This window comes from Arthrobacter sp. 210 2, assembly GCF_059093025.1.
The window spans coordinates 1-451623 of record NZ_JBNHIE010000001.1; the positions used below are offsets into that span (position 1 = coordinate 1).

425 protein-coding genes, 1 tRNA gene and 6 pseudogenes (1 of these 432 only partly in view) are annotated in these 451623 nt (G+C 66.2%); 218 read left to right on the forward strand and 214 right to left on the reverse strand.

Annotation, left to right across the window (positions count from 1 at the left end; genetic code table 11):
- Nucleotides 1-101 precede the first annotated feature (101 nt).
- On the forward strand, nt 102-236 hold the full coding sequence (locus AC5RWA_RS00005) for a hypothetical protein (protein ID WP_494056057.1): 135 nt from the start codon (nt 102-104) through the stop codon (nt 234-236).
- Between the two features lie 208 nt (nt 237-444).
- Nucleotides 445-1398, forward strand: a complete 954-nt coding sequence (locus tag AC5RWA_RS00010) for an Lrp/AsnC family transcriptional regulator (protein WP_494056058.1) — start codon at nt 445-447, stop codon at nt 1396-1398.
- Here the strand turns inward: AC5RWA_RS00010 and AC5RWA_RS00015 are convergent.
- Entirely contained in the window at nt 1382-2857 is a 1476-nt protein-coding gene (locus AC5RWA_RS00015; RefSeq protein WP_494056059.1) for an amidase family protein, read from the reverse strand. The genes AC5RWA_RS00010 and AC5RWA_RS00015 overlap by 17 nt on opposite strands.
- Before the next feature lie 273 nt (nt 2858-3130).
- On the opposite strand from AC5RWA_RS00015, the gene AC5RWA_RS00020 reads away from it, so the two are divergent.
- The 3 genes from AC5RWA_RS00020 to AC5RWA_RS00030 are packed head-to-tail and all read left to right on the forward strand — an operon-like array spanning nt 3131 to nt 5938.
- Nucleotides 3131-3877, forward strand: a complete 747-nt coding sequence (locus AC5RWA_RS00020) for a DUF5058 family protein (protein ID WP_494056677.1) — start codon at nt 3131-3133, stop codon at nt 3875-3877.
- 41 nt (nt 3878-3918) lie between these two features.
- Nucleotides 3919-4650, forward strand: coding sequence for a hypothetical protein (locus AC5RWA_RS00025; protein ID WP_494056060.1), 732 nt, complete (start codon nt 3919-3921; stop codon nt 4648-4650).
- Nucleotides 4651-4705: 55 nt separating this feature from the next.
- Nucleotides 4706-5938 carry an amidohydrolase gene (locus AC5RWA_RS00030; RefSeq protein WP_494056061.1) on the forward strand — a complete coding sequence of 411 codons (1233 nt, stop codon included), beginning with the start codon at nt 4706-4708 and terminating at the stop codon, nt 5936-5938.
- A gap of 504 nt (nt 5939-6442) precedes the next feature.
- Here AC5RWA_RS00030 and AC5RWA_RS00035 read toward each other — a convergent pair.
- On the reverse strand, nt 6443-6814 hold the full coding sequence (locus AC5RWA_RS00035) for a PH domain-containing protein (RefSeq protein ID WP_494056062.1): 372 nt from the start codon (nt 6812-6814) through the stop codon (nt 6443-6445).
- An 18-nt stretch (nt 6815-6832) separates the two neighbouring features.
- Complete coding sequence (locus AC5RWA_RS00040; RefSeq protein WP_494056063.1) at nt 6833-7411, reverse strand: TM2 domain-containing protein; 579 nt, start codon at nt 7409-7411, stop codon at nt 6833-6835.
- 294 nt (nt 7412-7705) lie between these two features.
- Here AC5RWA_RS00040 and AC5RWA_RS00045 point away from each other — a divergent pair, with 294 nt between their 5' ends.
- Nucleotides 7706-9451: an ABC transporter ATP-binding protein gene (locus tag AC5RWA_RS00045; RefSeq protein WP_494056064.1), complete on the forward strand. Its 1746-nt coding sequence runs from the start codon at nt 7706-7708 to the stop codon at nt 9449-9451.
- Nucleotides 9448-11499: an ABC transporter ATP-binding protein gene (locus AC5RWA_RS00050; RefSeq protein WP_494056065.1), complete on the forward strand. Its 2052-nt coding sequence runs from the start codon at nt 9448-9450 to the stop codon at nt 11497-11499. The genes AC5RWA_RS00045 and AC5RWA_RS00050 overlap by 4 nt, the downstream gene beginning before the upstream one ends.
- Nucleotides 11500-11589: 90 nt before the next feature.
- Here the strand turns inward: AC5RWA_RS00050 and AC5RWA_RS00055 are convergent, their stop codons facing one another.
- Entirely contained in the window at nt 11590-12951 is a 1362-nt protein-coding gene (locus tag AC5RWA_RS00055; protein WP_494056066.1) for a hypothetical protein, read from the reverse strand.
- 284 nt (nt 12952-13235) lie between these two features.
- Between AC5RWA_RS00055 and metH the strand changes: the two genes are divergently transcribed.
- Complete coding sequence (gene metH / locus AC5RWA_RS00060) at nt 13236-16880, forward strand: methionine synthase (RefSeq protein WP_494056067.1); 3645 nt, start codon at nt 13236-13238, stop codon at nt 16878-16880.
- 148 nt (nt 16881-17028) lie between these two features.
- Here metH and AC5RWA_RS00065 read toward each other — a convergent pair whose 3' ends face one another.
- The 3 genes from AC5RWA_RS00065 to AC5RWA_RS00075 all read right to left on the reverse strand — a co-directional run bounded on the left by AC5RWA_RS00065 (nt 17029) and on the right by AC5RWA_RS00075 (nt 21254).
- Nucleotides 17029-19650: a GH32 C-terminal domain-containing protein gene (locus AC5RWA_RS00065; protein ID WP_494056068.1), complete on the reverse strand. Its 2622-nt coding sequence runs from the start codon at nt 19648-19650 to the stop codon at nt 17029-17031.
- 261 nt (nt 19651-19911) lie between these two features.
- Nucleotides 19912-20205, reverse strand: a complete 294-nt coding sequence (locus AC5RWA_RS00070) for a putative quinol monooxygenase (protein ID WP_079595138.1) — start codon at nt 20203-20205, stop codon at nt 19912-19914.
- A 50-nt stretch (nt 20206-20255) separates the two neighbouring features.
- On the reverse strand, nt 20256-21254 hold the full coding sequence (locus AC5RWA_RS00075) for a LacI family DNA-binding transcriptional regulator (protein ID WP_115523953.1): 999 nt from the start codon (nt 21252-21254) through the stop codon (nt 20256-20258).
- A 165-nt stretch (nt 21255-21419) separates the two neighbouring features.
- Here AC5RWA_RS00075 and AC5RWA_RS00080 point away from each other — a divergent pair, with 165 nt between their 5' ends.
- From AC5RWA_RS00080 to AC5RWA_RS00095, 4 genes are all read left to right on the forward strand, one after another.
- Nucleotides 21420-22538: a substrate-binding domain-containing protein gene (locus tag AC5RWA_RS00080; RefSeq protein ID WP_494056069.1), complete on the forward strand. Its 1119-nt coding sequence runs from the start codon at nt 21420-21422 to the stop codon at nt 22536-22538.
- A gap of 105 nt (nt 22539-22643) precedes the next feature.
- Nucleotides 22644-23690 (forward strand): ABC transporter permease, encoded by a 1047-nt coding sequence (locus tag AC5RWA_RS00085; protein WP_079595136.1) that lies wholly within the window; start codon nt 22644-22646, stop codon nt 23688-23690.
- Complete coding sequence (locus tag AC5RWA_RS00090; protein WP_494056070.1) at nt 23687-24481, forward strand: ATP-binding cassette domain-containing protein; 795 nt, start codon at nt 23687-23689, stop codon at nt 24479-24481. Before AC5RWA_RS00085 ends, AC5RWA_RS00090 begins: the two co-directional genes overlap by 4 nt.
- Nucleotides 24482-24592: 111 nt before the next feature.
- A complete protein-coding gene (locus AC5RWA_RS00095) occupies nt 24593-25552 on the forward strand; it encodes a carbohydrate kinase family protein (protein ID WP_494056071.1) in 960 nt (319 codons plus the stop codon).
- An 81-nt stretch (nt 25553-25633) separates the two neighbouring features.
- Here the strand turns inward: AC5RWA_RS00095 and AC5RWA_RS00100 are convergent, their stop codons facing one another.
- From AC5RWA_RS00100 to AC5RWA_RS00115, 4 genes are all read right to left on the reverse strand, one after another.
- Complete coding sequence (locus tag AC5RWA_RS00100) at nt 25634-27274, reverse strand: serine/threonine-protein kinase (protein WP_494056072.1); 1641 nt, start codon at nt 27272-27274, stop codon at nt 25634-25636.
- A 125-nt stretch (nt 27275-27399) separates the two neighbouring features.
- The gene (locus AC5RWA_RS00105; protein ID WP_494056678.1) at nt 27400-27576 is read right to left on the reverse strand and encodes a CsbD family protein; all 177 of its coding nucleotides are present in this window, start codon (nt 27574-27576) and stop codon (nt 27400-27402) included.
- A gap of 226 nt (nt 27577-27802) precedes the next feature.
- Nucleotides 27803-30664 (reverse strand): ATP-binding cassette domain-containing protein, encoded by a 2862-nt coding sequence (locus AC5RWA_RS00110; RefSeq protein ID WP_494056073.1) that lies wholly within the window; start codon nt 30662-30664, stop codon nt 27803-27805.
- A complete protein-coding gene (locus AC5RWA_RS00115; protein ID WP_494056074.1) occupies nt 30661-31218 on the reverse strand; it encodes a hypothetical protein in 558 nt (185 codons plus the stop codon). The genes AC5RWA_RS00110 and AC5RWA_RS00115 overlap by 4 nt, the downstream gene beginning before the upstream one ends.
- A gap of 113 nt (nt 31219-31331) precedes the next feature.
- Here AC5RWA_RS00115 and AC5RWA_RS00120 point away from each other — a divergent pair, with 113 nt between their 5' ends.
- Nucleotides 31332-32612, forward strand: coding sequence for a wax ester/triacylglycerol synthase domain-containing protein (locus AC5RWA_RS00120; RefSeq protein ID WP_494056075.1), 1281 nt, complete (start codon nt 31332-31334; stop codon nt 32610-32612).
- 64 nt (nt 32613-32676) lie between these two features.
- On the opposite strand, the gene AC5RWA_RS00125 is transcribed toward AC5RWA_RS00120, so the two are convergent.
- Nucleotides 32677-33150: a GNAT family N-acetyltransferase gene (locus AC5RWA_RS00125; protein WP_494056076.1), complete on the reverse strand. Its 474-nt coding sequence runs from the start codon at nt 33148-33150 to the stop codon at nt 32677-32679.
- Nucleotides 33151-33323: 173 nt separating this feature from the next.
- Here AC5RWA_RS00125 and AC5RWA_RS00130 point away from each other — a divergent pair, with 173 nt between their 5' ends.
- Nucleotides 33324-33797, forward strand: a complete 474-nt coding sequence (locus AC5RWA_RS00130) for an SRPBCC family protein (RefSeq protein ID WP_494056077.1) — start codon at nt 33324-33326, stop codon at nt 33795-33797.
- Between the two features lie 104 nt (nt 33798-33901).
- Here AC5RWA_RS00130 and AC5RWA_RS00135 read toward each other — a convergent pair whose 3' ends face one another.
- From AC5RWA_RS00135 to AC5RWA_RS00145, 3 genes are all read right to left on the reverse strand, one after another.
- Nucleotides 33902-34888, reverse strand: coding sequence for an aldo/keto reductase (locus tag AC5RWA_RS00135; RefSeq protein WP_494056078.1), 987 nt, complete (start codon nt 34886-34888; stop codon nt 33902-33904).
- Between the two features lie 133 nt (nt 34889-35021).
- Nucleotides 35022-35702: a peptidase gene (locus AC5RWA_RS00140; RefSeq protein ID WP_494056079.1), complete on the reverse strand. Its 681-nt coding sequence runs from the start codon at nt 35700-35702 to the stop codon at nt 35022-35024.
- A 360-nt stretch (nt 35703-36062) separates the two neighbouring features.
- A complete protein-coding gene (locus AC5RWA_RS00145; protein WP_079595114.1) occupies nt 36063-37166 on the reverse strand; it encodes a type I restriction endonuclease in 1104 nt (367 codons plus the stop codon).
- Between the two features lie 669 nt (nt 37167-37835).
- Here AC5RWA_RS00145 and AC5RWA_RS00150 point away from each other — a divergent pair.
- The 5 genes from AC5RWA_RS00150 (at nt 37836) to AC5RWA_RS00170 (ending at nt 43148) form a co-directional block, all read left to right on the forward strand.
- The gene (locus tag AC5RWA_RS00150; protein ID WP_494056080.1) at nt 37836-39014 is read left to right on the forward strand and encodes a response regulator; all 1179 of its coding nucleotides are present in this window, start codon (nt 37836-37838) and stop codon (nt 39012-39014) included.
- Between the two features lie 181 nt (nt 39015-39195).
- Nucleotides 39196-40056, forward strand: a complete 861-nt coding sequence (locus AC5RWA_RS00155) for a phosphatidylinositol-specific phospholipase C/glycerophosphodiester phosphodiesterase family protein (RefSeq protein ID WP_494056081.1) — start codon at nt 39196-39198, stop codon at nt 40054-40056.
- A 29-nt stretch (nt 40057-40085) separates the two neighbouring features.
- Nucleotides 40086-41120, forward strand: coding sequence for a hypothetical protein (locus tag AC5RWA_RS00160; RefSeq protein ID WP_494056082.1), 1035 nt, complete (start codon nt 40086-40088; stop codon nt 41118-41120).
- A 155-nt stretch (nt 41121-41275) separates the two neighbouring features.
- On the forward strand, nt 41276-42274 hold the full coding sequence (locus tag AC5RWA_RS00165; RefSeq protein ID WP_494056083.1) for a helix-turn-helix transcriptional regulator: 999 nt from the start codon (nt 41276-41278) through the stop codon (nt 42272-42274).
- Entirely contained in the window at nt 42267-43148 is an 882-nt protein-coding gene (locus AC5RWA_RS00170; protein ID WP_494056084.1) for an SDR family oxidoreductase, read from the forward strand. The genes AC5RWA_RS00165 and AC5RWA_RS00170 overlap by 8 nt, the downstream gene beginning before the upstream one ends.
- 137 nt (nt 43149-43285) lie before the next feature.
- On the opposite strand, the gene AC5RWA_RS00175 is transcribed toward AC5RWA_RS00170, so the two are convergent.
- Together AC5RWA_RS00175 and AC5RWA_RS00180 are read right to left on the reverse strand one after the other, a co-directional pair.
- Nucleotides 43286-45478: a discoidin domain-containing protein gene (locus AC5RWA_RS00175; RefSeq protein WP_494056085.1), complete on the reverse strand. Its 2193-nt coding sequence runs from the start codon at nt 45476-45478 to the stop codon at nt 43286-43288.
- Between the two features lie 241 nt (nt 45479-45719).
- Nucleotides 45720-46043, reverse strand: coding sequence for a hypothetical protein (locus tag AC5RWA_RS00180; protein WP_275730831.1), 324 nt, complete (start codon nt 46041-46043; stop codon nt 45720-45722).
- Between the two features lie 204 nt (nt 46044-46247).
- Here AC5RWA_RS00180 and AC5RWA_RS00185 point away from each other — a divergent pair, with 204 nt between their 5' ends.
- Nucleotides 46248-47894 carry a serine hydrolase gene (locus AC5RWA_RS00185; RefSeq protein WP_494056086.1) on the forward strand — a complete coding sequence of 549 codons (1647 nt, stop codon included), beginning with the start codon at nt 46248-46250 and terminating at the stop codon, nt 47892-47894.
- Between the two features lie 144 nt (nt 47895-48038).
- Here AC5RWA_RS00185 and AC5RWA_RS00190 read toward each other — a convergent pair whose 3' ends face one another.
- Together AC5RWA_RS00190 and AC5RWA_RS00195 are read right to left on the reverse strand one after the other, a co-directional pair.
- Nucleotides 48039-49919 (reverse strand): pectinesterase family protein, encoded by a 1881-nt coding sequence (locus AC5RWA_RS00190; RefSeq protein WP_494056087.1) that lies wholly within the window; start codon nt 49917-49919, stop codon nt 48039-48041.
- On the reverse strand, nt 49919-51262 hold the full coding sequence (locus AC5RWA_RS00195) for a pectate lyase family protein (RefSeq protein ID WP_494056088.1): 1344 nt from the start codon (nt 51260-51262) through the stop codon (nt 49919-49921). Before AC5RWA_RS00195 ends, AC5RWA_RS00190 begins: the two co-directional genes overlap by 1 nt.
- Nucleotides 51263-51500: 238 nt before the next feature.
- On the opposite strand from AC5RWA_RS00195, the gene AC5RWA_RS00200 reads away from it, so the two are divergent.
- Complete coding sequence (locus AC5RWA_RS00200; protein ID WP_494056089.1) at nt 51501-52232, forward strand: GOLPH3/VPS74 family protein; 732 nt, start codon at nt 51501-51503, stop codon at nt 52230-52232.
- A 96-nt stretch (nt 52233-52328) separates the two neighbouring features.
- On the opposite strand, the gene AC5RWA_RS00205 is transcribed toward AC5RWA_RS00200, so the two are convergent.
- The 3 genes from AC5RWA_RS00205 to AC5RWA_RS00215 form a co-directional block, all read right to left on the reverse strand.
- A complete protein-coding gene (locus AC5RWA_RS00205; protein WP_494056090.1) occupies nt 52329-52613 on the reverse strand; it encodes a DUF427 domain-containing protein in 285 nt (94 codons plus the stop codon).
- Nucleotides 52614-52713: 100 nt separating this feature from the next.
- Nucleotides 52714-54402 (reverse strand): DUF5671 domain-containing protein, encoded by a 1689-nt coding sequence (locus AC5RWA_RS00210; protein WP_494056091.1) that lies wholly within the window; start codon nt 54400-54402, stop codon nt 52714-52716.
- The gene (locus tag AC5RWA_RS00215) at nt 54399-54863 is read right to left on the reverse strand and encodes an LpqB family beta-propeller domain-containing protein (RefSeq protein WP_494056092.1); all 465 of its coding nucleotides are present in this window, start codon (nt 54861-54863) and stop codon (nt 54399-54401) included. Before AC5RWA_RS00215 ends, AC5RWA_RS00210 begins: the two co-directional genes overlap by 4 nt.
- 378 nt (nt 54864-55241) lie before the next feature.
- On the opposite strand from AC5RWA_RS00215, the pseudogene AC5RWA_RS00220 reads away from it, so the two are divergent.
- The 3 genes and pseudogenes from AC5RWA_RS00220 (at nt 55242) to AC5RWA_RS00230 (ending at nt 58784) form a co-directional block, all read left to right on the forward strand.
- A pseudogene (locus AC5RWA_RS00220) lies at nt 55242-56552 on the forward strand (MFS transporter).
- Between the two features lie 54 nt (nt 56553-56606).
- Complete coding sequence (locus tag AC5RWA_RS00225; RefSeq protein ID WP_079595099.1) at nt 56607-57860, forward strand: M24 family metallopeptidase; 1254 nt, start codon at nt 56607-56609, stop codon at nt 57858-57860.
- 72 nt (nt 57861-57932) lie between these two features.
- Nucleotides 57933-58784 carry an IclR family transcriptional regulator gene (locus AC5RWA_RS00230; protein WP_494056093.1) on the forward strand — a complete coding sequence of 284 codons (852 nt, stop codon included), beginning with the start codon at nt 57933-57935 and terminating at the stop codon, nt 58782-58784.
- A gap of 9 nt (nt 58785-58793) precedes the next feature.
- On the opposite strand, the gene AC5RWA_RS00235 is transcribed toward AC5RWA_RS00230, so the two are convergent.
- Nucleotides 58794-60362, reverse strand: coding sequence for a PucR family transcriptional regulator (locus AC5RWA_RS00235; protein WP_494056094.1), 1569 nt, complete (start codon nt 60360-60362; stop codon nt 58794-58796).
- A 106-nt stretch (nt 60363-60468) separates the two neighbouring features.
- Here AC5RWA_RS00235 and AC5RWA_RS00240 point away from each other — a divergent pair, with 106 nt between their 5' ends.
- The 3 genes from AC5RWA_RS00240 (at nt 60469) to AC5RWA_RS00250 (ending at nt 63344) form a co-directional block, all read left to right on the forward strand.
- Nucleotides 60469-62007, forward strand: a complete 1539-nt coding sequence (locus tag AC5RWA_RS00240; RefSeq protein WP_494056095.1) for a purine-cytosine permease family protein — start codon at nt 60469-60471, stop codon at nt 62005-62007.
- A 53-nt stretch (nt 62008-62060) separates the two neighbouring features.
- Nucleotides 62061-63008, forward strand: a complete 948-nt coding sequence (locus AC5RWA_RS00245) for a polysaccharide deacetylase family protein (protein ID WP_494056096.1) — start codon at nt 62061-62063, stop codon at nt 63006-63008.
- 96 nt (nt 63009-63104) lie between these two features.
- Nucleotides 63105-63344, forward strand: coding sequence for a hypothetical protein (locus tag AC5RWA_RS00250; protein ID WP_079595094.1), 240 nt, complete (start codon nt 63105-63107; stop codon nt 63342-63344).
- 206 nt (nt 63345-63550) lie between these two features.
- Here AC5RWA_RS00250 and AC5RWA_RS00255 read toward each other — a convergent pair whose 3' ends face one another.
- The 6 genes from AC5RWA_RS00255 to AC5RWA_RS00280 form a co-directional block, all read right to left on the reverse strand.
- Complete coding sequence (locus AC5RWA_RS00255) at nt 63551-63961, reverse strand: Hpt domain-containing protein (RefSeq protein ID WP_275728809.1); 411 nt, start codon at nt 63959-63961, stop codon at nt 63551-63553.
- Between the two features lie 243 nt (nt 63962-64204).
- The gene (locus AC5RWA_RS00260) at nt 64205-65578 is read right to left on the reverse strand and encodes a DUF3100 domain-containing protein (RefSeq protein ID WP_494056097.1); all 1374 of its coding nucleotides are present in this window, start codon (nt 65576-65578) and stop codon (nt 64205-64207) included.
- Nucleotides 65575-66801 (reverse strand): amidohydrolase, encoded by a 1227-nt coding sequence (locus AC5RWA_RS00265; RefSeq protein ID WP_494056098.1) that lies wholly within the window; start codon nt 66799-66801, stop codon nt 65575-65577. Before AC5RWA_RS00265 ends, AC5RWA_RS00260 begins: the two co-directional genes overlap by 4 nt.
- A gap of 32 nt (nt 66802-66833) precedes the next feature.
- The gene (locus AC5RWA_RS00270; RefSeq protein WP_494056099.1) at nt 66834-68381 is read right to left on the reverse strand and encodes an aldehyde dehydrogenase family protein; all 1548 of its coding nucleotides are present in this window, start codon (nt 68379-68381) and stop codon (nt 66834-66836) included.
- A gap of 45 nt (nt 68382-68426) precedes the next feature.
- Entirely contained in the window at nt 68427-69353 is a 927-nt protein-coding gene (locus AC5RWA_RS00275) for an NAD(P)-dependent oxidoreductase (RefSeq protein ID WP_494056100.1), read from the reverse strand.
- A 33-nt stretch (nt 69354-69386) separates the two neighbouring features.
- Nucleotides 69387-70316, reverse strand: coding sequence for a MurR/RpiR family transcriptional regulator (locus AC5RWA_RS00280; RefSeq protein ID WP_494056101.1), 930 nt, complete (start codon nt 70314-70316; stop codon nt 69387-69389).
- Between the two features lie 144 nt (nt 70317-70460).
- On the opposite strand from AC5RWA_RS00280, the gene AC5RWA_RS00285 reads away from it, so the two are divergent.
- Nucleotides 70461-71114, forward strand: a complete 654-nt coding sequence (locus tag AC5RWA_RS00285; RefSeq protein ID WP_494056102.1) for a GOLPH3/VPS74 family protein — start codon at nt 70461-70463, stop codon at nt 71112-71114.
- Nucleotides 71115-71211: 97 nt separating this feature from the next.
- Here the strand turns inward: AC5RWA_RS00285 and AC5RWA_RS00290 are convergent, their stop codons facing one another.
- The 5 genes from AC5RWA_RS00290 to AC5RWA_RS00310 all read right to left on the reverse strand — a co-directional run bounded on the left by AC5RWA_RS00290 (nt 71212) and on the right by AC5RWA_RS00310 (nt 74385).
- Nucleotides 71212-71634 (reverse strand): universal stress protein, encoded by a 423-nt coding sequence (locus AC5RWA_RS00290; protein WP_079595087.1) that lies wholly within the window; start codon nt 71632-71634, stop codon nt 71212-71214.
- A 105-nt stretch (nt 71635-71739) separates the two neighbouring features.
- Nucleotides 71740-72129, reverse strand: a complete 390-nt coding sequence (locus tag AC5RWA_RS00295; protein ID WP_494056103.1) for a CBS domain-containing protein — start codon at nt 72127-72129, stop codon at nt 71740-71742.
- A gap of 31 nt (nt 72130-72160) precedes the next feature.
- On the reverse strand, nt 72161-72511 hold the full coding sequence (locus AC5RWA_RS00300; RefSeq protein ID WP_494056104.1) for a P-II family nitrogen regulator: 351 nt from the start codon (nt 72509-72511) through the stop codon (nt 72161-72163).
- The gene (locus AC5RWA_RS00305; RefSeq protein WP_494056105.1) at nt 72508-73992 is read right to left on the reverse strand and encodes a DUF1538 domain-containing protein; all 1485 of its coding nucleotides are present in this window, start codon (nt 73990-73992) and stop codon (nt 72508-72510) included. The genes AC5RWA_RS00300 and AC5RWA_RS00305 overlap by 4 nt, the downstream gene beginning before the upstream one ends.
- A 120-nt stretch (nt 73993-74112) precedes the next feature.
- A complete protein-coding gene (locus AC5RWA_RS00310; RefSeq protein ID WP_494056106.1) occupies nt 74113-74385 on the reverse strand; it encodes a cation:proton antiporter regulatory subunit in 273 nt (90 codons plus the stop codon).
- Nucleotides 74386-74553: 168 nt separating this feature from the next.
- Here AC5RWA_RS00310 and AC5RWA_RS00315 point away from each other — a divergent pair, with 168 nt between their 5' ends.
- The 3 genes and pseudogenes from AC5RWA_RS00315 to AC5RWA_RS00325 all read left to right on the forward strand — a co-directional run.
- Nucleotides 74554-75573, forward strand: coding sequence for a sensor histidine kinase (locus AC5RWA_RS00315; RefSeq protein WP_494056107.1), 1020 nt, complete (start codon nt 74554-74556; stop codon nt 75571-75573).
- 4 nt (nt 75574-75577) lie between these two features.
- On the forward strand, nt 75578-76231 hold the full coding sequence (locus AC5RWA_RS00320; RefSeq protein ID WP_494056108.1) for a response regulator: 654 nt from the start codon (nt 75578-75580) through the stop codon (nt 76229-76231).
- Nucleotides 76232-76291: 60 nt separating this feature from the next.
- Nucleotides 76292-76420, forward strand: a pseudogene (locus AC5RWA_RS00325) (Na+/H+ antiporter NhaA); the annotation flags it as partial.
- Nucleotides 76421-76551: 131 nt separating this feature from the next.
- On the opposite strand, the gene AC5RWA_RS00330 reads toward AC5RWA_RS00325, so the two are convergent.
- Complete coding sequence (locus tag AC5RWA_RS00330) at nt 76552-76830, reverse strand: hypothetical protein (RefSeq protein ID WP_494056109.1); 279 nt, start codon at nt 76828-76830, stop codon at nt 76552-76554.
- A 460-nt stretch (nt 76831-77290) separates the two neighbouring features.
- Between AC5RWA_RS00330 and AC5RWA_RS00335 the strand changes: the two genes are divergently transcribed.
- From AC5RWA_RS00335 to AC5RWA_RS00345, 3 genes are all read left to right on the forward strand, one after another.
- On the forward strand, nt 77291-78568 hold the full coding sequence (locus AC5RWA_RS00335) for an MFS transporter (RefSeq protein WP_494056110.1): 1278 nt from the start codon (nt 77291-77293) through the stop codon (nt 78566-78568).
- An 80-nt stretch (nt 78569-78648) separates the two neighbouring features.
- Nucleotides 78649-79467 carry an oxygenase MpaB family protein gene (locus AC5RWA_RS00340; RefSeq protein ID WP_494056111.1) on the forward strand — a complete coding sequence of 273 codons (819 nt, stop codon included), beginning with the start codon at nt 78649-78651 and terminating at the stop codon, nt 79465-79467.
- A complete protein-coding gene (locus AC5RWA_RS00345) occupies nt 79460-80374 on the forward strand; it encodes a DUF817 domain-containing protein (protein WP_494056112.1) in 915 nt (304 codons plus the stop codon). Before AC5RWA_RS00340 ends, AC5RWA_RS00345 begins: the two co-directional genes overlap by 8 nt.
- Here the strand turns inward: AC5RWA_RS00345 and AC5RWA_RS00350 are convergent.
- From AC5RWA_RS00350 to AC5RWA_RS00370, 5 genes are read right to left on the reverse strand one after another with little or no spacing between them, the layout of a single operon-like run.
- Complete coding sequence (locus tag AC5RWA_RS00350) at nt 80371-81750, reverse strand: LLM class flavin-dependent oxidoreductase (protein WP_494056113.1); 1380 nt, start codon at nt 81748-81750, stop codon at nt 80371-80373. The two genes, AC5RWA_RS00345 and AC5RWA_RS00350, sit on opposite strands and share 4 nt — an antisense overlap.
- Before the next feature lie 25 nt (nt 81751-81775).
- The gene (locus tag AC5RWA_RS00355) at nt 81776-82519 is read right to left on the reverse strand and encodes an ABC transporter ATP-binding protein (protein WP_494056114.1); all 744 of its coding nucleotides are present in this window, start codon (nt 82517-82519) and stop codon (nt 81776-81778) included.
- A complete protein-coding gene (locus AC5RWA_RS00360; protein ID WP_494056115.1) occupies nt 82495-82683 on the reverse strand; it encodes a hypothetical protein in 189 nt (62 codons plus the stop codon). The genes AC5RWA_RS00355 and AC5RWA_RS00360 overlap by 25 nt, the downstream gene beginning before the upstream one ends.
- Complete coding sequence (locus tag AC5RWA_RS00365; RefSeq protein ID WP_494056116.1) at nt 82673-83359, reverse strand: ABC transporter permease; 687 nt, start codon at nt 83357-83359, stop codon at nt 82673-82675. Before AC5RWA_RS00365 ends, AC5RWA_RS00360 begins: the two co-directional genes overlap by 11 nt.
- The gene (locus tag AC5RWA_RS00370) at nt 83356-84471 is read right to left on the reverse strand and encodes an ABC transporter substrate-binding protein (protein WP_494056117.1); all 1116 of its coding nucleotides are present in this window, start codon (nt 84469-84471) and stop codon (nt 83356-83358) included. Before AC5RWA_RS00370 ends, AC5RWA_RS00365 begins: the two co-directional genes overlap by 4 nt.
- Nucleotides 84472-84945: 474 nt before the next feature.
- On the opposite strand from AC5RWA_RS00370, the gene AC5RWA_RS00375 reads away from it, so the two are divergent.
- Together AC5RWA_RS00375 and AC5RWA_RS00380 are read left to right on the forward strand one after the other, a co-directional pair.
- The gene (locus tag AC5RWA_RS00375) at nt 84946-86100 is read left to right on the forward strand and encodes a PQQ-dependent sugar dehydrogenase (RefSeq protein WP_494056118.1); all 1155 of its coding nucleotides are present in this window, start codon (nt 84946-84948) and stop codon (nt 86098-86100) included.
- Between the two features lie 4 nt (nt 86101-86104).
- The gene (locus tag AC5RWA_RS00380; RefSeq protein WP_494056119.1) at nt 86105-86839 is read left to right on the forward strand and encodes an SDR family NAD(P)-dependent oxidoreductase; all 735 of its coding nucleotides are present in this window, start codon (nt 86105-86107) and stop codon (nt 86837-86839) included.
- An 8-nt stretch (nt 86840-86847) separates the two neighbouring features.
- Here AC5RWA_RS00380 and AC5RWA_RS00385 read toward each other — a convergent pair whose 3' ends face one another.
- Nucleotides 86848-87741 carry a helix-turn-helix transcriptional regulator gene (locus AC5RWA_RS00385; RefSeq protein WP_494056120.1) on the reverse strand — a complete coding sequence of 298 codons (894 nt, stop codon included), beginning with the start codon at nt 87739-87741 and terminating at the stop codon, nt 86848-86850.
- Nucleotides 87742-87996: 255 nt separating this feature from the next.
- On the opposite strand from AC5RWA_RS00385, the pseudogene AC5RWA_RS00390 reads away from it, so the two are divergent.
- The 5 genes and pseudogenes from AC5RWA_RS00390 to AC5RWA_RS00410 form a co-directional block, all read left to right on the forward strand.
- Nucleotides 87997-88086: pseudogene (locus tag AC5RWA_RS00390) on the forward strand (hypothetical protein); the annotation flags it as partial.
- A gap of 7 nt (nt 88087-88093) precedes the next feature.
- Nucleotides 88094-89119, forward strand: coding sequence for an MFS transporter (locus AC5RWA_RS00395; RefSeq protein ID WP_494056121.1), 1026 nt, complete (start codon nt 88094-88096; stop codon nt 89117-89119).
- A gap of 100 nt (nt 89120-89219) precedes the next feature.
- Entirely contained in the window at nt 89220-90260 is a 1041-nt protein-coding gene (locus AC5RWA_RS00400; protein ID WP_494056122.1) for an NAD(P)-dependent alcohol dehydrogenase, read from the forward strand.
- Between the two features lie 178 nt (nt 90261-90438).
- Nucleotides 90439-91215 carry a hypothetical protein gene (locus AC5RWA_RS00405; protein ID WP_494056123.1) on the forward strand — a complete coding sequence of 259 codons (777 nt, stop codon included), beginning with the start codon at nt 90439-90441 and terminating at the stop codon, nt 91213-91215.
- A 50-nt stretch (nt 91216-91265) separates the two neighbouring features.
- Nucleotides 91266-91445 carry a hypothetical protein gene (locus AC5RWA_RS00410; RefSeq protein WP_079595056.1) on the forward strand — a complete coding sequence of 60 codons (180 nt, stop codon included), beginning with the start codon at nt 91266-91268 and terminating at the stop codon, nt 91443-91445.
- Between the two features lie 15 nt (nt 91446-91460).
- Here the strand turns inward: AC5RWA_RS00410 and AC5RWA_RS00415 are convergent, their stop codons facing one another.
- From AC5RWA_RS00415 to AC5RWA_RS00465, 11 genes are all read right to left on the reverse strand, one after another.
- A complete protein-coding gene (locus tag AC5RWA_RS00415) occupies nt 91461-92057 on the reverse strand; it encodes a GNAT family N-acetyltransferase (protein WP_494056124.1) in 597 nt (198 codons plus the stop codon).
- Nucleotides 92044-94251: a penicillin acylase family protein gene (locus AC5RWA_RS00420; RefSeq protein ID WP_494056125.1), complete on the reverse strand. Its 2208-nt coding sequence runs from the start codon at nt 94249-94251 to the stop codon at nt 92044-92046. The genes AC5RWA_RS00415 and AC5RWA_RS00420 overlap by 14 nt, the downstream gene beginning before the upstream one ends.
- A gap of 130 nt (nt 94252-94381) precedes the next feature.
- Entirely contained in the window at nt 94382-94660 is a 279-nt protein-coding gene (locus tag AC5RWA_RS00425) for a hypothetical protein (protein WP_494056126.1), read from the reverse strand.
- 82 nt (nt 94661-94742) lie between these two features.
- A complete protein-coding gene (locus AC5RWA_RS00430; RefSeq protein ID WP_494056127.1) occupies nt 94743-95771 on the reverse strand; it encodes a LacI family DNA-binding transcriptional regulator in 1029 nt (342 codons plus the stop codon).
- Between the two features lie 104 nt (nt 95772-95875).
- Nucleotides 95876-96721 (reverse strand): CPBP family glutamic-type intramembrane protease, encoded by an 846-nt coding sequence (locus AC5RWA_RS00435; protein WP_494056128.1) that lies wholly within the window; start codon nt 96719-96721, stop codon nt 95876-95878.
- Nucleotides 96722-96805: 84 nt separating this feature from the next.
- Nucleotides 96806-97750 carry a tetratricopeptide repeat protein gene (locus AC5RWA_RS00440; RefSeq protein ID WP_494056129.1) on the reverse strand — a complete coding sequence of 315 codons (945 nt, stop codon included), beginning with the start codon at nt 97748-97750 and terminating at the stop codon, nt 96806-96808.
- Nucleotides 97751-97860: 110 nt separating this feature from the next.
- Nucleotides 97861-98058, reverse strand: coding sequence for a hypothetical protein (locus AC5RWA_RS00445; RefSeq protein WP_115523869.1), 198 nt, complete (start codon nt 98056-98058; stop codon nt 97861-97863).
- A gap of 191 nt (nt 98059-98249) precedes the next feature.
- Nucleotides 98250-98432: a hypothetical protein gene (locus AC5RWA_RS00450; protein ID WP_494056130.1), complete on the reverse strand. Its 183-nt coding sequence runs from the start codon at nt 98430-98432 to the stop codon at nt 98250-98252.
- A 189-nt stretch (nt 98433-98621) separates the two neighbouring features.
- Nucleotides 98622-99482: an ABC transporter ATP-binding protein gene (locus AC5RWA_RS00455; protein WP_494056131.1), complete on the reverse strand. Its 861-nt coding sequence runs from the start codon at nt 99480-99482 to the stop codon at nt 98622-98624.
- The gene (locus AC5RWA_RS00460; protein WP_494056132.1) at nt 99479-100579 is read right to left on the reverse strand and encodes a FecCD family ABC transporter permease; all 1101 of its coding nucleotides are present in this window, start codon (nt 100577-100579) and stop codon (nt 99479-99481) included. Before AC5RWA_RS00460 ends, AC5RWA_RS00455 begins: the two co-directional genes overlap by 4 nt.
- Entirely contained in the window at nt 100576-101652 is a 1077-nt protein-coding gene (locus tag AC5RWA_RS00465; protein ID WP_494056133.1) for a FecCD family ABC transporter permease, read from the reverse strand. The genes AC5RWA_RS00460 and AC5RWA_RS00465 overlap by 4 nt, the downstream gene beginning before the upstream one ends.
- Before the next feature lie 126 nt (nt 101653-101778).
- Here AC5RWA_RS00465 and AC5RWA_RS00470 point away from each other — a divergent pair, with 126 nt between their 5' ends.
- Nucleotides 101779-102786, forward strand: a complete 1008-nt coding sequence (locus tag AC5RWA_RS00470) for an ABC transporter substrate-binding protein (RefSeq protein ID WP_494056134.1) — start codon at nt 101779-101781, stop codon at nt 102784-102786.
- 8 nt (nt 102787-102794) lie between these two features.
- Nucleotides 102795-103712 carry a siderophore-interacting protein gene (locus AC5RWA_RS00475; protein WP_494056135.1) on the forward strand — a complete coding sequence of 306 codons (918 nt, stop codon included), beginning with the start codon at nt 102795-102797 and terminating at the stop codon, nt 103710-103712.
- 3 nt (nt 103713-103715) lie between these two features.
- On the opposite strand, the gene AC5RWA_RS00480 is transcribed toward AC5RWA_RS00475, so the two are convergent.
- The 5 genes from AC5RWA_RS00480 to AC5RWA_RS00500 form a co-directional block, all read right to left on the reverse strand.
- Nucleotides 103716-104483, reverse strand: a complete 768-nt coding sequence (locus tag AC5RWA_RS00480) for a GAF and ANTAR domain-containing protein (protein ID WP_494056136.1) — start codon at nt 104481-104483, stop codon at nt 103716-103718.
- The gene (locus AC5RWA_RS00485; RefSeq protein WP_079595045.1) at nt 104480-104731 is read right to left on the reverse strand and encodes a hypothetical protein; all 252 of its coding nucleotides are present in this window, start codon (nt 104729-104731) and stop codon (nt 104480-104482) included. Before AC5RWA_RS00485 ends, AC5RWA_RS00480 begins: the two co-directional genes overlap by 4 nt.
- Before the next feature lie 2 nt (nt 104732-104733).
- The gene (locus AC5RWA_RS00490; protein ID WP_275727130.1) at nt 104734-105462 is read right to left on the reverse strand and encodes a GAF and ANTAR domain-containing protein; all 729 of its coding nucleotides are present in this window, start codon (nt 105460-105462) and stop codon (nt 104734-104736) included.
- A 184-nt stretch (nt 105463-105646) separates the two neighbouring features.
- Nucleotides 105647-105982, reverse strand: a complete 336-nt coding sequence (locus AC5RWA_RS00495; protein ID WP_494056137.1) for a hypothetical protein — start codon at nt 105980-105982, stop codon at nt 105647-105649.
- Nucleotides 105983-105991: 9 nt separating this feature from the next.
- Nucleotides 105992-106711, reverse strand: coding sequence for a GAF and ANTAR domain-containing protein (locus tag AC5RWA_RS00500; RefSeq protein WP_494056138.1), 720 nt, complete (start codon nt 106709-106711; stop codon nt 105992-105994).
- A 71-nt stretch (nt 106712-106782) separates the two neighbouring features.
- On the opposite strand from AC5RWA_RS00500, the gene AC5RWA_RS00505 reads away from it, so the two are divergent.
- The gene (locus AC5RWA_RS00505) at nt 106783-107517 is read left to right on the forward strand and encodes a GAF and ANTAR domain-containing protein (protein ID WP_079595041.1); all 735 of its coding nucleotides are present in this window, start codon (nt 106783-106785) and stop codon (nt 107515-107517) included.
- Between the two features lie 26 nt (nt 107518-107543).
- Here the strand turns inward: AC5RWA_RS00505 and AC5RWA_RS00510 are convergent, their stop codons facing one another.
- Nucleotides 107544-108281: a Type 1 glutamine amidotransferase-like domain-containing protein gene (locus AC5RWA_RS00510; RefSeq protein WP_494056139.1), complete on the reverse strand. Its 738-nt coding sequence runs from the start codon at nt 108279-108281 to the stop codon at nt 107544-107546.
- Nucleotides 108282-108335: 54 nt separating this feature from the next.
- Here AC5RWA_RS00510 and AC5RWA_RS00515 point away from each other — a divergent pair, with 54 nt between their 5' ends.
- Together AC5RWA_RS00515 and AC5RWA_RS00520 are read left to right on the forward strand one after the other, a co-directional pair.
- On the forward strand, nt 108336-108668 hold the full coding sequence (locus tag AC5RWA_RS00515) for an ArsR/SmtB family transcription factor (protein WP_494056140.1): 333 nt from the start codon (nt 108336-108338) through the stop codon (nt 108666-108668).
- A 14-nt stretch (nt 108669-108682) separates the two neighbouring features.
- Nucleotides 108683-109180: an SRPBCC family protein gene (locus AC5RWA_RS00520; RefSeq protein ID WP_115523878.1), complete on the forward strand. Its 498-nt coding sequence runs from the start codon at nt 108683-108685 to the stop codon at nt 109178-109180.
- A 105-nt stretch (nt 109181-109285) separates the two neighbouring features.
- Here AC5RWA_RS00520 and AC5RWA_RS00525 read toward each other — a convergent pair whose 3' ends face one another.
- Together AC5RWA_RS00525 and AC5RWA_RS00530 are read right to left on the reverse strand one after the other, a co-directional pair.
- Nucleotides 109286-109804, reverse strand: a complete 519-nt coding sequence (locus AC5RWA_RS00525; protein ID WP_494056141.1) for a PaaI family thioesterase — start codon at nt 109802-109804, stop codon at nt 109286-109288.
- 68 nt (nt 109805-109872) lie between these two features.
- Entirely contained in the window at nt 109873-112230 is a 2358-nt protein-coding gene (locus AC5RWA_RS00530; RefSeq protein ID WP_494056142.1) for a beta-galactosidase, read from the reverse strand.
- A 124-nt stretch (nt 112231-112354) separates the two neighbouring features.
- Between AC5RWA_RS00530 and AC5RWA_RS00535 the strand changes: the two genes are divergently transcribed.
- Nucleotides 112355-112951 carry a DnaJ family domain-containing protein gene (locus AC5RWA_RS00535; RefSeq protein WP_494056143.1) on the forward strand — a complete coding sequence of 199 codons (597 nt, stop codon included), beginning with the start codon at nt 112355-112357 and terminating at the stop codon, nt 112949-112951.
- Between the two features lie 64 nt (nt 112952-113015).
- On the opposite strand, the gene AC5RWA_RS00540 is transcribed toward AC5RWA_RS00535, so the two are convergent.
- On the reverse strand, nt 113016-113549 hold the full coding sequence (locus AC5RWA_RS00540) for a GNAT family N-acetyltransferase (RefSeq protein ID WP_494056144.1): 534 nt from the start codon (nt 113547-113549) through the stop codon (nt 113016-113018).
- 524 nt (nt 113550-114073) lie between these two features.
- On the opposite strand from AC5RWA_RS00540, the gene AC5RWA_RS00545 reads away from it, so the two are divergent.
- Complete coding sequence (locus AC5RWA_RS00545; RefSeq protein ID WP_494056679.1) at nt 114074-115627, forward strand: HNH endonuclease; 1554 nt, start codon at nt 114074-114076, stop codon at nt 115625-115627.
- 38 nt (nt 115628-115665) lie between these two features.
- Here the strand turns inward: AC5RWA_RS00545 and AC5RWA_RS00550 are convergent, their stop codons facing one another.
- Nucleotides 115666-117849 carry a transglycosylase domain-containing protein gene (locus AC5RWA_RS00550; protein WP_494056145.1) on the reverse strand — a complete coding sequence of 728 codons (2184 nt, stop codon included), beginning with the start codon at nt 117847-117849 and terminating at the stop codon, nt 115666-115668.
- Nucleotides 117850-118024: 175 nt separating this feature from the next.
- On the opposite strand from AC5RWA_RS00550, the gene AC5RWA_RS00555 reads away from it, so the two are divergent.
- Complete coding sequence (locus AC5RWA_RS00555; protein ID WP_494056146.1) at nt 118025-118639, forward strand: PadR family transcriptional regulator; 615 nt, start codon at nt 118025-118027, stop codon at nt 118637-118639.
- A gap of 27 nt (nt 118640-118666) precedes the next feature.
- Here AC5RWA_RS00555 and AC5RWA_RS00560 read toward each other — a convergent pair whose 3' ends face one another.
- Nucleotides 118667-120034 carry an ammonium transporter gene (locus AC5RWA_RS00560; protein ID WP_494056147.1) on the reverse strand — a complete coding sequence of 456 codons (1368 nt, stop codon included), beginning with the start codon at nt 120032-120034 and terminating at the stop codon, nt 118667-118669.
- A 491-nt stretch (nt 120035-120525) separates the two neighbouring features.
- Nucleotides 120526-121320 carry a carbon-nitrogen hydrolase family protein gene (locus tag AC5RWA_RS00565; protein ID WP_494056148.1) on the reverse strand — a complete coding sequence of 265 codons (795 nt, stop codon included), beginning with the start codon at nt 121318-121320 and terminating at the stop codon, nt 120526-120528.
- A 32-nt stretch (nt 121321-121352) separates the two neighbouring features.
- Between AC5RWA_RS00565 and AC5RWA_RS00570 the strand changes: the two genes are divergently transcribed.
- Nucleotides 121353-122009, forward strand: coding sequence for a GntR family transcriptional regulator (locus AC5RWA_RS00570; RefSeq protein WP_079598819.1), 657 nt, complete (start codon nt 121353-121355; stop codon nt 122007-122009).
- Nucleotides 122010-122013: 4 nt separating this feature from the next.
- Here AC5RWA_RS00570 and AC5RWA_RS00575 read toward each other — a convergent pair whose 3' ends face one another.
- A complete protein-coding gene (locus AC5RWA_RS00575) occupies nt 122014-123399 on the reverse strand; it encodes an MFS transporter (RefSeq protein WP_494056149.1) in 1386 nt (461 codons plus the stop codon).
- A 149-nt stretch (nt 123400-123548) separates the two neighbouring features.
- On the opposite strand from AC5RWA_RS00575, the gene AC5RWA_RS00580 reads away from it, so the two are divergent.
- Entirely contained in the window at nt 123549-124235 is a 687-nt protein-coding gene (locus AC5RWA_RS00580; protein WP_494056150.1) for a DUF2848 domain-containing protein, read from the forward strand.
- A 70-nt stretch (nt 124236-124305) separates the two neighbouring features.
- Here the strand turns inward: AC5RWA_RS00580 and AC5RWA_RS00585 are convergent, their stop codons facing one another.
- The gene (locus tag AC5RWA_RS00585; RefSeq protein ID WP_079598822.1) at nt 124306-124542 is read right to left on the reverse strand and encodes a DUF2630 family protein; all 237 of its coding nucleotides are present in this window, start codon (nt 124540-124542) and stop codon (nt 124306-124308) included.
- A gap of 93 nt (nt 124543-124635) precedes the next feature.
- On the opposite strand from AC5RWA_RS00585, the gene AC5RWA_RS00590 reads away from it, so the two are divergent.
- Nucleotides 124636-125034, forward strand: coding sequence for a hypothetical protein (locus tag AC5RWA_RS00590; RefSeq protein ID WP_079598823.1), 399 nt, complete (start codon nt 124636-124638; stop codon nt 125032-125034).
- A gap of 36 nt (nt 125035-125070) precedes the next feature.
- Here the strand turns inward: AC5RWA_RS00590 and AC5RWA_RS00595 are convergent, their stop codons facing one another.
- From AC5RWA_RS00595 to AC5RWA_RS00605, 3 genes are read right to left on the reverse strand one after another with little or no spacing between them, the layout of a single operon-like run.
- Nucleotides 125071-125409 (reverse strand): DUF202 domain-containing protein, encoded by a 339-nt coding sequence (locus AC5RWA_RS00595; protein WP_275731201.1) that lies wholly within the window; start codon nt 125407-125409, stop codon nt 125071-125073.
- A 3-nt stretch (nt 125410-125412) separates the two neighbouring features.
- Nucleotides 125413-125817, reverse strand: a complete 405-nt coding sequence (locus AC5RWA_RS00600) for a YidH family protein (RefSeq protein ID WP_115523891.1) — start codon at nt 125815-125817, stop codon at nt 125413-125415.
- A gap of 25 nt (nt 125818-125842) precedes the next feature.
- Nucleotides 125843-126181, reverse strand: coding sequence for a YnfA family protein (locus AC5RWA_RS00605; RefSeq protein ID WP_079598826.1), 339 nt, complete (start codon nt 126179-126181; stop codon nt 125843-125845).
- 75 nt (nt 126182-126256) lie between these two features.
- Here AC5RWA_RS00605 and AC5RWA_RS00610 point away from each other — a divergent pair, with 75 nt between their 5' ends.
- The 3 genes from AC5RWA_RS00610 (at nt 126257) to AC5RWA_RS00620 (ending at nt 129810) form a co-directional block, all read left to right on the forward strand.
- Nucleotides 126257-127291 carry an LLM class flavin-dependent oxidoreductase gene (locus AC5RWA_RS00610; RefSeq protein ID WP_115523892.1) on the forward strand — a complete coding sequence of 345 codons (1035 nt, stop codon included), beginning with the start codon at nt 126257-126259 and terminating at the stop codon, nt 127289-127291.
- Between the two features lie 223 nt (nt 127292-127514).
- The gene (locus tag AC5RWA_RS00615; protein WP_079598828.1) at nt 127515-128612 is read left to right on the forward strand and encodes a ferredoxin reductase; all 1098 of its coding nucleotides are present in this window, start codon (nt 127515-127517) and stop codon (nt 128610-128612) included.
- A gap of 13 nt (nt 128613-128625) precedes the next feature.
- Nucleotides 128626-129810: a fatty acid desaturase family protein gene (locus AC5RWA_RS00620; protein WP_079598829.1), complete on the forward strand. Its 1185-nt coding sequence runs from the start codon at nt 128626-128628 to the stop codon at nt 129808-129810.
- Nucleotides 129811-129816: 6 nt separating this feature from the next.
- Here AC5RWA_RS00620 and AC5RWA_RS00625 read toward each other — a convergent pair whose 3' ends face one another.
- Nucleotides 129817-130674 carry a cation diffusion facilitator family transporter gene (locus AC5RWA_RS00625; protein ID WP_494056680.1) on the reverse strand — a complete coding sequence of 286 codons (858 nt, stop codon included), beginning with the start codon at nt 130672-130674 and terminating at the stop codon, nt 129817-129819.
- Nucleotides 130675-130880: 206 nt separating this feature from the next.
- Nucleotides 130881-131009, reverse strand: a pseudogene (locus AC5RWA_RS00630) (transcriptional regulator); the annotation flags it as partial.
- 108 nt (nt 131010-131117) lie between these two features.
- Between AC5RWA_RS00630 and AC5RWA_RS00635 the strand changes: the two are divergent.
- The gene (locus AC5RWA_RS00635) at nt 131118-131315 is read left to right on the forward strand and encodes a hypothetical protein (protein WP_079598831.1); all 198 of its coding nucleotides are present in this window, start codon (nt 131118-131120) and stop codon (nt 131313-131315) included.
- Nucleotides 131316-131424: 109 nt separating this feature from the next.
- Entirely contained in the window at nt 131425-132261 is an 837-nt protein-coding gene (locus AC5RWA_RS00640; RefSeq protein WP_494056151.1) for an alpha/beta fold hydrolase, read from the forward strand.
- 59 nt (nt 132262-132320) lie between these two features.
- On the opposite strand, the gene AC5RWA_RS00645 is transcribed toward AC5RWA_RS00640, so the two are convergent.
- The 3 genes from AC5RWA_RS00645 to AC5RWA_RS00655 are packed head-to-tail and all read right to left on the reverse strand — an operon-like array spanning nt 132321 to nt 135425.
- On the reverse strand, nt 132321-133904 hold the full coding sequence (locus AC5RWA_RS00645) for a carbohydrate-binding domain-containing protein (RefSeq protein ID WP_494056152.1): 1584 nt from the start codon (nt 133902-133904) through the stop codon (nt 132321-132323).
- Nucleotides 133905-133959: 55 nt separating this feature from the next.
- Nucleotides 133960-134745 carry a polyphosphate polymerase domain-containing protein gene (locus tag AC5RWA_RS00650; RefSeq protein WP_275727861.1) on the reverse strand — a complete coding sequence of 262 codons (786 nt, stop codon included), beginning with the start codon at nt 134743-134745 and terminating at the stop codon, nt 133960-133962.
- Nucleotides 134742-135425 (reverse strand): DUF4956 domain-containing protein, encoded by a 684-nt coding sequence (locus AC5RWA_RS00655; RefSeq protein WP_275727859.1) that lies wholly within the window; start codon nt 135423-135425, stop codon nt 134742-134744. The genes AC5RWA_RS00650 and AC5RWA_RS00655 overlap by 4 nt, the downstream gene beginning before the upstream one ends.
- A gap of 147 nt (nt 135426-135572) precedes the next feature.
- Between AC5RWA_RS00655 and AC5RWA_RS00660 the strand changes: the two genes are divergently transcribed.
- Nucleotides 135573-136325 (forward strand): lytic transglycosylase domain-containing protein, encoded by a 753-nt coding sequence (locus AC5RWA_RS00660; RefSeq protein WP_275727867.1) that lies wholly within the window; start codon nt 135573-135575, stop codon nt 136323-136325.
- Nucleotides 136326-136453: 128 nt separating this feature from the next.
- Here the strand turns inward: AC5RWA_RS00660 and AC5RWA_RS00665 are convergent, their stop codons facing one another.
- Both AC5RWA_RS00665 and AC5RWA_RS00670 read right to left on the reverse strand, forming a co-directional pair.
- On the reverse strand, nt 136454-136861 hold the full coding sequence (locus AC5RWA_RS00665) for a response regulator transcription factor (RefSeq protein ID WP_494056153.1): 408 nt from the start codon (nt 136859-136861) through the stop codon (nt 136454-136456).
- A gap of 92 nt (nt 136862-136953) precedes the next feature.
- On the reverse strand, nt 136954-137697 hold the full coding sequence (locus AC5RWA_RS00670; protein WP_079598838.1) for a GAF and ANTAR domain-containing protein: 744 nt from the start codon (nt 137695-137697) through the stop codon (nt 136954-136956).
- 291 nt (nt 137698-137988) lie between these two features.
- Here AC5RWA_RS00670 and AC5RWA_RS00675 point away from each other — a divergent pair, with 291 nt between their 5' ends.
- From AC5RWA_RS00675 to AC5RWA_RS00685, 3 genes are all read left to right on the forward strand, one after another.
- A complete protein-coding gene (locus AC5RWA_RS00675) occupies nt 137989-138579 on the forward strand; it encodes an adenylate kinase (protein ID WP_494056154.1) in 591 nt (196 codons plus the stop codon).
- A gap of 33 nt (nt 138580-138612) precedes the next feature.
- Entirely contained in the window at nt 138613-139461 is an 849-nt protein-coding gene (locus AC5RWA_RS00680; protein ID WP_115523901.1) for an NAD-dependent epimerase/dehydratase family protein, read from the forward strand.
- 159 nt (nt 139462-139620) lie between these two features.
- Complete coding sequence (locus AC5RWA_RS00685) at nt 139621-141456, forward strand: S8 family serine peptidase (RefSeq protein WP_115523902.1); 1836 nt, start codon at nt 139621-139623, stop codon at nt 141454-141456.
- Here the strand turns inward: AC5RWA_RS00685 and AC5RWA_RS00690 are convergent.
- Nucleotides 141453-142565: a DNA alkylation repair protein gene (locus AC5RWA_RS00690; protein ID WP_494056155.1), complete on the reverse strand. Its 1113-nt coding sequence runs from the start codon at nt 142563-142565 to the stop codon at nt 141453-141455. The genes AC5RWA_RS00685 and AC5RWA_RS00690 overlap by 4 nt on opposite strands.
- A 72-nt stretch (nt 142566-142637) precedes the next feature.
- On the opposite strand from AC5RWA_RS00690, the gene AC5RWA_RS00695 reads away from it, so the two are divergent.
- Nucleotides 142638-143459, forward strand: a complete 822-nt coding sequence (locus AC5RWA_RS00695; RefSeq protein WP_494056156.1) for a phosphatase PAP2 family protein — start codon at nt 142638-142640, stop codon at nt 143457-143459.
- Nucleotides 143460-143476: 17 nt separating this feature from the next.
- Here AC5RWA_RS00695 and AC5RWA_RS00700 read toward each other — a convergent pair whose 3' ends face one another.
- The gene (locus tag AC5RWA_RS00700; RefSeq protein ID WP_494056157.1) at nt 143477-143797 is read right to left on the reverse strand and encodes a MerR family transcriptional regulator; all 321 of its coding nucleotides are present in this window, start codon (nt 143795-143797) and stop codon (nt 143477-143479) included.
- Nucleotides 143798-143937: 140 nt separating this feature from the next.
- Here AC5RWA_RS00700 and AC5RWA_RS00705 point away from each other — a divergent pair, with 140 nt between their 5' ends.
- The 3 genes from AC5RWA_RS00705 (at nt 143938) to AC5RWA_RS00715 (ending at nt 145194) form a co-directional block, all read left to right on the forward strand.
- A complete protein-coding gene (locus AC5RWA_RS00705; protein WP_079598877.1) occupies nt 143938-144363 on the forward strand; it encodes an Hsp20/alpha crystallin family protein in 426 nt (141 codons plus the stop codon).
- An 81-nt stretch (nt 144364-144444) separates the two neighbouring features.
- Nucleotides 144445-144768, forward strand: a complete 324-nt coding sequence (locus tag AC5RWA_RS00710) for a J domain-containing protein (protein WP_115523965.1) — start codon at nt 144445-144447, stop codon at nt 144766-144768.
- 48 nt (nt 144769-144816) lie between these two features.
- The gene (locus tag AC5RWA_RS00715) at nt 144817-145194 is read left to right on the forward strand and encodes a hypothetical protein (RefSeq protein WP_494056158.1); all 378 of its coding nucleotides are present in this window, start codon (nt 144817-144819) and stop codon (nt 145192-145194) included.
- A 2-nt stretch (nt 145195-145196) separates the two neighbouring features.
- Here AC5RWA_RS00715 and AC5RWA_RS00720 read toward each other — a convergent pair whose 3' ends face one another.
- A complete protein-coding gene (locus AC5RWA_RS00720) occupies nt 145197-146573 on the reverse strand; it encodes an AAA family ATPase (protein ID WP_494056159.1) in 1377 nt (458 codons plus the stop codon).
- A gap of 91 nt (nt 146574-146664) precedes the next feature.
- Between AC5RWA_RS00720 and AC5RWA_RS00725 the strand changes: the two genes are divergently transcribed.
- Nucleotides 146665-148212: a glycoside hydrolase family 1 protein gene (locus tag AC5RWA_RS00725; protein ID WP_494056160.1), complete on the forward strand. Its 1548-nt coding sequence runs from the start codon at nt 146665-146667 to the stop codon at nt 148210-148212.
- Between the two features lie 6 nt (nt 148213-148218).
- On the opposite strand, the gene AC5RWA_RS00730 is transcribed toward AC5RWA_RS00725, so the two are convergent.
- Together AC5RWA_RS00730 and AC5RWA_RS00735 are read right to left on the reverse strand one after the other, a co-directional pair.
- A complete protein-coding gene (locus AC5RWA_RS00730) occupies nt 148219-149325 on the reverse strand; it encodes an App1 family protein phosphatidate phosphatase (RefSeq protein WP_494056161.1) in 1107 nt (368 codons plus the stop codon).
- Between the two features lie 67 nt (nt 149326-149392).
- A complete protein-coding gene (locus AC5RWA_RS00735) occupies nt 149393-150124 on the reverse strand; it encodes a DUF72 domain-containing protein (RefSeq protein WP_275728260.1) in 732 nt (243 codons plus the stop codon).
- Between the two features lie 61 nt (nt 150125-150185).
- On the opposite strand from AC5RWA_RS00735, the gene AC5RWA_RS00740 reads away from it, so the two are divergent.
- From AC5RWA_RS00740 to AC5RWA_RS00750, 3 genes are all read left to right on the forward strand, one after another.
- Nucleotides 150186-151994, forward strand: a complete 1809-nt coding sequence (locus AC5RWA_RS00740; protein WP_494056162.1) for a glycoside hydrolase family 15 protein — start codon at nt 150186-150188, stop codon at nt 151992-151994.
- Between the two features lie 113 nt (nt 151995-152107).
- Nucleotides 152108-152398 (forward strand): hypothetical protein, encoded by a 291-nt coding sequence (locus tag AC5RWA_RS00745; protein ID WP_494056163.1) that lies wholly within the window; start codon nt 152108-152110, stop codon nt 152396-152398.
- A complete protein-coding gene (locus tag AC5RWA_RS00750) occupies nt 152398-153108 on the forward strand; it encodes an HAD family hydrolase (RefSeq protein WP_494056164.1) in 711 nt (236 codons plus the stop codon). The genes AC5RWA_RS00745 and AC5RWA_RS00750 overlap by 1 nt, the downstream gene beginning before the upstream one ends.
- A gap of 15 nt (nt 153109-153123) precedes the next feature.
- Here AC5RWA_RS00750 and AC5RWA_RS00755 read toward each other — a convergent pair whose 3' ends face one another.
- Nucleotides 153124-153372, reverse strand: a complete 249-nt coding sequence (locus AC5RWA_RS00755; protein WP_079598854.1) for a hypothetical protein — start codon at nt 153370-153372, stop codon at nt 153124-153126.
- Between the two features lie 170 nt (nt 153373-153542).
- On the opposite strand from AC5RWA_RS00755, the gene AC5RWA_RS00760 reads away from it, so the two are divergent.
- On the forward strand, nt 153543-154724 hold the full coding sequence (locus AC5RWA_RS00760) for a zinc-dependent alcohol dehydrogenase (RefSeq protein WP_115523966.1): 1182 nt from the start codon (nt 153543-153545) through the stop codon (nt 154722-154724).
- Nucleotides 154725-154750: 26 nt separating this feature from the next.
- Here AC5RWA_RS00760 and AC5RWA_RS00765 read toward each other — a convergent pair whose 3' ends face one another.
- The 5 genes from AC5RWA_RS00765 to AC5RWA_RS00785 all read right to left on the reverse strand — a co-directional run bounded on the left by AC5RWA_RS00765 (nt 154751) and on the right by AC5RWA_RS00785 (nt 161211).
- Nucleotides 154751-155902, reverse strand: coding sequence for a serine hydrolase domain-containing protein (locus AC5RWA_RS00765; RefSeq protein ID WP_494056165.1), 1152 nt, complete (start codon nt 155900-155902; stop codon nt 154751-154753).
- Between the two features lie 108 nt (nt 155903-156010).
- Nucleotides 156011-156823, reverse strand: coding sequence for a bifunctional allantoicase/(S)-ureidoglycine aminohydrolase (locus tag AC5RWA_RS00770; RefSeq protein ID WP_494056166.1), 813 nt, complete (start codon nt 156821-156823; stop codon nt 156011-156013).
- Nucleotides 156824-156838: 15 nt separating this feature from the next.
- Entirely contained in the window at nt 156839-158116 is a 1278-nt protein-coding gene (locus tag AC5RWA_RS00775) for a DUF6986 family protein (protein ID WP_494056167.1), read from the reverse strand.
- 3 nt (nt 158117-158119) lie between these two features.
- Complete coding sequence (aceB, locus tag AC5RWA_RS00780) at nt 158120-159718, reverse strand: malate synthase A (RefSeq protein WP_494056168.1); 1599 nt, start codon at nt 159716-159718, stop codon at nt 158120-158122.
- A 38-nt stretch (nt 159719-159756) separates the two neighbouring features.
- Complete coding sequence (locus tag AC5RWA_RS00785; RefSeq protein WP_275729496.1) at nt 159757-161211, reverse strand: NAD-dependent malic enzyme; 1455 nt, start codon at nt 161209-161211, stop codon at nt 159757-159759.
- A gap of 208 nt (nt 161212-161419) precedes the next feature.
- Here AC5RWA_RS00785 and AC5RWA_RS00790 point away from each other — a divergent pair, with 208 nt between their 5' ends.
- Complete coding sequence (locus tag AC5RWA_RS00790; protein WP_079598861.1) at nt 161420-162175, forward strand: IclR family transcriptional regulator; 756 nt, start codon at nt 161420-161422, stop codon at nt 162173-162175.
- Nucleotides 162176-162264: 89 nt separating this feature from the next.
- Here the strand turns inward: AC5RWA_RS00790 and AC5RWA_RS00795 are convergent, their stop codons facing one another.
- Both AC5RWA_RS00795 and pucL read right to left on the reverse strand, forming a co-directional pair.
- On the reverse strand, nt 162265-163770 hold the full coding sequence (locus AC5RWA_RS00795) for a nucleobase:cation symporter-2 family protein (RefSeq protein ID WP_079598862.1): 1506 nt from the start codon (nt 163768-163770) through the stop codon (nt 162265-162267).
- A 141-nt stretch (nt 163771-163911) separates the two neighbouring features.
- Complete coding sequence (pucL, locus tag AC5RWA_RS00800) at nt 163912-164820, reverse strand: factor-independent urate hydroxylase (protein ID WP_079598863.1); 909 nt, start codon at nt 164818-164820, stop codon at nt 163912-163914.
- A 350-nt stretch (nt 164821-165170) separates the two neighbouring features.
- Between pucL and AC5RWA_RS00805 the strand changes: the two genes are divergently transcribed.
- Nucleotides 165171-165356, forward strand: coding sequence for a hypothetical protein (locus AC5RWA_RS00805; RefSeq protein WP_079598864.1), 186 nt, complete (start codon nt 165171-165173; stop codon nt 165354-165356).
- Nucleotides 165357-165370: 14 nt separating this feature from the next.
- Here the strand turns inward: AC5RWA_RS00805 and ligD are convergent, their stop codons facing one another.
- Nucleotides 165371-166603 carry a non-homologous end-joining DNA ligase gene (gene ligD / locus AC5RWA_RS00810; RefSeq protein ID WP_494056169.1) on the reverse strand — a complete coding sequence of 411 codons (1233 nt, stop codon included), beginning with the start codon at nt 166601-166603 and terminating at the stop codon, nt 165371-165373.
- Between the two features lie 45 nt (nt 166604-166648).
- Nucleotides 166649-168022 carry an 8-oxoguanine deaminase gene (locus tag AC5RWA_RS00815; protein WP_494056170.1) on the reverse strand — a complete coding sequence of 458 codons (1374 nt, stop codon included), beginning with the start codon at nt 168020-168022 and terminating at the stop codon, nt 166649-166651.
- Nucleotides 168023-168425: 403 nt separating this feature from the next.
- On the opposite strand from AC5RWA_RS00815, the gene AC5RWA_RS00820 reads away from it, so the two are divergent.
- The 9 genes from AC5RWA_RS00820 (at nt 168426) to AC5RWA_RS00860 (ending at nt 179387) form a co-directional block, all read left to right on the forward strand.
- The gene (locus AC5RWA_RS00820; RefSeq protein WP_494056171.1) at nt 168426-168920 is read left to right on the forward strand and encodes a nucleoside deaminase; all 495 of its coding nucleotides are present in this window, start codon (nt 168426-168428) and stop codon (nt 168918-168920) included.
- A gap of 15 nt (nt 168921-168935) precedes the next feature.
- Nucleotides 168936-170456 (forward strand): NCS2 family permease, encoded by a 1521-nt coding sequence (locus tag AC5RWA_RS00825; RefSeq protein ID WP_079598868.1) that lies wholly within the window; start codon nt 168936-168938, stop codon nt 170454-170456.
- Nucleotides 170457-170621: 165 nt separating this feature from the next.
- Nucleotides 170622-171878, forward strand: a complete 1257-nt coding sequence (locus AC5RWA_RS00830; protein WP_494056172.1) for an XdhC family protein — start codon at nt 170622-170624, stop codon at nt 171876-171878.
- The gene (locus AC5RWA_RS00835; protein WP_494056173.1) at nt 171869-172807 is read left to right on the forward strand and encodes an FAD binding domain-containing protein; all 939 of its coding nucleotides are present in this window, start codon (nt 171869-171871) and stop codon (nt 172805-172807) included. Before AC5RWA_RS00830 ends, AC5RWA_RS00835 begins: the two co-directional genes overlap by 10 nt.
- A 2-nt stretch (nt 172808-172809) precedes the next feature.
- Entirely contained in the window at nt 172810-175641 is a 2832-nt protein-coding gene (locus AC5RWA_RS00840) for a molybdopterin-dependent oxidoreductase (protein ID WP_494056174.1), read from the forward strand.
- Nucleotides 175642-175728: 87 nt separating this feature from the next.
- A complete protein-coding gene (locus AC5RWA_RS00845; RefSeq protein WP_494056175.1) occupies nt 175729-176709 on the forward strand; it encodes an aldo/keto reductase in 981 nt (326 codons plus the stop codon).
- Nucleotides 176710-176794: 85 nt separating this feature from the next.
- Nucleotides 176795-177442, forward strand: a complete 648-nt coding sequence (locus tag AC5RWA_RS00850; protein ID WP_494056176.1) for a uracil-DNA glycosylase — start codon at nt 176795-176797, stop codon at nt 177440-177442.
- 38 nt (nt 177443-177480) lie between these two features.
- A complete protein-coding gene (locus tag AC5RWA_RS00855; RefSeq protein ID WP_494056177.1) occupies nt 177481-177828 on the forward strand; it encodes a DUF5655 domain-containing protein in 348 nt (115 codons plus the stop codon).
- 110 nt (nt 177829-177938) lie between these two features.
- Nucleotides 177939-179387, forward strand: coding sequence for an HNH endonuclease signature motif containing protein (locus AC5RWA_RS00860; protein ID WP_494056178.1), 1449 nt, complete (start codon nt 177939-177941; stop codon nt 179385-179387).
- A 48-nt stretch (nt 179388-179435) separates the two neighbouring features.
- Here the strand turns inward: AC5RWA_RS00860 and nboR are convergent, their stop codons facing one another.
- Nucleotides 179436-180116 (reverse strand): nicotine blue oxidoreductase, encoded by a 681-nt coding sequence (nboR, locus tag AC5RWA_RS00865; protein WP_494056179.1) that lies wholly within the window; start codon nt 180114-180116, stop codon nt 179436-179438.
- 81 nt (nt 180117-180197) lie between these two features.
- Entirely contained in the window at nt 180198-182939 is a 2742-nt protein-coding gene (gene aceE, locus AC5RWA_RS00870; protein ID WP_494056180.1) for a pyruvate dehydrogenase (acetyl-transferring), homodimeric type, read from the reverse strand.
- Nucleotides 182940-183246: 307 nt separating this feature from the next.
- Between aceE and AC5RWA_RS00875 the strand changes: the two genes are divergently transcribed.
- Genes AC5RWA_RS00875 through AC5RWA_RS00885 form a run of 3 tightly spaced genes read left to right on the forward strand, consistent with a single transcriptional unit; the run spans nt 183247 to nt 186395 of the window.
- The gene (locus tag AC5RWA_RS00875; RefSeq protein WP_494056181.1) at nt 183247-184815 is read left to right on the forward strand and encodes an NCS1 family nucleobase:cation symporter-1; all 1569 of its coding nucleotides are present in this window, start codon (nt 183247-183249) and stop codon (nt 184813-184815) included.
- Between the two features lie 51 nt (nt 184816-184866).
- Nucleotides 184867-185610, forward strand: a complete 744-nt coding sequence (locus AC5RWA_RS00880; protein WP_494056182.1) for an aspartate/glutamate racemase family protein — start codon at nt 184867-184869, stop codon at nt 185608-185610.
- A 23-nt stretch (nt 185611-185633) separates the two neighbouring features.
- Nucleotides 185634-186395, forward strand: coding sequence for an SDR family oxidoreductase (locus AC5RWA_RS00885; RefSeq protein WP_494056183.1), 762 nt, complete (start codon nt 185634-185636; stop codon nt 186393-186395).
- A 60-nt stretch (nt 186396-186455) separates the two neighbouring features.
- Here AC5RWA_RS00885 and AC5RWA_RS00890 read toward each other — a convergent pair whose 3' ends face one another.
- The gene (locus tag AC5RWA_RS00890; protein WP_494056184.1) at nt 186456-186833 is read right to left on the reverse strand and encodes a sterol carrier family protein; all 378 of its coding nucleotides are present in this window, start codon (nt 186831-186833) and stop codon (nt 186456-186458) included.
- 298 nt (nt 186834-187131) lie between these two features.
- On the opposite strand from AC5RWA_RS00890, the gene AC5RWA_RS00895 reads away from it, so the two are divergent.
- The 4 genes from AC5RWA_RS00895 to AC5RWA_RS00910 all read left to right on the forward strand — a co-directional run bounded on the left by AC5RWA_RS00895 (nt 187132) and on the right by AC5RWA_RS00910 (nt 192886).
- The gene (locus AC5RWA_RS00895; RefSeq protein WP_494056185.1) at nt 187132-188448 is read left to right on the forward strand and encodes a glycosyltransferase; all 1317 of its coding nucleotides are present in this window, start codon (nt 187132-187134) and stop codon (nt 188446-188448) included.
- Nucleotides 188445-190307 carry a right-handed parallel beta-helix repeat-containing protein gene (locus AC5RWA_RS00900; RefSeq protein WP_494056186.1) on the forward strand — a complete coding sequence of 621 codons (1863 nt, stop codon included), beginning with the start codon at nt 188445-188447 and terminating at the stop codon, nt 190305-190307. The genes AC5RWA_RS00895 and AC5RWA_RS00900 overlap by 4 nt, the downstream gene beginning before the upstream one ends.
- Nucleotides 190304-191377, forward strand: a complete 1074-nt coding sequence (locus AC5RWA_RS00905) for a right-handed parallel beta-helix repeat-containing protein (RefSeq protein ID WP_494056187.1) — start codon at nt 190304-190306, stop codon at nt 191375-191377. The genes AC5RWA_RS00900 and AC5RWA_RS00905 overlap by 4 nt, the downstream gene beginning before the upstream one ends.
- Before the next feature lie 63 nt (nt 191378-191440).
- On the forward strand, nt 191441-192886 hold the full coding sequence (locus AC5RWA_RS00910; RefSeq protein ID WP_494056188.1) for a UDP-glucose dehydrogenase family protein: 1446 nt from the start codon (nt 191441-191443) through the stop codon (nt 192884-192886).
- A 32-nt stretch (nt 192887-192918) separates the two neighbouring features.
- On the opposite strand, the gene AC5RWA_RS00915 is transcribed toward AC5RWA_RS00910, so the two are convergent.
- The gene (locus AC5RWA_RS00915; RefSeq protein WP_476245526.1) at nt 192919-193935 is read right to left on the reverse strand and encodes an asparaginase; all 1017 of its coding nucleotides are present in this window, start codon (nt 193933-193935) and stop codon (nt 192919-192921) included.
- Between the two features lie 37 nt (nt 193936-193972).
- Nucleotides 193973-195547 carry a molybdopterin-dependent oxidoreductase gene (locus AC5RWA_RS00920; RefSeq protein WP_275726934.1) on the reverse strand — a complete coding sequence of 525 codons (1575 nt, stop codon included), beginning with the start codon at nt 195545-195547 and terminating at the stop codon, nt 193973-193975.
- 99 nt (nt 195548-195646) lie between these two features.
- Here AC5RWA_RS00920 and purD point away from each other — a divergent pair, with 99 nt between their 5' ends.
- Together purD and AC5RWA_RS00930 are read left to right on the forward strand one after the other, a co-directional pair.
- Nucleotides 195647-196963, forward strand: a complete 1317-nt coding sequence (purD, locus tag AC5RWA_RS00925) for a phosphoribosylamine--glycine ligase (protein WP_494056681.1) — start codon at nt 195647-195649, stop codon at nt 196961-196963.
- A gap of 1 nt (nt 196964) precedes the next feature.
- Nucleotides 196965-197903 (forward strand): phosphoribosylaminoimidazolesuccinocarboxamide synthase, encoded by a 939-nt coding sequence (locus AC5RWA_RS00930; RefSeq protein WP_494056189.1) that lies wholly within the window; start codon nt 196965-196967, stop codon nt 197901-197903.
- A 36-nt stretch (nt 197904-197939) separates the two neighbouring features.
- Here AC5RWA_RS00930 and AC5RWA_RS00935 read toward each other — a convergent pair whose 3' ends face one another.
- Nucleotides 197940-199205, reverse strand: coding sequence for a helix-turn-helix domain-containing protein (locus tag AC5RWA_RS00935; protein ID WP_079597587.1), 1266 nt, complete (start codon nt 199203-199205; stop codon nt 197940-197942).
- A gap of 140 nt (nt 199206-199345) precedes the next feature.
- Between AC5RWA_RS00935 and AC5RWA_RS00940 the strand changes: the two genes are divergently transcribed.
- Nucleotides 199346-199567 (forward strand): hypothetical protein, encoded by a 222-nt coding sequence (locus AC5RWA_RS00940; protein WP_494056190.1) that lies wholly within the window; start codon nt 199346-199348, stop codon nt 199565-199567.
- Between the two features lie 147 nt (nt 199568-199714).
- Here the strand turns inward: AC5RWA_RS00940 and AC5RWA_RS00945 are convergent.
- The 6 genes from AC5RWA_RS00945 to AC5RWA_RS00970 all read right to left on the reverse strand — a co-directional run bounded on the left by AC5RWA_RS00945 (nt 199715) and on the right by AC5RWA_RS00970 (nt 207662).
- A tRNA-Pro gene (locus AC5RWA_RS00945) sits at nt 199715-199791 on the reverse strand.
- 76 nt (nt 199792-199867) lie between these two features.
- Nucleotides 199868-200557 (reverse strand): GntR family transcriptional regulator, encoded by a 690-nt coding sequence (locus AC5RWA_RS00950; RefSeq protein WP_494056191.1) that lies wholly within the window; start codon nt 200555-200557, stop codon nt 199868-199870.
- Nucleotides 200558-200631: 74 nt separating this feature from the next.
- On the reverse strand, nt 200632-202458 hold the full coding sequence (locus AC5RWA_RS00955; protein WP_494056192.1) for an ABC transporter ATP-binding protein: 1827 nt from the start codon (nt 202456-202458) through the stop codon (nt 200632-200634).
- A complete protein-coding gene (locus AC5RWA_RS00960) occupies nt 202455-204263 on the reverse strand; it encodes an ABC transporter ATP-binding protein (protein ID WP_494056193.1) in 1809 nt (602 codons plus the stop codon). The genes AC5RWA_RS00955 and AC5RWA_RS00960 overlap by 4 nt, the downstream gene beginning before the upstream one ends.
- Before the next feature lie 141 nt (nt 204264-204404).
- On the reverse strand, nt 204405-205349 hold the full coding sequence (locus AC5RWA_RS00965) for a metallophosphoesterase (RefSeq protein WP_115524857.1): 945 nt from the start codon (nt 205347-205349) through the stop codon (nt 204405-204407).
- A 6-nt stretch (nt 205350-205355) separates the two neighbouring features.
- On the reverse strand, nt 205356-207662 hold the full coding sequence (locus AC5RWA_RS00970) for a transglycosylase domain-containing protein (RefSeq protein ID WP_494056194.1): 2307 nt from the start codon (nt 207660-207662) through the stop codon (nt 205356-205358).
- A 37-nt stretch (nt 207663-207699) separates the two neighbouring features.
- On the opposite strand from AC5RWA_RS00970, the gene sp36 reads away from it, so the two are divergent.
- From sp36 to AC5RWA_RS00985, 3 genes are read left to right on the forward strand one after another with little or no spacing between them, the layout of a single operon-like run.
- Entirely contained in the window at nt 207700-207855 is a 156-nt protein-coding gene (sp36, locus tag AC5RWA_RS00975) for a Sp36 family protein (protein WP_009359196.1), read from the forward strand.
- Between the two features lie 2 nt (nt 207856-207857).
- Nucleotides 207858-208391, forward strand: coding sequence for a RidA family protein (locus AC5RWA_RS00980; RefSeq protein ID WP_275726956.1), 534 nt, complete (start codon nt 207858-207860; stop codon nt 208389-208391).
- A 15-nt stretch (nt 208392-208406) separates the two neighbouring features.
- The gene (locus AC5RWA_RS00985; RefSeq protein ID WP_079597579.1) at nt 208407-209318 is read left to right on the forward strand and encodes an NUDIX hydrolase; all 912 of its coding nucleotides are present in this window, start codon (nt 208407-208409) and stop codon (nt 209316-209318) included.
- A gap of 3 nt (nt 209319-209321) precedes the next feature.
- Here AC5RWA_RS00985 and AC5RWA_RS00990 read toward each other — a convergent pair whose 3' ends face one another.
- The 3 genes from AC5RWA_RS00990 to AC5RWA_RS01000 all read right to left on the reverse strand — a co-directional run bounded on the left by AC5RWA_RS00990 (nt 209322) and on the right by AC5RWA_RS01000 (nt 210738).
- A complete protein-coding gene (locus AC5RWA_RS00990; protein ID WP_115524854.1) occupies nt 209322-209510 on the reverse strand; it encodes a hypothetical protein in 189 nt (62 codons plus the stop codon).
- 120 nt (nt 209511-209630) lie between these two features.
- Nucleotides 209631-209924: a GIY-YIG nuclease family protein gene (locus tag AC5RWA_RS00995; protein WP_079597577.1), complete on the reverse strand. Its 294-nt coding sequence runs from the start codon at nt 209922-209924 to the stop codon at nt 209631-209633.
- 136 nt (nt 209925-210060) lie between these two features.
- A complete protein-coding gene (locus tag AC5RWA_RS01000) occupies nt 210061-210738 on the reverse strand; it encodes a Crp/Fnr family transcriptional regulator (RefSeq protein WP_009359192.1) in 678 nt (225 codons plus the stop codon).
- 251 nt (nt 210739-210989) lie between these two features.
- On the opposite strand from AC5RWA_RS01000, the gene AC5RWA_RS01005 reads away from it, so the two are divergent.
- Entirely contained in the window at nt 210990-212174 is a 1185-nt protein-coding gene (locus AC5RWA_RS01005) for a MarP family serine protease (RefSeq protein WP_494056195.1), read from the forward strand.
- 21 nt (nt 212175-212195) lie between these two features.
- Here AC5RWA_RS01005 and AC5RWA_RS01010 read toward each other — a convergent pair whose 3' ends face one another.
- Complete coding sequence (locus tag AC5RWA_RS01010) at nt 212196-212978, reverse strand: polysaccharide deacetylase family protein (RefSeq protein WP_079597575.1); 783 nt, start codon at nt 212976-212978, stop codon at nt 212196-212198.
- Between the two features lie 341 nt (nt 212979-213319).
- Between AC5RWA_RS01010 and AC5RWA_RS01015 the strand changes: the two genes are divergently transcribed.
- Nucleotides 213320-214450: an acyltransferase family protein gene (locus tag AC5RWA_RS01015; protein WP_494056196.1), complete on the forward strand. Its 1131-nt coding sequence runs from the start codon at nt 213320-213322 to the stop codon at nt 214448-214450.
- Here the strand turns inward: AC5RWA_RS01015 and aroQ are convergent.
- The 5 genes from aroQ to AC5RWA_RS01040 all read right to left on the reverse strand — a co-directional run bounded on the left by aroQ (nt 214447) and on the right by AC5RWA_RS01040 (nt 220686).
- Complete coding sequence (gene aroQ / locus AC5RWA_RS01020) at nt 214447-214911, reverse strand: type II 3-dehydroquinate dehydratase (RefSeq protein ID WP_079597573.1); 465 nt, start codon at nt 214909-214911, stop codon at nt 214447-214449. The two genes, AC5RWA_RS01015 and aroQ, sit on opposite strands and share 4 nt — an antisense overlap.
- A 129-nt stretch (nt 214912-215040) precedes the next feature.
- On the reverse strand, nt 215041-217236 hold the full coding sequence (locus AC5RWA_RS01025; RefSeq protein WP_494056197.1) for an alpha-galactosidase: 2196 nt from the start codon (nt 217234-217236) through the stop codon (nt 215041-215043).
- A gap of 190 nt (nt 217237-217426) precedes the next feature.
- Nucleotides 217427-218764 (reverse strand): ABC transporter substrate-binding protein, encoded by a 1338-nt coding sequence (locus AC5RWA_RS01030; protein WP_494056198.1) that lies wholly within the window; start codon nt 218762-218764, stop codon nt 217427-217429.
- A 44-nt stretch (nt 218765-218808) separates the two neighbouring features.
- Nucleotides 218809-219735 carry a carbohydrate ABC transporter permease gene (locus AC5RWA_RS01035; RefSeq protein WP_494056199.1) on the reverse strand — a complete coding sequence of 309 codons (927 nt, stop codon included), beginning with the start codon at nt 219733-219735 and terminating at the stop codon, nt 218809-218811.
- A 9-nt stretch (nt 219736-219744) separates the two neighbouring features.
- Nucleotides 219745-220686 carry a carbohydrate ABC transporter permease gene (locus tag AC5RWA_RS01040; protein ID WP_115524849.1) on the reverse strand — a complete coding sequence of 314 codons (942 nt, stop codon included), beginning with the start codon at nt 220684-220686 and terminating at the stop codon, nt 219745-219747.
- A 210-nt stretch (nt 220687-220896) separates the two neighbouring features.
- Here AC5RWA_RS01040 and AC5RWA_RS01045 point away from each other — a divergent pair, with 210 nt between their 5' ends.
- On the forward strand, nt 220897-222102 hold the full coding sequence (locus tag AC5RWA_RS01045) for a Gfo/Idh/MocA family protein (RefSeq protein ID WP_494056200.1): 1206 nt from the start codon (nt 220897-220899) through the stop codon (nt 222100-222102).
- Nucleotides 222103-222112: 10 nt separating this feature from the next.
- Nucleotides 222113-223132 (forward strand): LacI family DNA-binding transcriptional regulator, encoded by a 1020-nt coding sequence (locus tag AC5RWA_RS01050; RefSeq protein ID WP_115524883.1) that lies wholly within the window; start codon nt 222113-222115, stop codon nt 223130-223132.
- 9 nt (nt 223133-223141) lie between these two features.
- On the opposite strand, the gene AC5RWA_RS01055 is transcribed toward AC5RWA_RS01050, so the two are convergent.
- Both AC5RWA_RS01055 and acs read right to left on the reverse strand, forming a co-directional pair.
- Nucleotides 223142-223930 carry a DeoR/GlpR family DNA-binding transcription regulator gene (locus tag AC5RWA_RS01055; protein ID WP_494056201.1) on the reverse strand — a complete coding sequence of 263 codons (789 nt, stop codon included), beginning with the start codon at nt 223928-223930 and terminating at the stop codon, nt 223142-223144.
- A 95-nt stretch (nt 223931-224025) separates the two neighbouring features.
- Nucleotides 224026-226026, reverse strand: coding sequence for an acetate--CoA ligase (gene acs, locus AC5RWA_RS01060; protein ID WP_494056682.1), 2001 nt, complete (start codon nt 226024-226026; stop codon nt 224026-224028).
- Between the two features lie 410 nt (nt 226027-226436).
- On the opposite strand from acs, the gene AC5RWA_RS01065 reads away from it, so the two are divergent.
- The 3 genes from AC5RWA_RS01065 (at nt 226437) to AC5RWA_RS01075 (ending at nt 229326) form a co-directional block, all read left to right on the forward strand.
- The gene (locus AC5RWA_RS01065) at nt 226437-227792 is read left to right on the forward strand and encodes an energy-coupling factor transporter transmembrane component T family protein (RefSeq protein ID WP_494056202.1); all 1356 of its coding nucleotides are present in this window, start codon (nt 226437-226439) and stop codon (nt 227790-227792) included.
- 65 nt (nt 227793-227857) lie between these two features.
- Nucleotides 227858-228652: an endonuclease III gene (gene nth / locus AC5RWA_RS01070; protein WP_275727018.1), complete on the forward strand. Its 795-nt coding sequence runs from the start codon at nt 227858-227860 to the stop codon at nt 228650-228652.
- Complete coding sequence (locus tag AC5RWA_RS01075) at nt 228649-229326, forward strand: NUDIX hydrolase (protein ID WP_494056203.1); 678 nt, start codon at nt 228649-228651, stop codon at nt 229324-229326. Before nth ends, AC5RWA_RS01075 begins: the two co-directional genes overlap by 4 nt.
- Before the next feature lie 91 nt (nt 229327-229417).
- Here AC5RWA_RS01075 and AC5RWA_RS01080 read toward each other — a convergent pair whose 3' ends face one another.
- On the reverse strand, nt 229418-229609 hold the full coding sequence (locus AC5RWA_RS01080) for a YegP family protein (protein ID WP_079597563.1): 192 nt from the start codon (nt 229607-229609) through the stop codon (nt 229418-229420).
- A 149-nt stretch (nt 229610-229758) separates the two neighbouring features.
- Entirely contained in the window at nt 229759-231477 is a 1719-nt protein-coding gene (locus AC5RWA_RS01085; RefSeq protein WP_494056204.1) for a bifunctional 3'-5' exonuclease/DNA polymerase, read from the reverse strand.
- Between the two features lie 130 nt (nt 231478-231607).
- On the opposite strand from AC5RWA_RS01085, the gene ssd reads away from it, so the two are divergent.
- From ssd to AC5RWA_RS01120, 7 genes are all read left to right on the forward strand, one after another.
- Nucleotides 231608-232810, forward strand: a complete 1203-nt coding sequence (gene ssd / locus AC5RWA_RS01090; RefSeq protein WP_494056205.1) for a septum site-determining protein Ssd — start codon at nt 231608-231610, stop codon at nt 232808-232810.
- Nucleotides 232807-234066, forward strand: a complete 1260-nt coding sequence (locus AC5RWA_RS01095) for a TadA family conjugal transfer-associated ATPase (RefSeq protein WP_494056206.1) — start codon at nt 232807-232809, stop codon at nt 234064-234066. Before ssd ends, AC5RWA_RS01095 begins: the two co-directional genes overlap by 4 nt.
- A 173-nt stretch (nt 234067-234239) precedes the next feature.
- Nucleotides 234240-234899 carry a hypothetical protein gene (locus AC5RWA_RS01100; RefSeq protein WP_494056207.1) on the forward strand — a complete coding sequence of 220 codons (660 nt, stop codon included), beginning with the start codon at nt 234240-234242 and terminating at the stop codon, nt 234897-234899.
- Nucleotides 234896-235507 carry a type II secretion system F family protein gene (locus AC5RWA_RS01105; protein ID WP_494056208.1) on the forward strand — a complete coding sequence of 204 codons (612 nt, stop codon included), beginning with the start codon at nt 234896-234898 and terminating at the stop codon, nt 235505-235507. The genes AC5RWA_RS01100 and AC5RWA_RS01105 overlap by 4 nt, the downstream gene beginning before the upstream one ends.
- A 219-nt stretch (nt 235508-235726) precedes the next feature.
- A complete protein-coding gene (locus tag AC5RWA_RS01110) occupies nt 235727-236077 on the forward strand; it encodes a DUF4244 domain-containing protein (protein ID WP_494056209.1) in 351 nt (116 codons plus the stop codon).
- On the forward strand, nt 236074-236586 hold the full coding sequence (locus tag AC5RWA_RS01115; RefSeq protein ID WP_494056210.1) for a TadE family type IV pilus minor pilin: 513 nt from the start codon (nt 236074-236076) through the stop codon (nt 236584-236586). The genes AC5RWA_RS01110 and AC5RWA_RS01115 overlap by 4 nt, the downstream gene beginning before the upstream one ends.
- Before the next feature lie 65 nt (nt 236587-236651).
- On the forward strand, nt 236652-237035 hold the full coding sequence (locus AC5RWA_RS01120) for an Rv3654c family TadE-like protein (RefSeq protein WP_494056211.1): 384 nt from the start codon (nt 236652-236654) through the stop codon (nt 237033-237035).
- 119 nt (nt 237036-237154) lie between these two features.
- On the opposite strand, the gene AC5RWA_RS01125 is transcribed toward AC5RWA_RS01120, so the two are convergent.
- Both AC5RWA_RS01125 and AC5RWA_RS01130 read right to left on the reverse strand, forming a co-directional pair.
- Nucleotides 237155-239542, reverse strand: a complete 2388-nt coding sequence (locus AC5RWA_RS01125; RefSeq protein ID WP_494056212.1) for a DEAD/DEAH box helicase — start codon at nt 239540-239542, stop codon at nt 237155-237157.
- Nucleotides 239543-239630: 88 nt separating this feature from the next.
- Nucleotides 239631-240323 (reverse strand): GNAT family N-acetyltransferase, encoded by a 693-nt coding sequence (locus AC5RWA_RS01130; protein WP_494056213.1) that lies wholly within the window; start codon nt 240321-240323, stop codon nt 239631-239633.
- A 116-nt stretch (nt 240324-240439) separates the two neighbouring features.
- Between AC5RWA_RS01130 and trhO the strand changes: the two genes are divergently transcribed.
- Nucleotides 240440-241333: an oxygen-dependent tRNA uridine(34) hydroxylase TrhO gene (gene trhO / locus AC5RWA_RS01135; RefSeq protein ID WP_494056214.1), complete on the forward strand. Its 894-nt coding sequence runs from the start codon at nt 240440-240442 to the stop codon at nt 241331-241333.
- A gap of 29 nt (nt 241334-241362) precedes the next feature.
- On the opposite strand, the gene AC5RWA_RS01140 is transcribed toward trhO, so the two are convergent.
- Nucleotides 241363-241926 (reverse strand): DUF6023 family protein, encoded by a 564-nt coding sequence (locus AC5RWA_RS01140; protein ID WP_494056215.1) that lies wholly within the window; start codon nt 241924-241926, stop codon nt 241363-241365.
- A gap of 50 nt (nt 241927-241976) precedes the next feature.
- Nucleotides 241977-242435: a DUF6023 family protein gene (locus tag AC5RWA_RS01145; RefSeq protein WP_494056216.1), complete on the reverse strand. Its 459-nt coding sequence runs from the start codon at nt 242433-242435 to the stop codon at nt 241977-241979.
- 89 nt (nt 242436-242524) lie between these two features.
- Here AC5RWA_RS01145 and AC5RWA_RS01150 point away from each other — a divergent pair, with 89 nt between their 5' ends.
- From AC5RWA_RS01150 to proC, 5 genes are all read left to right on the forward strand, one after another.
- Nucleotides 242525-244189 (forward strand): DUF7059 domain-containing protein, encoded by a 1665-nt coding sequence (locus AC5RWA_RS01150; protein WP_494056217.1) that lies wholly within the window; start codon nt 242525-242527, stop codon nt 244187-244189.
- A 123-nt stretch (nt 244190-244312) separates the two neighbouring features.
- Entirely contained in the window at nt 244313-247039 is a 2727-nt protein-coding gene (gene topA, locus AC5RWA_RS01155; RefSeq protein ID WP_494056218.1) for a type I DNA topoisomerase, read from the forward strand.
- A 94-nt stretch (nt 247040-247133) separates the two neighbouring features.
- Entirely contained in the window at nt 247134-247586 is a 453-nt protein-coding gene (locus AC5RWA_RS01160) for an SseB family protein (protein WP_079597549.1), read from the forward strand.
- 80 nt (nt 247587-247666) lie between these two features.
- Nucleotides 247667-248656 (forward strand): Ppx/GppA phosphatase family protein, encoded by a 990-nt coding sequence (locus AC5RWA_RS01165; RefSeq protein ID WP_115524833.1) that lies wholly within the window; start codon nt 247667-247669, stop codon nt 248654-248656.
- A 303-nt stretch (nt 248657-248959) separates the two neighbouring features.
- The gene (gene proC, locus AC5RWA_RS01170) at nt 248960-249793 is read left to right on the forward strand and encodes a pyrroline-5-carboxylate reductase (RefSeq protein ID WP_494056219.1); all 834 of its coding nucleotides are present in this window, start codon (nt 248960-248962) and stop codon (nt 249791-249793) included.
- A gap of 15 nt (nt 249794-249808) precedes the next feature.
- On the opposite strand, the gene AC5RWA_RS01175 is transcribed toward proC, so the two are convergent.
- Nucleotides 249809-250447 carry a potassium channel family protein gene (locus AC5RWA_RS01175; RefSeq protein WP_172801511.1) on the reverse strand — a complete coding sequence of 213 codons (639 nt, stop codon included), beginning with the start codon at nt 250445-250447 and terminating at the stop codon, nt 249809-249811.
- A 40-nt stretch (nt 250448-250487) separates the two neighbouring features.
- A complete protein-coding gene (locus tag AC5RWA_RS01180; protein ID WP_494056220.1) occupies nt 250488-251918 on the reverse strand; it encodes a TrkH family potassium uptake protein in 1431 nt (476 codons plus the stop codon).
- A 104-nt stretch (nt 251919-252022) separates the two neighbouring features.
- On the opposite strand from AC5RWA_RS01180, the gene AC5RWA_RS01185 reads away from it, so the two are divergent.
- Nucleotides 252023-253234 (forward strand): acetoin utilization protein AcuC, encoded by a 1212-nt coding sequence (locus tag AC5RWA_RS01185; protein ID WP_494056221.1) that lies wholly within the window; start codon nt 252023-252025, stop codon nt 253232-253234.
- Nucleotides 253235-253259: 25 nt separating this feature from the next.
- On the opposite strand, the gene AC5RWA_RS01190 is transcribed toward AC5RWA_RS01185, so the two are convergent.
- Complete coding sequence (locus AC5RWA_RS01190; protein WP_079597544.1) at nt 253260-253730, reverse strand: hypothetical protein; 471 nt, start codon at nt 253728-253730, stop codon at nt 253260-253262.
- A gap of 152 nt (nt 253731-253882) precedes the next feature.
- Here AC5RWA_RS01190 and AC5RWA_RS01195 point away from each other — a divergent pair, with 152 nt between their 5' ends.
- The gene (locus AC5RWA_RS01195) at nt 253883-254452 is read left to right on the forward strand and encodes an ArsR/SmtB family transcription factor (RefSeq protein WP_494056222.1); all 570 of its coding nucleotides are present in this window, start codon (nt 253883-253885) and stop codon (nt 254450-254452) included.
- 81 nt (nt 254453-254533) lie between these two features.
- Here AC5RWA_RS01195 and AC5RWA_RS01200 read toward each other — a convergent pair whose 3' ends face one another.
- A complete protein-coding gene (locus AC5RWA_RS01200) occupies nt 254534-255871 on the reverse strand; it encodes an alpha-hydroxy acid oxidase (protein WP_494056223.1) in 1338 nt (445 codons plus the stop codon).
- Between the two features lie 99 nt (nt 255872-255970).
- Between AC5RWA_RS01200 and AC5RWA_RS01205 the strand changes: the two genes are divergently transcribed.
- The gene (locus AC5RWA_RS01205; protein ID WP_494056224.1) at nt 255971-256681 is read left to right on the forward strand and encodes a FadR/GntR family transcriptional regulator; all 711 of its coding nucleotides are present in this window, start codon (nt 255971-255973) and stop codon (nt 256679-256681) included.
- A gap of 24 nt (nt 256682-256705) precedes the next feature.
- Here the strand turns inward: AC5RWA_RS01205 and AC5RWA_RS01210 are convergent, their stop codons facing one another.
- A complete protein-coding gene (locus AC5RWA_RS01210; protein WP_494056225.1) occupies nt 256706-257740 on the reverse strand; it encodes a LacI family DNA-binding transcriptional regulator in 1035 nt (344 codons plus the stop codon).
- Nucleotides 257741-258104: 364 nt separating this feature from the next.
- Between AC5RWA_RS01210 and AC5RWA_RS01215 the strand changes: the two genes are divergently transcribed.
- The 5 genes from AC5RWA_RS01215 to AC5RWA_RS01235 are packed head-to-tail and all read left to right on the forward strand — an operon-like array spanning nt 258105 to nt 264032.
- Nucleotides 258105-259553, forward strand: coding sequence for a Gfo/Idh/MocA family oxidoreductase (locus AC5RWA_RS01215; RefSeq protein ID WP_494056226.1), 1449 nt, complete (start codon nt 258105-258107; stop codon nt 259551-259553).
- A gap of 30 nt (nt 259554-259583) precedes the next feature.
- A complete protein-coding gene (locus tag AC5RWA_RS01220; RefSeq protein ID WP_494056227.1) occupies nt 259584-260549 on the forward strand; it encodes an NAD-dependent epimerase/dehydratase family protein in 966 nt (321 codons plus the stop codon).
- Nucleotides 260546-261451 carry a 5-dehydro-4-deoxyglucarate dehydratase gene (locus tag AC5RWA_RS01225; RefSeq protein WP_494056228.1) on the forward strand — a complete coding sequence of 302 codons (906 nt, stop codon included), beginning with the start codon at nt 260546-260548 and terminating at the stop codon, nt 261449-261451. Before AC5RWA_RS01220 ends, AC5RWA_RS01225 begins: the two co-directional genes overlap by 4 nt.
- A complete protein-coding gene (locus tag AC5RWA_RS01230; protein ID WP_494056229.1) occupies nt 261451-262554 on the forward strand; it encodes a mandelate racemase/muconate lactonizing enzyme family protein in 1104 nt (367 codons plus the stop codon). Before AC5RWA_RS01225 ends, AC5RWA_RS01230 begins: the two co-directional genes overlap by 1 nt.
- 26 nt (nt 262555-262580) lie before the next feature.
- The gene (locus AC5RWA_RS01235) at nt 262581-264032 is read left to right on the forward strand and encodes an aldehyde dehydrogenase (NADP(+)) (RefSeq protein ID WP_494056230.1); all 1452 of its coding nucleotides are present in this window, start codon (nt 262581-262583) and stop codon (nt 264030-264032) included.
- A 315-nt stretch (nt 264033-264347) separates the two neighbouring features.
- Here AC5RWA_RS01235 and AC5RWA_RS01240 read toward each other — a convergent pair whose 3' ends face one another.
- The 4 genes from AC5RWA_RS01240 to AC5RWA_RS01255 form a co-directional block, all read right to left on the reverse strand.
- Nucleotides 264348-265466: a M24 family metallopeptidase gene (locus tag AC5RWA_RS01240; protein WP_494056231.1), complete on the reverse strand. Its 1119-nt coding sequence runs from the start codon at nt 265464-265466 to the stop codon at nt 264348-264350.
- Entirely contained in the window at nt 265463-267538 is a 2076-nt protein-coding gene (locus AC5RWA_RS01245; RefSeq protein WP_494056232.1) for a DUF6807 family protein, read from the reverse strand. The genes AC5RWA_RS01240 and AC5RWA_RS01245 overlap by 4 nt, the downstream gene beginning before the upstream one ends.
- A 16-nt stretch (nt 267539-267554) precedes the next feature.
- On the reverse strand, nt 267555-268691 hold the full coding sequence (locus AC5RWA_RS01250) for an acetylxylan esterase (protein WP_494056683.1): 1137 nt from the start codon (nt 268689-268691) through the stop codon (nt 267555-267557).
- A 99-nt stretch (nt 268692-268790) separates the two neighbouring features.
- On the reverse strand, nt 268791-270059 hold the full coding sequence (locus tag AC5RWA_RS01255) for an ABC transporter substrate-binding protein (protein ID WP_494056233.1): 1269 nt from the start codon (nt 270057-270059) through the stop codon (nt 268791-268793).
- A 376-nt stretch (nt 270060-270435) separates the two neighbouring features.
- Here AC5RWA_RS01255 and AC5RWA_RS01260 point away from each other — a divergent pair, with 376 nt between their 5' ends.
- The 3 genes from AC5RWA_RS01260 (at nt 270436) to AC5RWA_RS01270 (ending at nt 273964) form a co-directional block, all read left to right on the forward strand.
- Nucleotides 270436-271380, forward strand: a complete 945-nt coding sequence (locus tag AC5RWA_RS01260) for a carbohydrate ABC transporter permease (protein ID WP_079597532.1) — start codon at nt 270436-270438, stop codon at nt 271378-271380.
- Nucleotides 271370-272314: a carbohydrate ABC transporter permease gene (locus AC5RWA_RS01265; RefSeq protein WP_115524817.1), complete on the forward strand. Its 945-nt coding sequence runs from the start codon at nt 271370-271372 to the stop codon at nt 272312-272314. The genes AC5RWA_RS01260 and AC5RWA_RS01265 overlap by 11 nt, the downstream gene beginning before the upstream one ends.
- A gap of 291 nt (nt 272315-272605) precedes the next feature.
- Nucleotides 272606-273964 (forward strand): ABC transporter substrate-binding protein, encoded by a 1359-nt coding sequence (locus tag AC5RWA_RS01270; protein ID WP_494056234.1) that lies wholly within the window; start codon nt 272606-272608, stop codon nt 273962-273964.
- A 154-nt stretch (nt 273965-274118) separates the two neighbouring features.
- Here AC5RWA_RS01270 and AC5RWA_RS01275 read toward each other — a convergent pair whose 3' ends face one another.
- Together AC5RWA_RS01275 and AC5RWA_RS01280 are read right to left on the reverse strand one after the other, a co-directional pair.
- Nucleotides 274119-275546 carry an HNH endonuclease gene (locus AC5RWA_RS01275; protein WP_494056684.1) on the reverse strand — a complete coding sequence of 476 codons (1428 nt, stop codon included), beginning with the start codon at nt 275544-275546 and terminating at the stop codon, nt 274119-274121.
- 661 nt (nt 275547-276207) lie between these two features.
- A complete protein-coding gene (locus AC5RWA_RS01280) occupies nt 276208-278223 on the reverse strand; it encodes a beta-galactosidase (RefSeq protein WP_494056235.1) in 2016 nt (671 codons plus the stop codon).
- A gap of 176 nt (nt 278224-278399) precedes the next feature.
- On the opposite strand from AC5RWA_RS01280, the gene AC5RWA_RS01285 reads away from it, so the two are divergent.
- Genes AC5RWA_RS01285 through AC5RWA_RS01305 form a run of 5 tightly spaced genes read left to right on the forward strand, consistent with a single transcriptional unit; the run spans nt 278400 to nt 283562 of the window.
- On the forward strand, nt 278400-279689 hold the full coding sequence (locus AC5RWA_RS01285; protein WP_079597527.1) for an ABC transporter substrate-binding protein: 1290 nt from the start codon (nt 278400-278402) through the stop codon (nt 279687-279689).
- 47 nt (nt 279690-279736) lie between these two features.
- Complete coding sequence (locus AC5RWA_RS01290; RefSeq protein ID WP_494056236.1) at nt 279737-280690, forward strand: carbohydrate ABC transporter permease; 954 nt, start codon at nt 279737-279739, stop codon at nt 280688-280690.
- Nucleotides 280687-281604, forward strand: coding sequence for a carbohydrate ABC transporter permease (locus AC5RWA_RS01295; RefSeq protein WP_079597525.1), 918 nt, complete (start codon nt 280687-280689; stop codon nt 281602-281604). The genes AC5RWA_RS01290 and AC5RWA_RS01295 overlap by 4 nt, the downstream gene beginning before the upstream one ends.
- A 23-nt stretch (nt 281605-281627) precedes the next feature.
- Nucleotides 281628-282254 (forward strand): Poxvirus protein I5, encoded by a 627-nt coding sequence (locus tag AC5RWA_RS01300; RefSeq protein WP_494056237.1) that lies wholly within the window; start codon nt 281628-281630, stop codon nt 282252-282254.
- A 42-nt stretch (nt 282255-282296) separates the two neighbouring features.
- Nucleotides 282297-283562, forward strand: a complete 1266-nt coding sequence (locus AC5RWA_RS01305) for an MFS transporter (protein ID WP_494056238.1) — start codon at nt 282297-282299, stop codon at nt 283560-283562.
- Between the two features lie 387 nt (nt 283563-283949).
- Here AC5RWA_RS01305 and AC5RWA_RS01310 read toward each other — a convergent pair whose 3' ends face one another.
- Nucleotides 283950-285200, reverse strand: coding sequence for a Gfo/Idh/MocA family protein (locus tag AC5RWA_RS01310; protein WP_494056239.1), 1251 nt, complete (start codon nt 285198-285200; stop codon nt 283950-283952).
- A gap of 250 nt (nt 285201-285450) precedes the next feature.
- On the opposite strand from AC5RWA_RS01310, the gene AC5RWA_RS01315 reads away from it, so the two are divergent.
- Both AC5RWA_RS01315 and AC5RWA_RS01320 read left to right on the forward strand, forming a co-directional pair.
- Nucleotides 285451-286398 carry an alpha/beta fold hydrolase gene (locus AC5RWA_RS01315; protein WP_494056240.1) on the forward strand — a complete coding sequence of 316 codons (948 nt, stop codon included), beginning with the start codon at nt 285451-285453 and terminating at the stop codon, nt 286396-286398.
- A 486-nt stretch (nt 286399-286884) separates the two neighbouring features.
- Nucleotides 286885-287871, forward strand: coding sequence for an aldo/keto reductase (locus AC5RWA_RS01320; RefSeq protein WP_494056241.1), 987 nt, complete (start codon nt 286885-286887; stop codon nt 287869-287871).
- 15 nt (nt 287872-287886) lie between these two features.
- Here the strand turns inward: AC5RWA_RS01320 and AC5RWA_RS01325 are convergent, their stop codons facing one another.
- Nucleotides 287887-288918 carry a LacI family DNA-binding transcriptional regulator gene (locus AC5RWA_RS01325; RefSeq protein WP_494056242.1) on the reverse strand — a complete coding sequence of 344 codons (1032 nt, stop codon included), beginning with the start codon at nt 288916-288918 and terminating at the stop codon, nt 287887-287889.
- 148 nt (nt 288919-289066) lie between these two features.
- Between AC5RWA_RS01325 and AC5RWA_RS01330 the strand changes: the two genes are divergently transcribed.
- The 9 genes from AC5RWA_RS01330 to AC5RWA_RS01370 all read left to right on the forward strand — a co-directional run bounded on the left by AC5RWA_RS01330 (nt 289067) and on the right by AC5RWA_RS01370 (nt 298802).
- Nucleotides 289067-289414 carry an L-rhamnose mutarotase gene (locus AC5RWA_RS01330; RefSeq protein ID WP_079597518.1) on the forward strand — a complete coding sequence of 116 codons (348 nt, stop codon included), beginning with the start codon at nt 289067-289069 and terminating at the stop codon, nt 289412-289414.
- 80 nt (nt 289415-289494) lie between these two features.
- Nucleotides 289495-290661 (forward strand): L-rhamnose isomerase, encoded by a 1167-nt coding sequence (gene rhaI / locus AC5RWA_RS01335; RefSeq protein ID WP_079597517.1) that lies wholly within the window; start codon nt 289495-289497, stop codon nt 290659-290661.
- A gap of 5 nt (nt 290662-290666) precedes the next feature.
- Entirely contained in the window at nt 290667-292703 is a 2037-nt protein-coding gene (locus tag AC5RWA_RS01340) for a bifunctional aldolase/short-chain dehydrogenase (RefSeq protein ID WP_494056243.1), read from the forward strand.
- Nucleotides 292700-294175, forward strand: a complete 1476-nt coding sequence (locus AC5RWA_RS01345) for a rhamnulokinase (RefSeq protein WP_494056244.1) — start codon at nt 292700-292702, stop codon at nt 294173-294175. Before AC5RWA_RS01340 ends, AC5RWA_RS01345 begins: the two co-directional genes overlap by 4 nt.
- Nucleotides 294176-294350: 175 nt before the next feature.
- The gene (locus AC5RWA_RS01350; RefSeq protein ID WP_494056245.1) at nt 294351-295370 is read left to right on the forward strand and encodes an acetylxylan esterase; all 1020 of its coding nucleotides are present in this window, start codon (nt 294351-294353) and stop codon (nt 295368-295370) included.
- 55 nt (nt 295371-295425) lie between these two features.
- Nucleotides 295426-296751 carry a glycoside-pentoside-hexuronide (GPH):cation symporter gene (locus AC5RWA_RS01355; RefSeq protein WP_494056246.1) on the forward strand — a complete coding sequence of 442 codons (1326 nt, stop codon included), beginning with the start codon at nt 295426-295428 and terminating at the stop codon, nt 296749-296751.
- A 266-nt stretch (nt 296752-297017) separates the two neighbouring features.
- Complete coding sequence (locus AC5RWA_RS01360; RefSeq protein ID WP_494056247.1) at nt 297018-298142, forward strand: 3-deoxy-7-phosphoheptulonate synthase; 1125 nt, start codon at nt 297018-297020, stop codon at nt 298140-298142.
- 154 nt (nt 298143-298296) lie between these two features.
- Nucleotides 298297-298509 carry a helix-turn-helix domain-containing protein gene (locus tag AC5RWA_RS01365; RefSeq protein WP_079597512.1) on the forward strand — a complete coding sequence of 71 codons (213 nt, stop codon included), beginning with the start codon at nt 298297-298299 and terminating at the stop codon, nt 298507-298509.
- A gap of 194 nt (nt 298510-298703) precedes the next feature.
- On the forward strand, nt 298704-298802 hold the full coding sequence (locus tag AC5RWA_RS01370; RefSeq protein WP_003792170.1) for a 30S ribosomal protein bS22: 99 nt from the start codon (nt 298704-298706) through the stop codon (nt 298800-298802).
- Nucleotides 298803-298945: 143 nt separating this feature from the next.
- Here AC5RWA_RS01370 and AC5RWA_RS01375 read toward each other — a convergent pair whose 3' ends face one another.
- Nucleotides 298946-299764, reverse strand: coding sequence for an HAD family hydrolase (locus tag AC5RWA_RS01375; protein ID WP_079597511.1), 819 nt, complete (start codon nt 299762-299764; stop codon nt 298946-298948).
- Between the two features lie 76 nt (nt 299765-299840).
- Between AC5RWA_RS01375 and AC5RWA_RS01380 the strand changes: the two genes are divergently transcribed.
- Together AC5RWA_RS01380 and AC5RWA_RS01385 are read left to right on the forward strand one after the other, a co-directional pair.
- Nucleotides 299841-300095, forward strand: coding sequence for a glutaredoxin family protein (locus tag AC5RWA_RS01380; RefSeq protein WP_494056248.1), 255 nt, complete (start codon nt 299841-299843; stop codon nt 300093-300095).
- 124 nt (nt 300096-300219) lie between these two features.
- A complete protein-coding gene (locus tag AC5RWA_RS01385; protein ID WP_079597509.1) occupies nt 300220-300924 on the forward strand; it encodes a redox-sensing transcriptional repressor Rex in 705 nt (234 codons plus the stop codon).
- A gap of 48 nt (nt 300925-300972) precedes the next feature.
- Here AC5RWA_RS01385 and AC5RWA_RS01390 read toward each other — a convergent pair whose 3' ends face one another.
- The 3 genes from AC5RWA_RS01390 to AC5RWA_RS01400 all read right to left on the reverse strand — a co-directional run bounded on the left by AC5RWA_RS01390 (nt 300973) and on the right by AC5RWA_RS01400 (nt 303156).
- Nucleotides 300973-301827 (reverse strand): hypothetical protein, encoded by an 855-nt coding sequence (locus AC5RWA_RS01390; protein WP_275730933.1) that lies wholly within the window; start codon nt 301825-301827, stop codon nt 300973-300975.
- A gap of 109 nt (nt 301828-301936) precedes the next feature.
- Nucleotides 301937-302401 carry a hypothetical protein gene (locus tag AC5RWA_RS01395; RefSeq protein ID WP_494056249.1) on the reverse strand — a complete coding sequence of 155 codons (465 nt, stop codon included), beginning with the start codon at nt 302399-302401 and terminating at the stop codon, nt 301937-301939.
- A 206-nt stretch (nt 302402-302607) separates the two neighbouring features.
- Nucleotides 302608-303156, reverse strand: coding sequence for a YceI family protein (locus tag AC5RWA_RS01400; RefSeq protein ID WP_079597506.1), 549 nt, complete (start codon nt 303154-303156; stop codon nt 302608-302610).
- A 203-nt stretch (nt 303157-303359) separates the two neighbouring features.
- Between AC5RWA_RS01400 and AC5RWA_RS01405 the strand changes: the two genes are divergently transcribed.
- From AC5RWA_RS01405 to AC5RWA_RS01450, 10 genes are all read left to right on the forward strand, one after another.
- Entirely contained in the window at nt 303360-304040 is a 681-nt protein-coding gene (locus AC5RWA_RS01405; protein WP_494056250.1) for a histidine phosphatase family protein, read from the forward strand.
- A 104-nt stretch (nt 304041-304144) separates the two neighbouring features.
- Complete coding sequence (locus tag AC5RWA_RS01410; protein WP_079597606.1) at nt 304145-304684, forward strand: TlpA family protein disulfide reductase; 540 nt, start codon at nt 304145-304147, stop codon at nt 304682-304684.
- Between the two features lie 15 nt (nt 304685-304699).
- Nucleotides 304700-305455, forward strand: coding sequence for a cytochrome c biogenesis CcdA family protein (locus AC5RWA_RS01415; protein WP_079597504.1), 756 nt, complete (start codon nt 304700-304702; stop codon nt 305453-305455).
- Nucleotides 305455-307176 (forward strand): cytochrome c biogenesis protein ResB, encoded by a 1722-nt coding sequence (resB, locus tag AC5RWA_RS01420; RefSeq protein WP_494056251.1) that lies wholly within the window; start codon nt 305455-305457, stop codon nt 307174-307176. Before AC5RWA_RS01415 ends, resB begins: the two co-directional genes overlap by 1 nt.
- Nucleotides 307176-308255, forward strand: a complete 1080-nt coding sequence (gene ccsB / locus AC5RWA_RS01425; RefSeq protein WP_494056252.1) for a c-type cytochrome biogenesis protein CcsB — start codon at nt 307176-307178, stop codon at nt 308253-308255. Before resB ends, ccsB begins: the two co-directional genes overlap by 1 nt.
- A gap of 152 nt (nt 308256-308407) precedes the next feature.
- Nucleotides 308408-310480 (forward strand): Hsp70 family protein, encoded by a 2073-nt coding sequence (locus AC5RWA_RS01430; RefSeq protein ID WP_494056253.1) that lies wholly within the window; start codon nt 308408-308410, stop codon nt 310478-310480.
- A 16-nt stretch (nt 310481-310496) separates the two neighbouring features.
- Entirely contained in the window at nt 310497-312554 is a 2058-nt protein-coding gene (locus AC5RWA_RS01435) for a LuxR C-terminal-related transcriptional regulator (protein WP_494056254.1), read from the forward strand.
- A 165-nt stretch (nt 312555-312719) separates the two neighbouring features.
- A complete protein-coding gene (locus AC5RWA_RS01440) occupies nt 312720-313886 on the forward strand; it encodes an IniB N-terminal domain-containing protein (RefSeq protein ID WP_494056255.1) in 1167 nt (388 codons plus the stop codon).
- A gap of 106 nt (nt 313887-313992) precedes the next feature.
- A complete protein-coding gene (locus tag AC5RWA_RS01445; protein WP_494056256.1) occupies nt 313993-315876 on the forward strand; it encodes a dynamin family protein in 1884 nt (627 codons plus the stop codon).
- Complete coding sequence (locus AC5RWA_RS01450; protein ID WP_494056257.1) at nt 315876-317369, forward strand: dynamin family protein; 1494 nt, start codon at nt 315876-315878, stop codon at nt 317367-317369. Before AC5RWA_RS01445 ends, AC5RWA_RS01450 begins: the two co-directional genes overlap by 1 nt.
- A 102-nt stretch (nt 317370-317471) precedes the next feature.
- Here the strand turns inward: AC5RWA_RS01450 and AC5RWA_RS01455 are convergent, their stop codons facing one another.
- Both AC5RWA_RS01455 and AC5RWA_RS01460 read right to left on the reverse strand, forming a co-directional pair.
- On the reverse strand, nt 317472-318134 hold the full coding sequence (locus AC5RWA_RS01455; protein WP_494056258.1) for a hypothetical protein: 663 nt from the start codon (nt 318132-318134) through the stop codon (nt 317472-317474).
- Nucleotides 318135-318139: 5 nt separating this feature from the next.
- Nucleotides 318140-318532: a PLD nuclease N-terminal domain-containing protein gene (locus AC5RWA_RS01460; RefSeq protein ID WP_079597495.1), complete on the reverse strand. Its 393-nt coding sequence runs from the start codon at nt 318530-318532 to the stop codon at nt 318140-318142.
- A 62-nt stretch (nt 318533-318594) separates the two neighbouring features.
- Here AC5RWA_RS01460 and AC5RWA_RS01465 point away from each other — a divergent pair, with 62 nt between their 5' ends.
- Nucleotides 318595-318909, forward strand: coding sequence for a DUF4229 domain-containing protein (locus AC5RWA_RS01465; RefSeq protein ID WP_079597605.1), 315 nt, complete (start codon nt 318595-318597; stop codon nt 318907-318909).
- A gap of 21 nt (nt 318910-318930) precedes the next feature.
- Here AC5RWA_RS01465 and AC5RWA_RS01470 read toward each other — a convergent pair whose 3' ends face one another.
- The 5 genes from AC5RWA_RS01470 to AC5RWA_RS01490 all read right to left on the reverse strand — a co-directional run bounded on the left by AC5RWA_RS01470 (nt 318931) and on the right by AC5RWA_RS01490 (nt 323429).
- Nucleotides 318931-319812, reverse strand: coding sequence for a 1,4-dihydroxy-2-naphthoate polyprenyltransferase (locus AC5RWA_RS01470; RefSeq protein WP_115524790.1), 882 nt, complete (start codon nt 319810-319812; stop codon nt 318931-318933).
- 75 nt (nt 319813-319887) lie between these two features.
- Complete coding sequence (locus tag AC5RWA_RS01475) at nt 319888-321069, reverse strand: AMP-binding protein (protein ID WP_494056259.1); 1182 nt, start codon at nt 321067-321069, stop codon at nt 319888-319890.
- A 13-nt stretch (nt 321070-321082) separates the two neighbouring features.
- Nucleotides 321083-322036 carry a 1,4-dihydroxy-2-naphthoyl-CoA synthase gene (locus tag AC5RWA_RS01480; protein WP_494056260.1) on the reverse strand — a complete coding sequence of 318 codons (954 nt, stop codon included), beginning with the start codon at nt 322034-322036 and terminating at the stop codon, nt 321083-321085.
- 22 nt (nt 322037-322058) lie between these two features.
- Nucleotides 322059-322499: a VOC family protein gene (locus tag AC5RWA_RS01485; RefSeq protein WP_494056261.1), complete on the reverse strand. Its 441-nt coding sequence runs from the start codon at nt 322497-322499 to the stop codon at nt 322059-322061.
- Nucleotides 322500-322667: 168 nt separating this feature from the next.
- The gene (locus tag AC5RWA_RS01490; protein WP_494056262.1) at nt 322668-323429 is read right to left on the reverse strand and encodes a CPBP family intramembrane glutamic endopeptidase; all 762 of its coding nucleotides are present in this window, start codon (nt 323427-323429) and stop codon (nt 322668-322670) included.
- A 163-nt stretch (nt 323430-323592) separates the two neighbouring features.
- On the opposite strand from AC5RWA_RS01490, the gene AC5RWA_RS01495 reads away from it, so the two are divergent.
- The 8 genes from AC5RWA_RS01495 (at nt 323593) to AC5RWA_RS01530 (ending at nt 332615) form a co-directional block, all read left to right on the forward strand.
- The gene (locus AC5RWA_RS01495) at nt 323593-324567 is read left to right on the forward strand and encodes a metal ABC transporter substrate-binding protein (RefSeq protein WP_494056263.1); all 975 of its coding nucleotides are present in this window, start codon (nt 323593-323595) and stop codon (nt 324565-324567) included.
- A complete protein-coding gene (locus AC5RWA_RS01500) occupies nt 324564-325394 on the forward strand; it encodes a metal ABC transporter ATP-binding protein (protein WP_494056264.1) in 831 nt (276 codons plus the stop codon). The genes AC5RWA_RS01495 and AC5RWA_RS01500 overlap by 4 nt, the downstream gene beginning before the upstream one ends.
- Nucleotides 325394-326257 carry a metal ABC transporter permease gene (locus AC5RWA_RS01505; protein WP_494056265.1) on the forward strand — a complete coding sequence of 288 codons (864 nt, stop codon included), beginning with the start codon at nt 325394-325396 and terminating at the stop codon, nt 326255-326257. The genes AC5RWA_RS01500 and AC5RWA_RS01505 overlap by 1 nt, the downstream gene beginning before the upstream one ends.
- Before the next feature lie 209 nt (nt 326258-326466).
- On the forward strand, nt 326467-326814 hold the full coding sequence (locus AC5RWA_RS01510; RefSeq protein WP_079597487.1) for a molybdopterin oxidoreductase: 348 nt from the start codon (nt 326467-326469) through the stop codon (nt 326812-326814).
- Nucleotides 326814-329330 (forward strand): nitrite reductase large subunit NirB, encoded by a 2517-nt coding sequence (gene nirB, locus AC5RWA_RS01515; protein ID WP_494056266.1) that lies wholly within the window; start codon nt 326814-326816, stop codon nt 329328-329330. The genes AC5RWA_RS01510 and nirB overlap by 1 nt, the downstream gene beginning before the upstream one ends.
- Nucleotides 329331-329335: 5 nt before the next feature.
- The gene (locus AC5RWA_RS01520; RefSeq protein ID WP_494056685.1) at nt 329336-329671 is read left to right on the forward strand and encodes a Rieske (2Fe-2S) protein; all 336 of its coding nucleotides are present in this window, start codon (nt 329336-329338) and stop codon (nt 329669-329671) included.
- 174 nt (nt 329672-329845) lie between these two features.
- On the forward strand, nt 329846-331309 hold the full coding sequence (locus AC5RWA_RS01525; protein ID WP_115524782.1) for an amino acid permease: 1464 nt from the start codon (nt 329846-329848) through the stop codon (nt 331307-331309).
- 235 nt (nt 331310-331544) lie between these two features.
- Complete coding sequence (locus AC5RWA_RS01530) at nt 331545-332615, forward strand: DNA polymerase IV (RefSeq protein WP_494056267.1); 1071 nt, start codon at nt 331545-331547, stop codon at nt 332613-332615.
- A gap of 96 nt (nt 332616-332711) precedes the next feature.
- Here AC5RWA_RS01530 and AC5RWA_RS01535 read toward each other — a convergent pair whose 3' ends face one another.
- On the reverse strand, nt 332712-332888 hold the full coding sequence (locus AC5RWA_RS01535; RefSeq protein ID WP_079597484.1) for a CsbD family protein: 177 nt from the start codon (nt 332886-332888) through the stop codon (nt 332712-332714).
- Nucleotides 332889-333047: 159 nt separating this feature from the next.
- Between AC5RWA_RS01535 and AC5RWA_RS01540 the strand changes: the two genes are divergently transcribed.
- The 6 genes and pseudogenes from AC5RWA_RS01540 to AC5RWA_RS01565 all read left to right on the forward strand — a co-directional run bounded on the left by AC5RWA_RS01540 (nt 333048) and on the right by AC5RWA_RS01565 (nt 338762).
- Entirely contained in the window at nt 333048-333506 is a 459-nt protein-coding gene (locus AC5RWA_RS01540) for an SRPBCC family protein (RefSeq protein ID WP_494056268.1), read from the forward strand.
- A pseudogene (locus AC5RWA_RS01545) lies at nt 333506-334193 on the forward strand (pentapeptide repeat-containing protein). The gene AC5RWA_RS01540 and the pseudogene AC5RWA_RS01545 overlap by 1 nt, the downstream one beginning before the upstream one ends.
- A 132-nt stretch (nt 334194-334325) precedes the next feature.
- Nucleotides 334326-335552, forward strand: a complete 1227-nt coding sequence (locus AC5RWA_RS01550; protein ID WP_079597481.1) for a thiolase family protein — start codon at nt 334326-334328, stop codon at nt 335550-335552.
- Entirely contained in the window at nt 335552-336340 is a 789-nt protein-coding gene (locus AC5RWA_RS01555) for an enoyl-CoA hydratase/isomerase family protein (protein ID WP_104443496.1), read from the forward strand. The genes AC5RWA_RS01550 and AC5RWA_RS01555 overlap by 1 nt, the downstream gene beginning before the upstream one ends.
- Nucleotides 336340-337230, forward strand: a complete 891-nt coding sequence (locus AC5RWA_RS01560) for a 3-hydroxyacyl-CoA dehydrogenase family protein (RefSeq protein WP_494056269.1) — start codon at nt 336340-336342, stop codon at nt 337228-337230. Before AC5RWA_RS01555 ends, AC5RWA_RS01560 begins: the two co-directional genes overlap by 1 nt.
- Nucleotides 337231-337295: 65 nt before the next feature.
- On the forward strand, nt 337296-338762 hold the full coding sequence (locus AC5RWA_RS01565) for an HNH endonuclease signature motif containing protein (protein WP_494056270.1): 1467 nt from the start codon (nt 337296-337298) through the stop codon (nt 338760-338762).
- A gap of 7 nt (nt 338763-338769) precedes the next feature.
- Here the strand turns inward: AC5RWA_RS01565 and AC5RWA_RS01570 are convergent, their stop codons facing one another.
- Nucleotides 338770-339003 carry a DUF6480 family protein gene (locus tag AC5RWA_RS01570; protein WP_115524777.1) on the reverse strand — a complete coding sequence of 78 codons (234 nt, stop codon included), beginning with the start codon at nt 339001-339003 and terminating at the stop codon, nt 338770-338772.
- A gap of 75 nt (nt 339004-339078) precedes the next feature.
- Between AC5RWA_RS01570 and AC5RWA_RS01575 the strand changes: the two genes are divergently transcribed.
- Nucleotides 339079-339687, forward strand: coding sequence for a GNAT family N-acetyltransferase (locus tag AC5RWA_RS01575; protein ID WP_115524776.1), 609 nt, complete (start codon nt 339079-339081; stop codon nt 339685-339687).
- Nucleotides 339688-339706: 19 nt separating this feature from the next.
- Here AC5RWA_RS01575 and AC5RWA_RS01580 read toward each other — a convergent pair whose 3' ends face one another.
- Complete coding sequence (locus tag AC5RWA_RS01580) at nt 339707-340642, reverse strand: SGNH/GDSL hydrolase family protein (protein WP_494056271.1); 936 nt, start codon at nt 340640-340642, stop codon at nt 339707-339709.
- A 160-nt stretch (nt 340643-340802) separates the two neighbouring features.
- Between AC5RWA_RS01580 and AC5RWA_RS01585 the strand changes: the two genes are divergently transcribed.
- Both AC5RWA_RS01585 and AC5RWA_RS01590 read left to right on the forward strand, forming a co-directional pair.
- Complete coding sequence (locus AC5RWA_RS01585) at nt 340803-341522, forward strand: tyrosine-protein phosphatase (protein WP_494056272.1); 720 nt, start codon at nt 340803-340805, stop codon at nt 341520-341522.
- Nucleotides 341519-343801, forward strand: coding sequence for a S1 family peptidase (locus AC5RWA_RS01590; protein WP_494056273.1), 2283 nt, complete (start codon nt 341519-341521; stop codon nt 343799-343801). Before AC5RWA_RS01585 ends, AC5RWA_RS01590 begins: the two co-directional genes overlap by 4 nt.
- Before the next feature lie 28 nt (nt 343802-343829).
- Here the strand turns inward: AC5RWA_RS01590 and AC5RWA_RS01595 are convergent, their stop codons facing one another.
- On the reverse strand, nt 343830-344279 hold the full coding sequence (locus AC5RWA_RS01595; protein WP_494056274.1) for a PaaI family thioesterase: 450 nt from the start codon (nt 344277-344279) through the stop codon (nt 343830-343832).
- A gap of 164 nt (nt 344280-344443) precedes the next feature.
- On the opposite strand from AC5RWA_RS01595, the gene paaZ reads away from it, so the two are divergent.
- Together paaZ and AC5RWA_RS01605 are read left to right on the forward strand one after the other, a co-directional pair.
- Nucleotides 344444-346555, forward strand: coding sequence for a phenylacetic acid degradation bifunctional protein PaaZ (gene paaZ, locus AC5RWA_RS01600; RefSeq protein ID WP_494056275.1), 2112 nt, complete (start codon nt 344444-344446; stop codon nt 346553-346555).
- 56 nt (nt 346556-346611) lie between these two features.
- The gene (locus AC5RWA_RS01605) at nt 346612-346836 is read left to right on the forward strand and encodes a hypothetical protein (RefSeq protein WP_275729111.1); all 225 of its coding nucleotides are present in this window, start codon (nt 346612-346614) and stop codon (nt 346834-346836) included.
- On the opposite strand, the gene AC5RWA_RS01610 is transcribed toward AC5RWA_RS01605, so the two are convergent.
- The 5 genes from AC5RWA_RS01610 to phnD are packed head-to-tail and all read right to left on the reverse strand — an operon-like array spanning nt 346833 to nt 350847.
- Entirely contained in the window at nt 346833-347528 is a 696-nt protein-coding gene (locus tag AC5RWA_RS01610) for a TetR/AcrR family transcriptional regulator (protein ID WP_494056276.1), read from the reverse strand. The two genes, AC5RWA_RS01605 and AC5RWA_RS01610, sit on opposite strands and share 4 nt — an antisense overlap.
- Nucleotides 347525-348289, reverse strand: coding sequence for a tyrosine-protein phosphatase (locus AC5RWA_RS01615; RefSeq protein WP_275726616.1), 765 nt, complete (start codon nt 348287-348289; stop codon nt 347525-347527). Before AC5RWA_RS01615 ends, AC5RWA_RS01610 begins: the two co-directional genes overlap by 4 nt.
- A complete protein-coding gene (gene phnE / locus AC5RWA_RS01620; RefSeq protein WP_494056277.1) occupies nt 348286-349140 on the reverse strand; it encodes a phosphonate ABC transporter, permease protein PhnE in 855 nt (284 codons plus the stop codon). The genes AC5RWA_RS01615 and phnE overlap by 4 nt, the downstream gene beginning before the upstream one ends.
- Complete coding sequence (locus AC5RWA_RS01625; RefSeq protein ID WP_494056278.1) at nt 349124-349942, reverse strand: phosphonate ABC transporter ATP-binding protein; 819 nt, start codon at nt 349940-349942, stop codon at nt 349124-349126. The genes phnE and AC5RWA_RS01625 overlap by 17 nt, the downstream gene beginning before the upstream one ends.
- Nucleotides 349942-350847: a phosphate/phosphite/phosphonate ABC transporter substrate-binding protein gene (gene phnD, locus AC5RWA_RS01630; RefSeq protein ID WP_494056279.1), complete on the reverse strand. Its 906-nt coding sequence runs from the start codon at nt 350845-350847 to the stop codon at nt 349942-349944. Before phnD ends, AC5RWA_RS01625 begins: the two co-directional genes overlap by 1 nt.
- 234 nt (nt 350848-351081) lie before the next feature.
- Between phnD and AC5RWA_RS01635 the strand changes: the two genes are divergently transcribed.
- Nucleotides 351082-352029 (forward strand): manganese catalase family protein, encoded by a 948-nt coding sequence (locus AC5RWA_RS01635; protein WP_494056280.1) that lies wholly within the window; start codon nt 351082-351084, stop codon nt 352027-352029.
- A gap of 81 nt (nt 352030-352110) precedes the next feature.
- On the forward strand, nt 352111-352506 hold the full coding sequence (locus tag AC5RWA_RS01640; RefSeq protein WP_079597599.1) for a VOC family protein: 396 nt from the start codon (nt 352111-352113) through the stop codon (nt 352504-352506).
- Between the two features lie 70 nt (nt 352507-352576).
- Here the strand turns inward: AC5RWA_RS01640 and AC5RWA_RS01645 are convergent, their stop codons facing one another.
- From AC5RWA_RS01645 to AC5RWA_RS01665, 5 genes are all read right to left on the reverse strand, one after another.
- A complete protein-coding gene (locus AC5RWA_RS01645) occupies nt 352577-352882 on the reverse strand; it encodes a hypothetical protein (protein ID WP_079597466.1) in 306 nt (101 codons plus the stop codon).
- Nucleotides 352883-352908: 26 nt separating this feature from the next.
- The gene (locus AC5RWA_RS01650) at nt 352909-354024 is read right to left on the reverse strand and encodes a S1C family serine protease (RefSeq protein ID WP_494056281.1); all 1116 of its coding nucleotides are present in this window, start codon (nt 354022-354024) and stop codon (nt 352909-352911) included.
- A 204-nt stretch (nt 354025-354228) separates the two neighbouring features.
- Nucleotides 354229-354867, reverse strand: a complete 639-nt coding sequence (locus AC5RWA_RS01655; RefSeq protein WP_494056282.1) for a TetR/AcrR family transcriptional regulator — start codon at nt 354865-354867, stop codon at nt 354229-354231.
- 60 nt (nt 354868-354927) lie between these two features.
- Complete coding sequence (gene paaK / locus AC5RWA_RS01660) at nt 354928-356301, reverse strand: phenylacetate--CoA ligase PaaK (protein ID WP_494056283.1); 1374 nt, start codon at nt 356299-356301, stop codon at nt 354928-354930.
- A 7-nt stretch (nt 356302-356308) separates the two neighbouring features.
- Nucleotides 356309-356773 carry a hotdog fold thioesterase gene (locus AC5RWA_RS01665; RefSeq protein ID WP_494056284.1) on the reverse strand — a complete coding sequence of 155 codons (465 nt, stop codon included), beginning with the start codon at nt 356771-356773 and terminating at the stop codon, nt 356309-356311.
- A gap of 200 nt (nt 356774-356973) precedes the next feature.
- Between AC5RWA_RS01665 and pta the strand changes: the two genes are divergently transcribed.
- A complete protein-coding gene (gene pta / locus AC5RWA_RS01670) occupies nt 356974-359052 on the forward strand; it encodes a phosphate acetyltransferase (RefSeq protein WP_494056285.1) in 2079 nt (692 codons plus the stop codon).
- 82 nt (nt 359053-359134) lie between these two features.
- Here the strand turns inward: pta and AC5RWA_RS01675 are convergent, their stop codons facing one another.
- Nucleotides 359135-359422: a hypothetical protein gene (locus AC5RWA_RS01675; RefSeq protein ID WP_494056286.1), complete on the reverse strand. Its 288-nt coding sequence runs from the start codon at nt 359420-359422 to the stop codon at nt 359135-359137.
- Between the two features lie 139 nt (nt 359423-359561).
- On the opposite strand from AC5RWA_RS01675, the gene AC5RWA_RS01680 reads away from it, so the two are divergent.
- Together AC5RWA_RS01680 and AC5RWA_RS01685 are read left to right on the forward strand one after the other, a co-directional pair.
- The gene (locus tag AC5RWA_RS01680; protein ID WP_494056287.1) at nt 359562-360722 is read left to right on the forward strand and encodes an acetate kinase; all 1161 of its coding nucleotides are present in this window, start codon (nt 359562-359564) and stop codon (nt 360720-360722) included.
- A gap of 20 nt (nt 360723-360742) precedes the next feature.
- On the forward strand, nt 360743-361318 hold the full coding sequence (locus AC5RWA_RS01685; RefSeq protein WP_494056288.1) for a GNAT family N-acetyltransferase: 576 nt from the start codon (nt 360743-360745) through the stop codon (nt 361316-361318).
- Nucleotides 361319-361382: 64 nt separating this feature from the next.
- Here AC5RWA_RS01685 and AC5RWA_RS01690 read toward each other — a convergent pair whose 3' ends face one another.
- Genes AC5RWA_RS01690 through AC5RWA_RS01705 form a run of 4 tightly spaced genes read right to left on the reverse strand, consistent with a single transcriptional unit; the run spans nt 361383 to nt 365960 of the window.
- The gene (locus AC5RWA_RS01690; protein ID WP_494056289.1) at nt 361383-362579 is read right to left on the reverse strand and encodes an NAD(P)/FAD-dependent oxidoreductase; all 1197 of its coding nucleotides are present in this window, start codon (nt 362577-362579) and stop codon (nt 361383-361385) included.
- A gap of 4 nt (nt 362580-362583) precedes the next feature.
- Complete coding sequence (locus AC5RWA_RS01695; protein ID WP_009356625.1) at nt 362584-362790, reverse strand: hypervirulence associated TUDOR domain-containing protein; 207 nt, start codon at nt 362788-362790, stop codon at nt 362584-362586.
- An 8-nt stretch (nt 362791-362798) separates the two neighbouring features.
- Nucleotides 362799-365210 carry a zinc metalloprotease gene (locus AC5RWA_RS01700; RefSeq protein WP_494056290.1) on the reverse strand — a complete coding sequence of 804 codons (2412 nt, stop codon included), beginning with the start codon at nt 365208-365210 and terminating at the stop codon, nt 362799-362801.
- Between the two features lie 6 nt (nt 365211-365216).
- On the reverse strand, nt 365217-365960 hold the full coding sequence (locus tag AC5RWA_RS01705; RefSeq protein WP_275729633.1) for a peptidoglycan-binding protein: 744 nt from the start codon (nt 365958-365960) through the stop codon (nt 365217-365219).
- Between the two features lie 314 nt (nt 365961-366274).
- Between AC5RWA_RS01705 and AC5RWA_RS01710 the strand changes: the two genes are divergently transcribed.
- The gene (locus tag AC5RWA_RS01710) at nt 366275-366727 is read left to right on the forward strand and encodes an SRPBCC family protein (RefSeq protein ID WP_494056291.1); all 453 of its coding nucleotides are present in this window, start codon (nt 366275-366277) and stop codon (nt 366725-366727) included.
- Nucleotides 366728-366816: 89 nt separating this feature from the next.
- On the opposite strand, the gene AC5RWA_RS01715 is transcribed toward AC5RWA_RS01710, so the two are convergent.
- Nucleotides 366817-369042, reverse strand: a complete 2226-nt coding sequence (locus tag AC5RWA_RS01715; protein WP_494056292.1) for a S9 family peptidase — start codon at nt 369040-369042, stop codon at nt 366817-366819.
- A gap of 696 nt (nt 369043-369738) precedes the next feature.
- On the opposite strand from AC5RWA_RS01715, the gene AC5RWA_RS01720 reads away from it, so the two are divergent.
- A complete protein-coding gene (locus tag AC5RWA_RS01720; RefSeq protein WP_079597450.1) occupies nt 369739-370161 on the forward strand; it encodes an Hsp20/alpha crystallin family protein in 423 nt (140 codons plus the stop codon).
- Between the two features lie 256 nt (nt 370162-370417).
- Here AC5RWA_RS01720 and AC5RWA_RS01725 read toward each other — a convergent pair whose 3' ends face one another.
- The 5 genes from AC5RWA_RS01725 to AC5RWA_RS01745 all read right to left on the reverse strand — a co-directional run bounded on the left by AC5RWA_RS01725 (nt 370418) and on the right by AC5RWA_RS01745 (nt 376059).
- Nucleotides 370418-371341: an NAD(P)H-hydrate dehydratase gene (locus tag AC5RWA_RS01725; protein WP_494056293.1), complete on the reverse strand. Its 924-nt coding sequence runs from the start codon at nt 371339-371341 to the stop codon at nt 370418-370420.
- On the reverse strand, nt 371325-372101 hold the full coding sequence (locus AC5RWA_RS01730) for a histidine phosphatase family protein (protein ID WP_494056294.1): 777 nt from the start codon (nt 372099-372101) through the stop codon (nt 371325-371327). Before AC5RWA_RS01730 ends, AC5RWA_RS01725 begins: the two co-directional genes overlap by 17 nt.
- Nucleotides 372102-372202: 101 nt before the next feature.
- A complete protein-coding gene (locus tag AC5RWA_RS01735; RefSeq protein WP_494056295.1) occupies nt 372203-373894 on the reverse strand; it encodes an alkaline phosphatase D family protein in 1692 nt (563 codons plus the stop codon).
- Between the two features lie 182 nt (nt 373895-374076).
- Nucleotides 374077-375201: an LCP family protein gene (locus AC5RWA_RS01740; RefSeq protein WP_079597446.1), complete on the reverse strand. Its 1125-nt coding sequence runs from the start codon at nt 375199-375201 to the stop codon at nt 374077-374079.
- Between the two features lie 195 nt (nt 375202-375396).
- Nucleotides 375397-376059, reverse strand: coding sequence for an arsenate reductase/protein-tyrosine-phosphatase family protein (locus AC5RWA_RS01745; RefSeq protein ID WP_494056296.1), 663 nt, complete (start codon nt 376057-376059; stop codon nt 375397-375399).
- 272 nt (nt 376060-376331) lie between these two features.
- Here AC5RWA_RS01745 and AC5RWA_RS01750 point away from each other — a divergent pair, with 272 nt between their 5' ends.
- Nucleotides 376332-377555, forward strand: coding sequence for an FAD-dependent oxidoreductase (locus AC5RWA_RS01750; RefSeq protein ID WP_494056297.1), 1224 nt, complete (start codon nt 376332-376334; stop codon nt 377553-377555).
- A gap of 130 nt (nt 377556-377685) precedes the next feature.
- Here the strand turns inward: AC5RWA_RS01750 and AC5RWA_RS01755 are convergent, their stop codons facing one another.
- From AC5RWA_RS01755 to AC5RWA_RS01770, 4 genes are all read right to left on the reverse strand, one after another.
- Complete coding sequence (locus AC5RWA_RS01755) at nt 377686-378306, reverse strand: DUF305 domain-containing protein (protein ID WP_494056298.1); 621 nt, start codon at nt 378304-378306, stop codon at nt 377686-377688.
- Between the two features lie 69 nt (nt 378307-378375).
- Nucleotides 378376-378861 carry a hypothetical protein gene (locus tag AC5RWA_RS01760; RefSeq protein ID WP_494056299.1) on the reverse strand — a complete coding sequence of 162 codons (486 nt, stop codon included), beginning with the start codon at nt 378859-378861 and terminating at the stop codon, nt 378376-378378.
- A 114-nt stretch (nt 378862-378975) separates the two neighbouring features.
- Nucleotides 378976-381117 carry a heavy metal translocating P-type ATPase gene (locus tag AC5RWA_RS01765; protein ID WP_494056300.1) on the reverse strand — a complete coding sequence of 714 codons (2142 nt, stop codon included), beginning with the start codon at nt 381115-381117 and terminating at the stop codon, nt 378976-378978.
- Between the two features lie 100 nt (nt 381118-381217).
- The gene (locus AC5RWA_RS01770; RefSeq protein WP_494056301.1) at nt 381218-381391 is read right to left on the reverse strand and encodes a hypothetical protein; all 174 of its coding nucleotides are present in this window, start codon (nt 381389-381391) and stop codon (nt 381218-381220) included.
- Nucleotides 381392-381676: 285 nt separating this feature from the next.
- Between AC5RWA_RS01770 and AC5RWA_RS01775 the strand changes: the two genes are divergently transcribed.
- On the forward strand, nt 381677-382351 hold the full coding sequence (locus AC5RWA_RS01775) for a PAS and ANTAR domain-containing protein (protein WP_494056302.1): 675 nt from the start codon (nt 381677-381679) through the stop codon (nt 382349-382351).
- A 143-nt stretch (nt 382352-382494) separates the two neighbouring features.
- On the forward strand, nt 382495-383850 hold the full coding sequence (gene nhaA / locus AC5RWA_RS01780) for a Na+/H+ antiporter NhaA (protein WP_494056303.1): 1356 nt from the start codon (nt 382495-382497) through the stop codon (nt 383848-383850).
- Between the two features lie 89 nt (nt 383851-383939).
- Here nhaA and AC5RWA_RS01785 read toward each other — a convergent pair whose 3' ends face one another.
- The 4 genes from AC5RWA_RS01785 to trxB form a co-directional block, all read right to left on the reverse strand.
- Nucleotides 383940-384203: a GlsB/YeaQ/YmgE family stress response membrane protein gene (locus AC5RWA_RS01785; RefSeq protein ID WP_494056304.1), complete on the reverse strand. Its 264-nt coding sequence runs from the start codon at nt 384201-384203 to the stop codon at nt 383940-383942.
- A 75-nt stretch (nt 384204-384278) separates the two neighbouring features.
- Nucleotides 384279-384512, reverse strand: a complete 234-nt coding sequence (locus AC5RWA_RS01790; protein WP_494056305.1) for a hypothetical protein — start codon at nt 384510-384512, stop codon at nt 384279-384281.
- 85 nt (nt 384513-384597) lie between these two features.
- Complete coding sequence (locus AC5RWA_RS01795) at nt 384598-384822, reverse strand: hypothetical protein (protein WP_115525440.1); 225 nt, start codon at nt 384820-384822, stop codon at nt 384598-384600.
- A gap of 146 nt (nt 384823-384968) precedes the next feature.
- Nucleotides 384969-385946, reverse strand: a complete 978-nt coding sequence (trxB, locus tag AC5RWA_RS01800; RefSeq protein WP_494056306.1) for a thioredoxin-disulfide reductase — start codon at nt 385944-385946, stop codon at nt 384969-384971.
- Nucleotides 385947-386070: 124 nt separating this feature from the next.
- On the opposite strand from trxB, the gene AC5RWA_RS01805 reads away from it, so the two are divergent.
- The 3 genes from AC5RWA_RS01805 (at nt 386071) to AC5RWA_RS01815 (ending at nt 388242) form a co-directional block, all read left to right on the forward strand.
- Nucleotides 386071-386418: an ArsR/SmtB family transcription factor gene (locus AC5RWA_RS01805; RefSeq protein WP_275731372.1), complete on the forward strand. Its 348-nt coding sequence runs from the start codon at nt 386071-386073 to the stop codon at nt 386416-386418.
- Nucleotides 386415-387638, forward strand: coding sequence for a chromate efflux transporter (gene chrA, locus AC5RWA_RS01810; RefSeq protein WP_494056307.1), 1224 nt, complete (start codon nt 386415-386417; stop codon nt 387636-387638). Before AC5RWA_RS01805 ends, chrA begins: the two co-directional genes overlap by 4 nt.
- Nucleotides 387639-387723: 85 nt before the next feature.
- Nucleotides 387724-388242: a DUF2243 domain-containing protein gene (locus AC5RWA_RS01815; RefSeq protein ID WP_494056308.1), complete on the forward strand. Its 519-nt coding sequence runs from the start codon at nt 387724-387726 to the stop codon at nt 388240-388242.
- A gap of 74 nt (nt 388243-388316) precedes the next feature.
- On the opposite strand, the gene ctaD is transcribed toward AC5RWA_RS01815, so the two are convergent.
- Entirely contained in the window at nt 388317-390068 is a 1752-nt protein-coding gene (gene ctaD, locus AC5RWA_RS01820) for an aa3-type cytochrome oxidase subunit I (protein ID WP_115525396.1), read from the reverse strand.
- The gene (ctaC, locus tag AC5RWA_RS01825) at nt 390068-390961 is read right to left on the reverse strand and encodes an aa3-type cytochrome oxidase subunit II (protein WP_115525395.1); all 894 of its coding nucleotides are present in this window, start codon (nt 390959-390961) and stop codon (nt 390068-390070) included. Before ctaC ends, ctaD begins: the two co-directional genes overlap by 1 nt.
- 169 nt (nt 390962-391130) lie before the next feature.
- Between ctaC and AC5RWA_RS01830 the strand changes: the two genes are divergently transcribed.
- The gene (locus tag AC5RWA_RS01830) at nt 391131-391937 is read left to right on the forward strand and encodes a carbon-nitrogen hydrolase family protein (protein WP_494056309.1); all 807 of its coding nucleotides are present in this window, start codon (nt 391131-391133) and stop codon (nt 391935-391937) included.
- On the opposite strand, the gene AC5RWA_RS01835 is transcribed toward AC5RWA_RS01830, so the two are convergent.
- The gene (locus AC5RWA_RS01835; protein WP_494056310.1) at nt 391921-393252 is read right to left on the reverse strand and encodes a cytochrome P450; all 1332 of its coding nucleotides are present in this window, start codon (nt 393250-393252) and stop codon (nt 391921-391923) included. The two genes, AC5RWA_RS01830 and AC5RWA_RS01835, sit on opposite strands and share 17 nt — an antisense overlap.
- Nucleotides 393253-393448: 196 nt before the next feature.
- On the opposite strand from AC5RWA_RS01835, the gene AC5RWA_RS01840 reads away from it, so the two are divergent.
- Nucleotides 393449-394186 (forward strand): GAF and ANTAR domain-containing protein, encoded by a 738-nt coding sequence (locus AC5RWA_RS01840; protein WP_494056311.1) that lies wholly within the window; start codon nt 393449-393451, stop codon nt 394184-394186.
- A gap of 13 nt (nt 394187-394199) precedes the next feature.
- Here the strand turns inward: AC5RWA_RS01840 and AC5RWA_RS01845 are convergent, their stop codons facing one another.
- The 5 genes from AC5RWA_RS01845 to AC5RWA_RS01865 all read right to left on the reverse strand — a co-directional run bounded on the left by AC5RWA_RS01845 (nt 394200) and on the right by AC5RWA_RS01865 (nt 396284).
- Complete coding sequence (locus AC5RWA_RS01845) at nt 394200-394517, reverse strand: hypothetical protein (RefSeq protein ID WP_494056312.1); 318 nt, start codon at nt 394515-394517, stop codon at nt 394200-394202.
- An 11-nt stretch (nt 394518-394528) separates the two neighbouring features.
- Nucleotides 394529-395245, reverse strand: coding sequence for a GAF and ANTAR domain-containing protein (locus tag AC5RWA_RS01850; RefSeq protein WP_494056313.1), 717 nt, complete (start codon nt 395243-395245; stop codon nt 394529-394531).
- The gene (locus AC5RWA_RS01855) at nt 395242-395487 is read right to left on the reverse strand and encodes a hypothetical protein (protein ID WP_494056314.1); all 246 of its coding nucleotides are present in this window, start codon (nt 395485-395487) and stop codon (nt 395242-395244) included. The genes AC5RWA_RS01850 and AC5RWA_RS01855 overlap by 4 nt, the downstream gene beginning before the upstream one ends.
- Entirely contained in the window at nt 395487-395744 is a 258-nt protein-coding gene (locus tag AC5RWA_RS01860) for a hypothetical protein (protein ID WP_494056315.1), read from the reverse strand. The genes AC5RWA_RS01855 and AC5RWA_RS01860 overlap by 1 nt, the downstream gene beginning before the upstream one ends.
- Nucleotides 395745-395999: 255 nt before the next feature.
- Complete coding sequence (locus AC5RWA_RS01865) at nt 396000-396284, reverse strand: DUF1540 domain-containing protein (RefSeq protein WP_494056316.1); 285 nt, start codon at nt 396282-396284, stop codon at nt 396000-396002.
- 273 nt (nt 396285-396557) lie between these two features.
- Between AC5RWA_RS01865 and AC5RWA_RS01870 the strand changes: the two genes are divergently transcribed.
- The 9 genes from AC5RWA_RS01870 (at nt 396558) to AC5RWA_RS01910 (ending at nt 403533) form a co-directional block, all read left to right on the forward strand.
- Nucleotides 396558-397451: a phosphodiesterase gene (locus AC5RWA_RS01870; protein ID WP_494056317.1), complete on the forward strand. Its 894-nt coding sequence runs from the start codon at nt 396558-396560 to the stop codon at nt 397449-397451.
- A 33-nt stretch (nt 397452-397484) separates the two neighbouring features.
- Nucleotides 397485-397733, forward strand: coding sequence for a hypothetical protein (locus AC5RWA_RS01875; RefSeq protein WP_494056318.1), 249 nt, complete (start codon nt 397485-397487; stop codon nt 397731-397733).
- A gap of 98 nt (nt 397734-397831) precedes the next feature.
- Entirely contained in the window at nt 397832-398419 is a 588-nt protein-coding gene (locus AC5RWA_RS01880; protein ID WP_494056319.1) for a hypothetical protein, read from the forward strand.
- Nucleotides 398416-398823: a four-helix bundle copper-binding protein gene (locus AC5RWA_RS01885; protein ID WP_494056320.1), complete on the forward strand. Its 408-nt coding sequence runs from the start codon at nt 398416-398418 to the stop codon at nt 398821-398823. Before AC5RWA_RS01880 ends, AC5RWA_RS01885 begins: the two co-directional genes overlap by 4 nt.
- 11 nt (nt 398824-398834) lie before the next feature.
- On the forward strand, nt 398835-399173 hold the full coding sequence (locus AC5RWA_RS01890) for a DUF8129 domain-containing protein (protein ID WP_494056321.1): 339 nt from the start codon (nt 398835-398837) through the stop codon (nt 399171-399173).
- 37 nt (nt 399174-399210) lie between these two features.
- Nucleotides 399211-400749 carry a M20/M25/M40 family metallo-hydrolase gene (locus tag AC5RWA_RS01895; protein WP_494056322.1) on the forward strand — a complete coding sequence of 513 codons (1539 nt, stop codon included), beginning with the start codon at nt 399211-399213 and terminating at the stop codon, nt 400747-400749.
- Nucleotides 400730-401884, forward strand: a complete 1155-nt coding sequence (locus AC5RWA_RS01900; RefSeq protein ID WP_275728739.1) for a carboxylate-amine ligase — start codon at nt 400730-400732, stop codon at nt 401882-401884. Before AC5RWA_RS01895 ends, AC5RWA_RS01900 begins: the two co-directional genes overlap by 20 nt.
- A 289-nt stretch (nt 401885-402173) precedes the next feature.
- Entirely contained in the window at nt 402174-402548 is a 375-nt protein-coding gene (locus AC5RWA_RS01905; RefSeq protein WP_494056323.1) for a cupin domain-containing protein, read from the forward strand.
- A gap of 10 nt (nt 402549-402558) precedes the next feature.
- Nucleotides 402559-403533 carry an alpha/beta fold hydrolase gene (locus AC5RWA_RS01910; RefSeq protein WP_494056324.1) on the forward strand — a complete coding sequence of 325 codons (975 nt, stop codon included), beginning with the start codon at nt 402559-402561 and terminating at the stop codon, nt 403531-403533.
- Between the two features lie 73 nt (nt 403534-403606).
- On the opposite strand, the gene AC5RWA_RS01915 is transcribed toward AC5RWA_RS01910, so the two are convergent.
- The gene (locus AC5RWA_RS01915; protein ID WP_494056325.1) at nt 403607-404353 is read right to left on the reverse strand and encodes an ABC transporter permease; all 747 of its coding nucleotides are present in this window, start codon (nt 404351-404353) and stop codon (nt 403607-403609) included.
- 236 nt (nt 404354-404589) lie between these two features.
- On the opposite strand from AC5RWA_RS01915, the gene AC5RWA_RS01920 reads away from it, so the two are divergent.
- Together AC5RWA_RS01920 and AC5RWA_RS01925 are read left to right on the forward strand one after the other, a co-directional pair.
- Nucleotides 404590-405534 carry an ABC transporter ATP-binding protein gene (locus AC5RWA_RS01920; protein ID WP_494056326.1) on the forward strand — a complete coding sequence of 315 codons (945 nt, stop codon included), beginning with the start codon at nt 404590-404592 and terminating at the stop codon, nt 405532-405534.
- A complete protein-coding gene (locus AC5RWA_RS01925) occupies nt 405534-407153 on the forward strand; it encodes an ABC transporter permease (RefSeq protein WP_494056327.1) in 1620 nt (539 codons plus the stop codon). Before AC5RWA_RS01920 ends, AC5RWA_RS01925 begins: the two co-directional genes overlap by 1 nt.
- 83 nt (nt 407154-407236) lie before the next feature.
- On the opposite strand, the gene AC5RWA_RS01930 is transcribed toward AC5RWA_RS01925, so the two are convergent.
- The 3 genes from AC5RWA_RS01930 to AC5RWA_RS01940 form a co-directional block, all read right to left on the reverse strand.
- Nucleotides 407237-407929 (reverse strand): potassium channel family protein, encoded by a 693-nt coding sequence (locus AC5RWA_RS01930; RefSeq protein WP_275728039.1) that lies wholly within the window; start codon nt 407927-407929, stop codon nt 407237-407239.
- Nucleotides 407922-409385 (reverse strand): TrkH family potassium uptake protein, encoded by a 1464-nt coding sequence (locus AC5RWA_RS01935; RefSeq protein ID WP_275728041.1) that lies wholly within the window; start codon nt 409383-409385, stop codon nt 407922-407924. The genes AC5RWA_RS01930 and AC5RWA_RS01935 overlap by 8 nt, the downstream gene beginning before the upstream one ends.
- A 120-nt stretch (nt 409386-409505) precedes the next feature.
- Nucleotides 409506-409754 (reverse strand): hypothetical protein, encoded by a 249-nt coding sequence (locus AC5RWA_RS01940; protein WP_275731227.1) that lies wholly within the window; start codon nt 409752-409754, stop codon nt 409506-409508.
- 161 nt (nt 409755-409915) lie between these two features.
- On the opposite strand from AC5RWA_RS01940, the gene AC5RWA_RS01945 reads away from it, so the two are divergent.
- The gene (locus tag AC5RWA_RS01945; protein ID WP_494056328.1) at nt 409916-410197 is read left to right on the forward strand and encodes a hypothetical protein; all 282 of its coding nucleotides are present in this window, start codon (nt 409916-409918) and stop codon (nt 410195-410197) included.
- A gap of 88 nt (nt 410198-410285) precedes the next feature.
- On the opposite strand, the gene AC5RWA_RS01950 is transcribed toward AC5RWA_RS01945, so the two are convergent.
- The gene (locus AC5RWA_RS01950; protein ID WP_494056329.1) at nt 410286-412784 is read right to left on the reverse strand and encodes a beta-glucosidase family protein; all 2499 of its coding nucleotides are present in this window, start codon (nt 412782-412784) and stop codon (nt 410286-410288) included.
- A complete protein-coding gene (locus AC5RWA_RS01955) occupies nt 412785-414089 on the reverse strand; it encodes an MFS transporter (RefSeq protein ID WP_494056330.1) in 1305 nt (434 codons plus the stop codon).
- Nucleotides 414090-414207: 118 nt separating this feature from the next.
- Between AC5RWA_RS01955 and AC5RWA_RS01960 the strand changes: the two genes are divergently transcribed.
- Nucleotides 414208-414804: a TetR/AcrR family transcriptional regulator gene (locus tag AC5RWA_RS01960; protein WP_494056331.1), complete on the forward strand. Its 597-nt coding sequence runs from the start codon at nt 414208-414210 to the stop codon at nt 414802-414804.
- Nucleotides 414805-414912: 108 nt separating this feature from the next.
- On the opposite strand, the gene AC5RWA_RS01965 is transcribed toward AC5RWA_RS01960, so the two are convergent.
- The 6 genes from AC5RWA_RS01965 to AC5RWA_RS01990 form a co-directional block, all read right to left on the reverse strand.
- Nucleotides 414913-415299: a hypothetical protein gene (locus tag AC5RWA_RS01965; RefSeq protein WP_494056332.1), complete on the reverse strand. Its 387-nt coding sequence runs from the start codon at nt 415297-415299 to the stop codon at nt 414913-414915.
- Nucleotides 415300-415376: 77 nt separating this feature from the next.
- Nucleotides 415377-415781 (reverse strand): hypothetical protein, encoded by a 405-nt coding sequence (locus AC5RWA_RS01970; protein ID WP_494056333.1) that lies wholly within the window; start codon nt 415779-415781, stop codon nt 415377-415379.
- A gap of 70 nt (nt 415782-415851) precedes the next feature.
- Nucleotides 415852-416892 carry a hemolysin family protein gene (locus tag AC5RWA_RS01975; protein WP_494056334.1) on the reverse strand — a complete coding sequence of 347 codons (1041 nt, stop codon included), beginning with the start codon at nt 416890-416892 and terminating at the stop codon, nt 415852-415854.
- On the reverse strand, nt 416885-418246 hold the full coding sequence (locus tag AC5RWA_RS01980; protein ID WP_494056335.1) for a hemolysin family protein: 1362 nt from the start codon (nt 418244-418246) through the stop codon (nt 416885-416887). The genes AC5RWA_RS01975 and AC5RWA_RS01980 overlap by 8 nt, the downstream gene beginning before the upstream one ends.
- Before the next feature lie 205 nt (nt 418247-418451).
- Nucleotides 418452-418964, reverse strand: coding sequence for a hypothetical protein (locus AC5RWA_RS01985; protein ID WP_494056336.1), 513 nt, complete (start codon nt 418962-418964; stop codon nt 418452-418454).
- On the reverse strand, nt 418961-420229 hold the full coding sequence (locus AC5RWA_RS01990) for a serine/threonine-protein kinase (RefSeq protein WP_494056337.1): 1269 nt from the start codon (nt 420227-420229) through the stop codon (nt 418961-418963). Before AC5RWA_RS01990 ends, AC5RWA_RS01985 begins: the two co-directional genes overlap by 4 nt.
- A gap of 125 nt (nt 420230-420354) precedes the next feature.
- On the opposite strand from AC5RWA_RS01990, the pseudogene AC5RWA_RS01995 reads away from it, so the two are divergent.
- From AC5RWA_RS01995 to AC5RWA_RS02010, 4 genes and pseudogenes are all read left to right on the forward strand, one after another.
- A pseudogene (locus tag AC5RWA_RS01995) lies at nt 420355-421575 on the forward strand (MFS transporter); the annotation flags it as partial.
- A gap of 24 nt (nt 421576-421599) precedes the next feature.
- Nucleotides 421600-421977 (forward strand): ArsR/SmtB family transcription factor, encoded by a 378-nt coding sequence (locus AC5RWA_RS02000; RefSeq protein WP_494056686.1) that lies wholly within the window; start codon nt 421600-421602, stop codon nt 421975-421977.
- Between the two features lie 53 nt (nt 421978-422030).
- Nucleotides 422031-422756: a hypothetical protein gene (locus tag AC5RWA_RS02005; protein ID WP_494056338.1), complete on the forward strand. Its 726-nt coding sequence runs from the start codon at nt 422031-422033 to the stop codon at nt 422754-422756.
- A 14-nt stretch (nt 422757-422770) separates the two neighbouring features.
- Nucleotides 422771-423409 (forward strand): copper resistance CopC family protein, encoded by a 639-nt coding sequence (locus AC5RWA_RS02010; RefSeq protein ID WP_494056339.1) that lies wholly within the window; start codon nt 422771-422773, stop codon nt 423407-423409.
- Nucleotides 423410-423494: 85 nt separating this feature from the next.
- On the opposite strand, the gene AC5RWA_RS02015 is transcribed toward AC5RWA_RS02010, so the two are convergent.
- Nucleotides 423495-424235, reverse strand: coding sequence for an aquaporin (locus AC5RWA_RS02015; RefSeq protein WP_494056340.1), 741 nt, complete (start codon nt 424233-424235; stop codon nt 423495-423497).
- A 47-nt stretch (nt 424236-424282) separates the two neighbouring features.
- On the opposite strand from AC5RWA_RS02015, the gene AC5RWA_RS02020 reads away from it, so the two are divergent.
- From AC5RWA_RS02020 to AC5RWA_RS02040, 5 genes are all read left to right on the forward strand, one after another.
- Entirely contained in the window at nt 424283-424957 is a 675-nt protein-coding gene (locus tag AC5RWA_RS02020; protein WP_494056341.1) for an arsenate reductase/protein-tyrosine-phosphatase family protein, read from the forward strand.
- A gap of 134 nt (nt 424958-425091) precedes the next feature.
- Nucleotides 425092-425514: an arsenate reductase ArsC gene (locus AC5RWA_RS02025; protein ID WP_494056342.1), complete on the forward strand. Its 423-nt coding sequence runs from the start codon at nt 425092-425094 to the stop codon at nt 425512-425514.
- A gap of 214 nt (nt 425515-425728) precedes the next feature.
- Nucleotides 425729-427111: an NAD(P)-binding domain-containing protein gene (locus AC5RWA_RS02030; protein WP_494056343.1), complete on the forward strand. Its 1383-nt coding sequence runs from the start codon at nt 425729-425731 to the stop codon at nt 427109-427111.
- Nucleotides 427112-427129: 18 nt separating this feature from the next.
- A complete protein-coding gene (locus AC5RWA_RS02035; RefSeq protein ID WP_494056344.1) occupies nt 427130-427549 on the forward strand; it encodes an arsenate-mycothiol transferase ArsC in 420 nt (139 codons plus the stop codon).
- Nucleotides 427550-427612: 63 nt separating this feature from the next.
- Entirely contained in the window at nt 427613-428101 is a 489-nt protein-coding gene (locus tag AC5RWA_RS02040; RefSeq protein WP_494056345.1) for a universal stress protein, read from the forward strand.
- Nucleotides 428102-428153: 52 nt separating this feature from the next.
- Here AC5RWA_RS02040 and AC5RWA_RS02045 read toward each other — a convergent pair whose 3' ends face one another.
- Nucleotides 428154-428342 carry a three-helix bundle dimerization domain-containing protein gene (locus tag AC5RWA_RS02045; protein WP_115525357.1) on the reverse strand — a complete coding sequence of 63 codons (189 nt, stop codon included), beginning with the start codon at nt 428340-428342 and terminating at the stop codon, nt 428154-428156.
- A gap of 251 nt (nt 428343-428593) precedes the next feature.
- On the opposite strand from AC5RWA_RS02045, the gene AC5RWA_RS02050 reads away from it, so the two are divergent.
- Nucleotides 428594-428809, forward strand: a complete 216-nt coding sequence (locus AC5RWA_RS02050; RefSeq protein WP_494056346.1) for a hypothetical protein — start codon at nt 428594-428596, stop codon at nt 428807-428809.
- Between the two features lie 37 nt (nt 428810-428846).
- Here AC5RWA_RS02050 and AC5RWA_RS02055 read toward each other — a convergent pair whose 3' ends face one another.
- The 5 genes from AC5RWA_RS02055 to AC5RWA_RS02075 all read right to left on the reverse strand — a co-directional run bounded on the left by AC5RWA_RS02055 (nt 428847) and on the right by AC5RWA_RS02075 (nt 431374).
- Entirely contained in the window at nt 428847-429596 is a 750-nt protein-coding gene (locus AC5RWA_RS02055) for a GAF and ANTAR domain-containing protein (protein ID WP_494056347.1), read from the reverse strand.
- Nucleotides 429597-429752: 156 nt separating this feature from the next.
- Nucleotides 429753-429956 carry a hypothetical protein gene (locus AC5RWA_RS02060; protein ID WP_079598695.1) on the reverse strand — a complete coding sequence of 68 codons (204 nt, stop codon included), beginning with the start codon at nt 429954-429956 and terminating at the stop codon, nt 429753-429755.
- Between the two features lie 53 nt (nt 429957-430009).
- Nucleotides 430010-430240 carry a hypothetical protein gene (locus AC5RWA_RS02065; RefSeq protein WP_494056348.1) on the reverse strand — a complete coding sequence of 77 codons (231 nt, stop codon included), beginning with the start codon at nt 430238-430240 and terminating at the stop codon, nt 430010-430012.
- Between the two features lie 109 nt (nt 430241-430349).
- On the reverse strand, nt 430350-430502 hold the full coding sequence (locus AC5RWA_RS02070) for an LPXTG cell wall anchor domain-containing protein (RefSeq protein ID WP_115525355.1): 153 nt from the start codon (nt 430500-430502) through the stop codon (nt 430350-430352).
- Between the two features lie 47 nt (nt 430503-430549).
- Nucleotides 430550-431374 carry an MBL fold metallo-hydrolase gene (locus AC5RWA_RS02075; RefSeq protein WP_494056349.1) on the reverse strand — a complete coding sequence of 275 codons (825 nt, stop codon included), beginning with the start codon at nt 431372-431374 and terminating at the stop codon, nt 430550-430552.
- 249 nt (nt 431375-431623) lie between these two features.
- Here AC5RWA_RS02075 and AC5RWA_RS02080 point away from each other — a divergent pair, with 249 nt between their 5' ends.
- The 3 genes from AC5RWA_RS02080 (at nt 431624) to AC5RWA_RS02090 (ending at nt 434493) form a co-directional block, all read left to right on the forward strand.
- Entirely contained in the window at nt 431624-432514 is an 891-nt protein-coding gene (locus AC5RWA_RS02080) for an AraC family transcriptional regulator (RefSeq protein ID WP_494056350.1), read from the forward strand.
- Nucleotides 432515-432642: 128 nt separating this feature from the next.
- Nucleotides 432643-433842 (forward strand): Fic family protein, encoded by a 1200-nt coding sequence (locus AC5RWA_RS02085; RefSeq protein ID WP_494056351.1) that lies wholly within the window; start codon nt 432643-432645, stop codon nt 433840-433842.
- 54 nt (nt 433843-433896) lie between these two features.
- Complete coding sequence (locus AC5RWA_RS02090) at nt 433897-434493, forward strand: hypothetical protein (RefSeq protein ID WP_494056352.1); 597 nt, start codon at nt 433897-433899, stop codon at nt 434491-434493.
- 14 nt (nt 434494-434507) lie between these two features.
- Here AC5RWA_RS02090 and AC5RWA_RS02095 read toward each other — a convergent pair whose 3' ends face one another.
- The 8 genes from AC5RWA_RS02095 to AC5RWA_RS02130 all read right to left on the reverse strand — a co-directional run bounded on the left by AC5RWA_RS02095 (nt 434508) and on the right by AC5RWA_RS02130 (nt 447896).
- Nucleotides 434508-434708 carry a DUF2795 domain-containing protein gene (locus AC5RWA_RS02095; protein ID WP_494056353.1) on the reverse strand — a complete coding sequence of 67 codons (201 nt, stop codon included), beginning with the start codon at nt 434706-434708 and terminating at the stop codon, nt 434508-434510.
- Nucleotides 434709-435832: 1124 nt separating this feature from the next.
- On the reverse strand, nt 435833-438391 hold the full coding sequence (locus AC5RWA_RS02100; RefSeq protein ID WP_494056354.1) for a caspase family protein: 2559 nt from the start codon (nt 438389-438391) through the stop codon (nt 435833-435835).
- 21 nt (nt 438392-438412) lie between these two features.
- A complete protein-coding gene (locus AC5RWA_RS02105) occupies nt 438413-439102 on the reverse strand; it encodes a M12 family metallopeptidase (RefSeq protein WP_494056355.1) in 690 nt (229 codons plus the stop codon).
- Nucleotides 439103-439231: 129 nt separating this feature from the next.
- Nucleotides 439232-440590, reverse strand: a complete 1359-nt coding sequence (locus tag AC5RWA_RS02110) for a hypothetical protein (RefSeq protein WP_494056356.1) — start codon at nt 440588-440590, stop codon at nt 439232-439234.
- A 45-nt stretch (nt 440591-440635) separates the two neighbouring features.
- Nucleotides 440636-442672: a CHAT domain-containing protein gene (locus tag AC5RWA_RS02115; RefSeq protein ID WP_494056357.1), complete on the reverse strand. Its 2037-nt coding sequence runs from the start codon at nt 442670-442672 to the stop codon at nt 440636-440638.
- 33 nt (nt 442673-442705) lie between these two features.
- Entirely contained in the window at nt 442706-444757 is a 2052-nt protein-coding gene (locus tag AC5RWA_RS02120) for a DNA/RNA non-specific endonuclease (protein WP_494056358.1), read from the reverse strand.
- Nucleotides 444758-444832: 75 nt separating this feature from the next.
- The gene (locus tag AC5RWA_RS02125; protein ID WP_494056359.1) at nt 444833-445672 is read right to left on the reverse strand and encodes a M28 family metallopeptidase; all 840 of its coding nucleotides are present in this window, start codon (nt 445670-445672) and stop codon (nt 444833-444835) included.
- A 142-nt stretch (nt 445673-445814) separates the two neighbouring features.
- Complete coding sequence (locus AC5RWA_RS02130; protein WP_494056360.1) at nt 445815-447896, reverse strand: M36 family metallopeptidase; 2082 nt, start codon at nt 447894-447896, stop codon at nt 445815-445817.
- Nucleotides 447897-448162: 266 nt separating this feature from the next.
- Between AC5RWA_RS02130 and AC5RWA_RS02135 the strand changes: the two genes are divergently transcribed.
- A complete protein-coding gene (locus AC5RWA_RS02135) occupies nt 448163-448531 on the forward strand; it encodes a hypothetical protein (RefSeq protein WP_494056361.1) in 369 nt (122 codons plus the stop codon).
- Nucleotides 448532-448662: 131 nt separating this feature from the next.
- Nucleotides 448663-448842: a DUF397 domain-containing protein gene (locus AC5RWA_RS02140; protein WP_494056687.1), complete on the forward strand. Its 180-nt coding sequence runs from the start codon at nt 448663-448665 to the stop codon at nt 448840-448842.
- On the opposite strand, the gene AC5RWA_RS02145 is transcribed toward AC5RWA_RS02140, so the two are convergent.
- The gene (locus tag AC5RWA_RS02145) at nt 448817-449770 is read right to left on the reverse strand and encodes an NAD(P)/FAD-dependent oxidoreductase (RefSeq protein ID WP_494056362.1); all 954 of its coding nucleotides are present in this window, start codon (nt 449768-449770) and stop codon (nt 448817-448819) included. The genes AC5RWA_RS02140 and AC5RWA_RS02145 overlap by 26 nt on opposite strands.
- 42 nt (nt 449771-449812) lie before the next feature.
- Nucleotides 449813-450532 (reverse strand): AfsR/SARP family transcriptional regulator, encoded by a 720-nt coding sequence (locus AC5RWA_RS02150; protein WP_494056363.1) that lies wholly within the window; start codon nt 450530-450532, stop codon nt 449813-449815.
- A gap of 215 nt (nt 450533-450747) precedes the next feature.
- On the opposite strand from AC5RWA_RS02150, the gene AC5RWA_RS02155 reads away from it, so the two are divergent.
- Together AC5RWA_RS02155 and AC5RWA_RS02160 are read left to right on the forward strand one after the other, a co-directional pair.
- The gene (locus tag AC5RWA_RS02155; RefSeq protein ID WP_494056364.1) at nt 450748-451515 is read left to right on the forward strand and encodes an FHA domain-containing protein; all 768 of its coding nucleotides are present in this window, start codon (nt 450748-450750) and stop codon (nt 451513-451515) included.
- A 12-nt stretch (nt 451516-451527) separates the two neighbouring features.
- A protein-coding gene (locus tag AC5RWA_RS02160; RefSeq protein WP_494056365.1) for a hypothetical protein crosses the window boundary here: on the forward strand, nt 451528-451623 show its 5' end (the start). 291 nt of this gene lie beyond the right edge of the window; the window shows 96 of its 387 coding nt (coding positions 1-96); its start codon is at nt 451528-451530; its stop codon lies off the right edge, out of view.

Here is a 451623-nt window from a genome sequence, read left to right on the forward strand (position 1 = left end):
CCCTGTCCAAAAATACTTGCCGCGACCGGTCAATCACCTGCCGCCAACGGGCAAACCAACCTGCCGCCACCGGTCATTTCTAAGTTGCCGTTGACACCCTTGTGGCCGTCACACTGGTGCGGGACCGCTCCGGAATCGACCTTTTCATGCACAACCAGGCCGAACAGGAAGTCGGAGTGCTGGTCTTTGACAAGCGCACCGCCCATGCTGCTGAAGAGTCCATCCGCACTCACTAATCACCTCCAGGAGCAGGGGCTGGGACCACAACACCGATCAGCGGGGGTCGGGCAGCTTGCCCAAGCCGCCGGCACTCGAGCTAGTGTTACTGGCTCCGAATCGGACATCGGCAGCCCGTCGCACCGCAGGCCCGTGCTCCACTGGTCTGCGTCGGGTGATATCCGCCCACGTGATGAAATTGATTGAGGAACGCCGAATGGAGTGCGAATGGTGGTGCTTGACGCATTGGAGCGGCAGATTGTTGCTGCGCTCCAACTGGACCCGCGTTGCCCGTGGCGCAAGGTAGCAGCCGTGCTTGGTGAGGCTGAGCGGACTGTGGCTCGTCGCGGAGCCCAACTGCTGGAGTCGGGTGTGGTGGCGGTGGTGGGAGTGCGCCCCAGACCGGCGGCGGTGCTGGTAGAAATGCGCTGCACCCCAGGGACGGTGCATGCGGCCGCCCACGCACTCGCACAGCGTGTGGACACCACTTTCGTTTACACCACAACCGGCACGGGCGACTGCGTGGCTGAAATCCTGACTGAACCAACGCGCATGGGCGATGTATTGTCTGAAGAACTGCCTTCCACCATCGGGCTGCGGGACTCCACGAGCTACCCCGTCCTGCGCTACTTTCGGACCATTCGGGGTTGGCGGCCGGAGATCCTGAGTAAGGACCATGCCGAGGCTCTGCGAAGTGGCCTGTCGGCTGACTCGGGTGTGCTGGAGGCGCGGCAGGAGCTGAACCGACAGGACACTGAGCTGGTCGAGGCATTGTGTGCCGACGGCCGGATGAGCTTTGAAGCGTTGGGGCGCCGAGTGGGTGTCTCCGAAGCAACGGCCCGGCGCCGCAGTGAATGGCTGTTGGCCAACAACCAGGTGCAGCTGAGGACCGTCGTCGAGCCCGCGGCTTTTGGGCTTGCCGTTGAGGCCCTGCTTTGGATCCGGGCATTGCCGCAAAACGTGGAACAGTTAGGCAAAGGCCTGGCTGAGCTTCCGATGATCCGCTATGCGGCAGCCATTGCGGGCGATCACCAGATCATTGCGGATGTGACTGTGGAGGACATGTCCTCCCTCTATCGTTTCATCACTGGATCGGACTGGGCTCAGTACGCCGCCGGGGTGCACGTCTCCGTGGTGCTAGATGCCCGGAAACGCGGTGGACGCTTTATGCGGTCGTCGTAAGCGCTGCTGTGGTGGGTCCCACCTCGGCACCAGCGCCGGCGTCAGCCCCAAGATAAGGCACGACGGCGGCATAGCCCGTCTGTTGCTCGAAAGCATGGCCCCAGCGAAGCAACTGCATGTCGGTGTAGTGGTTGCTGGCGAGCTGGAGGCCAATGGGCAGGCCGGCGGAGCTGAATCCCGCGGGCACGCTGAGTACGGGCAGTCCGGCAGCGGACAACAGGCAGGCTGAGCGCATCCAGTCCAGGTATGTCTCAGAGGCCACGCCGGCAACCTCTAATGGGTAGCGAAGTGTGGCGTCGAACGGCAAAACCTGGGCGCAGGGGCTGGCGAAGAGGTCGTAGCGGCCGAAGAACTCCTGCACACTGAGTTCAAGCCGCGTACGGGCGGCTGCGGTCTCAATGAGATCGTAGGCAGTCAGGGCCAAGCCCTTGGCCACGTTCCAGTGGACTTCCGGCTTGATAAGCTCACCGGAGCGCTCCAGGATTGGTCCGAGCCCGGCGGCGAAGTCCATGGCGCGGGTGTTGCCGAAGACCAGGTCTGCTTCGCTGAAGTCCGGTGTGGCTTCTTCCACGATTGCTCCGAGTTCCTCGAACACGGCCAGTTGCCGCTCCAGATGGTCCAGGGTTTCCGGTTCGACAGGCACACCAATGCCAAAGTCACGGGACCAGCCAATCCGCACGCCGCGCATATTGGTCTCCAAAGAAGACCGGAAAACTGCTGGGTCAAGCCCCTGAGGGTGGGGGACGCGGGGATCCTTCCCGGCAGTGACCGACATGAACAGTGCGATGTCCTCAATGTTCCGGGCCATCGGGCCGGTCCTTCCCAGCCAGGCGTATGCATTGACGGTCGACGGCATGGGGATGACAGCGGTCGAGGGCCGAAAGCCAGCCACGTTGCAAAACGACGCGGGGATGCGCAGCGATCCGCCCATGTCGCTGCCGTCACCGATACTTTGGATGCGGGAAGCAATGGCCGCGGCCACCCCGCCACTGCTTCCACCCGCGCTCAGCGTGGGCGCGTACGGGTTGGTGGTAGTCCCAAAGAGGTCGTTGAACGTGTGTGACCCCGCCCCGAACTCCGGCACGTTGGACTTGCCTGTGGTGACGACGCCGGCCGCCTTCAGTCGTGCGACGATCAGGTCGTCGGAGCTGGGAATGAACTCCCTCAACGCCAGTGAACCTTGTGTGGTAGGCATCCCCGCCGTGTTGTTGGTGTCCTTGTGCGTCATGGGAAGGCCGTGGAGCGGTGGCAACTCTGCGCCGGAGACGGTGAGCTGGTCGGCGCGTTCAGCCATTGACCGCGCCCCTTCGACATCGAGCGTGATTACGGCGTTGATCACGGGGTTGACCTCTGCGATCCGCTCCAGGTGATCTGCCAAAACTTCGCGCGCCGATATCTTCTTGTCACGGATGGCCGCGGTGAGCTCGACGGCGGACAGCTCGCCAATGGTGTCAGGCATGGGACTCCTTTGTTGGGTTTTCACTGCCTGAAAGTGTGCCGGGTCACTTTGGCGCCTCGGTAGCCTTGACCCTCAAAGGGTTCGCTATGACGGAATCGGCCACCAACTTGGCTGATTCAGTCAGGCATTGTCCTGGCTCGTGGGAATAGTGGAGGGTGTTGGAACCACCCGATGGCCGATTCGGTCTAGGCGCAAGGATTAGCCCTGATGCAGCAGGCACCGCACAACGTCGTCGAACGCTGCTCGCAACCGGGCTCTAAACCGGAGGTTCCCATGAACCAACCCCTGGCAACAAATGACTCAACAGACATCCTGGCCATTGCCAACAACCCCGTTTTGTGGATCTGCGCTGCAGGCGTCTTCGGCGTCATCATCATCCAGTCCGTGATCTTCATGAAGGCAGCCCGCCGGGCCGCTCCAGCCGTGGAGATGAGCACCGAGGACATCAAGACCTCATTCCGGTCCGGTGCCGTTTCAGCCATAGGCCCCTCCTTGGCCGTTGCCCTTGTGGCCGTTGCATTGCTGGGCCTGTTTGGCGCCCCGGCGGTGATGACCAGGATCGGACTGATCGGTTCGGCGGCCTACGAAGTCTCTGCAGCCGGAATTGCGGCGGGGTCGATGGGAGCCAAGCTCGGCGATGCCAGTTACACCCAAAGCGTGTTTGCGGTGGCTTTCTTCGTGATGAGCATGGGTGGGGCGATGTGGATGCTCGCCACCCTGATCCTGACTCCGCTGCTCAGCAAGGGCGACGCCAAGATCCGCTCCGTGAATCCTGCCGCAATGGCCATCGTGCCGGCCGCCGCATTGATCGGCGCCTTCGCTTGCCTGGGACTGGGCGAGCTGCCGAAGTCCGGGATTCACGTCCTGTCCTTCCTCGCATCCGCAGCGGTCATGGGGGTTTGCCTCCTGCTGGCCAAGAAGCTCGGCAAAAACTGGCTGCGGGAGTGGGGCCTCGGGTTCTCGATCGTCATCGGCCTGACCGCCGCTTACCTGGCAGCCGCCCCGGCCCTCGGTGCCTGAGCCGGAACCAAAGCCCTGACCACGAACGGATAGGAACACCCATGACATCCACCACCACCGCCCCCACCACCAGCAACTCCGCGATGGCGGACTTCAACCGCACCACCTCCCGCTGGGGCCAGCTCACGATGATCGGCGGCCTGTTGATCTCCTTGGCCGGTCCGCTGTATCTGGTCTTTGCCACCGGCGTCGACATTGGCCCTGCGCAACTCTGGATCGCTTTCGCAGCGGTCGCGGCCACATTCGGCATCATCTGGATCGTTGAACCCCTGACGTACTACCCAGTCCTCGGTCGGGCGGCGATGTACCAGGCGTTTATGATCGGCAACATCTCCAACAAGCTCTTGCCCGCTGCCCTTATCGCTCAGACCAACATCGGTGCAAAACCGGGCAGCAAGCGTGCCGAGCTCGCCGCCGTCGTCGCCATCTGTGGGGCGGCCGCGGTCCACCTGGTCTCCCTGGCGGTCTTCGTCGGGTTCCTCGGTACCTGGCTGATCAGCATCATTCCGCCGTCAGTCCTGTTGGTGACCCGCTTGTACGTGCTGCCGGCAGTCCTCGGCGCGGTGCTGGTGCAGGCCATCGTGTCCATGAAGCAGCCCCGCACCACGGTGTTTGCGCTGGTGGTGTCAGCCGTCGTCGTGTTCATTCTTCTGCCCCTGGTGCCGTCACTGGCCATGGTGTCCACCGCAATCGTTGTGCTGGCGACGATCCTGCTGGCCTGGTTCTTCCGGGGCAAGAGCGCCAGGGCTGAAGCCACTCCCATCCAACACTGAGTAGCCGGCCGGCACCACAGCTGCGCCAGCACGCATACCAGACAGGAAACCCATCATGGCCCAGACAGACACCCTTGCCCTCCAGCTCAGCACGGAACAGACCGCCAAGCTCCACGCGTTGTACCGGCACCTTCACGCGCATCCGGAACTGTCCATGCAGGAGTTTGCTACAGCCACGCTGATCGAGGAGCAGCTGGAGCGCCTCGGCATCGAGCATTTCCGCTGCGGCGCCACGGGCGTGGTTGGAATGCTCCGGAACGGGGAGGGACCCGTGGTGGCCTTCCGGGCTGACTCGGACGGGCTCCCCATCGAGGAAACCACGGGACTAGGGTATGCCAGCAAAGACACGGGGACCTTGCCGGACGGCACCACGGTCCCGGTCATGCACGGTTGCGGCCACGACACCCATGTAGCCAGCCTGCTGGGAGCCGCCGAAGTGCTTTCGGACAACCGCGACGCCTGGTCCGGAACGCTGGTGCTGATATTTCAACCGGGGGAGGAGACCGCCGCCGGCGCACTGGCCATGCTCGATGACGGGCTCTGGGACAGGGCGCCCCGTCCGGAAGTGGTCTTCGGTCAGCATGTCATGCCGCGCCCCGTAGGCACTGTCGCCATTTCCAGTGGGCCCGTGGCCGCCATGGCTGATTCCTTGCGGGTCACCGTCCACGGCCGGCAGTCGCACGGTTCCCAGCCTCAGGATTCCATCGATCCCATCGTTTTGGCGGCCCATATGGTCACCCGCCTGCAGGGGATTGTGTCCCGAGAGCTGGACCCGCGGAAGTCCGCCGTCGTGACGGTCGGGACCTTCCATGCCGGCCTGAAGGAGAACATCATTCCGGCGTCGGCGGAGTTCACGCTGAACATCCGCACCTTCGAAGAGGACGTCCGAGGGCAGGTCCTGGCCGCCGTGCGCCGCATCGTCGAAGCGGAATCCGCCGCGTCCGGGGCACGGCAGCCGGAGATCGAGGAAATGTACCGCTTCCCGCAATGCTTCAACGACCCGGACGCTGTTCCCCCAGTCATCGACGCCTTGAGAGGTGCGCTGGGGTCGGAGGCAGTGGAAATTGCTCCGCCCATGATGGGCAGCGAAGACTTCGGGCACCTGGGGACGGCGATCGGTGTGCCGTCCGTGTTCTGGATGTTCGGTGGAACCCCGGCGGACGTCTTCAACGGACCGGATCCCGTCCCTGTCAACCACTCGCCGTTCTTCGCCCCGGAGCTGGAAGGATCGCTCGCCGGAGGTGTCTCTGCCGCCCTCGCCGTGCTCATGTCACGGCTGGGCAACTGACCGGACTTAACCGCTTCGTTGCAACCAGCCGAGAGACCGTTTCGGACCTAGCAACTATGCCCTCCGAGAACTCGCCCAACTTCTCCCGAGCATCCCCCACGCCAGCCGCCGGACGTGCACTGACCTTCGCACCACCTTTTGTGGACACTGTGTCAGGAGCCGCTTTTGCTCTGGAAGCTGCTTGCTGAACGCGGACATCATCGACGAGGGCGTGGCCAAGGGCAACGTCGGGTTCATCCTCAGCCTGGGCGGGGTGATGCTGGGGATCACCCTGGTGCAGATCGTCTGCGCGGTGATCGCGGTGTACTTCGCGGCGAAGGCGGCGATGGGCGTGGAGCCCGGTGAGGTCGAGCTGGCTGGCTACCGATCTGGGGCCGGCGGGCCTTGGGCTGAGCCATATCAAGGTTTTCTCTCTCGTTGCCGTGCGAGTTCACACTGCCAAGGCCAACAGGGAGATGCCACGGGCGGCCGGGTATCCGACCGCCCGTCCCAAATCACTGACTGTTATTTCGTTGTCAGCATGTTCCAAAGGATCAGGTCGTGGGCGTGCTTGGCTTTGTCGTCGCCTCGGAAGTCCGCCTCCTTGATGCTGCCACCCGTGTCGATTCCGATGCTCGAGGTTGACGCGAACCTACCCATCATCGACTTGTTGGACAGCATGGAGACGGAGCGGATGTTCTTGTACGGCACGGACACGACGGCGAGTTTGTTTCCGACGAAGCTCTTGTCCTGGAGAATGACGCGCATGTTGGTAATGCCGACGAAGCCGGTACCGACACCGATGCAGTCGTAAACGGCGTAGACAATTTCGCCCTGCAGGAGCCCGGCCCTGATTTGCTCGAGCTGTTCAAACTTGTCGTGGATGATCTCGGTCAAGGTGTAGCCTCCTTCGGCTTACTTGCGGAGCGGAACGCCATGGGCATCCCGCTGGAAGTAGACGGCGCCTACGAGGATCATGATGCCCTCGATGACGCCCCACAGGGCGAGAAATCCCAAGCCAAACGTACTCAGGATGATCGCGAGCACGAGCTGGATGATGCCGATCTTTGTATACCCAAGGTAAAAGCGGTGGATACCCAGGGCGCCCAGGAATATACCCAGCAAACCCGCTGCGATCTTCGACTTGGACTGCGGGTAACCATAGCCCGGTTGCGGCATGGGAGGTTGGGCAGCGTAGTGCGGTGTCTGCGGCATGGGAGGCTGCGAAGAGTATTGGGGCTGCTGCGGCATAGGTGGTTGAGCGGAGTACTGCGGTGTCTGCGGCATGGGTGGCTGGGCGGAGTACTGCGGGGGCTGCGGCATGGGTGGCTGTGCGGAGTACTGCGGGGGCTGCGGCATGGGTGGCTGTGCGGAGTACTGCGGGCCGGGGAAGGGCGGCGGGGTTGGAGATTTGGCACCGTTGTCAGGAGAGGGCGCAGGCTGGCCGTAACTTTCCTGTCGGGCCGGGTTCGCGTCGGGATATTGCTGTGTCATGGTTGATGCCTTCCGAAAAATGAGGATGCGGCCCTAGGTGACCGGGCGGCGGCAGTCAACGACGGCATCCCCCAGAATCCATTGCCCCCATAAGTGTGACGGACCACGAAGCAAATTTCGTTGTTAGTCATCGTGTTTCGTGCCAAGGACGCAAGAGCGTTCAACTAACAACCGCCCTGTACGCCCTCCGAGAACCCTCGACTTTTCTCCACGGTCAGCCAGCGAAAGACCCAGCCTCCGGACGTAAACTGACCTTCGCACCACACCTTGTGGACACTGTGTCAGGAGCCGCCCATGCTCTGGAAGCTGCTGGTTGAATACCTGCGCCCGCACCGGAAGCTGCTGGCCGCCGTCGTAATTTTCCAGCTGGCGCAGTCCATCGCGTCCCTGTACCTGCCCACGCTGAACGCGGACATCATCGACGAGGGCGTGGCCAAGGGGAACGTGGGGTACATCCTCAGCCTGGGCGGCGTGATGCTGGGGATCACCCTGCTGCAGATCGTCTGCGCGGTGATCGCGGTGTACTTAGCGGCGAAGGCGGCGATGGGCGTGGGCCGGGACCTCCGGGACGCCATCTTCACAAGGGTGGGCGACTTCTCCGAGCAGGAGGTCACCAAATTCGGAGCACCCAGTCTGATCACACGGTCCACGAACGACGTCCAGCAGGTCCAGCAGCTGGTGCTCATGTCCGCCACCATGCTGGTCACCGCGCCCATGCTCAGCATCGGCGGGGTGATCATGGCCGTGCGGCAGGACGCGCAGCTGTCCTGGCTGATCGCCGTCGCCGTCCCGGTGCTGCTGATCGCCGTCGGCCTGATCACCGTCCGGATGGTGCCGCTGTTCCGCAAGATGCAGAAGCGGATCGACACCGTCAACCGGGTCCTCCGCGAACAGCTCAGCGGCATCCGCGTGGTGCGCGCCTTCGTCCGCGAGGACATCGAGACCGAGCGCTTCGCCCGCGCCAACGAGGACGTCACGGACACCGCCCTGCGCGCAGGCCGGCTCATGGCGCTCGCCTTCCCGATGGTGATGCTGGTCCTGAACGTCTCCAGCGTGGCCGTGATCTGGTTCGGCTCGTTCCGCATCCAGGACGGCTCCATGCAGGTGGGCACGCTCATCGCGTTCCTGAGCTACCTGCTGCAGATCCTGATGTCCGTCATGATGGCCACGTTCATGGCCGTGATGATCCCGCGCGCCGCGGTGTCCGGGGACCGGATCGGGGAGGTGCTGCGGACCGAGTCGAGCGTCCGGCCGCCGCTTCATCCCATCAGTACGACGGCGGGACAGGACGGCCGCCGCGGCGAGCTGGAAATGCGCGACGTCGGATTCGCCTACCCGGGTGCCGACCAGCCTGTCCTCACCGGGATCAGCTTCACCGCCAAAGCAGGGCAGACGACGGCGATCATCGGCAGCACCGGCGCCGGCAAGACCACCCTGGTGAACCTCATGCCCCGGCTCTTCGACGCCACCGAAGGTTCGGTACGGATGAACGGCGTGGACGTCCGCGAGCTGCACCCGGACCTGCTCTGGGGCCACATCGGCCTGGTCCCGCAGCGGCCCTACCTGTTCAGCGGCACCGTCCGCAGCAACCTGCTCTACGGCAAGCCGGACGCCACCGAGGACGAGCTCTGGGCCGCGCTGGAGATTGCCCAGGCCCGCGACTTCGTGGAGCGGATGGAGGAGGGCCTGGATGCGCCCATCAGCCAGGGCGGCACCAACGTCTCCGGCGGGCAGCGGCAGCGGCTGGCCATCGCCCGGGCCCTGGTGAAGCGGCCAGAGCTCTACATCTTTGACGACTCGTTCTCCTCGCTGGACACCGGCACCGACGCCCGGCTCCGGCAGGCCCTCAAGCGCAGCACCGCCGGCGCCACGCTGGTGATCATCGCCCAGCGCGTCTCCAGCATCGTGGACGCGGACCAGATTTTAGTGCTCGACGACGGCAGGATCGTCGGGCGCGGGACGCACCGCGAGCTGCTGGAGACGTCCGGGACGTACCGCGAAATCGTCTCCTCCCAGCTGGCAGCGGAGGAGACTGTATGAGCGCGCCGCACCGCCCGCCGTCGTCCGCCTCTTCCGGAAGCGGCGCTCCAGGAACCACCGCCGGAACCGCACCCGGGGCCAAAACGGCAAGTGCCGACGTCGTCCGCATTCCCCGTCCGGCAGGCGGCCCGGGGCGCGGCGGGCCGTTCGCGGGGATGAACGTCCCGGCGGAGAAGGCGATGAACTTCTGGCCGTCGGCCAAACGGCTGATGGGGACGTTGCGGCCGGAGCGGGCGTGGCTGCTGCTGGTGTTCGTGACGGCGGTGGCCGGGGTGGCGCTCTCCGTGATTGGGCCGCGGCTGCTGGGGGAGGGCACCAACCTGATCTTCGCCGGCGTGGTGTCGCGGGAGCTGCAGGCCGGGGTGAGCAAGGAGCAGGTGATTGCGCAGCTGCGGGCGTCCGGGGAGGGGCAGCGCGCGGACATGCTCAGTGCCATGGACCTGGTGCCGGGGCAGGGGATCGACTTGGCAGCGCTGGGCAGTGTGCTGACGTGGGCGCTGGTGCTGTATGTGCTGTCGTCGGCGTTTATGTGGGTGCAGGCGTATGTGCTGAACGGGGTGGTGCAGCGGACGGTGTTCGGGCTGCGGGAGCGGATCGAGGCGAAGATCAACCGGCTGCCGCTGCGGTATTTCGACTCGATCCAGCGCGGCGAGCTGCTCAGCCGGGTCACCAACGACGTGGACAACATCTCGCAGAGCCTGCAGCAGACCATCAGCCAGGCGGTCACGTCGGTGCTGACCGTGGTGGGCGTGCTGGTGATGATGGTGATCCTCTCGCCCACACTGGCGCTGATCGCACTGGTGACCATTCCGCTGACGCTGGGGCTGACGGCGCTGATCGCCAAGCGCTCGCAGAAGCTGTTTGTGGCGCAGTGGAAGCACACGGGGGAGCTGAACGGGCAGATCGAGGAGACGTACACCGGGCATGCGCTGGTGAAGGTGTTCGGCCGGCAGCAGGAGGTGGGGGAGCGGTTCCGGCAGAAGAACGCGGAGCTGTATGAGGCCAGTTTTGGTGCCCAGTTCATTTCCGGGCTGATCATGCCGGCCATGACGTTCATCGGGAACCTGGTGTACGTGGGGATCGCCGTGGTGGGCGGGCTGCAGGTGGCGTCCGGCGCGATGCAGCTGGGCGACGTGCAGGCGTTCATCCAGTACTCGCGGCAGTTCACCATGCCGCTGGCGCAGTTGGGATCCATGGCGAACGTGCTGCAGTCCGGGGTGGCGTCTGCGGAGCGGGTGTTCTCACTGTTGGATGAGGAGGAGGAGTCTGTTGAGCCTGCCCCTTCTACTGGTCCCGTGTTTGGGCGGGGGCGGCTGGTGTTCTCGGACGTCTCGTTCTCGTACTCGCCGGACCAGCCGCTGATTTCTTCTTTAAGTCTCGTGGCGGAGCCGGGGCAGACGGTGGCCATTGTGGGGCCCACCGGGGCGGGGAAGACCACGCTGGTGAACCTGATGATGCGGTTCTACGAAATTGAGGCGGGGCGGATAACGCTCGACGGCGTGGACGTCACCTCGGTGCCGCGGCGCGAGCTGCGCTCGCGGATGGGGATGGTGCTGCAGGACACGTGGCTGTTCGCGGGGTCGATCCGGGACAACATCGCGTACGGGCGGCCCGGGGCTACTGAAGCCGAGATTTTGGAGGCGGCCCGGGCGACCTATGTGGACCGGTTCGTGCGGTCACTGCCGGACGGGTACGACACGCTGCTGGAGGATGAGGGCTCGAACGTGTCCGCGGGGGAGAAGCAGCTGCTGACAATTGCGCGGGCGTTCCTGGCGCGGCCGTCCGTTTTGATCCTGGATGAGGCGACGTCTTCGGTGGACACCCGGACCGAGGTGCTGGTGCAGAAGGCGATGAGTGCTTTGCGGTCGGACCGGACCTCGTTTGTCATTGCCCACCGCCTGTCCACGATCCGCGACGCCGACCTCATCCTGGTGATGGAGGCCGGCCAGATCGTGGAGCAGGGCACGCATGCTTCACTGCTGGCTGTGGGCGGGGCTTACGCGCGGCTGTATGAGGCCCAGTTCGCGGCTCCTGTGGCGGAGGTATAGAGTTACCGCCCCATGATTCTCGCGGGGCGGTAACTCCTTGGTCTGTACCAGCCCTATTATTCGGCAGTACTCCTACGGGTACTTGTCTCTTTAGTGCCCGACGCTAACGCTAATTTCTGGGGACTCTTCCGAGGAGGGCTCATGTTCGTTGTAAGCCAGATAGAACGCGAAAAGGGGGTCGGCTATGTATAGTGCCGAGTTCGCATCGTCGTCCACGTACTCAAGAACAGGCTGAATATCATCATGATGCTCTGAAGAACTTGCGGCCTGGTCGATATCATCCTCAGATACCTGCGGCTCAGTAAGCCGCCGGGAAGCAATTTCAGACATCTGCTTAAGGACTCTGGTCGTACGGTCGTTGGCGGGTCCAGTGCCTTCCAGCAGATTGTCTATGGCCACCCGTAGTTCTTCTCGCGAGAGCGCAAGTTTTGGCCCTGTAGAAGTAATTGCGGCGAGAATAAGGCCATAGTGGTCAAGGGCCCGCCCGTCTTTAAGGTTCCAAATCAGCCGCGGCTGCCCGTGAACCTTGGGTCCAGCCAAAAGCTTGAGCCCCCAATCCTTAGGCACCTTTTCTATCATAGTTGAAAAGAAACCTGGCCATGATGGGGGAGCTTGAAGGTTGAATGCAATGGCGACGTTTTCATAAACGCCGTTTGCCTTGCATAGTTCGCGGCAAAAGCGCTGCATCAAGTGAGGGCTGCCAAAGCTCGACTTAGCGAGCGTCTCTGCAATTTTCCCCTCAGGGTCCTTAACGTTCAGGAGGGTAAATCCCAGTTCTGCGATCTTGATCAAGCTTGGAATGCTCCAAAGCTTCACTTCAATAAGCCGCGCCCGCGAGCCCATGTCCCGTTCAGAACTGACAACGTCTTTTGTGCGGTGTGACGTGGAAATGAAAATGATAGTCGAATCATCGAAAACGAGGGGTTTAAGTGACCGGACAATGGCAGTCTGGACAGGTCTGTCTATATAATGGAAATCGTCGATAACGACCGTTCGATCGGCTGACCGTAAGGCGGCCGAGCAGACATCGGCGATCGGACGGGAAACAGAGGCCGTTGTCCCATCATTAGCGGTATAAGCGTATTTGCCGTCTGCGGAAACGGTGAAGACTTTTGGAATTCCGACTGAAGTTCCAACTCCCCCAGTGACTTGATGCGATTCGCCCGAGTTCCTGCCGATTTCCGTAAAGATGCCCAGCTTATCGCCGACCCCACGCCAAAAGTCTTCCGCGCTTGCGATGTTGGCACCCTCAAGCCATATCGGATTCGTGAGCACCTTCCGAAGAAGGACAGATTTGCCCGTTTTTGTTGGCCCAGCGATCGTAAGTATGTCGCCCTTTTCATCTAAGTAGTCTTGAATATGGCGTTCAAGGGCGAGTTCATTTCGAGCAACGTAGGTGTGCTGCGGGAGGCGGCCTGGCACAAAGACGTCCCCCACCTTTATCTTTGTCATTCTGAGAGTATAACCTCTGCGGAAAGATCAGATTAGTTGCAGCATGTATTCTGGTTTGGGACGGATTGGTTGGAGGAATTTGTCCTCCTTCGGGTCTCAACTCAGGGGCCCAACCGGGAAGCAGGAACCGCTCCATGTCTCGCCGCAATCGGTCCACTCGGGGGCCGGGACTTTGCGTTAGCCAACCGGGATGAGTCGGCTAACAACCGACTGTACTCACCACCCCGTCGTAGCACACGGACATACGAAGCAATGTTTCGGCGTGTCGACCGTAACCTGTTTAGATGCCTCGTTTTGCACTTGATATTGAGTCCGTGCCCCGCCCTGCCCGTTCGCAGGAGCTACTGGACGCCGTGAACCACCGGGTCGTCATTGCCGACGGCGCCATGGGCACCATGCTGCAGGGGCGCGATCTGTCGCTCGAGGACGACTTCCAGGGGCTCGAAGGCTGCAACGAGATCCTCAATGACACACGCCCGGACGTCCTCGCGGACATCCACGACGCCTACTTCGCCACGGGCATCGACGCCGTTGAAACGAACACCTTCGGCGCCAACTGGTCCAACCTCTCCGACTACGGCATCGACGACCGCATCGAGGAACTCGCACGCAAGGGCGCCCAAATCGCCCGCGAACGCGCCGAAGCGGCAGAAAAAACAGACGGCCGCATGCGCTGGGTCCTCGGCTCGATGGGGCCGGGCACCAAGCTCCCCAGCCTCGGGCACACCACCTACGACTACCTCAAGCAGACCTTCGCCCTGCAGGCCGAGGGCCTCATCGACGGCGGAGCGGACGCGTTCCTCATCGAAACAAGCCAGGACCTCCTGCAGACCAAAGCCGCCGTCAACGGCTGCAAGCAGGCCATCGTCACCCGCGGCATCCGGCTCCCCATCTTCGTCGAGGTGACTGTCGAAACCACCGGAACCATGCTCATGGGATCCGAAATCGGCGCCGCGCTCACCGCCCTCGAGCCGCTCGGCGTCGACGCCATCGGCCTGAACTGCGCCACGGGGCCAGACGAGATGAGCGAGCACCTCCGCCACCTCTCCAAGCAGTCCTCCGTCGCCATCGCCTGCATGCCCAACGCCGGCCTGCCGGTCCTCGGCCCCAACGGCGCGCACTACCCGCTCTCACCCACCGAACTCGCCACCGCCCACGAGCAGTTCGTGCGCGAGTTCGGCCTGGGCCTGGTGGGCGGCTGCTGCGGTACGACGCCGGAGCACATGGCCGCCGTCGTCCAACGCCTTGCGCCCTTCCGTACCAGCGCAACAGGCACCAAGAGCGAAAACGGCGCCGCCCGCACCCCCACCGAGCGGGAAGCAGGCATCGCCTCCCTCTACCACCACGTGCCGTTCGACCAGGATTCCGCCTACCTCGCCATCGGTGAGCGCACCAACGCGAACGGTTCGAAGGCGTTCCGCCAGGCCATGCTCGAAGAACGCTGGGACGACTGCGTGGACATCGCCCGCGAGCAGGTCCGCGTGGGCGCGCACCTGCTGGACGTCTGCATCGATTACGTGGGGCGCGACGGCGTGGCCGACATCAAGGAGATCGTCTCGCGTTTCGCGTCGGCGTCCACCCTCCCGCTCGTCATCGACTCCACCGAACCGCCCGTGCTGCAGGCCGGGCTCGAACTTATCGGCGGCCGCCCGGTGGTCAACTCCGTCAACTACGAGGACGGCGACGGCCCCAACAGCCGCTTTGCGCGCATCATGCCGCTGGTGAAGGAACACGGCACGGCCGTGATCGCACTGACCATCAATGAAGAGGGCCAGGCCCGCACCACCGAGGGCAAGGTGGCCATCGCCTCCCGCCTCGTCGACGCCCTGGTGGGCGAATGGGGGATGCGCGTCGAGGACATCATCGTCGACGCCCTGACCTTCCCCATCGCCACCGGCCAGGAAGAGACCCGCCGGGACGGCATCGAAACCATCGAGGCCATCCGCCAGATCACCGCGAAGTACCCCGGCATCAACACCACGCTCGGCGTCTCCAACGTGTCCTTCGGCCTGAACCCCGCGGCGCGTGTCGTCCTGAACTCGGTGTTCCTGCACGAGGCCGCGCAGGCGGGCCTAACCAGCGGCATCATCGACGCCGCCAAGATCGTGCCGCTCGCCTCCCTGCCGGAAGAGCAGCGCAAGGTGGCGCTGGACCTCGTCTGGGACCGCCGCGAATACGACGCCGACGGCAACACCACCTACGACCCCCTTGCCGTCATGCTGGACATGTTCGCCGGCGTCGACACCGTAGCGCTCAAGGACCAGCGCGCCGCCGAACTCGCAGCCCTGCCCACCGGCCAGCGCCTGGAGCGGCGCATCATCGACGGCGAAGGCAAGGGCCTCGAGGAGGACCTGGACCTGGCCCGCAGCGAGGGCCTGACCCCGCTCGGCATCATCAACGACCACCTGCTCGAAGGCATGAAGGTGGTGGGCGAGCGCTTCGGCGCCGGCGAGATGCAGCTGCCGTTCGTGCTGCAGTCCGCCGAGGTGATGAAGAACGCCGTCGCCCTGCTCGAACCGCACATGGAGAAGTCCGACTCCTCCGGCAAGGGCACCATGGTGATCGCCACCGTGCGCGGCGACGTGCACGACATCGGCAAGAACCTGGTGGACATCATCCTCACCAACAACGGCTACAACGTCATCAATATCGGCATCAAGCAGGGCATCGCCGAGATCATGGCCGCGGCCGAGGAGCACAACGCCGACGTGATCGGCATGTCCGGGCTCCTCGTGAAGTCCACCGTCGTGATGAAGGAGAACCTCGCCGAGCTGCAGTCCCGGGGCCTGGCGAAGAAGTGGCCCATCATCCTGGGCGGCGCAGCCCTCACCCGCGCCTACGTGGAGCAGGACCTGGCCGAGCAGTTCGACGGCGTGGTCAGGTACGCCAAGGACGCCTTCGAGGGCCTCTCCCTCATGGAACCGCTGGTGCGCGTCGCCCGCGGCGAGTCGCCGGACGACGTCGGCCTGCCGCCGCTGAAGAAGCGCATCCACAAGGGCGGCGCTAAGTTCACGGTGACCGAGCCGGAAGCGATGCCCGGCCGGTCCGACGTCGCCGCCGACAACCCCGTGCCCGCGCCGCCGTTCTGGGGCACGCGCATCGTGCGCGGCGTCGCGCTGCACGACTACGCGGCCCTGCTCGACGAGCGCGCCACCTTCATGGGGCAGTGGGGGCTCAAGCCCGGCCGCGGCGAGGACGGCGCCTCCTACGAGGAACTGGTGGAACGCGAGGGCCGGCCGCGCCTGCGGTACTGGCTGGACCGCATCCTCGCCGAGGGAATGCTCGACGCGTCCGTCGCCTACGGCTACTTCCCGGTGGTCTCCGAAGGGGAACAGGTGGTGGTGCTGCACCACGGGGAGGATCACGACGGCGTCCTGGGCACCGCGGGCCTGCTCGCCCCCGACGGTGGTTCAGGCGGCCCGATCGGCACCGACCGGCTGCGCTTCGACTTCCCGCGCCAGCGCCGCGACCGGCACTTGTGCCTGGCCGACTTCGTGAAGCCCCGCGAGTCGGGGCAGATCGACGTCTTGCCGGTGCAGCTGGTCACCGCCGGCTCGAAGATTGAGGAGTTCACGTCCAAGATGTTCGCGGCCAACCAGTACCGCGACTACTACGAGCTCAACGGCCTGGTCATGCAGCTCACCGAGGCGCTGGCCGAGTTCTGGCACGCGCGGATCCGCAAGGAGCTGGGGTTCGCGGCCGAGGAGCCGAAGGACACGGCAGGGTATTTCAAGCTCGACTACCGCGGTGCGCGGTTCTCGCTCGGCTACCCGGCGTGCCCGGACATGGAGGACCGCCGCAAGGTGACGGAGCTGCTGAAACCGGAGCGGATGGGTGTGATCCTCAGTGACGAGCTGATGCTGCACCCCGAACAGTCCACCGACGCGTTCGTGTTCCACCACCCGGAGGCGAAGTACTTCAAGGTGTAGTTGCCGCCGGTTCTACTGCCTACCGGAACAGACACTGTCAGGAGAGTCTGTTACACGTGAAGAGCTGAAGGGACTGGGCCCGGTGTATTACCGAACCCAGTCCCTTCAACTCCAGCTCGCAGGTGAGCTGGTCATAGTGTGGGGCGTGTTATTTCTTTTCGGGGAGGAACATTGCCTTTTCCAGCGGTGTCACGGTGAGTGATTTGAGCTGGGCGGTACCGCCTTCTGCGAAGAGGGCCATCTTGTCGGCTCCCGGGTTGGGGAATACCTGGTCGGTGATGGTCTTCAGGCCGTTCTGGGCGAACACCTCCACGGAGGAGCGGTCGAGGTAGATACGCATGGTGACGTTCCCGTTCTTGTCCAGCGTGACGGGGGCGTCCTCGATGGAAGCGAAGGCCGGGTGGAATGTGGTGTTGCCGGATTTTGTGCGGTCAACAAACATCTTGCCGGTCGTGGCATCGTAGCCAATGACGGTGGACGACTGTCCGTCGCCGAGGACTGTGATGCCGGATTTTGTTGCGGTGCCGGGGGCGAAGGTAATGTCCACCTGCTGGACCTGGCCTGCCGACTGTGCAGGCAGCGGGTGCGTTCCTGCTGAAATCGGGCCGCCCTTCTTGTCGTTATAGCTGACTTTCCCTCCCAGGTTTTCCACTTGCTTTACGGCGCTTTGGGTGAGGCGCGGACCGTCAGGGGTTTGGGTGAGTTTCACTTCACGGGGGAGGGCCATGGCGCTGCGCCAGGGGTTGGTTGGGGTGTTGTTGGCGTAGTCCCAGTTGCTCATCCAGCCCAGCATTACCCGCTTGTCGTCGGGCATGTTGGCGAAGGATACGGTGGCGTAGTAGTCCCGTCCGTAATCCAGCCAGTCATAGGACTCCAGCCGCGAGGCAGCTGGCGTGGGGCTTGCTGTGAATTCATCCACGAGGATGTGCCCCCAGCCGAACCTGTTGTTATCGACGACCTTGATGTGTGCCTGCTGGCCAACGAATTCCTTGACATCCCATGATGCCCAGTCCAAGGATTCACTGTCGTTGCCGGTTGTCGTACGGACCACCTGTCCGTTGACTACCAGGTTCACCGTTTCCTCATCGGACCTGGGAACAGCGGCAGTGTCAGTGAGCATGACGTGGTCAAGGGTCAAGTGTCCCCACCCGCCGGTGGCTTGGTCAACGATACGCAGCTGCGCGTTTTGCCCCGCGAATTCGGAGACGTCCCAACCTTTCCAGTTCAGCAACCCGCCGTTGTCGCCGGCCAGGGAGCGGACCACGTTGCCATTAATGAGCAGTTCGACTGCGAGGGTCTGTCCGGAGTCGGCGGAGCGGTTGCCGCCTCCGACCAACATGCTCATGAAATCTTTCGTGATGGGGAACTCGGGGGAGGTCAGGGTACCTTGGCGGTCATCACCGGGTACCGTACCGGATTCGAATGTGTTGATCCGTTTTGCGCCAATGTAGTAGTCCCCGCCGCTGGTGGCTGGCTGGAAATTGGGGGTCAGGTCTCCGGTGCCGGTCCAGCCGGCATTGGCCAGCGTAGTTCCGTCGGGAACCTCGAAGCCTTCAAACTTGAGCTCTCCTTCGGGCGGGTTATTGTCCAGCTTGTCCGAGACGTGGGGGTGCTTGCCTCCGCCCACGAGGAAGTTCAAGTAGTCGTCCGTCACGGTGAATGTGGGTGACTGCATGGAACCGAGCGGCCAGTCCCCATCATTAAAGGAGTTGATCAGTCCGCTGCCGCCGAATCCGGTCACGGGGCTCTGACCGGGCAGGGAACCTGTCGCCGGGGCGTCACCGAAGGGACCGTTCTTCCAGTTGCCCGGTTCGTTGTTCACTGTCCAGCCGTTGTAGGTTCCGTCGTTGAACCCGGCCAGGACTGTTCCGGCGGGCGGGGCAGTGGCTGGTTCGGTGGTTTCGGAGGTGAACGTGGTGCCGTCGAAGTTGCCCACGAAGTACTGGACGGCAGAGCCTCCAGCGACGCCGCCGGGGTTGATGCTGACGATCATGACCCATTTGACGTTGTTCGGGTCACCGTCAACAGCCAAGGGGAACAGGTCGGGGCATTCCCACTGCCCGCCGGTGGCGTTGGCGGGCCCGAAGTCGCTCAGCGCGGTCCAGTCCTTAAGGTTGTCCGACTTGTAGAGGACAACCTTGTGCTCCTGCGATTCCACCGCGGTCATGACCCAGTAGCCTCCGCCGGCCGGGTTGTCGTACCAGAAGACCTTCGGGTCGCGGAAGTTGGCTGAGTTCCGGTTCAAGACAGGATTGCCGTCGTACTTGGTCCATGTCTGGCCGTCGTCCAGGCTGTAGGCCAAGGACTGGGCCTGCAGGCCGCGGTGCGGGGACGGCTCCTTGTAGGCACTGGTGTAGATCGCGATCAGGGGCGGGTTTTCCGCGGTGCCCAGCCCGGACGTGTTGTTTTTGTCCACGACGACGCTGCCGGAGAAGACATCTTCCTGGGCATCGGTGGAGATGGCCAGCGGCTGCTCTTCCCAATGGACGAGGTCCTTGGACGTGGCGTGGCCCCAGGACATGTTCCCCCACGTGTTCCCGGAGGGGTTGTGCTGGTAGTACAGGTGGTAAACGCCCTTGTGGAAGACGAGCCCGTTGGGGTCGTTCATCCAGTTCTTTTCCGGTGTGTAGTGGATGGCCGGCCGGTGCTGCTCATCCCCGAGTTCGGCGGCGGACGCGGGCATGGCGCCGGCGAGTGCTGCGGCGAGCGAGAGGCTGGCCAGTGTCAGTGCGGAGACGCTGCGCGTGCTCCGCATTGTGGATTGTTTCATGTTGCTTGTGTCGCCCTTCATTGCGCGTGTCTAGCCAGTAGACAACGTTGTCAGCCAATGCGATGGACTCTAAAAGATGTCCAGCGGACAAGTCAACGGTCCTTTGGGGGCCGTTTTTCTTGAGGCTGATTTCGGTGCCGGGCGCGGGCACGACGACTGGCCCCGCGTCCAGAGGACGGGGGCTGAGGTGTGTACGAATGGGCTGCCCTAGAGGTAAAACCCCTGGGGCGCGCCCACTCTACTGCCGCTGTTTTAGCTTGGTTATACGACCGGTTTGAGCCAGGTCAGCTCCGAGGCGTCACCTTCGATGTGACGGGCCAGTTCCTCGTTGAACCTGGCTCCGTAGTCGGCGGTGATGTGTTCCTGGAACGCGGCTTCATCCCGGTAGACCTCGAAGACGAAGTATTCGCGGGGATTCTCTTCGCGGGTGTAGGGGAGAAACAGTTCGTTGCCTGGTTCGTTACGGACGTGCTGCGTCAGTTCGGCCATCATTTCGGCAACGCGGGCCTCACTGCCGGCTTTGACGGTGAACTCGGCATACAAGGTTTTAGTCATGATCTCTCTCTTCAGTTGGTTTTTGCAGAGGTGCAGTTTTTCTTCGAGGGTTACGCCGACGGGCGGATTTCGCCGGAGCCTCTTTGGATGAGCTCGGAGGGGACAATGTAGGTCTGCGGAGGTTGATCGTCGCCATCGATCCTGGCCAGAAGCCGTTCGGCCGACTTGACGCCGATCCGCTCCGGGTGTTGAGCGATGACAGTAACCCCGGGGTCCATCATGTCGGCAAGTGTGAAGTCGTCAAACCCGACAAGTGCCACACGCTTGTGGACGTCCAGTTCCTTCAGTGCGCGCATCGTTCCGAAGGTGACGAGGTTCTGGCTGGAGAAGATTGCGGTCGGAGGATCCTCGGAAGTCAACAGTTCAAGGGCTGCCCGCCTCGCTGCTTCCTCATCATGGAGATTGTCGATGACCGGTAGTGCGGAGGTGGGAAGGCCTGCGTTGCCGATCTCCTCGAGGAAGCCCCGCCGGCGCTCCCGCGCGGTTTGGATGTCTGTGCGGTCGCCCAGGTAGGCCAATTTGGTGTGTCCGTGCGCCAGCAGATGTGCGGCCGCTTTGCCAGCGCCCACTGCGTTGTCAGTGACCACAGCATCAGCCTCAACCCCTACCGGCTCCCGGTCAATAAAGACCATTGGCAGGTTTCTGGAGTGCTCCGGGATCATATATGCCTGGTTTTTAGCGATCGGTGTCAGGACAAGGCCGTCCACCCGCCTGCCCAGGAAAGCTGCGATGATTGCCTGCTCCCGTTGAGGGTCGTCGTCGAGGCTGGCGGCGAAAACGGCTATTCCCCGGGCGCCAAGGGCATCCTCCATGGCGCGGTGTATCTCGCCGCTGAATGGGTTGGAGACGCTGGGCAACAGGAGGCCAACCGAGAGGGTCCTTCTACCTGCTCGGCGGAGGCTGCCGGCTGTGACGTCCAGCTGGTAGTTGAGCTGCGCGATGGCATCGAGCACCTTTTGCCGGGTGGCCTCGGATACTCCGGCCTCGTCGTTGATCACCCGTGACACGGTTTTGATTCCGACACCAGCGAGTGCTGCCACGTGACGCATCGTGGGCCGGGTGGGGGATAGAGGTGGCTGGTAACGATCGGACATCGTTGTCAAGAAAGTCGCTCCTTCTCGTTCTTTTGCTATTGACTCTAGCGTGTGATCCTGCTTACCTCGTCTATGACATCGTTGTCGAGGCCATGGAGGCCTCAAACACCAGGAGATTCAATGTTGAGTTCCAAGTCCCACCTTGCAACCGCCACCCGCATCTTTGCGGCAGGAGCGGCCCTGACCTTAGGAACGCTTAGCCTGTCGGCTTGTGGAGGAAGTTCCACCGCGCCGGGTGCCAGCGAAGGCACGTCAGGCGAAAAAGTCGGCGTCTCCCTGATCGTCAAGACCACGACGAACCCGTTCTTTGTTTCAATGCAGGACGGAGCGAAGAAAGCCGCAGAGGCTGACGGTGTAGACCTCAAACTGGCCGCCGGCAAGGCTGACGGCGACGAAGATACGCAGATCCAGGCAATCGAAAACGCCATCTCCAAGGGTGACAAGGGCATCCTCATCACGCCCAACGGCCCCTCTGTGGTGGACGCGCTGCAGAAAGCCCGGGACGCCGGCCTGTTCGTTATCGCATTGGATACCCCGCCGGACCCCGCCGACGCTGCAGACATCACGTTCGCCACCGACAACTTCGCCGCCGGCGAGCTGATCGGCAAGTGGACGGCAGCACAGCTGGACGGCAAGAAGGCCACCATCGCCCTCGTTGACCTCTTCGATGACAAGGTCGTTTCCGTGGACTACAACCGCGACCAGGGCTTCCTGACCGGACTCGGCATCGATACTGCCGATCCCAAGAAGAACGGTGATGAGGCCAAGACCGGAAAGTACACCGGCGGCAAGGGCGGGGACTACGAAATCGTCGGCAACCAGGCCTCCCAGGGTGCCGAAGACGGCGGCCGGACGGCCATGGAAACCCTCCTGTCGAGCAATCCCGACATTAACGTCATCTACACCATCAACGAACCTGCAGCAGCGGGAGCATTCGAGGCCTTGAAGTCGGCCGGCAAGGACAAAGACGTGCTCGTCGTTTCAATCGACGGCGGCTGCACTGGCGTGAATAACGTCAAGTCCGGCGTCATCGGTGCCACGGCACAGCAGTACCCCGTGAAGATGGCCGAACTCGGCGTAAAGGCGATCGTGGACCTGGCCAAGACCGGGAACAAGCCCGCGAACTCCGAAGGCCTGGACTTCTACAACACCGGTGTCGAGCTCGTCACCGACAAGCCGGCCGACGGCATCAAGAGCATCACCACCACCGAAGCTTCCGAGATCTGCTGGGGTAAGTAACCCCGCTATCCGTCCGGGGAGGCCGTGCTCCGCTCCGGCCTCCCCGGCGCACCACTTCCGCGTTAGCTACGCCCCAGCGACCATCACCAAAGATCAGGACCAACCGTGACCCAGCAACAGACCGCCGGCCCGCCCAGCGCCGGGCATGCCGACCTGGCCGAGGAATTCCTTGACCGCCAGACCCCGCTCAGCCGCATCCGCAACATCCTCCACCGTTACCCCGCCGTCAGCCCCGCCCTTGTCCTTCTGATCGCGGTGGTCGTGTTCGGCCTGCTCAATGACAGATTCCTGCGGGTCGAAAACCTCTCACTGATTACCCAGCAGGTCTCCGTCGTCGGCACCCTGGCCATCGCCCAGACACTCATCATCCTCACGGCCGGCATCGACCTGTCCGTCGGCGCCGTCATGATCCTCTCCTCCATGGTCGTGGCCCAGCTCGCCGTCAACAACGGACTGCCCGCCCCTGTTGCCCTGCTCGCAGGGCTGGTGGTCGGACTCGCGACAGGAGCCCTGAACGGATTCCTGGTCACCAGGTTCCGGCTCCCACCCTTCATCGTTACCCTGGGCACGCTGAACATCTTCATCGCCCTGACACTGCTCTACTCCAACGGGGCCACCGTGCGGGGCTCGGCCATGCCTGACCTGCTGACCTGGACCGGCAGCACCTTCCCCGTAGGGCCGGTGCGCATCTCAACAGGCGTCGTCGTGATGCTTCTGCTCTACGTGGCCATCGCATTCATCCTGGGCAAAACCGCCTGGGGCCGGCACGTCTACGCCGTGGGCGATGACAAGGAAGCCGCCCGCCTGGCCGGCATCGCCGTCAACAAAGTCCTCATGAGCGTCTACCTCGCCGCCGGCGCCGTCTTGGCCATCGGCGCCTGGATCCAGATCGGCCGTACCAACGCAGCCAGCCCCAACGCCGGTGTGGACCTGAACCTGGACTCCATCACCGCCGTCGTGATTGGCGGAACCAGCCTCTTCGGCGGCCGCGGCTCCGTCTGGGGAACCCTCCTCGGCGCCCTGATCGTCGGCGTCTTCCGCAACGGACTCTCCCTCGCAGGCCTGGACGTTCTGTACCAGACCCTAGCGGTGGGCGTCCTGATCATCCTCGCTGTGTCCATCGACCAGTGGATCCGAAAGGTCAAATCATGACCATGACAGAATCAGCAGCCACCCACACCGCCACCCGCGAACCCATCCTGAAGGCGAGGAACCTCGTCAAGACCTTCGGCCGCGTCGTCGGCCTGGACGGCGTCAGCCTTGACCTCTACCCGGGCGAAGTCCTGGCAGTCATCGGCGACAACGGCGCGGGCAAATCAACCCTGATCAAATGCCTCACCGGGGCGGAAGTCCCGGATTCCGGCGAACTCTTCGTCTCAGGACAGCCGGTGCACTTCAAACGGCCGCAGGACGCCCGCGCCCACGGCATCGAGACCGTATACCAGAACCTTGCGGTGTCGCCGGCACTCGATGTGGCATCAAACCTGTTCCTCGGCAGGGAAGAGCGGCTCCCCGGTCCGCTGGGCAAACTCTTCCGCGTCCTTGACACGAAGGGAATGCGCCGCAAAGCCAAGGACGAGCTCACCCGGCTCGGCATCTCCACCCTCCAGGACGTCACCGTCCCCGTGGAGAACCTGTCCGGCGGCCAGCGCCAGGCTGTCGCCGTTGCCCGCGCCGCGGCGTTTGGTTCAAAGGTTGTCGTGCTGGATGAGCCGACGGCGGCATTGGGCGTGCGCGAATCCAACCAGGTCCTGCAACTGGTCCGGGACCTCCGGGACCGCGGCCTGCCGGTCATCCTCATCAGCCACAACATGCCCCACGTCTTCGATGTGGCAGACCGAATCCACATCCAGCGCCTCGGCAAATGCGCGGCCACGATCACGCCTCAAACCCACAACATGACCGAAGCAGTTGCGATCATGACGGGCGCAGCCAGCGCCTAACCAACTGCTGCCCTTACGTCAGTCCGCGCACCGGTTACCGGTCCGCGGACTGACGTCGCTTGAACAGCCTGAACAGCCCCCACCCCATCAGATCCCCACGAGAGACAGACCATGGATTACCTCACAACAGCCCGGCCCGACGCTCACCCGACGCTTGACGTCACTGTCGTAGGCGAAGCGCTGATCGACGTGGTCACCACCTCAGACGGCCAGGTGGAACACCCCGGCGGCTCGCCGGCCAACGTCGCCTACGGACTCGGCCGCCTTGGCGTCACCACAGGTCTGCTCACGGCTATCGCCCCGGACGCCCGGGGAACCGCCATTGAAGACCATCTCCGAAGCGCAGGAGTTACACTTCTACCCGGCTCAAAATCCCTCACCCGGACGCCGTCTGCAACAGCGACCCTCGCACCGGACGGCTCCGCCACATATGACTTCGATATCTCCTGGGATCTGGCCCCCACGCCGCCCGCGTACTTCCCCAAAATCCTGCACACGGGATCCATTGCCACGTTTCTTAGCCCAGGCGCCAGCGCGGTAAAAGCCCTGCTCGAACAGGCCCACCGGCACTGCATGATCACCTACGACCCCAACATCCGGCCGGCCCTGCTGGGCAGCCACACGGAAGCGAAAGCCATCTTCGAAGAGCTCGTGGCCCTCACCGACGTGGTCAAACTCAGCGATGAGGATGCCCAGTGGCTGTACCCCCGGAAAAGCCTGGACGAAACCGCGGCACACATCCTCGGCATAGGCACCCGGCTGACCGTCATCACCAAGGGCGCCGAAGGTTCACAGTTCACATCCGCCGACGCCAACATCAACATCCCTGCCGTGAAAACGACAGTCGCAGACACTATCGGCGCCGGAGACTCCTACATGTCCGCCCTCATACTGGGCTTCCTGACCCGAGGAACCGAAGGCTTCGCCCCGGCTGTCCTGGAGCAGCTTGGACACACCGCAGCCGCAGCCGCGGCCATCACAGTACAGCGCCCCGGAGCGAACCCACCGACCCTTGAGGAACTGAACGCGGCAGTCGAAGCCAATGCCCCTGCTCAATACGCGGGTGCCTGAAGCACTTCATCAACAGGAGGGTGCCCTGCATTTCACCTACCGAGGGGAGCCGGGTGCGCCTGCTCGGGACCCGAGCGTAGGTTAGTCCTTGTTTTTGCCGCCCCCGTGATCTTTCGGCTTGCCGGCCTTGGACTTTTCGTTGTCGAGGCCTCCACCTGTGGTGGTTTGTTCTTCGTTCGTGGTTTGGTCCTGTTGCTCCCCCGGAGGAGTATCACCTGCCTGTGCGCCGGCCGGGATTTCCACGGTAATGACGGGCGCGGGAAGGGGATTGGAAACAGGAACGGGGTCTGCAGTTGTGACCGGCGCGGGGCCGGGGGCTGCGGGGACTGCGTCCGCGGTGGGTCCGGCAGAAGCGGTGAGAAGTGTTTGCAGATCGTTGCGGACCAGGCGGATGGCCTCGGTGATGCTCCGGTATTTTTCGAACGTCACCCCGTTCCTGACTGCTTCATCACTTACGTCCTTTTCCAGCCGGTCCAATTGGGTGAGGGCAGTTTGAAGGTCACCTTTGATCACCGCCTGGCGCACCCGGTTGAGTGTGGACTGGAAAGCAGGGGAGGGCTCGAGGGCGGTTTCGAGCTGGTCAAGGTGAAAATCGACTGGGTTGTTTTGCACCGGTACTGCCGGCCCGGCAGGTGAAGTCGACTGGACCGTGCCCTCACCGCCAAGGGTTGCAGCTGTGCCTCCGGCGAGGAGGACCGCCGCGATGGACGCGGCTAGAGCAGCCCGGGCGCGCTTTCCGGGTTTTCGCAACTGCCGGGCAGCAACGGTTGGCGGATGCGGCGGCAACGGCGGGGGCACGGGAGTCGTTGTACTCCTGACGTTCCGCTCCGTAGGTTCGATGTCAGCAGCTGTCACGGAGGCGGCGTGCGTGTCGACCTGCAGGGCCAGTCGCAGCAGTGTGTTCGCTGCTTCTGCCGCGGTTGGCCGGTCGGCGGGTTGCCGGGCAGTCATCGCAGTTAGCAGGGCCTCCCAGCCTGCGCCAACACTGTCGGGGATGACGGGGCTCCTCTGGAGCCGCGCCACGCCCGATTCGATCTGGTTGCCAGGGAACTCAACCTGGCGTGTGAAGCATTCCAGCAGTACCAGACCCAGGGAATAGACGTCGCTTGCACCGTTCAAAGCCTCGCCGAGAGCCTGCTCTGGGCTTAGGTACGCGGCAGTGCCGACCATGCGGCCTGGCCCCGTAAGGTGGTCCTCCTCCATCATCCGGGCGATTCCGAAATCGGCGAGCTTGGCCCGCCAGTGCGTATAGGGCTGGCCGGGCCGGGGGTTGTAGAGAAGCACGTTCCCCGGTTTGAGGTCCCGATGGATCACGCCGCGGCTGTGGACGTAGTCCAGGGCAGCTGCCAGATCCGAGCCCACCTTGGCGATCTCGGCGGGGTCCATGGGCCCGTCCCGCAGATGACGGCGGAGGTCAGGGCCGGGCACGTACTCCATCACCACGAAGCTCCGCTCCGTGTCCGGATCGGTGCCGGCGTCGAACAAAGTCACCAGGGACGGATGGATCAGGGAGGCAAGGATCCGAATCTCAGCGTCCTGGCGGGCCAGCAACTCGGGCTCGCCGCCCTCCTTGGAGAAGACCTTAAGCGCCACTTCCCGGCCCAGGGCTTCATCCAGCGCCCGGTACACGCCTGCGGCGGCGCCGCGGCCGACCAGCTCCTGAAGCCGATATCGCCGGCAGAAAAGTTGGCCGGTTACCGCCGACCTCTGTACTTCCGTCATGCGGGCTCCCGTAGGCGTTTCTGGCCGTTCTTATCCGGCGGGTATTTGCTATCGCTGTTCTGCTCGTTGCGGAGACAACAAAAGGCGCACCCCGTTCGCTGAGTGCGCCCCTCGTTGCAGGCTGGTCAATCCTTCTTGAAAGCGTCCTTGACCTTCTCGCCGGCCTGCTTCAAATCACCTTTGGCCTGATCGGCCTGCCCCTCGGTCCGCAGGCTCTCATCACCCGTGGCCGCGCCTGCCGCTTCCTTGCCCTTGCCGCTGGCTTTCTCGGCGGCGTTTTCGATCTTGTCGCCCAATCCCATGGTGTTTCCTCCTCTGGTTGGCAGCCGTTCGCATTCGGCTACAAACATAATAAGCATGCTTAGGATCCTGTTTTCAAGTGCCTGTCCGGTTCTTGACCATTCGGGAACGTAAGCGGTGCGACGTGCCGGGCTGCCGTGGAGCCCTGCACTAAAGCAATTATTCGCATCAGATACGCACGGCTTTCCGGCCACGGACCCGTCGCGTTCATCGGGTTTCGGGTGTTCCTCAGACTTTGAGCTGAAGCCGGTCCCTGGCGTGGGTGGAGGAAGCTTTCCCGGCTTGCTTGCCCATGCTGGAGACCGGCTTCACCCGCCGGAACGCGGCGAGGATGGCCCGGCCCACCACAACGATTCCGATGATTGTGGTGACGGCGCGCAGCGTGTCCCATCCCGCCGTCGACGTCACCAGCGAATAGAGCAGGAAGCTGCTGAGGTTGGTGGCGAGCGGGGCGCCGGGCTCGTACGAGATGCCGGTGCCGGCCCCTACGGCGAAGGGCCAGAACCACAGGTTGGTCAGCAGGCCGAACAGGTAGGACGCCACTGCGCCGTAGCCGCACAGCATCCACAGTTCGGCCTTGCCGCGGACCCGGCGGGGGAGCAGCCCGGCCCCGGCGCCCACCCACGCACAGGCGAAGATCTGGAACGGTGTCCACGGCCCCACGCCGCCCCACAAAACGCTCGAGACGGCGATCGTGGCGGCGCCGAGCAGCAGGCCGAAACGGGCACCGAACGCCCGGCCGGCCAGGATCAGCAGGATAAAGACGGCTTCCACGCCCCCGACGCCGGTGCTCGCCACCCGCACCGCGGAACCGACCGCTGCCAGGACGCCGAGCAGCGCCACCGTGTGTGCCGAGCGGACGGAGCCGTCGAGGGACACGACGACGGCGACGGCGGCCAACGGCGCAATGGCCAGCGCCGCATAGGGCAGGGCAGCGGCGGCATCCTGGGGGAGGGCCGCGGCGAGCAACGGCCAGCAGAAGGCGCCGAGGGCCAGGAGGTTTGCGGCCGCGAGGACTGCGAGTTCGACGCCGCGCGGCAGCCGGATGCGGTGGGGCTTCTTCCCACTGTGAAAATCAGCTGGTTCGTCGACGAGTGGTGCTGGGATCCGTGGTGCTGCGGCGGACTGTGCGGCAGAGGCAACAGCCGGGGCAGTTTCGGGCTCGGAAGAGGGTACGACGCCGTCATGCATCGGGAGGATCCGGGCGCCGAGGCGGTGGGCGAAGTCGAGGTCGTGCGTGGCGATCAGGACGGCCGTGCCGGCGTCCGCCGCTGCACGCAGCGCTGCGGAGACTGCTGTGCGCGCGGCCGGATCGAGTCCGCGGGTGGGCTCGTCGATCAGGAGGACCTGGGGGTCGTCCATGGTCTGCAGCGTGATGGCAAGGATCCTGCGCTCTCCCGCAGAGAGGTCCCGGGGATGCTCGTGGCCGATGGGAATGCTGACGTCGCCCCGCAGACGGGCAAGGCGTGAAGCTGCATAACCCGGCTCCGGCTGTCCGCCCTTCTGCCGGCGCGCCAGGCGCCGTTCCGCCGCGCGCAGCTCTCCTGCCACCGTATCCCTGGTGAAGAGGTCGTCCGAGGCATCCGGCACCAGGGCGACGCGGCCGCCGTCGACCCTGCCGCCGTCGTACGTTTTCGGACCGCCCTTTCCTTCACTCGCCGTGCCTTCACCGAGGGCGAGCGCCACGAGGAGGGACGACTTCCCGGCCCCGTTCGGCCCCACCAGGGCCACCACTTCACCGCGGTGCAGGGTCAGGGACGCGTCGCGCACGAGCGGCCGGCCCTTGCGATGGACCGCGAGGTTTATCGCCATCAGTACAGGCGCGAGGTCCGTTGGCTCTGCTGGCGTCGGACGCGCCTCAAGAGGGTGCGAAGGTGCGGGCGCAGCACCAGGAACCAGGGCGCCGTCGTCGATGGTCGACCAGGAATCGGCCACCGGTAGGAGTGCTTCCGCGCGGTGTTCCGCCACAATGACGCAGACGCCGGCGTCGCGGGCGAGGGCGTGAAGCACGGCGATGACGCGTCCGCGGGCGGCGGTGTCGAGGTCGGCCAGTGGCTCATCCACGAGCAGCAGGGCCGGATGATCCACCACGGCGGCGGCGATGGCGACGAGTGTTGCCTCGCCGGCTGAGAGGGTGCTGAGGTTCCGGTCCAGCAGGTCCGTCACCCCGATACGCCCGGCGACCTCCAGCACGCGGGCCTTGGCGGAAGCGGATGGCACGCCGCGCAGCTCAAGGGCGAGGGAGATCTCGTCCCGGACCCGGGCGCTGGCGAATGCGGCACGGGGATTTTGCAGGACGACGCCGACGTGGCGGGCGGTGTCGCGGGGCGGGGCGGCGGCACGGTCCGTTCCGCCAACGGTCACGGTGCCAGAAATCTGTCCGCCGTCAACGTGGGAGAGGAGACCGGCGATGCCCCGCAGGATGGTGGACTTGCCGGAGCCCGTCGGCCCGGTAATGACGTTTATTGAGCCGCACGGCGGCTTGAATTCCGCCACAGCCACCCGCGCGTCACCAATGCGGAACTGTGCGTCCCGGATCAGGACCGGCTCTTCGGTGCTTTGGCCGGGGTGGTGTGCCGCCCGGCTCCCGAAGCCGCGCAACTCCAAGGCTGCGGCAACCCGGCCTGCGTGCTCAAGGGTGCGCTCGAGCACGGGCACCAGGGCGCGTGCTCCAAACTTTTCACCCCGCAGCCGGAAGGCCAGACGCACGGAGGCGACGGCGTCGGCCAGTGCCGGAAGCGCCGCCCACGCCACCACAAGCGTCCGGGCCAAACCCTGCACAGGGCCGCGCCGGGCCAGGTGCACGAAGCCGCGCGCCGCGTCCACGAAGGCGTTGAGCAGGCCGAACCCGAGGATGACTCCGGCGATCGGCAGGGCGGACAGGACCGCCTCCCACAGCCCGGATCCCGTGACGGGGCCGAGGAGGACCACGTGGGCGTACGGGGCAGGCAGCCGGATTGCCGGTAAGTCCAGAAGGAGCGGCCCGCCAATGGCCGTCCCGTGGAAAAGGATGCGGTAGATGACCCGCGCCGCGACGAAGATGGCGGCCAGGGCCGCCGCGGCGCGTAACGGCGCGGGTCGGAAGGTCATGCCTTGGGGGCGGCCGGTTCGCCGTCGACCGTGTAGAGCAGTTCCAGGCTCTCGCCGGGGCTCACCTTCAGGGTGGCGTGGCCTTCCTGGGCATAGGCCCAGTCACCGGAGGCGGGCTTCACCCAGAGGGACCAGTAGGCGAAGGCGGCGGGCATCCCCTTGCATTCTTCCCGGTACGTGCCGGCCTTGTGGATAATGTCGAAGTCCGCGGCGGGGACACCGTTCACGCGGCAGACCAGTTCGGTGGGGTACTGCTCGGTGCCCTCGGTTTTCACGTCAGCCTTGTCGAGAATCTCGGAAGCTATGGTGGGCTCGTCCACATCCACGCAAACGGAGGTGTCGGCGGCATCCTGCTTGAGGGCGCCCGAATCCACGATGACCTTCACGCCTTCGCAGGGTCCGGCGTCGGCGCTGGCTGAAGCCGCTGCCGTGGAAGCCGGTGCAGAGGTGGTTGGCTGGGTGGCGGCCGGCGAGGAGCAGGCGGCGAGGGAAAACAGGAGACCGGCGGCGGCGAGCGAGCTCGCGGCGGCGGTGCGCATCTTAGTCAAAGTCACCTGTCAAGGGTAGGCCGTTGCCTGTCCGGAGCGGGATGCTGTCGCGTTGTGTGACGTCAGGTCTTCGCCGAACGCACCTGACAGGCCGGGTACTTCACGGTTACTGTCAAGAGATGCACCCGGCGACGCAAAAGCTGGCCCCGGCTGATGAAGCGAACCTGGTGCTCGACCACGCGGGCCAGGTCAACGTGTTCCTGGCCGCCTGTCTCCTCGGGCCGGGCGGTTTCCTGGCTCCTGACGGCACCCCGGACATTGCAGAGCTGCGGGCGGTCCTCCGCGAGCGGATTGCGGAGTTGCCGGCGTTGCGCAAAAGAACTGTCCAGGTGGGCGGCCGACATCACTGGATTGAATCTGAGCCCGACGTCGAGCGCCACATCCGCCTCATAGACCCCGTCCATGGTCTTGGGGAATTCCAGGACAAATGCGCCGAGCTGATGAGCCAGCCGCTCGCAAGGGACCGTCCGTTGTGGGAGATCCTGCTGGTACCGGGTGCTACTGACAGGGAACTCGGCGTCGTGCTGCGGATCCATCACGCGGTGGCCGACGGGATAACCGCAGCAGTGATCGTGCAGCAGCTCTTCGATCCCGGCGAACCGGGGGAGGAGGCGGGGAATAAGCCGCAGGCCCAAGGGCCCGCGGAGGCCCCGCAGCACCAACCGCGAAGGGATCCACGCCGAACCCTGCGCCGGGTTAGGACCGGCCTGCGCCGCATCCGAAAAACCGTGTGGGGCCATGGCGTGGGCGGCACGGTGCTGCTCGGTGAGCGCAGCGGGCACCGCGGCGTCGCTTTCCTGCAGGCAGAAATCGAAGCCCTCGAGACGGCGGTGCGTCCGCGGGGTGCCACGGTGAACGATGCATTGCTGGCCGCAACGGCGTCCGGCTTCCGGGCGGTCTTGATGGCTGCCGGCGAGCCGGTCCCCGCTTTGCTGCCGGTGTCGGAGCCGGTGGCGCTGCGCCGCATCGGGACTGCCAGGAACCAGGTGGGAGTCATGCTTGTGCAGCTGCCACTCGGCGAGCCCGACCCCGACGAGCGTCTGCGGCTCGTAGCCGAGCAGACCCGCAAGGAGAAGCCGCAGGCAAGGGACCAGGGCACCCTGGAGTTTATGCGCGGCCCAGTTGGCGCGCGCATCATGGACCACCTCGCCCGGCGGCAGCATCTGGTTGCCGGATTCGTCACCAACGTGCCGGGCCCGGAAGGAATGTTCCGTCTCGCTGGGGCTCCGGTCGTCGCGCTTTGGCCGGTTGCGGTTCTCGCCGGCAACGTGCGGCTCGGCGTCGCGGCGGTCTCCTACGCCGGCAACCTGTGCTGCGGCATCCACTTCGACGCGTCGGCCGTGCGGGGCGACGTGTTCGCGCAGGCCATGAGGGAGGAGATGGCACGTCTGGGAAAGTGAATTTAGTGGTGCGACCTGCCCTAAAAAGCCTGGCAGCACTATGCCCGTTTGAGCGAATAGTTAACTACAGGCCCAGTTCCATAAAAACGCTGTTGGGATCCAGGGTGTAGCCGGCAAACGGCGGGCACTCGGTGAAGCCGTGCCGGGCATACAGCCGCCGCGCGGGGGCGAAGTAGTCCTCGGTTCCCGTCTCGAGGTAGACGCGCTGAAGCTTTCGGGCGCGGGCGTCGTCAAGAATGTGCCGGAGCATCAGGGTAGCCACGCCCCTGCCGCGTGCGCTGGTTGTAGTGCGCATGGACTTGATCTCGCCGTGCATCGCCGGCCCGGACGGGGATTCCAGGAGCTTGAGTGCGCCGCACCCCAGCAGGTCATCGTTCTCGCGTGCCGTCCAGAACGTGATGGACGGTACGGACAGGGCGGAGTGGTCCAGGGCGTGGACGCTTTCGGCCGGTGAGGTGGCGTACATGTCCGCCAGGTGTTCGCTGAGGAGCTGGTGGACGTCGGCGCGTGTGGGGTCGTCCCGGTCAATGGAAATCATCGGCTCAAATCTACCGGGTGGCGCCGCCAAATCGCCCACTCCGACCTGCGATTTTAGGGTCTGGACCCCGGTAGCGGCCGGATCTATGGTGAAAGTGTGGCGGCTGCCTGACTGGCAGGATTGCCAGTGCTGCCGGTCCGCTCTTGCGGCCGTCCCTCATGAGGAGCAAGCAGATGGAACATGTTGAAGAGACCGTTGAAGTCGACGTCCCGGTGCGGACCGCGTACAACCAGTGGACCCAGTTCGAATCCTTTCCGCAGTTCATGTCCGGCGTGGAATCCGTAACCCAGCTGACCGACACCACCAACCACTGGGTAACCAAGGTGGGTGGCGTGCAGCGGGAATTCGATACCGAGATTGTTGACCAGGAGCCTTACGACCGGATCGCCTGGCGCAGCACCGACGGCAAGTCCCATGCCGGCATCATCAGGTTCACGCCGGTGGATGCCAATCACACGAAGGTCAGGGTCCATTTCGAATGGGCGCCGGAAACCGTCACGGAAAAGGCAGGCGCGGCACTGAAGATCGACGAGATGCAGGTGAAGGCGGACATGCGTAAGTTCAAGGCCTTCATCGAATCACGCGGTACCGAAACCGGCGGCTGGCGCGGCGAAGTCAAGGACAGCGGCCCCACTGGGCAGTTCTAGGAGTGCCAGCGGGATCAGCTGGAGTGACCCCCAAACAAACAGGAAGCGGTCGACGGCGGGGACCTCCCGCCGTCGACCGCTTCCGTGTGAGGAGCGTTAGGTCGTTACCGCCCGACGAGGCCCATGTGCAGGTCGTTGTAGCGGTTCCCCTGCACACCGATCCGGCTGGCGACAGCATTCAGATCAGCGACCTCATCGGCGGACAACGCCACGGTTGTGGCGGCTGCGTTCTCCTCGAGGCGCTCGCGACGGCGTGTCCCCGGGATCGGCACGATCCATGGCTGTTGTGCCAGGAGCCATGCCAGCGCGATTTGTCCGGGGGTGGCGTTCTTGGCGGCGGCCAGTCCGGCGACGTGGTCCACCAGGGCCTGGTTGGCGGCGCGGTTCTCGGCTGTGAAGCGCGGGATGGTGCCGCGGACGTCACCTTCCGTGAACTCTGTGGACGTATCTACGGTGCCGGTGAGGAAGCCCTTGCCGAGCGGGCTGAAGGGCACGAACCCGATCCCCAGTTCCGCCAGGGTTGGCAGTACTTCCGGCTCCGGGTCCCGTGTCCCAAGCGAGTACTCGCTCTGCAGGGCGGTCACTGGGAAGACGGCGTGCGCTGCACGGATGGTGGCAGCCGAGGCCTCGGACAGCCCGAAGTGGCGGACCTTGCCGGCCTGGACGAGCTCCCCCACCGTGCCGGCCACTTCCTCAATAGGCACATTGGGGTCCACGCGGTGCTGGTAGAAGAGGCCGAGCGTGTCGACGCCCAGGCGGCGGAGTGACTCGTCCGCGACGCGTTTGATCCGCTCCGGTGAACTGTCGAGTCCCACGGATTTGCCGTTCTCGATCCGCCAGCCGAACTTTGTGGCGATGACCACCTCGTCCCTGACCGGCGCGAGGGCTTCCCCGACGAGTTCCTCGTTGACGAACGGGCCGTACACCTCCGCCGTGTCAAAGAAGTTGATGCCCATCCCGGCGGCGTCGCGCAGCACCCCGATCATCGCCTGCCGGTCGCCGGGGTTGGGGCCGTAGCTCTGTGACATTCCCATGCAGCCAAGGCCAACAGCCGAAACCTGCAGGCCCTGCCCAAGTCTCCGTGTATGCATTCATGTCTCCCTCGTTGATGACGTCGCTGCCGGGGCGTGCCCGGCCATCCTCCAGTCAACGACTTTTCGGGGCGCCTGTGGGAGTCCCTGTTGTAACGGGTACTGGCAGGCCCTCCCTAAGCGGAGCATCACTTCATAAACGCGGGACGCACTTGCCGGTTCCCAGCAGCGCAAGCCCGGCGCGGTCGCCGTCGCCGAAGTCCAGTTGCCCGCCGTTCTCTTCGTACATCAGCTGCGTGGGATCGTTCACGTGGCCGAGACCGACAACATGCGCCAGTTCGTGCATGATGATGGCTCGAATCAACGCCGGGCCATTCGGAGAGGCCAGTGTTTCAGTCAGTCCTGGCGCATCCAGCTGTACCTGGCCCGTGACGTACACGTAGGGCTCACCCGGAACCTGGATCGAGGCGCTGCCTCCCGTCCCTGCAATTCTTCCCGTCAACTCAGGGGCCTCTTCCGGCGTGGACCACGCAATCAGGACCGGCGCCCATCTCTTGCCATAGCGATCAGGCTGGTACGCCTCTCGACCCTTCGTCGGTGCTTCGGACGTGATCCCGTCGTACACGAACTGCAGTCCGGAAGCAGCGGACACGGCGGACACGGCCTCCTCTATGAGCTGGTCCGTGCCGGGCGGTGCCAGGTCCGTCCGGACAACGTAGTGAACGGGACGGCACGGATCGTAGGCCACAAACGGCTGGTCCGCATCGGGCGACTCCTGCAGGACATACGCCGTCGACCCGGTGCTGGCAGGCGGGATACCAAGTGGGGATGAAGCGGCTTCAAAACCTGGCGGCGGGACCTCAGAGCCGGGCAAGTGGGGCAGAGCCTGCGACAAGATGTACCGATCGAACAATGATGGCGCGAAATAGAGTCCGACGACGAGCCCGACGCCAAGAACCGTGGCCACCCCTGGTCTCCACTTACGGGTGCGACCTGCCTTGGTCTCCCGGAAGCGACGCCTCTTTCCTGCGCCTTGTGTTGGCGCCGTCCGCCAGGGCTCGGGATTCTCAAGCTTGCCGAGTGCCTCATCAATCGCCCACTGTGGGATACGACCGCTCGGCGAACGCCTCACGCCTGGAATGTCATGGCTGTTGGCAGGCACACCTGAAGAGTCCTTATTGCCGAAACCCGATACCACCAGCGCCCCCTTGTGCGGGTTGTTAGTCAGAAGTGGTCAGGATTGCGGCTGCAGGTAGCTCTTGACGCTCGCACGCAGCGCCTCGGTGTGTTCGTAGATCTCCTCCAAGGAAGCGATGGGTACTCGGGTTTCTTCCTTGTTCTCGTCGAAGATCCCAATGTACTTCTGCGTCCGGTTGAAGTGCAGGCGCGCAATCGGCTTGCGGTTGTTGTCGTCCAGTAGAACTGCAAAGTATGACTTGGCGTCGCGCTGTACTACACGAGCTGGCTTAACCTCGCTGCAGACAATGGCCCGCACGATCTGGTAACCCTCGATCTCTTCCAAGGTCGTCTCCAAGCCATCAGCCTCGGCTAGGTCTGCTTCGGCGACGGGAGCGCTGGTGACGGTTGCAGCCACTGCGGCTTCTTCGTTTTGCGGGAAGCCGGGTGCGCCCAGCGCTTTCTTCAGCCGTTCGTTGACCTGGTCATTCAAGAACTGTTTTGACGCCTTGGATACCAAGGCGGTGAACTGTTCCCGCACCTTTTGGGTGTAGGGGCCCGGGTAAACGCGTCCGGTCAGGAACTTCACCCATTCATCCTCAGGCTCCTTGAACTGCGCCGCCAGCGTCCGCTTCAGTTCACCGATGTATTTCAGTTCGCCCGCTGCGCTGATTATTGAATCGAGGTCGAAGACTTCCTTCGACAGTTTTTGCAGTTCGGGGATCAGTGACTGGTCGATGTCGTTGAGATCGAGCACGAGGAAAGGCTTGGCATCCATACGGTTAGGCGCATCCAGGTCGGTGAAAAACTGATAAACCTCGCCGTTGGTGAGAATTGCGATCCTGGCATTGGTCACGGCGAAGTACCTGAAAAGCTGGGACGCGTGCTCAATTTTCACCGGTTCGGTCGACTTCTTGCACTCGATCAGGATCTGGACTTCGCCGTCCTTGACGATGGCATAGTCAATCTTTTCGCCCTTCTTGAGCCCGACGTCCGCGATGAACTCGGGCACGACTTCCAAGGGATTGAAAACGTCATAACCAAGGATGGTGGAGATGAACGGCATCACGAACGCGTTCTTCGTTGCCTCTTCTGTTTGGATCACATCCCGCTGCTGGCGCACCTTTGCTGCCAAAGCGGAAAGTTTTTCTGCGAACTCCATCGGTCCCCCTACAAGACTGTTGGTTGCTGCCATAGCAGAGCAGCGTTTAACCAAGCTGATGAAGCAACAAAATACATGTCAATGCCTCTGTTGCGCGATAAGCCCGTCCTAAAGCCACAGCATGTCGAAAACGTGCGCAGCGGTTAGGCTAACTTTCGCTGACTTTTCTGATCTCCAAAAACTAGTAGGAGGGCTATGTCGGTTGATGAGCAGATCCTTACATCCGAGGATTTGTGCTTGGCCAGAGATATCGGCGGAACTCAATTATTTCGGTGTTATAGGGCTATTCATTTTTGGGATCGCCTTCGGTGTGGTGGCCTTTATGACCGCTCGCAAGGCAGAAGAACAGGGAGTGAAGGCCACCGCAGGGAAAGTGCTCGGTGTCCTGGGTCTCGTTAGCGGGTCATCGTCATGACAGGTTCTTCTCTAACAAATGGCAGTCATTTTGCTCGCACAGGAGATAGGTGTCGAGCGGTTTCGACAGGCTCAACCACCGGCAGTCGCTTTATGACAAGGCAGCAGGCGGAACCGGACGACAGCAGGCCCTCCCTAAGCCAGCCTCCCGCCGTCGTCCGCACGCCGTTGCCATCCCGTGCCAGCCTGTCCCGTGGGACGATAGGTCCAGCGCGCTGGTGGCGCGCGGCTTCGTGACGATGAACGGGGGGCATCATGACGGTTGATTCGACCTCGAGTGCGCCGGGAGGACTGCGCCACCCTGACATGGAAGCCGCGAAGGTTCCCGGACTGCTGGATGACAATCCCGGGGCCGCCATGACGGTGCTGGTTGCCGACGACGACGAAGGGTCCCGGCTCGTGGCGAAAGCCGCAGTGGAGAAATCCGGGCACCACTGCATCGTCGCTGCGGACGGCGATGCGGCGTGGCAGCTTTACCAGGAATGGCGTCCGCAGGTGGTCATTAGCGACGTGATGATGCCCGGGCTGGACGGGTTTGATCTGTGCCGTGCCATCCGGGCCGCCGAAACAGGCAGCTATACCTACGTCATGCTGCTGACCTCGCACGGTGCCCAGGAGGACGTACTGGAAGGCATGAGGGCCGGAGCGGACGACTACGTGGCCAAACCGCTGGACCCTTTCGTCCTGCACACCCGCCTGCTGGCCGCCCGGCGGGTCACGGCACTTCACGGCGCCCTGGCCACCGCCCTGGCTGAAGCCAGGGACAGCAATGAACGGCTCGCCGAATTCACCGGCCGGGTCAGCCACGACCTCCGCAACCCCCTGACCTCCATCCTGGGCTACGTCGAGCTGGGTGCCACAGACGCAGAATCGGGCCACACGGAAGAGGCCGCAGAATACCTGGAAATCGTCGGCGGCAGCGCGCGGAGGATGCTGTCCATGGTGGAGGAGCTGCTGGCGTTCTCTACCGTCGGCGGCTCCCTGTCCCGGTCCTTGCTATCGCTGGCGAGCCTGGTCAAGGACGTCACCGAGGACCTGAGGCTGGGCCTGCAGGAAGCCGGCGCCGTAGTGCACTGTGAGGATTTTGTTCTCGACGCCGACGAAAGCCAGCTGCGCATGGCCCTGCAGAACCTGATCCAGAACGCGGTGGCCTACCGGCGCCCGGGCGTTCCCCCTGTCATCACCATCAGCGGGCAGGGAGCCGGAGCCGGTGCAGTGGTCCGGGTCGAGGACAACGGCAAGGGGATCGCGGCCACGGACCGGCGCAGGGTAGTCGAACCTCTGGTCCGGCTGCACCGTGCAGGCGACCCCGCCGGCACGGGGCTGGGCCTCGCTACGTGCGCCAGGATTGCTGCCGCCCACGGCGGACGGCTGGAAATTTCTCCCGCCCCTATCGGGGGAACGGCCGTCAGCATCTACCTCGGGGCGCCGTAACGCAGGGATAAACCTTGGCATGCGGGCCGCTGCGGCAGGGGATTGGTCCCTTCCAGTTCACCCGCCGGCAAACAACAGGTCCTTCGCCGTTTTCCCGTAACGAGCAGTCTTTTCACGCACCCCTTCCGCCCGGCACACCCCATCGCCCGGGCGGACATCCCCGAGGTACCAGGAGTACTCCGTGTTCGTGAAAAGCACCCTTGCCGCCGTCGCTGTCCTCGCCTCCTTGGCTGGGACGGCCGCAGCACCGGCCCAGGCCGAGGCAACCAAGCCTGCGCCCGTCGTCGTCGGCCAGCCGCTGGCCCAGGCACATGCGCACAACGACTATGAGCATGACCGCCCCCTGTTCGACGCGCTGGAGCACGGCTTCACCAGCGTCGAAGCGGACGTCTGGCTGGTGGACGGCGAGCTGCTGGTGGCCCACGACCTGGAGGACGTCCAGCCCGGCGTCACACTCGAAAGCCTCTACCTTGACCCGCTGCAGGACCTGGTCCGAAGCCAGCAGGGCCACAGCGTCTACCCGCAGTGGGACGGCAGCCTGCAGCTCCTGATCGACATCAAGAGCGACGGCGAGGCCACCTACGCCGCCATCGAGCAGGAACTGGCCGAGCACCGCGACATCATGAGCCGCTACACCAACGGCACCACCAAGAGCGGCCCGGTCACCGCCGTCATCAGCGGCAACCGCCCGCTCGCCACTATGCAGGCACAGGAAAAGCGGTTCAGCTTCTACGACGGCCGCTCCGCCGACCTCAGCTCCGGCAAGCCCGCCGACCTGATGCCGCTGGTCAGCGACAACTGGACCAGGCTCTTCACCTGGCAGGGCGTCGGACCGATGCCCGAGGCTGAGCGCGCCAAGCTGCACGCCTACGTTGCCGAGGCGCACGCGCACGGTTACCGCGTCCGCTTCTGGGCGACGCCGGACCTGCCGGGCCCAGCCCGCGACGCGTTGTGGACCGAGCTTGCCGACGCCGGGGTGGACCACATCAACACCGACGACCTCGCCGGACTGCAGCAGTTCCTCACCGCCCGCGCGGCGTAGCCCTTCCCAGAGAAACAGGAACAAGTTCCATGCCTTCAAAGACCATCAAAACGACGACGGCGGCAGCCGTCCTGGCGCTTGGCCTCCTTGCGTCCCAGCCCGCCAGGGCCGCTGACAGCACGAGCGACGCCTTCACCTTCGGCGTCATCGGCGACATCCCCTACGGCGAGGCCGAAATCACCAAGTTCCCCGCCCGCATCCAGGACATCAACGCCGACAGTGCCCTGAAGTTCGTCACCCATGTGGGCGACATCAAGAACGGGTCCTCCGTCTGCTCGGATGAGTACTTCGCCGACATCCGCACCCAGTTCGACACCTTTGAACACCCGCTGGTCCTCACCCCGGGCGACAACGAGTGGGTGGACTGCCACCGCACCAACAACGGGGCCTACAACCCGCTGGAACGGCTGGACAAGCTGCGGGAAGTCTTCTTCAACGAACCCGGCAAGACCCTGGGCTCCACCATGCCGGTCAAGACCCAGGAGAGCCTCGGGCTGCCGGAAAATGTCCGCTTCACCCAGAACCGGGTGGCCTTCTCCGTGCTGAACATCCAGGGCAGCAACAACTCGCTGCTGCCGTGGAGCGGCCTTGGCGAAACCACGGCCACCCCCGAGCAGCTGGCCGAAGTTGAGCACCGGACGGACGCGGTCCTGGGCCAGATCCGCGAAACGTTCGATGACGCCGAGCGCCGCAACGACCGCGCCGTGGTGCTGATGACCCAGGCCGACATGTTCGACCCGTCGCTGCTCGCCGCTGCCACGGCCAACCCTGACCTGGTGTCCGGGTTCCGCGAGATCGTCCAGGCCATTGTCGAGGAAACCAACGGCTTTGACCGCCCTGTCTACCTCATCAACGGCGACAGCCACATCTTCGCCGAGAACCAGCCCCTGGCCGAGGGCTCACCGTGGCTGGACATCTACGGCCAGGCCCCCGCCGACGACCTGCAGCGCATCACCGTGGACGGCTCGGCCAACGCCACCAACTACGTCCGGTTCACGGTGGCCGGCAACAGCGCCGACGGCGCCGAAGTCCTGAGCTGGGAGAAAGTCCCCTTCAGCTCCTAGGCACCAAAGGAAAAACGGCCGACGGCGGGAACCTCCCGCCGTCGGCCGCTTCCTTTTGCGCTGGCTGCTTTCGTGGTGCCTGCTGCCGTCGTTCCCCTCCGCATCTGGGGGTGTCTGGTGGACACTGCCACCGCCCCGTCAAGCTGCGTAGCGTGATGGATGTGGACAGAAAAGACGACATCCGCGAGTTCCTGATCTCGCGCCGCGCGAAGGTCAGCCCGGAGCAGGCCGGCATCCCCAGCTACGGGGAGCTGCGCCGCGTTCCAGGCCTGCGGCGTGAGGAGGTGGCGCAGCTGGCCGGGGTGAGCACCGATTACTACACGCGGCTGGAACGGGGCAGCCTCCGCGGCGTCTCCGACTCGGTCCTCGAAGCCGTGGCATCCGCCCTTCAGCTGGACGAGGCCGAACGGGCACATCTGATGGACCTGGCAAGGACGGCGAACGCGCCGTCACGCCGTCGGACGCCCCGGCTTCCTTCCCAGCAGCGGGTCCGCCCTGGGGTTCTGCGCCTGCTTGACGGGATGACCGGCGCGGCAGCGATACTGCAGAACGGCCGCTCGGACGTGCTCGCCGCCAACCTCCTGGGCAGGGCACTGTACGGGAACGTGTTCAACTCGGAGGTGTCGTACGGGCCGGACCTGCCGGGCAGGCTGCCGAACCAGGCACGCTACCTCTTCCTCGACCCGGGCGCCGGTGACCTGTACCCCGACTGGAATGCGGTGGCGGCCACCACGGTTGCGATGCTGCGCTCGGAATCGGGCCGGAATCCCCATGACCGGGCGCTGAACGAGCTAATGGGGGAGCTGACCACACGCAGCGGACAGTTCGCCGCGCTCTGGGCTGGGCACGACGTGCGGATCCACACCACCGGAACCAAGCGCTTCCACCATGCCGTGGCCGGGGACCTGTCCCTGCAGTTCGAGACGCTGCACCTCCCCGGTGACGAAGGCCAGACCCTGTTCGCCTTCACCGCCGAGCCCGGCTCCGGCTCCGCAAGCGCGCTGGCCTTCCTCGCCAGCTGGGCGTCAGTGCCGTCCGCTGCAGCCACCGAAACAGCCTCCGCCGGCGATCCTGTCGTCGGAACCACCATCCCCGCCCGCCCCCACGCGCAGGCGGAAACACGCAACTCCAGAAAGACAGAACCACATGACTGAACAGGCCCTAACCACAGAACAGAACGCCAACGGGACCGGCAAGAAGGTCTGGTTCATCACCGGCGCCGGCCGTGGACTCGGCACCGACATCGCCAAAGCTGCCCTGGCCGCCGGGTATGCAGTGGTGGCCACCGGCCGCAACCCCGACAAAGTCGCCCAGGCGGTCGGCGACCATGAGAACCTCCTGACCGTGAAGCTCGACGTCACCGACCCCGCGGACGCGACCGCCGCCGTCCAGGCAGCAGTGGACCGGTTCGGCCGGATCGACGTCCTGGTGAACAACGCCGGCAACTTCTACGCCGGGTTCTTCGAGGAAATCACCCCGCAGGACTTCCGGACCCAGATCGAAACCACCATGTTCGGCCCCATCAACGTCACCCGCGCCGCCCTGCCGGTCCTGCGGGCCCAGCGATCCGGCCTGCTGGTCACCATCTCCTCCACCGCCGGCATCGCGGGCGGGGAGTTCCTCACCGCATACGCCGCCTCAAAGTTCGGCGTGGAGGGCTGGGCGGAGTCGCTGGCGCCGGAAGTGGCGCCGTTCGGCATCCGGTCCTTGATCGTGGAGCCCGGGTTCTTCCGCACCGAGCTGCTGACCCCGGAATCCACCAGCTACGCCGACTCCACCATCGAGGACTACGCCGAGCGCACCGAGCAGACAGTCAAAGCCTGGACGAGCATGGACGGCCAGCAGTGGGGAGACCCGGCCAAGCTCGCCGATGCCCTGATCCAGCTGGCCGAACTGGACGAGCCGCCGCTGCGCTTCGCGGCCGGCGCCGACGCGGTGGAGACCTTCGAGGCGCGGGCGAGGACGCTGGGGGAACAGGCGAACGCCCACCGCGACCTGTCCAGCAGCCTCGCCTTCGCCGACGCCTGACGAAGGGGGACGTACGACGACGGGAAGCGTCCCGCCGTCGTACGTCCCCCTTCCAACACCAACGCGGGGTCACTCCCGGCCCAATGCGCTGCGTTCTTTGGGCCGGGAGTGACCCCGCGTTGTCTTTAGGAGGCGGGTCAGGGCTCCGTCACTGCCACGGAAATGCTGTGCGGCGGCAGGGTGAAGGTGGCTGCCTCATCGGCCTTGATGACACTTGAATCAGGCGGCTGGTTGGGTTTGGGTTGTCCGCCGTTCCCTTCACCCTGGCTCGGGTTCCACTTGTACTGTGCGGCCCCGTACTGCTCGAGGGCGATCTCCCCCTCAACAACGTCGTGCTCACCGCCGGTTTTGTGCATCAACCGGACTTTGATCGATTTTTGCGGGTCCTTGTTGAACAGGAGCACGCCGAGGCTGCCGTCGGGCCGGCGCAGCGCGTAGGCGGTGACCAGCGGCTCACCCTTCTGGTTGTTGATGTCGCTGGTGGCGGTATGGACGGTGTGGTTGCCGTCGCTTCCATGCACCCAGTGCTCGTTCACAAGCCGGGCAGCCTGAAACGCGGCAAGGGGCCGGATTTTCCACTCATCATAGAACTGCAGCATCATCAGGTTCCCCCACGAATTGCAGTTCTTGCCTTCCTTCTCCTGGAAAACCCAGTTCGGTTCCAGCCCGTAGTAGTAGCTGGTCTCCCCGCCCAGGGCCAGGAAGAGGGCGGCGGTTTCGGCGTTGATCATGGCGCCGGGCAATTCCAGTTCCACCTGGCCGGCGAAGGAGGAGTACCCGTACTCGGTGATCACTTTGGGAATGTCAGCCGGAAGGCCGGCCTGCTCCTGGCGGACAAGGAGGTCCTTGAGGAGCTTGGGGTGTTCGGCCAGCGGGGCGGTCGGATCAGCGCATACATCGTCGAACGGATACCACTCGAAGGAGAAGAAGTCGAAGTCCTCCATCTTGTTGCGTTCCCGCAGGTAGGACACGAAGCGCCCGGTCCAGGACCTCACGCCCTTGGCATCGGGCCAGTGCACCCACTCCGGCAAGGTGGTCTGGTAGCCCGGGCCTCCGAACTCGACGGCGGGATCAACCTCTTTCATCGCCCGGGCCATCTGCAGGTACAGCGCCGCGTAATGTTCGGGCTGGGCGAGCTGGCCGTCCGGTTCCTCACCGATCTCAACGCGTTCCACCGGGTAGCCGCGCTTCTTCAGGTAGCGCAGCAGGGCTGCGGCGTCCTCCGGCACGCCGTACAGTGCGGGAACCGGAACCATCATCGGCTGGCCGTTGGTGATGCCGCTGTCGAAGAGCCGCTCGAAGCTGGCGTGCTCGTAGTGTTTGTCGATGTCGCCTGCACTGTGCCACGGGTCGGTGGAGGACGTCCACGTCTCCGTTTGCTCCTGGGAGGGCGTATGGGCGATGTAATCGACAAACCCGTCGGCCGTCTCCTGCCCGATGGAGAGCTCGCGCACGGCGAATCCGAGCTTGTCACGGACATCGGTGGAACCCGCCGGAGCGGTGTCCGAATCCTGGGTCAGCACGATGCGCAGATACTGCACATCCATCGGTTGGGGCGCGATCCGTACGGTCTGGGAACCGCCGGTTCCCGTATGGGTGCTTAGCGGAAAGTCGACCCATTTCCCGTCGTCAACCGGAAAGTGTGCGTCCTTGCCGGACCAGTACTGCACCTTGAAACCCGTGGCGAACGGCGTCCCCCAGTCGAACATCACGGTGTCGATCGGAAAAGCGTGGGGGAAGACGGCCATGATCCACTGCGGGTTCAGATCGTCCGGTTCCCCGGTGAAGTGCGAGTCCAGGTAGGGGTTGCTCTTCCAGAACGTGGAGAGGTCTCCGTCGGAGAGCCTGGAGTAGCCGTCGTTCTTTCCCTGGTCGATGGTGTTTCCGCGGCGGGGAAGGCGGTACCCCTGGGACGCCCGGTAATCTTCCTTCGGTTCATCCGAGGAGACCCAGTACCCCTGCTCCGCAGCGGGGTCGCTCCATGTCCCGCGCGGATTCCAGTGCCAGGCCTTGACGCCGAGTTCAGTGCGGAGCCGGTAGCTGATGGGTCCGAATCCGGCCGTTTTCATCGCCTGGACGTTGGCGGGGGTCCAGACCTTGTCGATTTCTCCTTCTTCCAGGCCGTCCACGCCGGCGCCAAGGACCCGGGTGCCAGGGAACTCGTTGAGTGTTGTGTCCAGATCGATGGTGACGGTTGCATCCACGGCGGGCAGCGTGGGAGGAACGACGGCGAAGCCATCGAGCATTTCCACCGTGAGGAGGGCCGTCACCACCAGCAGCACCATCTTCTCGACTCGCCAGGGTTCCCTGTGCCGTTGCTTAGAAGTCATGCGTCCCTCCAGGAACCTGACAATTCACATTCCCTCCTCGCGATCAGGGGGGGTGGGAACCAGCGGTCCCCGAAGCCCCCGGGTCTCAAGCCAGGGCGCCACAAAACGTAGTTCGACGCTACAAGGAGACCGCGGCCGGGCGCACGAGTATTAATTACCTACAACGCGCAGGCCCACTACTTGCCCAGGTTGGTTGGCACCAAGAGGACGTACGACGGCGGGAGTCCTAGCCCTCGGCGTTTCAGGCGCTGAGGTTCCAGTGCACCCGGATGGCCTCGGCGATCGGTCCGGCGGCGACGTCCACGCGGAAGGCAACGGGCGCAGTGCCTGTCTCTTCGATGACTGCGTCGCGGTACACACGGCCGCATTTGGGGCACAGGGTGTAGAGGTCCTCATCCGCGGGCCATGCCGCCAACTCCGGAGGGACCGGCAGATCTCCTCCTGCATGAACGGGCACGCCCTGCGAGTTGGCCTGGATCAAGCCATCCTGGCTGACCGTGTTGCCGCAGACGCAGGTGATGGTGGTGACATCATGACCCACCACAGTGGCGGTTTCAGCGTCCACAATGACCTCCCGGGGTCTGGAAGGGAGCTGTACCTATCAGCTTATGCCTGCTGGTCAGCGGCCACAGCATCCCCATCGGCCAGGCCTACCCAACTTCCGCAGAATCCATTGCCTGCGTGCAGTGCGGGGTTCACTATAGAGGCTGTCGGGAAGGCTGGGGCCGCCTACTGGAAGCGCTCACCGCCCTAGGATCAAGGATTCACCATGGATAACGGCTCCGTCTCCCCGAACCGACGTACGCTGCTGAAAGCGGCCGGAATGGGGGCGGCCGGTGTTGCCGGCTTGCCCCTTCTGTCCGCCTGTACGGGCGCATCGGCGCAGCTTGCAGCGTCATCGGCGCCCGCAGCTCTGCTCCCGGCCCCGCCTCAACAGGTCGAGCCGCTGCTGGACCGGGCCAAAGTCGATAACGCCCTGGCCAAGCTCGAGGGATTGATCCAGGAGGCCATGGGGAGTACCGGGCTCCCGGGCATGGCCGTGGCCGTCGTGTACCGGGACGAGGTCCTGTACTCCAAAGGCTTCGGGGTCCGGGAAGTCGGCAAGCCCGGGGAGATCACTCCCGACACCGTGTTCCAGGTGGCTTCCGTGTCCAAGCCCCTGGCGTCCACCGTGGTGGCAGGAATAGTGGGACAGGAGGTCATCGCCTGGACAGACCCCGTCATCGAACACAACAAAAGCTTCACGCTCAACGATGAATACGTCACCCGGAACGCAACCTTCGCTGACCTGATGTCACACCACAGCGGGCTCAAAACGGGCTCGGGTGACCTGCTGGAGGACCTCGGATTCGACCGGGCCTACATCCTCAGCCACCTCAACCAGGAGCCCCTGGACACGTTCCGGGCAAGCTACAACTACAGCAATTTCGGCTTCACCGAAGCCGGCCAGGCGGCAGCCGATGCGATGAAAATGACCTGGGAGGACCTGGCCGACGAGGTCTTGTTCCGGAAGCTGGGCATGTCCGCCAGCAGTTACCGTTACGCGGACTATGAGCGCGCCACCAACAGGGCCATCATCCATGTTCCGCTCGGGAACAAGGAGTGGGCGGCGAAATACCGCCGGATCGCCGATTCCGAGGCTCCGGCCGGGGGCGCGAGTTCGTCGGTGCGGGACCTGGCCCAGTGGCTCCGGCTGCAGCTCGGAAACGGCAGCTACGAGGGCCAGCCCGTCATCGATCCGGCCGCCCTCCAGACAAGCCGCGTTCCCCACTCGGTCTCCGGGCCGGCACAGGCCCCTGCAGCCCGGTCCCGTTTCTACGGACTGGGCTGGAACGTCTCCTATGATGACCAGGGCCGCGTCCAGCTGGGGCACTCCGGAGCTTTCAACCTTGGCGCCGCCACCGCCGTCGCGATGCTTCCCGGCGAACAACTGGCCATCGTCGCCCTGACCAACGGGCGCCCGCAGGGGATTCCGGAAGCAATCTGCGCCGGCTTCCTGGATGCGGCACAGCACGGATCACCCACCGTCGACTGGCTCACCTTCACCGCCGATGCATTCAGGCGGATCGATGAGTCCGACAATCCTGAGGTCGATTACACCAAGCTTCCGCCCAGCCCCTCGCCTGCCGGGCCGAACAGCGCCTACACGGGCACCTATGACAACCCCTACTACGGCCCGCTTGTGGTCCTTGAAGAGGGCGGAAAACTGGCCATGAGAATGGGGCCCGCCGGCAGTCCCACCACCTTTCCGCTCACGCACTTCGACGGCGACACGTTCAGCTTCGAAACCATCGGCGAGAACGCCAACGGCCTGGCCGGAGCACTGTTCGCAGGGGCAGGCGGCGGCCCCTCGCCGAGCGTCACGCTGGACTTCTACGACCGGACCGGGCTGGGCACCTTCACACGGGCCTCGTAAGGCGGCAGCCACACAAGGAAGCGTACGACGGCGGCGCCTCCCGCCGTCGTACGTCCCCTTTTGCACCAACGCGGGGTCAGAGCAGGCCCAATTTCCGGCGATTATTGGGCCGGGAGTGACCCCGCGTTGCATGTGCGGAGCGGGCTAAGCGGCCACCGCCGAGGGCACCACGCTGCTGTCCGCAGTGGTGCCCGCGAGCTGTGGCGCCCAGCCGTCCGTTCCCTGCAGATAGTTGCTGACGGTGTAGTTGCCCGCCTCAGCCCCGGGCAACTGCGGACGGTCGGGGGTCACCTGCGCGCCGGGGCCGCGGTTGTTGTACTCGTGGAACCGTGCCCCGCGCCAGGAGAAGCCGCTCATGTCCGTCCACGGCGTGCCGGAGATGTGCGCGCCGAGCCAGGAGTCGCGCACCAAGACCTGCGCAACCGCCTTCGGGTCACCGCTCGGGTGCCATGGCCTGCCCAGGTGGACAGTGTTGGCCGCGGCGTCCGAGACCAGCCGGCACTGATCGAAGAGGTAGCCGTACCTGATGGACAGGTCCAGGCTGCCGGCGGTCACGTACCCGTTGTTCGTGCTCGAGGCGCGGTCCAGGGACTTGATCTCGCAGCCGCTGAAAACAGCGGTGCCCCGGCCGAAGATGAAGTCCACATCCCCTTCCACGTAGCAGTTTTCGAAGTAGAAACGGGCTTGGACACCGGCTCCCGGCGAGTTGACCAGCAGGGTGTCCTGATTGCCCAGCATCCTGACGTTGGACAGCACCGAGCGGTCCGCCGTGATGTGCAGCGCGACAGCCTGGCGGTCCTTCATGCCCAGGTTGGCCGCTTCATCGAAATCGTTGCTGATGGTCAGGTTCCGGGCCACGAAGTCCGGTCCGTCAATCCGCACGGAGGCGCTGCCGGAGGTGCCGAAGTTCCCGCTGCCGTCCGGCTTGGGCGTTCCGGACGCGTTGTTGTAGACCAGCACCACGTCCTCCGGCCGTCCGCCCTGCCCAATGAAGGAGATCCGGGGTTTGTCAGCCGGAACCCGCACCGCTTCCCGGTAAACGCCAGGCTGGATCCTGATGATTGTCCGCTGAAGGGTGCCAGGAGGAACGGAATCGATGGCGGACTGTACCGTCGCGAACGTCCTGCCCGGTCCGACGTCGAGCGTGACCGGGAGATCCACGGGTCGCTCGGCCGGCCAGTACATGCCCAGCAGCGGGTCGGTGCGGGCGTCGATGTCCAGGAAATAGCCCGGCGGGACGATCTCCTTGGACTGCAGCTCGCGGGCCACGAGGTGGGCCACCGCCAACGCGCCGGCGGCCTGGAAATGCGTGTTGTCCTCCGAACCCTGGGGATACTGCGGGTGCTCGCCGGGAGCCAGGTGCAGGAAGTGCTGCTTGGTTCCCTCCGGGCCCAGCTGCTGCCAGAGCGCCTTGGACGACGCCGTCAGGTCCACCAGGGGAGTGCCGGACGCCGCGGCGAGGTCCCGCACGGCCTGCGGATACGCGCCGTGGGAATCCTGGGCATTCCCGAAGGAATCGAAGCGGCGGCGTTCCACGGAGGTCACCAGGACCGGCTTGCCGCCACGGGCTTTGGCGCCGTCGATGTACCGGCCCAGGTACTCCTTGAACGTGGAGTCCGGCAGCGTTCCCCGGTTGGGGTCCGTGACTTTCTCGTCGTTGTGGCCGAAGGAGATCAGCAGGTAGTCGCCCGGCTGCATCAGGGCCAGTACCCGGTCCAGCAGCCCGGCGTCGGCATAGCTCTTGGAGGAGGCGCCGGACCAGGCGTAGTCAAAGACGGTGGCCTGCGGCCCCAGCAGGAGCGGCAGTGCCTGTCCCCAGCCGGCGCGGGGCCGTTCGGACTGCTGGTAGGCCGACGACGTCGAGTCCCCGACGACGAAAATGACCGGCTTAGTGCGGGGTTTCGTGGGGTCCGGCTCGGCCTGGGGGAAGGCGCTGGCTATGCCCGTTCCCGAGAGTGCCATGCTGCCTGCGGTGAGTGCGAGGGTGGCCAGGACGCTGCGGCGGCTCGGCAGGATGGCGGCCATCAGAGGTCCCCTCCGGCGGTGAAGATGGGGCCGGTGGAGTTCTGGAGCAGTGCCGGCACCGCCTGGGCCGGGTGGACCTGGGTGCGAAGCGTGGGCGTCCAGGACGTGTCCGCTGCCAGCTGGTCCGCAGGTGCGGCAGCGGCGTTGTACTCGGCACGCAGGTCGGTGATCTTGCCGTTGACGGCGTTCCCGATGGTGGTGACCGCGGTTCCCTTGAAGCGCCGGATGATGTCCGCGGCGTCGGTTCCGGCCGGAAGCGTGAAGGCGTTCGCCTCGGCGTAGAGGTGGGAGTCGAATCCGGCGCCGAGGGCGTATTCGAAGGGGACGGTGCTGTCTTCATTGACCTTGAAGTGGTTGTTGTACACATCCACCTGGCCGAACCGGACGCGCGGGGCGCGCTGGCCGATGTTTTCGAAGACGTTGTGGTGGATGGTGACGCGCAGCTTGCCGGGGTCCCCGCGGTTCGTGTTGTCAGTGGAGCCAATCAGGAGCAGCTTGTCATGGTCGGAGAACCGGTTGAAGGACATGGTCACAAGGTCGGAGCCGTTGGTGACGTCCACGGCGCCGTCGTGCACCTGGTACGGGCGGCCGAAGTAGTCGGGCTGGTTGCTGTCCAGGTTGGGGGCGTCCGTGAACTCGGAGTGGTCAATCCAGACGTGGGTGGCTTTGTTGATGACCTGCAGCAGGTCGTACTCGCTGTTCCAGTTGCCCTCGTCGCCGTCGGTGGGGTCCCAGGCGGGGAAGCAGTCGGCGGCGTCCCGCACCGTGAGGTTGCGGACGATCACGTTGGTGGCGCCGTTGACGCGGAGGGCGGCGCCGCTGATGCTGCTCTCCGGGGTGGCACCGACGATGGTGGTGTTGCTGGGGATGTCCCACCGGATGGTCTTCGCCTGGTTTGCGGCGGCGAGGCGCCTGGCGCTTTCCTGCGGACCGGCGGGTTCCTCGCTGCGGCCGTAGGTGGCGGGGTCGAAGTCCTGAAGGTACTGCTCGAGGCTGTAGCCGGTGCCCTCGGCATAGTTTTCGCACGTCAGCGCTGAACCGTCCGCGGCGGTGTTGGCGTTGATGGTTCCATGGACCCGGACAATCTTGGGCTGGGTGCCGGCTTCAGCGAAGGCAGCCAGCAGCTCGGCTTTGGTGGAGACGTCATAAACGTGGGCATCCTCTGCCGCTGAACCGCCCGTGGTTCCTGTTCCCTCGGACGCCCAGCCGTTCCCTTCGGCAAGAACCTGGCGCTCCAGCGGAGTCTGGGCGGTCTGGGCGGTGGGATCGGATACCGGGCTCGGAGTTGCTCCCGCAGGAGCCGAAATGGCAAGTGCTCCTGCCACGGCAAGGGCTGCGGACATGGATAAGCGGGTACTGCGTTTTCGCATGTTCTCTCTTCCGTCATTGGAATGAACTGCGCCCGGCTCGGAGTCCACTATGACGCCGGCATTGTGAGCGCTGACAAGCACACTATCCAGAAAGCGGTTTCTCAGCAATAGCTGGATCAGAGGCGGGTGCTGTTTTGGCACGTCAGGTGTGCCTTCCGGCCTTCTTGCGGAGCATATTGTGGTGGCCGTGAGACGGGCGCACCATGGTGGTATGAACGCGGAAACAGCTGCACCTGTGGACTTGAGCCTTCCCGAAGCCTTCCTCCTCCTGGCCACGAACGACCATGACGGCAAGCCCGAAATTCCCGTCTTCGCACTCAGGACCACCCTGGCCGGGGCGATACTGGGGGAGCTGGAAATGCAGGGGGCGATCGAGCTGCAGGGAAAGCATGTCCGGGCAACCGGCGCCACCCCCAAAACCGAGCTCCGGCGTGAGCTGGAGGCTATCCGGCACAAATCCCGCCTCCACACACCTAAACGGTGGGTATCGATGATGGAGAGCCGGGGGGAAGTGCAGCGCGTTTATGAGGGCATGGCGTCCCGGGGCATTGTGGAACATGCCGGCGAAAAGCACCTCGGCTTCTTCCGGACAGTGCGGTTCCCGGAGAAGGACCACGCTCCGGAGGCGGCGCTCATGAAGAAGCTCCAGGCCGCCCTCGCCGTTGTACCGGCCGGGCAGCAGGTGCCTGGATCCACGCCGGCCCCTGCAGCGACCATTGATGGGAGGACGACGCACGCCGCGAAACCAGCTGCCAAGGCACCCGATGCCAGGACGCTGGCCCTGATCGCTTTGCTTCAGGCTGCCGGGCTGTTCCACAAGCTTTTCCCGTCAGCTGACAGGGTGTGGGCGGACGAGCTCGCGAAGGACTATTGGCCGGCCCGTGCGGTGGAGGACGAGCTTCGGATGATCAGGCTTGCGGAGGAAGAAGCCCCGGCCTTGTGACTTCGGGTCCGACGCGGCAGGTCCGGATGTCGGGGACGCACCAAAGGCCAACGGACGACGGCGGGAGGTCCCGCCGTCGTCCGTTGAAGGAGTCTGTCAGCTCTCGATGGTCACGCCGCGCCAGAATGCGATGCGGTCCTCGATCTGCTTGGCGCGCGGCTTTGCCTGCGGGTAGAACCAGGCGGCGTCCACGTTCAGCTTCCCGTCGACTTCCAACGTGTGGTAGCTGGCCTGGCCCTTCCACGGGCAGACGGAATACATGTCACTGTCCCGCAGATAGCCGGCGTTGACTGCGTCCCGCGGGAAGTAGTGGTTGCCCTCCACCACCACGGTGTCGGCGGATTCGGCGATGACTTTTCCGTTCCAGATAGCCCTGACCATGTAGATCCTTCTGTTGGGTGCCGTCGGCCTCGGATGCGCCACGGTCGTAGGTATGCCAACGTCTCCGGTGATGCCGTTTGTTCCCGCGCGAGACGGACAGTCAGCGGCCTCTGGTGTCCACCGGAATCACGTCCACCCGGGCACCGGGACCGAGCACCACCAGGACGTGCCGCGCCGTAATGCCGTCCAAGGCCTTCACTACCTGCCCCATGCTCTCGTTGGACGCAGGGGAGGTGACCGGGTCCGGCGGGGAGGCGGCGCCGTCGTCCGTTCGGAGCCAGACGGTAACTTTTGCACCCCCGGTGGCCTCGGCAATTTCCTGAGCGAACCCCTCCGAACCGGGCCGGGCCACGAGCGTGACCTGGTCAATGGTCCTTGTCTGTGGCGGCGCAGCTGCCGCGAGAACAGTGCGGTCGCGCCGCCACAGGGCGAAGTGGTAGCCGGCCACCATCCCCGCGGCCACCAGGAGACCGAGCGGTCCGCGGATGCGGTCGATGGCGCTGCCGCCCGATACTTCGCCCAGGAGGAATTCGAAGATCCGATACCCGATCACCAACAGGGCAATCAGGGCCACCACGGCACTGACCCCGAAGAACGCGATGAGATAGATGCGCCTTCCGTGCGTGATCGCATCGGCACTGTACGGCTGCTTTACCGGTTTCCATGCAAGCCACCAGACCGGGCCGCCCACCACCAGGGAACTGATGCCACCCAAGAGCAGGGTCTGCGCCGTGCCTCCGGCCAGCGGCGATACTGCGCCGGCCAGCAACGAACTGACAATCACGCCAATGCCCGAGGCCGCCGCCGCCAGGGCCACCGCGGACGTCACCAGGAGGCTTGCCCGCCGGGTTTCACTGGACCGGTCCACCGACACGGCCCGATGGTAGCGCCACACCACTGCCCCGATCACAGCAGCGGCCAGCGCCGGGGCCAGGGGTTCGAGGAGTTTGCCCATCGGGTCTGCCCGGTCGAAGGCCAGCCTGAGGAGGACAAACAGCACCACTGCGCCGCCAGCCAGCGCCGTGATGCCGGCGGCGAAGATTCCGACGGCGATCATGCTCACGTCAACGAGGGCCGTCCGGAGCCTGCGGCCGCCCTCGTGGAACCAGTGCCACCACCACACCGCGCCTCCGCCGGCCGCCCACACCACTGACCGGAGCACGGAATACCACCATGGTTCCGCCCCGGTGATGGCAAAGCTGGCGCCCCGGATGGCGGTGTCGAGTAACCCGCTCAGCGCGGAAATCGCTGCAATCGCGCCGACGACCAGGCCATAAACGGTTCCGATGGTGGTCCGTACATCCTCCAGGTGGGCAGCCCCTTTGTCCGGATGCCTCCACATCCAGCGGTGCCACACCCAGACGGCGGCCCAGACTAGGCCGTTGGACAACAGGGACGCCCACTGGCCGCGCGGACCGCCGATGAGGGACGCCCCCAGTTGCAGCAGCGACGTGGTGGCGACGATCAGGGAGACGGTGTACATGCCGGCCAGGTACAGGCCCCAGCCGGCTGCGGCGCGCTCCGCCTCGTCGATCCTGCGCCACAGGAACCACCACAGGAGCAGGGCGAGCGGCCCGCCGATCAGGGTGAAGGCAAGTCCCCCGGCGAGGCCGGGAACATCCCGGGCTGCAAGCACTGACCCGGACGTGAACAGGCGCTCCAGCAACCCGCTGAAGCCGGAGGCCGCGATCAACACCAGGGCGAACAGCAGGGCGTACTGGATGAGGCGGCGCAGGGTGGTCTGGGCCCGGGTCAGGCCCGTCGACGCCGACACTAGCTGGGAACTCATGGCCTTGCCGGGACGCCAGCGCAGGAAAGAAGGGGGAACGGGGCCGCGTCCACCTTCCACCTGCCGTCGACCTTCACGAGTGAAAAGGCGTCCTCCGACTCATACTCGGATGGGCCGAAAGGGCCGCCGTCAGAAGACTGCACGATGGACACGGTCACGGTGGCCGATTCCGCCCGTTCCCTGGTGGAGACCAGGACCACCCGGTCCGGTGGAGGCATGCCGTCGAATTTGCCCACGCACTGCGTCTGGGCCGCTGCTGTCAGGTATGAGCCCGCAGTTACGGTATCGCCGTCGATCACCGCAGCGCTGTACCGCTGCACCACCCCGGCAGGACTTGCCTCGTCCAGCGGTTCCGGTTCACCCCTCATGAACACGACGGCCAGCGCGACCGCCACCAGGACGCCGACAGTGGCAAGCAGAACGAGGAGGATCCTGTCAGGTTTTCTCGCTGCACCGTTCATGCGGTCAGTATGGGCCTCCGGCTCCACAATTACTGTCGCCTTTCAGCCGCGATTTGGTCACTTTTCAGCTTTCGCCAACCATTGTGGCAACCATGTTGCTGTTACTGCAACAAAACCGAGCACCACTACATCTCCGCTAGTTCTTGGCAGGAGCTGCACCTCGGCGGGCCGGGAAGGAAAAACAATCCATCAAACCCTCTTGACTGTGTGGTGGATCACGGCCTACCTTGAAGCAACAGTGTTGCAACAAATGCAACTCCAACTTTCATTGGTGGACACGTGAGCAACGAATCGAACGCACCCGGGCCAGGAGTCATTGCCGATGACGCCAACGGCCCTGCTTCGGGTGCAACCGCCGTACATGCCTCAGGCTCCGGCGTGACTGATCCAACTGGTGCCGTCAGCGTCGATGGACCGAGCAAGGACGTCCGGCGCCGCGTGATCGCGGCCAGCTTTATCGGAAACTTCGTGGAGTGGTTTGACTACGCCGTCTACGGCTACCTGGCCGTCACCATCGCCACGGTCTTCTTCCCTGAATCAGATCCCCAGACCGGCCTTCTGCTGACCTTCGCCCTTTTCGCGATTTCGTTCCTGGTCCGGCCTCTGGGCGGGTTCGTCTAGGGCCACATCGGCGACAAGGTGGGCCGGCGGACAGCCCTCTCCCTTTCCATCCTGATCATGTCCGGAGCAACCTTCTGCATCGCCCTGATCCCGGGTTACGACACCATCGGTATCTGGGCGCCCATCCTGCTCCTGATGATCAGGGTTGTCCAGGGCTTCTCCGCGTCGGGTGAATACGCCGGAGCGTCCGCGTTCCTGGTGGAGTACGCCCCCGCCAACCGGCGCGGCCTGTATGCCGCCGTGGTTCCGGCCAGCACCGCGGCCGGCCTGCTCCTCGGCTCACTGATAGCCGGCCTGCTGACAACCCTGCTGTCTACTGACGCGATGCACAGCTGGGGCTGGCGCCTGCCGTTCCTGCTGGCGGCCCCGATGGGCCTCATCGGCCGGTACATCCGGACCAAGCTGGAAGACACCCCCGTGTTCCGCGAACTTGCGGCCGAAGACCAGAAGGACAAGGCACCCGTGTCCAGCCTCTTCCGGAACCACTGGCGGCAGCTGCTCCAGGCCGTCGGGGCCGTGCTGCTCAACGCCGTCGGCTTCTACGTGATCCTCAGCTACATGCCCACGTACCTGTCCTCGGAGCTGGGCCTGGGCGAAACCGAATCATTCCTGGCCACCACGATCGCGCTGGTCACCTACATCGGCTTCATCTTCCTCACCGGCATGCTCTCGGACCGCTATGGCCGGAAGAAGGTGCTCATCAGCGCATCGGTAGCCTTCATCCTCCTGACCGTCCCCGCCTTCGCACTCCTGGGAACCGGGAACTTCCTGGTCATCGTCCTGGTCCAGATCCTCCTGGGCGCCATGCTCACCCTGAACGACGGCACCCTGCCGAGCTTCCTGGCGGAAATGTTCCCCACCCGGGTCCGCTACAGCGGCTTCGCCGTCAGCTTCAACCTGTCCAACGCCCTGTTCGGCGGCACCGCCCCGTTCATGGCGACCCTCCTCATCGCGGCCACAGCCAGCGACCTGGCTCCGGCCTGGTACCTCGTCGCTGCCGCCGTCGTCTCCCTCATCGCCGTGGCCCTCTCCAGGGAAACCTGCAAAGAGCCCCTGCGCCACGAATAGCTTCCTTCCACAACCAGCAACACCTTAAGAAACTCAGACAGAAAGGCATCACCCATGACCACCACCGCCGAGAACATCTCCTCCATCGCCGAACTCGAGCGCCTCAAGGTCCTCCACAACGGATCCAAGGGCAAGCTCACGTTCTCCGACGCAGAGTTTGAGCGCCGCCTGGGCGGCCTCCGCCAAATCATGGCCGCCAAGAACCTGGACGCGGTCATCCTGACCAGCTACCACGGCATCAAGTACTACTCCGACTTCCTGTACACCACGTTCGGCCGCAACTACGCACTGGTGGTTACCGCCAATGACTCGGTGACGGTCACCGCCAACATCGACGCCGGCATGCCGTGGCGCACGTCCTACGGCGAGAACATCGTGTACACCGACTGGCGCCGTGACAACTTCTACTTCGGCCTGCAGGAGGCCCTGCGCCAGCGCGGCGTCAAGGCCAGCCGCCTCGGCGTCGAGGACGACTTCCTTCCCGGCTTGACCCGCGAGAAGATCGCCGCAGCCTTCCCGGGCGCCGAACTCCTTGACGTCTCCCAGGACGCCATGCGCCAGCGCATGATCAAGTCCGCCGAGGAAATCGAGGTCATCAAGCACGGCGCCCGCATCGGCGACCTTGGCGGCGAGGCCATCCGCGCCGCGATCCGCGAGGGAATCACCGAGTACGAGGTGGCGCTGGCCGGCACCGAGGCGATGGTGCACGAGATCGCCAGGACGTTCCCGGACCGGGAAGTCCGTGACACCTGGGTGTGGTTCCAGTCCGGCATCAACACCGACGGCGCCCACAACTGGGCCACCACGCGCAAGCTCCAGCAGGGCGACATCCTCTCCCTGAACTGCTTCCCGATGACCTCCGGCTACTACACGGCCCTGGAGCGCACGCTCTTCCTGGGCCAGCCGGATGAGCGCTCGCTGGAACTGTGGAACATCAACGTGGAGGTCCACAAGCGGGGCCTGGAACTCATCAAGCCCGGTGCAGTGTGCAAGGACATCGCCGCCGAGCTCAACGAGATCTATGTCAGCCATGGCCTGCTCGCCAACCGCACCTTCGGCTACGGGCACTCCTTCGGTGTCCTCAGCCACTACTACGGACGCGAAGCCGGACTCGAGCTCCGTGAGGATATCGACACCGTCCTCGAGCCCGGCATGGTGGTCTCCATGGAACCGATGATCACGGTCATGGATGGCCTGCCGGGTGCCGGCGGCTACCGCGAACACGACATCCTGGTCATCGGCGAGGACACGGTGGAGAACATCACCAAGTTCCCGTTCGGTCCGGAACACAACATCATCGGCGCGTAGGCGCCACAACCCGAAGCGGCGCCGCGGTCCACGTGGCGCCGCTTTCGGCGTCTCCGCCGAAGATAAGGAAAGATGATGGCTACCATGACCCCATCAGCAGCAAAGAACACGGACACCGATGCCCCGGCGGCGAACGGCAGCGGCACCAACGGAAGCACCGACACCAAAGGCGCCTCCGTCGTCGTCAACGCCATCGCCGTCCTGCGCACCTTCACCGCGGACGAGCCGCTGCTGGGCGTCACCGAGATCGCCAACCGCGTGGGCATGCACAAGAGCTCCGTCTCCCGGATCCTTGCCACCTTCGAGCAGGAAAACCTGGTGGAGCGGGACCCCGAGACCCGCCGGTTCCGCCTGGGCCTGGGGCTGATCGCCGTCGCCGGGCCCCTGCTGGCCGAGATGGAGGAACGGCGCGTGGCATACCCGGTGCTCCGCCGGCTGACCGAGCAGACGGGGGAGACCAGCGCCCTCATGCTGTGGAACGGCGACGAAGCCATCTGCGTGGAGCAGATCGCCAGCCACCACCAGATCAAGCACACCACGCCACTGGGCGCCCGCTACCGGGACGCGATGAGCGCCTCCGTCCAGGTCTTCCTGTCCACCCTGCCCGCCGAACGCGTCCGCGAACTGCTCCGCAGCGGAACCATCACCTACCCGGGAATGGACGACGCCGGCCTCGCCGCCTATGAGGCGAGGCTGCAGGAGGTCGCGGGCCGGGGATGGGCCGAGAACTACGGCGAGTCCTCCATGGACGAAGTAGGGGTTGCCGCTCCCGTCCATGACCACCGCGGCGACGTTGTGGCCGTGGTGCTGGTCCCCGCACCGCGCTTCCGGGTCTCACGCGAGCGGCTGGAGAGCCTGGGCGAGGCCTGCGTTGCTGCCGCGGCGCAGGTGACCACCCGCCTGGGCGGACGCGCCGCCGGGTAACGCTGCACTCTAGGGCAGCACGGCCATCCGCGCCGCCAGGTGCAGGGCCGCCAGCCGGCCGGTGCCCCGCGGATCGCCCCCGCACAGCTCGAAGATCCGCTGCAGCCGGTGGTGCATCGACTGCCGCTCCAGGTGCAGCTCCCGCGCCGACTGCGCTGTGTTGCACCCGGAATCCAGCCACACCTGCAGGGTCTCCAGCAGCTGGGACTGGCGCTGCGCATCGTGGTCCAGCAGCGCCTTCAGGTGCCGTCTGACAAACGCCGCCCGCGCCGAAGCCTCAATGCCTGTCAGGGCAAGGCTCTCGACAGCGGTGTCTTCCGCATCAATTACTACCAGGCCGCGGGACGGGTGCTGCCTGCGCGGGGATGCGTTCCGGCGGCGGATCTGCCGCACATCCAGGGCCCGGCGCGCTTCGGCCAGTGACCAGGCGGCTTCGGCCACCCCGGCTGCAGGCGGCCCCACTGCTATTGCTGCATCGTGGTCGCCGTCCAGCCCCTGCAGGGACGCCAGGAGTTTCCGCCGCCCGCCGGCAGGATCGGCAGGAGGCAGCGCGATCATCACCACCAGCTCGGCATCGTCCAGGTAGGCGGCGCTGGGGATCCGGCTGGAGCTCAGGAATGACTCGATCACGCGGCGGAGCCTTTGGGGCGATGCGGCATGGATGGCCGCCACCACCGCCGGGGTATCCACTGGAAATCCGGCACCCGGGGCCAATTGCTCCAGGCGCCACGCCGGCGCGGCGGTCAGGACGGCCCGCATGAGTTCCGCCCCGGCCTGCGCATGCAGCCCCGGCGGCATGTGCTGCAGGAGGGCCAGGCCCAGGATGTCCACCGCGCGGTCGCCGGCCACCCGCGCCAGGCCCGTGTCCACACCGTCCGGAACGTCCACCTCAAGCCGGCCCATCAGCACGCCGCGGACAGGAATGTCCACGGTAATCACTGTTCTCCCAGCCGCCTCTCCGCGGCCATCCTGCGCATCTTGGCCGCTGCCGGCGTCGTCCTTTTCCTGCCAGCCGGCCGGCACGGCGCTGCCCAGGGCAACGCCCCACGGGGAGACAAGTTTCACCGCCGAGCTGATGATGCCGGCCAGCACGCCAAGGATCTGGTCCAGCGACGCGCCGTGCGCCAACTCCGCGGCCATGGCCCGGGTGGCGGCGTCGGCCTGCTGCAGGTGCCCCACGGATTCGCTCACCAGGATCGAGTTGATGGCCTGCATAACACCGACGAACGGCACCACCTTGCGCAGCTCCACCACGGCCAGGCCGTGCTCCTTCGCTGCCTCCAGCATGTCCGCAGGGATCTCCGGCAGCACGCCGCCGGTCTCCACGGCGAGGGCAGCGATGCCGCGTTGCGCCAGTTCACGGACGTAGGCGGCCCGCTTCTCCGGCGTTGCCGATGCCAGCGTGATGCCGCCGCACAGCAGCAGCTCGCCGCCGCGCAGAAGGGGAGCGATGTCCAGCACCTCGCTGGAGTGGACCCAGCGCACCGGGTGCTCCGCCGTGCCGCCGGGGGAGTGGACCACGGGATCGGCGGCAGCAAGGACCGGGTGGGCGAGAATATCGCCGAGGGAGACTGACATGACGTTCCGTATGGATTAGCAGTGATGTGTTAGACACATCGTATCTTGTTGCTTGTGATGGGTGCCACATAGCCTTGAAGTACTCATTCACCTCCTGGAGGCTCCCATGCAAGAAAAGCTTTCTTCAGCAGCGCAAAGGCGCGCTGCTGCCGCAGGAAACCAGAGCACGCAAAGCCACAGCACCGAAGACCACGAAGCCTGGCTCCAGCCCATCCCGGAGTCAGCGCGGACCCGCAAGGTATCCGGCCAGTTCTGGATCTGGGCGGGCGCAAACCTGGCACCCATCAACTGGGTGCTCGGGGCTCTCGGCATCCACCTCGGGCTTGGCTTCGCCGATACGGTCACCGTCCTGGTCCTGGGCAACCTGATAGGCATGCTCCTCTTCGGCTGCTTCGTCCTTCTCGGCCAGAAAACCGGCGCCACCGGCATGGTCCTGGCCCGCGCGGCATTCGGCCGGCGCGGCAACTACCTGCCGGCCGCCATCCAGGCCCTCCTGGTCATCGGCTGGTGCGCGGTCAACACCTGGATCATCCTGGACCTGGTGATGGCGCTCTTCGGAACCCTTGGCTGGGTGGACCCGGAAGCCCAGAACTACGCCTGGAAGATCGGCGTCGCCACCGCCATCATGGCCGCCCAGGTGGCCATCGCCTGGTTCGGCTACAAGGCCATCGCCGCCTTTGAAAAGTGGACGGTTCCGCCCACCATCATCATCCTGGCCGTGATGTCCGCGGTGGCCTGGTTCGGCATGGAAATCGACTGGGGCTACGCCGGTCCGGCCGGCCAGGTCCTGGAAGGCTCCGAGCGCATCGCCGCAATGAGTGCCGTGATGACCGCCATCGGCATCGGCTGGGGCATCACCTGGTTCACCTACGCCGCCGACTACTCCCGCTTCGTCAGCACCGAAGTCCCCAAGCGCAAGGTCTACCTGGCGTCCGTCCTGGGCCAGTTCATCCCGGTGGTCTGGCTCGGAGTGCTGGGCGCCAGCCTGGCCACGAACAGCGGCGAGGTGGACCCCGGCAAGCTCATCGTGCAGAACTTCGGCGTCCTGGCACTGCCGGTGCTGCTGATGGTGCTCCACGGCCCCATCGCCACCAACATCCTGAACATCTACACCTTCTCGGTGGCTACCCAGGCTTTGGACATCTCCATCAGCCGCCGCAAACTGAACCTGTTCGTCGGCGTCTTTTCGCTCATCGCCGTCGTCTTCTTCATCTTCCAGGAGGACTTCGCCGCGGTCCTCGATGCCTGGCTGATCGGCCTGGTGGCCTGGGTGGCCGCCTGGGGCGGCGTCATGCTGGTGCACTACTTCTGGCTGGACAAGCGCTGGCCGGGCGATCCCGAGCGGCTGTTCGACGGCGTCGGCACGCGCAGGCTGCCCGGCATCAACTGGGCGGGCGTCACCTCCCTCCTGGCCGGCATCTTCGCCACCTGGCTGTTCATGTACGGCCTCATCCCCGTCATGCAGGGCCCCATCGCCGTGGCCCTGGGCGGCTGGGACCTGTCCTGGCTGGCAGGCGGCCTGACCAGCGCCGCCGTCTACGCCGTCCTCGGACCGCGGGCCCACGTCCGGTACATCGGCCTGAAGAACAACGTTGTTCCCCAGCCCGAGAGCGCCGGCAGCACCCCCGTCAGCCCGGTCCTCTGACCGTTCCCCACCTATCCCTGACGGGCGCCGTGCGCCCGCCGAAAGGATCCATCGTGAACCAGCCCGCCATCGCGGACCTCCTGCACCCGATCACCTGGCCCGAGGGCTTCAAAGCCGCAGCGTCCTTCACCTTCGACGTGGACGCCGAGTCCTGCACCATCGCCCACGACCCCGCCAGCACCCGCCGGATGTCGCTGATGACCCACCAGTCATACGGTCCCAAGGTCGCAGTGCCGCGGCTCCTGAAGATCCTGGAGCGGCAGGACATCCAGGCCACCTTCTTCATCCCCGGCTTCACCGCCGAGTCCTACCCGGATGTGGTGCGGCGGATCGTGGACGGCGGGCACGAGGTGGCGCACCACGGCTACCTCCACGAACCCATGCAGGGCATCGGCGCCGCCACCGAGGCCGCCTACCTGGACCGCGGCCTGGAGGCGCTTGCGAAGGTGGCCGGCATCCGGCCGGTCGGCTACCGGGCGCCGTGGTGGGAGCTGAACTGGCACTCACCGGGCCTGCTGGCCGACCGCGGGTTCCTCTACGATTCGAGCCTGCTCGACGGCGACGCCCCCTACCGCTTCGCCGTCGCCGCGGACGATCCCCGGGACATCGTGGAGATCCCCGTGGACTGGACCCTGGACGACTGGGAACAGTACGCCTTCTACCCCGGCGTGACGGGCAGCGGCGTCATCGAAAGCCCTGCCAAGGTACTGGAGATGTGGACCCTCGAGGCAGAGGCGCACCACTCCCAGGGCAGTTGCTTCGTCCTGACCAACCACCCGTTCATCTCCGGCCGGCCCTCCAAAGCCGTGGCCCTGGAGCAGTTGATCGAGCGCGTGAAGGCCATGGACGGTATGTGGGTGACCACAATGGAGAGCATCGCCGAGCACACTAAGGCGACCGTCAACGAAATCCACACGCACGCGCGGATCGAGGTGCCCAGCTTCCCGGGCGCCGGCGCCCGGTTCGAACCGGCCGGAGTGCGTGAAGCGCTGCTGACGTAAGGCGCGGGAGGAGGGACGACGGCGGGAGGTTCCCGCCGTCGTTCCTTTCCCTTGTGCGGTTCTTGACGGCTTGAAAAACCATGGCGACGATGGGGTATGACTGAGTCGACAGATACCCCGGATGCCCCTTTTGACGACGACAGTGCGGAGGACGTCTCCCACACCGAGACTCCCGAAAGCATCGCAGAGGAAGTCAAGGACGAGATCCGCCTGGGCCATGTCCAGGACGACGTAAGCCACGTCCTCGAGGAACGTTTCGAGGAGGAAGGCATCGACATGCGTCCCGAAGAGGTGGACGAACTCGCCGAAGAGATCGAGAGGGACGCCTCCACCTGAAGCTTCCAGGAGCTGACCACGGCGGTAGCCGGCCCCGGATAAAATTAAACGGTGCGGGTGCGGGCTCGAAACGGCAGGGAACAACCTGGATTAGTGCGCTGGCCGTGTTGGGCGCATGGCTCCCCGGAGTAATACCAATGATCCAGGTGGCCCGCTCCCCAGCCCTTGACCGCCATGGCGGATGAGAGCCCCTGCGGGGGAAGAAGTCAGTTCCTGCCGGGCCGTTCCTGGAGGTGGGCCTGCAGGAGGTTGGTGGTCCGCTGCGCACACTGCTTGATGCCGCGGAGATGGTCCGCCGCCAGCCGGGGCAGGGCGATGGCGGGGTCGGAGTTGCGGGACTCCTCCCGGATGTTCAGTTCCAAATCGAGGGCAAGGCTTGCGAGGCGTTCAGCGCCCACCATCTGGCTTGAGGTCTTGAGGCTGAGAACGGCATCGATGGAGCCGGGAAGGTCCCCGGTGGTGAGGGCAAGGCGCAGCCGCTGGAGCCGATGGGGCAGGTGCGCGATGAAGTCCTGCACAAAGACCCGCCAGACACCCTCATCGTCATCAAGGTCTGCACGCAATCTTGCCAGGACTGTCTTGTCCAGGAGCGGCCGGACGTCGCCGTCGTCGGTCATGGCCCGCCGCCCGGGATGCCACCGTCATGCCCCATAGCGCCTCCGGCCCGTCAGACCTCCTGCGCGCACGGTGCCGCAGGACTTCTAACGGACGCTACGGGGGAGCGGGGGAGCGGGCATGCGTGGTGTGTACTCGACTTTCAACCACGCGACTCTTGGATGGCTGCCTCCCTCGAGTCCCGCATGCCCGCCGCCCTGGTGCTGAACCTCTACTGCCAGAGACCCCTTACTGCCAGCGACACCCTACTGCCACAGACCCAGTGCGAACTCCGCAATCACGGTGGAGAGCAGGAAGGACGCCGTGATGGCCACCAGGCCCACGGGGATGATCTTCCACCCGATATTCTTCAGCAGCGGGATGTCCTTGCCCAGGGACAGGCCGGCGAGCGTCAGCATCACCGTGGCGATGGACAGGAAGTCCACGGTCTTCACCGCGGCGTTGAGTGCTTCGGCCGCGAAGAACCAGGGGCTGGAAATGTACGCTCCGAGGGTGGTGACGAAGATGATGGCCGAGATCTTCCGGGTGGCCTTGGCCAGCGCGATGCTCACCAGAACCAGGGCCAGCATGATGGCGTAGCCGGCCACAATGCTCAGGCTGAACCCCTTGGCCGCCACGGACGCCGTGCCGATGCCCAGGATCGTCAGCACGGACAGGGACAGCCACAGGGGCAGTTTCATGGCCGCTGAGGATTCCGCAACGCGCTCGCGGAACCGGCGGTTCTCCTCTGCCTGCGCTGCCTCGCGGTCCAGGTCCGCGACGGTGCGTTCGGCGGGGGCGCCTGCCGTTACGGCGGCTTCCTGGCGGGCTTCCTGCTTGCGGGTCAGTGCTTTGTAGAACCGGTCAGCCAGCGGCAGCGCGATGTAGATGCCCACGTAGACGCCCAGCACGGTGGTGATCAGGTTGGACACGGCGGCCATGCCCAGAATGGCCTCCTGGTCTGCAGGGTAGGCGGCCACGATACTGGCCGCGGAGGCCGCCATCATGGATCCGGACCCCACGCCGGCGCCCATGGCGAGGGCCAGCGGATCGAAGATCTTCCAGTTGGCAACGAGGGACGTCAGCAGCGTGATGAACACGGCGCCGAACAGCGTGCCGAAAACGTACATCGCCAGCACGCCGCGGTACTGGTCCGAATCCGGCCCGTACTTCTCGGACACCATGGCGAAGGACGGCTCACGGTCCAGGGAGAACGTGGCGCCCACGGTCGCCTTGCCCATCCGCAGCAGCACGGCCAGCGGCAGGGCCAGCACGATGGTGCCCAGCAGGTGGCCCACTTCCTGGAGGAGCAGCGCCGGGCCTGCCTTGAGCAGCGTAGGCAGGCTGGGCCCGATGTTGAAGGCCAGCCGGGCCACCAGGAGCAGCACGGCGACGCCCACCAGGGCCGCGGCGACGCGCTGGAGGTCAAGGCCCAGGGGCTTGAATTTCTGGACCGAGACCAGCAGGCCCAGGATGAGGCCCCACACCATGGGGAAGATGATGATGGCGCCGATTCCGACGTCGATTTTCGCCTGCCCGATGAACTGGACCGCCAGCGCAATGACGAAGGCCAGGGCGGCAATCGGGACCGTCAGCCTGGTGCCGGCCTTGTCGATCCGGGCCGTTTTGGTAGTGCTCATGATGTGCCTTCCTGGGTGACAGTGCGACGGCGGTACGCGGCTTGGGTGAAGCGCTCCCGCTCGGTGGGGGTTGTGGCGGCGCCGGCGACGGTCCAGGCCAGCGCGGTGGCCGCCTGGAACATCACCCCGTACGCCTCGGGGGAATCCGCAAGCGCCGCGAACGCATGCGAGTGGATGGGCACGTTGGCGCCCGGAATGCTCAGCCAGGGGTGAAGTGACGGGATGACCTGGGAGATGTTGCCCATGTCGGTGGAGCCGCCGCTCAGGCCGGAGGAGCGGGACGTGTCCTTGCCGAACGCGTTCATCGCGTCGGTCCAGTGCGCTGCGAGGATGTCGTCCTGCAGCAGCGGTTCGTAGAGGGGTTCTGCCTCCTCGATCACCAGGGTTGTGCCGGTGGCCAGCGCGGCGCCTTCGAAGCAGTTCCGGACGCGTTGATGCAGCGCCTCGTATTCCGGCAGCGTGAAGGCCCGGCACTCGAACTGGACCACGGCTTTTTCGGGGATGATGTTGGTGACGTGCCCGGCCTCGGCCACGAAGCAGGCGATCCGGTGGTCGGCGGGGATCTGCTGGCGGAGCAGGCCGATGGCCACCTGGCTCAGCACGGCGGCATCCGCGGCGTTGATGCCCTGGTGCGGGGCCGCCGCCGCGTGGGCGGCCTTGCCGGTGAACGTTGCCTGGTAACGGCCCACGGCCTGCGCGCTGGTGCCCGCCGGGTTGTAGGTGATTCCGTCCTGGACGGGATGGACCATCAAAGCCAGCCCCACGCCGTCGAACGCCCCGCGCTCCAGCATCAGCGCCTTGCCGCCACCGTGCTCCTCGGCAGGGGTGCCGATGGCTTTCAGGGTGATGCCCAGCTCGTCCACGAAAGGCCGCAGGGCAAGGGCGGCGGCCACGGACGCGCCGGCGATCAGGTTGTGCCCGCAGGCGTGCCCGATCTCCGGCAGTGCGTCGTATTCCACACACAGGGCCACGGTGAGGTCCCCGGTCCCGGCGCCCGCACTGAACGCCGTGGGCAGGCCGCCGGTGCCGCGCTCCACCTCGAACCCGCCCTCCTCCAGCAGGGCCGCGAGGGCCTCGGCCGAGCGGACCTCCTCGAAGGAGATTTCCTTGAGCGCGTGGATCTCCTTCGCTACGGCCTGGACGCGGGGTCTCCAGCGTTCGACGGCGTCCGCCAGGGCGGCGCGGAGGGCACCTGTTGCGGTGGTTGTGTCAGTCAGTTCCATGGACATCTCCCTTGATCTGGCGGGGCTTTCCTTTAGTAGGACAGGGACGGGAAGGGCGAACCGGCCGCGCGGGTGGGCACCCAGATGGCTTTGGTCTGCGTGTACTCGTCCAGGACGCCCGGGCCGGAGGAGCGCCCGTGGCCGGAGTCGCCGAAGCCGCCGAAGGGAACTGCCACATGGATGGTTTTATAGGAGTTGATCCAGAACGTGCCGGCCTTCACCTCCCGGGCGATGTGGTGGGCGCGGGATACATCGGAGGTCCACACCGCGCCGGCCAGGCCGAAGTTAGTGTTGTTGGCACGGGCGATGGCCTCAGCCTCGGTATCGAACGCGTCGGCGCCCACCACCGGTCCGAAGACCTCCGTGGTTTCCAGGCGGTTGGCCGGTGTGACGCCGTCGAGCAGCGTGGGCATAACCCAGTGTCCGCCTGCGAGGCCGGACCCGGCCAGTGCCTCCGGAAGCGCGGCCCCGGTGACCCGGCGGCCGCCGTCGTCCATGCCCGCCTCGATGAGCGTGTTGACGGTGGCGAACTGCTGGGCGGTGATGATGGGACCCACCTCGGTGTCCGCGCTGAGCGGGTCGCCCACGCGCAGCCGGGCGGCCTTCGCGGCGACCATTTCCACGAACTCTGCGTGCACGCTCCGCTCCACCAAAAGCCGTGATCCGGCAACGCAGGACTGGCCCGCACCCGAGAAGATCGCCGAGATGGCGCCGTCCGCGGCCCGGTCCAGGTCGGCGTCGGCGAACACGATGTTGGCGCTCTTGCCGCCGAGCTCCAGCAGGGCGGGAATTCCGGCCTGGGCGGCGGCGACGGCCACCCGGCGCCCGGTGGGGACGGAGCCGATGAAGCTGACTTTGCCCACGCGCCGGTCCGTGGTGAGGGTGGCGCCGACGGTCTGGCCGAGCCCGGCGGCCACGTTGAAGACGCCCGCCGGGAGACCTGCTTCGTGGGCGATCTGGGCGAGCCGGACCGAGGAGGCCGGGGTGAATTCGCTGGGCTTGATGATCACCGCGTTGCCCGCTGCCAGGGGTGCGGCGGAGTTCCAGCCGGCCGTGAACAGGGGAGCGTTCCACGGGGTGATGGCGACGACGACGCCCCACGGCACGCGCTCCGTGTAGGTGTGCCAGTTGCCGGGAACTGGAATGGTCTGGCCGGTCAGCTTGTCCGCCCAGCCGGCGTAGTAGCCGAACATTTCGGCCACCTTGGCGGCCTCCACCCGGGCGTCCCGGATGGGTTTGCCCGTGGTGGCGGACTCCAGGATGGCCAGCTCCTCCCCGTGCTGTTCCACGGCGCGGCTGACGTTGCGGAGGATGGCGGCCCGCTCGAAGCCGTTCATCGCGCCCCAGACGGCCGCGCCCGCCGTCGAACTTTCCAGGATGGCCTCGGCGCCTTCGGGGCCTGCGTCCGCGTAGGTGGCAAAGGCTTCGCCGGTGGCTGCTGCGGTGAGGGTGATGCCCTCGCCGCTGCCGGGAAGGCTGCGGCCGTCAACGAACGCGCCCAGGCCGCCCGGGAAGGCGGCGTCCAGGACCGCTTTGGCTGTTGCTGCCGAGGAGGAGGTTGGTGCTGTGGTGATGCTCAAGGTGGGGTCCTTTGGTGCTGGGGATGAGGGGCCGGTGCCGGGGATTTAGGCGGAGGGCGTGGTGCCGGCAGGGGTGGCGGCGCCGGGTGCTCCCGCCGGGGTGACGGCCGGGGCAACCACGCGGGCGATTTCCGTGAAGTCCGCACGGGGCCCGAGGACTGCCAGGGCGTCCTGCCACTGGTTGGCGACGGCGGCGAGCAGGGACGGCGTTTCGCCGATCTGTGCGGCAACATCCACTGCGAGGGCTGCATCGCGGGCCATCAGGCCCAGCGAGAAGCCGGAATCGTGCGTCCCGCTGAGTACCCAGTTGGGGTACATGTTCGCGGAGACCTTGCTGCCGCCGGAGGCTTCACTGATGCTTGCGGCTGCTTTGGCGGGGTCGATGCCGTACGCCTTGGCAACTCCCAGGGCTTCGCCCACGGACGCCAGGTTGGCCGCCGCGAGGACGTTGTTGAGGAGCTTGACCACGTTGCCGCTGCCGGGGCCGCCGATGTGGCTGTACTTGCCGCCGGTGAGTGCCAGCAGGACGGGTTCGGCTGCTTTAAGGGCGGCTTCGGTGGCGCCGACGAAAGCGCTCAGCGACCCTGTTGCGGCGCCGTCGCGGCCGCCGGAGACCGGGGCGTCAACGAAGGCCGCGCCCTGGGCTCCGGCGAGTTCGGCCATCTGCTTGCTGGTGGCCGGCTCGGAGGTGGTGGTGTCGATGATGGCGACCGTCCCGGGGGCTGCCAGGAGCTGGGGGACTGTTGTTTCCACAATGCTGGCGGCGGGCAGGGAGAGCACGGCATAGGGGGGTCCGGCGACGTCCCCGAGGGTGGCTGTGGTGGTGATGCCGGCTGCTTCCGCTGCTGACCGTGCCGTGTCCGAGGGGTCGAAGCCGGTGACGTCCCAGCCGGCCTTGTGCAGGGTGGCGGCCATTGCTCCGCCCATGGCGCCGAGGCCGATGACGGCGATTCGCCGGGTGTTCTGGTTCATGGGGAGGTGCTCCTGAAGTGCTGGATAGGGGAGTTAGTCGAGGTAGATGTCCAGGTCTTTCCACAACTGCTGGGTGCGGCGGATGGCGGCGCGGCTGCGTTCGGGGTGTGCCGCCTCCATGCCCGCGAGCAGGCCGTAGACCAGGGAGTTGGCGGCGGTGACGGACTGGAAGAAGGAGATACCTTCCGAGGCCACCACCAGCAGGTGGTCGGCCACGGCCGCCAGGCGGCCGCGGCGCATGTCGCTGATGGCGATGACCGTGGCGCCGGCCTGCTTGGCGGCTTCGGCGGCCACGATGATCTGCCGCACCGAACGCCACATGTTGATGACCACCAGCACGTCGCCTTCGCCGAGGGTGTTGGTGCTGGAGGCCAGGTGTACGCCGCCGCGGTTCTCCAGGGAGATGGGGTACCCCATCGTGGCGCCGAGGTGGGCCATCACGCTGGCGGGACCGGCGAATGAGCCAATCCCGACGACGGTGATGGACTTGGCGGCGGCCATTGCCGCAATGGCGGCCTCGGCGTCGTCGGCTGTGTTGGAGTCCAGCGTCAGGCGGAGGTTCTCGATGTCGTGGTTCAGGGCGTCGTGGAGGGGGCTGCGGTGCTCGCCGTGCTCGGTGAGCGTGTCCTCCGTGGAGATCATCACCAGGTACCGGGAGCGCAGTTCGCGCTGGAGATCGGGCCAGCCGCGGTAGCCCAGGTGCTGGGCGGCGCGGACCACGGTGGAGCTGTTGACGTCCGCGCGCTGGGCAATCTCGGCGATGTCCGCGTAGGAGGAAAGCTGGGGGTTGCGGGCGATGACCTCCACCACCCGGCTCTGGGCCTTGGTGAGCGGAACGTCCGGCAGTGCGTCGCCGAGCCAGGCCTGGGAACTGTCCCCGGCACCCGTGGTTCCGGCGTCTGTGGTTCCGGCGTCTGTGGTTCCGGCGTCGGCGGCCTCCACTTCTGCGGCGTTCGTGTTCAAGGACCACCCGTTCCGTAACGCAGATCACTCTGCAAGGCTGATTGCATTAAATGTACTCTGCAATTTTGCTTGCTGCTAGTGCTGCGCGTTTCCGTCACGTAAATCGTCATTGTGGTGGGGGTCCGGCAGCGGGACCATGGACGTATGGACGCTCAATCTCCGAAGGCCCGGGAGCTGAACCTTCCGCAGGCATTCCTCCTTCTGGCAACAAATGACGCGGACGGCGAGCCCGATGTGCCGCAGCCCTTCCTCCAGGCCGGCGTGGCCGGTGCCATCCTGGCCGAGCTGGATCTGCTTGGTGCCATCGAACTGCAGGGCAGGCATGTCCGGGCCACAGGCACTGCCGTGGAGTCGGATTTCCAGCAGCAGCTGGACCTGATCCGGCACAAGTCGCGGCCGCATACGCCCAAGCGCTGGGTTTCCATGCTGGAAAGCCGTGCCGAGGTGCACCGGATCTATGAGGGGATGGCGGCGCTGGCCATTGTGCAGCATGTGGGCGAGAAGCATCTGGGGCTGTTCAGGACCACGCGGTATCCGGAAAAGGACCATGCTCCGGAGGCGGCACTGCTCCAGAAGGTTTCGGCAGCAATGGCTGCCGGGTCGGTGGAACCTGCGGTGGTCGATCCACGAACCAACGCGCTGATCGCACTCCTGCACGCGGTGGGGCTGATGGAGAGGCTGTTCCCGGAGGCCGATCGCGGCCGGGCCCGGGAATTGACGTACAGCCATTGGCCTTCCCATGCTGTGGTCGAGGAGCTCCGCTCGGTCAGGCTGGCGGAGGCGGAAGCCGCGACCTAAACACCCTTCGCTGCCGCGAGGAACTCCGCCGCTGGCGCTTAAAACAAGCGAACGACGGCGGGAGGTCCCGTCGTCGTTCGCTTGCCTGGCTCAGCTGTCAGTCGTCGTATGTGTTGGCGATGTACACATCGCACGGGGCGTTGTGCGCCACGCTGTTGGCGACGCTGCCCAGGAGCCGGCCGATGCCGCGCATCCTGCGGTTGCCCACAACGATCAGCCGGGCGTCCAGGCGGATGGCTTCCCTGATCAGGGAATCTGCCGGTTTGCCGCGGGCTGCCGAGTAGGTGATTTTCGGCCCCTGTCCTGATTTGCCCAGTTCGTTCGCGACGATTTCGGCGCTGTCGGCGTTCGAAATACGCACCGTGTCCGAGCCGCTGCCGAAGACTTCGGCGTTCTCGGTCTCGAACGCGGTCACTACGTGAAGCGAAGCTCCCAGGGATTCCGCCAGGTCCCGGGCAACTTCCGCGGCTTTCCTGGCCGACTGGCTGGCGTCCACTCCTACAACAACTACTCCGCTCATTCCTGGCTCCCTTGCTCTTGCGTGCCTATGGTCCTTGGCCAGTCTAGGGAAACCAGCTTCCGTAGCGGGAGAACTAATGGATATTTCGTGGGTGAGCCCTGCGCGTCACGTCAGTTCGCCCATGAGCCGGGCGAGGATGTCATTCATGGCGAGCAGCCCGACGAGCTGATTGCTTTCCACCACCACGAGTCGGCTGAGGTGGTAGCGGCTCATCAAACTGGCGGCCTGGCGGACGGACAAGTCCTCATTGACAGTGATCGCGGGGATCGTCGCGGCGTCATAGACATTCAGGAGGTCCACGTCCCCCTCCTGCGCGACAACCGTGTCCAGGAGTTCGCGGTAGCTGAGCATGCCGTAGGCGTCGTGGGCGTGCTGCCGCTCCACCACGAGGCTCTTCACCTGACGCTCCTTCATCAAGGACAGCGCTTCCCGCAGTGTGCTGTAAGGGGAGATCGTGACGACCTGGGGGACCATCACATCTTTGACAGTGAGCATCTCTTTCCTCCTTGTGAAGTGCTGGACCGGTTCAGGTGCCCTCGTGGCGCAGATGCTCCTCGAACCTGACCACCTGCCGCATGTCGATCCCGGTCAGGTGCTCGATGGGGATAGCGAAGGCCAGGCCCCGGGATTCTGTTCCTTGAACCAATACCGAGTGCAGTTCCTTCAGGATCGGCGCGGTCAGGTGTGTCCCCACGACCATCAGCAGCACGGACTGCGTCCCTTCGAAGGTGAGCCCGAAAAACGTCTTCCTGGCCTTACCCCCAATGCCCTTGCCCGGCAAGATGGTCACACCCGTGGCACCGGCCCGCTGGGCGTGTTCGATGACCCTGTCTTCAAGCTCGTCCGGGGCGATCACGATGACTGCCGTAAATTTCATGCCGGGTCCCTCCTTAGGCGGGGAAATCTCTCCATCACCATGGCATACAGGAGGACAGAGATGACAGGGAAGATGGAGGCGTATGCGATCAGGCCAAACCCGTCGATCAGTACGTCCCTGCCGTCCACGGCGGCCGCAAGGCCGATTCCGAGGGCGGTGACCAGCGGCACGGTGACTTCCGACGTCGTCACCCCGCCGAGGTCGAAGGCCAGCGCGATGATGTACTTCGGGGCGAAGAACACGAGCGCGATCGCCACGGCATAGGCGGCCATGATGAAGTAGTGGAACGGCCCTCCCACAAGGATGCGGTAGACGCCGAAGGCGATCCCGAGAGCTACACCAAGGGCGACAATGACCCGGACGGCGAACGCGCTGATCTTGCCCGGAGATGCGTCTTGTGCCTGTTCGCCGATGGCCAGGAGGGCAGGTTCGGCCATGGTGACCGCAAAGCCGATGAGCAGCGCGAACAGCAGGATCAGGGCCGGGACTCCCTGCGCGATCAATTGTTCCGCCATCAGGGTGCCGAGCGGGAACAGCCCCAGCTTGAGTCCCACGACGAAGGCATACAGTCCCACCAGGACCATGATGAAGCCGGTGACCACCCGCAGGGGGTGGGGCAGCCTGCGGCGCAAGGCAACCCATTGGAAAAAGAGGACCACGGCGACAATCGGCAGGACCTCCCGGACCATAGAGGCGAGGCCAAGGATCATGCCGACCACCCAGTCCGTCGGGTCCTCCCCGGCGCCGGTGACCGGCGGACCCGGCCCGGCATCGCCGAAGCTGTAGACCCAGATGCCGTAGAGTTGGACGCCGATCATGGGCACCATCACGCACAGCGCGACCAAGCCAAAGCCGTCGGCCAGCAGGCTGCGTCCCCTGATGGAATTGGCCAGGCCGAGACCGATCGCGGCAATCAGCGGGACACTGACGATGTTGGTGGTCACCCCGCCCGAATCGTAGGCAAGACCAATGACCTCCGGCGGGGCGACAAACGTCAGTCCCAACGCCATCGCGTATCCGGCGATCAGCAGTTTGTGCACCGCCCAGCCCCGCAGGATACGCAGGATGCCCAGGACCAGGACCAGCCCCACCGACACGGCGATGACGAAGCGCAGCACCAGCGCTTTGATCCGACCATCACTGACTAATTGGGCCTGCTCCGCGACAGCGATCACCGCCGGCTCCGCGACGGAGGCCGCGAAGCCAATGGCAAACCCAAAGGGCAGCAACAACCCCAAGGCCCCGCTCCGGACGAACTGGTTGGCAAGGTTCTTGCCGACGGGGAAGATGCTCAGATCCAGGCCATGCAGGAACAGGGCAATGCCCACCGCCACGATCAGGAGCCCGGCCACCAGCTCCAGCGGATCATCGGGCATGGAGCGGAACACCAGTAGTTGGAACAAAACAACGACGACGACGATGGGCAGAAGGTTCCTGAGCGCCTTAAGGAATTCACCGGCAAATCGGCGGAGGTGCTCCATCGGGTCCTTCCCCGGAATGATCCTGCGAGTACCTGGTTTCTCAGTCTGCCGGTCCAGCCGGGTCACAACTGCCAACCGAGGCCCGGGTGTGAATGGACGGCACTCGAGGGGCCACGATTGTCATCGCCCGCTCCCTGCGAGCTGGTCGACCCGGCGTTCAAGTTCGGCAATACGGTCGGTGATCGGCTGGCTGTGGAGGAGCTCGGCGACCTGATCGGCCTCGTCCTCCTCGAGCACAATCCTTGCCACGGCCCGATCCGGTTCTGCAGCGTCATAAACGAAGAGTTCGCACCTTCCGGGACGCGCGATGAGGATGCGGAATTGCTGGCCGTCGCGCGTCTGGCAGTCGTGCAGCACGCCGGCGCCGGGCACGGTGGAGTGGGTGGTCTCCATGGGGCACTCCGTTCCGTCGATTCTTTGGGTAGGTCCAGTCTTCCGCCACGGTCAGGGAGGCGCCATCGGGCCTGACACCCATTTCCGGTACGCCGGCGCCCGGGGCTCCGCGGCCCGTGGGTGCCAGCCCTCATAGACAAAGCACGCTGGCCACGTAAGGCTAGACGGATGCGGACTCCGCTCGAAACCAGGGCTGCCGGCGCGACAGCCAGCCCGCCTCCGAAGGGACCGGCACAGTTGCTGTTCTGGCGGCTGTTCATCATCAATGGATTGCTTTTTGCGATCGGCACTCTCGTGTTGGCGCTTTCGCCGGCGACGGTGTCGTCTCCCGTGCTGCTGACCGAGGTGCCGGTTCTGATCGTCGGACTGGCTCTTATCCTCGCTGCCAACGCCGTCCTGGTTCGGGCCAGCCTGGCACCGTTGGACGCGTTGACGACAGTGATGCGCCGGGTGGGCCTGCTGCGGCGCGGAGGCGATCGGGCCACCGAGGCCGGCAATGGCGACCTCAAGCATCTCATCCACACCTTCAATGAGATGCTCGATCGGCTGGAGGCGGAGAACAGCGCAAGCAGCGCCCTCGCCCTGGCCGCGCAGGAGGGGGAACGTCAGCGGATTTCGCGGGAACTGCACGACCAGATCGGCCAAAGCCTGACCGTCGCTCTCCTCAGCCTCAAACGGGTCGTCGACCGGGCTCCCGAAGACCTGCGCGAGGAGAGCCTCGTTGCCCAGCACGCGGTCCGCTCGAGCCTGGAGGAAGTCCGCCAAGTGGCGCAGCGGCTGCGCCCGGGCGTGCTCGCGGACCTCGGCCTGCGGAGCGCGCTGAGTTCGCTGGGGACGGAGTTCTCCCGTTCGAGCGGCATCCCGGTGAATTGGGGGCTCGATGACGAGCTTCCGGACCTCAGCGGGGAGGTCGAATTGGTGCTGTACCGCATCGCACAGGAGGCGCTCACTAACGTCGCCCGGCACGCGCACGCCACACGGGTCGATCTCTCACTCACCTCGACGACGAAAGGGCTGACCCTGCTGATTCTCGACGACGGACAGGGCGGCGACATCCGGGAGGGCGCGGGCATCCGTGGGATGCGCGAACGCGCCCTGCTCATCGGTGCCGAATTGACAGTGCACGCCCGGCCGGGCTCGGGGACCGACGTTCGGCTCGTGGTTCCGTACGGCGAGGCGAGGAGCTGAGCCGATGGGCGAACCCACTCGCATCCTGCTCGCCGACGACCATGCCCTGGTCCGGCGCGGCCTTCGCATGATCCTCGACGCGGAACCCGACCTCACCGTCGTGGCTGAGGCCGCTAACGGCACCGAAGCCGTCGCCGCCGCGAACGCGGGCGGGGTGGACCTCGCGGTCCTCGACATCGCCATGCCACAGATGACCGGTATCCAGGCGGCACGGCAAATATCGCAGAGCGCACCCGACGTGCGGATCCTCATCCTGTCGATGTACGACAACGAGCAATACTTCTTCGAAGCGCTGCGCGCCGGGGCCTCGGGTTATGTGCTCAAGTCGGTCGCTGACCGCGACCTCATCGAGGCCTGCCGCGCGGCGATGCGCGGGGAGTCGTTCCTCTACCCCGGCGCGGTCACCGCACTCATCCGCGACTACCTGGAGCGCGACCGCCGCGGCGACCGGATGCCGAACAGCATCCTCACGCCCCGTGAGGAACAGATTACGAAGCTCATCGCAGAAGGTAACTCCACCAAGGAGATCGCCGAAATCCTCACGATCAGCATCAAAACCGTTGATCGCCACCGGGCCAACGTCCTGCAAAAGCTGGGGTTGCGCGACAGGCTGGACCTTACAAGATTTGCCATCCGCACCGGGCTCATCGAACCGTAAGGGGTCCAGCCAACCGAACCGGGAAAACCAAGTGTTTTCGTACCCGTTTCCCCTCGAGAGAGGCCTTTCTCCTTCGGTCCCGAATTCCTCCACCTGAACCTCAGCGTCGGTGCATGGGCGGCTGATGGGCTGCTCGCGATCTTCTTCTTCGTCGTTGGCCTGGAGTTGAAGGAGGAATTCGTTGCCGGAGCGGACAAAGGAACCACGGGCCCGGCGAGCTTTATCATCGTGGACCCGGACGGCAACCCAGTTCTCGTGGACCAACACCGGTAAACGCTCGTGCACACGGGTTCCTGGCACTGATGAAGCCCGCCCCCTTCTTACGGGCAGAGCCGGTTCAGGGTCTCCTGGAGTGCTGAGGCCATCTGGTCGTCCCACAGGTTGAGTTTGTCTGCAGTCTCGGGGTCCTCGAGGGGCGTAGGCATCGGTGGCGGGATGAGCGTAATGGTGGCCTGGTATTGACCGTCGGTGCTTGCCACCGATGCTGTGCGGTAGGTCCAGAATCCGCCGGCGCCGCCGTATCGGTGGTCGTCGCCGCAACCCTGGTTCCACTTCCGAAGACCCAGGCCGAAGAGCGGGATTGCCTCGGTCCTGGTCATTTCCTGCAGTGAATCCCTGGACAGCAAGTCTCCACGGACGTTTTCATGATGCCGCCGGAAGATGATGACGAGGAGCTGAAGGGGCGGGCCGCGAATGACGCCGCCCCCGGTCAAGGGCTCCCCGGCGCATTAGTCCCAGCGCTTCAAGTCTAGGTACGGTGCCGTGTGCGGTCGAGGGGTGTTCCCAGTCCGGAATCCGCTTTCCCTTTGCTTTGACGTGACGGGCAACACTGCCTATAATCAAGTGAAACGATTCAAAAAGTGACGCGCATCCCGGCCCCTTGAGGATGACGACGACTCCACCAGCGGCCCGCGGTCACCAAGACAATCCGGAATGGAAGCACTCCGGTTCCTTGCCAACGAAGACGAAGGAAATCAGCGCATGAGCATAACGCCCACCGTGCATGCCCAACCCGGCCTCACAACCGGTACCGGGGGCAGGGATCCGAAGAGGGCCGCAATGAGCGGCTGGATCGGCGGCGCCCTTGAGTACTACGACTTTGCGTTGTACGGCCTTGCCGCCACGCTCATCTTCCCCGCCATCTTCTTCCCGTCCGAAAACCCCACTGTCGCGATCATCGCCTCACTGGCGACTTATGCGGTGGGCTACGTCTCCCGCCCCGTCGGCGCCATTGTCCTGGGGGCATACGGCGACAAGCACGGGCGCAAGAACGTGCTTGTCCTGGCCATGCTGCTCATGGGCTTCGCGACGTTCGCCGTCGGGCTCCTGCCCACGTACGGACAGGTGGGCATCCTCGCCCCCGTCCTCCTCGTGATCCTCCGCCTGGTGCAGGGGTTTGCGGTGGCAGGCGAACTCGGCGGCGCCAGCGCCATGATCGTGGAGCATTCGCCTGATGCCCGGCGCGGCTTCTTCGCAAGCTTCAGCCTTCAGGGCACGCAGGTGGGCTCCATCCTGGCCACCGGCGTGCTGCTTCCGCTGGCTGCCCTTCTTCCTGCCGACCAGTTCCAGACCTGGGGCTGGCGCATTCCGTTCCTGCTCAGCGCCTTCGTGATCCTCGCCGGGTACATCATCCGCCGCCGGGTCCAGGAGCCGCCGGCCTACCTGGCGCAGTCCGACAGCGCTGCGGCGAAGCGCAGGTTCCCGCTCCTCGACCTCCTGCGCACCCACCCGCGGGTCATGATCCTGTGCGTCATCATGACGTTCACCAACGTGATCGGCATGGCCACCCTCATCTTCGGTGTCTCCTATGCCACCCAGGAGGGCTACGGCATCGGCTTCTCCAGCAGCGAGTTCCTGTGGGTGACCCTCGTGGCCAACATCGCCGCAGTAGTGACCATCCCGATGTTCGGCGCCCTGTCCGACAAGATCGGCCGGCGGGTGCTGATGGTGGCCGGCGGACTCGGCGGCGGCCTGGCCGCGGGCGGCTACCTGTGGGCGATTGACCAGAGGAGCCTGTTCCTGGTCTTCGTCAGCGTTGTGATCGTCCAGGGAATCTTCTTCCAGATGTGGAACTCGACGTTTGCCACTTTCTTCCAGGAGCAGTTCCCCATGCGGATCCGGGTGACCGGCTTCGCGGTGTCACAGAACGTCGGCCTCATGATCGCATCCTTCTTCCCGAGCATCTTCACCGCCGTGGCTCCTCCCGGCTCAGCCAACGTTCCCGTGGTCATCGGGCTCATCACGTTCGGCATTTGCCTCGTCGCCGCCGTGGCCACCTTCCTGTCCACAGACACCAAGGGCAAGTCCCTCGAGGACCTCGAAGTACACAAGGCCTGACAGTAAACAGCCAGGAGAAGGGGCGACGGCGGGAAGTTCCGCCGTCGCCCCTTCTTTGGCTCCTCCGGTACCCTGTTGAGATGGTGCGAGGAATGGCCGACTACGGCGGAGAAGGCATCCTGCTCGCCGGTGCGGGACGGGCCCTCCTTCTGCAGCTTGCCGACCCTGCCGTGGGCCGCGGCGTTGATGAGCACAGCACGTTCGTGGGGCGGCCGGTCAATCGGCTTAAGGGAACACTGACGTACGTCTACGCCATTGTGTACGGCACAGACGAGCAGGTGAACGAGGTCCGCCGCCGTGTGAACCGGGCGCATGTTCCGGTCCGCCGGGCCGATAACGAAGAATCTGCCGGGTACAACGCCTACGACCCCCAACTCCAGCTCTGGGTGGTGGCCACGCTGTACGACACAGCGATCACCATCATCGAAAAGATCTACGGCCCGCTCGACGACGAGTCAGCCGATGCGATGTACCGCGACTATGCGAGGATCGGCACAGCCCTGCAGCTTCCGCCGGACATGTGGCCGGAGGACCGGGAGGCCTTCCGCCGGTACTGGGACCAGCGCATCTCCACCCTCCGCGCGGAGGCCGGCGGGGTGCGCGTGGGCCGCGGCCTGCTGTTCCCGAAGCACACGGCGCTCTGGTACCGCGCCATCATTCCGCCCGCCAGGTTCCTCACCGCCGGGTTCCTGCCCCCGCACGTCCGGCAGGACTTCGGCCTGCCCTGGAGCGGCCGCCACCAGCGCCACTTCGACCGCACCATGCGCGTCCTCGCCCTCACCTACCCCAAACTTCCGCGGCGGATCAGGCACTGGTTCAAGGACTACTGCCTGGGCGAGCTGGATAAAGACCTCCGCAAGAACCGACAGTCCGCCCAGCGTCAGGGAGTACGTGCGTAGTTCCACCCAGGTAGAGCAGCGGATCGACGAACGGGCCCGCCGCTTCCTGGCCAAGGCCCCGGCCGGCGGTCTTACAGCAAAGTTCACTGAGTTCATCGTCTTCGGCCTCAAACAGGGCTGGGCCTGCATCTTCGGTGCCGCCCTCCTCGCGGTCCTCATGGCGGCCCGCCTCTGGTACCCGGACACGGCGGCGCTGGCCCGCAACGACTTCCTGACGCTCGCCGCCGTCACCATCCAGGTCCTGATGGTCGCCTTCAAGCTCGAGACCCTCCGTGAACTGCGGGTGATCATCCTGTTCCACCTGGTGGGCACGGTGATGGAGCTGTTCAAGACCGACGTCGGTTCCTGGTCCTACGAGGCCGAAGGCTTCCTGCGGATCGGGGCGGTGCCGCTCTTCAGCGGCTTTATGTACGCCGCGGTGGGCTCCTACATGGTCCGCGTCTACCGGCTGTTCGACCTGCGGTTCGCCAGCTATCCGCGGCGCTGGATCACGGCAATAATGGGCGCGGCCATCTACGCCAACTTCTTCACCCACCACTACATCTGGGACCTGCGCTGGGTGCTGCTTGCCGCCGTCGTGGTCATTTACGGCCGGTGCGTGATGCACTTCCGCGTGTTCCGGAAGCAGTTCCGCATGCCGCTGGTCATCGCGTTCCTGCTGGTGGCGCTGTTCATCTGGATCGCCGAGAACATCGCCACCTGGTCCGGCGCCTGGCTGTACCCGAGCCAGGTGGACGGCTGGCACCCCGTGGGCCTGGAGAAGCTGGTGGCCTGGTTCCTGCTGATGATCATCTCGGTGGTGCTGGTGGCGTGGGTCTACAAGCCCCAGCCACCGGAAGCCGCGGAAGGAGACGACGGTGACGGCGGCACCCGCCGGGGCGCCGCCGTCGAACCTTCCGCCCGCTAGAACGCCGATCCGATGGATGCCAGTTCCCCGGCACCCGAGCCGGCGTAGCGGTTGGCCGGGCGCTCCAGCCCGTAGTGTTCCCGCAGCGTCCTGCCGGTGTATTCGGTGCGGAACAGGCCGCGTTCCTGGAGGATGGGCACCACCTGGTCCACGAACGTCTCCAGCCCCGAGGGCAGCACCGGCGGCATGATGTTGAAGCCGTCCGCCGCGCCGCCGTCGAACCATTCCTGGATGGCGTCCGCAACCTGGACCGGGGTGCCGGTGAAGGTGCGGTGGCCGCGGCCGCCACCCAGGCGTCCGATCAGCTGACGGACCGTAAGCTTTTCGCGGCGGGCCAGCTGGACGATCAGCGTGTAGCGGCCCTTGGCACCCTCGATCTCGTCCTCGCTGGGCAGGTTGTCCGGCAGTTGGCGGTCCAGGGGCAGGTCCTCCGGGGAGACCCGCAGGGTCTTGGCCAGCTGGATCCGCGCGTATTCCGGCTTGATCAGCCGGTCCAGTTCGCGTTCCAGCTCCTGGGCTTCCGCTTCCGTTGCCCCGATGACCGGCACGATGCCCGGCAGGATCTTGATGCTTTCGGGATCGCGTCCGACGGCGGCGGTGCGCTTTTTGAGGTCCCGGTAGAAGGCCTGTGCATCCGCGAGCGTCTGGTGGGCGGTGAAGACGGCGTCCGCGTAGCGTGCGGCGAGGTCCTTGCCGTCCTCCGACGAGCCGGCCTGGACGATCAGCGGGTGGCCCTGCGGCGAGCGGGGCACGTTGAGCGGTCCCCGGACCTTGAAGTGCTTGCCCTCATGGTCAATCACGCGGATCTTGTCGGCATCGCCCCACACGCCCTCGGCCTTGTCCGCGGGCACTGCGTCATCCTGCCAGCTGTCCCACAGCTTCTGCGCCACCTCGATGAACTCGGCGGCACGTTCGTACCGGACGGCGTGGGCGGGCTGGTCGTCCACACCGAAGTTGCGTGCGGCGTCCGGGCCTGCTGTGGTGACCACGTTCCACCCCGCGCGCCCGCCGCTGGCCCAGTCCACGGATGCGAACCGGCGGGCCAGGTTGAAGGGTTCATTGTAGGTGGTGGAGGCGGTGGCGATCAGTCCGATGTGCTCGGTGGCGCCGGCGATGGCTGTAAGGAGCACGGTGGGCTCAAGCTTGCCCGAGGGGCGCCGGCCCACCTCGCCGAAGAGCACGGGGGAGTCGGCGAAGAAAATCGAGTCCAGCTTGCCGCGCTCGGCGGTCCGGGCGAGCTTTTTGTAGTGCTCGATGTCCGTGCTGGAGTGCGGGTCGCTTTCGGGCAGCCGCCAGGATGCCTCGTGGTGCCCGGTGCTCATCAGGAAGGCGTTGAGGTGGAGCGGGCGGTTCCGGGAGGGGTTTTCGGAAGTCATGGGATGGTCCTTCGGGTCGGGAGGGTCAGTGGCTGGTGCCGACGACGCCAAGGTCGGCAAGGAGGTCGCGGCGCAGGGCTTCGTGGCCGGCGGCATCCACCGCGGTGCTGACGTCCGGCGTTACGGTGCGGACGGTGGCAACGCGGCCGTGGTCCAGCACCACGATCCGGTCCGCGAGGGCGATGGCTTCGTCCACGTCGTGGGTCACCAGCAGGACGGCCGGGCGATGCAGGGCCACCAAGTCCTGGAGCAGCCCGTGCATCTTGATGCGGGTGAGGGCGTCGAGCGCGCCGAAGGGCTCGTCGGCCAGCAGCAGCTGCGGCTCGCGGACCAGCGACCGGGCCAGCGCCACGCGCTGCTGCTCGCCGCCGGAAAGCTCGTGGGGCCAGGATTTTTCCCGGCCGGCGAGCCCCACTTCGGCGAGGGCCTTGCGTGCCCGGGACTCGGCGTCGTGCTCCCGGAGGCCCAGGGTGACGTTGCCCAGCACGCTGTCCCAGGGCAGCAGCCGCGAATCCTGGAAGACCACGGACACGCGCTCCGGGACGGTGATGACGCCGCTGCCTTTCACGTCGTGGTCCAGCCCGGCGAGGGCCCGGAGCAGGGTGCTTTTGCCGCAGCCGCTGGGGCCGAGGAGGGCCACGAACTCGCCGGGGGCGATGTCCAGGTCCACGCCGTTCAGGACGCCTTTCGGGCCAAAGCCGCGGATCAGGTTCCGGACCGAAACTGCGTTGCCTGCGACGGCGGTCAGCCCGCCAGGGTGCGCTGCCATGAGAGGGCCTTTCGTTCGAGGAAGCGGACGGCGCCGTCGGACAGCAGGCCGAGGATGCCGTAGACGGCCAGTCCGAGAACAATGATGTTGGTTTGGCCATAGGTGCGGACGAGCTCCATCATGTAGCCGATGCCGCTGGTGGCGTTGATCTGTTCAACCACCACCAGGGACACCCAGGCTCCGGTGACGGTCGAAGCGGAGGCCAAGGAAGAACCCGGGCAGGGCGCCGGGAAGAACCACCTTGCGGATGAACGCTGCGCGGCTGAGCCCCACGGTCTGGGCGAGCTCGACGTAGCGCAAATCGGTGCCACGCAGGCCGGCGTGGGTTTGCAGGTAGATGGGGACGAAGACGCCCAGGGTGATGGTGAGGACCTTCATGGTCTCGTCGATGCCGAACCACAGGATGAGGAGCGGAATCAGGGCGAGGCCGGGGATGGCGCGCTTGATCTGCACCGGCCCGTCGATCAGTGCCTCACCTACGCGGCTCAGCCCGGACACGAGGGCCAGCAGGGCGCCGACCACGATGCCGAAGAACAACCCCAAACCGGCCCGCTGGGCGGAGATGGCGAGGTTTTCCTGCAGCCTGCCGTCCGCAAGGAGTTCACCGGCAGTGGCCACGACGGTCCAGGGTTCGGAGAGGATGCGCGGGTCCAGCAGCCCTGTTGCCGAGGCTACTGTCCACAGCGCCAGCAGGGCGGCGGGGCCCAGCAGCCAGGCCAGGCGCCGCCGTCGTCCGGGACCCAGCCTCCTGCCGGTGGGCCGCACGTCCTCGCATGCCGCCAGCGCCGGGTCCAGGTGGGGTTCGACGGCGGGACGTTCCAGGACCGGGGCGGCGCTCACGCTTCACCATCCTTGCCGGCCGCCGCGAAGGCGGTGCCGGCGATGGCCTCGAAGCGGGTGTCGTAGAGGTCCGCCGCCTTCAGCTGCGGCTTCTTCTGCTCCCGGGCCAGCAAATCGATGGTCTGCTGGTGCCGTTCGATCGCTTCGGTCCAGGTGGTGGGGACGTCCCGTTTGCCGGCGGCGTCGATCAGGTACTGGCCATCCTCCGCGGAGAGTCCCTGGTCCTTGATGTAGTAGCCTTCGAGCCATTCCTTGGGGTGGTCCTCGATCCAGCGCTGGGCTTTGCCCCAGGCTTCGACGTACTTGGCCAGCGCGGCGGCCTTGGCGGGATCGGCGAGGACCTTGGCGGGGGAGTACAGGTGGCCGGGGTCGTCGCGGAGGCCGTGGCGGAGGGTGGTGGCGCCGTCGGCCTTGTACTTGGCGAGGTACCGCTTGATTTGGACGCCGCCCAGCGGCGCTGCGTCAACCTGCTTGCTGGACAGCGCCGAGGAGTAGGCGTCGCCCGTGCTGGGCAGTTCGATGAGCTTCACGTCGTCCTGGGCGAGCCCGGCTTTTTCCAGGATCCGCAGGACCAGGGCGCCCTGGGCCTGGCCCGGGCTGTAGGCCAGCTTCTTGCCGCGCAGGTCCTCCAGTTTGGTGATCCCGGAGCCGGGGGCGACGCCGAGTTCGTACAGTGGGTGGTTCACGGCGTCCTGACGGTAGGCGCTGGCGATGATCCGGACGTCCAGCCCTGTCCAGGTGGCATGGATGGGCGGGATGTCCGCCACGGAGCCGACGTCCAGGGCGTTGGCCCGGAAGGCTTCGGTGGTCTGCGGGCCGCCGGAGATGTTGGCGAACTCCACGTTGATGCCGTCCAGGTCCTTGATCAGGCCGGACAGTTCCAGGGCAACCCGGATGCTGGGATCACCCACGGTGATGGTGGTTCCGGCGGGAACGGACGTGGCGAGCGGGGCGAAGGACGCCTGGCTGGTGGGGTTGCCGGCGGTGGCGGTTCCGCCGCAGGCCGTCAGGAGCCCGACGGCGGGAATCGCCAGGGGTGCGCCCAGGGCGCGCCGCCGGCTGAAAGCACGGTTGGAGGACTGTTGGGGCGGGGAGGATGCAGCGGGGGACATGCTGTGCCTTTCGAAGGGACGGTATGCGGGAATCAGGGCGCGACGAAGCGCCAGGGGACCCGGACAGCCGGGAAAAGGGAAGGAGGTGCGGGCCGCCGTCGGACGCTGTGGCGGTGGTGCTGTGATGTTGCGGTGCTGGGTCAGCGGCTGGTGGTTGAGCTTGTCGAAACCAGGGATGAGGTGCACATTCGGCGGAGGCAACACGGACCGAAAGTGCGGGTGCCTTGCGGGCTGCTGGATGGATGCGGCATCGGTCCTCCTGTTCACTGTCAGTTGGTGTTGCGCTTGGCCTGGCGTGTGCCGTGGAAACACCTAAGCACGGGCTGCAGGGCGATGGCCAGCACCTCGCAACGGAAGCGAAACGGAAGGAAACGGCGCTACTTATGGCGCCATCCGGGGGACAAACCGGGCAACCTGGCGCCACGATGCGCAACGGGGGTTAATGTGACTGGAACGAGTCGTTAGGAGAAGTACATGCGCCATTGGGCCCTTACGGCAGCTGCCCTCGGGACAGGCATCCTGCTGGCAGGCTGCACGGCACCGCCCGCGCCGCCGTCCAGCACGTCCCCTGCCCCGGCGTCATCCGCCCCGGTTCCGTCCGGGCCACCTGCATCTCCACCACCCACATCCGAACAGCCCAGCGAACCCACCAGGACGGCGGCCGGCACCATCGGCGGCGAACCCCGGCCTGTGGCAACGGACCTCCAGGCCCCGTGGTCCGTGGTGTTCCGCGACGGCACGCCGCTGGTCAGCGAGCGGAACAGCGGACGCATCCTCGAACTCGCCGCGGATGGTTCCTCGCGGTCCATCGGGACGGTCGAGGGCGTGGCGGACCGGGGCGAGGCAGGGCTGCTGGGCCTGGCCGTGGGCAGCGGGGGAGACCTGTACGTCTATTCGACGGCGGAGGACGGCAACCGGGTCCAGCGCTTCCCCATCACCGGCACGGCGGGATCGCTGGCCCTGGGACAGCCGCAGACACTCCTTGACGGGATTCCCGCCGCAAGTACCCACGACGGCGGCCGCATCGCCTTTGGTCCCGACGGCATGCTGTACGTGACGGCAGGGGACGCGCAACAGCGCGACAGCGCCCAGGACCGGGAATCACTGGCCGGCAAGATCCTGCGGATGACCCCCGAGGGCGATGTTCCGGCCGATAACCCGTTCCCGGGCTCCCTGACCTACAGTTACGGGCACCGGAACCCGCAGGGATTAGCGTGGGCGGACGACGGAACCATGTTCGCCACCGAATTCGGGCAGAACACCTGGGACGAGCTGAACATCATCACCGCCGGCGCCAACTATGGCTGGCCCACCGTCGAGGGGATCGCCGGCAGGGAGGGCTTTGTGGATCCCGTGCAGCAGTGGCAAACCGGTGCCGCCAGTCCCAGCGGGATGGCGCATGCCGGCGGAACCCTGTTCATCGCCAACCTTCGGGGACAGGTCCTTCGGTCGGTCCCCGTCTCCGACCCCACCACGTCCACCGAGCACTACAGCCGTGAGTACGGTCGGATCCGTGATGTCGCGCTGGCTCCGGACGGTCAGCTGTGGTTCCTGACCAACAACACCGACGGCCGGGGTGACCCGGAGCCCGGGGATGACCGGATCCTCGCAGTGCCTCTGGTTGAGTAGTGGCATGGCCAGGGTACTGATTACCGGTTCCGCCGGCGGGCTTGGGTTGAATACCGCGAAGGAACTGATCCGGCTGGGCCACGAGGTGGTGCTGCACGCCAGGAGCGAATCACGGCTGGACGATGTGTCCGGGCTGCGGGACCAGGCCCGCGGCGCGGTGTCCGGCGACCTCGCCAACCCCGCAGAGGCCATAAGGGTTGCGGAGGAGGCCGAGTCCTTCGGCCCCTTCGACGCGGTCATCCACAACGCCGGCGTCTACCGTGGCCCGCACATCATCAGCGTGAACACGGTTGCGCCGTATGTCATGACCGCCGTCATAGGCAGGCCGCACCGGATCGTTTATCTCAGCAGCGGCATGCACCGCTCCGGCTCCACGGACCTCGCCACGGTGGACTGGGCGGATGCAACCGGCCGGCCGGGCGCCTACTCGGACAGCAAGCTGTACGTCACCGCACTCGCGGCGGCGGTGGCGGTGCGCTGGCCGGACGTCGCCAGCAACGCGGTGGATCCCGGCTGGGTCCCGACGCGGATGGGCGGCCCGGGCGCACCGGATGACCTGGAACTGGGTCATGCCACCCAGGTATGGCTCGCGTTGGACGCGGACAACGCTGCAGGTTCAGGCGGGTACTGGTTCCACCAGCAGCGGCGGAAATCGCACCCGGCGGTGGGCAGCGAAGCGTTCAGGGCCGAACTGCTGGACCGGCTGGAACAGTACACCGGTATCGGTCTGCCAGACTAACCTTCCGGCTAGCTCCGGGCGTGGGCCAGGGCTGCCTCGACAATGTTCTCCGTGGCAGCCCAGGACGCCAGGAGTTTCAGGGCCTCGTCCGAGGGGCTGCCCGGCGTGGCAGGGTAGACCGTGAGGGTATGGCCCGGGTCCTCCTCCAGGCCCAGGACCTGGTAGTTCAGTTCGAGCAGGCCCACCACCGGGTGCTTGAAGATCTTTGTTCCGGCGTAGTGCCGCCGGACGTTGTGGGCTGCCCAGCGGGTCCGGAATTCGTCACTGCGCATGGAAAGTTCGCCCACCAGCTCGGCGATGCCCTTGTCGTGCGGGCTGCGGCCCGCTTCCCGGCGCAGGATGGCCACGTTCACGTTGGCCGCCCGGTCCCAGTCGGTGTAGAAATCGTGTGCCCGGGGGTCCAGGAAGATGAACCGGGAATGGTTCGCCGGCCGGGCCGTGCCGCGGTACATGTCCGAGTACAACGCATAGCCCAGGGTGTTGGCCTCCACAACGTCCAACCGGTTGTTCCCGATAAAGGCCGGCGCCCCCGTAATGGTGTCCAGGAGATACTGCAGCTCCGGCCGCACCCCTGACGGGGCAGAGCCGCCGGCGCTCGCAGCCCGTTTGCGTCCCGATGTGTTGGCCGCCCGGGCGAGGTCGTAGAGGTGGTCATGTTCCGCGCGGTCCAGCTCGAGTGCCCGCGCGATGGCGTCCAGCACACTGTCGGACACTCCCGTGAGGTTTCCGCGCTCCAGCCTCGTGTAGTAGTCCACGCTGACCCCGGCCAGCCGCGCCACTTCCTCACGCCGCAGTCCCGGCACCCGCCGCCGCCCGCCGTATGGTTCCAGTCCCGCCTGCTCGGGTGTGATCCGTCCACGGCGGGTCGAAAGGAACTGTCGTACCTCGGCTCGGTTATCCATAGGGACACGTTACGACGAAACCGAAAGCCGTAAGGAGGGTCTGCCAGAACCAGTTACGGCAGGACCCTCGCTACGTTTCCCGGCAGCCGCTTTGATGGAACAGTCCCCCTTTGCCACCACCGGATGGAGCACCACCGCATGCGCGCAAGCGTCACGAACGCCCCGGACGGCCTCCGGCCAGCGCCCGGTGCCGTGCCTGCCGCCCTGGTTGCCACGGTCATCTTCCTGACAGCCGTGGCGCCGCTGGCCACCGACATGTACGTTCCGGCCTTCCCGCAGGTGTCGGAGGAGTTCGGCACCACCGCGTCCGCTGTTCAGTTGACGCTGACCACGTTCTTCGCCGGCATGGGGCTTGGACAGCTGGTGGGCGGCCCTTTCAGCGACCAGCGCGGCCGGCGGGCTGCCGCTGGTGGCGGGCACCGTCCTGATGGCAGCGGCGTCCATTGCCTGTGCCACCGCACCCGACGTCGGGATCCTGATGCTGGCCCGGTTCCTGCAGGGCTTCGGCGGCGGCTGGGCCATGGTCATCGGCCGGGCCGTCATCGTGGACCTGGCCCATGGACCGCAGCTGGTCCGCGTCCTCAACCTGGTGATGGGAATAGGCGGCGTGGCACCCATCATCAGCCCCCTCCTCGGCGCGGTCATCCTCCAGCTGACCGGGTGGCGGATGACGTTCTGGTCGCTGGCCGCCCTCGGCATCCTGATGACCCTCTGCGCGCTGTTCATCGTTCCGGAGACGCTGCCGCCGGAAAAGCGGCACGCAGGCGGGCTGGGGGAATTCGGCGGCGCGGCGAAGGCCGTCCTCTCAAACCGCCGCTTTGTCGGCTACGTCGTGGTGGCGTCGTCGGCCTTTATTGCCCTGTTCGCCTACGTGGCCACGTCAGCATTCATCCTGCAGAACATGAACGGGCTCTCGCCCGTGGCGTACTCGATCGTCTTCGCCGCGAATGCGGGCGGCATGACCATCGCCGCGCTGGTCTCGGCGCGCCTGGCCGGGCGCGTGCCGACCCGCCGCGTCATCCTCACAGGCCAGGTCATCGCCCTTGCCGCCGGGGTGGCCATGCTGGCCGGAGCCCTATGGTGGGCCACGCCGCTGCTGGTGGCGATGGGCAGCTTCTTCGCCCTCATGGTGGCGCAGGGCCTGATCAACACCAACGGCGGCGCCCTCGCCTCGGCGGAGGTGCCCGAACACCCCGGCACCAGCTCGGCGGTACTCGGACTTGTCCAGTGGACCACCGCAGGCGTCGTCGCGCCGATTGCCGGGCTGGGCGGCACCGGGACGGCCGTCCCCATGGCGCTGCTCATGATCGGCGGGGCACTGCTGTCCCTGCTCGGCCTCCTCGTCCTGGCCCGACCCGCTAAAGGGGTTCTGCCATAACCCGTTACAGCAGGGCCCTCGCCGGGCACCCCAACAGCGGGTTTGATGTTAATGAACCCCTGTAGCATTTCGTTATCCCCCAAAGAACCACAGGAGAACCATGACCACCGTCAAGGCCTATGCATCCCCGTCCGCCACAGAGGACCTCGTTTCAACCACCATCGAGCGCCGCCCCGTCGGCCCCCACGACGTCCTGATCGAGATCAAGTTCGCCGGCATCTGCCACTCGGACATCCACACCGTCCGCGGCGACTGGGGCCTGCAGCAGTACCCGCTGGTTCCCGGGCACGAAATCGCCGGCGTTGTCACGGAGGTGGGTTCCGCCGTCACCAAGCACGCCGTGGGCGACCGGGTGGGCGTTGGCTGCATGGTCAACTCCTGCCGCGAGTGCGCCAACTGCGTCAAGGGCGAGGAGCAGTACTGCCTCAACGGCATGGTGGGCACCTACGGCGCCGTTGACCGCGACGGGACCATCACCCAGGGCGGCTACTCCACGCACGTGGTGGTCACCGAAGACTTCGTGGTGCGCATCCCCGAAGGCATCGAGCTCGACGTCGCCGCGCCGCTGCTCTGCGCCGGCATCACCACGTTCTCTCCGCTGCACCGCTGGGGCGCCGGCCCGGGCAAGAAGGTAGCCGTCGTGGGACTGGGCGGACTTGGGCACATGGCCGTCAAGCTCGCGTCCGCGATGGGCGCCGACGTGATCGTCCTCTCCCAGTCGCTGAAGAAGCAGGAGGACGGGCTGCGCCTGGGTGCCACCGGCTACTACGCCACCAGCGACCCCTCCACCTTCGAGCAGCTCGCCGGCTCGTTCGACCTGATCATCAACACGGTCAGCGCCTCGATCGACATCAGCTCCTACCTCCAGCTGCTGACCCTCGACGGGGCCCTGGTGAACGTCGGCGCCCCCGCCGAGCCGCTGCCGGTCAACGCCTTCGCGCTGATCACGGGCCGCCGCTCCTTCGCCGGTTCCATGATCGGCGGCATCCGCGAAACCCAGGAGATGCTGGACTTCTGCGCCGCCCACGGCATCGGTGCGGAGGTCGAGGTGATCCCCGCGGACAAGATCAACGACGCCTACGAGCGCGTCCTGGCCTCGGACGTCCGGTACCGCTTCGTGATCGACGCCGCCACCCTGTAACACGGACATCGCGACGGCGGGCCGGTTCCTTGTGGGACCGGCCCGCCGTCTGCATGGGGCCGGGAACAGTTTTGTTATTCGCCGCAACGGTTGGGCGGCAATCCAGCGGTTTCTGGTCCTTCGTGCGCCCGCGGTTCCACAATGAAGGGACAGGTTTTTCGTACCCTGGGAGGGTGTGATGAGAAGGTCCCGCGGTCTGTTTCCCGCATTGATCCTGGTTGGTGTTGCGGTTGCCGGGTGCGGCCCGCAGGCAGGGCAGCCCACGGCCACCACGCCGGCGGCGACGAGCACTGCCCCCACCCCGTCCGTCACTACCGCGCCGCCGTCTGCCTCGCCGTCGCCCGTGCAGACGGCCACCGCAACCGCCACCGTGGAACCTTCAGCCACCGCCACAGCCACCAAGGCGGCCTGGAAGACATTCACGACGGCGGACGGGCAGCTGGCCTTCGACCTTCCGCCCGCGTGGAGCGTGCGGGACCCGGCCGGGGAGCTGCCCGAAGGCGGCGGGGCCTTCGCCGAGGTGACCAACGAAGCGGGCCGGCCACTGGCCACGCTGCGGACCAACATGGCCACGGGATCCACCTGCATGGAGAAGTACCCCTTCTCCGAGTTTGAGTCGCAGCAGATGCCGGCCCTGGCCCAGAACGGGGATGTGCCCCGGTACGTCTTTGAAACCCGCGGCGACGCCACCGCTCCCGGCCCGGCCGATACCCCGGCTGCCGCTTACGGCATCACCACAGTTGAGGCTCCCACCGGCGACACTGCCTGCCCCATCTTCCATTTCTTCACGTGGCCGCCCACCGCCGCCATGTTCGGTGCCTTCTACAACCCGGACAACAACAGGACCCCCGGCAGCGAGTCCTTGCCGTACCTAGAACAGGCCCGGAAGTACATGGACACCACCGAATACCAGAACATCCGGCGGATGATCACCTCGCTCCGGCCGGCCGGCTAAACGGCCCGGTATTCCGCCATCCGAGCCGCCAGCCACAACGAATCACTGTCATGAACTATTACAGCCCGGCGGCGCAGGAAAGAGCCCTGGATGCCGCATACGACGCAGTGGAGAAAGTCCTCGACGGAATGTTCGCCCCGTTGAGCCGGCACGCGATGAACGCACGCTGGAACCAGGCCTGCGAGGCCATGGCCAAGTACCTGGAAGCAAAGGACAGCGGCGAAGAGTAGGGCCCTGGCCGGGCCCTACCCGGCCGGACGTGCTTCGAACTTTTCCCGGGTCAGGAACACCAGCCGCGCTTCCTTTTCGGCCAGCTGGACCGTGGGACCGGCCTCAAACCCGAACGCCACGAAGCGCCCGATCGCCTTGCTGTTCCTAGCGTCCGGCTCCGCCACCACCCGGTCCTTGGCCGGATCCGAGAACAGGAACCGGACCAGGCCGGACAGCAGGGTGGGCGTGAAGTTGGGGACCGGGCGTGCGGCCGGGGCCAGCAGCAGGTGCAGGCCGGCGTCCTCAGCCCGTGCCGGGTAGGCCTCCGCCACCGGATCTTCCAGGGGCTCATAGGTCTGGAAGATGCCGGCCGGCTGGCCGTCCACCGTCATCAGGTATCCGTGGTGCGTGTCCAGGCTTTCCAGGAACAGGTAGATGTCCCGCACTTCGTCCCGGTCCAGTCCGTTCATGCCCCAGAACCGGGCCCGATCCTCGCGCACCCAGCCATGGATCAGGTCCGCGTCTTCCTCCGGCGCCAGGCGGAGCAGCCGCAGCCGGCCCAGCCCCGGAAGGTCCTCCTCGTAAACGGCCTCCCGGTCGGCGTACGGAAGGGCGGTGTCAGTGCTGGTCATGGTTCTCCTTCGTGAGCTGGTCCCAGTCGGTGATGACGGGGAGAAGTTCGCCGGCGGCCCACAGCTGCATCTGGCTGAGGAAGTTGTCATCGGCAGGGTTGCCGGACGCACCGAACGGCACGATCCACCGGCTTTTCGCCCGGTCCGAAAGGTCCCACACATAGCGGGCCACCGGTCCGCGGAACGAGGCGTCCGTGACCCCCGGCAGGCTTTCCGTGCACAGCACGCAGCCGGTGTCCCCGGACAGGGCGGTGGGCGGAACGGCGGGCGCAGCGGCACCCGTCGCCGGGTAGTCCGCCGCGGCATGCAGCGGCAGCACGGTGTGGGTTTCTCCCCAGGCAGCGGACGACGGCGCCGCTGCCGCCACCTCAAGCGCCTGGCTCACCGCGGCAGGGACATCGATCCCGAAGGCGGCCCCTGTGGCGAGGATGGTTTCGAGCGCGAAGCCCACCCTTGCCACCGGGTTCAGCCACGGCGCGAACAGGGGAGAGTGCCCGGCCGGCGCGGCGAGCGGTGCCAGCAGGGGAGTCCCGGCCAAGGCCACCACCAGCGCTGACCGCCACGCCGCAAAGGATGCTGCGTCCGTGCTGCCGGCATGCATCTGTCCGTCCCAGCCCAGCAGCCGCTCCCGCAGTTCCGCCGCGGCGGCGGACAGGGGCAACGCGGGGTCACTTCCGGCCGCATTTCGGCGTTGGATTGGGCGCGGAGTGACCCCGCGTTGCTTGGTGGTGCTGTGATCCAGATCCAGGTCCACCAGCACTTGGCGCAGCGCAGGCCAGGATCCGAGCCGGCAGTCCATATGGATGCGCTGCATGTCGTCAGCGGTGAGTCCAGGCGCAGTGCTGATCCCCGGGGCGCTGTGCAGTCCGGTGCCGGCCTGTTCTTCGAGCAGCTGCCGGATGCGCCGTGCCCGGTGGGCAGGGGCGAATTCCAGGCCGGTCAAGTCCCCGCCGCCTGAAGCACGGTCGTTGGCGTTGACGGCCAGCCTGTCCACGCGGGACGCCGGCAGGTCCACCCAGTCCCCGTGCCACTGGTGGTCCGGGGATTCCGCCGGAACAGGCCGGACCCGGTTCTCCGGGTTGCGCACCGGAACCTTGCCGGCCACCAGCTGCCGGACATCCCCGCCGGAATCTGCGGCCAGGACGCAGTTGACCGGCTCCACCCATGCTTCCAGGGCAGCCGCAACATCACCGGCGGAACGGCTCCTCAAAAGCGGCAGGAGGGCCTCGAAACCCAGCCGTCCCGCTGCCCTGGACGGTGTCCGCAGGCTCAGCGCGCCGCCGTCGGGCCCGCCGGAAATGACCGGTCCGCGCTGAGTTTCGATGATGTCCACCGTATCGGCGGAAGCGCCGCGCACCAGGATCTTCTCCTGATGGTTCGCGGGCACCGGCTCCCAGCCGTCCGGTCCGAGGGCCAGCAGGGCATCTCCGTCCCGGCGCAGCTGCTCGCTGTAGAGGTCCTGGTAATCGGCCATTGCATTGGTGACCGCCCACGCCGCGGACCCCGTGTGGCCGAAGTGCGGCAGCCCGGGCACGCCGGGAAAAGCCAGCCCGACGACGTCGAACTCCGGGCAGGCGAGCCGCACCTGCTGGTAGACGCCCGGCAGCTCCATGAGCCGGTGCGGGTCCCCGGCAACCAGGGGCGAACCCGTGGCGGTCAGGCCACCGGCAACAGCCCACGCGTTGCTGCCGGCCCACACGGGCGCCTCAATGCTGAACAGCCCCACCGCATCCGGGCCGAGGGCCTTGGCCACCTGGTCCCGCCAGAGCTTGTTGGGAAAGGTGCTGAACAGGATGTGGTGGACCAGGAAAACACCCAGCGGAGTCCACGGCTCCCAGGCGGCGGGCGCCGTGCGGGTGTCCCCGAACTCGCGGGCGTCCCGGCGGCCGGAGCGAAGGGCATCATTGACGCCGTCCACGTAGGCCGTGCACCACCGCTGCGTGGCCGGGTCCAGGTTCTCGAAGCAGCGGCGTGCCGTGTCATCGATGCGGGCCTGGCGCGCGAACCGGTCCCACGGCAGCCCTTCAGGGCCCAGCTGTTCGGCGGTCCGGCCCTCCGACCGCCAGCGCTCCATTTCGATCTGCCAGGACCGGTCCGTGGCGGCGTTCTGCCCCTGCAAAAACGCCAGCTCATGAGCCGAGCCGGCGCGCAGGTGGGGAATGCCCCAGGGGTCGCGGAAGGTCTCAGCGGGCATGGGATCGCGGAGCTGGTGAGGTGGTGGGCACGTGAAATCCTTCTTCTTAGGCAAGCCTAAGTAAGGGTACGTGGCCGGTTCCAGCTTGCCCAAAACGCGGGGCGCAACAAAGCGGCGGCGGACTCCGCGGTCAGGAGCCGGAAGGGTCCGCTTCGCTGTCGATCTCCGCCAGCACGTCTGCCGCGTTTGGGTTGCCGCCGGCCGCAAGACGCCGCAGTTCGTCCAGGTCGTTCCTTTCAGCGGCCAGCTCCACCAGCTGGTCGGCTGCATCCCGGCTTCCGGAGGCTGCCAGGCTGCGGAGCTCAGCCATGTCCCCCCGTTCGGCGGCCTGCTCGATCAGCTCATCGACGGCATCGGAATCACCGCGGGCGGCGCGCTGCCTCAGCAGCTCAAGCTCCGGATCGGACATGATGCGCCTTTCGTGAGGAGTGTCAGTTCCCAGTATGGTCCTGGATTCCCGGGTTACGGTTCCCCGGCACTGGTTCCCGGGGTCAGCCGCGGACCGGCCCTGTTGATTCCCGGTAGATCAGTTCCATGGGCGGAAGCACCAGGGGGTTGGCGGGTGGCTGTTCGCCGCGGATCCGTGCCGTCAGCTCGGCCATGCTCCGTGCACCGAGTGCCTCAAGATCCATGTGCACCGTGGACAGGGACGGTATGTGGAATTTCGATTCCGGAGTGTCGTCCCAGCCAAACACGCTGACATGGTCCGGGACGGAGATGCCCCGATCGTGCAATGCACGGATGACGCCGATGGCCATCTGATCGTTCGCCACCACCACCGCGGTGACGTCCGTTGCGGCAGCCACCTCGAGTCCAGCCTCGTAACCGGACGAGGCCGACCAGTCACCTGCGCTGATGCCCAGGGAGTTGAGTCCCAGTGCCCTGACGGTGTCCTCGTACACCGCCCGGCGGTTGTGCGCCGAAGGCCAGCCGGCAGGACCTGCCACGTGGAAAAAGTTGCGGTGCCCCAGCGACGCCAGGTGTTCCACGATGCCGGCCGCGGCTGTGCCGTCGGCGATGCTGCCGAGCGCGCGCATCTGGTTGTCGTATTCCCCGGCCACCACCAATGGAACACGGGAGGCTTGGCCGGCAGCGGCGGCCTGCGGCTGGGGAACGAAGGAAAGGATGCCGGCAATGTCGTCGCCCGCCAGGAGGGTGTGAAGCTGACGGCTGCGTGCTTCTTCTGTTCCCTCCATGGCCACCACGTCCACCCGGTAGCCGGCGGCATGGGCCGCGGCAGCCGCGCCATTGAGCATCCTTGCGGGGAAGTACAGGGACGCCTCGGGGACCACGACCACCACCCGGTACAGCTCCCGCGACCGCAATGACCGGGCAGCCAGGTTAGGGGTGTAGCTCAGTTCGGCGAGGGCCTTTTCCACCCGTTCCAGGGTGCTCGGCTTGAGCGCGTTTTTGTCCTTCAGGTAGCGGGAGACAGTCTGGTGGGAAACACCGGCCAGCGCCGCGACGTCGTAAATCGTCGCCGCCTTGGGCCTGTCCCGGCCAACTGCTTCCTGCACCATTTGCTTCCTGCATCATCTATGGCGGCTCGCCGCTGCATGCCGGCGGCCGCGCCGTTCCGACGGACGGATCCGGGCTCCAGCCTAGTCCCTCATGCGGAACAGGATCAGTAGAGGAAGATGTCGATCCACGCGCGGTTGTGGGCGTGGATCAGCACCAGGAACAGCACGAAGTCGAACAGCAGGTGCACGCTGACGATGTAGGAGAGGGACTTCGTCACCGTGAACAGCCGGGCCTGGAGCAGGGCGAACGGGAAGATGAAGAACGGCGCCCACGCATGGAAGCCGAGTTCCCACAGGAAGGATGTGAAGAGCACGGCCTGCAGCAGGTTGGCCTGCCAGTCGGGGAGGTGCCGGCGGAAGAGTGTGAAAGCCGTGCAGATGAAGAACAGCTCATCCCAGATGCCCAGCACGTTGGTGCCGAGGAAGAGCCTGGCTATCCCGTCCACGTCACTGACGGCGGGCCAGTTGTTATAGACGCCGGTGCGGATCATGTAGACCGGCATCAGGGCGTACCCGATCACCAGGACGGCGGGCAGGTACCACTTCTCGGCGCGGGTCCATGGCTGCCCGCTCCTGATGGGGAAACGGATGGCATGGTCCCTGGTGATGAAGCGCGACACGGCATACGGGATGCCCACGGCCAGGATCATCGCCGTTCCCATCACCGCCATGTGCTCGGTGCTGATGTCCGTGGTGATGGGGACCAGGCTCATGGCGGTCAGCCCCACCGCGATCAGCGCCAGGTCGACCAGGAGGCGCCTGTTTAGGAAGCCCGCCAGGCCAAGGGCCACCGCCAGGAGGAGGAATCCGGAGAGCCGGTCCTCCCGAACAAAGAGCAGGAACCCCGACGCCGATACAAGGGCTGCGGGGATGACGGCCAGTGCCGTGCGGGCCGGTTTCCCTGCTTCCGGCCCCAGAAGATCGGCTTGCGCCGGTGATTGCTGCCTCATCACGTCCCTATGCTTGCAGTGGCGCTTCCGGTGTGATGCCAGTTTACTTGCGGCCCGGAAGCGAAACGAGGGCGGGACACCCCGTCACCACAGCAGCGTAAGGTCCAGGTCCACCGCAGGCCGGGAGCCGGTCCAGGCCTGCAGGATCCCGCTCAGCTCATGTTCGTGGCCGGCCAGCCCCAGCCGGGCGGTGTCCGACGGCGCCGGGTCATGATGGTGTCCCTCCTCGGGAGTTCCGTGCGAGCACTCCGAGCACATGAGGCGCATCCCGGACCAGTCATCCAGGCCCAGTCCCCGCTGTTCCAGCTGGTCGGACAACTCCTGGAGGTCGTCCGTGGTGGCTCCGGTAACCCTGGCTTCCCAGGTGGGCAGGCCCGAGTCCTCGAGCCGTTTGAGCTGGTCGAACACCGCGACGTCCTGTCCGCCGAGCCGGCGGAATCCCTTCGGCTCGCCATCGTGCAGGAGGACATCCCTGCACCTGTGCCCGGATTCCGGGAGCGGGACATTCGCGATGACGGCATGGGCCGGGCTTCGCCGCCAGCACCAGACCACCTCGGCGGCTCCGGCCGACGGCGGGACCTGGTGGGGGAGGGACGGCTGGTCCGGGTTCAGCCGGATGGGCACCATGCCAAAATTTTCGTCGATGGGTTCAAAGCCGCTTCCCAGGCCCTGGACGCCGTAGGCCGTCCATGCCCGCCGGGCGGTTGCCCAGTCGCCCAGCGCTGTAGCCGCAATGCCCAGGTTCCACGCTGCCGGATTAACGCCGTCGAACTCCTCAGCGTCCCGCGACGAAAAAAGGTCAACTGCACGCGCATTGCGTTCCAGGCTCTGCGCCCACTCACCCTGTGCCTTTGAGAGGAGTCCGGCATGGAACCAGGCGTCGAAGGAATCCGGGACCAGCCGGAGCATCTCGGAGGCAAGCTGCGCTGCCCTCTTCGCATCCCCGGCCTCATCCGCAGCTGTCCAGTCAGACCACACCTCCGTGGGTCCGCGCCGGCTGCCGAATCCAGTCCATCTGCTTGCCGTCACCCGTCCAGTATGCGGCCCGCCCCTTGCGGGCACCATGGCGGATTAAACGGAAACGGCCGACGGCGGGAGGTCCCGCCGTCGGCCGCTTCCGTGGAGCAGAGGCTGGCTGCCTAGGCGTTCGCCAGGGCCCGGTCCTCGCCGCGCAGGCTAAGGGTGAAGGTGTTGGGGCCGCTGCAGGTGACGGCGACGCGGCAGGTGGTGGTGTTGTGCCGTGCCGAGAGGTCACTGACTGCGGAGTCGAGCGTGTGGTGGAGAGTGGCCTTGTCCCAGATTTTGAGGGTCACGGAATCAGTGGCATCGAACGTCATTATTCAACTTCCATTTCTTGTGGTCTGGCGGCCCGGGGTGTCCGGCCGTGTCCTCGTCGGTGAGGACAAGCAATTGGGAAAGCGCGTTCCCGTCTTTCCATGGTGCATGGTCCCGAGGGAAGAGTGCAACCCATTTCGGGCGATGTGACCAAGCACACCGGCGAGGGTTCGCTCGGGGGATTTGGCGGAGGTTAGGCAGCGCCGCTGTTCAGGCTGAGCATGAAGGTGTTGGGGCCGCTGCAGGTGACAGCGATGCTGCCCTTGGTGGTGTTGTGGCGGGTGGAGAGATCCTCGACGAGCGCATCCAGCGTGTGGTCCATGGTGGAGCGGTCCCAGATCTTGAGCGTCACGGATTCGGCAGCTTCAAACGTCATTGTTCAGTACTTCCTTGTTTCGGTCCGGCCGGGCCGGGGAAATGGCCTGCTCACGCCCTGCGGCGTCGGCGGCCCCCAAGGGCAACCGGTGGGCCTCATTGCGTCACCAGGATGGATAGGGCTGGAAGTGTCCAACCCTGCCCTTCCATGGTGCACAAACCGAAACGGCACTCTCAACCAAATCGCCTTTTATTGCGAGTGAATCGCATCACGTCTGACCAGGGGCACAGTGTCGGCCGCCGGGGCCCCTACTGTTCCCAGCGGGATGACGTGCGGGCGGCCCTCCGTGGGTTCCGGCACCACGTGGGCGTCCAGGCCAAATACATCCAGCAGCCGCTCGGAGGTGATGACCTTGGCCGGGGTGCCCTGCGCCACGATGGCACCGTCCTTCATGGCCACGATGTGGTCCGAGTACCGGGCCGCGAGCGAGATGTCGTGCAGCACCATCACCACGGTCCGGTGGTGTTCGCGGTTCAACCGGCGGACGAGTTCCAGCACGTCAACCTGGTGGGCCAGGTCCAGGTAGGTGGTGGGTTCATCCAGCAGCAGGATTCCCGTCTCCTGGGCCAGGGTCATGGAAATCCAGGCCCGCTGGCGCTGCCCGCCGGAGAGGTCCTCCAGGGGCGTATCGGCGAGGTCCAGGATGTCTGTGGCTTCCAGTGCGGACTCCACCACCAATTCGTCGGAGGCGGAAAACTGCTGGTACCACTTCTGCCGCGGGTGCCGGCCCCGCGAAACGAGGTCCGCCACCGTGAGTCCCGACGGCGCCGTGGGCGTCTGCGGCAGCACGCTGATGCGGGTGGCGATATGGCGGGTGGAATGCTGGCGCAGGGGTGCGCCGTCGAGGAAAACCTCGCCGGACCTGGGGCTGAGCAGCCGGCCCAGGCCCCTCAGCAGCGTTGACTTTCCGCATCCGTTGGGCCCGATGATCGACGTTACCCGGGCATTGGGAATGGTCAGCGAGAGCCCGCTGATGATGTTGCCGCCGTCGTAGCCAAGGCTGAGGTCCTGGGCCCGGAGGCCCTCCTGCTGCTCCAAGGACGTGTTCAACTCAGCCTCCGCTGGTATTTGAGGATCAGGTGGATCAGGAACGGTGCCCCCAGCACGGCCGTGGCCACGCCTACCGGCAAGGGGGCAGCAAGGGCATTGGCGGACAGGGTGTCGGCCAGCAGCACGAAAATCGCGCCCACCAGCGCGGATACTCCCACGGAGGGAATCACCGTGGAGGTCAGGGCCCGGGCAATCCGCGGGCTGGCCAGCGCAACGAACGCCACCGGACCAGCAGTCACCGTGGCCACGGACGCCAGGAGGACGGCGAGCGCCAGGACTATCAGGCGGACGGCACCTATCCGGGTGCCAAGCCCGACGGCGGTGTCCTCGCCCAGGCTGGTCAGCAGCAGCCAGCGTCCGGTGGCCATGGCGGCAAGGAGCAGCACGGCAGCGCTGAGCGCCATGGGCTGCACGGTCTCCCAGTCTTTTCCGTTCAGTGAACCCATCATCCAGGTCAGCGCCTGGGCTGCGCTGGTCACGTCGCCCAGGGTGAGGATCCAGGTGGTCAGGCTCGCGGCGAGTCCGGAGATGCCCAGGCCGGCCAGCACCAGCCGGTAGCTGTCCAGGCCCCGCCGGTAGGACAGCAGGTACACGGCCACGCCGCTGAGGATGCCCGCGGTGAACGCCGCAGCGGGCATGCCCACGGTCGCCGCGAGGCCGCTGAGCCCAGCGTGGCCCCCGCCGGCAATCACCAGCACGCTGACAGCCCCCAGTGACGCGCCTGCCGTCACCCCCAGCAGGTCGGGGCTCGCGAGGGGATTGCGCGCCACGGTCTGGGTGATGGCTCCTGCCGCAGCGAGGGATGCACCGACCACGACCGCGGCCACCATCCTGGGTGCGCGGAACTCCGTGACGGCCAGGTGGATCCTCGTATTGGACTCGTCGCCCAGCAGCGCCCTGAGGACGTCCGGGTAGGCCATGGGGGTGCCGCCGAAAGCGACGTGCAGGGCCATGGCCGCCACCGCTGCCAGGATCAGCAGCGAGGCCACCACCATCACGCGGACGTTGAGCCGGATGGATACCGGGCCGACGCGCAGCGCCCTGATTTTTGTGGCACCCGGGCTGGCCTGCAGCCGGGTTCTCTGGAGAACTGTCATAGCGTTGCCAGCCTCCGGCGCCGGGCGAGGTACACAAAGAAAGGTGCTCCCACCACTGCCAGGACCACGGCGACGGACAGTTCGCCGGGCCGGGCAATAAGGCGGCCGGCGGTATCGGCGAGGAGCACGACGGTTGCCCCGGTAAAGAGCGAGAGCGGCACCAGCCAGCGGTAGTCCGGCCCGGTGATGGCACGGGTGATGTGCGGGACCAGCAGTCCGGCGAAGGCGATGGGGCCTGCCAGGGTTACAGCGGTTCCTGCCAGGAGCGTGACAGCGCCGATGCCCACGGCCCGCGCCCGCAGTACTGAAATACCCAGGGAAACAGCGGCGTCCGAGCCCAGCGCAAGGGCGTTCAAGGCCCGGATGTTGAGCAGGGCCAGCACAACGCCGGCGGCGATGAAGGGCCAGACCAGCTCCAGGACCCCGGTCCGTCCCGCCAGCGAACCCACCTGCCAGAACCGCAGGGTGTCCAAGGCTTGGTCATTGAGGAGGACAATTCCTGCCACCAGCCCTGAGCACAAAGCGGTCACCGCCGCTCCAGCCAGGACCAGTGTGACCGGGGTGGCACCGTACCGGGCTGCCGATCCGATCATGAACACCACGACACTGGCAACGAGTGCCCCGGCAAAGGCCAGCGCCGCCTGGGTCAGGGCTGGAAGGTCGCCGGCCAGGGCGGTGGCAGCCACGATAGCCAACGCCGCGCCCTGGTTGATGCCGAGCAGGCCGGGGTCCGCTACCGGGTTCCGGGTATGGCCCTGCACCAGGGTTCCTGCCAGGCCCAGGCAGATCCCGGCGCAGATTCCCAGGACTGTGCGGGGCCAACGCAGCTCGCGAATGGTCACGTCCATGACGTTGCCCGTGGGGGTGAACACCGCGTGCCAGGCCTCCTGGAGGGAAGACGGTTGCCCTCCGATGCAGATGCTGAGCACGCAGGCGGCAAACAGTGCCAGGGCCGATACCAGCAGCCAAACCATGCGGTTCCGCGGCGCCCTCCGCCGTGGTGCCGGCGCAGCGACCAGCGCCGGGTCCGTCCGGGCCACATCCGGAGACGGCTCTGCGTTCAGGGTTTTCACATGGGACCTTCTATTACGTCACGGGTTTGTGAGCTAATCCGCCAAATCCTGCTACAGTCTACGGCAGGCGCAGGTAAGCCTTACCTAATGCGTCGCATCCCCGCATCGTTTGTGAAGGCATTCCCCGTGAAAATTCGCATTGTCCAGCAGTTCACCGCTGCTGCCGCCGGCCTGGTACTCCTGGCCACCGCGGCCTGCGGCTCCCCGGCCGCCACCACCAGTGACACCACTTCCGCCGCTCCCGAAGCAGCAGGATTTCCGCTGACCATGGAACACACCATGGGTTCAACCAGCATCGAAACGGTCCCCAAGCGCGTTGTTGCGCTGGACCCCAGCTACATCGATGCCGCCCTGCTGCTCGAGGCTGACCTGGTGGGTTACGTGCAGTACCGGCAGGACCCCAACGCTCCGTTCGCCCCTTACCTCGGCGATGTAGCCGATGCCACCAAGGATTCGGTGAACGTCGGCACCCTGGCCGAGCCCAACCTGGAAAAGATCCTGGAACTGCAGCCGGACCTGATCGTGTCGGCGAAAGTCCGCCACGAGGCCCTGTACTCGCAGCTGTCCAAGATCGCGCCCACCATTTTCTCCGTGAGCACCGGACCCACCTGGAAGGAAAACGTCGTTTTCCTGGGCGAGGCGCTGGGCAAGAAGGCCAAGGCCGAGGAACTGGTCAAGGCCTACGAGGACCGCGCCGCGAAGGTGGGAGCCGAGATCCTGGCCAAGAAGCCGGACGCAACCTACTCCCTCATCCGTTTCACCGGCGGCGACACCGCGCGGCTGTACTCCTCGAACTCCTTCATTGGCGAGATCATGGCGGACATGAACATTCCGCGCCCCAAGGACCAGCCGGACAGCGAGAAGGAGATCTTCGTACCGCTGTCCGCCGAGCAGATCCTCCAGGGCGACGCCGGACTGGTGATGGTCAGCGCCTTCACCCCGGCCGGAGCCGAAGGTGACAAGGCCCGCGCGCAGCAGGAAGCGTTCCAGTCGAACCCGTTGTGGGAGCGGCTCCAGGGCGAGGTCATTAACGTTGACGACGCCACGTTCCTGGCTTCGGTCAGTATTCAGGGCGCCCACGCTGTGATCACTGACCTGGCCAAGCACTACGGCGTGGATCCGCAGCTGCCGTAATGCCCCTGATGGCTGCCGCAACCCTGGTTTCCCGGCACCCCGTGCGGGTGTTCGAGGCCGTGGTGTCGGAAGTGCGGGACCTGAGCCCGCGCTTCCGCCGCATCACGTTCACCGGTCCGGCGCTGCAGGCGTTCGGGGTGCCCGGACCTACCCTGGACCTCCGCATCAAGCTGCTGCTGCCCACCCCCGGCCATGACCTCCAACCGCCGGGCACGCCCGGCGGACTCCTGCAGGCGGGGTGGTACCAGGACTGGCTCCGGCAGGAGCAACCCGGCCGCGGCTCCATCCGCAGCTACACCGTCCGGGCCCTGCGGCATGCGCCTGCGGGTCCGGAACTCGATATCGACTTTGTGCTGCATCAGCGACCCGGCCACCATGCAGGGCCGGGATCGCGGTGGGCGCAGGAGGCGGAGGCCGGCTGCCGGGCGTGGTTTGTGGGCCCGGACGCCACTGCGGTGACCCCCGCCACGCCTTTACCCGAAGCGGGGATCAACTGGAAGCCGGGCAGCGCGGAGCACGTCCTCCTGGCCGGTGACGAAACGGCGGTCCCCGCCATCAGTTCCATCCTCGAAACGCTTCCGCCCCACATCGGCGGGCACGCTTTCCTGGAAGTCCCCGAAGCCGCGGACGTCCTTCCCCTGGCCACGCGCAGCGGCGTACGGATCACCTGGCTGAACCGCGGCGGCGGCGCGGCACCACGCGGCCTCCGCCTGGAGCAGGCGGTCCACGCCGTCGTCGAACGCAACGGAGGCTGGCGCTCCACGTATGCGTGGGTGGGCGCTGAAGCCGGGACGGTCAGGACCCTTCGCCGCTGCCTGGTGGCTGCCGGCGTGGATCCGAAATCCTCGGAATTCCGGGGCTATTGGAGCCTGGGGAAAGCAGGTTCCGGGGCCAACGGTGTGCCGGTCACAGCTCCGGGCTCCTAGCAGTCACACGTCGAAGTGGGTGGAAATCTGTTTCTCCCCGGAGATGGACGCGATCACGGATGCCGCCACGTCGCGGAGCTTGGTGTTGCGCGTGCTGGACGCTTTGGTCAGGATGGCAAACGCTGTGTCCCGGGTGCACCTGTTCTCGGCCATGATGGCGCCCACGGCCATATCAATCACGGTGCGTGACTGCATCGCCGCGGCCAGATCATTCCTGGCCTCGCTGAGCTGGGTGATGCGCAGGACCAGCCGCAGCGAGCTTGCCGCCTGGTGAGCGAAGGCCTCCACGGTGGCGATGTCGTCACCGGAGAAACCGTTACTGCAGCCTGAATAAAGGTTAAGTACCGCCTCGGCTTCACCGGCAAGGTCCAGGGGCACGGCAAGGATGGATGACACCCCTTTTCCCGCAGCCGCCCGGACGTACGGCGCCCACCGCCGCTCGGCGGTGAGGTCCGGCACCAGTACGGTGGCTTTGCTCCGGAGGGCGGTAAGGCACGGGCCGTCTCCGAATCCGTTTTGCATCTCGTCAAGGGCGTGCGCCACGGCGTCGCTGGACGCAACCGCTTCCGGCCGCTTGTGCCGAAGCACCGTGACGCCGCCGTGGATGCGGTTGCCGGGAACGGACAGCCGGGACGCGGCCAGGACGGCCAGTTCAACCAGGAAATCCCGGATGTCAGGGCTTTGCAGGACCATTTCCTGCAGCGTCAGCTCCGTGTCCGCCAAAGACTCTGCGGCCCGTGACCCTTCAGGTGAGATGTGGTGGTCCTTCACTCGGTATCACCTTCCGTCATTTCGGCCATCGCCGTGGTGATGAGCCCAACCTGCGCGGCCGGGAGGTCCAGCGCCTCATTGAGGTACGCGTCCAGGGACACCTCATCGATGTCCCCGCCGATCCCGTAGTAGTACGTCCACAGCTTGACCAGCGGGAGCTCCGTGTCCCGGAAACGTTGCGCTGCTCCCCGCCGCTGTTCCGCGGCGTCATTCAGTTCTTCAGGTCCTCCGGTCCCCTCAGAATACATTCCTACCCTCCATCCAGCCGGGCCGCGGAGAAGCTGCCTCCGTCAACAATGTCGGTCGCAATCTGCTGGATCCTGCGGTTGCTTGACACAGCGGCGAGCTGGAGCAGCTCCAGCGCACCGTCCCGTCCGCCGCGGTGCTGGAGCATGATGAGGGCAATGGCTGCGTCAACTACGGCGCGGGACTTCAGCGCGCTGCGGAGGTGTTCCGGATAGGCCTGCGGCGCGTGCAGCCGGAGGGCCAGGCGGAGGATGCGGGACATCGATGCCGCGTGCGTTTCCAGGAGGCTGACGGTCTCTTCGTCGAATGCGTGGGCCTTCCGGGCGTAGCAGTTCAACGCCGCGCGTGAGGAGCCGTCAGTGCGGATGGGCACGGCAAGCATGGCTTGCACGCCCTCGCTGAGGGCGGCCTGCGCATACTTTCCCCACCGCTGGTCGGTGGCCATGTCCTCAACCAGCACGGCACTCTGCTGCCGGACGGCTGTGAGGCATGGTCCGGCGTCGGCCGCGTACTGCCTCTCGTCCAGCCGCCGGCCCAGTTCACTGCTGCTGGACATCGTGGAGGGGGCGCCGTTGCGCTCTACCGTGATAGTGCAGAACACCGTACGCGTGTCCGCGCCCAGCAATGTTGCGGACATGGTGGCGAGGCCCAGGAGGAAGTCGGAAAATTCGGCGCTTTCGAGCAGCAGGTCCTGATATTCATCGGAGGTAGTCAGTGCATCGCTGCCGGCCATGAGGCCTCGATCCCTAGTTGCGCCTTGCTGTCACCCTGGCTGTCGGCCCCTGCGCTCATTGCATTCCGGCCCGTGTATTCAACCTCCGGATCCTGTTGCTATCCCGAAATTTCCTACTTCCGACACTACGCCCCTGCCGGGGTTTCGGATACGGCAGGAGGAACCCCTCCCGGGCAGCGCGGCTTTATTCGTCTGGCCCGGCAGTACGTCCGTCGGCGCTCCCGCCGGTGCGCTCGTCCCGGCTTTCGGTAACCTCGGGTTCAGGCGCGAAATCGTCCGAGTAGGGGGCCCGCGGCCGGGGGAGTTCATCGATCAGTTCGTTGGCGGAGAGGGCCAGCAGGTCGCGCTGGACCGGCGGCAGCGAGAGAAGCCCCTGAAGGTATGCCTCCACTTCATACTCGCCGGCGTCTCCGGCCATGCTGAAGTACTTCAGCCAGAGCTCGGACACCGTGATGTCTGCGGCCCGTATTGCTGCGCGGAGCCGGCGCCGTTGTTCCGGTTCGTTTGGATCGAAGCCCATGGGCGCCGCCTAGTCCCCGGACGCCGGCGTCCCGGCCAGAACGGATTCGCTGACGTTCTGCAAGGTGGTGCGCTCTTCCCGGGCCTGCTTCATCAGCTGCTGCAGCGCGGCTGTGTGCGGAACACCCAGCCGTTCCATCAGGACGCCGCAGGCGCGGTTCACCACGTCCCTGCTGTGCAGCGATGACTGCAGGCCTTCCGTCATCTTCTTCGGAGCCTCGCTCGCCTGGACGTGCGAGAGCAGCGTTGCAGCCGGGGCAGCGAAGAGCTGGAGCAAGTTCAGGCTGGAGGCATCGTAGGTATGAGGGGTTGCCGCATACAGTTTCAGGGCGCCGATGGCTTCCTTGCCGGCCAGGAGCGGAGCACTCACCACAGAATGGATAGGCAGCAGCCTGACCGCATTCCGCCACTCGGGCCACCGCTGGTCGGACTGGACGTCTTCCACCAGCACCGGCTCCTCCGCGGCCCACGCGGTGAGGCACGGGCCCTCGCCGTGTTCGTACTGGGCGGCGTCGGCCTGCTCCACGATTTTGTCCGTGTAGCCGCTGCTGGTGCGGCGGCCACGCGAATCCAGGAGTGAAACACCGGCACCGATGGTTCCTGGCACAGACTCCTTCGCCGCCTGGGCCAGGAGGCGGACCGCCGTCGTCACCTTTTCCTCGGTGAGCAGCAGCCCCTGGATGCGAGCGATCACGGTGCTGAGCTCGTCGAGGGGTAGTTGCTGGGCCATATTCCCAGCATATGCCACCATGTTTTCCCTTACCCGCTGCGGCTGCAGAAGCGCAACAGTAAGATTGCCCCATGTCGAGTTCTGCGGATAACGAGTCTGTGCATCAGCTGCAGGAGATCCTGGTGGGCGCGGAGAGCATCGTTGGATTCCTGGCGGGGCTGTCGGGAATGGCTGCCGCGGCTGTTTCGGAAGCGGCCGATGACCGGATCGAATGTGCCGTCACCCTCAAGCTGAAACGCAGGCCAGCCACAGCAGCGGGCAGCAGTGAACGGGCGGTGGAGCTTGACCATATCGAGCAAAGCATGGGTGATGGCCCCTGCGTAAAGGCGTTGCGCGAGATGTCAGCGGTGATGATCGACGACGTCGCCCAGGATCCACGCTGGCCTGACTATAACCGGGAACTCGCCGAGCGGAACGTGCACAGCACCTTGGGGGTGCCGCTGGAGATCAGCGGCGACGCCAGTGCCGCGCTCAACTTTTTTGCCACCAAGCCCCGGGCTTTCACCGCTGACGTCTATGACAAAGCTGTGGGATTTGCCGCGGCCGCCCACAACACCCTGCACCTCTCCGTCCGGATCAATACTGCCCAGAACCGCGCTGACGACCTTGAGGCGGCACTCGAAAGCAGGACGGCGATCAACCTGGCCTGCGGCGTGATCATGGCCCAGAACCGCTGCTCGCAGGCGGAAGCCATGGAAATCCTCACCAAGGTCTCCAGCAACCGCAACCGGAAGCTGCGCGATGTTGCCCGGGAGCTGATCGAACAGTTGACGGGCGGCGGCGTCCAGACGCACTTCGACGCGTAGCAGCAACGGGGGCATGCCGCCGGACGTCAGGTGGCGCGCAGGACAGCGACGGTGACGGATGCTGCCGCGCCGGTTGCCGCGCTCCGGATATCCCAGCAGTTCCCGGTTCCAATCACCTCGAAATCTTCGGCCCCTGCAGAGGGCAGGACGAGGGCGGTGTTTTCGTCGATGGCGACGGCCCTGTCCACGAGCGGTGCCGCAACGGCAGCGACGGCCCGGCTCAGCGTTCCTGCCTGGGCGGCATGGACATCCACCGTGAACGGGGCCAGCCGCAGGCCGGTCCGGATGTCGAGCTGGTCCAACCCCTCCGAGCACTCCTCGCCGCATACTTCGGTTCCGTCCACGCGGTACCCGCCGATGAGTGCCCTTCCGGGAGCGACCATGGCCCCGGCGGAAAAACCGAGGTACGGGACACCGCTTGCCACCCGACGCGCAATAGAGGCAGCCGCGGCGTTCAGGCCCTCCATATAGGCGGGCGTCAGTCCGCCGCCCACCACCACCGCGTCCACCCCGTCGAAGAGTGCGGGCTCGGCCGGCCCGTCCTGGCCCAGCAGCACCGGCACCACGTTGCAGGCCAGCCGGGCGCGCAATGGTTCCGCGTACTCGGCCAGGCGGCTTTCCGGGTTGCCGCCCCGGTCATGGACCACCACGGCAATCCGGGCAGGTTCCGTCCGCGCAGCGTGGGACACCTCCTGAGCGAACCTGTCAAACACGTCGGGAAAGGCCAGATGGTCCGGCCCGGCGCCGGCAAGGAAAATGCTCATGGGCTTCAACGTACCCATTGACTCCCGCTTCCGCGAGGACTATCGTACAACCAAATGGTTGTAGATCAGCTCCGCGAAACCGAACTTGACCGCCTCTTCCAGGCGTTCGCCGATTCCACCCGCCGGGACATTGTGCGGCGCGTAACGGTCGGCGAATACTCGGTCTCCGGCCTCGCAGCCCTCTACGCCATGAGTTTCGCCGCGGTTCAAAAGCACGTGGCGGTGTTGGAGCGCGCATCCCTGGTCGCCAAGGAGAAGCGCGGAAGGGAGCAGATTGTGCGGGGTAACCATGAAGGCCTGCAGAAAGCCCGCCGGCTGCTCGATGAGTACGAGGCGATCTGGCGGCAGCGTGTTGACCGGATCGCGGACATTCTGGCTGAAGGATAAGGAAGGGTTCTGCAATGTCGGTTATCAGTTCCACCAAGAATCTTGAGGCGCTCAGCTTCACACTCATTGCCGAGTTCGACGCGGACATCCAGCGTGTCTGGCGCCTTTGGGAAGACCCGCGGCAGCTGGAGCGCTGGTGGGGCCCGCCCACCTGGCCGGCCACCTTCGAGGAATTCGACTTCCGGCCGGGCGGGAAGGCCAGCTACTACATGACCGGTCCTGAGGGTGAAAAAGCCCGCGGCTGGTGGCGCTTCAGCACTGTCGAAGGCCCCAAGAGGCTGGCGTTTGACGATGGATTTGCCGATGACAACGGCCAGCCCGTGGATTCCCTGGGAACCACGCACGCCTCCGTCAACCTCGAAGGCGCCGGCGACCGCACCAGGATGACCATCCTCTCCACCTTCGAATCCGAGGAGCAGATGGAACAGATGGTCCAGATGGGCATGGAAGAAGGCATGAAAGAGGCCGTCGGCCAGATCGACGCCATCCTCGCCGAGCACGCCAACGCCTGAGGCTGCCGGCCACACCACAAGGACAGCGAACGACGGCGGGACCTCCCGCCGTCGTTCGTTGTCCTCTTGGTGTGCTGTCCTTGGGTGCATATGCCTCTGCTGCCGCTATTCCTTCGGCGCCGCCACGGCAAAAACCAGCAGGGAGCTCGTGGCGGTGGCCAGGAGTTCGCCGGTTGGCCCCATGATGCGCCCTTCCGCGAAGATGACCCGCGATCCCGTCTTCACCACCGATCCCTCCGCCCGCAGGATGGCGTGCTTGAGGGTGATGGGGCGAAGGTAGCTGACCGAGAGGTCGATGGAGGTGTAGCCGAACCCCGGGGCCAGCGTGCTGTGGGCGGCGCAGCCCACCACGGTATCCAGGAGAGTGCAGGCCAGGCCGCCGTGCACTACACCCAGCGGGTTGTAGTGCGCCTCGGCGGGCCGGCACTCGAACTCCACCCGGCCGGACGCTACGTCCACCAAATCCAGGTTCATGAGTGCGGCCATGGGCGGGCGGGGGATGCTGCCGTCCCGCATGCCGGTGAGGAACTCCAGGCCGGACATCCGCGGCAGGTGTTCCAGCGATATCCGCGGATCGGTCCAGGTGAAGGTCTCCGTGCGCTCCGCTGACCCGCTCGCATCCATGGACTTCTCCTCTTCGACGGCCCGTGCTTGCCCGGGAAACTGCCAACCGTGTCCGGGACAGTGCCAGCTTAGGCGACGCTGTGCCCCGCCTTCTCCTGCCACCCGGTCCACGTGGTCAGCCGGACCGCGTCCAAGGCCAGCAGATCACCGGGTATGGTTTCCCTCCGCTGTTGTGCTTCGGCCGGCAGTCCCACCTTGGCCCGTGGAGATAGCGGGAGGATCTGCAAAGCCACGTCGGCGCCGGGCCTGATGCCGCAGTCTGCACCGCTGACGAGCCAGGGCGAGCCGTCCCAGAACCGGTCCGCCACGGCCACGCCGTCCACCAGGATGCGGGCAACATCGCCGGCCCAGTGGATCTCAAGCTCTGCGTGGGCTTGGGCGAATGCCTCGGCCAGCAGGTCCAGGCTGTACGTCTGCGCCAGTCCGTCGATCACCGCGGGTTCGGGAGCGGCGGCCCGGTTGGCGGCCTCTCCATAGGACACAGGAACCGGGCGGGCAGGGCGCACCAGCCGGGCCTCGATGCTGCGTTCGCGCCGAGGAACGTGGTCCGCGTGCCGGATGTCCACGGGTACGAATGAGCGCGTCCGCGGGTCGTAGCGGTCCACCGCGGGTTCTCCCTGTGACCTTCCAGCCAGCAGCCCGTCGCGGTCCAGCCACAGCGGGTCGGTGGAGAACACCAGGTCGCGGCCGCGGCGGGTGTTCAGGATCCAGGCCTGGTCCGCGAGCCCGGCAGGGAGGAGCAGGACGTCGAGGACGGCGTCCCCTGACTGGGCAGTCAGCACTACGGGTTCGTCGGCTGCGAGGTGCTGTGTGCGGCCCGGTGCGGAGATGGCGGGGCCACTGACCTCGGTGCCCCGGGCGAAGCGGAGCTCCACCGGGACGCCGGCCTCGGCAGCCAGGACCAAGGTTGGTACAGCGCCCGGCGCAGCTTCCAGCACTGTCAACGGGGATGCCGTGGCCCATTCAAGGGTCACACCTGCCACCTCCAGGTTCACCGGCCAGTGGGCGATGGTTCCCGCCGGCACGTCGACAGGTACCTCGGGAAAGGTGACCGGGCTGCCGTCGAGCATTACCTCAAACTGCGCTCCGCGGTAAGTATCGAGCGGGATGTGCGGCTGATGCCACGTGATGAAGAGGAAGCCCGCGGATCCGTCGCTGCGGAGGGCCCACCGAAGGGTGTCGTTGTCGTCGATCCCGGTCGGCAGCACCTCGGGCAGGGTGGACGGCATCTCTGCGAGGCGGTCGCCGAAGGCCGCCAGGAATGCGTGCTGTTTCCGGAGGGCGGCGAAGCTGGGTGCGAGGCGGCCTGATGCTCCGATCGGTGCATGGAAGTCGTAATCGAACCGGGGCAGGTCATTCGGGTACCCCGTGGCCTGCGACTCCTGCAGCCCGTCGGCGGGGTTCATGCCGCCGGCAAACATGTAGTAGCCCTGCCACGCCGAGCCGTTGCCGATCTTGTTGTGCGCCACCGCTGCCACATCGAGCCCCCGCGGCCACGGCCGGCGCTGGTAGGCAGTGGCCATGCCGCCCGCAAGCTCGCAGGTGGCCGGCGGGAACAGGGCCGACGGCGTGCGCGGCGCCTGCGTCCCGCTGCCGGTCCCGAACTGCTCACGAAGGTCGGCGCCGATGCCGGGGTCGTCCCAGACGTGGCTGAAGAGGTAGTGCTCGCGGAACGTAGGATCCCATGGGGAGTCGGCATCCACCCAGAACCCGTCACCGTAACCGCCGAAAAGCGGCAGGACCTCGCCGTCGGGAAGCTCGGCACCACCCCACGCCGTTGCGGTCCAGACCGGGGCGGACAGTCCGGCATTCCGTGCAAGCTTCTTGAGCTCGGTGATGTGCCCGGGCTGGTCGTACAGTTCGTTCTCCAGCTGGATGCCGATCACGTTGCTGCCGGGGCCCATCAGCCCGTCCAGCTCCTGCCCCAGGTAGCCGAACCAGCGCTTCGCCAGCTCAAGGTAGCCGGCATCGTTGGTGCGGTGCTTTACCGGGGCCGCCTGCACCCAGTCCGGGAAGCCGCCGTTGCGGACCTCGCCATGGCACCAGGGGCCCACCCGCAGCACCACGTCCAGCCCTGCCTCGGCGCACAGCCGGACGAACGCGGCGACGTCCAGGCCGCCGTCGAAACTGACCTTTCCCTCCGTGCGCTCGTGGTGGATCCAGAAAATGTAGGATGCCACCACTGTGATGCCGCCGGCTTTCATCAGCCGCAGCCGCTCTTCCCATCGCGCCCGGGGGACCCTGCTGAAGTGGAGTTCACCGGACACCGGAATCACCGGTTTTCCACCGATCTCCACGTAGCGATTGGTGACACGGAACCTTTCGTCTCGGTCCAGCATGTTGCTCATGGCCGGCGAGGTGCGCGGGGAATCCCACGCTTGATGGACGGCGCGGAGGGTGTTGGACGCAGGTGCGGGGTTGGGCATAGGACAGAGTATTGCATAGTTCGGGAAGCGCTTTCCCACATCATGTGCAGGCAGGCGTTGAACCCTGCGGAAGGCTTCGAAATACTTGAAGGAAGGCACTAACCGAGGTAAGGCGGTGGCACGGATGGGCAGCGGGACGGGGGATATCCGGAAGCGGCTGGAGCGCGCCGCCGAGGTCCGGTCCTACCGCGGAGCGGGAATCAGCGCGGAGGAGGAAGCCGCCCTCGACGCCCTGGATGAGAAGGAGCGGGAGAAGCGCCGCAAGGTGAGCGACGCCGCCAGGGCCGAATACCTGGTCCGCGACGCCATGGCGGAGGGGAAGTTCGACAACCTGAAATACGCCGGCAAGCCGATTCCAGGGCTGGGGGAGTCGTACGATCCCGACTGGTGGGTCAAAGGCCTCCTCCAGAGGGAGAACATCAGCGGCCTGGGCCCGCCCGCAATCCTCCTGCGCACCGAGGATGCGGAGCTGGATGCAAAGCTCGATGCCCAGTACACGGAGCAGCAGGTCCGGGACCTCCTGGTGGACTTCAACAGGCGCGTCATCGACGCACGGCGACAGCTCCAGGGCGGCCCGCCGGTCATCACGAAAACACGGGACATTGACGAGGAAGTGGAGCGCTGGCGCCAGCGCCGGGCGTCGCGGGCCGTTAAGGCTGCGCCGGAGTCTCCGGAAGCGCCGCGCTCATGGTGGCAACGGCTGTGGAAAGGGACCGGGTAGGAGCCGTACGACGCCGGTGCTACCCGCCGTCGTCGGTGCGCCTTTCAGAGACGTTCAGTAGCTTTCAGGGGCTTCCAGTCAGTTCAAAAAGCTCGCAGAGTGCGTTGTAATAGCGACCGGTCTGTCCTTGGTGGACCAGCCCGATACGGGAGCACACCTTCTGCGAGGCCGTGTTGGCCGGCGCGGTTACCGCCACAACCTTGGGAAGGCCGCTGTCCATGGCGTAGGCGAGGACGGCTGCGGCGGCCTCCGTTGCATAACCCTGTCCCCAGAAGTCCGGGTGGAAGTGCCAGCCGATTTCCGTGTCCCCGGACGGCTGCAGCGGTAATCGGCCCGACGCCGGGATGGACTTCAGGAGCAGGGTTCCGGCGAGTTGTCCTCCGGCTTTGAGCTGGACCGCCCACACGGCGTGCGCCGGGTGACTCATGTCCCGCCACGCACGGATGCGTTCCTCGGCCTGGGCCCGGTTCGTCATGACCTGCGGCGGGTTGCCGATGAAGCGCTGCACCTCCCAGCGCGAGTAAAGATCCAGCACGAAGTCCGCGTCCTCCGGCTCCCACTGGCGGAGGATCAGCCGCTCCGTTTCGAGGGTCTTCACGCCGCTTATTGTGGCAGAGGGACTGGGCCTTGACCCGGTTTTCCACATAGGAACTTTGGCTCCCGGCAATTGTCACACCCTGCTGGAAGACTTTGTTTATGGAAGCGGTTGAGGCTTTGGCAGGGGTGAGCGGGGCGGGCATTCCCTGTGTGCCGGCTGCTTCTGCTGAGTCGTTGGTTGCTGATGTCCGGTCGGACGACACCGTCCTGGAAGCTATGGCTGGCGTCCCGCTGGGCGTCACTGTTCCGGACGCCCAGGTTGCCGTGCCGCCGGTTGCTGATGTCCGGAACGTCCAGGCTGCTGTGTCGTCGGTCGCTGATGTCCGGGAGGCGCTGGCGGCTGTACCGTCGGTCGCTGACGTCCGGGAGGCTCTGGCTGCCGTGCCGTCGGTCGCTGACGTCCGGGAGGCGCTGGCGGCTGTGCCGTCGGTCGCTGACGTCCAGAAGGCTCTGGCTGCCGTGCCGTCGGTGGCTGATGTCAGGGTTGCCTTGGATGCGGTGCGGGTCTGCGCTGATGGTGCCGGCATGATTGATCAGCTGCGGGAGCTTGAGGATTTGAAGTCTGCCGCGGCTGCGAAGCAGGCCGATATTGCTGTTGCTTTCGACCTGTTCCAGCGCCGGGTCCAAGCTGACGCCGGGGTCCCTGCAGATGAGCAAGGTGCCGACGTCGGCCCCCAGATCGCATTGGCGCGGCGCGAGTCGCCGTCCCGGGGCGGGCGGCTGCTGGGCCTGGCCAAGGCCGGAAAGGAAATGCCGCACACCTTTGCGGCGTTCCGGGCGGGGCAGCTGAATGAATGGCGCGCCATGCTGGTCGTGCGGGAAACAGCCTGCCTTTCCGTGGAAGACCGGCAGGCGGTGGACGAGGAGCTCGCCGCGGACACTGGCACCCTTGACGGGTTCGGGGACCGGGCCATCGTTTCCGCGGTCCGCGCCGCGGCATACCGGCGGGACCCACGATCGGTCGCCAAGCGGTCATCCCACGCCGTGACCGAACGGACCGTGTCGTTGCGTCCGGCGCCGGACACCATGACGTACCTGACCGCGCTGCTGCCCGTCGCCGAGGGTGTGGCCGCGTACGCGTCGCTTACCCGGCATGCTGATACCTTGCGGGCCTCCGGGGATGAACGCTCCAAGGGTCAGATCATGGCAGATTCCCTGGTCGAACGCGTCACTGGCACCCCGGGCGGGATCACCGGGATCGACATCCAGCTCGTCATGACCGACCGCACCCTCTTTCAAGGTGACAGCGAACCCGCCCGACTCACCGGCTACGGCACCGTCCCCGCACAATGGGCACGCGAAACCATCCTGAACAGGACAACCGGCACCGGTTCAGCAGGGATGGCCGCCCCGGACGCTGGTTCTGGTTCTGGCTCTGGTTCTAGCACTGATGCTGGCGTCAGTTCTGGCGCTAATTCTGGTGTCAGGTCTGGCATTGATGCTGGCATCAGTTCTGGCACTGCTGTTGGTTCTGGTTCCGGTTCTCCCGATCAACATGAAGTGTCCGTCTGGCTCCGCAGGCTCTACACAGCCCCCGGCAGCGGCGAGCTGGTCGCGATGGACTCAAAAGCCCGGTTCTTCCCGCCCGGGCTCCGCCGCTTCCTTCAAATACGCGACGACACCTGCCGGACCCCGTACTGCGACGCGCCCATCCGGCATGACGACCACATCATCCCCTGGCACAACGACGGCCTAACCACCGCCGGCAACGGCCAAGGGCTCTGCGAAGCCTGCAACCACACCAAGGAAAACCCCGGCTGGTCCGCCAAACCTATCCCCGGGGGTCGCCACACCGTCGAAACCCAGACACCAACAGGCCACACCTACCGATCGACCGCGCCACCGCTTCCAGGGACTTCACGGAATGTGGCCCCCCGGCCCGAGGCTCCTCACCATCAGGCGCCGCTGCCCCCAGCACCGCGAGACAGAAAAGCGGTGCCCGGCACCCAAGGGAGGACTGGAACTGAGCCGGCCATCCGCCGTCGTACTGTCCACTTCCAGGGCCGGGAACCGGTTCGGCGCCAGGAAGCGATGAAGCACGCCATTCAGGTGCTGGGAAGGGCGGGGCCTTCAGGGTAATGCCGCCACGCGAAGCCGTCGCTCGGCGGCTGCAGCCGTCAGGGCTTCGGGCTTGGGCTCGGTGACGGGTTGGGGCCCATCATCGATGGGGGAGGCGGCGGGAACGGACCGGCCGGGTAGAGCGGTGCCACTTTCACCATGTAGTTTGCCCACTGTGGCCCTGCGATCATGTAGCCGTCAAGCCGGGGGTAGAACGTCCCGTTGATGGTGACGTTCTGGCCGGGCCGCTTTTGGCTCTCAAGTGGGTCCCCGAAGAAGGAGGCAGTGGCAAGTCCACTGGTATAGCCGACGATCCAGGTTGCACCGTTGTTGTTGGACGTGCCGGTTTTGGCAGCCGTCGGCACCTTGTCATGGACTTTCGGGTTGATCCAGAAGCCGGAGCCCCTCACCAGCACGTCCTGCAGCACGTTGTTCACACCGCGGGCAACGTCCGGCTTTACGGCATCCCTGCACTCGACAGGCTGAGCCGGAAGCTTCCCGCCGGAGGCTTCAGTGACCTCAAGGAGGGCAACCGGGGTGCAGTAGCGGCCGTCATTGGCGAAAGTGGCAAAAGCGTTCGCCATATGCAGCGGAGCGACGTTGGTGGCACCGAGCAGGTTGCCCAATTGGTGCATGTTGATGGGGGAGCCGTCCAGGCCGTTGTGCAGTCCTACCGCGTCCACCATCTTCTGGATGCCGCAGAAGTCCAGTTGAGTGGCCGAAGCGAAGGTAGCCGTGTTGATGGAGTTGTACAGGCCGTAGTTGATGGCCATCTTCCGGTAGAAGCCCTCTTCGGCGTTCTGCAGGTCATCGGCGGCGCCCAGTTCAGGATTGTTCTGCGCGGTGCTGTAGGCGCCCAGCACCTTGCCGCAGCTCGACCTCCACGGGAACCCCAGCGGGTAGACGCGGCGTGATGCGTCCACTTCCGCGGTAAGGGGCTTGCCCTCGTTCAGCCACTGAGCGAACGTGAAGGGCTTCATGGTCGAGCCCGTCTGGAACCCGCCGGCTCCGTTCAGATTATTGCCCTGCGGGTCCTTGGCATCAACATTGAAGTTCAAATGGGTATCGAACTTGCCCGGTTCCGCAAGGAACACGGTGTTCTGCGCCATCGCCAGGATCTTCCCGGTTCCTGGCTGCACCGTCACCAGTGCTGCACCCCACCGGTCCGGGTTGGGCCCCGCCGTGCCATCCACCTGCGCCTGTGCCGCCGCCTGGAGCCTGCTGTCCAGCGTGGTCACGATCGTGAGCCCGCCGCGGTACAGCTTGCGCTGGCGTTCAGTCTCATTCGGCCCGTACGCCGGGTTGTTCAGGATGAGATGCGAGATGTAGTCGCAGAAGTACGGGGCCATCGTGGCATTGGCGCAGCCCTGCCGCTCCGGGCTGATTTTGAGCTCGATCGGGGTGGCCACTGCTTCATCGTGTTCGGCTTGCGTGATCTTGCCGAGGCGGAGCATCTCGCCTAGCACCTGGTTGCGCCGCACCATCGAGTTGTCGGGGTTTAGCGCCGGGTTGTAGAACGTGGGGCTGTTCACGAGCCCAGCCAGCAGGGCGGCCTGGGGCAGGTTGAGGTCTTTGGCCGTGCTGCTGAAGAAGTAGCGTGCAGCAGCTTCAACACCGTAGGCGTCGCTGTTGAAGAACACGATGTTCAGGTAGCCCTCGAGGATCTGCTCCTTGCTGAACTCCTTTTCCAGGGCGAGGGCGAGTTTCATCTCCCGCAGCTTGTCGCCAAGGTCCTTTTGCCCGCTGAGGATCACCTCGTCCGGCCGGTCCTTCGAAAGCCGCGCCTCGTTGATGACATTCGTGACGTATTGCTGGGTGATGGTGGAGGCGCCCTGCCTGTCACCCTTGGTCACATTCGAGACCAAGGCCCGCACAATCCCCTGCGGGTCGACGCCGGCGTGGTCATAGAACCGGCTGTCCTCGATGGCGATGACCGCGTCCTTGATGTACGGGGACATCTGATCCAGCGGTACCCTGACGCGGTTCTCGGCAAAGAACGTGGCGATGGTTTGGCCGTCGGAGGTCAGGACTTTGGTGGATTGCGACGGCGGCTCCACGGTCAGCTCCGCGGGCAGGCCTTCAAAAAACCCGACGGAGTTGCTAACCCCAAACTTGGCCGCTGCCAGGGCAGGAGCCACCAGGCTCGCAACCAGGATCCCGCACATGATGCTCGCGGCAAGGAACCCCAGGAGTTGCCCCAAGGCGCGTCCGGGACCGCGCTTGCGCTTCCGCTTCTTCGCCATTCATCAGCCCTCGAACTCGGAGGTGTGAATCGAGGATACGCCCCTATATCAAGGCGGGCCAGAGCCCGGAAGGTCAGGATATGGTCACGAAAATTGCTTGACTCAGCGATAGTTAACGACATATCGTTAACTATCGCTGAATAAGTCAGCGTAAAGATGAAAGGACGATGCCACCATGAAAGGCATTTCTGACGAAAAATTTCCCGGCCCGGAATTTGCAAGGGGCCGGTTTGAGCGGGGCCGGGGCCGGAGGGGCCCCCACGGACACCGCGGCGGCGGGTTCGGTCCCGGCTTTGGGCCTGGTTTTGGTCCGGGATTCGGGCCCGGCTTTGGTCCCGGTTTCGGACGTGGCTCCCGGCGGGCCAGCCGCGGGGATGTGCGCGCCGCCATCCTGTCGCTCCTGGCCGAATCGCCCTCGAACGGTTACGGCTTGATCAAGACCATTGCCGAAAAGACGGACGGCGCGTGGCGGCCCAGTCCAGGATCCATCTACCCCACGCTGCAGCAGCTCGTGGATGAGGACCTGATTACCGCGCTGAGCGAAGGCCGCGGCACGGAGTTTGCGCTTACCGACGCCGGCAGGGCCTACGTGGCAGAGCATGCCGAGGAGATGGAAAATGCGTGGAACGCCGGTCCGGACAGCTCAGACCGGGAGTTCCACCAGAGCATCGGCAAGCTGATGGGCGTCATTCACCAGTTCCGTAGCGGCGTCACGGAGGAACAGCGGGCAGCTGCCATCGAAAAGCTTGATGAGACCCGCCGTGCACTGTACAAGATCCTGGCGGACTAGGTTCAGGGAACCCGCAGGCGCAGCCCCCTACGCGAAGGAGTCTTCCTTGGCATGAAGTTCAGCGGAATCCTTGGCAGCGGAATCCCTAGCGACGGAATCCTTGGCGGCGGCCGGAACGGCAGCGGTCGGGAGATGGGAAGCGGGGGGCCGCAGGGGGTTGAAGCCGGAGCCCAGCTCGCCGAACGCGTAGGCGCTCTCGGCGTGCTCGGAGAGGTCCACGCCGGCAGTTTCAGCCTCATGGCTGACCCTGAACCCGATGGCCTTGTTGATGATCCGGCCGATGAGAAGGGTTCCCAGGCCGGACAGCAGCAGGGTGATGACAACGGCCGCGGTTTGGGCGATGAGCTGCTGGACCCCGCCGCCGTAGAAGAGCCCGCCACCCTGGCCGTCCACGGGGAGGGCGATGAATCCCAGTGCCAGGGTGCCGATGAGTCCGGCGCCCAGGTGGACTCCCACCACGTCCAGGGAGTCGTCCAGCCCAAAGCGGTACTTGAGGTCAACGAACACCGCGCAGGCGGCGCCCGCCACCAGGCCCAGGCCGATTGCGGCCCCCGGGCTGATGTTGGCGCAGGAGGGGGTGATGGCCACGAGTCCGGCCACCACGCCGGATGCCGCGCCGAGGGAAGTGGGGTGGCCGTGCCGGAGCTTCTCGGTGACCAGCCAGCTCAGCATGGCTGCCGCCGGAGTGACAAGGGTGTTGACCCAGATCAGGCCGGCCTGCTCGGCCGTGGTTGCAGCACCGCCGTTGAAGCCGAACCAGCCGAACCAGAGGATGGCGGCGCCCAGCATGATGAAGGGCACGTTGTGGGGGCGGTGGTTGGGATCTTTGGCGAAGCCGTGCCGCTGGCCAACGATCAGGGCAAGAACCAGTGCGGCTGTTCCGGAGCTGATCTCCACAACAGCGCCGCCGGCGAAGTCGATGACCTGGCCGAAGATGGCGGTGACTGCTCCACCGGCGCTCATCAGGCCGCCGCCCCAGATCATGTAGGCCAGCGGGCAGTAAACCAGGGTGATCCACACCGGCACGAACAGGGCCCATGCGCTGAACTTCGCGCGGTCGGCGATGGCGCCGCTGATCAGTGCCACCGTGATGATGGCGAAGGTGGCGCTGTAGCCGGCCTTGATGAGATCGGGGGAGCCCATGAGGTTCTGCAGCCCGAAGTTGGCGAAGGGGTTGCCGAAGATGCCCAGCACGCCGTCGCCCGTGGTCATGGAGTAGCCCCACAGGACCCACACCACGCCGACAATGCCGGCGGAGATGAAGCTCATCATGATCATGTTCAGCGCGGCCTTGGCACGGGTCATGCCGCCGTAGAAGAGACCGAGCCCGGGCGTCATCAGCAGTACCATCGCGGCTGAAATCATCAGCCAGACGTGTTGGGCAGAGATTTCCACCGGCAGGTCCCTTCGGATGTGAGCTTGACGGGGCGCTGCAGCCCCTTGCCTTTCCCCCGCCGTCCATCTTTCGTTGGTTGTGTTTCGGAAAAGACCGCTCAAAGTTGCCGTGACGTTACACAAATCGCCTTTGCGTGAAGTTCGCGTGTCAGCTGTGTTTCGGCAGTGTTAACGAGCGCCATCCCGTACCTCTCATCGAAAGTCCGCCGTCCCCTTCACGGGCGAATCCACAGGCGACTGCCTTTTGAGAAGGTGAGAAGCCGCCGTCGTACGTCGTTCCCGGCTACGTTTCCTGCCTGTGAACGAGGACTCGCGCTGTCTCAGCGCCTGCAGTGCGATGACTCAGAGGGATGGGACCTGTAGCAACTGGGCGCCCGATCTTTTGCGGCTCGCACGATGCGCACCTGGACGCGTTTGAAGAATGGGTGCACGCCCTCCGCAGCTTCCTGGACCCTGCCGGGTAAAGCGGCGGGGGCGTGCAGCCGGCACGTTCAGAACTGGCGGGCGTTGGCCAGAACGGGAAGCTTGGTGCGGACTTCGTCCACAAGTGAGGGGTCGATGTCCACGACGGCGAGGCCGGGCTTTCCGTCCAGCGCCGCCAGTGCGGATCCCAGCGGGGAGATGACGGCACTGTGCCCGATTCCGGTGGGAGCAGCTCCGGCCGGACCTGCCCCGGTGGTTTCGGGGTCGCCCTGGCCGCAGGCGACCACGAACGTGGTGCTGTCCAGCGCGCGGGCCCGGACCAGCAGGTCCCACTGCTCGGCCTTGCCCTCGCCGGCGCCCCAGGACGCGCACACGATGTTGACCTGCGCGCCGGCCTTGGCATTGGCCGTAAACAATGCAGGGAAACGGACGTCGTAGCACGTGGCCAGTCCGAAGACCGTGCCGTTGAGCTCGAACGTCACAGGGCTTTCTCCCGCATCCACTGTCTTGGACTCCATAAAGCCGAAGGCGTCGAAGAGGTGCACCTTGTCGTAGGAGGTGTCCAGGCCGGGGCCGGTGACCAGCAGCGTGTTGCGGACCCGGCCGTCCTTTCCAGGAGTGAACATCCCCGCTACGATCGCAATGTCCAGTTCCCGGGCAATGCCGCGGACCTTTTCCGCCCACGGTCCATCAAGCGGTTCGGCGATGTCCTTCAGGGAATGGCCGAAAGCGCGCATGGCTGCCTCGGGGAAGACCACCAGTTCCGCGCCGGCGGCTTTGGCCTCCGTTGCGTACTCCCGGATCAACTCCAGGTTGGCAGCAAGGTCTGCGCTGCTGATGATTTGGGCGACTGCAAGACGCATGGAAGAACTCCAATCTGTTGTATACATAATGTATGGGAAAAATGCCGGGAACGGCTGCGTCCGGTCGCGAGAAGGCGTATATCCACCTGCGCGAGAACGTCCTGACTGATCCGGAGCTTCAGGGCCGGTTCCTTAACGAGACAGAGCTGGCAGCAGACATCGGTGTTTCCCGCACCCCGGTCCGTGAAGCCCTGCTCCTCCTGGTATCCGACGGGCTGGTGGAGCTGATTCCGCAGCGCGGTGCGTACGTCCCGGCCATCACCGGCAGGGAAATTTCCGAACTCATGGAGCTGCGCGGCGTGCTGGAAAATTACGCTGCCCGGCTGGTCATCGCTGAGCAGCGCGTCCCCGCGGGCCTGATGCAGGAAACGCTGGACCTCCAGGCCAGGATTCCGGATACGGAAAGCCCGGGGGATGCCCGCGAATTCATCCGGCTGGACACCCTTTTCCATCAGCAGCTCATCGACGCCGCCGGAAATGAACTCATCTCCCGGACCTACAGCAAGCTTCACGTCCGCCAGATCCTGGTGGGCGTCGCCGCCCTGTTCCGGACAGGCGGCCGGCGCCAGGACGTGTGCGCCGAACACCAGGGCATCCTTGACGCCCTGGTGGCCGGCGACGCCGTCCAGGCGCAGAAGGCGATCGACGAGCACTTGGCAGTTACCCGCGATATCCTGCTGCGCACCTGACAGTTCAGCGGGAGTCGCCCACTCCCGACGCCCGCTTGGCTTCCGCCGCGCCTTCCAGGAGGAGACGGTAGTCCTGGTCCTCCACGGTGTCGTTGTCGCGGCCCATGGCGAGACCCACCAGGGTCACGACGGCGGCGACGGCAACGTAGATGGCCACCGGGATCCAGGTGCCGAACTGGGAGAGCAGCACCGTGAACATCAGCGGGGCGATGGCGCCGCCGATCACACCGGCAAAGGTGTAGGCCAGGGAGCTTCCGGTGGAACGCAGCCGGGGGGAGAACTGTTCCACGATGAAGGCGGCCTGCGGGCCGTACATGAACGAGTGTGCCGCGAGCCCCAGGACGATGCCAACGATCAGCATGGGCTGGTTGTCGCCGCCCAGGATGCCGAAGAAGATGAAGGTCCAGACGGCGCCGACCACCGCACCCACTGCGTAGACCAGGCGGCGGTTGAACTGGTCCGAAACGGCGCCGGCCAGCGGGATCATAAAGAGCTGGAAAGCGGAGCCGATCAGGACGGCGGTGAGGACCTGGTTGCGCTCGTAGCCCAGGGTCTGGATGCCGTAGGTCAGGGTGAAGACGGTAAACAGGGCGTACAGCACGTCCGGTCCCACACGGCAGAGGATGGCGGCGATCAGCGGGCGCAGTTCATGGCTGAAGACTTCGCGGATGGGAGCATGCGGCTGCTCGCCGTGGGCCGCGATCGCCTTGAAGACTGGGGTGTCCTCCAGCCGCAGGCGGATCCAGAGGCCGAATGCGACCAGCAGCGCGGAAACCAGGAACGCGATCCGCCAGCCGAAGCCGAGGAACTGTTCCTCGGTCAGCATGAGGGTCAGGACTGCGAGGGCGCCGTTGGCGAGCAGGTTGCCGGCGGGCGGTCCCACCTGTGCGGCCGACGCCCAGAAGCCGCGGCGGTGCGGGTCGCCGTACTCACTGGAGAGCAGGACGGCGCCGCCCCATTCGCCGCCGACACCCACGCCCTGGGCAAAGCGCAGGAGCACCAGGATGATGGGCGCCGTGATGCCGATGGCGTCATACCCTGGCAGGACGCCGATGAGCACGGTGGCCACACCGATGATCATCAGCGTGGTGACCAGGACCCTCTTGCGGCCGATGCGGTCGCCCAGGCGGCCGAAAATAATGCCGCCAACGGGGCGGGACACGTAGCCCACGGCGTACGTGGAGAAGGCCAGGATGGTGCCCGTCAGGGGATCGGAGGCGGGGAAGAAAACGATGGGAAAGACGACGGCGGCGGCGGCTGAGTAGACGGCGAAGTCGTACCACTCGAGGGCCGTCCCGGTGAGGCTGGCAGCAAAGGCCTTGTAGAGGCCCTTGGGATGGATGGGCGGGTGCGGCGCCGCACCGTGTGCCGGAGCTGGGGAGTTGCTCATTCTGTCCTCCACGGGAGTGTTTCAAGGGTGACGCCTGTCACGCTGGCGTTAAATGTATACATTACGCATACTGGTTGTACATTGGCGACCCTTTCCGGTTTCCGAGTTGTTAATTTTTCCTGCAGCACAAGAAAAAGGACGGATCCACCATGACGGTTCTCAGCTTCGAACTTCCCGACGGCAGCACCAGGGAAGTGGAGGTCAAGCACCTCCTGAACGCCGGATACGCAGGCCGCGAGCAGGATGAAGTCCAGGCGCACATCGCCGAACTCGCGGAGTTGGGGGTCCCGGGTCCCGCCACCACGCCCGCCCTCTACCCGGTGTCGCCCTACCTCGCGCAGCAGGTGTCCGAGGTCCGCGTGCAGCACGCGCGGACGTCGGGCGAAGCCGAATGGGCGCTGGTGATTACCGATGACGGCGTGCTGCTGACCGTTGCCTGCGACCACACCGACCGGGAACTGGAAGTGCACGGCGTGGCGTGGAGCAAGAACGCCAGCCCGGACGTGCTGGGGCGGAAGGCATGGCGGCTGGATGACGTTCGCGACCACCTGGACAGGATCACGCTCAAGGGCTGGGTGGGGGAGGGGGACACCCCGGACACGCTCATTCAGGACAGCTCACTGGAGGCGCTGCTCACCCCGGACTACTGGCTTGGCGTGCTTGAAGAACGCGGCCTCAACCAGCCCGGAACGGTGCTGATTTCGGGGACTGTTGCCATGACGGGCGGAGTGAACCAGTTCGCCCGCAGCTGGAAAGTGGAAATGAGCGATCCCGTCACCGGGCTCTCCGTGGACGTCCAGTACGTAGTGGAGCAGATGCCCGAGCCCATCGGCTAACGCGCATCAAAAGGTGTCCTGCCCGGCCCCGCCGGAGTAAAAGCGGCGGGACCGGGCAGGCGTTGGGCGGTTACTGCTTGTAGTTCTCAACCTCGCTGACGGGCCGCGGCTCGGCCTCGTTCGGGTTCTCGCCGGACTCCGATTTGGCCCTGCGCTGGCGCAGCAGGTCCCAGCACTGGTCGAGGCTTTCCTCTACTTGCTTGAGCCGGGCCTGGTCCGGCGCCTGCCCGTCGCCGGAGCCCTCGCGGAGTGAATGTTCCTCCTCCACCAGGGCCTGGATGCGCGCCAAAAGATCCTGATCGTCCATGACTTTCCCCTTACTCCGGACCGGTCACTTTGGTTCCCTCAGCGTACGTAGTCGGTGCAGAAGCCACCACCCCTGCGCGGTACCATCAAGTTCATGCCCACTGTGCTTGAAATGGCAGGTCCAATCCTGGAAATGCTGACCTGGTTGTGCCTGCCCGCCGGGCTGGGCCTGCTGTTCTACACGGGGTTCCTCCGCCGCTTCGTGCACCCCTGGGACGTGGCCGAGGCAGTGGTGTACTCCGACACCACGGGCGTGGGCTTCCGCTGGTTCGACCGCAAATACCAGGTGCACCATGCCCCCATGTCCCCCCACGACATCAAGGACCTGGCGGTGGGCGACACACTTCCCATTTACTACCACCCCAAACGTCCCACCCAGTGGCAGATGGCCGCACCCGAGGAAGCCGGCAAAACGGCCTCCTTGCTGGGCCGCGCCCTGACCGCCATCGGGGCGGTGGCGCTGTTGGCAGGCTTCGTCCTGCCCATGTTTTAGCGCCGGATCCTTTAAAGCTGGTGGGTTCCCCAGCTCCTAACCGGCCAGGACGACGCCGATGCCCAGGCCTCCCAGCGCCACCCCCGCAAAGGCCGTCCAGAGCACCGCGGTGATGTCGGCGTCGACACTTTCCTGATGGATGCCGCGGGAGCTGGTGCTGTAGCGCCGGCGCTGGGTGAGGTAGATGGCCAGCGCAGCGCCTGCCGAAACCGCGAACAGCAGCAGGATGGGGAACCCGTGGGCAGGGAGCCAGCGCAGGAAAATGGCGCTGACCGTTACCAGTGCCATCATGGTCCGGCCCCAGGCCAGCGTGGTCCGCTCCGGCTGGAGGCCCGGATCCCCGTGCGGGCCGGCAGGGCGGCGGGAATTTCCCATGCGTCAGCGCCAGAGGATAAAGACCAGGACGACGGCGGCCGCAAGGGCCCCTGCCCCCGCGAGGAGGGGCACAATGAGCGGCAGCGGCAGGGGGGCTTTATTGCGCATGCTGCGTTCCACCCGGAGCCACCGCACCGCCGAGCCGGCGCTGAGCAGCATGCCGAGCAGCAGCAGGACCACGGCCAGTCCCTTGCGGACCGGCTCCAGGAACAGGTCGGCGGTGAACGCCTCAATGGCGATGCCGCCGGCCAGCAGTGCAAGGGACGTTCGGATCCAGGCGAGAAAGGTGCGCTCGTTGGCGAGGGTGAACCGCGGGTCGGGTTCCTCCCCGCCCGGCAGCAGGCGCTCGGCGATTTTTCCGCGCGACGGCGGTACGGGTTCCCCGGGGCCCTGCTGCCTGTTCGTCACGGTGCCAGTTTAGTTGGGGACGGCGTTAGCTTCCGCCGCGCGGGGCAAACATGATGACCGCCACGCCCAGCAGGCAAATCAGGGAACCGGCCACGTCCCACCGGTCGGGGCGGAAGCCGTCAAAGATCATGCCCCAGGCCAGCGAGCCGGCGACGAACACCCCGCCGTAGGCTGCCAGGATCCGGCCAAAATGGGCGTCGGGCTGGAGTGTGGCCACGAAGCCGTAGGCACCCAGGGCTATGACGCCCAGCCCGGCCCACCACCAGTCCTTGCCTTCCCGCACGGATTGCCACACAAGCCAGGCGCCACCGATCTCCGCCGCTGCCGCCAGCACGAACAGCAGGACAGTCTTGCCGATGGTCAACGTTTCATCAGGAGTAGCCACGCAGCCATCATGCCAGCCGGGAATGCCGGCAGGGCGACACGGGTTGGGGCAGGTATGGAACGCATAGGATTCCTCTCATTTGGCCATTGGGGCCCCGGCCAGGGCTCCCGCACCAGGACTGCCGGCGAGGCACTGCTCCAGGGCATCGAGCTGGCGGTAGCCGCCGAGGAGCTCGGCGTGGACGGAGCATTTTTCCGCGTCCACCACTTCGCCCGCCAGCAGGCCTCCCCGTTCCCGCTGCTTTCCGCTATTGCAGCACGCACCCGCAGGATCGAAATCGGCACCGGCGTTATCGACATGCGGTACGAAAACCCGTTGTACATGGCGGAGGAAGCGGCGGCAACGGACCTGATCAGCGGAGGCCGGCTGCAGCTGGGCATCAGCCGCGGTTCACCCGAGCCTGCGCGCAACGGAGCCGCGGCTTTCGGCCACGTGCCGGACGCCGGGGAAACAGATGCCGACATGGCCCGCCGGCACACGGAGCTCTTCCGTAAGGCGATCAGCGGGGCAGGGGTGGCTGAAGCTGATCCCCGCTATGCCGGCGGTGCCGTTGGGCTTCTGCCCGTCCAGCCCCAGTCACCCGGCCTTGCCGAACGCATCTGGTGGGGAGCCGGGAGCCGCAAAACTGCGGTCTGGGCCGCGGAACTGGGCATGAACCTGATGAGTTCCACGCTGCTGACCGAGGACACGGGTGTGCCGTTCCACGAATTGCAGGCGGAGCAGATCCAGCTGTTCCGGGACGCCTGGTCCGCTGCAGGCCACAGCCACGTACCCCGGGTTTCGGTCAGCCGCAGCGTGCTTCCCATCGTGGACGCCGAGGACAGCCGGTATTTCGCGGGCAGCGCCCTGCGCGACAGCCGGGACCAGGTGGGCATCATCGACGGGCTCACCGCCAGGTTCGGCAAGACCTATGTGGGCGAGCCGGACCAGCTGGCGGAACAGCTCGCCGCGGACACCGCCGTCCAGGCCGCGGACACCCTGCTGCTGACCGTTCCCAACCAGCTCGGGGTGGAATTCAACGCCAAGCTCCTGGGCAACGTGGCCCGCCACATCGCCCCGGCGCTGGGCTGGAGTCCGTCCCGCTCCTGACCAGCCGTAACATTCCGGATGCGGAGCCAAAATTGCCTGCACCGTGCGCTTCGGAGATACACTAAGCACGCTTACTGATTTGTGGAGGAACCATCTGCGTACCGCAGCCGTTACTCTTAGAGTGCGGCTTTGGGGGCTTAGCGCCACCATTACAGCGTGACTGCGGAACGGTCATATGACGGAGAGAGAGAATTATGGCTCGCGCCGCTCTAGGCTTAATCGCATGATCCGGTTACGACAGCTGGCCCAGGCGGCCTCTGTGCTCACTACGCCTTTGGCGCCGGAGGATATCCTCGCGCTTTTCAACCCCGTCTACTCGGCACGGCAGCTCCGCGGTGTGGTGACGCGCGTGGTTCAGGAAACCGCGCAGTCGGCCACCATCTTCTTCCGCCCCGGCCGCGGCTGGCACTCCCACCTGGCAGGGCAGTGGGCGCGCATCGGCGTCGAACTCGACGGCGTCCGCCACTGGCGGTCCTACTCCCTCAGCGCCCCCGCGGGCAAGGACCCGGCCATCACCGTGACCGACGTCGGAGCCGTCTCCGGGACCCTGGTGCGCACCACCAAACCCGGCGACGTCCTCTTCCTCGCACCCCCGCAGGGCGACTTCGTGCTTCCCGAGCACCCGCGGCCCCTGCTGATGGTGACCGCGGGCAGCGGCATCACTCCGGTGATGTCCATGATCCGCACCCTTGTTCCCCGGCGTCCGGATGCCGACGTCGTGCTGGTCCACTCAGCCCGCACGCCGGGTGACAGCCTCTTCCGCGAGGAACTCGCCGAACTTGCCGACCAGTTCCCCAACTTCCGGCTTGCCCACTGGTTTACCGGCGAGCAGGGCCGCATGGACCTCACCAACACCTCCCAGCTGGACGAGATTTGCCCGGACTGGAAGGAACGCGCGGCCTACGCCTGCGGCCCCGACAGCTTCCTGGACGACGCCGAAGCGCTGTGGAAGCGCGCCGCGCTCACAACGGCAGCGCCCGGAACGGACGTCGCGGTGGCCGGCAGCGCCGGAAACCTCATGATCGAGCGCTTCAACACCACCTTCGACGCCGGCGTGGGGCACGACGGCGGGCTGGTCACCTTCGAAGCGTCCGACCGTGAGGTGGAAGCCGACGGCGACACCCCCATCCTGGACGTCGGCGAGGACGCCGGGGTGCTGATGCCCAGCGGCTGCCGGATGGGAATCTGCCACAGCTGCCTCACCCCGCTCCTGTCCGGACAGGTCCGCGACCTCCGTACCGGGGAAATCCATGGCGAACCCGGCCAACTGATCCAAACGTGTGTCTCGGCAGCCGCCGGACCCGTCAACCTCGAAATCTGAGGAGCATCAAGGTATGTCTGTAATAACACCCAGCAAGGTCACTCCTGCCGGCGGCAGTTCACCCAAGAGCTCAAGGACGCGCCCCGGAAAGCTCGCCGAATCCGGCAGCCCCACCGTCCGCCCGCCGGCCGCGGCCCACCTCAGCGACGAACAGGTGGCGGAGCTCGGCCGCGAACTCGACGCGATCCGCGACGAAATCCTGGCAAAGCGCGGCGCGGAAGATGCCGCGTACATCCGCCGCATGATCAAGATCCAGCGCGGGCTGGAGATTTCCGGCCGCGCCGCACTGCTGGTCAGCAAGAACAAGGCTGCCTGGGTCACCGGAACCACCCTGCTCAGCCTTGCCAAGATCCTGGAAAACATGGAGCTGGGCCACAACATCCTGCACGGCCAGTGGGACTGGATGCGGGACCCGGACATCCACTCCACGACGTGGGAATGGGACTTCGTTACCCCCTCGCGCTCCTGGCAGCACACCCACAATGACCTGCACCACCGCTGGACCAACGTTGTGGGCAAGGACAACGACGTCGGATACAACCTCCTGCGCATGGACGAGGAGCAGCCGTGGAAGCCCATCAACCTGGCCAACCCGCTGTTCAACGCCATCCTGGCGCCGGTCTTCGAGTGGGGCATTGCCATCTATGACCTCGAGCTGACCGAGTACAAGGAAGGCACCAAGTCCAAGGAGGCCCTGCTCAAGGACCTCAAGGCCCTGGGCAAGAAGGTTGTCACGCAGTTCACCAAGGACTACGCGGCAACCCCCGCTGTTGCCATGCTCACCGGTTCCGGCAAGCAGGCCCTGTACGGCACGCTCGCTGCCAACGCCGTCCGCAACGTCTGGGCCCACGCCGTGATCTTCTGCGGCCACTTCCCGGAGGGCACCGACACCTTCACGGAGGACATGGTCGAAGGGGAGACCCGCGGTGACTGGTACGTCCGCCAGATGATCGGCTCGGCCAACATCTCCGGCTCCAAGTTCATGCACACCATGACCGGAAACCTGTCGCACCAGATCGAGCACCACCTGTTCCCGGACCTGCCCTCCAACCGGTACGCCGAGGTGGCACCCCGGGTTCGGGAGATCTGCCAGCGCTACGGCCTGAAGTACACCACCGGGCCGCTCCTGAAGCAGGTGGGCTCGTCCTGGGCCAAGGTCTTCAAGCTGGCCCTTCCGGGCAAGGCCGCCAAGGCCTGATCCCCGCTACCGCCGCAAGCTGGGCGACAGGACCATGTCGTCCAGCTTCGGCAGGGCATGCCTCAGCCGGTGGTCCGCCTGATGCAGGATGTCCTCGGCGGCCGACAGGCTGCCGTCCTCAACCACAACTATGGCCGTACCCTGCAGCCGGTGGCCGTTCCAGCGCAGCTGCAGCCGCTTGACGGCCAGTACACCCGGGGTTCCTTCCAGGGCCTCGTGGGCGCGTGACACCAGGTCCGGCTCAATGCCGTCCATCAGCCGGCGGCCAATGCTGCGGACCGTGCCCCACAAGAGCACCACGATGGCTGCCGAAATCAGCAGCCCAACAATCGGGTCGGCCAGCGGGAATCCGAGCATAACGCCCGCCGCGCCGAGCACCACGGCCAGCGACGTGAAACCGTCGGTGCGTGCGTGGACGCCGTCAGCTACCAGGGCTGCCGATCCAATTCTGCGGCCCACCCGGATCCGGTAGATGGCAACCGCCTCGTTTCCGGCAAAGCCGATGATTCCGGCCGCCATCACCCACCCAAGGTTTTGAAGAGGCTGGGGGTGGATGAGCCGGTCCACTGACTGCCAGCCCGCCACGATGGCCGAGAGGGCCACCACCGCCACGATGAACAGGCCGGCCAGGTCCTCGGCCCTGCCGAACCCGAACGTGTACCGGCGGGTGGCTGCCTTCCTGCCCAGGATGAACGCAATCCACAGCGGCACCGCCGTGAGGGCGTCGGAGAAGTTGTGGATGGTGTCCGCCAGCAGGGCCACGGAGCCGCTGAACAGGACCACGGCGAACTGCAGCACCGTGGTGGCCAACAGGACGAAGAGGCTGATCTTCAGGGCGCGGATGCCCTCGGTGCTGGCTTCCATCGCGTCGTCGATGGAGTCCGCTGAATCGTGCGTGTGCGGGACAAACAGCTCCAGCAGCCAGCCCTTGAAGCCGCGGTGATGATGATGCCCGTGGTCGTGCACGTGCCCATGGTCATCGCTGTGGTGTACATCGGTGTGCTGGTGATGCCCGTCGTCGTGCGTGTGCTGGTGGGACGCCTCCTGGCCGGCCTCCCGCGGCTGCCCGCTCACGGGGTGGTCCCGTCCAGGAGGTGGTGAGCCGGCTGGCCGCCCAGCGCGTGCTCGGCCTGGAAGATGGCGTCGGCCACCAGCTGCCGGGCGTGTTCATTCTCCAGGCGGTACAGGACCCGGGTCCCGGCATTCATGCGCATATAGTGTCACAAGCAGGGGTCGTGCCGCACTATGGTGACGGCTGCCGCCGTCGCATAATTGAACCCACAGCCGCCGCGGCCTTTGGAGGAATCATGCGGATCCTGGGAGCACTTGTTGTCATCTGGCTGATCATCGGCGGTGTGGCTGCCTGGCAGCGCGGCTACTTTGGCGGAGCGCCGGGTTCCTGCGCGCAGGCAGGGACCGTGGTCCTCACCATCGCCGCAGGACCCTTGAACTACATGGGAGCAAACCCGCAGATATCCTGCGAACTTCCGCAGCCGTCCCAATAGCAGCGGTGGCCCTGGCGGCACCTTTCACGGCGACAGCCCTAGAGTAGGGAGTGCGCGGGCCGGGCACGAACGTCCGCCCGCTCCGATCAGTCTCGAAAGGAATTGCCGCGTGGCTTTCATTACCGTTGGAACTGAAAACAGCACTGACATCGAGCTTTACTACGAGGACCATGGCTCAGGCCAGCCGGTGGTCCTGATCCACGGCTACCCCCTGGACGGGTCCTCATGGGAAAAGCAGACCGCTGCCCTCTTGGACGCCGGCTACCGCGTCATCACCTACGACCGCCGCGGTTTCGGCAAGTCCAGCAAGACCACCGAAGGCTACGACTACGACACCTTCGCCGCCGACCTGAACGAGCTGCTGACCACCCTGAACCTGAATGACGTGGTGCTGGTGGGCTTCTCCATGGGCACCGGTGAGGTTGCCCGCTACCTGTCCAACTACGGTTCGACCCGCGTGGCCCGGGCCGCCTTCCTGGGTTCTCTGGAGCCCTTCCTGCTCAAGACCGACGACAACCCGGACGGCGTCCCGCAGGAGGTCTTCGATGGGCTGACGGAAGCAGTCACAGCAGACCGGTACGCCTTCTTCACCGAATTTTTCAAGAACTTTTACAACTCGGACACCTTCCTGGGCACTCCCCGCCTGAGCCAGGAGCTGGTCAACGCAAGCTGGAACCTGGCAGCCGGCTCCGGGGCAATCGCGTCCGTGGCCGCCCAGCCCACCTGGCTGACGGACTTCCGCCAGGACGTCCCCAAGATCAACGTTCCCGCCCTGATCCTCCACGGCACCGCGGACAACATCCTTCCGATCGATTCCACCGGACGCCTGTTCGCCAAGGCCCTGCCCAGCGCAGAGTACGTGGAGATCGAGGGTGCCCCGCACGGCCTGCTGTGGACCCACGCGGGCGAGGTCAACGAAGCACTGCTGCGCTTCCTCGCAAAGTAAGGGTTAGCGAAATACGACGGCGACGGCGGCTTTCCGCCGCCGTCGCCGGACGCGCTTTCCTACCAGCGGGGGCCGCCGCCACCGCCGCCGGGGCCCTGCTCGGCGGTGTACTCGCCGGCGGTGACGGTGCCCTGTTCGGTGGCACCGTCCAGCGAGCCTTCGCCGATGCCTGCGCTCACGGTTGCGGTGCCGCCGGTGTAGACCGTGTACTCCTCACCCTGGGTGATGGCTGCGGAGGAGAAGACCAGGGACGCGGTTGCCTTGGTGGTAACGAAGGCCGCCGCCACGGTACCGGCGGAGTCGGCAACCTGGATCACTGTTCCCGCCGGAACCGTCGAGCCCAGCGTCGCCTGGACGCCCGACTGGGTTGAGGACTCACCCGGAGTAACCACCATGCCGGCGCTTCCGGCGGCGGCAAGGGTTCCGCCGGTCACTGCCAGTTCGCCGTTGACGTCCAGGGAGCCGTTGCCGCTGTTGGTGGGGCCGTTGACCACAACGGTGCCGCCGGAGATATTCGCGTTGCCGTTGGAGTCGAGGCCATCGCCCTGCGAGTTGATGGTCAACAGGCCGCCGCTGACGTCCACGGTGTAGTCACCGACCGCCATGCTGCCGCCGCCCATTCCTCCGCCGCCGGACGTGGAAGTGGCCGACCCGCCCGAGGCGTTCAGGCCGTCGTCGTTGGCCGTGACGGTGGCTGTGCCGCCCTGCATCACGATGTGCTGGGCTTCCAGGCCTTCCTCCGATTCCTCCACGGTGGTGCTGCCGGCGGCGATGGTGAGGGTGTTGTAGGCCTTGATGCCGTCGTCCCCGGAGGCCACGTTGAGGGTTCCGCCGTTGATCAGCACCCAGCCGCGGCCCTCGTCCTCCTCGTTGTCGGATTTGAAGCCGTCGCCCGCGGCGCTGACCTGGTAGGCGCCGTCCAGCAGCACCGCGTAGTCCTTGCCCACGATGCCGTCGTCCGCCGCGTCCACGGTGACGGTGCCGGCGGCCAGGACCAGGCCGTCCTTGGCGGAGATGCCGTCGTTGTAGTTGCCGTCCACGGTCAGGGCGCCGGTGCCGGCGATGGTCAGGTCCGCCATGGAGTAGAGGGCGGCGTTGGGGGCCTCCGTTCCCTGGTCCGCGTAGGTGGCGGCATCACTGAGGGAGCTGGTGGTTCTGTCCGCCAGGTAGACGATGGCTTCATTGGCGCTCTGCACCACAAACGGTGAACCGGTGGAGCTGGTGATGCCGGCGCCGTCCAGGATGATGCGCACTACATCCTCCTCGCCGGCGGCCACCACCACCTGCCCGTCGGACAGGGAGCCGCTGAGCCGGTAGGTCCCGGCGGCGCTGATGGTGACGGTGTCGCTGTCGACCGTTACGGCGTCGGATGAACCCGAGGTAACGGAGCTGGCGCCGTCCGCCAAGGCCACGGCTACTTCGGAGGCCGCATCCCACGTGAGGTCATCGGCGTCGTAGTGGGTATCGGCGGCGAGGGTGTCCAGGGAGACGGCCTGCGCCGTGCCGGAGGTCGCGGTGGACGATGTGCCGCTGCCGCTGATGGCGGAGACGCCGGTGGCGGTGGTGCCCGCCACGGAGCAGCCGGCCAGGGCAATAGTGGCGGCCAGGGCGGCAACGTAGAGGTGGGTACGGAGACTTTTCATGGTGTGTTCCTTCGGGAAGTTGGAGGGGGGGCTCGAGCCGGATGGGGAGCTGGAGCTAGGCCGCAGGCCGCAGTGCCAGGCTGCGGCGAAGCGTCCGGTTCCAGCGGTTGGCGGGGAGGTCGGGACGGAGGGCTGCCATGCCTGTGGCGAACTTGGAAATCCGGGAAGGCCGGACGCCATGTGCCCAGAGGTGGCGGTCCAGGGGGCCGGCGGTGGAGCCGGACTTGGTTTCCAGGATGACGGCGTCGGCCAGCACCCAGGACCCGTGCGACGGGCGCTGCCAGGTCACGTCGGTGTCGATGGTGGCGCGGCTGCCGGACTCTGGCAGGTAGAGGGTGGTGCGGTGGTACCGCGTTTCCAGCACGGGCTCCAACGTGCCCGCGGGTACCGAGCCCACGGCGGCAGTAAGCGTTTCGCGGATGTAGTCGAGGCCTTCCGCGGTGAGCCGGGCGCGGTCTTCAAGGTGGTAGGGAATGCGTTCCTTGACGGTTGCTTCACGGGCGCCCTCGGTCTTGACCTCCAGGAAGCTCACCGCGCTGTCCACGTAGGTCCGGGTGCGGATCTTGTAGCGGCGGCGCCGACCATGGGCTGCAAGCAGGTAGCTGTCCAGGGTGGCGGTGTCGAAGTAGACGGAGTCGTAGGCGAAGCTGCGGGCGCCATCCATCTCCAGTACCCGCATGCCCCTGCTGAACGAGCCCAGCAGCTGGCGGGCAAGCCCGGTGGGAACCACGTACTTCCGGTCCACCCGGGTCTGTAGCGCGGCCTCGGCGTTGAGCTCTTCGAGCCCTACCGGTGGCAGGAGGTGCAGGTTCCCGACGGCGGCTGCTGCCGCGGCGCTCACGCCGCACCTGCCTGGGCGTGGGCGGGGGAGTGTGCCGGGGCGGCGGGGGCTGCGGCGTGGGCAGGCCGGGAGGCAGGAGCCGCGGGCGCCGCCGTCGTGATTGCCGAAACGGTGACCGGCGCGGCGGGGAAGGCCTCAGGGGAGTAGGCGTACCGCACGTCCACGATGGTTTTGTCGTTGACCAGGTCCAGTTCCGAGATGGTGGCTGAGTGGACCTTGCCGTGCAGCACTTCCTCGAGCCGGGCGTAGAGCTCGCCGTCTTCGGCAATGGCCCGGTCCAGGACCACCGTCTGGTGGCGGTGGGCGGGCAGGACGCGGGGGTGGTCTCCCACGAACATCACCAGCAGGATCAGGGCCATCAGTGATCCGGTCAGCCACAGGGGCTCGATGCCCAGCCCGGCGATCAGGCCGAGCGCCAGGGCCGAGAAGTAGTAAGCCACCTCGTGCTGGGCCAGTTCGGTGGACCGGAGCCGGATGATGGACAGGACGCCGAAGAGGCCAAGCCCCAGGCCCAGGCCGGCCGCCGAGCCGGACAAAGCGGTGGCGACGGCCAGGACTCCCACGTTCATGCCCAGGTAGGAGACCACAAGGTCTCGCCGGCGATGACGGCGCAGGTACAGGGCGAAGGTGAGGATGCTGATGGCCGCGAGGTCCGCGACGATGAAAATAAGTGAGTTCATGGGATTCTCCGGGGTGTTTTCGGTGGGCTGGTCTTTACTTTCCGGGCCCAAGCTGTGCGGGTGCTGTGACGGAGCCCAGCCGCGAATATGAGTGTTTGGCGGGTTTCGATCGATAGGATCAAACGCGTGACTGTCTCCCGTGACGCCGTGCTGCGCCTGAGGCGTCTCCTGGTCTTCACCGTGTTTGCGATCTGCGTCATCACGCCGCTGTCGTTCTGGGCACTGCAGCAGTCCGGCGCGGACGCCCGCGTGGCTCTTGATCCGCCGCCGCGGTCGGAGGCGAAACTTGAAATGCTGTCCGCCGGCATCACGCCGGCCGTGAACATCACCCGGAACGCGGACGCGGAGTGGGTCGCTGAGGCTGCCGCGCAGACCGGCATTCCCGCGCGGGCGCTCCGGGCCTACGTGGCTGCGGCCGGCGCGGCCAACCAGGCCTCCCCGGGCTGCGGCATCGGCTGGAATACGGTGGCGGCCGTCGGGTTCGTCGAATCCCGCCACGGAGCTTATGGCGGTGGAAGCCTGGACTCCGCAGGACAGGCCAGCGGACCCATTGTTGGCCCAAGCCTGGACGGAAACGGGTTCGCCGCCATCGCTGATACGGATGCCGGAGCCTTGGACGGCGACGCACGCTGGGACCGTGCCGTGGGGCCCATGCAGTTCATTCCCTCCACATGGGAGCTTGCGGGGCAGGACGGAAACGGTGACGGGACAGCGGATCCCTTCAACATCGACGACGCTGCGCTCAGTGCAGCCGGCTACCTGTGCGGCCACGGCCGTGACCTCACCACCGCGAACGGATGGACCGGGGCCATCTACTCCTACAACCAGTCGGATACCTACCTGGTCCAGGTCCGTGACCAGGCCACCGCCTACGCCGAGGCGACGGCCGGCATCGGATAGAACCGCGGCGCTACCCGCCGCGTCATCGCGCAGCCCCTACAGCGACGGGTCCCGCGCGGCGGACGCGGCCGGGCTTACGCTGTGTTTTCTGCTGCTGAGGAGTCATGCCTCATTTCTAGGCAGCGAAGTTAGCAGAGAGATTTGCCGGATATGTGAGGGGCCTGTGAAACGGGTGCGGGGCATAACTGCAGCGCGAGCTCCCGGAGCTCCTTCGGGCGAAAGGGCTTGGTGAGGTAGGCGGCGGCCCCTGAGGCCATGCCGGCCAGCACGTCGTCCTCCTCCGACCTCGCCGTGAGGAAGAGCTGGGGAGCCTTGCTCAGCGCGCGGATGGCGCGCGCCACCACATGCCCGTCCATGTCCGGCAGGCCAAGGTCCAGGGTGACGAGTGCGATGGCAGGGTCGGCCGCCGCGGCGATTCCCTCGGCACCGGTGGAAACAGCCCTCACCTCAAAACCGGCGCGCTGCAGGACCACGCTGATCAGTCCACGGATATCGTTGTCGTCTTCCACCACGAGGCAGACGCGTTTGGTTTCCATCAAAGCCCCCCCGGCAGAAAGTTGGCCCCAGTCTATCGCCCGCAGGCTTGTTCGCGCGTGCACCGCTAACAACTGCGCAGCTGAGGGACCGGCTAGCCGTCGTAGTGGGTGCGGGCCGGGCCCTGGCCCAAGGCGTTCACCACGGCGGCAGCCACATCATGCAGCTTTGAATTGCGGGTGCTGGACGCGGTCTTCAGGATCTCGAAGGCGTCATGCTGGCTGCACCGGTTCTGCGCCATGATGATGCCCACTGCCATGTCGATGACGGTCCGCGATTCGAGGGTGGCACGCAGGTTGGCCGCCGTCTCGCTGTAGTGGGCAAAGCGCACCGCCAGCCGCAGGGCGAGGGACGTCTGGCTGACGTAATCCTCGGCGAACTCGAGGTCGCGGGCTTCGAAGCGCTGGGGGCGGCGCGAGTACAGGACCAGGGCAGCCTTGGTTTCGCCTTCGAGCTCGAACGGCAGTGCCAGGACGGATCGGACACCCTGGGCGAAGGCGGCGGAGGAGTATTCGGGCCAGCGGCCGTCGTCTTGCACGTCGGGAACGTTTACGGTCTTCTGCGACGTGTAGGCCGTCATGCTGGGTGTTTCGCTGAATTCGTTCTCGAGCTGGCCGATTGCTTTGGCTTCCGGACTGCTGCTGGCCACAGTGGCAGCCTTCCGCTTCCGGAGCAGGGTGATGGCGCACAGGATCTCGTCTCCGGGCTCGGAGAGGTTGCGCGCCGACACCTGTGCCAGTTCGTTAAGGAAGTCCTCAACGTCAGAGCTGTTGAGGACCAGTTCATTCAGGTGTTCGGCTATGGATGTATCGGATTTTGCTGTTGACTCGCTGGCCACGGGTTTTGGTGCCATTCGTTCAGGTCAAAACGAGCCGGCAACACCCAACCGTCCCACCCGAGAGGCGGGGAGCCGGTGAAGGTCGCTGGATCGACGAACTTTCCAACGGCCTGCTGCTAAACCGATACCCAGAAGTATATACATCCCCGGGCGCGGAAAAGAGTCATATATGGCTTCCCGGCGGGCGGGCCGCTGGCGCCGGCCGGGGCTAACCGGCAGAATGAAGCAGGCGCCGGGCTGCCGGCGGCGGACCCGGAAACCAGCGGCTGTTGCGCCGCGGAGGACAGGAACATGACCAGACTGCTCATTATCGGTCCGCCCGGCTCGGGCAAGGGGACGCAGGCCGAGCACCTTGCCCGGCACTTCGGCGTGCCGGCCGTTTCCACCGGCGACATCTTCCGGAGCAACGTCAGCCAGCAGACAGAACTGGGCAGCCAGGCCGCGGAGTACCTCGACGGCGGCGACTTCGTCCCGGACCACCTCACCAATGCCCTGGTGAAGGACCGGCTCCTGGACAGTGACGTCCAGTCGGGTTTCCTGCTGGACGGCTACCCCCGTACCGCGCCCCAGGTGATGGAACTGGACAACATGCTCGCCTCCCAGGGAGTCGCCCTGGACGCCGTCATTGAACTGCGTGCCCCCGACGCCGAACTGGAGCGGCGGATGCGCCAGCGGGCGGAGGAACAGGGACGGTCGGATGACACGGTGGACGTGTTCCGGCGCCGGCTTGACCTCTACCACCGCGAAACCCATGAAGTTGTCTCGGTCTATGCCGGCCGGGGGATCCTCGTCTCCGTGAACGGCAGCGGCGATCCGGGCGAGATCACGGCATTGGCGATCGCCGCCGTCGAAAAGTTCCTGGCCACCCGTACCGGAGCCTGAGCCGGTGCGCCCCTCCAACAGAAGGACCTCCTGATGAGAATTGCCGTCACCGGCGGAAGTGGAAAACTGGGCCGGCACGTTGTCCGGCGTCTTATCGACGACGGCCACGAGGTCCTCAACCTGGACCGGGAAGGCACCCGGAGCCCGGGACTCCTGGTGGTGGACCTGCGCAATTACGGCCAGGTGCTCGATGCCCTGCTGGGCGTGGATGACAGGCACAGCGGTTTCGACGCCGTGGTGCACCTGGGTGCCATCCCGGCGCCCGGCATCCTTCCGGACGCCGCGACGTTCGAGAACAACATGCTGTCCACCTACAACGTCTTCCAGGCTGCCCGCCGGGCAGGCATCAAGAAGGTGGTGTACGCCTCCAGCGAGACGGTGCTGGGACTGCCGTTCGACGTCGACCCGCCCTACATCCCCGTGGACGAGGAATACCCTGCCCGGCCGGAAAGCACTTACTCCCTGGTCAAGCACCTGGAGGAGCAGATGGCAGCGGAACTCACACGCTGGGACCTGGAACTAAGCATTGTCGGCCTGCGGTTCTCGAACGTCATGGACGTGGAGGACTACACCAGGTTCCCGTCCTTCGATGCTGACCCGAGTCTTCGGAAATGGAACCTGTGGGGCTACATCGACGGCAGGGACGGCGCCCAGGCAGTGGTGCGGGCTTTGGAGAACGGCAGGCCGGGCTTTGAAGCCTTCATCATTGCCAATGCGGACACTGTGATGAGCCGGTCGAGCGCAAGCCTCGCGGCCGAGGTGTTTCCCGAGGTGAAGGTCACCCGGGAACTGGGCGAGCACGAGACCATGCTCTCCATCGACAAGGCCCGGCGCCTGCTGGGCTTCGAGCCGGAACACAGCTGGCGGAACCACCGGGAATAGTCCCGGCCGCAGGAATCCCCAAGGCTTCCCACAGGATCCTGCAAGGACCCGCCGGCGGCGCATCCCGGGCTCCTATCCTGTTGGTAGAGCGGTGGATTTCCCCGCCCCCCGCAGCTCCAACGCCACACCAAGGACCCCAAAATTCGCACTTCATCCTTTGTGCTGCCCGCCGCCGCAGCGCTGGCCTCCGCCGTAGCCCTTTCCGTTTCCGCCGTGCCTGCCGCTGCCGCGCCAAAAGCCGATGCCGGAGCAACCGGCCGCTACATCGTGCAGTACGCCGCCAATGCCGATGTGGATGCTGAGGCTGCCCACCTGCGCGGGCAGGGCCTCGCCGTCGGCCGTACGTTCAAACACGCGCTGCGCGGCGCCGTGGTCACCGCCAATCCTGCCCAGGCAGAGGCTCTTGCCCGCTCCGGCCGTGTGCTGTCAGTGGAAGCGGACGCCCCCGTCAGCATTTCCGCAACGCAGCAGCCCGCGCCCTGGGGCCTGGACCGGGTGGACCAGCGGCCCCTGCCGCTCTCCGGCTCCTACTCCTGGACAGCGGCCGGGGCCGGAGTGACGGCCTACGTCGTGGACACCGGAGTCCTCGCATCGCACGCCGATTTCGGCGGCAGGGTGACGGCCGGCTGGACCGCCGTGGCCGATGGCAGGGGCTCCGGCGACTGCAACGGCCACGGCACCCACGTTGCCGGGACGGTGGCGGGTGCCACCTACGGGGTAGCCAAGGCAGCCACCGTGGTCCCGGTCCGGGTCCTCGACTGCAACGGCTCCGGCTACAACTCCGATGTGGTGGCAGGACTTGACTGGGTTGCCGCCAACCACCCCGCCGGCGTGCCGGCCGTGGCCAACCTCAGCCTGGGCGGCGGCGCGAGCACCGCGGTGGACGCAGCCATCCAGGCAGTGATGAACGACGGCGTCACGGCAGTGGTTGCCGCCGGCAACTCCGCGGTGGATGCCTGCGGCGGTTCCCCCGCCCGGGTTACCGGCGCTGTCACCGTCGCCGCCAGCGACTCCGCCGACCGCCAGGCCTCCTTCTCCAACTTCGGCACGTGCGTGGACCTCTACGCCCCGGGCGTAGCCATCACCTCCGCGCTCCACACCACCTCCACCGCAACGGCCTCCATGTCCGGGACCTCGATGGCCGCGCCCCACGCAGCCGGGGCCGCCGCCGTGCTGCTGTCGCAGAATCCGGCCCTCACGCCAGCCCAGGTTGCGGGAACCCTGGTGTCCGGTGCAACGTCCGGGGCCGTCACCGGCGCCACCGGCGGAACGCCCAACCGGCTGCTCTACGCCGGCGCCGTGAATGCTGCTCCCGCGCCTGCCCCTGCTCCCGCGCCGACCCCCGCTCCCGCGCCTGCCCCCACCGTCAGTGCCGTGAGTCCCGGGGCCAATGCCACGTCCGTGCCGTCCGGCGCCAACGTGACCGCCACCTTCAGCGAGGCAGTACAAGGACTGACGTCAGGAACGTTCGTGCTCAAGAACGCTGCCGGCACCACCGTCCCCGCCAGCGTCACCTACAACGCCACCACCCGGACGGCCACCCTGGACCCCTCCGCCAACCTGGCCGCGGATGCAACCTATACCGCAACGTTGGTGGGCGGAAGCTCGGCCATCCGCGGCACTACGGGAACCCCGCTGGCCTCGGTCAGCTGGACCTTCCTGACGGGCCCGGCCCCGGTGGTCACCGGCACCACCCCCGGCAGCAACGCGCTGCTGGTGCGCCGCGGCAACAACATCAGCGTGACCTTCAACGAGGCAGTCCAGGGCGTCAACGGCACCACGTTCACCGTGAGGAACGCAGCCACCGGCGCGGTGGTGCCGGCCGCCGTCTTCCGGAACGGCACCACGAACCAGTGGATCCTCGACCCGCAGCAGTCACTGGCCGCCAAGACCAAATACACCGTGACGGTGACAGGCGGCGGAACAGCCGTCCGCGACCTTGCGGGGAACCAGCTGGCCACCCGTACCTGGCAGTTCACCACCGGCTCGTTCTAGCCCGCCTCCAGCCGGAACTCCGTGCGGCCGTGCAGGGCACCGTTGACCTGCAGTTCCAAAGCATGCAGGCCGGGATGATGCACCCGGGTGGTCATCTGCCGGAACGCGTGGCGCTTGGAGAGGCTCCTGCTCTCGCCCGGCGCCAGAGTCAGGGTTGAGATTTTGAAGACCTTGGCGGACTGGGTGCCGTTGGCCTTTTGGTAGTGGACAACATAGTCAAGCGCAAGCCGCACATCCCGGGCACCGGTATTGGAGATTTCGAAGGCGAACGTCAGTTCCCCGGGAATCGTGAGGACGTCCCTGTCCAGGCGCGGTCCGGTAACCATCACGGACGCCGGCGTAAAGCCCAGCACCCCCAGGGCACCGGCATGCCCCTTCTTCACGAGCGTGCGGAGCCCGTGCCGGACCACCCACCCGGTGTTGTTGTCTGCTGCCCCGAGCCATTTCCGGGCGGTTGCGACCACCAGGTCCGGGGCGTGCCGGGCAACATCGTTGAGGTGGTTGGCCACCGAACGCCGAACGTACTCGGAGGGGTCGCGGTAGAGCGCATCGAGGATGGGGACGGTGGCCTCTGGCCGCTGGACGAGGGCAGGCACACGCACCGCCCACGGCAGGTATGGCCGGGTGCCCTCGCTGGCCAGGCGCCGGACATGCTCATCCGGATGGGACGTCCAGTCCAGTACCGCTGCCAGAGCCCGGTCCGGATCCCGGGCGATCAGCCGGCGGATGGCAAACTCGCCGGTGAGCCGGGGCGTCAGCTCGGTCAGCAGCGCGAGGGCATCGTCAAAGTCCTGCCTGGAACCGGACTCGAGGCACAGGGTGGCAGCTGCCTCGGAAACCGGCCACAGGGTCCAGCCGGTGAACTCCGGAACTGGCAGGGCCGCGCGGAAGCTGGCCGCCGCCGTCGGATACCCACGTCCGGGGCTGTTTCTGATGTCATCCACCAGGGCACCGGCAACAAGATCAGTACGGGCGCGAAGGTTGAGATCGCCCAGCAGCGAAGCGGCAGCGGCGGTGCGTTCCCATGTCACGTCGGGCGCAACCGCCGTGAGGATGCCGGCCAGCGTCTTCACCGCCTGCGCATCGATGAGTTCATTCATCACGCCCATGGAGTCAGGCTACCGCCCGCGCAGGCGCCAACCGGGATAATCTTCACCCTAAGCAAACTTCACGGCGCAGGGATGGTCACAGTGGGACAGCAGGAATCGTCGGGCTCTGGAAGAGCTTCCGGGACAACCGCCAAAAAGAACGGCCGGTGGCGCGCTTTCCACGACAAGTTCGTGGTGGAGGAGCGCTACCTGGAGCCGGGGGACCGGCGCGCGCTCTACCGTGCTTCGGTCATCCTGGTGGCTGCGGGCGTGGCGCTCTTTATCGCCACCCTCATCAGCGTGGTGCAGGCCGATGGGCTGTCCGCGGCCGATGGGCCTGTCCGTGACTGGCTCCTGGGCCTGCGGTCCGACACCATCACGGCGATCATGATCTTCCTTGCCGTGGTGTTTGGCCCCATTGCCCTGCCCATCATTGTGCTGGTGGTCATCCTGGTCTGGGGATTCGCCGCCAAGCACGCCTGGCGGCCCATCCTGCTGGCGTCGGCGATGCTCACCGGTGTCATCATTTCGCAGATCATCCTCCAGATTGTCCGGCGGTCACGCCCGCCGGTGGACCAGATGCTCTTCGGGATCGACCACACTTTCTCGTTCCCCTCCGGGCATGTCCTGGGGGCCTGTGACTTCCTCCTGGTGGGAGCCTTCCTGATCTTCTCGCGGCGCAGGAACCCGCGGGCCGCCGTGCTCGGCTTCGTCGGAGCGGGCGTGGGAATCGTGCTGGCGGCCCTGAGCCGGCTGTACCTGGGCTACCACTGGCTCAGCGACGCCCTCGCTTCGGTCTCGTTGTCCCTGATCATCCTGGGCGTCGTGATCGCCGTGGATACGTGGCGGACCGCCAGGGTGCCGGGGGAGAGGATCACGGGGGAGCTGTCCAAGGCTGACTCGCCGGGGGATTAGGGCCCGGAACGCGTGTATCAGGCGGACGGCCTGGATCTGGCGCGCTTCAGGGCACGGTGCAGCCTCATGTTGGCTGCCTCCAATTCCAGCACCTTGGCAACGCCCGCCAGGTTGAGTCCTTGGTCCAGGAGTTCCCCGATACGCAGCAGCACTGCGACGTCGTCATCGCTGTATTGACGCGTGCCGCCGGCCGTCCGTGACGGTGTTAACAGTCCTTTGCTCTCGTAGAGCCGGATGTTCTGCTGGCCTGTTCCTGCCAGTTTGGCTGCAACGGAGATGGCGTAGAGCGCATGTCCGCTGGCGGGCCGGCCGGCCCGTCCTGCTCCGGGGTCTGCCATAACGTCTCTCCAAAATCGTCGTTGCGCGGTCTTGCCTCAGTTTCCCACGGGTGCTATAAAAAATCTATATCCATCACCATAGATCGGTGGGCGGATATGGTACTGATCCAACATCCTAAAAGCTGAAGGAGTGGGACATGATGTTGATGCGCACGGACCCGTTCCGTGAGCTGGACCGGCTCACGCAGCAGGTTTTTGGCACTGCCGCCCGGCCGGCCGCCATGCCGATGGACGCCTGGCAGGAAGACGGCGAGTTCGTAGTGGCCTTTGACCTTCCGGGCGTCAAGACCGACTCGCTGGATCTGAATGTCGAACGTAACGTCCTCACCGTACGGGCGGAACGCTCCGACCCCACGCAGCCCAATGTTGAGCTGGTGGCTGCCGAGCGTCCCCGCGGTGTTTTCAGCCGGCAACTGATCCTGGGCGACACCCTGGACACGGACAACATCAAAGCAAGCTACGACCATGGCGTCCTGACCCTGCGGATTCCCGTGGCCGAACGCGCCAAGCCGCGCAAGATCGAGATCGAGACGCAGCAGGCCCAGAGGCAGCAGATCGGAACGTAGCGAGGCGGCATGGTGCGGGCGGTGCCCCGGCACGGCCCGCACCCGGCATTCTTCTGCGCCGGCGGAGTGGAAAGGGCTGAGATGACAGACACCCCTGATTACTACGCAATCCTGCGCGTCCGGGCGGACGCCGGCCAGCAGGAGATATCCCGGGCCTACCGCGCACTGATGCGCAGCCACCACCCGGATGTGGACGGCGGCACGGCACCCGAAGGCGAGCTGCTGCGCATTATGCAGGCGTTCAACATACTGCGGGATCCGGAGCGGCGGGCGGCCTACGACAAGCAGCGGGCGGCGTCGGCGCCGCAGGCGATTCCCGTCCGGAAGGTCCACACCCGCGGCGGGACTTCAGGGCACACCATCAGGATTACCCCCGTGCGCTGGGAAAGCGGGCCCTGGTCCTAGTTTTTTGCGCGGCGTGGCAACAATAACCGCGAGGAGGCGGAGAACTGCATGAGCGACTGGCGACGCTACGATTCACACCTGATTCCGGCATTCCACGAACGCTTTGAGGAGCGGTGGGGCACCGGAACCGCACCATTCCTTGACCCGGAAGCGCATGAGGAGCCGCTGCCGCGTGCCCAGTGGATCAACCCGGCCACCGGTGCCGCCCTGGCCGTGGTGCCGGTATGGACAACCGAGGATAAGCAGCAGCGGTCCTTCGGCGTGTTCTACCTCCCGCCGGCCGGAGACATCTGGGTCCTGCGCCCTGGCTACACCGGCTACCTGGAACCGGCGGACGGCGAAACCGAGCACCTGGCGACCCTCCGCAACGATGCCTTCCGCAAGGCTGTGGCACACGCCAAGGAGTTCCTGTTCGGCTCGCAGTAGCGCTAGCTGCCGCTGCCCAGGAGGCTGCGCGTCAGCGACTCTGCATCCGCCATCAGCTCCTCCACCGCCTTCGCGAGGTGTGCATCGCCAACGGGGCTGTTGGCCAGGGCAGCCGCCACCACGGCCCGCCGGACCAGTTCCCGGGCAAAGGAAGCGGTGGTGCCCGCAGTGCGTTCGGCGGCCGCCTCCAATGCCTCGGAGCTGAACGCCGCCTGGCGGGCGTAAAGCCGGAGAAGCTCAACGCGCTCGTGAAGTGCGGGGAAGGGAATCTCCACCGCCAGGTCCACCCGCCCCGGGCGCTGGGCGAGGGCGCGTTCCAGCAGGTCCGGCCGGTTCGTCGTCAAAACGAAGACGACGTCGGCATCGTTGTCCAGGCCATCCATGGCATCCAGAACCTCGAACAGGAGCGGCTGCGGCCCGTGGCCAAAGCTCCTGTCCTCGGCGATCAGGTCGCAGTCTTCCAGGACCACGATGGAAGGCTGCAGCGCCCTGGCCATCCGCGCCGCCTCGGAAATCCTGGCAAGCGAACCGCCCGAGAGGAGGACCGCCGTCGCGCCCGTACTCTGGCCCAGCAGGTACCGCACCGTGTGCGTCTTTCCAGTGCCCGGCGGGCCGTACAGCAGGACACCGCGCTTCAGGTGCTGCCCGTGGGCCCGCAACGATTCCCGGTGCCTGGCAATGCCCACTGTATGGTCCGCAACCTTCTGCAGAAGCCCTGCCGGCAGAATGACTTCCGTGGCTTCCAGGAGCGGCCGGTGGTGGAAGGTCACGCCGCCGCTGCTGGGACCGAACTCGCCCATCGCCAGCGAGATCACCTGGCCCTTCAGGACGCTTTGGCTGTCCATCCGCCGACGGTATTCGGCAAGGAACGCGGTCCCTGTTTCCGGGACGGCGGCCACAACCTCCAGGGATGCCGTCTGCCGCCCGGAGCGCGGGTCCGCGGCGCGCTGCAGGACCGCTATCCTGCCGCCGCCGAACGTCAAGAGCCGGAGCCCGAAGCCCACCGCCTGGCGCTGCGTGTCCGGACCGACCGCCAGATTGACGTAGTCCGGCTGGGACAACGGAAACTGCGGGAAAAGCTGGGACTGCTGCACCATGTCACTGAGGGAGGCGTGATGGCGCTGGCCGCCGCCGCCAATTCCCACCAGCCTGTTGTCCGGATCAAGGGCCGCGAGCTCTGCCAGGATAATGTCCGCGTCCACGAACCGGTGGAACGGAATCTGCTCCTCCACCATTGCCAGGTCCGCTGCGGCCACTCCCAAGTGCTCCGTGAGCGTGTCGAGCAGCTGTGTTCCGGCCTGTCGCTGATGGCGTCCTTCCTGTGCGAGCTGCACCAAGTCGGCAAAATTGTCGATGAACTTCCCCAGTTTTTCATCCATGCCCAGACCCTGGCAGTGGCGACTCGTCAGCATCCTTACGGTGTGCCATCCTGAGACGTACTTATCCATACGTGAACAAAAGGCCCGCCCCATGCACATCACCGCCAAGGACCTCGCAGCACTGATCCCGCCGGGATTCACGCTTGGAGTTGCCACCGCAGCCTTCCAGATTGAGGGGGCCCTGGATGAGGACGGCCGCGGGCCCGCCGGCTGGGATGTGTTCGCCGCAAAGCCCGGCGCCATCGTGGAGGACCACAGCCCCGTGGTTGCCTGCGACCACTACCACCGCATGCCCCAGGACGTTGCCCTCATGAAGCAGCTGGGCGTTGATTCCTACCGGTTCTCGTTTGCCTGGCCGCGGATCCAGCCAACGGGCAAGGGACCGGCCAACCGGGCAGGCCTGGCCTTCTACGACCGCCTTTTGGACGAGCTGCTGGCCAACGGAATTTCACCGATGGCCACCATCTACCACTGGGACACACCCCTGGCGCTGGATGAGGCGGACGGCTGGATGAACCGGGATACCGCCTACAGGCTGGGGGAGTATGCAGCCATCCTGGCTGAAGCCTTTGGCGACCGCGTGGCCCGCTGGGTCACCATCAACGAACCCGCAACCGTCAGCACCAACGGCTACTCCCTGGGCTTGCACTCACCGGGCAAGGAACTGGTCCTGGGCGCCTTCCCCACGGTCCACCACCAGCTCCTGGGACACGGCCTGGCCGTGCAGGCGCTGCGTGCGGCCGGCGTGCCGGGCGAGATCGGGATGACCAACGTGTACTCGCCCATGGTCCCGAACTCGATCAACCCCCTGGACCGGATCAGCGCCGGCCTCATGGACCTCGCCCAGAACCGGCTCTACGCCGATCCCGTGCTGACCGGCAAATACCCGGACCTGATCCGGGCGGCCAAGTTCTTCAGCTCCTTCGACCACCCGGAGGAGGACATGGCCCTGATCTCCCAGCCGCTGGATTTCTACGGGCTCAACTACTACATGCCCACCAAGGTGGCGGTGGGTCCCGGTGGCGGCGCGGTCCCTGCGAGCATGGCGGAAGCCATGGGCAGCGACCTCAGCGCAGCGGGCAGCGGCGGAACCCCGTTCCATGTGGAGACGTGGCCGGAAGCGGACATCACGTCCTACGGCTGGCCGGTGAAACCCGAGTACATGGCCGTGGCGCTGAAGGAGATGGCGGAGCGGTACCCCAACCTGCCTCCCGTGATCCTCACCGAGGGCGGTGCCAGCTTCGAGGACATCATTGTGCGGGACAAGTCCACCAACACCAGATTCATTCCTGATGAGCGCCGGCTGAAGTACCTTTCGGACCACCTGGAAACGGCGCTCCGGGCAACGGCTCCCGGCGGCGTGGCGGAGTCGGTGGACCTGCGCGGCTACTACGTGTGGTCCCTGCTGGACAACTTCGAGTGGTCCGCAGGCTATAACCAGCCCTTCGGGCTCCTGCACGTGGACTTCGAAACCCTCGAGCGGACACCCAAGGCCTCCTACTTCTGGCTGCAGGAGCTCATCGAGGAACGCGACCTCGCCGCCGCGGCCGGTGCCGCCATCGCCCAGGCGGCAGCCGCGGATGACCTCGCCACGGAAGCGCCCGACGACGGCGTGGCCCCGCTGGGTGCCACCGCGTAGGAAGGCTTAGAGCAGGTCGAGCGTGGCCAGCTGCTTGGCCATGCCGGCGCCGTCCGGGGAGTAGATCCACGGCACCCTGGAAGCAGTGTGGTCCCCGTCCTCGGAATGGCCGCCGGCGAATACCGACTCGCTGACGGACAGCTGGCGGATGGCGATGGCCGCAACCTTGTCCGGGTTTTCTGACGCGAAGCCGGAGTAGATGGCCTCATCATGCTGGCCGTTGTCCCCGATCAGGAGCCACTGCATGTCCGGGAACTCCTTGCTGAGCCGTTCCAGGTTGCGGTGCTTGTGGTCCTGGCCGCTGCGGAACCAGCGGTCCTGGGTCAGGCCCCAGTCCGTCAGCAGCAGCGCCCCGGAAGGGTACATGTTGCGGTTCAGGAACCGGGCCAGGGTGGGAGCCGCATTCCAGGGGCCGGTGGAGAGGTAGATGACCGGAGCGTCGGGGTGCTCGATGGTCAGCCGGTCCAGCAGCACGGCCATCCCGGGGGTGGCCATCCGCGCGCGCTCGCTCAGGACGAACGTGTTCCACAGTGCCAGGAACGGCCGGGGCAATGCAGTCACCATCACGGTGTCATCGATGTCGGACACGATGCCGAATTTCACGTCCGGTGCGATCACCCGGATCCGCGCCTCAACCGGTTCGGTCCCTTCCGCCTTAAGGACGGCCGTGTGCCAGCCCGGCGTGAGCTCGACGTCCACCTCTGTGTCGATCAGGCCGCCGCGGTCCGCCTGGACGTGGGTGACAACATCGCCAATGGTGATTTCGACGTCGGTGAACTGCAGCGGCACACCGGTGAAGGCACGCCAGCCGCGCACGTTCTGGTTGCCGTTCCGGGCTTCGTGTTCGGCTTTGCTGCCGGGCAGCGGCTTCTGGGTCATCAACACGCGGCCCAGCACCCTGACCTGGCTGGTGGATCCGTAGCCCTGGTAGGCGATGGTCTGCGGAACGAACTTCCAGCGCTTGGCCAGTTGGATCCGGACGCTGTTGAAAGTGTCGGAGACCCGGTGCGCGAGCCGGAAGACCTGGTTGCCGGACACTCCGTTCCCGCTGTCCAGGTCCTGCCGGGGAGGGTGCGCTGCGTTGTGGGGCGAATTCTGCGGAGCCTTGTCCATGGGTCCACTCTGCCACAGGGCGGCAGCCGGCGAGGAGACTCCTTGGCGTGGACGGTGCTCTATGACGTTAGCCCTGCCCAAGGATCCCGCGCAGGGTCTGGGCATTGCGCACTGCGTGGCCGCCGCCGTCGTTATTGAAATAGGCGTACACGTCCAGGCCGTCACCCTCCCACCCGCGGATGCGGTCCGCCCACCAGTGCATGTCCGCGTCTGAATAGGAGCCGGCGTAAAGGTGCTGGTGGTCAGGTCCATGCAGCCGGACATACGCGAACGGCGCCGTGGTGCGCAGGATGCAGGGAAGGTTTGCCCCGCTCATGATGCAGTAGGCCGCCTGGTGCCGCTCCAGGAGGGCGAACACCTCCGGGCAGTCCCACGTGGGGTGCCGGAATTCCACAGTCACCCGGATCCAGGAAGGGACTGCCGCCAGGAAGTAGTCCAGCCGGGCGTCGTCGCGCTCCATCTGCGGAGGCAGCTGGACCAGGAGGACGGCCCTCTTGTCGCCGAGTTCATGCCAGCACCGCTCAATGCGCTCCAGCCATACCTCCGGCGAGTACAGCTTCCTGGCATGGGTGAGCCCGCGCGGGGCCTTGACGGACATGGTGAAACCGGCGGGCAGGCGCTGGTTCCAGCCGGCGAAGGTGGTGTCGCGGGGCCAGCGGTAGAAGCTGGCGTTCAGTTCAACGGTGCTGAACCGGGAAACGTAATGCTGCAGGCGGTCCCTGGCAGGCAGCCTGGGCGGGTAGAGGACATTCTCCCAGTGGTCATAGCTCCAGCCTGAGGTGCCGATGTGGACTGCCATTCCTGCAGGCTACATCGGTTTGAGGCCTGTGCAGCGGAGCCGTCTGTGGCAATGTAAGGTCATGGCGCTCATTGAAGATTATGCGGTAGTTGGTGACCTTCAAACCGGTGCACTCGTGAGCAAGGAAGGCTCCATCGACTGGCTCTGCCTGCCACGCTTCGACTCCCCGGCATGCTTTAACGCGCTGCTGGACACGCCCGAGGCCGGCCGCTGGCTGCTGGCGCCGGAAAACGGCGGGCCGTGCACCCGGCGGAGCTACCGGGACGGGAGCCTGATCCTGGAGACGGAGTGGGAAACACCGGACGGGACGGTGCGCGTCATCGACTTCATGCCGCCCCGGGACGCCGTGGCGGACATCGTCCGCATCGTTGAGGGTGTCAGCGGCAGCGTGAAGATGCACAGCGAACTGACCCTGCGCTTCGACTACGGGCACATCATTCCCTGGGTGCGCAAGGACGCCCACGGACTGCATGCCATCGCCGGGCCCGACGCCGTCTACTTCGTCACGCCCGCGCCGCTGCACGGCGAGAACATGCACACCGTCAGCGACTTCACGGTCAGCGCCGGCGAGCGGGTCCCGTTCGTGCTGACATGGGCACCCAGCCACATGGGGCGCCCGCACACTGTGGACGCAGAGAAGGTTCTGGACACCACGTACGCTTTCTGGCGCGGCTGGGCTTCACAGTGCACGGTGACCGGGGAGTACCAGGACGCGGTGGTGCGTTCGCTCGTGACCCTGAAGGGCCTCACCTACGCACCTACCGGGGGCATCGTGGCTGCTGTCACCACGTCCCTGCCGGAGCAACTGGGCGGCCCCCGCAACTGGGACTACCGATACTGCTGGCTCCGCGACGCCACCATGACCCTGCAGGCACTCCTTGCGGCCGGGTACACGGCCGAAGCGGCAGCCTGGCGGGACTGGCTCCTGCGTGCAGTGGCCGGCGACCCGGCGGATCTGCAGATCATGTACGGCATCCACGGTGAACGGCGCCTGCCGGAGATGGAGCTCCCCTGGCTGAAAGGCTACGAGAACTCATCGCCGGTGCGTATCGGCAACGGCGCCGCTGAACAGCTGCAGCTGGACGTTTGGGGTGAGGTGCTGGACTGCCTTGCCTTGACCCGCAACTCGTTGCTGAAGCACACCGATGAGGCGTGGGACCTCCAGTGCACCCTGATGTCGCACCTCGAAACCATCTGGGACCAGCCGGACAACGGGCTGTGGGAAATGCGCGGGCCCCGCCGGCACTTCACGCACTCCAAGGTGATGGCCTGGGTTGCCGCAGACCGGATGGTGAAGGGTGTCCGGGAGTCCGGCCTGCCAGGGCCGGTTGAGCGCTGGGAAACGTTGCGGGACACCATCCACCGGGACGTTATGGCCAACGGGTTCGACGCCGCCCGCAATACCTTCGTACAGTCCTACGGCAGGCCGGAGCTGGACGCCAGCCTCCTCCTGATTCCTCGGGTGGGTTTCCTCCCGCCCGATGACCCGCGGGTGATCGGGACCATCGAGGCCATCCAGCGCGAGCTCACGGAGGACGGGTTCGTGCTCCGGTACCGTCCCGCCGAGAGCGACGACGGGCTGCCGGGCGATGAGGGTGTCTTCCTGGCGTGCTCCTTCTGGCTGGTGGAAGCCCTTCTCGGCGCGGGCCGGCACGAGGAGTCCCGGAAACTGTTCGAACGCCTGCTCGAACTGCGCAACGACGTGGGGCTGCTGAGCGAGGAATGGGCGGTCAAAGCAGGGCGCCAGCTGGGCAACACACCCCAGGCCTTCAGCCACTTCGCGCTTGTGACTAGCGCTTTGGAGCTTCATCAGGATACGGTTCGCCGGAGTGACACCCCCATTCCGCAGGAGTCTGCGGAAACGAGCTGAGGCGGCGCGGGCAGGGGCGGAACTTTCCCTTCGCAGAACAGATAAGTATACTTACTAACACCTCATGGAGTGCTCCAGGGCACAGCGCCGTGACTGACGGAGGAGTGATTTGTATGGCCGGGTATTTTGAGCTCGTGGATGCGCCTGACGGCGGCTATCGGGTCAGGATGATGGACGGGACCGGGAACCTGATGGCCATCTCGGTAACGTTTCCCACCAAGAGGGCGGCTGCCGCCGGCGTGGCGATGGCCCGCGAGATAGCCGGCACGGGCCTCATCCGGGACAAGAGCCACGACGGCGCCGGGACCGTGATCCGGGAACGCGTCCGGCCCGTCTCCACCCCCAAGGAGGAAGCGGCCCGGCGCAGGAAGGCTCCGGAAGCCCGGCGGGCTGCGGTCAGCTGATGGCCCCCACCCGCATGCCACCCCCTGGCGGACTGCGCCGGGGGGTTCTCTTTGACGTTGACGGGACGCTGATCGACTCGTCCTACATCCACACCATTTCCTGGTGGGGCGCCTTCCGCCAGTACGGCTACGACATCCCGATGGCATCGATCCACCACTTCGTGGGCATGGGCGGCGACCGGTTGGTGGACAGCCTGCTGCCATCGGACCGGGACCGTGACGCGGACCGGGACATCATGTCCAGCCACGGCGCCCTGTACGCCTCCCACTGGCCCGCCCTGCGCGCCTTCGACGGCGCCAAGGACCTGCTCGCCCAGTGCCACGCCGGTGGGCTTGCCGTTGCGCTCGCCTCCTCCGCGCGGAAGAAGGACCTTCAGGTCATGAAGGCCACGCTCGACGCCGACGCTTTTATTGACGGTGCCACCAGCGCCAATGACGCCAAGGAAAGCAAGCCCGCCCCGGACATCCTGGTGGCAGCACTGGAGGCCATCAGCGTGGAGGCCGGTAACGCTGTCTTCGTTGGGGATGCCGTGTGGGACATGAAGGCCGCTGCAGCCCTTGGCATCCCGTCGGTGGGAGTCACCTGCGGCGGGATCAGTGCCACAAAGCTGCGTGACGCCGGGGCTGTCGAAGTCTATGAGGGCCCGCGTGACCTCCTGGACAACCTGACCTCAAGCGCCATCGGCCGGCTGCTCGCGGACCAGCCCTAGCTTCCCCGGGCAGGCTCAGACGGTCTGCCCGCCGGTGACGGCGTCCTCGTCTCCTGCATTCGCCGGTTTGTCCCAGGACACCGCAACCCGCACCGATCCGTCGTCGTTCCGTTCGATGTCCGTCACGACGTCGGACGCGCTGGCACCCATCTCAACAATCCTGGTGCGGTAGGTGTTGACGAGTTCTTCGAGGCTGGCTTCCGTCCATTCGCCGGGCCGCATACGGGTGGAGATTTCGACCGGTTCGGGCTGGTAGAGCGACATAACGTTCCTCTTTCACTCAAGCGTGTGCGGATCTGGCCCTTCCTACGCTAGGAGCCGCGGACCGTGACGACAAGTATTTGATCAGCCTGCTTACTTTTTCTGGCCGAAGCCGATAGCGTCGAAGGACGGGCCTTCCGCCCTCCTGCATGAGCACCAGAGAAAGGGAAACTGTGAAAGCACTGACCTGGCAAGGAAAACGCTCGGTAAGCGTGGAAGAAGTACCGGATCCCGTCATCCAGGAGCCCACCGATGCCATCGTCCGGATCACGTCCACGGCGATCTGCGGCTCGGACCTGCACCTGTACGAGGTCCTGGGCCCCTACATGCACAAGGGCGACGTGATCGGCCACGAGCCCATGGGCATCGTGGAGGAAGTGGGAAGTGCGGTCACCAACCTTCGCCCGGGGGACCGGGTTGTCATTCCCTTCAACATCTCCTGCGGCCACTGCTACTTCTGCTCGCAAGGGCTGCAGTCCCAGTGCGAAACCACCCAGGTGAAGGACAAAGGCTCCGGAGCCGCCCTCTTTGGCTACTCGGAGTTATACGGCTCGGTCCCGGGCGGCCAGGCGGAGTACCTGCGCGTACCGCACGCCGACTACGGCCCCATAAAAGTGGGAACAGAGCTTCCCGACGAGCGCTACCTGTTCCTCTCCGACATCCTTCCCACAGCTTGGCAGGCCGTGGAGTACGCCAATGTCCCGCCCGGCGGAACCCTTGCCGTCTTCGGGCTGGGACCCGTGGGCCAGTTCGCTGGCCGGATCGGCGTCCAGCGCGGCTACCGCGTGGTGGGCGTGGACCCAGTTCCGGAACGCCGGGACATGGCAGCGCGGCACGGGGTGGAAACGTTCGACTACACGAAGACCATTGCGGACGAACTGCGGGACATGACGTCCGGAAGGGGCCCCGACGCCGTCGTTGACGCCGTCGGCATGGAAGCGCATGGTTCCCCTGTCGCCGGCTTCGCGCACCAGGCACTGGGGCTGCTGCCGGACAAGCTGGCGCAGAAGGCGATGGAAACCGCGGGCGTGGACCGGCTGGCAGCATTGCACACCTCCATTAATGCTGTGCGGCGCGGTGGGACCGTGTCACTGAGCGGCGTGTACGGCGGCCAGGCGAGCCCCATGCCGATGCTCACCATGTTCGACAAGCAGATCCAGCTGCGGATGGGCCAGTGCAACGTGAGGAACTGGACCGATCACCTGCTGCCGCTCGTGGAGGACGACGCCGATCCGCTGGGTGTGATGGACCTGGTCACCCACCGTTCAGGCCTGGAGGGCGCGCCGGCGCTGTATGAGAAGTTCCAGAAGAAGGAGGACGGCTGCATCAAGGTGGTTCTCAAACCCGGTACCTGAGTCTCAAGGGACGGGCGGCTGCTCCCTCAGCACAGGCTGTTCAACGCCGTCTGGGCGACGTCCTGCAGTTCAAGGATCAGCGGGTTAAGGTCCAGCGTGGGCGGTGCCGGCGGGTAGGCAACTGACACCGTCAGTTGCTTCCTGCCGTCCTCGCTGGTCATGGAGATGCTGCCATAGCCATCCACGTCCCCGGGAAGCCCATAGTAGAAACGGTTGTTGCAGGTGTCATTCCAGCGGCGCAGGGCAAAACCGTAATACTGCGTGTAGCTGCCCTTCATGGCCTCTACTGATTCCGGTGCCAGCAGCCTGCCCTCCAGCAGCGCGCCATAGAACCCGTTTACTTCCTCCACCGTCGAGACGGCGCCGCCGGAGGGGAGTTCCCCGAGCCACCCCGGCCGGGCCATGTCCACGCGCTTCCCTTCGACCGTGATGTAGCCGTGGACCATTGCGGGTGGTGGGGACCCGTTCCCCAGCCGGGTGGTCTCCAGGCCCAGCGGCCCGGCGACGTCGGCGGCCAGGACGCGCCCAATCGTTTGTCCGCGGAGGCGCTGGACGATGAGGGCGAGGGCCGCGTAGTTGGACCGCGAGTAGTCGAAAACGTTCGCCAGCCTGCCCTGCCAGGGCACGGTGGCGGCCAAAGCCAGCTGCTGTTCGAGGCTGAGCGGCCGGTGCATCGTCTCCTCCCACCTCCCTGACGCCAGCAAGGGAATGGAGAAATCGGGGATTCCTGATTCATGGGTCAGGAGCTGCCGCAGGGTGACGGGCCCGGGGGGACGCAGCACCGTTCCGAATTCAGAAAGGTAGGCGCTGACCTGGGCATCGAGGTTAAGCCTGCCCTCCTCGGCCAGCTTCACAACTGAGACAGCCACCATCGATTCGGTGATGCCGCCGATGTGGACGGGATCGCTGACCGTTGCCCCTTCCCGGGTCTCAAGGTTCCGGACGCCGGCTGCGTGGGCCCAGGTGCTGTCGCCGTTCCTGACGGCAATAAGTACCGCCGGGGCGCCCTCCTCAATCATCCGGGCGCTGAAGGCCTCGAGGTGCGTGAAGGCAGCGGGTTTGTCCTGGTCCGGTGGCGGCGGTGGATCTCCGGTGCAGCCCGCAGTGGATACCGCCAGCAGGGCTGCGCACAGGGCGGCGGTGATCCGCGTCCACCTGCAGGCCGGGTGTGTACCCATGGACCTATTCTTCCCCCAACCAGGTAGCAGTAACTGCCGTTTTGAGCCGCCATAACGGCAGTTACTGCTACCCAGTTGGGCCGGGACCCCGGGGTGGCGGCGGAGCGCTTAGGTGAGGCGGACCTGCCGGTTCATGTCCTTGTAGAGCAGGTAGCGGAACTCGCCCGGGCCGCCGGCGTAGCAGGCCTGCGGGCAGAAGGCGCGCAGCCACATGAAGTCGCCGGCCTCCACCTCAACCCAGTCGTTGTTCAGCAGGTACATGGCCTTGCCCTCCAGGACGTACAGGCCGTGCTCCATCACGTGGGTTTCGGGGAACGGGATGACGCCGCCGGGCTGGAACGTCACGATGTTCACCTGCATGTCGTGGGCCAGGTCGTTGGAGTCCGTGAAGCGGGTGGTCTTCCAGGCGCCGTTGGTGTCCGGCATCGCCGTCGGCTCCACGTCCTTTTCATTGGTCACGAAGGACTTGGCCTCGTAGCCCTCCAGCCGTTCGTAGGCCTTGCGGATCCAGTGGAAGGACACAACGTCGTCGGAAACGTTCTCCAGGCCCCACTCCGAACCGGCAGCCAGGTAGGCGTAGCCGCCTTCCTCCAGCTGGTGCAGTTCGCCGTCCAGGGTGAGGTTGACCCTGCCGTGGGTCACGAAGACGACGCCTTCCACACCGGCCTCGAATTCGGCCTTGGGGGCACCGCCGCCCGGGCCGATCTCCACGATCAGCTGCGAGAACGTGGTGGCGAAGCCCGAGATGGGGCGGGCGATGATCCAGGAGCGGGTGTGCGAAAAGCCCGGCAGGTTGGACGTGACGATGTCCGTCATAACGCCCTTCGGGATCACCGTGTACGCCTCGGTGACGATGGCCCGCTCCGTGGTCAGGTGGGTCTGCGGCGGCAGTCCGCCGGTGGGGGAGTAGTACTTGCCCATGGAAGAGATCCTTACTTAGGAGTTGGAAGTGGTGGTGAGCCGCGGGTGCGCCAGTCCGGTGAGCTGGGGGAGTCCGACGCCGGCCAGCGCCTGCACTTCGTCCGCACCGACGGCGCCGCACTGGACGCCGCGCAGCACGAACGCGGCCAGCGCCCGGGCCGTTGCGGGTTCGTCCATCACGCCGCCTGCGGTCTGCTCCACGTAGTTGCGGAGGCGTGCAGCGGCGGCCGGAAGGCCCTGCCGGTAAAAGGCGTAGGTGGCCGCGAACCTGCTGGGCAGCTGGGCGGGGTGCAGGTCCCAGCCTTGGTAATAGCCGCGTTCCAGCGACCGCCGGACCAAGCGGCCGTGCAGCTGCCAGGCGTTCTCGACGTTGTCGCCCACCGGGATGATGTTGGTGGAACCGTCCGACAGCCGGATGCCCGTGCCGGCAACTGCCAGCTGCATGACCTCCTTGGCAAAGTCGGCCACCGGGTGCTCCATGGACTGGTACTCCGCGGAAATCTGCAGCGACGCCGAGTAGTCGTAGGTGCCGTAGTGCAGGCCGCTGATCCGGCCCGGGACGGCGTGCGGCAGCCGGGCCACCGGGGAGGTGCCCTCCGGTCCGAGGATCAGCTGCGGCGTTTCCACCTGGACCTCGAAGCGCAGCCGGCCCGCGGGCAGTCCGTGCACTTCCTCCAGCCGGGAGACCGTGTAGTCCATGGCCTGGACCTGCGCCACGGTGGTGACCTTGGGCAGGGTCAGGACCAGCCCTTCCGGCAGTTCGCCGGCGGCGGCCAGGCCGGAGACGAAGAGGTCCAGGGTGCGCAGTCCGCGGGCCCGGGTGGGGGCTTCGAAGCATTTGAAGCGGATGCCGATGAATGGAGGCGCAGAGCCGGCCGCGGCTGCGGCGGCCACCGCGGAGGCCGCGGCAACCGCGGCGGCGTCCTCGGCGTCGTCGCCCCTGTCCCCGTAGCCGTCCTCGAAGTCCAGCCGGAGGTCCTCGATGGGTTCGCTGGCCAGCTTGGCTTCCACGCGGGACGCCACAGCTTCTGCGAGGCCGGGCTCCTGGCCCAGCAGGGCGCCGAGCTTCCCGTAACCACCGTGCGCGGCGACGGCGGCCTGAGCTTCCGCTCCCCAGTCGGACGCGAGCGACGGCGTGAAGCGGTCCGCGGGGACGTAGACGGTGTGGACGGGCTGGCGGGAGCCGTCGTCGCCCGGGTAGTTCCGTTCCAGCAGCCGGTCCGTCGCGGCCAGCTGACCGTCGATGTGTGCCAGGTCCCCGGGAGACAGTGAGGGCTTGGATGTTGCCGCCATGCCTCAGCCCACCAGTTCGTAGGCCGGGGTGGTGAGGAAGTCCGTGTAGTCGTCCGAGAGGCAGATGTCGGCGATCAGTCCGCTGGCCGGCTGGTAGTAGCGCTGGAACGCTTCGTCGCCCACCTCGGTGCGGAGCCGTTCGGTTTCCTCACCCAGGATCCGTTCCACTAGCTCCTTGGTCACGGTGTTGCCGCTGTCCGCCAGGACCGACTTGTTCCGGATCTGCTGCCATACCTGCGAGCGGGAAATTTCCGCGGTTGCCGCGTCCTCCATCAGATTGTGGATGGCCACGGCGCCGTTCCCGGACAGCCACACGGCCGTGTAGGCGACGGCCACGTAGAGGTTCAGCCGCAGTCCGGCCTCGGTGACCTGGCCCTCGGCGGAGGTGACGTCCAGCAGCTGCTCAGCCGTGACGTTGACCTCCGGGCGCTGCCTGTCCAGCTGGTTGGGCTTGTCGCCGAGGACGGCGTCGAACACCTCGCGGCAGGTGGGGACCAGGTCCGGGTGGGCCACCCAGGATCCGTCGAACCCGTCGTTGGCTTCGCGAGTCTTGTCTGCGCGGACCTTGGCGAAGGCGGCCTCGGTGACCTCGGGGTGGCGGCGGTTGGGGATCACGGCCGCCATGCCGCCCATGGCGAAGGCGCCGCGCTTGTGGCAGGTCTTGACCAGCAGTTCGGTGTAGGCACGCATGAACGGTGCCGTCATGGCCACCGACGCGCGGTCCGGCAGGACGAACTCCTCGCCGGCGTCCCGGAAGTACTTGATGATGCTGAAGAGGTAGTCCCAGCGGCCGGCGTTAAGGCCTGAGGCGTGGTCCCGGAGTTCGTAGAGGATCTCGTCCATTTCGAACGCGGCCGGGATGGTCTCGATCAGTACGGTGGCGCGGATGGTGCCCTGGTTCAGGCCAAGGTAGTCCTGCGCGAACACAAAGACGTCGTTCCACAGCCGTGCCTCAAGGTGGCTTTCCATCTTGGGCAGGTAGTAGTACGGTCCCTGCCCGTTGAGGACCAGCTGCTTGGCCACGTGGAAGAAGTGCAGGCCGAAGTCCACCAGGGCACCCACGGCAGGTGCGCCGTCGATGATCATGTGCTTTTCCTGCATGTGCCAGCCGCGGGGGCGGGCCACCACGACGGCGAGCGGGGCGTCCGTGCGGAGCCGGTACTCCTTGCCTTCCTCCGAGGTGTAGCTCAGTGTTCCCTGTGCGGCATCACGGAGGTTCAGGATGGCGTCGATGACGTTGCCCCAGGTAGGCGTGCTGGCGTCCTCGAGGTCCGCCAGCCACACCTTGGCACCCGAATTGAGGGCGTTGATGGCCATCTTTGCCGGGGAAGCAGGGCCGGTCATTTCAACGCGGCGGTCCTGCAGGGCCGCGGGCGCCGGTGCGACCTTCCAGTCGCCGTCGCGCACGTCCTGCGTTTCCGGCAGGAAGTCCAGCTTCCCGGTCTCGGCCACGCGCTGGCGCTTGACGGAGCGGGCGGCCAGGAGCTCGTTGCGGGTACCGGCAAAGCGCGTGTGAAGCTCCTCCACGAACGCCAGCGCCTTGGGGGTGAGGATCTCCTCTGCGCGGTCGATCGGCCGGGGATCTGTGACTGTGATGGCCATTTCTGGTCCTTTCCTTTGGCTGGAAGCGGGGCGGTGAATCAGGCGCTGGCCAGGGCGGCAACGGGAACCGCGGCGGCATCCCCGGCCGGTTCGGCCGTGGCTGCCACGTTGGCGGAACGTGCGGCCGCGGCTACAGCTGCAGCAACGTCGGCCGCCACGTGGGGATCGAAGACGCTGGGGATAATGTAACTGGCATTGAGCTCGTCGTCAGCCACCCGGTTGGCAATCGCCTCGGCGGCCGCCACCAGCATGTCCGGCGTGATGTCCGAGGCTCCTGCGTCCAGCAGGCCGCGGAAGAAGCCGGGGAACGCCAGCACGTTGTTGATCTGGTTGGGGAAGTCGCTGCGGCCGGTGGCCACCACGGCGGCGTGCCGGGATGCGATGACAGGATCGATCTCCGGGGTGGGGTTGGCCATGGCAAACACGATGGCGTCCTTTGCCATCGAGGCCACCTGCTCCTCGCCGATGACGTGCGGGGCGCTGACGCCGATGAACACGTCCGCGCCCTTGAGTGCATCGTGCAGGGTGCCGGAGAAGCCTTCTTCGTTGGTGTTCGCGGCAATCCAGCTGCGGTGCTCGTCGTCGTACTTCTCGCCGGCGTGGATGGCTCCGGAGCGGCCGGCGGCGATGATGTGCTGCGCGCCCTGGGCCTTCAGGAGCTGGATGATGGCGGAGCCGGCGGCGCCCACGCCGGAGACAACGATCCTGACCTCGGAGAGCTTCTTGCCCACCACGCGCAGGGCGTTGACCAGGGCGGCCTGGGTGACGATCGCGGTGCCGTGCTGGTCGTCGTGGAACACCGGGATGTCCAGTTCCTCGCGGAGCCGGTTCTCGATCTCGAAGCAGCGGGGTGCGGCGATGTCCTCGAGGTTGATGCCGCCGTAGACGGGGGCCATGGCCTTGGCGATCATGATGATCTCCTCGGTGTCCTGCGTGTCGAGGCACACCGGCCAGGCATCAACGTTGGCGAACTGCTTGAACAGTGCAGCCTTGCCCTCCATGACCGGCAGGGCGGCAGCCGGGCCGATGTTGCCCAGGCCCAGGACGGCGGAGCCGTCGGTGAGGACGGCGATGGTGTTGCGCTTGACGGTGAGGTTACGGGCGGCTGCCGGGTCCTCGGCGATCGCGAGGCACACGCGGGCGACGCCGGGAGTGTAGGCGCGGGACAGGTCGTCGCGGTTGCGCAGGGCTACCTTGGGGACGACTTCAAGCTTGCCGCCGAGGTGCATCAGGAAGGTGCGGTCAGAAACATGCTGGACGGTGACGCCGTCGAGCGCGTTCAGGGCGTCCTTGACCCTTTCGGCGTGGGCATCGTCCGTGGTGTTGCAGGTGACGTCGACCACGAGCGTCTCGTGGTGGGACTCGCTGACGTCCAGGGCAGTGATCGCGGCGCCGGCAGCGCCGACCGCCGCGGCCAGTTCGCTGGTGGCGCTGAAGCTCGAGGGTGCTTCCACGCGCAGGGTAATCGAATTTCCGGGGCTGGGGTTCGCCATTGAATGTCCTCCTGTTGGGCCTTGTTCGGGCGGCTTGCTCGTCCGAATGTTTTCGTATTATGGATATTATTATCTACTTTGTGGAATTACAAGCCCTCACGATTTCATCGCGCCGGGCGGGGCGGTGCTGTATCTTGGGACCACTAGGGCATTTCTTTTCACCATGCGGATAAGACTTGTCGGAATCCGAGTCACAGGAGACTTGTACATGGCTGAAAAAGCCGCTGGAGGCGTGCAGTCCGTTGAGCGCGTCTTCGAACTTCTGGAACTGATCACTGATGCGGGCGGCGACGTCACCCTCAGCGAGCTGTCCTCGTCCACGGACCTGCCACTGCCCACCATCCACCGGCTCCTGCGCACCCTGGTGGCACTTGGCTATATCCGCCAGCTGCCCAACCGCCGCTACGCCCTGGGCCCACGGCTGATCCGGCTGGGCGAAGGCGCCAACAAGCAGTTGGGCGCGCTGGCCCGTCCGCAGCTGAAAACCCTGGTGGACCGGCTGGGCGAAACCTCCAACATGGCGGTGCTGGACTCGGACATGGTGATTTACGTGGCCCAGGTGCCCTCCCTGCACTCCATGCGGATGTTCACCGAGGTGGGCCGCCGCGCCCACACCCACGCCACCGGCGTCGGGAAGGCCATCCTCGCCCAGCTTGATGACGATGTGGTCCGCGGCATCGTTACCCGGGCCGGGATGCCGACTCCCACCATCAAGAGCATCGGCGAGATCGACGAACTGCTGGCCGACCTCAAGCTCATCCGCGAACGCGGGTACTCCATCGACGAGGAGGAGCAGGAGCTGGGCGTCCGGTGCTTCGCCATGGCGGTGCCCAACGCTCCCACGCCCACCGCAATCTCTGTCTCCGGCCCGGTCTCCCGGGTTGACGAACACTTTGCGGACAAAGCGGTCCCGGTCCTCCGCGAGGCGGCCCAGGCAATCTCGGACGAACTGAACCGCACCTGACCTCCCTGGCCGTAACGGCCCTGCCAACACGCTGACGACGGCGGCCCCTCCTTCCGGGAGCGGGCCGCCGTCGTCGTTTGGCTGCCTGGTTAGTGCTCTGCCGCCTTTTCCGCGGCCTCGACCCGGACTTCCTTGCCGTCGCAGTCGATGAGCTTGCCGCCTTCGAAGCGGTCGCCGTCGGCCAGGCACTTCAGGTCCTCTTCCCGGACCACGCGCTCGGTGCCGGCCACAAAGACGGACTGGTTGTCCGAGTTGCCGGCCTTGAGGTGGTTGAACAGCAGGTTCAGGAGGATGGCCATCACGGCGGCGGAGCTGATGCCGGAGTGGAAGATGGTGCCGAACCAGGACGGGAACTGGTCGTAGAAGGCCGGTGCGGCGATGGGGATCATGCCGAACCCGATGGACGCCGCCACGATGATCAGGTTCATGTTGTTCTTGTACTCAACCTTGGACAGCGTGCGGATGCCGCTGGCGGCCACGGTTCCGAAGAGGACGACGCCGGCGCCGCCCAGGACGGGGGTGGGCACCGCTGCGACCACCCGGCCAAGCACGGGCAGCAGGCCGAGGATCACCAGGATCAGGCCGCCGGCGCTGACCACGAAGCGGCTTTTCACGCCGGTGATGGCCACGAGGCCCACGTTCTGGGCGAAGGCGCTTTGGGTGAAGGAGTTGAACAGCGGGGAGATGGCGCTGGAGAGCATGTCCGCACGCAGGCCGTCGCCGATCCGCTTGGAGTCCACCTTTGTGCCAACGATCTCGCCCACGGCGATGATGTCCGCGGAGGTTTCCGTCAGCGTCACCAGGATGACGATCAGCATGGAGATGATGGCTGCGATCTCGAACACCGGCGGTCCGAAGGCGAACGGCGTGGGGAAGGCGACGATCTCGCCCTGGCCCACCTTGGAGAAGTCCGCCATGCCGAAGGCGAAGGCGATCGCGGTGCCCAGGACCATCGCGAGCAGGATGGACAGCCGGGAGATCGCGGCGCTTCCCACCTTGCTCAGGAGCAGGACGATGGCCATGGTGGCCGCGGCCAGGCCGATGTTAGCCATGCTGCCGTAGTTTTCGGCCTTGTTGTTGCCGCCCATGGCCCAGTTGGCGGCCACCGGCATCAGCGTCAGGCCGATGGTGGTGATGACCGTTCCGGTGACCACCGGCGGGAAGAACCGGATGATCTTCGAGAAGAGCGGGGTGATCAGCAGGCCTATCAGGGACGCCGCAATGACCGACCCGAACACTGCCTGGATTCCCCCGCCGCCGTGCACGATGGCGACCATGGTGGAGACGCCGGCGAAGGAGACACCCTGGACCAGGGGGAGTTGGGAACCGAAGAAGCGGACGCCGACGGTCTGGAGGATGGTGGCGAGGCCGCCGACGAACAGGCAGGCGGCAATCAGCAAACCGATGTCCTGTGAGCTCATGCCCGCGGCGGCGCCGATGATCAGCGGCGGGGCGATGATGCCGCCGTACATGGTGAGGACGTGCTGGAAGCCGTAGGCGAAGGTGCTGGCGATGGGGAGCCGCTGGTCCTCCGGGCGTGCCTGCTGGTGCTTTTTGCCGGCGGCCGCAGCGGCCAGCTTCTTCTTGGTGTTCATGGCAGACTTTCTTGGTTCATGGCAGACGTCATCGTCTGGCTAACGTTGTCTGGCTAACAGGTGTGGCAAAAACTTTGGGGAAGGCCCGGTGGTTGAGCCCGTCGAGGGTTTCGACGGCTCAACCACCGGTGGCGGTGCGGTTTAGCAGAAGCCGGCGATGCCGGACCAGGCGGCGGGGGCCGGGGCGGCGTCGTCACGCTGGACGGTGGCCTCGATCAGGCCGTAGGGGCGGTCGGCGGCGAAGAAGACCTCGTTCGGGTTGTCCAGGCCGAAGGGTGAGAGGTCCACTAGGAAGTGGTGCTTGTTGGGCATGGAGAACTTGATCTCGTCGATCTCGCTGTGGGCCTCAAGGACCTTGGTGCCCATGTCGAACAGGGTCTGCTGCAGGGCGTGGGAGTACTTCTCCGTGAAGCCTTCCAGCAGGAGTGCCTTGACGTCCTCGTAGCTCTTGTTGAAGTCCAGGGTGCTGAAGTCGGTTCCGGTCTTGAAGCGCCAGCGGGCGGAGACGTCCGTGGCAAGGATGCGGTCCGTGGTTTCCGGCAGGGTGGTGTAGCGGTCCTTCGGGTAACCGACGAAGCCGGACTGGGTGGACTTCAGGACCGTCAGGTCCTTGAGCCCGGAGACCAGGTGGCTGGTGGCGCCGTCGCGGACCAGGACTGCGGTGCGGACTTCCTGGCCGTTGCGGACGAAGGAGTGGTCGTGTTCGCTGCCGTGCGCCTGGATCCGGTCCCAGCTGTAGGACTCCGCTTCCCAGCGGCCGCCGGTGACCCAGTCGAAGCTGGACGTGAAGTGCTCGCCGAGGCGCAGCAGGAACGCTTCGGGGGAGCCGACGCCGTCGCGGGCGAAGGCGTAGATGGTGTTCTTCTGGGTGTCCGTTGCCACCACGTGGGCGTTGTCGCCCTCCAGGTGGGCCGCGGCGAAGTCGCCCCGCAGCTGCGAGGTCACGTTGAGGTCCTCGATCTCGTGGCGGTTCGTGTCCCGGGTGATCTTGACGACCCGGACCTCCGCCTTGCCGTACTGGTTTTCGCCGAGGATGATCTTGCTGCTCATGGTCTGTTCCCAACTTCCGGTATGTGGAACATAGGTTCCATCACTGAAATTAAGCGCGTGTTACAAGCGCGTTTCCGGTGGAGCCGACCCAACAAAAAAGAGCCGGCATCCATTGATGCCAGCTCATTACGACCCTGCCTGCTGCTCCCAGGTTACGTGACGTGCGCCACGAGTTGCCTATCAGCGTACCCCCGCAACCCGGTGGTGTACATCACAAGTCCAAAAATCAATTTGTGACCGGACCCGTTGACGGTAAGCGCGACGTCGCCCTAAGCTTTTCGTATAGCAAAACTTAATTTCCACTTTATGGAATCCCAGAAACCAAGCAGCGACCTCTGGAGGAGGATCAGATGTACCAGCAGGACACGAAGCCGGTTGCACCGGCGAACGCGGCGGCACCCTCGGTCCCGGAGTTCTACCTTCCCCTCGGGGGCGGCACGGACCCGGACTTCTACCTGCCGGCAGACCGGGTGCATGAGCCCAGCCGCTTCTCGCGCTGGATTCACGCCCTCCCGGGCTTCGGCCGCCGGCCGTAACAGGCTGGCGGCAGCTACCCCGGCCATTCCTTCCCGGCCCAGGGGTCATAGTCGGCAATAAGCTCCTCCTGTGGAGGACGCTCAGCCTCGGGAACGTGCTGCAGGTTCACCCGCACCCGGTACCAGAGCGAGCTCGAGCCCCGCATCCCGTCAATGAGTACGTCCGCCGGGTGGAGGGCGGGAACCACGTCCGCATGCCGGGCCTTCCACTCCTCGAGCGCCGCCTGGGCCTCCGGCTTGGTCCTGGTGCGCGCCACTTCGATCAGCGGCATCGTGGACTGCCGGCGGCCCGAGCCGTCACCCGGGCGCGGAGCTTTCTCTGCGGGACCAAGCTCGGCTGCCAGGGCGAGGAGTCCTTCGAGTGACCCCACCGCCGCGTCGATGCCGGCGTGGGGATCACCGACCTCGGCGAACCGCTCCAGCACGGTGGGCACCGTGAATTGTTCCGGCCGAATGGAGCGGACTTCGTCCCAGGCGAGCGGCGTGGACACCCGGGCGTCCGGCAGGGACCGGACCGAGTACGCTGACGCCACGGTCCGGTCCTTTGCGTTCTGGTTGAAGTCGACGAACACGCTCTCGCCCCGTTCCTCCTTCCACCATCGTGCCGTGGCAAGGCCGGGAGCCCGGTTCTCAACCTCCCGCGCAAGGGTTTCCGCCGCCAGCCGGACCTCACGGTACGACCACTCCGGGGCGATGCGCACCAGGATATGCAGTCCCCGCGACCCGCTGGTTTTCGGCCAGCCCACCAGTCCCACGTCCTCGAGCACTTCCTGTGCCACATACGCGACGTCCACGATCTGTGACCAGTCCACCCCCGGCATGGGATCGAGGTCCACCCGGAGCTCGTCGGGGTGCTCAAGGTCCTCCGCCCGCACCGGGTGCGGGTTGAGGTCGAGGCAGCCGAGGTTGATGACCCACGCCAGCCCCGCCGCATCCCGGATGACCGCCTCCTCGGCCGATGTCCCCGACGCATAACGAAGGGTGGTGGTGTCGATGTATGGGGGATGGTTTTCCGGTACGCGCTTCTGGAAGAACGGTTCCTCGCCGATGCCCTTCGGGAAGCGCTTGAGCACCATCGGCCGGCCGCCCGCGCCGCGCAGTGCCCCCTCCGCGACGGCCAGGTAGTAGCGCACCAGGTCCAGCTTGGTCAGCCCGGGCCCGGGAAACACCAGCTTGTCCGGGCTGGAGATGCGAACCTCTTCACCATCGATGTCCAGGATCTCGGCCGGCGTCTTTGACGGAGTCATGCCGCCACGCTAGCAGCGGCTGACCAGCCATAACAGTGGCTGGCGTCAGCCGTTCACCAACCGGCGCGCCGCGGACGAGTGCTCGGCGATGAGGCCCGGGATATCCAGGCCCGGAATCTGCCCGTCCACCACGCGCCACTGCCCGCCGACCATCACCCGGTCCGCCCGGTCCGCTGCGCAGAGCAGCAGCGCCGCGATGGGATCATGGCTGCCGGAGAAACGCAGGTCATCCAGCCGGAACAGAGCCAGGTCAGCCTGCATCCCCGGCGCCAACTGGCCCAGTTCCGGACGGCCCAGCACGGCGGCCGAGCCCCGGGTGGCCCAGCCCAGCGCGCGCTCCACCGGAACGTCCGCCCCGTAGCGCAGCCGCTGGAGATACAGTGCCTGCCTGGCCTCGAGGACCATGTTGGAGGCATCGTTCGACGCCGAGCCGTCCACTCCCAGCCCCACCGGAACTCCCGCGTCCTCCAGTTCCAGGACGCGGGCCGTCCCGGACGCCAGCCGCATGTTGGAGGTAGGGCAATGCGCGACGGCGGTCCCCGCCGCCCCGAGGCGGGCGATCTCCGCGTCGCTGAAGTGGATGCCGTGGCCCAGCCAGGTGCGGTCCGTCAGCCAGCCGACGCTGTCCAGGTAGTCAACGGTCCGCAGTCCGAACATCTCACGGCAGAAGTCTTCCTCATCCAGGGTTTCGGCGAGGTGGGTGTGGAGGCGGACATCCAGCCGCTCCGCCAGGGCAGCGCTTTCGGCCATGATTTCCTTCGTCACCGAAAACGGCGAGCAGGGGGCCAGGGCAATCTGGATCACCGCATCTCCGCCGCGCTCGTGGTACCGGCCCACCAGCCGTTCGCTGTCGGCCAGCACCACCTCAGGAGCCTGCACCGTCGACTGCGGCGGCAGGCCGCCGTCGTCCGTTCCCAAGGTCATGGACCCGCGGGTCAGAGTGGCACGCATACCCAGCCGCTGCACCGCCTCCACTTCGATGTCGATGGCGTTTTCGAGGCCGTTCGGAAAGAGGTAGTGATGGTCGGCGGCCGTGGTGCAGCCGGAGAGCAGCAGTTCGGCCAGGGCGACCGTGGCTGCGAGCTCCAGGTCGCGTGGCGTGAGCCGGGCCCACACGGGATACAGGTTCTGCAGCCATGGGAACAGCGGGGCGTTTGCCACCGGACCCCAGGCGCGGGTGAGGGTCTGGTAGAAGTGGTGGTGGGTGTTGATCAGGCCCGGCAGCAGTACGTGGTTGCCGGCCTCGAACGTCTGCTGGCAGGGGGCCGAGGGCTGTTGCCCCGCGGCAAGCACCTCGACGATGACGCCGCCGCTGACCACCAGTCCGCCCGAAGCGTCCAAGGAGTTTGCGGTGAAGGCCGCCTGTGGATTCCGGATCCAGAGGCGGAGAGCGGCGGCAGGAGCGGGAAGGTTGGTCATGAAGTGTCCTTGTCTGAGCGCAGGTGCGGTAATTCCAGCTCAGTGAGGCCCTGTCTGCTGATCCAGGTACCGGCGGCTGCGGGCAGCGTCGGGTGCCATCAGAGTAGGGAACAAGCTTGACCTGCGTCAACGTCCCGGAATTGTGACGGCCTCCGGCCTGCCCAGTGAAGAACGCGAAACATGAATTTCACATCGCGAAATTAAGTTTTCAAAAAACTATGGCGCGGACCACAATCCGGTGCTAATCTCGATTCTGCCAAAGGCGGGCACCCGGACCCCGGGAAGCTATCTACCAGGCGCAACTTAACCTTCACAGCACATGCTGAAGCCTGGTAACCGTCGCACCTGGTTCTACTGGTCCTGCAAGCGGCAACAGGCTTCCCGGCAATAAGGAAGTCGCATCATGAGTACCACCGTCACGGCCGAGGAATTTTTGGCCAGATCCATCCGGCTGGCAACGGCCAACGTCCTGAACAGCGGCGGCCCCTTCGGCGCCATGATCGTCACCGCGGACGGCAAATCGTTCGACGGCGTCAACCGCGTCACTGCGGACAACGATCCGACGGCCCACGCCGAAGTCACCGCAATCCGCACCGCCTGCCGCGAACTCGGCACCTTCGACCTCAGCGGCGCCGTCCTCTACACCAGCTGCGAGCCATGCCCCATGTGCCTGGCCTCCGCGCTCTGGGCCCGCGTTGAACGGGTGGTCTTCGCGGCCGACCGCCACGACGCCGCCTCCGTCGGCTTCGATGACGCCGTCTTCTACGAATACTTCAACAACCAGGACAGGGACTCCCTGATGCCGGTATCCAAGCTGGAGCTGGGCGATCCCCAGGCGCCGGCACCGCTGGAGCCGTTCAACACCTGGAACACGCTCGAATCCAGGATCGACTACTAGGCCCGGCGGCTCACCATGACCATCCTGGATTCCTCCCACGACGAGCATTCGGCTCCATCCCCCCGCACCCCCCAGCCGGCATCAGGCACCCCCAGGCCGCCGGCGTCGAACTCCATCCTTGACCGCTTCTTCCACATCACCCAGCGCGGCTCCACGCTGGCCCGTGAATTCCGCGGCGGCCTGGTCACCTTCTTCACCATGGCGTACATCGTCATCCTCAACCCCCTGATCCTCGGCGGATTCAGCGCGGACAACGCCCCCACCGACGTTGCCGGGGGCTGGCTCTCCGCCGCCCAGGTTGGCGCCGTCACGGGCCTCACCGCCGGCGTCATGACCATCCTCTTCGGCCTCGTGGCCAACCTGCCGTTCGGCCTCGCAGCCGGCCTCGGCATCAACTCCTTCCTGGCCGTCTCGGTGATCCAGGAAGTCACCTGGGCCGAGGCAATGGGCCTGGTGGTGATCAACGGCATCCTGATCGTGCTGTTCGGCGTCACCGGTGCCCGGACCGCCATCTTCCGGGCCGTGCCCAAGGAACTGAAGGCGGCCATCACCGTGGGCATCGGCCTGTTCATCGCCTTCATCGGCTTCGTGGACTCCGGCTTCGTCCGGGCCACGGCGGGCGGGCCCCCCGTCCAGCTGGGCGACGGCGGCTCCATCACCTCCGTGCCCACCCTGGTGTTCGTCGTCGGCCTCCTGGCCATGGGCATCCTGGTGGCACGCAAGGTCCAGGGCGGCCTGCTGATCGGCATCGTGGGCACCACCGTGCTCGCCGCCGTCGTGGAAGCCATCTTCAAGATCGGCCCGGCCAGCGCCACCAACCCCGGCGGCTGGCACCTGAACACCCCGGTCCTTTCCGGACAGCTGGTGTCGGCGCCGGACCTGGCACTCGTTGGCCAGTTCGACCTCTTCGGTTCGTTCGCCAGGATCGGCGGACTGGCCGCCACCATGCTGGTCTTCACGCTCGTGTTCACCAACTTCTTCGACGCCATGGGTACCATGACCGGCCTCGCCAAGAGCGCCGGCGTGGCCCACAAGGACGGCACGTTCCCGCGGCTCAAGTCGGCCTTCATCGTGGAAGGCATCGGCGCCGTGGCCGGCGGAGCCACCTCCGGCTCCTCCAACACCGTGTACATCGACTCCGCGGCCGGGATCGGCGAAGGCGCCCGCACCGGCCTGGCCTCCGTGGTCACCGGCGTGCTGTTCCTGGGCTCGATGTTCCTCACCCCGCTCACCAGCGTGGTTCCGCTCGAGGTCGCCGCCGCGGCGCTGGTGGTGGTGGGCGCCATGATGATGGCCCAGATCCGCGAGATCAAGTTCAGCAAGTTCAGCGTGGCCCTGCCGGCGTTCCTCACCATCGTGACCATGCCGCTGAGCTACTCGATCGCCAACGGCATCGGTGTGGGCTTCGTCAGCTGGGCCATCATCGGGGCCGCATCCGGTAAAGCCAAGAAGATCCATCCGCTGATGTGGGTGGTCAGCGCCGGCTTCCTGGTGTACTTCGCCCGCGGACCCATCAACCTGTTGCTCGGGGCCTGACACACCATCCCCAAGCTGTTCGCGCCCGGACATCCGCCCCACCCGGGGCGGGTGTCCGGAGCGGCAGTGCTTCCCGGGCAACACGCGTATCCACGCCCTGCTTTCCGAACCTCCCGATAGGAACGACAATGGACACCACCGCCGCGCGGAAGAAGGAGTGCCGCCATGCTTGACCTGATCCCTTCGCTCCACTCCTGGGCGCAGCGAGATGCGGCCGGACAGTTCGCGGTTGCCACCATCGTGGGCGCCACCGGTTCGGTGCCGCGGCCGGTGGGCACGTCCATGATCATCACCGCATCAGGCTCCGTGCTCGGCAGCCTCTCCGGCGGCTGCGTGGAAGGCGCCGTGGTGGCGCTCGCGCTGGAGGCAATGGACGACGGCGGAACCCGCCGGAAGACCTTCGGCTTCAGTTCCGCAGACGCTTTCGCCGCCGGGCTCACCTGCGGGGGAGAGCTGGACATCCATGTCGAGCCGGTGCCCGCGGCTGTGGCCGGTGAAACCGCGCCGCACGCGCTCCGGATCGCGCTGCGGCAACTCGCGGACGCGGGCTCTGGCCAGCCCGTGGCGCTGGTACGCCGCATGGGCACCCGGGGAGGCGCCGCCGTCGTACTCCATGACCCAGCAAACTTCCGTGCGGCAGCGTCGCCGGAACTGGCCGGACTTCTTGAGGGAGAGTCCCTCCTTCAGGTGGACGCCCTGGTCCGCAGCGGCGGCGCCGGGGTGGTCCGGCTGGCCGGAGCCGGCGGCTGCCTGCCGGACCGCCTGCAAGGTTACCGGGACCAGGATTCCGGCGGGGACGCCATCCTGGTGGAATCCCGGCTCGCCCCGCCGCGGATGCTGGTGTTCGGCGCCAACGATTTCGGCGCCGCCCTGGTCCCTGCGGCGAAACTGCTGGGCTACCACGTGACCCTTGTGGACGCGCGGCCAGCGTTCGCGTCGCAGCCGCGCTTCGCCGCCGCTGACCAGGTGGTGACGGACTGGCCGCACCGCTACCTGGCAGCCGAATCAGACGCCGGACGCCTGGACAGCCGCACTGTGGCGGCTGTCCTCAGCCACGACCCCAAATTCGACCTTCCGCTGCTGGAAACCGCACTCGCCCTGGACCTCGCCTACGTCGGCGCGATGGGGTCCCGGCGCAGCCACCTCCAGCGGGTGGATGACCTTTTGGCAGCCGGCGTCGCGCCCGGCCGGATCGCCCAGCTGCATTCACCCATCGGCCTGGACCTGGGCGCCGTCACTCCTGCCGAAGTGGCTGTCTCCATCACGGCGGAGCTCATCGCGTCGCGAAACCGCGCCGCGAGCTGCACTCCGCTCCGCGAGGCGTCCGGCCCCATCCATCAACACCCCGCGCTGCAGCCGCCGCATCAGGCACCCCGGCAGCCCGCGCAAACCAAACTTCCCCAGGAGATCGCATGGACATGAACACCATCGAGGCGGTGGTCCCCACCACCGACCCCGCACAATGGCGCGACGGCGACGCCTGGCTGGCCGGCGGAACGGTCCTCTTCTCCTACGGCAGCTACGCCTTTGGCCCGCAACCGCTCAAACGCCTCCTGGACCTCGGCGCCGCAGGCTGGGAGCCGGTCACCGTCACCGATGACGGCATCGAGCTCGCGGCCACCTGCACCATCGCCCAGCTGTACAGCCTCCCCGCTTCCTCGGATGTGTCCGGCCGGGGCTGGCCGGGCCTGGACCTGGTCCGCCCGTGCTGCGATTCCTTCGTGGCGTCCTTCAAGGTCTGGAACATGTCCACCGTCGGCGGCAATCTCTGCACCTCGCTGCCCGCCGGGCCGGTCATCTCACTCTGTGCCGGCCTCGACGGCGTCGCGACCATCCTGGGCCCGGGCGGCACCAGCCGCACGGTTCCGGTGGCCGACTTCATCACCGGTGACGCCGCCAACTCCCTGGCACCCGGCGAGCTGCTCCGCAGCGTCCACCTCCCGGCGTCGGTCCTTGCTTCCCGGGCGGCGTTCCGCCGCCTCTCGCTGAGCAACCTCGGCAGGTCCGGGGTGCTGCTGATCGGAAGGCTCGACGGCGGCACTTCGTTGGTCCTCACCGTCACCGCCGCCACCAAACGGCCCGTCCAGCTGCGCTTCAGCGTGCTTCCGGACGCTGACGAACTTGTGGCGGCGCTTGACGACAGCATCCCGGACGACCTGTACCACGACGACATCCACGGCCTGCCCGCCTGGCGGCGGGACATGACCTACCGGCTCGCGGAGGAGATCCGCGCGGAGCTTGCCGCCCCGGAGGGGGCGCCCGGGCTCCCAGTATCCGGTGACTTCTGGCCGCCCCGGGCCGCGGCACCAAGCCAGCCGCCGGGGCACACCACACGTTCGAAAGGGGCCTGAGCATGGCCATCGAGATCAACGGAAATCCTGCTGACGCCGCGCCCCGGCCAGGCCAGTGCCTGCGGACTTTCCTCCGCGAGCAGGGCAACCTTGGCGTGAAAAAGGGCTGCGACGGCGGCGACTGCGGCGCCTGCACGGTCCACGTGGACGGCACGCCGGTACACAGCTGCATCTACCCCGCCGTGCGGGCCGAGGGGCACGCGGTCACCACCATCGAGGGCCTGGCGGCCACCTCGGGCAGCGGTGACCAGCTTCACCCCGTGCAGCAGCAGTTCATGGAACGGCAGGGCTTCCAGTGCGGCTTCTGCACCGCGGGCATGCTCATGACGGCCGCCACGTTTGACGACGAACAAAAAGACAACCTGCCGCGGAACCTCAAGGGCAACCTCTGCCGCTGCACGGGATACCGTGCCATCGCCGATGCCGTCTGCGGGCACGCCGGCCACCCGGACCCGCAGGGACGGGGCTCGGGCATCGCCGGGGAAAGCCAGCCGGATCCCGAACCCGGGCAGCTGGGCGACGACGTCCCGGCCCCCGCCAGCCGGGCCGTGGTCACCGGCACCGCCCGCTACACCCTCGACATTCCGCGGGACCAGCAGCAGGGCCTGCTGCACCTGAAGCTCCTGCGCTCGCCGCACGCTTCCGCCCGCATCCTCTCCATCAGCACCGAGGCCGCTCTGAAGGTGCCCGGCGTGGTGGCCGTCTTCACCCACGAGGACGCCCCTGCGCAGCTGTTCTCTACCGCCCAGCATGAGCTTTTCACCGATGATCCGGACGATACCCGCGTACTGGATGACGTGGTGAGGTTCATCGGGCAGCGGGTTGCCGCCGTCGTGGCCGAATCGGTGGGCGCCGCCGAAGCCGGCGTCCGTGCACTGGAGGTGGAGTACCAGGAGCTGCCCGCCGTTTTCACGCCGCAGGACGCCCTGCGTGCCGGCGCCGCCCTGGTGCACGGCGACAAGGACGGCACTGCCTCCCGGATCGCCCGGCCGGACCGGAACGTGGTGGCCGAGCTCCATTCGGAACTGGGCAGCGTGGCCGAAGGCTTCGCTGCTGCCGACTTCATCCACGAACAGACGTACCGCACCCAGCGCGTCCAGCATGTCGCCCTGGAAACGCACGCGGCCATCGCGTCGGTGGATGGCGATGGCCGGCTCCAAGTCCGCACGTCCAGCCAGGTCCCCTTCCTGGTCCGCCGCACGCTGTGCCGGGTGTTCGGGCTGGAGGAAGACCAGGTGCATGTGGTTGCCGGCCGGGTGGGCGGGGGATTCGGCGGCAAGCAGGAGGTCCTCACCGAGGACCTGGTGGCGCTCGCGGCCCTGAAGCTGCAGCGTCCGGTCCAGCTGGAGCTCACCCGGACCGAACAGTTCACCGCCACCACCACCCGCCATCCCTTCACCATCAAGCTTCGCGCCGGTGCCAGCGCCGACGGGCGCCTCACCGCGCTGGAGCTGGACGTCCTGACCAACACCGGTGCCTATGGCAATCATGGCCCGGGCGTGATGTTCCACGGCTGCGGCGAATCGTTGGCCGTGTACAAGTGTGCGAACAAAAAGGTGGACGCCCATGCGATGTACACCAACACCGTTCCGGCGGGGGCGTTCCGAGGGTACGGGCTGAGCCAGATGATCTTCGCCATCGAATCGGCCATGGACGAGCTCGCCGTGGGGATCGGCATGGACCCGCTGGAGTTCCGGCGCCGGAACATGGTCCGCGAAGGGGACAGCATGCTGTCCACGCAGCCGCAGCCCGAGGAGGACGTCCACTACGGCAGCTATGGGCTGGACCAGTGCCTGGACCTCGTCCGGGATGCACTGGACCGGGGACGGGAACGCTACCGGGATGCCGGGCTGGACGAACTGGGCCCGGACTGGCTGACCGGTGAAGGCGCGGCGCTGTCCATGATCGATACCGTTCCGCCGCGCGGCCACTTCGCCCATTCGAAGCTCCGGCTCCTGCCGGACGGAACGTACCAGGCCGACGTCGGGACCGCCGAATTCGGAAACGGCACCACCACGGTCCATGCCCAACTCGCGGCCACTGCCCTGTCCACGGACGCCTCGCGGGTTGTGGTGCGGCAGTCGGACACGGACCTGATCGAGCACGATACCGGGGCGTTCGGTTCGGCCGGCACCGTGGTGGCTGGAAAGGCCACCCTGGCGGCGGCCGAGGAGCTGGCCGTCCGCATCCGGGCCTTCGCAGCAGGTATCCGGCAGACCCAGGCTGCGGCCTGCGTCCTCGACGGCGACGCCCTGGTTGTGGACGGAACGCCCGTGCCGCTTGCGGAACTGGCGCAGGCGGCCGCGGATGCCGGCGTCGAACTCGCTGCCGAAGGACGCTGGGGCGGCACGCCCCGCTCCGTGGCGTTCAACGTCCATGGCTTCCGGGTGGCCGTGAACCGCGGCACGGGGGAGCTGAAAATCCTGCAGAGCGTGCAGGCGGCCGACGCCGGCGTGGTGGTCAACCCGCGCCAGTGCCGGGGCCAGATCGAAGGCGGCATCGCCCAGGCGATCGGTGCCGCGCTGTACGAGGAAGTGGTGGTGAACGACGCCGGGAAGGTGACCACGGACATCCTCCGGCAGTACCACATCCCCACCTTCGCGGACGTCCCGCGCAGCGAGGTGTACTTCGCGGACACCAACGATGCAATGGGTCCGCTGGGCGCCAAATCGATGAGTGAAAGCCCCTTCAATCCCGTGGCGCCGGCCCTGGCGAACGCCATCCGAAATGCCACCGGGGTGCGTTTTTCTTCGCTGCCGATCGCCCGCGACAAGATCTACCTGGGACTCAAGGAGGCCGGGCTGGCGCCGAAGCTGGAGCATCTCCTGTCCTAGGACAACGCGGGGTCACAAAATTCCCCATTAGGCGCGTTTAGCGGGCCTAAGCTGACCCCGCGTTGCATCGTTGCATATAGTCGGGGGATGGAACAGCGGATTTTAGGCAAGACCGGACGGAATGTGTCCGTCGTTGGGCTGGGAACCTGGCAGCTCGGCGCTGACTGGGGCCACGTGGACCCTGCCCAGGCGCAGGCAATCCTGGCGGCCTCCGTGGAAGCGGGTGTCACCTTCTTTGATACCGCCGACGTCTACGGGGACGGCAAGAGCGAGCAGGCCATCGGGAAGTTCCTCGCGGACAACCCGGGGCTGGACATCACCGTGGCCACCAAGATGGGCCGCCGAATGGACCAGCTGCCGGAAAACTACACGCTGGCCAACTTCCGCCAGTGGGTGGACCGCTCGCGGAAGAACCTGGGAACGGACACCCTGGACCTGGTCCAGCTGCACTGCCCGCCCACTCCCGTGTACAGCAACGCAGAGGTTTACGACGCCCTGGACACCCTGGTGGCCGAAGGTGCCATCCGTAACTACGGCGTCAGCGTGGAACGCACGGACGAAGCCCTCGAAGCGATCAGCCATCAAGGCACGGCCTCGGTCCAGATCATCCTGAACGCCTTCCGGCTCAAGCCGCTGGACGAAGTGCTTCCTGCGGCCAAGGCAGCTGGCGTGGGCATCATCGCGCGGGTACCGCTCGCCTCTGGCCTGCTGACCGGGAAGTATTCCAAGGAGACGTCCTTCGCCGAGAACGACCACCGGAACTACAACCGCAACGGCGAGTCCTTCGACGTGGGTGAGACGTTCTCCGGTGTGGACTACGAGCTGGGCCTGAAGGCCGTAGCGGAGTTCGAGCAGCTGGTCCCCTCCGGCGCAACCACCGCGCAGGCCGCCATCGCATGGATTGCCGCGCAGGACGGCGTCACCACCGTGATTCCGGGCGCCCGCAACGTGGAGCAGGCTGCGGCGAACGCTGCCGCCGCGGCCGTCACCGTTAATGAGGAATTCGACGGCGGCGTCCGCTGGATCTACGACCACTACTTCCGCGAAGTTATCCACCCCCGCTGGTAGCGTTCGCCGCCTGCCCCATGCCTCGCTCCGCTCGCCACGGGGACCCCGGGCGGCTCTCTTACGCACTCAGCTTGGGAGGACGTCGGTGACTGCCTCCGTCCACGACTTTGTGGAGCGGCTCGCGGCTGAGGAAACCGGGCCTGCTTGCACCAACTTCTTCGACGACAGCGTCCCCGCAAATGCCCGGCGCCGGGACAACCTGGGGATCTACCTCGAAGAGATGCTGGGCCGCGCGCCGAAGGTGCTGCTGGTGGGGGAGGCGCCCGGTTTCCGGGGAATGCGCATCACCGGGGTGCCATTCACCAACCGCAGCATCCTTGAGGGGCCCGCCAACAGCTTCGGTCTGTTCGGGCCGGGGAAGGGCTACGTTCTGCCGCCCGACGCCGCGGGTGTGCCTGCCGAACCGACCGCAACGGTGATGTGGAAGGTCCTGGCCGAGCTGGAGTTCCTGCCCCTCCTGTGGAGTGCCTTCCCCTGGCATCCGCATCTGCCCGGGCGGCCCCTGTCCAATCGGACTCCGACCCCGGCGGAAACAGCCCTTGGGACGCCTTTCCGGCAGGAACTGGTGGACTTGTTCGAGATCCAAAGCGTGGTGGCGGTGGGCAATGTGGCCCACCGCAGCCTGCAGCGGAGCGGACTCGAGGTGCCCAAGGTGAGGCATCCTTCCCATGGCGGACGCTCGGGTTTCAAGCGGGGTCTGGAACAGTTTCTGAGCGCCGGGATGCAGGCCTGAAGCGAGTGAACCAGTCGTAGTGGGCCACCATGGTGAGTGTGGATGCAGAACAGCTTTTTCCCGGCGCCCTTAGGGAGATGTATGATGCTCTTTCCGCCCGGGTGCTCGGGCTGGGTGACGACATCGTAGAACAGTTCTCGAGAACCCAGGTGAGTTACGGTGCGGCCCGGAAGTTCGTGTGGCTCACCCCGGTCACGAAGACCAAAGCGCTTCTGACCATGGACATGTGGGATGAGCACCACGGTTCGTTCCTCCGCAGTGTTATCCGATTTCGTCACGACAAGTACACACACCAGATCGACGTGCGCACGGCAGCCGACATCGAGACTGTGGCCGCACTCGGCTGGTTCGAGGAATCAGCCGCTTGGGGCCGGAAGCACCGGTGATCGAACAACTGGCAGTGGACTCCCACGGCTGGTGACGACGAACCCTGGCGCAGAGGGAATTTGAACTAAAGTCAGCTCGCATTGTCAGCCCCCCCTGTCATAGTTTTCCTATGGCGAGCAGGGCGGCATTGGAAGCGTTGGAGGTCCTTGAGGCGTCCCTTGCTGAGCTGGGTGCTGTGCTTCGTGGGATCGGTGAGGGTTTTGATCCGTTGCGGGAGCAGGCTGATCGGAGCTTGGACGGGCTCGCCGGGGTCGCCCGGCTTGAGGCCGGGACAGCTGCGTTGAAGGTGCATTTGGCCGCGGGGTATGCAGAGGCTGCCAAGGCTGTGGCGTCACGGGCCATGGTGCCGTGCGGGGCGATGGCGCAGGAAGCGTCGATGGTCGCCGAGGTTGCGGGTGTGTTGACTATTGGTGCGAGGGCTGCCGGTGTGCTGCTGAACGAGTCGCAGGTGCTGGCCAATGTTTTGCCGTTGACCCTGGCGGGGTTGCAGGACGGGAACTTGTCGTGGGCGCACGCGAAGGTGGTGGTTGAGGAAACCGTCACCCTGGATCGGGCCGGGGTCGCGGCGTTGGAGGAGCATTTCCTGGGCCCGGACGCACCGAACCCGGCCCGAGGGTGTGCGGGGCCGGGGGAGTTGGTGCCGCACCGGTTCCGGCACAAGGCCCGGATCTGGCGCGAACGCCACCACCCCGAATCCCTTGAAAAACGCCATGCCAGGAGTGTCGCGGAGCGGCGGGTGGAGCACCGTCCGGACATGGACGGGATGGCTTGGTTCCACGCCTACCTGCCGGCGGACACCGCGTCGGCGATGTGGAACCGTACCACTGCCCTGGCCCGGGGATTGCAGGGCCCGGACGAGTTCCGGACCCTGCCCCAGCTCTGCGCCGACATCTTCGCCGGCGCCGTCCTCAGCAACCGGCAGGACGGGCAGAGTCCTGGGGGTACGGTGGCGGAGGTCCGCACTCCGCACGCGGAGGTCCTGGTTACGGTGCCCGTGTTCTCGCTCATGGGGCTGACGGATGAACCGGCCATGCTCGACGGCCACGGCCCCATCCCGGCATCGATGGCCCGGAAGCTCGTCGCGGACGGTGCTGGCTCGTTTTACCGGGTGCTGGTGGATCCGCGGGACGGGGCGCCCCTGGAAATCGGGCGCACCAGTTACCGGGTTACGAAGGCGATCCGCCGCTGGCTGCGGATGCGAGACGGGAAGTGCCCCTTCCCGGGCTGCAGCAACAACTCCCTGGACAACGAAGCAGACCATTTGCTCGCCTGGCATCACGGCGGAACGACCGGGATCAGCAACCTGGGCCAGCCCTGCCGCAAACACCACCGCCTGAAACACACCAGCGGCTGGACACCCACCCCGGCCACCAAAAACGAACCACCCGGCTGGATCTCACCATCCGGCAGAAGATACAAAAGCGAACACCAGGACTGGGAACCACCCCAATGGCCGGAAACCCTTCAGGATGCCGTTGGCGGCCACGTTGACGTGTTCCACTTTGGACCGTCCCCGGGAGAAGTCGTCCTGGACCGGTTCCTGCATTCCCGCGGCTGACCACCCCTTCACGTGCCGTGGGGATCCTGGCCCTTATGAAGCGGTCTCCTAACCGAGAAGCCCCAACTGGTCCGGAGTGTCGATGTCCTCGCCGGTGGACTGGTCGCTGCAATCCACCTCATCCACCAGGTCCGGGTGCGCCCGCAGAAAGCCGCGTGCCCCGGCGTCGCCCGTCACGGTCGCGATGACCGATTGCCGCAGGGAAGCGTCGATGAGCAGCGGATGGCCGCGGAGCAGCCTGTTCTGTTGCTCGCTTTCCGGCCCCGCCCGATGCCCAGCCGGCATGCCGCCGTCGGACATATCACCGCGGCGGTAGGCGGCAGCGGTGATCCGGCCGGGACGGTGGCGTGCCAGCAGGCGCCCGACTGTTGCCCGGGTCAGCCCTGGCTGGTCCACAAGGGCTATCAGCAAGTGGTCTGCCGGGTCCGCCGTCTGCTCGCCCAGCAGGAAAGAGCTGCCCATTCCCGAACGCCACGCAGGGTTGATGGCCACCCGGTAACGGTCCAGGTCGGCGATCGTGGCGACCTCGGGCGCCCCCGCACCGAGCACCACCACTACCTCGCGGCAGCCGCCGTCGAGCAGGCTCCCGGCGATCACTTCCACCAGCGGCCGCCCGCGGTATGGCAGCAACGCTTTGGGGCCCATTCCCAAGCGGGTACCGGCCCCGGCCGCCAGGACTATGCCCGTCGCCCTGCGGTCAGCCGTGCTGTCCGCGCCCTGATTGCCCATAGCTGCACCCTAAATGAAAATGGCAGCCGGGGCGGTCTCCCCCCGGAAACCGTCCCGACTGCCTGTCTGTCGGGCAGGGAATCAGGCGTCGCCGCCCGCCCCGCCTGTGATTCCGGCGTTGACGTCCAGGAGCTTGTAGCGGTCCATGGCGTACTGCGGTGCGCCCTCCTGCACATCGCCCCTCGCGGCGAGCAACTGCAGGGTCTTCACCACGATGGAGTGGGTGTCGTTCTTGAAGAACCGTCGGGCCGCTGCGCGGGTGTCGGAGAAGCCGAAGCCGTCCGCGCCGAGCGAGGCGAACTGGTGCGGGAGGAACTGGCGGATCTGGTCCGGGACAGCCTTCATATAGTCCGAGACCGCCACTACCGGGCCCTGTGCGTCTGCCAACTGCTGGGTCACGAAGGGTACGCGTGCGGGGTCGCCGGGGTTCAGGAACGCTTCCTCTTCGGCGGCGAGCCCGTCGCGGCGCAGTTCGTTCCAGGAGGTGACGGACCAGACGTCGGCGGAGACGGACCAGTCTTCGGCCAGGATCCGCTGGGCTTCCAGCGCCCACGGTACCGAGACGCCGGACGCCAGGATCTGGCTTTTTGGTCCTGCAACGTCCGACGCCGACACCCGGTAAATGCCCTTGATGACGCCCTCGACGTCCAGTTCCTCCGGTTCGGCGGGCTGGGTGATGGGCTCGTTGTAGACCGTGAGGTAGTACATGAGGTTCCGGTCTTCCGAGTCCGGCCCGTACATGCGTTCCAGGCCGTCGCGGATGATGTGGCCCATTTCGTAACCGTAGGCGGGGTCGTAGGTGACCACTGCCGGGTTGGTGGAGGCGAGCAGGGGGGAGTGGCCGTCGGCGTGTTGGAGGCCTTCGCCTGTGAGGGTGGTCCGGCCGGCGGTGGCGCCGATGATGAAGCCGCGGGCCATCTGGTCTGCTGCTGCCCAGAAGGCGTCGCCGGTGCGCTGGAATCCGAACATGGAGTAGAACACGTAGACCGGGACCAGGGGCACGCCGTGGGTGGCGTAGGCGGTGCCGGCGGCGGTGAAGGCTGCCACGGCGCCGGCTTCGTTGATGCCGGGGTGGATCAGCTGGCCCTGGGCGGATTCCTTGTAGGCCAGGACCAGGTCCCGGTCCACGGACAGGTAGTTCTGGCCGCCGGGGTTGTAGATCTTTGCGGTGGGGAAGAAGGCGTCCATGCCGAAGGTGCGGGATTCATCGGGCACGATGGGCACAATCCGGTGCCCGAACTTCTTGTCCCGGAGCAAATCCTTGAGCAGGCGGACGAACGCCATGGTGGTGGCTGCCTGCTGCTTTCCGGAGCCGCGCTTGGCGACCTCAAAAGTCTTGGCCTCAGGCAACTCGACCGCCTGATGGTTTGGCCGGCGTTCCGGGACCGCGCCGCCCAGCGCCCTTCGCCGCTCCAGGAGATAGGCGATCTCGGGGGCATCCGCGCCAGGGTGGTAGTACGGCGGGCTGTAGGGGTCCTCTTCCAGCCGGGCATCGGAAATGGGGATCCGCAAATAATCCCGGAACTCCTTCAAATCCTGGAGCGTGAGCTTTTTCATTTGGTGGGTGGCGTTGCGGCCTTCGAAGTGGGGTCCGAGTCCGTAGCCCTTGACGGTTTTGGCGAGGATGACGGTGGGTTTGCCCTTGAATTCGGTGGCTGCCTTGTAGGCGGCGTAGACCTTGCGGTAGTCGTGGCCGCCGCGTTTGAGGTTCCAGATCTGGTCATCGGTGAGGTCCGCGACGAGGTCTTTGGTGCGGGGGTCCTTGCCGAAGAAGTGTTCGCGGACGAACCCGCCGGATTCGGCCTTGTAGGTCTGGTAGTCCCCGTCGGGGGTTTCGTTCATGATCTTCACCAGCGACCCGTCGGTGTCGCGGGTGAGCAGGTCATCCCATTCCCGGCCCCAGACGACCTTGATGACGTTCCAGCCGGCGCCGCGGAAGAACGCTTCGAGTTCCTGCATGATCTTGCCGTTGCCGCGCACCGGCCCGTCCAGGCGCTGGAGGTTGCAGTTGATGACGAAGTTCAGGTTGTCCAGGTTCTCGTTCGCGGCGAGCTGGAGCAGGCCGCGGGATTCGGGCTCGTCCATTTCGCCGTCGCCCAGGAACGCCCAGACCTGCTGGTCGGAGGTGTCTTTCAGGCCCCGGTTGTGCAGGTACCGGTTGGACTGGGCCTGGTAGATCGCGTTCATCGGACCGATGCCCATGGACACGGTGGGGAATTCCCAGAACGCGGGCATCAGCCTCGGGTGCGGGTAGGAGGACAGGGCGTGGCCCTCACGGGATTTTTCCTGCCGGAACCCGTCCAGGTCCTCCTCGGAGAGCCGGCCTTCCATGAACGCCCGGGCGTACATGCCCGGGGACGCGTGGCCCTGGAAGAACACCTGGTCCCCGCCGCCGGGGTGGTCCTTGCCGCGGAAGAAGTGGTTGAAGCCCACCTCGTACAGGGTCGCAGCTCCCGCGTAGGTGGAAATGTGCCCGCCGACGCCGATGTTGGGCCGCTGCGCCCGGTGCACCATGACCGCGGCGTTCCACCGCATGTACGCCCGGTAGCGGCGTTCGTATTCCTCGTTGCCCGGAAACGGTGCTTCCTGGTCCACCGGGATCGTGTTCACATAATCGGTGGTGGTCACCATCGGCACCCCGACGCTCTGCGCGCCGGCGCGCTGCAGCAGGCTCCGCATGATGTATTGGGCACGCTCGGTGCCCTGTTCCCTGATCAGCGCGTCCAGGGACTCAACCCACTCGGCAGTCTCTTCCGGATCACGATCAGGCAGCTGGTTAGTCAACCCGCTGAGGATATGGGAGGTATCTTCTCCTGCAGCCACGGGAGCCTCATTTCATCGTCGAATGGCTCATGTTTTCGTATTGTGAGAAAACATTCTTGCCATATGAGATTAGCGAGACGATGGCAGGAGGGTCAACATCGACGGCGGGGTCCACGCCCTCCTGCGCGGCAAGGACTGCTGCAAACCGATTGTGACTGCAGTCCGTGACAGTCCGTCCTTGACCGCGGGTGACGCAGGTCATACTCTTATTTCACTATTCAATATCTTGATTCCGTATTGTGGAATAACAGAAACGGCCACCAGCGCCGGTCTCACCACCGCGGATCCTCCCAGAATTGAGACCCTTATGCAGACCCCTCCACCGGTGGGTGTTGACGCGGCCCCAGACCTGACAGCGCCGTCAGTCGCCGCCGCACACCCCTCCATTACAGTTGAAGCCCTGTGCGAATCTGCCAGCACGGCATCCGGCCAGAGCATCAGCCCCACCCTTTATAACGTGGATCTCGCCCCCACCAAGCGCGCCGGCCGCAGCTGGTCCGGCTACAGCATCTTCACCCTCTGGGCCAATGACGTTCACAGCCTCGGCAACTACGCCTTCGCCATCGGGCTGTTCGCGTTGGGCCTCGGCGGATGGCAGATCCTCCTGGCACTCGGCATCGGGGCGGCCCTGCTGTTCGGCCTCCTCAACCTCTCCGGCTTCATGGGCGTCAAGACCGGTGTTCCCTTCCCGGTGATGAGCCGCATCAGCTTCGGAATCAGGGGCGCACAAATCGCCAGCCTGCTGCGCGGCGCCGTGGCCGTGGCCTGGTTCGGCATCCAGACCTACCTCGCGTCCGTCGTCTTCCGCGTGATGCTCGTGGCCATGTTCCCCGCCCTCGCGGAGATGGACAAGGACTCCATCCTGGGGCTCTCCACCCTGGGCTGGATCGCCTTCATCATCCTCTGGGTTGTCCAGCTGGTAATCGTCAGCTTCGGCATGGAAATGATCCGCAAGTACGAAGCATTTGCCGGCCCGGTCATCCTGGCCACGATGGCCGCCATCGCCATCTGGATCTTCATCGAGGCCGGCGGCGCCATCGCCTGGTCCTCGGACAACGCACTTGAGGGCCCGGAAATGTGGCTCACCATCTTCGCCGGCGGCGCCCTTTGGGTCTCCATCTACGGCACCTTCGTCCTGAACTTCTGCGACTTCACCCGCTCCGCCGTCTCAAAGAAGGCCGTTGTCCGCGGCAACTTCTGGGGCATCCCCATCAACATGCTGGTCTTCGGGGCCATCGTCGTGGTGATGGCCGGCGGGCAGTTCAAGATCAACGGCACCATCATCGAGAGCCCCTCGGACATCGTCCAAACCATCCCCAACACCCTCTTCCTGGTGCTGGCCTGCCTGGCACTGCTGATCCTGACCATCGCCGTCAACCTGATGGCCAACTTCGTGGCTCCCGTCTACGCCCTGACCAACCTGTTCCCCAAGCGGCTGAACTTCCGCCGCGCGGCCATCGTCAGCGCCGTCATCGGCCTGGTCATCCTGCCGTGGAACCTCTACAACAACCCGCTGGTCATCGTGTACTTCCTCGGCGGCCTCGGCGCCCTGCTCGGCCCGCTGTTCGGCGTCGTGATGGCCGACTACTGGCTGATCCGCCGCGGCAAGGTCAACGTCCCGGAGCTGTACACCGCCTCGCCGGAGGGTGCCTACTTCTACAAGAACGGCGTCAACCCCCGGGCGATCATCGCCATGCTCCCGGCGGCCGTCCTTGCCCTCCTCATCGCATTCGTGCCCGCCCTGGCATCCGCAGCTCCGTTCGCCTGGTTCTTCGCGGCGGGCATTGCCGCAGTGGTGTACTTCTTCATCGCCGACCGCACCCAGAAGCTGGAAGACCACGACGGCGAGTCCATCGCCATCGCCAGCACCCACTGACGGCCCATCCGCGCCCGCCACGAATGCACCAGCAAACCCCAAAGGACTTCCATGCGCATCCTTGTAGCAAACGTCAACACCACCGCCTCCATGACGGATTCCATCGCCGCCTCAGCCCGCAGTCTTGCGGCCCCCGGCACCGAGATCATCGGGGTGACACCCCGCTTCGGCGCCGACTCCTGCGAGGGGAACTTCGAAAGCTACCTCGCAGCGATAGCCGTCATGGACGCCATCACCTCCTACCCCGAACCGTACGACGCCGTCATCCAGGCCGGCTACGGAGAGCACGGCCGTGAAGGCCTCCAGGAACTCCTGGACGTCCCGGTGGTGGACATCACCGAGGCGGCAGCCAGCACGGCCATGTTCCTGGGCCACAAGTACTCCGTGGTCACCACCCTGGACCGCACCGTCCCCCTGATCGAGGACCGGCTCAAGCTCGCCGGGCTGGATGCACGGTGCGCCTCGGTTCGGGCCAGCGGCATGGCTGTCCTGGAGCTCGAGGAGGAACCGGAGCGGGCCGTGGAGGCCATCATCAACCAGGCACTGCTGGCGGTCACGCAGGACAAGGCCGAGGTCATCGTGCTGGGCTGCGGAGGCATGGCAGGCCTGGACGAACAGATCCGGCAGCGGGCCGGCGTCCCCGTGGTGGACGGCGTGGCATCGGCGGTGACGATCGCAGAATCCCTGGTCCGCATGCGCCTCTCCACCTCCAAAGTCCGGACCTACGCTGCGCCGCGGCCCAAGACCGTCATAGGCTGGCCGCTGAACAGCACCGCAGTGCCCGCCCCGCTCTAGCACCACATTCCAGGAGAACAGCTTTGAACAATCCCCAACCCGCCGGACGCGTCGCAGTGGTCACCGGTGCGGGCTCCGGCATCGGGCGGGAAGTGGCACGGCAGATGCTGGCCGGGGGGTACCGCGTTGCGCTGGCCGGACGCCGCGCAGCGCAGCTGCAGGAGACAGCGGACGGCCACCCGGACGCACTGGTGGTCCCGTGCGACGTCACCCGGCCCGACGACGTTGCGCGGCTTTTCGAAGCCGCTCGGCAGCAGTGGGGCCGGGTGGACGTGCTCTTCAACAACGCAGGCGTGTTCGGCCCGGCAGCCAGCGTGGACGAGATCAGCGTGGACGACTGGAACGCCACCGTTGCGGTCAACCTCACGGGCTCCATGCTGTGCGCCGCGGCCGCCGTCAGGATCATGAAGGAACAGGAACCCCGGGGCGGGCGGATCATCAACAACGGCTCCATTTCCGCACATTCGCCCCGCCCGCGGACCGTGGCCTACACGGTGACCAAGCACGCGATGACGGGCCTCACCAAAAGCATCGAGCTGGACGGGCGCGGTTTCGGAATCACCTGCGGCCAGATCGATATCGGCAACACGGCCACTGACATCATGGACACCATCGGCGTCGGCTCCGGGGCCCTGCAGGCTGACGGCAGCCGCCGTGTGGAGCCGATGTTCCCGGTGGCCGACGCTGCCCGCGCGGTGCTGATGATGGCGGACATGCCTGCCACGGCCAGTGTGGGCTCGGTGGTGGTGACCGCCGCGGGCATGCCGTTCGTCGGCCGCGGCTAAAAGCGCAAGCGCAAGCCGGCGGGGCGGCCAGCCGGCGGGCAGTCAGCTACCGGCAGCCAGCTACAGCGGTAGCAGCTCCGAGAGGTCCGCGCGCAGTCCCGAAGCAGCCACCCTGCCGGCCGCGACAGCGTCCGCCCAGCCCAGCTGGCCGGTCACCATCGCCAGCCAGGTGGCGGCGTCGCACTCAATAACGTTCGGCGGGGTGCCGCGGGTGTGGCGTGGCCCCTCCACGCACTGGGTAACGCCGAACGGCGGCACCCGCACCTCCACCGAGTTCCCCGGTGCCCGCGCGGTGACTTCCTCCAGGGAATAGCGCACGGCAGTGGCCAGGACGGCCCGCGGCAGGGGCGCGTCCGACGGCGGTTCGGCAGCTTTCCGCCATGCGGCCAGCGCCGCTGCGCCTTCCTCCACGTCAATACGACGGCGGGCTACAGCCATGTTTCGGGCTTCTTTCCGGTAAATATTCTCAGTATGGCCCCTCCGAATTACGAGTAGGGGCTGGCTGCAAAGACGGGTAGTGGCAAAGGCAATTAGAGTATCGCGCACGCTGGCGGAAGAAGAATTTGCCAAGCATGCTTCTTACAAGGCTCATCGCAGAGTCGGCAGCAGTGAGAAGCCCGGCCCCTCAGCAGGGGCATCAGGGCCCCGCTACCGGCTCCGGTGGCGGGAAGGACCACGCCGCCGGCCGTGCGCCGGCAGTTCCCTCACTGAAATCCACCCCAGCGAAGGACTGCCCATGACTGCCCTATTCCTTGATGTCGACGACGTCTTCGGGGCCTTCACCGCCCGAAGCCTCAACGAGTTCTACACCGAATTTTCCCCCTACTTCCCACTCGCCGTGGCAGGCGTCATTGTCTGGGGCCTCTGGCTGTACCGGTTCATCCTTTCCCACCGGGCGCGGCCCATCGTGACCGGTTTCCGGGCGTCCACCTCGGTGGTGGTCCCGTCCTTCCACGAGGACCCGGACATCCTGATGAGCGCCCTGGAGTCGTGGCGGCAGCAGAAGCCGGACGAGATCATCATCGTCCTGGACGTCGAGGACCTCGACGCCTACCAGCGGATCAATGCCCTGGGCGATGACACCATCCGGCCCGTCCTGTTCCACCACATGGGCAAGAGATCCGCGCTGGGCGTCGGGATGCGGATGGCGCGGCACGAGATCCTGGTGCTCACCGACTCGGACACCTGGTGGCAGCCCGGGCTCCTTGCCAACGTCCAGATGCCCTTCGAAGACCCGATGGTGGGGGCCGTCGGCACCCACCAGAACGTGTACCAGCGGGATACCAGCATCTGGCGCCGCATCGCGGACTGGCTGGTCAACGTCAGGTACCTGGACTACGTGCCGGCCATGGGCCGGGCGGGAGCCGTCCCCTGCATCTCGGGCCGGACCGCCGTCTACCGCCGAAGCGCCGTGATGGACGTGATCGAACACCTGGAAAACGAGTACTTCATGGGCCGCCGCTGCATTTCCGGCGACGACGGCAGGCTCACCTGGCTGGTGCTGGCCTCCGGCTACAAAACGGTCCACCAGTCGTCCGCGCGGGCCCTGTCAATGTTCCCTTCCAGCTTCCGGGCCTTCATGAAGCAGCGGGTCCGCTGGAGCCGGAACTCGTACCGCTGCTACCTCACCGCCATTGCCAAGGGCTGGCTGTGGAAGGTTCCGTTCGTCACCAAGGTGACGGTGCTCCAGATCCTCCTGACCCCCGTCACCATGGGGCTCACGCTGGTGTACCTGGTCTTCCACCGCCTTGATCCCACCCCCTTCGGAATCGGGGCCGCAGTCTGCTGGCTGCTGCTGGGCCGGGGCATCCGCGGCGTCTCGCACCTCCGGCGGCACCCCAAGGATTTCCTGATTCTCCCGGTCCTGGCCGTCACCGTGATCCTGGTGGCGCTGCCCATCAAGATGTACGCCTTCGCCACCATGAACAAACAGGGCTGGCTCACCCGCCATGCCCACCAGACGGGCGGGGACGGCCAGGACGCCCGTACCCTCAGCGCAGGGGACAACCTCAGCACCGGGGACAACCTCTCCACAGGGGAGGTGGCGGCATGAGGGCCGCCCGCCCCATCGCGGCCGCCGTCCTCACCGCCGTGCTGGGGACCGTCGGCTTCCTCTACGCCGGCAGCATCCAGGACGGTTCCGGGGCCGAAGCCCTGGGCCGGAACGAGATCGCAGCCAACGGCAACGTGCAGGGCCGGCTCTACCCAGGGAATCCGGCCAGCGAGGCAAGGCTGGTGGAGCAGGAGGACGAGCGCCTGGTCTACGTGCGCACCATCGCCTCCGCCGCCCGCTGGCGCGTGGAAGGACTGGAGGGCCCGTACCGGATCAGGACCGGATCCAGCTACACGCTGGTCCTGCCCGCGCGGGCCGAAGCCTACACCGTGGCGGACCTGCTGGCCCTGGCCCCCAACGCTTTCCGTCCCCTGGACAGCCAGCAAAACAACGGGAACTACCTGCTGTCCGAGTCCATCGCGGTTTTGGCCGGCGCCACGCTGTCCCTGGCCTCGCCGGACCCTGCACGGCCGCTGAACCTGAGGCTGGAAAGCGGTGCCCGGTCATTCGTCTCCCTGGTGGCCCTGGGCGGGTCGCTCACGCTGGGCGGCACGGACGCAGCGCGCGTCAGTGTCACCAGCTGGGACAGCACCAAGGGCGGCCCGGACCGGACCACGGTGGACGGCCGCGCCTACATCCGGGTGGTGGGCGGCCACGCCTCCTTCAGCCACTCGGACATCTCCGAGCTGGGTTTCTGGAGCGGCAACACGGGCGGCCTGTCCCTGACCGGAACCGAGGCGGTGGGCACCTTCAGTGATGAACAGCCGACGCCGGGGGAGACGGAGGCGGCAAGCGGCGGCGCCCGCCTCCTTCCGGAAGCGGAACTGGCAGCCCTGACGCAGGAATCCGCGCAGGACTACAGCCTGGTCACGGCAGGCATCGAGAACGTCCGCCTGCGCAACAACGCCTTCGGGCTCTTCGTCACCAACGCCCGGGACATCGCCGTGCGGGACACCACCATCACGGGCAGCCTTGTGGACGGGCTGGTGCTCCATCGGTTCGTCTCCAACGCCACCATCACGCGGACCGATTCCTCCGGGAACGCAGTGGACGGCTTCAGCGTGGGCCGGTCAACGCAGGGGGTCACGCTGGACGGCATCAAAGCCGTGGCCAACGGGCGCAATGGAATATCCATGGACGGCCGCCCGCTCGCGGACGGGCCAAACGCCGTCGGGACCGCCGTGAACGCCTATGGCGGAAACACGGTGGCCGGGGGCACTGTCGAAGACAACGAGCGCTACGGCATCGAGGTCATCGGCGGCACGTCGCTGGCCCTCAGGGACAACCGCGTCAAGGCCAACGAGGTGGGGATCGTGGCCGCCGACGGCGCCAAGGGCGTCACCATCACCGGCAACACCCTGCTGGACAACGCCCGCCAGTCCATCGCGGTGCGCGGCGGCGGCTCCACGGCCCGGGTCAGCGGCAACTCCATCACCGGCGGTGACACCGGCATCTACGTCAGGGACGCCACGGCGGACGTCAGCGCGAACACCCTGGACCGGATCTCCAACCACGGCATCACCCTGCTGGGCACAGTCGATAAAACGTCCGTGGCCGGCAACACCGTGGGCGGCAACGGGTCCAGCGCCATCTGGACCGAGGCATCAACCGGTGCCATCCTTGGCGAGAACGACGAGCTCTCCTGGGTCCCCGCCTACACAGTGGAAAGGGTGGTCAAGTCCGTGTTCCAGCCCCTCACGTTTATCTGGTTCGTGCTCGCCGCGCTGCTGCTCATCACCGCCGTCGCGCGGGGAAGGAACGCCCAGGGCGTCATCCGCAGCCCCTACGCCGACCACGTCCCGCTCACCTCCCTGGGCAGGGGAGTGGTGGCGTACGACGACGAGAGGCAGCTGCGGTGACCGGCCGCCGGATCCGGCTGGGCGCCTGGGCCGTGCTCGCCGTCGTGATCGTTGCAGTACTGATGGGAGTTTTTGCCATGATGGGCTTCCAGGAGGAGACGCCCCAAGGGGGCACCCCGCCATCATCAAGGCCGGCCCCAACGGAACCCGGAGCTGCGCCACCTCCTGCCCCGGGGGCGGCACCAGCGGAGTGCCCGGCCGGCACCGCCGTCTCGACGGCGGCCGAACTGACCGCAGCGCTGGCAGCAGCCGGTCCGGGTGCCGTGATCCGGCTCGCGGACGGCGTCTACGTCGGCAACTTCCGGGCAACCGGGGCCGGGACGGCAAGCCAGCCGATCACGCTCTGCGGCGGCCCGGGAGCGGTCCTGGACGGCGGCAGCACCGAGGACGGCTACGTGCTCCATCTGGACCAGGCGTCCTACTGGACCGTGCAGGGCTTCACCGTCCGGAACGGGCAAAAAGGGATCATGGCTGACGAAACCACGTTCTCCCTGTTCCAGGGCCTCACCGTCGAGAACACCGGCGACGAAGCCATCCACCTGCGCAGGTTCAGCTCGGATAACAAGGTCACCGGCAACACCATCCGCGGCGCCGGGCTCCGGAAACCCAAGTTCGGTGAGGGAATCTACATCGGAACGGCGGAGAGCAACTGGTGCGACGTCAGCGCCTGCGAACCGGACAAAAGCGACCGCAATGAAATCCGCGGCAACACCGTCTCGGACACCACCGCGGAAAGCATCGACATCAAGGAAGGAACCTCGGCCGGGCTCCTGCTGGAGAACATCTTCGACGGCTCGGGCATCACCGAGGCCGACTCGTGGGTGGACGTCAAGGGCAGGGGCTGGCGGATCGAAGGAAACACCGGCAGGAACTCACCCCAGGACGGGTTCCAGACGCACGAGATTATTGATGGCTGGGGCACGGAGAACGTCTTCCGCCGGAACGTCGCGGAAGTCAACGGGCCCGGACTCGGCTATTCACTGAAACCCGCGCGCGACAACGTGGTCGACTGCAGCAACACAGCCTCGCAGGCGGAACAGGGCCTCTCCAACATCCCCTGTACCAGCTAGAGGACAACGCCGGCCATCCGGCGGACTGCTCACTCCTCCACTAGAGACGGAATCGAGAAACCAATGAACAACCTTCCTTCCTTCAACGCGCCCAAAATCACGGTGGTCGGGACCGGTTACCTCGGCGCAACGCACGCCATTTGCATGGCGGTCATGGGCTTCGACGTCCTGGGGTTCGACGTTGACGAGCGGAAAATTGCCCGGCTCTTGGCCGGCGAGGTGCCGTTCTACGAACCGGGGCTCCCGGAGAAACTCCACGAGGCGCTCGCCTCGGGACGGCTGAGGTTCACCACGGACCTGGATGAGGTGGCGCAGTTTGGCGACGTGCATTTCATCTGCGTCGGAACACCCCAGGCGCCCAACTCCACAGCTGCCAACCTGACCTTCGTGGACGCGGCCTTTGCCGGGCTGGCCGCACGGATCACCCGGAAAGCACTGCTGGTGGGCAAATCCACGGTGCCCATCGGCACCGCGGCACGGCTGGCCGGCATGGTGGCGGACATCTCGCCGCTCGGGGCGGACCTCGAAGTGGCATGGAATCCGGAATTCCTGCGCGAAGGGTATGCCGTGCAGGACACGCTGCACCCGGACCGGCTGGTGTTCGGTGTGGCGTCAGCCTGGTCCGAGTCCATGCTGCGGCGGGCGTTTGAGCCGCTGCTGGCGGACGGCACGCCGTTGATCGTGGCGGACATGCCGACGGCGGAACTCGTCAAGGTGGCGGCCAACTCCTTCCTGGCCACCAAGATTTCCTTCATCAACGCCATGGCCGAAGTCTGCGAGGCCACCGCCGCCGACGTCAGCACGCTGGCCAAGGCGTTGAGCCTGGATGACAGGATTGGCGGCAGGTTCCTCAAGCCTGGCCTGGGATTCGGCGGCGGCTGCCTGCCCAAGGACATCCGGGCCTTCAAGCACCGTGCTGAGCAGCTGGGCGTGGGCCAGGCCGTCAGCTTCCTGGGCGAGGTGGACTCCATCAACAACCGCCGGCGCGTCCGCACAGTGGACCTGGTGCGGGAACTGGCCGGCGGAAGCCTTGCCGGGGTCAGGGTGGCGGCACTGGGCGCGGCGTTCAAACCCAACTCCGACGATGTGCGGGACGCCCCTGCCCTGGACGTGGCCCGCATGCTCTACCTGGAAGGGGCGGTGGTGACGGTGTACGACCCCGAAGCGAACGCCAACGCCCACCGGCTGTACCCGGACCTGAACTACGTCGACTCCCTGGCCGCGGCCGTGGAAGGCGCGGACGTGGTGGCACTCCTGACCGAGTGGGATGAATTCCGCTCCGCCGGCCCGGATTACTTGGGCGGACTGGTGCGGCACCGCCGGATCGTTGACGGCAGGCATGCCCTGGATTCCGGACTGTACGTCTCGTCCGGCTGGGAGTACCGGGCCTTGGGCCGGCCCTACCAGGCTGCGCCCTACGGCACGCCGCCCTACGGGACTGCTCCCTATGGGACTGCGCCTGCGGGGCAGGCTGCCGTTGCGGACGCGGAGCTGAAGCGGCCGGCTTAGCCAGGCGCAGCCTGCGCGTCAGTCAAGGCGCCTCAATCAAGGAGCGCGGAAACGGCCGGGCCCAGGCGGATCTTGCCCACCGGCCGTCCGCCGCCCGTCACCGGTTCCACCACTTTTTCCAGGACGCTGGCAACACCGGGGATTTCCACCGCGCCGGCAGCGGCAAGGAGCGTCAGGGCCACCAGCGAGGTGGCCCTGACGTTGCCGTCCAGGATCTTGATGGCCACGGAGACACCCTGAGGGGTGGCCATGGCCAGGACGCCTTCCGCCCCGATTTTGGCAATAATCTCCAGCTCATCCATCACCAGCGTGTTGGCCTCGCCGCGGCCCTGCACAGCCCACGGATAATCCAGCATCGATGTGGCGATCGTGGCGGCGCGGGCACTGAAACTCTGGTCGCCCGGAGCCTTCGCCAGGTGGGAGAAACCCCTGGCCAGGCCCTTCAGCGAAACCGCAGCCACCGGCGCCCCGCACCCGTCGATGCCCAGATGGGCGATCTTCTCACCCGTGTACTCCTCGATGACCGTGCGGACCCGCTGCTGCAGGGGATGGTTGGGCTCCAGGTAGCTGTGGGTATCCCAGCCGTTCTCGGTGCAGGCCCAGAGGAAGGCCGCATGCTTGCCTGAACAGTTGAACGCCAGCCGCGACTTGCCTTTTTCCGAGCGCACCAGCCAGTTCCTGGCCGTCTCGTCCTGCGGCCACGCCTCGGGGCACTGCAGCTGGTCCTCGCGGACCCCGGCTGCCTTGAGCATCCCGGCCACTACGTCCATGTGGTCCAGCGAGCCGGTGTGGCTGCCGCACGCGATGGCCACCTGGGCTCCGCGCAGCGGGACACCTGACTGCATGGCGGCGAGGGCCTGGAACGGCTTCAGGGCCGACCTGCCGTAGATGGGCGTATTGATGTCGCCCAGTTCGGTCACCACGGAACCGTCGGCGGACAGGAGGACGGCTGAACCGATGTGCCGTGACTCGACAAAACCGCTGCGCTCGATCACGGCCAGTTCGACGGCGGAGTCCACGGTGAAGGTGGCATGCGGGTTGTGCGGCATGCTGCCCAGTCTAGGGGCCGCCCCTCGGAATCCGGCGCTACTCCACCGTGACCATCACGGACTGCCAGCCGGACGCGCCGTCGGGAACAGGATCAGCACGCTGGTCCGTCTGCACCTCGCCGGTCCCGTCAGTGGCCCGGACCTTGATGTAGTGGGCGCCGGGGGTGGCATCCCACTGGTAGGACCACTGGCGCCAAGTGACCAGGGACGCCTCGGTGGAAAGCTCGGCCTCTACCCAGTCTGCGTTGTCGATCTGGATTTCCACCTTCGTGATGCCGCGGGTCTGGGCCCAGGCTGTGCCTCCGACGGCAACTTGTCCGGCCGGTACCTTGGCGAAGGACTTGGGGACGTCCACCCGTGCCATCGTCTTGATGGGGCCGCGTTCGGCCCAGCCCCGCTCGGTCCAGTAGGCCTTGCTGTCGGCGAACCGGGTGACTTCCAGGTCAACCACCCATTTGGTGGCGGAGACAAAGCCGTACAGCCCCGGAACCACCATCCGTACGGGGTAGCCGTGCTCCAGCGGCAGCGGCTCGTCATTCATGCCGATGGCCAGCATGGCGTCGCGGTCATCCTGGAGCACTTCCAGGGGCGTGGAGGCGCTAAAGCCGTCAATGGACGTGGAAAGCACCATGTCCGCACCGTCGGTGGGCCGGGCCCGTTTGAGGACTTCGCGGAGGGGCAGGCCCAGCCATTTGGCGTTGCCGGCCAGGTTGCCGCCCACGGGGTTGGAGACACAGGTGAGGGTTACGTGCGATTCGATCAGGTCGGCGTCGAGCAGGTCCTGGAAGGTGAGCCGCACTTCCTCCTCCACCAGCCCGTGGACCCGCAGTTCCCAGTCGTCAGCGTTGATTTCCGGAACGCTCAGTGCGGTATCGATGCGGTAGAAGTCGCCGTTGGGCGTTACCCATGACGGAACGCCCGGCACTGCTGCCTGGACGCCGGCGGGTACGGCAGGTGCGGCGCTGACCGGAGACGGCAGCTTGAGGGCCTCCCGCGCCTGGGCAATATTGCTCCGTGCGGCACCGAGGAGCCGTCCACCCGTTGCCGCGATCCCGGCGGCCGCCGCGGTGATGCCGGCCGCGGCAAAAAAACGGCGCCGGCTGGTTCCCGGACGTCTGTCTTCTACTGCTGTGTCCGCGGGCGCCTCCGGCCACGCCTTCATGGTCCGCAAAGGCCCCGTCAAACGCCGCAGGGCTACGAGGCCGGCGAACGTTCCGAGCACGCTGGGGAGCGCATCCACCGGATTCACTCCGGCACGGGTCACCACGCTCGCCACGATAACCGTGCCCATAAAGAGGACGCCCAGGACGCCCAAGGCCCACCTGCGGTAGGCCACGACGCCCAGGACACACGCGAGCACGGCGATGGTGAGCCCCATGCCCGCAAACAGTGCGGCCTTGTCATTCGTGCCGAACGTGGCGATGGCGAAATCCTTCAGCCAGGACGGGGTGAAGTCGATGAAGGTTGATCCCAAGGCGAACAGCGGGGTGGCCCGCGCGGTGAAGAACGCACCGATCAGCTCCGCAACGGCGAGGACGACGGCGGCCGCCACCACGCCGGCCAGTGCGGCCAAAGCGGTGGGACCCTGGAGCCAGTTTCGGAGCTTTTTCATGGTTGTTGTTCGGAGCGGGAAGGGCTGCGGATTGTCACTGCAGGTTGGAAGGGACACAGCTTAGGAGGGGGCAGGGTGCACAAAGTACCCTTGGAGACTGTGAAGGTACTCGTCATTGGCCCCGGAGGCCGCGAACACGCCATTGTCCGCTCCCTGCTCGCCGACCCCAACGTGTCCGAAGTCCATGCGGCGCCCGGCAACGCCGGCATCAGCAAGCTGGTCCCCACGCATAACATCAACGGCAACGATCCCGACGCCGTGGCTGCGCTCGCCACCAAGCTCACTGTTGACCTGGTGGTGGTGGGCCCGGAAGCTCCGCTCGCCGCAGGCGTGTCCGACGCTGTCCGTGATGCCGGAATTCCCGTGTTCGGGCCCAGCAAGGCCGCCGCCCAGCTGGAAGCCTCCAAAGCGTTTGCCAAGGAGATCATGGCAGAGGCCGGAGTTCCCACGGCGATGGCCATGGTGGCCACCAACGCCGACGAAGCAGCCTCCGCCCTGGACACCTTCGGCGCCCCCTATGTGGTGAAGGACGACGGCCTCGCTGCCGGCAAGGGCGTGGTGGTCACCAGGAACCGCGGGGAAGCGCTCGCCCACGCGCAGTCCTGCTTTGACGCCGGCGGCTCGGTGGTCATCGAGGAGTTCCTGGACGGGCCGGAAGTCTCCCTGTTTGTGCTTTGCGACGGGCACAACACGGTTGCCCTGTCTCCGGCGCAGGACTTCAAGCGCATCTTCGACAACGACGAAGGCCCCAACACCGGCGGCATGGGCGCCTACACACCCCTTGAATGGGCCCCCGAAGGCCTGGTCCAGGAGGTCATCGACCGCGTGGCCCAGCCCACCGTCAACGAGATGGCCCGCCGCGGCACCCCCTTCGTGGGAGTCCTGTTCGTAGGACTCGCCCTGACCTCCCGCGGCACCCGCGTCATCGAATTCAACGTCCGCTTCGGCGACCCCGAAACGCAGGCCGTCCTCGCCAGGCTCAAAACGCCCCTCGGTGCCCTGCTGCTCTCAGCCGCCAAGGGCGAACTGGACAAGGCAGAGGAGCTGCGCTGGGCGAAGGAATCTGCCGTCGCCGTCGTCGTCGCGTCCGAAAACTACCCGGACACTCCCCGCACCGGCGACCGGATCCGCGGGCTGAAGAAGGTGGAAGCGCTCGAAGGTGTACATGTAATCCACGCCGGAACGGCCTTTGACGAGGAAGGCAAAGTGGTCTCCGCCGGAGGCCGTGTGCTCGCCGTCGTTGCCCTCGGCAGCGACCTGGTGGAAGCGCGCGAAAGGGCGTACGACGGCGTGGAGCTGGTGCAGCTGGAGGGCTCACAGTTCCGCAGCGACATCGGCGGCAAGGCGGCGCGCGGGGAGATCAAGGTTCCTTCCGCGGCCACTGCTTCCCTGCCCGTAACGAAAGCGAAGGCCTAGCATGACGGAAACACCAGCCCCCCGCGGCTTCAACACCACAGCACTCGACCTGCCGGGCTGGAAGCACGTCTACTCGGGCAAAGTGAGGGACCTCTACGAACCGAACGACGAGTCAATCCAGCAGCGGATTGGCCAGGAATGCGTCCTGGTGGTCGCCAGCGACCGCATCAGCGCCTACGACCATGTGCTGGCCAGCGAGATTCCGGACAAGGGACGCATCCTCACGCAGCTGAGCCTCTGGTGGTTCGACCAGTTGGACGTGGAACACCATGTGCTGGCCTCCACGGTGGAGGACGGGGTCCCGGCCGAGGTTGAGGGCCGTGCCATGATCTGCAAGAAGCTGGACATGTTCCCGGTGGAATGCATCGCACGGGGCTACCTCACCGGTTCCGGCCTGCAGGAATACAAGGCGTCCGGAACGGTGTGCAGCATCCCGTTGCCCGAGGGCCTGGTTGACGGTTCGCGGCTGGAGCAGGCCATCTTCACGCCGTCGGCAAAAGCCGAAGTGGGCGAACACGACGAGAACATCACCTACGATGCCGTGGCGGCGATCGTGGGGGACGATATCGCCGGCCGGCTCAAGGAGCTGACGCTGAAGATCTACACGACGGCCGAAGACATTGCGCGGCAGCGCGGCATCATCCTCGCCGACACGAAGGTGGAGTTCGGCTACGACGCCGTCTCCGGCTCAATTACCCTTGGCGACGAGGTGCTGACGCCGGATTCCTCACGGTTCTGGGATGCCGCCACCTACCAGCCGGGCCAGGCGCAGCCGTCCTACGACAAGCAGTACGTTCGGGACTGGCTGACATCGGCGGAATCGGGCTGGGACAAGTCCTCTGATACGCCGCCGCCGTCGCTGCCTGCTGAGGTTGTTGAGCGTACCCGCAGCCGCTACGTCGAGGCCTACGAGAAAATCACCGGGAAAACCTTCGCCTGACGGAGCCCCAGCTCCTCCCGGCGAACGGCGTTGTAGCTAGCTGGCCTTCGCGGCGGCTGCCGCGCGCTTTTGGGCCAGTTTTATTTCCAGGACCGCGTCCAGTGCCTGCTGGACGCGGTCCCCGGCGCCGGCTGCGCTGAAGGCTTTCTGCGCTTCCTGCAGGTGGACCAGGGCTTCGTCCGGCTCGCCTGCTGCCTTGAGGGACTTGCCCAGGAGGAGTGAAACTTCACCGGCGGTGTGCTTGGCGAGGGCGTTGCGTTCGGCGTGGATCTCGCGCAGCTTCTCGACGGCGGCGACGATGTCCCCGGTCAGGTACAGCCACCGGGCGCGGATGAAGGCGACTTCCAGTGCGTCGCCCTTAGTGCCGCTGACGATGGAAAAAGCGAGTTCAGCACGCTCGATGGCAGAGAGCGTTTCCGGTTCCACGATGCCTGCCGTCAGCCTAACAGTGGCCGAAGCCTTGTTGAACCGGGCCCACAATTCAATGTCGTTCGCCGGCGACAGCAGCTTGGCCGCACGCTCGTGGTGCTTGACGCCTTCCGCATAGTCGTGCCGGATAAAGGCGACATTTCCGATGACCCAGGCTACTTCACCGGCGAGCTGGGACATGGACGCTTCATCAACCTTGTCACTCATGATCTCGCAGTAGCGCCAGGCGTCATCCAGCCGTCCGCTTTCCGCCAGGGCTGCTATGAGGGCACGGAGGGCACCAACGATGATTGTGGAATTTCCGGGAAGCTGTTCCGAAAGTTGCACTGCTTCCAGGGCCTGGTCCACTGCGAGTGACAGCTTGCCTTGGCGTTGGAAAACCGTGGCCAGCATTTGGCGGGCCCGGACACCCAGTCCTGCGGACTCCCTTGCCATGGGATGTTCCAGCAGGCGTTCCACGATCTGCTGGCATTCCTGCAAGTCATCGTGTTTCAGCAGGCATTCTGCCTGCATGTACGTCATGTTCCACCAGGCGCTGGTGTTGCGGCCTTCGAGGGCGATCTGTGCAGCCGTAGCAGCATGGCTTGCAGCCAGCGGATAGTCACGAAGGTCCCAAGCCTGGCGGGCGTAGAGACCTGCCAGGACATATTCCGCATCGCTGACTGAGATGGGCTGGCTCCAAGCTTCCAGCGCTTTGGGTGCCAGGTCCAGGCGACGGGCGAGTTCCTCGATGACCTCGGCTGTCGGCTCCCGACGTCCGGTTTCGAGAAGCGAGATGTAGCTGGGGGAATACAGGTCCTTGCCCAACTCGGCCTGAGTCAGTCCACGCTCGAGTCGTTCCGCACGGAGCTTTTCCCCGAATCCATTGCCCACGGCACTCCTCCTCTTCTGGTCCTGATGGGGACAGTTCCTTTCGCAAGGCTTGACAAGCCCTGTGGAAAACATTTTACAATGTATGTCAACAAGGGCTGTGCTGGCTTTGTAACGAATCCGACTCGCATTAAGGAACTCACATGTTCAAAAAGATTGCCGCCGCGGCTGTCTTGGCTGGGGCTTTGGCGTTCTCCGCGGTGGCTCCGGCCACCCTCTCCGCAGGTTCCGTTTCCGACACCTCGGATATCTCGTCAGCAACAGGTATTTGGCCCGATCCCATGTCCTCCAAGCAGGGCAAGGACAAGAAGAGCAGCGACACCACCTACACCACGTACACGGGTATCTGGCCTGACCCGATGTAACAGCACCCCTTAAACAGGAGGCATGAAAATAACCCCGGAGCTTCTGCTCCGGGGTTATTTTTTGTCAAAGGGCCAGTCACGGTGCGTGACCGAGACCAAAGCGAGACACAAAAAGAGGGACTCCGCAAGGAGACCCTCTTTTCGTTATGGTCGGGATGACAGGATTTGAACCTGCGACCTCTTCGTCCCGAACGAAGCGCGCTACCAAGCTGCGCTACATCCCGATCCGCTGCGAAAGCAACTTTACAAGGATAGCCGATCCCGGGTCCCGATGTGAAATCCTGGCCGCAGCCATTCCCATCAGCGGCGCCGGCGGCGCGGCACCGGCTCCTTCGGCAGCCGTTCGGCGAGGCCGGGGAGGGACGCGGAGCGGCCGCGCTCGACGTGGGCGGTGGCCAGTGCGGAAGCGAGCGCCACCTGGCCGGAGGTGATGGCGAGGACCAGTTCCTCGTGTTCCCGCCACATGGCCTGGGTGTCCCGCTCGGGTGTCAGCCGGAACAGCCAGCGGACCCGTCCGTTCATCAGGCTGGTCATGCGCCGGAGCAGGTGGTGGTCCGCCAGCAGGACGATCTGCTCATGGAGGTCCGAGTTGCGGCCGGACGATTCCTCGCCGGGTGTCCCGCTGCGCGCATACTCCAGGGCCTCAAGCAGTGGGGAAGCATCGGCTCCGGCAGCCACCTTCCTGGCGGCGCAGGCAGCGGCCAACGGCTCCAGCTGCATGCGCAGGTCGAACACTTCCTCGGCGTCCCGCAGGGTGAACGTATGGACCACTGCCCCGCGCCGGGGAGCGGTGGTGATGAAGCCTTCAGCCTCGAGCAGGGGCAGGGCCTCGCGCAGCGGGATCCGGGATACCTCGAATTCCGCGGCGAGCTCGCGTTCATTCAGCCGCCCGCCCGGCGGGAGTTCGCCCGAGATGATCCGCTCGCGCAGGACTTCGGCCACCTTTTCGGACAGCGGGCCGCGCGGCAGCAGCGGGCTGGGTGACTCCATGGGTGCTCCTTGGACAGGCAGGTTTCTCATAGCCTAACCGCGGCCTGCATGTCTGCCTGCCGTGACCGGCGGCCTTAGACCAGCGAATCCTTCCAGGCGCCGTGCAGGTCGGCGAAGCGCCCGCCGCCGCCGATGAGGTCCGCGGGGCTGCCGTCCTCCACGATACGGCCGTCGTGGACCACCAGGACCCGGTCCGTGGTCTCCACGGTGGACAGCCGGTGGGCGATGATCAGCGCAGTCCTGCCGGCGGTATCGGTGCCGGCGAGCAGGCGGGCCAGCCCACTCTGCACCAGCCGCTCGGAGGGTATGTCCAGGGAGGAGGTGGCCTCGTCCAGTATCAGCACGGCCGGGCGTGCCAGGAAGGCCCGGGCAAAGCTGATGAGCTGGCGCTGGCCTGAGGACACCCGGCCACCGCGCTTGTTCACGTCCGTGTCATAGCCCTCGGGAAGTTCCAGGATGAAGTCGTGGGCACCCACCGCCTTGGCGGCTTCCTCGATTTCGGCGCGGGACGCCTCAGGGCGTCCAAGGGCGATGTTGTCTGCCACTGAACCGCTGAACAGGAAAGCTTCCTGGGTGACCATCACGATGTTCCGCCGGAGGTCCGTGGTGCTGAGGTTCCGGAGGTCCACGCCGTCAAGGGTGAGCGAACCGGATGTCACATCGTAGAAGCGGGCAATGAGCTTGGCCAGCGTGGACTTTCCGGCACCCGTCTGGCCCACCAGTGCCACGGTCTGGCCGGCCGGAATGTGCAGGTTCAGGGTGGGGACGACGACGGGCCCGTCGCCGTAGCGGAACTCTACGCCACCGAAGTCGATTTCCCCCCGGGCGCTCTTCAACGCAACAGGGTTCTTCGGCGGGCGCACCGTGGGAACCTCCTCGAGGAGGCCGGAGACTTTTTCGAGGGCGGCCTGGGCGCTCTGGAAGGAGTTGTAGAACATGGCCATCTGGTCCACCGGCTGGAAGAAGCGCTTGGTGGAAAGCATCAGTGCCAGCAGCACTCCCACCGCCAGGTCGCCGGTGAGTACCCGGAAGCCGCCGAACAGCAGCACCACGGCCACGCATACGTTGCCGATCAGGACCAGCCCGGGCTGGAAGATGCCGTTGAGGTTGATGGACCGGACGGTCACCTGCCGGTATTCCTCGGCCACCTGCCCGTAGGTTTCCGCGTTTTCCTTCTCCTTGCGGAACGCCTTGACGGCGCGGATGCCGGTCATGGTTTCCACAAAATGCACGATCAGCCGGGCGGACACCACCCGGGATTCCCGGAAGACAATCTGGGAGTGCTTCTGGTACCAGCGGGCCAGGAAGAACATGGGAACGCCGGCGGCCAGGACCAGCAGCCCGCTGCGCCAGTCCAGGGCGAAAACGGTGACGGCCGTGAAGATCATGAACAGCAGGCCCGATGCCAGCGAACTCACGCCCGAGTCAAGGAGCTCGCGGAGGGCTTCAAGGTCGGAGGTCTGCCGGGCGATGATCCGCCCGGACGTGTATTTTTCGTGGAATTCCAGGCTGAGCCGCTGCGTATGGCGGAATACCCTGACCCGGAGGTCCAGCAGCATGGACTGGCTGAGCCTGGCGGTGGACGTGACGTACAGGGCCGTGAGCCCCGCCGTCGCGATGGCTGCCAGGAGGTAGGCGACGCCGGTGAAGACCAGCGGAAGGTTGTCCCCGGCCTGCAGCGCCGGCAGGGCGTGGTCGATGCCGAACGCGATGAGCGCCGGGCCGGCAACCCGCGCGGCCTGGGAGAGGACCACCATGGCGATGGTCAGCCAGAACCGCACCCGTACGGGACGGATGAGGGAGCGCAGCAAGGCGAGCGACCGTCGTCGTACTGCCCTGCTGTCGCTTTTGCTGAGGTGGGCGTTGTCTTCATTGGCCGTGCCGAACGTTGCCGTGCTCATCGGGTGACTTCCTCTGCCTGGTCCTCAAGCGCCGACAGTTCGGAGTCCAGGTCCCGGGGTTCCCGGTCCAGGCTGGCGATGACGTAGCGGTAATGGTGGTTGCTTGCCAGCAGTTCCGTATGGGTTCCGACGGCGGTGATCCGGCCTTCCTCAAGCAGCGCCACCCTGTCGGCGAGGGCCACGGTGGACGGCCGGTGGGCCACGATGAGGGTGGTGGTGTCCTTCAGCACTTCCCGCAGGCGGGTCTCCACGAGTTCCTCGGTGTGGACGTCCAGGGCGGACAGGGGATCGTCCAGGACCAGGACTCTGGGGCGGGCCGCGATGGCACGTGCCAGGGCGATCCGCTGCCGCTGCCCGCCGGAAAGGCTGAGCCCTTCCTCGCCGATCAGGGTGTCCACGCCCTCTGGCAGCGAGTAGGCGAAGTGCGCCTGTGCCACGTCGAGTGCTTCTTCCAGCACGTCGTCAGTCCGTTCTCGGGCGCCCAGCAGGATGTTATCGCGGACCGAATTGGAGAACAGCGTGGTGTCCTCGAAGGCCACGCCCACGATCTGCCGGAGTTCCTCCACGTCGAAGTCCCGCAGGTCCACGCCGTCGATGGTGATGGCTCCTTCGGTCACGTCATAGAGCCGGGGGACCAACTGGATCAGTGCGCTCTTGCCGCTGCCCGTGATCCCCACCAGGGCCATGGTTTCGCCGGGCCGGACGTCAAGGGTGATGCCCTTGAGGATGGGCTTGTCCGGTGCATCGTCGAACGCGAAGGAGGCGTTGATGAACTTCAGGGAGCCGGCCAGCCGGGCGGGACGCCGCGGTTCCGGGGGGCTTGTGATGGTGTTTTCCGAGTCCATCACCTCGTAGTGGCGGTCGACGGCGGTCTTGGCGGTGAGTGCCATGGCCAGCAGCATTCCGGAGAATTCCACGGGGGAGGCCATCACGGCCGCGGTGGCGAAGAACGCCACCAGGGCGCCGATGTCCAGCTGGCCGCTGGCGCAGAGCATAACGCCGACCACCAGGCCGGCGCCGAGGGCGAGCTCGGGCAGGAGCGTGACCACCATGGTGAACATGGCCTGGTGGCGGGCCTTTTCGATCTCGGTCTGCCGGAGTTCCTCAGCCTGTTCGTTGAAGTTCTCCAGCGCCTCCCTGCTGCGGCCGAAGGCCTTAAGGACGCGGATGCCGTGAACGGATTCCTCCACCGTGGTGGCAAGGTCGCCGGCCTGGTCCTGGCTGCGGCGGGCAACCTTGCTGAATCGGGTCCGGAAGCGGAAGCTGTACGCCATGATGGGCACGGCGGCGGCCAGGAAGATGAGGGCCAGCTGCCAGCTCATGGCAAACATGACCGAGATGCCGATGATGACGGTGAGGGTGGTGACCACCAGCATGATGGCGCCGAAGGCCATCCAGCGGCGCAGGAAGTTCAGGTCCGTCATGGCGCGGGAGAGCAGCTGGCCGGAGCCCCAGCGGTCGTGGAAGGAGACCGTGAGGTCCTGCAAATGGCCGTAAAGTGACACCCGCATCCGGGTTTCCACGGTTGTGGCGGGATTGATCACGAACTGCCGGCGCAGGGCCACCAGTCCGGCCTCGGCCACGCCCAGGACCAGGATGATGCCCGCGGACATCCAGACCGCCTCGGTGGCGCCGCCGGACTTCAGTGATTCATTGACCAGGACGCGCAACACCTGGGGGATGGCGAGGGCAACAACGCTGGCCAGGAGCGCGCAGAGAAGCCCCAGCAGGAGCCGGGGAATGATGGGGCGGACATGGGGGTAGAGACGGCTGATGGATCTGAAGAATGGAGTTTGCTTGGCCATGCCCGCTTCTCAAGCTCTAAATCGAATGTAGTTTCCCGTAGCAACTACCCTATGCCATGGGGTGAGACGATTCACAGGGATCGAACCGGGTTTGGGCGCTTGGCCACTTATTGCAGTCCGTAATGGCCCTGCGGCCCGGCGCTAGCTTGGGGAGGTGAGGGTCAGCAGGACCGCTTCGGGTTTGCAGGCGATCCTTACCGGGGCGAAGCGCGAGGTGCCGATGCCGCCCGAGACGTTCACCGGCGTCGTGCGTCCGTTGTTCTGCCAATCATTCAGGCCCTTGGCGCGCCATGTGGGGAGGTCGCAGTTGGATACGAGGGCACCGTAACCCGGGATGCACAACTGGCCGCCGTGCGTATGCCCCGCGAGCAGGAGGTCCGCCCCGTTCTCGGTGAAGTGGTCCAGCACCCGCTGATAGGGCGCGTGGATGACGGCCACCTTGAGATGGTCGTTGGAGTCCTGGTTGATGGTTCCGCGGGGCCACCCTGCATAACGCTCACGGTTCAGGTGCGGATCATCCACCCCGGAAAAATCGAAACGCATGCCGTTCAGGACCAGCGACTGGTGGCGGTTGGTCAGGTCAACCCAGCCGCCCATCCCGAATCCCGAACGCAGCCGCGGCCAGTCCAGCGGGACGGGCTTTGGCTTCACCTTCGACGGGCCAAGCAGGTAGGTGGCAGGGTTTTTCAGGCTCGGCGCGAAGTAATCGTTGGAGCCGGGGACAAAGACGCCCGGAAACTCCAGCAGCGGGCGGAGAGCGGCCAGGAGCGGATCCACCGCCTGGGCGTGGCTGAGGTTGTCTCCGGTGTTCACCACCAGGTCCGGTTCCAGGCCGGCCAAGGATTCCAGCCAGGCCGCCTTTTTCTTCTGGCCGGGTACGAAGTGGATGTCGCTCAGGTGAAGGATCCTAAACGGATTCCGGCCGGGAGGCAGGATGTCCAGGGTCTCTTCGCGGAGGACAAACTGGTTCTTTTCCCAGAGCCCGTAGCCGAACGCGGCCATTCCTGCGGCTGCCCCGGCTCCTGCGGTGACGGCAAAGCCGCGTCCGACGGTGCGGACGCGGCTGGCCAAGGTGGTCATGGTCATCGGCGGCTAGCCGTTCCCGTTTCCGTTGCCGTTCCCGTTGCTGCTGGGCTCAGGGGCGGGCTGCGTGGCGGCCGGCGAGGAGGGTGCCGGCGCCTGGGTGGCCTGGGGAGCCGTGGTGGCGGGTGTGGTGTTCCGCGTGGTTCCGCCGCCGCCCAGCAGGTTGCTCGGCGGCGCGGGGAACGGCTCGGTGCCGTACGCCGGGGCAATCCGGGTCATGAAGTTCGAGAACATGGGCCCGGCGATCATGTAACCATCGATCCCCTGGTAGAACTTGCCGTTGACGGTGACGTTCTGGCCTGGCCGCTGTTGGGACCCCAAGGCGTCACCGAACCAGGCAGCGGTTGCCAGGCCGGTGGTGTGGCCAACAACCCAGGTGGAGCCGTTGTTGTTGGACGTACCGGTCTTGGCGCCGATGGGGAAGCTGGTGCGGGTGGAGATCCTGGGCTGGATCAGCGAGCCGGAGCCGCGGTTCAGCGTCTCCTGCAGCGCATAGTTCACGCCGCGTGCCACCTCGGGCTTGATCGCGTCCCGGCAGTTGGTGGACTGGGCGGGCAGGGTTGCCCCGGTCTGGTCCTTGACTGAGGTGATGGCAATGGGCTCGCAGTACTTTCCGTCATTGGCGAACGTGGCGAAGGCGCTGGCCATGGTCAGCGGGGCGGTCTGCGTGGAGCCCAGCAGGTTTGCCAGCGTGGACATGTTGATCTTCGGGTTCGGGTCGCCGTCAGCGGGGAGGCCGCCATGCAGGCCCACAGCGTCCACGATCTTCTGGATGCCGCAGAAGTCCAGCTGGGCCGCGGACGCAAAGGTCACGGTGTTGATGGAGTTGTAGAGGCCTTCAAGGACGGACAGGGGCCGGTACCACTGCGGCTCTGCGTTCTGCAGGTCGTCAGCGGCGCCGAGGCCCTTCTCGGCCGTGTTGTACGCGCCGGTGACCACGCCGCAGGAGTTGCGCCAGCGGAAGTTCAGCGGGTACTTGCGCTGCGCGGCGTTGACTACGGTGTTCATGGACTTGCCCTCGTTGAGCCATTGGGCGAACGTGAACGGCTTCATGGTGGAGCCCGGCTGTGCGCCGCCCAGTCCGTTGAGGTCGTTGCCGTCCTTGTCCAGCTTGTCCACGTTGAAGTTCACCTGCGAGTCGAAGGAGCCTTCGGCCGGCAGGAAGGTGGTGTTCTGGGCCATCGAGACGATCTTGCCCGAGTTGGGCTGCACGGAAACCATGGCGGCGCCCCACTTGTCCGGGTTAGCGCCGGCGGAGGCGTTGACCTGTTCCTGGGCGGCAGCCTGGGCGTTCGGGTCGAGGGTGGTGGTGATGGTCAGGCCGCCGCCGTAGATGAGGCGCTTCCGCTCATCCAGTTCCGCGCCGTAGGCGGGGTTGTTCTCCAGCAGGTGGAGCACGTAGTCACAGAAGTACGGGGCGGTGGAAGCGTACGCGCAGCCCTGCTTGGGCTGCGTCACCTTGGTTTCCACGGGAGTGGCAACGGCGGCGTCGTAGTCCGCCTGGGTGATCTTGCCCTGGTCCCGCATGAGTCCCAGCACCAGGTCGCGGCGCTGCTTGGAGCTCTCCGGATTGCTGATGGGGTCGAACGCGGACGGGCTGTTGACCAGCCCGGCGAGCAGCGCAGCCTGGGGGAGTGTCAGGTCCTTGGAGGAGGTGCTGAAGAAGAACCTGGAGGCGGCTTCGATGCCATAGGCGTCACGATTGAAGAACACGATGTTCAGGTAGCCCTCAAGGATCTGCTCCTTGCTGAACTCCTTCTCCAGAGCGATGGCCAGCTTCATCTCGCGGAGCTTGTCGCCCACGCCCTTGTTGACGCCGTTGAGCTTGATCTGGTCCTCGTTGCCCTCGGCGGCGAGGTTGGCGTTGAGGACGTTGTTCACGTACTGCTGCGTGATGGTGGAGGCGCCCTGCCGGTTGCCACGCGCGGTGCTCACCAGTGCGCGGAGAATACCGGTGGTGTCCACACCGCCGTGGTCATAAAAACGGCTGTCCTCGACGGCGATGACAGCCTGTTTCACGAACGGCGAAATCTGGTCCAAAGCAACCTTGGTGCGGTTCTCTGTGTAGACGCTGGCGATCTCGCTTCCGTCAGCCGCCAGGATCCTGGTGGTCTGGTTGGGCGGATCAACCTTCAGCTCCGCCGGAAGTGTGTCGAAGAACTCGATGGAACCACTTGCTGCGCTGCCCGAAACGGCGGCCGCCGGGACCAGCAGGCCAGCTACCAGGACACCACAAATCGCACTCACGCCAAGGAAAACGAGGATCTTTCCGAGGGTGGTGGCAGTATCGAATAAGGGGTTCTTACGAGTCGCCATGTTTTCCACTTTACCGGCAAGGACTAGTCTTTCTCTCATGACCAAATGGGAGTACGCGACGATTCCGCTCATTATTCACGCCACAAAGCAGATCCTGGACCAGTGGGGAGAGGACGGCTGGGAGCTCGTCCAGGTTGTCCCCGGACCTGACGGAAACGGCCTGGTTGCCTACCTTAAGAGGGAGAAGCAGTAGTAATGAGCACCCCCGCAGAAGCCCCGTCCGGCACGGCAGCAGCCCCTGTTTCCGCTGTTGAGCAGCGCCTTGCCGAACTGGGAATCACCCTTCCCGAGGTGGCCGCCCCGGTGGCCTCTTACGTGCCGGCAGTGATCTCCGGCAGCCACGTCTACACCTCCGGCCAGCTCCCCTTTATTAACGGCAAACTCGAAGCTACCGGCAAGGTTTCGGCGGGCAGTGAGGCCTTCGCCGACGAGCCCACTGTTTCCCCGGAAGACGCCCAGCGCTACGCCGCTGTGTGCGCCGTCAACGCACTGGCCGCCGTCAAGAGCGTGATCGGGGACCTGGACCGCATCACCCGCATCGTCAAGGTGGTGGGCTTCGTTTCCTCGGAGGCGTCCTTCACCGGACAGCCCGCCGTCATCAACGGCGCCTCCGAACTGCTGGGACGCGTCCTTGGCGACGCAGGCCAGCACGCCCGTTCCGCCGTCGGCGTTGCCGTCCTTCCGCTCGACTCTCCTGTGGAAGTCGAACTGATCGCCGAATTCAGCTAAGGCCGGTCGCTTCCCTTGCCTCACCTCGCCCGACGCCTTTTTGCACTTCCCCAGGATCTCGAAGGGGCAGCGCACAGCTGGCTTGAACACGGCGAACGGACTCCACGGGCTGCGCGCCTGGCGTCGTCCGTGGTCCTTTTGCGGGATTCCCCCACCGGCCTGGAAACCTGGCTGGCTTACCGGCCAGGTTCCTCGCCGCTGGGGGTTCTTGCGTTCCCCGGTGGCTCGCTTGATGCCGCCGACGACGACCCCGTCGGCTGGCTGGGTCCGTCACCGCAGCATTGGGCTGAGCAGATGGGAACGGATGACGTCGGGCTGGCGCGCCGCCACGTGGTGGGCGCCATCAGGGAACTTTTCGAAGAGACGGGCGTGCTGCTGGCGGGGCCGGACATGTCCAGTACCGTCGAAGCCACGTCCACCGCCGACTGGATGCGTGCCCGCATTGCCGTCGCCGAACAGGAGAAGACGTTCACGCAGGTCCTGGAAAAGCGGGGCCTCCTGCTCCGGACCGACCTGCTGAAGTCCCTGGTCAACTGGCGCAGCCCGGACTTCGCGCACCGCAGGTTCGACACCCGCTACTTCGCGGCCACCGTGCCGCTGAGCCAGGAGCCCACTCTCCTGGAAGGCAAGGGCGTCTGGGGCAGGTGGGTGAACGCCGCAAGGATTATCGAAGACCGTGATACCACCGCGCTCGGCGACGAAGTGGGCCAGGAGAACACCGTGGGGCGGACCCTCGGCGAGCTCCTGGTCCCTGGCTCCGAGATCATGCTTGAAAAGATGGCCTCGGCCAACGGCTGCATCGCCTACCTGAGTTACAAGCGCAAAGCCCACGTGTACCAGCCCAGCCTTGTCCAGGAGGACGGAAGGCTCCTCCTCGAGGTGGAGGCGGCGAAGACCACACCCGGCGATCCCCAGCGCGAACGCTAAAGGCTAGATTTTAGGGAGCGTGGAGTAGGGGCGGCTGGGAAGCACCCCCGCAGTCCAGGGCCGGATAGAAGGCTCCAGCGGAATCTGGCCGCGGCCGTCGCGGATCACCAGGGCCACCGTCCCGGCAATGGCAGCCAGGGACGCCAGGCCGAGCAGGATCAGGAAGACCGCCAGGGCCACAGACATCGCCATGCACCTCTAGGCTCAATTTTACCGCCGCTTCGGTGGCTGAGCAGTCGAAACTGAAGCACGTTCCGGTGGTTGAGCTTGTCGAAACCGAAGCACGTTCCGGTGGTTGAGCTTGTCGAAACCCTATTCACGACGCGGCCTGCTGTGATTCGCCGACAGCCCGGGCAACGTGCCATACGTTCCGGCAATCAGCGCTTCCCGTTTGGCGCGGCTCCAACCCTGGACCTGTTTCTCCCTGGCGAACGCTTGGTCGATACGGCTAAATTCTTCGAACCATATGAGTTCGACAGGGCGTCGACGCCGGGTATAAACGGCTCCTGCACCTGTCTGGTGTTGTGCGAGGCGAACTTCGATGTTTGTTGTGCTGCCTACGTAATAGGACCCGTCAGAGCATCGGAGCATGTAGGTGAATGGCATGGGCCGATTCTCCTGCGCCTGGACTGTCTAGAGGAGGGACAGAGGCGGCTATGTGGAAAGGCACTTGGGTTTCGACAGGCTCAACCACCGAACGGCATGCAGAAGGCCGCCCCGAGGGGCGGCCTTCTTGCGGTGCTTAGCGGGAGCGCTGGCGGAGGCGCTGCATGTCCAGGATGACTACGGCCCGGGCCTCCAGGCGGAGCCAGCCGCGCTGGACGAACTCGGCGAGGGCCTTATTCACGGTTTCGCGGGAGGCGCCCACCAGCTGCGCCAGCTCTTCCTGCGTAAGCTCGTGGGCCACCAGGACACCGTCGGTGGCGGGGCGGCCAAAGCGGTCGGCCAGGTCCAGCAGTGCTTTGGCGACGCGGCCGGGAACGTCGGAGAACACCAGGTCCGAGAGGGAGTCGTTGGTGCGGCGCAGACGGCGGGCCAAAGCCTGCAGGAGCTGGGCCGAAACCTCGGGGCGCGTGCGGAGCAGGTTGTTCAGGCTCTCGTTCTTCAATCCGGCCAGGCGGGTCTCGGAGACCGCGGTTGCCGTGGCGGTGCGAGGGCTGGGATCGAACAGCGCCATTTCGCCGAACAGTTCACCCGGGCCGAGGATGGCCAGGAGTGATTCGCGGCCGTCCGGGGAGGTGCGTCCCAGCTTCACCTTGCCGGAAACGATGAAGTAAAGCTGGTCACCCTGGTCGCCCTCGCGGAAAACAGATGCGCCGCGGGAAAGGTCCACCTCGGTGAGCTCGTCCGTCAGCAGACGGAATGCGTCGTCGTCGAGCGTGGCGAAAAGGGGTGCTCGGCGCAGTACCTCGATGTCCATAAAATCTCCTGAGTAAAAGTATCGGCTGTGGCGCTTGTGCCATTGTTTCAGAATTTTCAAGGTTCTGTGACGAACTTGGCAGCCGAAACGCCCCTATGGCGGGCCCAAACGGTGCGATCGGACGCATTTCACCGGCCCGTTACGGCCCGTCCGGGAGCGCCATGCGGGTGCCCGGCAGCAGAAGCAAACCCACAGATGATTGTCAGCCACCGCCATTAGAATGAGGTTTCAACTGTTTATAAGGAGCCTTCGTGGTCGGCTTGACTGTCCTGGACCTGATCTTGATCCTGGCCCTGCTGTCCTACCTGGTCTACGGCCTCCGCAACGGCTTCCTCGTGACGGCGGGCGGCATCGCCGGTTTTGCTGCCGGCGCCGTGGCGGCCTTTTTCGCTGTTCCCCTGGTCAGCGGCTTCGTTGAGGACTCCGGATGGAGGCTGACCGCCATCGTGGCGACCGCCGTCGTCCTGGTGGTCCTGGGGCATGGCCTGGGCACCATGGTGGGCCGGCAAATACGCGGCGCTATGCGGATCCGGCCCCTGCGGGCAGCGGACCGGCTGGTGGGCGGCGCCGCCAATGTTGTGGTTTCCGCGCTGGTCATGTCCATGCTCGCGTTCAGCATCAGTTCACTGGGTGTGCCGCTCGTTTCCCAGCAGCTGGCGGAATCCAAGGTCATCCGGTTCATCGACGGGCTGACCCCCACCCCGGTCAAGGCCACCATGGCGCAGCTGCGCTCGGCAGTTATTGGCAACGGAATTCCCACCCTCATTGAGGGGCTGGAACAGGGCCCTGTAGTTCCCGTGCCCAATGCCAGCACTGACACCCCTGCCTTGAACAGGGCGGCCGAGTCCGTCCTGAGAATTGCGGGCACGGCCTACGAATGCGGCCAAAACCAGACCGGCACCGGCTTTGTGGTTTCCGAGGATCGCGTGGTGACGAACGCGCACGTTGTGGCGGGCGTGTCGCAGCCGGTGGTGGAATTGCCCGACGGCGGCGCGATGCCGGGCCGCGTGGTCTACTTCGACACCAAGCATGACCTCGCGGTACTGGCCGTGGAGGACCTGCCGTCGCAGCCGCTGCCACTGAGCACAGACCTGCCCGGGGGCAGCCCGGCGGCTTTCGCCGGCTACCCGCACGGCGGTCCCTTCCAATCGAAGCCGGCCACCGTGCAGGACATCACCACCGTGCTGGTCCCCGACATCTACGGCAGCAACCCGACCCCGGAGGAGATCTACCGGCTGGCCGGCGACGTGCAGCCGGGTAATTCCGGCGGGCCGCTGCTCACAACGGACGGCCAGGTGGCGGGCGTCATCTTCGCCAAGGCCACCTCGGACACGGACATGGGCTTCGCCATCACCATGGATGACCTGAATCCGGTCGCCGCGCAGGCCCCGGCGCTGACGTCGCCTGTTTCCTCCGGGCAGTGCATCCAGAAATAGCCAGCCCGCGCAGGTGGCGGGTCAGCCTGGCAGGTTTACTGATGCCTGCGGCAAGGCTTCGGCGGCGCCATCAGCGACCGTGACAATGCCAAGGCCGCTGTCCCTGACGGCTTTCATGTCGGCATCGAGTACGGCGGTGTCCGTGGTGTAGACGCCGCCGCCGATGTTTTCGCCCACTTCGTGGTAGCCCAGGATCAGCCAGGCGTTGTAGAACTTGGCGGAATTGATCCACCCCTGCACGGTTGCCGTGGTGGTGGTGGCGTCAACGAACTTCACCCTCAAGTTATAGGGGTCATAGTTGAGGCGGGTGTTGAAGCCGGAGTCGTCCGTCCCGTCGTCGTCATAGGCCCGCTGGTTGGAGTAGACCTGCCTGATGGCCGCCAGGGTTGCGTCGTTGTATTCGGCATAGGGCGAGGCGAAGCTGGTGGCCGCCGCCGGTCCGAACAACTGCCGCAGCGTAGCCTGGCTTTCCCTCAGCTCCGCATCGAGCTGGCCGGCCGGGACCTCGCGAAGGTGCGCGTGCGTCACAGAGTGGGACGCGATCTCATGGCCGCGGTCCGCAAAGTCCTGGATCTGCTCCTGCGTCATGTACGTGGGCTGTTCGTCAATGGCTCCGGAGTGGATGTACATGGTGGCCGGAATTCCATACTTGTCCAGGATGGGCAGCGCATTCCGGTGCTGGCTGGCCCAGCCGTCGTCGAACGTGACGCTGACCATGCCGCGGCTGAAGCCGGCATCCCCGGTGAAGCCGCCGAGGGTAAGCACCAAAAACACGGACGTCAGCAGAACAAAAAGTTTTCGCATTGGGCACCCCGAAGGCCTGGCATGTGCACCGGCGGATCGGTCGTGGATCCGCTTATTTTATGTATCGGGACGAGGTCCCTTACTGCAGCCCTAACAGCCGCATTGTCCGCCCTGGCCGGGCTCCCCGGCGTAAACGAATAGTATTCTGCACGTGCTTTTGGGGTCGAGGGCCTGGGCTACCCAATCCCAAAGAAGGGGGGTTCCCGCCGGCCTGCCCCACATCCGGCCCGGGATGCAGGTATGGCAAGGGAAAACTTCGAGTACTTCCTACAGATGCCCGCGTCCGCTGGTGCTTCTACTGTTGTGCGGAAGCAAGGCGGCAACCCGGGAGGAAGGAAGCCATGTCAACTGGTATCCAGGCACCACCCGGGCGGGACCGGTACCTGGATACCCTGCGTGCAGTGGCACTGGCCCGGGTGGTTGCCTTCCACAGCTTCTCGGGTGCCGTCTGGATGAGCCTCGTGTTTCCCTCAATGGGCGTGATGTTCGCCCTGGCAGGGGCCCTGATGGCCCGTTCGCTGGACCGGCCCGCTGCGGGGGTCCTGAAAAGCCGGGCCCGGCGGCTGCTGCTTCCGCTCTGGCTCTACGCCGTCACCGTGCTGGGCCTGCTGTTCCTCACGGGATGGCGGCCATGGCAGGAGGAGGAAGGCTACTGGCTGGACCTTGCATTGTGGTTCGTTCCGGTGGGCACCCCGCCGTTCCCGGAAAGCGCGGGAACAAATGATGTCCTGACCGACTCCTCATGGGGTTTCCAGGCCGAGGAGATCCTCTGGTACATCCGGGCCTACTTCTGGTTCATGCTGCTCTCGCCGCTGCTGCTCAAGGCGTTCCGCCGGTTTCCCTGGGTTACCTTGCTGGCCCCGCTTGGACTTCTGGCTGTCCTGACCCTTGAAAACGCGGCATTGCCGGAATGGGCGAACAATCCCGTCACCGACTTCATCACCTTCGGTTCGTGCTGGGTCCTCGGCTTCGCCCACCACGATGGCCTGCTGCGCAAACTGCGGTTCCCTGTCGTGGCGGTCCTTGCCCTGGCCCTCATGGTGCTCGGACTCGCGTGGACGGCCACCCACCCTAGCGACGAAGGCTGGAACCTGAACGAGATCCCGCTCGCCCAGGCCCTGTGGTCCTTGGGGTACTGCGCCGTGCTTCTGCGGCTTTCCCCGGTCTGGCCGGCGTTGCCCGGGCGGATGAAGATCCTCGACGGCGTTGTAACGCTCGTCAACAACCGGGCCATCACCATCTACCTGTGGCATAACCTGCTGCTCGTCGCCGCGGTCCCGCTCATTGACCTCGGCTGGGAAAACCCGGTCCTCAGCGAGGCCTTTCCCTGGCTGCTGGAAAGCGACTGGCTGCTGTTCCTCATGGTCTGGCCGCTCCTGGGAGTGGCCATCCTGTGCGTGGGCTGGGTGGAAGACCTGGCCGCCGGCAGGACACCACGGCTGTGGCCCGCAGGGGCCGGAACACGCAGCTAGAGGACTTCGCCCAGGTAGTCGATGGCCAGCCGGTACCCGGTGACGCCTGCGCCCACGATGACCGCCGCGCACACGGGCGAGAGGTACGAATGGTGCCGGAATTCCTCGCGCTGGTGGACGTTGGTGATGTGCACCTCGACGGCGGGAAGCTGCACGGCGGCGAGGGCGTCACGGAGTGCCACGGACGTGTGGGTAAAAGCGCCGGCGTTGATCACGATACCCGCGGCCGTGCCCCGGGCCGCGTGGATGACATCCAGCAGGACGCCTTCATGGTTGGACTGGACACATTCCACGTCGAAGCCATGGGCCTTCGCTGCGGCGGCGGCCAGCTGCTCCACGTCTGCGAGGGTTGAGGTGCCGTACTTTTCCGGCTCGCGGGTGCCCAGGAGATTCAGGTTGGGGCCATTGATCACAAGGATGGTGCCGCGGCCGGCGTCGACGGCGGAGGAGGCTTCAGTCATGCAGGCAAATCTATCGTCGGAGCTACAGCCAAAAGAAACGCGGGGTCACTTGGTGCCCGTTCCGGCGTTCGGAATGGGCGATAAATGACCCCGCGTTGCTTGGAAACGCCGGGACAGAGCACTCGCCTGCTAGAGGGCGGTGACCTTCAACAGCAGCGCGTGCTCGGGGTTGAGGATGGGCATGGGAAGCCCCACCTCGGCAAGGAACCTGCCGCTTGCCGCCGCACCGTCGGACAGCCACGCCGGCGGCTGGACCTGGGTGAAGGTGTGCACGTAGTCGGCGTCGCCCGGCGCGGGGAAGATTGCCTCCACCCGGTAGCTGCGTTCCGCATCCAGGCCGGGGAGTCCAATCCGCCCGGGTTCCTCGGCCGCGGAGGTGCGGATGCTGACCAAAGCGAACAGGGCCGCCGTCGTACCTTTTACAACTGGCGTGCCGGCAGCAGCAACGCCGTGCAGCAGGAGCGCGTCGGAAGGGACGTCGGCGTGGACCCGGCGGCCGCTGTGGATCAGGTCCCGGTGCTCCTTGTACAGGCCCACGAGGCGCCGCAGTTCCTCACGCTCCTCGCCCTGCACGCCGCGGACGTCCCACTCCATGCCGAAGTGCCCGAACAGGGCGGTAATGGCGCGGAAGGACAAATCGTGGGTCCGGGCCGTGGTGTGGGACGTGGTGGGGCCGATGTGGCTGCCCACCAGCTCCGGCGGGACCACGGCGCCGGTCCAGCGCTGGATGGTCTGCCGCTCCAGCGCATCGTTGCAGTCCGACCCCCAGATCCGGTCGGTCCGTTCCAGGATGCCCAGGTCCACCCGGGCGCCGCCGGAGGAGCAGCTTTCAATCTCGACGCCGGGGTGCGCCTTGCGGAGCTCGTCGAACAGGCGGTACGCGGCGAGGGTCTGTTCGTGGACCGAGGAGCGGCCGGCGTGGCCGTGCTCCAGCAGGTCCCTGTTCTGGTCCCATTTGAGGTAGCTGATGTTGTTGCCGGCCAGGAGCGCGTCGATGCGGTCGTAGATGTACTGCCAGGCCTCAGGGTTGACCAGGTCGATGATGTGCTGGTTGCGCCATTCCAGGGGCAGCCGGCCGCCGTCCTTGTGCTGGATGGCTGAGGGGCCAACGATCCAGTCCGGATGCGCCCGGGCAATGTCCGAGTCCAGGTTGACCATTTCCGGTTCCACCCACAGCCCGAACTCCATCCCGCGGGAGGTCACCGCCTCGATCAGCGGCGTCAGGCCGTTCGGCCACAGGGTCTCATCGACGTACCAGTCACCGAGGCCGGCCTGGTCGTTGCGGCGGCCGCGGAACCAGCCGTCGTCGAGCACGAAGCGCTCCACGCCGAGATCGGCTGCCGATTCGGCGAGTTCGATCAGCGTGTCCAGGTTGTGGTCAAAGTAGACGGCTTCCCAGGTGTTGAGCACCACGGGGCGGGGCTTGCCGGCGGGCAGGCCGGTGGACGCGGCGGGGAGCACGTGGTGCGGGCGGGACCGGAACCAGCTGTAGAAGGCGCCGGTGATCCCGTCCAGTCCGGCGTCCGAGTAGGCGGCGAACAGTGCCGGGGTGGTGTAGCTGCCGCCCGGTGCAAGGACCACCTCGGCGGGGCCCAGGAGCTCCGAGCCGCCGATCATGGTCCGGCCGTCGCCGATGGTGTCCGCGAACTGCTCATGGTTGCCGCTCCAGGCCAGGTGGGTGGCCCAGACCTTGCCGTGGCGGTTGCCGAAACCCGGGGTGCCGGCGGCGAACAGCAGGGAGGAATCGTGGCCGGTGCGGCCGTGCCGGCCGGTGCGGACCCAGGTGCCCTGCTGGATGGCCCGCCGCTGCGGATGGCGCTCGCGGCACCAGCGGCCGGTCAGGTCCAGGAGTTCGACGGCGTCCGGCGCCACCGGGAGGACGGTGGCCAGTTCGTCCACCTGGAAGGGGGTGGTGCCCTCGTTGGTGACGGTGTGGCGCAGTTCCAGCAGGCCGCCGTCGTGCAGCGTCAGGTTGGACGAGACGCTGATGCCGGTATCGGCGTCGGCCTGGACAATCTGTGCACTGGAGCCCTCTGAGGTGACCGAGGTAGTACGGAGGCGGGAGGAGAAGTCCAGGCCGGAGCCGCCGTCGGTGATCCGGGAGCCACGCAGGGCGGGACGGCCGCGCCAGGAGGAGGAAGCCTGGGGGAGCAGGCCGGCGGGGACGCGGGCGTCGATGGCGGAGTGGGGGACCGGGCTGGTGAGGATGGCCAGGTCCGGCAGGGTGGCACCGAGGTCGGCGCCCCAATGGATGACCTCAGCCTCCCCGCTGTCGAAGATGATCACCAGGCTGGTGCCGGCGGAACGGAGGTGCAGGGGATCCATAGGAAAGTCTCTTTCATCGTTTGTGCTGGGCGCCGGAAGACGCGGGTACGGGGTGTTTCGGTAGCCGGGAAGGGGTAGCCGGATGCCGCCGCCGCGAGGATGGGACGGCGGCATCCAGCCCGGTGGCTGCGACCACAAACGCAGCCACGGATTGGGATGGCGAAGCAGTGCCTACTTGAAGAAGCAGTGCCTACTTGAAGAGGGCGTTGACCTGCTCATTGGCCTGGGAGAGGGAGCTGGCGGGCGCCTTGCCGGAGACCACGGCGTCCATGGCGGGCTCCATAATGCCCTTGACCTTGGCGGTGTTGTCCGTGATGGGGTACAGGAATGTGGTCTTGTCCTTGACGTGCTCCGTGAACGCGGTGACATCCACACCCTTGGCCTTGAAGGCTTCAGCTGCCTTGTCCGAGGACGCCTTGAGTGCGGGGAAGACCACGGCGTTGGAGGCGACGACATCCTGGCAGTCGGCGGACGCGAGGTATTCCACCCACTTGATGGCTGCGTCCTTCTTTTCGGTCCCGGCCCAGATGGAATCTGCCAGGCCGTTGAACATCGACGCGCGCTCGCCCTCGGGGCCAACGGGGGTGGGAGCGATGCCCACCTCAATGCCCTTGTAACCGGTGTACTGGCCGATCATCCAGGATCCATGCGCGTTGATGGCGGACTTGCCGGCTGCGAAGGTGTCCGCCATGGCCGCGCCCACGGTGGTCTCAAGCTTGGGCATGTAGCCCTTCCCGGCCAGCCCTGCGAACCAGTCCATGCTCTCCTGGAACTTGGGGTCGTCGTAGTTGTACTTGGTGCCCCACGGGTTCTTGTCGGTGTGGGACCAGCCGGTGGTGTTCGTCAGGTAGCTCCACTCCGTCTGGCCGGAGGAGTCGCCGCCGCCGTTCAGGCCCAGCCCGTAGACGTCGACGTTGTTCTTGTCGAAGCCTGGCTCATCGCCGCGTTTTCCGTTCTTGTCCACGGTGAGGTGGGCGATGACCTTCTCGTAGGTGCCGCCGTCTTCGGGGTTCCACGTGAGGTCCTTCATCTGGTCCTCGGTGATCCCGGCGCCGGCCAGCATGGCCTTGTTGTAGAACAGGCCGATGGTGTCCCAGTCCTTGGGCAGGCCGTAACGCTTGCCGTCCTGGCCCACCCAGAGGTCTGCAAGGCCCTCGTTGTAGGCGGAGAGGTCCACATTGTCCTTTTCGACGGCGTCGTCGATGGCCAGCAGCTGGTTGTTCTCTGCCAGTTCGCCGTAGCGGCCCAGGTGGTTGGTGAAGACGTCCGGTGCGGTGCCGCCCACGAAGCCGTTGGTCAGTGTGGACCAGTAGTCGTCCCAGCCGCGCTGGGTGATCTTGACCGTGATGTCAGGGTTGGCCTTCGTGAAGTCGTCAGCACACTGCTGATAGGCGGGGAGCTGGTTGGCATCCCAGAGCCAGTAGCTGATCTCGCCCTTGGCGGCTTCTTCTGACGAGGATCCGCTGCAGGCAGACAGGGAGAGTGCCACAGCTGCGGCGACGGCAACGGCGCCGAGGGATTTCTTCATGGTTCTACTTTCCGTTCGGGGGTATTGGCGGGAGGTGGGATTGCTTATTTGATGCCGGAGAAGCCGATGGAGTTGACGATCTTCTTGCCGAAGGCCGCGAACAGGATCAGCACCGGCAGGGCCGAGATGAGGGTTGCCGCCATGAGGCCGGACCAATCCGGTGCGCCCTGCGGCGACTGGGACTTGAAGACGCCGAGCCCCACCTGGAGGACCCGGACGTCGTCCTGGGAGCCGACCAGCAGGGGCCAGAAGTATTCGTTCCACTGGCCGATGAAGGTGAGCAGCGCCAGGGTGGCGATGGGGGCTGCGGCGTTGGGAAGCACAATCTGGAAGAAGATCCGGAGGTGCTTGGCGCCGTCGAGCATGGCCGCTTCCTCCACCTCACGGGACATGTTCAGGAAGAACTGGCGGAGGAAGAAGATGGCGAACGGCGTCATGAAGACGTACGGCAGGACCATGCCGAGCATCGTGTTGAGCAGGTCCAGGTTCTTGATCAGCAGGAAGTTGGGGAGCGCCGTGAAGATCGGCGGGACCAGCATGGTGCCGAGGAAGAGGCTGAAGACTGCATTGCGGCCCTTCCAGCGCAGCCGGGCGAAAGCGTAGGCGGCCATCGCGCTGAAGAACACGGCGCCGGCGGTGGTGATGGAGGAAAAGATGATCGAGTTCCGCAGGTAGAGCCAGAAGTCGATGGCGGCACCCGAGCCGCCTTCGGCCACGGCTTCCGCCGGTGACTGCAGCCCGAAGACCCGTTTGAAGGCGCCGAAGGTGAACTCCGCCGGCAGCAGGCTGGCGGCGCTGGAAGCCAGGGCATTGTTGGTGGACAGTGCGGTCCTCAGCACCCAGAGGAAGGGCAGGACGGAGACGGCGATGGCGAGGACCAGGAGGGCCCAGGTGCCCGCACGGCGGGCGTTGAACGGACGACGGCGGCGGGTTCCGGCCGGCAGCGTTGCGCGGCTTGCGGTGGTGGTCATGCGGGACTCCTAGTCCAGGTCCGATTCGTTGCCCTTGAGGAACTTCATCTGGATGAAGGCCACCAGGGCGAGGATGAGGAAGAGAATGACGGCGATGGCGGATCCGTAGCCGAAGTCCGACTCGGTGAAGGCGCGCTGGTAGATGTAGTACTGGATCACGCGGGTGGCGTTGACCGGGCCGCCTGCTGTGGTCACGGCTACGGTGTCGAAGACCTGGAACGAACCGATCACCGTGACCACGAGGACCAGGACCAGGACCGGGCGCAACAACGGGATGGTGATTTTCCGGAAGGTCTGGAATGCTGAGGCGCCGTCCAGTTTGGCCACCTCATAAACGTGGCCCGGGATGGCCTGCAGCCCGGCAAAGATCAGCAGTGCCGTGTAGCCCATATGGCGCCAGGTATTGATCAGGGCCTGGGTGGGAATGGCCCACTCCTCGCTGCCGAAAAAGGCGACCCGGGGCAGCCCGCTCCACTCGATGAACTGGTTCACTACGCCGATCTGGTAGTCCAGCATCCAGAACCACAACAGTGCGGCGATGACGTTGGACATCAGGTACGGCAGCAGCAGTGCCCCGCGGATGATCGTGGACTTTGCCACCTGGTGCATCAGGAGGGCCAGGCCCAGGGCCAAGGCCGTCTGGAGGAGGATGTTCAGGAAGACGTACTGTCCTGTAACGGCGAGGGAATTCCAGAACAGCGGATCCTTGGCGATGGCCGTGTAGTTGTCCAGGCCGATCCATTCCGGATCACCGAGGATGTTGTATTCCGTGAAGCTCAGGTAGATGCCGCGGATGGTTGGCACGACGTAGAAAAAGACGAACCCGATGAGCGCCGGGGCGATGAAGAGCAGTGCGATCCTGAGGTCCCCGAACCGGCGGTAGCTTCCTAGCGGCTTGGGCGAAGCCGCTGCCGGCGACGCCGCTCTGGGGTGTTTGGCAAGGGTGGTCATCTTCGACCCTTTCCTGACTGTGATGTGAGTAACAACTGGGATGTAATCTACACGAGTAGATTTGCGGGGGCAAGCTTTTGTCTTTCCTTGCGGCAAGGAGTGATTTTTGCATTCGATGGGTTGTTGACTCGAGTAGATACGGGTGAAACACTGGCCTTCCTGAAGGACAGCGCTTGCCCGGCGCTGCCAAAACTTCCCGGAAGGAAGACAATGACGTTCTCAATCGGCGTAGTAGGAGCCGGCCAGTTTGGCAGCCAGTTCGCCCACCTGTTCAACCTCCACCCCGGCGTCAGTGCCGTTCACGTGGTTGACGAGCTTCCGGAGCGGGCTGCGGAAGCGGTGGACCGCTATGGGCTGGCCGGTTCACAGGCAAGCTTTGAAGAGCTCCTGGCCTCCGAGGTCGACGCCGTTGCCATCTTTACGCAGCGCTGGACGCACGGTCCCCTGGTGGAGCAGGCCCTCCGTGCCGGCAAGCACGTGTACTCGGCTGTCCCGATGGCTGTTTCCGAGGACGAAATTGCCCGCATCATCGAGGCTGTCCGTGACACCGGGCTGGTCTACATGATGGGGGAGACCAGCTACTACAACCCCGCCACTGTCTATGCGCGCAAGCAGCTCGCTGAGGGAAAGTTCGGCCGGATTTTCTATGCCGAAGGCGACTACGTCCACGACATGGACCTGGGCTTCTACGAGGCCTACCAGTACAGCGGCGGGGACCGCTGGAAGGAAACGGCCAGCTACCCGCCCATGCTCTATCCGACCCACGCCGTGGGTGGAGTACTCGGTGCCGTTCCCGCCCATGCGGTCAGCGTCAGCTGCGTCGGAGTCAGGGATGACCGCAACGACGGCGTCTTTGACAAGGACGTCAGCATGTTCGGCAACGACTTCTCCAATGCCACGGCCCTCTTTGAGCTCAACGACGGCGGGGTCATGCGCACCAATGAGATGCGCCGGGTGGGCTACCCCTCACACATCCGGGAGTCCCGGTTCCGGTTCTTCGGCACCGAGGCCAGCTTCGAACAGCTCGCGAAAGTCACCGTGTGGCAGGACAAGCGCAACGTCCACGACATCTCCGAGCAACTCGAGACCCGGCCCAGCATTTCCCTGGACGATCCCTCGCTCGCCAATGTGGCGCCCGAGCTGAGGGATGCCTTCGTCTCCGGCCTGGCACCTGTCCACGACCCGGAACGGCTTCCGCAGGAGTTCCGCGGCGCGCCGAACGGGCACGAGGGAAGCCACCACTTCCTGGTGGATGACTTCGTCACGGCCGTCAACAACCGCACCCTGCCGCCGGTGAACGCCTGGGTGGCAGCCCGCTTCACCCTGCCCGGAATCGTGGCGCACCAGTCAGCTTTGCAAAGCGGCGCACGGCTTCCCATCCGTGACTTCGGCGATGCCCCGGGTACTTGTACCTAACATGGACAGCATGACTTCTCCGGCAGCGCAGGCCACACGGGGCCCCGTGACCCGCAAGGACGTGGCGCGATACGCCGGCGTGAGCACCGCCGTCGTCAGTTACGTTGTCAACGGCGGGCCCAAGAAGGTGGCGCCTGCCACCGAAGCCAAGGTCCAGGACGCCATCCGCGTCCTGGGCTACCGTCCCAACGCGGCGGCCCGTGCGCTCAAGCTGGGCTCCAGCGAGACGCTGGGGCTTGTGGTTCCGGATATCTCCAACCCGTTCTTCTCGCTTTTCTCCCATGCCGTGGAGGATGCCGCGGCAGAACTGGGATACGCCCTGGTGTTGAGCAACTCCGACGGGAACCTGGCCAAGGAGCGGCGGAATATCCGCAACCTTGCCGCCCGGCAGGTGGACGGCGTGCTCCTGGCCAGCGTCCTCTTCGAACCGGACCTGGAGGTCCTGGAAACGGCGGACATCCCCTCGGTCCTGCTCAACCAGGAGCGGGATGCGCCGGGGTTCAACAGCATCGGCGTGGATCTCGCGGCGGGCGCCCGGATGGCCGTGGAACACCTGATCGGCCACGGCCACACCAACATAGGCCTGGCGATGGGCACCAACGTTTCCGGGTCCACCGACGGCCGTGAAGTGGGATGGCGGGAAGCCCTGCAGGAGGCCGGCCTGCCGGAGGGGCCGATTGTCTACAGCGCCTTTACGCGGCCCGGCGGTTACCTTGCCGGCCAGCGGCTGCTGGCTTCCGTCAACCGGCCGACGGCGATTTTCGCCACCTCCGACATGCAGGCGATCGGCCTGTTGCGGGCAGTGCACGAAGCAGGGCTGTCCATCCCCGGCGGGATGGCGGTAGCTTCCTTTGACGGTTCCGCCGAATCCGAATACTCCTGGCCTCCACTGACCACGGTGGAGCAGCCGGTGGCCGTGATGGCGGAAGCCGCGGTGGCGGCACTGGTGGGAGCCAGCCGCGGGGAAAAACCGCAGCACCGGATCTTCCCCACGAAACTGCACATCCGCCAATCCTGCGGCTGCCCCTGAAGGTTTTAGTCAGAGGCCGGCGAGCCTCAGCCGGCCTACCCGTTCCTGCAGGATGCGCTGAGCCTCCGGACTGAGGCCTTCGTCGCTGATGACTTCGTCGACTTCCTCCAGGGAAGCGATGGAGCTGATGCCCAGCAGGCCCCACTTGGTGTGGTCAGCCAGGACCACAGTCTTGCGCGCAGCCGCCACGAAGGCGCGGTCCGTTTCCGCCTCCAGCAGGTTGGGGGTGGTGAACCCGGCGTCGGCGTCCATCCCATGGACGCCGAGGAACAAAACATCCAGGTGCAGCTGCTTCAGCGCGCCCGTGGCGATGGGGCCCACCAGCGCATCCGACGGGGTCCGCTCGCCGCCGATCAGGATGACCGTGGACGCATAGCGGGCGGAGCCGGCGGACGCGGCGTGGTGGAACAGGTCCGCGATGCGTACCGAGTTGGTGACAACAGTGATCCGTGGCCCGCCGGTGAGTTCCTTGGCCAGCGCCCAGGTGGTGGTTCCGGCGCTCAGGCCCACCGCCATGCCCTCCTGCACCAGGCTGGCCGCCTCAACCGCGATGGCCTTTTTCTCGTCGGTCAGCTGGGTGGACTTCAGGTCGAATCCCGGCTCATGGGTGCTGGTGTCACCCGGGACCTTGGCGCCGCCGTGGATCCGCTCCAGGCGCCCGCCTTCTTCCAGCACCTCAATGTCCCGCCGCACCGTCATCAGGGACACCCCCAGCTGCTGGGCCAGGTCCGAGACCCTCACCACCCGTTCGCGCTGGAGGGCGTCCAAAATGGCCTGGTGGCGTGCGACGGCGAGCATTCGGGCGGTTCCTTCGGGGCAGGCGACGGGGCTGCTCCCAGCATACGGCGACGGCGCCGCCCACCGAGTGGGCAGCGCCGTCGTCGCGGGGACTTCTATTTCCTGAGCGACTGGGCGATCTGTTGCATGATCGTCGGATCGGAGAGGGTGGTGGCGTCGCCCGGGTCGCGGCCTTCTGCGACGTCCTTGAGGAGGCGGCGCATGATCTTGCCGGACCGGGTCTTGGGCAGCTCCGGGACCACCAGGATGTTCTTCGGTTTGGCGATGGGTCCGATTTCCTTGCCCACGTGGTTCCGGAGTTCCTGGACGGTGTCGTCGCCGCCATTGACCGCGTCACCGCGGAGGATGACGAACGCGACGACGGCCTGGCCGGTGGTTTCGTCCGCGGCTCCGACGACGGCGGCTTCGGCCACGGCGGGGTGGGAGACCAGGGCGGATTCGATTTCGGTGGTGGAGAGCCGGTGCCCGGAGACGTTCATGACGTCATCCACCCGGCCCAGGAGCCAGACGTCGCCGTCTTCGTCCTTCTTGGCGCCGTCGCCGGCGAAGTACATAGTTTCGAACCGGGACCAGTAGGTGTCCTTGAACCTCTCCGGGTCGCCCCAGATGCCCCGGAGCATCGCGGGCCAGGGTTCGCGGATCACCAGGAATCCGCCGTGGCCGTTGGGCACCGATTCGCCCATCTCGTCCACGACGTCCACGGCGATGCCGGGCAGCGGGACCTGGGCGGAGCCGGGTTTGGCGGCGGTGACCCCGGGCAGCGGGGCGATCATCTGGGCGCCGGTCTCGGTCTGCCACCAGGTGTCCACGATGGGGGCCTTGTCCCCGCCGATGACGTTCCGGTACCACATCCAGGCTTCGGGGTTGATGGGTTCGCCCACGGAGCCGAGGACACGGAGGGAGGTGAGGTCGTACTTGTCCGGGATTTCCCGGCCCCACTTCATGAACGTCCTGATGGCGGTGGGCGCGGTGTAGAGGATGGAGACCTTGTATTTTTCGATGATCTCCCACCAGCGGCCCTGGTGCGGGGAATCCGGGGTTCCTTCGTACATGACCTGGGTGGCGCCGTTGATGAGCGGGGCGTAGGTGACGTAGGAGTGGCCGGTGACCCAGCCGACGTCGGCCGTGCACCAGTACACGTCCGTGTCCGGGTGCAGGTCGAACACTGCCTTGTGGGTGTAGGCAGTCTGGGTGAGGTATCCGCCGGTGGTGTGCAGGATGCCCTTGGGCTTGCCGGTGGTCCCGGAGGTGTAGAGGATGAACAAAGGGTGCTCGGAGTCATGCCCGACGGCGGTGTGCTCGGCGGAGGCTGCCTCGACGGTGTCGGCCCACCAGTGGTCCCGGCCCTCGGTCCAGTCCACGTCCTGGCCGTTGCGTTTGACCACCACCACGTTCTGCACCGTGTGGCCGGCCTTGGCGAGGGCTTCGTCCACCGCGGGTTTGAGGGCGCTGGGCTTGCCGCGGCGGTAGGTGCCGTCGGCGGTGACCACGAGTTTGGCTTCGGCGTCATCGATGCGGGACCGCAGCGCGTCGGCGGAGAACCCGCCGAACACCACCGAGTGCACGGCGCCGATCCGGGCGCAGGCCAGCAGCGTGATGACCGCTTCGGGGATCATCGGCAGGTAGACGGCCACCCGGTCGCCCTTGGCCACGCCCAGGGATTCGAAGGCGTTGGCTGCCTTCTTCACTTCCTCGGTCAGCTGCGCGTAGGTGTAGGAGCGGGTATCGCCCGGTTCGCCCTCGAAGTGGATGGCCACCCGATCGCCCCGGCCGTTCTCCACGTGCCGGTCCAGCGCGTTGTAGGCCGCGTTGACCTCGCCGCCCACGAACCATTTGGCGAACGGCGGGTTGGACCAGTCCAGCGCCTCATCGAAGTCCTTGCTCCAGGTGAGCAGCTCCCGCGCCTGCTTCGCCCAGAAAGCCGGCCGGTCGGCGTCGGCCTCCTGGTACTCCTCAGCGGTGACAACCGCGTTGGCCGCGAACTCCGGCGAAGGCGGGAAGGTCCGGGTCTCATGGAGCAGGTTTTCAAAGGCATCGCCCTGCTGTGCCGAGCCTGCGGGAACGGTGGCCGTGGAGCTTGGAGTGTCCTGGGACATGTGAACCTCATCATTCATCGATCTTTGCTGCGCGGCATGGTGGCTGCCGGCCGGGCTCCGCCGCACGCACGACGTTGGGCACCGGCCGATCACGGACATACCGCAAAGAGCTGTTCCGGAATCAAGACTAATGCTTGCCCGGACATACATGTGTGCCCTGTCACAGACGTACCCGCGAGCGGCGTCCATTAAGCGGTGAATGGTTGGGCCCGCCGTCGGGAGGACGCCCCCGGCGGCGCCGTTCAGCTAGTGATCAGCCCGGCTGTTGACTAGGCTGAAATGGAATTGTGACTTCACTTCGGACCGCTGTGGACAGGCGCAACTGCGCGTGGCCGCGGCGGAACCGGTGTTACGACGGCACGATATCGGGGCCATGCCGGCCCCGGTGCCGCCACGCTAAGGAGAACAGAATGAACCAGCAAAGCTTTGGCCAGAAGACCGGCCCCGATACCGCGGCAGGTTCCGGCGCCGCCGGACCCGCCACCGGGGCAGGCCAGCAGGCCACGTCCGAAGGGAAGCCGGCAGGCCTTGCCAAGGACGCCAACCAGGCAGTGCTCGGTCCGTTCACCGTGCGGGACCTGGCCGTGTTTGCCGCCACCCTCATCCTGTTCATCGCTTCGCTGCTGCCCATCTTCGGCGGCCGCTACAACCTGTGGAACCTGAACAACCTCTTCTTCCTGGGATTGGGCATCATCCTTCCCCTCATCGTCAGCGCCCTTTTTGCCGCGCGCAGGCTGGCACCCGCCACCAAAATCCGCATCGGCTCCCTCTCCATCGACCAGTTCGCGTCGGTGGTGGCCTGCTTCGCCGTCGCCTTCTTCTTTTTGTCCGTGGCAGGCGCGTACGTGCCCAGCCTGCTGGTGGGCCTGATCGGCTCCCTGATCCTGTTCGCTGCAACGGTCCTGGGCCGCTTCCTGCCGTATCTTTCGGGCGACTTCAAGGACCGCGCTGAAGTGCCGGCGCATGTGGTGGCCCGTGAGGCGGCCGCCCCGGTCCAGAAGCCCCGTGCACCCAAGCAGCCCAAGCCCGAGTCCGCGTCCAAGCCCGGCGGCGGGAAGCTGCTGGGCGCTGCCGGTGGAAAGCTGTTCGGCGGTGCCGGCGCCGGATCCTCGGCCGTCCAGCCCGGACCCACCCATCATGCACCGGCCACTGCCGCCGTTCCCACGGCAGCCGCGCCGCATTCACCTGCTACCGCCGCCGTCCCATCCGCCGGCGTCGCTGCCGCGGGCGGACCCGCCGCCGGTGGTCCTGTATCCACCGCCCCCGAAGTGTCCGACCGGGCGCCCGAAGTTGACGCCGGCCCGCCAACCCAGGCAGCCGACGTCGTCCGTCCCGCCTCCGCGCCTGCCGCAGAAGAGACGCAGTTCGGGGATGTGCACGTAGGTGCCGGGGCAGGCGGTTCATCCGCGACGTCCCATCACGACGGCGGCGCGCAGCCGGCTGCCTCCGCGGCGAGGAGCACGTGGGAACCGCCGGCGGCAACTGCCGTCCATCAGCAGGTCCGCTCCGAGGAACCCATTGGGGCCACCGTGGACCCTGCCAGCCGGCACGACGAATCGGACGAACTGCCCATCCATGAGGCGTTCTGGTTCGCTGTGGCCCAGCATCGTACCGCCTATGACCCCCGCACCGGGGCCCCGGCCTTCGTTATTGAGCCGGGCGGGTGGGTCCTTGCCCTTGAGGACCGCGGCCACGAGTTCCTGGTCCAGCACACCGACGGGCGGCTGGGCGTCCTGCGGGACCTCAGCAACATCGAGCGCGGCTAACACCAATGGCCGCGCCCCGGGCCAAAGCCGGCGGAGGGAAGGCTGCTGCCGGCCAGGCCGCCGGCATGCCGGTGGTTTCCTCCGAGTCGGTGCTCGCCCTGAAGCGGCGGGCGCGGCGCATCAACAGGGCGTTGGCCGAAAAGTACCCGTACGCACACGCGGAGCTGGATTTCACCAACCCTTTCGAGCTGCTGGTGGCTACCGTGCTCTCGGCCCAGACCACGGATGTGACGGTCAACCAGATCACGCCGCTGCTCTTCCAGAACTACCCGGATGCGCGGGCCATGGCCGAGGCCGACCCCTCCCGGCTCGAAGAGATCATCAAGCCCACCGGCTTCTTCCGGGCCAAGTCCCGAAACCTCATCGCACTGGCCACCCGGCTGGTGGACGAGTTCAATGGCGTGGTGCCCGGCCGGCTCGAGGACCTTGTCACCCTTCCGGGGGTTGGGCGCAAGACCGCCAACGTGGTGCTCGGGAACGCGTTCGGCATCCCCGGCATCACGGTGGACACCCACTTCGGACGGCTGGCCCGCAGGTTCGGCTGGACGCAATCGGAAGACCCCGTGCAGATCGAGTCTGACGTGGCCGAACTCTTCGAGCCGAAGGACTGGACCATGCTTTCGCACCGCGTGGTGTTCCACGGCCGGCGCGTCTGCCACTCCCGGAAACCGGCGTGCGGGGCGTGCCCGGTGGCCAACTGGTGCCCCAGTTACGGCATGGGCGAAACGGATCCGGTGAAGGCGGCCAAACTCCTCAAGTACGAGCTCGCACCCGGCAGCGAGGCGCTGTTGGCGGAGCTGCTCGCTGAAACCCACCGTGCCGCCGAAATCAGGATGGCCTCCCGGAAGCGGACCCTGTGAGCGCCCGCGAAGACCTTCTGGAACTGGCGCGCCGGGCCGAATCCGGGTCAGCCGCCGCCCCTGACCCCCGGTGGGCTGCCCTGACGGTGGACGAGGAGCGGGCGCGCAAGGCCGCCGTCCTGATGCTCTTCGGCGCGCTGGACGATGTTCCCGCGGCCTCCGGCAAGCCGCTGGCGCCCGCCGACCTCGATGTGCTGCTCCTGGAACGGGCCCACACCCTGGGATCGCACCCAGGGCAGGTGGCATTTCCCGGCGGCAGCATCGATGCCAACGAAACTGCCGTTCAGGCAGCGCTCCGGGAGGCAGTAGAGGAAACCGGCCTTGACTCAAGCGGGGTCGAAGTCCTGGGCACACTCCAGCAACTCGGCCTGGCGCACAGCAACTTCCTGGTGACACCGGTGCTGGGCTGGTGGCGGTCCCCGTCACCCGTGCGGGTGGTGGACTACGCGGAATCCGCGCAGGTTTTCAGGATCCCCGTCCGGGACCTGCTGGACCCGGACAACCGTGTGATGGCCACCGTCCACCGGGCCGGCCGGACCTTCGACAGCCCCGCCTTCACCGTCAACGGCGTGGTGGTATGGGGGTTTACCGGGATTGTCCTGAGCGGGCTCTTCGACCAGCTTGGCTGGTCCGTTCCGTGGGACCGGAACCGCCTGCATCCGATGGGGGTGTAAAGAGTAAGGGAGCCACGCGCGCCTTTGAGCGCGGCTGCCCGGTCTGGTGCGGGCGCCCGTTATGGTGCCGGGCGCCCGTAAAACTCCAGGCTTAGGCTTGCTGCTGCCGCAGGTCTACCACTACGCCTGTTGCTGCGTTCTCCCGCATCGCCTTGATGCCGTCAACCAGCGTGTTCAGCGACTTGAAGTTGGGTGAAACGGCAACAATGTTGCCTTCAGCGTCCGTGAGCCGCAGCCGGTACGACTCGTCTCCAACTCGATGAATTTCAAACCTGCCCGCCATATGCCGGACCTCCCCTGGGTATGCGTCTTTGCATCATCTTTGGCGCCGATCTGCCTCAGTCACCGGTATGAACTGTAACCTCCGTCACGCTGCCCGTCGAGCTACTGCCGGGTAGGTTACTTTCCCTTAACTGAGGACCGCGCGGCCAGTTACTTTGCGTGGTCGTAGGAATCAACCACGGCCACGCTGACCGGAAACTCAACCGGGATGGGGCCGAACAGCAACTCCTTGGCTGCGCTGGCCGCGTCTTCGATAGCCTTGATGCAGGCGTCCACTTTCTCCGCCGGTGCGTGGACCATCACCTCGTCGTGGAGGAAGAAGACCAGTTCGGCACCCACGGTGCCTTCCGTGCGGAGGCTGCGCAACCGTCGTCGTAATTCGGCAAGCCAGCACGCCGCCCAGTCTGCCGCCGAGCCCTGGACCACGAAGTTCCGCGTGAAGCGGCCCCGGGACCGGGCAATGGACTCCGCACGGCGCTGCTCCTCCGCCGTGGTGGAGCGCTGGCTCTGCAACCATCGCTCCGACGGCGGCGGACTGCTGCGCCCCAGACGCGTGGTCACGGTGCCGCCTGACTCGCCGGCGCGCGCCGCGCGTTCCACGAAGTCCACCGCACGCGGATAGGTCCTTGCCAACTGGGGCATCAGGCGGCCGGATTCGCCCGAGGTGGCGCCGTACATGGCACCCAGCAGGGCAACCTTCGCCTTCGCCCGGTCACCGCCGAACCCCTTGGCGGCGATGCCTGCATACAGGTCCTGGTCCCGGGCAGCCTCAGCCATGATGGAGTCCCTGGCCAATGCAACCAGCACGCGCGGCTCCAGCTGGGAGGCATCAGCGACGATCAGCTTGTGGCCCGGATCGGCGTGCACGGCACCGCGGACCTGGCGGGGGATCTGCAGTGCACCGCCGCCGCGGGAGGCCCAGCGGCCGGACACCACCCCGCCCACCACGTATTCGGGCCGGAACCTGCCGCCGGCAACCCAGGCATCAAGCCACGCCCAGCCGTTGGCGGTGTGCAGCCGGGACAGCTTCTTGTACTCCAGCAGCGGCCCGATGGCCGGGTGGTTCGACTCTTTCAGCTCCCACTTCCGGGTGCTGTTCACCTCGATTCCGTTGCGGTGCAGGGCGCGCATCAGGTCCTGCGGGGAATCGGGGTTCAGCGTGGGCGAGTTCAGCAACTCCCGGAGCTCCGAGTTCAGCGCCTCCAGCCGGGCCGGCCGCTGGCCCGCGGGCGGGCGTGGCCCCAGGTACTCAACGAGGATCTTCTCGTGCAGATCCTCCCTCCATGGGACGCCGGTATGCTGCATTTCCGCGGCGATCATGGCGCCGGCGGATTCAGCGGCCAGCAGCAGCTGCAGCCGGCTGCGCCGGTTCTCCCCGGTGTCCACCGCCGCCAGGGCATCCTGCTGGGCGGCGTATTCGGACCGGAGTTCGTCCGGGGTGTACCGCGGTGCGGGACCGGTCTCGGGTTCGTCGAACAGGGCGCCCTGCTCAGCCGGCGGACGGGGCGGCAGGAGCGCCTTTGGAGGGAGCAGCGGATCATCCACTGGCATCGTGACGGCGTTGCGCGCGTATTCGGTATGGGCGGTGAACTGCGAAAAGGCCAGGATGTTCCCACAGAGGCTGATGTCGTAGCACCGCTCCAGCTCCACGCCGGCCGCGAGCAGGTCCGGATACCAGTCCCGGGTGCGGTGCCAGATCCAGCGGGGCGGCTGCCCGCCGGGCCGCCTCGTTTCCAGATCGCGGACGACGGCGGCCAGGCCGCTTCGGTCCACAAGGCGCGGTTCGGGGTTGGCTGGCTGGGGGAGTCCGGCCTGCGTCAGCTCCTGCAGGGCCACGCCGTCGGGGTGGGCGGCGAGCAGCAGGTACATGGTCCAATTGTGCCCTGTTTTCCGGGGGCCCCGCTGACGGTGTGGCCTCGGCCTGGCTGCCCCGTTGGGCTTTTCCACATAGCGGCCGTGATCCCTTACGTGGCTTCGGCCGGCAGTGAAGAGTGGCCCCATGAGCAGGCACCAGTTGACCCCTTCCCACACCGAGCAGGGCAGTTCCGGCGGCGGAAAGCTGCGGCCTTCCGGGGCGGGACAGCAGGGAATATTCAGTCCCGGTGAGGCAAGTCCAGGGGACAGGGCCGATTCCTGGCTGCCGGAGGGTTCCGATGACGTGCTCCTGGTGACGTCGTCGGCGTTTCTCCGGGCCGAGGTGGAGCGGATTGTTGCCGCCGCCGGAGCGCATCTTCGGGTCGCGGCTGACGCTGCCGGGGCCAGCAGGTACTGGGACGGGGCCGGCGCAGTTCTGGTGGGGAGCGACATCCGCGAGCTGCCCCCGCGGCGCCGGGCACCCGCGGTCCTGGTGGGCCTCGACGGTGAAGGCGACAGCCTGTGGCACCTCGCCGCAGCCTTGGGGGCAGAACGGGTTGCCGTCCTGCCGGACGCGGCGGCGTGGTTGGCTGACCACCTCAGCCGGTCCAAATCGCCCGGCCCGGGAGGGTTGGTCCTCGGCGTGACCGGCGGGTGCGGCGGTGCCGGCGCAACCACTACTGCCGTTTGGATAGCGCAGGCAGCGGCAGGCCTGGGCGTCCGCGTGCTGCTCGTTGACGGCGATCCCTGGGGCGGCGGCCTGGAACTCGCCATCGCGGCAGAGGAAAACCCGGGGCTGCGCTGGCCCGATCTCGCCGAGGCGAGGGGCAGCATCGACCCGGCACAGCTGTCCGACTCCCTGCCCGTAGCCGGGGGTTTCTCGTTCCTGTCATGGCCCGCCAGCAGGGACCAGCCGGCTCCGGTGGCCACTGCTACCACCGTGGGAGTTCTCGACGCTGCCCGGCGGGGCTATGAACTGGTGGTGGTGGACATCGGGCGCAGGACAGAGCCGCTGCAGGCCTTTGCCTGGGACTGCGACCGGATTTTGCTCGTGGTTCCCGCGCAGCTCAAGGCAGCCGTGGCGGCCGTGCGGCTGCTGCAGGAGTTTCCGCCGGTTGAGGCTGCCCTCCTGGTCCGGGGGAAACCCGGCGCAGCGCTGGACGGCTCGCTGCTCTCCGACGCGATTGGCCTGCCTGTCCAGGGCCGGGTGCCCGAACTGCGCGGTGTGGCCGCAGCCACGGAATCCGGGCGGCTCCTGGACCTCGGCAAGCGGCGGGGCGTCCGCCACTTTGCCGCGTCGGTCCTTGACCTGCTCGGTGACGATATGCCGGTGGGCGGGCCGGCATGAGGCAACAGCCCGGACTGGAAACAGGTTTGGGCGGCCGCAGGCGGGACGGCCGCGAGCAGGATTTCCGCAGCAGGCGCAGCGTGGACGCCGGCCTTCTGGAATCAGTCCGCGAGTCCATGATGGCGGAGGCCGGGGCGGTGACGCCATCGCGGGTGGCCGCCGCTGTGCAGGCCACCGGCAAGCTTTTGGGCACCGCCGGTTCCCTCGCTGCAGCGGAACGGATCAGCGCGGAACTCAACGGGCTGGGGCCGCTGCAGGAACTCACTCGGGATCCTGCCGCCACGGACATTTTCGTCAACGCTCCTGATTCCGTCTGGGTGGACAGGGGCCGCGGCATCGAGCGGACGCCGGTGGTTTTCGACAGTGAAACCCAGCTGCGGGCACTGGCCTGCAGGCTGGTCGCGGCGGGCGGGCGCAGGCTGGACGACGGCTCGCCCTGCGTGGATGTGCGGCTGGCAGGCGGCTACCGCGTCCACGCCGTGCTCCCGCCGGTCTCCACGGCGGGGACCCTGCTCAGCGTCAGGATCCGGCGGGAACGGGTGTTCACCATGGACGAACTCGGCACGGCCGGAATGTTCGGCCCGCAGATGCAGGCTGTCCTGGAGAGGGTCGTCGAGCACAGGCTGAGTTTCCTGATCAGCGGCGCCACCGGATCCGGGAAGACCACCTTGCTCTCCACCCTGCTGGGCTTGTGCTCCCCGGAGGAGCGGCTGGTCCTGATCGAGGACGCGTCCGAGCTGAACCCCGTCCATCCGCATGTGGTGTCCCTGGAATCCCGCCACGGGAACCTTGAAGGCGGCGGCGAGGTGGACCTCGGCGAACTGGTCAGGCAGGCCCTGCGCATGCGCCCTGACCGGCTGGTGGTGGGTGAATGCCGCGGCGCGGAGGTCCGGGAGCTTCTGACTGCCATGAACACCGGACACAGTGGCGGGGGCGGAACAATCCATGCCAACACTGCCACCGCTGTTCCGGCCCGGCTGACAGCCCTGGGCGCCCTGGCCGGGCTGGGTCCCGATGCCGTGCGGCTCCAGGCATCCAGTGCTCTCGACGTGGTCATCCACGTAGAACGGACACGCCGGGGCCGGGAGGTAACGTGCCTGGGCCTGATCGGTGATGGTCCAGACGGGCTTTCTGTGGTCCCGGCGCTGGGAACGGCTGCGGGCGTTCCCGGGCCGGGGGTTGCCGCGCCCGGTGTTGGTCCGGCGTGGCCCGCACTGGCAGCCCGGCTGGGACTGGACCCGGAGAGTCTCGCGTGATTTTCCTCCTGGCCGCGGCCCTGTGCCTTGCTGCGGTGCTGTTGCTCAAGCCGCCGTACGGGGCTCCGGGCCGGCTGCGCCGTGCCGCAGGTCAGGGTTCGGCTCCCGCATCCGCTTCCATGGGAATGCGGATCTTTTCGCGGGCCAGGCCTGCAGCCAGGAAAGGGAGAACGATGCGGGGGTCGCCCATGACCCTCGTGGTCCAGCAACTCGCGGCGCTGCTCAAAGGCGGGCGGACCCCTGCCCGGCTGTGGGACGAACTGTGGGTGGTGTACGGGGCTCCCGGCCACGAACAGCCACCGCACCTGCCCGCATCCGCGGCGCCCCGCTTCCCACCATCCCCGCGGCAGCACCCCTCCGGCGCGTTGTCCGCCGGGTCGATCGCCGTGCTCGGCTCTGCCCGCGCGGCGGCGGCCGGGGGCACCCCGGTATCGGACGCAATCCGGCGGACGCTGCCGGCCGCGCCTGCCGGCGGGGACCGGGAGACCCGGATCTGGTCGGAGCTGGCCGCCTGCCTGGACATCGCCGAAGCAAGCGGATGTCCCCTTGCGGACGTGCTCACCCGGTTCGCCGCCCAGCTGGAAGTGGAGGACGACGCCGACGCAGCACGGCAGACCGCACTCGCTGGTCCCAAGGCCACGGTGAGCCTCCTGACCTGGCTTCCACTCATGGGGCTGGGGCTCGGAGTGGCGCTGGGGGTGGATCCGCTCGCCATCCTGCTCGGCACACCCCTCGGGCTGGCAGCACTGGCAGCCGGCGTCGCGCTCACCGTGGCCGGAAGGGTCTGGTCGGCGCGTCTCGTGGCGGCGGCAGCCGGCGCTGGGGTGCCATGACCGGGAACTACGCCCTGGCCTTGGCCGTCTTCCTGGTGCTCGCCGCAGCTGCCTGCCTCGTTTGTGCCGGACCCGGGGCGGCAAGGAAGCGCCTGCGCAGCCTGCCTCTGGCCGGGGACGGGGCTGGGCGTGTGGAACAGACGGCGGGTGCCACGCGGAACCGGGGAGGGCCCGGTCTCAAGGACACGGCCATGATGCTCGAACTGGTCGCCGCGATGCTTGACGCAGGGTCCAGCATTGGGCGCAGCCTTGAACTGGTGGCAGCCTCGGCTTCGGCCCGGTACAGCGATTCGCTCCGGCCTGTTGTCTCAGCCCTGGCCATCGGCGCCGACTGGGACACCGCCTGGCGCAGCTCGGCCGTTCGCCTTCCCGAGATCCTCGAACTGCGCGATGCCCTGGGATTTGCTGCACTGACCGGTGCACCGTCGTCGGCCATCCTGTACGCCCAGGCCGCCCGGCTCCGCCGCGAACGGTTCCGGGCCGTTGAGAAGCGCGCAGCCTCACTGGGGGTGAAGCTGGTGGTTCCGCTGGGCCTGTGTTCGCTTCCGGCGTTCATCTGCCTGGGCGTGGTTCCCGTGCTGCTGGCCCTGGTTCCTTCCGGTTCCTAAATCCTTGCGGTTCCTGAGCTTCCTTCCGGTTCCTAAACGCGGGCCCCGGCCCATCCCGGCCCGCTGTCCGGTCTTGTCCTCCACACCAGCTTGTCCTCCACACCAGCGCAGCGGCCGGGCTTATCCACTTAGCGCAGCAGGAGCCTTACCGCGCCAGTGGGGGACCGGAAGAGTCGGTACAGCCGGCAACACCACCGGCCCCAGGAAAGGAAACACCACATGTCCATGAACCACCACCGCCGCTACTTTGCCGGATCTGCCGTTCCCGCCGCTTCCAGGCCTGCTCCCGGGGGACACAGCGGCAGCCGTAGCCGCAGCACGGGGCCCCGCCGGACGGAGGGTACCCTGCCGGCCAACGTCGTGGAGCTCTACCCGGGCGCAAGCCTGGCACCGAGCAGCGGCCGCGCCGTGCGCCTGATGGTCTCCGAAGCAGGCATGGCTACAGCGGAATACGCAATCGCCACGCTCGCGGCCGTGGGCCTCGCCGGGCTCCTGGTCTTCATCCTCCGAAGCGACGAGGTCCGCGGCTTCCTGCTGACACTCATCCGTACAGCCCTGGCGCTGCCGTGACCATTGCGCCCGTGCCACTGCGGGGCCGGAAGCTCCTCATGGGCCGCGGAAGCCGGGGAATCCCCACAGCTGTGATGTCCGGCGGAAGGAACGCTGATGATTCCCGTGGCGCGGTAACCGCCGAGTTTGCTGTCGTTCTACCCGCTGTCGTTGCTCTGCTGGCCATGCTCCTGGCAGGTGCCGCTGCAGGCGTCACCCAGCTGCGGATTGAGGAGGGGGCACGGGCCGGCGCCCGCGCCCTCGCCAGGGGTGAGGATCCTGCCGCTGTCGAAAGGACAGTCCGGACCTTGGCCGGCGGCACGGCATCGGCCTCGATCGCGGCCGAGGGCGGCTGGTTCAGCATCACGGTCACCGACCGGGTGGGTGGGCCCTTGGGTTCCTCGATTCCATGGACCCTGACCGCCCGCGCTTCCACCCGGAGCGAGACCGCCACCGCGCTCCAGGCCGCCGCGCTTAAGGTCGACGTGCTCCAGGTCGGCGTGGCCGCTGATCGCGAGGATGGGACGTGACCGGTGGATGCCTGGCCTATGTTCCGTTGCCTGATTGGAGAACGAGCCGGAGCAGGAGGGCTGCCGTGCGGAGCGGGGTGCACGAGCCGTGGGCCGGGTTGGAGGAGGATTCCGGTGAGAGGGGTTCCGGAACTGTCCTGGCCGCGGGCCTGGCACTGGTGGTCATGCTGGTGATGGCCATGATGCTGCTCCTGGCCCAGTCTGCAGTGCTGGCCAGTCGGGCAGCTTCGGCCGCTGACCTCGCCGCCCTTGCCGGAGCTGATGCGCTGCGGGGCATCACCGACGGTGAACCCTGCACGGTGGCAGCTGAGGTGGCTGCCCGGCACGCGGCCGCCGTCCTCAGCTGCGCGGAAGGCGCAGGACAGATCCTCGAGGTCAGGACAGAGCTGAGGGAGCGGTCCATGCTGGGCCCGGCAAGCGGCCATGCCCGGGCCGGACCGCCGCCCTAGCATCCGCCCGTCCTAGCCATGAACCTCTCTTGGCCGGACACTCCACCTTGGCGGGCTCCCCACCTTGGCGGGCACCCAACCCTGGCCTGACGGGTCGCCACCGGCCAAACACTCTGTCCCTAGGCGGGCCGGATGCCGGCGCTTGGTTCGGCGGCTGGGGTCTTTTCGGTCGCGTCCTTCAACAGGACGTCCAGGAGGGTCACGGCAGCGTCCTTGTCCAGCGGGTTGTTCTTGTTCCCGCATTTGGGGGACTGCACGCAGGACGGGCAGCCGGATTCGCACTCACAGGCTTTGATGGCATCCCGGGTGGCAGCCAGCCACACCTTCGCCTTGTCGAAACCCCGTTCAGCAAACCCCGCGCCGCCGGGGTGCCCGTCGTACACAAAGATGGTGGGCACTCCGGTGTCGGCGTGCAGGGCCGTCGAGACACCGCCGATGTCCCACCGGTCGCTGGATGCCACCAGGGGGAGGAGCCCGATTGCCGCATGTTCGGCCGCGTGCAGGGCACCGGGAAACTGGGCTTCGATAAGGCCGGCTGCTGTCAGGGACCGGTTGTCCACCACAAACCACACCGCCTTGGTGAACAGTTCCCGGGCACCGAGCTCCAATGGTTCCTCGCCCAGGATTTCGTTGGAGATCAGTGCCTTGCGCTGGAACGAGATCACCTGGGTGGTTACCTTCACGTCCCCGAAGTGGACTGTGATGTCGCCCCACTGCATGGTGCGCTGGGTTTCCAGGACCTCGATCTGGGTAACGTCCCGCGCGGTGGTGTAGTAGTCGGGGTTGGCCCGGCGCACCACCACGCAGTGGTCGTCCTCGTTCAGGTCCTCCACCACATAGCTGTCGCCCTGGTGGATGTACACCGCGCCGTTGTGCGCCTGGTAGTGGGTCTGCGGCGAATCCATGGTGCCGAGGAGGGAACCCGTGTCCGCGTCGACAATGCTGACGGGACCGCCGCCGTCGGCCCGCAGGTTGACCATGGCAGCGGCGCTCTGGGAATGCGTCCAGAACCACCCGGCAGGCCGCCGTCGAAGGTAGCCCTGTGCCACCAGCTTGTCCAGGAGCCCTTCCGCCGTTTTGCCGAACAGGTCCAGCTCGCCCGGGCCCAGCGGTAGTTCCGCGGCGGCGGCGCACAGGTGCGGACCCAGCACGTAGGGGTTGGAGGGGTCGAAAACGGTAGCTTCAACGGACACGTCGAAGATCGCCTCCGGATGGTTCACCAGGAACGTGTCCAGGGGGTCGTCGCTGGCAACGAATGCGGCGATGGCCTCCTGCCCGGCCCTGCCGGCCCGCCCGATCTGCTGGAAAAGGGAAGCCCGGGTTCCGGGCCACCCTGCCACCAGGACGGCATCCAGTCCCGAAATGTCGATTCCCAGCTCCAGCGCGGAGGTGCTGGAGACTCCCAGGAGCCGGCCGGACCGCAGGGCTTTCTCCACCGCACGGCGCTCCTCCGGGAGGTAACCGGACCGGTAGGCGGCCACCCGCTGCGGCAGGCTCGGGTCCACCTCGTCCAGCAGGCGCTTGGTGATGGAGGAGATGGTTTCGGCCCCGCGGCGCGATTTGATGAAGGCAATCGTGCGGACCTGGGCGGACACCAGGTTGGCCAGCAGGTCGGCTGTTTCGGCCACCGCCGTGCGCCGTTCCTTGGCACCGTTTTCGCCCCGGACCTCGGTGAGGGCAGGTTCCCAGAATGCCACCGTGGTGGCACCGTGCGGCGAACAGTCCCGGGAGACCGCCCTGACCGGTGCGCCGATCAGCCTGGAGAACGAGGCATCGGGATCGGAGGCGGTGGCTGACGCGGCAATAAACACGGGTTCGGGGAAGGACGAGCCGGCTCCGTAGTAGGCACAGATGCGCCGCAGCCGCCGCATCAGGTTGGCCACGTGGGAGCCGAACACACCGCGATAGCTGTGGGCTTCGTCCACGATCACATAGCGGAGGCGGCGGAAGAACCCGGCCCACCAGGCGTGGTTGGGGAGGATGCCGAAGTGCAGCATGTCGGGGTTGGCCAAGATGAAGTTGGCGTGGTCCCGGATCCAGCGCCGGGAGGCAGGGTCCGTGTCGCCGTCGTACGTTTCCGCCCTCACCGTGGGCAGTTTCAGAGCCCGGATCGCGTTCAGCTGGTCGGCGGCCAGCGCCTTGGTGGGGGAGAGATAGAGGGTGACTGCACCGTCGTCGTGAATCTTGCCGGGCTCGGCGAGGACGCGCAGTTCCGAGCGGTGGATGGCATCCAGCGCAGGCAGCTGGTAGGCCAGCGACTTTCCGGACGCCGTTCCCGTGGCCACCACCACATGTTCGCCGCCGTGGGCGATGTTCGCCGCTTCCACCTGGTGCCGGTACGGCTCCTGGATGCCCAGCGAGCCGTATGCCGCGGCCACATCAGGGTGCAGCCAGTCCGGCCACGGCTCGTACAGGGCGGCGCGGGCCGGGATGGTGCGGACATGACGGAGCTGTTCCGGATCCGGGCCGCGGCCCAGCAGGGGAATCAGGGAGTCATGGGGGTTCACCCCAACATTGTTTCACCCGTCACGGAGCCAGCCGGGCCGGTTCGCCCAAGGGGTAACCCGACCGGCTGGATCTGCCGAAGAAGGAGGGTCAGCTCAGGGAAAGGTCGGAACCGTCATGGGATGCCGACAGCATCAGGACCCGCGAGACAGTGCTCCAGCCCAGATGGGAATACAGCTTTTGGCCGTCAATGGACGCCAGCAGCAACCCGGTCTCCACGTCGTGTTCGAAGGCCTGCGCAGCGAGGGCCCGCATGATGAAACTGCCCAGTCCGCGGCGCTGGAACCCCGGTTCGGTGATGATCTTGTCGAACACCGCGGTATCGCCCACCACGAACACCCGGCCGCTGGCGGCCACAGTGTCGCCGGAGCGCACTTCCGCATAGTGGACGTGGTTGTGCTCGGACAGGTACAGCTTCAGGTCGTCGTCCGAAAGCCACGGGTCCTCGGCGTCCTGCGTTTCCATGTCCACGATCATCATGGTTTGCGAGTCGGAGGTGACGTTCAGCCCGTGCTGGCGGGCCAGCGCGGCGTAGCGGTCGACGTCGTTGGTGAGGATGGTCAGCACCCGGGCGGGGACCTCGGCAGTCTTGGCCGCCAAGGCCGCGAACTCTTCCGGGGTTGGATCGGAGGCGAAGAATTCCCATTCCCCGCTGGTGTCGGCCCGGAGCGCAGCGGGGAAGCGGCCCTCGGTGGACGTCTGGTATCCGCGGCAGCCGGCCCAGCCGGCCACCCACACTTCAAGAAGGCCTGTGATGTCTTCAATCATGGTTTCCGGGCTCATGACTGAACACTAATCCAGCCCGATCGCCAGCAACAGTGGGCGGCGGAGTGCTTATGCAATCGTGATGCAGGAGGCGCCGATCCGGTCCAGGAACCCCAGCCGGTACCCTTAAATACGTGGCTTTGAACCGAATTGTCCTTTTTTACGGCTTTACCCCCATCGCGGACCCGGACGCAGTGCGTCTCTGGCAGCGTGCCCTCTGCGAAAAGCTGGGCCTCACCGGCCGCATCATCATCTCCAAGGACGGCATCAACGCCACCGTAGGCGGTGAAATCGGTGCCGTGAAGCAGTACGTCAAGACCACCCGGGAGTACAAGGGCTTCCGCGGCATCGACGTTAAATGGTCCGACGGCGGCGCGGACGACTTCCCCAGGCTCAGCGTCAAGGTGCGCGACGAGATCGTCTCCTTCGGAGCTCCCGGCGAGCTCACGGTGGACGCCAACGGTGTTGTGGGCGGCGGCAAGCACCTGAAGCCGGAAGAGCTGCACGAGCTGGTGGACGCGAAGAAACAGAGCGGGGAAGAGGTGGTGTTCTTCGACGGGCGGAACGCGTTTGAAGCCCAGATCGGCCGGTTCAAGGACGCGGTGGTCCCGGATGTCGCCACCACCCACGACTTCATCAAGGAGCTGGAGTCCGGCAAGTACGACGAACTCAAGGACAAACCCGTGGTCACGTACTGCACGGGCGGGATCCGCTGCGAGGTGCTCTCAAGCCTCATGGTGAACCGCGGCTTTAAAGAGGTCTACCAGCTGGACGGCGGCATTGCCCGGTACGGCGAGACCTTCAAGGACCAGGGCCTCTGGGAAGGCTCCCTCTACGTCTTCGACAAACGCATGCACCTGGAGTTCAGCGAGGACGCCAAGACCATCGGCGAATGCACCCGCTGCTCTGCACCCACCAGCAAGTTCGAAAACTGCTCCAACCCCAGCTGCCGCACCCTCACGCTTTACTGCGCCGGGTGCGCCGCCAGTCCGGAAACGCTGCGGTGTCCGGAGGGCTGCGCCGCCTGAACACCCCTGGAGCTGCCTCCCGCGCGCGATCACAGGCGCCGCACGCGGTAGGCAAAGTTGGCTCCGGTTCGAGCCTCAACGGTGATGGTCAGGGCCGTCTCCGTGGAGAGGTAAATGACGTTTTCGCGGTTGACGCCGCACCTGAGCCCAAGTTCCACCAGCGTGAGCGCATCACTGCGGACCGTAAACGTCACCCGCCGCTGGCTCCGGCAGGCAAGGGCCAGCGCATAGGTGCCGGTTTCGAGGACCGGCGTGGCTTCGGTCCGCACCTCCCCGGCGCCGAGCAGCCCGGCCCCCGCGTGGACCACCGCCTGCGGGGTGTCGGGGAGGGTCTCGGAGATCCACCCCTCCAGCTCGGCTTCGGTCACAGGGTCCCGCCGCAGCGGGTCACGAGTGAACACCGGGCCCGGGAGCGGTGTCGCTTCCGCCGGGGCGGACCAGTCCCGGCCGTCGTCGTACGTATATTCGCAGCCGCTTAGCGTTCCCGCTGCCAGCACGATGCCCAGGACGACGGCGGCCGCCGGCTTCCGTGCCAGCGGCGCCCGTGCTGTCCGTACGGGACGGGGCGCGGAGGCTTTCCGCACGCTGGGCATAATCCGACTTTATGCCTGCCCGCGCCGGCGGGCCATAGTCCCACCGCTCCCTATTCGGCAGGCACCAGGTGGTAGGCGAAGATCAGCGGAGCGTCCACGCTGGAGGTGCTGATGTTCAGGGTGCCTGCCTCAGGCAGTGTGATCCGGGTTGTTTCCTTGCTGCCGTTGCAGGCCGCGCCGTGGTCCACCAGCTGGGCGCCGTTCAGCGATACCGCAAAAAAGGCCTTGCCGCCGCCTTCGCAGGTGGCTGTCAGCGTGTAGCGGCCTGCGGGAACGTTGGCCGCTTCCTCGATGATGCGGTCCCGGTTAAGGATCTTGCCGGCGTCCGCCAGGACCGTCCCCGAAGCCGTGGGCAGCGCGGTGGCCCGCCACTGCGGAACGTCCACGTTCTCGATGGACACCAGGGGTGCGCAGGCGGCCAATGCAAGGGCCGCGGCCACCGGGGCGCTGAATGTCAGCACAGCGGTTCCGCGGCGGGCGCGCGGAAGGAAGGAAAGTCGGGAAGGCATGCTTCCACGCTACCGCCTGGGCGGGACCAGGCTGCACTGCCGGCTGGCGCAGCCCCGGGCGGCGCATCCCGCCGGACTAAACTTGTCCGGTGCCTAGATCCCATTACGAGTTCACCGCCGGCAACACCCCCGACGCCCCGCGCAGCGACCTTCCCGAACTGCTCACGGCGCTCGCCGCTGACCTGCGCCGGCTCGGCTACACGCTCGACGGCGTCGCCCGGCTGCTCGGGCCCTCCGCGTCGGCCGCGTTGAACCGGGACCAGACCATCCCTGCCCTGCTCGCTGCCGAGCGCGCCGTCCGGGAGGACGAGGGCGCAGCGGCGCTTGCCGCCGTCGTCCGTCTGTGGCTCCTGGCCGAACCCCAGGAACGGGAAACGCTCGACGCCGCCCTGCCGGGCATCCGCGTCGAGGGCCTGCTGGAGCTGGGGCTGCTGCAGCCCGTTCCCGGCTCGGGACGGCTGGCCGCCAAGGCGGACCTGCGGCCCTACGGCTGGGATGCGAACGATGACGGCAGCGGCGGGGCCGAACTGTGGGTGGCCAGTGACCTCGCTGCTCACCAGCAGCCGGGCGTGCTGCGGCATGACCACGTCCTGGGCATCGGCCAGGCTTCCACAACACTGGTGCAGACCACCATCAGGCGGCACACGGAGCGGGCGCTGGACCTCGGTACGGGCTGCGGGATCCAGTCGTTCCACCTCCTCCACCACTGCGAGCACGTGACGGCAACCGACATTTCCGAACGGGCCCTGGCCTTCACGCGCTTCAATATCCTGCTCAACGCCGAGGCCCTCTCTGTTGACCCGGCGCGGCTGGAGGACCGGGTGAGCCTCCGGCTCGGGTCGCTCCTGGATCCGGTGGCGGGTGAGGAATTCGGCCTGGTGGTGTCCAACCCGCCCTTTGTCATCACCCCGCGGCGTCCGGGGGAGGAGGCCGCGGAGCAGTTCACCTACCGGGACGGCGGGATGCCGGGCGACGAGATCGTCGCCTCGCTGGTCAGGGCGCTGCCGTCGGTCCTCGCCCCTGCCGGAACAGCCCAGCTTCTGGGCAACTGGGAAGTGCCGGCCGGCGCCGAGTGGCAGGAACGTCCGCAAAGCTGGGCCGGTCCGGACGTGGACGCCTGGTTCATCCAGCGGGAACAGGTCAGCCCGGAACAGTACGCCGAGACCTGGCTGCAGGACGCGTCGGAAGGCCGGGACCGGCAGCACTACCGCGATGCCTATGAGGCCTACCTCGCCGACTTTGAATCCCGGCAGGTGGAGGGGATCGGCTTCGGGATGGTCTGGCTGCGGCGTCCCGTTACTGGCGGACACGTCGCGGTCAGCCGCTTCGAGGAAATCACCTACCCCATCGAGCAGCCCATCGGCCCCCACCTGGGCGCCGCCGTCGAACGCAGCGACTGGCTGGCGGCCAACGACATTGAGGACGCGCACCTGCTGGTGGCGGATGACGTCACGGAGGAGCGGCACCAGCGGCCGGGCGCCGAGCACCCGGGCGTTATCCTGCTGCGCCAAGGGGCAGGGCTGCGCCGCACCAACCTGCTGAGTACGGAACTGGCCGGCTTTGTGTCGGCGTGCGACGGCGACCTGTCCGCCGGGCAGATCGCCGGTGCGCTGGAGGCCCTGCTGGGCGGCAGTATGGGTGCCGTCGAAGATGGCCCGGACGGCGGTTTTGACGCCGGTACCTTCCGGGGCGCGCTGCTTGCCGATGTGGAAAACCTGGTCCGCGACGGCTTCCTTATTCCTGCTGCCGATTAGGCGTCCGCGGCGTCTGCCTGCAGCCCCCGGTTTTCCACAGGAATGCGCACAATTCTCCAAAATATGGTGAACTAGGCCAATATGGGCTCATCTGCCCCAGCAACCTTTTTCTGTAGGAGCACCGTGCCAAGCAAGGCCAAAACCGGCAAGAAACTCGTGATTGTGGAGTCTCCGGCCAAGAGCAAGACCATCGCCAAGTACCTCGGCGAGGGCTTCATCGTTGAGGCCTCCATTGGTCACATCCGCGACCTGCCGCAGCCGTCCGAGCTCCCCGCAGAGCTGAAGAAAACCTCGGTGGGCAAGTTCGCCGTGGACATCGAGCACGACTTCAAGCCGTACTACGTGGTGTCCGCGGACAAGAAGAAAAAGGTGACCGAGCTCAAGGCGGCGCTCAAAGACGCGGACGAACTTTACCTCGCAACCGATGGGGACCGCGAGGGCGAAGCCATCGCGTGGCACCTGCTGGAAGTGCTCAAGCCCAAGGTCCCGGTGTACCGGATGACGTTCGGCGAAATCACCAAGGAAGCCATCCAGCGCGCCATGGGCAACCTGCGCGACGTCGATTCGGCGCTGGTGGACGCCCAGGAAACCCGCCGCGTCCTGGACCGCCTGTACGGCTACGAAATCTCCCCGGTCCTGTGGCGCAAGGTGGCGCGCGGCCTGTCCGCCGGCCGTGTGCAGTCCGTTGTCACCCGCATGGTGGTGGACCGGGAACGCGAACGCATGGCGTTCAAGGCGGCGTCCTACTGGGACCTCACCGGCCAGTTCGGCGCGGATTCCGGCTCCTTCAAAGCCAAGCTCGCGGCTGTTGACGGCGCCAAGGTGGCCACCGGCCGCGACTTCAACGACGACGGCGTCCTCACCTCCAAGAACGTGGCGCACCTCAACGAGGAGCTGGCTACGTCGCTGGCAGCAGGGCTGCAGGATGCCTCGTTCACTGTCCGTTCCGTGGACACCAAGCCGTACACCCGCCGCCCGGCCGCGCCGTTCACCACCTCCACACTGCAGCAGGAAGCAGGCCGCAAGCTGCGGTTCTCCTCCAAGAGCACCATGCAGGTTGCCCAGCGGCTGTACGAAAACGGCTACATCACCTATATGCGTACCGACTCGTCCGCGCTGAGCGACGAAGCCGTGACCGCTGCCCGCCGGCAGGCTGCCGAGCTGTACGGCCCCGAGTACGTTCCGCAGTCCCCGCGCGTGTACGCCAACAAGTCCGCCAACGCGCAGGAAGCCCACGAGGCCATCCGTCCCGCCGGTGACTCCTTCCGCACGCCTGCCCAGGTGGCAAAACAGCTCTCGGGCGACGAGTTCCGGCTGTACGAACTGATCTGGAAGCGGACCGTTGCATCCCAGATGGGCGATGCCAAGGGCTCGACGGCGACCATCCGCCTGGGTGCGGTGGCTGCGGACGGGCGGGATGCCGAGTTCTCCGCGTCCGGCACCGTGATCACGTTCCCCGGCTTCCTTGCGGCCTATGAGGAAGGCAAGGACGAGACCCGCGGCGACGACGACTCCGACGAAGCCCGCCGTCTTCCCAACGTTGCCAAGGGCGATGCCCTCAAGGCCTCGGACATCATCGCCGTGGGCCACGAAACCTCGCCGCCGCCGCGGTACACCGAAGCGTCGCTGACGGCGGAGCTGGAGAAGAAGGGCATCGGACGCCCGTCCACCTACGCCTCCACCATCTCCACCATCCAGGACCGCGGTTACGTCCGGAAGCAGGGCTCAGCCCTGGTTCCCAGCTGGATCGCCTTCTCGGTCATCCGCCTGCTGGAGCAGCACTTCAGCGACTACGTGGACTATGAGTTCACCGCGGACATGGAAGGCGACCTGGACAAGATCGCCAACGGCCAGGCCGTTGGCGCCTCCTGGCTTCGGCACTTCTACTTTGGGGAAGACTCCGATCCGGGCCTGCTCAGCATCGTGAACAACCTGGGCGAGATCGACGCCCGGGAAATCAACTCCATCCCCATCACCGACGAGATCACGCTGCGGGTTGGCAAGTTTGGTCCATACCTGGAAAGTTCCGCCGCCACCGTCGACCCCAAGACCGGGGAAATCGTGGAGTCGGTGCGCGCCAATGTGCCGGAGGACCTGGCACCGGATGAACTGACGGCGGCCAAGGCCATCGAGCTGATGGAGACGGCGGCCCCAGAGGAGAGGGTGCTGGGCACCGACCCGCACACGGGCCACACCGTAGTTGCCAAGAACGGCCGCTACGGGGCCTATGTCACCGAGGTCATCCCCGAGATGACCGAGGAACAGATCGCCAACCAGCCGGTGGAGTACTACAAGAACGGCAAGCCCAAGCCGCCTAAGAAGCCGGTCAAGGCCAAGCCGCGCACCGGCTCGCTCTTCAAGTCCATGACCGTCGAGTCCGTAACCCTCGACGAGGCGCTGCAGCTCATGAGCCTGCCGCGCGTCCTGGGCGAGGACGCCGAAGGGAACCTCATCACCGTGCAGAACGGCCGGTTTGGCCCCTACCTGAAGAAGGGGACGGACTCCCGGTCCATCGGCTCGGAGGAGGAAATCTTCACCATCACGCTGGAGCAGGCCCTCGAGATCTACTCCCAGCCGAAGCAGCGCGGTGCCCGTGCTGCGGTGCCGCCGCTGGCGGAGTTCGGCCCCGACCCCGTGTCCGAGAAGAACATCGTGGTGAAGGAAGGCCGGTTCGGCCCGTACATCACCGACGGGATCACCAACATCACCGTTCCGCGCGCCACCTCGCTGGAGGAACTCACCCGCGAACAGGCCGTGGAGCTCCTCGCCGAGAAGCGCGCCAAGGGCCCGGTCAAGCGCACCACCACCCGCAAGGCGCCGGCCAAAAAGAAGGCAACGGCCAAGAAGTAATCTCTTCCGGTGGCTGAGCTGTTCGAAACCCATGTTTCGAACAGCTCAGCCACCGGCGTTTGCGCGGGGCACCGGAACGTGATCGGGTAGAGGCATGACTGAACAGCCCGGAATTGCCGACCCGACTCCGCTGAACGACCTTGAGGAGAAGCTCGCCAAGGGCGGAGAGCCTGACGCGAGTCCCGTGGACGTCATCCTGTCCTTCCTCAACAGCGAGGTGTACATCGTCAGCTCGGACGGCATCGAGGGGGAGGACTCCCAGGTGGAGCCCCTGGTCCTGGCCAACTCCGACGGCGACCCCGTCCTTGCCGTCTTCTCGCACCCCAGCCGTGTTGACGAGCAGTATCTTGCAGCAGCCCCTAACGTGCTCGGCACCCAGGGCGCAGCGATCATCGCCAACATCGGCGAGGAGCTGGGCATGGTCATCAACCCCGGGGCGGCCTACGGCTTCGAAATCAACCCCGAGGGCGTCGCCAACATCAAGCGCGATTTCAAGCGCGCGGACGAACTTCCCGGCGATGCCCCGACGGACCCGTCCACCAACTGACGCCGCAACAATTGACCTGCTGCACCCGTTGACCGGGTGGCGGTTGGAATACACCTGCCGCGCCAGTGAATAATGGCAGGATGCGACTAGGCGTCCTCGATATCGGGTCCAACACTGTCCATCTTCTGCTGGTGGATGCCCACCCTGGTGCGCGCCCGGTTCCTTTTGCCTCGCACAAGCGGCCCCTGTCCCTGGTCCAGTACTTGGAGCCTGACGGCAGCATCAGCGACGCCGGGCAGCACGAACTCACCGAGTTCGTACTGGAAGCGTGGGAGTTCGCGGCCCGGCACAAGGCCGAGGACCTCCTGGCGTTTTGTACGTCGGCCATCCGCGAGGCCACCAACGGTCCAGAGGTCCTGGCCCGCGTCAAGCATGAAACCACCGTGACGCTGCAGGAGCTGACCGGCAGTGAGGAAGCGTCCATGACCTTCTTCGCCGTTCGCCGCTGGCACGGCTGGGGTGCCGGCCCCATCCTGAACCTGGACATTGGCGGCGGTTCCTTCGAGATGGCCTTTGGCCAGGACGAGCTCCCGGAGGTGGCCACGTCAGTGCCCTTGGGCGCTAGCCGGCTCACCCGGGACTGGCTGGCGGAGGACCCTCCCAGCGCAAAGAGCGTGAAGGAACTGCGGCGGTACATCCAGGCCACCCTGAAGCCCGCGGTCCGGGAGTTCGACGGCCTGGGCAGGGCCAACCTGGTGGCCGGAACCTCCAAGACCTTCCGGTCCCTGGCCCGGATCGCCGGGGCGGCACCGAGCGCGGGCGGTCCCTACGTCAAGCGGGAACTGCACGCCTCCGATCTTGGGATCTGGGCGCAGCGCATTTCGGCGATGAAAGCCGAAGACCGGCTGCACCTGCCCGGTGTCTCCGAGGCGCGCGCACACCAGCTCCTGGCCGGCGCGCTGGTGGCTGAGGCTGCACTGGAGCTGTTCAAATTCAAGAAGCTCCGGATCTGCCCCTGGGCCCTGCGCGAAGGCCTCATCCTGCGCCGCCTTGACCAGCTGGTCTTCTCCGGGCCTCTTGAACCCGCGCCGCATATCGCCGCCCCGCAGGCCGTGGAGGCACCTGTCTAGGATTGGCCGTTAAAAGCGGAAGCACCGGGGCCGGCAACAGGAAAATGGGGGAAAACCTGTTGCCAGCCGCCGGTGCCCTGGCAGACATCCCCATGCCTGCCGCATCACTCGCACCCTCAATGAGGTAATAACCACAGTAGGGGTGCAACTTGTGAGGGACCTGCGCTGAACATGGGAGCCAGCTGTGAATCCAACCAACGCGGGGTCAGTACGGCTCAAAATCGGGCAGGAATTGGGCTTTATCCGACCCCGCGTTGCTGTAAGAAGTCGGCACCCGCCGTGGCTAACTGCAATGATGGAGCCATGAGCAACCGAATCGCATTCCTTGGCTGTGGATCCATGAACGAGGCCATTCTCGGCGGCCTGCTGGAAGCTGGCACGGATCCGGCGGACGTCGTGGCTACGGTCCGGCGCGCCGAGCGTGCCGCCGAACTGGCCGAGCGGTACCACGGCATCACCGCCATCGCAGGCGAGGAGGAACCGGACAACAACAGGCAGGCCACCAAGGGGTCCGCCGTCGTCATTCTTGGCGTCAAGCCGGTGGGCATCGCGGACCTCGCCCGGGAAATCAGCGAGGCTCTCTCGCCGAACACCGTAGTGGTCAGCGTGGCCGCCGCGGTGTCGATCGCCCAGCTCGAAGCCGCGCTTCCCGCCGGGCAGCCGGTCATCCGGACCATGCCCAACACACCGGCCAAACTGGGCCGCGGCGTGGTGTCCGTTTCGCCCGGCACCAACTGCACCCCTGAACAGCTCCAGCAGGTCAAGGACATCCTGCGCGGCGCGGGAACGGTCGTCGAAGTACCTGAGGAACAGGTGGACGCGCTCTCGGCCATCAGCGGCTCGGGACCCGCCTACGCGTTCTACCTCGCTGAAGCAATGGCCGCCGCGGGGGTGGAACTGGGCCTGGACCATGAACTGTCCCTGCTCCTGGCCCGCGAAACCGTAGCCGGCGCCGGGCTGATGCTCGCCGAACCCGGTGCCGACCCGTCAACGTTGCGGAAGGCGGTCACCAGCCCGAACGGCACCACGGAACGCGCCATCGCCACCTTTGATGAGCAGGGCATCCCGTCCATCATCGCCGCCGGCGCAAAGGCCGCAGCGGACAGGGCAGCAGAGATCACCAAACAGCTCGGCTAACGCCCGCCGAAACCCCTACGGCCTGGCGGCGAAGCGCTCCAGAAGGTCCACGTGGCCGGACACGATCAGCATGTCCCGCGAGGACACCTTGGTTTCCGGCCGCGCGTAGGTGAAGTCCTCACCCGGTGACTTCACGCCCACGATCGTCACGCCGTACTTGGAGCGGACCTTGGATTCATCGAGCGTGAAACCCACTGTTTCACGCGGCGGGTACATCTTGACGATGGCGAAGTCGTCGTCGAATTCGATGAAGTCGAGCATGCGCCCGGACACCAGGTGGGCAGCCCGTACGCCGGCGTCTGCCTCCGGATAGATCACGTGATTGGCGCCGATCCGGGTGAGGATCTTGCCGTGCGATGGCGTGATCGCCTTCACCCACAGATGTTCAATGCCCAGGTCCACCAGGTTGACGGTAATCAGCACGGAAGACTCAATGGACGTGCCCACGCCCACGACGGCCGAGCTGAACTCCTGGGCTCCAAGCTGCCGGAGTGCGTCAATGTTGGTGGCGTCGGCCTCCACCACATGGGTCAGCAGGGGAGCCCACTTCTGCACCAGGGTCCGGTCCCGTTCGATCGCGAGCACTTCACGGCCCTGCTTCACCAGCTGCTCGGCGGTGGATGAACCGAAGCGGCCCAGCCCGATCACCAGCACCGGAGCATTATGGGCGGGGCGCCTGGGGGCGTCTGGGGAACTAGCCAATGATGGGCCTCTCTTCGGGATAGTGGTAGAGCTGGCTGCGCTGGCGCAGGGCCAGGGCGGCGGCGAGGGTTACGGTGCCTACACGGCCCGCAAACATGAGCGCTGTCAGGACGTACACGCCCTCGGGCGGAACCTCCGCGCTGAGGTTGGTGCTCAGCCCCACCGTGGCGAACGCGGAAATGGTCTCGAACAGGACGCGGTCCAGGGACGCGCCGCTGATGTGAAGCAGGAGGAACGCAGAGACGGACACCAGGGTGGCGCCGGCAACGATGACCGAAATGGCCACCCGCATGCTGCCCTCCGGGATGGTCCTGCCGTACACCTTGACGTCGGCGTCGCCCCGAGCTTCAGCAACGATGGCCAGGAACATCACGGCGATGGTGGTCACTTTGATGCCGCCCGCCGTCGACGCTGAGCCGCCGCCGGCGAACATCAGGGCATCCGTCAGGAGCATGGTGGTGGATTCCATCTGGTTCTGGTCCACCAGGTTGAACCCGCCGGACCGGGTCATGACGGAGGCGAACAGCGAGTGTGTCACCTTGTCTCCGAAACCCATCGTGCCGATGGTCCGCGCGTTGTCCCACTCCATCAGGCCCCACAGGAACGTACCCGCCACCAGGAGGATGAAGGAAACCTGGATGGTCAGCTTGGTGTGCAGGTTCCACCGCTTCCAGTTCAAGCCGTTCTGCTGCAGGACCATCACCACGGGAAATCCAAGGCTGCCCAGGAAGACGCCCAGCATCAGCGGAACCAGGATCCACAGGTCAGTCTCGTACGGGACGATGCCGTCCGAGTGCGGGGTGAAGCCGGCGTTGTTGAAGGATGAGATGGCGTAGAAGATTCCGTGCCACACGGATTGCCAGAACGGCTCGCCCAGGGTGAGGAACCGTGGGATCAACGCCAGCGCCAGGATCCCTTCGATGACTACGGAGGTGGTGATGACGATCCGCAGCAGTGTACCTACTTCACCGAGGCGGCCTGCGTTGTTCATGGATTCCGCCGCAATGATCTTGCCGCGGACGCCGAGCCGTTTGCTCACCATCAGGGCCAGCAGCGACGCCAGGGTCAGCGTGCCCAGGCCGCCGATGAACACGCCGATCAGGATCACCAGCTGGCCGAAGAAGGACCAGTGGACCGCCGTCGACACTACCGTGAGGCCTGTAACGCACACGGCGGAAACTGCGGTGAACATGGCCTGGTGCAGTGGGGTTGCGGTGCCGGCGGCAGAGGAAACGGGCAAGGACAGCAGGAAGGTGAACACCAGGCAGACGGCGGCGAACGCGCTCAGGGCAAGCCGGGCGGGGGAGGTGTTGGCAATGTCGTCGATGAAGTCGCGGAGCTGCGTTAGGATCCAGAGGCCCTCCCGCTCCTGCGCGGGGTGCCAGCTGGCCGAATTCCGGGGCCTCGACTGGCTTTGCGTCATGTGTGGCTTTTCCTCGGTTGAATCTGCTTCCCTCAGTAGTAAACCACTAATGCCCGCGTAATGGCCGGGCGGACAAGGGCCCGGCCTCCGGTAGCCTGTGATTGATGACATACCTGCCCGGTCTCAGCAAGCCCGCGCCGCCAACGACGGTGGCGTGGAGCCCTGACATGACCGCCTACAACTTCGGACCGGGCCACCCCATGGCACCGGAGCGGATGGACCTTACGGCACGCCTGGTCAGGAGCCTGGGACTGTTCGATCTTGAGCATGTTTCGGTGGAAGCCCCTGGGGTGGCCGGCGACGCCGACCTGGAGTCCGTGCATTCGGCCGAGTTCGTTGCGGCGGTGCGGCGGGTGAGCGAGGACCCGTCCGAATCGGACGAATCCCGCGGCCTGGGCACCGAGGACGACCCCGCCTTTGCCGGCATGCATGAAGCCGCCGCGCGGCTGGCGGGCGGATCCCTGCTGGCCGCGTCCCGGATCCTGGACGGGTCAGCCCTGCACGCCGTGAACTTCGGCGGCGGCATGCACCACGCGGCCCGGGACCGTGCCAGCGGCTTCTGCATTTACAACGACGCCGCACTTGCCGTGCAGAAGCTGCTCGACGGCGGCATCCGCAAGGTGGCGTACATCGACGTTGACGCCCACCACGGCGACGGCACGGAAAGCATCTTCTGGGACGATCCCCGGGTCCTCACCCTTTCCCTGCACGAAACCGGCCTCACACTGTTCCCCGGAACCGGGTTCGCCAACGAGATCGGCGGGCCGCAGGCGGAGGGGACGGCCGTTAACATCGCCTTGCCGGCCGGAACAGGCGACGCGGGCTGGCTTCGGGCGTTTTACGCCGTGGTGCCGCAGCTCGTGGCCGCCTTCGAACCCGAAGTGATCGTAAGCCAGCACGGCTGTGACTCCCACCGGACGGACCCGCTCACGCACCTCAATCTCAGTGTTGACGGCCAGCGGGAGGCAGCGTCCGCCGTCGGACATCTCGCTGAGCGCCACTGCGACGGCCGCTGGATCGCCACCGGTGGCGGCGGGTACAACGTCCTGCATGTGGTGCCGCGGTCCTGGAGTCACCTGGTGGCCATCGCCGCGGGGCGGCCGGTGCCGCTGCGCACCCCGGTGCCGCAGGACTGGCGCGATTATGTGGAGGAGAAATTCGGCACATCCACGCCCGGCCTGATGGGCGACGACGTGGAGCTGTGGTGGCGGTCATGGGAGGTCGGTTTCGATCCCAACGACGCCGTGGACCGTACCGTCATGGCCACCCGCAAGGCCGTGTTCCCGCTGCATGGACTCGATCCCTGGTTCGACTAGTGTCCCGTCGAACCCCCGGCCCGCATCAGGATGCAGCCTTTTCGGTCTGGAACACCACGCCTGCCGCGCCAATCAGCCAGCCCAGCAGCGACAGGGCGAACGCTCCGATCAGGTCCGTGGACGCAGTGCCCTTGGCCAGCCAGAGGAGCAGGACCAGCAGCCCCACCGCCATGTAGACCACAATGGCCGCGACGATCCGTCCGGACAGCCTGGCGGTGACGTCGCCGGGGCTGAAGGGGGTTTCGGTGCGGCCAGACCCCTCAGCGTGCCGCACCTCGGCGATGGTGAATCCGAGGGCGGACGCGGTCAGTGAACTCAGCGACGTGGCCAGGACGCCCGCCGCCGTGACCAATGCGCCGTTCAGGGCGGGAGCGGCAGTCCTTCCGTCCGGCACCCAGAACCCGACGCGGAGCAGCACGCTGCCCCACACGGCGACGAAAAGGCCCAGGAACACAAAAGCGATGATGTTGAACAGTTGCCGGCGCAGGGCATCCATGATGGCCCACCCCCTTGTCTCAGGTGGCGGCGGCCGGGCCGGCCGGGGCACAGTTCAACCGTTGTAACACCTGCGCCGCATGGGCAGCAATAGCCAGTTGGCTGACGAAATAGTTGATGCCTTTCGGCGTATATGTCGTTAGGGTGGGAGGCATGGTGACAGACGACGTATTTGCCGTCATTGCGGAATCAACCCGGCGGGACATCCTGGTCTCCCTCCGCTCCGGAGACAAGGCCGTGGGGGAACTCGTGGAAGAACTGGCAGCAAGCCAGCCCACCATTTCCAAGCACCTCAAGGTCCTGCGCGAGGCGCAGCTGGTCAGCATGCGGGCGCAGGGACAGAAGCGCTACTACGCGCTGAACCGCAAGCCGCTGGAAGGGATCGCCAGCTGGCTGGAAACGTTCGACGTCGGCTCGTCGGCTCCCGCTGCTGCTCCGGTCCGTCCCGCAGGCCGCGCCGCCGGGGACTCCGCCCCGTCCCGGGGCGCTGACGCCGCTTATGCCGGCGAGACGCCCGAGGCGGTGGCTGCCGAGGCCGTCTCGGAAGGCGTCCTGGCACCGGACGGTGCCGAACTGAGCCCCGCCGTCGTTATTCCCGGCGGCACCACGCAGCCGCTGAGCGATGACAGCGTTCCGCAGCAAATCGGCCGCACGGTGGGCCGTGCGGCCACCCGTGCGGCCGACCTGCTGGCCAACTTGCCGAAGTTCGGCCGCAAAAAGTAGCCCCTTAGCCCAAGTAAGTAGCGTCAAGTGTCGTTTTGACCCCTCAAAACGACACTTGACGCTACTCAGTTGGGGCAGGACCTACCTGTTCAGCAGGCGGACGTGGTCTGGGGTGAGCTCCGAGATGTTGCTGACGCCCAGGAGCGCCATGGTGCGGGCCATGTCCTTCTCGAGGATCTGGAGGGTGCGGTCCACACCGGCGCGGCCGCCGGCCATCAGTCCGTACAGGTAGGCGCGGCCGATCAGGGTGAAGTCCGCACCGAGGGCCAAGGCTGCCACGATGTCAGCGCCGCTCATGATGCCGGTGTCCAGCATGAGCGCGGCGTCGGTGTTGTCCACCGTGAAAGCCTGCTTGACCTCGGGGAGCAGGTGGAACGGAATGGGAGCCCGGTCCAGCTGGCGTCCGCCGTGGTTGGACAGCACCACACCGTCGGCGCCGTGGTCAACCACCCGGCGGGCGTCCTCGACGGTCTGGATGCCCTTGACCACCAGCTTGCCCTTCCATGTTTCGCGCAGCCAGTCGAGGTCTTCGAAGGTGAGGGTGGGGTCGAACATCGAGTTGATGAGGTCCGCCACGGTGCCGGTGTAGCGGGACAGCGAGGCGAATGTCAGCGGCTCGTGCGTGAGGAAGTTGAACCACCAGGCCGGGCGGTAGGAAGCATCCAGCACGGTCTTGACTGTCAGTGCCGGCGGGATGGTCATGCCATTGCGGACGTCGCGGAGGCGGGCGCCGGCGACGGCGGTGTCCACGGTGACCATCAATGTGTCGTTTCCGGCCTTGGCAGCGCGCTCGATCAGTTCCAGCGAACGGTCCCGGTCCGTCCAGAGGTACAGCTGGAACCAGTTGCGGCCGTTCGGGGCAGCGGCGGCGACGTCCTCGATGGAAGCGGTGCCCATGGTGGAGAGGGTGTAGGGAATACCCGCCGCTTCGGCTGCCTGGGAGCCTGCATACTCGCCCTCGGACTGCATCATCCGGGTGAACCCGGTGGGGGCGATGCCCAGGGGAAGGCGGGAGGGCTTGCCCAGGATTTCGGTGCTGAGGTCGATGGTGGAGACGTTCCGGAGGATTCCGGGGCGGAATTCGATGTCCAGGAAGGCCTGGCGCGCGCGGCGGAGGGTGATTTCCTCTTCGGCTGCACCGTCCGTGTAGTCGAACGGGGCCTGGGGGGTGCGGCGCTTGGCGATGTCCCGGAGTTCCCAAATGGTGCTGGCGCGCCTGAGCCGGGCCTCCTTGCTGAACTCAGGCTTCTTGAACTGCATCAGGGGAGCCAGGTCCGAGTACTTGGGGATGCGCCGCTTCAGTGCCGCCGGAACAGCGGACGACGCCGGTGCTTTGGCGGGTGCCGGCGCGGCGGGAATGTCGGTGGCATCCGGCGCGGGGGTCGTCTCCGGGTTGCTGGGCTGGATGGTGTGGGTCATGGCGTCCTCCATTGGGCAGGCGGGTCCGTGTCCGGAACCTTCTGTGGTCTAACCACACTCTAAGGCATGTGGTCCAACCACATCAACTACTATTTACGTATGCGTACCCACCAGCTTGTCCTGTCCTGGATCGAGAACGAGCTTTCCGGCGGCCGGCTTACCGTGGGCGGCCGGCTTCCGGCCGAGCGCACCCTGGCGGAACAGCTGAAGGTGTCGCGGACCTCGGTCCGGGAGGCGATCCGCATCCTCGAGGCCATGGGTGTGGTCCGGGCCGGCGTAGGGTCCGGCCCGGAAGCGGGAACCGTTGTCATTTCGGATCCGACGGCCGCGCTTGGCTCCGCCCTCCGGCTGCACGTGGCCACCCAGCACCTGCCGGTGGCGGACATCGTGGAAACCCGCGTGCTGTTGGAGTCGTGGGCCGTGGCGAAAGCTGGTCCGGATGCGCCGGAACTGGAGGAAGCCTCGGCGCTTCTTGAAGCCATGGCTGCCGAGGACCTCGCGGTCAGCGACTTCCTGGCACTGGACGTCCGTTTCCACCTGGCGCTGGCCGACGCCGCGGGCAACGCCGTTGTGAGCGCGATGATGGGATCGCTCCGCGAGTCCATTCAGGGATATGCGGCGGAGCTGACGTCCGGACTGCCTGACTGGGAGGCCACGGCATCGCGGCTGCGGGCCGAGCACCAGGACATCCTGGCGGCCATCAGGAACGACGACGGCGGGCAGGCGGCCAGGCTGGTGGCCGCCCACATTGAGGGGTACTACAAAGAGGCCGGGCTGGCTTCCGCCGAAACGGAACCGGCCCGGCCGTAGCGCGGGCTTGCGTCCGCCGGCCCGTCAGCCGTGGACTGCCGTGCGGGGGGCCTTGGCCGGGCCGGTGCTTGAACGCACTTCGAGCCTGGGCTGGTACCGGCTCCCCGGAGCCTCGTTCTCCTCCTTGCGGATGAGCGCCCGCAGCTGCTGCCATGCCTGCTCGCCCAGTTCCGTGATGGGCACCGCTGCCGTGGTGAGGGCCGGCGTCGTGTATTTGGCGAACGGAATATCGTCGAAGCCGGTGACGGAGATGTCTCCCGGCACGTCCAGGCCGCGTTCATGCAACCCGCTCATCAGGCCCATGGCCACCAGGTCGTTGAAGGCCAGGATTCCCGTGGCGCCGCTCTCAAGTACCGCGTCCACTGCCTCGTGTCCGGTGTCGAAGTCGGATCCGCCTTCAAGCATGGTCACCTCCACCTGGGGATGGGCTGCCTTGAAGGACTCCAGTCCCTGGAGCCGGAGTCCGTTCGAGGCGCTGCGGGGCGGACCGGCAAGGAATGCCAGGCGGGTGTGTCCGAGGTCCACCAGGTGCTCCGCGATGTCCTGCACGCCCTGGCCGTAGTCCACCACCAGGCTGGGTACGCCGGCAGCTGCGGTGGTCCTGTTGATCAGCACCAGGGGGTGCAGCGAGGGTGCGATCTCTTCCAGTTCGGCGTCGCTCATGCGGGGAGCGCAGAGGACGAGGCCGTCACAGCGGCGGCGGGCCTCGCCGGCGAGGATGGCCTCCTCGCTGGAAACCTCGAAGGAATCGGCGATCAGGACCCGGTAGCTGTCCTGCGCCGCGGCGCGGCTCAGGCCGCGAAGAATCGCCTGGAAGGTGGGGTTGGCCAGGTCCGGCACAACTATCCCGATGGTGTCGGTCTTACCCAGGGCCAGGCTGCGCCCGACAGGATTGGGCTGGTACTTCAGTTCCGCCGCAGCTGCCCGGACGCGGGCTGCGATGTCCGGGTCCACTGTGAAGTTGCCGTTCATTACGCGGGAAACCGTGGCGTGCGAAACCCCTGCCTTGATGGCGACATCCGCGATGCCAATCCGGCCGGTTGCCGATTTCCTGACCATGCTGGTCCCTTCCTTGGCGCAGCGGACGGTGTCCGTGCGCGTACTGCTGCCCGATGGCAGGCTCCTGCCGCCTTTGCCCGACGGCGTTTCCAACACAGCATATACCGCTGCGGGAAAGCGATTTCTCTCATTTTCCCAAGTTTTCCAGCAACTTTTTGTCCATTCGGCGGAGCCAAGGCCGCAGCCGGACTGGAAACCGTTTTCTCCCAACGCTGATAATGGTTGACGGATGCACATTCCCCTTGGTACAAATCTTATAGCGACCTGAGAAAACGCTTTCTTGGGCAAGGTGCAGCACTGCACCGATTGTCGAACGTCAGAGGCCGCCGGGCGGCCGGGTATCAGCTTTCGAAAGGGACCCCTCATGGTCAACACAGCCGAATCCAGTTCTGCTGCAGGGGCGGCAACAGCTGCTCCGGACACCGCCGCAACTGTGGGCGCTGCTGCCGCAGCCGGCGGTAAAGCCCGCATTGCCTTGATCGGCACCGGCGGCCGCTCGGAAATGTACATCCGCGCAATCTTCGGCAACTATGCCCACACCGCAGAGCTGGTGGCCTTCTCCGACGTGAATCCCGGGCGCGTGGAGTTCTACCAGAAGCTCATCCAGGAACTGGGTGCGCCGGGGCCTGTTGCTTCGTTCGATCCCGCAGATCTCACCGCTTTCATCCAGGCCAACAACATCGACCGCGTAGTGGTGACCACGCCGGACTACACCCACGCCGACTACATTGTTGAAGCGCTCCGTGCAGGGGCCGACGTTGTGGTGGAAAAGCCGCTCACCATCGACGCCGAGGGCTGCCGGCGCATCACCCAGGCCGTGCACGAGACGGGCCGCAACGTGGTGGTCACGTTCAACTACCGCTACTCGCCGCGGAACAGCGCCCTCAAGGAAATCATCCAGAGCGGTGTGATCGGCAAGGTTACCTCCATCGACTTCAGCTGGGTCCTGGATACCGTCCATGGGGCTGACTACTTCCGCCGCTGGCACCGCGAAAAGAAGAACTCCGGCGGCTTGCTGATCCACAAGGCCTCCCACCACTTCGACCTGGTCAACTGGTGGATCGATGACGTCCCCGAACGCGTCTTCGCCTCCGGCGGACTGAAGTTCTACGGCGACAAGAACGCCGTCGAACGCGGCCTGGGCCCCCGTCCCGAACGCGGCACTCCCAGCGCCGACGCCCCGGCCACCGCAGAAAAGGACCCGTTCACGCTGGACCTCCGCGAGGACGAGCGGCTCAAGGCCCTCTTCCTGGACAACGAGCACTACGACGGATACCGCCGCGACCAGGACGTCTTCACCGGCGGCATCACCATCGAGGACAACCTCGCGCTGGTTGTGGAATACCAGGGCGGGCCGCGCCTGAGCTACTCACTGAACGCACACAGCCCCTGGGAGGGCTACCGCGTGGCGGTCAACGGCACCGAAGGCCGCGCCGAACTCGAGGTAGTGGAACGCGCCGCCGTCACCAGCAGTACGGACAAAAAGACCGTGGTGGACCCGAGTGCTACCCCCGTCGAGGAAGACGACGCCATCCGCCGCAACGGTGAACGCCTCGTGGTCCAGCGCCACTGGGAAGCTGCCTACGAGGTGCCGATCGTCAACGGCGAAGGAGGCCACGGCGGCGGGGACGAGCTCCTCCTCTCGGACCTCTTCAACGGACCCGGTGAAGACCCCCTGGGCCGACCGTCCGGTTACCTGGACGGACTGCGCTCCGTCTCGGTGGGCATCGCCGGGAACCGCTCGCTTGAATCGTCCCTACCCGTCCGCATCGAGGACCTGGACCTCGGCGTCGACCTTCGACGCGGCGCCTAGCCCACCGCCTGAAAACCTAAAGGAACCAATATGAGCAGGATTTTCGTCACCGGCGGCTCCGGCCGGCTGGGACGCAGTGTGGTGGCGGGGCTTGCAGAAGCCGGCCACCACGTCATCTCGGTGGACCGGGACGCCGTGCCGGCCGATCAGCTGCCGGCCGGCGTCGTGCAGGAAACTGCCGACCTCCTGGCCCCGGGGGAGGCACTGCGGCTCCTTCGCGAGACCAGGCCCGACGCCGTCATCCACCTTGCGGCGATCGCGGTTCCGTTCAGCGCGCCCGAGGACGTCATCTTCGCCACCAACACCCGGCTCGCCTTCGCAGTGGTCAGCGCCGCGACGGAACTGGGAGTGCCGAAGATCGTGACGGCCAGCAGCCCCACGGTCCTCGGCTACGGTTCGCCCGCCGGGTGGCTGCCGGCCGCGTTCCCGCTTGACGAGCGGACCACGCCGCGGCCGTGGAATGCCTACGCCCTGTCCAAGCTCATCGCCGAGCAGACCGTGCAGATGTTCGCTGCCGCGCAGGGGGAGAAGATCCGTTATGCCGCCTTCCGTCCGTGCTTCGTGATCTCCCCGGAGGAGTGGGACGGCGCACCGACGCAGCAGGGCCACACCCTCGCCGAGCGGCTGGCCGATCCGGCGCTGTCCGCCCCGGCCTTGTTCAACTACGTGGATGCCCGGGATGTGGCGGATTTCCTGGACCTGCTGCTGCAGAAGATGGACTCCATTCCCAACGGGGAAACCTTTTTCGTGGGCGCGGCCGACGCCCTGGCCACGGCACCCCTCGCCGAACTGATGCCCAGGTTCCTGCCCGGAAGTGAAGCCCTCAGTGCCGGGCTGACCGGCACCAGCCCCGCCTTCTCCATCGCCAAAGCCCAGGAACTCCTGGGCTGGCAGCCCACGCGCAGCTGGCGCACGGAACTCAAGTCCCATCCCACCCTCAACGACGAGACCTCCGCGCTGGTCAGTGCCGGCAGCGGAACCAAGGAGACATCATGAAATTCGACGGCGTACTGTTCTTTCCCGTCACTCCGTTCACAGCCGACGGTGCCGTTGACGTAGAGCTGCTGAAGGAACACATCAGCTCCCGGCTCCCGTTCGGGCCCGGCGGTGTGTTCCCCGCCTGCGGAACCGGCGAATTCCACGCCCTCAGCATCGAGGAGGTCGGCACTGTGGTGACGGCCGCCGTCGAGGTTGTGGCAGGAAAAGTCCCGGTAGTAGCCGGCGCCGGTGGTCCGCTTGGCCACGCCCTTGCAGCCGCCCGCGCCGCGGAAGAAGCCGGCGCGGACGCCCTCCTGGTCCTGCCGCCGTACTTGGTCACCGGACCCCCGGACGGACTGGTGGCCTACATCGAAGCAGTCGCTGCCGCCAGCAGCCTGCCGGTGATCGTCTACCACCGCGGCAACGCCAAATTCACGGCCGCTTCCATGGCCCGCCTGGCGGCCAACCCGAAGGTGGTCGGCTTCAAGGACGGGCTGGGGGACGTGGGCCTGGCCCAGGAAATTGTGTCCGCCGTCAAGGCCACCGGCCGGAAGGACTTTGCCTTTTTCAATGGCCTGCTCACCGCGGAACTGACGCAGGGCGCCTACCGCGGCCTCGGCATCCCGCTCTATTCATCGGCCGCCTTCGCGATGGCCCCGGAGATCGCGAAGGCCTACTACGACGCCTACATGGCAGGCGACGAGGAGCGCCGCAACGCCCTGCTGGAAGGCTTCTACGCGCCCCTGGTCCGACTCCGCGACCAGACCCCGGGCTTCGGCGTTTCACTGATCAAGGCCGGCCTGCGCCTGGGCGGGCTGCCGGTAGGCTCCGTGCGCGCGCCGCTGGTGGACCCCACCGAGGAGCAGCTGGTGCAGCTGAAGTCCATCCTCGCCAAGGGCTACGAGCTGGCCGGCCGCTGATGAGCGCCCCGGCGGCCGAAGCCGTCCGCACCGTTCCCCGCATCACCCGCCTGACCTCCCGGCTCATCACCGTCCCGCTGCGCAGAAGCTGGGGCGTCGAGGCACCCGAGAACCACGTGATCGTCACCGAGATCCAGACGGACGACGGCGGCGCGGGGCACGGTTTTTCATGGACGCCCACCATCGGCCCGCAGGCCGTCAAGGCGCTGCTGGACTACGACATCGCCCCGTTTGTCACGGGGCTGCCGGCCAATCCGGAGACCGTCTGGGACGCGCTGTGGAAGCGCCTGCACGAGGCCGGCGGCGGGGGACTGACCACCATCGCCATGGCCGGCGTCGACCTTGCCCTGTGGGACCTGCAGGCCCGCCGCTCCCAGACATCCGTGGCCGGGCTCCTGGGCCAGCGGCAGGAATCGGCGGAGGTGTACGGGTCCGGGGTGAACCTGCACTACACCCTTGAAGAGCTCGTTGCCCAGGTTGAGCGGTGGGTTGCGGCCGGGCACCAGGCGGTAAAGATCAAGGTAGGCAAGCCCGATATCCGGGAAGACGCTGAACGGGTGGCCGCGGTCCGCTCCGTTCTGGGGCCCGACCGGAAGCTGATGATCGACGCCAACCAGCGCTGGGACCTCCCTACCACCCTCCGCGCCCTGGATGTCCTGTCCGGCTTCGGGCTGGAGTGGCTGGAGGAACCCATCCGCGCCGACGACCTGTGGGCATACCGCAGGCTCCGGAAGCATTCACCTGTGCCCATCGCGCTCGGCGAAAATCTGCACACCATCTACCGCTTCCGCGATTTCATCGACGCCGAGGCGGTGGACATCATCCAGCCCAACATCATCCGGGTGGGCGGGATTACCCCGTTCCGGCGGATCGTCGAGCTGGCCCGGACCAACAGCATCCGGGTGATGCCCCACCTGCTGCCGGAACTTTCCGGGCAGCTGGCGCTCACCCTGGCGGAGCCCACGCTCGTGGAGGACGTGGAAGAAGCATCCTTCGAACAGCTGGGCATCCTGGACGGGCCATCTCCCGTGCGCTTCAGCGACAGCCGGGTAAGCCTGGCCGGCCAGCCGGGCCTCGGCTTCCGGTTCCGGGACGAACTTTAAACTACAGACGAAGAACAGGTACCTGAGTGACAACTGCAACGCTTTCCCTGTCCGAACTCACCGCCGCCGCCACCCAGGCAGCCACGATTTCCGCCGCCGCACCGGATGCCGAACGCGCTGTCTGGCTCACGGCAGTAGCTGACGCGCTGGATGCCAACGCTGCCGAACTGGTGGACATTGCGGATTCGGAGACCAGCCTTGGCGCCCCGCGGCTGACCGGCGAGGTGGCCCGGACCTCCGGCCAGCTGCGTCTCTTCGCCCGCGTGATCACCGAAGGCTCCTACCTCGAGGCCATCATCGACCACGCGGACCCGGCCTCCACCCCTCCCAAGCCCGACCTTCGCCGCATCCTGCGGCCTATCGGCCCGGTGGCAGTCTTTTCCGCCTCCAACTTCCCGTTCGCCTTCTCGGTGGCCGGAGGTGACACCGCCTCGGCCCTCGCCGTGGGCTGCTCGGTCATCGTCAAGGCCCACTCCGGCCACCTGCGCCTGTCCGAGCGGACAGCGGAAATCGTGGCTGATGCCCTCGGCGCCGCAGGAGCGCCGGAAGGCCTGTTCGCGCTGGTCAGCGGCCGTGAGGTGGGCACCGCGCTGGTCCAGGATCCGGCCATCAAGGCAGTGGGGTTCACTGGATCCATCCCCGGCGGCCGTGCCTTGTTCGACCTCGCAACCTCCCGCCCCGATCCCATCCCGTTCTACGGGGAACTGGGCAGCCTCAATCCAGTGGTTATCACTGCTGCAGCACTGGCAGAACGCAGCGGCCAGCTCGCGGCGGGGCTGGCAGGCTCGTTCACGCTTGGTGCGGGGCAGTTCTGCACCAAGCCGGGTTTGGTCTTCATTCCGGCAGGAACCTCCTTTGCCGCGGAAGTGGCGGAGGCCAGCAAGGACAAGCCCGCCGTCGGTATGCTCACCAGCAGGATCGCCGAGGCGTACCCGGATGGGCTCCGCAGCTTTGCGTCGGTGCCCGGGGTGGACGTGGTCAGCGGCAGCGTGGACCAGGATGCCGCAGCCAACGGTGCAGCGCCGGTGGTCTTCTCCACCTCCGCCGCGAAGGTGCTGGAGAACCCGGAGCAACTGCTCGAAGAGTGCTTCGGACCCACCACCATGCTGATCGAATACGCGGACCAGGCCGAACTGTCGGCGGTGCTGGCCAAGGTGCCGGGCAGCCTGACAGCCACACTCCACGCCCAGTCCGGCGAGGACATCACAGCGCTCGTGGAGCAGCTGTCCGGGCTGGCCGGCCGGGTCCTGTTCGACGGCTGGCCAACCGGCGTCGCCGTCAACTGGGCCCAGCAGCACGGCGGCCCGTACCCGGCCACCACGTCCCTCTTTACCTCGGTGGGCGCGACGGCGGTCCGCAGGTTCCAGCGGCCGGTCGCCTACCAGGACGCGCCGGAAATGGTGCTGCACCCGGCGCTGCACGAGGCCAACCCGCTGCGAATCCCGCGCCGGGTGAACGGTGAACTCGTGCTGCCGTAGCTGTAACGCTCTCGCACTTAATGCCGCTTAAACTGAGATGCTCTATCACTTTCTTTAGGAGAGTGATAGAGCGTTTCAGTTTAAGCGGCAGGACGTCCGGAGTGCTGCTCGGCCGGCGGGCGTCACGCAGCGCCGGCTTTTGGCAAGCGCACAACCACGGCGGCCCGGTTTGGCGGGGGAGCGGCGACTGCGGTGGGCCAAAAGGCTGCCAGACGTGACGCCGTCGTACGCCCAGCCCGACGCCCCCTCACGTGCCGCCCCGGCTGTAGCGACACGTGGGGGATCGGGGAGAAACCGGCATCACGTGAGAGAGGGTTACAGCTGCAGCGTGACGGGGCGCTGCAGCCCGTTCACGATGGCCACCGGCCAGCGGGGGTCCACCGTGAGGACCTGCAGGCCGGACTCCGTAACCTGCACGGTGTCCTCGATCTTGACTCCGGGACCGGAGGGGTTCCAGGTGAAGGTCTGGCCCAGGACCACCGTGTCCGCCACGGCCGAGGTGACCCGCGGGTCCCGGCCCGCATACCCGGCGGGACCGCCCTGGTGGTGCTGTTCCCACTGGTCCGCGCCGAAGCCGTGACGGACATACGATGCCTGAATTTCGGCAAAAATACGGTCCAGCCGCGCGCCCGGGACGGTGGCGTCGAAGATGTCCGCCTCCACTGCGGCGATCCGGGCCTCCGCGTCCCGCTCCTCCAGGGTGCCGGCGTCGAACCGCACCCAGCGGGTGATGTTGGCAACCAGGCCGTCCCGGCGCGCGCAGACCACGGCCATCGCGCGGCGGCCAAGGGGGGAATGGGTGGCCAGCGGGTGGCGGAACGTGCTGCGGGAACTGCCGTTGCACAGCAGGACAAGCGGTTCCGCTCCTGCCGCCACCACGCGTGCGGCCAGGGCGGACACCAGCTCAAATTCCGTGGTGTCCGGCCGTGCGGTGGACAGCACATCGGTCATGATGGCTGCCAGCTCGGCGCTGAGGAGGGCGTAGCGGGCGCTTTCGGCGGGAAGCAGCTGCTGGCGGGCGGCGCGCAGCTCGGACGCGACGTCCGCTTCCACCAGCGGAGCCTGGGCTCCGGCAGGGGAAGACCCGACGGCGGCGGCAGCCTCGTGCAGGTTTCCGTACCAGGGAACGGTGTGCAAGGAGACCCCGGCCGGGAGCTCCTCGGCGGCGATACGGCCGGCTTCGTTGTTGAAGGTCACCAGGTGGTCGCCGCCGCGGTCCACCAGCACCGCGGCGATGGGATCGCCGGCGAGGCTGATGTGGACCCGGCTGCCGTCCAGGTACCAGGTCAGTGCCGTGTGCGTTGTCAGGAGAAGCGAGTCCCGGCCGGCGGCGTCAAGGATGTCCAGGACCCGGCGGCGCTTGACCTCCCGGTCCGCAGCTGATGCCGGTGATACGCGGAGGGCTGGCGGAGCGGCGGCTGTTGTCTGGGTCATGAAAGGTCCCCCTGTTGGTTGATCAAAGCTTCGATGTCGGTGGTGTTCAGAATGCCGTCGGCAATAAAGACGGAAATTTTGCGCCGGACCGGGTTGCCGGGTTCGGCGATGACTGGAGTGTCCCAGGCGAGTGACTGGCCCACGCCGGGATACCCTTCCAGGCGGACGAACCAGGGGTCCGTGGAGCCGTCGGAAGCAACGAAAACCAGGGTGGCCTCGCCGTCGGCCGTTCCCGGGCCGAACTTTCCAGACCAGGCGAGCCAGCGCGCCACGCTGCCGTGCACCCCCGATTCGCCGGTGCCCGCGGGGGTCCACACAGCAGTGCTGCGGCACTCCGGCAGCCGCCAGAAAAAGCCGCCGTAGCCACCCTCATGGCGGCCGTTGGAGCCGGGGCTGCCCAGGCTGACCGGGTGGTTGCCGGCGGGGGAGATGGCGAACTCGAGGGACAGGGCCCACACCCTTGGGCCGATGCCCTGCCAGCGCCAGGACCGGTCTTCCGCGAGGACGGGCTTGCCGTCGGGTCCGTTCCAGCTGAGCGCCTCCTGCAGCCTGCCGGCAGCGCCGCCGGACACGGCGGCGGTCTGCTCCAGGACGGTTTCGGTGACGGAGATGCTGCCGTGATCGGGCCGCCAGACGTACTGCCCGGCGTCGCGCGTATAAGTCCTGCCGCCCCAGAAGTTGATGCCGTCCACGTCCTGCAGCGCCACGCCCGCGCCCAGGTGCCACACATGGTCAAACGGCTGGTGGTCGGTCACCACGGTGCCGGCCAGCGTGCGGACGGGGTGCAGGTAGGGCCGCGGCGAGGAAACGGCACGGATGCGGCTGCCGTCCTGGTAATCCGCCACCGCACGCCCGTCTACGGTCAGCGAGCGGACCGGCGGAAGGGCGCGTGCCCAGGGGACGCCAAGTTCGGCGAAGGTTGCCTGCGCCTTGGCAGCGCGGTCAATCAGGTTTGCGATGCCGGGGACCACGGGATGGGCGTCGTCACCGTCGCCCTCCCAGCTGATGTGGTCCTGACCGATGGCCTGCGGGGCCGGGGCGGTGCGGATGGCTTCCAGCACCGTGGTGAAGGCGCCGGTGTCCGGCAGCGAGCACAGAAGTGGCGCACCCGTGGCGCGGGCCTCCAGGAGGTTTTCGAGCAGGTCCGTCCGGCCGAAGCTTTCCCGGCGCTCGCCGTCCGGGGTGGTGATGACCACCTCGTCCTTTGTGTAGAACAGGGTGATCTCGCCCCGGGTGCCGTGCACGGTGACCGAGGGATCCAGCTGTTTGGGAGCACAGAGGGTCAGGCCGCAGAGAAGGGTGGTGCCGTGGGCGGTGCGGACCCGGATCACCGAGGTGTCATCACTCTCGGTTTCGTGGGCGCGGTAAAGGTCCGTGTCCACCGATGCGACGTCCGCAAGCGTGTGTGCCCCGGCCATGTGCAGGGCCGTCGCGACTGCGTGCGCCAGCGCGTTGGTGGCCACGCCGTCCACAACGTCGATGCCGTCCAGGTTGCGCTTCCCGGCCCAGCGCGAGCGTTTGAAGTATGCCTTGTTCCGCACCCACTGGCCCTTGGCGCTTAGGCCCAGGACATCCCCGATGCCGCCTGACTCAACGAGGTCCCGGATGGCGGGCAGGGCGTGGGACCCCAGGCTTTGGAAGCCTACCTGGACCAGTTTGCCTGTTGCCTCGGCGGCTGCCAGGACCTCTTTGAACTGGGCCAGCGACGCTACCGGGGGCTTTTCAACGTAGACGTCCATGCCCGCCCGGAGGGCTGCGACGGCAAGCGGCGCGTGCGTCTGGATAGGGGTGGCGAGGATGACGACGTCGGCTCCCGGCTGGGCTGCGAGCAGCAGGTCCAGGTCGGGGAAGACCGCAACGGATTCCGCGAGTTTGCCCGGCTCCGGAGGGTTGGGGTCAGCGACGGCGACCAGTTCGACGGCGCCGGCCTCCTCCAGCCGCGCGAGGTTGGCCAGGTGCCGTTCGCCGAAGCCGTGGACGCCCACCAGGGCGATGCGCGGCACGGCGGCCGGTAAAGGCGCGGCGTGGCGGGGGCTGCTGCCGTGTTCCGCAGTGGCGGATTGCTGAGTCATCAAAGGGTCCTTGAGGCTAAAGGGCTGTAGTGGATGGAGTCTTGAGGTGCAGGGCGCCGGCCAGGAAATCGATGGCTTCTTCCTGCATTGCGGCGGTGAAGACGTGGCCGCCGGGCCAGAAGGCTCCGGTGTACTTCCCGTCGCGGTGCAGCGTTTCCAGCACCCGGTGGGCCTGCCGCATCCCGTCCTCCGGGAACAGCTCATCGGCCAGCGCGTATTGCACCAGGAAGTCGGCATCTGACCGGGCAGTCAGTTCAGGCCAATCGCCCAATTTCCACAGCCCGGGCGTTTGGAGCAGCCATGAGTGGGCGTCCAAGTACGCGGGCAGGAGCGACTGGAACGTGGTCATCATGCACGTCACCACCGACGCCCGGATCCGTGGGCTGAGTACCGCCAGGGCAAGCGACCGCCCCCCGCCGCCGGAGAAGCCAATGCAGCCCAGGCGCTCTGCGTCCACTCCCGGCAGTCCGGCCAGGATGTCCAGTGCGGCGAGGTCGTCGTGGGCCACCATACCGGCCAGGCTGGTGCCCACAAGCCCGGCTGTTTTGGCAACGGTGTCTTCGTGGAACGCGGCCGCGGCGTTGTAGTCGTCCGCCTCGGAAGGCACGACGCCGTCCTGCCGCCACTGCGCCCGCCGCCCCTCCAGCGCGGAGGCGGTCCGCCACGGGGGACTGGAGAGGTCGAAGCGGCGGCTGCCCCAGGCGAAGCTGTCATGGGCCAGGACGGCAAAGCCCCTGCGGGCAGTCTCGGTGGCGAGGGCGTGTCCGTCATAATGGCCGGCGCGGGCGGTCTCGGCAGAGGGATGGTTCGTTGGAAGCTCCACCAGCCGGTCCGCACCGCCAAACTTGTTCCCGCCGTGGCAGTGCAGCGCGAGGACTCCGGGCAGCGGGCCTGCGGAGTCCGCAGGCCTGACCAGCCAGCCGGTGGTTGCCGGCCCGAAGCCCAACTGCCAGCTGAGCTGGGAGGTGGTGACGCCGTCGTACGTTTCTTCCCACTGGATTGTCACCTCCGGAAGGCGGGACACGGCGGGCACGCCCAGCGCGTCCGAGAGTTCCTGGGCCCCGGGGGTGGCGGCACGGTAGCGCGGATGTTGGCGGACGTAGGCAGGCCAGTCCTCGTAACCGGCAATGGCACTGGGGCGTGCAGGGCACATATCGGCACTCACTGGCCTGCCTCCTCTGGTTGTGTTTGGTTGAAGCTGCTTGTTGGGCGTCCGGCTGTTGCCTGCCTGCTCTGATCTGCCGTACGGGGATCAGCCCAGGTTCGAGTTGACCTCTTGGATGAAGCTCTTGGCGGCGTCGCGCGGTGATGTCTTTCCAAACAGGACGTCCGTGGTGAGCCGGTTGATGACCTCCATGGTGGCCGACGACCCGGCGGGGAAGGGCAGCGGCGGTTCGATCTTCATCTCAGCGACGCGGTCCAGGTATTCCGCTTCCTTCTGCTGGGATTCCTTTAGCAGGGGTGTGATGGCGGCCTTGAGATCGGTGTTGGCAGGCATGCCGCGGTCGCTCTTGATCTTGGTGGCCGCGTCCACGTTGTTCACCAGGTAGTTGATGAACATGGCTGCTTCCTTGGGGTGTGCCGACTTGGAGGAGATGGCGTATTCCATGGACGACCGCAGCCACGTGCCGGGCTCTTTGCTTTCGTTCGGCAGCTTCATCATGACCAGGGGTGAACCCGAGTAGGAGTTCATTTGGTTGCTCCAGGAGATCTTCATGCCCTGCTTGCCCTGGCCCATCAGCGTCAGCTCCGGCTGGGCCGAGTTGTCCTCAACAGTCTGGGAGGCCGAGGGGGCTGCGCCGGTTTCCATCAGTTTCTTGTTCATCTCGAACCACTTTGTGGCGGTGTCCTCGCTGATGCCAAGGTTCTTGCCGTCATCCGTGTAGAGGTCCTCGCCGTGCTGGCGGGCCCACACCGCGAGGAACGAGTCGTTGGTCATCGGGGTGGTTCCGAACGTTCCCGCAGGAGACTTCCGGGTAATCTCGGCGGCGATGTCCGCGTAGTCGTCCCAGGTCCAGGTCTCGTCGTCGGGCAGCTCCACTCCGGCAGCCTCGAAGACTTTCGGGTCAATCACCATGGACATGGCGTTAACGCCGGCCGTGATGGTGTACTGCTTGCCGTCGATTTTGCCGAGGTCCACGGTCCCTTCGGCAAACTTGGAGGTGTCGATCTGGTCCTTGACCTCGTCCAGGTCCAGCAGGACGCCGCGGGTGGCATATTCGCTGGGGTAGGCGCCGCTCATGGCGAAGACATCCGGTGTAGTGCCGCCGGCGATCTGGGTGGCCATCTTGTCCCAGTAGGAGCTGAACTCGGTGTTTTCGCCCTGGACCTTGATGGTGGGGTTCGCAGCCTCGAAGTCCTTGATGACCTCCAGGGTGGTTTTGGCGCGGGAATCGTTGCCCCACCAGGCAAACCGGATGGTGACAGGATCTTCGACAGTCCCCACCTTTCCGGTCTCCGGGCTGCTGCCGCATCCGGTGAGAACCAGGGCCATCGCCGCTGTTGCGCCGGCCACCCCCATTACTGACTTTTTGAGACGAAACCGCATTGTCCTGCCCCTCAGGTTGTGTGATCTAGTGTTGGGTGATGCGCGTAACAAGAAAGCGTTTTCTCAAAAACTAACAAAGGGCTATACAGGAGTCAAGAAACCGTTTACTTTGGTACGGAGCCGCTTTTTCACCAGCACCACCGGTGGCATCCGGACCACGCACTCCTGACGCTGTTGCGGCGGGACCCCGGAGCCGCAAGGTGCTCGAACACATCGCCCCGGCGATAACCAAGAACGTGGAGGCCACGATGACCAAAGGAGACAACATGGCCGCAAAACACATACCCAGGACACCGCGCCCGGCGCATGCGCCGGCAGCAGCGGGCCTGAACGGGACGGGGCAACTGCGGTGAGCGCCATCAGCGAGCTCAGCTCGATTTCCCGCCGCAAGGGCAAACTCTCCGCCGAGGAAAAGAAGGCGAACGGCCGGGATAACAAGGCCGCCTATATCTTCCTTCTGCCGTGGCTGGTGGGCCTTGTGGCCATCACCATCGGGCCCATGATCATGTCCCTGTACCTATCCTTCACGGACTACAACCTGCTCCAGCCCCCGGAATGGGTGGGCCTGGACAACTTCACCCGGATGCTGACCGATGCCCGGCTGCACAACTCGCTCGGCGTAACGTTCACCTACGTCCTGGTCGGCGTTCCGCTGCAGCTGGCCGTGGCACTGCTGATCGCCCTGGTCCTGGATAAAGGCCTGCGCGGACTGCCGTTCTACCGCTCCGTGTTTTACTTGCCGTCCCTGCTGGGCGGTTCGGTGGCCGTTGCCATCCTGTGGAAGCAGATCTTCGGCACCACCGGCCTGGTCAACCAGGTCCTGGCGATGTTCGGCATCCAGGGCCCGGGCTGGATCTCCGATCCCAGCACCGCGCTCGGATCGATCATCCTGCTTCACGTGTGGACCTTCGGCGCCCCCATGATCATCTTCCTGGCCGGCCTGCGGCAGATTCCGGTGATGTACTACGAGGCCGCAAAGGTTGACGGCGCCACCACGCTGCAGCAGTTCTGGCGGATCACCATGCCGATGCTGAGCCCCATCCTCTTCTTCAACCTGGTGCTGCAGATCATCGGTTCGTTCCAGTCGTTCACCCAGGCGTTCATCGTCTCCGGCGGCAACGGCGGCCCGTCCGACTCCACGATGTTCTTCACCCTGTACCTCTACCAAAAGGGGTTCGGCCAGTTCGACATGGGCTACGCCTCCGCCATGGCGTGGTTCCTGCTGGTCATCATCGGTGTCTTCACCGCCATCAACTTCATCGCTTCTAAGTATTGGGTTTTCTATGACGACTAAGCTGGAGACGCTGCCCACCCCGGACAAGAAGTCAGGGCCGGGCAAGCCTACGAACCACCGCAAGCCCAAGGTCCGCGAGTCCCGCGGCACCCTCGCCTTCAGCAGGGCCCAGCGCGGTAAAGCACTGATGAAGCACGCCATCCTGATCCTTGCCGGCGGCCTGATGATCTACCCGCTGCTGTGGATGATCGTCTCCTCGCTGCGGGCAAACGAACTGATCTTCCGCGAACCCGGGCTCTGGCTCGACAGCCTGGAGATGAGCAACTACACGGACGGCTGGTCCGCCCTGACCCACCCGTTCGGGCACTACATGATCAACTCCGCCATCGTGGTGATCGGCTCGATCCTGGGCAACCTGATCTCCTGCTCCATGGCCGCCTACGCCTTCGCCCGGCTGCAGTTCACCGGCAAGAAGCTGTTCTTCGGCATCATGCTGCTGACCATCATGCTGCCGTTCCACGTGGTCATCGTTCCGCAGTACATCCTGTTCTCGCAGATCGGCTGGGTGAACACCTTCTGGCCGCTGATCGTGCCCAAGCTGCTGGCCACCGAAGCGTTCTTCGTCTTCCTGATGGTCCAGTTCATCCGCGGCATCCCGCGCGAACTGGATGAAGCGGCCCGGATCGACGGCGCCGGCCACCCGCGCATCTTCCTGCGGGTCATCCTGCCGCTGATGGTCCCCGCGCTGGCCACCACCACCATCTTCACCTTCATCTGGACCTGGAACGACTTCTTCGGAGCCCTGATCTACCTGACGGACCCGGATATGTTCACCGTCCCCGTGGCACTGCGCGCCTTCGTGGACTCGCAGTCCGCCACCAGCTGGGGATCGCTGTTCGCGATGTCCATCGTGTCCCTGCTGCCGGTCTTCCTCGTCTTCCTCTTCGGCCAGCGGTTCCTCATCAAGGGCATCGCCACCACCGGCATCAAGTAACCTGCACTTTGCAGGACCTGACGGGCGCCGCGATCAGGCGACTTTCCAGGGCACCTGCAGCGCAGTCCGACGGCCCGTCCCCGCGGCGGGCCGTTGGGCTGCCGGAACGAAACCGCCCGTAAAATTGCCCTCGCCAACTTCTTGTAATACAAGTTCTTCACTTGTAGCATTAGGTGCAGAAAGCGTTTTCCCGCTAACTGCCCCAGCATCAAGAAATACTGAAACCCTGCAACACCAGCATCCGAAGCAAACCATCCCCAGCACCTAGATCAAAGAAGATCGGAGTACCCAGTGCCGCTTTTCCACCGTTCTGCGTCTGCTGCAAAGCAATCGGCAGAGACTCCATCCCGTGGCGCAGCCCGCCGCATCCGTAAGACAGGCGTGGTTGCCGCTGCAGCCGCCGTCGTTATGGCCCTTAGTGCCTGCGGCGGGGGAGCCGCCCCGCAAAACGCCGACGGCACTGTGGAACTGCGGTTCTCCTGGTGGGGCGGCGACAAGCGCGCCCAGCTGACCCAGGAGGCCATCAAGCAGTTCGAGGCCGAGAACCCCAACATCAAGATCAAGCCGGAGTTCGGCGACTGGAGCGGTTACTGGGATAAGCTCGCCACCCAGGTTGCCGCCAACGACGCCCCGGACATCATCCAGATGGACGAAAAGTACATCACCGAATACTCAAGCCGCGGCGCCCTGTTGGATCTCTCCAAATACGAGATCGACACGTCCAAGCTCGATGAAGCCGCGCTGAATGCAGGCAAGAGCGAGGACGGGCTGACCGGCATCGCCGCAGGCATCAACGCCGCCACCATCCTGGCCAACCCGGCCGTCTTCGAGGCAGCCGGCGTCCCGCTGCCGGATGACTCCAAGTGGACCTGGGATGACTTCGAGCGGATCGCCTCCGAAATCACGGAAAAATCCCCCAAGGGCACTTACGGCGCCGCCGCCTACGGAACCGATGAGGCTTCACTCGGCGTTTGGCTCCGCCAGAACGGCAAGTCCCTGTACACGTCTGACGGCAAGCTGGGTTTCGAGCCCAGTGACATCGCCGAATGGTGGGCGTTCCTGAAGCAGCTCAGCGAGAACAAGGCAGTTCCCACGGCATCCGAGGTTGTTGAAGCCGAGGCTGCCCCGCTGGACCAGAGTGGCCTCGCCACCGGCAAGAACGGCATGGCGTTCTGGTGGTCCAACCAGGCTCCTGCCCTGGAAAAGGCTTCCGGCAGCGACCTGAAGATCCTGCGGTTCCCCACCAAGACAGGGTCTGCCGCTGACGCCGGCCTTTGGTACAAGGCCTCGCAGTTCTGGTCAGCCTCCTCGCGCACCAAGCATCCTGAGGAAACTGCCAAGTTCATCAACTTCCTGGCCAACAACGTCAAGGCCGGCGAAACACTCCTTGCTGACCGTGGCGTCTACCCGAACTCCGAGGTCCGGGCAGCCATCGAATCCAAGCTGACCCCGGCAGACGTCAAGGTGGTCAAGTTCATCGACCAGATCAAGGACGAGCTTGGCGAGGCTCCGGCTCCGCCGCCGAAGGGCGCCGGTTCCATCCAGGAGATCATCAAGCGGTACACCTCCGAGGTCCTCTTCGAACGGCTGTCCACGGAGGAAGCCGGCAAGAAGGCGCACGACGAGATGAAGTCAGCCATCAGCAGCTAGTTTTCACACCGCCAACACGGCTCCGGACAGATCGGGTGGAAGCCTCCTCCGCCCCCTAACGTCCGACGGCGGGTGGCAGCACCGTCCCGGCGGGAACCCTTCGGTTCCTTCCGGGGCGGAGCTGTTTAAGCCGGAGCTATATACGTGGAGCTGTTCAAGGGGAGCTTCTTGGACGCACCTTTTCACGCGAAACCTGGGGATGGTGTTGCATGACGCGGCCCAACACAATGACGCCTGGTTTCTGCTGGCTGGCGTGCTCCGCACATTCCCTCGCTGCTGGATCGACTCCACGTCCCCCAGTGGTTAGCGGTATTGGAGTTGGAGCCTTGACGGGCGCGCCAATAAGCGGCGTCCCGGGAAGTGGGGGCGCGGTGGAGTGGTAAGTGTGGCCCGTTGGGGTCCGGGTTTCGACGGTGTGGCGACCCCCGGCGATGCGTGTGGCGGTCCAGCCGGGGTTTTCCTTGGTGTGGTTGCAGGCTTCGCAGAGCCCTTGGCCGTTGCCGGCGGTGGTTGGGCCATCGTTGTGCCAGGGGATGATGTGGTCGTCATGCCGGATCGGAGCGTCGCAGTACGGGGTCCGGCAGGTGTCGTCGCGTATTTGGAGGAAGCGGCGGAGCCCGGGCGGGAAGAACCTGGCTTTTGAGTCCATCGCGACCAGCTCGCCGCTGCCGGGGGCTGTGTAGAGCCGGCGGAGCCAAACGGACAATTCATGCTGGTCAGGAGAACCAGAACCAGAACCAGAACCAGCGTCCGGGGCGGCCATCCCCGCTGCAGTGGTGCCGGTTGTCCTGTTCAGGATGGTTTCGCGTGCCCATTGTGCGGGGACTATGCCGTAGCCGTTGAGTCGGGCGGGTTCGCTGTCACCTTGAAAGAGGGTGCGGTCGGTCATGACGAGCTGGATGTCGATCCCGGTGATCCCGCCCGGGGTGCCAGTGACGCGTTCGACCAGGGAATCGGCCATGATCTGTCCGCGGGAGCGTTCATCCCCGGAGGCCCGCAAGGTATCGGCATGCCGGGTAAGCGACGCGTACGCGGCCACACCCTCGGCGACGGGCAGCAGCGCGGTCAGGTACGTCATGGTGTCCGGCGCCGGACGCAACGACACGGTCCGTTCGGTCACGGCGTGGCTGGCCCGCCGCGCCACAGACTGGGGATCCTTCCGATAGGCGGCGGCCCGGACAGCGGCAACAATGGCTTTGTCTCCGGCGCCGGTGAACGTGCCGGTGTCCGCGGCGAGCTCCTCGTCCACCGCCTGCCGGTCCTCGGCCGACAGGCAGGCTGTTTCCCGCACGACCAGCGTGGTGCGCCATTCATTCAGCTGCCCGTTCCGCAGCGCGGCGAACGTTCGCGGCATTTCGGTGACCAGGGCTTTGCCCAGGCCCAGCAGCCTCCCTCCGCGCGACGGCGACTCGCGCCGCGCCAGCGCAATTTGGGCACCCACGCCGGCACTGAGTTCATCGGCAGGAACCCCGGCGGCGGCCTGGACCCGGCGCTGGAACAGGTCAAAGGCAACAGCGATATCGGCCTGTTTAGCAGCCGCAGCAGATTTCAGGTCCTCAAGCTCCCGCAGCTGATCAATCATGCCGGCACCATCAGCGCAGACCCGCACCGCATCCAAGGCCTCCCGGACAGCGGCAACCGACGGGACAGCCGCCAGGGCGTCCCGGATCGCGCCGACACCGGGGATAGCACCATGGGCCTCCCGGACATCAGCCACCGACGGCATAGCAACGTGGGCCTCCCGGACAGCGGCGCCGAGCGGGACGCCAGGCATTGCATTCCGGACAGTGTCAACCGACGAGGCAGTGGCAGCCGGCAATTCAGCCGGAACAGGCGGCACACCAAGATTGCCCGCCCCGCTTACCTCTGCCAACGCCCCAACCGCTTCCATAAACAAAGTCTTCCAGCAGGGTCCGACAAAACCTGCTGCTTAAAATTGCTATGTGGAAAACGCGGGGGGGCGGCAGCGCACAAAGCCGGAACAGCGAAACCGGCCTGGGGTGCGGCAAGGTGCCGCGCCCCCCCAAGTCCCGAGGCGGCGCCCAAGGAGGCGCCGCCGTCGTATGCCAAATGAGCGGGAGCGAGGCCCCTTGCCGTCCGCCACGAGGCGCCGCGCTGAAGCGGCGCCCAAGGGAGGCGCCGCCGTCGTACATATATTCTCGCGGGAGCATCCAGGGGAGCGGGACCCTCTTGTCGCCCGGCACCAGGGGCGCCGCGCTGAAGCGGCACCCCAAGAAGGGAGGTCAGTCCTCGGCGATCACCGCCACGCTCCCGGCCGCAATAATCCCACCGAATGCCCCGCCGGTCAGCAGGTCCGTTCCCGCAGCCTCCACCGAAGCGTCAGAGCGGGTGTGGTTGATGGCGAACAGGAAGCTGCGCCCGTCAGCCGAACGCCGGCGAACCACCTCCACGCCGGAATCCGCAACCGCCGCAGGAGCAACGCGGGATTCCGCCAGGAGCCGATCCACCAGGGCCTCAATGCCGTCGGTGTCCGGGAACGTGGCGAGATACCACGCGGCTCCACTGCCCACGGCGCGGCGGGTCAGGGACGGCACGCCCTCCAGCGGGTACCCGGTAAATGTTTGGACCGCTTCCGCACCGGCAAGGTGGACGTGTTCGCTCCAGACGGCGGAAACGGTGCCGTCACTCAGCTTCAGCTGCGAGCCGGCCAGCAGGGGGTGGAATTCCTCCACCCGCACGCCCAGCAGTTCGCGGAACGCTCCCGGGTAGCCGCCCAGTCGGACGTGGTCCTTCTCGTCCACGATCCCGCTGAAGTAGCTCACCAGGACGGTGGCCCCGGCGGAAGCGGCAGCCGCGATATTGGCCGCCGCGCCATCGGCCACGGAGTACAGCGTGCAGACAAGGACCAGGTCGTACCCCTCCAGCGATGCCGACGGGTGCACCACGTCAACGGAAACACCCCGCAGGTACAGCGAGCGGTGGAAGGCCCGCAGCAGGTCCAGGTACCGGACGTCGATGCTGGGCTTCGAATCGATCTCGCTGGCCCACCATGCCTCGTAGTCAAAGACGATGGCCGCCCGGGATTCCACCCGTGAACCGCGGACCGGCTCAAGCCGCTTGAGGGCAGCCCCGAGGTCCACCACTTCGCGCCACACGCGCGTTTCGCGCCCGCCGTGCGGGACCATGGCGGAGTGGAACTTTTCGGAGCCCGCAAAGCTCTGGCGCCACTGGAAGAACATCACTGCATCGGCGCCTCGCGCCACATGCGCCAGGGAGTTGCGGAGCATCTCGCCAGGCATCTTTGGCTGGTTGCGGGGCTGCCAGTTAACGGCCGACGTCGAATGTTCCATCAGGATCCACGGGTCACCGCCCGCAATTCCCCGCGTGAGATCCGCGCTGAACGCGAGTTCCACGTGCCGTTCGGGGTCGGCGGCGACGAGGTAGTGGTCGTTCGCGATGACGTCCAGGTCCTTGGCCCAGTCGAAATAGTCCATGGACTTGGTGGCACTGGACGCCATCAGATTGGTGGTGCAGGGGACTCCGGGGGTTACTTCGCGGAGTACGGAGACGAGGTCGCGGTAGTAGTCCATCAGGGCCCAGGAGTTGAACCGCTGGAAGTCCAGCTGCTGGCCCGGGTTCAGTGTGCTGGGAGCAACTCCGGGAGGCAGGATTTCCTCGAATGAACCATAGTTCTGGCTCCAGAAGGCTGTTCCCCAGGCCGCATTGAGCGCATCGATGGTGCCGTAGCGCCGCTCCAGCCAGGCCCGGAACGCGACGGTGTCCTCCTCACCGTAGAACTCCGAGACGTGGCAGCCCAATTCGTTGTCAACGTGCCAGAGTGCCAGTGCGGGGTGGTCCTTGTAGCGCTCCGCGAGGACCCGCGTGATGCCCTTCGCGTACCGGCGGTAGACGGCCGACAACGGCGTGTAGTGCCGCCGCGAGCCCGGTCCCAGCACCGTTCCGTCAGCCGTGACGGGGAGGATTTCCGGGTGCTTGCGTACCAGCCAGGCCGGCGGGGCGGCGGTGGCGGTGGCCAGGGCCACCTTGACGCCGATGCCGGCAAGGTTGTCCAGTACTTCGTCCAGCCAGCCGAAGTGGTACTGCCCTTCCGCCGGTTCCAGCAGCGCCCAGGAGAAGATTCCGACGCTGAGGAAGTTCACGCCGGCTTCCTTCATCAGCTCCAGATCCTCAAGCCGGACGCTGACGGGCCACTGCTCGGGGTTGTAGTCTCCGCCGAAGGCGATGCCTTTGACGTTGTTCCAAACGCTCGCCGGGCCGGTGGTTTCCTGCGTGGTCATGGGACTCCTTTGTCTGCTGGAAGGGTGAAACCTGGATAAGAAATCGGAACTTTGGAAAACGCTTGCCCAAATCGGGGAATGCGGATATTGTATCGTTTCAGAAGCCGTGTAAGCCAGCTCACTACTCACGTTGTAGATGAGATCAGGGATTGCACACATCGAGCAAGGAGGCTCCCGTGATCAATAGAAGGCATTTCCTCACTACCGTTGCCGTCGGTACCGCATCTGCCGCCGCACTGGCCGCTTGTGGCACCGGATCCAGCACCGCAGGACAGACCGGTTCCGCGGAGAACCCCGTCACCATCAACTACACCTGGTGGGGCAACGACGACCGCGCCGAGCGCACCCGCAAGGCCATTGCCCTGTTCGAGTCCAAGAACCCGGATATCAAGGTCAACGGCAACTTCACCGACTTCGCGGGCTACTGGCAGAAGCGTGCCACCGAAGCCGCCGGCGGCGGCCTGCCGGACGTCATGCAGTGGGACCTGTCCTACCTGCGCGACTACGGCCAGCGCAACCAGCTCCTGGACCTCAGCACCGTCAACATCAACACGGACGCCTTCGAAAAGTCCCTCCTGCCGTCGGGCCAGATCAAGGGCAAGACCTACGGCATTCCCACCAGCACCAACGCGTTCGCCGTCTACTACGACCCCGCCAAACTGGCCGGACTCGGCATCGCGGAGCCCACCGGCAAGTGGACCTACAAGGAGTTCAACGAGTTCCTCACGGAGGTGGGCACCAAGAGCTCCGGCGCCCTGTTCGGCTCCACCGACTACACCGGTGTCTGGTGGATGTTCAACATCTGGCTCCGCCAGAACAACATCGAAGCCTTCACCGAGGACGGCAAGCTCGGCTTCACCAAGGACGACCTGAAGAAGTGGTGGAACCTCCCCGCCGGCCTTCGCGGCACCCCGGCCATCGTTTCCGAAGAGCGCGTCACGCAGCTGGCACCCAAGTCTCCGTTCGGTTCCAACGTCACCGCCACCGAGGTCACCTGGGACAACTTCATGGCCGGCTACCTGGCGGACAGCGGCGCCAAGGAGCTCAAGCTGGTTCCGGTACCCTCCGACGACCCGGACAACCTGGGCCTGTTCCTCAAGCCGTCCATGCTGATGGTGGCCAGTGCCAAGACCAAGTTCAAGGACGCTGCAGCCCGGTTCATCGACTTCATGGTCAACGACCCCGAGGTAGGCCAGATCTTCAAGACCTCCCGCGGCGTTCCGGCGTCCAAGACCCAGCGCGACGGCACCACCTTCGAAGGTACCGACAAGCTCGTGGTGGACTACGAAAAGTCCATCGAGCAGTACCTCAAGGACGCCCCCGAGCCGCCCATCGTCGGCTTCGGCACGCTGGAAACTTCCTTCAAGCGCGTCGCCTCGGACCTGAACTTCGGCAAGCTCACCGTCGACGGTGCTGCGGATGCATGGTTCAAGGAAGCCGAAGACCTCATCAAGCAGAATGCCTGATCAGGCACATTGTCTGATTCAGGCTTCACAACTGACGGAATGAACTCGTGACTCAAAGCCCAACTCTGAGCAGGCGTTCGACGCAGTCCACCGCCCCGCTGCCGCGCAAGTCGCGGCAGCAGGGGGTGGATGCCCGCGCCGGCTACACCTTCCTGCTGCCCTGGCTGCTGGGATTCATCGCCCTCACCGTTGGGCCGATGATCTCCTCGCTGTACCTGTCCTTCACCAACTACAACCTGTTCGATCCGCCCAAGTGGATCGGCCTGGACAACTACACCTCCCTCTTCCAGGACGAACGGTTCCTGCAGTCCGTGGGCGTCACCGTCAGCTACGTTGTGTTCGGTACCCCGCTCAAGCTCGCCGCCGCACTGGCAGTGGCCATGCTGCTGAACAGCAAGCGCCGCGGCCAGGGCTTCTACCGCTCCGCCTTCTACGCCCCGTCCCTGATCGGCGCGTCCGTGTCCATCGCCATCGTCTGGAAAGCCATGTTCGGCGATTCCGGCCCCGTGGACCAGGGCCTCTCCTTCTTCGGCATCAATCTGGGCGGCTGGGTAGGCAACCCCGGCATGACCATGCCGATGTTCATCCTCCTGACGGTGTGGCAGTTCGGCGCCCCGATGGTGATCTTCCTGGCCGGCCTGAAGCAGATCCCGGCGGATCTTTACGAGGCTGCGTCCATGGACGGTGCCGGCCCGGTGCGGAAGTTCTTCAACATCACCTGGCCCATGCTCTCCCCGGTGATCTTCTTCAACCTGCTGATGGAAACCATCCACGCGTTCCAGATCTTCAACTCGGCGTACATCATTTCCAACGGTGAAGGCGGCCCGGCCGGCTCAACCCTCTTCTACACCCTCTACCTGTACCTGCGCGGCTTCAGCGACTTCCGGATGGGCTACGCCTCGGCAATGGCCTGGCTGCTCCTGATCGTTGTGGGCATCCTGACCCTGATCATCTTCCGCACGTCCAAGTCCTGGGTCCACTACAGCGGTGATGCAAAATGACAACCATGGCAACCCCCACGCAGTCCTCCCCGGACGCACAGGTGCTGAACTACAACCCCAAGTCCGAGTCGGCAGGGGCCAAGCGTGCCAAGAGCACTATCTTCCACGTCGTGGCCCTCGCGCTGACGGCAGTGGTCCTGTATCCGGGCCTGTGGATGATCGCCTCGGCGTTCAAACCGAACGCGGAGATCGGCGGCGCCAACACGTCGCTGTGGTCCAACAACTTCAGCTTCGACAACTTCGTCACGGCGATGGAGGGCATCGGCGGCGTGTCCACGCTGCAGTTCTTCACCAACTCGCTGGTCCTGGCGCTGGGTGCTGTGGTGGGAACCATCCTCTCGGCCAGCGTCTCGGCGTACGCCTTCGCACGGATCAAGTTCCCGGGCCGAAGCATCTTCTTCGGCATGATGATCGCAACGCTGCTCCTGCCGTTCCACGTGGTGATCATCCCGCAGTACATCGTGTTCCAGCAGCTTGGCCTGGTGGACACCTACGTACCGCTGCTGATCGGCAAGTTCCTCGCCGCCGACGCGTTCTTCGTCTTCCTGATGGTCCAGTTCATGCGCAACCTTCCCGGTGAGCTGGACGAGGCCGCCAGGATCGACGGCGCCGGCCACGTCCGGATCTTCACGTCCATCATGCTGCCGCTCATGAAGCCGGCCCTGATCTCCACCTCGATCTTCTCCTTCATCTGGAGCTGGAACGACTTCCTGGGCCCGCTGCTGTACCTGAACACCCCGGAAAAGTACCCGCTGCCGCTGGCGCTGCGGCTCTTCGTGGACCAGACGCAGAGCTCGGACTACGGCGCCATGATCGCGATGTCCGTCCTGGCCCTGCTGCCGGTGCTGATCTTCTTCCTGGTATTCCAGCGGTACATTGTTGAAGGCGTTTCCACCCAGGGCCTCAAGGGCTGACGGCCCGGAAGGCCAGACAGAAAATGAGCATCATGGACCGCACCACTCCCGCCCCCAACCATCCCGAGCCCGTCCCGGTGAACCGTTTCGCACTGTTCTCCGAAACCCTCCTGGCAGGGGTCCTGGTGCTGGTGCTGTCCATCCCCCTCGTGACGATCCCCGCCGCCTACGCGGCGGGGATCGCCCATCTGGAACGGCACCTTACTGGCCGCGACGATTCAGTCCGCGGCCTGTGGGGCACGTTCAAGGCTGCCCTGCCGGGCAGCTGGAAGCTGGGAATCACGACGGCGGCAGCCGCCGTCGTGATTGTCCTCAACCTTCTGCTCGCTTGGGTGGGGCAGCTTCCCGGCCGGGAAGTGGTGCTGCCGGCCACCCTGATCCTTGCCGCCGCAGGCGCCGTCCTGCTGCTGCGCACCACGGCTGCCTGGTCCGACTTCAGCGGCCCCCACACTGACGGCCGCAGTGCCTGGCGATCCGCACTGGAAACCGGGCAAACCCTGTCCCTGAAGGACTGGACAGGGTCCCTCCTCCTCGCCGCGGCGCTCTTCGGCGCCGTCGTGTTCGTCTGGATGCTCGCGGCACTCTTCGTGGTGGTCCCCGGCACCCTGATCCTCGCCGCGGCAGCGGTCAAACTGCGCTCCACCCGCTAAAACCTCCTCCTGGTTTCCGCCCGCTATTGAGTTGAGTCCGACGTGTCTTCCGACCGCCAGCGTTCCGAACAGTCCCTCCGTTCTTCGAAGAGCCAGACCCCCTGGTACCAGCCGCTGAAGCAGCGCAACTACAGGCTCTTCCTTGCCCTCGTATTCACCGGCAGCGTGGGTGTGTGGATGCAGCGCCTGGCCCAGGACTGGCTGGTGCTGCAGCTGACCGGAAGCCCGGCCGCCGTGGGCGTGGCCGTCGCACTGCAGTTCCTGCCGATGCTGGTTGTGGGGCCCCTCAGCGGCCTGCTGGTGGACATGTTTCCGAAACGGCGCATCATGCTGGTCTGCCAGGCAGTGATTGCCTTCCTGGCCCTCGGCCTGGCGGCCTGGGCCGCGAGCGGGACCATCACGGTCTGGGCGGTTTATGCCAGCTGCGTGGCGCTCGGCGTCACCTCGGCCATCAACCAGCCCGCCAGCCAGGTGTTCGTCAATGAAGTAGTGGGCGACGCCGCCCTCCGGCCCGCCATCGGCATCAACAATGCCATCGGGCAGTTGGGCGCCATGGCGGGACCCGCGCTGGGTGGGGCAGTCATCGCCCAGGCCGGGTCAGCCGCAGCGTTCGCAGCCAACTCGCTGTTGTGCCTGCTGGTGCTTTGCCTGATCGCCGCCATCCGCCCGGCCGAGCTGCATCCGAGCATCCCTGCGGAACGCGGGCGGGGCCAGCTCCTTGCCGGGTTCCGCTACGTCCGTGAGCGCCCTTCCCTGCTGCTGATTATTGCCTTGGCCGGGCTTTTGGGGATGTTCGGCATGAACGGGCCGGTGGTCCTGGCGGCCTTTGCCGAACGCGTGTGGCACAACGGTGTTGAAGGGTTCGGCCTGTTCAATACCGTCAGCGCCATCGGTGCCCTGGCCGGCGCCCTGCTGGCGGCCCGCCTCCGGAGCCTGGGCCGGAAGGGCATCGTGGCGGCGGCAGGCCTCTTCGGACTGTCCCAGCTGGTAGCCGCACTGATGCCCAACCTCATCCTCTTCATTGTCATGCTGGTGGTGGTGGGCCTCATGACGCTCCTGTTCCTGACCAGTGCCGCCACCGCCGTCCAGCTTGAAGCCGGCCCTGCCATCCGCGGGCGGGTCATGGCGCTGTACCTGCCCCTGCTGCTGGGCGGACACGCCTTGGGCGGACTCCTGGCCGGGTGGCTGACGGAACAGTTCGGAGTGCGCACCGGCCTGGTGGTCACCGGCGGCCTGGGTATGCTCTCCGCCGCCGTCATCGGGCTGCTTCTCTGGTGGCATGGCAGGCGGTCCCGCCCCCTGCTCTGACTCGCGAGATGGCAGTTCGCAGCAGTGTCCGCCGGCAACACTGCCCCGAAGTGCCATCTCGCGGCTCGACTGTCTAGGCCAAGGCCGCCTTGGGCGTGAAAGTCCAGGTCCGGGGATGAATCCGGAACTCGCGCGTCGCTGCGTTGCCGGCCGGGCCGCCGTCGGCATCCACTCTGCCCCCCGCGGCAGCAGCCCCGCCTTCCGCAGGGAACGTACGACGGCGGCATCCGCCGTCGGGCCCTTGACTTCGTACGTACCGAATGGCAGCCGGATAACCGCGGCGACCCCAGCGGGGACCGTGCACTCGAGGTGCACAATGCCGGGCGCGGGCTTCCTGTCGGGCGTCGGAACCATCAGGAAATCGGAACCATCAGGAGATTCGAACCATTAGGAGACCGGGACCTCGAACGCGGTGGGGGCCGAGACGGCCCAGGGCACCCCGAGCTCGCTGAAGGTGGCGTGCTGCCGGCCTGCCCGTTCCAGGGCCTCCTCGATGTCAACCACGACGGCGTGGGCTGCTTCGCCGTCGCCCTCCCACCTCACGTAGGCGTCATCAATGGCTGCGGGCAGCGGTGCGGTGCGGATGGCCTCGAGGACGAGCATAAAAGCGCCGCTGTCCACGAGGGAGCTGATCAGCGGGGCGCCGCTGTTCCGGTGTGCCAGGAGGTTCTCCGTCAGGTCGTCCCGGCCGAATGTCTCCTCGGCCCGGCCGGACGGCGTCTCGATGGTGAGACGGTCCTCGGTGTAGTGGAACACCGCCGTCCCGGCCGATCCCTGAAGGGTGACGTAGGGTTCCACGGACTCGGCGGCGCAGATTGTGAGTGCGCACGTGATGGGCAGGCCGGCCGCAGTGCGGATGCGGATGACGGAGGTATCGTCCGATTCGATGTCGTTGGCGCGGTACAGTTCGGCCTCCACGGAGGCGACGTCGGCCAGGGTGCGCGCACCGGCAATCCTTAACGCCGTCGCCACTGCGTGGGCCAGGGGGTTGGTGGCGACGCCGTCCACCACGTCAACGCCGTTGATGCTGCGTTTTCCGGCCCACCGTGAGCGCTTGTAATAGGCCTTGTCGCGCACCCAGCGGCCCGTGGCCGAGATGCCCTGCAGGGTGCCGATGGTGCCGGCTTCCAGCAGGTCCTCGATGGCCTGAAGGGCATGCGAGCCGAGGCTTTGGAAGCCGATCTGGACGCCTCTGCCGGCGAGGGCCGCGGCATCACGCAGCCTGTTGAAGTCGGCCAGGGATGCCACGGGAGGCTTTTCCAGGTACAGGTCGGCGTCCGTGGCCAAGGCGGCCAGCGCCAGCGGGGCATGCGTCTGGATGGGGGTGGCCACGATGATTATGTCGAGGGCGGGTGTTTCCGCGAGCATCTCAGTGAGTCCCGGAAAGACGGCAGCCTGCGCCGGAACCGATCCGGGTGCCGGCGGCTGCGGATCCGCAACGGCAACGAGTTCGACGGCGCCCGTTGCCTGAAGACGCTCCAGGTTCCGTAGGTGGTGGGTGCCGAAGCCGTGCACACCTACCAGGGCAACGCGGGCAGTCCCGCCGTTGGCCCTGGCGGAAGCGGCGGCCGGTCCTCCTGCCGGCGCCGGAGTTTCTGCCGGTGCATCCGGCACGTCGGTGCCAGCTGGCGTTCCCATGGTTCTCCATTCTGCCCGGTGGGGGCACCAAAAGTCTGGCGCATGCGAGGTCCAGCAAGCGCTTTCCATCCATCAGTGTGCGCCACGCAGTGGTCCCCCGTCCAGCTAATGTAACGATTCAAAATCTCGCAGAGCTTGCCCGGAGGAATTTCTGGACGGCATCCGGAGCAGTTGGGATTTCCTGCCGCAGATGGCTTCGCGCCGGAACCTGGTGGTGGAGAAGACTTAGCCGCTTCACTACGGTGGAGGGGTGACGGGCGGGCATTCGAAGACAGAAAGCGGCTGGGTGGACGTGCCCAATGCCAGAATTTATTGGGAAGCTACCGGCGCACCCACGGGCATCCCCGTCCTTTACCTTCACGGCGGCCCCGGGGGTTCCCTTGGCCAAGGGGGCTACCGTAAACGCCACGACCACAACCGGTTCCGGATTATTGGCCTGGACCAGCGCGGTTGTGGCAAAAGCACGCCACTCGTCCAGGACGATCTCGGCCGCCTTCCGGAGAACACCACCCACGCCCTGATCGAAGACATCGAGGCCGTGAGGGAGCACCTGGGTGTGAGCCAATGGATCGTCACCGGCGCTTCCTGGGGCAGCACGCTTGCCCTCGCTTATGCCCTGAAACATCCCTCCCGGGTCCTCGGCATCGCTTTGGTTGCGGTGACAGCAAGCAGCCGGGAAGAGGTTGAATGGATCACGGAAGGAGTGGGACGCATCTTTCCTGAGGCATGGGCTGAATTTTCAGGCGCTGCCCGGGCTGCCCCGGGCGAACGCGTGGTGGAGGCTTACGCCCGCCGGCTTGCCGGCCAGGACCGCGAAGATGCCCGGCTTGCTGCACTGGCTTGGGAGCGTTGGGAATCCACGCACATCTCGCTTGATCCGAACTGGCAGCCAGGACCGCTGTTTGACGACGAACGGGAGCGCATGACCTTCGCGCTCCTCGTGACGCACTACTGGGCCAACGACGGATTCCTGGCCGGCGACCAGGAAATCATCCCTCGGATTCACGAGCTCAACGGCATCCCCGGTTACCTTATCCACGGCAGGCGGGACATCAGCGGCCCAGCCATCACGCCGTGGCGTTTGCACCAAAGCTGGAAGTCGAGCCGGCTCGTCGTTATCGAGGACGAAGGGCACGGCGGTCCTGCCTCCATGGCGGCATTGTCCACAGCAGTGGACCACATTGCTGCAATGATCTGAGCCTCAGCACGGTACTGCCGCTGTTATGACAATTCCGTGCTCAGCCGATCGGATGGCCCTCCCTGCACGTGCTTTCGCCCGGCAGGATGTCATGGCCTTGGAGGCACGTCACTGAAGGCGGGACAGGGGTGTCATGGGCGATGAAGAAGAGGCTGCTCTTGCCGTGGCTGATTCCGGCGTCTTCCCGCTGAAGCCAGGAATGGTGGTGTCCATCCGGCTTTTTCCCCCCAGAGCCGGTGCTTGGGGTGTGATGGAACGGATTCTTGACCACGGCGACCGCAACCTTCCCGGAATACGGCGCCCCCGGACGGGGTAGGCCGACGCAACAATTTTAGGCCTGAAGCACCACCCGTAGCCATGCCGAAAAGTTAGTCTCCACGATTCACCGCCGCAGGATCAGCTGAGGCCCGGGCATTCGTTGACAGCACCAATGCCCGCTCTTTAGGCTCCTGCCATCGTGAGCCGAAGAGTGCGGGAAGAAGGACCATGAACCAGGGCAAATGGCAGTTGCGGGACCAGCTTGGCCGTCTTGGCTTTGGGGGTACCGGGGTGGGGAACCTGTACCGCGCTATTTCCGATGAGCAGGCTGCCGCGACCTTGGAGGCCGCCTGGGATGCCAGCATCCGCTACTTCGATACAGCTCCCCACTATGGGCTGGGCCTGTCCGAGCGGCGGATGGGTCAGGTTTTGGCGGGCAAGCCAAGGGAAGAATTCGTTGTCTCAACAAAGGTGGGCAGGGTCCTCGTGCCGTCGCCCGCAACAAAGGACACCAGGGATCCGGAGGGCTTTGACGTCCCCGCCGAGTTCCGGCGTGAATGGGATCCTTCGGAAGCCGGGGCAAGGCGCAGCATCGAGCAGTCGTTGGAGCGGCTGGGCCTCGAGTACATCGATATCGCCTATCTGCACGATCCTGATGTGTACAGCATGGAAGATGCGGTGAGGACGGCGCTGCCGGCCCTGGAGAAGCTCCGGGCCGAAGGCCTGGTGCGGGCCATCGGCGTCGGGACCAATACTGCGGGCGCCGCCATGGAGTGCGTGGAAGCGGCGGACCTGGATTTCCTGATGCTGGCCGGCAGGTTCACCATGCTGGAGCAGCCGGGATCCGATGGCCGCCCGGGCGCAGGGCTGCTGGACCGATGCCTGGAGCTGGGAACCGGAGTGGTGAGCGTGGGCGTCTACAACTCTGGCATCCTGGCCAAGCCCGACCTGCCTTCGGATGCCCACTACAACTACTCCCAAGCCAGCGAGGAGATCCTGGAACGCGCCCGGCTGCTGGCACGCGTCTGCAGCGAACACGGCGTTGAGCTTCCCACCGCAGCCATCCAGTTTCCCTTCCGCCACCCCGCCGTCGTCAACGTCACGGTAGGCGCCAGCAGGCCGGAGCAAATCAGTAACAGCGCGGAGCGCATGTCCGCAGAGGTTCCCCGCGAGCTGTGGCAGGACCTTCAGGAGCGGGGACTGATTCCGGCCTGACCGGCCTGGGGAAGCTCAGCTATCCGTTGACGCCCCGGCGGCAGCGGTGCTCTGGCGGACCACGAGCTCGGGCGTGAACACCACTGAACGGTGCGTCGGATTCTGCGACTCAACTTCTTCCGTGAGCAGCTCGATGGCCGTCCGTCCGAGCGCCTCGGTGGGCTGCCGGATGGAGGACAGCGGAACCACCGCCGAGACGGCAAAGTCGATGTCGTCGTAGCCGATCAGCGCAACGTCCTCCGGGATGCGGAAGGTGTGCGTCATGGTGAGGGACTGCATGACGCCCAGGGCCAGCAGGTCGTTGGCGCAGAAAATTCCATCGGGCAAAGCCTCCCGGCCGCGTTCCACCAGCATGTTTCCCACGCTGCGGCCGGCCAGGACGCTCTGCCCGTCGGAGTTCAGGACCTCCAGCGTGGCGTCCGGTTCCTCCTTCACGGCGCGCTGCGCCCCCTGCAGGCGGTCTGCCACCTGCCGGATGGAGGTAGGCCCGCCCACAAAAGCCAGCCGACGGCGGCCGGTGTCCAGCAGGTGCCGGGCAGCGAGGTACCCGCCGGCGTCGTCGTCCACCGCCACGGAACTGAACTTGGACTCATCGGCCAGCCGGTCCACCAGGACCGTGGGCACGCCGCGCTCCCGCAGCAGGTCGAGCCGCTCGGTGACATCGCCCACGGGGGAAATCAGCAGGCCCTGGACCCGCTGCTCCTGGAAGAGGTCGATGTAGTTGGCTTCGCGCGCGGCGTCGTGGCCGCTGTCGCCCAGCAGGACGGCGCTGCCGTTCAGTGCCGCGGCATCCTCCGCGGCACGCACCACCGACGTGAAGAAGGGGTTGCCCACGTCCAGGACAATCAGCCCCACGGTGCGGCTGTGGCCGGCGCGCAGCTGGCGGGCAGCATCGTTGCGGACAAACCCCAGTTCATCAATGGCCTTCAGCACCCGCTCCTTGGTGCGCTGCGATACCCGGTCCGGGTAGTTCAGCACATTCGAGACGGTGCCTACGGCCACGCTGGCATGGGTGGCGACGTCCTTGATGCTGGCTGAGCGGTTCATGATTCTCCGTGCTGGTGGCCTGCGTGCCGTGCTCCCGGCAGCTCGCGAAACTGCGCGCCGGAATGCTTGACACCTACTCACGTTCAAGAGTACTTTGAATCGTAACAATGAAACGATTCAAAGATTCGCGAGTTCAGGAGAGTTCCAGATGAGGGTGTGCTTCCGCTCCTCCGTCCAGCCGGCGCTGCTGGAGGAATACAAGCGCCGCCACGCTGCCGTCTGGCCGGAGATGCTCCGCGCCCTCAAGGACGCCGGCTGGAACAACTACTCCCTGTTCCTGGGGGAGGACGGACTCCTGGTGGGCTACCTGGAGTGCGACGACTTCGAAGCGGCCAGGGCACGCATGGCCCTCACGGACGTGAACGCCCGGTGGCAGGCGGAAATGGCAACACTTTTCGAAGACTCCGGCCAGGCGCCCGACGAAGGGTTCCAGGTCATGGAAGAAGTCTTCAACCTCGACAGCCAGCTCGCGGCCGCAGGAACCTCTTCCTCCTGAAGCACACGGGCTGACCCAAACAGGCTCCAGCAGCGGGGCAACCAACAACAGACCCATCACAGACACCGGAAAGAACCATCATGAATGACGTAGCAACGGCGCTGGGCAGGCTCGAGGAGCTTGCCATCGAGGTCCCCTCGTGGGCCTATGGAAATTCAGGCACGCGGTTCAAGGTGTTCGGTACCCCCGGCACTCCGCGCACCGTGCAGGAGAAGCTGGCGGACGCCGCCAAGGTCCACGAACTGACCGGCCTGGCCCCCACCGTGGCCCTGCACATTCCGTGGGACAAGGTGGATGACTACGCCGCACTGAAGGAGTACGCGGCAGGCCTGGGCGTTGGCCTGGGGACCATCAACTCCAACACGTTCCAGGACGATGAGTACAAGTTCGGCTCCCTGACCTCGTCCAACGAGACAGTGCGCCGCCGCGCCATCGATCACCACCTGGACTGCATCGAGATCATGCATGCCACCGGTTCAAAGGACCTGAAGATCTGGCTGGCTGACGGCACCAACTACCCGGGCCAGGACGACATGCGCGGCCGCCAGGACCGCCTGGCCGAGTCACTGCAGGAAATTTACGCGGCCCTGGGCGACGAGCAGCGCCTGGTGCTGGAGTACAAGTTCTTCGAGCCGGCTTTCTACCACACCGATGTTCCGGACTGGGGCACGTCCTACGCCCAGACCCTGGCCCTGGGTGAGAAGGCGTTTGTCTGCCTGGACACCGGCCACCACGCGCCGGGCACCAACATCGAGTTCATCGTGATGCAGCTGCTGCGCCTGGGCAAGCTGGGCTCCTTTGACTTCAACTCCCGCTTCTACGCCGACGACGACCTCATCGTGGGTGCCGCGGATCCGTTCCAGCTCTTCCGCATCATGTACGAGGTCATCCGGGGCGGTGGCTACGGCAAGGACTCCGGTGTGGCCCTCATGCTGGACCAGTGCCACAACCTGGAAGAAAAGATCCCGGGCCAGATCCGCTCGGTGCTGAACGTCCAGGAAATGACTGCCCGCGCCCTGCTGGTGGACACGGCCGCACTTAACGAAGCACAGCGTGCAGGGGATGTCCTGGCAGCGAACGCAGTTTTCAACGACGCGTTCTACACCGACGTCCGCCCGGTCCTGGCCGAGTGGCGTGAATCCCGCGGCTTGCCCGCGGACCCGCTGGCCGCCTTCAAGGCCAGCGGCTACCAGAAGAAGATCAACGAGGACCGCGTGGGCGGCCAGCAAGCCGGATGGGGCGCATAACCAGCATGAGCAACAAGACTGTTGAAGACCTGATCTCCCGTTCCAACCGCCTGGGCGCGGACAAGCGGAACACCAACTTTGCCGGCGGCAACACCTCCGCGAAGGGCACCGAAAAGGACCCGGTCACGGGCGAGGATGTCCAGCTGCTGTGGGTCAAGGGCTCCGGCGGGGACCTCGGCACCCTGAAGGCCGAAAACCTTGCCGTCCTTCGGCTGGACCGCCTGAACGCGCTGAAGAACGTCTACCCGGGCGTCGAGCGTGAAGACGAGATGGTGGCAGCCTTCGAGTACTGCCTGCACGGCAAGGGCGGCGCCGCTCCCTCGATCGATACCGCCATGCACGGGCTGGTGGACGCCGCGCACGTGGACCACCTGCACCCGGACTCCGGCATCGCCATCGCCACCGCGATGGACGGCGAGGCGCTGACCACCAAGATCTTCGGCAACAAGGTTGTCTGGGTGCCCTGGCGCCGCCCCGGGTTCCAGCTGGGCCTGGACATCGCCGCGATCAAGGAAGCCAACCCGCAGGCCATCGGCACCATCCTGGGCGGGCACGGCATCACCGCCTGGGGCGCCACCAGCGAAGAGGCCGAGCGGAACTCCCTGTGGATCATCGAACAGGCCGAGAAGTACATCCGGGACAACGGCAAGGCAGAACCCTTCGGGCCCAAGCTGCCCGGCTACGCAGCCCTGCCGGAGGCAGAGCGGCGCGCCAAGGCGGCAGCGCTGGCACCCGTGATCCGCGGCCTGGCCTCCACGGACAAGCCGCAGCTGGGGCACTTCAGCGATGACGCCGTCGTCCTGGACTTCCTCGAAGCCGCCGAGCACCCGCGCCTGGGCGCCCTGGGCACCTCCTGCCCGGACCACTTCCTGCGCACCAAGGTCAAGCCCCTGATCCTGGACCTGCCCGCCGACGCCTCGATCGAGGACTCCATCGCCCGGCTGCACGAGCTCCACGCGGACTACCGCGAGGATTACCAGGCCTACTACGACCGCCACGCAGACCAGGACAGCCCGGCCCTGCGCGGCGCTGACCCGGCCATTGTGCTGGTGCCCGGGGTGGGCATGTTCTCCTTTGGCGCCAACAAGCAGACCGCCCGCGTTGCCGGCGAGTTCTACATCAACGCCATCAACGTGATGCGCGGCGCGGAGGCCATCTCCACCTACGCCCCGATCGAGGAATCCGAGAAGTTCCGGATCGAGTACTGGGCGCTGGAGGAAGCCAAACTTGCCCGGATGCCCAAGCCCAAGTCCCACGCCACCCGCATCGCGCTGGTCACCGGCGCCGCCTCCGGCATCGGCAAGGCCATCGCCACCCGCCTCGCCGCGGAAGGCGCGTGCGTGGTCATCGCCGACCTGAACCTCGAGAACGCCGAAAAGGTGGCCGAAGAGCTCGGCGGCCCGGACGTCGCCATCGGTGTCCAGGCCGACGTCACGGACGAAGCCCAGGTGGCCGCCGCCATCGACGCCGCCGTCCTGGCATTCGGCGGCGTGGACCTGGTGGTCAACAACGCCGGCCTGTCCATCTCCAAGCCGCTGCTGGAAACCACCGAGAAGGACTGGGACCTGCAGCACAACGTCATGGCCAAGGGCTCGTTCCTGGTGGCCAAGGCCGCCGCCAAGGTGATGATCGCGCAGGGCCTGGGCGGGGACATCATCTACATCTCCTCGAAGAACTCCGTGTTCGCCGGCCCCAACAACATTGCCTACTCGGCCACCAAGGCAGACCAGGCCCACCAGGTGCGCCTGCTCGCGGCCGAACTGGGCGAGTACGGCATCCGCGTCAACGGCATCAACCCCGACGGCGTGGTCCGCGGCTCCGGCATCTTCGCCGGCGGCTGGGGCGCCAAGCGCGCCGCAGTGTACGGCGTGGACGAGGAGAAACTGGGCGAGTACTACGCCCAGCGCACCCTGCTCAAGCGCGAAGTCCTGCCCGAGCACGTGGCCAACGCCGCCGCCGTGCTCACCAGCAACGAACTGTCCCACACCACCGGCCTGCACATCCCCGTGGACGCCGGAGTGGCCGCAGCCTTCCTGCGATGAGCGGGCAGGTTCAGGGTGTCGACGGCGGCAAGGTGTTCGCCGCCGTCGACATCGGCGCCTCCTCCGGCCGGGTCATCCTCGGCCGGGTGGCTGCCGGTGTCGCCGCGACGGAAGCGGCTGTGCAGCTCGAGGTGGTCCACCGCTTTCCCAACGGTGTTGCGGAGATCGACGGCGGCCTCCGCTGGAACTTCGACGCGCTCTTCGCGGAGGTGCTTGAGGGGCTCCGGGCCGCTGCAACCGTCGCCGCAGCCCAGGGCGAGCAGGTAGCCAGCATCGGCATCGACACCTGGGCCGTGGACTACGGCCTGGTTGACGCCGGCGGAAAGCTGACGGCCCAGCCGTTCAGTTACCGGGATGACCGCAGCCGGGCCGCCGTCGAGCCCGTGCACCGGAAACTGGACCCGGCACGGCTCTACGGCACCACCGGACTGCAGTTCCTGCAGTTCAACACCATCTACCAGCTCGCCACCGAGCAGGACCTGGACGGCCTCCAGGCCCTCCTCATCCCGGACCTGATCGCGTTCCTCCTGACCGGGCAGCGCCGGACCGAGGCCACCAACGCCTCCACCACCGGGCTGTTCGACGCCGTCGCGGGGGAGTGGGCCACCGAGTTCCTCACCGCCCTGGGCCTGCGGAAGGACCTGTTCCCGCCGCTGATCCAGCCCGGCGAATCCTTCGGGACCCTCCTGCCGGAGATCGCGTCCCGGGTGGGGCTCCCGCAGGATACGGCGGTAGTGGCCGTCGGCTCGCACGACACCGCCTCCGCCGTCGCCGCCGTCCCGGCGCAGGAAGAGGACTTCGCGTACATCTCCTCAGGCACCTGGTCCCTGGTGGGGCTGGAGCTGAAGCACCCTGTCCTCACCGAGTCCAGCCGGGAAGCGAACTTCACCAACGAACGCGGCGTGGACGGCACCATCCGCTACCTGCGCAACATGGGCGGACTGTGGCTCCTGTCCGAGTGCCAGCGCACCTGGGCCGCCGAAGGATTCCAGCCGGAGCTTCCGGCTTTGCTGGAAGCGGCCGCCGCGCTGCCCCCGGGCGGACCCCAGATCAACCCCGACGATCCCTACTTCATTGCGCCGGACAACATGCCGGACCGGATCCGGGCAGCCGTCCGCCGCACGGGCGAGGTGCTGCCGAACGATCCGGCAGCCATCACCCGCTGCATCATGGACAGCCTCGCCACCGGCTACGCACGCACCATCCGTGACGCCGAACGCCTGGCCGACCGCTCCGTGGACGTGGTGCATGTGGTGGGCGGCGGCTCCCAGAACCGGCTGCTTTGCCAGCTCACCGCGGACGTGACCGGCAAGAAGGTGATTGCAGGACCGGTGGAAGCCACTGCCCTGGGCAACGTCCTGGTGCAGGCCCGGGCGGCCGGTGCGGTGTCCGGCGGACTGACCGAGCTGCGGAGCCTGGTGGTGCGGTCACATCAGCTGCAGGCGTTCACGCCGGAGCTGTCGCGCCTGTAGGTCCTGCGCAGCAAAGATCCGCAACGTGCGGACGCATGACGCCACGTTCCTGAACGTGGCGTCATGCGTCCATGCAGGGACTGTGCGGCGGCCCCTAAGATCTTCGAGAAGCGTCTCGCCGGCCTGTAAGCAGGGCCGTAGACCATGCCAACTACCTGACAGGACCGGTTAGCCCATGCCACTCTTCGACCTTCCCCTGGCCCAGCTGCGCAGCTACACCTCGGACGTGACGGCGCCCGCCGACTTCACTGCCTTCTGGGACGCCACCATTGCCGAAGCGCGGGCCTTTCCGTTGAATGCGTCCTTTGAACCGGCAGAGAACTACCTCTCCGTCATCGACACCTTCGACGTGACGTTCTCCGGCTACGGCGGCGCCCCCGTCAAGGGCTGGCTGCACCTCCCCGCGCACCGGGAAGCCGGGGCCAGGCTGCCCGTGGTGGTCCACTATGTCGGATACTCGGGCGGCCGCGGCCTGGTCAACCAGGACACCCGGTGGGCCCAGGCCGGGTACGCGCACTTCATCATGGACACCCGCGGCCAGGGCTACGGCGGAACCCTGGGTGAGACGCCCGACCCGCACCCCTCCGCCGGCGGCGTGGCCCACGCAGGCCTGATGACCAGGGGCATCGCAAGCCGGGAAGACTACTACTACCGCCGGGTGTACGTGGACGCGTTCCGCGCGGTGGAGGCCGCGCAGGCGCACCCCGGCGTCGATCCTGAGAAGGTGGTGCTGGCCGGTGTCAGCCAGGGCGGCGGCATCGTGGTTGCTACTGCAGGGCTGGCGGCAGGACGGCTCGACGGCGTCATCGCCGCGCTGCCGGATGTTCCGTTCCTGCAGGACTTCCCCCGCGCCATCGACATCACCCCGCGCGGCCCCTACCCGGAGATCGCCCAGTTCCTGGCGCGCCACCGGGACCGCTACGAGCCCGTGCTTGAGGTCCTTCGCTACTTCGACGGCGTCAACCTGGCGCGCCTGGCGACGGCACCGGCGTTGTATTCGGCAGCCCAGATGGACGATATCTGCCCGCCGTCCACCGTTTTTGCCAGCTTCAACGCCTACGGCTCCGGGGCGGCGGGTTCCGCTCCCAGCGGCGCCGCGAAGGACATCGAGGTGTACCGGTTCAACAACCACGAAGGCGGCCAGGAGCACCACTGGATCCGGCAGCTGCTGTTTCTCCGCAAAATATTGGGGTAAATTCCTTCTGTGGACTCGAGAAAACGGTTTCCGAGTCCAGGCAAACAAGGAACCAATGAAGAAACTCAGTAGGCTCAGCGTTGTTGGCTACGGCGCCGGCGACGCAGCCAACAGCATGATCATCAGTACAGCGAACATGTTCCTGCTCGTCTACTACACGGATGTGGCCGGCATCGCGGCGGCGGCGGCAGGAACGCTGCTGGTGGTGGCGCGGGTGTTCAATGCGTTTACCGACATTGCCGCCGGCCGCATTGTGGACCGGGTGCAGAGCAAGCGGTGGGGCAAGTTCCGCCCCTTCCTGATGTTCGGCTTCGTTCCGCTCCTGCTGGGCGCTGCGGTGTTCCACGTTCCGGACGTGGACGCGTCTTCGAAGCTGCTGTACGCCTACTGCACCTATGGGCTGGTCTGCCTGGCCTACAGCCTGGTCAATGTACCTTACGGCTGCCTGGTGGGGGCCATGACCCAGGACCCCCGGGAGCGTGCCCGGCTGGGCGGCGCCCGGACCATCGGCGGCCTGTCAGTGGGGGCAACCCTGGGTTTCTTCATCGCCCCCCTGCTGGGCGCCGGCGGGGACATGCAGCAGATCTTCACCGTGATGACACTGGTTTTTGCCGCCGTGGGGTCCGCCCTCTATCTGTTCACGGCTGTTGCCTGCCGGGAACAGATCGGCGGCCGCGTCCCCAAAATCACCCTGCGCCAAAGCACGGACGCGCTGAAGGCCAACTCGCCGCTCGTGGTCCTCTGCATCAGCTCCGTCCTCTTCGTCACCGGCACGTCAGCCACGGGCGCCGCACAGTTCTTCTACCTGCGGGATGTCCTCTCCCGGGTGGACCTGTTTCCCGTCATGGCCGCCGCGCAGGTGGCAATCACCCTGACACTTGCCGTCGTTATGCCGCGCCTCGTGGCACGCTGGGGCAAACGGGCTGCCTACACGGCCGGCGGCTGCGCCGGGGCGGCAGGCGGACTGATTGTTTTCCTCGCTCCGGCGGGGCTGCCCTGGCTTGCGGTAACGGGCCTTGTGCTGGCAATGCTTTCGTCTGCTTCGGTCAGCATCCTCACCTGGGCGCTCATCGCGGACACCGTTGAATACGGCGAGTGGAAAACCGGTGTCCGGGTACAGGGCATCAACTACGCCCTCCTGGCCGCCACCCGGAAGCTGGGGATGGGGTTCGGCGGCGGGGTGGTGGCTTTCTCGCTGGCCTGGGGCGGATACTCGTCCGCGGCGCCGGAGCAGGCCGAAACCGCCGTCCTAGCCATCCGCGCCGCTGCCGGGCTGCTGCCTGCAGCCCTGGTGCTGGCCGCCGCCGGAATCATGTACTGGTACCGCCTGACGGATAAGAGGCACGCCGAGCTGGTGGCCGGCCTGCAGTCGAGCCGGTAGCGGGCGGCCCGTGGGCGGCCGGCGGCGTCAGAAAAAAGTCATGTGACGAACGCGGTTTGCGCGGGGTGACAAACCGCGGCTATGGTCTGAGGCATGACTAACCGTTGGTATGCGTATTTTTCGTTGGCTCTGGAGGGGCCCGCGTCTAACTGACACGCATCCAACTTTCCTTCAGAGCCAACAGGGCAGAGATCATTCTCTGCCCTTCGCCGTTTCTCCGGCGGGTTCTGAACTGGGCCCGCTTCCCATCTGGAACAGGACCCACCATGAGCACCGCAACAGCATCAGCAACCAGCACCGCCGCCGCAAAAACGACCTCGAACCTGCGCGTCAGCGAATTCACCGCGCTTCCCACGCCCTCTGAACTCATCGCCCAACTGCCGCTGGACGCCCGGGTGACGGACGTCGTCGAACGCGGACGCGATGAAGTCCGCGCCATCATGGACGGGGTGGACGACCGCCTGCTGGTCATCGTGGGGCCGTGCTCCATCCACGACCCCAAGGCCGGGCTGGAATACGCCCGCAGGCTGGTCAGCCAGGCCGAAAAGCACAAGGAAGACCTGCTCATCGTGATGCGGACCTACTTCGAAAAGCCCCGCACCACGGTCGGCTGGAAGGGCCTGATCAACGACCCCCGCCTGGACGGTAGCCACGACATGGTCACCGGCCTCCGGACCGCCCGGCACTTCCTGCAGCAGGTCACGGCCCTGGGACTGCCCACCGCCACCGAATTCCTGGAGCCGATCAGTCCGCAGTACATGGCGGACCTGATCTCCTGGGGCGCCATCGGGGCCCGCACCACGGAAAGCCAGATCCACCGGCAGCTCGCCTCGGGCGTGTCCATGCCCATCGGATTCAAGAACGGGACCGACGGCGACCTGCAGGTTGCCATCGATGCCTGCGGTGCCGCCGGGGCAGCCCAGGCCTTCTTCGGCATCGACGGCGACGGCAGGGCGGCGCTGGTGGCCACCGCCGGGAACCCAGACACGCACGTGATCCTCCGCGGCGGACGCAAGGGGCCCAACTACTCCGCGGCCGACGTCGAGGCTGCTTCGGCCAAGCTGGCCGGCAAGCACCTCAACCCGCGGGTGATCGTGGACGCCAGCCACGCCAACAGCGGCAAGAGCCACCACCGGCAGGCTGAGGTGGCACTGGAAATCGGCGCCCAGCTCGAGGATGGCGGCACGTCCGCGCAGGCGATTGCCGGCGTCATGCTGGAAAGCTTCCTGGTGGGCGGCGCCCAGAACCTGGACGTCGCCGAGAACGCAGCCGGCCGCGCGGAACTCGTCTACGGCCAAAGCGTCACGGACGCATGCATGGAATGGGACGTCTCGGTCTCCGTGCTGGACCAGCTGGCGGCGTCCGCACGCAAGCGCCGCGCAGTGAAGTAGGGGAGCCAAATAGGGGAGCGGACTACTTTCACATCTGCCACAGGAACATCTAGAGTATCTAGGTAGGTGGTTGGTGGATGGCTCAGCATCGGAACACCGCATTGGCATGTACCTGGGGTCACTGTTGTCCATCCGTCAGCAAAGGAATAGGGAAATGTCGTCAGAACAGAACTTCTCCAACGCGAAGTTCCTGACCGTGGCTGAAGTAGCCCAGGTCATGCGCGTCTCCAAAATGACCGTGTACCGGCTGGTCCACTCCGGTGAAATGCCCGCTGTACGCTTCGGCCGCTCGTACCGGGTTCCGGAGAATGCCGTGGAGCAGTACCTCAAAGGTGCTGTTGTGGACGGCCACACCGAGACCGCGTGACGCACTCTTTCCGTCGCAATGCGCTGTATTTGAGCCGGTGGGAGCCCCGCTGTCAGTAGCCCCTCCCGATAAGCGGTACCCTGTTAAGGAACGTTTTACGTCATTGTAAGAATCTGTCAGTTGTTCAGTTCGTAGCTCTGTCCACGAACAATTTCCATCAGACAGGTACTGCATCTAGTTTGTAAGGAACTTTCGTGGGTTCAGTTATCAAGAAGCGTCGCAAGCGTATGGCCAAGAAGAAGCACCGCAAGCTGCTTCGCAAGACCCGTCACCAGCGCCGCAATAAGAAGTAGAGATACTTCGAACAGCGTAGAAATGCCCGTCGCCCTCCAGGCGGCGGGCATTTCATTTTTGCTGGTGCAGCTTCCTGGCCTTGTTCGCAGATCCTGACCGTCACGGTTCGGATTCGCGGACAAGCTTAGGATCTGATGGATTCCTACGCGCGCGGGCCGCGGATCCTTGCGAAGCCCTTCCAGAGGCCGTAAACGGCGCCGCCGGCCGTGGCCGCCTTCAGTCCGAAGGTTGCTGCGCGGCGGCCGGCGCGGAAATCGTACACGGGCCAGTTGTTGTCGCGGGCGTGCCGGCGGAGGCGGGCATCCGGGTTAATGGCCACCGGGTGGCCCACCAGGCTGAGCAGCGGGATGTCGTTGTATGAATCGCTGTAGGCCCAGCAGCGCTTGAGGTCCAGGTCCTCGGCGTCGGCAATGCCCTGGACTGCCACGGCCTTGGCGGAACCGTGCAGGATGTCGCCCACCAGCCGTCCGGTGTACATGCCTTCCGAAATTTCCCCCACAGTGCCGAGCGCGCCGGTCAGTCCGAGCCGGGTGGAAATCACCGTGGCCACCTCGATGGGGGTAGCCGTCACCAGCCAGACGCGCCTGCCCACCCGCAGGTGCTGTTCGGCGAGGGCCTTGGCGCCGGGCCAGATCCGGGAGGCGATCATCTCGTCATAGACTTCTTCGCCCAAAGCCTTGATGTCGTCAACGGTGATCCCCGCGGCGAGCGTCAGGGCAGAGTCCCGGACTGCATGGACGTCGTCGATGTTCTCGCCCCGCGCCATGAACTTGAACTGCTTCCACGCGAAGCCGGCGGCCTGGGCCATGGTGAAGGCGCCCCGCTGATACATTTTCCGTGCCACGTGGAAGAGGCTGGCACCGCGCATCAGGGTATTGTCCACATCGAAGAACGCCGCCTCGCCGGGCTGCGGCGCAGCAACCGGCTTGGTGACTACGGCGACGTACTTCTCCTGGGGCATGGACTTGAGTCTAGTCAATGCACTGGATGGAAACCGTCGGCGTGCCGGGCACCGCGGACGGGGCTACGGTTAAGCCATGGCAACACCGCGCGTCGTCCTCATCACCAAAGCTGACTGCCACCTCTGCGAGGAGGCCCGCCTCGCCGTCGGCCGGGTTACCGCTGCCTTGGGGCTGGAGTGGACCGAAGAACGGGTGGACCACCAGCCGGAGCTCCGTGAACGGTACGCCGAGGAAATCCCGGTGGTGCTGGTGGATGGCGTCCAGCGCGATTTCTGGAAAATCGACGAAACCCGGCTGGCACGCGTACTCCAGCGCGCCATGGCCCAATAAGCGCAGTGGTTCAGTAAGTATGGGCGCAAACAAGGGGAGCGGTTTCCGGTGATGACGCCTGCTTTGTTGGCACCGGCGATGGGGCTCTAGAGTGGAGTCACAACGCGACTCAAGGGAGGGGCTGGTGACTTCGCTGGACTCAACCCCCCAGGCGGTTCCGGATCTTCCGGGCGCCACGGGCACGCCAGCCAAACAGATCCCGCCCGCAGCGGTGGCCCGGCTGACGCTCTATCTCCGTGCCCTCAACACGCTGCTTGCAGACGGCGTGGAGCGTGTCTCCTCCGAGTCCCTCGCGGAAGCGTCCGGAGTGAGCTCGTCCACGCTGCGCAAGGATCTCTCCCACGTGGGCTCCTACGGAACGCGCGGCGTGGGATACGAGGTGCAGTACCTCAGCCGCCACATCGCCGCCGCCCTGGGCCTGACGCACGACTGGAAAGTCGCCATTGTGGGTGCCGGCAACCTGGGCAAGGCCTTGGCCCGGTACGGCGGCTTCGAGTCCCGGGGCTTCGACGTCGTGGCGATCTTTGACGCCGACCAGATGGTAGTGGGCAACGAGGTGGGCTGGCTGCGGGTGAGCGACGTCGCGGACCTGGAAACCGTGCTGCACCGCACCGGAGCCAACATGGTGGTGCTGGCACTGCCGGCGGCCGTGGCGCAGGACGTGTGCGACCGCGTGGTGGCGGCCGGTGTCCACAGCGTCCTGAGTTTCGCCCCCGTCATGCTCCAGGTCCCGGAGGGCGTCAACCTCCGCAAGGTGGACATGGCCACCGAACTGCAGATCCTGGCCTACCACGCACAGCGGGCGCAGGCCCCGGGTCAGACCGCCTAGATTTCAGCAGTTTCCGGGACCCACGCCCGCAGGTGTGGAAATGTGCGCCTACCGGCCGTAGGGGTTGCCCATGCCGCCGCCGTACGGGTTGGCGAAGGGCTGCTGCTTCCGGAAGTAGGGAGCCGCGGCGGGAAGATACAGCAGCACGATGGCGGCGATCCCCAGCAGGGTTCCGAGGGTTCCGATCGAGGGCGGTCCGAAGAGGCCGAAGATGGACAGGGCGGCGAACACCGTGCCCAGGATGCGGGCCCAGTTCTTGCCCTTGCGGATAAAGAAGGCCACCAGCAGGTACAGCCCGGCGCCCAGGATGGCGAACACCACCAGGGTGCCGGCAATGACGCCCTTGATGTCCTCGTAGGTGACACCGGTGGCGCCACCGGCCTCCATCTGGTCCTCAAACGTTTGGCGGAACAGCGGATCGTCCAGCTGGGTGAGGCCCGTCAACAGGGAAATCACGAAGATCGCTGCTGACGCGATCAGCAGCCAGAAGGAGATGTTCACCAGCTGAGGAACGCCGGCGCTCCCCGACGGCTGCGGCTGTTCCGAGGGGTACTGGGCATACGGCGACTGGCCGTAGGAGGACTGGCCGAACGGCTGCTGTCCGTAACCGGGAGCCTGCGGCGGGTTCTGGCCAAACTGCTGGCCGTACTGGGGTGCGTTCTGGCCGTACTGCGGAGCCGACGGCGGCTGGGAACCGTACTGCGGCGGGTTCTGTCCGTACTGGGGTGCGTTCTGGCCATACTGCGGAGCGTTTTGTCCGTACTGCGGCGCGTTCTCGCCGTAGCGGGGCTGCCCGCCGGACTGGTCACCGGGCTGGTTATTGCCGGGCTGGTTGGTGCCGCCCTGTGAGCCATTGGAATGCGGGTCATTGGGTACGGGAGGCGGGACGGGAGGAGTACTCATGAGCGGTCCTTCTGCATGTCGGTTTCCAGGGAGGCTGCCGGGAGCGGTCCTGTAGCCTGCCCCCAGCATGGCTTAAGTCCACCGTACCCCCGGGCCGCCGCGTTGTGGGTCATTCTGCGGAGGTATTCCGGGACGGGCCGGCGGCAAACCATGCCTGGGAATTGGGCAGCCACATCAGGACCGTTGCCGCGAGGCTGACCAGGAAGGCTGCCCAGTTTCCACCCTGGCCCATGCCGGTCAGCATGTTCATCACGGCCAGGCCCAACGTGACGGCGGCGAGGGCTGTCAGGGCCACCCGTGCCCACGTCCGTCCCGCCTTCATCTTTACCGCGAAAACCATCTGCGCAACGCCCACCGCGGAGGCCAGCAGCATCAGGGTGACCACGGCTGCGGCTGCCGCGGGTGCCGCAGCAAAGAGCACCAGGGATGCAAGCATCCCCAGCAGTCCGCCCAGGGCGCCCAGGATGCCGCCGGCGGACCAGATCCAGAACGAGACCTTGATTTCCGTGGGGCGGCCGGCCAGTGAAAACAGCGCGGCTAAACCGCCGGGCCGGGCGCTGGGGGAGTTGCTCATGGCGTTCACTGTAGTCCCGCCCGGGCGGCGCCACGGCGAGGCTCGGTCCGCGGGGACTGCCCCTGCGCAGCGGACTGCGGCTTCAGTGCGCAGGCCGGGACGACGGACGCCAGTAAAGACGGACGCCACTGAAGCCGGACCCCATTAAAGACGGAACCCCGGCACCGGCGTGAAAGCCGGTGCCGGGGTTCCGGCGGAAGTAATGACTACGCAGCGGGGGCGATGAAGGCCAGTTCCAGGTTGATGGCAACCTTGTCGCTGACCAGGACGCCGCCGGTCTCGAGGACTGCGTTCCAGGTGAGACCGAAGTCCTTGCGGCTGATGGTGGTTTCAGCGGAAACACCGGCCCGGGTGTTGCCGAACGGGTCAACGGCTACACCGTTGAACTCGGTTTCCAGGGTGACCGGGCGGGTGACGCCCTTGATGGTGAGGTCGCCGGTCAGTTCGTAGCTGTTGCCCTTGGCGACGAGGCCGTTGGAGACGAAGGAGATTTCGGGGAACTTCTCCACGTCGAAGAAGTCCTCGCCCTTGACGTGGCCATCGCGGTTGGCGTCGCCGGAGTCGAAGCTGGCGGTGTTGATGGTGGCGCTGATCCTGGCGTCGGCAACGTCACCGGGGAGGTCCAGGGTGGCGGCGGCTTCGGTGAACTGGCCGCGGACCTTGCTGATGCCCGCGTGGCGGACGGTGAAGCCGATCTCGCTGTGGGAGTTGTCGAGGGTCCAGGTGCCGGTGGTGACGTCTGCGGGAAGTGCCATGATGATGCTCCTTGTATGTGCGTGCCTGTTGATGGTCCTGCTGTTGAAGCTTCATATGTTGAAGTCTCAACTAACTACTGCATCTACTATAAACATGCATTTGCATCTTTTGTTCCCGATCCCGGAACATTTCTTCATAAACTTCAGTTCTACTGGGTGTAGAAGATTTCGGATCGCACGCCATCTTTGAGAAACTGGTAAACATGCCCCAAGCCACTGTCCATCTGCTCCGCCATGGCGAGGTACACAATCCCGACGGCGTCCTGTATGGCAGGCTGCCCGAATTCCACCTCTCCGAACTGGGGCGGGAGATGGCCCGTATGCTCGCGGAGCACTTCCGCCAGCGCGTTGCCAACGGTGCCAGGATCACGTACCTGGCAGCATCGCCGCTGGACCGTGCGCAGGAAACAGCCGCACCCACTGCCGAGGCCCTGCGCCTGGAAATCCACACCGATGCGCGGATCATCGAGGCTGAAAACTACTTCGAGGGCATGAAGGTCACCAAGGCGGAACTTCGCCGGCCCAAGCACTGGCCTATGCTGGTCAACCCCCTGCGGCCCTCCTGGGGCGAGCCCTACAAGAAGCAGGCGTCCCGGGTGATGGACGCGGTGCAGGAAGCGCGCGTCCGCGCCATCGACTTGGCGAACGGCGACTTCGGAACGGCCGGCCCGGAGGCGATCATGGTCAGCCACCAGCTTCCCATCTGGGCCACCCGCCTGAGCGCCGAAGGCAAGCCCCTGTGGCATGACCCGCGGAAGCGGGAATGCACCCTTACCTCCATCACGTCCCTGGTGTTCGACGACGACGGCACCCTCCTGCGCGTGCAGTACAGCGAGCCCGCGGCGTCCCTTCTTCCCGGTGCCGCCAGCACCCCTGGAGCCTAGTAGTGACCGACAGTAATTTCAGGAATACCCGTGCCGGCCAGGGGCCGGTCAGTTCCCGCCGCAGCCTCCTGGCTGCAGGTGGAGTGGCCCTGACCGCGCTCACCATGGGACTCTCGGGCTGCGCCCAGGAGGATGCCCTGGCGCAGCAGGCCAAAGCCGGGGACAACAAAAACTATGTGGCCGGCGACGGATCGGTCACCGAGTTCGCTGCGGCGGACCGCAAGTCCCCCGTCCAGGTCAGCGGCACCCTGTTCAACGGCACCACGGTGGCCCCTGCCGATTTCCAGGGCAAGGTAACCGTGCTGAACTTCTGGTTCGCTGCCTGCGCGCCCTGCCGTGTTGAGGCACCCATCCTCGAGGAGCTCCACCAGGAGTTCAAGGACCAGGGCGTGCAGTTCTTCGGCGTCAACCTCCGCGACGAGAAAGCCACCGCCGAGGCCTTCGACAAGACCTTCAACCTGACCTACCCCAGCTTTGATGACAAGGACGGCGGGGTCCTGCTGTCCGTGTCCGGGCTGGTTCCGCCGGGAGCCGTCCCCACCACCCTGGTCCTGGATAAGCAGGGACGCGTGGCTTCCCGCGTCCTCGGTGAGATCCAGAAGGGCACCCTGAAAGCCCTTATCGCTGCCGCCGTGGCAGAGTAGCGGCGGGCCCGGACCGTGAACAGCCCCTTCGCCGAAGCCATCCTGAACGGCTCGCTCCTGCTTGCCATCCCGGTGGCCCTGCTCGCCGGACTGGTCTCCTTCCTCTCGCCCTGCGTCCTGCCACTCGTTCCCGGCTACCTGGGATACGTGACCGGGCTGAGCGGCGTGGACCTGCAGAAGCAGAAACGCGGCCGCATGCTGGTGGGCATCGGACTGTTCGTCCTGGGCTTCTCCGTGATCTTCGTGCTGCTGGGCGGCGCCTTCGGGCAACTGGGCACCCTGATCACCGGCTCGCAGAACGCGTGGATCACCCAGCTCCTGGGCATCCTGGTGATCATCATGGGCGTGGTGTTCATGGGCGGCTTCAGCTGGCTCCAGCGCGACGCCAAGATCCATGCCAAACCGCCGGCGGGCCTGTGGGGTGCGCCGTTGCTGGGCCTGACCTTCGGGTTGGGCTGGGCTCCGTGCATCGGTCCCACCTACTCAGCTGTCCAGCTGCTAAGCCTCTCCGGCGGATCGTCGGCCGCCAAGGGCGCCTTCCTGGCGTTCGTCTACAGCCTGGGCCTGGGGATCCCGTTCCTCCTGATCGCCCTGGCACTGCGCCGGGGCATGGGCGTGATGGCGTTCTTCCGCAAGCACCGCCTCGCCATCCAGCGCACCGGCGGCGGCATCCTGGTGGTCCTCGGACTGCTGATGGCCAGCGGCGTCTGGGGAACCTGGGTGACAGGGCTTCAGTACTGGTTCCAAACCGACGTGAAGTTGCCAATCTGATGAGCGAGCGTGTGAACGTAAAGAAAAAGTCTTCCGCACCGGCCGGTGGAAACGGTCCCGGCGCAACAGTGGCCGAGGCAAAGGCGGACGCCGCGCTGCCGGTCCTGGGGCCGAAGGAAATGCTGCGCTGGGCGTGGACCCAGCTGACCAGCATGCGGACGGCCCTGTTCCTGCTGCTGCTCCTCGCGGTGGCTGCCGTCCCGGGGTCACTGTTCCCGCAGCGCCCGGCCAACCCGTCCGTGGTCACGCAGTACATCAAGGACAACCCGGACTACGGCAAGCTGCTGGACTCCCTGCAGCTGTACGACGTGTACTCCTCGGCCTGGTTCTCCGCGATCTACCTCCTGCTGTTCATCTCCCTGATCGGCTGCGTGGTGCCCCGCGCCATCGCCCACTACAAGGCGATGCGCTCCCAGCCGCCGCGGACTCCCAAGCGGCTCTCCCGCCTTCCCGAGTACGGCACGCTGGTGATTCCCGCCGACGCCGGCATTCCGGCGTCGGATGCCATCCACAGCGCCGCCGGGCTGCTGAAGAAGCGCGGCTACCGCGTTGAAGTACGGGACGACGACGGCGCGCGGCCGTCTTTGGGCGCCGAACGCGGCTTCCTGAAGGAGGTGGGCAACCTCGTCTTCCACACGTCGCTGATCGGCGTGCTGGTGTCGGTGGCCGTCGGCGGACTGTTCGGCTACAGCGGCCAGCGCATCCTGGTGGAGGGCGACACCTTCGTGAACACCCTGGTGGGCTACGACCAGTTCAACCCCGGCACCAATTTCCAGTCGGGCCAGCTGCAGCCGTACTCGGTCCAGCTGGACAAGTTCGACATCACCTTCGACCGTGAGTCCCAGGGCAAGTTCGGCCAGCCCATCGACTTCGCCGCTGCCGTGACCACCAAGGAAAACCCGGACGCGCCGGCCAAGCAGGAAACGCTGAAGGTCAACGATCCCATCACCCTGGGCGGCACCAGCATCTACCTCACCGGCAACGGCTACGCCCCCGTGGTGACCATCCGCGACGGCGACGGGAACGTGGCCATGCAGGGCCCGGTGGTGGCCAAGCTGCAGGGGGACAACTACTACTCCTCCGTGGTGATCAAGGTTCCCGATGCCAAGCCGGACCAGCTGGGCTTCGCCGGCTTCTTCCTGCCCACGGCCTTCGTGTCCAATGACGGCGTGTCCTTCAGCGGTGACCCCGAACTCTTCAACCCGCAGCTGACCCTCAACTCCTACTACGGGGACCTGGGCCTGAATGACGGCGCCCCGCAGAACGTGTTCGAACTGGATGTGCAGGACCTGACGCCGCTCAACGCCAGGAACCTCGACGCCGGCGGCATCACCCTCGCCCCCGGAACCTCCTACACCCTGCCGGACGGCAAGGGCACCATCAGCTTTGACGGCGTAAAGCGCTATATCGGCGTGGATATCCACCACAACCCGGGACAGCTCTACGCCCTGGTCTTCGCGCTCCTCGCCGTTGCCGGCCTCATCCTCTCCCTCTACGTCAACCGCCGCCGGGCCTGGGTACGCACCGGCACGCACGACGACGGCCGCACCATGGTGGAATACGGGCTCCTCGCCCGCGGTGAGGACCACCGCCTGGCCGCGGAGGCAGCCGCCCTGCGGAAGCTGCTCTCCGAAGAGTGGCAGCTGGCGGATGACCAGGCTGCAAAATCTTCCCCCACCCCAACCCCAGCAGGCCCGCAAGGGCCCGAAAAGGACCAGTAATGCCGTTTGGAATCAACGAAACCATGGGCCAGTACAGCGAGCTCTTTATGCTGCTGGCCGCAGGCACATATACCGTCGCCTTCATCGCGTTCGCCTGGGACCTTGCCAAGAGCAGCAAAGCGCTGCGGGCCATCGACCTCAAGGCCGCGCAGGCCGAAGAGGCCACCAAGGTTCCCGTAGCTGCGGGGACGGGGGCGCGCAGCGAGTCCCACCTGGCCGGGCCCGCGGACCGGGCCGAACGGCCGTCGTCGTCCACGGCGAAGTCCGCAGTGGCCGGGGGAGCTGCAACCGCCGACGCCGACATGAAGTACGCCCCGGAACGCCGCGCTCCCGCACGGGTGGCGGTGGCCCTGACAGTCCTGGGTGCGCTCATCCATGGTGCCGGCGTCGTGACCCGCGCCCTCGGCGCCGGACGCGTGCCCTGGGGCAACATGTACGAGTTCCTCACCACCGGCGCCTTCGTGGCCATTGCGGTATTCCTCCTGGTGCTGATCCGCCGCGATCTCCGCTTCCTGGGCACTTTCGTGGTGGGCCTGGCCATCATCATGCTGGTCGCCGCCTCCGTGGCGTACTGGACGCCGGTAGGACACTTGGTTCCCGCCCTGCAGAGCTACTGGCTGATCATCCACGTCTCCATCGCCGTGCTCTCATCGGCGCTGTTCACGCTGACCTTCGCCATGTCCGCCCTGCAGCTGGTGCAGTCCCACCGCCAGAAGACCGTGGCGGCCGGAGGCGCGGACAAGCTCGGCTTCATGCGCCTGGTGCCGTCCGCGCTCAGCCTGGAGAACCTCTCCTACCGCATCAACGCGATTGCCTTCATCGGCTGGACCTTTACGCTGATGTTCGGCGCCATTTGGGCTGAGAAGGCCTGGGGCCGGTTCTGGGGCTGGGACACCAAGGAAGTCTGGACGTTCGTCATCTGGGTGGTCTACGCAGGCTACCTGCACGCCCGGGCAACCCGCGGCTGGACGGGCACCCGTGCGGCCTGGCTTTCGATCGTCGGCTACCTGTGTGTCATCTTCAACTTCACCATCGTGAACCAGTTCTTCAACGGTCTGCACTCCTACTCAGGCCTCTGAGCAGGGCATTCACGTGAAAGCCCGGTGGGCCCGAGGTAAATAACAAATCGATGTAGCAATGGGGGTGTTCCCGGTCCCCGGGTGGTGCTACGTTGGTGACGTTCGCCCGTAATGAAGTTGCTGGCGAAACGCAAGTTTTTCCTGGGGTTTCCATGAGTTACGTTCTCGCCATCGATGTCGGGACAAGTTTTACGGCTGCTGCCGTTGTCCGCTTTAACCAAGGAGTTACACCAGTCCCGGAGAGCCTGCCGCTGGGCCTTCGCGGGTCAGCTGTGCCTTCCGTGGTGTACTACCCGGAGGAAGGCCCCATCCTGGTGGGGGAGGCCGCGGAACGCCGCGGGCTCGATTCCCCCGGGCGCGTCGTACGGGAGTTCAAACGCCGCGTTGGTGATGCCGTGCCCATCTCCGTTGGCACGCTGTCCCTTCCTCCCGAGGACGTCTTCGCCACCATGGCCCGCTGGGTGGTTGACCGGGCGGCCGAGCGCGAGGGTGCACCGCCGTCGGAAATCATCCTGACCCATCCCGCTGCATGGGGCAGCCACCGGACCTCCGTCATCAGCGACGCCCTGGCAGCGAAAGGCCTTGGGAACGTCACCCTGCTGACGGAGCCGGAAGCCGCCGCCCTGCATTACGCATCGCAGGTGCGGGTGGAGGACGGCAGCACCATCGCCGTCTACGACCTGGGCGGCGGAACCTTCGATACAGCTGTCCTGCGCAAAGCCGGCACCAACCACTTTGAACTCCTGGGGCGCCCGGAAGGGATTGAAAACCTGGGCGGCGCCGACTTCGACGCTGCCGTGTTCCGTTACGTCGCTGAAAACACCGGCGGCGCCCTGGCAGGCCTCGACACCGGCGAGCCGGGCGTGCTTGCGGCGCTGACCCGGCTGCGGCGGGAGTGCGTGGAGGCCAAGGAAGCTCTCTCCTCGGACAGCGAAGCCAGTATTTCCGTGCTCCTCCCCGGCATCCAGCAGCAGATCCGCCTGGTCCGTTCCGAATTCGAAGAGCTGATTGAAGAACCCATCCGGGACACTGTTGACGCCCTGGAACAATCCCTGGCACAGCTTGAGCTCGAGCCGGCGGACCTGACCGCCGTGCTGCTCATCGGCGGATCCTCGCGCATCCCCCTCGTGGCGCAGCTGATCTCGGAGCAGCTGGACCGGCCCATCGCCGTGGACGCCGATCCCAAGTCATCCATCTGCCTGGGCGCGGCCGTGTCCGCGGTGCTGGCACAGCCGGAAGCTGCTCCGGCAGCAGCTGCTGCCGGTGGGGCCGCCGCGGAAGCCGACGGAACCGCCGTCGCGCCTTCCTCCGGTGAAGACGCTTCGGAAGACGGGCACGCGCCCGTACGGCTGGCCAGCTGGTCCCGTAAGACGCCCGCCGCCCCGGCCGCGGGCCACGGCCCGGGACACGGGCACCATGGCGGAGCACATGCTCCGAAGCCCACCGTGCGGCTCACGGCCATCGCAGCAGCCGCTGCCCTCTTTACCGTCCTTACCGCCACCGCAGCCCAGAGCCCGGAAGGCTTCACCAACCTCACGTCCATGTTCGTCCCGGAAGCTGGTGCCGCCCCGGAAGCCGGAGCAGGAGGTTCCGGCGGCGGCGGGAATGGTGCCGGGGGACCCGCTGCCGGTGCTCCGGGGGATGGCTCAGCACCGCTGGCAGGCATCGAGGCCGGCGTGAACAAGGCTGCTCCCGCCCAGAAGGCCGGCCTCGACGTGGCGGCCTCGCCCACCAGCCGGCCCTCGTCGAGCACACCTGCGGACAAGGCCGTTGCCGGCGGAGGATCCACGGGCAGTGCAGCAGCGGATCCTGGTGCCGCGGGCACGGCACCAGGGACCGGAAGTACGACGCCGGGCGGCACCACCGAGCCCAACGGCACCCCCACGCTGGGTACTGGAACCACTGATCCTGCTGTTCCCGGTACCAGCGCGCCGGTTCCGGATCCCACCGTGGATCCAAGCCCTGTAGACCCCGCTCCCGTTGACCCGGCTCCGGTTGACCCCACCCCGGTGGATCCTGCGCCGGTCGATCCCACTCCGGTGGATCCGACACCCGTCGACCCCACTCCGATCGATCCGTTGCCGTCTGACCCCGCGCCGAGTGTTCCGGTTCCCGTGGAGCCGGCGCCATCAGAAACGGTTGCTCCACCACCGCCCGCCGAACCGACTCCGACGGTAACTGCTGTGGAGCCAGCTCCGACTACCGCGATTGAACCGGCGGCTTAGCATGGCGGGTCATCAGATGCGCGCGCAAGAGCCGGCCTTCCTTCATGCGGAACTGAACCATCCGGGGCAGTCACCCCACGCTGCAGAGCTCATGGCCCGGCAGCTCAAGGGCGAGAACGCTGCAGTCCGCGAGCTGCTGCTGGCGTTGTCTGTGGGCTTTGCCCTGCCGGGACCGCTGCCCGCGGACCTGCAGCGAAAGATTGACGGCGGCGAGGTGGAAAGCCTTGCTGCGCTGGTTGAACGGGCAGAAAAGGCAGGCCTGCTGACACCCGACGGGACCGTGGTGGGACCGGCCCAGCACGCCCTGCTCACCGTGGCACCCACCACGAAAGTCCATGCGCTCCAGCGAGAACTTGTCACGGTGTACGTTACGGACGGCCAGCCGCTGGGCGACTTCGCCCGCGAACTGGCCCGCGGGGGGCTGGCGGACCAGCGCGTGGCGGCGGAACTGGAGCATGCGGGGGACAAGGCCCTGGAGCACGATCCCGGCCTGGCCTGCCAGCTCTACGACGAAGCCCTGCTGGCAGGCGCCGACGAAATAGCCACGGCCGCGCGGCGCGCCCAGGCTGCCGCCGGGGACGGGGACCTGGACGCAGCCACCCGGATCATCGACACCCTCCTGGTGCAGGAGGATCCGCCGGACGTACGCCGGGGCGTGAACGTAGCCGCCGCCGTCTGGGCGCAGCGCGGCATGCTGGCCCGCGGTGCGGACGCCTTCAGCTGGCTGGGTGCCGCCCGGCTGGGACCCTCGGCGCCGCTGGCCGCCGTAGCCATGGTGGGCTGCGGCAACCGGCCGGGAGCCGATGCGGTGTTCAAGGCTGACGCACCCCCGGCATCGCCCACCCTCCTGGCCGCCGCAATGACCGAAACCGGTAAGGGAATCCTGGAGTCACTGGCCGGCGATCCGCACCAGGCGCTGCCGGTCCTGATCCACGCGTCAGACATGCTGAACGCGGCAGGGGCAGCCCTTCCGCTTCCCGATACCCCGGCAGCCCTGGCCGCCCTCGCGGCGCTGAACAGCGGAGAGCCGCATCTCGCCGAGACGGTCTGCCGGGCAGCCACTGCCGCCGGCCAGGGCGGAAATGCTGCGAAGCCGCGGCTCTACCTGCTCCAGGCATGGTCCGCGATGCAGCAGGACAAGCTCGAGGACGCCCGGCTGTCCATCAACGAGGCTTCCAAGGCCAATCATTGGCCCCTGGTTCCGCGGGACGAGTTTTTGCGGGCGGCGCTGGAAGTGGGCCTCGCCCGGCGGAACGGCGAAATTCCCGAACTTGTCATGGCGTGGGAACGCGCCCGCGAAGCGATGCTGCACACGTCCGTGGACCTCTACAGCCTGTTGCCGTGGGGTGAGCTGATGATCACGGCAGCCCGGCTGCGGGAAACCCGGCGGGTGGCGCATTACCTGGACGAGGCAAAGCAGCTCCTGGAGCGCCTCGGCAACCCGCCGCTGTGGGCGGTGCCTTTCCACTGGGCAGCTGCCCAGGCCGCCCTGCTCAGTGAAAGCCCCGCTGACCTGGCACCTCATGCCGCAGCGTTGGCCCGGGCCGCGCACCACAGCCACCTGGCAGCCGTGCTGGCTACCGCGGGCAAGGCATGGGTTTCGGTGCTGGCCGGCAGGTTCCAGCCCGCCGACGTCGAGGCCGCCGCGCGTGGCTTGGGCAGGGTGGGGATGCCGTGGGAAGGCGCCAGGCTTGCCGGACACGCCGCAGCCCGGGCGGAAGAGCGCAAGGACATGGTGCGCCTGCTGTCCTGCGCCCGGGACCTCCATCCGCAGGGAACGTCCACGGGCAACGGAACCTCGGGTTCCGGCGAGACGCGCAATGCTCCCACCGCAGAAACCGGCAACGGCATGCAGCCGGACGGATCAGGGCTCAGCGAACGGGAAAAAGAGGTTGCCCGGCTGGTGCTTGAGGGCAAGACATACCGGGAGATCGGCGAGGCCATCTACATCTCCCCGAGGACTGCCGAACACCACATAGCCCGGATGCGCCGCCGCCTGGGTGCGGAAAACCGCTCGGACCTGCTGGCCCGGCTGCGCCTTGCCCTGAGCTCCGAGAATCCCCCTCAGGAGTAAGCCCCTAATGCCCCTAACCGGGGGCCCGGCGGTTCCCCACGCGGGGGACTGCCGGTAGGGGGAACCGGCCCGATGCCCGGTCCTACCCCCGGCCCATACGTTTGATTCAAGCCCAGCAACGACGCCGGGCGAACCGCAACTCATAGAAAAGCAGGGGACCTTCAAATGACACTCGCAAACGATCTCGTCCAGTTCCTCATGAACCTCTTCGGAGACCGCCAGGCCGCCCAGGACTTCCTGGATGACCCGGAGAAGGTCCTTGAAGACCACGGACTTGGCAAGGTCTGCTCGGCAGACGTCGACGCCGCAATGCCGGTAGTCCTGGACTACGCTCCGGTCACCGTCAACGCTTCCCGCTTCGACCGGGAGTACAACACCGGCGGCAACCGCTCCCACACTGACGACAACGGCGGCGGCGGCAGCACCGGTGGCGGCAACCATGGTGGAGGCCACCACGGCGGCGGCCACCACGGCGGCGGCAACGGCGGCGGCAACAACCACGGTGGCGACGACCACGCGCACGCAGTCCAGCAGCTGCACCACGTTGTGAACAACTACTCCTACACCTCCACAGTGGATGACCGCGACACCATCACGGACCAGTCCGTGAACCAGAACATCTGGGCCGACGGCGACGTCACCCAGTGGTTCGACAACGACTCGGTGGTCGCTTCCGGTGACCGTGCCATCGCCGCCGGCGACGACGCTGACGTCGAGGACTCCAACAACATCGAGGATTCCTACAACACGGACAACTCCACGGATAACTCCACGGACAACTCCATCCGCGCCGGCGGCGACGTCAACATCGGCAACGAAGAGACCGATATCGAGGACTCCTTCAACACCGACGTCGACATCGATGCCGACATCGACGACTCGTTCAACGACAACTCCGACAACTCCACCAACAACGACCTGGAGGTCGACGTCGAGGATTCGTTCAACGACAACTCGGACAACTCCACCAACACGGAGGTCGACGTTGAGGATTCGTTCAATGACAACAGCGTGGAGATCGAGGATTCCTTCAACGAGGACGAGTCCATCAACACCGAGGTGGATGTCGAGCTGAACGATTCATTCAATGACAACTCGGAGACCACCGAAACGGACGTCGAGCTGAACGATTCGTTCAACGACAACTCGCAGACCACTGAGACCGATGTCGAGGTAGAGGTCGAGGATTCCTTCAACCCGGTCAATGTCGAGGACAACGTTGTTGTCGCCGACAACGAGCTCGAGTTCACTGAGGACAACTCCACCAACGTGAACGTGGAGGACAACAACCTCGCACTCGCCGCGGACGACGCCGAGGCCACGGCAGGCTAGCAGCCAGTCCGGACAGGAAAGCCCGGCAGGAGGTTCCCACCTCCTGCCGGGCTCTTCCCAACCCATCCCACGTTCCAATTCGGGGCTCAACGCAAAAGGAAACGCTGTGGCAGAAACAGGACCGGCAAAATCGACAACACCGGCCACCGCCGGGCAACTGGTCAGACTCGTGGAGCATGGACTCACACTGGTTGGCACGGGCGACAGGGCAGATCTCCGCAAGCGCCTGGACCAGACCATGGGACGGCTCAAGGATCCCAGCATCCGCGTCATCGTGGTGGGTGAATTCAAGCAAGGCAAAAGCAAGCTCATCAATGCCCTGGTCAACGCACCGGCGTGCCCCGTTGACGACGACATTGCCACATCGGTCCCCACCGTGGTCCGGTACGGTGATCCGGCCTCGGCGGCCATCCTGGTCCCGAAAGCCGATGGGGATGCCGGGGACGAAGGCACCGTTGAACGCCAGCAGATCCCCATGGCCGATCTCCCGGCTTACGTTTCCGAGCAGGGAAACCCCGGGAACAGCAAGAAGCTCGTCGCCGCCGAGGTCTACCTTCCCCGCAAGGTCCTCACCGGCGGGCTCACCGTCATCGACTCGCCCGGTGTTGGCGGCATGGGCTCCTCCCACACCCTGACTACCCTTACGGCTTTGCCCACCGCCGATGCCATGCTCCTGGTTTCAGACGCCTCCCAGGAGTACACCGAACCGGAACTGCGCTTCCTCCGCCAGGCCATGCGGATCACCCCCAGCGTTGTGGGTGTCCTGTCCAAGACCGACCTGTACCCGGACTGGCGGCGGGTGGAGGAGACGGACCGGGTCCATCTGAGCAAGGTAGCCCCCGATATCCCGCTGTTCCCGGTCTCGTCGGACCTCCGCCTTGAGGCTGCACGCCTGCAGGACGGCGAGCTGAACAACGAATCCGGCTTTCCCGGGCTGATCAGCCACCTCCGGAACGAGATCGTGGGTAACGCTCAGCGCCTGCAGCGGCGCTCTGTCAGCCAGGACCTGCTGTCCGTCACCGAGAACCTGCGCCTCTCCCTGCAGACCGAGCTGGAAGCACTGGAAAACCCTGCAGGCACGCCCCAGATGATCGCGCAGCTGGAACTGGCCCGCGCCGAAGCCGACGACCTCCGGAAACGGTCCGCACGCTGGCAGATCACCCTCAACGACGGCATTAGCGACCTCATTGCCGACATGGAGTACGACCTCCGGGACCGTCTCCGCCGCATCCAGCGGGAAGCCGAGACCGCCATCGACCAGGGAGATCCTGGCCCTACCTGGAATGAGTTTTCCAAGTGGCTGGAGGAATGCGCGGCCGCTGCCATCTCCGACACCTTCGTCTGGACCAACGAGCGTGCCCAGTGGCTGGCAGCCCAGGTGGCTGAACACTTTGCAGCCGATGAGGTGTCGTTGCCGGTGATGCGGGTGTCCGACTCCGGTGACGCACTTGACCCCGTGGATGCGATGCCGGGCATGGAGGATGGACGCATCAACCCTATGCAGAAGGTACTGATCGGCATGCGCGGATCCTACGGCGGCGTGCTGATGTTCGGCCTCCTCACCGGCATCTTCGGTATGGCACTGATCAACCCGCTCTCGGTGGGCGCCGGCCTGCTGCTGGGCCGCAAGGCATACCGGGAGGACAAGGAAGCCCGGCTCAAGCGCCGGCAGGGCGAAGCCAAGGCCCTGGTCAGGCGACAGATTGATGACGTCACCTTCCAGGTAGGCAAGCAGCTGAAGGACCGGCTGCGGCTGGTCCAGCGGTCCATCCGCGACCACTTCACCGAAATCGCGGAGGAACACCACCGCTCCCTGACGGATTCGGTGACGGTGGCGCAAAAGGCAGCCACCACCTACGCCCTGAAGAAGGATGTCCGGATCCGCGAAATCAAGGCGGAGCTGAAGAAGGTGGATGCGCTCCACCGGGCAGCGGAAGTTGTTGCGGCCGAAGTGGCCGGCAGCAGGAAACTGTCGTCGGTGGCGGTCTGATGACTGCCGCAACCGTTTCCGGAGCCGCCAGCCTGGTCCAGGAGGCCTTGAAAGCCTACGGGGATGATGACGCCGCAGCTGCCGTGCTGCGGGGTTATGCCCGGAGGCTGGCGGAGCCGTTGCGGATTGCCATCGCAGGCATGGTGAAAGCCGGAAAGTCCACGCTGCTGAACGCGATCATCGGCGAGGAGATAGCCCCCACGGACACCGGGGAATGCACCCGCATCGTCACCTGGTACCGCCACGGCCACACGCCACGGATCACGCTGCACCCGAAGACCGGGGAACCGCGGAACCTGCCACTCAAGCGCGTGGACGGCCGGCTGGTGTTCGTGCTGGGGGACGTGCAGGCGGAGGACGTGGAGCGGCTGGATGTGGAGTGGCCGTCCCCGATGCTGCAGACCATGACCCTGATCGACACCCCCGGCATCGCCTCGCTGTCCGAGGACGTATCCGCCCGGTCCACCAGCTTCCTCACCCCTGAGGACACACCATCGGAGGCGGATGCCGTCATCTACCTGATGCGCCACATGCACGCCTCCGACCTGCGTTTCCTCGAATCCTTCCGGGACACGGAAGCGGGCCGCTCCGGCACGGTCAACGCACTCGCCGTGCTGTCCAGGGCCGACGAGGTGGGCGCCGGCCGAATCGATTCGCTGCTGTCCGCAGGCGAGATCGCCGAAAGGTACCGGCGGGACCATAACCTGCGGAAGCTGGCGTTGGGGGTTGTCCCGGTTGCGGGGCTCCTCGCCCAGAGCGCCCGGGCCATGCGCCAGCAGGATTTTGTGTCGCTCCAACAGTTGGCCGGATTGGACCGCGCAGACCGGGAAAAGATGCTGCTCTCGGCCGACAGGTTCCTCCGGTCCACAAGCCCGGAATCGCTCACCGCGGAGGCAAGGGCTTCCCTGCTCGCGAGGTACGGGCTGTTCGGTATCCGGCTGGCCGTGGTCCTGATCCGGAACGGCTTCGACGAACCAACACCGCTGGCGCACGAGCTCGCCCGGCGCAGCGGCCTGGATCCCTTGCTGGACCTGTTGGGCCGCCAGTTCCAGGCCCGCGCGGAGGCGCTGAAGGCACGGACCGCGCTGGTGGGCGTGGAGTCCCTGCTGCGCACCTCACCCCGCCCGGGAACGGAGCATCTGGCCGCCGCCCTGGAACGGCTGCAGGCAAACGCCCACGAGTTCCGGGAACTGCGGCTGCTTGCAACGCTCCGGACCACCGGTGTGCCGCTGAGCTCCGAGCTGGCGAACGAGGCCGAGGGCCTGATTGGGGGGTGGGGCGCTGCATCCCACGTGCGCCTGGGGCTGGACGCGGACGCGACGCCGGACGAACTGTCCGATGAGGCGCGCCGCTTCCTGCTGCGGTGGCGCGCCGTGGCCGAAAACCCGCTGACGGACAGGTCAGCCCTTGACGCCTGCCGCGTGGTCATCCGCAGCTGCGAGGGCATCCTGGCGGAATCCTCCGCCCGTCAGCGCCACCGCCAGCCGGCCTAAACGCACCGGTGGTAGGGCCTGTCGAAACCCGGTTTCGACAGGCTCAACCACCGTGAGTCCGGTGGTTGAGCTTGTCGAAACCCAGTTCAGCTCAACCACCGGCTAAGCGGGCCGGCTCGACTTAAGCCAGGCGCCAGAGGAGGGCAGGAAGAACAGCACCAGCCCGATCAGGGCCAGGAGCAGCTCGGCACCCCAGAGCAGCATGACATAGCTGCCGCCCTCGCCGTCGGGAACCAAGAACGCGGTGGCCACCAGCATGACCAGGGCGTGGCCGGCCAGCAGCGGGACCAGGGCCCAGCGGGCCCAGCCCTGGCGGCCCAGCACCACCCCCAGCATGACGGCCTCCAGGAGCATCACGAGCAGGAGTGCGCCGCCGCTTCCCCAGAAGACGATGCCGGTGGCCGTGGTGACAGCCTCGGCGTCACCGCCGGGAGCCATCTCCTCCACCACACCGCGAAGCCGCTCCAAGTGGCCGTCGCGGGTGAGGAAGGAGCCCACCAGTACGGCGAGCCCCGCCACGAAGCTGACAAGCCACAGTGTCCTGCCGTGCCGGATGGTTCCGGGCGCAGGCGGGATAACGGCGATTGGTGCCGGAGCGGAATACGAGAAGCCGGGGCGGGGCGGCGGCGTGTGCTGCGTGGGCGGCGGTGGTACCGGCTGGCCCGTTGGGGAATCTGACTGTGTGGGGCTTGGCCCGTCTGGCGGGGAGGCGGTCCCGGAGGGGTCGGTCCGCAGCCGTTCTTGTCCGTCAGATTCGTGAGCCATGCGTCCTACTTCAGTCCGTCGGTATCGTGCTCGTCAGTTTCGTGCTTGTCTTTCCCGCCGTCGCCGTCCTTGGCCTTGGCATCCAGATCTTCCTCGAGCTTCTTCAGCCTGGCGGCCTCGGCCTCCTGGCGGCGGCGGACCTCGAGCTTGCGGAGGAAGTCCGGATCATCATCCGGAGCTGCGGGATGGCGGTAATTCTGCTGCTGCGGGGATGTCCCGCGCGGCCGCCCGATGAGCAGCCACAGGATGGCGCCCAGCACGGGCAGGACGATCATGACGACAATCCACGCAGGCTTCGAGATCCCACGCGTGAGGCGGCCATCGGTCCGGATCACGTCCACGAGGCCATACACAAAGATGACGAGGACTGCCACGGCCAAAGCCACACGGAGGAGCATGCCATTAAGTCTATCGTCAGGAGGCCCACGGAACCTCGGGCGGGAGGCCGCTAAACTTGAATGTGGCCTTTTTGAAATATTCCCTGATCCGCCTGGCACTCTTCGTGCCGTTGTTCGTGCTCTTCACCCTCCTGCAGTTGGGCGTGCTGATGTCCGTCATCTGCGCAGCACTCATTGCCTTTGCCGTCAGCTACCTCTTTTTCCAGAAGCAGCGGGACGCGGCAGCCGCCGCCCTGCACCACCGGTTCTCCGGCAAGGCCAAGCCGCTCCGCTCAGCCGGCGAAGTCCAGGACGCGCACGCTGAGGACTCCCTGCTGGACGCCAACCCGGACGTCGCCATCAGCAACGACGCCAAGGACCCCAAGGCGCGCGGCTAACCGAGGCTGACCGGATAAGCCCTAGAAACCGTGGCCAAGCACCAGGCCCAGTGAGAACAGCAGGCTGTAGCCGAGGTTAATCAGGCCCGTCTGCTTGAGCACCGGGATGAGGCTCTTGCGCTTGCGGCCGTTGATCATCAGCCACGAAGGCATCAGGCAGGCCGGAATCAGCAGCAGCACGATCAGCATCCACGGCCGGCCCGGAGCCAGGATGATCACCAGCAGGATGGCCAGGGCCAGCATCAGCACGTAGCTCTCCCGTGCGTGCTTGTCGCCCAGCCGTACCGCCAGCGTCTTCTTGCCCACCTGCATGTCCGTGGGAATGTCCCGCACGTTGTTGGCCATGAGCAGCGCGGTGGCGATCAGCCCGGTGCCGATGGCGCCGATGATGGCGGGCAGGTTGATCTGTCCCGCCTGGGTGTAGGTGGTGCCCAGGGTGGCCACCAGGCCGAAGAACACGAACACGAAAACGTCGCCCAGGCCCATGTAGCCGTAGGGGTTCTTGCCGCCCGTGTAGCCCCAGGCCGCCATCACGCAGCCCAGGCCCACCAGGATCAGCCACCAGCTCTGGGTGATGACCACCAGGACCAGCCCGAACACCATGGCCGCCGCGAACGTGCCGAACGCGGCCCTTTTGACGTGCTCCGGTTTGGCCGCCCCCGAACCGACGAGGCGCAGCGGCCCCACGCGGTCGTCGTCCGTCCCGCGGATGCCGTCCGAGTAGTCGTTGGCGAAGTTCACGCCCACCTGGAGCAGGAGGGCCACCAGCGCTGCCAGGATGGCGTTGAACAGAAGGAACGAATCCATCTCGTAGGCGGCGGCAGAGCCGATCAGCACCGGCGCAATCGCAGCCGGCAGTGTTCGGAGTCGTGCGCCTTGGATCCATTGTGCGGCTGTGGCCACGGTCAGTACCTCATGTTGGTTCGGGAGTTCGGCGGGGCGAAAAGCACGTTCCCGCCGCAATGGTGCACGTCCACTCTACTTTCCCTGGTGCAGGGCGCTGAGTTCGGCGGTCATGGCCAGCCGGTCGGGTTTGCCGTTGGGCAGCATCCGCAGCGAGGACGCGGCCAGGACGGTTTTGGGGGCAAGGACCCCCAGCGTACGGCGCCACTCCTGTTCAAGCACGACGGCGTGGTCCCTGCTTCCGTCCGGACCGCCGCCGGCCTGTGCGGCGCCTTCGCCCGCCAGCGCCACGTAGGCCGCCACGGCCTGGCCCCATTCTGCGGACGGCACCCCTGCCACGAAAGCCGCGGCGACGGCGTCGGACTTTTCCAGCTCTTCCTGGATGTGGGCGGCGGAAACTTTCACGCCGCCGGTGATGATCACGTCGTCCAGCCTGCCCAGCACGTTGAGGCGGCCGTCGTCGTCGATGCTGCCCAGATCGCTGGTGCGGTACCAGCGGACGCCGTCCTCCTCGAAGAAGGTGCCGGATTCCTGGTCCGGGGCTTCCAGGTAGCCGGCGGCGATGGTGTCACCGCCGAGCAGGATCCTGCCGTCCCCGTCCACGCGGACCGAGACTCCCTCCAGCGGGTAGCCGTTGTAGACGCAGCCGCCGGAGGATTCGGCGGAACCGTAGGTGGTGACCACGCGCACGCCGGCCTCCCGGGCTGCCGCCAGCAGGGACTCCGCGGCCGGGGCGCCGCCCAGCAGGACGGCGTTGAAGCGGCGGAGCACAGCCAGCGTCTCGGGGGAAGGATCGTCGAGGAGCCGCTGCAGCTGGGTGGGGACCAGGGAGGTGAAGCGGATCTTGTCCGTCAGTTCCAGCGCCGCGCCCGTGAAGGCCTCGGGGGTGAACCCGCCGGACATGTCCATGACCCAGGGGCGGGTGCCGGCGAACAGGGAGCGGACAAGTACCTGGATCCCGGCGACGTACTGCACGGGCAACGCCAGCAGCCACTGCCCTTCGCCCTTGAGCGCCAGCGCCGTGGCCATGGAGGATGCGGCCAGCGACTCCACGGTCAGGACGGTAGCCTTGGGCGATCCGGTGGAACCGGAGGTGCGGACCACGGCCACGGCGTCATCGCAGCCGGGAGTTTCGATGTGGCCCACCACCAGGGCGCCGTCCGCGCCGATGGAGAGTTCGACGGCGGGGCCCTCGCCGTGGAGGGCGGCCGCGAGGGCTTTCAGGGCCGGTTCGATGTTGAGGGGGCCGCTATTCAATGCCGTTCCTGCCTTAGAAGTAGTGCGGGAAGCTGGACCAGTCGGGGTCGCGTTTTTGCAGGAAGGCTTCCTTGCCCTCCACCGCCTCGTCGGTCATGTACGCCAGCCGGGTGGCCTCGCCGGCGAACACCTGCTGGCCGGCCAGGCCGTCGTCGGCGAGGTTGAAGGCGAACTTCAGCATGCGGATGGCCTGGGGCGACTGCCGGGCGATATCGGCGGCGTACTCGAGGGCCACCTCCTCGAGGCGTTCATGGTCCACGGCCTCATTGACGGCGCCCATCCGAACCATGTCCTCCGCGGAATATTCACGGGCCAGGAAGAAGATCTCCCGGGCAGCCTTCTGCCCGATCTGCCGGGCCAGCAGCGCCGAGCCGTAGCCGGCGTCGAAGCTTCCCACCGTGGCGTCGGTCTGCTTGAACTTGCCGTGCTCGCGCGAGGCGATGGTGAGGTCGGAGACCACGTGCAGGGAGTGGCCGCCGCCGGCTGCCCAGCCGTTGACGACGGCGATGACCACCTTGGGCATCGTGCGCATCAGCCGCTGGACTTCCAGGATGTGGAGCCGGCCGGCCCGGGCGGGGTCGATGGTTTCCTGCGTCTCGCCGTCGGCATAGCGGTAGCCGTCCCGGCCCCGGATCCGCTGGTCGCCGCCGGAGCAGAACGAGTGGCCGCCGTCCTTGGGGGAGGGGCCGTTTCCGGTGAGCAGCACGGTGGCAACGTCCGGGGTCATGCGGGCGTGGTCCATGGCCCGGTAGAGCTCATCCACCGTGCCGGGCCGGAACGCATTGCGGACCTCGGGCCGGTTGAAGGCGATCCGCACGGTGGGCAGGTCACGCACCCAGGTGCCGTCGGCGTCGCGCTCCACCTGGCGGTGGTAGGTCATGTCCTGGAAGTCCTCGAACCCGGACACCACCCGCCAGCGGGTGGGATCGAAGACGTCGGACACCGGGGCGGGGATTTGGTTGCTCACCGTCCAAGTCTAGTAATCGGGCTCAGCTGATGCAGAACTCGTTCCCCTCGGGGTCGGCCATGGTGTGCCAGGAATGCGGGCCCTGGTTGGCCGTCCACAGGAAGGCGGCGCCCCTGGCTTCCAGCTCGCTGCGGACCTCGTCCTTGTCCCGGCCGGCCAGGTTCACGTCCCAGTGCACCCGGTTCTTGACCACTTTTTCGTCCTCACCGGTCTGGAACAGGAGGCGCCGGCTGGGTGCCTTCGCCTCAATTTCCTCCGGTGGGCGGATGGCGCACCCGTCCCGCCACACCAGGTTTCCCCGGTGCGTCATGGTCTGGTCCTCGGTGGCGAAGCCCTGGTCGATCATGGAGCGGATAAATGTGGCGTCCTGCGGTTCCACCGCCCACTGCAGGGTTTCGGCCCACCAGTCCGCAAGCTCGTGCGGCTTCTTGCAGTCGATGACAATCTGGATGTTCAGTCCCATCCACCCAAGGTACGGCGGCAGGTGCTCCGGCGATAGGGTGCGGACAACAACGGGGGCCCACGCCGCAGGGTGCCCTGGCCGGGCTTGCGAGGTTAACAAGCAACGCGGAGTCACTTTTGGCCCTTAAAAACCCGGTTTTTGGGCGATATCCGACCCCGCGTTGGATGCTTAGGCGGGCACTTGCTGGATCTGCTCGAAGAGTTCCGGCGGGATGGCGTAGATGAAGACGACGGCCAGCAGGTTCTTGGCGGCGTGGACGAAGTAGGAGAACATCAGGTTCCTCCCGGTCCAGACATAGACGAACACCAGGGTTGCACCCATGGCAAGGTACGGCAGCAGGGCGGTGAGCGTGATGGCTTCCTGTCCCGCGATGTGGATACTTGCGAACAGGACGACGGACAGCGCGCAGCACACCCAGATGTTGATGCGCCGGCTGAGCTTGCCGATCAGCAGGTGCCGGAAGATGTACTCCTCCACGAATGGGCCAACCACCACCACCACCGGCACCATCAGCCAGGCGGGGACCTGCTGCATCAGTTGCTGCAGTCCGGCCTGGTTTTCCGACGTCTGCACCTCACCACCGATCGCCACCACGATCGCCGTCAGGATCAGCATGGCCACCACCGCTGCGGGCACCATCATCAGCGTGAACCACGGCCGGGTGGCGAGGACCTTCAGGTCCCGGGCCATGACCCGGCGCGCGGCGAGCAGCGCCAGGATGCCCACCGAACCGTAGAAGAGCAGGTTCACGGCGTAGGACGCAGCCGCCGGACTCGGGGCAACCTGCCGCAGGAAGGGTGCCAGGAGGTTCCCGGCCATGGTGAAGAACCCGGCGATCGCCACGTACATCGCCAGCGTGGCGAAATCCAGGGGCGAGAAGCGGTACAGCTGTGGCTGCGGTGCGGGCGGTATGCGGTGGACGGTGGCCATACTTCAGCCTAGCCTCCCAACTGTGCAGCACTAACTGTCGTTATGGGGCCTCATAACGACAGTTAGCGCGACCTGGTTGGGCGGGTGGGTCCCGTGGCGGGATGGCGCCGGGTGTTCCGGGGAACGTTGGTCAAGAAAACGTGCTTCGCCTAGAATATTCGGTATGCCTAAATCTATGTTTCGGTGCGCCAAAGTAGCCGCCCGGACCAGTGCCGCGCGGACGGTGCGCTTCCGCGCCGCAGCCGTTGCCGCCGTCGTGCTTTCCCTCCTCCTGACCGCCTGCGGAGGCGGGGCTGAGGGCAACGGCGATGATGGCAAGAAGGTAGTGCTGACCACCTTCACGGTATTGGCCGACGTCGCCCGGAACGTTGCGGGGGACAAGCTCACCGTGGAGTCCATCACCAAGGCCGGCGCCGAGATCCACGGCTACGAACCCACTCCGGGAGACATCCGGAAGGCGTCCAAGGCGGACCTGATCCTGGACAACGGCCTGAACCTGGAAGCGTGGTTTGGCCAGTTCGTGGAGGGCCTGGATGTGCCCCACGCAGTGGTCAGCGAGGGCGTGGAGCCCATGTCCATCAGTGAGGACGCCTACCAGGGCAAACCCAACCCGCACGCCTGGATGTCGCCGCTGAACGTCAAGGTGTACGTGGACAACATGGTGAAGGCATTCTCCGACCTGGATCCGGACAATGCCGAAACCTTCAAGGCCAACGGTGAGGCCTACAAGGCCGAGCTGCAGGCTGTGCAGGACCAGATGACGTCCAGCCTTGCCGGTGTTCCGGAAAACCAGCGGGCCCTGGTCACCTGCGAAGGGGCCTTCTCCTACCTGGCCCGCGACGCCGGGCTGAACGAGCTCTACATTTGGGCAGTCAATGCCGAGCAGCAGGCCACGCCGCAGCAGATCACCCGCGCCATTGAGTACGTCAAGGCGAACAACGTGCCGGCGGTCTTCTGCGAATCCACCGTCTCCGACGCCCCCATGCAGCAGGTGGTCGGCGCCACCGGTACAAAATTCGGCGGCACGCTCTACGTGGACTCGCTCTCCGAAGCCGACGGTCCGGTGCCCACCTACCTGGACCTGATCCGGCACGACGCGGAGGTCATCACCGAGGCCCTGACCGGAGCGGGGTCATGACCACCCCGGCCATCCTGGTGGACAACGTCACCGTCCACTACGGCGAGGTCCTGGCCCTTGATGCGGCGTCCCTGTCCCTGGATCCGGCGCGGATCTGCGGGCTGGTGGGCATGAACGGCTCCGGCAAGTCCACCCTGTTCAAGGTGATCATGGGAATGATCAAGCCCGACGCCGGCACCGTCCGCATCAACGGACAGTCACCTTCGCGGACACGCCGGGAAGGCGGCATCGGCTATGTGCCGCAAAGCGAGGACGTGGACTGGCAGTTTCCGCTGTCCGTCCGGGACGTGGTGATGATGGGCAGGTACGGCCACCAGGGCTTCACCCGCCGCGCCTCCAAGGCGGACCGCACAGCCGTGGACGAAGCACTGGACCGGGTGGAGCTCGGAGGTTATGCCGGGCGGCAGATCGGCCAGCTGTCCGGCGGCCAGAAGAAGCGCGCCTTCGTGGCCCGGGGAATCGCCCAGGGAGCCACCACCATGCTCCTGGACGAACCCTTCGCAGGCGTGGACAAAAGATCCGAAGCCACCATCACCCGGCTCCTCCGTGAGCTCGCGGGAGACGGCTGCACCATCCTGGTGTCCACGCACGACCTGCACGCCCTGCCGCAGCTCTGTGACGAAGCCGTCCTCCTGATGCACAAGGTCCTGATGCACGGGCCCCCGGAGTTGGTGCTGCAGCCGGAAAACCTTGCGATGGCCTTCGGCCTGGACGTGCTGAACCGGGACACCACAAGCAGCCAAACGAAACCTCATCCCGACACCCCAACCCGCGACGGCCAGCCCCGCGACGGCCTGCCCGCCAACGGCGGAAGGCGGGCCGTCTGATGGAACTCCTCTTCGAGCCCCTGACCTACGACTTCATGGTGCGCGCCATCGTCACCACCGCGCTCGCCGCCGTCGTCTGTGCCGTGCTGAGCTGCTGGCTCGTCCTGATCGGCTGGTCCCTCATGGGTGACGCCGTCTCGCACGCGGTGCTTCCCGGCGTCGTATTGGCGTACATCGTGGGCGCCCCGTTCGCCCTGGGGGCCCTGGTGTTTGCCCTGGTTGCGGTGACCCTGATCGGGGTGGTCCGGAACACCAGCAGGGTCAAGGAGGACGCCGCCATCGGCATCGTGTTCTCCTCGCTGTTCGCGCTCGGCCTGGTGCTGATCTCGGTCACGCCCAGCCAGACGGACCTCAACCACATCATTTTCGGCAACCTGCTGGGTGTCAGCGTCCCGGACCTCATCCAGGTGCTGGTCCTGGGTGTGGTGGCGTTCGCCATCCTGATCCTGAAGCGCCGGGACCTCACCCTGTACGCCTTCGACCCCACGCACGCGCACGCCATCGGGCTGTCGCCGAAACGGCTCGGGGCTCTGCTGCTTGGCCTGCTCGCCCTGACATCGGTGGTGGCGCTGCAGACCGTGGGCGTGGTGCTGGTGGTGGCCATGCTCATCATTCCCGGTGCCACGGCCTACCTGCTGACGGACCGGTTCTCCCGGATGCTGGTCATCGCCCCCACGGTGTCGGCCGTGTGCTCCATCGCCGGCATCTACATCAGCTACTACCTGGACACGGCGTCGGGCGCCATGGTGGTGCTGACGCAGGGTGTGGTGTTCGCGCTGGTCTACCTGTTCAGCCCCCGGCAGGGCCTGATCGGGACCCGCATGGCCAAGGCCCGGCGTAGACGGGCTGTCGCAGCGGCTTAGCAGGCCAGTTTAATAGCAGCCGATTCGACGGTTCCCTGGGCACTCGATGTTGCCCGCCGTCGACCTTGCAGGGAACCGTCTAAGCGGCCACCCCCCGAAATCGGTGAGGTTTGCGTTAAGGGATCTTTACCGGGGAACCGGCGCGCGGAAACATCGGCGGCGCAGGATGGGCTGTGCCAGTTGTTTGCCGGCCGAAAGGACTCCGCCCCGTGCTCACCAAGAACCTTTTCCTGCAGGGCATCTACCATTTCCAGGGCGTGGGGATGGAAAAGCCCGTGCCCATCCACAGTGAGCTCTCGCACTACGTCCCGGACGGCGTCATCAACCAGACGCTCTACTTCCGCGGCGGCAACTCCAGTGCGGAGCTGATTGCTGTGGTGCTCCTGCGCAACGGCGTCCCCATGCGGTACTTTCCCATCGGCGCCAAGAGCGAAGTGCACGTTCCGCTCCGGGTGGTGGAGGACATCGAGGGCGGCTCCGTCATCGAGCTGTATGTGGCGGCGCCGGAAGGTGTCCATGGTTCCGTGGTGATCGACTTGGGCATGGTGGAACACTGATGACCAGCGTCCTGGACACGCCCCGGGCCCGGAAAACCGGCAGGGACCCGCGCCGGCGCCTCGTGGTCATCGGCAACGGGATGGCAGGAGCCCGGACGGTGGAGGAGATCCTGGCCCGGGGCGGCGCGGACCAGTTCAGCATCACCATGTTCGGCGACGAGCCCTACGGAAACTACAACCGGATCATGCTCAGCCACGTCCTCTCCGGCGAGGAGTCCGACGCCGACATTTTCCTCAACTCCCTTCCCTGGTACCGGGACAACGGCATCGACCTGCACGCCGGGGTGCGGGTGGAGCGGATCGACCGCTTTACCAAGCACGTCTTTTCCAGCGACGGCCGGGTGACGCCATACGACACCCTCATCATCGCCACGGGCAGCCGCTCGCACATGCCGCCCATGGACGGGCTGCACACGCCCGCCGGGTCAGTGAAACCCGGGGTGTTCGGGTTCCGCACCATTGACGACACCCGGAAAATGGTGGCCCACGCGAAGGAGGAGCACCACCGGCGGGCCGTGGTGATCGGCGGCGGACTGCTGGGGCTTGAGGCCGCGTACGGCCTCCGCAGCCACGGGATCGAGGTGGAGGTGGTCCATTCCGGCGGCCACCTGATGAGTGCGCAAATGGGGCCCGACGGCGGCGCGGTGCTCCGCAGGAGCGTGGAGGCACTTGGCATCGGGGTACATACGGGCAGCCGCACCACGGCCGTGCTGGGAACCGACAGGGTGACCGGGGTCCGCCTCCGGGACAAGCCCGACATCAGCTGCGACATGGTGGTGGTTGCCGCCGGAATCCGCCCCAACGTGGACCTGGCGGTGCTCAGCGGGCTGCCCGTGGAACGCGCCATCGTGGTGGACGACCAGCTCCGGGTCCAGGACGAGGACGACATCTACGCGGTGGGGGAGTGCGTCCAGCACCGGGGCGAGGTGTACGGCCTGGTGGCACCGCTCTGGGAACAGGCCGTGGTGCTGGCGAACCACGTCACCGGTGCCGACACCAGTGCCGCGTACCTTGGTTCCCGGACAGCCACCAAGCTGAAGGTGGCCGGCGTGGAAGTGGCCTCCATGGGCCTGCACGGGCCCGAACTGGACACCGACGAACACATCGTTTTCTCCGAGCCCAGCCGCGGCGTCTTCAAATCCATCGTGGTCCGCGACAACAAAATGGTGGGCGCCACGCTCCTGGGCGACAGCCGCAAGGTGGCCTACCTCACCCAGGCCTTCGACCGGGGGCTGCCGCTGCCGGAGGAACGGCTCAGCCTGATGTTCGACCTCGGCACCCCTGGGGAAGACGTGGGAGTGGCAGAGCTCGACGACGACGCCCAGGTCTGCAACTGCAACGGCGTCAGCAAGAAGGCGCTAGCCGGAGCGGTGAAGGGCGGCTGCACCACCGTGGCCGGAGCCATGGACGCCACCCGTGCCGGCAAGGGCTGTGGCTCGTGCAAGCTGCTGGTGCAGCAGGTGGTGGAATGGGCGGCCGGTGGTGCCGTGGAGGAGGACCCGGCAGCCAGCTACTACGTCCCGGGAATCCCGCTGGACAAGCCGATGCTGATGGCCGAAATCCGGAAACGTGGGCTGCGCTCGGTCTCCCAGGTGTTCCAGGCGCTGGCTCCCGGCAGCGCCGAGGACGCAAAATCCAAGATGGGGCTGGCGTCCCTGCTGAAGATGATGCTCGCGGACCAGTACATCGACGAACGCGACGCCCGGTTCATCAACGACCGGGTGCACGCCAACATCCAGCGCGACGGCACGTTCTCCGTGGTGCCGCAGATGAAGGGCGGAGTGACGAGCGTCCAGCAGCTCCGCCGGATTGCTGACGCGGCCGAGAAGCACAACGTTCCGCTGATCAAGCTGACCGGCGGGCAGCGGATCGACCTGCTGGGGATCCGGAAGGAAGACCTGCCGCAGGTGTGGGCGGACCTGGACATGCCCTCCGGTTACGCGTACGGCAAGAGCTTCCGTACCGTCAAAACCTGCGTGGGCCAGGACTTCTGCCGTTACGGCACAGGGGATTCCACAAAGCTCGGCATCGAGATCGAGTCCCGCTTCCAGGGCCTTGAGTCACCGGCCAAACTGAAGCTGGCGGTGTCCGGCTGCCCGCGGAACTGCGCCGAATCCCTGGTCAAGGACGTGGGCGTGGTGGCCGTGGAGGGCGGCCGCTGGGAAATCTACGTAGGGGGAGCGGCCGGAGCCCACATCCGCAAGGGGGACCTGCTGGCCACCGTGGACAGCCCGGAAGAGGTCCAGGTCCTTACCGGACGGTTCATGCAGTACTACCGCGAGCGCGCCAACTGGCTGGAGCGGACGTACGCGTTCGTGCCGCGGGTCGGCATCGAGCACCTTCGCGCCGTGATCGTGGAGGATTCGGAAGGCCTTGCAGCCGGACTGGACGCCGCCATGCAGGCCTCGGTGGACGGCTACGTGGACCCGTGGCGGGAGCGCGATGACCCGCTGACGCCCGGCCAGTTCCGCACCTCGCTGCCGCTGACGGTCCTGCCGCAGGTGCCGGTCCGGTGAGCGGAATGATGAGCGGCATGGGCAGCGTCCAGTCCCACAACCTGGGCCCGGCTGACCAGATCCCGCCGGGGGAGGGGCGGGCCTTCGCCGTCGACGGGAAACAGGTTGCCGTCTTCCGGCTGCGGGACGGGTCCCTGCGGGCAGTGTCTGCGGTCTGCCCGCACCGCGGAGGACCAATCGCGGACGGCACCATCGACCAACAGGTGGTGATCTGCCCGCTGCACCAGCACGCCTTCGACCTCCTCAGCGGGTGCTCAACCACGGGGACGGAACCGCTCGCCACCTACCGCGTCAGCTTGGATGGCGAACAGAATCTGGTGCTGGAGACGGGGGCCGTGTAGTGCACGTCACGTAGCACCCCTTCACGTCTTGTAGGATGGACGAGCCGCGCGAAGCTTCGGCTGTACGGAGAATTACGCTCACAAACGGTTGCCCCGGAAGAGAATGACCGAATTTTGTGAGCTAAATCATCCGTATCCCGGATGCGGCCAACCCCCAACCCACAAGGAACCGTTGTGCCTCAAAGTACCCCCACAGATCTCCAGAACAGCACGGCACCATCCACCGCCGTCGCCGACTCCTCCCTCAGCGCCGAGGGCTACAGCAAGACGCTGGGCAGGCGCCATGTCACCATGATCGCCATGGGTGGCGCCATCGGCGTCGGCCTCTTCATGGGTGCCGGCGGCCGCCTTGCCTCCACCGGCCCGGCCCTGATCTTCTCCTACGCCATTGCCGGCGTCATCGCCTACCTCCTCATGCGGGCCCTGGGCGAGCTCATCATGTACCGCCAGACCTCGGGCTCCTTCGTCAGCTACGCCGGCGAAATGTTCGGCAAGAAGGGCGCGTTCCTGTCCGGCTGGATGTACTTCATCAACTGGGGCATGACCGGCATCGCCGAACTCATCGCGATCGGCCTGTACTTCCAGTTCTTCTTCCCCAACGTCCCCGTGGAAGCCTCCGCCATCGCAGCGCTGGCGCTCCTGGTGGCAGTGAACCTGCTGAGCGTCAAGGCGTTCGGTGAATTCGAATTCTGGGCCTCCTGCCTCAAGGTGGGCGCCATCCTCATCTTCCTGGCCGTGGGCACGTTCATGGTCATCACCAACGCCCAGGTGGGCGACGGCAACGCATCAGTGGCGAACCTGTTCGCCGCGGAAGGCGGCATGTTCCCCAAGGGCGCCCTGGTGATGGTCCTGGTCCTCAACGCCGTGATCTTCGCCTACAACGGCATCGAACTGGTGGGCATCACTGCCGGTGAGATGCAGAACCCTGAGCGCGAAGTGCCCAAGGCGATCCGCGCCGTCGTCCTCCGCATCGTGGTGTTCTACGTTGGTTCGGTCACCCTGCTGGCCATGCTGCTGCCCTCCGACCAGTACGTGGCGGGAACCTCGCCGTTCGTCACGGTCTTCGGCCAGATGGGCCTGGCATGGGTGGGCGACGTGATGAACATGATCGTCATCACCGCAGCCCTGTCCTCCTGCAACTCCGGCCTGTACTCGATCGGCCGCGTGTTCCGCACCATGGCCAACAACGGCCACGCACCCCAGTGGCTCACCCGGATGTCCAAGCGGCACGTCCCGTACGCAGCCATCCTCGCCATCGCAGCCTTCTACCTGGTGGGCATCCTGCTCAACATCTGGCTGGGCGGCTCCCACGCGTTCGACCTGGCGCTCAACACGGCCTCCATCGGCGTGATCTTCACCTGGGGTGCCATCTTCGCCAGCCAGATCGCGCTGCGCCACCGTAAGGGCGTCACCTCGAGCCTGCCCATGCCCGGTTCGCCGTGGACCAGCTGGGCGGGACTGATCGGGCTGCTGGCCATCACCGTGCTGATCGGCTTCGACACCATGACCAGCAAGAGCGGCGAGGTGTTCTACCTGGGCCTGTGGACCCTGGCCACCATCCCGTTCTTCGCCGTGGTCCTGTGGCTGGGCTGGCAGAAGGTCAAGAACAACGAGCCGAAGAACGTGCTGTACAGCTAGGCTCCTTGCCCGTACGACGGCGGCGGGTCACCCTCGAGGGGGTGGCCCGCCGTTGGCGTTTCCTCCTGTGCGTTCGTTCCTGCCCACTTAGTCACCGCGGCACTGGCCCGAGGAGGCTGGTGTCGCGGCTGCGCCTGGCATGCACCGGTAGTGACCGGGCAGGAACGCACAAAGTTCCGGTGCCTGCTGCTTCGCATGCTTGGCGGCGCGACGACACCGGGGCAGACTGGGGCATGTGACCGAACCCTGGGTGCTCCATGTGGACCTTGACCAGTTCATTGCGGCCGTGGAGGTGCTCCGGCGGCCCGAGCTCGCGGGCAAGGCGGTGATTGTTGGCGGCCGCGGCGATCCCACCGAGCGGGCGGTTGTGTCCACGGCGTCCTATGCAGCCAGGGCGTACGGCGTCGGCTCGGGCATGCCGCTGCGCATCGCCGCGCGGAAAGTGCCCGACGCCATCATCCTTCCCGTCGACCAGGACGCCTACCTCGCTGCATCCGAACAGGTCATGGCGGTGCTGCGCTCGCAGCCGGGAGCCACGGTCCAGGTGCTCGGCTGGGATGAAGCGTTCATTGGCGTCCAGGCGGCGGATCCGGAGGCCTACGCCCGGCAACTGCAGCAGGCCGTCCTCGAGGAGACCCGGCTGCACTGCAGCGTCGGCATCGGTGACACGCTGGTCCGCGCCAAGGTAGCCACCACGTTCGGCAAGCCTGCCGGTGTCTTCCGGATTACCGAAGACAACTGGCTGGACGTCATGGGGAGCAGGCCCACCATCGAGCTGTGGGGTGTGGGAACCAAGGTGTCGCGCCGCCTGGCCACGCTCGGCATCAAGACTGTTGCCCAGCTTGCGGCGTCCAATCCTGATGACCTGGTTCCCGAGTTCGGCCCGAAGATGGGCCCCTGGTACGCGCAGCTCGGACGGGGCGACGGTTCACGGACAGTCGATGACACGCCCTGGGTGGCACGCGGGCACAGCCGGGAAACCACCTTCCAGCACGATCTGACGGAGCCCGGGCAGATTGACGACGCCGTCCGGGAGTTGGCAGCGCACGTCCTGGAGGATGTCGCGGGCGAGGGCCGGCCGGTCATCGGGCTGACGCTCAAGGTCCGCTACGTCCCGTTCATCACCAAGACGTACGCCCGGAAGATCCCCGAGACGTCCGATCCCGCGGAAGTGCTGGCCCGCACCCTCGACCTGATGGCGAAAATCGAGCCGGACCGTCCCATCCGGCTCCTTGGGCTGCGGGCAGAAATGACCATGCCCGCAGACTCCCGGGAAGGGCATACGCCCACCCGCAGCGGATGGTGAAGTGGTTGGATACCAGAATGGCGGCGGATCCCGTGGGATCCACCGCCATTTCTGACTGCTGCAGCACGCCGTTCGCTGCGGCTGCATCAGGAAGGACTAGTCGCGCTTGAACTCGTCCTTGACACTTTCGCCGACCTTCTTGGCGTCTGCCTTGACCTGGTCGGTCTGGCCTTCTGCCTTCAGGCGGTCGTTGTCGGTTGCGTTGCCCGCAGCTTCCTTGGCCTTGCCGCCCATATCTTCTGCTGCGTTACTGATCTTGTCTCCGAGGCCCATGGTGGTGGCCTCCTTTCGTTTCCGTTGATCAAACAATGCCTTTTCACCCTAACACGAAGCTTGCTTACTATTTCAAGTCCAACTGATCCGGCAGGTGGGGCTGGCGGTTGGCGGGCGGGCGCCTGTTGAATGTCGTTGCCCGCGGCTAGGCTCGAATTCATGGAGAACAGCACAAGCCTCACCCAGCACGTCCAGGCTCCGCCCGAAAAGGTCTGGTCCGTGATCACCGACATCCCCGGTTCGGCCGCAACATTGTCCGGTGTGCAGGCGGTGCAGCTCCTCACGGACGGCCCGTACGGGGAGGGCACGCGGTGGAAGGAGACCCGGAAAATGCTGGGCCGGTCAGAGACCGTGGAGATGTGGGTGGCCCAGGCTGACCCGCCGCTGAGCACCACAGTGAAGGCAGTCCAGGGCGGCGCGGATTACAGTACGCGCTTTAGCCTTGCCCCGCGCGGCGACGGAACCGATCTGACCCTCACGTTCGGGGCTGAGGTTACTAAACCCAACGCCGCGAGCCGCATCATGATGGCGCTTTTCGGAAAGTTGGGCATGGCGGCCACGCGCAAAGCACTCGCGAAGGACCTTTCGGAAATCGCTGCCAAAGCGGAATCGCTGTAGTGGCGGGCGCGCGGGCGGGGACGGGGAAAAGTGCCGGCCTGAAAGTGGCCGCGCCCCGGCTTTCGCCGGTGGTGCTGGAGGACTTGGCGGACCGGCCGGCTCCTGACTTCGAGCGTGGTGGAAAAGTACGACGGCGGGCGGTACAGCCGTGCGGCCGCCGACGGTTTGGAGTTGAGCGGCGCAGATTTCGCCGAGTGTGAGTTTGCGGGCGTGTCCTTTAATGACACCCAACTGCGCGGGGCAGGTTTCCGCGACTGCATCCTGGGTGAGCTGTATGCCCCGGTTTTTCGGGCAGCCAGGACCGCGTGGCGGGACGTCGAATTCCGCAATCCCCGGCTGGGATCTGCCGAACTTTACGAGAGCGGCTGGCAGTCTGTCCGGATCGACGGCGGCAAGCTCGACTTCCTCAACCTCCGCGGCGCCAAGCTGACGGACGTCCTGATCAGCGACTGCATCATCAACGAACTGGACCTCGGCTCGGCGGCCGGAACGCGGGTGGCCCTGAAGAACTGCACCATCGGCACGCTGGACCTGAACGGAGCCAAGCTCAAGGATTTCGACGTTCGCGGCACCGATTTCCGCACCATCAGCGGACTCGGCAGCATGGCCGGAATCGTCATTGACGACTACCAGCTGGGCCTTCTGGCACCCCTGCTCGCAGCTCACCTTGGCGTGACGGTCCTGTAACCGGCCTTCGCCCGGAGGTACGCAACGGCAGCCCTGCCGTGTACTATTTACAGAACGAACGGTCGGTAAGTGGAGGAATCCGCTGTGCCGGGCGCCGATGACAGTGCTGTTTATCGCGTGAAGGGTGTTTCCATGGCTGCAACCGCAGGTCCGCAGGCTTTCCTTGTTGGCGGGGTCCGAACGCCGGTGGGCAAATACGGCGGCGCGCTGTCGTCAGTCCGCCCCGACGACCTTGCGGCCCTGGTGGTCAGGGAGGCAGTGCAGCGTGCGGGCCTTGATCCGGACAGTATCGATGAAGTCATCCTGGGCAACGCCAACGGTGCCGGCGAGGAGAACCGCAATGTGGCACGCATGGCCACCCTGCTGGCCGGGCTGCCGCTTCACATCCCCGGCATCACCGTCAACAGGCTCTGTTCCTCTGGGCTCAGCGCCATCATCCAGGCCAGCCACATGATCAAAGCCGGCGCCGCGGACATCGTGATCGCAGGCGGGGTGGAATCCATGAGCCGTGCCCCCTGGGTACAGGAAAAGCCCACCAGCGCCTTCGCCAAGCCCGGCCATATTTTCGACACCTCCATCGGCTGGCGCTTCACCAATCCCCAGTTCCAGCACGGCGGGCTGTCGCGCGACGGCAAGATGACGTACTCCATGCCGGAAACCGCGGAGGAAGTGGCCCGCGTTGACAACATCTCCCGGGAGGACGCCGACGCTTTCGCGGTCCGCTCGCATGAACGTTCCCTGGCGGCTATTGAAGCAGGCCGGTTCAAGGACGAGATCGTGCCCGTGACCGTTAAGGGCCGCAAGTCGGAAACCGTAGTGGATACCGACGAGGGCCCACGGCCCGGGACCACCATGGACGTCCTCGCCGGGCTGAAGCCCGTGGCGCACGGCGGGTCTGTGGTGACCGCCGGGAATTCCTCGTCCCTCAATGACGGCGCCTCAGCCATCATCGTCGCGTCCGAAGCGGCCATTGAGCGGCTCGGCCTGACACCCCGCGCGCGCATCATTGACGGCGCGTCGGCCGGTTGCGAACCGGAAATCATGGGCATCGGCCCGGTGCCCGCCACCCAGAAAGTCCTCAAGCGGAGCGGACTCAGCGTAGGCGACCTTGCCGCCGTCGAACTTAACGAAGCCTTTGCCACTCAGTCCCTGGCGTGCATCCGCCGGCTTGGACTGGAACCGGACATTGTTAACCTCGACGGCGGCGCCATCGCCCTCGGGCACCCGCTCGGTTCCAGCGGGGCACGGATCGCCATCACCCTGCTGGGCCGCATGGAGCGCGAGGATGCCAAGGTGGGCCTCGCCACCATGTGCATCGGCGTGGGCCAGGGCACCGCAATGCTGCTGGAGAAAGTCTGATGCCGGGCGCCGTGGACCTGGCGGCGGAGAAGTTCCACGCCCTCCTGGTGGAGGAACGCGGCGACCGCGTGGTGGTGCTGCTCAACCGGCCCGAGGTGCGCAACGCGATCGACCAGCAGATGGTGGATGAACTGCATACCGTGTGCGCCGCCCTGGAACAGAACCCCAAGGTGCTGATCCTGGCGGGCGTCGACGGCGTTTTCGCCTCCGGTGCCGACATCGCCCAGCTGCGCGAGCGGCGCAGGGATGACGCCCTCCAGGGCATCAACTCCACCATCTTCGTGCGGATCGCCAAACTGCCCATGCCGGTGATCGCCGCCCTGGACGGGTACTGCCTGGGCGGCGGAGCGGAACTCGCGTACGCCGCGGATTTCCGGATCGGCACGCCGGACGTCCGGATCGGCAATCCGGAAACCGGGCTTGGTATTCTTGCGGCCGCGGGTGCCAGCTGGCGGCTCAAGGAACTGGTGGGGGAGCCGGTGGCCAAACAGATCCTCCTGGCCGGGCGGGTACTTGGCGCAGACGAGGCGCTGGCGGTCAACCTCATCACCGAAATCCATGACGCGGCCGGCCTCCTGGACGCAGCACACAGCCTGGCGGACCGGATTGGCCGGCAGGACCCGCTGGCTGTCCGGATCACCAAGTCCGTGTTCCATGCCCCGGCGGAGGCCCATCCCCTGATCGACCAGCTGGCCCAGGGCATCCTCTTTGAGTCACAGGCCAAGTTCGACCGGATGCAGAAATTCCTGGACAAAAAAGCCGACAAGACGCCTGGAAAGAAGAACTGATGAACGACTCCTTCCCTCCTTCCGGCCTGCCCGCAGCTTCCGGATTGCCCGCAGCGGTGGGCGTCCTGGGCGGCGGCCGCATGGGTGCCGGTATCGCCCACGCCTTCCTGGTCAAGGGCGCCGACGTTCTGGTCATCGAGCGCGACGAACAGTCCGCCGAAGCCGCGCGTGAACGGGTTGAATCGGCGGCTGTGAAGAGCATTGAGCGGGGCGTGGTGGACGCCAATCTGGATGAAATGGTCTCGCGGCTGACCGTCGGTGTGGATTATGACGCCTTTACCGGGCGCCAGCTCGTGGTCGAGGCCGTGCCGGAGGACTGGGATCTCAAAGTCACTGCCCTGCGCGGCATCGAGGAGCGGCTGGCCGACGATGCGTACCTGGCGTCCAACACGTCATCGCTGTCCGTTAATGGCCTGGCCCGGGAGCTGAAGCGGCCGGAGAACTTCCTGGGCCTGCATTTCTTCAACCCGGTTCCGGCGTCCACGCTCATCGAAGTGGTGCTCGGCGAACGGACGTCCCCCGCGCTCGCCACCGCGGCAAAGGGGTGGGTTGAGGCACTTGGCAAGACCGCCGTCGTCGTTAATGACGCCCCCGGATTCGCCTCCTCACGGCTCGGCGTGGCCATCGCCCTCGAGGCGATGCGCATGGTGGAGGAGGGCGTGGCGTCTGCGGAGGACATCGATGCCGCCATGGTCCTGGGCTACAAGCACCCCACCGGGCCGCTCAAGACCACCGACATTGTGGGGCTGGACGTACGGCTGGGGATCGCGGAATACCTGCACTCCACTCTGGGGGAGCGCTTCGCCCCGCCGCAGATCCTCAAGGACAAGGTTGCCCGGGGCGAGCTGGGCCGCAAGACCGGCAAGGGCTTTTTTGACTGGCCTAGCTAGGCTGTCCGTCACCGTGGCCTGACCCTCGGCCGCACATTGTCAGACCCCCCTGTCATAGTTTTCCTATGGCAAGCAGGGCGGCATTGGAAGCGTTGGAGGTTCTTGAGGCGTCCCTTGCTGAGCTGGGTGCTGTGCTGCGTGGGACCGGTGAGGGTTTTGATCCGTTGCGGGAGCAGGCTGATCGGAGCCTGGACGGGCTCGCCGGGGTCGCCCGGCTTGAGGCCGGGACCGCTGCGTTGAAGGTGCATCTGGCTGCAGGGTATGCAGAGGCTGCCAAGGCTGTGGCGTCACGGGCCATGGTGCCGTGCGGGGCGATGGCGCAGGAAGCGTCGATGGTCGCCGAGGTCGCGGGTGTGTTGACTATTGGTGCGCGGGCTGCCGGTGTGCTGCTGAACGAGTCGCAGGTGCTGGCCAATGTTTTGCCGTTGACCTTGGCGGGGTTACAGGACGGTAGCTTGTCGTGGGCGCACGCGAAGGTGATGGTGGAGGAAACCGTCACCCTGGATCGGGCCGGGGCGGCAGCGTTGGAGGAGCATTTCCTGGGCCCGGACGCACCGAACCCGGCACGCGGGTGTGCGGGGCCGGGGGAGTTGGTGCCGCACCGGTTCCGGCACAAGGCCAGGATCTGGCGGGAACGCCACCACCCCGAATCCCTTGAGAAGCGCCACGTCAGGAGTGTCGCGGAGCGGCGGGTGGAGCACCGTCCGGACCTGGACGGGATGGCCTGGTTCCACGCCTACCTGTCTGCGGACACCGCGTCGGCGATGTGGAACCGCACCACCGCACTGGCCCGGGGACTGCAGGGCGCGGACGAGTCCCGTACCCTGCCTCAGCTCTGCGCCGACATCTTCGCCGCCGCCGTCCTCAGCAACGGACAGGACGGGCGCAACGGGCAGACCGTGCAGGATTCCGGCGGTATGGTTGCGGAGGTCCGTATTCCGCACGCGGAGGTCCTGGTTACGGTGCCGGTGTTCTCGCTTATGGGTCTGACGGATGAACCGGCGATGCTCGACGGGCACGGCCCGATTCCGGCGTCGATGGCGCGGAAGTTGGTGGCGGACGGGGCTGGCTCGTTTTACCGGGTGCTGGTGGATCCGCGGGACGGGGCGCCGCTGGAAATCGGGCGCACCAGTTACCGGGTTACGAAGGCTATCCGCCGGTGGCTGCGCTTGAGGGACGGGAAGTGCCCGTTCCCGGGTTGCAGCAACAACTCGTTGGACAACGAAGCAGACCATTTGTTGGCGTGGCATCACGGTGGGACCACCGGGATCAGCAACCTGGGTCAGCCCTGCCGCAAACACCACCGCCTGAAACACACCAGCGGTTGGACACCCACCCCGGCCACCAAGAATGAACCACCTGGCTGGATTTCACCATCGGGCCGAAGATACAAGAGCGAACACCAGGACTGGGAACCACCACAATGGCCAGAAACGCTTCAGGATGCCGTTGGCGGCCACGTTGACGTGTTCCACCTTGGGCCGTCCCCGGGAGAAGACGCCTTGGAACAAATCCTGTACTCCCGCGGCTGAGCAGTTTCTAGTCGAAGAAGCCCACGATGTAACCGATGAAGTACAGGAGGAAGAGCAGCACACCGGCTCCGATGGCACCGATCCAGAAGACCTGCTGGGCCTTCCCCGATCCCGGCTGCCTGGGCTCCCGGGTGCCTGCCACCGAACCTTCACCTGGAGGAGTTTCGCCGGGAGGGACTCCGCCGCCCGGTTCCAGGCCTGTGATCTTGTCGTCCTCCGGATCCGGGTTGGTTCCTGACACGTCAACTCCCTTGCTCGTGGTCCTGGTGCTGCCCCCAGCGTAACCGGCCCTGATTGCGGGGCCTAGGCTGGTGCAGTGACTTTCCTTGAACCCCTTACCCTGACCGGGCGGCATGTAATCCTCGAGCCTCTGGCCGCCGGACACCACGACGGCCTGGTAGAAGCCGCCAAGGACGGCGAACTGTGGAAGCTTTGGTACACGTCCGTTCCCGCCCCGGAAGAAATGGCTGCCGAAATCCGGCGGCGGCTCGCGCTGCAGGAGGAGGGCTCCATGCTGCCGTTCACCACCAGGCTAATCGACCCGGCCACCGGCGGCCCGGGCAGGATCATCGGCATGACCACCTACATGAACATCGACGCCGGGACGCCCCGGGTGGAAATCGGCTCCACCTGGAACGCCGCGTCCGTGCAAGGGACCGGGACCAACCCGGATTCCAAGCTTCTGCTGCTGCGGCACGCGTTCGAAACCATCGGCTGCCCGGCGGTCGAGTTCCGCACGCACTGGCTCAACCACCAGTCACGAGAGGCCATCGCCCGGCTCGGGGCCAAGCAGGACGGCGTCCTCCGCAACCACTCCAGAACCCGCGACGGACTCCTGCGGGACACCGTCGTGTTCTCCATCCTCGAGCACGAGTGGCCAATGGTCCGCGCCGGGCTGGAGTACCGGCTGGCCCGGCGCGGGTAAGGGTGTCAGTGCCCCGCGGTTATGGCCGCGCCAACTGCCTGAGATTTACTGATGACAAAAGGGCCGCGGCGTATTGGGCATGACCCGCTTGGTTCGGGTGGAAGTTGCGGGGATCGAACAGATCAACCTGAGGGACGCCATTGGCATCCAAATAAGTGGCGAGGAAGATCCAAGGTTCGAGGGTATTCACTTCGTGGCCTTCGAACCTGGCCCTGACGTCGACATACTGTACCTGTGCACCGAACTGTCCCTTAGCCGTTGCGGCAGCCGAGGCAATCGTGTCATTCAGTCCTGCCGTCCCCTCATTGATCAGCAGTTGCCTGCCCCTCGGAATCACTTCGAACCCGCCCGGGTTGAACAGGTTGGCATAGCCCAGTATCACTATTCTGGCGCGGGGAGCTTGGCTGTGAATGGCGCCGAAGGTAGCTACCAAGTTGGCATGGACTTCGGGCAACGCTTCCTCCGCTGACAGGAGCGCTCGATTACAGGATTCCGGCGTGGATGTGGCGCATTGGAAGAGGACGTCATTCACGCGTACATCGTTGGCACCTGCTGTGAGGCTCACCAATTCAGTGTCATTGGAAAGTGCCCCCGATGTAATGAGCCTGTCCAGTTGATCCTCAACGCTGGTAACACCATCCCACGTGGGCTCAGCCAGGAGCGCGCCGTGGCAAGCCTCATTGTCTACAAGCGTGATCGGGTCGGCACCGTCGACAATATCGACATAACCTCGCGGCGTTTGTGTGCATGGCAAAGTAGGGACGAACGGGCCCACCGTTTGGACGACATCTGCCCCAGTCCCCGCGGTGTACGAATCGCCTAGGGCGACATAATCAACGTCCCGCTGCGGCGGCGCCGCGTCTGCGGGAACGGCGGTAAAGCCAAGTGCCATTGCCAGGCTGGCGAGGCCGGCCGCAAAACCTGCGTGACGCCGTCGTACTGCTGTGTTTCCCATTGGGGTTCTCCTTTGAACATCAACTGTGGGCTCAGGCATCATCTAGGAGCCAGAGTACGCTTACCCTCCGCGCCGGTCACCGGCCTCACGTACTCATCTTTGCGAACCTGTACCTGTTTGTGACGTGCGCCTCCTGTGACTGATGTGATTAGCTGTCCGAATGAGCAAACCGGGCAGGTCCATGGACTGGGATGGCGCTGTCAACGCTTGGCACGTGGCCGGCGGGGTCTATCGGATGGGACGCCGGGAATGGCTGACGGAGGCGGGCTGGCAACAGGCGTACAACGCCGGCATCCGCACCGTTCTTGACCTTCGTAACGCAGCGGAAGCGCGGCGCCGGGACACCGATCCCGTTGTCTCCCGGGCGGCCTTGCAGGGCATGGCAGTGGTCGCAGCGCCCACCGAGGAGCCTGGCGATCCGCGCTTGACCGCCGTCACCGGCCCCTACCTCAACGACCCCGCCTACTACGCCGACAATGCCCGGATCTTCCCGGAAAAGCTCGTCGGCGTCTTCCAGGCCTTGGCCGCGGCAGCAAGCCGTGGCGACGTAGTGCTGCACTGCGCGGCCGGCCGCGACCGCAGCGGCATGGTCGCCGCCATGGTGCAGGACCTGGCAGGGGACTCCGACCAGGACATAGCGGAGGGCTACCGTCGGGCGGCCCGCGGCATCAACGAGCGCTACCGCACCCACGGCCCGCCGCACGATCGGGAACGGTATGTGGAGGACGCCGAGCTGGAACCCCTGCTGGAACAGCGCGGCCTCGCGGTGGTGGACTTCGTACGCACCCTTGACACGCGGAACTTCCTCCTGCGGAACGGCGTGGCTTCCCATGAGCTGGACGCCGTCCTGTCACTGTGCGGAGCAGGAGTGGCCCGATGAGGGCACCCAACCTCCGGCGGTTCCTCTCGCTGGGCGCCGTCGCCGGGGTCTTGGCGTCGTCCGCATATGTGGCCGCGCCGGCTTGGGGAACGGGCGAACCCGCAACCGGCCAGCCTGCCGGCGCCACCACTGACGGTCCGGACGCCTCGGGCTCCGGCCTGTCGGAGCGTGCGCTTGCCGAGGCTGTGCAGCGCGACCTCGGGCTTACCCCGGAGGAGTTCGCTGCTGCCGGAGAATTGGGCGCCAAAGCCGCCGATGCGGCAAGCCAGTTGCGTAGCGTGGCGGGATACACCGGCATCAGGCTGGAAGCCGGGCAGATTGTGGTCTCGGGGTCGGGAGCAGAGCTGCTCGAGAAGGTGGCTGCCCTTGCCGTCACGATGCCTGAGCTGGCCCTTGAAGCGTCGCCCCCTGCGCCGGCTCCTGCGCCGTCAGCGGGGGTTGAGCAATCCGGTGCTGGCGTTTCACCGCAGTCCCGCTCCACCGAAGGTGCAGAGCTTGCAGTGAGCGCCGACCAACTGTTCCAGGCGTACCTGCGCGAGGTGGGCCCCCAAGGCCTGCAGTCCGTGGTGGCCTCCGACGGCAAATTTGTCATCCGGACCGGCGGCATCAACACACCGGAATCGACGTCGGACGCGCGCGCCAGTGCTCCGGCCGCCGGTTCCGGAAAGGTGTCGCCCGCGGAGTTCGTAGCACGGTACGCCAACGTGGAGCTCGACGGCGGCGCTTCCCTTGCGCCTGAAGCTGACGTTCCCGGGGGAGTCGGCTACATTGCCGACACCGGCTGGATCTGCTCCACCGGCTTCTCTGCCTTCGACCCCGCCGGCCTGCCCGCCGTCCTCTCTGCGGGACACTGCGCGTCGGATGGTGCAGCCGAAACGGCGACCCTGGAATTCCAGTTCAACCAGGTAGGGCTGCTGGGCAGGTTTGGGTTCAGCCAGTACGGTGGCCCGGGCAATTCCCGCATCATCGAAAATCCGCTGGACCCGGATAATCCCGGGAACGTGGGCACCGACATCTCCGTGATCGAGTCCCTGCGACCGGACATTGACCCGCTCCCGGCGGCCAGTACCTGGGGCAACCAGTCCGAGCCCGGTCCCGACGTGAAGATCATCGGCAGCGCGGATCCAGTGGCGGGAATGCCGGTGTGCCGATCCGGGCGGTCGTCCTTCTGGTCCTGCGGGACGATCGACGCTGTGGGCATCTTTGTTGTTCCAGGCCCCGGCTACGCGGCCGACCCCACAGACCTTCGCGCCTTCCGCGGCTTCCTCTCCTACGCCGTGCAGTCCAGCGGTGGTGACTCCGGCGGCCCCTACGTCAGCGGCAACTACGCGGTGGGGACACATGCGGCAGGGGATACCCCTGACGAAAACGGCAATGTCATCCAAAACATGGCTATCGCCGCAACCCTCAGGGACAGCCTGGCCGTCCTGCCCGGCTATGAGCTGGAACTCTTCCTCAACAAGCCCACCGTCACCACGCCTGCGCCTGGCGCTACTTATGGGCCGGGGCAACGCGTCACCGGGACGGTTCCGGCGGCTCCCGCCTCCGCCGTCGCCGCTGGGTCGCGAGTCCGGATCACGCTGGACGGAGAGGATCCTTTCGAAGTGCCGGTTGATATCGAGGGAAACTGGAGCTTCCCGGCGCCTGACGGTGATGAGGTGCTTCGGTTCACCGCGGAAACGGTGAACGGGTTCAGTGTTTCCGGGACAAACAGCTTTGAGTTTGCGCTGGCTGAACCGTCCGATCCGGAACCGCCGGCACCAGTTGACCCGGGACCGCCTGCTCCCGCTGACCCGGCTCCCGTTCCGGCTGACCCGGCTGACCCGGCTGACCCGGCTGATCCGGCTGATCCGGCTGACCCGGCTGACCCGGCTGACCCTGCTCCCGTTCCGGCTGACCCGGCTGACCCGGCTGACCCGGCCCCGGCGGCGCCGGCTGACCCCGCACCCGCTCCGGCTGATCCGGCACCTGCTCCCGCCGACTCAGCGCCGACAAACCCCGCATCCGTTCCGGCTGACCCTGCCCCGGCTGACCCGGCCCCGGCGGCGCCGGCAGACCCTGCGGACGGCGCCCCCGCCGTCGTCGGACCTCCCGCTGCCAGCACGCCTCCGGCTGATCTCGCCGACACAGGGAACGGCTCACGTGCCCCGGCGGGCGCCGGCTACCTTGCCTTCACCGGTTCATCGGCGCTGCTGCCGGCTGCCGTTGCTGCCGCGGCAGCGATCGCCGTCGGGGGAGTCCTGATGGCGCTGGTCACGCGCAGGAAGCGCAACGGGTAGGTTTCTGCAGGCTCAACCACAGGTGCGGCTACTTATGGCGCCGCATCAGCAGGTTGGTGATGCGCATGGTGCAGAGCCGCTGCCCGGCTTCGTTGGCTATAACCACCTCGTGCGTGGTGAGCGTGCCGCCCAGGTGAATGGGCGTGGCCGTGATGGTCACCTGGCCTTCCCGCGCGGAGCGGTGGTGGGTGGCGGAGACGTCCACCCCGACGGCGGTCTTGCCCATGGTGCTCGCATGGATAACCGCCGCCCAGGAACCCACAGCCTCGCCGACAGCCAGCGACGCCCCGCCGTGCAGCAGACCGAAGGACTGCCTGTTCCCCTCTACGGGCATGGTGGCCACCACGCGCTCCACGGACTCTTCGACGATCTTGACGCCCATCTTCTCGTCCAGCTCGCCAAGGTGGATCTTCCACAGCTCATGCTCCGTGGCGGGACTGGCCTGGGTGTCTGATTCGTTCGGGGATGCGGCGTTCATGTGCTCTCCTTTGGGGCTGATGTGCTTCCAGTGTGCAGCGTTATGGTGTGGTCCGTTCTAGTGTGCACGGCGGCACATTCATGTAAGGTACTTATATTACCGAACGGACGGTCAGTAATGATCGGATGCCGTTTCCTGCCCCCTTGTTGGAAGGACCGTCAACGATGACCACCACTGCCACAGCTCCCCACGCCACGCTCGACACCGTTGAAACGGTGCCCAGCTTCATCATGGATTCCTGGTGGACGCCCGACGCCGGATCGACGGCGTCAGCCGTCCCTGTCCGTGACGCCAGCACCGGAGAGATCTTGGCCAAGGTGAGCACCGAAGGGCTGGACCTGGCCGCCGTCGTGGAGTACGGCCGCACCACGGGCCAGGCGGAACTGGGGCAGTTCACCTTCCACCAGCGCGCCCTGAAGCTCAAGGAACTGGCGCAGTACCTGCACGCCCGGCGGGAACACTTCTACGCGTTCTCCGCGCAGACCGGCGCCACCAAGATCGATAACCTGATCGATATCGACGGCGGCATCGGCGTCCTCTTCACCTTCGGTTCCAAGGGCCGGCGCGAACTGCCCAACTCGCAGGTGGTGGTGGACGGGCCCATGGAGGTGTTGTCCAAGGACGGCTCCTTCGCCGGCGAGCACATCTACACCCGCATTCCTGGCGTGGCCGTGCAGATCAACGCCTTCAACTTCCCTGTCTGGGGCATGCTGGAGAAATTCGCGCCCGCGTTCCTGGCCGGCGTACCCACCATCGTCAAGCCTGCAACACCCACCGGCTACGTCGCCGCGGCCGTGGTCAAGGCCATCGTCGAATCCAACATCCTGCCCAAGGGCTCGCTGCAACTGATCTCCGGTTCCGTCCGCGGCCTGCTGGACGTGCTGGACTACCGCGACCTGGTGGCCTTCACCGGCTCCGCGTCCACGGCCCTGTCCCTGAAGTCCCACCCCAACGTGGTCCAGGGCGGCGTCCGCTTCACGTCGGAAACGGACTCCCTGAACGCCGCGATCCTGGGCCCTGACGCCGTCGAAGGCACGCCCGAATTCGACGCCTTCGTCCGCTCCGTCGTTACCGAAATGACTGCCAAGGCGGGACAGAAATGCACCGCCATCCGCCGGGCCATCGTTCCCGAAGCGCTGGTTTCCGCGGTCAGCAAGGCCATCGGCCAGCGCCTCACCGAACGCGTGGTGCTGGGTGATCCCCGCGCGGACGGCGTCACCATGGGCGCCTTGGCCTCTGTGGAACAGCTTAAGGACGTCCGCGCGGCCGTGCAGTCAATGCTCGACGCCGGCGGTGAGCTTGCGTACGGAACGCTTGATTCGCCGTCGGTCACCTCCGCGGACGGTTCCACCGGGGTGGTGGACGGCGGCGCCTTCATGGCGCCGGTCCTGCTGAACTGGAACAACCCCGAGGCGGAGGAAGTCCACTCGCTGGAGGCGTTCGGGCCGGTCTCATCCGTGATCGGGTACAAAGACACCGCCGACGCCGTCCGCCTCGCCGCGCGCGGCAGCGGCTCCCTGGTGGCCACGGTGTGCACCAACGATCCTGACGTTGCCCGCGAACTCGTGACCGGCATCGCCGCGCACCACGGACGGGTCCTGATGCTCAACCGCGAGGACGCCAGAAGCTCCACCGGCCACGGCTCACCTGTCCCGCACCTGGTCCACGGCGGTCCCGGACGGGCCGGCGGCGGCGAGGAGCTGGGCGGCATCCGGTCCGTCATGCACCACATGCAGCGCACCGCCATCCAGGGGTCGCCGAACATGCTCACCGCAGTCACCGGCGTCTGGCATGCCGGAGCAGACCGGAACTTCACCGTTGAGACGGAAGGAACGCACCCGTTCCGGAAATCCCTGGAGACGCTGCGCATCGGCGACGCCGTCCGCTCCGACCTGCGGCAGGTCACGCTGGAGGACATCACGGCGTTCGCCAACTCAACCGGAGACACGTTCTACGCCCACACCAACCACGAGGCCGCGGAGGCCAACCCGTTTTTCCCCGGCATCGTGGCCCACGGCTACCTGCTGCTCGCCTGGGGTGCGGGACTGTTCGTGGAGCCCGCACCGGGCCCTGTCCTGGCCAACTACGGGCTGGAGAACCTGCGCTTCATCACTCCGGTGGCCGCCGGCGATTCCATCCGGGTGACCCTCACGGCCAAAAGGATCACGCCGCGCGAAACCGACGAATACGGCGAGGTGGCCTGGGATGCCGTCCTCACCAACCAGAACGACGAGATCGTGGCCACCTACGATGTCCTCACCCTCGTGGAAAAGTAGCCGGGGCGCCATGGCCGGTGGTTGCCGTCACGGCAAGAGGATGATTCGCTGGTGGCATGAGCGATAAGGAAACCCCCGGCAACCAGGATCTTCCCGCTGACGAGCATCTGCGCGAGGACATCGCACCCGGGTCCGGGGAGGAACAGGCAGCTTCCCCGGACGGACACTTCCTGCCCGGCCAGACCAATGCCGGCCAGCAGGTTGGCGGACTGGCCTCGGCCACCGGCTACGGGGACGGCCAGGACCCTGACAAGCGGGACGACAGCAACAACCCGATCTAGCCGCCGAAGGGGGAGGTGCCCGGCTGGCCGCCGGACACCATGCCCCGCCAGGCCACGTCCAGGGCGGACCGGCAGCGGGCCCTGGTATTCCCGTCGTCGAGGTGATCGCCGCGGACCACCAGCTGGTAGTAGAACACGCCGGCGATGAGGTCGAAACAGGCTTCGGGATCGAGGTCCGCCCGTAGTTCGCCCCGCTCGATGCCTGTCCGGAGCGCATTCTCGATGGGTGCCCGCCGCCGGGAAACGTGGGAGGTCCAGTACGCCTTCTGCAGTTCACGGTCCGCCATGGCCAGCCGGATCCTCTGCCGGAACCGCTCGTCGGGGTAGTCCACCGGCCCGGTGCCGGCCGTGGCGCCCAGCAGGGTTTCGAGGATGGCGTCCCGCAGGTTGCCGTCAGCAGGTATCGCGGGAGGCATTTCACGCCCCACGTCGAGTGCGGCAGCGATGAGGGTGGTCAGCGAGGGCCACCGCCGGTACAGGGCGGCGCGGCTGACTCCGCTGCGCTCGACGATCCGCGCCGCGGTCACGTCCTGCTTGTCGTCAATGAGTTCCAGGACGGCTGCCAGGACCTGGGCGTCGATGTCCTCGTTGCGTGGCCGGCCGGGGCCCCGGCGCGGGGTACGCGCCGGGGCCTCGTCCGACCCGGTTGCAAGAGTCCCGCTGGCCAGAGTCCCGTTGGCAAGAGTGGTCATGCAAGGGCCCGTTCCCGGAGGCGGGTAATGGTCCCGGTGCTTAGCCCGACGGCGCGGAGGGGAGCCAGTGCGTCTCCGTGGCGTTCCCGGAGCCTGGCGAGCATCGTCAGCATCGAGATGTCCATGGGTTCGTCGGAGAAGGTCACCGCCGTCATCGCGTCCAGGTCGAAACCGAGGCGGGCCATCAGCGCACCCATGGTGGGCCGCAGGCGCTGCAGGATGGCGGCCATGTTGGGGTGGGTGCGGGCGTAGTCGGCGACGATGGCGTCATCGCCGGCACCCAGTGCCAGCAGCAGCGCCGCGGCCAGGACGCCCGTCCGGTCCCTGCCTGCGGCGCAGTGGAAGGCGGTGGCCCCGGGGGCAAGGGCGATGATTCCCAGGGCGCTGGCGAGCTGCGGCGCTGCGGTTTCCACCATCCGGGCGTACATCTCGCCCATGGCGACGTGCTCGATCACTGGAGTGCCGCCGTCGGGCATTCCCGCTGTGATGCTTTCCATCAGGGGCAGGTGGTGGTAGGCCACCGCATAGTTGGCGAGTGGGCCCCGGCCCGTGAGCGCGGCCTCGTCGGCGGTGCGCAGGTCGATAACGGCGGCGAGCCCGTTGTCCACGAGCAGGCGTGCGTCCCCGTCCGTGATGACGGAGAGGTCGTCGGCGCGCAGGGCCAGGCCCTCCCGCAGGACGCCGCCCTCGATGGGGATGCCGCCGAGGTCCCGGAGGTTGACCGGAGCGCTGAGCTCGATGTCGATGATGGGTGCTGTCATGTGATTCTCCTTCGGATGAGTGCGCTGCCCTGGTCGATGACCGTGACGAGCGCGATGATGCAGATGATGATGGCGCTGAGGTGTCCGTAGTCGTACATCCGCATTGCCGTGGTGAGTTCGAGGCCAATGCCGCCGGCACCCACGAGGCCCAGGATGGTGGCTCCGCGAACATTGCCCTCGAACAGCAGGAGCGTGTACGAGACCAGCAGCGGTGCTGCCTGCGGGACGATGCCGTAGTGGATGACCTGGCGCTTCGACGCGCCCACCGCCTCCATGGCGGTGACCGGCCCGCGGTCCACCGACTCCATCGCCTCGGCGAAGATCTTGCCAATCGAGCCGAGGGAGCCAAGTGTCATGGCGAGGATTCCGGCGAACGGTCCCAGGCCGACGGCGGAGACGAACATGAGCGCGAACACCAGGTCGGGCACCGAGCGGATGATGTTCATGACCCAGCGCGCCGGGTAGTAGAGCCAGGGCGGGGCGATGTTGGACGCCGCGGTAAACGCGACCAGCAGCGAGAGGACCGCGCCGAGCACGGTTCCGACGATGGCCATCTGCAGCGTTTCAACCAGCAGCGCCACGATGGTGCCGAATTTCGAAAAGTCGGGCGGGAAGAGCCGCGACAGGAACTCGCCCATGTTGACCGTTCCTTCGCCGAGTTTGGCGAAGTTGAATTCGGCGCCCCAGAAGGACCAGCTCAGCACGATGAGCGCCAGCGGAATGCTCGTAAGGAACCGTGCGCGGGGCACCCGGAAAGCACGCTCGAGGCGCAGCCGTTCTGCCGGGTCCAGGGGCGGGGCCGCTGATGAGGCTCCGCGGGCGGACGTCGTGGCTTCAGAGGTGGTGGTCAACGGGCTCTCCTTCGTCGTCGTAGAGCGATGACAGCTTGTGGGCATCAAGCCCGGGGGTGGGTGCCGAGATGAGCATCCGGCCCTGCCGGAGCCCCAGGATGCGGTCGCTGTAATCGAGGGCGAGGGGAAGGACATGGAGGCTTACGAGAACCGGGATGCCATCTTCTAAAGCGATTTCACGCAGCAGGCCCAGCACGGAGCCTGCGAGTTTCGGGTCGAGGGAAGCCACCGGCTCGTCGGCCAGAATGACGCGGGGCTGCTGCATCAGAGCCCGGGCGATGGCCACGCGCTGCTGCTGGCCGCCGCTCAGGGAACGGGCAGGCTCCTTAGCTTTATGCGCGATGCCCACCCGGTCCAGGTAATGCATCGCCAGGCGGCGGTGCGCGCTGCTGAACCCGCCCACGAAGTTGCCGGGCCCCGCGTTGTGCAGGGCACCGGTGAGGACGTTCGTGAGGACGCTCAGGCGCGGAATCAGGTTGAACTGCTGAAAGACCTGCCCGACGTCGGAGCGCAGCTTCCGCAGGTCGCCGCGTCGAAGGTTGGTGGCATCGTAGCCGGCCACCCTGGCGGTTCCCGCCGTGATGGGCGCGAAGCCGGTGAGGCTCTTCATCAGCGTGGACTTGCCGGAGCCCGAGGCGCCCAGGAGGGCAACCATTTCGCCCGGGCGGACGTCCAGGTCGACGCCGTCCAGCACCGGCTGGTCGCCGTAGACCACCGTGAGGTTCCGGACCGAGATGAGCGGGAGTGCCTGCAGCAGTTGTGCCTCGGGAGTAAGGGCTGCTGCAGAAATCGTCGCGTTCATCAGCCCAGGTCCTCAAGCTTCACATCGGCCACCGCGGCGATCTCGGCGAAGGAATCGAAGATGGCCGGTTCCGGATCCATGACTTCCTCGAGACCGATGAAGCCCTTGCCGAGTGCACCCAGCGCCTCGGCGTTATTCTCCGAGAACACCTTGGGCAGCGCTTCCTGCAGCTGCAGCCGGGTCTCGCTGTCCAGAGACTGGCGGGCAAGCACGCTGCCCATGACGTCCATTGCGGGGCTCTTGCCAATGCCGCGCCACTCACCCTCCGCGAAGGGGAACATGGGTGCGCCGAGCTCGGTGAGCATGACGGCGGTGCACGCGGCGTCCACCTGGCCCTGCTTCAGCGCGGCGAAGCTGCCCTCGTGGCCGCCGGCAAAGATGGCCTCGTAATCCTGGCCCTTCTTCAGTCCTGCCTCGTGCAGCATGTAGACCGGCATGAAATAGCCGGAACTCGACGCCTGGTCTGCGAAGGCGACGGTCTTGCCCCGCAGGTCTTCAAGCTTCTGGACCGGGGAGCCGTCCAGCACCACGCAGGTGGAGACGGGGTCGTCGCTGCCGGCCCACGCCATCAGGGAGTCGACCTCGCCGGTGTTCACAGCCAGGGCCGACGGGAAACCGCTCATGATGCCGATGTCCACGTGGTCGCCGCGGATGGCTTCCACAACGCTGAGGTAGTCGGGAACGTCCGTGACCTCCACCTCGCGGCCGGTTTCGGCCTCCAGCAGTTCCGCGAAAGCCTCGATGGGGTTCGCCTGGGTGGGGTCATCGCCGAGGGGAATGGTGGCGATGGTGATCGGGGCGCTTGCAGGGTCCGCAGGCTCGGAAGCGGCTGCCTGGCAGCCCGTAAGTGCAAGGAGGGTGCTGACAGCCAGGATGCCAAGGGCAGGAGGAGTGGGATAACGCATAATGTCCTTCGCGGAAGATGAGGGGGATTATCGAGAACACCGATATCCAAACTCCGCCAGACAACGGGAAATTACGAGAACGCCGTACTGCAAAAGAAACGGCAGGTTAACAATGGGAGGCGAAAAGTAGTAAGTACCCTTGCGATTAAAGCTAAGCATGCTTACGGTGGTGGCATCCATTCACCTGAGCAGGACCTTCGGTGAGAGCAAACCAGCGAAACGAGGAAATGGCCCATGTACTTGCATACCCAGCTTCTGATCAATGAAATTGCCGCCGACGAGCCGGATCCGGCTGCAGCCAACGCCCTGCAGGAAGGACTGGGCGGCCAGTTCGGCGAGATGCGCACCATGATGCAGTACCTCTTCCAGAGCATGAACTTCCGTGGCGACCCTTCGTCCAAGCCCTACAAGGACCTCCTGCAGGGCGTGGGAACCGAGGAGATCAGCCACGTTGAACTGATCGGCACCACCATTTCGCAGCTCCTGGACGGATCCCCGCGCTACCAGGGCAAAAAGACCGACCCCTTGGACGAGCCCGGCGCCAAGGGTGCCACGCCCCTCAAGATCGCGCTCGACACCAGCAACATCCACCACTACCTGGTGGGCGCGCAGGGTGCCCTGCCCGTGGATGCGGCGGGCAATCCGTGGAGCGGCTCCTACGTCTACAACAGCGGCAACCTGGTCCTGGACCTGCTCTACAACCTGATGCTCGAATCCACCGGCCGCCTGCAGAAGTGCCGCATCTACGAGATGACGGACAACAAGACGGCGCGTTCCACCATCGCCTACCTCATTGTCCGGGACCAGGCCCACGAGAACGCCTTCGCCAAGGCACTGGAAAGCCTGGGCGTGAACTGGGGCAAGGTCCTGCCCATCCCCAAGACCAACGCCGAACAGTTCCCCGAGGTGAAGAAGCTGCTGGATACGGGGCTGCAGAGCATCCAGTACACCTTTGGCGCGGACAACCTCAGCCAGGCGGGCAAGCTGTTCCGTGGGGCGTCCCCCTCGAACGACGGCACCGAGCTGACCACCGAGGTCATGCCCGAAGGTTTTCCCATGACCATGTCGCCGGAGCGGAAAGAGGAATTTGCCCCGGGCCTGGACCCCGAACTGCTGGCCCTCATCCAGGCCACGGCCGAGGTGGAACTGGCGGAAGCCAACAACCCCAAAGAGCCGAAATAACCGGCCCGAAAATCCGGGGTTCTTTCCCGGTGCCGCAGGCGTAAGATTCTGCCCGTAGGAGGTGGCCACATGGGCCTGAAAATGAACACAGCCACTACCATCCTGCCAGTCGATGACCCCGCCCGCGCCCACAGTTTCTATACGGAAAAGCTCGGACTCCCGCACTGCGGCACGGCTGACGATGGCAGCGAACTACTCGGCAGCAACGGCGGCCCCATGCTGCAGTTGATGCATGTCTCGGACGGCAAGCACTCCGAGCACACCGCCCTGAGCTTCGAAGTGACGGACATCGAGAAGACGGTGCGGGACATGGAATCGATGGGGGTGCAGTTCCAGGACTACGACCTGCCGAACCTCAAGACCGAAAACCATATCTGCACCAGGGACTCGGAGAAGTCTGCCTGGTTCATGGACACCGAGCACAACATCCTGTGCGTCCATGAAGGCCTGGGCAGCACCATGGAGTACCAGCTCTAACAGAACAAAAAGACGGCAGGGGCGCCCCGGATCATCCGGGGCGCCCCTGCCGTCGTGGTGAGCTAAGAAGTCAGGACTCGGCGCCGCCGTGCAGGCCGTCGTCGCTGCTGTCGTCCTCGGGGCCGGTTCCGCGGCCGCCCTGGCTTTGGTCCGAGAGGTCCATGTTGCCGCGGGCCTCGTCCATGGTGGGTCCGCCCGAGGGGACGCTGTACGTGTCCGGCCGGATGCCGTGGGCCTGCTCCTCAATAAGGGCCTGCTCTTCGCTGAAGCGGATCACGTTCGCTTCGTCGCCGGCGTCGCCGGGTACGTCCTCGCGGACCTTGGACGGATCCGGAATGATGAATCCTGCGTCTGCTTCATCTTTGGGGTGGCTCATTGTCTTACCTTCCTGTCGGGGTGGTGCTAACTTGCGGGCCGTTCGGTGAGTTCCGCCTTGATGTCCAGGCTCTCGTCTCCCCGCTTGACCTTGAACCCGACCGAGTCGCCGGGGTTGCGGTTGCGGAGTTCAGCCAGGAGCCGTTCCGGCGCGTCCAGCTCCACGCCTTCCATGGATTCCAGGACGTCGCCGGGGCGGATGCCGGCACGTCCGGCCGGGCCGTCCTCGTCAACGTTCAGAACCACGACGCCGGTGCTTGCGTCGATGCCCAGCTGCTCGGCGATCTGCCGCGTGAGTTCGCCCGGCGTCAGTCCCACATAGGCGTGCTCTGCGGTGCCGTCGGCCAGGAGCTCCTCCGCGACTTCCACTGCCGTGGCCGCGGGGATGGCAAAGCCCAGCGCCACCGCGCCGGTGGACGGCGGGAGGTAGGCCTCACTGATCCCGATGATCTCGCCGCGCATGTTGATCACGGCACCGCCCGAGTTGCCCGGGCTGATGGGCGCGTCGGTCTGGATCAGGTCCACCAGGGACAGGCTGTTGGAGGCGGAGCCCGGGATGGAGCGGTGGAGCCCGGAAATGATGCCGGCGGTGGCGGTGTTTTCGAAGCCGAGCGGGGAGCCCAGCACCAGTGCGCCCTCGCCGACTTTCGGCAGGTTGGTCTGGTACGTCGGCTTCGGCAGCCCAGTGCGGTTGGCCTGGACCAGGGCGAGGTCCGTCACGGCGTCGGTGGCCCGGACCGTGCCCTCCACCCGCTGGCCGTCGGCGAATGCCACTTCCACCGTGGTGTTGCCGCGGATCACGTGCTCGTTGGTCAGGATGAGGCCGTCCTCGGAGTAGACCACACCGCTGCCCAGCCCGCCGTCGGTGAAGATGGTGACCACCGATGGCGAAAGATTCTCCACCAGCTGGGGGATGTTTCCGGCCGCATCCGCGCCGCTGCCCGTTGCCGGCGCGCCGGTTGCCGGGGCTGATGCCGCCGCGCTTGCAGTCCCGGTGTTCGTGGCTGTCGCGGCGGTTTCGCTCGGGGCCGGGGGAGGAGAGCCGCCGGTGCAGCCGGAAAGAACGACGGCGGCACTTACGGCAGCCGCTGCGGCGGCGGTCCTGCATCGGCCGGGACGCGTTGGACGTGTGTCCGGGCTCATTCTCAACCTCCCTGCAGATGGTGGCTTTCCTACCACCGTAGCCGGGTATCGGCCGAAATACCAAGCACACTTAGTATCTGCGGAACTGGGTCGTGCCTGGCAGCGCGCGGGGCAACCGAAGGGGCAGCGGCGGCCCAACTGGATAGCGCCAACTGTCGTTATGAGGCTCCATAACGACAGTTGGCGCTACTTGGTTGGGAGAGCCTAGGAGTGGCCGTGGAGGCCGTCGAACGCCATGGTGATCACGTCGTCGGCAAGCCTTGTGGGCGAGAGCGGACCGCCGGGCTTGTACCACTCCACAATCGAGTTGATCATGCCGAACAGGAGCCGGGTGACCGTCCGCGGATCGATGTCCTGGCGCAGCGACCCCTCGTCGCGGGCCGCGGAAATCAGTCCGGCCACCTTGTGGTCGAACGTGCGCCGCCGCTCCAGCGCGTCACGTTCGATCTCGGTGTTGCCGCGCAGGCGCAGCAGCAGCGTGACGAAGGGCAGCCGGTCCACCAGCACGGCCACGGTCTGCCGGAGGACGAACTCCAGCCGTGCGTCGGCGGCTCCCGACGTCGCCTCCGGCTCCTCCAGAATCGCCTCGAGGCCGCCCAGTGCGTGGTCCAGGGCGAGCTTGAGGAGATCACCCTTGGACGGCACGTGGTGGTAGATGGCGGACTTGGAGATGCCCAGGTTCTCGGCCAGGATGCCCATGGACGTGGCGTCATAGCCGTGCCGGTTGAAGACGTCCACGGCGATGCGCAGCACTGACTGCTGGTCATAGCCGGGGCGCCCGCGCTTGGTGCCGGCGCTGCTCGCTGAACTGCCGGGGCTGGAGGTTTCAGTGGTGCTGGGCATAGTGGCTAGTTTCTCACGAACGGTCGGTAAGTCCGGGACGGCCCCGCACCATCGGTCCTGCTATCCCTTCGGCCGAAGGTCGTAGATCCGGCGCAGCTTGCCGTTGGACCGCTCAAGCGAGCCCGGCTCCACCACGTCCACCGCGCACGAAGAACCCACGTGGATCTTGATCTGCTCCTTCAAGGCGCGCGCCGCCGTCGTGCTCTGCTCGGGGGTGACGTTGTCCCGGCGCTCGATCCGGACGGTCAACTGGTCCATCCGCTGGCCCTCCGGCCGGGTGAGTTCGAGCTGGAAGTGCGGGCTGAGCTCCGGGATCCGCAGGGCAATTTCCTCGATCTGCGACGGGAAGAGGTTCACGCCGCGCAGGATGATCATGTCGTCGCTGCGGCCGGTGATGCGGCCCATCCGGCGGTGCGCGGGGCGGGCGGTGCCCGGGAGGAGGCGGGTGAGGTCCTTGGTGCGGTAGCGGATGATGGGGAGCGCTTCCTTGGTGAGCGAGGTGAAGACGAGTTCGCCGTGCTCGCCGTCGCCCAGGACGTTTTCCTTGCCCGCCACGGGGTTGAAGGGGTCGATGATCTCGGGGCGGAAGTGGTCCTCCCAGATGTGGCTGCCGTCCTGCGTCTCCACGCATTCGCCGGCGACGCCCGGGCCCATCACCTCGGACAGGCCGTAGATGTCGCAGGCCTTGATGTTCATGGTGACTTCGAGCTCGTGCCGCATCTCCTGCGTCCACGGTTCAGCGCCCAGCACCGCGTATTTCAGGGACGTGGAGGTGGGATCGATGCCCATGTGCGCCATGGCGTCCGCGATGGTCAGCAGGTACGTGGGCGTGGCCAGGATGGCGTCCGGCTGGAAGTCCTGGATCAGCTGGATCTGGCGTTCGGTCTGCCCGCCGGACATGGGGATGACGGTGCAGCCCAGTGCCTCGGCGCCGGCGTGCGCGCCCAGGCCGCCAGTGAACAAGCCGTAGCCGTAGGCGTTGTGGACCTTCATGCCCGGGCGGATGCCGGACGCGCGGAAGCAACGGGCCACGAGCTTGGCCCAGTCAGTCAGGTCCTGCTTGGTGTACCCGACGACGGTGGGCCGGCCGGTGGTGCCGGAGCTGGCGTGGACGCGGGCCACCTCGTGCTGCGGCACGGCGAACATGCCGAACGGGTATTCCGCGCGCAGATCCTCCTTGGTGGTGAACGGGAAGCTGCCCAGGTCGCTGAGCTCGCGCAGGTCCGAGGGGTGGATGCCGGCGTCGTCGAACTTGCGCTTGTACAGCGGCACGCGCTCGTAGGCGTAAGCCACCGTGTGCTGCAGGCGGCTGAGCTGGAGCGCCTCGAGCTCGTCGCGGGAGATGGTCTCCTCGCGGTCCAGGACGGCGTCCGCCTGCGCGGAAGTTGCGGCGGAGGTTGCTGCGGCGGGGGTTTCGGGGGCGTGCAGGGTCATGGTCTACCTACTTCTTGGGGATGGTGCGGCTGCGTCCGCGGAACTCGGCAATGAGTTCGCCGGGGGTGCCGGAGGTGGCTTCTGCCTGGGGGGAGTCGGCGGCGAAGATCTGGATGTCGTACAGGCCGCTGCGCCCGGCGCTGGAACGGCGGTCCGCGACGGCGGTCAGCACCTGGCCGCGGAAGGCGGGCTTGAGGAAGTTGATGTCCACGCCGGAGGCCACCGTGATGTTGTTTTCCTCACCGGGTGCCGGGACGGCCGGGTTGCATGCGAGCGCAAACGCCGTATCCCCGAAGGCGAAGATCATTCCACCGTGGGCCATGCCGAAGCCGTTGAGCATTTCCTGCCGGAGGGTCATCCGGATGGTGGCGTGGCCTTCGCTCAGCGAGAGGACCTCGATGCCCATCCACTCGGAGGCGTAATCGTTCTCCAGGATCTGGTGATGGGGCCCGGAAAGGGTTGTTTCAGCCATGCGTCATTGCCTCCAGCTTTATTTACCGAATGTTCATTAGGTAATCCCATGAGGGGGCCCGGTGTCAAGGCCATGCGGGCTTCGCGAGATGGCACTTCACGGCAGTCCCGGGGGTGGATACTGCCGCGAAGTGCCATCTCGCGGGGTGGGAAGTGCAAGGATGGGAGGACCGGCACCAGCAGACAGCAAAGGGCAGACCCATGGCCAAAGGCATCTACGTCAGCGCAACCACCCCCGGATCGGGCAAGTCCCTTGTGGCACTGGGCCTGGCGGACACCCTGCACCGCCACGCGGACAGGATCGGCTTCTTCAAACCCGTGGTCCACGGCCCGGACGCGAATGACGACCCCATGGTTGCCCTGATGAAATCCCGGTTCGCGCTGGAGGATGAGCGCTGCCGCGGCGGCCTCACCCATGAAGAGGTCAGGACCCTGCTGGCCGAAGGAAAACGGGCCGACATCGACGCCCGCTGCGTGGAGATCTTCGCCGAAATCTCCCGCCACTGCGACGTGGTGATCGTGGAGGGAACGGACCTTACCGGCCAGGACGCCGCCGTCGAATTTGACCTCAACGCCCGCCTTGCCAACAACCTGGCCGCCCCCGTGGTGGCTGTGGTGGGCGCCAAGGGGCGCACCGTCGCCGAGGCCGCGGCCGCCGTCGAGGTAGCCCGCAAGGAACTGTCCGCGGAGAAGTGCTCGCTGCTGGCCATCATGGTCAACCGCGCTGACCCGGACGACGTCGAGGCTATCGCCGCCGCCGTGAAGCCGGGCGCCTCCGGACGGCCCGTGTATGTCCTCGCCGAGCTTGAGGAGATCGCCCGCCCCACCACCGGCGAGGTGGCCGCCGCCCTGGGCGTGCGGCAGATTGCAGGCCGGGCGGACATGGAGCGCGACGTCAGGGACATCAAGGTTGCCGCGATGAACGTGGGCAACTTCCTGAACGTGCTGGACGAGGGCGCCCTGGTGATCGTGCCGGGGGACCGCGCGGATGTGATGGTGGCGTGCCTGGCGTCGTCCTTCTCACCCGAGTTCCCGGTGGCGTCCGCCCTCATCCTGACCGGCGGGCTGGCACCGGACGCCAACATCTACCCGCTCCTGGCGCAGGCGCCGTTCCCCGTGTTCGCGGCGCGGGAGGACACCTACACCACGGCCCGGCGCGTCTCCGAGGTCCGGAGCGAGATCTGGTCCGGGCACCGGCGGAAGGTTGCCTCGGCCTTGGGGCTCTGGTCCCGGCAGGTGGATGAGGCCGAGCTCATGGAGCGCCTGCACCTGCCCCGGGCCGAGCGAATGACGCCGCTGCGGTTCCTGCATGACCTCATCGAGCGGGCCCGCGCGCAGCGCCGGCACGTGGTGCTGCCAGAGGGGACCGACGTCCGGATCCTCCGCGCGGCGGAAATCCTCCACCGCCGCGACGTCTGCGACCTGACCGTCCTGGGACCCGAATCCGACGTCCGCGAGCTGGCCGCCGCCCGTGGCATCGACCTCACCGGCATCAACGTGGTGGACCCGGCCACCTCCGACCTGCGGCAGAAGTTCGCAGAGCAGTACGCGGAGCTGCGGGCGCACAAGGGCGTCGACCTGCCCAAGGCGCTGGAGATCATGCAGGATGTCAGCTACTTCGGCACCATGATGGTCCAGCTGGGCGTGGTGGACGGCATGGTCTCCGGGGCCGCCCACACCACCGCGCACACCATTCGCCCTGCCCTGGAGTTCGTGAAGACCCGCGAGGGCGTGAAGATTGTGTCCTCGGTGTTCCTGATGCTGATGCCGGACCGGGTGCTGGTGTACGGCGACTGCGCTGTGAACCCGGACCCCAACGTGGAGCAGCTGGCGGACATCGCGCTCGCCTCAGCCGAAACCGCCGTGCAGTTCGGCGTGGAGCCGAGGGTGGCCATGCTGTCCTACTCCACCGGCGGCTCGGGCTCCGGCGAAGCCGTGGACGAAGTGCGGCAGGCCACCGAACTGGTGCGGGAGCGCCGCCCCGACCTCGCCGTCGAAGGCCCCATCCAGTACGACGCCGCCGTGGACGCCTCGATCGCGGAATCCAAGATGCCGGGCTCTTCAGTGGCCGGGCAGGCGACGGTGTTCATCTTCCCGGACCTGAACACCGGCAACAACACGTACAAGGCGGTGCAGCAAAGCTCCGGTGCAGTCGCCGTCGGGCCCGTCCTGCAGGGGCTCCGGAAGCCGGTCAACGACCTCTCCCGCGGCTGCACGGTGGAGGACATCGTCAACACGGTGGCCATCACCGCGATCCAGGCGCAGGTGCCGGCTTCCTGAGAGCGCTGGTTGAGCCTGGAAGCGGTGGTTGAGCCCGTCGAAACCCGTGGTGAGGTTTCGACAGGCTCAACCACCGCTCGGGTCAGCTGTTGTCCGGCTTGGCCAGGCTTTCCTTGTCCTCCTGCTTGGCGGGCTCGTCGGACAGGCCCTGCGGGGTGAGGTCCAGGTTCTCGGCGTTTTCGGGAGCTTCCGGTGCCTCGCCCGTCTCGCCGGCCTTCAGGTTGCCGGTGTCGTCAAGGGCCGGGTTCGCACCCTCCACGCCGGTAGGGTCCTTGCTTCCGGATCCGGCGCCGGCGTTCAGGGGCGCGGTGCTGCTGGAGCCGGTGTTGGTGGGGTCGTTCTCGTCGATCGAAGTGGTCTCGTTCGTCATTGGAATGTCCTCTCGGGCGTGGTCCAGCCTGTCCGCCGACTCTAGGCACAGACGGTCCGCATCCGCAAGGAATTGGGCGCCGCGCCGCGGCACATATAGTGGGGTTTGAACCGCAGACGCAAGGCTCAGGAGGCCCCACATGCTCGTGCTCGTCATCAACTCCGGCTCGTCCTCGCTCAAGTACCAGGTGCGCGATGTTGCCGCCGGGACCGTCCTGACGGAGGGGCTGATCGAGAAGATCGGCATGGGCAACGGGGGCGACGGCGACGGCGAGATCGAGGGCCCGCGGGACCACGCAGCGGCGCTGGAGCAGGTGGACGCAGCCATCCACCGGGAGCTGGGCGACCTGGAGCTCGGCGCCGTGGGGCACCGCGTTGTGCACGGTGGGGAACGGTTCGCCGAGCCGGTGCTGATCGACAATGAAATCACCCGCGCCATCGAGCGGCTCAACCCGCTGGCGCCCCTGCACAACCCGGCCAACGTCCTGGGGATCCGCGCCATCACCAAGAAGTGGCCGGACATGCCGCAGGTGGCCGTCTTCGATACCGCCTTCCACCGCACCCTTCCGGAGCACGCCTGGCGCTACGCCGTCCCCGACGAGCTGTACACCAACCACGGCATCCGCCGTTACGGCTTCCACGGCACCTCGCACGAGTACGTCACACGGCGGGCCGCCGCCCTGCTGGATATCCCGGTGGAGGAGTTCGACGGCGTCATCGCCCACCTGGGCAACGGCGCCTCCGTGACGGCGATCCGGGGCGGCCAGTCGGTGGACACCTCCATGGGCTTCACGCCGCTCGAGGGCCTGGTGATGGGTACCCGCTCCGGTGACCTGGACCCGTCAATCCTGGTGTTCCTGGGCCGTGCCGGCTGGACCCCGGAGGACATCGACACCATGCTCAACCGGGAGTCCGGGCTGAAGGGCCTGGCCGGCAACAACGACATGCGCTCCGTGGTGGAAGCGTCCGAGGACGGCAACACCAAGGCGGCCACGGCGCTCGCTGTCACCTCCTACCGGCTGGCCAAGTACATCGGCGGCTACCACGTGGCCGTCGGCGGGGCCAAGGCACTGGTGTTCACGGCGGGGATCGGCGAGAACTCGCACCAGTTCCGCGCGCTGGTGGCCGACAGGCTGGGCGCCCTGGGCATCGAGCTCGACGGCGGCCTGAACGCCGAGCGGTCCAAGGAACCGCGCGTTATTTCCACGCCGCAGTCAGCCATTCCTGTCCTGGTGGTGCCCACTGACGAGGAGCGCGCCATCGCGGAGGCGACGGCCGCCGTCGTCGGTTCCGCCCAGTAGCCCCGCTCGGGTTAGCCCTCGTGCCTGACATCCTCCTGCCCATCCGTACCAAACGGCTGGTCCTGCGCCGCTTCGACGGCGGCGACCTGGACGCGTTCCACGCCTACCATTCGCTCCCGGAGACTGCCCGCTTCCTGCCCGGGCCTGCGAAGACGTACACGCAGTCCATGGAACGCGTGGGCCGTTACGCCAACTTCGTTTTCGAGAAAGCGGGGGACTGGGTGGCCCTGGCCATCGAGGCCGACGACGAGCCCGGGCTCCAGGGCGAAGTGGTGCTCAAGTGGCTGCCCGGCCACCTGCAGGGGGAAGTGGGGTGGACGCTGGCGCCCGCGGCCCGCGGCAAGGGCTATGCCACCGAAGCCGCGGCGGCGATGCTCGAACTGGGCTTCGGCGAGCTCGGCCTGCATCGGATCGAGGCGCGCCTGGACGAGCTCAACACGGCGTCGGCGTCCTTGTGCTGCCGCCTGGGCATGCGGCTGGAGGCCCGCCACGTTGATAAGTGGCACTACAAGGGCCAGTGGGCCACGGAGCTGATCTTCGCCATCCTCGCCGACGAGTGGCGCGTGGGCAGGGAATTGGACAGCCGGAACCCCTAGGCGCGCCGGTGGTTGAGCCTGTCGAAACCCTTACGCGCGCTGGTGGTTGAGCCTGTCGAAACCCCTACGCGCGCCCCTTGAGGATCAGGTTCCAGTAGACCTGCGGGAACATGTCCCGGTCCACCACCCAGGACAGCCGGCTCTCGTTCCAGGTGGGCACCCGGGGGATGGTGGGCATCGGCCGGAAGCGGTCGTCGAACTCGGCGAACACTACCGTGTCGCGCGACACCGTGAACGGGCACACCGAGTAGCCGTTGTACTTCTCGGGCAGCGGTTTGCCCTTCCGCGCCGCCACCAGGTTTTTCGCCAGCACCTTGGTCTGCTTGCGCAGCGCCCCGCCCGACTTGGAGTTGGTGGTCCCGGCGGCATCGCCAAGGGACCAGACGTTGGAGAACCGGAGGTGCCGCAGCGTCTGCCGGTCCACCTCCACAAAACCGCCTTTGTCGCTGGCGGCGGGCAGGTCCGTGGCCTTGAGCCAATCCGGGGCCGACTGTGGCGGGACGCCGTTGAGCACGTCGTAGTGCAGAACTTCCTCGGCGCCGGTTTCGGTGTTTCGGATGGTGGCGGCCTGGCCGGCGGCGTCCACCGAGACCAGTTCGCTGTTGGTCCACAGTTCGATCCCGTACTCAGCGATCTTGCGGTCCAGCTCCCGGTCCACTTCCGGCACGCCGAACACGGTGGGGTAGGGCTGGACCATCACCACGCGGATCTTGTCCAGGACACCCTGTTCCTTCCAGTAGTCGCAGGCCAGGTACATGGGCTTCTGGCTGGCCCCGCCGCACTTGATGGGGCCGGCCGGCATGGTGAACACGGCGGTGCCGGACGTCAGTCCGCTGAGCAGGGTCCACGCCTTCGGCGCCAGTTCGAACTCGTAATGCGAGGCGCCGTGCGGGGAGTGCACGGCCTCGGCCAGGCCGGGCACGGCGTCCCAGTCGTACTGCAGCCCCGGGCACACCACCAGCTGCCCATAGGCCACCGAGGTTCCCGAAGCGAGGGTGACGGTGTTGGCATTCGCGTCGACGTCCACTGCCGCGTCGCGGATCCAGGTCACGCCTTTGGGGGTTACCGACTGCTGGGTCCGGACTGCTTCCTTGGCCTGCGCCCGGCCCCCTGCGATGTGGGAGAACAGCGGCTGGTAAAGGTGGTGGTCCTTGGGTTCGACCAGTGCCACATCCTTGATGCCGTAGCGTTCCAGCCGGGCGGCCAGGGAGACGCCGGCATTCCCGCCGCCGATGATGAGGACCTCGTGCTGGGTAGCCATGCCGCTACTTCTTCTCTGTCAGGGCGGAGGCCTTGTGTGCGGCACGGGCGCCGGTCTTGGCGGATTCCACAACGTACTGCGGCTCATCCTCGCTGGCCCGGTGCGTGTGCCCGTCCAGTTCGAAGTCGCTGGTTTTCTTCTCGATGATCTTGCCGTGCGTCTTGCCCTGCGACGTATTCCACTCCACGGATGTTCCCTTGCTCAATGACATTGGCTCTCCTAGCTGGGGTTGGCGGTGGGTTGGGGCTCCACGGCGGGGGCCGTGCCCCCAGTATCCGCCGTTGGCACCGGCGTCTCAATGGGGGCGTACGACGGCGGCGGGTCACCCACGGAGGGCTGCGTTGCCGGTGCGGGGGGCGCCTGGGTGGGTACGGGGGCGGGTGCCCCTCCGGCCGGTGCCTGGGAAGCAGGCCCCGTGGGCGCGCCGGCCGGGTCCTTGGTTCCGGTGGGTGCGGCTGTTCCCGTGGGAGCTGGCGTCGCCGTGGTCCTGGTGGCGCTGGGATCCGCCTTGATGATTGCGGTGATCTGCTCCTTGTACGCGGCGAGCCGGGCCTGGATTTCCGAGAGGGGAACGTTCTGGATGTTCCGGCCGTATTCAGCGATCTCGGCCCACAAAGCATTGAGGTGTTCAAGGCTGCTCGTGCCCAGCGGCCCGTCCAGGGTGAGGACCAGCTGGCTGGCCAGCGCATACGTGAGGCAGTCCACGCAGTTGTAATTTGCCGCGGCCGCCAGGTTTTCGGGGACGATGACATCCGCCTCGCCAACGATGAGCACCACCTGGAAGCCCACCGCCACGGCGGCACACCCGGTGCAGCTGGCGAAGGCGTAGGCCTCGTTCCGGGTATCTACGGGTTCGCCGTCCTCGGCCCACACCAGCGCAAAAGCCACACTGTACGTCACCGAACCGTCGGTGGTGTTCACCGCCAGCGCCTGGTTCCCGTCCTCCTCCGGCGCGGCCGGCCGGTCGAACGGGAACACCCAGGACGGTGCCGCGGTGCCCGCAGCAGTTGCAGCGGACGCGGTGCCGGAGCCGCTCTTCTCCGCCGGCACCAGCACCATGCTCAGCTGGGGGTTCTCCCGGGTCGGCTTGGCGGCGCCTTCCGGCCAGAGTGCAACGGTTGTGCCGCTGCGGCCTTCACGCAGCACGGTGCTGCCCTGCGGAACGATTGACGACGTGGCGTCAGCCAGCGTGCCGCGTTCGTAAGGCTGCACGGGACGGTACGTGCCGCCGTCGGGCCACCATGCCCAGCCGAGCCCGGCGAGCAGTGCCGCCACGGCGGCCATGGCGGCGATCCGCTGGAGGACATTGCCCCGGGTCTTCTTCCAGAGGCCGGTGACCAGCTGCCGCAGCAGCCGGAACAGGATGTACAGCATCCCGAGCATGGGCAGCGCGACGGCGGCGATCGCCAGCGCGCGCACGGCAGCGCCGGCCAGGTCCCCGTCGGAGAGGCTGGCAGCGAGCATGTCCCGCTGTCTGCCGGCGCTGTCCCAGGCGGTGGCCAGCAGGCGCGGCAGGGCGAGCACCATCATGGCCAGGCTGAACAGCAGCAGCGGCACGGTGACCAGCACCCATGCAGTCACCACGGCTCGGGCCCACGGCTTGAGCACCTTGTTTTCGGGCTTCCCCCAATGCCAGGGCAGCAGGCCCAGGAGGGTGGGCTTGATGCGCTGGAAGAGGTCGGGCACTCCGGTGGTGTCCGCCAGGATGTGGTAACCGTCGAACCGCACCAGCGGGAGCAACTGCCGGACCATCTGCAGGATCTGGGTGACCACCACCAGCAGCAGGGCATCAAAGCCGGTGGCCCACCAGAGCCCCATGATGGCAACGGCCACAATGGCGTTGAAGTACAGGCCGCCGAGGTCCGTGCGGAGGCGGCCGCCCCTGCCCAGCCGGTACGAGTCAGTGACGTCTGTGAAAAAGGCGGGCCACACGAGGTACAGGCCCGCACCCATGGCGCCGGGCGTTGCGCCGCCCTTTCGTGCGGCCGCGGCATGGCCGAACTCGTGGAAGCCGGCAGAGAGGATGGTGATGGCAAAAATCAGCAGCAGCAGCGCCGGATTGGCGAAGGCCTCATGCGTGGCGGAGCCCAGGCCCTTCACCATCAGCACCCACCAGCAGGCAGCCAGGAATGCGGCAGTAACGGCCATCACGATCAGCGGGTTGAACAGCACTGCGAAGGGGGCCGTGATTTTCCTGGTGCGTTCGGGGTCCGTCACGGTGTACCGGAACCGCATTCCGAGGAGCGGGTCTGCTTTCTTCACCGCGGGCTGGGAGCCGTCGGCAAGGCGGAGCAGTCCCATCGGCAGCAGTTGGGCGTCCATCAGCGTGCGCACGTTGTCCGCGCTGACCAGCCGCCCCGACCCTTGCGTGGCGTGCTGCGCGATCTCCTCCACGTCCCGGGTTCCGTCGGCACCCTCCAGCACCAGATAAAGCAGCCGGGTGAGCTGCAGGGTCTGGCCGTCGGCCCGGCGGACCAGCGAGGGAGCTTCCCGGTAACCGGATCCCTCGGACTGGCCCAGCAACTGGACGCCGTCGGCGCGCACGGGGACCGGCAGCGGGCGCTCGGCAAGGGAGGCATGGGACGACGGCGGGCCGGCCTCGGGGCGCGGCCCGCCGGTGGCGTGGCTCATCCGTGCTTACTGTTCGAGGTTGGACTGCTGGTCGGCAGAGGCGTTGGCCTGGCCCTCGATGTGCTGCGAAATGATGGCGTCCTGCTCGGCCACGGCGTAGGCCTGGCTGTCGATGGAGCCGATGTTCGCTGCCACGGCGGCGTCGATCGGGGCGGCCACGTTGGCATTTGCTGCCACGGCGCCGTTGATCGGGGCGGCGATGTCCGCGTCGGCGGCCAGGTCCACGTTGACGTTGAGCAGGTCCCCGTCCAGGGCGGCCGCCGGGTCCACCGGCAGCGCACCGACGTCGGGCAGGCTCTCTTCGGGAAGGACGCCGTCCGGAAGCGTGCCATCGGGAAGGGTGCCGTCAGGCAGGAGGCTCCCGCCGTCGGCCGTTCCTGCTGTGGTGCCCGGCTCAGTGGTTCCGGTGTCTGCCGCGGTATCGCCGTCGTCGACCGTGTCATTAGCCTGGTCGATGGTGCTGTCCTGGGTGGATTCGGCGTTCGCGTCAGCCACGATGCCCTGCTCGATGACCACGCCCTGGTCCGCCAGGGCCTGGGCCTCCGAGCCAAAGGAAAGAATGTTCGCCGAGGCGGCCGCGTCGATCGGGGCAGCTACGTTGGCGTTGGCGGCAACCGCCAAATCGATGGGTGCTGCGGCATCAATCCCCAGGTCCAGGTCCGCGTTCAGGTCGAGGACGGACGCGACTTCCTTGTCCGGCAAAGCTGTGGCCTGCTCCGACATCAGTTCGTCGTCCGTCAGGGGACGCATTTCATGTTCCATGCTGATGCAACCTCCGGGTCCGGCACGGGTTGGTCTGCCCCCAGCGGGCAGCCCGGCACAGCCAATAGTAAGCATGATTAGCTTTTTTGGGTATCGGGAGGGGTGGCTAAGGGATGACTGTTACCGCACGTCAACGCCGTGCGGGACGCCGCACCGTATCCCGCACGGTCCTCCGGGTGAGGTGCCGCGAGCGCTTTAAGGGGAGCATTGACACTGCCTGCGCCCGGGTCCAAGCTGGCGCTGTGCCTGCCTCCACGCCGGCCGATCCGCGCCGGCGTCAGGCACTGTTTGAGGAGAATCCCATGCCTGTAGTAGAGGAATCCGTCGTCATCGCCCGGCCGCCCCAGGAAGTCTTCGATTTCCTGGCGAAGTTTGAGAACACGGCCGTCTTTGACTCTTCCGTCACGTCTTCCGAGCAGGTGAGCGACGGTCCCGTCGGGTTGGGGTCCAGGGGCCGGGGTACCAGCAAAGTCATGGGACGGACCTTTGACTGGACCACCGAGATCGTTGAGTTCGACCGGCCCCGGCGGCTGGTATCACGATCCGTCGAGGGAAAGCTGGACTTCACCGTTTCCTTGACCATGGAACCGTCCGACGGCGGCACCCGCCTCACGCAGCGGATCGAAGCCGCGTCCGGCCTTGGCGGCATCTTTGGAAAGCTGGCCGATCCGCTGGTGGAGCGGGCACAGGGCCGGACGGTCCGGGCCAACCTCGAGACCCTGGCCGAGCTGTTGGAGGAGCACCCGGACGCCTGACCCTGCGCGTCCGGGCCGCAACCACTGGTTCGGGTCTCTTACTTCAGGCCGGAGCCTACTTCAGGCCGGAGCCTACTTCAGGCCGGTGCCTACTTCAGGCCCGCGCCAGGCAGCAGCTCGGTGGCACCCAGGGAGTCGGCGATGAAGGCATAGTCCCAGGCCCGTTCGCGCCACTGCACGTACCGGCCGGAGGCGCCGCCGTGGCCGCCGTCCATCTCGATCTTCATGAGGATGGGCTCGGAACCGGTGGTCCTGTTCCGCAGCTCCTGGACCCATTTGGCCGGCTCCACGTAGAGCACCCGGGTGTCGTTGAAGGATGTGACCGCGGCGATTTTGGGGTACGCCACCTTCCGCACGTTCTCATAAGGGGAGTAGGACTTCATGTAGGCGTAGGCCTGGGGGTCCGTGATCGGGTTGCCCCACTCCTCCCACTCCAGTGCGGACAGCGGCAGGTCCGGGTCAAGGATGCTGGTGAGCGGGTCCACGAAGGGCACCTGCGCCACGATTGCGGCGTACTTTTCCGGGGCCATGTTCGCCACCGCACCCATCAAAAGCCCGCCCGCGGAGCCGCCAAGGGCTGCGATCCGGGCCGGATCCACCCAGCCAGAGTTTGCCAGCCAGTCGGTGGCGTCCACGAAATCCGTGAAGGTGTTCTTCTTGGTGAGCTTCTTGCCGTCCTCGTACCAGTGCCGGCCCAGCTCGCCGCCGCCGCGGATGTGTGCGATCACGAACACCACGCCGCGGTCCAGCAGGGACAGCCGGGCGATGCCGAAGCCGGGGTCCATGCTCAGCTCGTAGGAGCCGTACCCGTAGACCAAGCCGGCCGCCGACGAGTCTTGTTGTACGGCCTTGTGGCGCAGTACCGACAGCGGGATGCGGGTGCCGTCCCCGGCCACCGCCCATTCGCGGGTGGCAACATAGTCGCTGCCGTCGTAGCCGCCCAGGACCGGGCTCTCCTTGCGCAGCAGCAGCTCGCCGGCGGGCCGCTCCGCGGCGGGCAGCACGAAGTCATACACCCGGGACGGCGTGAAGTAGGAGGTGTAGCCCAGCCGGATGACGGGCGCTTCGTAATCGGAACCGCCCACGCCGGCGGTGTACAGCTCCTCGTCGAATGCCGGTTCCACAGGTGCCTGCTGGGCCGGCGTGCCCAGACCGGCCAGCCCCATGACCTGGACCCGCTCGATGGTGTCCTTGCGGATGGAGACGATGAGGTGGGTGGAGGTGACGCCGGCGCCGTTGACGCGGACGTCGTCGGAATGCTCGACGACGGTCTGCCACTGCTGCTCGGACAGCGGCTTCCGCAGCTCGGCCGGGTCCGTCAGGGAGACCATGGAGTTGATGGCGCCGCGGTTGTGAGTGAGGAGGATGCGTTCTTCGCCGTCGAGCAGGAAGGGTTCGGCCTCGTAGAGGACCCGTTCGTTGCGGGAAATGACGGTGGTGACAGTGCCCGTGGGATCGTCGAACCGGAGCAGGCGGGTCTCGCTGTATTCGGAGCAGCCGACCCCCAGCACCAGGTACCGGCGGTCGGCGGAAAGTTCGAAGCCCAGCCACATGGCGGCGTCGTCCTCCTGGTAGACCACCACGTCATCGGTGACGGGCGTGCCCAAAACGTGGGCCTTCACCTGGTACGGCCGCCAGGAATCATCAACTACCGTGTAGAAGATGCGTGTGCCGTCGGGCGAGAAGGAGACGCCGTAGAACACGTTCTCGATGACATCCGGGAGCAGTTCGCCCGTGCGGAGGTCCTTGATCCGGAGCGTGAAACGCTCGTCGCCCGAGTTGTCCACGGCGTAGGCGTACAGGTTGCCGTCCACGGTCACGGCCGTGCCGCCCACCGAGAAGAACGGCTTGCCTTCCGCTTCCACGTTCCCGTCCAGGAGGACTTCCTCGCCCGGGATCTCCACGCCTGGCTCGACGGCGGGCGGGGTCCAATCGGCGATTTTGTCGTCGGTGTCGGCGGCCCTGACCCGGCACTGGATCCCGTATTCCTTGCCTTCGACGGATCGGCTGAAGTACCACCAGCCGTCCTTGCGGTGCGGCACCGAAAGATCGGTTTCCTGGGTGCGGCCCTTGATCTCCTGGAAGATGGCCTCGCGGAGCGGCTCCTGGTGCGCGGTGACGGCTTCCTGGTAGGCGTTCTCAGCCTTCAGGTGCTCCACTACCTCGGCCGATTCCTTGTCCCGCAGCCACTCGTAGTTGTCCACGAAGGTGTCCCCGTGGTGCGTCCGTTCGAGGGGAACTCTCTTTGCCACCGGCGGCGTGGCCGTGGCGGAGGAGGGGGTGCTGGCGGAATCCTGCAGCGGAGTCTGGGTCATTCCTTCAATATAGCCACCAGCCCGGACAATGGGCGGGGCCGTTCGCTACCGGACGATAACGCCCCATCACTTCCTGCCGTAATCCCGCTGATGCCCCATCACCTCCTGCGGCCAACCGCGCGATGCCCTATCACCTTTGGTCCCCAAACGGCCGCCGTGGGGACCAAAGGTGATAGAGCATCATCCTGCTTGGGTGCCCTGGTGGGGTTAAGGCGGCAGGCGTATCCTGTTCACGCCAAGGCACATCCGCCCAGCGTGAGAGGGGAAGTTTATGACCATCCCGCCAGTGCATGAACCCGAGCCGTTCCCGCCCGAGCCCGGGCCATCTCCTGATCCCACCCAGCCTGGCCATCCCGGGCCGCCGGCTCCGAATCCGTTCCCCACTCCTGAGCCGCCGGGCCCGTTGCCGGTGCCGGACCCAGGTCCTGCACCGCTCCGCCCGGACCCCACCAGGAGCTAGAAGCGCACCTTTTGAGGGGCCTTTCACTCTCAGTGAAGGGCCCCTCAGCCACGTCTGCAGCAGCCGAACAGTGAAGGGCCCCTCAGCCACGTCTGCAGCAGCCGAAAAATCTTCCAAAATTCCCTGCCGGACCGCTTGCGGATCTCCTTCTGTGGTGCTAAAAAATCTATATCAGCCAATACAGATCGGCTGGTAACCAAAAATGTGTTGGACCGTCTCTTACGAGGAGGGAAGCCATGTTGATGCGAACCGATCCGTTCCGCGAGCTGGACAGGCTGGCCCAGCAGGTCCTCGGTACGGCAGCGCGTCCGGCAGCCATGCCGATGGACGCATGGCGTGAGGGCCAGGAATTTGTTGTCGCCTTTGATCTGCCCGGCGTCGCAGCGGATTCAGTGGATCTGGATGTGGAACGGAATGTCCTGACGGTGCGGGCCGAGCGTCCGGACCCCGCGGGCAAGGACACCGAGTTGATCGCCTCCGAGCGGCCGCGCGGCGTGTTCAGCCGCCAGCTGATCCTCGGGGACACCCTGGATACGGACAACGTCAAGGCCAGCTACGACGCCGGTGTCCTGACGCTGCGGATTCCTGTCGCCGAGAAGGCCAAGCCGCGCAAGATCGAGATCGAAACGAAGGGGGCAAAGCAAGAGATCGCCGCCTAGTTTCGACCCCAGGATCGGGACGTCGGGTACTGATTGTTGACTGCCTCTTTGGGCGGATGGCCATTCTGAGCACGCCACAGCGCTTACGCGCACCGGCAGGTTACGCCTGAACTTCCCGATACGGTGGCCCCCGGATTCGTCCGGGGGCCATCCCATGTGAAGCCCCGCTGGAGAACGCAACGCGGAGTCAGACCCGGCCCAATACGGTCGGGATATTGGGCCAAAAGTGACTCCGCGTTGCTTTCGTGAGGGGGCGTCAGGTGTTGAGTTCAAGCATCAGTGCGGGAAGTTCGTCGGCGAGTTCGCGGGCCAGGAAGCCGAGCGGTCCCAGGCGGCTTGCCAGGCGGTCGGCGGCTGCGGCGTGCAGATGCGTTCCCCAGCAGGCGGCCTGGGCGCCGCTGGTTCCCCGGGCCCGCAATCCGGCGATGGCACCCGCCAGAACATCGCCGCTGCCGGAGGTCCCCAGGCCGCCGTACCCGGTGGTGATCTTCCACATCTCGGATTCCTCGGGAGAATCGCCGGGCGGCCGCGCAATCAGGCCCTGGCAGCTGACCACGGCGTCGAACCGGCGGGCCACGGACGCCACATCGGCTTCCAGGTCCTCGATGTCCCGCCCCAGCAGCACCGCCGCCTCCTTGGGATTCGGCGTCAGGATCAGCCGGCCCCGCCACGGCTCCAGCTGATCTTCGAGCTTGACCAGGCCGCCCAGGGCGTAGGCATCGAGTACGACGGCGGGGCCTCCTGAGCCGTCCGGCCCGCCGTCGGATTCCTCCCGCTCCAGGAGCAACCGCAGCATCTCCTCGGCGAGGTCCGGATCGTCCAGCCCCGGGCCAATAAGAATTGCATCGGCACGCTCAAGGTACGACGAGATGCGGTCCAGGCCCTCACCCCTCACGGACCCATCGGCAGTTTCCGGCAGTCCCATGGCCCCGCATTCGGGCAGCGCAACCCCCACCTGCGCCGCCACGGATTCCGCAACGGCCAGTGTCAGCTTTCCGGCACCCGCACGCAGGGCTGCGGTACCGGCCAGCAGGGCAGCCCCCGGCGTTGCGCGCGCCCCGCCGATCACCAGCACGGAACCGCGCGAGTATTTGTCCTCGCCCGGCGCAGGCAGCGGCCAGTCCCGCAGCAGCGAGGGGGTCACCAGGGTAGGGGAACCGGAATCACTTCGGGTGGACACTGGAGTCCCCCGCATGCTCGGTGACTGTGACACCCTGTTCGGCCAGGTGGTCCGCCACGTTGAAGCTCTCAAGCGTCCATGGTCCCTCGCCGGACGGGCGCACGTAGCGTGTCAGGGACGCGTTGAGGACCGAGGTGCTGGCCGCGAGGTCAAGGATTTCGCGTTCGGTCATGCCTTCCAGGACATACCTGAACAACAGGATCACGGCGTCGTGGCACACCAGCATGACCCGGTGCCCGGTGCCGAGGTTGTTCAGTTCGTCCAGGACCAAGCGCAGCCGGAGGGCCACGTCGGCCCAGGATTCCCCGCCTGGGGGCCGGTAGTACAGCTTGCCCAGCCACTCCCGGCGCTCGGCTTCGTCCGGGTAACGCGCCTCGACGCCCCGCCGGGTGAGCCGGTCCAGGATGCCCAGTTCGCGGTCCCGCAGCCGTTCATCGGTCCGCACTTTCGCACGCCAGCCCGCAGTTTCCACCGCGATCTCCGCCGTCTGCAGTGCCCGTGCGTAAGGGGAGGAGAACACAGCATCCGGCCGGAACTCCTCGGCGATCCGGGCCAGCGCCGTCCCCAGCGCCTTGGCCTGGTCCCTCCCGGTATCGGACAGGTCCACGTCCGCATCCCGGGCGGTCACATCGATGACCTCCGCCCCCGCCAGCCGCGCCTCCGTGGCGGCCACGTTGCCTTCGCTCTCGCCGTGCCGGATCAGCAGCAGCTCCACCGCGCCGGCCTCCTGCACTGCCTGTGTCAGCCCGTCGTCGTTCACAAAAAACCACCCCGTCCGCTTGCCTTGCCGAATGCAGGAACACTACCAGCGGCGTACCCAGGCGCAGGGAAAGATAAACGGACGACGGCGTCCTGCCGCAGCTACCGTCCGGGCGTCAACACCTTGGAGAACACCGTGGCTCCGTTGGCGTTGCGCAGGCTCACGGTAAAGGTGTCGTCATCCAGCTGGACGTGCCCGAAGAACTGGTTCTCGCCGTCGCGCGGCGATTCGCCCGGGAAACGGCCGGCCTTGGAGAACACCACCTCGGGACCGAACGTGCCGTCCATGGCGTTCGGGCCGAAGGACCCGGCCGCGATGGGGCCGGCCACGAACTCCCAGAACGGATCGAAGTCGGTGAATGCAGCGCGCTCGGGCGAGTAGTGGTGGGCGGCGCAGTAGTGGACGTCGGCGGTCAGCCACACCACGTTCTTCACGCGGTTCCGCTTGAATGCGCTGAGCACCCCGGCGATCTCCAGCTCGCGGCCCAGCGGCGCACCGGCGTCGCGGTTCGCCAGGCTTTCCTGGTTGACGGCACCGTCCGGCACGATGATGCCCAGCGGCAGGTCCGCGGCGATGACCTTCCAGGTGGCCTTCGACGCCGACACCTCACGGATCAGCCAGTCCACCTGCTCCTGCCCCAGGATGGACGTGGCGTACGGCTCCTTGCCGTCCGTGTTAAGGGATTTGAACGTGCGCATGTCCAGGCAGAAGATGTCCAACTGCGGGCCGCGTGAAATCTTCCGGTAGATGCGGGCGGGCTGGTACTGGCCGGCGTCGTCGAACGTTCCCGGCCGCCACAGCGCGGCGGAGTCCGCGATCGGCATGTTCTCCTGCCAGGCCTGCCGGCCGCGGGCTGCGAGGGTGTTGACGTCGCGGACGGTGTACCGGGGGTCGTCCAGGATTTCGCCCGGGTACCAGTTGTTGGTGGTCTCGTGGTCGTCCCAGTTGGCGATGACGGGCACGTCGGCGAACATCGCGCGCATGTTGGCGTCCATCGAGTTGTAACGGTGCCGGCCGCGGTATTCGGTGAGCGTTTCGGCCACCTTGGACACCTCCTCGGTGACCAGGTTCCGCCACACCTGCCCGTCCTTCTCCACGACAGTTTCAGCCAGCGGCCCGTCCGCGTAGACGGTGTCGCCCGAGTGGATGAAGAAGTCCGGCCGCGTCCGGTGCATGGCGCGGTAGCCGCGCATCCCGCCGATGTCCTCGTTGATGCCCCAGCCCTGGCCGGCGGTGTCGCCGGTCCACACAAAGCTTTGGGCGGACGACGCCGGGACGTCGCCGCCGGCGCTCGTCCCGCCGGTGCGGCCCTTGCCGTTGTACGTCCCGGCGTCGGGGGCCGTACGGAAGGTGCCGCGGACCGTCTCGCCGGCCGCGCCGCCGTCGTCCTCGAAGCTGATCTCGAGCGCGAACCGGGTGTTGGACGGTAGGTTCCCGGCGTGGATCTTGGCGGTGAAGTCGGACGCCTGGGTGGCCCGCGGGCCGCGGAGGGTGCGCTCAAAGGCGCCCCGCCCGCGCAGGATCTCGCCGCCGTCGTTCACTGCCCGCAGAGCGGCGGTCAGCCGGCCGGCGCCGGACGCACGCGACCACAGCACGGCGGAATCCGACGTTACGTCACCCGTGGCGATGCCGCTGGGAAGGGTGAGCCGGTTGCGGACCAGCGCCACGCCGGCGGGGGACTGGCGGGAGGCAAGGGCCTGGGCGGCGGCCGGAACGGAGGCCAGGGCTGCGGCGAGGACGGAGCTCTTGACGATGGTGCGGCGGGAAATTTCAGTACGGGAGTTCGACGTCATGCCCTCAGGCTGTCGCCGCCCGGCACACGGATCCTTTCCCGAGGGTAAACGGCCGGTAAGCCCGGGTTGAACAGCGGTGCGGGCCCGGCAGATCGGGTGTCCATGCGCAGTGAAGCCCGGGTTCAGTGCGCAGGGGCAGTCCGTGCGCGCTGAACCCGGCGCTCACTGCACTGGCTATAGTCTTACGGCCTCGCGAACTCTGCGATCCGGCCTTCCCGCAGTGCCGCGCCGACGGCTGCGACGCCGCCGTAATCGGGGAACAGCACGGACTGCCCGGCAACAAACCCGGCACCCGCCGTCGGGAGGGTCATGGTGCCGATCGCATTCGCGTCCAGGTTGCGGAGGCTGTAAGCGAGGATGGCGGCCTGGACCGGATCAAAAGCCCTGTCCACGGTAAGGCAGCAGGAGGCGAAGTCCACCAGCCCGCGGACGGCGTTGACGTCGTTCAGGGCGCCGCCGGCCGTGAGCCGGGCCAGGATGGCGCGGAGCAGGATCTGCTGGTTGCGGACCCGCTGGAAGTCGCCGTCCACGAACGCGTACCGTTCCCGGGAGAACTCCAGCGCGGACTGCCCATCCAAATGGTTCACGCCGGCGGCGAAGACGTGCCCGGTATCGTGCGTGGACTGGAATGCGATGGGCACGTTGACGTCGATCCCACCAAGCCCGTCGATCAGGACCTTGAGCCCGTGGAAGTCCATCATCAGGGTGTGGTCGATGGCGATCCCCAGCAGCGACTGGACGGCGGCGGTCTGCATGTCAATGCCGCCGTACTGCAGGCCCGAGTTGATCTTGGCCCCGCCGAAACCGGGGATGTCCACCCACGTGTCCCTGTTGATCGAGACGATATAGAGCGCCCTCCGGTCAGCAGGGACATGGACCACCATCAGGGTGTCGGCGCGCTGGTCCTGGGGCTGGCCGGTTGCCGCCGTGTGGGCTGCTGCCTCCCTCGCATTTCCACGCATGTCGCTGCCGATCACCAGCACGTTCATGGGTGCAGCGGGCAGCTCCGGGATGGGTGGCGGCGGCGGTGGAGGCGGCGGAGGCGCGGGGGTGGTTTCCGTCTGCGTCTCCGACGGCGTGGGGCTGGGTGTTTCACTTTGCGTTTGGGTGGCCGCCGGCTGGGCTTCGGACCCGGTGCGGTTCAGGCTGACGACGGCGACGACGGCCGCTGCCGCCAGCACCAGCGCCAGCAGTGCCGCGATCCACCGCCGCCGGCCGTGGGCCACCCATGCGAGGCCGTGCGGATGCGTGTCGGAAGGGCCCGGTCCCGTGGCCCCGGATGGGTCAGAACCGCCTGGCATGCTCATGGTGCCGTCACCTCATCGTGTTGGGTGGGATCAGTGTCCGCCCACCAACCCCCCGTTGGCTACAGACTTATCCAAACTGTCACCTCCGAGTGCGAGAGGGACTCCCGCAATGGCATTGTGAGCATGCAGCACGGTGTTTTCCCGTCCGCCGGGGTGCCGCCGAGGACGCGGGAACGGAGCGTGGACGCCGGAACGTTACAGCGTGGTGGACGCGTTCCCGCGAACCGGGGCGTTGAGCCGGGCATGGCGGAGGATGGAAACGATGGCAGGAGCCATCTCGTCCTCCATCTGCCGGTAAACCTCCGGCGCGCGCCGGTAGGGGTCCACGATGTCGTTCTCGGCTGCGTCGGCCGCCAGGGCGAGGTGCCGCACCCCGGCGGCCCGGGCCGGCAAGCCCCGCCAGAAGGCGGCGTTGGCACCCAGCCAGTCGCCGTCGTCGTACTCCTCCGCAACGGGTGGGCCGCCTGCGCTGGCCTCCGCACGGGCGTCCAGGACGTCGAGCATGCGGGCGAACTCACGGATGGTGAACGTCCGCTTCAGCAGCGACGCGTCCAGCTGCAGCACTTCGCCGCGGTGCCCGGAGGTCATGGTGAGCACCAGGTCCACCCCGCGCAGGATCTTCGGGCTCAGCTGGCGGGCCACGAAGTTCTCCGGGTCGCCGCCGAAGGTGCGGACAATGTCGGCCGAGATGGGCTGCATGGGATCGCCCACCATGGCCCGCGTGCCCGCGCTGGTCACCTGGAAGCCGCCCGGCACCACCTGGTTGAGTCCCGCCTGCAGCAGCCGTTCGGCCACCGGGGAGCGGCAGATGTTGCCGGTGCAGACGGTCAGGATTCTTACTGGTGCGGATGTATCCAAGGAGATTTCTCTTTTCCCAGCCGGTGCACGGACCGTTCAGCCCGTGCATTTCAACTTAACACGCCCCGCCCCAACGCCCCCTCATATCCTGCAGCCCGCCACACCCCGACGCTCTATCACCTCTCGCAGCTAAACCACCGACGCTCTATCACCTCCTGCGGCTAAACCAGCGACGCTCTATCATCTTTCGCAGCGTTTTCCCGGATCCTCTCGCACTACCAATTCATTTGCCATCCCAGCACCATGGAGTATGCGGAGAAAGGCACCATGACATGACCTCAAGCCTTATCGAACGCGACTGCGTGATTTCCGGCGGCGGGCCGGCGGGCATGGTGCTCGGTTACCTGCTCGCGCGCGCCGGCCTGCGTGTCACCGTGCTTGAGAAGCATGCGGACTTTTTGCGGGACTTCCGGGGCGATACCGTGCACCCGTCCACCGTGACCCTTCTCGGCGAACTCGGGCTCAGGGAGAAGTTCCTGGAACTGCCGCTCACCCGCCTGCCGACCATGGACGCTGTGATTGACGGCCAGCGCCTCACCATCGTGGACTTCACCACGCTTCCGGCGCCTGACAACTTCCTGGTCCTCGCGCCCCAGTGGGATTTCCTGAACTTCCTCGCCCGCGAGGTGGCGATGTTTCCGAACTTCGAGCTCCGCATGCTCACCGAGGCCACTGGACTGATCATCGAGGACGACCAAGTGCGTGGGGTTCGGGCCACGTCACCGGGCGGTCCGCTTGAAATCCGGGCAACGCTCACCGTCGCCGCCGACGGACGCGCTTCGCCCCTCCGTGCCGCCGCCGGACTGGTTCCGGAGGAGTTCGGCGTGCCCATCGACGTGCTGTGGTTCGGCCTTCCCAAACCGCCCGAGGCGCCGCCCCCAACGCTGGGATACCTGTCCCGGCGGGGAATGGTCCTGACGATTGACCGCGGCGACAGATACCAGTCGGGCATGGTCATTCGGAAAGGCGGCTTTGACCAGCTTCGAGGCGCGGGAATTGAAGGCCTTCGCGAGCAGATCACCCACGCTGCGCCCGTACTGCGGCCGGTGGTCGGCAGCCTCACCGACTGGGAGCAGGTCAAGCTGCTGACCGTTCAGATCAACCGGCTCCGGCGCTGGTACCGTCCCGGGTTCATCGCCATTGGCGATGCCGCCCACGCGATGTCCCCCGTCTTCGGCGTCGGCGTGAACTTCGCCATCCAGGACGCCGTGGCCCTATCCAACGCCATCGCGGCAGACCTCGCGGCCGGAGCTGCCCCGACGGCGAAACTCGCCCGGGTGCAACGGCGGCGGGAATGGCCCGTGAAGGTCATGCAGCGGCTGCAACGCAACGCCCACAAAGTGATCGTCAGGGCAACCACGGGCAGCCGGATCGCGCCCCGCTGGGCAGTTCGGCTTCTCAGTGCCGCCTCACCCTTGCTGCGCCGCTTCACTGCCCGTTTCATCGGCATCGGCGTCCTCCCCGAACACGTCAAACGCCGGGACGCCGGACCCTGATTGCGCCGCTCCGACGCTCTCTCACCTTCTGCAGGTTAAGCAGCGACGCTCTCTCGCTTTCTTCTCGAAAGTGAGAGAGCGTCGCCCGAATTGTTGCAGAAGGTGAGAGAGCGTCCGGGGGTAGGGCCGGTCAGAGGCTGGCCAGGAGTTCTTTCATCTCGGCGATCTCGGATTCCTGGGCCGCGACAATATCGCGGGCGAGCTGGATGGATTCGGGGTACTTGCCGGCGCCGATCTCCTGTTGTGCCATGTCAACGGCTCCTTCGTGGTGTCCGATCATCTGCTCCAAGAACAGCCGGACAGCGTCCGCTCCCGACGCGGCTTTGAGCTTATCGATACCGTCGTCGTCCACCATGCCGGACATCCCGTGCCCGGAGTGGTCACCCATCACGGGCGCGTTCCAGCTTTTGAGCCAGCCGGTCATGGTCTCGATTTCCGGGGCCTGGGCATCCTTGATCTTGGTTGCCAGGGCCGTGATCTCGGCAGGCAGGCCAGGCTTGGCCAGGACGATGTCGCTCATCTCCACGGCCTGGGCGTGGTGCGGAATCATCATCTGGGCGAACATGATGTCCGCCTGGTTATGCTCGGCGCCGGCATCCGGCATCATGCTGGACATCGGGCTGGAGCTGGCATGGCCGCTGCCGTGCATGCCGTTGCTGCCGGGATTTCCGGAGTCGGCGGCGCACCCGGCAAGGCCGAGCGAGGCTGCCAGGGCGGCAGCAATGGACAGGGTTTTGATCTTCGTGTTCACGTGAAATGTCCTTCAGGAAAGTAACTGGACTGGGTCGTTAATGCGTGCGGGAGCACGCTGCAGTCCCGTTTACGTCCGGCTGATGGACAGTTCGCAGGGCGTGGGGCTCGCCGGGACATAGGAGTAGATGCCTGCCCCACCGAGGCGACCCGCAAGGACCGGACTGGCGGCGGCGGATCGCTCGGGCGGAGCGACGGTGAGCGATCCGGCCTTGGCCAGCGGGACGCAGGACGTACCGGAGGTTTGCATTCCCGAGCAGGAACCTTCGCACGACGGCGGTGCAAGGCTTGGTTGCGTCGCGTGCCCCGGGCGGTCCGCAGCAGAGTGCGCGGCCGTGGAGTGGTGCGCAGAGGTGTGCCGCGGTGCAGAGCTGTGGTCATGCAGGACGGCGGCATCCTGCAGCACTGTTCCGTGAGTAACGGAGTGGGACGCGTGCGCAGAATGGCTGGCCGTCATGACATGCATGCCGAGGATTCCGGCCACGACCGCGAGGAGCCCCAGCATCATTGCGGCCCTGCCCAGGAGGGCCGCCAGGCCGTGCATGGATCCAGGCATTGGCGGTTCCTCCTTTCGACAGGGGCGGGTCAGGTGATGGGGCGTTCTGTGAGTAGCGGCGGAAGGTGATGGGGCGTTGCGTGAATAGCGGCGGAAGGTGATGGGGCGTTGTGTCTAACGTACCGCCGCGGGGTTCAGTTTCAGGCGCCGGAGCAGCTGGGCGTTCAGCGCCACCACGATGGTGGACGCGGACATCAGCACGGCACCGGCCGCGGGGGAGAGGACCACCCCGGCGAAAGCCAGGACGCCCGCGGCCAACGGCACGGACAGCACGTTGTAGCCGGTGGCCCACACCAGGTTCTGCCACATCTTCCGGTAGCTCGCCCGGGACAGGTCCACCATGGACAGCACGGCCCGCGGGTCGTTGCCGGCCAGCACCACGCCGGCGGACTCCATGGCCACGTCGGTTCCTGCGCCGATCGCGATGCCCACCTCGGCCCGTGCCAGCGCAGGCGAATCGTTGACGCCGTCGCCCACCATGGCAACCTTCAGGCCGCGGGCCTGGAGTTCAGCCACCTTCTTGTCCTTGTCCGCAGGCAGGACCTCGGCGAACACCTCGTCGATCTTCAGGTCCGCAGCCACGGCCTCTGCCACCTGCCGGGCGTCGCCGGTGACCATGGCCACCTTGATGCCGCGGTTCTGCAGCGCCGCAACGGCCTGCCGCGACTCCGCCCGCACCGCATCCTCCAGGCTGACCGCCCCCAGCACGCGGCCGCCGTCGTCCATCACATGCAGGACGGCGGCACCCCGGTCCATCCACCCGCGGGTGGTGGTGGCCAAGGCGGAAGGCTCGACGGCGGCAAGCTCACGCAGCAGCGCAGGCCCGCCAACGTGAACGGTCCGGCCGTCCACAGTAGCCCGGACCCCGCGACCGGTCAGTGAGCTGAAACCGCTGGCGGCGGGCAGTTCAAGGTTCCGCTGGTGCGCTGCACGGACGATAGCCCGCGCAACGGGGTGCTCGCTGTCGGACTCGACCGCGGCGGCCAGGGCCAGCAGCTGGTCGGCATCCACACCCTCTGCAGTGGTGATGTCCACAAGTTGCGGTGCGCCGGTGGTGAGGGTGCCGGTCTTGTCGAAGAGGACAACGTCGATGGTCCGCATCCGCTCCAGCGCCATCCGGTTCTTGATCAGCACGCCGGCCCGGGCTGCCTGTTCGGTGGAGATGGCGATGACCAGCGGAATGGCCAGGCCCAGGGCGTGCGGGCAGGCGATCACCAGCACGGTGACGGTGCGCGTGACCGCCTCCGGGACGCTGCCCAGCAGGGTCCAGGCGATGAAGGTCAGGACGCCGGCCACGGTGGCGAAGTAGAAGAGGAAAGCTGCGGCCCTGTCAGCCAGGGCCTGGGCCCGCGAGGACGAGGCCTGGGCTTCCGCCACGAGGCGCTGGATCCCGGCCAGTGCAGTGTCATCGCCCACGGCGGTCACCCGCACGCGGACACTGGTATCCGTGGCCACCGTACCAGCCACAACCTTGTCGCCGGGGCCGCGGGCCACGGTCTTGGACTCGCCGGTGATCATTGACTCGTCGAACTCGGCCTGTCCTTCCACCACGGTCCCGTCGGCTGGCATCCGTGCACCGGAGCGGACCAGGACAAGGTCATCGGGCCGCAGCTCGGACACGGGAACCGTTTCGGTGCCGCTCTCGGTGACGCGTTCGGCTTCATCGGGGAGCAGTGCCGCCAGGGCGTCCAGTGCGCCCTGCGCCGAACCCAGTGCCCGCATCTCAATCCAGTGGCCCAGCAGCATGATGGCCACGAGCAGCGCGAGCTCCCACCAGAAGTCGAGGTCAAAGCCGCCGAGGCCCAAGCTGGTGATCCAGGAGGCGGCGAACGCCACGGTGATGGCCATGGCGATCAGCAGCATCATGCCCGGCCGCCGGTCCTTCAGCTCCTGCAGCCCGCCTTTGAGGAACGGCTGCCCGCCGTACAGGAAAATGACGGTGCCCAGGACGGGCGGGATCCAGGCGGAGCCAGGGAACATGGGCGCCATGTAGCCCAAGATGTGGCCCACCATGGGGCTGAAGTAGACCACCGGTATGGACAGTGCCAGCGTGAGCCAGAACCGGTTCTTGAACATGGCGGTGCTGTGCCCGGCGTGCTGGCCGGCGGTATGGACGGTGTGGTCATCGCCGTTGTGCTGCGCATGGCGGGCGCCGTGCATGTGGCCGGCAGGGGCTGACGACATGTGCGCTTCGGTGAGGGTCCCGCCCTTCTTGCTGCCGTCGTCGTGATGGTGGTGCTGGGTATGGTCTTGCATGGTTTCCTCCTCGGAGGACAGTCGCGGCTGTCAGAAGCGACGCGGAAGGTGAGAGAGCGTCGGCCGGATCACTGCGAAAAGTGAGAGAGGGCCGCCCGGATTATTGCGGAAGGTGAGAGAGCGTCGGGGCGGGGGTGTCGGCGTCGGGTGTTTCGGCGGCGGCGCGGGGGATGACGACGGCGGCAGGGGCCTTGGGTGCGTGGGCTGCGGGTGAACAGCAGCTGCAACCGGAGGAGGAAGCCAGGGGGAGGGTGGTGCGGTTCTCGATGTTCATGTCAGTTCCATTCCTTAAAGCAGGATTAATGGGTGCTGGGGTTGAACGGCTGTGAAGGCGGTGGGGGGCACCGGCCGGGACATACCAGTTCACTGACAACACCTTGAATATACCCCCGGGGGGTATGGTAGTCAAGGCTCTGATTCGCGTGCATCTGGCGGTTGTTCCCGTCATGCGGGCGTCCGGCCCTATCCACTGCGGCCCGCTCCGGCCATACTGGTAGGAACGCCCACGGAGCCACCAGGCCTGCTGCGGGCGCGCTGGATGCTACATGGAGGTGGCCCCGTGACTGACCTGAACGGCCCTTATACGTTTTCGAGTGCCCTTGGTGACAACGAATGCGTTGCGGGGACTTTTCATGTGGACATGGACGGGATGAAGATCCACTGGTCGGACGGCATGTACCAGCTGCACGGATACCAGCGGGGCGAGGTGGTCCCCACCCTGGACCTGCTGTACGCCCACAAGCACCCGGAGGACCGGCCCAGGTGCGAGGCCATCGTGGCCCAGGTGGCGCAGACCGGCGGCTACTTCTGCATGTACCACCGCATCATTGACGCCCGCGGACGGACCCGGCGGGTACTCACCTCCGGCGACGGAATCATGAACGATGAAGGCGTGGTCACCGTGATCGAAGGGGTCATGGTGGACCTCACCACCACCTTGCAGCGCGAAACGGAGCAGATCGCCCGCGACGCCGTCCTCGGTGCCACGTCCACCCGCAGCATCATTGACCAGGCCCGCGGCATCCTGATGGGCCAGCTGAAGATGGGGGCCGATGAGGCGTTCAAGGTGCTCGTGAGCACCAGCAGCCACCGGAACGTCAAGCTGGTAGTGGTGGCGGCGGAGCTGGTGCAGCTGGCCAACTCCACGGAAACCCGGACCTATCTGGACACCGCCGTCAGGGCCATCCAGGCCGAGGGCCGGGTCTCTCCAGCGGGCCGGCGCCGGGCGAGCTAGCCGGAACCGTCGGCACTGCCCCCCGCGGCGCTTCCGTGATCCGGCATTTTCATGCCGGCGGCAGGGCCCGTACTATGGACGGAAGGTGCGCCGGGAAGTCTGGTCGGCATGATTTTGTCGACTCCACATGTTAGGACGCCTTCATGAGCTCCACGCCGCCATCAACACCGCCGCCAGCCGCTCCCCGCGGATCCACGATCCTGTCCCGCGGCTCCTATGCCGAAGCACTGCGCATCGGCGAGATCCTCCGCAAGGAAACCGTGGGCGGCGCCCTCCTGGTGATCGCGGCGGTGATCGCACTGGTTTGGGCCAACTCCCCGGCATCGGACAGCTACTTCGCGCTTCGCGACTTCAAGGTGGGTTACGAGCCCTGGCACCTTGAGCTGAGCCTGGGTGCGTGGGCGGCCGACGGGCTGCTGGCCATCTTCTTCTTCCTCGTTGGCCTGGAACTCAAGCGCGAATTCGTGGCCGGGGACCTGCGGCAGATCAGCAAGTCGATCGTCCCCGTCGCCGCCGCCGCGGGAGGCGTGGTGGTCCCGGCGGCGATCTACGCCGTCGTGAATCTCACCAGCCCGGAGACGCTCCGCGGCTGGGCTATCCCCACCGCCACGGACATCGCCTTTGCTGTTGCGGTGCTGGCCATCATCGGTTCCCACCTGCCCAGCGCACTGCGGATCTTCCTGCTGACACTGGCCGTGGTGGACGACCTCATCGCCATCAGCATCATCGCGTTCTTCTACACCACGGACATCCAGGTCACGCCCCTGCTCCTGGCCCTGGTTCCGCTGGCGCTGTACACCTTCCTGGCCCAGAAGTACCGGCATTTCTTCGGGCGCAAGGCGGCCGCGGCCTGGTTCATCCTGCTGCCGCTGGGAGTTGTCGTGTGGGCGTTGGTGCATGCCTCGGGCATCCACGCCACGGTGGCCGGTGTGCTGCTGGGCTTTGCCGTCCCGGTGATCCGCTCGCGTGCCGGCGGCGGCCCCGGGTCCGGCCCGGGACTGGCCGAAATCTTTGAGCACCGGTTCCGGCCCATCTCCGCCGGCATCGCCGTCCCCATTTTCGCGTTCTTCTCCGCCGGCGTGGCCGTTGGCGGCTGGGAAGGCCTGCGCTCGGCTCTCACGGACCCGGTGGCCCTGGGCATCATCGTTGGCCTGGTGCTGGGCAAGCCGATCGGCATCCTGGGCACCACCTGGGTCCTGACGAAGGCCACCAGGGCCAGCCTGGACAGCTCATTCAAGTGGATTGACGTGTTTGGTGTGGCGCTCCTGGCCGGCATCGGCTTTACGGTGTCACTGCTGGTGGCCGAGCTCAGCTTCGGCCACGGAAGCCTGCATGACGACCACGCCAAGGTGGGAATCCTCACGGCGTCCCTGCTTGCCGCCCTGCTGGCCACAGTGGTGCTGCGCACAAGGAACCGCCAGTACCGCGCCGCCGAGGAGCTGGAAAAGGTGGACGCGGACCGGGACGGAATCCCGGACGTCTACCAAAACCGCCCCTGACAACAGCAACGCGAGGTCACTCCTTGCCCAACATTCGCCTCGGATTGGGCCGGGAGTGACCCCGCGTTGCTCTAGTCGCGTTGGTTAGGTCAGCGCCGCACGGACTTCCGGCGGCCGGCGACTGCTTCTGCCGTGCCCACCAGGAGCACCGAGGCGATGACGGCCACGATGAAGCCCAGGAAGTTCAGCTCGAAGATGTCCCCGGTCCCCAGCAGTGACGCCACCACGCCGCCGATCACCGAGCCAACAAGGCCCAGCAGGAGGGTGGCGAGCAGCCCAAGGTTCTGCTTGCCGGGTTTGATAAGGCGGGCCAGGGCGCCGATGATCAGGCCGGCAACGATAAATCCAATCACGGTGTGCTCCTTACTTGTGGTTGCTGCCGCAATGGCATCATTCCTAGCACTGACCGTACCCCGGCCGCCCCGGGTTTATGCCGGTGATAGCCGGGTAAGCGGCTGGGCCGGGTCCTCCACGTGCCGGATCTCCAGGGCTTCGGGGTCCAGCAGCTTCCGCGTACCGGTCCTCGCGTCCAGTATCCAGAACAGTTCAAGCGCGGGTACGACGTCGGTCACCCGGCCCCGGTGGAACAGCTTGCCCCTGTGCCACGCCTCGATGTGGTCTCCGATGCGGAGCTGACCGGTACTGACTCGTTGTGCCTCCATGGCTGCCTCCTGCTGTTGTATCCCCGTATGCACAGCTTGCCGTGGCGAGGTTGCCGGAGTGTTTCAGGAGGGTGTTTTTTCTGTGTCAGCTGTGACCACTGCGGCGGAGGTTCAGCATGTGCATCAGGAGTGCGCGTTGCGGCTGGCCGGGATTGTGCTCCACATGCCAGGTCAATGAGCTCCGGACGTCCGCTTCGCAGGGCTCGGTTCCACTGAGAATCTCGTCAATAATCTCCATGGCCTGCAGCTGCAGGCCCAGATGTGCCACTTCAGCGCAGATGTTGCGGGTGGGCTGCCGGTCTCGGTGCATGGTTGCCGCCTTCGTGCCATCGCAGGCTCCCTCGTGGGGAGCGAAACTGAAGGCCCCAGCCCGCCCGGTGAATATGCTAAGTGTACTTATGAACGTGGGGCGGGCCAAGCATTTTGGCCGGGCCGAACCCTCCGCATTCCTGGTTTCTAGGCGTGGGTTGGTTCTTCGACCAATGCCGTGGCGATGCTGTCCGCATCGTCCAGGGCGGCGAGGTAGCGTTCGGCGTCCAGGGCCGCGGCGCACCCGGTTCCGGCAGCGGTGATGGCCTGGCGGTAGCGGTGGTCCACGGCGTCGCCACAGGCGAAGACCCCGGAGATGTTGGTGACCGTGGTGGGGGAATCCACCTTGATGTAGCCCTCAGCGTCCAGGTCCACCTGCCCGGCTACCAGTTCGGTGCGGGGGACGTGGCCGATCGCCACGAAGATCCCGGTCGCGGCGTGCTGGCGGGTTTCCCCGGAGCGGGTGTCAGTGAGGGTCACGCCCGTCACCTTCCCGTCGCCGTGGATGGCCGTGACGGCGGAGTTCCAGGCGAAGCTGATCTTCGGGTTGTCCTTGGCCCGCTGCGCCATGATGCGGGAGGCGCGGAGCTCCTCGCGGCGGACGACGACGGTCACGGACTTCGCGAACCGGGTCAGGAACGTCGCTTCCTCCATCGCCGAATCACCGCCGCCCACCACGACGATGTCCTGTTCCCGGAAGAAGAACCCGTCGCAGGTGGCGCACCAGGACACCCCATGGCCGCTGAGCTTCTTCTCCTCCGGCAAACCCAGTTCCTTATAGGCCGAACCGGTAGCCAGGATCACTGCCGGCGCCTGGTGGGTTTCCCCGGCCCCGGTGACCACGGTCTTCAGGTGACCCTTCAGATTCACGGACGTGACGTCGTCGAACATTACCTTCGCGCCGAACTTCTCGGCCTGTTCCTGCAGCCCGTCCATCAGCTCCGGCCCCTGGATCCCGCCCGGGAACCCCGGAAAGTTCTCCACCTCGGTGGTGTTCATCAGTGCGCCGCCCGCGGTCACCGAACCCGCCAGCACCAAAGGTTCCAAACCCGCCCGGGCGGCATAGATGGCAGCGGTGTACCCCGCCGGACCGGACCCGATAATGATCAACTGTTCGTTCGTCATGGAGGTCTCCTTTGGAGTTACTGGGCGGACGGATTCTACGCCCTTGCCAGCATGATCCTCCAGCCCCCACCCGGATGCGGGGTCAAACATTGATGAGCGTCAATGCAGCGGCATAATGGGAGGTATGAACGCTTCGCAGACACTTGATCCGTTGCTGGACCCTGCGTGCTGCCCGCCGGCCGGCCCGGCCTTGGGGGCAGAGGAGGCGAAGGAAGCGGCGCTGGTCTTCAAGGCGCTGTCCGACCCGAACCGCCTGCGCCTGCTCTCGCTCGTCAAGGCGGGGGAGTCCGGTGAACGCTGCGTCTGCGACCTGACCGAACCCCTCGACCTAGGCCAGCCCACGGTCTCGCACCACCTGAAGATCCTGGTGGACGCCGGCCTGCTGCACCGCGAGAAGCGGGGCACCTGGGCCTACTACTCCATCGTCCCGGGCGCCCTGGAACGTGCGGCCGGGCTCGTGGCAGCCCTGTGACGGCTGCTGCCGGCAGCCCCGCGACGGCCACCGCCCGGGGCTCGGCGTGGGAAGTCTTCCGGGTTTTCCTGAAGCTGGGATTCACGTCCTTCGGCGGGCCCATCGCCCACCTGGGCTACTTCCGCGACGAGCTGGTGGAACGCCGCAAATGGGTGGACGACAAGGAATACGCGGACCTTGTGGCGTTGTGCCAGTTCCTCCCCGGCCCCGCTTCCAGCCAGGTGGGATTCGGGATGGGCCTGCACCGCGCCGGTCCCCTTGGTGCCCTCGCTGCATTCGTGGCCTTCACCCTGCCCTCGGCGGCCCTGCTGGTGGCATTCGCCGCCGGCGCCTCGCTGTTCCAGGGAGCCGTTGGATCGGGCATCCTCACGGGCCTGAAAATCGTCGCTGTCGCCATCGTTGCCCAGGCCGTGTGGGGGATGGCGAAAGCCCTGACCCCAGACCGGGAGCGGGCCACGATTGCTGTAGTGGCGGCGCTGGCCGCGATCCTGCTGGCCGGGTCGCTCGGCCAAATTGCCGCCATCCTCATCGGCGCCCTGGCCGGGCTGGTTGTCTGCCGGGCAGGAACGGGCGATGTCACGGGGATGATGCGGTTCCCTGTCAGCAGGATGGCCGGAACCGTCTGCCTGGTCCTGTTCCTTGCCCTGCTGCTGGGGCTGCCCCTGCTGGCGCCAGCCGCGGGTTCGGCGGGCGTCACCCTGTTTGACGCGTTTTACCGTGCGGGGGCACTGGTCTTCGGCGGCGGGCACGTTGTCCTGCCCCTCCTGCAGTCAGGCGTGGTGGACCCCGGCTGGGTCACCTCCGAACAGTTCCTGGCCGGCTACGGTGCGGCGCAGGCAGTGCCGGGGCCCCTGTTTACGTTCGCCGCCTACCTGGGCACGCTTTCCGCCTTTGGCCCGGGAGGCGTTGCCGGCGCCGCCATCGCACTGGCCGGGATCTTCCTGCCCGGTTTCCTCCTCCTGACCGGCGTGCTGCCGTTCTGGAACAGGTTCCGGTCAAGGCCGCAGGCCCAGGCGCTGATGCACGGTGCGAACGCTGCCGTGGTGGGGATCCTCGCCGCGGCCCTCTACAACCCGGTGTTCACCACGGCGATCACGGGGCCGGGCGCGTTTTGCCTGGGCCTCGTGTGCTTCGTGCTGCTGATTGCCTGGAAGACGCCGCCGTGGGCCGTGGTCCTGGTCGCCGCGGCTGGGGGCGTCGTGCTGGGACTCCTCGGCTAGGTTCTCCTGGGGGCCCACGGCGGTTAGCGCGTCCGACGGCGGGTAGGGACTGGGTGGAAGGACTCACCAGGCGAGGGGGAACAGAATGGCACAGGAAGCCCACAGCTCATCGGCCAGGCCCACCGGGCGGGCCATGCCACCTGCCGCGGCGCCCGCGTTCCTGTTCGGGATGGGCGTGGGCGGCTTCGTCGACGGCATCGTGCTGCACCAGCTGCTGCAGTGGCACCACATGCTCAGCCACACCGAAAGCGGCAACACCAAAACCGTGGCCGGGCTGGAGCTGAACACCATGGCCGACGGACTCTTCCACAGCGCCATGTGGGTGCTGGTCGTGGCCGCCGCCGTCCTCACGGTCCGGGCCCGGCGGCAGGGGCGGCTGTCGGCGAGCTGGCGGTTCCACACCGGCCTGGTGCTGGCTGGCTGGGGCGTGTTCAACGTCGTCGAGGGACTGGTCAACCACCAACTGCTGCAAATCCATCACGTGCGGGACGATCTGGGCGGGCCGCTGGCCTGGGATCTGGGGTTCCTGGGCCTGAGTGTGCTCCTGGTTGCGGCGGGCTGGCTCCTGTTCCGGCAGGGCAAACGGGAAAACCCGTCCAACTAACCACAACGCGGGGTCACTCCCGGCCCGATAAACTGTCGGAATTGGGCCGGGAGTGACCCCGCGTTGGTGTGTCGCTACTGGTTCGGGTCCGGGCTGCGGACGTCCCGCTCGCCGATGTCCGCCGCACCCAGGACATCCGCTGCGACGCCATGCACCGGCGCGTGTTCACGTACGCTCAGCTCGGGATGGTGCAGGTCCAGGGCCGGCCGCTCGGACCGGATCCGCGGCAGCGAGGTGAAGTTGTGGCGCGGCGGCGGGCAGGACGTGGCCCATTCCAGCGAGGCGCCGAAGCCCCAGGGATCATCCACCGTGACTTTCTTGCCGGTCCGCCAGGTGTGGTAGACGTTCCACAGGAACGGGATCATCGATGCGCCCAGGAGGTAGGAGCCGAAGCTGGAGAACTGGTTCATCAGGGTGAAATTGTCCTCCGGCATGTAGTCCGCATAGCGGCGGGGCATACCCAGCACACCCAGCCAGTGCTGGATGAGGAAGGTGGCGTGGAAGCCCAGGAACAGCATCCAGAAGTGGATCTTGCCGAGGCGCTCGTTCAGCATGGTGCCGGTGAACTTGGGCCACCAGAAATAGAATCCGGCGAACATCGCGAACACCACGGTGCCGAACACCACGTAGTGGAAGTGGGCAACCACGAAGTAGGAGTCGGACACGTGGAAGTCCAGCGGCGGGGCGGCCAGGATAATCCCGGTCAGGCCGCCGAAAAGGAACGTCGCCAGGAACCCGATGCTCCACAGCATGGGGGTCTCGAAGGTGATGGAGCCGCCCCACATGGTGCCGATCCAGTTGAAGAACTTCACGCCGGTGGGCACTGCGATCAGCATGGTCATGAACGCGAAGAACGGCAGGAACACCGCACCCGTGACGTACATGTGGTGGGCCCACACCGTCACGGAGAGGGCACCGATGGCGATGGTGGCGTACACGATGCCCTTGTAACCGAACAGCGGCTTGCGGCTGAAGACCGGGAAGATCTCGGACACAATGCCGAAGAACGGCAGCGCGATGATGTACACCTCGGGGTGGCCGAAGAACCAGAACAGGTGCTGCCAGAGGATGGCGCCGCCGTTGGCGGGATCGAAGATGTGGGCACCGAACTTCCTGTCGGCCCCTAGCGCGAACAGCGCAGAGGCCAGCGGCGGGAAAGCCATCAGCACCAGGATGCCGGTGACCAGGGTGTTCCACGTGAAGATCGGCATCCGCCACATCGTAAGGCCCGGAGCGCGCATGCAGATGATGGTGGTGATGAAGTTGACCGAGCCCAGGATGGTTCCGAAGCCGGACAGCGCCAGCCCGAACACCCACAGGTCACCGCCGATCCCCGGCGTGAAGGTGGTGTTGGACAGCGGGGCATAGGCGAACCAGCCAAACGAGGCAGCACCCTGCGGCGTGATGAACCCCGCGGTCGCGATGGTGGAGCCGAACAGGAAGAACCAGAAAGCCAGCGCGTTCAACCGCGGGAACGCCACGTCCGGGGCGCCGATCTGCAGCGGCATGATGACATTCGCGAACCCGGCGAACAGCGGGGTGGCGAACATCAGCAGCATGAGCGTGCCGTGCATGGTGAACAGCTGGTTGTACTGCTCCTTGGTCTGCAGGATCTGCATGCCGGGCTGGAACAGCTCCGCCCGGATCAGCAGCGCCATCACGCCAGCCAGGAGGAAGAACACAAAGGACGCGATCAGGTACATGTACCCGATGGTCTTGTGGTCCGTGGAGGTGATCCAGCTGACCACGATGCTGCCCTTGGGCCGCCTGACCGTTGACGGTGCCGCGGTGGCCGAGGTGACGCCCGTGTTCTGGGTGGTGGTCATTACGGTTCCGTCCTTTGCTGTGCCTCTTCCAGGGCCGGCCGTGCCGGGTTCCGGTCGAATTCGTCACCCAGGATGCCGGTGTTGCCCCGGGCCCGGAGTTCGGCGATGTGGTTGTCGTACTCCTGCTGGCTCACCACCCGGACCCTGAAGAGCATCTCGGAGTGGTACTCACCGCACAGCTCCGCGCATTTGCCGGTGAATTCGCCGGTGCGGGTGGGCGTGAGGTTGATGAACCGGTGGTACTGGTTTTCGCCCGGGTACATGTCGCGCTTCTGCATGAACTGCACCACCCAGAACGAGTGCTGGACATCGCGGGAGTTCAGTTGCAGTTCCACGGTTTTCCCCACCGGCAGGTACAGGGTGGGCAGCCGGTCCGGGGTGCCGAACTCGCCGTTCAGGTGTGCCTGGACCCCGGGATCTTCATGCACGTCTTCCTTGACGTAGCCGAAGTCCCAGGACCATTGCTTGCCGCGGACATCGATGATCACGTCGGGATTGGGGTCCCGGGTGTCGATGGCCCGCTGCTCCCGGTCGGTAAAGATAAAGAGGACGCCCACGATCATGAGCGGCACGGAGAGGTAGAAGACCTCCAGCGGCAGGTTGTAGCTCATCTGCACCGGGAACCCCACCGTGTTCTTCCGGCGCCGGTAGGCAACGATCACCCAGATCATCAGGCCCCAGGTGATGATCCCGATGATGACCGCAGCGATCCAGGAATTGACCCACAGGTCGGTGATCAGGGGAGTGTTGTCCGTGGTGTCCCGCTCGCCGGGAAGGAAGCCGCGCTGGACTTCGGCACTGCAGGACGTCAGTGCCGCCAGGACCCCGAGGCCCGTGAGCAGGGCGGTTACCCGCCGTCGTACATGCTTCTTTAAGGGTTTGGCGCCCACCATGCTCCCTCCGGAGTGCCTCCAGAGGCCCAACTGCTTGAGCCCGCCGCTCCAGCCCCTGGCCGGACGGTTGTGTGCCAACAGTAACCCGGGGAGGATGCTATGGGAAGAGGCCGGAGCCCGGCCGTGGAGAGCAGGGACAGCAAATGGTTTTCGGGCAGGAGGGGCAGCCATGAAGGTGGCGTTGGGCCAGTTCAGCGCAGGTACGGACCCCGCTGAAAATACGACGGCGGCGGGCTTGCTGATCGAGTCGGCTGCAGGGGCGGGGGCGGAGCTGGTGGTGCTCCCCGAGTCCAGCCTCTTTGCCACCAGCGGGGGTGCAGGCGCGGTAGCCGCCGTTGCGGAGGACCTGGACGGGCCCTTCGTGTCTGCCATCGCAACCCAGGCCAAGCGGCACGGGATCGCGGTGGTGGTGGGAATGTACGAGAAGGGGCCGGGCCGGCTTCCGTATAACACCCTGGTGGCCATGGACAGCAGTGGCGATCTCCTCGGCTGCTACCGCAAGGTCCACCTCTACGATGCCTTCGGCTACCGGGAAAGCGATGGAATTTCGGCGGGCAACCCCGAGGAGCCGCTGGTGTTCCGGCTGGGCGGCTTCCGGTTCGGCGCGTTCACCTGTTACGACCTTCGTTTTCCGGAAAGCGCCCGTTCGGCCGTAGATGGCGGTGCGGACGTCCTGCTGGTTCCGGCGATGTGGATCCGCGGGCCGGGCAAGGAGGACCACTGGACTACCCTCCTCAAGGCACGGGCCATCGAAAACACGGCCTACGTCCTGGCCGCCAACCAGGCGGGACCGCTGGCCACCGGCTACTCCATGGCGGTGGACCCGGCGGGGGTGGTCATCGCCAACGCAGGCGAGGAGCCGGGGCTGGTGCTGGCGGACCTCAGCGGGGACCGGCTGGAGCAGGTGCGCAGCCGGGTGCCGGTGCTGGCGAACCGGCGCTACGCCGTCGTGCCCCGCCCTAAACCCCTGCCCTGACAGTGGGAGTGAACCGCAGGGAATAGGGGTTGAGCTCTCCCGGCATGGGCCGGCCGGGGGACAGCCGGTGGCCGTCCTGGAAGGTGAACGCTGTGTCCTTCAGCAGGCAGGACAGCAGGGCGCTGGTGAGCAGCAGGGTCAGCTGGCGGCCCGGGCAGCTGACCGGGCCGGCGCTGAAGGGGACCACGCCCCAGTCCTCCTGGTCGTCATCGCGGAGCCAGAGCGCCGGATCGAACCGGTCTGCCTGCGGGAGCCGGTGATGGTTCCGGTGGAAGAACGGGACGAAGATCAGGACCCCGCACTTCGCTGGCATGGTTCCGGTGTCCCAGCTGACCTCGCGCGTGGTCTGCCGCAGGATCATCGGCGTGGTGGGCCACAGCCGCACGGACTCGAGCACCGTGGCCCGCAGGAAGGGGAGGTGCCTGCCCCCGGTGCTGTCGTTGGTGATTTCCTCCGAAGCCAGCAGTGCCTGGTTGGGATGCGTGGCCAGCAGGGCCAGGGCGCGGATCGCCGCCATCCCCGATGTCTCCAGCGCGAACAGCCACTGCGGCACCTGGTCTTGTGGCGCAGCCGCATCAGGCTCCGGCCTGCTGCGCATGACAGATGCCAGGCTGCCGGGCTCCGCGGTGTCTATACGTTCCTGGACGCGACGCAGGAATTCGTCCCGGACCCCTGTGCGCCGCGGCTTCAGCACAGACCAGTTGGCATCCTTGCGCAGCCTGGTCAGCATCTTCGTCAGGTCCTGGTCATCACGGGCGGAGTCACCAAAGGCGATGCGCCGGACGGCACGCTGCCAGCACCGGCTGAACACTTCCCAGTCCAGGACGCCCTTGGCTTGGGCCGCGGCCAGCATGGCGTCCGCCTCCTCCCGGACCACCGGCAGGAGGGTGTCAGCGAACCGGTGCACCGGGCTGGAGGTGTCCAGTGCCTGCTCGTGCAGCGCCCGGCGGACCGTCCGCTCGGCGCCGGTGGAGGCCAGGACGTTGCGCGGCTCGAAGTGGGCCAGGGCGCCGCGCTTTTCGCTGCTCGCGGGCGAGAACGGATCGGGGGACTGGGTCAGGACGGCGTGCAGGTGCCCGGGCCGGAGGATCACGGCCTGGTTCCGGACCGGCAGCCGGAGGAGCAGCGGACCCTCCGGATACTTCCGGTCCAGCTCCTGCATCCGCCGGACCGCCCGCTGGTCCAGCTTCAGCCGCTCGGCCAAGGCCTCAGCGCGGGGCCGGCGGAGCAGGGGACCTTTTGCCGCCGTCGGAATGAAAACGTCCAGGAGGAAGCCGGCGGTGTCACGGACGCTGGCCTTGGGAAGGGAAGTCATGGATGCCTGCCTCGGCTGGTGGGGGACGGTTAACAATCCCGTACCCGTTCTGGGCAGCCGTAGTCGGGGGGAGCAGGGCGGGTGCGGGACCACTCATGGGGCGTAGGCTGGAAGGGCCGCACGGTTTCGGGCGGTGACGGTCCCGGCTTTTGGCCCGTGGGGGCGGCCCGCGCAGGGCATGACCAGGAAGCCTGCCATGGCTGAAAACATAACTGCGGAATCAATCCGCGTACATCTGGACGATCTGGTGCTCAGCAGCTCCCACGTGGAGGAGTTCCTCCACGAACTTGCGGTGGCTGCTGCCGCCGACCTGTCGTCCTCCGCGCAGGACGTCTCATGCTCGGTCACGGTAGTGCGGCGCAAGAAGGCTGCGACGGCGGGCAGCAGCGATGCGCGTGCCCTCGCCATGGATGAGCTCCAGTACGCCTTCCTGGACGGGCCTTGCCTGTCAAGCCTCCGGGAGAACGCCACAGTCCACGTCCCGGACCTGGAGACCGAACACCGGTGGCCGGAGTATGTGGCCGCCGTGAACCACAACGTGCTCGGGTCCATGCTGGCAGTGCCGTTCCGTGGAGGCGGCGAGTTCCAGGCGGCCCTGAACCTCTATTCGGCACGCAGGCACGCGTTCTCCGGTGAAGCGATCGGCCGGGCGGAGAGCTTTGCCGTCCAGGGAAGCTCGTCGCTGAGGCTGGCGCTCCGCATCGCCCAGCTGACCGATGCCCGGGACGACCTCGCCGCAGCCATGGTGTCGCGCACCACCATCAACCTGGCCGCCGGCGCCATCATGGCCCAGAACCGCTGCAGCCAGGAAACAGCGATGGCCATCCTCAAGCGGGCCTCCAGCACGCGCAACATCAAGCTCCGCGACCTTGCCGCCTCGGTCATCGCCTCGGTGACGGACAACCCCACGGTCACCACCCACTTCGACGTGTGACGCGAAGGGATGATTACGACGGCGGCGCCTCCCGCCGTCGTACCTCACCTGAAGGGACGTCGTCCTGCTCGGCGCCGACGATCTGGTCCGCGTAAGGAGCGTACAGCGGGGGTGTCTCCGCGATGATCTCATTGCAGGCAAGCGCCAGCAGATCCCGCTGGGTGACGGGCAGGGAAATGAGGCCCTGCAGGTAGGCATGGACCTCATATTCCCCAGCGCTGCCGCTCATGCTGAAATACCGCAACCATAACTCGCCCACAGTAATGTCAGCGGCAGACATGGCGGCCTTGAGCTGGCTGCGCTGCTCCGGTTCATGTGGATCGAAACCCACGGCTGCACCCCTTACCGTTCCGCAGGCGGCACCCTGGTGACCAGCTCTTCGCCGACCTCAACCAGGGTGGCACCTGCCGCCCGCGCGTTTTGGATCATTTCCTGCAGCGCCTGCTCGTAGCTGATGCCGTGCCGCTCCATCAACATGCCGCAGGCGCGGTTGATGAGGTCCCGGCTGGACGCTGTGGCCTTGAGGCTTTCCGTCATCTTCAGCGGCGCTTCGGTGCCCTGGATGTGCGCCAGGAGGGTGGCGGCCGTGCCGGCGAACAGGCTCAGGACCCGGCCGGTGGACTCGTCATACTGCCCGGGCAGGGCGGAGTAGATCTTCAGCGCCCCCAGCGCTTCCTTCCCGGCAATCAACGGCGTGCTCACCACGGAGCGGACGGGCATACTGAGGACGGCATCCCGCCAGCGCGGCCAGCGCCCGTCCGTGTGGACATCGTCAATAATGACCACTTCCTCAGAGGCCCACGCCGTGATGCAGGGACCCTCGCCCAGTGCGTACTGGGCGGCGTCCGTCTGCTCCACCAGGGCGTCGGTGGAAGCGCTGCTGGTGCGCCTTCCACTGGCATCCAGCAGTGAAATCCCGGTTCCCGGATTTCCGGGCATGGATTCCTTAATGGCCCGGGCCAGGCGCGAAACGGCACGGTCCACCTTCTCCTCGCTGAGCAGCAATCCCTGGATGCGCGCGGTGGCCGCGGTGAGATCATCCAGGGGGAGCTTGGTCATTCCAACACCGCGGGTCTCTGGTCCGGGATCTCCATCTGGAAACCACAGGCGCAGCGCAGCACCCTGGTGGCTAGGTAGACGCTCAGCGTCTCGGGCAATTGCCTGCTGTTGTAGGTGCCGCGGATGCTGCGCATTTCGGCACCCGCGGCAGCCATGGGCTCGCCGCAGTGCATGTACTGCCCGTCGCAGACCAGCACGTCCGGGATGTTGCGGGGGCGGTAGCGGTCCGGATGGATTGACATCACGCCACCGCCGGGTAGCTGCTGAGGATGTAGTCGGCAGCCGCGGGGCCCGTCATGTGCAGCCGGCTGTTGAGGACATCCACCCCGCACCGGTGCATGCCGGCGCGGAAGGCCTGATCGGACTTCGGGGTCATCCCGTGAAGTGTTGCCCAGCTGACGTAGAGGCCGTAAAGGCAGTCAGGACCCAGCGTGGAATCGCTGGAGGGATCGAAAATGGTTGCTTCTTCCAGGAACTGCTGGAAATGCGATGTCGCCACGGTAGGGATCTTTCGCTTCTGCAAGTGTGCCGCCGTTGGGCTACAGCAGCTGCTCCGACGGCCTGTGCAGAGGTGGCCTGGAGGACGGGCCATGATTCCCGTCACATTCCGAATCTACTCGCGGTGGCAGGGGTTTGTACAGCAGGTGGACGGCGGCTGGTGGAAGCGGCCGAAGCCGCATGGCTGTACCGGGCAGCAACGGAGCGCCCGGGGGCGTTGCCACCCGGGCGCTCCGGAGCCTTCAGCCAGTGTGTCCTAGGCGTGCGAGTAGGTGAGGCAGTCGGCGTTGTCCCGGCCGGGGCCAACGTGGACTTCGGGTGCATTGCACATCAGATGGTTGTTGTGGATGCACTCGCTGCGCTGGCAGGCTCCGACGTCGGCGAGGACCTTGGGCAGGCCGCCGTGCAGGCCGGTCTCGATGAACGTGGCGCAGTGGGCGTGGTTCTCGGCGCCGCCCACGGTGATGGCGGCGGCGTTGCAGTTCGTATGGTCGTTAAAGGAACAGTTCGTTACGCTGCAGTCCGCGACGTGCGTTGTCATTGGAAAGTCCTCCTTGGCCGGCCACCCGGGGCGGGCGGCTCCGTGGCTCTACCGTAAGCCCGGCCGGCCCAATCAAAAAGACCCAATAGTGTTCGCTAATTCCCGGTATTTCCGGGCCGGCGCACCGGCGAGTGCCGGCGCGTCGCCGGGAAACTCTTCCCCCGGTTTTATAAGCGTGCTTATTATGTTGTTCACTTCGGCGGCAAGCAGAGCCCGTCAGCGGATCCTCATGCGTTGCAAACCGCCGTATTGGGACCAGCTGAAAGGCCTTTGATGCAGATCCTCCAGGCGGAATACCCCGCTCCCAACCATGTGCTGGTCCACATTACTGATCCGCACTTCGTCGCGGAGGGGCTGCTGTATGGGGAGATGGATCCGAAGCCGGGGCTGGTACAGGTCCTGGACGCCATCGAGGGAACCATGATGGAACCTGAAGCCATCATCGTCTCCGGGGATCTCACGGATAAAGGCAAGGCCGAGGCGTACCGGCAGCTGAAGACCGTCTGCGACGCCTATGCCGCACGGATTGGTACACGGATCATCTGGGCCATGGGTAACCACGATGATCGCACCAACTTCCAGCGCATCATGCTGGACGAGGAGCCGCGGCCCGGGCCGGTGGACCGCCGGTATGACCTGGGCGGCCTCCGGGTGCTGGTGCTGGATTCCTCCATCCCGGGCTTCCACCACGGCGAGATCGATGAGGACCAGCTGCGCTGGCTGGCGGCGGAGCTGGAAACGCCGGCCGACGACGGCACACTCCTGGTGCTCCACCACCCGCCGGTGCCCCCGGTACAGGACCTCGCGGTGCTGTCCGAGCTGCGGAACCAGACGGGCCTGGCACAGGTCCTTGAGGGCAGTGACGTGATCGGCATCCTCTCCGGGCACACGCACTGCTCCCTTTTTTCGACGTTCGCCGGCATACCGGTGTCCGTGGCCGCGTCCACCTCCTACACCCAGGACCTCGCGGTTCCGGCCGGGGCGATGCAGGGCAGGGACGGGGCCCGGTCCTTCAACCTGGTCCGCATCCACGGCCGGACCCTCGTCACCGCGGTGGTCCCGGTGGGCAAGTACCGGAGTTTCGGCACCCCGGTGACTGCCGAAGAAACGCAGCGCCGGCTCGAGGCCGCGGCCATCACCATCCCGCCGTACCAACCCATCGACTGAGCAGTACCACCCATCGACTGAAAGGGCAGTGCCATGTATGAACCCCTGAGCGACGCTTTGAAGGAGCCCTTGAGCAATCCGGTGAATGATATCAACCTGCGGCTGGCCGTGGCAGCGGCGGACATCGCCGAGCTGCGCGCGGAGGTGGCCCGGCTGGACCGGGCGCTGGATGAGTCGCGGCGGCTGAACAAAAGAGCCTCGGAAGTGCTGGAACTCATGTATGAGCACCTGGCCAGCAGCGGGGTGAAGGCTACGAAGGTCCGGGCGGGAGGAAATCCCTGACCCCTGTACCAGCGGCCGCCATCCCGGTACCGTGAAACAGTAAGTCTACTTATCAACGGGGCTGGCATGTCCGGCCAATAAGGGACGGAAGGCAAGTCATGGCTGAAGCCGCAGCAGCTTCAATCCTGGAAGATTGGCCGAAGGAATCGCGGGAAGCAGCACAGTTGGTCCTGGACAAGTACGGGGAGCCGGATGAAGCCACCCCCAGCACACTGGTGTGGTTCAACGCCGGTGAATGGAAACGCATCATCGCCACCAAGGCGTTCTATGAACACAACTTCCCGGCGCCGCACTTCGACTCTGTGGAGAGCGTCATCGACTACGCCGTGCCGGTTGGGAAGGGTTCGGCGCTGGCCGGCTTTGACGGCAGCGTCATCATCGAACGCACCGCCGGCGAAGTGTCCGCCCGCTGCCACGACGAGGAAGCCAACCGCCTGGCACTGAACCTTGTGCACGACGTCGTGACGGGCGCCAAGGACGTGGAGCAGGCCCGCGCCTATTACGCACAGGAGTTTGCAGGGTACCGGAAGAAGGAACCCACCCCCTACATGGAAGAACTTCATTTCACGGCGCAAACCGGCACCGCAGATCCGGACCAACGCGTCCTGTCGGATGAGGAGCTGGAGCAGGCGGCGGACGAGGGGGAACGCAAGGAGCAGAACCAAGGGAAAGGAGACAAGGCATGACCCACATACGGTCCATGATTGACACGTATCCCAAGGACCTCGGCGACATCGACGTAACCAAGCTTGCCGAGTGCATCGGCGCCTGCTTCGAATGCGCCCAGACCTGTACCGCCTGCGCCGACGCGTGCCTGGCCGAGGACATGGTGGCGGACCTTGCCACGTGCATCCGCACCGACCTGGACTGCGCGGACATCTGCGCAGTGACGGGAAAGGTACTTTCCCGTCACACCGGCTACAACGCCAACGTCACCCGCACCCTGCTGGAAGCCTGCCGCGCCGCCTGCAAAGCCTGCGCCGATGAGTGCGAAAAGCACGCGCAGATGCATGACCACTGCCAGGTCTGCGCCGAATCGTGCCGGAGCTGCGAACAGGCATGCGCAGACCTGCTGACCTCAATCGCCTAAAGGAGCCAACCATGAACGACGTACCCCTTCACAAGGAACTGCCGCTGCCGGACTATGACCATCTGCCGGCAGGAACACTGCCGTCGCGGATCTCCGGGCTGGAGGAAGCGGACGTGGCGCAGCTGATCACCTACGAGAAGGCGCACGGGAACCGGCTGCCCATCCTGCAGATCCTCGAAAAAAGGCTGCACGACCTGCAGGGCGGCGCGGTTCCGCGCGGTCCGCAGGCGCCCGACACCCCGGAGGTGAACACTGCCCAGCCGGACACGCCGCAAACCGCCCAGGTTCCCGGCCCGCCGATCAACCCTCCCTCGCAGGGCGTTCCCACCAATCCGGCCCAGCCGCGGTAATCCGTCTGTGAACCGGCTGGAATAACGGGAGCGGGGCATGGACAGGCATGAGCACGACGGCGGAGCGCGCCTGCATGCCTATCTCCGCTCCCATCGTGGCGGCATTGAGAAGCAGCTGGCCGAGTGGGTGCGCGTTCCGGGCATCCTGGGGGTGCCGGAACACCAGCGGGACCTGCTCCGCTCCGCCAACTGGCTCGCTGCCGCCTTCCGTGAGACGGGCTTCCCCGTGGTTGACGTGCAGCCCACGGGGGAGTCGCACGCGGTCTGCGCGGAGTGGTGCGAGGCACCCGGAGCACCCACCGTCCTGGTCTACAGCCACCACGATGTCCGCGCGGTCAAGCCGGACAACTGGGAGCAGACTTCGCCGTTCGAACCGGTGGTCCGCGACGGCAGGCTGTACGGGCGGGGAAGCTCGGATGCCAAGGCGCAAATCCTGGCGCACCTCTGGGGCATTCGCGCCCACCTGCACCAACGCTCTCTCACCTTTGACCGCCAAAACCCGCACGCTCTCACACGTTTGGACGCCAATAACCAAACGCTCCCGCACTCCACTTCCCCTGCACAGGCACACCCCGCCCGGCCCGCGCCGGCCGTCAACCTGAAGTTCATCGTCGAGGGCGAGGAGGAAGGCGGCTCCCCGCATCTCGCGGCACTCCTGGAGGAACAGGCGGAAAGGTTCCAGGCCGACGTCGTACTTTTCTCCGACACCCTCCTCTGGCACGAAGACCACCCCGCCCTTTGCGTAAGCCTGCGCGGGATGCTCAGCGCCAGCCTGGAGGTGTTCGGGCAGGAGCGTGACGTCCACAGCGGTGCCGTCTCCGGCAACGCCCCCAACTCGGCCTTCGAGCTGGCCAGGCTCCTGGCGCTCCTGCACGATGCCGACGGCAGGATCGCCATTCCAGGGTTCTACGACGACGTCGAGCCGCTTCCGGAGGACCTTCGGCAGGCGCTCGCGGAGCTTCCCTACAGCGACGAGGACTGGCTGAAGCGGTCCGAAAGCGGCGCCATCACGGGCGAGAAGGGGTACACGGTGCTGGAGCGGCTGTGGCTGCGCCCCGCCGTCGAAGTCACTTCCATGATTGCCGGCGATCCCATTGGTGTGTCGCGTGCCGCGGTGCCGGCCGTGGCGTCGGCGGACCTGAGCTTCCGGACCGTGCCCGGCCAGCGGGTGGAGAAGGTGGCTGACCAGCTGCGGCAGTGGGTGGAAACCACCATTGGAAACGCCTTCGGCCACACGCTGACGCCGGACCTGGAAACGGCGCAGGAGCCGTACCGGACACCGGACCACCCCGCTGTCGCCGCACTGGAGCGGGCCATGGCCGTGGGGTTCCACAACGGCAAGGTTGGCCGGATGGGGAACGCAGGCGGGGGACCAGCCGAACTGCTCGGCCGCATGCTGCAGGCGCCGGTGCTGTTCTTCGGCACCGGGCTTGTGGAGGACCACTGGCACGACAGCGATGAGAGCGTCAGCCTGGAGGTCCTGATGAACGGCGCCGTGACGCTGGCCTGCTTCTGGGATGAGCTTGCAAGGATGCAACGAGCAAAGGACGACGGCGATGGACACCTCAGGCGATGACCGCACCGGCAGTGCCGGACGGGTCCGCACGTTCGGGATAGAGGAGGAGCTGCTCCTGGTGGACCCCGGCAAGGGGGAGCCCGTGCCCATGGCAGGCGCGCTCCTGGACCTGTACGTGCGTCCGATGGAATCGAGTTCCGGGCCGGTCCTCACGGCGGAGTTCCAGCAGGAAATGATCGAGGTGGTCACCCCGCCGCATTCCACCATGGACTCGCTGGAGGCGGACATCATCGCCGGCCGGGCCATCGCGGACAGGGCTGCGCAGGACGTCGGGGTGCGGGTGGCTGCCCTGGCCACCTCACCGCTGCCCTGCGATCCGCACCCGGTGCGGCTCCGGCGCTTTGCCGCGATGGCCGAGGAGTACGGGCTGACCGCCAGGGAACAGCTCACCTGCGGCTGCCACATCCACGTCTCCGTGGAATCGCCGGAGGAGGGCGTGGCTGTCCTGGACCGGATCCGGATCTGGCTGCCGGTGCTGACCGCGCTGAGCGCCAACTCCCCGTTCTGGCACGGCGAGGACACCGGGTACGCCAGCTACCGGGCGCAGGTCTGGAACCGGTGGCCGTCCGCCGGGCCGCTGGAGATCCTCGGCTCGGCCGACGCCTACCACCAGCTGGTGCATGACATGGTGAGCACCGGCGTCGCGCTGGATGAGGGGATGGTCTACTTCGACGCCCGGCTCTCGCGGCACTATCCAACTGTGGAAATCCGCATCGCGGACGTATGCCTGCGGCCCCAGAACACCGTGCTCCTGGCCGGCATCGCCCGCGGGTTGGTGGAGACCGCCGCGCGGGAGTGGCGGGAAGGCAAAGAGCCTGTCGGCGCGCCGTCGGCTCTGATCCGGCTGGCGGGCTGGAAGGCCAGCCGCTGGGGACTGCGCGGGGAACTGCTGGACCCGCACACGCACCGCCCGGTGCCGGCGCTCGCCGTCGTCAATTCCCTGCTGAACCACATCCACGGGGCGCTGGAGGACAGCGGCGACCTGCAGCGGGTGGAGGAATTGGTGGACGATCTGCTGCTGACCGGCACCGGCGCGGTCCGGCAGTTGGAGGTGCTGCACCGCACCGGGGACCTGGAGGACGTGGTGAACGACGCCGCCGACTGCACCGTGGGGTTACCGGCAGAAGGAACCTGAACTGCACCCAGCAACGCGGGGTCACTAAACGCCCAAAAACCGCCGCTCTTTGGGCCAGGAGTGACCCCGCGTTGGTGCGGTCTACGGTGAGTCTTACCGATGGACCCCCCATCTCGCGAAGGGGGAGTGCGCCGTATTGACAGCGCCTGTGCCCGGGCGCACGCTGATAGCGCTAGTTGCAGCGTTGGCGGGCGTTCAAGGCCTCGGTGGGCCGGCCAACCAATCCCTCCTGGAGATGTCTCAGCGCCCCGGACGAACAGTTGCAATCCCTCCCTGTCAGGAGAATGAAATGGCCGGCGTTACTGTCAGAACCCTTGAAGCGAAGTCCTTCGACCAGCCCGATGAAAAACGGCGCCCGCCGAAGACCGAGGTGGACGTGGTCAACATCGGTGACACCACCCTGGGCAGGTTCACCTTCCAGCCGGGATGGAAGTGGTCCGAAACGGTCAAGACCGTGGTAAACACGGACAGCTGCCAGGTCAACCACGTGGGAATCTGCGCAGCCGGGACCCTGACGGTCCAGATGGAAGATGGAGCCCGGACCACCATAACCCCCGGCAACGCGTACACCATTCCGGCCGGCCACGACGCCTGGGTGGAAGGCGACGAGACGTTCGTGGGGTACGAGATCATGAGCGCGGCCACCTTCGCGAAGCCAGCCTAGAATCTAGAACGTGGCGACGGATACCGGTTCCCGGAAGAAGCCCCGGCGCGGGCTGCGCCGGGCCGGTATCGCCGCGCTCATCGTCCTGGGGCTGATCCTGGTGTCCACGGTGGTCAACCTGGTCCTGGAGTCCACGGAAAAAGCGGGCACGGCACCGTACGGTGAGCGCGTTGCGGTGGCTGGCGGCAGCCTCAACGTGGTCCGGAACGGGGACCAGGGCCAACCGATCGTCCTTCTGAGCGGCCTGGGAACTGCGGCCCCCGGCCTCGACTTCGCTCCCTTGGTCCGGGAACTCGGCCGCTTCGACGCCATTGTGGTTGAGGGGTTCGGGTACGGCTACAGCGACCTCGAAGGCCCCGTGCGGTCCAACGAAAACATCAGCACCGAGCTTCACGACGCGCTGGCGAAGCTCCAGGTCCGGCCGCCCTATGTCCTGGCAGGGCATTCCATCGCCGGCTTCTACATGCTGGATTACGCCAACCGGTACCCGGCGGAGGTGTCCGCCGTCGTCGGAATTGACGCGACCATTCCCAAGCCCGGGGACGGGCCGGTGGAAGACCCGCAGCCGGGCATCAACGTGGAGCGGGCACTGGCCGTCACCGGTGTGGTCCGCGTGGTTGCGGCGCTCGCCCCAGGCTTCCTTGACCCGGACAGCGACGCCTACACGGACGAGGAACTGCGCCGGATGCGCATGATGATGAGCTGGAACTACGGCAACCCCGCTGTCGCCGACGAATCAGCCCGGATTGCGAACAACGCGGCGGCCCTCCGGGGAGTCACCTACCCCAATGACCTCCCTGTCCTGGCCTTTGTTGCCGATGAAGGCTCCGATTCAACTGCCACCAAGACCGCAGCGGCCGAGAACCTGCTGAAGAATGTCCGGCGGCACCAGGTCGTTCCGATCGAGGGCGGCCACTACCTGCACTGGACCCAGTCCAAACGGATGGCGGACGAGATTCGCGCCTTCCTTGCCGCATCCGAATAAACCAGCAACGCGGGGTCACTCAATGCCCTCCGCGGGCGGTTTATTGGGCCGGGAGTGACCCCGCGTTGCAGTGTCAGAGAGGTTCCGGGCGCACCTTCACCGAGCGCAGGGAACGGATCAGCGCGACGGCGGTGATGGAGCCCGCCGCCATGATGGACGCCAGCACCACCACCTGGAACCGGCCGGCCTCCAGCGGTGATGCACCGCCGAAGATCGCACCCACGAACGCGCCGGGCAGCGTAACCAGGCCGGTGGTTTTGGTCTGGTCGATGGACGGGATCAGGGCCGCATGGACGGAGAAGCGGGCCTGGGTGAGGGTTGCGCGGTGCGGCTGCGCACCCAGCGCCAGCCAGCCTTCAACCTCGCTCCACTGGTCCCGCACAGCCTCGAAGAACCGGCGCCCGGCCAGCACGGCGATGCTCATGCAGTTGCCGATCACAATGCCGCCCACCGCCAGGACATACCGCGGCGTGAATTCGATCGCCCCGGTGCCGAACACCACGGCCAGGGTCACCAGGATGCCCAGCGCCATGGTTGCGGCCACTGCCGCGAACCGCCGCCAGGACCACGTGAGCCGGCGGGTTGCCGTCGCCACGGCCACCGTGAACATGACCAGCAGCGCCACCGCCACCCACAGCGGATCGTTGATGATGCCGCCCAGCACCAGGCTGATCAGGGCCAGCTGGGCAGCGCCGCGGAGGATGGCAACGGCCGGGGCAACGAACGACGGCGTCCGCGAGCCCCGGAGCACAGCCACCGTGAGTGCCACCAGGATGGCGAGGGCCACGAAGGTGGGCACCAGGGCGGCAAGGTCAGGCATCCTGCCAGCTTAATGGGGGCCAACTGACCCGCACGAACCGGTGGTTGAGCCGCTCGAAACCCGGACAGGTTCAACCCCCGGATCACGATCATCCACCGCCTCTTCCGCGCCCGATGCACCGCTTGTAAGATGTGGACCGGAGAGCCGGGAAGCCTGGTCGGCCCGTATGCGGAAACGCCTGCGGCATGCCCCTGGCAGCCGCCTTGGGTGTGATAGCTGCGACCAAGGAACCGGCCATGACCACAGATGCAACTCCCGTCATCTCCACCAGCCAGCTTGTGAAGAACTTTGGGCGGACAACAGCGCTCGCGGGCCTGGACCTGTCCGTCAGGTCCGGAGAAGTCCACGGTTTCCTCGGACCCAACGGGGCAGGGAAGTCCACCACACTCCGGATCCTCCTGGGCCTGATCCGGCCAACCTCCGGGACGGCCCGGGTGTTCGGCATCGACCCGTGGGCTGAACCGGTGCGGGCACACCGGGATGTTGCCTATGTCCCAGGGGATGTGACGCTCTGGCCCAACCTGACCGGCGGCGAGGTCATTGACCTGCTCGCCGGGCTGCGCGGCGGCGCGGATGAAACCCTGCGCCGGCAGCTGATCGACGAGTTCGATTTCGATCCCCGGAAAAAGGCCCGGACCTACTCGAGGGGCAACCGGCAGAAGGCCGCCCTCATCGCGGCTTTTTCCCGCCCGGCCAGGCTTTACCTGCTCGATGAACCCAGCTCCGGCCTGGACCCGGTCATGGACGCGGTGTTCCGCCGGCACGTCCGCCGGGTCACCGCGGACGGGGCCACGGTGCTGCTGTCCAGCCACATCCTGGCCGAGGTGGAACAACTGTGTAGCAGGGTGACCATCATCCGGTCAGGGGTAGCCGTGGAATCCGGGACCCTGGCCGAACTTCGGCACCTCACCCGCACCCGCTTCCGAGTCACGTCGCCGGCATCGCCTGAGCTGCTGTCCACGTGGCGGGGCATCCACGACCTCCGCGTTGACGGGACAGCCTTGGAGTTCGACGCCGATGCAGCCGACCTGGGCCATGTCCTGGAGGCTTTGGCTACAGCAGGCATCACGGGCATCACGGCGGCACCGCCTTCCCTCGAGGAGCTGTTCATGCGCCACTACGGCGGCACGGCCGCCCCCGGGCGGGGGAGCCAAAAAGACCAGAAGAGCCAGGTCCTGTGATGCGCGCCGTTTCTCGGCTGGCGCTGCTCCAGGCCCGCAGGGACCGCGGAACCCTGGCCGCCTGGATCCTGGGCATCGCCGGTTTGGGATACGCGGCAGCCACCGCCGTCACTACGCAGTTCGGCGAGGACAACGAGCGGGCAGCACTGATTTCCGTAGCCGCGGCAAGCCCGGCATTCCTGTTCCTCCGGGGGCTTCCGGACGGCATCAGTTACGGAGCGGTCACGTTCTTCCAGGGTTATTCCTTCACGGCGGTGCTGGCCGCACTGATGAGTGCGTTCCTGGTGGTCCGGCATACGCGCGGGGACGAGGACCAGGGCCGGTTCGAGCTGGTGGGCTCCACGCAGGTCACCCGGGTGACTTCCCTGTACGCAACCCTGCTCCTTGGCACCTGCGCAAACGTGGTCCTTGCCCTGGCCGTTGCAGCCGGATTCATCGGCGCAGGACTCCCGGTACGGGGATCATTCCTGGCGGGGATGGCTGTTGGCGCCGTGGGCCTGTTCTTCATGGCGGCCGCCGCGCTGGTGGCACAGCTCATGCCGTCCGCGCGGAGCGCCAACGGTACGGCGTCGGCGCTGGTGGGCGCCGCCTACCTGGTCCGCGGTGCCGGTGACGCGCTGGGGACCGCGGACCAATCGCTGCTGCATGTCACCGCAGCCTGGCCCTCCCTGTTGTCACCCATTGGCTGGGGACAGCGCATCCGGCCCTTCACCGAGGCGGACATGCTGCCGTTGCTGGTGGTCGGCGCCGGGACAGCAGTCCTGGCAGGGGTGGCCGTGGCGCTCCGCAGGAGCAGGGACCTGGGGGCCAGCTATATCGCCGCGAACGAGTCGGGCCCGGACAGGGCGGCCGCCGGCCTGGCGTCGATGCTGGGCTTGGCATGGCGCCTGCAACGTGGAGGCCTGGCGAGTTGGTGCATCATCTCCGCCGCGCTGGGGGCCGTGGCCGGCGGACTTGGCCCGGTGGTACGCGACGCACTGGAAGGAAACCCGTCCGTGGCGGAGCTGATGAGCCGCATCGTTCCCGGTGACGCAGGCCTCATCGACCTGTTTACCACGGCCATGCTGGGCATCAGCGGGGTCCTGGCAGCTGCCGCGGGTGTCGAGGCGATGCTGCGGCTGCGGGCGGAAGAAGCGGAAGGGCGGGCCGAACTGCTCCTGGCCGTGCCGGCGTCGCGCCTTCGCTGGCTGGGGGGAACGCTGGCCGTCGCGGCAATCACGACGACGGCGGTCGCGGCCTCCGCAGGGGCTTCGGCGGTCGTCGTGCTTGCTGTGTCTCAGGCGGGTGGCAGCAGCCCGGGCACCGTGCTGGCAGCCGCACTGGCCCACATCCCGGCGGCACTCGTCTTTCCTGCCGTGACCGCGCTGGTGTTCGCCCTGGCATCCAGGTGGAGCAGCGCCGTCGGCTGGGGTGCGTTGGCTGCTGCTCTGGTCCTGGGACAGTTCGGGGAGCTGCTGGGCCTGCCAACCTGGCTGCAGGACCTCAGTCCGTTCCGGCATTCGTCGGCCATGCCCGTTGAGGCCTTCCACCCGGAGGGCGCCCTCCTGATGGCCGCCGTCGCGATCACCGCTTCGGCAGCAGCCGCCCGCCTGGTACGTGAACGAGACCTGGCGGCTTAACTGTGGTTGGGCCTGCCGAATTAATGGTGGTTGGGCTTGTGGAAACCCGGGGTTTCGACAAGCTCAACCACCGGTAAGGCCTCCTAGGCCATGGTGCTGAAACCCTCGGCGAGGTTCTTGGGGCCCTGGACGATGATCTGGTCGTCGTCGTAGAGGACGGTCTGCGCGGTGGTGTGGGTCCAGGCAGTCCCCGGCCTCTTCACCGCAACGATCGTGATGCCGTACTTGTCCCGCAGCCCGAGCACCCCCAGCGGCCGGTCCCGCGCTTCGGAGGGCGGTTGGGTGCGGATCATCACAAAGTCGTCCTCGAACTCCACGTAGTCCAGGATGGACCCGCGCACCAGGTGCGCCACCCGCTTGCCCATGTCGTGCTCAGGCCGGATGACGTTCTCGACGCCCAGCTGGCCCAGGATCTCGGCGTGCGGTTCGCTGATGGCCTTGGCCCAGATCTGCGGGTGCTTGAAGGTCAGCAGCCGCGAGGTAGTCAGGATGCTGGCCTCGAGGTCGGTGCCGATGCCCACCACCACACGGTCGAACTCGTGGACGGAGAGCTGCCGCAGGACCTCCTCCTTGGTGGAGTCGGCCCGGACCACGTGGGTGAGCAGGCCGTTGTAGGACTGCACGATTTCCTCGTTGCTGTCGATGCCCAGCACGTCGGTTCCCTGGGCTTCAAGCTCCAGTGCCAGCGAACCACCAAACCGGCCCAGGCCGATCACGGCCACGGAATCAGCTTGCGCCACGCGCCCGGCTCTGCGGGAGAACAAGTCCTTAGCCAATGAGGGGCCTTTCCTTCGGGTATTCGTACATAATGGGTCGGCCGCGGACGGCCAGTGCGGTGCCAAGTGTGACGGGGCCAAGGCGGCCGATGAACATCAGCAGGATCAGCACCACCTGCCCGGCCGGCGGCATCCCGGCGGTGATGCCGGTGGACAGGCCCACCGTGGCGAAGGCGGAGACCACTTCGAAGAGGATCCGCTCCTGCCCGAAATCGGTGATCAGCATGAGGAACATCGTGGAGCCCACAATGAGCGCGATGGCCAGGAGCACCACGGTGATGGCCTGCCGGTGCACGGCCCGGGAGAGCCGCTTTCCGAAGATGTTCACCGCGGTGCCGCCGCGCAGTTCGGTGGCGAGGATGAAGAACAGGACGGCGAACGTGGTGATCTTCAGGCCGCCGGCGGTTCCGGCAGGCCCGCCGCCGATGAACATCAGGATGTCCATGCCCATCCAGGACACGGGGTGCATCTGCGCGATGTCGATGCTGTTGAACCCGGCCGTGCGGGTGATGACGGACTGGAAGAACCCGCCCAGGATGCGGTCGCCGGGCGGGAGCCCGCCCAAGGTGGCGGGATTGGTCCACTCGGCGGCGGTGAGGAAGGCCGTGCCGCCGGCGAGCAGCACGGCGCTGCCCACCAGGACCAGTTTGGTGTTCATGCTCCAGAAGACGGGCCGGTACTGGCGCCGCAGCTCGAACAGGACGGGAAAGCCGAGCCCGCCGATGATCACTCCGGCGGCGATCGGCAGGCAGATCCAGGGGTCGCTGACGAAGCCCATGAGGTTGTCCGAGTACAGCGCGAAGCCGGCGTTGTTGAACGCGGAAATGGAGTGGAAGACCCCGTGCCAGAGCGCTTCCCAGGGCTGATATCCGTAGCCCAGCATGAAGCGCAGCATCAGGACCAGGGCCAGTGCGGTTTCCACGATGACCGTGATGAGGAAGACGCCCAGCAGGACGCGGCGCACGTCGCCAAAGCCGTGGCTTTTGGTTTCGGCGGCGGCCAGCATCCGGGAGCGCAGGCCCAGCCGGCGGGCCATCAGCACGCCCAGGAGGGTGCCGAAGGACATGACGCCGAACCCGCCCACCTGGATCAGCGCCAGGATAACGGCCTGCCCGAATCCGCTCCAGAACACCGGGGTGTCCACGGTGATCAGCCCGGTGACGCAGACGGCGGACGTGGCCGTGAAGAGGGCTTCCAGCAGGGAGGCGCCGCCGTCGCCGGCTTTGGCCACCGGCAGCATGAGCAGGCCGGTGCCCGCGGCAATCGCCAGCGCGAAGCCCAGCACAATCACCTGGGCGGGATGCCGGGGAACCAGGCGCCGGACCAGCCGTTGCAGGCTGGACAGCTGCCGCTCCTGGAAGGCTGCGGCGGACCGGCCGTAGCCGGAAAGGACCGTACTTGGCTTTTGTCTCCGGCGGCGCGGGGCAGGGCTTCGCTGGTAAGCCTTCAGGTGCATAGGCGTCACGTTAGCACCACAGCGGACGGCGCCGGCGCCGCCGCTGATTCCATAGCCGGTGGTTGAGCTTGTCGAAACCAGGGTAGCGACAGGCTCAACCACCGAGAAGCCGCGCGGCCTTTAGGTCCGGCTGTCTGTGCCCTGCTCTTCCTTGTCAGGGTTGTCCGCCTTTGCGCCCGAGGAGGTCCCGCCGTCGTCCGGCTTAGGGGCGTCGTCCTTGTGGCGGGCTTCCTGGAGGTGGTGTTCCAACTTTTCTTCGGCGTCGCGGCGGCGCTGGCCAACGGTACGCATTTGTTGCGTGGTCGGAGACGTGTGGGCGTGCAGGTGCTGCCCGTGGGTCCCCTCGTTGCCGCTCATGTTGTTGTTCATGAGGAAATCCTTGCACTGCGGCTCTGCGTCAGGAAGACCTGCATTTTGGCACCCATCCACCGGGATAGCGGCTCCGAACTACTTGCGAGGTTCTGTTGCCGCGCGCTGCCGCACGGCCCTGGAACCCGGGTCCGTGGGTTCTTAGCAGGAGGTTTACAGATATGAGTGTGCCGAATTGCAGCCGTTTCCTTGTGGAATGCATCACCTGTGACCCGGACAAGCAGCCGGGCCTGCGCGAGGACGAGGTGTACGGGCTGTACCTGAGCTGGTGTTTCCTCAATGGCGAGGAGCCAATTGCCAGCGCTTCACTGTGGATCGCCATGCGCCGGCAAACCCAGGTTGAGCCGTACGTCCGCGGCGGCCAGCTGGTGTGGCCGGGGCTGTCGATGACCGGTCCTGCGGCGCTGGACTACATCTTGTCGAGCCAGCCCAGCTTGGTGTGATTCCAAAGCTGCCCGAAGAAAAGCAAAGAAGGCCGGGCTGGACCCGAAGTGTTCGGATCCAGCCCGGCCTTCGTTGCGAATGCCCGGTTTAGCGCAGTTCGATGTCCAGCGCCTGGAAGTCGTCGGCGGCGTGGCGGCCCACCAGCAGGCGGAACGTGCCCTGCTCAAATTGCCAGCCGCCGTCGTAATGGCCAAAGGACCGTGCCGGGATCCGCACTTCCACGCTTTCCGTACCTCCCGGCGCCAGGTACGTTCCCGCGTAGCCGGCGAGCCAGCGGACGGGGCGCTCCACGGCGGAGCCGGGGCGGTCCAGGTACACCTGCACCGTTTCACGGCCGGTGCGCTTGCCCGTGTTGCGGACCGGAACGTGCACCACGACGTCCTGGCCGGCGGTCACGTACTGGGGAGCGTGGGCTGTTCCCAGTTCGAAGGTGGTGTAGCCCATGCCGAAGCCGAACGGGAGGGCAGGGGCGGCGCCGCCGGCAGCTTCCTGCTTGAGCCAGGCCCGGTAGCCAACGTGGATGCCTTCGGAGTAGACCACCTTGCCGTCCACCGGTGTGGTGTTCAGGACCGGAACGTCCTCCAGGGCTGCGGGCCAGGTGGTGGGCAGGCGGCCGCCCGGCTCCTCGACGCCGAGGAGGATGTCCGCGATGGCACGGCCGAATTCCTGGCCGCCGAACCAGCCGAGCAGGACGGCTCCCACCTTGTCGAGCCACGGCATCAGGACCGGTGAGCCGGAATTGACCACCACGACGGTACGCGGGTTGACCGCGGCAACGGCTTCCACCAGTTGGTTCTGCAGGCCGGGAAGGTCAAGGTCCTTGCGGTCAAAGCCCTCGGACTCGATCGCGGCGCTGGTTCCCACCACCACGATGGCAACGTCCGCGGCCCGCGCCGCTTCCACTGCCGCGTCAATATCGGCCTGGGGGTCCTCCACGACGGTTTCCTCGCCCAGGAGGATGGCGGTGAACGGGATGACCTGCTGCTTGGGCAGCTCGTAGACGGCCTCGATGCGCACCGCTTCGCCCGCAGCGGTTTCCACGGGGTGGACGGTCTTGGGCGGGTCGAAGAGCGCGGCGCCGAGCACGTCGGTGTCATCCTCGATTTCGCCGTTGAACACTTCTTCGCCCTGCAGCGAGAGGCGGATGTGGCCCACCGTTCCCACGCCCAGGTGATGGATGCCTGCCGTGGGGGCCGTCCAGTCAGCTTCCATGCGGATGGCGGCGGCACCCTCCGGGATCCCGACGCCGAACCAGATCAGGTGGGACGCGAGGCGGTCCTCACCGGAGATTTCCGAACCGTCCCCGGACAGGAAGGTCACCCGCATGCCGGGAACGCCGGACACGGGGTTGTGTAGGGAGGTGCGCGGGAAGGCCTGCAGGCCTTCGGCTACCTTGGCTCCGCGGGCGTAGCTGACACTGACGCTTTCCGGCAGGGCTTCACGCAGCCCCTCCAGGGGAGAAACGGTGTACTTGGGCATGACGGTGGCACTGCCGCCGCCCTGCGTGCGGGCCTCTTCGGCGTTGTGGCCGCTCACCGCCACGCTGGCCAGTGCTGATGGGTCAAGGGGCAGAAGCCCGTCCTTGTTGCGGACCAGGACGGCGCCCCGGACCGCCACTTCGCGGGCGACGGCGGCGGCGTCGAGGGCTGGCGGAAGGTCGGCCACAGCAGGGGAGAAGCCTTCAAGCGATCCGACGCGGGCAGCCAGGCGGAGGATGCGGATGACTTTTTCCAGGATGGCGGCGCGGCTGACGCGTCCGTCCTCAACGGCTGCGAGCAGTTTGGGTCCCCAGTGGCCTACCGGGCCGGGCATCTCGAGGTCCTGGTGGGCATTGGCCGCCTCGACGGACCGGACGCCGGTCCAGTCCGAGACGACGACGCCGTCAAAGCCCCACTCGGTGGACAGCGGGGTCTTCAGGAGGTGGTTCTCGCTGGCCGTGGTGCCGTTGATGGAGTTGTAGGAGCTCATGACCAGCCAGGCGCGTGCTTCGGTGATGGCGTCTTCGAAGGCTGCGAGGTAGAGCTCGCGCAGGGGGCGCTCGTCCACCACGGAGTCGGCGGTGAAGCGGTCCGTTTCGGCCTCGTTGGCCAGGTAGTGCTTGGGTGTTGCCCCGACGCCCATGGACTGCACGCCGGCCACGTAGCCGGCGGCCAGGGTTGCGGTGAGCCGGGGGTCTTCGCTCATGCACTCGAAGTGCCGTCCGCCCAAGGGTGAGCGGTGCAGGTTGATGGTGGGGCCGAGTACGGCGTGGACGCCCTTGCGGCGGGCTTCCTGGCCCAGGACCTGGCCGTAGCGGCGTGCGACGTCCACGCTCCACGTGGCGGACAGGGCGGACGACGACGGCAGGGAGACGGAGTCGTGCCGCTCGTCGAAGTCTTCACCACGGACCCCCGACGGACCGTCCGAGAGGACCACGCGGGACAGGCCGATGGAAGGAAGGGCGTGCGTTGCCCAGACATCCGCGCCGGTCAGGAGCTGGATCTGCTGCTCAAGGGGAAGGCTTTCGGCCAGTTCGCGGATGCGTGCTTCGGCGTCCGGTGAGCCTGCGGGCGGGGCAGTGACGGCAGGGGACAGGGCGGGGTTCATCTATTTGACTCCTTTGATGCGGGTGACGAGGACGGCGCCGATGATGCCGACGACGGCCCCGCCGATGAAGAGTGCGGGGTAACCGCCGAGCGTGATGACGGGGAACGCGATGGCCGGCACCAGGGACTGGGGCAGTGCCTGGGCGATGTTGAAGACACCAAAGGTTTTCGCGTTCTCGCTCTGGTCCTTGGGCAGCAGATCGGTGATGAGGGCAACGTCCACGGCTCCGAAGCAGCCCAGGCCCAGGCCGGTGATTGCCTGTCCGACCAGGACCTGGTCCGTGGTGGTGCTGGTGGCGATGACGATCAGGCCGAGCATCACGATGATTGCCGAGGCGATGACCATTGCCTTGCGCTTGCCGATGCGGTCGCTGATCCAGCCTCCGGCGAGGCTGGTGAGGACCGTGCCGGCGGAGTTGACCAGGGTTGCCTGGAAGACCAGGGCGGTGACATCCGCTTCGGCGACCTTGAGGTGGTCGATGAAGAAGTACGGCAGGTACAGCAGGCCCGCACAGTACCCGATGTACACCAGGAACTTGGTGAACCAGGCCCACCCCAGTCCGGGGTTGGTGCGGGGGTTGAAGTAGAACGAGCCAGCGATCTCCTTCAGGTTCAGCGGGGCAGGCTTCTCGGTCAGGACCCGGTCTTTGAACGTGAAGGCAAAGGCGATGGCCACAACGGTGCCGATGATGCCGGGCACCACCGCCATCTGCAGCGCGTTATCGAACAGCTGTGCAAGGAACGCGGCGGCAACCAGTCCGAGAGGAAGCGTCATGCCAATCAGGCCGGAGAGACGGCCGCGTTCGGTGGGGCCGGCCTGATCAGGAAGCGTGGCAACCAAGGCAGAAAGGGCGGCGTTGAAGCTGAGCTGCGTAAACAGCCAGGCAACCAGTACCCCGATGACGTCGGTGGCCGAACCCAGGAAAAACAGCGACACGAGCCCCACCAGGGAACCGCCAACAATCCAGGGCTTGCGCATACCGAACCGGGATGTGGTGCGGTCGCTCAGCCTCCCGAAGAACGGATTGGCCAGCAGCGCTGCCAGGGCGCCGACGCCGGCAACCAGGCTCAGGGCTCCTGCCCGGGTTTCCGGGGTGGTGATCTCGGAAACCTTGATGGCCAGCACCACAAGCGCCGGAGCCAGCACAGCCATCCAGAGCCCGGCGCTGGCGATGGGCATGCCGATGACGTAGGCGCGGGGTGCCTTGACTGGTGAGGGGGCGCCGGTTCCGGCGGCGGTGTCTGCTGTGCTGCTGCCCAAGGCACCGCTGGCCGGAGATACAGCGGGATCTTGGGAAATGGTCATATCGGCCACATTGCCTCCTGATGAAAGCGACCCTCCGTTGGGCCGTGAAAAGGATCATATACACAAAAACCAAGTAAGACTAGGTTTTCAGGAGAGGCGCTTGAAATAAACTGTCGTGATGCCAACATCAAAGCCGCGTGGCCAGTACGCCAAAGGAGCGGAGCGCCGGGAGCAAATCATCCAGACAGCAACGGATGTCTTCGCCACTGAAGGCTTTGAAGGTGCGGCGCTGAAGCGGGTGGCCGAGCTCGTAGGGGTGAAGGAGGCCACCCTGTTCCACTACTTCAGGGGCAAGCAGGAGCTGCTGACTGCCGTCCTGTCCGAGCGGGACCGCCGGGTCCTGAGTACTGCCGATGACGCCAAGACAGGACTGAGGCTGCTCGCGCCCGTCGCAGAGCGGAACCGCAACGAGCCCGGACTCACCACGCTTTACGCCGTGGCCTCAGCGACGGCCAGCGATCCCGGGCACGACTCACACCCGTATTTCGTAGACCGCTACGCCATGCTTGTGACGGAGTTGGGCGAGGACATCCAACGCCGCCAGGAATCGGGTGAAGTGCGCAATGATATTCCTGCGCAGGCACTCGCGAGGCTGGTCATCGCAGCCTTTGACGGACTGCAACTGCAATGGCTCTACGACAAAAATGTCGACATGGCCGGCGGCCTGACGCAACTCACGGACATCCTCATGAAGCCGCCCTCAAAGGACAGATGAAGGCGTATCCCGGTTCGGCAGGGGGCATCTCGCCGGGGGATGCAGTTTCAAAGGAAGTGGGACACCCCTTGGGGTGAAAAATGGTGCCTCGGGCACGGCGCTAAAGCATCATGAGGACGAACCGGCGATCGCGCTTGCGATGCCCACGCCGGTCAGTACCAGGCTCAGGACGGTGGCGGTGTTGTTGTGCCTTGGGGGTTCCAGCCGCCAGCGTGTGGGGTGGCAGATGTCGTAGTGCAGGACCGCTACGTGTCCGGCCTGAAGTTCCGGTGCCTGTTCGGGCTCCAAAAGGCCCCGGCGGGAGGTGCTGGTATTGTCGGTCCATTGCAGTCCCCGGTACCGTCCGGCGGTAAAAACTTCACCGTTGGCGGTGGACCAGTTGCACCGGCGCTTGCGGATGATCCAGCCGATGATCAGAAGCGGCACGCCCGGTACGACCCCGACCCAGGTCATCAGCTCCAGGATGGGGCCCAGGAATTCCGTGGGGCTGGCCATGGAGCGATCATATCGTCAGGGCACACGAGGTGAATGGGTAATCCGGGTTGTGGAAGGAAGCGAGGGGCCGACAGACTTCAGCTGGAGATGGTGGTAAGCGCCAGACCAACAACGGCACAGAGGACGCCGGCTCCGGTCAGGATCCAGCCCAGAACGAGAAGCGGGTTCTGCTGCCGCGGAGGATACATGGACCAGTGGGCAGGGTGGCAGGTGTCGTAGTAGAAGACGATGAACGTTCCGGCAGTCACCTTCGCGGCTTCATCAGCCGGCAGCAGGATGAGACGGGATGTTGCCTCGTCCTTGGGTCTCCACTGGAGGGCTTTGTAGGCACCTGCGGTGACGACTTCGCCCGCGGCCTGGGCCCAGGGGCATTGTTTTTTGGCGATGATCAGGCCCGTAACGATCAGGGGGATGCCGGGGAGGACACCGATCCAGGTCATGAGTTCCAGGATGGGAGCCAGTAAGTCAGCGGAAAAGGGCATTGTGCTCCAGACCGGTCATGCCCGGCAGCAGTGTTTTTACCGCTGCCGGGCACGAAAGCAAGGGTGACTGTCAGGCGCTGGTGGCGTCCTGGACTTCGCCCACGAGTTCTTCGATGATGTCCTCGAGGAACAGGACACCGGTGGTGTTGCCGTGGGCATCGAACACCCGGGCCACGTGGGCGCCGGTGCGCCGCATCGTGGCCAGCGCGTCCTCGAGCTCACCGCCGCTGAAAGCGGAGGCGAGGCGGCGGATCCGCTTCGCCGGAACGGGCTGGGTGAACTTCTCCGGCGTCACCAGGTCCAACACATCCTTGAGGTGCAGGTAGCCGGAGGGGACGCCGGCCTCATCGGTGAGGATGTACCGGGAGTAGCCGTGTTGGGCCACTGCGCGCTGGATGTCCGCCGGGGTGGCGGAGGCGGGCAGGAGCACCATCTCGCTGATAGGTACCTCCACGTCCGCTACGGTCTTGGCGGTGAACTCGAACGCGGCCGTCAACGTGCCGCTGGTGTCGCTGAGCATGCCGTCGCGGGTGGACTGCTCCACGATGTTGGCCACCTCGTCCAGGGTGTAGGCGCTGGTGGCTTCGTCCTTGGGCTCCACTTTGAACAGCCGCAGGATCGAGTTGGCGATGCCGTTCAGGGTCCAGATCACCGGCTTGACCACCCGGGAGACCATCACCAGCGGCGGGGCCAGGATCAGCGCCGCACGGGTGGGCACGGAGAAGGAGATGTTCTTGGGGACCATCTCGCCCAGGACCACGTGCAGGAAGGTCACCAGCAGCAGGGCGATGACGAACGCGATGATGCTGATCGCCTCGTAGGACAGCGCGGTGAGGCCCAGCGGGATTTCCAGCAGGTGGTGGATGGCCGGTTCGGAGACGTTCAGGATCACCAGCGAACAGACCGTGATGCCCAGCTGGCTGGTGGCCAGCATGAGGGTGGCGTGCTCCATGGCCCACAGCGTGGTTTTGGCGGCTTTGCTGCCGGCCTCGGCCTTGGGCTCGATTTGGGAGCGGCGGGCAGAGATGACGGCGAACTCGGCGCCGACGAAGAAGGCGTTGACCACCAGGAGTACCGCCAGCCAGATGATGCCGGGAAGGTATTCACTCATGGGTCAGCTCCGAGGTGAGGTTGTCGATGATGCGGTCATGGGCGCTTTGGGGCGGTTCCTGCGTTTCGTCCGGGGTGAAGCGGATCCGCTCCACATGCGTGCCCAGGACGCGCTCCACACGCAGGGTCCCGCCGTCGATCTGCACTTCATCGCCGAGTTCGGGGATGCGGTCCAGCTGGTCCGTGACGAACCCGGCGATGGTGTCGTAGTCCTCGTCATCCGGGACAGTGATGCCGGTCCGGTCCAGCAGTTCGTCCGGCCGCAGCGACGCATCGAAGGTGATGGACCGGCCAACCCGGACCACGCCGGCGCGCGCCCGGTCGTGCTCGTCCTCGAGTTCACCCACGATCTCTTCCACCAGGTCCTCAAGGGTGACGATGCCGGCGGTGCCGCCGTGCTCGTCAGAAACGATCGCCACCTGGAGCCCCTGCTTGCGGAGCAGGACCAGCAGCGTGTCGACCCCCATCGACTCAGGCACCCTCAATGGTGCGATCATCAGCTCTGAAGCGGTGACGCGGGCCCGGTCTTCCAGGGGCACGGCGAAGGCCTGCTTGACGTGCAGGACGCCCAGGACGTCGTCGCGGTCCTCCCCGATGACAGGGAACCGGGAGTAGCCGGTGGTGGTAGCCAGGGCGATGATCTCTTCGGCAGTGTCATCGGCGTTGACCGCGGTCATCCGCACGCGCGGCGTCAGGACATCGGCGGCTGAGTGTTCGGAGAAGCGCAAGGTGCGGTGCAACAGGACTGCGTGGTCGGCGTCGAGCACGCCTTCCAGGGCAGAGCGCCGCACCAAGGAGCTGAGTTCCTCGGCGCTGCGGGCGCCGGACAGTTCTTCCTTCGGTTCGATGCCGAAGGACCGGATGATCGCGTTCGCGGTGTTGTTGAACAGCAGGATCACGGGTTTGAACACGGCGGTGAAGAGCGCCTGGAACGGCACCACCACCTTCGCCGTCGCCAAGGGCAGCGCGAGGGCGAAGTTCTTGGGGACCAGCTCGCCGATCACCATCGAGAAGATGGTGGCAAGGAAAATGCCGACAACGGAACCCACCGCGGGCACGGCGCCTTCAGGAAGTCCGGCGGCGAGCAGGGGGCCGCTGAGCATCCGGCTGATGGCAGGTTCGAAGGTGTAGCCGGTCAGCAGTGTGGTGAGCGTGATGCCCAGCTGCGCACCGGAAAGGTGCGTCGAGGTGATCTTGAGGGCCTTGATGGTGGGCCCCAGGCGCTTTTCACCGCGCGCCTGGCGGGCTTCAAGATCGCCGCGGTCCAGATTGACCAGGGCGAACTCGGAAGCAACAAAGAAACCGGTACCGACCGTCAGGACAAGGCCGATACCCAGCATGATCCATTCATACATTCGGGCGCCCCTCTCCCGTGGTGGCCGGCGAACCGGTCAGAAGGTGGAGGGGCCAGGGCATATGTGAAGGAGGGTCATCCATAATGCTTCCACTTTACGCGGTGCCAACTCTCGGCCGGGCCGTGTGCGCCGTAGGCGAACTCCTGGCATCCACGACCGAAACAGGTAGCGCCGGTGTGGGCCGCCGCCGGGGCCACGTCAACGCTTAGTCCCTGTTCCGCTGCTTTTCAGCTTCCTCCTTGGCCTCCTTGCGTTGCTTTTCGGCTTCCTCCTGTGCCTCTTCGACCTGCTTTTCGGCCTCCTTCTGCGCCTCCTTGCGCTGCTTCTCGGCCTCTTTTTGCGCCTCTTCGAGCCGCTCCTGTTCGTCCTTGGTCAGCGGTCGATCGGTTGCGGGGGGCGTTGGCGCCGGTGCCAGGGCTGCTTCCAGGTCACTCCTGATCGTGCTGATGGCCGCCTCGATCCGGGCTTTCCGCTGCTGCGAGACCTTGCCCTGGTCCGCAGCGGCTGCCACGTCCTGGTTCAGCTGCTGAAGCTCGGCCAGCACCGACGGGAAGTCCTGCGCCGCAGCCCGTTCCTTTGCCGAGGCCACGCGGGTCTGCAGCTGGCCGGCCACCGCACCGTCCAGGTAGAGCGCAGGGGAGCACCCGGCCAACAGAGCTCCGCCAAGGCAGGCGGCAAGGACGGCGGTGGCCAGCTTTCGGCGTGCTTGGCGGTTCATGGCCTGACGCTTTCTTCGAGTTCCTTGAAGTGTTCGCCCAGCTGCCCGGGGATGGCGGGCCCGGGATCCACCGGCGCGGGCTGCGGCCCCTGGAGGGACGTCAGCAGGACCGCCCCGAGGATGAGTACGACGACGACGGCAGCGGCCAGGATCCACAGGCGGCGCCGCAGCGGGCCGGGTTTGTCCCCGGCACGCTTCCGGGGAGGCTTCGGATCTGCCGAGGCAGGTGCCCGCGCCGGCAACTGTGGGGCAGGCTGCCATGACGTGGCGTTGGTGGCCTGGCTGTCAGCGAGGACGGGCAGCCTGCTCCCTTGCGCGGCCGGGCTCCCGGCCACCCGGGTCCCGGCGACACCCGCGTCCAGGATCCGCGTGGCCGGGTGGGCCGATGCGACGGCAGTATCACCGGCTCCTTCCGCCGGCAGGCTCCATCCCACGGATCCCAGTCTCCTGGCGACGCCCGCTGCATCCGGCCTGTCCTGCGGGTCCAGGGACGTCATGCCGGTCAGCAGCGGCGTCCACTGCGGGCCAAGGGAATCGGGAATGTCCGGAAGCCGGGAGAGACGTGCCACTGCGGCTTCGAGCGGAGGCCCGGGGAATGCCACCGTCCCGGTGAGGGCCTCCAGCAGCACCAGGCCCAGCGAGTAGATGTCCGCGGGCGGCCCCACCGTGTCCCCGCGGGCCTGCTCCGGACTCAAGTAGGCCGCTGTTCCCGGAACCATGTTGGTGGCGGTGAGCCGGGCGCCGTCGAGCATTCTTGCGATGCCGAAGTCGGCAAGCTTGGGCCGCAGCGGGGAATCCGCCGCGTAACGGGTCAGCAGGATGTTCGCGGGTTTTACGTCGCGGTGCACTACGCCGCGCTGATGGATGTACTGCAGTGCTTCAGCCAGTTCGGCTCCCAGCCGCGCCGCTTCGTCTCCGGCCAGCGGCCCGGCTGCGAGGTGGCGGCGAAGGTCGGTTCCGTTAACAAGCTCCATGACCAGGAAGGGCACTTCCCTGTGGCCGCGGAGCAGCGTGCCGGTGTCGAAAAGCGTGACCAGGCCGTGGTGGTTCAGCTGGGCGAGCATCCGGGCTTCCGCCTGCTGCCGGGCCAGTTCCTCCGGGTCGGTGACGTCCTCGCGGAAGATCTTCAGCGCCACCTGCCGATCAAGAACCAGGTCGGTCCCGCGGTAGACGCTGCCCATTCCGCCGTGGCCAAGGACTTCTTCCACTCGGTACCGCTCACGCAGGACGGTTCCCGCCAAGCCGGTGTGCGTCTCTTCGGTCATGGTTATTGCCTTCCGTCCAGCACCTACTGTAGCGATGCCTTGCCCGTTCAACCGCTCACCAACCATGCTCGGAGGCGTAGAATTAGGTGCATACTTACGCACATGTGAACTCGAAAGGGTGTCGAATGCTGGACGTTCTGCGGAATGTGACCTACCGGCGGTTGTTCGCGGCGCAGGTGGTGGCGCTGCTGGGGACGGGGCTCCTCACAGTCGCGCTGGGCTTGCTCGCGTTCGACCTGGCAGGCAGCAACGCCGGCGCCGTCATGGGCACGGCCCTGCTGATCAAGATGCTGGCCTATGTGGGCTTCGCTCCGGTGATCAACGCGGTGGTGGCGCGGTTGCCGAAGAAGCCCGTGCTGATTGGGGCCGACCTGGTCCGGGGCGCGATGGCGCTGTGCCTGCCGTTCATCACCGAGGCGTGGCAGATCTATGTGTTGGTGTTCCTGCTGCAGTCGGCATCGGCCACCTTCACGCCGGCGTTCCAGTCGCTGATTCCCACAGTGCTGAAGGAGGAGCGGGACTACACGCGGGCCCTTTCCCTGTCCCGGCTCGCGTATGACATGGAAGCCTTGGTCAGCCCCGCCGCGGCGGCACTGCTGCTCACCGTCGTCAGCTACAACAACCTGTTCCTGGGCACCGTGTTCGGGTTCCTTTTCTCGGCGCTGATGGTCGCCGTAACCGTCCTCCCGAAAATTGAAGCGACAGCCGTGCCGGCAACATCGCTGTGGCACCGGACCACCCTCGGTGCCCGGATTTTCTGGCGGACCAGCCGGCTGCGGTCCCTGCTAGCCCTGAACGTGGTGGTCGCCGCACCCACCGCCATGGTCCTCGTCAACACCGTGGTCTACGTCCGTGACGTGCTCGGCCGCGCCGACACCGACCTTGCACTGGCGCTGGCATCCTTCGGCGTCGGCTCCATGCTCGTTGCGTTGTTTGCACCCCGCGTCCTGGAGCGCTTCGGCGACCGCGCCGTGATGCTGGCCGGCGAGGCCGCCATCCCCGCAGCACTGGCCGGTTGCGTGGCTGTGGTTGCCTTCGCTGAGCCGGAAGCTGGCTGGTGGTGGCTGCTGGGGCTGTGGTTCGTCCTTGGCGCGGGCAACTCAATCATCCTCACGCCGTCGTCGCGGCTGCTCCGTGACGCCTCCACGGAGGAGACCCGGCCGTATGTGTTCACTGCCCAGTTCTCGCTCTCGCACGCCTGCTACATCATCGCCTACCCCCTTGCCGGCTGGCTGGGCGCTGCCGCCGGCCTGGGCTGGGCCGCATTGGCGCTGACAATTCTTGCGATACTGGGTAGCGCAGGAGCCTTCCTGTCCTGGCCCCGGCGCAGCAGCACGGAGGCAGGCCGGCCGTTATCGAGGAGCAGCCCGTTGAGCAGCCAACCGAGCAGTCCTCCCAGCGCCGGCACTGAAGAACCCTCGCTCGTCCATGAGGTGGCTCCAGGGGCGGAGCTGCTGGAAACGGCCGCCGGGACGCTGCGGATGCTGGCCGAACCCACCCGGCTGCACCTGCTCTGGCAGCTCGCCCAGGGTCCCAAGAGCGTCACGGAACTCACGGCCGCAGCCGGCGTTCCCCGGACGGTGGTCAGCCAGCACCTTGCCAAGCTGCGGTTGAGCGGACTGGTGGACACGCGCAAGGACGGCAGGCATGTCATTTACTCGCTGCATGACGGGCACCTTATTAGGCTGATCCGGGAGACCATCAACCACGCAGACCACCGGGTCACCGGCGAACCCGTCCACGACTGACGCCGGGTCAGCAGCAACCAGGCCCGCCCGCTCCGAGTATGAAAGGCAGGACCATGCCCGCACAGCCGCCCCTGCGCTTTCTGCGCTCCGGCGTGATCACGGGCTCCGGCATTGGGCTTGCGGCTGCCGCGCACACCGCCGCGGGCGGGCACCTGCCACCGGTTCCGGTCCTGCTCCTGCTGGCGGTTTTGTGCATGGCCCCCGTGATGCTGCTCTCCCGCCGCCGCTTCCGGCTCCCCGCTATGGCCGCCATTCTCGCAGCAGGCCAGGCGGCCCTCCACTGGGCCTTCACCGCACTCTCCGGACCGTCTGTGCATTGTGTCGGAAGTGGCGTCGCCGCCCACGGCCACCATCGGGACATCACCATCCCCACCTGCGCCGGCACTCCAGGTTCCGCCATGGAGCTGACAGGTCACGCCCTGGCCGCGCTGCCCGCCCCGGCCATGCTGGCAGCGCATCTGCTCGCCATCGCCGCCACCGCCGTCGTGCTGGCCCGCGGAGAGGCCGCACTGTGGCAGCTTAAGGCGTGGCTCGCCCCGCTGGCCGCCATCCTGCACCCTGTCCGGCTGCCGGCCGCGTACCGTGTCTGCGCTCTGCCGAAAAAGGCCGTAATGAAGCGGCACACGGCAGTCCGCATTCCGCCGCGCCGCGGCCCGCCGGCTGCCTCCCGGGCGGACATTGTCGGCCATCGGCACGCCCGCCTGATCAGGCCGGGCCCCTTTACCTTCCCCGAATTACGTCCGGCCCACCCTCACGCTTGGCCGGACACAGTCCCCTGAAAGGACAACCACCAATGAGCTTTCCCATCCGCCGCGTACTGACCTCAGGCGCCGCAGCCGCTGCCCTCGCCCTGAGCCTGCTGGCCGGTTCCGCACCTGCCCAGGCCCACGACGCCCTGGCGTCCACCAGCCCTGCCGCCGGTGAAACCGTCACCACAAACCCCGGCAAAGTCTCCATCACCCTGACCAATGCACCGGACACCGGGCTTCCCGGTTCAAACATCATCACGGTCACCGCCCCCGACGGCCACGTGGTCAGCAGCGGGGACGTGCGTGCCGAGGGCTCAACCTTGAGCGTCGACGCCGCCATCGACCACGACGGCGAACATACAGTTGAGTGGCGGGCCGTTTCCGCCGACGGGCACCCCATCGACGGCACCTTTACGTTCACCTACGCCGGGGCCGGGAGCCACGGCCCGGAGGAGACGTCGACGGCGGCGGCCACCACGGAACCTACAGCCACCTCAGCTGCCACCTCAGCGGCCCCGAGCCCGGCGCCTGCCACCGAAAGCCCGGCAGCCGCATCCGCAACATCCGGACAGGACAATACGGGCCTGTTCATCGGCATCGGCGCAGTCCTGCTCCTCCTGGTCGCGGCAGGCGCCTACTTCATCGGCCGCCGCGCCAAGGGCGGTACCAGCGCCTCCCAGTAGCTGCGTTGCCTTGATAAGCCCGTCCGGCACTTCGCCGGGCGGGCTTATCTTTTGGGCTACCGGACGGAGGTATTGGCGCCGCCGCCTACGGCTTGGTTGCCCGGCTGCCGTGCGGGATAACGACGTCGTCCGCGGCCCGCGCGGCAGCCGGGAACAGCAGGAGCAGCAGGCCCAGGCCGACGGCTGCGCCCACCAGCTGGGCGATCACAAACGGGAGTACGGAGCCTGGGGCGATGCCGGCGAAGGTGTCGCTGAAGATCCTGCCGACGGTCACGGCGGGATTGGCGAACGCGGTTGAGGAAGTGAACCAGTACCCGGCCCCGATGTAGGCACCCACGGCGGGCGCGGCGAGGGCCCCGCGGTTGGTGGCGGCCAGGGCAAAGATGAGCAGGACCAGCCCGGCGGTGGCCACGACTTCGCCCAGCAGGTGCCCACCGCTTGCCCGGTCCTTCGCGGAGAAGGAGGTCCCGACGTCGAACATTGCGTTGGCGAGCACGCTGCCACCGATGGCCCCGGTGACCTGGGCGGCGACATAGGCGCCGAGGTCCGGCAGGGTCAGGCCCGAGCGGCTGCGCCGGCCGAGGAACCAGTCGGCCAGGGAGACGACGGGGTTGAAGTGCGCGCCGCTGACCGGGCCGAACACCAGGATCAGCACCGTCAGGCCAAGGACGGTGGCGGTGCTGTTCTGGAGCAGCTGCAGGCCCACGTCGTTGGGGGAGAGTTGCTGGGCGGCGATCCCGGAACCCACAACGATGGCAACGAGCAGGGCGGTGCCGAGCAGTTCGGCCACGGCGCGGCGCCACAACGGCGGCTGGTTCAAAGTCATGCCACCAAGCTTGACGCACCGCGAATAGCTCAGTCAAAATTGAATCAATGAACATTGAGCCAGCTTCCGACTTTGAAGCGCGCGTTGCGCGGCATGCGGCTCTCGCCGATCCGGCACGCCTGCGCATCGTTGACCTCCTGACGCTGGGGGATTTCTCGCCCACGGAACTGCAGGCGGAGCTGGGGATGTCCTCCAACCTGCTCGCACACCACCTGAAAACGCTGGAGGACGCCGGCCTGGCAACCCGGCACCGCTCCGAGGCGGACAGGCGCCGCAGCTACCTCCGGCTGGCCCCCGGGGCTTTGGACGGGCTGGTTCCCGGCGCGGTCCACGGCGCGCAGCGGGTCCTGTTCGTCTGCACGCGCAACAGCGCCCGCTCACAGCTGGCCGCCGCCCTGTGGCGCCAGGCCAGTACCGTCCCGTCAGCGTCTGCCGGGACGCACCCCGCGGACCGCATCGCCACCGGGGCCGTCGACGCCGCCCGCCGCCACGGGCTGCACCTTCCCGCCGTTGCACCCCAGGCGCTGGATGACGTCGCCGGTGACGCGGATTTCGTGGTGACCGTATGCGACAACGCGCACGAGGAGCTGACCGGGCTGGCGGGAATCCACTGGTCCATCCCGGACCCGCTGCGGCTCGGCACCAAGGACGCCTTCGACGCTGCCTTTGCCGACATAGCCGGCCGGGTCACGGACCTCGCGCCCCGCATTACGGCTGCTTGATCCCGCAGTGGAACTCTTCACAACAACATATTGACATTTATCAATGTATGGCCAGATACTCGCTATATCGATCATCATCAATGTTCGGTTGGGGAGTGTCAGCAGTCCAACCCAACCGATACCAGGAGACACCCGTGAGCACCGAAACAGCCAAGAAGCCCTCCGTCCTGTTCGTCTGCGTCCACAACGCCGGCCGTTCCCAGATGGCCGCCGCGTTCCTCACCACGCTCGGCAAGGGCCAGATCGAGGTCCGCTCCGCCGGGTCCCAGCCCGCCGAAAAGATCAACCCCGCCGCCGTTGAAGCCATGGCAGAGCTCGGGATCGACATGTCCGCCGAGGTGCCCAAGGTCCTCACCACCGAGGCCGTCAAGGAGTCGGACGTGGTGATCACCATGGGCTGCGGCGACGAGTGCCCCTACTTCCCCGGCAAGCGCTACGAGGACTGGGTGCTGGAGGACCCGGCCGGCAAGGGCGTCGACTCCGTCCGCCCCATCCGGGACGAGATCAAGAGCCGCATCGAGGGCCTGATCGACTCCCTGATCCCGGCCGCCAGGTAGCCCAAACCTAAACAGGGGAGGGGGTGAGCCTCACGACCAACGGATGCTGCGGCGACTCGGGTTGCTGCGAAGACGAGGACTGCTGCTGACCCCCACCCAACTAGGTCGCAGTAGTTGTCGTTTTGGGGCCTCAAAACGACAACTACTGCGACCTAGTTGGGCAGCCCCGCCGCTTAACCGCACCCCGCCGCCGCTACGGATGAAAGAGGACACCATGGATTCAGCGAAGAAGCTTCCAGTCGCCGTGATCGGCGCCGGGCCCATTGGCCTGGCCGCCGCCGCCAACCTGCTTGAGCGGGGCCTGGAACCGCTGATCCTTGAAGCAGGTACGACGGCGGGCGCGGCCATCCAGCACTGGCGCCACATCCGTCTCTTCTCACCGTGGCGGTTCAACACGGACGCCGCTGCCGTCCGCCTCCTCGAAGCGGCCGGCTGGGAGGCACCCCGGCCCACCGCACTGCCTTACGGCGGCGAGCTGATCGACAACTACCTGGCGCCCCTGGCCGCCCTTCCCCAAATCGCCTCGCGCCTGCAGACCGGCGCGCGCGTCACCGCCGTCACCCGGCAGGGCCTGGACAAGACCCACATCAAGGGCCGGGACACCACACCCTTTGTGGTGCGGGTGGAGCACGCCGGCGGCGAAACCCGGGACCACACCGTGGCAGCAGTCATCGACGCCTCCGGCACCTGGTCCACCCGCAACCCGCTGGGCACCTCGGGCCTGCCCGCCATCGGCGAAAAAGCAGCAGGGGAACGGATCTCGGCGCCGCTGCCCGATGTCGCCGGCCGTGACCGTGCTGCCTTTGCCGGGCGCCGGGTCCTTGTGGTCGGTGCCGGACACTCCGCCGCCAACACCCTCATCAACCTCGCTGACCTCGCCAAGGAAGAGCCGGACACCCGGATCCTGTGGGCAGTCAGGGGTGCAACTGCGGACAAGGTCTACGGGGGAGGCGACCTGGACGGGCTGCCTGCCCGCGGCCAGCTCGGCGGCCGGGTCCGCCGGCTCGTGGAGGCCGGAAAAATCGATCTGCACACCGGGTTCGGGATCAGCTCGATCAAATCCCTGGACTCATCCGTCACCGTCGGTGCCATGGACGGCCGCACCCTCGTGGCCGACGTCGTGGTTCCCTGTACGGGCTTCCGCCCGGACCTGGACATGCTGCGCGAGCTCCGCCTCAACCTGGACCCCGCCGTCGAAGCGCCCATGGAACTGGGCCCGCTGATCGACCCGGAATTCCACTCCTGCGGCACCGTCCCGCCGCACGGTGCCAAGCTGCTCGCCCATCCGGACAAGGACTTCTACATCGTGGGGATGAAGTCCTACGGCCGGGCCCCCACCTTCCTGCTGGCCACCGGCTGCGAGCAGGTCCGCTCGGTTGCCGCCGCCCTCGCCGGCGACCAGGAATCCGCCGACACGGTCCACCTCGAACTCCCCGAAACCGGGGTCTGCTCCACGGACGCCGGCACCAGCTGCGACGTCCCCGTGTCGGCCGTAGCGGCAGAGGCCTCAGAGTCCGGTTGCTGCGCCGCACCCGAACCGGTGCTGGTGGGCTTCCCCACCGGCCTGGCCCACGGCCGCTCCGGCACCACCAACTGAAAAGGAAACAACCTCCTCATGAGCCAGGACAAGACTCCGTCCGTGCTGTTCGTCTGCAGCAAGAACGGCGGCAAATCCCAGCTCGCCGCCGGACTCATGCGTGACCTCGCCGGCGACAAGATTGCCGTCTACTCCGCCGGCACCAAGCCCGCCAAGGACTTGAACCCCCAGGCGGTGGAGTCCCTGACCGAACTGGGCATCGACGTCACCGGCGAATATCCCAAACCGGTCACCGACGAGGTCCTGGACACCGTGGACGCCGTCATCGTCCTGGGCACTGAGGCCAAGCTTGAACCGCGCGAGGGCAAGCGTTTCGAAGTCTGGGAAACGGACGAGCCCTCCGAACGCGGCATCGAGGGCATGGAACGGATGCGCCTGGTCCGGGACGACATCAAAGCCCGGGTCCAGGCGCTCTACACGGAGCTCACCGGGAAGTAGCCATGTCCGCCGGAGCTGGAACTGGCCCGCTTTTCGCGGCCGCGCCGTGCGTGCGGGGACAGCATGTCCGGTAAGGAATGGCCGGACGGGCCCATCGTCGTCGGCGTTGAATGGAACTTCTCCGAACACCTGGTCCGCACGGCCGCAGCCCTGGCGGCGGCAATGGGAGAGCACCTGATCTGCGCGTTCGTCGACCCGGCCAGCTACCTCATGGAATGGGCGCCGGCGAACCAGCGGACAGCCCTGTCCCTGGACCCGAGCATCAACGAAGAAGCCGAATTCCCTTCCGCACACCTGCAGCGGCGGCTTGAAGATGTTCTGGGGGAACCGGGGGAGTCCTGGTCCTTCCGCGTACTCAACGGCGACGTCTCCAAGGCCCTCAACCGCCTGGCCAGGAACACCGATGCGGCGCTGCTCGTGGTGGGCGCCGGCCGGCCGGGGTCTGTGGCGTGGCTGGACAGGGTCCTCGAGGGGTCCGTGCCTGCCGCCCTGATCCGCCACCAGCAGCGGCCCGTCCTCGTTGTCCCGGAGGGCGGGGTAGGCGGGGCGTGAGGGCGTACGACGGCGGCGCTCGGCTTGCGCTGATTGGCGCGGACCGGATGGGCTACTGATGGGCGAGGCGCAGCTTTGCCGCCCGTTCCACAAGGAGCGGTACGTAGTCCCGGACGGGCCCGTCGTCGAGCAGGCCGTGCTCTTCGGCGACCACATCTTCAATCACGGAGCGTTGGTGATGGGGGAACCGCTCGGCCAGCCGGTCGATGACAGCCATCAGCGCTTCAGGTTCTTTGGTCATCCCCAAAGCTTCGGCCTGCCGGCCGGGAGAGTCAACAACCACTTTTAACCGCTGCACTCATCCGAGATCGCTGACGTCGTCGTACGTAATCGTCCACTCGTTCACCAAATTACTTGCCTGTAACGTCAGTTTCGGAAAGCCCGTCGGTCCCCCACCGGCGGGCTTTCTTCGTCCCCGCACAAGCTTCCAGTTTCACCCCTGACAGACCGCCTGCTACTGCTCTTGCAGGGTGGGCGTAGCAGAAGCGAGCATTGGTCATGGAAGACCTGCGGCAGACAGCCACCACGCTCCTGGGGCGTGCGGACGTGTCCTTGATAGACCTCTGGATCTCGTATTGGAACCACGGCGGGCGCTGTCACCCCGTCGAATTCGACGCCTTTATTCACGGCATCCTGGTTGCCCGCTGGTTTGATACGGAGGCTCTGGCATCCGCACTTGAAGAGCTCTCCCTGGACGCCGCCAGCTGAAGAGCGGGCCTGAAGAGCAGGCAGAGGAATCCGGGCGTTATTCGTCGAAAAATGTCCGCAAGGGTGTATGGGGTGAAACGGATTCGATGACTGCGGCCGCTACGTTGTGCAGTTTCATGTTGCGGGAGCTGGAGGCTTTCCTCAGGATGGTTATCGCCGCATCCTGGCTGCACCGGTTCTGGGCCATGATCACGCCGACTGCGATATCGATGGCAGTCCGGGACTTCATCGCCGCTTCCAGGTTGTCTTTCGCTTCCTGGAGCCTCGTCAGGCGCAGCTCTAAGCGGAGGGTCTTGGCGGACTGTTCGCCGAACAGTTCGGCGCGGGCGATGTCCTCGCCGGATATTCCATAAGGACGCGAGGAGTAGATGTTTAAAGCAGCGGTGGAGTCTCCCTCCAGGCGCAGGGGAACACCCAGGATTGATTGGATCCCCTTTTGCGCGACGGCGCGGATGTATTGCGGCCAGCGGTGCTCTTTTGAAACGTCCGGAACGTAGGTGGTGGTGCCGGTGCGCATGGCTGTCAGGCAAGGCCCGTCGCCGAAGGCGTATTGGAGCTCATCCATCTCCCGTGCCCTGGGGCTGCTGCAGGCCACCGTAACGGGCTTTTTCCTGCGCACCACGGTGACGTTGCAGTGGGCCTTGGATTCGGGCGGAGAGAGGAGCGACGCGGAGAAGGTGGCCAGTTCCTGGAAGAATTCTTCGGCATCAGAGGTTTCCAGGACCATGTCCTGGAGCCGGGAGGCAACATCGTCCTGCAGTTCTGAGCCGAGAGGCATAGCGTCCATGGCGCGTCCTTACGAAGTGTCTTCAACCGCGATGAAGAACATGCGGCGTGAATGCGCCCACCTCCAGACGGTTCCTTCCCAGCTTACGCCGGAACCGCCTGCCCGGAAGGTTGTGGAGCCAGGAAGCGCACCGCTCTGCACTCTGTGGCGGCCGAGTCACGAATGCAGCGCGAAGTCCTCGAGAGCCCACGCCAGGATTTTCAGGTCAAAGGCGTCAAGAACCATGAGGTCGTAGAGGCAGGCATCGAATTCCACCAGGCCTGCGTTCCCGCCGTTTCCCCAGTACCAGCCCCACAGAATGGGAAGTGATGAGACATCGTCTCGGATGAGGACCTGTGCCTGTGCCAGTGGATCCAGCATGAGAAAACCTAGCCACTGCCGCCGGCACCGAATGCAAGGGACGGCAAAAAGCGCTAGTTGTCGGCGCGCTGGGCCTCGAGCCACTGGCGCACCACGGCCAGGACTTCGTCCGGATCCGCGGTGGCAAATCTGCTCGGTTCCCCGCCGGTCGCCTTGCCGTACGTGATCCGGGCCCGGAAACTGGGCTCGCCCCTTGGCTCAAACCAGGTCCGGATGACCATGGTCTCGCCGCTCAGGGCGTCCCCGCCCCCGTCCGCGGCGCCTGTGCCGCCGTCGTCCATCATGATGTCCCCCAACTCTCGTGCGTCAACCTGCCCCGATCCTGCGGCATAAGCATCAGGAACGTGCGGGATTTTCTGAAAGATTGGCGCAAGGTTGGGTGGCGCAGGGGCGTCAGGTCCTGGCTCTGCGCTTGACCCAGCCCCAGGCGGCTGTGGCGGCGAACAGCACCAGGCCGATGAGGGCCAGCCACAACAGGCCCTCGATGATGAAGCCCAGGATGGACAGAACAAGCCAGATGATCAGCAGTGTGATGATGAGTCCCATGACCGAAGCCTAGTCCCAAGACACAGGCACGGACACGGGCAGCACGGCTAGCCGGACGTCGTCTGGCCCTGGCTCTTTTGGGCGAGCCGCTGGAGTTGCCAGTCATGCACCTCCGGCAGCCAGTCCAACGGGGCCGCTGGACCAACCCGCGGGTCGTCGGGAACGCGGCCGTCCTGCAGGGCCTGCACGTACGCGCGGTCCTGTTCGATGCGTGCCCGCAGCTGTCCAGCTCCGCCCACCGAGCCGTGGCCGGGGATGACGGCATCGGCGTCGGCTGCAACGCCGTCGAACAGCCGCAGCGCGGCGAGGTAGTCCCCGAGCGGATCCGCGGCCTCCAGGTCGAGGAACGGCATCATGATGTCCGAGAGCATGTCGCCTGCGACGAGGACCCGGCGCTCCTCGATCAACAGGGCGGCATGGCCGGGAGCATGGGCCTGATGCTCGATGATCCGGATGCCGGGGCCGTCCCAGGCAATGTGCGCAGCATCGGCGGGCAGGCCGGTAATGAGGCCGAGCAGATCCATCGGGATCTCGTCGGCGTGCTCCGGCGGCAGCCCCTCAGCTACCCGGTCCTTCCAGTCCGGGGCCGCCAGCACATCCCGGATGGAGGCGGCGCAGCGGGCTGTTCCATAGCGGGGTGCGTCGCCGAAGTCCGGGTGCCAGAGCACGTGGTCCCAATCGGGGTGCGTGGAGAAGCCTGCTACGACGGGCTGGCCCAGCCGGCGGAGGTCGTTCGCGAGGTCCGCCATTTCGCTGCTGGTGATGCCGGGGTCGATGAGCAGCACACCGTCCCGGCCCTGCACAACAACGGAATTGCTCTGGATGAACGCGCTCTCGTGGACCAAAACGCCCTCAGCCACTTCCTGCAGCATGGAATGCCTTCCGCTTGTGGGTGGAACCGCTAGGGGAGACGGTATGGCTTGGCGGTGGGAAGTGGCAAGCAAACGTGAGGTACGACGGCGGCCCGCCCCGCCGTCGTACCTCACGGCAGAGCCGCCAAAGGTGGCCCCTGCCGCCCGCGTGCCCCTGCCGCCCGACGGGAACGGGCATGGATTGTCGGACCCGGCCGGGCGGCGCATGGCTAACGTGGAGCCGACAACGAAACGCAGGGAGGGCAGCAGGTGGATCTCTGGAACAGGGCGATCGAGCACATCGAGCAGCAGATCTCCGACGGTGCAGGGTACCGCTCTGCCGGTGAGGTGGATGTGGCTGCGCTGGCGCGGATCACCCTGACGTCGGAGTACCACTTCCGGCGGATGTTCTCGGTGCTGGCCGGAATGCCGGTCTCGGAATACATCCGGCGGCGGCGCATGACAGCCGCGGCCTCCGCCGTGGTTTCAGGTGATGAGCCGCTGCAGGACGTTGCCGTGCGCTTCGCCTACGCCTCGGCCGACGCCTTCAGCAGGGCTTTCCGGGCCGTGCACGGCGTAAATCCGGCCGAGGCTCGCCGCTCCGGCGCCGTGCTGCGCTCGCAGCCCCCGCTGCGCTTCTCCCTCTCAGTGAAAGGAACACAACAGATGGACTACCGGCTGCAGAACGAGGACGCATTCACGCTTGTGGGCCGGCGGCGGAGGATGCCGCTGGTTTACCACGGTCCCAATCCGGCCTTGGAGCAGTTCCGTGAAGAACTGGGCCTGGAGGTGCTCAGGGAGATCAGCAGCCTGTCCACCAGGTCCCCGCGCGGTGTGCTGGCCGTGAGCACGGATTTCGCTGAGGACCGGGCGGACGGGAGTACCTTCGAGTACTGGCTTGCGGCAGCCACCGATGAAGCTCCGGCGGCGGGCAGCGGGCACGAGTCACTCAATGTTCCGCCGCACCAGTGGTTGGTGCTGGAGTCGCAGGGCATGGAAACGGAGGAGGTCCAGCAGTTGTGGGCAAAGGCGTACGGCGAATGGTTCCCGGCCAACCCTTACGAGCCGCTCGCGGAACCGGAGCTGCTGGCGACGGTCTTCGACCAGGAGGGGAAGCCGGACCACATGGAGCTGTGGCTGGCGGTGTCGGCTACGGGCTGAGCCGGCGCCTGCTCTCCCGAGTGAAATTGAAAAGATCCGCACCGGATCTTTTCACTTTTGCACATAGGTGAAATAGTTGTGCTGGAAGTCTTTCAGTTCCAACCACCGGTTCACGTCGAGGAGCAGTGATGGAGCAGCCCCGCTCGGCCACCCGATGGCCGCCGCTGGACTGGGAGCGGCTCATCTGGGAGGTCAAGGCCGGGATGGGGCCTCGTTCCATGACCGAATCGCCCTACGTGCCTTACAAGGCAGCGATCCCGCCCTTCATTAGGGACAACGTCTATATCGCCTCGAGTGAAGTGACGGCTGCGGCCGAAGATGCGGCGTTGGCCATCCGCGACTTTGACCACGAGTTTGGTTCCGACATCGCGCCGTTTTCGGCCATCCTGCTGCGGACCGAATCAGTCTCCTCATCCCAGATCGAAGATGTGACCGCCAACGCCCGGAGCATCGAGATGGCAGTGCTTGGGGACGACTCCAAGCGAAACGCCACCCTGGTTGTGGACAACGTGGCGGCCATGAACGCTGCCCTTGCCGCCGCTGATGCTTTGGATACGGCAGCCGTCCTGGAAATGCACAGGGCACTCATGAAGCATGCCGACCCGAAGGGCGCGGGTACCTGGCGTAGTGAGCCTGTCTGGATCGGCAGGTCCAGTTCGAGTCCGGTAGGAGCGGACTTCGTCGCTCCCGATGCCAAGCGCGTGCCGGCACTCATGGACGATCTCATGGCCTATGCCGAACGGAACGATGTCCAGGTCCTGTCCCAAGCGGCAATCGCCCATGCCCAGTTTGAAACTATCCACCCTTTTACCGACGGCAATGGCAGGACCGGCCGGGCGCTGATGCACGCCATGTTGCGGAACAAGGGCCTCACAAGGGCGGTGACCGTCCCAGTCTCGGCCGGGCTGCTGAATGACGTCAGGGGATACCACGATGCACTGACCGCTTACCGGGAAGGGGACCCCGGCAGGATCATCCTGCTCACCTCGGAAGCCACGTTCCGCGCTATTGACAACGGCCGCCGGCTCGCCGGAGACATCACGGCGGCAAGGGCCCGCTGGAAGGACGTCATCACGGCCCGCAAGGACGCGGCCGCGTGGAAGATTGCGGACCTGTTAGCCCGCCAGCCTGTCGTCAACGCCAAACTGTTGGAAGACCGTTTGGGGCTGTCGGGCCCGACGATCTGGCGCCAGATGCAGGTCCTGGAGGAGGCTGGCGTGGTGCAGGGCTTTGACAAGTTCAAGCGCGGCCGGCACTGGAGAAGCGATGAGGTCCTGGCTGCGCTGGATGCGTTTGCCGCACGGTCCGGGAGGCGCGCCCGTAGCTGAGCCTCACAGGTAGGGGTGTTATGTTCATCCATAACTGCGAGACAGGGGGGCCGCATGGGCCGACGAGTCCTTCCGCTGGCGGGCGTGCTCGCGTTGGTTCTGGCTGCCGGCGCGTGTACAGAGCAGGAGCCCCCGCCACCTCCCGAGGACACGGTGGGTGAGCAGGTGTACATCACGGCCTACACCTGGTTCGACAACACCCCGCCCGGATCACCCATCATCAGCCACCCGGTCCTGCATAAGACGGCCGGCGGGACCGGAACCTACGAGGATCCGGTGACCATCGCCGTCGGGCATTCAAAGGAGACGGGGAAGGACGTTCTGGACTACCCGGCCGGGACCCGCATCTACCTGCCCAACGTGCGCCGGTACTTCATCGTGGAGGACACCTGCGGGGACGGTGACGCGCCCGAGGAAGGTCCCTGCCACACCGGGGCGGAGGAGTTTGGGGAGGCCTCCATTTGGCTCGACATCTGGATCGGCGGCGAGGACGAAGGCGCGGAGTTTGCCCGCCGCTGCACCAGGGAAGTCACGGGCGTCCAGACAGCGGTCTTTGACCCTGCTGACAACTACGTGGTGGCCGCAGGCGACGGCGTCATCCACGACGGCGAGTGCGACTCCGGCTACGGAAACGAACTGGTCACCAGGTGATTTTCGCCGGCTGTTCAGGAGTTGCTGCCGGACACCGCTGAGCTGACGGCCGTTGGGCTGTCGTATTCCTTGTCGGGGATGGCCTCAAGGGCCTGAATCACGTTGTTGTCGGCGCCGGAGTCCTTTGCCTTGGACAGCAACGTGTCGCGGCTGGCGGGGTAGTCCACGCCGCCCAGGAACTTCTGAATCTGAATCGGGTTCGGAGTTTCGGCCATGGTTTCGGTTCCCTTCCATTTGTCAGCTCTTGATGTCGGCGGCTCCTCCGCTGGCGCGGCGGGCCACACAGGAGTTCATCCTAGGCATGGACGTTCTCACAGGGAAAGGGGGAGTCGTCCTGGAAGCGGCCCGGGCCGTGCTCGCATAAGGGCAGACGGCGGTTCATAGCCACCATTGCCGCACGGATAGCAAGTGTGCTTACTATTTAGTATTCACCGTAGTCACAACCGAAGGATCGGCGCCATGAAGAAACTGCTTTTTGCTTTGCTTCCCATCGTCATCAAGCGCGTACTGCAGGCCAGGAAGGCTCGGCAGGCCCCCACTGCGCATCGCCGTCCGCCTCGAAACCGCTACTGAAGCCTCGAGTAAGCGCAGGCTGCGTCCGCGGGGAAGGGGGTATCGCCCAAAGTCGGCTGCGCATATTCAATGGCGACATCCAAATTCCGAGCCACTCTAGCGTATTAGGGAAGCCGCCGGTGCCCTGGGCCTGAATCCTGGCTAAGTCGCGGGACCTGCAGCCCACTGACCGTCCTGAAACGGAATTCATCCGCGAGGACGATGTGTAGCTTAACGTCCTCAACAGCACCGGTGACGTTCGTGTGTGGTGGCCGGCGTGCCCGGGATTCTTCTCCGGGTATGTAGTGACGTGTCGGTTCGACGACGGCGGCAGGTGCCCGGTCCGGCTTTGACCATGTCCGGACGAGGAAGTCGAGGGCGAGTGCCGATGGGGCACCCGCGGAAGCGACACGGGCAATGGGCCACCACGTACCGGCACTTCGGCGGATGCCAGGAATGAAGTGATGCGGGGGTAGCGTGACCCGGGCAGTTGGTTCTATGAGGGGTTCACCGACGGGATGTCCGGTGAGGACATCCACCAGGGCTCCGCTTAGGCCGTACGCCAGCACGGCAACCTCGGCGGGAGCAGAATCGGAATTGCACAGAAGAGCGATCCAAAATGCTTCGCCTTGCGGAGATGGGACGGTGAGCCGGGCGGGCCCGGAAACATAAAGCGGCAAGGCGCCGCGGCTGGCAGGTAGAACCGAAAGGGATCCTGAAGCGGGGTAAGGGAAGCGCTGAAACGAAACAGAGAGGCCTTTCGTGATCTCGAATTCGTACACAAGTCCTACTGTCCCGGGCCACGGGAATCCGTCCCGCGCCAAATATCATCCAGTGCCCCGGCGGGTATGCCAAGGCGACGGGCATCATTCCGCACTGTGTCCGGTATTGGGGGTGGGGGACTGCCGGCAGGGCTGGGCATTGCCGCTGGTGGCGGCGTTCCCCCGGTAGGGCTGGGCATTGCCGCTGGTGGCTGCGACCCGTACACAGTTTTCCACTGATCGAGTTGTTGCGCGTGGGCGGCGCGGCTGGCCTCGTCGGTGGCCCACACGAAGTATGGCCCAATGCTCCGGTTCGCGTGGACCCGCGACCAGAGATCCGGAGGAACGAGGTCCGGGTTGTCGTAGCTGGCCTCTACGATAAGCTTCCAGCTGCGGCTGAACATCGGAGGTGCGGTGAAGGGCTTGTTTGGACGTACAGCCTGATCTGAAGACCGCAGGGCAAGGGCTTCGACGTCGGGATGCCAGATTTGGACCAGCCCGCGCAGCCGGACAACTGCAGCAGTGAAGACATCTGCCAGTGCCGGATCCGGGCGGACGCCCGCCTCCATGGCCATCAGCAGCAGGTGTCCCCCAATGATCCCCGCAACCGGATCATCAAACTCTTCAAGCAGCAGTTTTTGCAGTTTGGTGCCGCGCGCATCCGCGAGCAGGTTGCGGCCTTGGGTGAAAGCAATCCGGGCAGCCTCAATCACCGCATCCTGACCTGCCTGTGGAAGTTCACCCTCAGCTGTAGTGGACAGTGCATAGGATTCCTCCACGGCCTCCTGCCCGGATGGCCCCGGCAGCTTCCGGAGGTCGCGCATGAAGATGGCTGCGTCTCCTGACGGCACCACCATCTTGCCCATCGACCGCCCAACAAGCGGTATGGGACGCCTGATGGCGACCTGGGTAAGCCATCCGGGAGCGGCAACAATGCTTGCTTCGAGTTGCCCGGCCGGTGGGGATGCGATTCCCAGGAAATAGACGCCGGGCTCAACCTGCCGATCCCACACCGCCACCCGGTCACGGGGGGATTTGTCATCGAACCGGCACTCTTCCGACATCCGTGCCAAGAGCTGTCCATCACGGCGGAAGATATCCAACCCCTGCATAGGATGCAAGGAACGGGTCCGGGCCGTTGTTGGCAATTCGTCCGACCAGTAGCGGGAGAGTACGGAGATTTGTGCGCTGTCGGTCCTCCTGTCCGCAAAGACACCCCTGCCCGAGGCAGCCTCAGCGAACGGCCGGACGTGAGACTCGTGTGTGAAGGCGCTTCCCGGGATCGGAGCGGGGGATGGCAGCGCCCGCGCCGCCATACTGTCCCGAACCGTGTCCCGGTCAAGGACAAGAATCTCCTCCTTGATCGTCCCTAGGTCCCGTCCAATTTGCGTCCGTAGTTTGTAAACTCCCGGAAGGTCACTTTCATGCAGCTCTCCGGTCGACGTGTACACCTTCACGAAATTGTGGTCCATGACAGTGACTGATGCAGCCGCGTTCTGAGCCACAATATCCAGCTTGAACTGCCCGGCATGGGACGCCTCAGTAACTGTGGGCCCCAGGTCGGTGACCTGGCAAGCCACCATGCCTGTCCCGGTCACCTGGAAGCCGTGGCGGAGTCCCGCGTCCGCGACTTCCGCGACATAAAGGCCTCGAACCAATGAGCCGGCCCACTCCGTGTCCTTCAGGATTTCCTCGACAACCGGCCTGTGGGGTCTTCCTGTCCAGACCCTCAGTCGCTTCCCCACGGCGGACGGCGGGAAGGTGAGGCGGACGGGGTACGTGGGCTGGGCCGGGAGGCGCTTAAAAACGATGTTGCCACCGGCGCGCACGGAAGCCTGGAGGTCCACGCTGTTGGCTGCCTTGACCTTGTCCGGAAGATATTCCGGCATCACGGTATGCAGGAAATTCTTGAGGCTTTCAGCGGTGACGCGGCCCCGGTCATCTGAAGCCCCTCCGCGGAGGCCCTGAAGCAGCGTCCAGGTGAACACTCCGTGCACCAGGCCGTCCGCCATCTCACCCTCGATGGCACTCTTCGTCTCGGCGGCGGTAGCGACGAATTCCGGGCCCGGGGTTCCAAGCCCGAATTCCGGCCGCATGTTCACTGGGCGGACTGGAATGGACTGCTGGTTGTTCATGCAGCAGTCCATCCACAGGACATATTCCCTAAACCGCTGGGCCGTGCGGAACCATTTCAACCAGCCGTGCGCGTAGACGTAGGACATGCTCACATGGGACGCATCGGCAGTGAAGAGCGCGCCCTCTTGCATCACAGGGGAAAAGCCATGCCCGGAAAAGTACAGGTAGAGCCTTCCTCCTGTTCCGTCGCGGGTTTGCGCCTCCACCCATTTGAGGGCACGTTCCACTGCAGCTTCGGCCGGCTGCGGATCGATTGGATCCGGGGGGACGAAATCAGAGGACCTGATCACCTTCACGTTCCTGGCATCCAACCCACCCCCGGCAGGGTCCACCAGCCACTCCAATACAGCCGTTGCGTCGTTGTTGGGTCCGTCCAGGTCAGAGGCAATTCCTGCGGCGGACAGCTCGGGGTACTGTGCCACACCGACGACGACGGCGTAGTCCGCCATGGTTGAACTCCTGCCTCCAGGTCACCACGGGTAGGCGGTGCGGATGAATTCCTTGTCCGTACTGGAGAGTTCTTTGTTCAGTCCAGCAGAGAACCCGTCCGTGGTCCACGAGGCAGGAATCGGGTACAACATGATCGATTCCGGGTCCGTGGACGTGCTTTCAACCCCGGATGGGTCGTAAATCTTGAAGATGTTGTTCTCGATGACGTCGATGCTCCAGGAATTCGGGGGTTTTGAGAGGTCGGCGATGACCGCAGCCTTGTTCCAGGCGATGGGCTTGTTTGGGTTTTGATGCTCGTGGATGAGGCCGAGGGCATGCCCAAATTCGTGCAGAACGACGCGCCTCAGTTCGTCGTCCGTTGAGCCGGGCGTCAGCCAGCCGTAATTCATCGTGGGCTCCGATTCGGCAATCTGCTGCGCGTCGGTGCCAAGATAGGACCACGAGCCGTTGCCCTGTTCGAAGGCGATGCGGATATCAGGTGTCGAGCCATTCACGAAGTCCAGTCCAAGGTGTGCCATCTGCGGCCCGGTCCATTCCTGGGCAACGCCCTGGACGCGCCGCTGCAGTTCGGGGTCGCCGCCCAGGAAACCTACCTTGATCCTGGCGCCGGACGGCCACTTCGACTGGTTCAGCAGCGCCGCTCTTTCCTTGCTGGAATGCGCTGGGGCTGTAGGAACGGAGCAGTAGTAGCTCTTGTTCTCCTCGACCATCTCTTTCTCCTCTGTGCCAGGCTGCCGCGAGCCTTGGTTGACAAGCAAAACATTCCTACGCCTGCTGGCGTTACTGCACCGTTACTGCCACACTGCTGGGGCCGTGATGGGGCCCGGAAAATCTTGAACTCATTTCCTTGCCAGGGCGGCTTGCCATGCCAAGGCGGCTACGGCCGGATGCGTGATGTCGCTGTGGGCGCCGCCCGCACCGCTGACCCTGCTGATAACCGTCGATGCGTCAACGTTGTAGACCCCTCCGGGCCGGAATCCGTAATCGGTGTTTTCATCGCCTATTGCAGCGTCGGCGGCGTCGTCCAGGCCTTGAATGCCGAAAGCGCCCAGGCCGCCATACCGCGGGAGGTCCCCGAGCAGGACCTGCCCAGCTATTCCAGCGCCCAGGGGATAAAAACGTCCAACCGCGTAGTCGAACGTGGACCGGGTTGTAACAATGGGCCCACTGACCATCTCCTCGCGCACGATCCGGTGGAAATGCCCGGGCTCCACCTCATCAGGCACCGCCCGCGCGTAAGCCCACAGTGACAAGGCCCCCTGCACCAGGAACAGCGAATCCACAGGGCGGGCCGCAGGGGACCCCTTCGCTCCTGCCACCGCCGCGCTGACTACGATGCAGCCAAAGCTATGGCCCATGAGGTGGAACCGCACGTTTTCATCAGCCGCATCCTGCAGCCCCCGCAGCAGGAGGGCTGCGCCGTTTTCGCCGAATGTGAGGGCACGTGCCTTCATTGTCCAAAATGACAGCTGACGGAAAGGTGCCAGGATGGCGTCCCTTATCCGGTCAAGATTGAAGCCGCCACCAAGGAGCCCTTCCTCACCGGGGGCGTCTGCGAGCTTGGCAGTGTCGTCGAGCGCATGCTGGAACGCCTTCTCCGGATCCCACTGATCAGCGGGAGCGTGGTCCTCGTCCGGTACGTCGCCCAATTGCAACTCGCGGGAGAGCATGCGGTAGGCGGCCTGCACATCATCGGGCAAATGCTCGTCGTTGCCATGGTCCGTAACGGCTTCAAAAATGGTGCGAAGGGCGGCCCGGGTGCCGGGCGTGTCGGTAAGAATGCCGGCATATTTGTCCACTGCATCGTCCACCGTGATGGCATCCGACGACGGTGCTGATTCCTCTCCCAGCATCCCGCCAGGCTGCCCCGCAATGATCGTGTCGTCACCCCAGGCCTTGCTCGGCCAGTGCACGCCGATAATGAGGGGACGGAAAGGGCGTCCGATGTCGGAAGGCCGGGTAGACCTGGTCGTTGACACCCATGCGTCGTACTGCCTTATGGCGCCCTCGGTGTCGGAGTTCCAGCCGTGGCTCAGGAGGAAAACGTCGGTGATGCCGGCTCCGGGGGACGCGAGTTCAGCGCGGACAGCTTCGCTTCCGAGTGCGTTCCCGTTGTCCCTGATTTCAGCGCCGTGCTTATCAAAGTGAAGGAGGTGGTACGCGAGGTCCGGCTGGTTGGGGATGTGCCTGATTACCATGAGGTGTCCTTTCTGAACGTGGTGTGGGGACGCAAGTGGCGGGAATCAATGACCCAGGCGGCTCGTAGCCGGCTGTACCCGCGTGTCGCCGTCGCAGTGCACGCCATAGATGAGGCCAAGCGGGTTGCCGTGCTGCTCGAAGAATTCGCGCCTCATCCGGAGGAAGACCTGTCCGAGGGAGCCGCCGTCCAGGAACTGGTCAAAAAAGGTCCGGGCCCATTCCGCGGCGAACAGGGCCGGCGTCTTGCACTCCGTTCCAATCACGCCGCGCGCGCCCTTCGCCATGAAGTAGGGCACGAAACCGTCGTAGAACATGGGCGATAGTTCGGCCGATTCACAGGCGTTAATGAATACCAGCGGGTTTCCCGCAAGTTGCACGGTGGTGGGCGCTTCCAGGTTCAGGTCCCCGAGGGTGACGCGTTCATCCCCGGACAGCACAAGGTAGGAGGCATCAGGGCCGTCGCCTGTAAGGCCCGCCGCCACAGCATGGCAGTAAACGTAAAGGATCTGGTCCGGAGTCGCTCCGTCCTTTAAGGCATTCACCAGCTCGACGCGCTTGGTGCGGCTGACAACGTTAACGGGCGGTGTGAAGTCGGCGATGCCGCCCCAGTAGGAAATTTGGCGGGCGACGAAATCAGCCTCCATCTGTTTGTCGATGCTCTCGTTGAAGTTCACGCTGACCGATAATCCTGCGGTTTCAATGTCGATAATCCCGCTGAGGGTGGTGAGGGTCGTCTGAAGCGGGATCTGCTCGATGACGTGGCTCATTCCGAGGAACCGTTGCCAATCCGTGGCGTCAGCTTTCCATACATCGTCGACGTAGAGGAGTCCCCACGGCACCGGGAAGTCCCGGGTCAGCAGCTGGATCTTCAGAACCTGGTTCTGGCCGGTGGCCTGTTGGCGCAGCCAGTCGCCGAGGCGCCGGGCATCAGCACCACCGGCCGGGTGGTAGAAAATTTTTTGATAGAGGCGGAATCCTTCCCTCGCCAGGAGGCGCAGCGCATCGTCCCGGTCCTCAGCCGGGATGTCGAGCTGGGTGCGGAATGCGCGCTTGCCCACCACGTCCAAAAGCGCCCGGCGCACCTGGTCTATGGCGGATGCCAGCTCCTGCTGCTGGATTGGCAGGTGTACCCGGGCCGCCGTCGCTCCCCACGCAGTGCAGCTGTACCCTCCGCCGGGTGCCGGCTCGATGGCGAAGCCGATGTCGCGTGGTTGCAGGACGGCGGCATCTGCGATGGGCCGTCCCAGCGACGACGATTCAAGGGGATGACCCGCTGCGGCCCCTACATCGATGGTTATCGTCAGCTGCTGCAGGAAGTTTCCCGCATGATGCACCGTTGCTACCAGATGGCAGCGCCCGTTCCTGCGCGGAACGATGTCGAACCTCGCTTTCCCCCTGGCAATACCTGGCCGTCGGAAGCGCAGCGGCCGGCTTGGTTCGAGGACTTCGAAGTCGTCACTGTCCAGCTGCACCGTGAGGATGACCTCGTCCGTGTCCGGGGGGAACAGGAACTTGAACGGCGCGCCGCTGGCGATGACCGAGTGTTTCGCAGCCTGGTCGAGGCTGAAGGCGAGCGTGTAGGTTTCACCGACTGCCAGGGGCTGGGTGGCGTCGACATCCTCAAGTTCCGCGTTGAGCCACGCCTGCACACTGTCCGGCGCCCGGCCCGCGCCGGCGCTGCTGGCGGGTTGTTCCGGGCTGGCGCTGGCCATGTGCTCCGCCGGGCGCGGCGCAGGCTCCGGCTCCAGCCCGCCAAGGAATCCACCGCCGTCGGCCCTGTTGACAACACTGCCGACGGTGCCGCCAGCCTCGACTGGTGCATTCTGCAGAATCCAGTTCTCAAGGCGGCTGGCCAAATCACTGTCCCGCCGCAACGCCGCTTCGAGCGCCTTGCTGAACGCCTCAAAGATGTGCTCGTCGGCCGGCGCCCGCCGGAGTTCTGCCAACAGGGCAGCGAGGAGGCCGTGTTCCTTTGCTGCCGCTTCAACGGCCGCACGGAGGTACGCACTGCTTTGCGCCTCCCTGCGCACGGAGTCGGCGCCAAGCCGTGCCACCTCTTCAATTGCCAGTTGCGGGCTCATGCGCGCCCCTTCTGCTGTCCGGCCTGATTGCCGCTAGCGTCCGACGAACCGGATTTGCCGGACGTCGGTCAATTCGGATACTAGGCCTTCGGTGTCCTCGAAGGGGTCGAGCCCGGCGAGCGGCCCAAACGAGAGTCCGGTGCGGTGCTCAATGGACGCGATGGATCGTTGAGCGGTCTTGTGCTTGCCGAAAACGAATTCCTCTTCACGCAGGAAGTCCGCCTGCGACATCGTGTAGCCCGTGGCACAGAGTTTCCCTGTCTCGTCATGGATGAAGGCGATGACTTTCCAGAACTCGGTGGGAATCCGGACACCGAATTTGACGGGGTCCGCATCCGTCAGGAACGGGCCGGTGAAGACGGAGATCCTCATGTCGTCCTTGCGTGCGTTCTGGAGCGCGTAATTTTCCAGTTCGAGCCAGACCCCGCCGTTGAACGGCTGCATCTGGGGGACCGCGTTGGTGACGTGCATGGAGTCCCCGTTTGCGGTCGCTGCGGAATCCCGCGGACCCCACACCGGGTCTTCCCGCCGGGTCATGTGGCCCCGCGAGAACTTTGGCTCGGCGCCGTAGCACTCTTTGCGGATCTGTGCGCCAAGTGGAATACGCGGATCGGTGCGCCAGCCCACGCGGGGCATAGACACGGAATGCAGCCCGTCGATGTTTACGGCGCTGAACAGGCACAGTCGGCGGCTCCTGCTCATCATTACCGCGAAATGCTCGTACCGCAGCACATCTTCGGTGACGCCGTCGACGTCGAACGTGAGGACATCATCCCGCCGGCCGACGACGGACGGCAGCGGCACAGGAATACCGAGAAATGCTTCCTCGTAGCCCAGGCGGTCCCGGTAGTCGGCCGCAACCGCCTCCGTGAATACTTCGTCGTCGGTATCGATTGTCGATGAGGAACTGTCACTGACCTGACCGCGGTTGTCATCGGCGTCGGGGTACGGGATCCCGGCCTCGACGGTCACCCGAAGCGGGACCACGAACGAGAATTTGGTTTCCGCGCGGGAGCCTGAGGGTGCCTGCTGCGGTGGCGGCGCCGGACTGTCCGGAACCGGTGGCCGGGACGGAACCGACCGGGCGCGGCCGTTCAGGACGTCCTCGAGCCGTTCGGCCACCACGGCGGCCGGCACCGCGAAATTGCTCTGGAGGAAACGGCCCGCGAAATGCAGGCCCACGGCCTCGCCCGTGGCCAGGGACAGCACTGCCGACCCGGAATTCCCGCCCAGGGTGGAACAGTCATGGCGGACCGCCGTCGAGTCCGCACCAATCAGCTGTCCGGGCGCAAGCCGCTTTTTGTTGTAGACGTTGCCGAAGATCTCATCCATCAGCTGCTGGTCCGGAATACGGCTGTCCCGGGCAGGGTAGCCGATTACTGCCACCAGCTCGTCGTCGTCCGGATCGGTGGAGAGCCGAATCGGCGTTGCAAGGGAGTCCGCCCTGGTGGAGGAGACCCGGATGAAGGCCAGATCAGGTCCGTCTGGATCCTCGATGTGCAGGATGCGGTTCAGCCGGAACGTCCGCTCCCTGGTGCTGCCGATTTCTTCCAGGAAGTCGATGGAGGCATTGATCCTGCTGCCGCTGATGCCCTGCTTGAACACGAACGCGGTGCCGTCGTGGCGCCCGAACTCGGCCGCCACATGGCGGTTCGTGACGACCACGTCCGGCTCCACCAGCCAGCCGGTGCCGAGCCAGGCCATGCTGTGTCCCTCCACCTCAATGCGGCCGACGGCGCGCGCGGCGGCGCCCAGGTGCCCTGACGCGTCTCGCAGCCGTGATTCCCAGACGCTGCTTTCCGGATCTGAAAACACGAGTTGGGCCTGGTCATTGACGACGGCCAGCACGGGCCGCCCGGTCCGCAGGACTATGGTTTCCTGCGCGAATTCGGTGCGGCGGACGGTTTCTCCACCAATGTCCATCGTGGCGGCGCGGTCCGGTTGGGCCCCTTCAAGGTCCCCGACGGCCCCTGCCGGGATCGGCGGTGTGGCCGCACGCCGTTCGAGCAATTCCTCGCCCAGCGCTTCATCGCGGCTTTCGATCCGTGCATTGGCCGCCCTAAGGCGGCCGATCAGATCCTCCACTTTCTTGCCTTTCAGATCGATGTAGGGACGGAGGCCTCTCCGGCCTTGTCGGCTCCCTGGACGGCCCTGGGATTTTCAGGCCGATACGCCGAGCGTGGCTGCCACCGCAGCCGTGTTCATGCGGAGGATGCCGGTGGCCACCGAGATATCCAGCCCGCCGAGGGTGTCCCTGGGGGTGTGCTCATCAGTGTTCAACTGGTCCTGGCCCTCGATGGTCAGAACAGCGGGAAGGCCGGCGTCGATAAAGGGGACGTGGTCCGAGGCGAAGGGTTCGAGCGAAACGAACACCTCCAGTTCGGACATGTCATGGGCGGCTTGGGCCAGCGCGTCGATCACGTGTTGGGACACGGTGGCGCCCTCCAACAGGACCGAGGGTGCGGCCGTATTGAGCCGCCCGATCATGTCCATATTGACCACCATGGTGATCCTGGACCGGTCAGCGTCAGTCAGGTTGGCCACATGCAGGCGGCTGCCGTGAAGGCCCTGCTCCTCGCCTCCGAACATCACCAGGCGCAGGTCGTGCCGGGCGGTGGTGGCGGCGAACACGCGTGCGATTTCCAGGACTCCCGCCGCGCCGGAGGCGTTGTCATCTGCCCCCGGGGCCGGGGCATTGACTCCACCGGCCTCGTTGATGGAGTCCAAATGCGCGACGACGTACACAAGTTGCCGCTCATCGTCGGGGGCCGTGCCTGGCTTTTCGGCAACGATATTGAGCGTCCTGCGGGCGCCGACGGCGACAGGTTCCTCGCGGGTGGCGTACCCCAACGAGGCGAGTTGGCCGGCAACCAGCCGTGCCGCCTCAAGGTAGGACGATGAGAACGAATGGCGGGTGGAGTGCGCAGTGAGGTCTTCGAGTGCCCGCCGGTAAGTCTCAGCCGACACCTCACCAACCAGCCCTGTTGCCGATTCAGTCATGCGCCGCGAATTCAACTCCGGTCGCGGCAGCAGCATGGGGCGGGGCCGTTCACTCGCCCCCCGCCGGCAACCTGACCGCGGTGCCTGTACATCCATGGCTCTCCCTTGATGTGCTTTTCAGAAAGTGCGAGGGCTGCATCCACTAGAAATCCGGTACCGCAAAGCTCTCCACCACGCCCTTCAGGTCGGTGGAGTTCTGCCCGGGCGCAACGGCGCCTTCTCCCATTCCACGTTTGCTGAAGCCCGCCCAAATTTCGGGCAGGTCCTCAGGGTTGAGGGAGGTGGCCGCAGTGATAATCCCGTCACGGGCGTGCAGGAACGTCGGCCGTGACGGGGTCAACTTGAGGCCTCCCACAACGTCCAACAGAATTCGCCGTTCCGCTTCCTCATGTCCGTGCTTTGCCACCAGATTCACGAAGATCTCCCATAGTACTGCGCACCAGATTTCACCGGCGTTGTGCACGGCACTGTTAGAACCGCCTGCGTTCGGGCTGATAGGCGGACCCACCGGGAGCATTTGTCCGGCGCTGATGTGGCGGAAGGTCAGTGGGTTCTTCGAGGTGTCCGCGCTGTAGGGATACCGGCGGATCGAGTAGTAGTAGTTGTCATTGAAGGTGGGGGTGAGATCGGTCCAACCGCCCACCGGGAAAACCCCGCCGGTGAAGTCATCATCAGGTTGCGATGTCATGCAGATCGCGAAAAAGTCGCCCCAGCCCTCGCCCATGGCGCGGCCTTGCTGGTTGGTCAGGCCATTCGCGTTCCCCACCAGCCGGTTGGTGATGTAATGCCCCATCTCGTGGAACGTGATCAGCGCCTCGTGGTTGCTGGTGCGGGTCGGCTGGTCAGGCTGCGGGCCGAGGAATTCGAACATCTGCATGCGGGGGCTGGCCCCGTCTGCCGGGGTGGACATGTTCGCGTTATCTGTGCCGCTGAAATCGTTGCCCTCGGCCAGGATGGGGTCGCCTCCAACGCCGCCACGGCCAAAGTTGTCAGCCTGTGCGTTCCCGGCCGCCTCATCGAATCCTGCCTCGTACCAGCGGTCGTGAAGCCAGTTGACGTGGAAGAACATGCCCACGAGGCTGTTCTGCAGATTTGTGGCGTCGCTGGCGTTCAGGGTGTGGTTGTAGACGTAATCGAAGGTCTCGGGCGCGGAAACCTCTCCCAGGATGTCGCCTTGACCCAGTCCCGTTGGTCCCTGCAGATCGGCATAGGCACGGCAATTGTTTCCCTCCGTGGTGGTTGCACCCGGTGGAAGCCAGGGGTCACACCCCGGCAGGCTCTCGAGCGTGACCAGTTGTTCGTCAATCGGGTCTGCCTGGAAACCGTCGGGCTTGCCAGTGGGGTGGGGTGATCCGGGAGCCGGCCCGTCATGGGGCCGGAACAGCTGGTCCCCGGTGTTGTGGACGCGGTAAGTGAACGGGGCACTTTCACTGGACAGGTTCTTGCGGAAGAGGACATAGGGGGTGTCCACCGCATCAATGACGTAGCTGAATGCGGGGAAGCCCACAATCCACAGTTCGACGTAGTGCCCCGAGGCGAATTGCTGATTCCCCAGTGGGAACATCACGTCCTTCACCCTGACCGGCCGCTCAAACTGGGGCCTACGTCCACCGTCGGCGGGCCGGAACTCGTAGAGCCGGTACTGGCCGTCGGGCTGGTTTTCCACAGCCACAAAATCATCGGCCTGGTAGACCACCCGCGTCAGGTCGAACGCCGCCCGGGCGATGGCGTCTTCCGGGCTCCGCGCCTGCACTCTGCGGGACTCACGGGCGGCGAGGCCCGCGCCCGGGAAAAGCTGCCCGGACAGCGAGATCACTCCGTTGTCGCCGTCGAGCGCAACGGTCACGTCCGAATCGAAGACTTCCACGCCGTCCATACTCTGATACAAATGCGCTGTCTTGAGGCCGGTGCGGCTTACCGAACGCACCTGTACAGCGGATGCATCTTCTTCCGCGAGGTTCCATACGGCACGCCGCTCCTGGATGAACTGCCGTACGGCGTCGGCAGGATCCGAAGGGCCCGGCGCGGATAACCGGCCACTGGGCTGCCGGCTGACGATCCGGTTGGGCAGCCCGGTGGTTTCGTCCTCCTCGATCACCAGGTCCGGCACATCGGCGGACAACTGGTCCCGCCCGGCTGTGGGGGTCTCGGCGGACGGCATCTCCGCACTGCGTGCCGCCTGGATACCGCGGTCATACATGGCGTGGTAATCGTCGGGGATCATAACCGTCTCCATCCAGTGATCGCATCCTTCCGACCACGGTAGTGTCCTGCTTCCTGGGTGGCCATCCCCGTCCTGATGCCGGGACGGAGCGGTCACCAGAAGTCTCCCGGATACGCGTCACGTCACCATCACCTTGCCGTCACCGCAGTGGACGCCAGGTGCAGTTCGGATCAGCGTGGAGGGGATGTGACGCTTCGGTGACGAGCCTTTGGAACCATGCCAGGAACGGGTCAATTCCGATCCGCCAGGTCGCGAAGGGAAGAACCATGACAAATGGTACGAACGCCGAGTACGCCGAGTTCGACGAGCAGGCGGTGACGGCAACTCTCGAAGCATCGAGGCAACAGTTCGAAGGACGGGATCTCCGGGCGGAACCCAATTTCTCCGCCCCGGCCGAAGGCGGAGAGCTTGAACTTCGTGCATCATGCATATCGGTCACCTCCGGCAACAACAGGGTTTGCCTGAAGCTTCCACTCGGAATCGGGCAGGTCTGCATCCCGGTACCTTTCGACATCCCGAATGGCACCGCAGTCCGGGCCTGTCTGAGTACCCGCACCAGTTGGGGCATCCCCACCGGCGTGTGCGTCAAGCTTTATGTTGCCGGCGAACAGATCGCGAAAAGGTGCTTCCCGTAAGCACCTGGCATCACGCCTTCGCGGGCGCTTGCACCTTGGCAGTCGCGGATCCGGGCGGATAAGGATCACTGGCCCGGGCCCGCCTCGTGCCGGGACGTTGCGGATGGAAGGGAGTAGAGATGGATGACCGCATGAGCTTCGAGCGCTCTTCGTACTGTGCCAGCAGCTGTTGTCTTGAGGTGGCGCTGGTACCTCGAACGGGAAAGGTTTACGTACGCAATTCCCAGGACCCCGGCACCCGGATGGAGTTTTCCGCGGAGGAGTGGCGCGCATTCCTGGCCGGCGTCAAGAACGATGAGTTCGATCTCTAGGGCTGTCCCAGGCCCTCGCAAAGATGTCCTCGTCCAGGAACGCCGCAGCCGTCACGCCGCTTGCCGCGGCGACGGCTACAAAGGTCATGTTGCCGGTTGCCTGCGCTGCCTTCGCCATGTCCCCCACGGCAAAGACGCGTGGCACGGAAGTCCGCTGGAAATGATCCACCCCAACGCGGCCGTCGTCGGTCATTACACATCCAAGCTCCTGGGCGAAGGGTGACCGCTGGCGGTACCCCGACGAAAGGAAGCCCGCCCGGTAGGTCCGCGCCGCCGTCTCCCTCAGCCGCAGTGTCAGGCCGCCGGGCTGGGCCTCGATGCCCACCACTTCGTCGTCAATGATCCGGATCCCGTTCCGGGTGAGTCTGTTCCGCGTCGCCAGGGTCAGGGCCGGTCCACCGTTGCAGCAGAGCTCCACGTCCCCGCTGATGCGGTCCTGCGCGTAGGCCGCCATGAAGGCTGCGTGTTCGCTGCCGCCCAGCACTGCCAGCCGCTGGTCCCTGACTTCAAAGCCGTGGCAGAGAGGACAATGGAACAGGCATGTGCCGTACGCCGTGTGGATGCCCGGGATCGGGGGGAGCTGATCCACCACACCTGTAGCCAGGATCAGGTAATCGGCAAAGACGGTGAGCCCTGATGCTGAGACAACGACGTGTGAATCCGCCAAGTGGAGCTTTGTGACTTCCGCCGGCAGGACCGAGACGGTGGGGAACCCCGCAAGCTCTTGCCGGCCGGCGAGGATTAATCCCTCCGGTGTCACCCCCTCCCGTCCCAAGAGCATGTGGACACTGGATGCCGCAGCGTTCCTCTGTTGGCCGTTGTCGAGGAGGACAACGCGCCTGCGTTGCCTGCCCAGCACCTGCGCGGCGGCAAGCCCGGCTGGCCCGCCCCCGACGATCGCTACCTCGGCGTGTGGGTCCACGCGCACGCCTCTCCCTTACGTGCGCCGGACGGCAAGGACCGGACGGCGTCAGCGGGCATGGGCCGGACTTGCGCTGGTCATCATGAGTTCGTTCATCCGTGCCGAGAGCTGCGTCGGGATCCCTGCCTCGGCAAGGAGTGCCACATAGCGGTGTACCTGCCGGTGCGCCTCGCTTACATTTCCCTCTGCCATGTGGGCGCGGACAAGGCACCGGTGCGCGCTCTCCCGCAGCGGATCACCGGCAATTGCCTGCAAAGCAGCTTCTATTGCGCTCTCGAACCGCTCTGTGTTCACGTACCAGGCACTCAGCCGTTCCAGGGCGTGCAGCCGGATCTGGCGCTGGCGCTCGCGGTCAAGCACCAGCCAATCGTCGTACCACCCGGGCAGCAGATCCCCGCTGAGTGGACCGACATCCACCGGCGGCGCCTCGCCCGGCAGCCACCGATCCAGCCGATTACGCAGCCGGTTGATATCCACCTGAACAAAGGCAGTCAGGTAGAGCCGGTCACCCGCGGCTTCTACCAGCGGGAGCCCGTCCGGCTTCGGCAGCCGCCACAGGGTCGAGCGGAGGCATCCGCGGGCCTGGACCTCGTCCAGGTCCGGCCACAACTGTGCTGAGACTGCCGCCCGGGTGAGATCGTGGCGCAACGCCAGGAAGGCAAGCAAATGCTCAGCCCGGGGGGTGAGTCCTACCGTCGCCCCCTGGTGCAGTAGACGGAAGTCGCCCAGGAGTTGGAGCTCAAGATCCGCTCCACCGCTGTAATCCATGGGATGCTCCTCTCGCGTGTCCTCAGCCACCTGCGGTTGAAGTACGAACAACTGGAAGTACACCGCTTCCCGCGTTATTGCTGCGTTACCATCTCCGGGAACAGGCACTGTCGGGCAGCGTGCGGTAGGCAGCCGGGCTGCGTAACGCCGTAGTAACGCACCGTCTCTTAGCCTCATGCCACTACCAGCCAGCGAACAAGCGATGGTGACACCGAGTGGATGCCAACGTTTCCCGACTCATTTCCCTCGGACCACCGGGCACTTCCGAGGGTGAACTTGAGCTGACGCGCGACTATATGACACTGGGTCGAAGCCACTCAAACGACCTGGTGTTGCAGGAACCGAGTGTGAGCAGGGTGCACGCCTCGCTGACAGTCGGCCGTGATGGGAGCGTGTCCGTCCAGGATCTTGGTTCCAGCACCGGGACTACTGTCAACGGGCGTCCCGCGTCGGGACGCGTGATTTTGCGCTCGGGCGATGTTATTGCCTTTGGTGGGGCGCGGTTCAGGTATCAGGATGCGGCCACCACTGCAGAGCCGACGGCGGCCCTTCCGGTTCAGAGGCACCGGCAGCGGGAGGGGGACGTCCAGGGACGATACGACATAGAAAGTCAGCACGCCGGAAACATCAGCAATGTGGCAGGCAACCAATACGTCAGCCACATCATGCAGGAACGTGAAAGTTTCCTTCAAGCGGTGGCGGCCACAAGAACCAAGGCGCGTTGGCTGATCTGGACCGGCGCAGGCCTCAGCATCCTCGGACTCGTTGTTGCCGGAGCAGGCTTCTACCAGTTCATGGAAGAAATACCTTCCTACAGCGGTGATGGGCCCCCTCCTGCCTTTCGTCTTTACATCAGCGGCTTGTTTATTGCAGGGGGAGGTTCGATCCTCCTCACCATCGGCGTGGTGCTCCATATCGTTGCAACGTCCAGGCGGAAGAGAGTGGACCGGGAATTCCCGTTGCCCCGCCCCAGGGGCTACTGAAGGACAAGGAGAATGATCGGGATGGGATTCAACATCAATAACCAAACCGGCGGGGTCATCAATAACGTTGAGGGCAACCAGTACATCCGGGGAGACCAGCGCAGCCAG

Coding starts and splice junctions, on each gene's coding strand:
- AC5RWA_RS01190 (WP_079597544.1), bottom strand. CDS start 253,730: ATGGATGCCCTGCGCCGGCAACTGTTCAACATCATCGCTTTTGTGTTC.
- nth (WP_275727018.1), top strand. CDS start 227,858: ATGCCGGTGGTTTCCTCCGAGTCGGTGCTCGCCCTGAAGCGGCGGGCG.
- AC5RWA_RS00695 (WP_494056156.1), top strand. CDS start 142,638: ATGGTCACAGTGGGACAGCAGGAATCGTCGGGCTCTGGAAGAGCTTCC.
- AC5RWA_RS00875 (WP_494056181.1), top strand. CDS start 183,247: ATGCAGACCCCTCCACCGGTGGGTGTTGACGCGGCCCCAGACCTGACA.
- AC5RWA_RS01505 (WP_494056265.1), top strand. CDS start 325,394: ATGGAACTCCTCTTCGAGCCCCTGACCTACGACTTCATGGTGCGCGCC.
- paaZ (WP_494056275.1), top strand. CDS start 344,444: ATGACCACCACTGCCACAGCTCCCCACGCCACGCTCGACACCGTTGAA.
- AC5RWA_RS00500 (WP_494056138.1), bottom strand. CDS start 106,711: ATGGCCCAGCAACTACCCCTCGACGAGCTCAGCACCGTGATCGCTCGC.
- AC5RWA_RS00720 (WP_494056159.1), bottom strand. CDS start 146,573: ATGGATGAAAAACTGGGGAAGTTCATCGACAATTTTGCCGACTTGGTG.
- AC5RWA_RS00785 (WP_275729496.1), bottom strand. CDS start 161,211: ATGGCGAACCCCAGCCCCGGAAATTCGATTACCCTGCGCGTGGAAGCA.
- AC5RWA_RS02085 (WP_494056351.1), top strand. CDS start 432,643: ATGGAGCAGCCCCGCTCGGCCACCCGATGGCCGCCGCTGGACTGGGAG.
- AC5RWA_RS01640 (WP_079597599.1), top strand. CDS start 352,111: ATGAACACAGCCACTACCATCCTGCCAGTCGATGACCCCGCCCGCGCC.
- AC5RWA_RS00335 (WP_494056110.1), top strand. CDS start 77,291: ATGAGCGGCTGGATCGGCGGCGCCCTTGAGTACTACGACTTTGCGTTG.
- AC5RWA_RS01850 (WP_494056313.1), bottom strand. CDS start 395,245: ATGACCAAGCTCCCCCTGGATGATCTCACCGCGGCCACCGCGCGCATC.
- AC5RWA_RS00145 (WP_079595114.1), bottom strand. CDS start 37,166: ATGGAGTTCGCAGAAAAACTTTCCGCTTTGGCAGCAAAGGTGCGCCAG.
- AC5RWA_RS01560 (WP_494056269.1), top strand. CDS start 336,340: ATGAACGACTCCTTCCCTCCTTCCGGCCTGCCCGCAGCTTCCGGATTG.
- AC5RWA_RS00265 (WP_494056098.1), bottom strand. CDS start 66,801: ATGGAACTGACTGACACAACCACCGCAACAGGTGCCCTCCGCGCCGCC.
- proC (WP_494056219.1), top strand. CDS start 248,960: ATGAGCAACCGAATCGCATTCCTTGGCTGTGGATCCATGAACGAGGCC.
- AC5RWA_RS01550 (WP_079597481.1), top strand. CDS start 334,326: ATGGCTGCAACCGCAGGTCCGCAGGCTTTCCTTGTTGGCGGGGTCCGA.
- AC5RWA_RS01520 (WP_494056685.1), top strand. CDS start 329,336: ATGATGAGCGGCATGGGCAGCGTCCAGTCCCACAACCTGGGCCCGGCT.
- AC5RWA_RS00130 (WP_494056077.1), top strand. CDS start 33,324: ATGGAACATGTTGAAGAGACCGTTGAAGTCGACGTCCCGGTGCGGACC.
- AC5RWA_RS00620 (WP_079598829.1), top strand. CDS start 128,626: ATGTCTGTAATAACACCCAGCAAGGTCACTCCTGCCGGCGGCAGTTCA.
- AC5RWA_RS00020 (WP_494056677.1), top strand. CDS start 3,131: ATGAACCAACCCCTGGCAACAAATGACTCAACAGACATCCTGGCCATT.
- AC5RWA_RS00305 (WP_494056105.1), bottom strand. CDS start 73,992: ATGGAGCACCTCCGCCGATTTGCCGGTGAATTCCTTAAGGCGCTCAGG.
- AC5RWA_RS01865 (WP_494056316.1), bottom strand. CDS start 396,284: ATGACAACGCACGTCGCGGACTGCAGCGTAACGAACTGTTCCTTTAAC.
- AC5RWA_RS00965 (WP_115524857.1), bottom strand. CDS start 205,349: ATGACCATGACCACCTTGGCCAGCCGCGTCCGCACCGTCGGACGCGGC.
- AC5RWA_RS01965 (WP_494056332.1), bottom strand. CDS start 415,299: ATGGCCAGCCCCACGGAATTCCTGGGCCCCATCCTGGAGCTGATGACC.
- AC5RWA_RS00160 (WP_494056082.1), top strand. CDS start 40,086: ATGCCTTCAAAGACCATCAAAACGACGACGGCGGCAGCCGTCCTGGCG.
- AC5RWA_RS00405 (WP_494056123.1), top strand. CDS start 90,439: ATGAGAAGGTCCCGCGGTCTGTTTCCCGCATTGATCCTGGTTGGTGTT.
- AC5RWA_RS00655 (WP_275727859.1), bottom strand. CDS start 135,425: ATGAACTCACTTATTTTCATCGTCGCGGACCTCGCGGCCATCAGCATC.
- AC5RWA_RS02110 (WP_494056356.1), bottom strand. CDS start 440,590: ATGGTAATCAGGCACATCCCCAACCAGCCGGACCTCGCGTACCACCTC.
- AC5RWA_RS00045 (WP_494056064.1), top strand. CDS start 7,706: ATGCTCTGGAAGCTGCTGGTTGAATACCTGCGCCCGCACCGGAAGCTG.
- AC5RWA_RS01255 (WP_494056233.1), bottom strand. CDS start 270,059: ATGGGGGTGGCCGGCGCAACAGCGGCGATGGCCCTGGTTCTCACCGGA.
- AC5RWA_RS00170 (WP_494056084.1), top strand. CDS start 42,267: ATGACTGAACAGGCCCTAACCACAGAACAGAACGCCAACGGGACCGGC.
- AC5RWA_RS00370 (WP_494056117.1), bottom strand. CDS start 84,471: ATGTCCCCCGCTGCATCCTCCCCGCCCCAACAGTCCTCCAACCGTGCT.
- AC5RWA_RS01565 (WP_494056270.1), top strand. CDS start 337,296: ATGGCAAGCAGGGCGGCATTGGAAGCGTTGGAGGTTCTTGAGGCGTCC.
- AC5RWA_RS02065 (WP_494056348.1), bottom strand. CDS start 430,240: ATGATGGACGACGGCGGCACAGGCGCCGCGGACGGGGGCGGGGACGCC.
- AC5RWA_RS01925 (WP_494056327.1), top strand. CDS start 405,534: ATGCGCGCCGTTTCTCGGCTGGCGCTGCTCCAGGCCCGCAGGGACCGC.
- AC5RWA_RS00835 (WP_494056173.1), top strand. CDS start 171,869: ATGGACATGAACACCATCGAGGCGGTGGTCCCCACCACCGACCCCGCA.
- AC5RWA_RS01010 (WP_079597575.1), bottom strand. CDS start 212,978: ATGCGAAAACTTTTTGTTCTGCTGACGTCCGTGTTTTTGGTGCTTACC.
- AC5RWA_RS00920 (WP_275726934.1), bottom strand. CDS start 195,547: ATGAAAAAGCTCCGAAACTGGCTCCAGGGTCCCACCGCTTTGGCCGCA.
- AC5RWA_RS01490 (WP_494056262.1), bottom strand. CDS start 323,429: ATGGCCACCGTCCACCGCATACCGCCCGCACCGCAGCCACAGCTGTAC.
- AC5RWA_RS01555 (WP_104443496.1), top strand. CDS start 335,552: ATGCCGGGCGCCGTGGACCTGGCGGCGGAGAAGTTCCACGCCCTCCTG.
- AC5RWA_RS01105 (WP_494056208.1), top strand. CDS start 234,896: ATGACCGGGAACTACGCCCTGGCCTTGGCCGTCTTCCTGGTGCTCGCC.
- AC5RWA_RS01360 (WP_494056247.1), top strand. CDS start 297,018: ATGAGCACCGCAACAGCATCAGCAACCAGCACCGCCGCCGCAAAAACG.
- AC5RWA_RS01935 (WP_275728041.1), bottom strand. CDS start 409,385: ATGCACCTGAAGGCTTACCAGCGAAGCCCTGCCCCGCGCCGCCGGAGA.
- AC5RWA_RS01310 (WP_494056239.1), bottom strand. CDS start 285,200: ATGGGAACGCCAGCTGGCACCGACGTGCCGGATGCACCGGCAGAAACT.
- AC5RWA_RS00475 (WP_494056135.1), top strand. CDS start 102,795: ATGGCTGCCGCAACCCTGGTTTCCCGGCACCCCGTGCGGGTGTTCGAG.
- AC5RWA_RS00175 (WP_494056085.1), bottom strand. CDS start 45,478: ATGACTTCTAAGCAACGGCACAGGGAACCCTGGCGAGTCGAGAAGATG.
- AC5RWA_RS01840 (WP_494056311.1), top strand. CDS start 393,449: ATGGCTGAAAACATAACTGCGGAATCAATCCGCGTACATCTGGACGAT.
- AC5RWA_RS00910 (WP_494056188.1), top strand. CDS start 191,441: ATGAACAACCTTCCTTCCTTCAACGCGCCCAAAATCACGGTGGTCGGG.
- AC5RWA_RS01220 (WP_494056227.1), top strand. CDS start 259,584: ATGAGCAGGATTTTCGTCACCGGCGGCTCCGGCCGGCTGGGACGCAGT.
- AC5RWA_RS01390 (WP_275730933.1), bottom strand. CDS start 301,827: ATGAGTACTCCTCCCGTCCCGCCTCCCGTACCCAATGACCCGCATTCC.
- AC5RWA_RS00135 (WP_494056078.1), bottom strand. CDS start 34,888: ATGCATACACGGAGACTTGGGCAGGGCCTGCAGGTTTCGGCTGTTGGC.
- AC5RWA_RS00485 (WP_079595045.1), bottom strand. CDS start 104,731: ATGTATTCTGAGGGGACCGGAGGACCTGAAGAACTGAATGACGCCGCG.
- AC5RWA_RS00825 (WP_079598868.1), top strand. CDS start 168,936: ATGACCATCCTGGATTCCTCCCACGACGAGCATTCGGCTCCATCCCCC.
- AC5RWA_RS01025 (WP_494056197.1), bottom strand. CDS start 217,236: ATGGATCCCCTGCACCTCCGTTCCGCCGGCACCAGCCTGGTGATCATC.
- AC5RWA_RS01540 (WP_494056268.1), top strand. CDS start 333,048: ATGGAGAACAGCACAAGCCTCACCCAGCACGTCCAGGCTCCGCCCGAA.
- phnD (WP_494056279.1), bottom strand. CDS start 350,847: ATGCGTTATCCCACTCCTCCTGCCCTTGGCATCCTGGCTGTCAGCACC.
- AC5RWA_RS01160 (WP_079597549.1), top strand. CDS start 247,134: ATGACTGAACAGCCCGGAATTGCCGACCCGACTCCGCTGAACGACCTT.
- AC5RWA_RS01500 (WP_494056264.1), top strand. CDS start 324,564: ATGACCACCCCGGCCATCCTGGTGGACAACGTCACCGTCCACTACGGC.
- nhaA (WP_494056303.1), top strand. CDS start 382,495: ATGAGCTCCACGCCGCCATCAACACCGCCGCCAGCCGCTCCCCGCGGA.
- AC5RWA_RS00750 (WP_494056164.1), top strand. CDS start 152,398: ATGGCCCCCACCCGCATGCCACCCCCTGGCGGACTGCGCCGGGGGGTT.
- AC5RWA_RS00165 (WP_494056083.1), top strand. CDS start 41,276: ATGGATGTGGACAGAAAAGACGACATCCGCGAGTTCCTGATCTCGCGC.
- AC5RWA_RS01275 (WP_494056684.1), bottom strand. CDS start 275,546: ATGATTGATCAGCTGCGGGAGCTTGAGGACCTGAAATCTGCTGCGGCT.
- nboR (WP_494056179.1), bottom strand. CDS start 180,116: ATGGGCAATCAGGGCGCGGACAGCACGGCTGACCGCAGGGCGACGGGC.
- AC5RWA_RS01985 (WP_494056336.1), bottom strand. CDS start 418,964: ATGAACCGCCAAGCACGCCGAAAGCTGGCCACCGCCGTCCTTGCCGCC.
- AC5RWA_RS00765 (WP_494056165.1), bottom strand. CDS start 155,902: ATGGGTACACACCCGGCCTGCAGGTGGACGCGGATCACCGCCGCCCTG.
- AC5RWA_RS00410 (WP_079595056.1), top strand. CDS start 91,266: ATGAACTATTACAGCCCGGCGGCGCAGGAAAGAGCCCTGGATGCCGCA.
- AC5RWA_RS01790 (WP_494056305.1), bottom strand. CDS start 384,512: ATGGAGGCACAACGAGTCAGTACCGGTCAGCTCCGCATCGGAGACCAC.
- aroQ (WP_079597573.1), bottom strand. CDS start 214,911: ATGACTGAAGCCTCCTCCGCCGTCGACGCCGGCCGCGGCACCATCCTT.
- AC5RWA_RS00400 (WP_494056122.1), top strand. CDS start 89,220: ATGACCACCGTCAAGGCCTATGCATCCCCGTCCGCCACAGAGGACCTC.
- AC5RWA_RS01970 (WP_494056333.1), bottom strand. CDS start 415,781: ATGCCCTTTTCCGCTGACTTACTGGCTCCCATCCTGGAACTCATGACC.
- AC5RWA_RS02130 (WP_494056360.1), bottom strand. CDS start 447,896: ATGATCCCCGACGATTACCACGCCATGTATGACCGCGGTATCCAGGCG.
- AC5RWA_RS00240 (WP_494056095.1), top strand. CDS start 60,469: ATGCAAGAAAAGCTTTCTTCAGCAGCGCAAAGGCGCGCTGCTGCCGCA.
- AC5RWA_RS01215 (WP_494056226.1), top strand. CDS start 258,105: ATGGTCAACACAGCCGAATCCAGTTCTGCTGCAGGGGCGGCAACAGCT.
- ctaC (WP_115525395.1), bottom strand. CDS start 390,961: ATGGTGGGCGCCAAACCCTTAAAGAAGCATGTACGACGGCGGGTAACC.
- AC5RWA_RS01040 (WP_115524849.1), bottom strand. CDS start 220,686: ATGACCACCCTTGCCAAACACCCCAGAGCGGCGTCGCCGGCAGCGGCT.
- AC5RWA_RS01495 (WP_494056263.1), top strand. CDS start 323,593: ATGCCTAAATCTATGTTTCGGTGCGCCAAAGTAGCCGCCCGGACCAGT.
- AC5RWA_RS00505 (WP_079595041.1), top strand. CDS start 106,783: ATGTCGAGTTCTGCGGATAACGAGTCTGTGCATCAGCTGCAGGAGATC.
- AC5RWA_RS01205 (WP_494056224.1), top strand. CDS start 255,971: ATGCGTACCCACCAGCTTGTCCTGTCCTGGATCGAGAACGAGCTTTCC.
- AC5RWA_RS00355 (WP_494056114.1), bottom strand. CDS start 82,519: ATGGCAGCGCACCCTGGCGGGCTGACCGCCGTCGCAGGCAACGCAGTT.
- AC5RWA_RS01650 (WP_494056281.1), bottom strand. CDS start 354,024: ATGAGCCCGGACACACGTCCAACGCGTCCCGGCCGATGCAGGACCGCC.
- AC5RWA_RS00535 (WP_494056143.1), top strand. CDS start 112,355: ATGGGCAGCGGGACGGGGGATATCCGGAAGCGGCTGGAGCGCGCCGCC.
- AC5RWA_RS01740 (WP_079597446.1), bottom strand. CDS start 375,201: ATGAGCATGCCAGGCGGTTCTGACCCATCCGGGGCCACGGGACCGGGC.
- AC5RWA_RS00330 (WP_494056109.1), bottom strand. CDS start 76,830: ATGACCAGGACCGAGGCAATCCCGCTCTTCGGCCTGGGTCTTCGGAAG.
- AC5RWA_RS01050 (WP_115524883.1), top strand. CDS start 222,113: ATGACTTCTCCGGCAGCGCAGGCCACACGGGGCCCCGTGACCCGCAAG.
- AC5RWA_RS00090 (WP_494056070.1), top strand. CDS start 23,687: ATGACCATGACAGAATCAGCAGCCACCCACACCGCCACCCGCGAACCC.
- AC5RWA_RS00530 (WP_494056142.1), bottom strand. CDS start 112,230: ATGCCCAACCCCGCACCTGCGTCCAACACCCTCCGCGCCGTCCATCAA.
- AC5RWA_RS00200 (WP_494056089.1), top strand. CDS start 51,501: ATGAACGCGGAAACAGCTGCACCTGTGGACTTGAGCCTTCCCGAAGCC.
- AC5RWA_RS02020 (WP_494056341.1), top strand. CDS start 424,283: ATGAACATTGAGCCAGCTTCCGACTTTGAAGCGCGCGTTGCGCGGCAT.
- AC5RWA_RS01440 (WP_494056255.1), top strand. CDS start 312,720: ATGACACTCGCAAACGATCTCGTCCAGTTCCTCATGAACCTCTTCGGA.
- AC5RWA_RS01460 (WP_079597495.1), bottom strand. CDS start 318,532: ATGCTCCTCCGTGTGGCTTTGGCCGTGGCAGTCCTCGTCATCTTTGTG.
- AC5RWA_RS00990 (WP_115524854.1), bottom strand. CDS start 209,510: ATGGCGATGTCTGTGGCCCTGGCGGTCTTCCTGATCCTGCTCGGCCTG.
- AC5RWA_RS02060 (WP_079598695.1), bottom strand. CDS start 429,956: ATGCTGGATCCACTGGCACAGGCACAGGTCCTCATCCGAGACGATGTC.
- ccsB (WP_494056252.1), top strand. CDS start 307,176: ATGCCGTTTGGAATCAACGAAACCATGGGCCAGTACAGCGAGCTCTTT.
- AC5RWA_RS01265 (WP_115524817.1), top strand. CDS start 271,370: ATGACGACTAAGCTGGAGACGCTGCCCACCCCGGACAAGAAGTCAGGG.
- AC5RWA_RS01680 (WP_494056287.1), top strand. CDS start 359,562: ATGCTCGTGCTCGTCATCAACTCCGGCTCGTCCTCGCTCAAGTACCAG.
- AC5RWA_RS01890 (WP_494056321.1), top strand. CDS start 398,835: ATGAACGACGTACCCCTTCACAAGGAACTGCCGCTGCCGGACTATGAC.
- AC5RWA_RS01080 (WP_079597563.1), bottom strand. CDS start 229,609: ATGGCGGGCAGGTTTGAAATTCATCGAGTTGGAGACGAGTCGTACCGG.
- AC5RWA_RS00070 (WP_079595138.1), bottom strand. CDS start 20,205: ATGACTAAAACCTTGTATGCCGAGTTCACCGTCAAAGCCGGCAGTGAG.
- AC5RWA_RS01715 (WP_494056292.1), bottom strand. CDS start 369,042: ATGACCCAGACTCCGCTGCAGGATTCCGCCAGCACCCCCTCCTCCGCC.
- metH (WP_494056067.1), top strand. CDS start 13,236: ATGCCTCGTTTTGCACTTGATATTGAGTCCGTGCCCCGCCCTGCCCGT.
- AC5RWA_RS00740 (WP_494056162.1), top strand. CDS start 150,186: ATGGCGCTCATTGAAGATTATGCGGTAGTTGGTGACCTTCAAACCGGT.
- AC5RWA_RS01455 (WP_494056258.1), bottom strand. CDS start 318,134: ATGGCTCACGAATCTGACGGACAAGAACGGCTGCGGACCGACCCCTCC.
- AC5RWA_RS00915 (WP_476245526.1), bottom strand. CDS start 193,935: ATGCCGCACAACCCGCATGCCACCTTCACCGTGGACTCCGCCGTCGAA.
- AC5RWA_RS01485 (WP_494056261.1), bottom strand. CDS start 322,499: ATGGGACTGAACATCCAGATTGTCATCGACTGCAAGAAGCCGCACGAG.
- AC5RWA_RS00520 (WP_115523878.1), top strand. CDS start 108,683: ATGTCGGTTATCAGTTCCACCAAGAATCTTGAGGCGCTCAGCTTCACA.
- paaK (WP_494056283.1), bottom strand. CDS start 356,301: ATGACCCTGCACGCCCCCGAAACCCCCGCCGCAGCAACCTCCGCCGCA.
- resB (WP_494056251.1), top strand. CDS start 305,455: ATGAGCGAGCGTGTGAACGTAAAGAAAAAGTCTTCCGCACCGGCCGGT.
- AC5RWA_RS00110 (WP_494056073.1), bottom strand. CDS start 30,664: ATGACCTTCCGACCCGCGCCGTTACGCGCCGCGGCGGCCCTGGCCGCC.
- AC5RWA_RS01585 (WP_494056272.1), top strand. CDS start 340,803: ATGAGCAAACCGGGCAGGTCCATGGACTGGGATGGCGCTGTCAACGCT.
- AC5RWA_RS01695 (WP_009356625.1), bottom strand. CDS start 362,790: ATGTCATTGAGCAAGGGAACATCCGTGGAGTGGAATACGTCGCAGGGC.
- AC5RWA_RS01200 (WP_494056223.1), bottom strand. CDS start 255,871: ATGACCCACACCATCCAGCCCAGCAACCCGGAGACGACCCCCGCGCCG.
- AC5RWA_RS01770 (WP_494056301.1), bottom strand. CDS start 381,391: ATGAACATCGAGAACCGCACCACCCTCCCCCTGGCTTCCTCCTCCGGT.
- rhaI (WP_079597517.1), top strand. CDS start 289,495: ATGAATGACGTAGCAACGGCGCTGGGCAGGCTCGAGGAGCTTGCCATC.
- AC5RWA_RS00260 (WP_494056097.1), bottom strand. CDS start 65,578: ATGAGCACTACCAAAACGGCCCGGATCGACAAGGCCGGCACCAGGCTG.
- pucL (WP_079598863.1), bottom strand. CDS start 164,820: ATGAGCAGCAAGATCATCCTCGGCGAAAACCAGTACGGCAAGGCGGAG.
- AC5RWA_RS00080 (WP_494056069.1), top strand. CDS start 21,420: ATGTTGAGTTCCAAGTCCCACCTTGCAACCGCCACCCGCATCTTTGCG.
- AC5RWA_RS01240 (WP_494056231.1), bottom strand. CDS start 265,466: ATGACCCAGACAACAGCCGCCGCTCCGCCAGCCCTCCGCGTATCACCG.
- AC5RWA_RS01950 (WP_494056329.1), bottom strand. CDS start 412,784: ATGAACCCCGCCCTGTCCCCTGCCGTCACTGCCCCGCCCGCAGGCTCA.
- AC5RWA_RS01595 (WP_494056274.1), bottom strand. CDS start 344,279: ATGAACGCCGCATCCCCGAACGAATCAGACACCCAGGCCAGTCCCGCC.
- AC5RWA_RS01030 (WP_494056198.1), bottom strand. CDS start 218,764: ATGAAGAAATCCCTCGGCGCCGTTGCCGTCGCCGCAGCTGTGGCACTC.
- AC5RWA_RS01100 (WP_494056207.1), top strand. CDS start 234,240: ATGCGGGGGTCGCCCATGACCCTCGTGGTCCAGCAACTCGCGGCGCTG.
- AC5RWA_RS00490 (WP_275727130.1), bottom strand. CDS start 105,462: ATGGCCGGCAGCGATGCACTGACTACCTCCGATGAATATCAGGACCTG.
- AC5RWA_RS00745 (WP_494056163.1), top strand. CDS start 152,108: ATGGCCGGGTATTTTGAGCTCGTGGATGCGCCTGACGGCGGCTATCGG.
- AC5RWA_RS00690 (WP_494056155.1), bottom strand. CDS start 142,565: ATGGGCGTGATGAATGAACTCATCGATGCGCAGGCGGTGAAGACGCTG.
- AC5RWA_RS00615 (WP_079598828.1), top strand. CDS start 127,515: ATGATCCGGTTACGACAGCTGGCCCAGGCGGCCTCTGTGCTCACTACG.
- AC5RWA_RS01145 (WP_494056216.1), bottom strand. CDS start 242,435: ATGCCTTCCCGACTTTCCTTCCTTCCGCGCGCCCGCCGCGGAACCGCT.
- AC5RWA_RS00940 (WP_494056190.1), top strand. CDS start 199,346: ATGTTCAAAAAGATTGCCGCCGCGGCTGTCTTGGCTGGGGCTTTGGCG.
- AC5RWA_RS02005 (WP_494056338.1), top strand. CDS start 422,031: ATGCCCGCACAGCCGCCCCTGCGCTTTCTGCGCTCCGGCGTGATCACG.
- AC5RWA_RS00675 (WP_494056154.1), top strand. CDS start 137,989: ATGACCAGACTGCTCATTATCGGTCCGCCCGGCTCGGGCAAGGGGACG.
- AC5RWA_RS01000 (WP_009359192.1), bottom strand. CDS start 210,738: ATGGACATCGAGGTACTGCGCCGAGCACCCCTTTTCGCCACGCTCGAC.
- AC5RWA_RS01895 (WP_494056322.1), top strand. CDS start 399,211: ATGGACAGGCATGAGCACGACGGCGGAGCGCGCCTGCATGCCTATCTC.
- AC5RWA_RS02075 (WP_494056349.1), bottom strand. CDS start 431,374: ATGCTGCAGGAAGTGGCTGAGGGCGTTTTGGTCCACGAGAGCGCGTTC.
- AC5RWA_RS00340 (WP_494056111.1), top strand. CDS start 78,649: ATGGTGCGAGGAATGGCCGACTACGGCGGAGAAGGCATCCTGCTCGCC.
- AC5RWA_RS00095 (WP_494056071.1), top strand. CDS start 24,593: ATGGATTACCTCACAACAGCCCGGCCCGACGCTCACCCGACGCTTGAC.
- AC5RWA_RS01375 (WP_079597511.1), bottom strand. CDS start 299,764: ATGCCCCAGGAGAAGTACGTCGCCGTAGTCACCAAGCCGGTTGCTGCG.
- AC5RWA_RS01870 (WP_494056317.1), top strand. CDS start 396,558: ATGCAGATCCTCCAGGCGGAATACCCCGCTCCCAACCATGTGCTGGTC.
- AC5RWA_RS00970 (WP_494056194.1), bottom strand. CDS start 207,662: ATGGCGACTCGTAAGAACCCCTTATTCGATACTGCCACCACCCTCGGA.
- AC5RWA_RS01760 (WP_494056299.1), bottom strand. CDS start 378,861: ATGCCTGGATCCATGCACGGCCTGGCGGCCCTCCTGGGCAGGGCCGCA.
- AC5RWA_RS01430 (WP_494056253.1), top strand. CDS start 308,408: ATGAGTTACGTTCTCGCCATCGATGTCGGGACAAGTTTTACGGCTGCT.
- AC5RWA_RS00515 (WP_494056140.1), top strand. CDS start 108,336: ATGGTTGTAGATCAGCTCCGCGAAACCGAACTTGACCGCCTCTTCCAG.
- AC5RWA_RS02150 (WP_494056363.1), bottom strand. CDS start 450,532: ATGGATTACAGCGGTGGAGCGGATCTTGAGCTCCAACTCCTGGGCGAC.
- AC5RWA_RS00790 (WP_079598861.1), top strand. CDS start 161,420: ATGGCTGAAAAAGCCGCTGGAGGCGTGCAGTCCGTTGAGCGCGTCTTC.
- AC5RWA_RS01990 (WP_494056337.1), bottom strand. CDS start 420,229: ATGACCGAAGAGACGCACACCGGCTTGGCGGGAACCGTCCTGCGTGAG.
- AC5RWA_RS00860 (WP_494056178.1), top strand. CDS start 177,939: ATGGCGAGCAGGGCGGCATTGGAAGCGTTGGAGGTCCTTGAGGCGTCC.
- AC5RWA_RS00445 (WP_115523869.1), bottom strand. CDS start 98,058: ATGACGTTCGATGCCACTGATTCCGTGACCCTCAAAATCTGGGACAAG.
- AC5RWA_RS00375 (WP_494056118.1), top strand. CDS start 84,946: ATGCGCCATTGGGCCCTTACGGCAGCTGCCCTCGGGACAGGCATCCTG.
- AC5RWA_RS00050 (WP_494056065.1), top strand. CDS start 9,448: ATGAGCGCGCCGCACCGCCCGCCGTCGTCCGCCTCTTCCGGAAGCGGC.
- AC5RWA_RS00625 (WP_494056680.1), bottom strand. CDS start 130,674: ATGGAAGCCAGCACCGAGGGCATCCGCGCCCTGAAGATCAGCCTCTTC.
- AC5RWA_RS00555 (WP_494056146.1), top strand. CDS start 118,025: ATGAAAGGCATTTCTGACGAAAAATTTCCCGGCCCGGAATTTGCAAGG.
- AC5RWA_RS01945 (WP_494056328.1), top strand. CDS start 409,916: ATGAGTGTGCCGAATTGCAGCCGTTTCCTTGTGGAATGCATCACCTGT.
- AC5RWA_RS02030 (WP_494056343.1), top strand. CDS start 425,729: ATGGATTCAGCGAAGAAGCTTCCAGTCGCCGTGATCGGCGCCGGGCCC.
- pta (WP_494056285.1), top strand. CDS start 356,974: ATGGCCAAAGGCATCTACGTCAGCGCAACCACCCCCGGATCGGGCAAG.
- AC5RWA_RS00105 (WP_494056678.1), bottom strand. CDS start 27,576: ATGGGATTGGGCGACAAGATCGAAAACGCCGCCGAGAAAGCCAGCGGC.
- AC5RWA_RS01830 (WP_494056309.1), top strand. CDS start 391,131: ATGAAGGTGGCGTTGGGCCAGTTCAGCGCAGGTACGGACCCCGCTGAA.
- AC5RWA_RS02125 (WP_494056359.1), bottom strand. CDS start 445,672: ATGACTGAATCGGCAACAGGGCTGGTTGGTGAGGTGTCGGCTGAGACT.
- AC5RWA_RS00830 (WP_494056172.1), top strand. CDS start 170,622: ATGCTTGACCTGATCCCTTCGCTCCACTCCTGGGCGCAGCGAGATGCG.
- AC5RWA_RS00755 (WP_079598854.1), bottom strand. CDS start 153,372: ATGTCGCTCTACCAGCCCGAACCGGTCGAAATCTCCACCCGTATGCGG.
- AC5RWA_RS01250 (WP_494056683.1), bottom strand. CDS start 268,691: ATGTGCCCTGCACGCCCCAGTGCCATTGCCGGTTACGAGGACTGGCCT.
- AC5RWA_RS01295 (WP_079597525.1), top strand. CDS start 280,687: ATGACAACCATGGCAACCCCCACGCAGTCCTCCCCGGACGCACAGGTG.
- aceB (WP_494056168.1), bottom strand. CDS start 159,718: ATGGCCATCACAGTCACAGATCCCCGGCCGATCGACCGCGCAGAGGAG.
- AC5RWA_RS00075 (WP_115523953.1), bottom strand. CDS start 21,254: ATGCGTCACGTGGCAGCACTCGCTGGTGTCGGAATCAAAACCGTGTCA.
- AC5RWA_RS00025 (WP_494056060.1), top strand. CDS start 3,919: ATGACATCCACCACCACCGCCCCCACCACCAGCAACTCCGCGATGGCG.
- AC5RWA_RS02055 (WP_494056347.1), bottom strand. CDS start 429,596: ATGGACGCTATGCCTCTCGGCTCAGAACTGCAGGACGATGTTGCCTCC.
- AC5RWA_RS00565 (WP_494056148.1), bottom strand. CDS start 121,320: ATGCGTCTTGCAGTCGCCCAAATCATCAGCAGCGCAGACCTTGCTGCC.
- AC5RWA_RS01095 (WP_494056206.1), top strand. CDS start 232,807: ATGAGGCAACAGCCCGGACTGGAAACAGGTTTGGGCGGCCGCAGGCGG.
- AC5RWA_RS02115 (WP_494056357.1), bottom strand. CDS start 442,672: ATGAGCCCGCAACTGGCAATTGAAGAGGTGGCACGGCTTGGCGCCGAC.
- AC5RWA_RS01615 (WP_275726616.1), bottom strand. CDS start 348,289: ATGACAGCACCCATCATCGACATCGAGCTCAGCGCTCCGGTCAACCTC.
- AC5RWA_RS00315 (WP_494056107.1), top strand. CDS start 74,554: ATGCGGACTCCGCTCGAAACCAGGGCTGCCGGCGCGACAGCCAGCCCG.
- AC5RWA_RS00120 (WP_494056075.1), top strand. CDS start 31,332: ATGCACCCGGCGACGCAAAAGCTGGCCCCGGCTGATGAAGCGAACCTG.
- AC5RWA_RS00125 (WP_494056076.1), bottom strand. CDS start 33,150: ATGATTTCCATTGACCGGGACGACCCCACACGCGCCGACGTCCACCAG.
- AC5RWA_RS01355 (WP_494056246.1), top strand. CDS start 295,426: ATGAAGAAACTCAGTAGGCTCAGCGTTGTTGGCTACGGCGCCGGCGAC.
- AC5RWA_RS00255 (WP_275728809.1), bottom strand. CDS start 63,961: ATGACCGACGACGGCGACGTCCGGCCGCTCCTGGACAAGACAGTCCTG.
- AC5RWA_RS01590 (WP_494056273.1), top strand. CDS start 341,519: ATGAGGGCACCCAACCTCCGGCGGTTCCTCTCGCTGGGCGCCGTCGCC.
- AC5RWA_RS01330 (WP_079597518.1), top strand. CDS start 289,067: ATGAGGGTGTGCTTCCGCTCCTCCGTCCAGCCGGCGCTGCTGGAGGAA.
- AC5RWA_RS02010 (WP_494056339.1), top strand. CDS start 422,771: ATGAGCTTTCCCATCCGCCGCGTACTGACCTCAGGCGCCGCAGCCGCT.
- AC5RWA_RS01345 (WP_494056244.1), top strand. CDS start 292,700: ATGAGCGGGCAGGTTCAGGGTGTCGACGGCGGCAAGGTGTTCGCCGCC.
- AC5RWA_RS01975 (WP_494056334.1), bottom strand. CDS start 416,892: ATGAGTGAATACCTTCCCGGCATCATCTGGCTGGCGGTACTCCTGGTG.
- AC5RWA_RS02040 (WP_494056345.1), top strand. CDS start 427,613: ATGTCCGGTAAGGAATGGCCGGACGGGCCCATCGTCGTCGGCGTTGAA.
- AC5RWA_RS01980 (WP_494056335.1), bottom strand. CDS start 418,246: ATGTATGAATGGATCATGCTGGGTATCGGCCTTGTCCTGACGGTCGGT.
- AC5RWA_RS00880 (WP_494056182.1), top strand. CDS start 184,867: ATGCGCATCCTTGTAGCAAACGTCAACACCACCGCCTCCATGACGGAT.
- AC5RWA_RS01195 (WP_494056222.1), top strand. CDS start 253,883: ATGGTGACAGACGACGTATTTGCCGTCATTGCGGAATCAACCCGGCGG.
- AC5RWA_RS00575 (WP_494056149.1), bottom strand. CDS start 123,399: ATGAGCAACTCCCCAGCTCCGGCACACGGTGCGGCGCCGCACCCGCCC.
- AC5RWA_RS00815 (WP_494056170.1), bottom strand. CDS start 168,022: ATGACCAACCTTCCCGCTCCTGCCGCCGCTCTCCGCCTCTGGATCCGG.
- AC5RWA_RS00385 (WP_494056120.1), bottom strand. CDS start 87,741: ATGGATAACCGAGCCGAGGTACGACAGTTCCTTTCGACCCGCCGTGGA.
- AC5RWA_RS01130 (WP_494056213.1), bottom strand. CDS start 240,323: ATGAGCCCGGAAACCATGATTGAAGACATCACAGGCCTTCTTGAAGTG.
- AC5RWA_RS01805 (WP_275731372.1), top strand. CDS start 386,071: ATGAACGCTTCGCAGACACTTGATCCGTTGCTGGACCCTGCGTGCTGC.
- AC5RWA_RS01140 (WP_494056215.1), bottom strand. CDS start 241,926: ATGCCCAGCGTGCGGAAAGCCTCCGCGCCCCGTCCCGTACGGACAGCA.
- AC5RWA_RS00585 (WP_079598822.1), bottom strand. CDS start 124,542: ATGGACGATCAGGATCTTTTGGCGCGCATCCAGGCCCTGGTGGAGGAG.
- AC5RWA_RS00495 (WP_494056137.1), bottom strand. CDS start 105,982: ATGGGCTTCGATCCAAACGAACCGGAACAACGGCGCCGGCTCCGCGCA.
- AC5RWA_RS00715 (WP_494056158.1), top strand. CDS start 144,817: ATGAGCGACTGGCGACGCTACGATTCACACCTGATTCCGGCATTCCAC.
- AC5RWA_RS01655 (WP_494056282.1), bottom strand. CDS start 354,867: ATGCCCAGCACCACTGAAACCTCCAGCCCCGGCAGTTCAGCGAGCAGC.
- AC5RWA_RS00430 (WP_494056127.1), bottom strand. CDS start 95,771: ATGGTGCAGGAAGCAGTTGGCCGGGACAGGCCCAAGGCGGCGACGATT.
- AC5RWA_RS01230 (WP_494056229.1), top strand. CDS start 261,451: ATGAGCGCCCCGGCGGCCGAAGCCGTCCGCACCGTTCCCCGCATCACC.
- AC5RWA_RS01720 (WP_079597450.1), top strand. CDS start 369,739: ATGTTGATGCGAACCGATCCGTTCCGCGAGCTGGACAGGCTGGCCCAG.
- AC5RWA_RS00040 (WP_494056063.1), bottom strand. CDS start 7,411: ATGACACAGCAATATCCCGACGCGAACCCGGCCCGACAGGAAAGTTAC.
- AC5RWA_RS01225 (WP_494056228.1), top strand. CDS start 260,546: ATGAAATTCGACGGCGTACTGTTCTTTCCCGTCACTCCGTTCACAGCC.
- AC5RWA_RS00460 (WP_494056132.1), bottom strand. CDS start 100,579: ATGACAGTTCTCCAGAGAACCCGGCTGCAGGCCAGCCCGGGTGCCACA.
- AC5RWA_RS01905 (WP_494056323.1), top strand. CDS start 402,174: ATGGCCGGCGTTACTGTCAGAACCCTTGAAGCGAAGTCCTTCGACCAG.
- AC5RWA_RS01710 (WP_494056291.1), top strand. CDS start 366,275: ATGCCTGTAGTAGAGGAATCCGTCGTCATCGCCCGGCCGCCCCAGGAA.
- AC5RWA_RS01750 (WP_494056297.1), top strand. CDS start 376,332: ATGACCTCAAGCCTTATCGAACGCGACTGCGTGATTTCCGGCGGCGGG.
- AC5RWA_RS00820 (WP_494056171.1), top strand. CDS start 168,426: ATGAGTACCACCGTCACGGCCGAGGAATTTTTGGCCAGATCCATCCGG.
- AC5RWA_RS00570 (WP_079598819.1), top strand. CDS start 121,353: ATGGGAAAAATGCCGGGAACGGCTGCGTCCGGTCGCGAGAAGGCGTAT.
- ligD (WP_494056169.1), bottom strand. CDS start 166,603: ATGACTCCGTCAAAGACGCCGGCCGAGATCCTGGACATCGATGGTGAA.
- AC5RWA_RS01535 (WP_079597484.1), bottom strand. CDS start 332,888: ATGGGCCTCGGAGACAAGATCAGTAACGCAGCAGAAGATATGGGCGGC.
- AC5RWA_RS01610 (WP_494056276.1), bottom strand. CDS start 347,528: ATGACCACTCTTGCCAACGGGACTCTGGCCAGCGGGACTCTTGCAACC.
- AC5RWA_RS00950 (WP_494056191.1), bottom strand. CDS start 200,557: ATGGAGTCACCCAGCCCGCTGCTGCCGCGCGGCCCGCTGTCCGAAAAG.
- AC5RWA_RS01435 (WP_494056254.1), top strand. CDS start 310,497: ATGCGCGCGCAAGAGCCGGCCTTCCTTCATGCGGAACTGAACCATCCG.
- AC5RWA_RS01795 (WP_115525440.1), bottom strand. CDS start 384,822: ATGCACCGAGACCGGCAGCCCACCCGCAACATCTGCGCTGAAGTGGCA.
- AC5RWA_RS01110 (WP_494056209.1), top strand. CDS start 235,727: ATGTCCATGAACCACCACCGCCGCTACTTTGCCGGATCTGCCGTTCCC.
- AC5RWA_RS00665 (WP_494056153.1), bottom strand. CDS start 136,861: ATGGAAACCAAACGCGTCTGCCTCGTGGTGGAAGACGACAACGATATC.
- AC5RWA_RS00980 (WP_275726956.1), top strand. CDS start 207,858: ATGAGCACCCCCGCAGAAGCCCCGTCCGGCACGGCAGCAGCCCCTGTT.
- AC5RWA_RS00235 (WP_494056094.1), bottom strand. CDS start 60,362: ATGTCAGTCTCCCTCGGCGATATTCTCGCCCACCCGGTCCTTGCTGCC.
- ssd (WP_494056205.1), top strand. CDS start 231,608: ATGAGCAGGCACCAGTTGACCCCTTCCCACACCGAGCAGGGCAGTTCC.
- AC5RWA_RS00590 (WP_079598823.1), top strand. CDS start 124,636: ATGCCCACTGTGCTTGAAATGGCAGGTCCAATCCTGGAAATGCTGACC.
- AC5RWA_RS00930 (WP_494056189.1), top strand. CDS start 196,965: ATGACGGAAACACCAGCCCCCCGCGGCTTCAACACCACAGCACTCGAC.
- AC5RWA_RS00730 (WP_494056161.1), bottom strand. CDS start 149,325: ATGGACAAGGCTCCGCAGAATTCGCCCCACAACGCAGCGCACCCTCCC.
- AC5RWA_RS01625 (WP_494056278.1), bottom strand. CDS start 349,942: ATGAACGCGACGATTTCTGCAGCAGCCCTTACTCCCGAGGCACAACTG.
- AC5RWA_RS00310 (WP_494056106.1), bottom strand. CDS start 74,385: ATGGAGACCACCCACTCCACCGTGCCCGGCGCCGGCGTGCTGCACGAC.
- AC5RWA_RS01815 (WP_494056308.1), top strand. CDS start 387,724: ATGGCACAGGAAGCCCACAGCTCATCGGCCAGGCCCACCGGGCGGGCC.
- AC5RWA_RS00065 (WP_494056068.1), bottom strand. CDS start 19,650: ATGAAACAATCCACAATGCGGAGCACGCGCAGCGTCTCCGCACTGACA.
- AC5RWA_RS00190 (WP_494056087.1), bottom strand. CDS start 49,919: ATGGCCGCCATCCTGCCGAGCCGCCGCAGCGTCCTGGCCACCCTCGCA.
- AC5RWA_RS00775 (WP_494056167.1), bottom strand. CDS start 158,116: ATGGCGGCAACATCCAAGCCCTCACTGTCTCCCGGGGACCTGGCACAC.
- AC5RWA_RS01960 (WP_494056331.1), top strand. CDS start 414,208: ATGCCAACATCAAAGCCGCGTGGCCAGTACGCCAAAGGAGCGGAGCGC.
- AC5RWA_RS00285 (WP_494056102.1), top strand. CDS start 70,461: ATGGACGCTCAATCTCCGAAGGCCCGGGAGCTGAACCTTCCGCAGGCA.
- AC5RWA_RS02035 (WP_494056344.1), top strand. CDS start 427,130: ATGAGCCAGGACAAGACTCCGTCCGTGCTGTTCGTCTGCAGCAAGAAC.
- AC5RWA_RS00580 (WP_494056150.1), top strand. CDS start 123,549: ATGACGGTTCTCAGCTTCGAACTTCCCGACGGCAGCACCAGGGAAGTG.
- AC5RWA_RS00185 (WP_494056086.1), top strand. CDS start 46,248: ATGGATAACGGCTCCGTCTCCCCGAACCGACGTACGCTGCTGAAAGCG.
- AC5RWA_RS00205 (WP_494056090.1), bottom strand. CDS start 52,613: ATGGTCAGGGCTATCTGGAACGGAAAAGTCATCGCCGAATCCGCCGAC.
- AC5RWA_RS01940 (WP_275731227.1), bottom strand. CDS start 409,754: ATGAACAACAACATGAGCGGCAACGAGGGGACCCACGGGCAGCACCTG.
- AC5RWA_RS01245 (WP_494056232.1), bottom strand. CDS start 267,538: ATGACTCAGCAATCCGCCACTGCGGAACACGGCAGCAGCCCCCGCCAC.
- AC5RWA_RS01045 (WP_494056200.1), top strand. CDS start 220,897: ATGACGTTCTCAATCGGCGTAGTAGGAGCCGGCCAGTTTGGCAGCCAG.
- AC5RWA_RS02090 (WP_494056352.1), top strand. CDS start 433,897: ATGGGCCGACGAGTCCTTCCGCTGGCGGGCGTGCTCGCGTTGGTTCTG.
- AC5RWA_RS00645 (WP_494056152.1), bottom strand. CDS start 133,904: ATGAAAAGTCTCCGTACCCACCTCTACGTTGCCGCCCTGGCCGCCACT.
- AC5RWA_RS01855 (WP_494056314.1), bottom strand. CDS start 395,487: ATGTCAATCCATCCGGACCGCTACCGCCCCCGCAACATCCCGGACGTG.
- AC5RWA_RS01210 (WP_494056225.1), bottom strand. CDS start 257,740: ATGGTCAGGAAATCGGCAACCGGCCGGATTGGCATCGCGGATGTCGCC.
- AC5RWA_RS00295 (WP_494056103.1), bottom strand. CDS start 72,129: ATGCTCACTGTCAAAGATGTGATGGTCCCCCAGGTCGTCACGATCTCC.
- AC5RWA_RS00960 (WP_494056193.1), bottom strand. CDS start 204,263: ATGGCCAAGCAAACTCCATTCTTCAGATCCATCAGCCGTCTCTACCCC.
- AC5RWA_RS01035 (WP_494056199.1), bottom strand. CDS start 219,735: ATGACCACCACCGCAAGCCGCGCAACGCTGCCGGCCGGAACCCGCCGC.
- AC5RWA_RS01055 (WP_494056201.1), bottom strand. CDS start 223,930: ATGCTCGCCGTCGCACGCCACCAGGCCATTTTGGACGCCCTCCAGCGC.
- AC5RWA_RS00525 (WP_494056141.1), bottom strand. CDS start 109,804: ATGGATGCGAGCGGGTCAGCGGAGCGCACGGAGACCTTCACCTGGACC.
- AC5RWA_RS00900 (WP_494056186.1), top strand. CDS start 188,445: ATGAGGGCCGCCCGCCCCATCGCGGCCGCCGTCCTCACCGCCGTGCTG.
- AC5RWA_RS01955 (WP_494056330.1), bottom strand. CDS start 414,089: ATGACCATTTCCCAAGATCCCGCTGTATCTCCGGCCAGCGGTGCCTTG.
- AC5RWA_RS00770 (WP_494056166.1), bottom strand. CDS start 156,823: ATGGGCAAGTACTACTCCCCCACCGGCGGACTGCCGCCGCAGACCCAC.
- AC5RWA_RS00210 (WP_494056091.1), bottom strand. CDS start 54,402: ATGAGTTCCCAGCTAGTGTCGGCGTCGACGGGCCTGACCCGGGCCCAG.
- AC5RWA_RS00290 (WP_079595087.1), bottom strand. CDS start 71,634: ATGAGCGGAGTAGTTGTTGTAGGAGTGGACGCCAGCCAGTCGGCCAGG.
- AC5RWA_RS02045 (WP_115525357.1), bottom strand. CDS start 428,342: ATGACCAAAGAACCTGAAGCGCTGATGGCTGTCATCGACCGGCTGGCC.
- AC5RWA_RS00895 (WP_494056185.1), top strand. CDS start 187,132: ATGACTGCCCTATTCCTTGATGTCGACGACGTCTTCGGGGCCTTCACC.
- trxB (WP_494056306.1), bottom strand. CDS start 385,946: ATGACGAACGAACAGTTGATCATTATCGGGTCCGGTCCGGCGGGGTAC.
- AC5RWA_RS01920 (WP_494056326.1), top strand. CDS start 404,590: ATGACCACAGATGCAACTCCCGTCATCTCCACCAGCCAGCTTGTGAAG.
- AC5RWA_RS01395 (WP_494056249.1), bottom strand. CDS start 302,401: ATGAGCAACTCCCCCAGCGCCCGGCCCGGCGGTTTAGCCGCGCTGTTT.
- AC5RWA_RS01015 (WP_494056196.1), top strand. CDS start 213,320: ATGTCAACTGGTATCCAGGCACCACCCGGGCGGGACCGGTACCTGGAT.
- AC5RWA_RS00230 (WP_494056093.1), top strand. CDS start 57,933: ATGATGGCTACCATGACCCCATCAGCAGCAAAGAACACGGACACCGAT.
- AC5RWA_RS00700 (WP_494056157.1), bottom strand. CDS start 143,797: ATGGCAGACCCCGGAGCAGGACGGGCCGGCCGGCCCGCCAGCGGACAT.
- AC5RWA_RS01340 (WP_494056243.1), top strand. CDS start 290,667: ATGAGCAACAAGACTGTTGAAGACCTGATCTCCCGTTCCAACCGCCTG.
- AC5RWA_RS00805 (WP_079598864.1), top strand. CDS start 165,171: ATGTACCAGCAGGACACGAAGCCGGTTGCACCGGCGAACGCGGCGGCA.
- AC5RWA_RS01885 (WP_494056320.1), top strand. CDS start 398,416: ATGACCCACATACGGTCCATGATTGACACGTATCCCAAGGACCTCGGC.
- AC5RWA_RS00435 (WP_494056128.1), bottom strand. CDS start 96,721: ATGAGGCAGCAATCACCGGCGCAAGCCGATCTTCTGGGGCCGGAAGCA.
- AC5RWA_RS00010 (WP_494056058.1), top strand. CDS start 445: ATGGTGGTGCTTGACGCATTGGAGCGGCAGATTGTTGCTGCGCTCCAA.
- AC5RWA_RS01835 (WP_494056310.1), bottom strand. CDS start 393,252: ATGACTTCCCTTCCCAAGGCCAGCGTCCGTGACACCGCCGGCTTCCTC.
- AC5RWA_RS01635 (WP_494056280.1), top strand. CDS start 351,082: ATGTACTTGCATACCCAGCTTCTGATCAATGAAATTGCCGCCGACGAG.
- AC5RWA_RS00705 (WP_079598877.1), top strand. CDS start 143,938: ATGTTGATGCGCACGGACCCGTTCCGTGAGCTGGACCGGCTCACGCAG.
- AC5RWA_RS01185 (WP_494056221.1), top strand. CDS start 252,023: ATGACATACCTGCCCGGTCTCAGCAAGCCCGCGCCGCCAACGACGGTG.
- AC5RWA_RS00890 (WP_494056184.1), bottom strand. CDS start 186,833: ATGGCTGTAGCCCGCCGTCGTATTGACGTGGAGGAAGGCGCAGCGGCG.
- sp36 (WP_009359196.1), top strand. CDS start 207,700: ATGACCAAATGGGAGTACGCGACGATTCCGCTCATTATTCACGCCACA.
- AC5RWA_RS00030 (WP_494056061.1), top strand. CDS start 4,706: ATGGCCCAGACAGACACCCTTGCCCTCCAGCTCAGCACGGAACAGACC.
- AC5RWA_RS00510 (WP_494056139.1), bottom strand. CDS start 108,281: ATGAGCATTTTCCTTGCCGGCGCCGGGCCGGACCATCTGGCCTTTCCC.
- AC5RWA_RS01180 (WP_494056220.1), bottom strand. CDS start 251,918: ATGACGCAAAGCCAGTCGAGGCCCCGGAATTCGGCCAGCTGGCACCCC.
- AC5RWA_RS00195 (WP_494056088.1), bottom strand. CDS start 51,262: ATGTCCGCAGCCCTTGCCGTGGCAGGAGCACTTGCCATTTCGGCTCCT.
- AC5RWA_RS02135 (WP_494056361.1), top strand. CDS start 448,163: ATGACAAATGGTACGAACGCCGAGTACGCCGAGTTCGACGAGCAGGCG.
- AC5RWA_RS00415 (WP_494056124.1), bottom strand. CDS start 92,057: ATGACCAGCACTGACACCGCCCTTCCGTACGCCGACCGGGAGGCCGTT.
- AC5RWA_RS01690 (WP_494056289.1), bottom strand. CDS start 362,579: ATGGCTACCCAGCACGAGGTCCTCATCATCGGCGGCGGGAATGCCGGC.
- AC5RWA_RS00225 (WP_079595099.1), top strand. CDS start 56,607: ATGACCACCACCGCCGAGAACATCTCCTCCATCGCCGAACTCGAGCGC.
- AC5RWA_RS00995 (WP_079597577.1), bottom strand. CDS start 209,924: ATGCCATTCACCTACATGCTCCGATGCTCTGACGGGTCCTATTACGTA.
- AC5RWA_RS01365 (WP_079597512.1), top strand. CDS start 298,297: ATGTCGTCAGAACAGAACTTCTCCAACGCGAAGTTCCTGACCGTGGCT.
- AC5RWA_RS00735 (WP_275728260.1), bottom strand. CDS start 150,124: ATGGCAGTCCACATCGGCACCTCAGGCTGGAGCTATGACCACTGGGAG.
- AC5RWA_RS00420 (WP_494056125.1), bottom strand. CDS start 94,251: ATGCCCGCTGAGACCTTCCGCGACCCCTGGGGCATTCCCCACCTGCGC.
- AC5RWA_RS01675 (WP_494056286.1), bottom strand. CDS start 359,422: ATGACGAACGAGACCACTTCGATCGACGAGAACGACCCCACCAACACC.
- AC5RWA_RS00795 (WP_079598862.1), bottom strand. CDS start 163,770: ATGAACACCAAGAAGAAGCTGGCCGCTGCGGCCGCCGGCAAAAAGCAC.
- AC5RWA_RS01325 (WP_494056242.1), bottom strand. CDS start 288,918: ATGAACCGCTCAGCCAGCATCAAGGACGTCGCCACCCATGCCAGCGTG.
- AC5RWA_RS00055 (WP_494056066.1), bottom strand. CDS start 12,951: ATGACAAAGATAAAGGTGGGGGACGTCTTTGTGCCAGGCCGCCTCCCG.
- AC5RWA_RS00635 (WP_079598831.1), top strand. CDS start 131,118: ATGCGGATCCTGGGAGCACTTGTTGTCATCTGGCTGATCATCGGCGGT.
- AC5RWA_RS01165 (WP_115524833.1), top strand. CDS start 247,667: ATGCGACTAGGCGTCCTCGATATCGGGTCCAACACTGTCCATCTTCTG.
- AC5RWA_RS00350 (WP_494056113.1), bottom strand. CDS start 81,750: ATGACTTCCGAAAACCCCTCCCGGAACCGCCCGCTCCACCTCAACGCC.
- AC5RWA_RS01915 (WP_494056325.1), bottom strand. CDS start 404,353: ATGCCTGACCTTGCCGCCCTGGTGCCCACCTTCGTGGCCCTCGCCATC.
- AC5RWA_RS01405 (WP_494056250.1), top strand. CDS start 303,360: ATGCCCCAAGCCACTGTCCATCTGCTCCGCCATGGCGAGGTACACAAT.
- AC5RWA_RS00100 (WP_494056072.1), bottom strand. CDS start 27,274: ATGACGGAAGTACAGAGGTCGGCGGTAACCGGCCAACTTTTCTGCCGG.
- AC5RWA_RS00300 (WP_494056104.1), bottom strand. CDS start 72,511: ATGAAATTTACGGCAGTCATCGTGATCGCCCCGGACGAGCTTGAAGAC.
- AC5RWA_RS01320 (WP_494056241.1), top strand. CDS start 286,885: ATGAACCAGGGCAAATGGCAGTTGCGGGACCAGCTTGGCCGTCTTGGC.
- AC5RWA_RS01280 (WP_494056235.1), bottom strand. CDS start 278,223: ATGACCACGCAGGAAACCACCGGCCCGGCGAGCGTTTGGAACAACGTC.
- AC5RWA_RS00595 (WP_275731201.1), bottom strand. CDS start 125,409: ATGGGAAATTCCCGCCGCCCTGCCGGCCCGCACGGGGATCCGGGCCTC.
- AC5RWA_RS01065 (WP_494056202.1), top strand. CDS start 226,437: ATGAACCAGCAAAGCTTTGGCCAGAAGACCGGCCCCGATACCGCGGCA.
- AC5RWA_RS00425 (WP_494056126.1), bottom strand. CDS start 94,660: ATGTCCGATCCGGAGCTTGAGCTGCTGAGGCAGCGCGCCGCCCGCGGT.
- acs (WP_494056682.1), bottom strand. CDS start 226,026: ATGTCCCAGGACACTCCAAGCTCCACGGCCACCGTTCCCGCAGGCTCG.
- AC5RWA_RS02070 (WP_115525355.1), bottom strand. CDS start 430,502: ATGGGACTCATCATCACACTGCTGATCATCTGGCTTGTTCTGTCCATC.
- AC5RWA_RS01665 (WP_494056284.1), bottom strand. CDS start 356,773: ATGGCTGAAACAACCCTTTCCGGGCCCCATCACCAGATCCTGGAGAAC.
- AC5RWA_RS02095 (WP_494056353.1), bottom strand. CDS start 434,708: ATGGCCGAAACTCCGAACCCGATTCAGATTCAGAAGTTCCTGGGCGGC.
- AC5RWA_RS01700 (WP_494056290.1), bottom strand. CDS start 365,210: ATGAGCCACGCCACCGGCGGGCCGCGCCCCGAGGCCGGCCCGCCGTCG.
- AC5RWA_RS01450 (WP_494056257.1), top strand. CDS start 315,876: ATGACTGCCGCAACCGTTTCCGGAGCCGCCAGCCTGGTCCAGGAGGCC.
- AC5RWA_RS01875 (WP_494056318.1), top strand. CDS start 397,485: ATGTATGAACCCCTGAGCGACGCTTTGAAGGAGCCCTTGAGCAATCCG.
- AC5RWA_RS00215 (WP_494056092.1), bottom strand. CDS start 54,863: ATGAACGGTGCAGCGAGAAAACCTGACAGGATCCTCCTCGTTCTGCTT.
- AC5RWA_RS00725 (WP_494056160.1), top strand. CDS start 146,665: ATGCACATCACCGCCAAGGACCTCGCAGCACTGATCCCGCCGGGATTC.
- AC5RWA_RS02015 (WP_494056340.1), bottom strand. CDS start 424,235: ATGACTTTGAACCAGCCGCCGTTGTGGCGCCGCGCCGTGGCCGAACTG.
- AC5RWA_RS00710 (WP_115523965.1), top strand. CDS start 144,445: ATGACAGACACCCCTGATTACTACGCAATCCTGCGCGTCCGGGCGGAC.
- nirB (WP_494056266.1), top strand. CDS start 326,814: ATGACCAGCGTCCTGGACACGCCCCGGGCCCGGAAAACCGGCAGGGAC.
- AC5RWA_RS02100 (WP_494056354.1), bottom strand. CDS start 438,391: ATGGCGGACTACGCCGTCGTCGTCGGTGTGGCACAGTACCCCGAGCTG.
- AC5RWA_RS00845 (WP_494056175.1), top strand. CDS start 175,729: ATGGAACAGCGGATTTTAGGCAAGACCGGACGGAATGTGTCCGTCGTT.
- AC5RWA_RS00955 (WP_494056192.1), bottom strand. CDS start 202,458: ATGAGCACGGCAACGTTCGGCACGGCCAATGAAGACAACGCCCACCTC.
- AC5RWA_RS01880 (WP_494056319.1), top strand. CDS start 397,832: ATGGCTGAAGCCGCAGCAGCTTCAATCCTGGAAGATTGGCCGAAGGAA.
- AC5RWA_RS00680 (WP_115523901.1), top strand. CDS start 138,613: ATGAGAATTGCCGTCACCGGCGGAAGTGGAAAACTGGGCCGGCACGTT.
- AC5RWA_RS01400 (WP_079597506.1), bottom strand. CDS start 303,156: ATGGCACTTCCCGCAGACGTCACCACCGGCACCTGGACCCTCGACAAC.
- AC5RWA_RS01645 (WP_079597466.1), bottom strand. CDS start 352,882: ATGAGCCACCCCAAAGATGAAGCAGACGCAGGATTCATCATTCCGGAT.
- AC5RWA_RS00320 (WP_494056108.1), top strand. CDS start 75,578: ATGGGCGAACCCACTCGCATCCTGCTCGCCGACGACCATGCCCTGGTC.
- AC5RWA_RS00015 (WP_494056059.1), bottom strand. CDS start 2,857: ATGCCTGACACCATTGGCGAGCTGTCCGCCGTCGAGCTCACCGCGGCC.
- AC5RWA_RS00545 (WP_494056679.1), top strand. CDS start 114,074: ATGATTGATCAGCTGCGGGAGCTTGAGGATTTGAAGTCTGCCGCGGCT.
- AC5RWA_RS01085 (WP_494056204.1), bottom strand. CDS start 231,477: ATGTACCTGCTGCTCGCCGCCCACCCCGACGGCGTGGCCCTGCAGGAG.
- AC5RWA_RS00275 (WP_494056100.1), bottom strand. CDS start 69,353: ATGAACCAGAACACCCGGCGAATCGCCGTCATCGGCCTCGGCGCCATG.
- AC5RWA_RS01380 (WP_494056248.1), top strand. CDS start 299,841: ATGGCAACACCGCGCGTCGTCCTCATCACCAAAGCTGACTGCCACCTC.
- AC5RWA_RS01765 (WP_494056300.1), bottom strand. CDS start 381,117: ATGCAAGACCATACCCAGCACCACCATCACGACGACGGCAGCAAGAAG.
- AC5RWA_RS00550 (WP_494056145.1), bottom strand. CDS start 117,849: ATGGCGAAGAAGCGGAAGCGCAAGCGCGGTCCCGGACGCGCCTTGGGG.
- AC5RWA_RS00150 (WP_494056080.1), top strand. CDS start 37,836: ATGACGGTTGATTCGACCTCGAGTGCGCCGGGAGGACTGCGCCACCCT.
- AC5RWA_RS02140 (WP_494056687.1), top strand. CDS start 448,663: ATGAGCTTCGAGCGCTCTTCGTACTGTGCCAGCAGCTGTTGTCTTGAG.
- AC5RWA_RS01705 (WP_275729633.1), bottom strand. CDS start 365,960: ATGCGTCCCCTGACGGACGACGAACTGATGTCGGAGCAGGCCACAGCT.
- AC5RWA_RS00610 (WP_115523892.1), top strand. CDS start 126,257: ATGGAACGCATAGGATTCCTCTCATTTGGCCATTGGGGCCCCGGCCAG.
- AC5RWA_RS01735 (WP_494056295.1), bottom strand. CDS start 373,894: ATGACGTCGAACTCCCGTACTGAAATTTCCCGCCGCACCATCGTCAAG.
- AC5RWA_RS01900 (WP_275728739.1), top strand. CDS start 400,730: ATGGACACCTCAGGCGATGACCGCACCGGCAGTGCCGGACGGGTCCGC.
- AC5RWA_RS01410 (WP_079597606.1), top strand. CDS start 304,145: ATGGGACTCTCGGGCTGCGCCCAGGAGGATGCCCTGGCGCAGCAGGCC.
- AC5RWA_RS00840 (WP_494056174.1), top strand. CDS start 172,810: ATGGCCATCGAGATCAACGGAAATCCTGCTGACGCCGCGCCCCGGCCA.
- AC5RWA_RS00250 (WP_079595094.1), top strand. CDS start 63,105: ATGACTGAGTCGACAGATACCCCGGATGCCCCTTTTGACGACGACAGT.
- AC5RWA_RS01580 (WP_494056271.1), bottom strand. CDS start 340,642: ATGGGAAACACAGCAGTACGACGGCGTCACGCAGGTTTTGCGGCCGGC.
- AC5RWA_RS01605 (WP_275729111.1), top strand. CDS start 346,612: ATGAGCGATAAGGAAACCCCCGGCAACCAGGATCTTCCCGCTGACGAG.
- AC5RWA_RS00450 (WP_494056130.1), bottom strand. CDS start 98,432: ATGACGTTTGAAGCTGCCGAATCCGTGACGCTCAAGATCTGGGACCGC.
- ctaD (WP_115525396.1), bottom strand. CDS start 390,068: ATGACCACCACCCAGAACACGGGCGTCACCTCGGCCACCGCGGCACCG.
- AC5RWA_RS01350 (WP_494056245.1), top strand. CDS start 294,351: ATGCCACTCTTCGACCTTCCCCTGGCCCAGCTGCGCAGCTACACCTCG.
- AC5RWA_RS00380 (WP_494056119.1), top strand. CDS start 86,105: ATGGCCAGGGTACTGATTACCGGTTCCGCCGGCGGGCTTGGGTTGAAT.
- AC5RWA_RS01300 (WP_494056237.1), top strand. CDS start 281,628: ATGAGCATCATGGACCGCACCACTCCCGCCCCCAACCATCCCGAGCCC.
- AC5RWA_RS02105 (WP_494056355.1), bottom strand. CDS start 439,102: ATGGTCGAGGAGAACAAGAGCTACTACTGCTCCGTTCCTACAGCCCCA.